The organism is Sphingomonas sp. SP5 (genome assembly GCF_058313455.1).
The window spans coordinates 335,759-752,908 of sequence record NZ_JBZFLF010000002.1 but is presented as its reverse complement, the minus strand read 5'-3'; the positions used below and the strand labels follow the sequence as shown (position 1 = coordinate 752,908).

General features: G+C 68.3%; 405 protein-coding genes, 7 tRNA genes and 3 pseudogenes (1 of these 415 running past the window's edge). 175 read left to right on the top strand and 240 right to left on the bottom strand.

Annotation, left to right across the window (positions count from 1 at the left end; translation table 11 throughout):
- Positions 1–361 precede the first annotated feature (361 nt).
- Positions 362–1,198 carry an HpcH/HpaI aldolase/citrate lyase family protein gene (locus tag AC4GY7_RS07440; RefSeq protein ID WP_491112793.1) on the bottom strand — a complete coding sequence of 279 codons (837 nt, stop codon included), beginning with the start codon at positions 1,196–1,198 and terminating at the stop codon, positions 362–364.
- A 74-nt stretch (positions 1,199–1,272) separates the two neighbouring features.
- Here AC4GY7_RS07440 and AC4GY7_RS07435 point away from each other — a divergent pair, with 74 nt between their 5' ends.
- From AC4GY7_RS07435 to AC4GY7_RS07420, 4 genes are all read left to right on the top strand, one after another.
- Positions 1,273–2,448: a BaiN/RdsA family NAD(P)/FAD-dependent oxidoreductase gene (locus AC4GY7_RS07435; protein ID WP_491112792.1), complete on the top strand. Its 1,176-nt coding sequence runs from the start codon at positions 1,273–1,275 to the stop codon at positions 2,446–2,448.
- A gap of 62 nt (positions 2,449–2,510) precedes the next feature.
- The gene (locus tag AC4GY7_RS07430) at positions 2,511–2,843 is read left to right on the top strand and encodes a GFA family protein (RefSeq protein WP_491112791.1); all 333 of its coding nucleotides are present in this window, start codon (positions 2,511–2,513) and stop codon (positions 2,841–2,843) included.
- Positions 2,844–3,157: 314 nt separating this feature from the next.
- Positions 3,158–4,882, top strand: a complete 1,725-nt coding sequence (locus AC4GY7_RS07425) for a DEAD/DEAH box helicase (protein WP_491112790.1) — start codon at positions 3,158–3,160, stop codon at positions 4,880–4,882.
- The gene (locus AC4GY7_RS07420; RefSeq protein WP_491112789.1) at positions 4,879–5,337 is read left to right on the top strand and encodes a YaiI/YqxD family protein; all 459 of its coding nucleotides are present in this window, start codon (positions 4,879–4,881) and stop codon (positions 5,335–5,337) included. The genes AC4GY7_RS07425 and AC4GY7_RS07420 overlap by 4 nt, the downstream gene beginning before the upstream one ends.
- Before the next feature lie 38 nt (positions 5,338–5,375).
- Here AC4GY7_RS07420 and AC4GY7_RS07415 read toward each other — a convergent pair whose 3' ends face one another.
- The gene (locus tag AC4GY7_RS07415) at positions 5,376–6,935 is read right to left on the bottom strand and encodes an alpha-N-arabinofuranosidase (RefSeq protein ID WP_491112823.1); all 1,560 of its coding nucleotides are present in this window, start codon (positions 6,933–6,935) and stop codon (positions 5,376–5,378) included.
- Positions 6,936–7,079: 144 nt separating this feature from the next.
- Here AC4GY7_RS07415 and AC4GY7_RS07410 point away from each other — a divergent pair, with 144 nt between their 5' ends.
- Positions 7,080–7,538, top strand: coding sequence for a hypothetical protein (locus tag AC4GY7_RS07410; protein WP_443584907.1), 459 nt, complete (start codon positions 7,080–7,082; stop codon positions 7,536–7,538).
- Positions 7,539–7,580: 42 nt separating this feature from the next.
- Here AC4GY7_RS07410 and lepA read toward each other — a convergent pair whose 3' ends face one another.
- The 3 genes from lepA to pnuC are packed head-to-tail and all read right to left on the bottom strand — an operon-like array spanning position 7,581 to position 10,533.
- Complete coding sequence (gene lepA, locus AC4GY7_RS07405) at positions 7,581–9,389, bottom strand: translation elongation factor 4 (protein ID WP_491112788.1); 1,809 nt, start codon at positions 9,387–9,389, stop codon at positions 7,581–7,583.
- A gap of 44 nt (positions 9,390–9,433) precedes the next feature.
- Positions 9,434–9,958 (bottom strand): AAA family ATPase, encoded by a 525-nt coding sequence (locus AC4GY7_RS07400; protein WP_491112787.1) that lies wholly within the window; start codon positions 9,956–9,958, stop codon positions 9,434–9,436.
- Positions 9,955–10,533, bottom strand: coding sequence for a nicotinamide riboside transporter PnuC (pnuC, locus tag AC4GY7_RS07395; protein WP_491112786.1), 579 nt, complete (start codon positions 10,531–10,533; stop codon positions 9,955–9,957). Before pnuC ends, AC4GY7_RS07400 begins: the two co-directional genes overlap by 4 nt.
- Positions 10,534–10,667: 134 nt before the next feature.
- Between pnuC and AC4GY7_RS07390 the strand changes: the two genes are divergently transcribed.
- The 3 genes from AC4GY7_RS07390 to AC4GY7_RS07380 all read left to right on the top strand — a co-directional run bounded on the left by AC4GY7_RS07390 (position 10,668) and on the right by AC4GY7_RS07380 (position 11,342).
- Positions 10,668–10,744: transfer RNA gene (locus AC4GY7_RS07390), tRNA-Pro, on the top strand.
- A 30-nt stretch (positions 10,745–10,774) separates the two neighbouring features.
- A tRNA-Arg gene (locus AC4GY7_RS07385) sits at positions 10,775–10,851 on the top strand.
- A 26-nt stretch (positions 10,852–10,877) separates the two neighbouring features.
- Positions 10,878–11,342 (top strand): hypothetical protein, encoded by a 465-nt coding sequence (locus AC4GY7_RS07380; RefSeq protein WP_491112785.1) that lies wholly within the window; start codon positions 10,878–10,880, stop codon positions 11,340–11,342.
- Between the two features lie 353 nt (positions 11,343–11,695).
- Here the strand turns inward: AC4GY7_RS07380 and AC4GY7_RS07375 are convergent, their stop codons facing one another.
- Positions 11,696–12,286, bottom strand: a complete 591-nt coding sequence (locus tag AC4GY7_RS07375; protein WP_491112784.1) for a cysteine hydrolase family protein — start codon at positions 12,284–12,286, stop codon at positions 11,696–11,698.
- Positions 12,287–12,354: 68 nt separating this feature from the next.
- Between AC4GY7_RS07375 and dinB the strand changes: the two genes are divergently transcribed.
- The 4 genes from dinB to rplA all read left to right on the top strand — a co-directional run bounded on the left by dinB (position 12,355) and on the right by rplA (position 16,046).
- The gene (gene dinB / locus AC4GY7_RS07370) at positions 12,355–13,467 is read left to right on the top strand and encodes a DNA polymerase IV (protein WP_491112783.1); all 1,113 of its coding nucleotides are present in this window, start codon (positions 12,355–12,357) and stop codon (positions 13,465–13,467) included.
- 62 nt (positions 13,468–13,529) lie between these two features.
- A complete protein-coding gene (locus AC4GY7_RS07365) occupies positions 13,530–14,657 on the top strand; it encodes an SET domain-containing protein (protein ID WP_491112782.1) in 1,128 nt (375 codons plus the stop codon).
- A 260-nt stretch (positions 14,658–14,917) separates the two neighbouring features.
- Positions 14,918–15,349 carry a 50S ribosomal protein L11 gene (rplK, locus tag AC4GY7_RS07360; protein WP_443584898.1) on the top strand — a complete coding sequence of 144 codons (432 nt, stop codon included), beginning with the start codon at positions 14,918–14,920 and terminating at the stop codon, positions 15,347–15,349.
- Positions 15,350–15,353: 4 nt separating this feature from the next.
- Positions 15,354–16,046: a 50S ribosomal protein L1 gene (gene rplA / locus AC4GY7_RS07355; protein ID WP_443584897.1), complete on the top strand. Its 693-nt coding sequence runs from the start codon at positions 15,354–15,356 to the stop codon at positions 16,044–16,046.
- Between the two features lie 81 nt (positions 16,047–16,127).
- Here rplA and AC4GY7_RS07350 read toward each other — a convergent pair whose 3' ends face one another.
- The 3 genes from AC4GY7_RS07350 to AC4GY7_RS07340 all read right to left on the bottom strand — a co-directional run bounded on the left by AC4GY7_RS07350 (position 16,128) and on the right by AC4GY7_RS07340 (position 20,205).
- A complete protein-coding gene (locus tag AC4GY7_RS07350; RefSeq protein ID WP_491112781.1) occupies positions 16,128–16,976 on the bottom strand; it encodes an oxidoreductase in 849 nt (282 codons plus the stop codon).
- A 67-nt stretch (positions 16,977–17,043) separates the two neighbouring features.
- Positions 17,044–17,565, bottom strand: coding sequence for a PilZ domain-containing protein (locus AC4GY7_RS07345; protein ID WP_443584895.1), 522 nt, complete (start codon positions 17,563–17,565; stop codon positions 17,044–17,046).
- A 165-nt stretch (positions 17,566–17,730) separates the two neighbouring features.
- Positions 17,731–20,205 (bottom strand): PhoX family protein, encoded by a 2,475-nt coding sequence (locus AC4GY7_RS07340; RefSeq protein WP_491112822.1) that lies wholly within the window; start codon positions 20,203–20,205, stop codon positions 17,731–17,733.
- Positions 20,206–20,647: 442 nt separating this feature from the next.
- Here AC4GY7_RS07340 and rplJ point away from each other — a divergent pair, with 442 nt between their 5' ends.
- Together rplJ and rplL are read left to right on the top strand one after the other, a co-directional pair.
- Positions 20,648–21,163 carry a 50S ribosomal protein L10 gene (gene rplJ, locus AC4GY7_RS07335; RefSeq protein WP_443584930.1) on the top strand — a complete coding sequence of 172 codons (516 nt, stop codon included), beginning with the start codon at positions 20,648–20,650 and terminating at the stop codon, positions 21,161–21,163.
- A gap of 73 nt (positions 21,164–21,236) precedes the next feature.
- Positions 21,237–21,614: a 50S ribosomal protein L7/L12 gene (gene rplL, locus AC4GY7_RS07330; RefSeq protein WP_443584894.1), complete on the top strand. Its 378-nt coding sequence runs from the start codon at positions 21,237–21,239 to the stop codon at positions 21,612–21,614.
- Between the two features lie 120 nt (positions 21,615–21,734).
- Here rplL and AC4GY7_RS07325 read toward each other — a convergent pair whose 3' ends face one another.
- From AC4GY7_RS07325 to AC4GY7_RS07315, 3 genes and pseudogenes are all read right to left on the bottom strand, one after another.
- Positions 21,735–22,385: a PAS domain-containing protein gene (locus tag AC4GY7_RS07325; RefSeq protein WP_491112821.1), complete on the bottom strand. Its 651-nt coding sequence runs from the start codon at positions 22,383–22,385 to the stop codon at positions 21,735–21,737.
- Between the two features lie 33 nt (positions 22,386–22,418).
- Positions 22,419–22,781: pseudogene (locus AC4GY7_RS07320) on the bottom strand (PAS domain-containing protein); the annotation flags it as partial.
- Positions 22,782–22,864: 83 nt separating this feature from the next.
- Positions 22,865–23,554 (bottom strand): hypothetical protein, encoded by a 690-nt coding sequence (locus tag AC4GY7_RS07315; protein ID WP_491112780.1) that lies wholly within the window; start codon positions 23,552–23,554, stop codon positions 22,865–22,867.
- A gap of 49 nt (positions 23,555–23,603) precedes the next feature.
- On the opposite strand from AC4GY7_RS07315, the gene AC4GY7_RS07310 reads away from it, so the two are divergent.
- The 7 genes from AC4GY7_RS07310 to AC4GY7_RS07280 all read left to right on the top strand — a co-directional run bounded on the left by AC4GY7_RS07310 (position 23,604) and on the right by AC4GY7_RS07280 (position 35,146).
- Positions 23,604–24,107 carry a hypothetical protein gene (locus AC4GY7_RS07310; RefSeq protein ID WP_491112779.1) on the top strand — a complete coding sequence of 168 codons (504 nt, stop codon included), beginning with the start codon at positions 23,604–23,606 and terminating at the stop codon, positions 24,105–24,107.
- Between the two features lie 324 nt (positions 24,108–24,431).
- The gene (gene rpoB, locus AC4GY7_RS07305) at positions 24,432–28,586 is read left to right on the top strand and encodes a DNA-directed RNA polymerase subunit beta (protein WP_443584892.1); all 4,155 of its coding nucleotides are present in this window, start codon (positions 24,432–24,434) and stop codon (positions 28,584–28,586) included.
- Positions 28,587–28,762: 176 nt separating this feature from the next.
- On the top strand, positions 28,763–33,052 hold the full coding sequence (gene rpoC, locus AC4GY7_RS07300) for a DNA-directed RNA polymerase subunit beta' (RefSeq protein ID WP_443584891.1): 4,290 nt from the start codon (positions 28,763–28,765) through the stop codon (positions 33,050–33,052).
- Between the two features lie 326 nt (positions 33,053–33,378).
- Entirely contained in the window at positions 33,379–33,903 is a 525-nt protein-coding gene (locus tag AC4GY7_RS07295) for a DUF2975 domain-containing protein (protein WP_491112778.1), read from the top strand.
- Positions 33,903–34,121, top strand: a complete 219-nt coding sequence (locus tag AC4GY7_RS07290) for a helix-turn-helix domain-containing protein (RefSeq protein WP_443584889.1) — start codon at positions 33,903–33,905, stop codon at positions 34,119–34,121. The genes AC4GY7_RS07295 and AC4GY7_RS07290 overlap by 1 nt, the downstream gene beginning before the upstream one ends.
- The gene (locus AC4GY7_RS07285) at positions 34,118–34,888 is read left to right on the top strand and encodes a hypothetical protein (RefSeq protein WP_491112777.1); all 771 of its coding nucleotides are present in this window, start codon (positions 34,118–34,120) and stop codon (positions 34,886–34,888) included. The genes AC4GY7_RS07290 and AC4GY7_RS07285 overlap by 4 nt, the downstream gene beginning before the upstream one ends.
- 57 nt (positions 34,889–34,945) lie before the next feature.
- On the top strand, positions 34,946–35,146 hold the full coding sequence (locus AC4GY7_RS07280) for a hypothetical protein (RefSeq protein WP_491112776.1): 201 nt from the start codon (positions 34,946–34,948) through the stop codon (positions 35,144–35,146).
- A 21-nt stretch (positions 35,147–35,167) separates the two neighbouring features.
- On the opposite strand, the gene AC4GY7_RS07275 is transcribed toward AC4GY7_RS07280, so the two are convergent.
- Together AC4GY7_RS07275 and AC4GY7_RS07270 are read right to left on the bottom strand one after the other, a co-directional pair.
- Positions 35,168–35,815, bottom strand: a complete 648-nt coding sequence (locus AC4GY7_RS07275) for a response regulator transcription factor (RefSeq protein WP_491112775.1) — start codon at positions 35,813–35,815, stop codon at positions 35,168–35,170.
- Positions 35,816–35,917: 102 nt separating this feature from the next.
- Positions 35,918–36,697, bottom strand: coding sequence for a metallophosphoesterase family protein (locus tag AC4GY7_RS07270; RefSeq protein ID WP_491112774.1), 780 nt, complete (start codon positions 36,695–36,697; stop codon positions 35,918–35,920).
- Positions 36,698–37,003: 306 nt separating this feature from the next.
- On the opposite strand from AC4GY7_RS07270, the gene AC4GY7_RS07265 reads away from it, so the two are divergent.
- Entirely contained in the window at positions 37,004–39,148 is a 2,145-nt protein-coding gene (locus AC4GY7_RS07265; RefSeq protein WP_491112773.1) for a histidine kinase dimerization/phosphoacceptor domain -containing protein, read from the top strand.
- 22 nt (positions 39,149–39,170) lie between these two features.
- Here AC4GY7_RS07265 and AC4GY7_RS07260 read toward each other — a convergent pair whose 3' ends face one another.
- Both AC4GY7_RS07260 and AC4GY7_RS07255 read right to left on the bottom strand, forming a co-directional pair.
- Positions 39,171–40,067, bottom strand: a complete 897-nt coding sequence (locus AC4GY7_RS07260) for a hypothetical protein (protein WP_491112772.1) — start codon at positions 40,065–40,067, stop codon at positions 39,171–39,173.
- Between the two features lie 64 nt (positions 40,068–40,131).
- Positions 40,132–40,821 carry a biliverdin-producing heme oxygenase gene (locus tag AC4GY7_RS07255; protein WP_491112771.1) on the bottom strand — a complete coding sequence of 230 codons (690 nt, stop codon included), beginning with the start codon at positions 40,819–40,821 and terminating at the stop codon, positions 40,132–40,134.
- A 132-nt stretch (positions 40,822–40,953) separates the two neighbouring features.
- Here AC4GY7_RS07255 and AC4GY7_RS07250 point away from each other — a divergent pair.
- The 3 genes and pseudogenes from AC4GY7_RS07250 to AC4GY7_RS07240 all read left to right on the top strand — a co-directional run.
- Positions 40,954–41,610: pseudogene (locus AC4GY7_RS07250) on the top strand (DUF47 domain-containing protein); the annotation flags it as partial.
- 3 nt (positions 41,611–41,613) lie between these two features.
- Positions 41,614–42,615 carry an inorganic phosphate transporter gene (locus AC4GY7_RS07245; protein ID WP_443584881.1) on the top strand — a complete coding sequence of 334 codons (1,002 nt, stop codon included), beginning with the start codon at positions 41,614–41,616 and terminating at the stop codon, positions 42,613–42,615.
- Between the two features lie 66 nt (positions 42,616–42,681).
- Positions 42,682–43,071 (top strand): MAPEG family protein, encoded by a 390-nt coding sequence (locus tag AC4GY7_RS07240; protein WP_491112770.1) that lies wholly within the window; start codon positions 42,682–42,684, stop codon positions 43,069–43,071.
- Between the two features lie 5 nt (positions 43,072–43,076).
- On the opposite strand, the gene AC4GY7_RS07235 is transcribed toward AC4GY7_RS07240, so the two are convergent.
- From AC4GY7_RS07235 to AC4GY7_RS07195, 9 genes are all read right to left on the bottom strand, one after another.
- A complete protein-coding gene (locus tag AC4GY7_RS07235; RefSeq protein ID WP_491112769.1) occupies positions 43,077–43,307 on the bottom strand; it encodes a hypothetical protein in 231 nt (76 codons plus the stop codon).
- Positions 43,308–43,401: 94 nt separating this feature from the next.
- Positions 43,402–43,475 (bottom strand) — tRNA-Gly (locus AC4GY7_RS07230).
- A 63-nt stretch (positions 43,476–43,538) separates the two neighbouring features.
- The gene (gene nagE, locus AC4GY7_RS07225; RefSeq protein WP_491112768.1) at positions 43,539–45,269 is read right to left on the bottom strand and encodes an N-acetylglucosamine-specific PTS transporter subunit IIBC; all 1,731 of its coding nucleotides are present in this window, start codon (positions 45,267–45,269) and stop codon (positions 43,539–43,541) included.
- Positions 45,266–47,767: a phosphoenolpyruvate--protein phosphotransferase gene (gene ptsP, locus AC4GY7_RS07220; protein WP_491112767.1), complete on the bottom strand. Its 2,502-nt coding sequence runs from the start codon at positions 47,765–47,767 to the stop codon at positions 45,266–45,268. The genes nagE and ptsP overlap by 4 nt, the downstream gene beginning before the upstream one ends.
- Positions 47,768–47,972: 205 nt before the next feature.
- Complete coding sequence (gene galA, locus AC4GY7_RS07215; RefSeq protein ID WP_491112766.1) at positions 47,973–50,870, bottom strand: beta-galactosidase GalA; 2,898 nt, start codon at positions 50,868–50,870, stop codon at positions 47,973–47,975.
- A complete protein-coding gene (gene nagA, locus AC4GY7_RS07210; protein WP_491112765.1) occupies positions 50,867–52,003 on the bottom strand; it encodes an N-acetylglucosamine-6-phosphate deacetylase in 1,137 nt (378 codons plus the stop codon). The genes galA and nagA overlap by 4 nt, the downstream gene beginning before the upstream one ends.
- Positions 52,000–53,004 carry an SIS domain-containing protein gene (locus tag AC4GY7_RS07205; RefSeq protein WP_491112820.1) on the bottom strand — a complete coding sequence of 335 codons (1,005 nt, stop codon included), beginning with the start codon at positions 53,002–53,004 and terminating at the stop codon, positions 52,000–52,002. The genes nagA and AC4GY7_RS07205 overlap by 4 nt, the downstream gene beginning before the upstream one ends.
- Before the next feature lie 49 nt (positions 53,005–53,053).
- Positions 53,054–53,791, bottom strand: coding sequence for a GntR family transcriptional regulator (locus AC4GY7_RS07200; protein WP_443584874.1), 738 nt, complete (start codon positions 53,789–53,791; stop codon positions 53,054–53,056).
- A gap of 86 nt (positions 53,792–53,877) precedes the next feature.
- Positions 53,878–54,645 (bottom strand): copper homeostasis protein CutC, encoded by a 768-nt coding sequence (locus tag AC4GY7_RS07195; RefSeq protein ID WP_491112764.1) that lies wholly within the window; start codon positions 54,643–54,645, stop codon positions 53,878–53,880.
- A gap of 497 nt (positions 54,646–55,142) precedes the next feature.
- Between AC4GY7_RS07195 and AC4GY7_RS07190 the strand changes: the two genes are divergently transcribed.
- From AC4GY7_RS07190 to AC4GY7_RS07165, 6 genes are all read left to right on the top strand, one after another.
- Positions 55,143–57,437: a beta-N-acetylhexosaminidase gene (locus tag AC4GY7_RS07190; RefSeq protein ID WP_491112763.1), complete on the top strand. Its 2,295-nt coding sequence runs from the start codon at positions 55,143–55,145 to the stop codon at positions 57,435–57,437.
- A complete protein-coding gene (locus AC4GY7_RS07185) occupies positions 57,434–59,971 on the top strand; it encodes a beta-mannosidase (protein ID WP_491112762.1) in 2,538 nt (845 codons plus the stop codon). The genes AC4GY7_RS07190 and AC4GY7_RS07185 overlap by 4 nt, the downstream gene beginning before the upstream one ends.
- Complete coding sequence (locus AC4GY7_RS07180; protein ID WP_491112761.1) at positions 59,968–62,529, top strand: glycoside hydrolase family 3 C-terminal domain-containing protein; 2,562 nt, start codon at positions 59,968–59,970, stop codon at positions 62,527–62,529. Before AC4GY7_RS07185 ends, AC4GY7_RS07180 begins: the two co-directional genes overlap by 4 nt.
- Before the next feature lie 65 nt (positions 62,530–62,594).
- Positions 62,595–64,022 (top strand): glycoside hydrolase family 125 protein, encoded by a 1,428-nt coding sequence (locus tag AC4GY7_RS07175; RefSeq protein WP_491112760.1) that lies wholly within the window; start codon positions 62,595–62,597, stop codon positions 64,020–64,022.
- Positions 64,019–66,328 (top strand): GH92 family glycosyl hydrolase, encoded by a 2,310-nt coding sequence (locus tag AC4GY7_RS07170; RefSeq protein WP_491112759.1) that lies wholly within the window; start codon positions 64,019–64,021, stop codon positions 66,326–66,328. The genes AC4GY7_RS07175 and AC4GY7_RS07170 overlap by 4 nt, the downstream gene beginning before the upstream one ends.
- A gap of 46 nt (positions 66,329–66,374) precedes the next feature.
- A complete protein-coding gene (locus AC4GY7_RS07165) occupies positions 66,375–68,285 on the top strand; it encodes an alpha-L-fucosidase (RefSeq protein ID WP_491112758.1) in 1,911 nt (636 codons plus the stop codon).
- A gap of 87 nt (positions 68,286–68,372) precedes the next feature.
- Here AC4GY7_RS07165 and AC4GY7_RS07160 read toward each other — a convergent pair whose 3' ends face one another.
- Positions 68,373–69,131 (bottom strand): competence/damage-inducible protein A, encoded by a 759-nt coding sequence (locus AC4GY7_RS07160; protein WP_491112819.1) that lies wholly within the window; start codon positions 69,129–69,131, stop codon positions 68,373–68,375.
- A gap of 51 nt (positions 69,132–69,182) precedes the next feature.
- Between AC4GY7_RS07160 and map the strand changes: the two genes are divergently transcribed.
- Positions 69,183–70,010, top strand: a complete 828-nt coding sequence (gene map, locus AC4GY7_RS07155; protein WP_443584864.1) for a type I methionyl aminopeptidase — start codon at positions 69,183–69,185, stop codon at positions 70,008–70,010.
- A 30-nt stretch (positions 70,011–70,040) separates the two neighbouring features.
- Here map and AC4GY7_RS07150 read toward each other — a convergent pair whose 3' ends face one another.
- Positions 70,041–70,478: a hypothetical protein gene (locus tag AC4GY7_RS07150; RefSeq protein WP_491112757.1), complete on the bottom strand. Its 438-nt coding sequence runs from the start codon at positions 70,476–70,478 to the stop codon at positions 70,041–70,043.
- 307 nt (positions 70,479–70,785) lie between these two features.
- On the opposite strand from AC4GY7_RS07150, the gene AC4GY7_RS07145 reads away from it, so the two are divergent.
- Positions 70,786–71,196, top strand: a complete 411-nt coding sequence (locus tag AC4GY7_RS07145) for a hypothetical protein (RefSeq protein ID WP_491112756.1) — start codon at positions 70,786–70,788, stop codon at positions 71,194–71,196.
- 774 nt (positions 71,197–71,970) lie between these two features.
- On the opposite strand, the gene AC4GY7_RS07140 is transcribed toward AC4GY7_RS07145, so the two are convergent.
- Together AC4GY7_RS07140 and eno are read right to left on the bottom strand one after the other, a co-directional pair.
- On the bottom strand, positions 71,971–72,291 hold the full coding sequence (locus AC4GY7_RS07140) for an FtsB family cell division protein (protein WP_443584860.1): 321 nt from the start codon (positions 72,289–72,291) through the stop codon (positions 71,971–71,973).
- Between the two features lie 31 nt (positions 72,292–72,322).
- On the bottom strand, positions 72,323–73,600 hold the full coding sequence (gene eno / locus AC4GY7_RS07135; RefSeq protein WP_491112755.1) for a phosphopyruvate hydratase: 1,278 nt from the start codon (positions 73,598–73,600) through the stop codon (positions 72,323–72,325).
- A 138-nt stretch (positions 73,601–73,738) separates the two neighbouring features.
- Here eno and AC4GY7_RS07130 point away from each other — a divergent pair, with 138 nt between their 5' ends.
- The 5 genes from AC4GY7_RS07130 (at position 73,739) to AC4GY7_RS07110 (ending at position 75,744) form a co-directional block, all read left to right on the top strand.
- Complete coding sequence (locus AC4GY7_RS07130; protein ID WP_491112754.1) at positions 73,739–74,293, top strand: hypothetical protein; 555 nt, start codon at positions 73,739–73,741, stop codon at positions 74,291–74,293.
- Positions 74,294–74,301: 8 nt separating this feature from the next.
- On the top strand, positions 74,302–74,652 hold the full coding sequence (locus tag AC4GY7_RS07125; RefSeq protein WP_491112753.1) for a phage holin family protein: 351 nt from the start codon (positions 74,302–74,304) through the stop codon (positions 74,650–74,652).
- Entirely contained in the window at positions 74,649–74,984 is a 336-nt protein-coding gene (locus tag AC4GY7_RS07120) for a DUF3618 domain-containing protein (RefSeq protein ID WP_491112752.1), read from the top strand. Before AC4GY7_RS07125 ends, AC4GY7_RS07120 begins: the two co-directional genes overlap by 4 nt.
- Positions 74,985–75,005: 21 nt before the next feature.
- Positions 75,006–75,401, top strand: a complete 396-nt coding sequence (locus tag AC4GY7_RS07115) for a hypothetical protein (RefSeq protein ID WP_491112751.1) — start codon at positions 75,006–75,008, stop codon at positions 75,399–75,401.
- A gap of 112 nt (positions 75,402–75,513) precedes the next feature.
- Positions 75,514–75,744, top strand: a complete 231-nt coding sequence (locus AC4GY7_RS07110; RefSeq protein WP_443584854.1) for a DUF4170 domain-containing protein — start codon at positions 75,514–75,516, stop codon at positions 75,742–75,744.
- Between the two features lie 161 nt (positions 75,745–75,905).
- Here AC4GY7_RS07110 and greA read toward each other — a convergent pair whose 3' ends face one another.
- From greA to carA, 4 genes are all read right to left on the bottom strand, one after another.
- Entirely contained in the window at positions 75,906–76,382 is a 477-nt protein-coding gene (gene greA, locus AC4GY7_RS07105) for a transcription elongation factor GreA (protein WP_443584853.1), read from the bottom strand.
- An 82-nt stretch (positions 76,383–76,464) separates the two neighbouring features.
- A complete protein-coding gene (gene carB, locus AC4GY7_RS07100) occupies positions 76,465–79,788 on the bottom strand; it encodes a carbamoyl-phosphate synthase large subunit (RefSeq protein WP_491112750.1) in 3,324 nt (1,107 codons plus the stop codon).
- The gene (locus AC4GY7_RS07095; RefSeq protein ID WP_491112749.1) at positions 79,788–80,057 is read right to left on the bottom strand and encodes a hypothetical protein; all 270 of its coding nucleotides are present in this window, start codon (positions 80,055–80,057) and stop codon (positions 79,788–79,790) included. The genes carB and AC4GY7_RS07095 overlap by 1 nt, the downstream gene beginning before the upstream one ends.
- Positions 80,054–81,319 carry a glutamine-hydrolyzing carbamoyl-phosphate synthase small subunit gene (gene carA, locus AC4GY7_RS07090; protein ID WP_491112748.1) on the bottom strand — a complete coding sequence of 422 codons (1,266 nt, stop codon included), beginning with the start codon at positions 81,317–81,319 and terminating at the stop codon, positions 80,054–80,056. Before carA ends, AC4GY7_RS07095 begins: the two co-directional genes overlap by 4 nt.
- A gap of 146 nt (positions 81,320–81,465) precedes the next feature.
- Here carA and AC4GY7_RS07085 point away from each other — a divergent pair, with 146 nt between their 5' ends.
- The 5 genes from AC4GY7_RS07085 (at position 81,466) to AC4GY7_RS07065 (ending at position 88,474) form a co-directional block, all read left to right on the top strand.
- On the top strand, positions 81,466–81,918 hold the full coding sequence (locus AC4GY7_RS07085; protein ID WP_491112747.1) for a GatB/YqeY domain-containing protein: 453 nt from the start codon (positions 81,466–81,468) through the stop codon (positions 81,916–81,918).
- 353 nt (positions 81,919–82,271) lie between these two features.
- Entirely contained in the window at positions 82,272–84,152 is a 1,881-nt protein-coding gene (gene dnaG / locus AC4GY7_RS07080) for a DNA primase (RefSeq protein WP_491112746.1), read from the top strand.
- Complete coding sequence (rpoD, locus tag AC4GY7_RS07075) at positions 84,152–86,188, top strand: RNA polymerase sigma factor RpoD (RefSeq protein WP_491112745.1); 2,037 nt, start codon at positions 84,152–84,154, stop codon at positions 86,186–86,188. The genes dnaG and rpoD overlap by 1 nt, the downstream gene beginning before the upstream one ends.
- A gap of 278 nt (positions 86,189–86,466) precedes the next feature.
- Positions 86,467–87,450: a ferritin-like domain-containing protein gene (locus tag AC4GY7_RS07070; protein WP_491112744.1), complete on the top strand. Its 984-nt coding sequence runs from the start codon at positions 86,467–86,469 to the stop codon at positions 87,448–87,450.
- A gap of 31 nt (positions 87,451–87,481) precedes the next feature.
- Positions 87,482–88,474 (top strand): ferritin-like domain-containing protein, encoded by a 993-nt coding sequence (locus AC4GY7_RS07065; protein WP_491112743.1) that lies wholly within the window; start codon positions 87,482–87,484, stop codon positions 88,472–88,474.
- Between the two features lie 64 nt (positions 88,475–88,538).
- On the opposite strand, the gene rplS is transcribed toward AC4GY7_RS07065, so the two are convergent.
- Genes rplS through AC4GY7_RS07045 form a run of 4 tightly spaced genes read right to left on the bottom strand, consistent with a single transcriptional unit; the run spans position 88,539 to position 90,329 of the window.
- On the bottom strand, positions 88,539–88,931 hold the full coding sequence (gene rplS / locus AC4GY7_RS07060; RefSeq protein WP_443584844.1) for a 50S ribosomal protein L19: 393 nt from the start codon (positions 88,929–88,931) through the stop codon (positions 88,539–88,541).
- A 5-nt stretch (positions 88,932–88,936) separates the two neighbouring features.
- The gene (trmD, locus tag AC4GY7_RS07055) at positions 88,937–89,668 is read right to left on the bottom strand and encodes a tRNA (guanosine(37)-N1)-methyltransferase TrmD (RefSeq protein WP_491112742.1); all 732 of its coding nucleotides are present in this window, start codon (positions 89,666–89,668) and stop codon (positions 88,937–88,939) included.
- Positions 89,665–90,060 (bottom strand): type II toxin-antitoxin system VapC family toxin, encoded by a 396-nt coding sequence (locus AC4GY7_RS07050; RefSeq protein WP_491112741.1) that lies wholly within the window; start codon positions 90,058–90,060, stop codon positions 89,665–89,667. Before AC4GY7_RS07050 ends, trmD begins: the two co-directional genes overlap by 4 nt.
- Entirely contained in the window at positions 90,060–90,329 is a 270-nt protein-coding gene (locus tag AC4GY7_RS07045) for an AbrB/MazE/SpoVT family DNA-binding domain-containing protein (RefSeq protein WP_491112740.1), read from the bottom strand. Before AC4GY7_RS07045 ends, AC4GY7_RS07050 begins: the two co-directional genes overlap by 1 nt.
- A gap of 31 nt (positions 90,330–90,360) precedes the next feature.
- On the opposite strand from AC4GY7_RS07045, the gene AC4GY7_RS07040 reads away from it, so the two are divergent.
- Entirely contained in the window at positions 90,361–91,290 is a 930-nt protein-coding gene (locus AC4GY7_RS07040) for an NAD(P)/FAD-dependent oxidoreductase (RefSeq protein ID WP_491112739.1), read from the top strand.
- A gap of 23 nt (positions 91,291–91,313) precedes the next feature.
- Here AC4GY7_RS07040 and rimM read toward each other — a convergent pair whose 3' ends face one another.
- The 4 genes from rimM to ffh all read right to left on the bottom strand — a co-directional run bounded on the left by rimM (position 91,314) and on the right by ffh (position 94,013).
- Entirely contained in the window at positions 91,314–91,832 is a 519-nt protein-coding gene (gene rimM, locus AC4GY7_RS07035) for a ribosome maturation factor RimM (RefSeq protein WP_491112738.1), read from the bottom strand.
- Positions 91,780–91,935, bottom strand: coding sequence for a hypothetical protein (locus AC4GY7_RS07030; protein ID WP_491112737.1), 156 nt, complete (start codon positions 91,933–91,935; stop codon positions 91,780–91,782). The genes rimM and AC4GY7_RS07030 overlap by 53 nt, the downstream gene beginning before the upstream one ends.
- Before the next feature lie 58 nt (positions 91,936–91,993).
- Complete coding sequence (rpsP, locus tag AC4GY7_RS07025; protein ID WP_491112736.1) at positions 91,994–92,410, bottom strand: 30S ribosomal protein S16; 417 nt, start codon at positions 92,408–92,410, stop codon at positions 91,994–91,996.
- Positions 92,411–92,516: 106 nt separating this feature from the next.
- Entirely contained in the window at positions 92,517–94,013 is a 1,497-nt protein-coding gene (gene ffh / locus AC4GY7_RS07020) for a signal recognition particle protein (RefSeq protein ID WP_491112735.1), read from the bottom strand.
- Between the two features lie 352 nt (positions 94,014–94,365).
- Here ffh and mtaB point away from each other — a divergent pair, with 352 nt between their 5' ends.
- Genes mtaB through AC4GY7_RS07005 form a run of 3 tightly spaced genes read left to right on the top strand, consistent with a single transcriptional unit; the run spans position 94,366 to position 97,257 of the window.
- On the top strand, positions 94,366–95,619 hold the full coding sequence (gene mtaB / locus AC4GY7_RS07015) for a tRNA (N(6)-L-threonylcarbamoyladenosine(37)-C(2))-methylthiotransferase MtaB (RefSeq protein WP_491112734.1): 1,254 nt from the start codon (positions 94,366–94,368) through the stop codon (positions 95,617–95,619).
- Positions 95,616–96,554, top strand: coding sequence for a signal recognition particle-docking protein FtsY (gene ftsY, locus AC4GY7_RS07010; protein ID WP_491112733.1), 939 nt, complete (start codon positions 95,616–95,618; stop codon positions 96,552–96,554). The genes mtaB and ftsY overlap by 4 nt, the downstream gene beginning before the upstream one ends.
- Positions 96,555–96,585: 31 nt before the next feature.
- Positions 96,586–97,257 carry an inner membrane-spanning protein YciB gene (locus AC4GY7_RS07005; protein ID WP_491112732.1) on the top strand — a complete coding sequence of 224 codons (672 nt, stop codon included), beginning with the start codon at positions 96,586–96,588 and terminating at the stop codon, positions 97,255–97,257.
- Positions 97,258–97,419: 162 nt separating this feature from the next.
- On the opposite strand, the gene AC4GY7_RS07000 is transcribed toward AC4GY7_RS07005, so the two are convergent.
- The 3 genes from AC4GY7_RS07000 to lon all read right to left on the bottom strand — a co-directional run bounded on the left by AC4GY7_RS07000 (position 97,420) and on the right by lon (position 100,375).
- Positions 97,420–97,494: transfer RNA gene (locus AC4GY7_RS07000), tRNA-Val, on the bottom strand.
- A 62-nt stretch (positions 97,495–97,556) separates the two neighbouring features.
- On the bottom strand, positions 97,557–97,829 hold the full coding sequence (locus tag AC4GY7_RS06995; protein ID WP_163958216.1) for an HU family DNA-binding protein: 273 nt from the start codon (positions 97,827–97,829) through the stop codon (positions 97,557–97,559).
- Between the two features lie 152 nt (positions 97,830–97,981).
- On the bottom strand, positions 97,982–100,375 hold the full coding sequence (lon, locus tag AC4GY7_RS06990) for an endopeptidase La (RefSeq protein WP_491112730.1): 2,394 nt from the start codon (positions 100,373–100,375) through the stop codon (positions 97,982–97,984).
- A gap of 151 nt (positions 100,376–100,526) precedes the next feature.
- On the opposite strand from lon, the gene AC4GY7_RS06985 reads away from it, so the two are divergent.
- From AC4GY7_RS06985 to AC4GY7_RS06975, 3 genes are read left to right on the top strand one after another with little or no spacing between them, the layout of a single operon-like run.
- Positions 100,527–102,233, top strand: a complete 1,707-nt coding sequence (locus AC4GY7_RS06985; RefSeq protein WP_491112728.1) for a M1 family metallopeptidase — start codon at positions 100,527–100,529, stop codon at positions 102,231–102,233.
- Positions 102,230–102,481 (top strand): hypothetical protein, encoded by a 252-nt coding sequence (locus AC4GY7_RS06980; protein ID WP_491112726.1) that lies wholly within the window; start codon positions 102,230–102,232, stop codon positions 102,479–102,481. Before AC4GY7_RS06985 ends, AC4GY7_RS06980 begins: the two co-directional genes overlap by 4 nt.
- Positions 102,478–103,059 (top strand): methyltransferase family protein, encoded by a 582-nt coding sequence (locus AC4GY7_RS06975; RefSeq protein ID WP_491112724.1) that lies wholly within the window; start codon positions 102,478–102,480, stop codon positions 103,057–103,059. Before AC4GY7_RS06980 ends, AC4GY7_RS06975 begins: the two co-directional genes overlap by 4 nt.
- Positions 103,060–103,079: 20 nt before the next feature.
- On the opposite strand, the gene AC4GY7_RS06970 is transcribed toward AC4GY7_RS06975, so the two are convergent.
- Together AC4GY7_RS06970 and AC4GY7_RS06965 are read right to left on the bottom strand one after the other, a co-directional pair.
- The gene (locus AC4GY7_RS06970) at positions 103,080–103,616 is read right to left on the bottom strand and encodes a GNAT family N-acetyltransferase (protein WP_491112722.1); all 537 of its coding nucleotides are present in this window, start codon (positions 103,614–103,616) and stop codon (positions 103,080–103,082) included.
- 44 nt (positions 103,617–103,660) lie between these two features.
- On the bottom strand, positions 103,661–104,782 hold the full coding sequence (locus AC4GY7_RS06965) for a calcium:cation antiporter (RefSeq protein ID WP_491112720.1): 1,122 nt from the start codon (positions 104,780–104,782) through the stop codon (positions 103,661–103,663).
- 238 nt (positions 104,783–105,020) lie between these two features.
- Between AC4GY7_RS06965 and AC4GY7_RS06960 the strand changes: the two genes are divergently transcribed.
- Positions 105,021–105,881, top strand: coding sequence for a manganese catalase family protein (locus AC4GY7_RS06960; RefSeq protein ID WP_491112718.1), 861 nt, complete (start codon positions 105,021–105,023; stop codon positions 105,879–105,881).
- 40 nt (positions 105,882–105,921) lie between these two features.
- Here the strand turns inward: AC4GY7_RS06960 and AC4GY7_RS06955 are convergent, their stop codons facing one another.
- From AC4GY7_RS06955 to AC4GY7_RS06930, 6 genes are all read right to left on the bottom strand, one after another.
- On the bottom strand, positions 105,922–106,452 hold the full coding sequence (locus AC4GY7_RS06955) for a hypothetical protein (RefSeq protein WP_491112717.1): 531 nt from the start codon (positions 106,450–106,452) through the stop codon (positions 105,922–105,924).
- Between the two features lie 436 nt (positions 106,453–106,888).
- Entirely contained in the window at positions 106,889–108,160 is a 1,272-nt protein-coding gene (gene clpX / locus AC4GY7_RS06950; protein WP_443584823.1) for an ATP-dependent Clp protease ATP-binding subunit ClpX, read from the bottom strand.
- Positions 108,161–108,273: 113 nt separating this feature from the next.
- The gene (locus AC4GY7_RS06945; protein ID WP_443584822.1) at positions 108,274–108,963 is read right to left on the bottom strand and encodes an ATP-dependent Clp protease proteolytic subunit; all 690 of its coding nucleotides are present in this window, start codon (positions 108,961–108,963) and stop codon (positions 108,274–108,276) included.
- A gap of 55 nt (positions 108,964–109,018) precedes the next feature.
- Positions 109,019–109,951, bottom strand: a complete 933-nt coding sequence (locus AC4GY7_RS06940; RefSeq protein ID WP_491112714.1) for a glycosyltransferase family 2 protein — start codon at positions 109,949–109,951, stop codon at positions 109,019–109,021.
- 187 nt (positions 109,952–110,138) lie between these two features.
- Positions 110,139–111,833 (bottom strand): trigger factor, encoded by a 1,695-nt coding sequence (gene tig / locus AC4GY7_RS06935; protein WP_491112712.1) that lies wholly within the window; start codon positions 111,831–111,833, stop codon positions 110,139–110,141.
- A gap of 71 nt (positions 111,834–111,904) precedes the next feature.
- Positions 111,905–111,989 (bottom strand) — tRNA-Leu (locus AC4GY7_RS06930).
- Positions 111,990–112,141: 152 nt separating this feature from the next.
- Between AC4GY7_RS06930 and AC4GY7_RS06925 the strand changes: the two genes are divergently transcribed.
- Positions 112,142–112,303, top strand: coding sequence for a hypothetical protein (locus AC4GY7_RS06925; protein ID WP_443584819.1), 162 nt, complete (start codon positions 112,142–112,144; stop codon positions 112,301–112,303).
- A gap of 1 nt (position 112,304) precedes the next feature.
- Positions 112,305–112,529, top strand: a complete 225-nt coding sequence (locus AC4GY7_RS06920) for a hypothetical protein (RefSeq protein ID WP_491112710.1) — start codon at positions 112,305–112,307, stop codon at positions 112,527–112,529.
- A gap of 65 nt (positions 112,530–112,594) precedes the next feature.
- Here AC4GY7_RS06920 and AC4GY7_RS06915 read toward each other — a convergent pair whose 3' ends face one another.
- From AC4GY7_RS06915 to gatC, 6 genes are all read right to left on the bottom strand, one after another.
- Positions 112,595–113,224: a peptidylprolyl isomerase gene (locus tag AC4GY7_RS06915; RefSeq protein WP_491112708.1), complete on the bottom strand. Its 630-nt coding sequence runs from the start codon at positions 113,222–113,224 to the stop codon at positions 112,595–112,597.
- Positions 113,225–113,595: 371 nt separating this feature from the next.
- Entirely contained in the window at positions 113,596–115,068 is a 1,473-nt protein-coding gene (gatB, locus tag AC4GY7_RS06910; protein WP_491112707.1) for an Asp-tRNA(Asn)/Glu-tRNA(Gln) amidotransferase subunit GatB, read from the bottom strand.
- Complete coding sequence (locus AC4GY7_RS06905) at positions 115,065–115,475, bottom strand: type II toxin-antitoxin system VapC family toxin (protein WP_491112705.1); 411 nt, start codon at positions 115,473–115,475, stop codon at positions 115,065–115,067. The genes gatB and AC4GY7_RS06905 overlap by 4 nt, the downstream gene beginning before the upstream one ends.
- Positions 115,472–115,768, bottom strand: coding sequence for an AbrB/MazE/SpoVT family DNA-binding domain-containing protein (locus AC4GY7_RS06900; RefSeq protein ID WP_491112703.1), 297 nt, complete (start codon positions 115,766–115,768; stop codon positions 115,472–115,474). Before AC4GY7_RS06900 ends, AC4GY7_RS06905 begins: the two co-directional genes overlap by 4 nt.
- 46 nt (positions 115,769–115,814) lie before the next feature.
- Complete coding sequence (gene gatA, locus AC4GY7_RS06895) at positions 115,815–117,296, bottom strand: Asp-tRNA(Asn)/Glu-tRNA(Gln) amidotransferase subunit GatA (protein WP_491112701.1); 1,482 nt, start codon at positions 117,294–117,296, stop codon at positions 115,815–115,817.
- Positions 117,296–117,598, bottom strand: a complete 303-nt coding sequence (gene gatC, locus AC4GY7_RS06890; protein ID WP_443584812.1) for an Asp-tRNA(Asn)/Glu-tRNA(Gln) amidotransferase subunit GatC — start codon at positions 117,596–117,598, stop codon at positions 117,296–117,298. The genes gatA and gatC overlap by 1 nt, the downstream gene beginning before the upstream one ends.
- 107 nt (positions 117,599–117,705) lie before the next feature.
- Here gatC and AC4GY7_RS06885 point away from each other — a divergent pair, with 107 nt between their 5' ends.
- Both AC4GY7_RS06885 and ruvX read left to right on the top strand, forming a co-directional pair.
- Positions 117,706–118,815 (top strand): DUF3089 domain-containing protein, encoded by a 1,110-nt coding sequence (locus tag AC4GY7_RS06885; protein WP_491112699.1) that lies wholly within the window; start codon positions 117,706–117,708, stop codon positions 118,813–118,815.
- Entirely contained in the window at positions 118,812–119,273 is a 462-nt protein-coding gene (gene ruvX, locus AC4GY7_RS06880) for a Holliday junction resolvase RuvX (RefSeq protein WP_491112698.1), read from the top strand. Before AC4GY7_RS06885 ends, ruvX begins: the two co-directional genes overlap by 4 nt.
- Here the strand turns inward: ruvX and AC4GY7_RS06875 are convergent.
- Both AC4GY7_RS06875 and AC4GY7_RS06870 read right to left on the bottom strand, forming a co-directional pair.
- Positions 119,270–119,530 carry a BrnA antitoxin family protein gene (locus AC4GY7_RS06875; RefSeq protein ID WP_491112697.1) on the bottom strand — a complete coding sequence of 87 codons (261 nt, stop codon included), beginning with the start codon at positions 119,528–119,530 and terminating at the stop codon, positions 119,270–119,272. The genes ruvX and AC4GY7_RS06875 overlap by 4 nt on opposite strands.
- Complete coding sequence (locus AC4GY7_RS06870; protein WP_491112696.1) at positions 119,481–119,762, bottom strand: BrnT family toxin; 282 nt, start codon at positions 119,760–119,762, stop codon at positions 119,481–119,483. Before AC4GY7_RS06870 ends, AC4GY7_RS06875 begins: the two co-directional genes overlap by 50 nt.
- 214 nt (positions 119,763–119,976) lie before the next feature.
- On the opposite strand from AC4GY7_RS06870, the gene AC4GY7_RS06865 reads away from it, so the two are divergent.
- Together AC4GY7_RS06865 and AC4GY7_RS06860 are read left to right on the top strand one after the other, a co-directional pair.
- Positions 119,977–120,960, top strand: coding sequence for an aspartate carbamoyltransferase catalytic subunit (locus AC4GY7_RS06865; RefSeq protein ID WP_491112818.1), 984 nt, complete (start codon positions 119,977–119,979; stop codon positions 120,958–120,960).
- Entirely contained in the window at positions 120,957–122,177 is a 1,221-nt protein-coding gene (locus AC4GY7_RS06860; RefSeq protein ID WP_491112695.1) for a dihydroorotase, read from the top strand. Before AC4GY7_RS06865 ends, AC4GY7_RS06860 begins: the two co-directional genes overlap by 4 nt.
- Positions 122,178–122,206: 29 nt before the next feature.
- Here AC4GY7_RS06860 and AC4GY7_RS06855 read toward each other — a convergent pair whose 3' ends face one another.
- Genes AC4GY7_RS06855 through AC4GY7_RS06845 form a run of 3 tightly spaced genes read right to left on the bottom strand, consistent with a single transcriptional unit; the run spans position 122,207 to position 124,870 of the window.
- Entirely contained in the window at positions 122,207–123,577 is a 1,371-nt protein-coding gene (locus AC4GY7_RS06855; RefSeq protein WP_491112694.1) for a tetratricopeptide repeat protein, read from the bottom strand.
- A 19-nt stretch (positions 123,578–123,596) separates the two neighbouring features.
- On the bottom strand, positions 123,597–124,142 hold the full coding sequence (locus AC4GY7_RS06850; RefSeq protein WP_491112693.1) for a hypothetical protein: 546 nt from the start codon (positions 124,140–124,142) through the stop codon (positions 123,597–123,599).
- Positions 124,143–124,147: 5 nt separating this feature from the next.
- Positions 124,148–124,870: an AAA family ATPase gene (locus tag AC4GY7_RS06845; RefSeq protein WP_443584804.1), complete on the bottom strand. Its 723-nt coding sequence runs from the start codon at positions 124,868–124,870 to the stop codon at positions 124,148–124,150.
- 153 nt (positions 124,871–125,023) lie between these two features.
- On the opposite strand from AC4GY7_RS06845, the gene AC4GY7_RS06840 reads away from it, so the two are divergent.
- On the top strand, positions 125,024–126,040 hold the full coding sequence (locus tag AC4GY7_RS06840; RefSeq protein ID WP_491112690.1) for an SPOR domain-containing protein: 1,017 nt from the start codon (positions 125,024–125,026) through the stop codon (positions 126,038–126,040).
- Positions 126,041–126,049: 9 nt separating this feature from the next.
- Here AC4GY7_RS06840 and serB read toward each other — a convergent pair whose 3' ends face one another.
- Positions 126,050–126,925 (bottom strand): phosphoserine phosphatase SerB, encoded by an 876-nt coding sequence (serB, locus tag AC4GY7_RS06835; protein WP_491112688.1) that lies wholly within the window; start codon positions 126,923–126,925, stop codon positions 126,050–126,052.
- Here serB and miaA point away from each other — a divergent pair.
- The 5 genes from miaA to AC4GY7_RS06810 all read left to right on the top strand — a co-directional run bounded on the left by miaA (position 126,906) and on the right by AC4GY7_RS06810 (position 132,192).
- Positions 126,906–127,847, top strand: a complete 942-nt coding sequence (gene miaA / locus AC4GY7_RS06830) for a tRNA (adenosine(37)-N6)-dimethylallyltransferase MiaA (protein WP_491112686.1) — start codon at positions 126,906–126,908, stop codon at positions 127,845–127,847. The two genes, serB and miaA, sit on opposite strands and share 20 nt — an antisense overlap.
- Positions 127,848–127,915: 68 nt before the next feature.
- On the top strand, positions 127,916–129,664 hold the full coding sequence (gene ilvB, locus AC4GY7_RS06825; RefSeq protein WP_491112684.1) for a biosynthetic-type acetolactate synthase large subunit: 1,749 nt from the start codon (positions 127,916–127,918) through the stop codon (positions 129,662–129,664).
- Between the two features lie 38 nt (positions 129,665–129,702).
- Entirely contained in the window at positions 129,703–130,218 is a 516-nt protein-coding gene (gene ilvN / locus AC4GY7_RS06820; protein WP_443584800.1) for an acetolactate synthase small subunit, read from the top strand.
- Between the two features lie 133 nt (positions 130,219–130,351).
- Positions 130,352–131,371 (top strand): ketol-acid reductoisomerase, encoded by a 1,020-nt coding sequence (ilvC, locus tag AC4GY7_RS06815; protein WP_443584925.1) that lies wholly within the window; start codon positions 130,352–130,354, stop codon positions 131,369–131,371.
- Positions 131,372–131,583: 212 nt separating this feature from the next.
- Positions 131,584–132,192 carry a YceI family protein gene (locus AC4GY7_RS06810; protein WP_491112681.1) on the top strand — a complete coding sequence of 203 codons (609 nt, stop codon included), beginning with the start codon at positions 131,584–131,586 and terminating at the stop codon, positions 132,190–132,192.
- A gap of 16 nt (positions 132,193–132,208) precedes the next feature.
- On the opposite strand, the gene AC4GY7_RS06805 is transcribed toward AC4GY7_RS06810, so the two are convergent.
- The gene (locus AC4GY7_RS06805; protein ID WP_491112679.1) at positions 132,209–132,604 is read right to left on the bottom strand and encodes a BLUF domain-containing protein; all 396 of its coding nucleotides are present in this window, start codon (positions 132,602–132,604) and stop codon (positions 132,209–132,211) included.
- Positions 132,605–132,897: 293 nt separating this feature from the next.
- Between AC4GY7_RS06805 and leuA the strand changes: the two genes are divergently transcribed.
- Positions 132,898–134,553 (top strand): 2-isopropylmalate synthase, encoded by a 1,656-nt coding sequence (gene leuA / locus AC4GY7_RS06800; protein ID WP_491112677.1) that lies wholly within the window; start codon positions 132,898–132,900, stop codon positions 134,551–134,553.
- 172 nt (positions 134,554–134,725) lie between these two features.
- Positions 134,726–135,016 (top strand): DUF6894 family protein, encoded by a 291-nt coding sequence (locus tag AC4GY7_RS06795; RefSeq protein WP_491112675.1) that lies wholly within the window; start codon positions 134,726–134,728, stop codon positions 135,014–135,016.
- 30 nt (positions 135,017–135,046) lie between these two features.
- Here the strand turns inward: AC4GY7_RS06795 and AC4GY7_RS06790 are convergent, their stop codons facing one another.
- Genes AC4GY7_RS06790 through folE form a run of 3 tightly spaced genes read right to left on the bottom strand, consistent with a single transcriptional unit; the run spans position 135,047 to position 136,762 of the window.
- Complete coding sequence (locus AC4GY7_RS06790) at positions 135,047–135,397, bottom strand: dihydroneopterin aldolase (protein WP_443584795.1); 351 nt, start codon at positions 135,395–135,397, stop codon at positions 135,047–135,049.
- A complete protein-coding gene (locus AC4GY7_RS06785; RefSeq protein WP_491112673.1) occupies positions 135,390–136,136 on the bottom strand; it encodes an SDR family oxidoreductase in 747 nt (248 codons plus the stop codon). The genes AC4GY7_RS06790 and AC4GY7_RS06785 overlap by 8 nt, the downstream gene beginning before the upstream one ends.
- A complete protein-coding gene (folE, locus tag AC4GY7_RS06780) occupies positions 136,136–136,762 on the bottom strand; it encodes a GTP cyclohydrolase I FolE (RefSeq protein WP_443584793.1) in 627 nt (208 codons plus the stop codon). Before folE ends, AC4GY7_RS06785 begins: the two co-directional genes overlap by 1 nt.
- A gap of 225 nt (positions 136,763–136,987) precedes the next feature.
- On the opposite strand from folE, the gene AC4GY7_RS06775 reads away from it, so the two are divergent.
- Genes AC4GY7_RS06775 through AC4GY7_RS06765 form a run of 3 tightly spaced genes read left to right on the top strand, consistent with a single transcriptional unit; the run spans position 136,988 to position 140,508 of the window.
- Positions 136,988–139,939, top strand: a complete 2,952-nt coding sequence (locus tag AC4GY7_RS06775; RefSeq protein WP_491112672.1) for a TonB-dependent receptor — start codon at positions 136,988–136,990, stop codon at positions 139,937–139,939.
- 58 nt (positions 139,940–139,997) lie between these two features.
- Positions 139,998–140,201 (top strand): hypervirulence associated TUDOR domain-containing protein, encoded by a 204-nt coding sequence (locus tag AC4GY7_RS06770; protein ID WP_491112670.1) that lies wholly within the window; start codon positions 139,998–140,000, stop codon positions 140,199–140,201.
- Between the two features lie 46 nt (positions 140,202–140,247).
- The gene (locus AC4GY7_RS06765) at positions 140,248–140,508 is read left to right on the top strand and encodes an SWIB/MDM2 domain-containing protein (protein ID WP_443584790.1); all 261 of its coding nucleotides are present in this window, start codon (positions 140,248–140,250) and stop codon (positions 140,506–140,508) included.
- Positions 140,509–141,206: 698 nt separating this feature from the next.
- On the opposite strand, the gene AC4GY7_RS06760 is transcribed toward AC4GY7_RS06765, so the two are convergent.
- From AC4GY7_RS06760 to AC4GY7_RS06740, 5 genes are all read right to left on the bottom strand, one after another.
- A tRNA-Arg gene (locus tag AC4GY7_RS06760) sits at positions 141,207–141,283 on the bottom strand.
- Positions 141,284–141,325: 42 nt separating this feature from the next.
- Positions 141,326–141,757, bottom strand: coding sequence for a DUF1178 family protein (locus AC4GY7_RS06755; protein WP_491112669.1), 432 nt, complete (start codon positions 141,755–141,757; stop codon positions 141,326–141,328).
- Entirely contained in the window at positions 141,754–142,575 is an 822-nt protein-coding gene (locus AC4GY7_RS06750; RefSeq protein WP_491112668.1) for a carbon-nitrogen hydrolase family protein, read from the bottom strand. Before AC4GY7_RS06750 ends, AC4GY7_RS06755 begins: the two co-directional genes overlap by 4 nt.
- Positions 142,572–142,829 (bottom strand): glutaredoxin 3, encoded by a 258-nt coding sequence (gene grxC, locus AC4GY7_RS06745; protein ID WP_443584787.1) that lies wholly within the window; start codon positions 142,827–142,829, stop codon positions 142,572–142,574. Before grxC ends, AC4GY7_RS06750 begins: the two co-directional genes overlap by 4 nt.
- 31 nt (positions 142,830–142,860) lie before the next feature.
- Positions 142,861–143,649 (bottom strand): ComF family protein, encoded by a 789-nt coding sequence (locus tag AC4GY7_RS06740; protein ID WP_491112665.1) that lies wholly within the window; start codon positions 143,647–143,649, stop codon positions 142,861–142,863.
- Positions 143,650–143,690: 41 nt separating this feature from the next.
- On the opposite strand from AC4GY7_RS06740, the gene AC4GY7_RS06735 reads away from it, so the two are divergent.
- A complete protein-coding gene (locus tag AC4GY7_RS06735) occupies positions 143,691–144,542 on the top strand; it encodes a class I SAM-dependent methyltransferase (protein ID WP_491112664.1) in 852 nt (283 codons plus the stop codon).
- A gap of 49 nt (positions 144,543–144,591) precedes the next feature.
- Here AC4GY7_RS06735 and AC4GY7_RS06730 read toward each other — a convergent pair whose 3' ends face one another.
- The 10 genes from AC4GY7_RS06730 to AC4GY7_RS06685 all read right to left on the bottom strand — a co-directional run bounded on the left by AC4GY7_RS06730 (position 144,592) and on the right by AC4GY7_RS06685 (position 160,109).
- Positions 144,592–144,981, bottom strand: a complete 390-nt coding sequence (locus tag AC4GY7_RS06730) for a response regulator (RefSeq protein WP_443584784.1) — start codon at positions 144,979–144,981, stop codon at positions 144,592–144,594.
- A gap of 58 nt (positions 144,982–145,039) precedes the next feature.
- The gene (locus AC4GY7_RS06725; RefSeq protein WP_491112662.1) at positions 145,040–147,451 is read right to left on the bottom strand and encodes an ATP-binding protein; all 2,412 of its coding nucleotides are present in this window, start codon (positions 147,449–147,451) and stop codon (positions 145,040–145,042) included.
- A 44-nt stretch (positions 147,452–147,495) separates the two neighbouring features.
- Complete coding sequence (locus AC4GY7_RS06720; protein WP_491112661.1) at positions 147,496–148,809, bottom strand: EAL domain-containing protein; 1,314 nt, start codon at positions 148,807–148,809, stop codon at positions 147,496–147,498.
- Positions 148,810–149,158: 349 nt separating this feature from the next.
- Positions 149,159–150,634 (bottom strand): flavin-containing monooxygenase, encoded by a 1,476-nt coding sequence (locus tag AC4GY7_RS06715; RefSeq protein ID WP_491112659.1) that lies wholly within the window; start codon positions 150,632–150,634, stop codon positions 149,159–149,161.
- A 57-nt stretch (positions 150,635–150,691) separates the two neighbouring features.
- Complete coding sequence (locus AC4GY7_RS06710) at positions 150,692–154,927, bottom strand: translocation/assembly module TamB domain-containing protein (protein ID WP_491112658.1); 4,236 nt, start codon at positions 154,925–154,927, stop codon at positions 150,692–150,694.
- Positions 154,927–157,161 (bottom strand): autotransporter assembly complex protein TamA, encoded by a 2,235-nt coding sequence (locus tag AC4GY7_RS06705; RefSeq protein ID WP_491112657.1) that lies wholly within the window; start codon positions 157,159–157,161, stop codon positions 154,927–154,929. Before AC4GY7_RS06705 ends, AC4GY7_RS06710 begins: the two co-directional genes overlap by 1 nt.
- A gap of 153 nt (positions 157,162–157,314) precedes the next feature.
- Positions 157,315–158,733, bottom strand: a complete 1,419-nt coding sequence (locus AC4GY7_RS06700; protein WP_491112656.1) for a coniferyl aldehyde dehydrogenase — start codon at positions 158,731–158,733, stop codon at positions 157,315–157,317.
- A complete protein-coding gene (locus tag AC4GY7_RS06695) occupies positions 158,730–159,143 on the bottom strand; it encodes a hypothetical protein (RefSeq protein WP_491112654.1) in 414 nt (137 codons plus the stop codon). Before AC4GY7_RS06695 ends, AC4GY7_RS06700 begins: the two co-directional genes overlap by 4 nt.
- Positions 159,140–159,895, bottom strand: a complete 756-nt coding sequence (locus tag AC4GY7_RS06690) for a prepilin peptidase (RefSeq protein ID WP_491112653.1) — start codon at positions 159,893–159,895, stop codon at positions 159,140–159,142. Before AC4GY7_RS06690 ends, AC4GY7_RS06695 begins: the two co-directional genes overlap by 4 nt.
- A gap of 1 nt (position 159,896) precedes the next feature.
- Positions 159,897–160,109, bottom strand: coding sequence for a hypothetical protein (locus AC4GY7_RS06685; RefSeq protein WP_491112652.1), 213 nt, complete (start codon positions 160,107–160,109; stop codon positions 159,897–159,899).
- Between the two features lie 157 nt (positions 160,110–160,266).
- On the opposite strand from AC4GY7_RS06685, the gene AC4GY7_RS06680 reads away from it, so the two are divergent.
- Positions 160,267–161,451 carry an acetyl-CoA C-acyltransferase gene (locus tag AC4GY7_RS06680; protein ID WP_491112651.1) on the top strand — a complete coding sequence of 395 codons (1,185 nt, stop codon included), beginning with the start codon at positions 160,267–160,269 and terminating at the stop codon, positions 161,449–161,451.
- 46 nt (positions 161,452–161,497) lie between these two features.
- Here the strand turns inward: AC4GY7_RS06680 and AC4GY7_RS06675 are convergent, their stop codons facing one another.
- Positions 161,498–161,989: an SH3 domain-containing protein gene (locus AC4GY7_RS06675; RefSeq protein WP_491112649.1), complete on the bottom strand. Its 492-nt coding sequence runs from the start codon at positions 161,987–161,989 to the stop codon at positions 161,498–161,500.
- Positions 161,990–162,089: 100 nt separating this feature from the next.
- On the opposite strand from AC4GY7_RS06675, the gene AC4GY7_RS06670 reads away from it, so the two are divergent.
- Positions 162,090–163,082: a 2-hydroxyacid dehydrogenase gene (locus AC4GY7_RS06670; protein WP_491112648.1), complete on the top strand. Its 993-nt coding sequence runs from the start codon at positions 162,090–162,092 to the stop codon at positions 163,080–163,082.
- Between the two features lie 94 nt (positions 163,083–163,176).
- Entirely contained in the window at positions 163,177–163,374 is a 198-nt protein-coding gene (locus AC4GY7_RS06665) for a YMGG-like glycine zipper-containing protein (protein WP_491112646.1), read from the top strand.
- 23 nt (positions 163,375–163,397) lie between these two features.
- Here the strand turns inward: AC4GY7_RS06665 and AC4GY7_RS06660 are convergent, their stop codons facing one another.
- From AC4GY7_RS06660 to AC4GY7_RS06650, 3 genes are read right to left on the bottom strand one after another with little or no spacing between them, the layout of a single operon-like run.
- On the bottom strand, positions 163,398–163,865 hold the full coding sequence (locus tag AC4GY7_RS06660; protein ID WP_491112644.1) for a hypothetical protein: 468 nt from the start codon (positions 163,863–163,865) through the stop codon (positions 163,398–163,400).
- Between the two features lie 38 nt (positions 163,866–163,903).
- Positions 163,904–164,203, bottom strand: a complete 300-nt coding sequence (locus AC4GY7_RS06655; protein ID WP_491112643.1) for a putative quinol monooxygenase — start codon at positions 164,201–164,203, stop codon at positions 163,904–163,906.
- The gene (locus tag AC4GY7_RS06650; protein ID WP_443584768.1) at positions 164,203–165,606 is read right to left on the bottom strand and encodes an NAD(P)H-dependent flavin oxidoreductase; all 1,404 of its coding nucleotides are present in this window, start codon (positions 165,604–165,606) and stop codon (positions 164,203–164,205) included. The genes AC4GY7_RS06655 and AC4GY7_RS06650 overlap by 1 nt, the downstream gene beginning before the upstream one ends.
- Before the next feature lie 344 nt (positions 165,607–165,950).
- Between AC4GY7_RS06650 and AC4GY7_RS06645 the strand changes: the two genes are divergently transcribed.
- Positions 165,951–166,409 (top strand): hypothetical protein, encoded by a 459-nt coding sequence (locus AC4GY7_RS06645; RefSeq protein ID WP_443584767.1) that lies wholly within the window; start codon positions 165,951–165,953, stop codon positions 166,407–166,409.
- 72 nt (positions 166,410–166,481) lie between these two features.
- Here the strand turns inward: AC4GY7_RS06645 and AC4GY7_RS06640 are convergent, their stop codons facing one another.
- The 3 genes from AC4GY7_RS06640 to AC4GY7_RS06630 are packed head-to-tail and all read right to left on the bottom strand — an operon-like array spanning position 166,482 to position 169,677.
- Positions 166,482–167,615 carry a glycosyltransferase family 4 protein gene (locus AC4GY7_RS06640; RefSeq protein ID WP_491112641.1) on the bottom strand — a complete coding sequence of 378 codons (1,134 nt, stop codon included), beginning with the start codon at positions 167,613–167,615 and terminating at the stop codon, positions 166,482–166,484.
- 20 nt (positions 167,616–167,635) lie between these two features.
- Positions 167,636–168,829 (bottom strand): DUF418 domain-containing protein, encoded by a 1,194-nt coding sequence (locus tag AC4GY7_RS06635; RefSeq protein ID WP_491112639.1) that lies wholly within the window; start codon positions 168,827–168,829, stop codon positions 167,636–167,638.
- Complete coding sequence (locus AC4GY7_RS06630; protein WP_491112637.1) at positions 168,826–169,677, bottom strand: alpha/beta fold hydrolase; 852 nt, start codon at positions 169,675–169,677, stop codon at positions 168,826–168,828. The genes AC4GY7_RS06635 and AC4GY7_RS06630 overlap by 4 nt, the downstream gene beginning before the upstream one ends.
- Positions 169,678–169,755: 78 nt before the next feature.
- On the opposite strand from AC4GY7_RS06630, the gene AC4GY7_RS06625 reads away from it, so the two are divergent.
- Complete coding sequence (locus AC4GY7_RS06625; RefSeq protein ID WP_491112635.1) at positions 169,756–171,114, top strand: protein adenylyltransferase SelO family protein; 1,359 nt, start codon at positions 169,756–169,758, stop codon at positions 171,112–171,114.
- Positions 171,115–171,169: 55 nt separating this feature from the next.
- On the opposite strand, the gene AC4GY7_RS06620 is transcribed toward AC4GY7_RS06625, so the two are convergent.
- The 7 genes from AC4GY7_RS06620 to AC4GY7_RS06590 form a co-directional block, all read right to left on the bottom strand.
- The gene (locus AC4GY7_RS06620) at positions 171,170–174,010 is read right to left on the bottom strand and encodes a TonB-dependent receptor domain-containing protein (RefSeq protein ID WP_491112634.1); all 2,841 of its coding nucleotides are present in this window, start codon (positions 174,008–174,010) and stop codon (positions 171,170–171,172) included.
- Positions 174,011–174,115: 105 nt separating this feature from the next.
- On the bottom strand, positions 174,116–175,735 hold the full coding sequence (locus AC4GY7_RS06615; protein ID WP_491112633.1) for a beta-helix domain-containing protein: 1,620 nt from the start codon (positions 175,733–175,735) through the stop codon (positions 174,116–174,118).
- Positions 175,736–176,074: 339 nt separating this feature from the next.
- Complete coding sequence (locus tag AC4GY7_RS06610; RefSeq protein WP_491112631.1) at positions 176,075–177,043, bottom strand: FAD:protein FMN transferase; 969 nt, start codon at positions 177,041–177,043, stop codon at positions 176,075–176,077.
- Positions 177,043–177,894 carry a DUF4198 domain-containing protein gene (locus AC4GY7_RS06605; RefSeq protein WP_491112629.1) on the bottom strand — a complete coding sequence of 284 codons (852 nt, stop codon included), beginning with the start codon at positions 177,892–177,894 and terminating at the stop codon, positions 177,043–177,045. Before AC4GY7_RS06605 ends, AC4GY7_RS06610 begins: the two co-directional genes overlap by 1 nt.
- 15 nt (positions 177,895–177,909) lie before the next feature.
- Complete coding sequence (locus AC4GY7_RS06600) at positions 177,910–178,389, bottom strand: DUF2271 domain-containing protein (protein ID WP_491112627.1); 480 nt, start codon at positions 178,387–178,389, stop codon at positions 177,910–177,912.
- A gap of 11 nt (positions 178,390–178,400) precedes the next feature.
- Positions 178,401–179,063, bottom strand: coding sequence for a PepSY-associated TM helix domain-containing protein (locus tag AC4GY7_RS06595; protein WP_491112625.1), 663 nt, complete (start codon positions 179,061–179,063; stop codon positions 178,401–178,403).
- Between the two features lie 64 nt (positions 179,064–179,127).
- Positions 179,128–180,291: an acetyltransferase domain-containing protein gene (locus AC4GY7_RS06590; RefSeq protein ID WP_491112624.1), complete on the bottom strand. Its 1,164-nt coding sequence runs from the start codon at positions 180,289–180,291 to the stop codon at positions 179,128–179,130.
- A gap of 162 nt (positions 180,292–180,453) precedes the next feature.
- On the opposite strand from AC4GY7_RS06590, the gene AC4GY7_RS06585 reads away from it, so the two are divergent.
- From AC4GY7_RS06585 to fghA, 4 genes are all read left to right on the top strand, one after another.
- Positions 180,454–181,560, top strand: a complete 1,107-nt coding sequence (locus AC4GY7_RS06585) for an S-(hydroxymethyl)glutathione dehydrogenase/class III alcohol dehydrogenase (RefSeq protein ID WP_491112622.1) — start codon at positions 180,454–180,456, stop codon at positions 181,558–181,560.
- 142 nt (positions 181,561–181,702) lie between these two features.
- Complete coding sequence (locus AC4GY7_RS06580) at positions 181,703–182,086, top strand: VOC family protein (RefSeq protein ID WP_443584753.1); 384 nt, start codon at positions 181,703–181,705, stop codon at positions 182,084–182,086.
- The gene (gene purU, locus AC4GY7_RS06575; protein ID WP_491112621.1) at positions 182,083–182,952 is read left to right on the top strand and encodes a formyltetrahydrofolate deformylase; all 870 of its coding nucleotides are present in this window, start codon (positions 182,083–182,085) and stop codon (positions 182,950–182,952) included. Before AC4GY7_RS06580 ends, purU begins: the two co-directional genes overlap by 4 nt.
- The gene (fghA, locus tag AC4GY7_RS06570; RefSeq protein ID WP_491112619.1) at positions 182,949–183,785 is read left to right on the top strand and encodes an S-formylglutathione hydrolase; all 837 of its coding nucleotides are present in this window, start codon (positions 182,949–182,951) and stop codon (positions 183,783–183,785) included. The genes purU and fghA overlap by 4 nt, the downstream gene beginning before the upstream one ends.
- A 52-nt stretch (positions 183,786–183,837) precedes the next feature.
- Here fghA and AC4GY7_RS06565 read toward each other — a convergent pair whose 3' ends face one another.
- Together AC4GY7_RS06565 and AC4GY7_RS06560 are read right to left on the bottom strand one after the other, a co-directional pair.
- On the bottom strand, positions 183,838–184,146 hold the full coding sequence (locus AC4GY7_RS06565; protein WP_491112617.1) for a polyhydroxyalkanoic acid system family protein: 309 nt from the start codon (positions 184,144–184,146) through the stop codon (positions 183,838–183,840).
- Between the two features lie 31 nt (positions 184,147–184,177).
- Complete coding sequence (locus AC4GY7_RS06560; protein WP_491112616.1) at positions 184,178–186,664, bottom strand: glycoside hydrolase family 31 protein; 2,487 nt, start codon at positions 186,662–186,664, stop codon at positions 184,178–184,180.
- A gap of 279 nt (positions 186,665–186,943) precedes the next feature.
- On the opposite strand from AC4GY7_RS06560, the gene purL reads away from it, so the two are divergent.
- From purL to bfr, 3 genes are all read left to right on the top strand, one after another.
- Complete coding sequence (gene purL, locus AC4GY7_RS06555) at positions 186,944–189,154, top strand: phosphoribosylformylglycinamidine synthase subunit PurL (protein ID WP_491112614.1); 2,211 nt, start codon at positions 186,944–186,946, stop codon at positions 189,152–189,154.
- A gap of 249 nt (positions 189,155–189,403) precedes the next feature.
- Complete coding sequence (locus AC4GY7_RS06550) at positions 189,404–189,574, top strand: (2Fe-2S)-binding protein (RefSeq protein ID WP_443584747.1); 171 nt, start codon at positions 189,404–189,406, stop codon at positions 189,572–189,574.
- A gap of 112 nt (positions 189,575–189,686) precedes the next feature.
- Positions 189,687–190,202, top strand: a complete 516-nt coding sequence (bfr, locus tag AC4GY7_RS06545) for a bacterioferritin (protein WP_491112817.1) — start codon at positions 189,687–189,689, stop codon at positions 190,200–190,202.
- Between the two features lie 158 nt (positions 190,203–190,360).
- Here bfr and AC4GY7_RS06540 read toward each other — a convergent pair whose 3' ends face one another.
- Positions 190,361–190,735: a glycine zipper 2TM domain-containing protein gene (locus tag AC4GY7_RS06540; RefSeq protein ID WP_443584746.1), complete on the bottom strand. Its 375-nt coding sequence runs from the start codon at positions 190,733–190,735 to the stop codon at positions 190,361–190,363.
- 43 nt (positions 190,736–190,778) lie between these two features.
- Positions 190,779–191,444 (bottom strand): peptidylprolyl isomerase, encoded by a 666-nt coding sequence (locus AC4GY7_RS06535; protein ID WP_491112816.1) that lies wholly within the window; start codon positions 191,442–191,444, stop codon positions 190,779–190,781.
- 369 nt (positions 191,445–191,813) lie between these two features.
- On the opposite strand from AC4GY7_RS06535, the gene AC4GY7_RS06530 reads away from it, so the two are divergent.
- Positions 191,814–192,512, top strand: a complete 699-nt coding sequence (locus tag AC4GY7_RS06530; protein WP_491112611.1) for a type 1 glutamine amidotransferase — start codon at positions 191,814–191,816, stop codon at positions 192,510–192,512.
- Positions 192,513–192,543: 31 nt separating this feature from the next.
- Here AC4GY7_RS06530 and AC4GY7_RS06525 read toward each other — a convergent pair whose 3' ends face one another.
- The 6 genes from AC4GY7_RS06525 to AC4GY7_RS06500 form a co-directional block, all read right to left on the bottom strand.
- Positions 192,544–192,969: an Hpt domain-containing protein gene (locus AC4GY7_RS06525; RefSeq protein ID WP_491112610.1), complete on the bottom strand. Its 426-nt coding sequence runs from the start codon at positions 192,967–192,969 to the stop codon at positions 192,544–192,546.
- Positions 192,970–193,060: 91 nt separating this feature from the next.
- Complete coding sequence (der, locus tag AC4GY7_RS06520) at positions 193,061–194,434, bottom strand: ribosome biogenesis GTPase Der (protein ID WP_491112608.1); 1,374 nt, start codon at positions 194,432–194,434, stop codon at positions 193,061–193,063.
- Between the two features lie 326 nt (positions 194,435–194,760).
- Positions 194,761–195,465, bottom strand: a complete 705-nt coding sequence (locus AC4GY7_RS06515) for an NTP transferase domain-containing protein (RefSeq protein WP_491112607.1) — start codon at positions 195,463–195,465, stop codon at positions 194,761–194,763.
- A complete protein-coding gene (locus AC4GY7_RS06510; protein ID WP_443584741.1) occupies positions 195,465–196,556 on the bottom strand; it encodes an inositol-3-phosphate synthase in 1,092 nt (363 codons plus the stop codon). Before AC4GY7_RS06510 ends, AC4GY7_RS06515 begins: the two co-directional genes overlap by 1 nt.
- The gene (locus AC4GY7_RS06505) at positions 196,553–197,425 is read right to left on the bottom strand and encodes a CDP-alcohol phosphatidyltransferase family protein (protein WP_491112605.1); all 873 of its coding nucleotides are present in this window, start codon (positions 197,423–197,425) and stop codon (positions 196,553–196,555) included. The genes AC4GY7_RS06510 and AC4GY7_RS06505 overlap by 4 nt, the downstream gene beginning before the upstream one ends.
- A 45-nt stretch (positions 197,426–197,470) precedes the next feature.
- Positions 197,471–199,528 (bottom strand): NAD(+) synthase, encoded by a 2,058-nt coding sequence (locus AC4GY7_RS06500; RefSeq protein ID WP_491112604.1) that lies wholly within the window; start codon positions 199,526–199,528, stop codon positions 197,471–197,473.
- A 183-nt stretch (positions 199,529–199,711) separates the two neighbouring features.
- On the opposite strand from AC4GY7_RS06500, the gene AC4GY7_RS06495 reads away from it, so the two are divergent.
- From AC4GY7_RS06495 to AC4GY7_RS06465, 7 genes are all read left to right on the top strand, one after another.
- Positions 199,712–200,059, top strand: a complete 348-nt coding sequence (locus AC4GY7_RS06495) for an ArsC family reductase (RefSeq protein WP_491112603.1) — start codon at positions 199,712–199,714, stop codon at positions 200,057–200,059.
- 67 nt (positions 200,060–200,126) lie between these two features.
- On the top strand, positions 200,127–201,002 hold the full coding sequence (gene panB, locus AC4GY7_RS06490; RefSeq protein WP_491112602.1) for a 3-methyl-2-oxobutanoate hydroxymethyltransferase: 876 nt from the start codon (positions 200,127–200,129) through the stop codon (positions 201,000–201,002).
- Between the two features lie 80 nt (positions 201,003–201,082).
- Positions 201,083–201,823 (top strand): tetratricopeptide repeat protein, encoded by a 741-nt coding sequence (locus AC4GY7_RS06485; RefSeq protein WP_491112601.1) that lies wholly within the window; start codon positions 201,083–201,085, stop codon positions 201,821–201,823.
- The gene (locus AC4GY7_RS06480) at positions 201,820–203,160 is read left to right on the top strand and encodes an outer membrane protein assembly factor BamB family protein (RefSeq protein ID WP_491112600.1); all 1,341 of its coding nucleotides are present in this window, start codon (positions 201,820–201,822) and stop codon (positions 203,158–203,160) included. The genes AC4GY7_RS06485 and AC4GY7_RS06480 overlap by 4 nt, the downstream gene beginning before the upstream one ends.
- 296 nt (positions 203,161–203,456) lie before the next feature.
- The gene (gene otsB / locus AC4GY7_RS06475) at positions 203,457–204,203 is read left to right on the top strand and encodes a trehalose-phosphatase (protein ID WP_491112599.1); all 747 of its coding nucleotides are present in this window, start codon (positions 203,457–203,459) and stop codon (positions 204,201–204,203) included.
- The gene (locus AC4GY7_RS06470) at positions 204,200–205,996 is read left to right on the top strand and encodes a glycoside hydrolase family 15 protein (protein ID WP_491112598.1); all 1,797 of its coding nucleotides are present in this window, start codon (positions 204,200–204,202) and stop codon (positions 205,994–205,996) included. The genes otsB and AC4GY7_RS06470 overlap by 4 nt, the downstream gene beginning before the upstream one ends.
- Positions 205,993–207,390 (top strand): alpha,alpha-trehalose-phosphate synthase (UDP-forming), encoded by a 1,398-nt coding sequence (locus tag AC4GY7_RS06465; protein WP_443584920.1) that lies wholly within the window; start codon positions 205,993–205,995, stop codon positions 207,388–207,390. Before AC4GY7_RS06470 ends, AC4GY7_RS06465 begins: the two co-directional genes overlap by 4 nt.
- Here the strand turns inward: AC4GY7_RS06465 and AC4GY7_RS06460 are convergent.
- From AC4GY7_RS06460 to AC4GY7_RS06445, 4 genes are all read right to left on the bottom strand, one after another.
- The gene (locus tag AC4GY7_RS06460; protein ID WP_491112597.1) at positions 207,338–208,432 is read right to left on the bottom strand and encodes a mechanosensitive ion channel family protein; all 1,095 of its coding nucleotides are present in this window, start codon (positions 208,430–208,432) and stop codon (positions 207,338–207,340) included. The genes AC4GY7_RS06465 and AC4GY7_RS06460 overlap by 53 nt on opposite strands.
- A 48-nt stretch (positions 208,433–208,480) precedes the next feature.
- Entirely contained in the window at positions 208,481–209,599 is a 1,119-nt protein-coding gene (locus tag AC4GY7_RS06455) for a PepSY-associated TM helix domain-containing protein (protein WP_491112595.1), read from the bottom strand.
- Positions 209,596–211,635, bottom strand: coding sequence for a TonB-dependent receptor (locus AC4GY7_RS06450; protein ID WP_491112593.1), 2,040 nt, complete (start codon positions 211,633–211,635; stop codon positions 209,596–209,598). The genes AC4GY7_RS06455 and AC4GY7_RS06450 overlap by 4 nt, the downstream gene beginning before the upstream one ends.
- Before the next feature lie 68 nt (positions 211,636–211,703).
- Entirely contained in the window at positions 211,704–212,108 is a 405-nt protein-coding gene (locus AC4GY7_RS06445) for a DUF2946 family protein (protein WP_491112592.1), read from the bottom strand.
- 94 nt (positions 212,109–212,202) lie between these two features.
- Between AC4GY7_RS06445 and AC4GY7_RS06440 the strand changes: the two genes are divergently transcribed.
- The 5 genes from AC4GY7_RS06440 to AC4GY7_RS06420 all read left to right on the top strand — a co-directional run bounded on the left by AC4GY7_RS06440 (position 212,203) and on the right by AC4GY7_RS06420 (position 217,909).
- Positions 212,203–213,105: an ATP-grasp domain-containing protein gene (locus AC4GY7_RS06440; RefSeq protein WP_491112591.1), complete on the top strand. Its 903-nt coding sequence runs from the start codon at positions 212,203–212,205 to the stop codon at positions 213,103–213,105.
- Positions 213,105–214,121, top strand: coding sequence for an LLM class flavin-dependent oxidoreductase (locus AC4GY7_RS06435; protein WP_491112589.1), 1,017 nt, complete (start codon positions 213,105–213,107; stop codon positions 214,119–214,121). The genes AC4GY7_RS06440 and AC4GY7_RS06435 overlap by 1 nt, the downstream gene beginning before the upstream one ends.
- A 157-nt stretch (positions 214,122–214,278) precedes the next feature.
- Entirely contained in the window at positions 214,279–215,925 is a 1,647-nt protein-coding gene (locus AC4GY7_RS06430) for an inorganic phosphate transporter (protein WP_491112588.1), read from the top strand.
- A 95-nt stretch (positions 215,926–216,020) separates the two neighbouring features.
- Positions 216,021–216,884, top strand: coding sequence for a UDP-2,3-diacylglucosamine diphosphatase (locus AC4GY7_RS06425; protein ID WP_491112587.1), 864 nt, complete (start codon positions 216,021–216,023; stop codon positions 216,882–216,884).
- Complete coding sequence (locus AC4GY7_RS06420; protein WP_491112585.1) at positions 216,884–217,909, top strand: glycosyltransferase family 4 protein; 1,026 nt, start codon at positions 216,884–216,886, stop codon at positions 217,907–217,909. The genes AC4GY7_RS06425 and AC4GY7_RS06420 overlap by 1 nt, the downstream gene beginning before the upstream one ends.
- A 181-nt stretch (positions 217,910–218,090) precedes the next feature.
- Here the strand turns inward: AC4GY7_RS06420 and AC4GY7_RS06415 are convergent, their stop codons facing one another.
- The 3 genes from AC4GY7_RS06415 to AC4GY7_RS06405 are packed head-to-tail and all read right to left on the bottom strand — an operon-like array spanning position 218,091 to position 224,009.
- Positions 218,091–219,611, bottom strand: coding sequence for an efflux transporter outer membrane subunit (locus tag AC4GY7_RS06415; RefSeq protein ID WP_491112583.1), 1,521 nt, complete (start codon positions 219,609–219,611; stop codon positions 218,091–218,093).
- A 3-nt stretch (positions 219,612–219,614) separates the two neighbouring features.
- Complete coding sequence (locus AC4GY7_RS06410; protein ID WP_491112581.1) at positions 219,615–222,812, bottom strand: efflux RND transporter permease subunit; 3,198 nt, start codon at positions 222,810–222,812, stop codon at positions 219,615–219,617.
- 6 nt (positions 222,813–222,818) lie between these two features.
- Positions 222,819–224,009: an efflux RND transporter periplasmic adaptor subunit gene (locus AC4GY7_RS06405; RefSeq protein WP_491112580.1), complete on the bottom strand. Its 1,191-nt coding sequence runs from the start codon at positions 224,007–224,009 to the stop codon at positions 222,819–222,821.
- Positions 224,010–224,169: 160 nt separating this feature from the next.
- Between AC4GY7_RS06405 and AC4GY7_RS06400 the strand changes: the two genes are divergently transcribed.
- Positions 224,170–224,766 (top strand): TetR/AcrR family transcriptional regulator, encoded by a 597-nt coding sequence (locus AC4GY7_RS06400; protein WP_491112578.1) that lies wholly within the window; start codon positions 224,170–224,172, stop codon positions 224,764–224,766.
- On the opposite strand, the gene AC4GY7_RS06395 is transcribed toward AC4GY7_RS06400, so the two are convergent.
- The 5 genes from AC4GY7_RS06395 to AC4GY7_RS06375 are packed head-to-tail and all read right to left on the bottom strand — an operon-like array spanning position 224,750 to position 230,631.
- Positions 224,750–226,069: a sigma-54-dependent transcriptional regulator gene (locus AC4GY7_RS06395; RefSeq protein WP_491112577.1), complete on the bottom strand. Its 1,320-nt coding sequence runs from the start codon at positions 226,067–226,069 to the stop codon at positions 224,750–224,752. The genes AC4GY7_RS06400 and AC4GY7_RS06395 overlap by 17 nt on opposite strands.
- Positions 226,066–227,766, bottom strand: a complete 1,701-nt coding sequence (locus tag AC4GY7_RS06390; RefSeq protein ID WP_491112575.1) for an ATP-binding protein — start codon at positions 227,764–227,766, stop codon at positions 226,066–226,068. Before AC4GY7_RS06390 ends, AC4GY7_RS06395 begins: the two co-directional genes overlap by 4 nt.
- Positions 227,767–227,819: 53 nt before the next feature.
- A complete protein-coding gene (locus AC4GY7_RS06385) occupies positions 227,820–228,431 on the bottom strand; it encodes a TetR/AcrR family transcriptional regulator (RefSeq protein ID WP_491112573.1) in 612 nt (203 codons plus the stop codon).
- A gap of 58 nt (positions 228,432–228,489) precedes the next feature.
- Positions 228,490–230,136, bottom strand: a complete 1,647-nt coding sequence (locus AC4GY7_RS06380; RefSeq protein WP_491112572.1) for an NAD(P)/FAD-dependent oxidoreductase — start codon at positions 230,134–230,136, stop codon at positions 228,490–228,492.
- Between the two features lie 33 nt (positions 230,137–230,169).
- Positions 230,170–230,631, bottom strand: a complete 462-nt coding sequence (locus AC4GY7_RS06375; protein ID WP_491112570.1) for an NUDIX domain-containing protein — start codon at positions 230,629–230,631, stop codon at positions 230,170–230,172.
- Positions 230,632–230,722: 91 nt separating this feature from the next.
- Here AC4GY7_RS06375 and dcd point away from each other — a divergent pair, with 91 nt between their 5' ends.
- Complete coding sequence (gene dcd / locus AC4GY7_RS06370; protein ID WP_491112568.1) at positions 230,723–231,277, top strand: dCTP deaminase; 555 nt, start codon at positions 230,723–230,725, stop codon at positions 231,275–231,277.
- Between the two features lie 24 nt (positions 231,278–231,301).
- Here dcd and AC4GY7_RS06365 read toward each other — a convergent pair whose 3' ends face one another.
- From AC4GY7_RS06365 to AC4GY7_RS06340, 6 genes are all read right to left on the bottom strand, one after another.
- Positions 231,302–231,646, bottom strand: a complete 345-nt coding sequence (locus AC4GY7_RS06365; protein ID WP_491112567.1) for a tetratricopeptide repeat protein — start codon at positions 231,644–231,646, stop codon at positions 231,302–231,304.
- A gap of 290 nt (positions 231,647–231,936) precedes the next feature.
- The gene (locus tag AC4GY7_RS06360; RefSeq protein WP_491112565.1) at positions 231,937–233,532 is read right to left on the bottom strand and encodes a GH39 family glycosyl hydrolase; all 1,596 of its coding nucleotides are present in this window, start codon (positions 233,530–233,532) and stop codon (positions 231,937–231,939) included.
- A 198-nt stretch (positions 233,533–233,730) separates the two neighbouring features.
- Entirely contained in the window at positions 233,731–234,159 is a 429-nt protein-coding gene (locus AC4GY7_RS06355) for an ExbD/TolR family protein (RefSeq protein ID WP_443584710.1), read from the bottom strand.
- Positions 234,160–234,195: 36 nt separating this feature from the next.
- Positions 234,196–234,672, bottom strand: coding sequence for an ExbD/TolR family protein (locus AC4GY7_RS06350; RefSeq protein WP_443584709.1), 477 nt, complete (start codon positions 234,670–234,672; stop codon positions 234,196–234,198).
- 97 nt (positions 234,673–234,769) lie between these two features.
- Positions 234,770–235,564, bottom strand: coding sequence for a MotA/TolQ/ExbB proton channel family protein (locus tag AC4GY7_RS06345; RefSeq protein ID WP_443584708.1), 795 nt, complete (start codon positions 235,562–235,564; stop codon positions 234,770–234,772).
- A 75-nt stretch (positions 235,565–235,639) separates the two neighbouring features.
- Positions 235,640–236,317 (bottom strand): energy transducer TonB, encoded by a 678-nt coding sequence (locus AC4GY7_RS06340; RefSeq protein ID WP_491112563.1) that lies wholly within the window; start codon positions 236,315–236,317, stop codon positions 235,640–235,642.
- Between the two features lie 217 nt (positions 236,318–236,534).
- On the opposite strand from AC4GY7_RS06340, the gene AC4GY7_RS06335 reads away from it, so the two are divergent.
- On the top strand, positions 236,535–237,404 hold the full coding sequence (locus tag AC4GY7_RS06335) for a hypothetical protein (RefSeq protein WP_491112562.1): 870 nt from the start codon (positions 236,535–236,537) through the stop codon (positions 237,402–237,404).
- Positions 237,405–237,407: 3 nt separating this feature from the next.
- Here the strand turns inward: AC4GY7_RS06335 and AC4GY7_RS06330 are convergent, their stop codons facing one another.
- A complete protein-coding gene (locus AC4GY7_RS06330; RefSeq protein WP_443584705.1) occupies positions 237,408–237,779 on the bottom strand; it encodes a dihydroneopterin aldolase in 372 nt (123 codons plus the stop codon).
- Between the two features lie 128 nt (positions 237,780–237,907).
- On the opposite strand from AC4GY7_RS06330, the gene AC4GY7_RS06325 reads away from it, so the two are divergent.
- From AC4GY7_RS06325 to AC4GY7_RS06310, 4 genes are read left to right on the top strand one after another with little or no spacing between them, the layout of a single operon-like run.
- Complete coding sequence (locus tag AC4GY7_RS06325) at positions 237,908–238,405, top strand: GNAT family N-acetyltransferase (protein ID WP_491112560.1); 498 nt, start codon at positions 237,908–237,910, stop codon at positions 238,403–238,405.
- A gap of 44 nt (positions 238,406–238,449) precedes the next feature.
- Positions 238,450–239,010 (top strand): DUF1285 domain-containing protein, encoded by a 561-nt coding sequence (locus AC4GY7_RS06320; RefSeq protein ID WP_491112558.1) that lies wholly within the window; start codon positions 238,450–238,452, stop codon positions 239,008–239,010.
- A complete protein-coding gene (locus tag AC4GY7_RS06315; protein ID WP_491112557.1) occupies positions 239,007–239,609 on the top strand; it encodes a CoA pyrophosphatase in 603 nt (200 codons plus the stop codon). Before AC4GY7_RS06320 ends, AC4GY7_RS06315 begins: the two co-directional genes overlap by 4 nt.
- Positions 239,600–240,814 (top strand): CCA tRNA nucleotidyltransferase, encoded by a 1,215-nt coding sequence (locus AC4GY7_RS06310; protein ID WP_491112555.1) that lies wholly within the window; start codon positions 239,600–239,602, stop codon positions 240,812–240,814. The genes AC4GY7_RS06315 and AC4GY7_RS06310 overlap by 10 nt, the downstream gene beginning before the upstream one ends.
- Here the strand turns inward: AC4GY7_RS06310 and AC4GY7_RS06305 are convergent.
- The 11 genes from AC4GY7_RS06305 to glmU all read right to left on the bottom strand — a co-directional run bounded on the left by AC4GY7_RS06305 (position 240,730) and on the right by glmU (position 255,886).
- Positions 240,730–242,424, bottom strand: coding sequence for a putative bifunctional diguanylate cyclase/phosphodiesterase (locus AC4GY7_RS06305; protein ID WP_491112554.1), 1,695 nt, complete (start codon positions 242,422–242,424; stop codon positions 240,730–240,732). The genes AC4GY7_RS06310 and AC4GY7_RS06305 overlap by 85 nt on opposite strands.
- Positions 242,425–242,509: 85 nt before the next feature.
- On the bottom strand, positions 242,510–244,762 hold the full coding sequence (gene parC / locus AC4GY7_RS06300; RefSeq protein WP_491112552.1) for a DNA topoisomerase IV subunit A: 2,253 nt from the start codon (positions 244,760–244,762) through the stop codon (positions 242,510–242,512).
- 12 nt (positions 244,763–244,774) lie between these two features.
- Positions 244,775–245,923 (bottom strand): glycosyltransferase, encoded by a 1,149-nt coding sequence (locus AC4GY7_RS06295; protein WP_491112550.1) that lies wholly within the window; start codon positions 245,921–245,923, stop codon positions 244,775–244,777.
- A 74-nt stretch (positions 245,924–245,997) separates the two neighbouring features.
- Entirely contained in the window at positions 245,998–247,884 is a 1,887-nt protein-coding gene (locus AC4GY7_RS06290; RefSeq protein WP_491112549.1) for a CHASE4 domain-containing protein, read from the bottom strand.
- A complete protein-coding gene (locus AC4GY7_RS06285; RefSeq protein WP_491112547.1) occupies positions 247,884–249,782 on the bottom strand; it encodes an EAL domain-containing protein in 1,899 nt (632 codons plus the stop codon). Before AC4GY7_RS06285 ends, AC4GY7_RS06290 begins: the two co-directional genes overlap by 1 nt.
- A gap of 48 nt (positions 249,783–249,830) precedes the next feature.
- On the bottom strand, positions 249,831–250,745 hold the full coding sequence (locus tag AC4GY7_RS06280; protein WP_491112545.1) for an ROK family protein: 915 nt from the start codon (positions 250,743–250,745) through the stop codon (positions 249,831–249,833).
- Positions 250,746–250,790: 45 nt separating this feature from the next.
- Complete coding sequence (locus AC4GY7_RS06275) at positions 250,791–251,966, bottom strand: FAD-dependent oxidoreductase (RefSeq protein WP_491112815.1); 1,176 nt, start codon at positions 251,964–251,966, stop codon at positions 250,791–250,793.
- Positions 251,967–251,980: 14 nt separating this feature from the next.
- Positions 251,981–253,804 (bottom strand): glutamine--fructose-6-phosphate transaminase (isomerizing), encoded by a 1,824-nt coding sequence (glmS, locus tag AC4GY7_RS06270; protein WP_491112544.1) that lies wholly within the window; start codon positions 253,802–253,804, stop codon positions 251,981–251,983.
- A 9-nt stretch (positions 253,805–253,813) separates the two neighbouring features.
- Positions 253,814–254,188: a PIN domain-containing protein gene (locus AC4GY7_RS06265; protein WP_491112543.1), complete on the bottom strand. Its 375-nt coding sequence runs from the start codon at positions 254,186–254,188 to the stop codon at positions 253,814–253,816.
- Positions 254,185–254,508 carry a CopG family transcriptional regulator gene (locus AC4GY7_RS06260; protein WP_491112541.1) on the bottom strand — a complete coding sequence of 108 codons (324 nt, stop codon included), beginning with the start codon at positions 254,506–254,508 and terminating at the stop codon, positions 254,185–254,187. Before AC4GY7_RS06260 ends, AC4GY7_RS06265 begins: the two co-directional genes overlap by 4 nt.
- 25 nt (positions 254,509–254,533) lie before the next feature.
- Positions 254,534–255,886 carry a bifunctional UDP-N-acetylglucosamine diphosphorylase/glucosamine-1-phosphate N-acetyltransferase GlmU gene (gene glmU, locus AC4GY7_RS06255; protein ID WP_491112539.1) on the bottom strand — a complete coding sequence of 451 codons (1,353 nt, stop codon included), beginning with the start codon at positions 255,884–255,886 and terminating at the stop codon, positions 254,534–254,536.
- A gap of 62 nt (positions 255,887–255,948) precedes the next feature.
- Here glmU and AC4GY7_RS06250 point away from each other — a divergent pair, with 62 nt between their 5' ends.
- Positions 255,949–256,641 carry an HAD-IA family hydrolase gene (locus AC4GY7_RS06250; protein ID WP_491112538.1) on the top strand — a complete coding sequence of 231 codons (693 nt, stop codon included), beginning with the start codon at positions 255,949–255,951 and terminating at the stop codon, positions 256,639–256,641.
- A 97-nt stretch (positions 256,642–256,738) separates the two neighbouring features.
- Here the strand turns inward: AC4GY7_RS06250 and AC4GY7_RS06245 are convergent, their stop codons facing one another.
- From AC4GY7_RS06245 to AC4GY7_RS06230, 4 genes are read right to left on the bottom strand one after another with little or no spacing between them, the layout of a single operon-like run.
- Entirely contained in the window at positions 256,739–257,728 is a 990-nt protein-coding gene (locus tag AC4GY7_RS06245) for a nucleotidyltransferase domain-containing protein (RefSeq protein ID WP_491112537.1), read from the bottom strand.
- Positions 257,713–258,567 (bottom strand): HprK-related kinase A, encoded by an 855-nt coding sequence (locus AC4GY7_RS06240; protein WP_491112536.1) that lies wholly within the window; start codon positions 258,565–258,567, stop codon positions 257,713–257,715. Before AC4GY7_RS06240 ends, AC4GY7_RS06245 begins: the two co-directional genes overlap by 16 nt.
- The gene (locus tag AC4GY7_RS06235; protein ID WP_443584687.1) at positions 258,564–258,791 is read right to left on the bottom strand and encodes an HPr-rel-A system PqqD family peptide chaperone; all 228 of its coding nucleotides are present in this window, start codon (positions 258,789–258,791) and stop codon (positions 258,564–258,566) included. Before AC4GY7_RS06235 ends, AC4GY7_RS06240 begins: the two co-directional genes overlap by 4 nt.
- 43 nt (positions 258,792–258,834) lie before the next feature.
- Entirely contained in the window at positions 258,835–259,254 is a 420-nt protein-coding gene (locus AC4GY7_RS06230) for a hypothetical protein (RefSeq protein WP_491112535.1), read from the bottom strand.
- Between the two features lie 137 nt (positions 259,255–259,391).
- Between AC4GY7_RS06230 and AC4GY7_RS06225 the strand changes: the two genes are divergently transcribed.
- From AC4GY7_RS06225 to AC4GY7_RS06180, 10 genes are all read left to right on the top strand, one after another.
- Positions 259,392–260,618 (top strand): ATP-binding protein, encoded by a 1,227-nt coding sequence (locus AC4GY7_RS06225; protein WP_491112534.1) that lies wholly within the window; start codon positions 259,392–259,394, stop codon positions 260,616–260,618.
- 55 nt (positions 260,619–260,673) lie between these two features.
- On the top strand, positions 260,674–261,714 hold the full coding sequence (locus AC4GY7_RS06220; RefSeq protein ID WP_491112533.1) for a substrate-binding domain-containing protein: 1,041 nt from the start codon (positions 260,674–260,676) through the stop codon (positions 261,712–261,714).
- Positions 261,711–263,087, top strand: coding sequence for a phosphate ABC transporter permease subunit PstC (gene pstC / locus AC4GY7_RS06215; RefSeq protein WP_491112532.1), 1,377 nt, complete (start codon positions 261,711–261,713; stop codon positions 263,085–263,087). Before AC4GY7_RS06220 ends, pstC begins: the two co-directional genes overlap by 4 nt.
- Complete coding sequence (gene pstA, locus AC4GY7_RS06210) at positions 263,080–264,336, top strand: phosphate ABC transporter permease PstA (protein ID WP_491112531.1); 1,257 nt, start codon at positions 263,080–263,082, stop codon at positions 264,334–264,336. Before pstC ends, pstA begins: the two co-directional genes overlap by 8 nt.
- 20 nt (positions 264,337–264,356) lie before the next feature.
- Positions 264,357–265,103, top strand: coding sequence for a phosphate ABC transporter ATP-binding protein PstB (gene pstB, locus AC4GY7_RS06205; protein ID WP_491112814.1), 747 nt, complete (start codon positions 264,357–264,359; stop codon positions 265,101–265,103).
- Positions 265,096–265,806 carry a phosphate signaling complex protein PhoU gene (phoU, locus tag AC4GY7_RS06200; protein ID WP_443584681.1) on the top strand — a complete coding sequence of 237 codons (711 nt, stop codon included), beginning with the start codon at positions 265,096–265,098 and terminating at the stop codon, positions 265,804–265,806. The genes pstB and phoU overlap by 8 nt, the downstream gene beginning before the upstream one ends.
- Positions 265,806–266,498, top strand: a complete 693-nt coding sequence (gene phoB / locus AC4GY7_RS06195) for a phosphate regulon transcriptional regulator PhoB (protein ID WP_443584680.1) — start codon at positions 265,806–265,808, stop codon at positions 266,496–266,498. Before phoU ends, phoB begins: the two co-directional genes overlap by 1 nt.
- Before the next feature lie 113 nt (positions 266,499–266,611).
- Entirely contained in the window at positions 266,612–267,037 is a 426-nt protein-coding gene (locus tag AC4GY7_RS06190; protein WP_491112529.1) for a hypothetical protein, read from the top strand.
- Between the two features lie 87 nt (positions 267,038–267,124).
- Positions 267,125–268,024, top strand: coding sequence for an SDR family NAD(P)-dependent oxidoreductase (locus tag AC4GY7_RS06185; protein WP_491112527.1), 900 nt, complete (start codon positions 267,125–267,127; stop codon positions 268,022–268,024).
- Between the two features lie 90 nt (positions 268,025–268,114).
- Complete coding sequence (locus tag AC4GY7_RS06180; RefSeq protein ID WP_491112526.1) at positions 268,115–269,140, top strand: hypothetical protein; 1,026 nt, start codon at positions 268,115–268,117, stop codon at positions 269,138–269,140.
- Between the two features lie 144 nt (positions 269,141–269,284).
- Here AC4GY7_RS06180 and AC4GY7_RS06175 read toward each other — a convergent pair whose 3' ends face one another.
- Together AC4GY7_RS06175 and epsC are read right to left on the bottom strand one after the other, a co-directional pair.
- On the bottom strand, positions 269,285–269,623 hold the full coding sequence (locus AC4GY7_RS06175) for a DUF2794 domain-containing protein (protein ID WP_443584676.1): 339 nt from the start codon (positions 269,621–269,623) through the stop codon (positions 269,285–269,287).
- On the bottom strand, positions 269,623–270,315 hold the full coding sequence (gene epsC / locus AC4GY7_RS06170; protein ID WP_491112524.1) for a serine O-acetyltransferase EpsC: 693 nt from the start codon (positions 270,313–270,315) through the stop codon (positions 269,623–269,625). Before epsC ends, AC4GY7_RS06175 begins: the two co-directional genes overlap by 1 nt.
- Positions 270,316–270,489: 174 nt before the next feature.
- On the opposite strand from epsC, the gene AC4GY7_RS06165 reads away from it, so the two are divergent.
- The 5 genes from AC4GY7_RS06165 (at position 270,490) to AC4GY7_RS06145 (ending at position 275,510) form a co-directional block, all read left to right on the top strand.
- The gene (locus AC4GY7_RS06165) at positions 270,490–271,263 is read left to right on the top strand and encodes a sulfite exporter TauE/SafE family protein (RefSeq protein WP_443584674.1); all 774 of its coding nucleotides are present in this window, start codon (positions 270,490–270,492) and stop codon (positions 271,261–271,263) included.
- A 151-nt stretch (positions 271,264–271,414) separates the two neighbouring features.
- A complete protein-coding gene (ahpC, locus tag AC4GY7_RS06160; protein ID WP_491112523.1) occupies positions 271,415–271,978 on the top strand; it encodes an alkyl hydroperoxide reductase subunit C in 564 nt (187 codons plus the stop codon).
- 70 nt (positions 271,979–272,048) lie between these two features.
- The gene (gene ahpF / locus AC4GY7_RS06155; RefSeq protein ID WP_491112521.1) at positions 272,049–273,638 is read left to right on the top strand and encodes an alkyl hydroperoxide reductase subunit F; all 1,590 of its coding nucleotides are present in this window, start codon (positions 272,049–272,051) and stop codon (positions 273,636–273,638) included.
- A gap of 340 nt (positions 273,639–273,978) precedes the next feature.
- Entirely contained in the window at positions 273,979–274,881 is a 903-nt protein-coding gene (locus AC4GY7_RS06150) for a hydrogen peroxide-inducible genes activator (protein ID WP_491112520.1), read from the top strand.
- A gap of 17 nt (positions 274,882–274,898) precedes the next feature.
- Positions 274,899–275,510: a fasciclin domain-containing protein gene (locus AC4GY7_RS06145; protein WP_491112518.1), complete on the top strand. Its 612-nt coding sequence runs from the start codon at positions 274,899–274,901 to the stop codon at positions 275,508–275,510.
- A gap of 199 nt (positions 275,511–275,709) precedes the next feature.
- Here AC4GY7_RS06145 and AC4GY7_RS06140 read toward each other — a convergent pair whose 3' ends face one another.
- The 3 genes from AC4GY7_RS06140 to pgsA are packed head-to-tail and all read right to left on the bottom strand — an operon-like array spanning position 275,710 to position 276,991.
- Positions 275,710–276,165 (bottom strand): molybdenum cofactor biosynthesis protein MoaE, encoded by a 456-nt coding sequence (locus AC4GY7_RS06140; protein WP_491112517.1) that lies wholly within the window; start codon positions 276,163–276,165, stop codon positions 275,710–275,712.
- A complete protein-coding gene (gene moaD, locus AC4GY7_RS06135; protein ID WP_491112516.1) occupies positions 276,162–276,419 on the bottom strand; it encodes a molybdopterin converting factor subunit 1 in 258 nt (85 codons plus the stop codon). Before moaD ends, AC4GY7_RS06140 begins: the two co-directional genes overlap by 4 nt.
- Positions 276,420–276,424: 5 nt before the next feature.
- A complete protein-coding gene (pgsA, locus tag AC4GY7_RS06130) occupies positions 276,425–276,991 on the bottom strand; it encodes a CDP-diacylglycerol--glycerol-3-phosphate 3-phosphatidyltransferase (protein ID WP_491112514.1) in 567 nt (188 codons plus the stop codon).
- A gap of 136 nt (positions 276,992–277,127) precedes the next feature.
- Between pgsA and AC4GY7_RS06125 the strand changes: the two genes are divergently transcribed.
- On the top strand, positions 277,128–278,417 hold the full coding sequence (locus AC4GY7_RS06125) for an MFS transporter (protein ID WP_491112512.1): 1,290 nt from the start codon (positions 277,128–277,130) through the stop codon (positions 278,415–278,417).
- 24 nt (positions 278,418–278,441) lie between these two features.
- Here the strand turns inward: AC4GY7_RS06125 and AC4GY7_RS06120 are convergent, their stop codons facing one another.
- Entirely contained in the window at positions 278,442–278,612 is a 171-nt protein-coding gene (locus AC4GY7_RS06120) for a hypothetical protein (RefSeq protein WP_491112511.1), read from the bottom strand.
- A gap of 107 nt (positions 278,613–278,719) precedes the next feature.
- Between AC4GY7_RS06120 and AC4GY7_RS06115 the strand changes: the two genes are divergently transcribed.
- Together AC4GY7_RS06115 and AC4GY7_RS06110 are read left to right on the top strand one after the other, a co-directional pair.
- Complete coding sequence (locus AC4GY7_RS06115; protein ID WP_491112509.1) at positions 278,720–279,190, top strand: GreA/GreB family elongation factor; 471 nt, start codon at positions 278,720–278,722, stop codon at positions 279,188–279,190.
- Between the two features lie 202 nt (positions 279,191–279,392).
- Positions 279,393–279,584, top strand: a complete 192-nt coding sequence (locus AC4GY7_RS06110; protein ID WP_491112508.1) for a hypothetical protein — start codon at positions 279,393–279,395, stop codon at positions 279,582–279,584.
- Positions 279,585–279,889: 305 nt separating this feature from the next.
- Here AC4GY7_RS06110 and AC4GY7_RS06105 read toward each other — a convergent pair whose 3' ends face one another.
- Positions 279,890–281,230, bottom strand: a complete 1,341-nt coding sequence (locus tag AC4GY7_RS06105; protein WP_491112507.1) for a sensor histidine kinase — start codon at positions 281,228–281,230, stop codon at positions 279,890–279,892.
- A gap of 2 nt (positions 281,231–281,232) precedes the next feature.
- Positions 281,233–281,979, bottom strand: coding sequence for a response regulator (locus tag AC4GY7_RS06100; RefSeq protein ID WP_443584661.1), 747 nt, complete (start codon positions 281,977–281,979; stop codon positions 281,233–281,235).
- A gap of 140 nt (positions 281,980–282,119) precedes the next feature.
- On the opposite strand from AC4GY7_RS06100, the gene AC4GY7_RS06095 reads away from it, so the two are divergent.
- A complete protein-coding gene (locus AC4GY7_RS06095; protein ID WP_491112505.1) occupies positions 282,120–282,821 on the top strand; it encodes an EF-hand domain-containing protein in 702 nt (233 codons plus the stop codon).
- A 116-nt stretch (positions 282,822–282,937) separates the two neighbouring features.
- Here the strand turns inward: AC4GY7_RS06095 and AC4GY7_RS06090 are convergent, their stop codons facing one another.
- A complete protein-coding gene (locus AC4GY7_RS06090) occupies positions 282,938–284,266 on the bottom strand; it encodes an MFS transporter (RefSeq protein WP_491112504.1) in 1,329 nt (442 codons plus the stop codon).
- A gap of 168 nt (positions 284,267–284,434) precedes the next feature.
- Between AC4GY7_RS06090 and cyoA the strand changes: the two genes are divergently transcribed.
- Genes cyoA through AC4GY7_RS06065 form a run of 5 tightly spaced genes read left to right on the top strand, consistent with a single transcriptional unit; the run spans position 284,435 to position 289,313 of the window.
- The gene (cyoA, locus tag AC4GY7_RS06085) at positions 284,435–285,586 is read left to right on the top strand and encodes a ubiquinol oxidase subunit II (RefSeq protein ID WP_491112503.1); all 1,152 of its coding nucleotides are present in this window, start codon (positions 284,435–284,437) and stop codon (positions 285,584–285,586) included.
- 10 nt (positions 285,587–285,596) lie between these two features.
- A complete protein-coding gene (gene cyoB, locus AC4GY7_RS06080; protein ID WP_443584657.1) occupies positions 285,597–287,597 on the top strand; it encodes a cytochrome o ubiquinol oxidase subunit I in 2,001 nt (666 codons plus the stop codon).
- A gap of 5 nt (positions 287,598–287,602) precedes the next feature.
- Complete coding sequence (cyoC, locus tag AC4GY7_RS06075; protein WP_443584656.1) at positions 287,603–288,232, top strand: cytochrome o ubiquinol oxidase subunit III; 630 nt, start codon at positions 287,603–287,605, stop codon at positions 288,230–288,232.
- Positions 288,229–288,639, top strand: coding sequence for a cytochrome o ubiquinol oxidase subunit IV (gene cyoD, locus AC4GY7_RS06070; RefSeq protein WP_491112501.1), 411 nt, complete (start codon positions 288,229–288,231; stop codon positions 288,637–288,639). The genes cyoC and cyoD overlap by 4 nt, the downstream gene beginning before the upstream one ends.
- Positions 288,640–288,644: 5 nt before the next feature.
- Positions 288,645–289,313 (top strand): SURF1 family protein, encoded by a 669-nt coding sequence (locus AC4GY7_RS06065; RefSeq protein WP_491112813.1) that lies wholly within the window; start codon positions 288,645–288,647, stop codon positions 289,311–289,313.
- 15 nt (positions 289,314–289,328) lie between these two features.
- Here the strand turns inward: AC4GY7_RS06065 and AC4GY7_RS06060 are convergent, their stop codons facing one another.
- Genes AC4GY7_RS06060 through AC4GY7_RS06050 form a run of 3 tightly spaced genes read right to left on the bottom strand, consistent with a single transcriptional unit; the run spans position 289,329 to position 291,211 of the window.
- Complete coding sequence (locus AC4GY7_RS06060; protein WP_491112500.1) at positions 289,329–289,505, bottom strand: DUF4169 family protein; 177 nt, start codon at positions 289,503–289,505, stop codon at positions 289,329–289,331.
- Between the two features lie 48 nt (positions 289,506–289,553).
- Positions 289,554–290,099, bottom strand: coding sequence for a 3'-5' exonuclease (locus AC4GY7_RS06055; protein ID WP_491112498.1), 546 nt, complete (start codon positions 290,097–290,099; stop codon positions 289,554–289,556).
- A gap of 26 nt (positions 290,100–290,125) precedes the next feature.
- Positions 290,126–291,211 carry a GNAT family N-acetyltransferase gene (locus AC4GY7_RS06050; protein WP_491112497.1) on the bottom strand — a complete coding sequence of 362 codons (1,086 nt, stop codon included), beginning with the start codon at positions 291,209–291,211 and terminating at the stop codon, positions 290,126–290,128.
- Between the two features lie 98 nt (positions 291,212–291,309).
- Between AC4GY7_RS06050 and AC4GY7_RS06045 the strand changes: the two genes are divergently transcribed.
- Both AC4GY7_RS06045 and AC4GY7_RS06040 read left to right on the top strand, forming a co-directional pair.
- Positions 291,310–291,759 (top strand): DUF2721 domain-containing protein, encoded by a 450-nt coding sequence (locus tag AC4GY7_RS06045; RefSeq protein ID WP_443584651.1) that lies wholly within the window; start codon positions 291,310–291,312, stop codon positions 291,757–291,759.
- A complete protein-coding gene (locus AC4GY7_RS06040) occupies positions 291,756–292,169 on the top strand; it encodes a DUF4345 domain-containing protein (protein ID WP_491112496.1) in 414 nt (137 codons plus the stop codon). Before AC4GY7_RS06045 ends, AC4GY7_RS06040 begins: the two co-directional genes overlap by 4 nt.
- Before the next feature lie 13 nt (positions 292,170–292,182).
- On the opposite strand, the gene AC4GY7_RS06035 is transcribed toward AC4GY7_RS06040, so the two are convergent.
- Positions 292,183–293,760, bottom strand: coding sequence for an amidase (locus tag AC4GY7_RS06035; protein ID WP_491112495.1), 1,578 nt, complete (start codon positions 293,758–293,760; stop codon positions 292,183–292,185).
- A 122-nt stretch (positions 293,761–293,882) separates the two neighbouring features.
- Here AC4GY7_RS06035 and AC4GY7_RS06030 point away from each other — a divergent pair, with 122 nt between their 5' ends.
- Positions 293,883–295,052: an MBL fold metallo-hydrolase gene (locus tag AC4GY7_RS06030; protein WP_491112494.1), complete on the top strand. Its 1,170-nt coding sequence runs from the start codon at positions 293,883–293,885 to the stop codon at positions 295,050–295,052.
- Positions 295,053–295,173: 121 nt separating this feature from the next.
- Here the strand turns inward: AC4GY7_RS06030 and AC4GY7_RS06025 are convergent, their stop codons facing one another.
- On the bottom strand, positions 295,174–295,995 hold the full coding sequence (locus AC4GY7_RS06025; protein WP_491112493.1) for a ferredoxin--NADP reductase: 822 nt from the start codon (positions 295,993–295,995) through the stop codon (positions 295,174–295,176).
- A gap of 146 nt (positions 295,996–296,141) precedes the next feature.
- Between AC4GY7_RS06025 and uvrB the strand changes: the two genes are divergently transcribed.
- The gene (uvrB, locus tag AC4GY7_RS06020) at positions 296,142–298,337 is read left to right on the top strand and encodes an excinuclease ABC subunit UvrB (protein WP_491112492.1); all 2,196 of its coding nucleotides are present in this window, start codon (positions 296,142–296,144) and stop codon (positions 298,335–298,337) included.
- A 19-nt stretch (positions 298,338–298,356) separates the two neighbouring features.
- Here the strand turns inward: uvrB and AC4GY7_RS06015 are convergent, their stop codons facing one another.
- A complete protein-coding gene (locus tag AC4GY7_RS06015) occupies positions 298,357–298,734 on the bottom strand; it encodes a PRC-barrel domain-containing protein (protein ID WP_491112812.1) in 378 nt (125 codons plus the stop codon).
- A gap of 101 nt (positions 298,735–298,835) precedes the next feature.
- On the opposite strand from AC4GY7_RS06015, the gene AC4GY7_RS06010 reads away from it, so the two are divergent.
- On the top strand, positions 298,836–299,372 hold the full coding sequence (locus tag AC4GY7_RS06010; protein WP_491112491.1) for a hypothetical protein: 537 nt from the start codon (positions 298,836–298,838) through the stop codon (positions 299,370–299,372).
- Positions 299,373–299,897: 525 nt separating this feature from the next.
- On the opposite strand, the gene AC4GY7_RS06005 is transcribed toward AC4GY7_RS06010, so the two are convergent.
- On the bottom strand, positions 299,898–301,421 hold the full coding sequence (locus AC4GY7_RS06005; protein WP_491112490.1) for a fumarate hydratase: 1,524 nt from the start codon (positions 301,419–301,421) through the stop codon (positions 299,898–299,900).
- A 166-nt stretch (positions 301,422–301,587) separates the two neighbouring features.
- Between AC4GY7_RS06005 and AC4GY7_RS06000 the strand changes: the two genes are divergently transcribed.
- Complete coding sequence (locus AC4GY7_RS06000; RefSeq protein WP_491112488.1) at positions 301,588–304,242, top strand: EAL domain-containing protein; 2,655 nt, start codon at positions 301,588–301,590, stop codon at positions 304,240–304,242.
- Between the two features lie 48 nt (positions 304,243–304,290).
- Here the strand turns inward: AC4GY7_RS06000 and AC4GY7_RS05995 are convergent, their stop codons facing one another.
- Positions 304,291–304,506, bottom strand: a complete 216-nt coding sequence (locus AC4GY7_RS05995; protein ID WP_491112487.1) for a hypothetical protein — start codon at positions 304,504–304,506, stop codon at positions 304,291–304,293.
- On the opposite strand from AC4GY7_RS05995, the gene AC4GY7_RS05990 reads away from it, so the two are divergent.
- Together AC4GY7_RS05990 and AC4GY7_RS05985 are read left to right on the top strand one after the other, a co-directional pair.
- Positions 304,493–304,732: a hypothetical protein gene (locus AC4GY7_RS05990; RefSeq protein WP_491112486.1), complete on the top strand. Its 240-nt coding sequence runs from the start codon at positions 304,493–304,495 to the stop codon at positions 304,730–304,732. The genes AC4GY7_RS05995 and AC4GY7_RS05990 overlap by 14 nt on opposite strands.
- A gap of 38 nt (positions 304,733–304,770) precedes the next feature.
- Positions 304,771–305,076, top strand: a complete 306-nt coding sequence (locus tag AC4GY7_RS05985; protein ID WP_491112485.1) for a 2OG-Fe(II) oxygenase — start codon at positions 304,771–304,773, stop codon at positions 305,074–305,076.
- Here the strand turns inward: AC4GY7_RS05985 and AC4GY7_RS05980 are convergent.
- On the bottom strand, positions 305,060–308,143 hold the full coding sequence (locus AC4GY7_RS05980) for a TonB-dependent receptor plug domain-containing protein (protein WP_491112483.1): 3,084 nt from the start codon (positions 308,141–308,143) through the stop codon (positions 305,060–305,062). The genes AC4GY7_RS05985 and AC4GY7_RS05980 overlap by 17 nt on opposite strands.
- A gap of 559 nt (positions 308,144–308,702) precedes the next feature.
- On the opposite strand from AC4GY7_RS05980, the gene AC4GY7_RS05975 reads away from it, so the two are divergent.
- Both AC4GY7_RS05975 and AC4GY7_RS05970 read left to right on the top strand, forming a co-directional pair.
- Positions 308,703–310,613, top strand: coding sequence for a ribonucleoside-diphosphate reductase subunit alpha (locus tag AC4GY7_RS05975; RefSeq protein ID WP_443584640.1), 1,911 nt, complete (start codon positions 308,703–308,705; stop codon positions 310,611–310,613).
- 146 nt (positions 310,614–310,759) lie between these two features.
- On the top strand, positions 310,760–311,161 hold the full coding sequence (locus tag AC4GY7_RS05970) for an endonuclease domain-containing protein (protein ID WP_491112811.1): 402 nt from the start codon (positions 310,760–310,762) through the stop codon (positions 311,159–311,161).
- Positions 311,162–311,238: 77 nt separating this feature from the next.
- Here AC4GY7_RS05970 and AC4GY7_RS05965 read toward each other — a convergent pair whose 3' ends face one another.
- Entirely contained in the window at positions 311,239–311,490 is a 252-nt protein-coding gene (locus tag AC4GY7_RS05965) for a DUF2171 domain-containing protein (protein ID WP_443584638.1), read from the bottom strand.
- A gap of 80 nt (positions 311,491–311,570) precedes the next feature.
- Between AC4GY7_RS05965 and AC4GY7_RS05960 the strand changes: the two genes are divergently transcribed.
- From AC4GY7_RS05960 to AC4GY7_RS05950, 3 genes are read left to right on the top strand one after another with little or no spacing between them, the layout of a single operon-like run.
- Positions 311,571–311,771 (top strand): hypothetical protein, encoded by a 201-nt coding sequence (locus tag AC4GY7_RS05960; protein WP_491112482.1) that lies wholly within the window; start codon positions 311,571–311,573, stop codon positions 311,769–311,771.
- 33 nt (positions 311,772–311,804) lie between these two features.
- Positions 311,805–312,866: a ribonucleotide-diphosphate reductase subunit beta gene (locus AC4GY7_RS05955; protein ID WP_443584636.1), complete on the top strand. Its 1,062-nt coding sequence runs from the start codon at positions 311,805–311,807 to the stop codon at positions 312,864–312,866.
- A 5-nt stretch (positions 312,867–312,871) separates the two neighbouring features.
- On the top strand, positions 312,872–314,341 hold the full coding sequence (locus tag AC4GY7_RS05950; RefSeq protein WP_491112480.1) for an ATP-dependent nuclease: 1,470 nt from the start codon (positions 312,872–312,874) through the stop codon (positions 314,339–314,341).
- A 19-nt stretch (positions 314,342–314,360) separates the two neighbouring features.
- On the opposite strand, the gene AC4GY7_RS05945 is transcribed toward AC4GY7_RS05950, so the two are convergent.
- Entirely contained in the window at positions 314,361–314,786 is a 426-nt protein-coding gene (locus AC4GY7_RS05945; RefSeq protein WP_491112479.1) for an ExbD/TolR family protein, read from the bottom strand.
- 118 nt (positions 314,787–314,904) lie between these two features.
- On the opposite strand from AC4GY7_RS05945, the gene AC4GY7_RS05940 reads away from it, so the two are divergent.
- A complete protein-coding gene (locus AC4GY7_RS05940) occupies positions 314,905–315,093 on the top strand; it encodes a hypothetical protein (protein ID WP_491112478.1) in 189 nt (62 codons plus the stop codon).
- Between the two features lie 211 nt (positions 315,094–315,304).
- Positions 315,305–315,949 carry a hypothetical protein gene (locus AC4GY7_RS05935; protein ID WP_491112476.1) on the top strand — a complete coding sequence of 215 codons (645 nt, stop codon included), beginning with the start codon at positions 315,305–315,307 and terminating at the stop codon, positions 315,947–315,949.
- A 66-nt stretch (positions 315,950–316,015) separates the two neighbouring features.
- Here the strand turns inward: AC4GY7_RS05935 and AC4GY7_RS05930 are convergent, their stop codons facing one another.
- The 5 genes from AC4GY7_RS05930 to AC4GY7_RS05910 form a co-directional block, all read right to left on the bottom strand.
- Complete coding sequence (locus AC4GY7_RS05930) at positions 316,016–316,351, bottom strand: HNH endonuclease family protein (protein WP_491112474.1); 336 nt, start codon at positions 316,349–316,351, stop codon at positions 316,016–316,018.
- A gap of 102 nt (positions 316,352–316,453) precedes the next feature.
- The gene (locus AC4GY7_RS05925; RefSeq protein ID WP_443584629.1) at positions 316,454–317,101 is read right to left on the bottom strand and encodes an opacity protein; all 648 of its coding nucleotides are present in this window, start codon (positions 317,099–317,101) and stop codon (positions 316,454–316,456) included.
- Between the two features lie 190 nt (positions 317,102–317,291).
- Positions 317,292–317,906, bottom strand: coding sequence for a hypothetical protein (locus AC4GY7_RS05920; protein WP_491112473.1), 615 nt, complete (start codon positions 317,904–317,906; stop codon positions 317,292–317,294).
- An 84-nt stretch (positions 317,907–317,990) separates the two neighbouring features.
- A complete protein-coding gene (locus tag AC4GY7_RS05915) occupies positions 317,991–318,344 on the bottom strand; it encodes a DNA primase (RefSeq protein ID WP_491112472.1) in 354 nt (117 codons plus the stop codon).
- 64 nt (positions 318,345–318,408) lie between these two features.
- On the bottom strand, positions 318,409–319,677 hold the full coding sequence (locus AC4GY7_RS05910; RefSeq protein WP_491112471.1) for a multidrug effflux MFS transporter: 1,269 nt from the start codon (positions 319,675–319,677) through the stop codon (positions 318,409–318,411).
- Between the two features lie 105 nt (positions 319,678–319,782).
- Between AC4GY7_RS05910 and AC4GY7_RS05905 the strand changes: the two genes are divergently transcribed.
- Positions 319,783–320,271 carry a hypothetical protein gene (locus AC4GY7_RS05905; protein WP_491112470.1) on the top strand — a complete coding sequence of 163 codons (489 nt, stop codon included), beginning with the start codon at positions 319,783–319,785 and terminating at the stop codon, positions 320,269–320,271.
- Positions 320,272–320,283: 12 nt separating this feature from the next.
- Here AC4GY7_RS05905 and AC4GY7_RS05900 read toward each other — a convergent pair whose 3' ends face one another.
- Both AC4GY7_RS05900 and AC4GY7_RS05895 read right to left on the bottom strand, forming a co-directional pair.
- The gene (locus tag AC4GY7_RS05900; RefSeq protein WP_491112469.1) at positions 320,284–320,739 is read right to left on the bottom strand and encodes a peroxiredoxin; all 456 of its coding nucleotides are present in this window, start codon (positions 320,737–320,739) and stop codon (positions 320,284–320,286) included.
- A complete protein-coding gene (locus tag AC4GY7_RS05895; RefSeq protein WP_491112467.1) occupies positions 320,732–323,407 on the bottom strand; it encodes a bifunctional [glutamine synthetase] adenylyltransferase/[glutamine synthetase]-adenylyl-L-tyrosine phosphorylase in 2,676 nt (891 codons plus the stop codon). The genes AC4GY7_RS05900 and AC4GY7_RS05895 overlap by 8 nt, the downstream gene beginning before the upstream one ends.
- A gap of 58 nt (positions 323,408–323,465) precedes the next feature.
- On the opposite strand from AC4GY7_RS05895, the gene AC4GY7_RS05890 reads away from it, so the two are divergent.
- Positions 323,466–323,636 (top strand): hypothetical protein, encoded by a 171-nt coding sequence (locus AC4GY7_RS05890; protein WP_491112466.1) that lies wholly within the window; start codon positions 323,466–323,468, stop codon positions 323,634–323,636.
- Between the two features lie 15 nt (positions 323,637–323,651).
- Here AC4GY7_RS05890 and AC4GY7_RS05885 read toward each other — a convergent pair whose 3' ends face one another.
- Together AC4GY7_RS05885 and AC4GY7_RS05880 are read right to left on the bottom strand one after the other, a co-directional pair.
- Positions 323,652–324,302, bottom strand: coding sequence for a sigma-70 family RNA polymerase sigma factor (locus AC4GY7_RS05885; protein ID WP_443584621.1), 651 nt, complete (start codon positions 324,300–324,302; stop codon positions 323,652–323,654).
- A gap of 280 nt (positions 324,303–324,582) precedes the next feature.
- Positions 324,583–325,392: a response regulator gene (locus AC4GY7_RS05880; protein WP_443584619.1), complete on the bottom strand. Its 810-nt coding sequence runs from the start codon at positions 325,390–325,392 to the stop codon at positions 324,583–324,585.
- Positions 325,393–325,516: 124 nt separating this feature from the next.
- Between AC4GY7_RS05880 and AC4GY7_RS05875 the strand changes: the two genes are divergently transcribed.
- The 3 genes from AC4GY7_RS05875 to AC4GY7_RS05865 all read left to right on the top strand — a co-directional run bounded on the left by AC4GY7_RS05875 (position 325,517) and on the right by AC4GY7_RS05865 (position 327,827).
- Complete coding sequence (locus AC4GY7_RS05875) at positions 325,517–325,804, top strand: NepR family anti-sigma factor (RefSeq protein ID WP_491112464.1); 288 nt, start codon at positions 325,517–325,519, stop codon at positions 325,802–325,804.
- A gap of 53 nt (positions 325,805–325,857) precedes the next feature.
- Positions 325,858–327,405 (top strand): sensor histidine kinase, encoded by a 1,548-nt coding sequence (locus AC4GY7_RS05870; RefSeq protein WP_491112810.1) that lies wholly within the window; start codon positions 325,858–325,860, stop codon positions 327,403–327,405.
- Positions 327,406–327,692: 287 nt separating this feature from the next.
- A complete protein-coding gene (locus AC4GY7_RS05865) occupies positions 327,693–327,827 on the top strand; it encodes an entericidin A/B family lipoprotein (protein ID WP_443584616.1) in 135 nt (44 codons plus the stop codon).
- A gap of 86 nt (positions 327,828–327,913) precedes the next feature.
- Here the strand turns inward: AC4GY7_RS05865 and tatC are convergent, their stop codons facing one another.
- The 31 genes from tatC to AC4GY7_RS05710 all read right to left on the bottom strand — a co-directional run bounded on the left by tatC (position 327,914) and on the right by AC4GY7_RS05710 (position 361,250).
- Entirely contained in the window at positions 327,914–328,693 is a 780-nt protein-coding gene (gene tatC, locus AC4GY7_RS05860; protein ID WP_491112462.1) for a twin-arginine translocase subunit TatC, read from the bottom strand.
- Positions 328,690–329,067 carry a Sec-independent protein translocase protein TatB gene (gene tatB, locus AC4GY7_RS05855; RefSeq protein WP_491112460.1) on the bottom strand — a complete coding sequence of 126 codons (378 nt, stop codon included), beginning with the start codon at positions 329,065–329,067 and terminating at the stop codon, positions 328,690–328,692. Before tatB ends, tatC begins: the two co-directional genes overlap by 4 nt.
- 25 nt (positions 329,068–329,092) lie before the next feature.
- Positions 329,093–329,341, bottom strand: coding sequence for a Sec-independent protein translocase subunit TatA (locus AC4GY7_RS05850; protein WP_443584613.1), 249 nt, complete (start codon positions 329,339–329,341; stop codon positions 329,093–329,095).
- A 27-nt stretch (positions 329,342–329,368) separates the two neighbouring features.
- Positions 329,369–329,944: an SMC-Scp complex subunit ScpB gene (scpB, locus tag AC4GY7_RS05845; protein WP_491112459.1), complete on the bottom strand. Its 576-nt coding sequence runs from the start codon at positions 329,942–329,944 to the stop codon at positions 329,369–329,371.
- Positions 329,941–330,666, bottom strand: coding sequence for a segregation and condensation protein A (locus AC4GY7_RS05840; RefSeq protein WP_491112458.1), 726 nt, complete (start codon positions 330,664–330,666; stop codon positions 329,941–329,943). The genes scpB and AC4GY7_RS05840 overlap by 4 nt, the downstream gene beginning before the upstream one ends.
- A gap of 2 nt (positions 330,667–330,668) precedes the next feature.
- Positions 330,669–331,670: a glycoside hydrolase family 3 N-terminal domain-containing protein gene (locus tag AC4GY7_RS05835; protein ID WP_491112457.1), complete on the bottom strand. Its 1,002-nt coding sequence runs from the start codon at positions 331,668–331,670 to the stop codon at positions 330,669–330,671.
- Between the two features lie 79 nt (positions 331,671–331,749).
- Positions 331,750–332,469, bottom strand: a complete 720-nt coding sequence (locus AC4GY7_RS05830; protein WP_491112456.1) for an SPOR domain-containing protein — start codon at positions 332,467–332,469, stop codon at positions 331,750–331,752.
- On the bottom strand, positions 332,469–334,193 hold the full coding sequence (gene argS / locus AC4GY7_RS05825) for an arginine--tRNA ligase (protein WP_491112454.1): 1,725 nt from the start codon (positions 334,191–334,193) through the stop codon (positions 332,469–332,471). The genes AC4GY7_RS05830 and argS overlap by 1 nt, the downstream gene beginning before the upstream one ends.
- Before the next feature lie 56 nt (positions 334,194–334,249).
- Positions 334,250–335,392 (bottom strand): DUF1501 domain-containing protein, encoded by a 1,143-nt coding sequence (locus AC4GY7_RS05820; RefSeq protein ID WP_491112453.1) that lies wholly within the window; start codon positions 335,390–335,392, stop codon positions 334,250–334,252.
- A gap of 2 nt (positions 335,393–335,394) precedes the next feature.
- Entirely contained in the window at positions 335,395–336,870 is a 1,476-nt protein-coding gene (locus tag AC4GY7_RS05815; RefSeq protein ID WP_491112452.1) for a DUF1800 domain-containing protein, read from the bottom strand.
- Positions 336,871–337,290: 420 nt separating this feature from the next.
- The gene (locus AC4GY7_RS05810; protein ID WP_491112451.1) at positions 337,291–338,469 is read right to left on the bottom strand and encodes a deoxyguanosinetriphosphate triphosphohydrolase; all 1,179 of its coding nucleotides are present in this window, start codon (positions 338,467–338,469) and stop codon (positions 337,291–337,293) included.
- Positions 338,466–340,367 carry an SPOR domain-containing protein gene (locus AC4GY7_RS05805; RefSeq protein ID WP_491112450.1) on the bottom strand — a complete coding sequence of 634 codons (1,902 nt, stop codon included), beginning with the start codon at positions 340,365–340,367 and terminating at the stop codon, positions 338,466–338,468. Before AC4GY7_RS05805 ends, AC4GY7_RS05810 begins: the two co-directional genes overlap by 4 nt.
- Positions 340,368–340,582: 215 nt before the next feature.
- Positions 340,583–342,115: a cell division protein FtsZ gene (ftsZ, locus tag AC4GY7_RS05800; protein WP_491112449.1), complete on the bottom strand. Its 1,533-nt coding sequence runs from the start codon at positions 342,113–342,115 to the stop codon at positions 340,583–340,585.
- A gap of 124 nt (positions 342,116–342,239) precedes the next feature.
- On the bottom strand, positions 342,240–343,502 hold the full coding sequence (ftsA, locus tag AC4GY7_RS05795; RefSeq protein WP_443584602.1) for a cell division protein FtsA: 1,263 nt from the start codon (positions 343,500–343,502) through the stop codon (positions 342,240–342,242).
- On the bottom strand, positions 343,502–344,431 hold the full coding sequence (locus AC4GY7_RS05790; RefSeq protein WP_443584601.1) for a cell division protein FtsQ/DivIB: 930 nt from the start codon (positions 344,429–344,431) through the stop codon (positions 343,502–343,504). The genes ftsA and AC4GY7_RS05790 overlap by 1 nt, the downstream gene beginning before the upstream one ends.
- The gene (locus AC4GY7_RS05785; protein WP_491112447.1) at positions 344,428–345,393 is read right to left on the bottom strand and encodes a D-alanine--D-alanine ligase; all 966 of its coding nucleotides are present in this window, start codon (positions 345,391–345,393) and stop codon (positions 344,428–344,430) included. The genes AC4GY7_RS05790 and AC4GY7_RS05785 overlap by 4 nt, the downstream gene beginning before the upstream one ends.
- On the bottom strand, positions 345,390–346,379 hold the full coding sequence (gene murB / locus AC4GY7_RS05780; RefSeq protein ID WP_491112809.1) for a UDP-N-acetylmuramate dehydrogenase: 990 nt from the start codon (positions 346,377–346,379) through the stop codon (positions 345,390–345,392). The genes AC4GY7_RS05785 and murB overlap by 4 nt, the downstream gene beginning before the upstream one ends.
- Positions 346,380–346,390: 11 nt before the next feature.
- Positions 346,391–346,591 (bottom strand): hypothetical protein, encoded by a 201-nt coding sequence (locus tag AC4GY7_RS05775; RefSeq protein ID WP_443584599.1) that lies wholly within the window; start codon positions 346,589–346,591, stop codon positions 346,391–346,393.
- Positions 346,588–347,991 (bottom strand): UDP-N-acetylmuramate--L-alanine ligase, encoded by a 1,404-nt coding sequence (murC, locus tag AC4GY7_RS05770; RefSeq protein ID WP_491112808.1) that lies wholly within the window; start codon positions 347,989–347,991, stop codon positions 346,588–346,590. Before murC ends, AC4GY7_RS05775 begins: the two co-directional genes overlap by 4 nt.
- Before the next feature lie 148 nt (positions 347,992–348,139).
- Positions 348,140–349,294, bottom strand: coding sequence for an undecaprenyldiphospho-muramoylpentapeptide beta-N-acetylglucosaminyltransferase (gene murG / locus AC4GY7_RS05765; protein WP_491112445.1), 1,155 nt, complete (start codon positions 349,292–349,294; stop codon positions 348,140–348,142).
- Positions 349,279–350,520, bottom strand: coding sequence for an FtsW/RodA/SpoVE family cell cycle protein (locus tag AC4GY7_RS05760; RefSeq protein ID WP_491112443.1), 1,242 nt, complete (start codon positions 350,518–350,520; stop codon positions 349,279–349,281). Before AC4GY7_RS05760 ends, murG begins: the two co-directional genes overlap by 16 nt.
- Positions 350,520–351,815, bottom strand: a complete 1,296-nt coding sequence (gene murD / locus AC4GY7_RS05755) for a UDP-N-acetylmuramoyl-L-alanine--D-glutamate ligase (protein ID WP_491112441.1) — start codon at positions 351,813–351,815, stop codon at positions 350,520–350,522. The genes AC4GY7_RS05760 and murD overlap by 1 nt, the downstream gene beginning before the upstream one ends.
- Positions 351,812–352,882 carry a phospho-N-acetylmuramoyl-pentapeptide-transferase gene (gene mraY / locus AC4GY7_RS05750; RefSeq protein WP_443584595.1) on the bottom strand — a complete coding sequence of 357 codons (1,071 nt, stop codon included), beginning with the start codon at positions 352,880–352,882 and terminating at the stop codon, positions 351,812–351,814. Before mraY ends, murD begins: the two co-directional genes overlap by 4 nt.
- Positions 352,883–354,280, bottom strand: coding sequence for a UDP-N-acetylmuramoyl-tripeptide--D-alanyl-D-alanine ligase (locus AC4GY7_RS05745; protein ID WP_491112439.1), 1,398 nt, complete (start codon positions 354,278–354,280; stop codon positions 352,883–352,885).
- A gap of 141 nt (positions 354,281–354,421) precedes the next feature.
- Complete coding sequence (locus AC4GY7_RS05740) at positions 354,422–355,837, bottom strand: UDP-N-acetylmuramoyl-L-alanyl-D-glutamate--2,6-diaminopimelate ligase (RefSeq protein WP_491112437.1); 1,416 nt, start codon at positions 355,835–355,837, stop codon at positions 354,422–354,424.
- A 10-nt stretch (positions 355,838–355,847) separates the two neighbouring features.
- Positions 355,848–357,563, bottom strand: coding sequence for a peptidoglycan D,D-transpeptidase FtsI family protein (locus AC4GY7_RS05735; RefSeq protein ID WP_491112436.1), 1,716 nt, complete (start codon positions 357,561–357,563; stop codon positions 355,848–355,850).
- Positions 357,560–358,198, bottom strand: coding sequence for a hypothetical protein (locus AC4GY7_RS05730; RefSeq protein WP_443584591.1), 639 nt, complete (start codon positions 358,196–358,198; stop codon positions 357,560–357,562). Before AC4GY7_RS05730 ends, AC4GY7_RS05735 begins: the two co-directional genes overlap by 4 nt.
- Positions 358,195–359,154 (bottom strand): 16S rRNA (cytosine(1402)-N(4))-methyltransferase RsmH, encoded by a 960-nt coding sequence (gene rsmH, locus AC4GY7_RS05725; protein WP_491112435.1) that lies wholly within the window; start codon positions 359,152–359,154, stop codon positions 358,195–358,197. Before rsmH ends, AC4GY7_RS05730 begins: the two co-directional genes overlap by 4 nt.
- Positions 359,147–359,650, bottom strand: a complete 504-nt coding sequence (locus AC4GY7_RS05720; RefSeq protein ID WP_491112433.1) for a division/cell wall cluster transcriptional repressor MraZ — start codon at positions 359,648–359,650, stop codon at positions 359,147–359,149. The genes rsmH and AC4GY7_RS05720 overlap by 8 nt, the downstream gene beginning before the upstream one ends.
- A gap of 301 nt (positions 359,651–359,951) precedes the next feature.
- Complete coding sequence (locus AC4GY7_RS05715; protein ID WP_491112432.1) at positions 359,952–360,224, bottom strand: hypothetical protein; 273 nt, start codon at positions 360,222–360,224, stop codon at positions 359,952–359,954.
- Between the two features lie 57 nt (positions 360,225–360,281).
- On the bottom strand, positions 360,282–361,250 hold the full coding sequence (locus AC4GY7_RS05710) for a cysteine synthase A (protein WP_443584587.1): 969 nt from the start codon (positions 361,248–361,250) through the stop codon (positions 360,282–360,284).
- 161 nt (positions 361,251–361,411) lie between these two features.
- Here AC4GY7_RS05710 and AC4GY7_RS05705 point away from each other — a divergent pair, with 161 nt between their 5' ends.
- Positions 361,412–361,798: a hypothetical protein gene (locus AC4GY7_RS05705; protein WP_443584586.1), complete on the top strand. Its 387-nt coding sequence runs from the start codon at positions 361,412–361,414 to the stop codon at positions 361,796–361,798.
- 164 nt (positions 361,799–361,962) lie between these two features.
- The gene (aat, locus tag AC4GY7_RS05700; protein ID WP_491112430.1) at positions 361,963–362,691 is read left to right on the top strand and encodes a leucyl/phenylalanyl-tRNA--protein transferase; all 729 of its coding nucleotides are present in this window, start codon (positions 361,963–361,965) and stop codon (positions 362,689–362,691) included.
- 35 nt (positions 362,692–362,726) lie between these two features.
- On the opposite strand, the pseudogene AC4GY7_RS05695 reads toward aat, so the two are convergent.
- The 5 genes and pseudogenes from AC4GY7_RS05695 to AC4GY7_RS05675 all read right to left on the bottom strand — a co-directional run.
- A pseudogene (locus AC4GY7_RS05695) lies at positions 362,727–362,960 on the bottom strand (DUF2155 domain-containing protein); the annotation flags it as partial.
- Positions 362,961–363,160: 200 nt separating this feature from the next.
- Positions 363,161–363,556 (bottom strand): NADH:ubiquinone oxidoreductase subunit NDUFA12, encoded by a 396-nt coding sequence (locus tag AC4GY7_RS05690; protein ID WP_491112807.1) that lies wholly within the window; start codon positions 363,554–363,556, stop codon positions 363,161–363,163.
- A gap of 89 nt (positions 363,557–363,645) precedes the next feature.
- A complete protein-coding gene (locus tag AC4GY7_RS05685; RefSeq protein ID WP_491112806.1) occupies positions 363,646–364,068 on the bottom strand; it encodes a DUF192 domain-containing protein in 423 nt (140 codons plus the stop codon).
- A gap of 82 nt (positions 364,069–364,150) precedes the next feature.
- Positions 364,151–364,753: a cold-shock protein gene (locus tag AC4GY7_RS05680; RefSeq protein WP_491112429.1), complete on the bottom strand. Its 603-nt coding sequence runs from the start codon at positions 364,751–364,753 to the stop codon at positions 364,151–364,153.
- 64 nt (positions 364,754–364,817) lie between these two features.
- Positions 364,818–365,348 carry a RecX family transcriptional regulator gene (locus AC4GY7_RS05675; RefSeq protein ID WP_491112428.1) on the bottom strand — a complete coding sequence of 177 codons (531 nt, stop codon included), beginning with the start codon at positions 365,346–365,348 and terminating at the stop codon, positions 364,818–364,820.
- A gap of 100 nt (positions 365,349–365,448) precedes the next feature.
- On the opposite strand from AC4GY7_RS05675, the gene AC4GY7_RS05670 reads away from it, so the two are divergent.
- Together AC4GY7_RS05670 and AC4GY7_RS05665 are read left to right on the top strand one after the other, a co-directional pair.
- Positions 365,449–367,218 (top strand): fatty acyl-AMP ligase, encoded by a 1,770-nt coding sequence (locus tag AC4GY7_RS05670; protein ID WP_491112426.1) that lies wholly within the window; start codon positions 365,449–365,451, stop codon positions 367,216–367,218.
- A 203-nt stretch (positions 367,219–367,421) separates the two neighbouring features.
- A complete protein-coding gene (locus tag AC4GY7_RS05665; protein ID WP_491112425.1) occupies positions 367,422–369,779 on the top strand; it encodes a putative bifunctional diguanylate cyclase/phosphodiesterase in 2,358 nt (785 codons plus the stop codon).
- Positions 369,780–369,929: 150 nt separating this feature from the next.
- Here the strand turns inward: AC4GY7_RS05665 and AC4GY7_RS05660 are convergent, their stop codons facing one another.
- The 6 genes from AC4GY7_RS05660 to AC4GY7_RS05635 are packed head-to-tail and all read right to left on the bottom strand — an operon-like array spanning position 369,930 to position 375,170.
- Complete coding sequence (locus AC4GY7_RS05660) at positions 369,930–370,280, bottom strand: DUF3140 domain-containing protein (RefSeq protein WP_443584577.1); 351 nt, start codon at positions 370,278–370,280, stop codon at positions 369,930–369,932.
- 56 nt (positions 370,281–370,336) lie between these two features.
- Positions 370,337–371,743: a hypothetical protein gene (locus AC4GY7_RS05655; protein ID WP_491112424.1), complete on the bottom strand. Its 1,407-nt coding sequence runs from the start codon at positions 371,741–371,743 to the stop codon at positions 370,337–370,339.
- Between the two features lie 55 nt (positions 371,744–371,798).
- On the bottom strand, positions 371,799–373,193 hold the full coding sequence (gene lpdA, locus AC4GY7_RS05650) for a dihydrolipoyl dehydrogenase (protein WP_491112423.1): 1,395 nt from the start codon (positions 373,191–373,193) through the stop codon (positions 371,799–371,801).
- Between the two features lie 36 nt (positions 373,194–373,229).
- Entirely contained in the window at positions 373,230–373,613 is a 384-nt protein-coding gene (locus tag AC4GY7_RS05645; RefSeq protein ID WP_443584574.1) for an acyl-CoA thioesterase, read from the bottom strand.
- Complete coding sequence (locus AC4GY7_RS05640; RefSeq protein ID WP_491112422.1) at positions 373,610–373,810, bottom strand: hypothetical protein; 201 nt, start codon at positions 373,808–373,810, stop codon at positions 373,610–373,612. Before AC4GY7_RS05640 ends, AC4GY7_RS05645 begins: the two co-directional genes overlap by 4 nt.
- A gap of 10 nt (positions 373,811–373,820) precedes the next feature.
- Positions 373,821–375,170 (bottom strand): pyruvate dehydrogenase complex dihydrolipoamide acetyltransferase, encoded by a 1,350-nt coding sequence (locus AC4GY7_RS05635; RefSeq protein WP_491112421.1) that lies wholly within the window; start codon positions 375,168–375,170, stop codon positions 373,821–373,823.
- A gap of 112 nt (positions 375,171–375,282) precedes the next feature.
- On the opposite strand from AC4GY7_RS05635, the gene AC4GY7_RS05630 reads away from it, so the two are divergent.
- From AC4GY7_RS05630 to AC4GY7_RS05620, 3 genes are all read left to right on the top strand, one after another.
- Positions 375,283–375,738, top strand: coding sequence for a universal stress protein (locus tag AC4GY7_RS05630; protein ID WP_443584571.1), 456 nt, complete (start codon positions 375,283–375,285; stop codon positions 375,736–375,738).
- Positions 375,739–375,792: 54 nt separating this feature from the next.
- Complete coding sequence (locus tag AC4GY7_RS05625; protein WP_491112420.1) at positions 375,793–375,963, top strand: hypothetical protein; 171 nt, start codon at positions 375,793–375,795, stop codon at positions 375,961–375,963.
- Between the two features lie 104 nt (positions 375,964–376,067).
- Positions 376,068–377,345, top strand: a complete 1,278-nt coding sequence (locus AC4GY7_RS05620; RefSeq protein WP_491112419.1) for a M20/M25/M40 family metallo-hydrolase — start codon at positions 376,068–376,070, stop codon at positions 377,343–377,345.
- Positions 377,346–377,367: 22 nt separating this feature from the next.
- On the opposite strand, the gene AC4GY7_RS05615 is transcribed toward AC4GY7_RS05620, so the two are convergent.
- The 5 genes from AC4GY7_RS05615 to AC4GY7_RS05595 form a co-directional block, all read right to left on the bottom strand.
- Entirely contained in the window at positions 377,368–378,237 is an 870-nt protein-coding gene (locus AC4GY7_RS05615) for a D-alanyl-D-alanine carboxypeptidase family protein (RefSeq protein WP_491112417.1), read from the bottom strand.
- Positions 378,238–378,253: 16 nt separating this feature from the next.
- A complete protein-coding gene (locus tag AC4GY7_RS05610) occupies positions 378,254–378,589 on the bottom strand; it encodes a hypothetical protein (RefSeq protein ID WP_491112416.1) in 336 nt (111 codons plus the stop codon).
- 8 nt (positions 378,590–378,597) lie between these two features.
- Positions 378,598–380,055, bottom strand: a complete 1,458-nt coding sequence (locus AC4GY7_RS05605) for a L,D-transpeptidase family protein (RefSeq protein ID WP_491112415.1) — start codon at positions 380,053–380,055, stop codon at positions 378,598–378,600.
- A 143-nt stretch (positions 380,056–380,198) separates the two neighbouring features.
- Positions 380,199–381,692: a replicative DNA helicase gene (locus AC4GY7_RS05600; protein WP_443584565.1), complete on the bottom strand. Its 1,494-nt coding sequence runs from the start codon at positions 381,690–381,692 to the stop codon at positions 380,199–380,201.
- A 126-nt stretch (positions 381,693–381,818) separates the two neighbouring features.
- Positions 381,819–382,475: a hypothetical protein gene (locus AC4GY7_RS05595; protein ID WP_491112413.1), complete on the bottom strand. Its 657-nt coding sequence runs from the start codon at positions 382,473–382,475 to the stop codon at positions 381,819–381,821.
- Between the two features lie 182 nt (positions 382,476–382,657).
- On the opposite strand from AC4GY7_RS05595, the gene AC4GY7_RS05590 reads away from it, so the two are divergent.
- The 4 genes from AC4GY7_RS05590 to AC4GY7_RS05575 all read left to right on the top strand — a co-directional run bounded on the left by AC4GY7_RS05590 (position 382,658) and on the right by AC4GY7_RS05575 (position 385,444).
- On the top strand, positions 382,658–383,770 hold the full coding sequence (locus AC4GY7_RS05590) for a helix-turn-helix transcriptional regulator (RefSeq protein WP_491112411.1): 1,113 nt from the start codon (positions 382,658–382,660) through the stop codon (positions 383,768–383,770).
- A gap of 68 nt (positions 383,771–383,838) precedes the next feature.
- Positions 383,839–384,321, top strand: a complete 483-nt coding sequence (locus AC4GY7_RS05585) for a UPF0262 family protein (RefSeq protein ID WP_491112410.1) — start codon at positions 383,839–383,841, stop codon at positions 384,319–384,321.
- Positions 384,321–384,998, top strand: a complete 678-nt coding sequence (locus AC4GY7_RS05580) for a GH25 family lysozyme (RefSeq protein WP_491112408.1) — start codon at positions 384,321–384,323, stop codon at positions 384,996–384,998. Before AC4GY7_RS05585 ends, AC4GY7_RS05580 begins: the two co-directional genes overlap by 1 nt.
- The gene (locus AC4GY7_RS05575) at positions 384,995–385,444 is read left to right on the top strand and encodes a cytidine deaminase (RefSeq protein ID WP_491112407.1); all 450 of its coding nucleotides are present in this window, start codon (positions 384,995–384,997) and stop codon (positions 385,442–385,444) included. The genes AC4GY7_RS05580 and AC4GY7_RS05575 overlap by 4 nt, the downstream gene beginning before the upstream one ends.
- 11 nt (positions 385,445–385,455) lie before the next feature.
- Here the strand turns inward: AC4GY7_RS05575 and AC4GY7_RS05570 are convergent, their stop codons facing one another.
- The 5 genes from AC4GY7_RS05570 to AC4GY7_RS05550 form a co-directional block, all read right to left on the bottom strand.
- A complete protein-coding gene (locus tag AC4GY7_RS05570; RefSeq protein ID WP_491112406.1) occupies positions 385,456–386,049 on the bottom strand; it encodes an exopolysaccharide biosynthesis protein in 594 nt (197 codons plus the stop codon).
- A 248-nt stretch (positions 386,050–386,297) separates the two neighbouring features.
- Positions 386,298–387,422, bottom strand: coding sequence for an RcnB family protein (locus tag AC4GY7_RS05565; RefSeq protein ID WP_491112405.1), 1,125 nt, complete (start codon positions 387,420–387,422; stop codon positions 386,298–386,300).
- Positions 387,423–387,548: 126 nt separating this feature from the next.
- Complete coding sequence (locus tag AC4GY7_RS05560) at positions 387,549–388,031, bottom strand: GAF domain-containing protein (protein ID WP_491112404.1); 483 nt, start codon at positions 388,029–388,031, stop codon at positions 387,549–387,551.
- 34 nt (positions 388,032–388,065) lie between these two features.
- Positions 388,066–388,491, bottom strand: coding sequence for an alternative ribosome rescue aminoacyl-tRNA hydrolase ArfB (arfB, locus tag AC4GY7_RS05555; protein ID WP_491112402.1), 426 nt, complete (start codon positions 388,489–388,491; stop codon positions 388,066–388,068).
- A gap of 13 nt (positions 388,492–388,504) precedes the next feature.
- On the bottom strand, positions 388,505–389,149 hold the full coding sequence (locus AC4GY7_RS05550; protein WP_491112401.1) for an RluA family pseudouridine synthase: 645 nt from the start codon (positions 389,147–389,149) through the stop codon (positions 388,505–388,507).
- 48 nt (positions 389,150–389,197) lie between these two features.
- Between AC4GY7_RS05550 and AC4GY7_RS05545 the strand changes: the two genes are divergently transcribed.
- From AC4GY7_RS05545 to AC4GY7_RS05530, 4 genes are all read left to right on the top strand, one after another.
- The gene (locus AC4GY7_RS05545) at positions 389,198–389,980 is read left to right on the top strand and encodes a M15 family metallopeptidase (RefSeq protein WP_491112400.1); all 783 of its coding nucleotides are present in this window, start codon (positions 389,198–389,200) and stop codon (positions 389,978–389,980) included.
- A 154-nt stretch (positions 389,981–390,134) separates the two neighbouring features.
- A complete protein-coding gene (locus tag AC4GY7_RS05540; RefSeq protein ID WP_491112399.1) occupies positions 390,135–391,628 on the top strand; it encodes a sensor histidine kinase in 1,494 nt (497 codons plus the stop codon).
- A gap of 137 nt (positions 391,629–391,765) precedes the next feature.
- The gene (locus AC4GY7_RS05535) at positions 391,766–391,966 is read left to right on the top strand and encodes a hypothetical protein (protein ID WP_443584554.1); all 201 of its coding nucleotides are present in this window, start codon (positions 391,766–391,768) and stop codon (positions 391,964–391,966) included.
- 297 nt (positions 391,967–392,263) lie between these two features.
- Entirely contained in the window at positions 392,264–392,479 is a 216-nt protein-coding gene (locus AC4GY7_RS05530) for a hypothetical protein (RefSeq protein WP_443584553.1), read from the top strand.
- Between the two features lie 48 nt (positions 392,480–392,527).
- Here AC4GY7_RS05530 and AC4GY7_RS05525 read toward each other — a convergent pair whose 3' ends face one another.
- The 3 genes from AC4GY7_RS05525 to trmB are packed head-to-tail and all read right to left on the bottom strand — an operon-like array spanning position 392,528 to position 393,767.
- Positions 392,528–392,773, bottom strand: a complete 246-nt coding sequence (locus tag AC4GY7_RS05525; RefSeq protein ID WP_491112398.1) for a hypothetical protein — start codon at positions 392,771–392,773, stop codon at positions 392,528–392,530.
- Positions 392,774–392,809: 36 nt separating this feature from the next.
- Positions 392,810–393,031 (bottom strand): hypothetical protein, encoded by a 222-nt coding sequence (locus AC4GY7_RS05520; protein WP_491112397.1) that lies wholly within the window; start codon positions 393,029–393,031, stop codon positions 392,810–392,812.
- Between the two features lie 55 nt (positions 393,032–393,086).
- A complete protein-coding gene (gene trmB, locus AC4GY7_RS05515; RefSeq protein ID WP_491112396.1) occupies positions 393,087–393,767 on the bottom strand; it encodes a tRNA (guanosine(46)-N7)-methyltransferase TrmB in 681 nt (226 codons plus the stop codon).
- Between the two features lie 67 nt (positions 393,768–393,834).
- Here trmB and AC4GY7_RS05510 point away from each other — a divergent pair, with 67 nt between their 5' ends.
- The 3 genes from AC4GY7_RS05510 to AC4GY7_RS05500 are packed head-to-tail and all read left to right on the top strand — an operon-like array spanning position 393,835 to position 395,621.
- Entirely contained in the window at positions 393,835–394,641 is an 807-nt protein-coding gene (locus AC4GY7_RS05510) for a formate/nitrite transporter family protein (RefSeq protein WP_491112395.1), read from the top strand.
- Positions 394,638–395,219, top strand: a complete 582-nt coding sequence (locus tag AC4GY7_RS05505; protein ID WP_491112393.1) for a phosphatase PAP2 family protein — start codon at positions 394,638–394,640, stop codon at positions 395,217–395,219. Before AC4GY7_RS05510 ends, AC4GY7_RS05505 begins: the two co-directional genes overlap by 4 nt.
- Positions 395,220–395,276: 57 nt before the next feature.
- The gene (locus tag AC4GY7_RS05500) at positions 395,277–395,621 is read left to right on the top strand and encodes a PilZ domain-containing protein (protein ID WP_443584548.1); all 345 of its coding nucleotides are present in this window, start codon (positions 395,277–395,279) and stop codon (positions 395,619–395,621) included.
- Between the two features lie 59 nt (positions 395,622–395,680).
- On the opposite strand, the gene metK is transcribed toward AC4GY7_RS05500, so the two are convergent.
- Both metK and lnt read right to left on the bottom strand, forming a co-directional pair.
- A complete protein-coding gene (gene metK / locus AC4GY7_RS05495) occupies positions 395,681–396,898 on the bottom strand; it encodes a methionine adenosyltransferase (RefSeq protein ID WP_491112391.1) in 1,218 nt (405 codons plus the stop codon).
- Positions 396,899–396,940: 42 nt separating this feature from the next.
- Complete coding sequence (gene lnt / locus AC4GY7_RS05490; protein ID WP_491112390.1) at positions 396,941–398,482, bottom strand: apolipoprotein N-acyltransferase; 1,542 nt, start codon at positions 398,480–398,482, stop codon at positions 396,941–396,943.
- Between the two features lie 97 nt (positions 398,483–398,579).
- Between lnt and AC4GY7_RS05485 the strand changes: the two genes are divergently transcribed.
- Both AC4GY7_RS05485 and AC4GY7_RS05480 read left to right on the top strand, forming a co-directional pair.
- Positions 398,580–399,014, top strand: coding sequence for a VOC family protein (locus tag AC4GY7_RS05485; protein WP_491112389.1), 435 nt, complete (start codon positions 398,580–398,582; stop codon positions 399,012–399,014).
- Positions 399,011–399,313, top strand: coding sequence for a polyhydroxyalkanoic acid system family protein (locus AC4GY7_RS05480; RefSeq protein ID WP_443584544.1), 303 nt, complete (start codon positions 399,011–399,013; stop codon positions 399,311–399,313). Before AC4GY7_RS05485 ends, AC4GY7_RS05480 begins: the two co-directional genes overlap by 4 nt.
- A 28-nt stretch (positions 399,314–399,341) precedes the next feature.
- On the opposite strand, the gene AC4GY7_RS05475 is transcribed toward AC4GY7_RS05480, so the two are convergent.
- From AC4GY7_RS05475 to wrbA, 3 genes are all read right to left on the bottom strand, one after another.
- Entirely contained in the window at positions 399,342–399,875 is a 534-nt protein-coding gene (locus AC4GY7_RS05475; RefSeq protein WP_491112388.1) for a response regulator transcription factor, read from the bottom strand.
- Positions 399,872–401,155 (bottom strand): ATP-binding protein, encoded by a 1,284-nt coding sequence (locus AC4GY7_RS05470; protein WP_491112805.1) that lies wholly within the window; start codon positions 401,153–401,155, stop codon positions 399,872–399,874. Before AC4GY7_RS05470 ends, AC4GY7_RS05475 begins: the two co-directional genes overlap by 4 nt.
- 162 nt (positions 401,156–401,317) lie before the next feature.
- Positions 401,318–401,920, bottom strand: a complete 603-nt coding sequence (wrbA, locus tag AC4GY7_RS05465) for an NAD(P)H:quinone oxidoreductase (RefSeq protein WP_491112387.1) — start codon at positions 401,918–401,920, stop codon at positions 401,318–401,320.
- Between the two features lie 122 nt (positions 401,921–402,042).
- Here wrbA and AC4GY7_RS05460 point away from each other — a divergent pair, with 122 nt between their 5' ends.
- Positions 402,043–402,996 carry a LysR family transcriptional regulator gene (locus AC4GY7_RS05460; protein ID WP_491112386.1) on the top strand — a complete coding sequence of 318 codons (954 nt, stop codon included), beginning with the start codon at positions 402,043–402,045 and terminating at the stop codon, positions 402,994–402,996.
- A 12-nt stretch (positions 402,997–403,008) separates the two neighbouring features.
- Here the strand turns inward: AC4GY7_RS05460 and AC4GY7_RS05455 are convergent, their stop codons facing one another.
- The 4 genes from AC4GY7_RS05455 to dapB all read right to left on the bottom strand — a co-directional run bounded on the left by AC4GY7_RS05455 (position 403,009) and on the right by dapB (position 405,415).
- The gene (locus AC4GY7_RS05455; RefSeq protein ID WP_491112385.1) at positions 403,009–403,761 is read right to left on the bottom strand and encodes an SDR family NAD(P)-dependent oxidoreductase; all 753 of its coding nucleotides are present in this window, start codon (positions 403,759–403,761) and stop codon (positions 403,009–403,011) included.
- 131 nt (positions 403,762–403,892) lie between these two features.
- Positions 403,893–403,969 (bottom strand) — tRNA-Arg (locus AC4GY7_RS05450).
- Positions 403,970–404,013: 44 nt separating this feature from the next.
- On the bottom strand, positions 404,014–404,673 hold the full coding sequence (gene nth / locus AC4GY7_RS05445) for an endonuclease III (protein ID WP_491112384.1): 660 nt from the start codon (positions 404,671–404,673) through the stop codon (positions 404,014–404,016).
- A gap of 13 nt (positions 404,674–404,686) precedes the next feature.
- Positions 404,687–405,415 carry a 4-hydroxy-tetrahydrodipicolinate reductase gene (gene dapB / locus AC4GY7_RS05440; RefSeq protein ID WP_491112383.1) on the bottom strand — a complete coding sequence of 243 codons (729 nt, stop codon included), beginning with the start codon at positions 405,413–405,415 and terminating at the stop codon, positions 404,687–404,689.
- A gap of 218 nt (positions 405,416–405,633) precedes the next feature.
- Between dapB and AC4GY7_RS05435 the strand changes: the two genes are divergently transcribed.
- The gene (locus AC4GY7_RS05435; RefSeq protein WP_491112382.1) at positions 405,634–406,338 is read left to right on the top strand and encodes an NAD-dependent deacylase; all 705 of its coding nucleotides are present in this window, start codon (positions 405,634–405,636) and stop codon (positions 406,336–406,338) included.
- Positions 406,339–406,426: 88 nt separating this feature from the next.
- On the opposite strand, the gene era is transcribed toward AC4GY7_RS05435, so the two are convergent.
- From era to lepB, 4 genes are all read right to left on the bottom strand, one after another.
- Positions 406,427–407,326 carry a GTPase Era gene (gene era / locus AC4GY7_RS05430; protein WP_491112380.1) on the bottom strand — a complete coding sequence of 300 codons (900 nt, stop codon included), beginning with the start codon at positions 407,324–407,326 and terminating at the stop codon, positions 406,427–406,429.
- Positions 407,323–407,967, bottom strand: a complete 645-nt coding sequence (locus AC4GY7_RS05425) for a GIY-YIG nuclease family protein (protein ID WP_491112379.1) — start codon at positions 407,965–407,967, stop codon at positions 407,323–407,325. The genes era and AC4GY7_RS05425 overlap by 4 nt, the downstream gene beginning before the upstream one ends.
- A gap of 217 nt (positions 407,968–408,184) precedes the next feature.
- Positions 408,185–408,853: a ribonuclease III gene (gene rnc, locus AC4GY7_RS05420; protein WP_491112804.1), complete on the bottom strand. Its 669-nt coding sequence runs from the start codon at positions 408,851–408,853 to the stop codon at positions 408,185–408,187.
- Positions 408,850–409,665, bottom strand: a complete 816-nt coding sequence (gene lepB, locus AC4GY7_RS05415; protein WP_443584533.1) for a signal peptidase I — start codon at positions 409,663–409,665, stop codon at positions 408,850–408,852. The genes rnc and lepB overlap by 4 nt, the downstream gene beginning before the upstream one ends.
- 131 nt (positions 409,666–409,796) lie before the next feature.
- Between lepB and pgi the strand changes: the two genes are divergently transcribed.
- The 6 genes from pgi to AC4GY7_RS05385 all read left to right on the top strand — a co-directional run bounded on the left by pgi (position 409,797) and on the right by AC4GY7_RS05385 (position 414,988).
- Positions 409,797–411,287, top strand: a complete 1,491-nt coding sequence (pgi, locus tag AC4GY7_RS05410) for a glucose-6-phosphate isomerase (protein ID WP_491112378.1) — start codon at positions 409,797–409,799, stop codon at positions 411,285–411,287.
- 34 nt (positions 411,288–411,321) lie between these two features.
- The gene (locus tag AC4GY7_RS05405; protein WP_491112376.1) at positions 411,322–411,705 is read left to right on the top strand and encodes a DUF4174 domain-containing protein; all 384 of its coding nucleotides are present in this window, start codon (positions 411,322–411,324) and stop codon (positions 411,703–411,705) included.
- A 44-nt stretch (positions 411,706–411,749) separates the two neighbouring features.
- On the top strand, positions 411,750–411,962 hold the full coding sequence (locus AC4GY7_RS05400; RefSeq protein ID WP_491112375.1) for a type II toxin-antitoxin system VapB family antitoxin: 213 nt from the start codon (positions 411,750–411,752) through the stop codon (positions 411,960–411,962).
- Positions 411,953–412,375, top strand: coding sequence for a type II toxin-antitoxin system VapC family toxin (gene vapC / locus AC4GY7_RS05395; protein WP_491112373.1), 423 nt, complete (start codon positions 411,953–411,955; stop codon positions 412,373–412,375). The genes AC4GY7_RS05400 and vapC overlap by 10 nt, the downstream gene beginning before the upstream one ends.
- Positions 412,375–413,721 (top strand): glutathione-disulfide reductase, encoded by a 1,347-nt coding sequence (gene gorA / locus AC4GY7_RS05390; protein ID WP_491112371.1) that lies wholly within the window; start codon positions 412,375–412,377, stop codon positions 413,719–413,721. The genes vapC and gorA overlap by 1 nt, the downstream gene beginning before the upstream one ends.
- 70 nt (positions 413,722–413,791) lie before the next feature.
- Positions 413,792–414,988: an acetyl-CoA C-acyltransferase gene (locus AC4GY7_RS05385; RefSeq protein WP_491112370.1), complete on the top strand. Its 1,197-nt coding sequence runs from the start codon at positions 413,792–413,794 to the stop codon at positions 414,986–414,988.
- Between the two features lie 165 nt (positions 414,989–415,153).
- Here the strand turns inward: AC4GY7_RS05385 and AC4GY7_RS05380 are convergent, their stop codons facing one another.
- Positions 415,154–415,597, bottom strand: coding sequence for a c-type cytochrome (locus AC4GY7_RS05380; RefSeq protein ID WP_491112369.1), 444 nt, complete (start codon positions 415,595–415,597; stop codon positions 415,154–415,156).
- Positions 415,598–415,644: 47 nt separating this feature from the next.
- Between AC4GY7_RS05380 and AC4GY7_RS05375 the strand changes: the two genes are divergently transcribed.
- A complete protein-coding gene (locus AC4GY7_RS05375) occupies positions 415,645–416,013 on the top strand; it encodes a hypothetical protein (RefSeq protein ID WP_491112368.1) in 369 nt (122 codons plus the stop codon).
- 12 nt (positions 416,014–416,025) lie between these two features.
- On the opposite strand, the gene AC4GY7_RS05370 is transcribed toward AC4GY7_RS05375, so the two are convergent.
- Positions 416,026–417,150, bottom strand: the 3' portion of a protein-coding gene (locus AC4GY7_RS05370; RefSeq protein ID WP_491112366.1) for a dihydrolipoamide acetyltransferase family protein. The gene runs 282 nt beyond the window's last position; only the last 1,125 of its 1,407 coding nucleotides appear in the window; its start codon lies beyond the right edge, outside the window; its stop codon occupies positions 416,026–416,028.

Genomic DNA, 417,150 nt, shown 5'->3' with positions numbered 1-417,150 from the left:
GATATGTAACGAGACATACGAACGGCTTACTAGCTTAACGTGCACACCAGCCCCTGAGGAACCAGCACACACGAGCCGCCGCCCACATGTCCCTTCATCTAAATCACAATGTCAAAGAACACCCGACGCAAATACCCGGCACCCGTTCAAACCCCCTTCCGAGAGCGATACAAGCGCCTGGTTGTCGATGACCACTCCAGCAAGCCGTCCGGCCCGCCGCTGCGGTGACACCCATCTAGGCCCACCTCACAACCCCGTCAACACCATTTTGCAATTTTTTGACGGTTTTCTGAAATACACGCTCAGCGAGGCTGCAAGGGGCCTTGGCGGCCATATTGGCGGGCGACTCTCCTCCCCCTTGTCATGCCTCGCTTCGTGCCCGCGCCAATATGGCATGCGCCTGCTTCAGATGCGGCGCATCGATCATCTTGCCGTCAAGCTGCAATGTCCCCGCTCCTGGGTTTGCGGCAAAGGCCGCGACGATCGCCTCCGCCGCGGCGATCGCGGCTGCGTCCGGCGAAAAGGCGGCGTTGATCGTGCGCACCTGCGCAGGATGGATCGCCATCATGCCGGTAAAGCCGTCGCGGGCACCACGTGCCGCATAGGCTGCGAGGCCTTCGTCATCCTTGATCGACGGGAAGACGGTTTCGATCGCCGCGACCCCTGCGGCATGCGCGCCCATCAAGGCGAGCGTCCGCACCACCTCATAGGGCGCAGTGTACCGCCCGTCCGCCTCGCGCGCAGTGACGGCGTCGATCGCCGCAGGCAGATCCTCGGCGCCCCAGGTCAGCCCGGCCAGCCGATCGGCAACCGCCCGGTAACCGCCGAGGCCAAAGATCGCGAGCGGCGTCTCGGTCGCCACCGGCAGGATCGGCACCGCATGCACGCCCATCAGCGCGCTCAATCTCGCCACATCGTCCGCTCCTTCGGCTTTAGGGAGCATCACCCCGTTGGCACCACGCGCGGCGGATAGGTCGTCGGCCAGACCGTCGCTGCCGAGCGGATTGATGCGGACGAAGCGGAGGATGGGTGAAGGCTCCCGCAGGAACTGCGCCACCGCCTCGCGCGCGGCGGATTTGGCGGCGGGCGCGACCGAATCCTCCAGATCGAGGATCACCGCGTCCGCACCGCTCGCCACGGCCTTGGCGAAGCGTTCCGGGCGGTCGCCAGGCACGAACAGCAGGGATCTCAGCCGCATCATCGTCTCCATGCGCCGTCGTACCATCCGATGCGCGGAAGACAATCGCACCCGCTGCCGCTAACGGGCGCGGCATGGCCCCTCCCCCTTACGATGCGATCATACTCGGCGCCGGTGCCGCCGGCCTCATGTGCGCCGCCGTGGCCGGCCAGCGCGGCCGCCGCGTGCTGCTGGTCGACCATGCCGAGGCGCCGGGCAAGAAGATCCTGATCTCCGGCGGCGGGCGCTGCAACTTCACCAACATCCATACCGCACCCGATCGCTATCTGTCGGCCAATCCGCATTTCGCCAAATCGGCGCTCGGCCGCTACACCGCCGCCGACTTCCTGGCCCTGGTCGAGCGGCATCGCATCGCCTGGCATGAGAAGACGCTCGGCCAGTTGTTCTGCGACGGATCGGCACGTCAGATCGTCGCGATGCTGATGGACGAATGCACCGCGGGCCATGTGGACATCGCTTTATCCTCCCCCGTGGGGGAGATCGGCCACGACGGCACGCATTTCACCGTTGCGCTGCCGCGTCGCACCGTCGCGGCCGCGCGGTTGGTGATCGCCACCGGCGGGCCGTCGATCCCCAAGCTCGGCGCCACCGGCTTTGCTTACGACTGCGCGCGGCAGTTCGGACTGAAGGTGGTCGAGCCGCGACCGGCGCTGGTGCCGCTGACCCTGGGCGGCGACGAGGCCCTGTTCCGGACGCTGTCGGGCGTTGTGGCCGAGGTGACGGCAAGCGCCGGCAAGGCGCGTTTCCGCGAGGCGGCGCTGTTCACCCATCGCGGTCTGTCGGGACCGGCGATCCTGCAGGTATCAAGCTATTGGCGCCCGCGCGAGCCGATCGCGATCGACTTCATGCCGGATACCGCCGCCGGCTGGCTGCTCGACGCCAAGCGCGCGCAGCCGCGCACCACGTTGCGCCGGACGCTAGCGACCACCCTGCCCGACCGGCTTGCCGAGGCGCTGGCCGACCGGATCGGGCTCGGCGAGCTGGGTGCAACCGGCGACCGCAAGCTGGAAGACGCGGCACGGCAATTGTCCGCGTGGCGCTTCATGCCCAGCGGCACCGAAGGCTTCGCCAAGGCGGAGGTCACGGTCGGCGGCATCAGCACCGCGGATCTCTCGTCGCAGACGCTGGAGGCGCGGCGGGTTCCCGGCCTGCATGCGATCGGCGAGGCGGTGGATGTGACCGGCTGGCTCGGCGGGTATAATTTCCAATGGGCTTGGGCGAGCGGCTGGGCTGCGGCGCAGGCCGTGTAGCGCTGCCCTCGCGCCGGTCATGCCGATTTGCAGGCGGTGGCGGCCGGTGCCTATAAGTCGCCATGACCGTGCAGGGGAGCTGCCACTGCGGCAACGTCCGCGTCGAACTGCCGCATGCGCCGGCGTGGGTCGCGGCCTGCAACTGCTCGCTGTGCCGCAGGCTGGCGTGGCGGGTCGCTTACTACCCGCCGGACCAGGTTCGCATCATGGGCGAGACGAAGGCCTACATCTGGGGCGATCGGATGATCGGCATCCATCATTGCCCCGTCTGCGGCTGTGGCACCCACTGGCAATCGCTCGGCGAGGATTTCGGCAGGATGGGTGTCAACGCCCGCCTGCTCGACGGCTTTGACGAGGCGGATATCGAGGTCAGGGCTTGCGACAACGCGGGATGATCACCGGTCGATGACGCGGTCAACCCGAGGGGATTCCACAAGATAGCCGGGCGCGAGTTGCGCGGGGGGGCATTTGGGCGTAGGGGCAACGGCGCGGCCTCGCTCGGCCTCGGCTTCGCGGATCAGGCGGCGCAGGGTCTTCAGGGGTCACGGAAACGGCCATGATGCCGGGGCGCCCAGGCGCCTCCATCGCGCCCGTATTGCCGCCCGCGATTGGCCCGCGATGTTTCCATCGCGATAACATTGTCCCCGATGCGTTCCCGCCATGGCGCCAAGCCTTGGCTTCGGGGGCGCCGCTCCCATTTAGGTTTTCGATGCCCTTTTCCTCCCTTCCCCCGCTTCTTGCAGAAGCGCTCGTCGCCCGTGGCTATGAAGCGCCCACCGCCGTCCAGGCGGCGGTGATCGAGCCCGATACCGCCGGCCGCGACCTGATCGTGTCCGCACAGACCGGCTCGGGCAAGACCGTCGCCTTCGGCCTCGCCATGGCCGGCGAACTGCTCGCCGACGGCACGCTGCCGCCGCCGGGTCTGCCGCTCGCGCTCATCATCGCGCCGACGCGCGAACTCGCCTTGCAGGTCAGCCGCGAACTGATGTGGCTGTACAAGGAGGCGCATGCCCGCATCGCTACCTGCGTCGGCGGCATGGATGCCAGCAAGGAGCGCCGATCGCTCAGCCATGGCGCGCATATCGTCGTCGGCACCCCCGGCCGTCTGCGCGACCATCTGGAGCGCGGCGCGCTCGACCTGTCAGCCTTGCGCGTCGCGGTGCTCGACGAAGCGGACGAGATGCTCGACATGGGCTTCCGCGAGGATCTGGAGCAGATCCTCGATGCCTCGCCCGCCGAGCGGCGCACGCTGATGTTCTCGGCGACGATGCCCAAGCCGATCGTCGCGCTCGCCAAGCGGTACCAGAACGATGCGCTGCGCATTTCGACCGTCGGCGAAGCGCGCGGCCATGGCGACATCGCCTATCAGGCCGTCACCGTCGCACCGGCCGATATCGAGCATGCCGTCATCAACCTGCTGCGCTTCCACGAAGCGGAGACGGCGATCCTGTTCTGCGCGACGCGCGACAATGTCCGCCACCTGCACGCCAGCCTGGTGGAGCGCGGCTTCGCCGCCGTGGCGCTGTCGGGCGAGCACAGCCAGAACGAGCGCAACCAGGCATTGCAGGCGCTGCGCGATCGTCGTGCGCGCGTGTGCGTCGCGACCGACGTCGCCGCGCGCGGCATCGACCTGCCCTCGCTCAGCCTCGTCGTCCATGTCGAGCTGCCCCGCGATGCGGAGACGCTGCAGCACCGGTCGGGTCGTACGGGTCGCGCCGGCAAGAAGGGCACGGCGGTGCTGATCGTCCCCTACCCGCGCCGCCGCCGCGTCGACATGATGCTGCGCCAGGCGAAGATCGCGGTGGATTGGATCCCGGCGCCGAGCGCCGACGATATCAGGAAGCAGGATCGCGAGCGTCTGATCGCCACCCTGCTCGCGCCGATCGAATTCGACGAGGAGGATCGCGAGCTCGCCACGCGGCTGATGGCGGAAAAGTCGCCGGAGGATATCGCCGCGGCGCTGGTCCATGCCCATCGCGCCGCCATGCCGCAGGCGGAAGACCTGCTCGATTCGGCCGCGCCGCAGCAGAGCGACCGCACGCAGGGGCACCGTCCAGGCTTCGAGGATACCGTCTGGTTCCGCATGGATATCGGCCGCCGCCAGAACGCCGATCCGCGCTGGCTGCTGCCGCTGATCTGCCGCCGCGGCCATATCACCAAGGCGGAGATCGGCGCGATCCGGATCAACCCCAACGATACGCTGTTCGAGGTGCCGCGCACCGTCGCCGACCGCGTGCTGGCGAGCGTGCGCCGCACTGCCAACCCGGAAAGCGACGAGGGCAGCCTGCAGATCACGCCCTTCGCCGGCAATCCGCGCGAGGGCCAAGGCGGCGGTGACCGCGCGCCGCGCGCGGGAGGCGGGCGGCCTCGCTCGGGCAGCGGCGCACCGGCACGGCACCAGGCCAAGCCCTATCGCAAGGGGCCGCGCGGGTGAGCGATGAACGCGTCCGCATCCTCGTCGATGCGGACGCCTGTCCGGTAAAAGACGAAATCTACAAGGTCGCCTGGCGCCGCGAGGTGCCGGTGACCATCGTCAGCAACAGCCACTTTCGCGTGCCCCAGCATCCGCTGGTCAGCCGCATGGTGGTGAGCGACGGCTTCGACGCCGCCGATGACTGGATCGCCGAGGCGGCGGATGGCCGCGCGATCGTGGTGACCGCCGACATTCTTCTCGCCGACCGCTGCCTGAAGGCCGGAGCGAGCGTGATCGCGCCCACGGGCAAGCCGTTCACCACCGCGTCGATCGGCGGCGCCATCGCCACCCGGGCGATCATGGCGGACCTGCGCGCCGGTGGCGATCAGCTGGGCGGCCCCAAGCCCTTCGCGGCGGCGGACCGCAGCCGCTTCCTCCAGGCACTGGACGCTGCGCTGGCGAAGCTGCAACGCTGATCCGACTGTCAGCTCCGATCGTCGGAGCCGACACCCCCTTATCGGATATCCAGCATCACCACCGACTTGGGCGGCAACGTGACGTTGAGCGTGCCCGCCGAAAGCGTCGCACCGGTGAACGCCACCGGCTTCACCGCGTCGGGCGCGTCGAAGCTGTTGTGCGCGTCCATCGCCGCGGCGGTGAGGATGCGGCCGGTGACGCCCCCGCCGGTGACGCCGTCCAGCGTGACGCTGACGGTGGCGGGCTGGTTCGGATCGACGTTGGTGAGGCCCATGTGGACGGCGCCGTCCACACCCCGCACCGCGCTGGCGCTCACCGCCTTCATCACCCATTGGTTGCGATGGTACCAGCGCGAGCTGACCTCGACCGGCAGCACGACGCCGTCCTGATAGTCCTTGTAGAGGTCGAACACCCAATAGGTCGGCGTCTTCACCATCTTCGCGCCGTCGGTCAGCATCATCGCCTGCAGCACGTTGACCATCTGCGCGATGTTCGCGCCGCGCAGCCGATCGGTGTGCTTGGCGAAGATATCGAAGTTCAGGCTGGTGACGATCGCGTCGCGCAGCGAGTTCTGCTGGTAGAGGAAGCCGGGATTGGTGCCGGGCTCGACATCGTACCAGGTGCCCCATTCGTCGACCAGCAGTGCCACCCGCTTGTCGCGATCGTATGTGTCCATGATCTGCGCATGCTTGCTGATGATCTCGTCCATCTTCAGCGTCTTGGACAAGGTCACCGCCCAGGCGTCCTCGTCGAAGCCGGTCGCGGCGCCCTTCTTCCCCCAGGTGCCGGGCACCGTGTAGTAATGCACGCCGATGCCGTCGAAGTGACGCCCCGCATCGCGCATCATCACCTCGGTCCAGTGGGTGTCGTCCGAATTGGCGCCGCTGGCGATCTTCATCAGGCGCTGGCCCTGCGGCACCTTGACGAACGTGCCGTAGCGGCGGGTGAGATCGGCGGCATATTCGGGCCGCATGTTGCCGCCACAGCCCCACAATTCGTTGCCGAGGCCGAACATGGTGAGCTTCCACGGCTCCTTGCGCCCGTTCGCCGCGCGCTCGCGCGCCAGGCTGGAGCCGGTCGGCGAGGTCATATATTCGACCCATTCCGCCATTTCGGCAGGCGTGCCGTTGCCGACGTTGCCGGAGACATAGGGCTCGGCACCGACGAGTTCGGAAAAGTTCATGAATTCGTGCGTGCCGACGGCATTGTCCTCGGTCACGCCGCCCCAGTTGGTGTTGATCTTCACCGGTCGCTTGCCGCGCGGGCCGATCCCCTCGCGCCAGTGATATTCGTCGGCGAAGCAGCCGCCCGGCCAGCGGATCACCGGCACGCGAATCGCCTTCAGCGCGTCCACCACGTCGCGGCGGTAGCCCTGCACGTTGGGGATCTTGCTGCCCGTGCCGACCCAGATGCCGCCATAGATGCCGGTGCCGAGATGCTCGGCGAACTGGCCGAACAGGCGCTTGTCGAACTTGGGGGCGGGCCGGTCGCCATGCACGACGACGGTTGCAGGCGCGTCGGCGGCAGGTGCCTGCTGCGCGACGGCGGGAGCGGCAAGCATCGTGCCTGCCATCATCAGCGCCACCGCGCCCAACATCCTCCGCATGCCCCGTCTCCCTCGACCCTATCTCAATGGTTTGTCGGACAATATCCGCCGTCACGGAATGCGCAAGCCGGCATCGCGGAACCAACCCGAACGTCGACCGATTATCGCGATCATTACCGAAACGGAGTTTCCGCCATGATCCGACCCCTTCTGCTCGGTGCCGCCCTGATCGCCGCCGCGCCGGTCCTTGCCCAGACGCAGACTGCCAGCCCCGCCGATCAGGCGAGCACGCCCCTGCCCTATGATCCCGGCCGCGACAGCAACACCCCGCGCAGCAACGCGATCGCTGCCGAGACGGCGCCCGGCGTCGCCGCTGCGAACGCCGAAACGCTGGCGCAGGCGCGTTTGCAGGATGGCGCGGCCAATGCCGTGAATGCCGCCAACGATGCGCGTTACGCCGCCGACGTCCGCCGCTATCGCGCCGCCATGCGTCACCGGCGGCAGGTCATCGCCACCGACGCCGCGGTGCAGAACGATCGCGAGCGTGCCTATGCGATGGCGATGGCCGATTGGCGCGCGCAGGTCGCCGCCTGCAAGCGCGGCCGGACCCGCGCGTGCAAGATGCCGAGCCCGGATCCGCAGAACTATATGTGACACGACGGCCGGGCCGCCTCATCGCGGCCCGGCAACCGCCCTTTACCCCTCGTCGCCCATGCGCAGTGCGGCGATAAAGGCTTCCTGCGGGATGCTGACGCTGCCGTACTCCCGCATCCGCGCCTTGCCCTTCTTCTGCTTGTCGAGCAGCTTGCGCTTGCGGGTGGCGTCGCCACCGTAGCATTTCGCGGTCACGTCCTTGCGCATCGCGCTGATCGTCTCGCGCGCAATCACCTTGCCGCCGATTGCCGCCTGGATCGGGATCTTGAACATGTGGCGCGGGATCAGTTCCTTCAGCCGCTCGACCATGCCGCGCCCGCGGACCTCGGCGGTGCCGCGGTGGACGATCATCGACAGTGCGTCGACCGGCTCCTCGTTGACGAGGATGCTCATCTTGACGAGGTCCCCCTCGCGATAGCCGATCTGGTGATAGTCGAAGCTGGCATAGCCCTTCGACAGCGACTTCAGCCGATCGTAGAAGTCGAACACCACCTCGTTCAGTGGCAATTCGTAGGTCGCCTGCGCGCGCCCTGAAACATAGGTCAGGTTCTTCTGGATACCGCGCCGGTCCTGGCACAGCTTCAGGATGGAACCGAGATATTCGTCGGGGACGTAGATCGTCGCCTCGATCCACGGTTCGCTGATGCTCTCGATCTTGTTGGGATCGGGCATGTCGGCGGGATTGTGCAGGTCGATCTGCCCGCCGCCGTGCGTCAGCTCGATCTGATAGACCACCGACGGCGCGGTCGTGATGAGGTCAAGGTCGTATTCGCGGGTCAGCCGCTCCTGGATGATCTCGAGGTGCAGCAGCCCCAGGAATCCACAACGGAAGCCGAAGCCCAGCGCCGCGCTCGTCTCCATCTCGAAGCTGAACGAAGCGTCGTTGAGGCGGAGCTTGCTGATCGATTCGCGCAGCTTCTCGAAGTCGTTGGCATCGATCGGGAACAGGCCGCAGAACACCACCGGCTGCACTTCCTTGAACCCCGGCAGCGCCTCGGCGGCAGGCTTCTTCGCATCGGTCAGCGTGTCGCCGACGCGCGCCTGCGCCACATCCTTGATCTGTGCGGTGATGAAGCCGATCTCGCCCGGCCCCAGTTCGGCCAGCTGCTCGATCTTCGGCCGGAAACAGCCGACGCGATCGACCAGGTGTGTGGTGCCCGCCTGCATGAAGGCGACCTGCTGCCCCTTCTTGAGCACGCCCTCCATCACGCGCACGAGGATGACGACGCCGAGATACGGGTCGTACCACGAATCGACCAGCATCGCCTTCAGCGGCGCGGCCGCATCGCCCTTGGGCGCCGGGATCTTGGTGACGATCGCTTCCAGGATATCGTCGATGCCGATCCCTGACTTGGCGCTCGCCAGCACCGCCTCGGAGGCGTCGAGGCCGATCACGTCCTCGATCTCCTTGCGCACCTTTTCCGGTTCGGCGGCGGGCAGGTCGATCTTGTTGATGACCGGCACGATCTCGTGGTCGTGCTCGATCGACTGGTAGACGTTGGCGAGCGTCTGCGCCTCGACGCCCTGCGCCGCGTCGACGACCAGCAGCGCGCCCTCGCACGCCGCAAGGCTCCGCGACACCTCATAGGCGAAGTCGACGTGGCCCGGCGTGTCCATCAGGTTGAGCGTGTAGGTGACGCCATCCTTGGCCGGATAGGACAAGCGCACCGTCTGCGCCTTGATGGTGATGCCGCGTTCCTTCTCGATATCCATGTTGTCGAGCACCTGGCTCGACATTTCGCGGTCGGTCAGGCCGCCGGTGCGCTGGATCAGCCGGTCGGCGAGCGTCGACTTGCCATGGTCGATATGGGCGATGATCGAGAAGTTACGGATCTGCGAAAGCGGGGTCATGGCCGCGCCCCTAGCAGGGTGTGGGCGGCTTGCGCTAGGGCGTGCTAATCGCGGGTCAGCGCCTCGATCGCGCGCAGCGTGTTGATGTAGCGCGCCCCGCCCTCCCCCGTCACGAGTGCCCAGCGGACGCCGCGCTCCTCCAGGATCGCACGACTGAGATCGAAGAACCGCCGCCGCTCGGCCACGCTGCCGAACACGCGCGATCCATCCTCCACCCACGGCAGGTCGATATCGTAAAGCAGGTAGATGTCGGCCGTGTTGGTCCAGGTCGCGAACCAGGGATCGCGGCGGCCGAACATCATATCCGCCCATACCGCGGTCATCAGCGGATCGGTGTCGAGGATGACGGGGAAATGCCGCTCGCCGAGCGCATGCCGGGTCTTGGCGTCATGCCCCTTCCCGATCTCCACCAAGTCCGCCATCGTCAGGTCGGTGCCAAAGGCCTCGCAATAGGCACGGCCGAACTCGGCGACGAGCGGCACGCCGCCGAAATGCTGGGCGAGCCGCGGTGCCAGGGTCGACTTGCCGGTGCTCTCCGGCCCATGCAGGCAGATCGAACGCGGCGTCATGCCAGCGCCACCCGCAATTGACGCCCCTCGGCACGGCGCCAGTCGATCAGGCCCCAAATCGCCAGCCCCAGCAGCACGGCATAGAGCGCCGCGGTGAACCACAGTCCCTTGGCCAGATAGAGCGGCACGCTCGCCACATCCACGGCGATCCACACCCACCAGCTCTCGATCGCGCGCCGCGCCTGCATCACCTGCGCGGCGACGGAGGCGATGGCGATTCCGGCGTCCCACCACGGATAGGAAGCATCGGTGTAGCGGTGCATCAGCATCCCCCACAACAGGCAGGCGGCGGTGCCGGCAAGGAGCCATCCCGCGCGGGTTCCCGCATCCAGCCGCTCGACGACCACCTCGCCCGTCTGCGCGTGGCTTCGTGTCCAATTCACCCAGCCATACAGGTTGGCGGCGAAGAAGAAGCTTTGCAACAATGCGTCGCTGTACAGCCGCGCCTCCGCGAACACCCAGCCGTAGATGGCGACGGCGACCAGCGCGACCGGATAGTTCCAGACGCTGCGCCCGGCGACGAGCGCGACGTTGACGACGACCAGCGCGGCGGCGAGAGCTTCGGGCGTATTCACGGGCGCCTGCCTAGGGCGTGCGACAAGGATTTCGCAAGCCCCTCGAATCCGGTGTTGCATCCCTGAAAAGCGGTGGCTATAGGCGCGCCTCCAAGCACGGTCGGCCCCGCCAAACGGGACCGGACGTACTCCGTCGGGGAGTAGCTCAGCCTGGTAGAGCACTGTCTTCGGGAGGCAGGGGCCGGAGGTTCGAATCCTCTCTTCCCGACCACATTCGCCGCGGTTCCCGCCGTGGCACCAAGCGCCCGTAGCTCAGCTGGATAGAGCATCAGACTACGAATCTGAGGGTCGGACGTTCGAATCGTTCCGGGCGCGCCATTTTCCACTCACAGCAGACGGAGCCGATGGCTTTGGTCGACAAGAGCTGGGGCGTCGCCCCTGCGGCAGGGTTCCGCGTCAGGAGCAATGCGAGCGCCGACGATCGCGCCGCCGAGCGCGCCCGTGCGCGCGACGCCCGTGCGGCGGAACGTGTCGCCGCGATGGAGCAGCGTCTTCAGCAGCGCGAGGCGAACCGCGAGGGCGAAACGCAGGCGCGCGAACAGGAACGACTCGCTAGGCGCGAGGCGGAACAGGTGGTGGCGTCGGGCGATCCGCATGCGGCCGCCGCGCAGCGCCGCCGCGGTTCGGGGCGCAAGGACGTCGTGCGCGAACAGCGTGACACCCGCGGCTATACGACGATCGTGGATATCGAGCGGATGCGCGTGCTGGCGAAGCGCGGCGCCTCCGTCGCCGGACTGGCCGGCGCCTTCGGCATCAGCGAGGCGGAGGTGGAACAGGCGCTGGCTGGCGAGGCCGACGCGGAAAGCTGAGCTGGTCGAGGGCTGCTCTCCACGAGCCTTACGCCCGAGGTACAGCGCGCCCCGACAGGCTCACGACAAAACGGCAGTTGGCAAGCAGGCCTGCGCGAGGCGCTTTACGCCGCCCGCGCAAGGCTCCGCACCGCGGCGCGGTCGTTGGCCACCGGCCGTGCGGGCGCTGCCACGACGGCGCGGAGAGCCTCCGCTTGCTGACGGCGGTAGGAGAACAGAAGAGCGATCAGGCTAAACATGGAAATGGCTCCTGGGGAAGGATTGCTGCGATGCAGCATTGCCGTCCATATGTTGCCCAAGCTTAAATGCGGCAATTGCAATGATCCCCGGCACAGATGCGCCGGACGCAATCGTCAACCCGCCGCCGCGACCCACTCGGTCAGGCTATAAGCATCGGTCGGGCGGGTTTCCGCCGCCATGCTGTTCTTCATGATCTCGACCGCCCAGCGCGTGCGCTCCTCATGGTTACCTGCAATCGCGTCCGAAGGCACCCACAGCTCATATTGGCGCATATGCGCATCCGCCGCGGTGAACAGCACGCAGATATCGGCCGCAACCCCCGTCAGTACCAGGCGGCTGACGCCGAGTTGCGGCAGCAGCACCGGCAGGTTGGTCGCATAGAAGCCGGAGAATTGCGGCTTGATGATGAAGAAGTCGTCGCGACGCGGGCGCAGCGCGCGGGTCAGGTTGCGGCCCGGCGCGTCCTTGGCGAGCGTATCCTCGATCAACCGGTCACGTTCGGAATGCCATTGGCCATTGTTGTCGTTGACGTAGATCACCGGCACGCCGGCGGCATCCGCCGCATCACGCAGGGCCAGGATGGGACCGACCGTCGCCTCGGCGGCCGCCTTCAACCGCTCGCCGCCCTCGAAATCGAGGGCATTGACCATGTCGATGATGACCAGGGCGGTCTTCCCAGGCGCGGTCTCGGATTGTGCCGTCATCCGAGCATTTTAGCGCAACCGGGGCCGGGGCGCCTTGATCTGCGTCGCGATCGGAACGAAACGGGGACATGGCCGACGACGAGCCTTCCGTCCAGCACCCTCCCGTTCAGCGAAAGGTGATCCATGTCGACATGGACGCCTTCTACGCCTCGGTCGAGCAGCGCGACGATCCGGCGCTGCGCGGGCGGCCGGTGGCGGTCGGCGGATCGCGTGCTCGCGGCGTGGTGGCGGCGGCGAGCTACGAGGCGCGGGCCTTCGGCGTACGCAGCGCGATGCCCTCGGTCACCGCGATCCGCCGCTGCCCCGACCTCGTCTTCGTCCGCCCGCGTTTCGACGTCTACAGCGGCATCTCGCGACAGATCCGCGCGATCTTCGCCGATTACACTGACGCGATCGAGCCCTTGTCGCTCGACGAAGCCTATCTGGACGTCACCGAGGACCGGCACGGGCTGGGCTCGGCCAAGGCTATCGCCGAACAGATCCGCGCCCGCATCCGCGCCGAAACCGGCCTCACCGCATCGGCAGGGGTGAGCTACAACAAGTTCATCGCCAAGCTCGCCTCCGACCAGAACAAGCCCGATGGCCTGTGCGTCATTCCGCCGCACAAGGGCGCGGCGTTCGTCGCGTCGCTGCCGGTGAAGCGCTTCCACGGCGTCGGGCCGGTGACCGCGGCGAAGATGGAGCGGCTCGGCATCCTGACCGGGGCGGACCTGCGCGACCGCCCCCTCGCCTTCCTTCAGGCGCATTTCGGCTCCTATGCCGATTATCTCTTCCGCGCCGCGCGCGGCGAGGACCATCGGCCCGTCCGCTCGCATCGCCAGTCCAAGTCGGTCGGCGCCGAGCGGACGTTCGAGACGAACCTTTCCGCCCGCGACGCGCTGCATGCCGCGCTCGCGCGGGTTGCCGAGGCGGCCTGGGTGCGGATCGACCGGTCGGGAACGCGCGGGCGGACGGTCACGCTGAAGCTGCGCCACTCGGATTTCCGCACGATCACCCGCGCCCGCTCCTTCCCCCTCGCCATCACCGATCAGGCCGCCTTCCTCGCCATCGGCATCGAACTGCTGGATGCGCAACTGCCGGTGGCCGACGGCGTGCGCCTGCTCGGGCTGACGCTGTCGGGCATCATCGGCGAGAACGGCGACGACGGCCCGGACGAGGCGCAGCCCAGCCTTCCGCTCTGATCCCGCCCTCTCGACGGATTCACCATCTTGGTTTACGCCCGGTTCATCGGACGGGTGGGGGAATGACGGTCGAGCCTTGGTTCATCGCGGCGATGACGCTGAGCCTGGCCGGCTATGGCCTCTACCTCGCCGGCCTGCGCCGTCACCTGGTGGAGCCGAGCCGGGCGTCCTGGCTGATCTGGGCGGTCGCCACGGGGGTGGAGGCGGCGACCTATCTCGCGGTCAATCCGGGCGAGGTGCAGGGGCTGGTCTTCGCCGCCTCCGCCATCGCCTGCATTCTGGTGACGCTGGCGATGTGGCGCCGCTCGCGCTGGACCCGTCCCTCGTCCACCGAGACGATGTGCATGGGTGCAAGCCTGGCCGCAATCGTGCTGTGGCTGCCGCTCAAGGAGACGTTCTGGGCGCATATGCTGGTGGTGGCCGCCGTGCCGCTCGGCTTCTGGCCGACCTGGCTGAGCGTGTGGGAGGATCGCGCACGCGAACGCTCGCCGGCCTGGGGGCTGTGGACGTTGGGCGATCTTGCCACGCTGATCGTCGCCACCCGCAGTCCGGGTTCGGGGGTCGGCGAATATGCCTATGTGCTGGTCGAACTGCTCTGCCACGCCAGTGTCTGGTTCATGGTCGGGCTCGGCACGCTCAACCCGCTGCGTTCGTTCGGGCGGCGCCAGGGGGGCCTGCGCGTCCTCGATGCCTATCTGCCGGCGAACCCGTTCGCGATCGGCGAAACGCACCTCGGCAAGGCGGTGTTCGCCGCGCAGAGGTTTGCGGCGGGGCAGCGGATCGTGCGCTTTTCCGGCCGCACCGTGCCGGCCTCACGTCTGCCGCGCGGCCTCAGCGGCGCGGCGGACCGCTTCCTGCAGATCGCGCGCGACCGCTACATGGGGCCATCGGGCCGGATCGACGATCTCATCAACCACAGCTGCACGCCCAACGCCGGCCTGCGCTTCACTGCGGACGGCGTGTTCCTCACCGCACTCCGGCCGATCCCGCCAGGCGAGGAAATCGCCTGGGACTATTCGACCACCCTCGCCGATCCGGACTGGTCGATGCAGTGCGGCTGCGGCAGCCCGCAATGCCGCGGCGTGGTCCGCGCCTTCGCGCTGCTGCCGGCGGAGACGCAGGATCGCTACCGCGCGCTGGGCATCGTCGCCCCCTATCTCGACGAGCCGGCCGCGGTACGGGCGGCCTAAAAGGTGCGGTTCACGCGGAGGCGCGGAGGTTTCCTACCCGGCGCGTAGCGCCCGCTCAGCCAATGTCCCGCGGTCTGGCGACAGCCGCTGACGCGGCGGACCTCTTCTTATCTCCGCGCCTCCGCGCCTCCGCGTGAACCATCATTGCACCTCGCCCCGTTTTCCGCTAACGGCCCGCGCTTCCCACTCCTCACGGAGCGTGGATGCTTGCGGGAGGGCGTGTCGCCCGATCGGACCGCTAAACTTGAAACGAGAGTGACATGGCAAAGAAGATCACAGGTTACATCAACCTGCAGGTTCCTGCAGGCGACGCCAAGCCCGCCCCGCCGATCGGCCCGGCGCTGGGTCAGCGCGGCGTGAACATCATGGAATTCTGCAAGGCGTTCAACGCGCAGACGACCGACATGGACAAGGGCACGCCGCTGCCCACCAAGATCACCGTCTATGCCGACCGTTCGTTCTCGTTCGAGATCAAGACGCCGCCGGCCTCGTTCCTCATCAAGAAGGCGGCGAACCTCAAGTCGGGCTCCAAGGAGCCGGGCAAGGTCTCCGCGGGCAAGATCGCGCGCTCGAAGCTCGCCGAGATCGCCCAGACCAAGATGAAGGATCTGAACGCCAACGACATCGAGGCTGCGACCAAGATCATCGAAGGCTCCGCCCGCGCGATGGGCCTCGAAGTGGTGGAGGGCTAAGATCATGGCGAAGCTCAGCAAGAAGCAGAAGGCCAACGCCATCGACCCGACGACGCTGCACGGCGTCGACCAGGCGATCGCCCTCGCCAAGCAGAACGCCACCGCCAAGTTCGACGAGACTATCGAGGTCGCGCTGAACCTGGGCGTCGATCCGCGCCACGCCGACCAGATGGTCCGCGGCGTCGTGACGCTGCCCGCCGGCACCGGCAAGACCGTCCGCGTCGGCGTTTTCGCCCGCGGCGCCAAGGCTGACGAAGCGCGCGCCGCCGGCGCCGACGTCGTCGGTGCGGAAGACCTGATGGAGACGATCCAGGGCGGCACGATCGATTTCGACCGCTGCATCGCGACCCCGGACATGATGGGCGTCGTCGGTCGCCTCGGCAAGGTGCTCGGCCCTAAGGGCCTGATGCCGAACCCGAAGCTCGGCACCGTCACCATGAACGTCGCCGAAGCGGTGAAGGCCGCCAAGGGCGGTCAGGTCGAGTATCGCGTCGAAAAGGCCGGCATCATCCACTCCGGCATCGGCAAGGCCTCGTTCAGCCAGGAAGACCTGCGCCGCAACTTCGACGCGCTGGTCGATGCGGTGGTCAAGGCGAAGCCGTCGGGCGCCAAGGGCAAGTACGTCCGCAAGGTCGCGCTGAGCTCGACCATGGGTCCGGGCATCCGCGTCGACACCGCCGAGGTCGCGGGCGCCTAATCCTTTCGCACCAGCGAAACACGAAGAGGGCCGGGAGCGATCCCGGCCCTTTTTGCGTGTGCCGTGCCCGCGCAGCCGCGCTTACCCGTCCGGGAAATCCGCACCCAGCGCCTGCTCCCGCCGCCCCTCGATCTCCGCCAGCCGTTCGCGCAGCTTGGCCGTGACCGCATCAAAGCCGAACCTGCCCAGCACCAGATGCCGCGGCGGATTGGGTTCCTCGGTCGCCGCGATGATCGCCTCGCCCGCGCGCACCGGATCGCCGGGCTGTTCGCCGCTATAGCCCTTGGTCGTGTCCATCCGCTTGCCGGCGGTCTCGGCGTAGTCGACGATCGTGACCGGTGTCTGCTGGAGCGAGCGGCCCGCCCAGTCGGTGCGGAACGGCCCCGGCTCGACGCAGGTCACCGCGATGCCGAGCGGCCCGACCTCCGTGGCGAGCGCGTCCGACCAGCCCTCGACCGCATGTTTGGACGCGGCATAATAGCCCGATCCCGGAAAGCCGATCAGCCCGGCGACCGAGGTGAAGTTGACGATGTGGCCGCTGCGCCGGGTCCGCATCCCCGGCAGCACCGCACGGGTGAGCGCGAACAGGCCGAACACGTTGGTGTCGAACTGGGCACGGATCGCCTCTTCGCGCCCCTCTTCGACGCTCGCCTGATAGCCGTAGCCGGCATTGTTCACGAGCACGTCGATCCGTCCGAAGCGATTCTCCGCCGCCGCCACCGCCTGTGCGATCTCCTGCGGTTCGGTGACGTCGAGCGCGACGGCCAGCGCCCGATCCTCGCAACCCGCGACGAGGTCGGCGACACGGTCCGCGTCGCGTGCGGTGACCACCGCGCGCCAGCCGCGATCGAGCACCAGCCGGGCCAGATCGCGGCCGAAGCCGGTGGAACAGCCGGTGATGAACCACACCGGAGCATCGGGAAGCGCCATGATGACGGGCCTTTCCTGAGGAACACTGAAGGAAAGGCGGCAATGCCGCGCGATCCCCGATGTTCCACTACGGCCGGTTCGTTGGGGGTTCCTGGCCGGCGCTGCCGTCGAGATGCGCGCCGATCGCGGCGAACGGGCGCGACAGGATGCCGCCGACCTGCTGGGCGACGATCACCGATGCCGCACCGATGGCGAGCACCAATACGACAAACTGGAAGCCGGAGGCGAAACGGCGGCTGCGCGCCTCGCGATCGGCGATCGGCAGCGCCCGACGCTGTGCGGTGCGGCGGTCGCCGGTATCGACGGTGCCGGGCTTGTGCGCCGGCGGCTTGGCGGAGACGATCCCGTCCATGTCGATCGCATCTTGCGTCCGCACGCCGAAATAGCCGCCGCTCTGCCATACGACGCGGCCGACGATGATATGGTGGACGCGGCGGATTTCGATCACCGTTCCCGGCCGGCAATCGGTATCGGCGGCGGCGAGCAGCCCGCGCGACGACATGTTGTGGATGGTCACGTCGCCCCAGGCATCGCCCGAGCGCATGCGCGCGCGGACCAGGACCTTGCGGCGAGCCTCGCGCTTCTTCACGCGTGCGCCGATCGCGACGGGCGAACACCGCTGGATGCGGCCGGGGGAAAAAGCTCGATCATTTCGGACCTTCTTGCGGCCCACTGGTTAAAAGGCGGTAATCGGACGCGGTATTTCGGGGCAAAAAGGGGCGCCGGCCGACGACCGGCGCCCCCTTTTTCCGCGTTACAGGCCGATGATGCCGCCGTCCGTGCGGGTGATGACGATCGTCGCCGAACGGGGACGCCCTGATCCGCTACCCGTCGCCTGGCTCTGTGGCCAGTTGCTGGTGATGTTGGCCGGTCCGCCGCCCTCGCCGGGATGCTGGACGTTGACGAACAGCGATCGGCCGTCCGGCGTCGAATCGATGCCGGTGATCTCGCACTGTTTGGGACCGACCAGGAAGCGCTTCAGCGTCGCCCCCGGCGCTTTGCCGATCCGCGTCGCCTGCGTGCCGGTGGCGCCGTTCAGGCTGTTGGTGATCGTGCGCGTGCCCCCGTCGCCGACGCGGCCGGGGATGGCGGCGAGCAGCATGCAGTTGGTGACATCGGTATAGGCGCCATCGTCCGTCTCGATCCACATCAGCGGCGTCCCCTGCCCCGACACGTTGCTCGGCCGCGCGAACCACAGGCCGTCGGGCGAGGAGAAGTCGTTGGTGGCATCCAGTCCCGACAGGTTGATGTTGGTGGGATCGAGGTCCGCACCGGCGCCGAAGGCGTAGATGTCCCAGGTGAAGGTCAGCGCCTCGCTGCTGTCGCCGGCTTCCCTCAGGCGGATGACATGGCCGTTGGGATTGCCGCTCGAGGCGCCGCCGGTCGTCTTGGGGTCGCTATAGGCGCGCGGATTGGCGGCGTCGGTCGTGGCGACCGTGCGCGAGGAATTGTTGGTCAGCGTCAGGTACATCTCGCCGTTGACCGGGTTGACCGCGGTCCATTCGGGCCGGTCCATCCGGGTCGCGCCGAGCGCGTCGCCGGCCAGCCGCGCATGGGTCAGCACGTCGGCCTGGTCGGCGAAGGCATAGGCCGCATTGCCGACGGTCAGCGGCCCCTGCCCGAACACCAGCGGCAGCCATTGGCCGCTGCCATCGGCATTGAGTTTCGCAACGTAAAGCGTTCCGTTATCGAGATATTTGTCGCCGATCGCCAGTCGGTCGGTCGCGGTCGCATCGGCCGCGGCCCAGGGCGTCGCGGCGACGAACTTGTAGAGATATTCGTTCTGCGCATCGTCGCCCATATAGAAGGCGGGGCGGACGCCAGGGATCGTCCGGCCGACGACGCAGCCTTCATGGTTCATCCGGCCGAGCGCGGTGCGCTTGCGCGGCGTGGACGCGGGGTTGAACGGGTCGATCTCGACGATCCAGCCATATTGATTGGGCTCGTTGCGGAAATCCTCCGTGCCGTTCGCCGCGCGGGCGGGATCGATCGTCGCGTTGAACTTGGCGACGCGCGTCGGGTCGCCGGAGGGTGGCGCATCCGAGAAGGTCCAGCGGTAGTTGCCGGTGCGTTCGCCGAGGCCGTAGCGGGTGAAGGCGGTGACGGATTTGGCACCGACGGCAGCGGCACGGCGCGTGTTGTCGCCGGCATCGCGGCGGAAATAGCCCGCCCAATTCTCCTCCGCGGTCAGATAGGTGTTCCACGGCATCGTGCCGTTGGCGCAATTGTTGATCGTGCCGCGCCCCGCCCGGCCGGTCGGCGCATAAGCGGTGAACAGCAGCGCGCTGCCTGCGACCGGACCCGAGAAGGCCGTCGGGGTGAACGGCGTGATGCGGCGGTTGAGGCTGCTGCTGCTGTTATAGCTCCAGCCTGTCGCGCCACGCGCGATCTCGATTACGCTGACGCCGTGGCATTCCATTTCCTTCAGCACCTCCGCCACCGGCCGCACGCCCGAAGACAGGTTGGTCGGACCATTGGGGTGCAGGTAGCTTTCGGTGATGTTCTCATGATTGAGGACGAGCAGCCCGCGGCCGCTGTTGCTCGCGTCGGGCGTATTGCCGGTCGCGGCGAGGCCGAAATAGCTCATGCCGTCGTGGTGATCGCCGGCGCGTGCGGCGAAGGACGTGTCGGTGCCGTCGTTGGCATAGGCGCCGACGCTGCCGTTGATCGGATCGCCCAACCGGTAGAGCACCGTCACCTGGTAGCCGGCGGGCACGGCGACGACATCGGCGAGGCTCTTGGGCACGGCGGCGAAGTCGAGCACCGCCGGCGATACGGTCACGGTCGTGTCGGCGACCGACTTGATGCCGTCCCCCGACGTGCTGGAGAATTGGAAGCCGAGCGGCGTGGCGCTCGTCACCGCCGGCGCGGTGAAGCTGGCGGTGGACGTCGCCGCATTCGCCAGCGTCACGATCGGGCCGCTGGTCTGCGTCCAGCCGGTGCTGCTCGCATTGCCGCTGGTCACGGTGCCCGACAGCGTCACGGTCTTGCCCGCCGTGGTCGCCACGGCACCGCCCGCGGCCACCGTGGCGGCGCGGCGGTCGTCGTCCTTGTCGCAGGCGGTCAGCATCGCGCTGCCGAACACCGCCGCGGTCATCGCCGACAGGCCGCCGCGCAGGGTCTGGCGACGCGAATAGCGGATCGCGATCAGGTCATCGAGGTGCGGATTGGCGCTGGTGTTGGTGTCGATGTCGCCATCGTCATAGCCGATCGTCGGCTGGCTCAGCATCGTCATGATATTCCCCCGCATTGGCGGCACTTCGCCGCGTCGCAGGCGCTTTGGCGGCGAAAAGCGGCACCGGAGTTGCGCCGGCGTGACGGCAGGATGAAGCCGGCGTGACGGATCGAAGACAGTCGAGCCCCGCCGGCCCGTGAATGGCCGGGTGCCGATTGACTCCCGCCCATTTGCCGCTAATAGCCCGCGCTTGCCGGCGGGTTCGCTCGTCCGGCATCCGTCCAAGACAGCAGGTGCCCCGGATTTGCCGCGGCTTAATGTCCTGCCGAGACGGGGACAGGAATCCCGCAGGATCCGCTCGCGATGCGTCGCGCGCCGGTCTGCTACACCTTCACGGGTGCCTTCCCCATCGATGGACAACCCCGGCCGGGGTTTTCCCCTGCCGGTTTGTAACCGGGAGGGCCGCTTGCGGCGCTCTCAAAACGTGGAGAATGGCATGGATCGTGCTCAAAAGGCCGCGGCCGTTGCCGAGTTGAATCGCACCTTTTCCGAGGTCGGCGTGGTGGTCGTCACCCGCAACAACGGAATGACGGTGGCGCAGTCCACGCGACTGCGCAACCTGATGCGGGACGCCGGCGCGACCTACAAGGTCTCGAAGAACAAGCTTGCCAAGATCGCACTCGATGGCACCGACTACGGTTCGCTGGGCGACATGCTCACCGGTCCGGTCGGCCTTGCCTCCTCGATCGATCCGGTCGCCGCAGCCAAGGTTGCGGTCGATTTCGCGAAGACGAACGACAAGTTCGAAATCGTCGGCGGATCGATGGGCGCGACCGCTCTCGACGTAGCCGGTGTGCAGGCGCTCGCCACCATGCCGTCGCTGGACGAACTGCGTGCGAAGATCGTGGGCCTCATCGTTGCTCCGGCAACGAAGCTCGCGACGATCACCCAGGCTCCCGCGGCGCAGATCGCGCGCGTGCTGTCGGCCTATGCCGAGAAGGAAGCCGCCTGATCTTCAGGCGCTTGGTTAAGCGAATTTTGAACGACACTCCGGGGCAAGCGCCCCGAACTATGAAGGAAGTATCATGGCAGACCTGAACGCGCTGGTTGACCAGCTGAGCGAACTGACCGTCCTCGAGGCCGCCGAGCTCTCGAAGCTGCTCGAAGAGAAGTGGGGCGTTTCGGCCGCCGCTGCCGTTGCCGCCGCTCCCGCCGCTGGCGGTGGCGCCGCTGCTCCGGCCGCCGAAGAGAAGACCGAGTTCGACGTGATCCTCACCGGCGACGGTGGCAAGAAGATCAACGTCATCAAGGAAGTCCGCGCGATCACCGGCCTGGGCCTGACCGAAGCGAAGGCTCTCGTCGAGGGCGCGCCGAAGCCGGTCAAGGAAGGCGTGAACAAGGACGAGGCCGAGAAGGTCAAGAAGCAGCTTGAAGAAGCCGGCGCGACCGTCGAGCTGAAGTAAGCCGCAGCGGAAGGAGCGGGCAGCACGCTGCTCGCTCCTCCGCCGAGCTTCGGCCCCGGCTTTCGTCGGGGCAGGCAAAAAAGGGGCGGCGTCCTTCGCGGACGTCGCCCCTTTTTCGCGTCAGGCCGCCTCCGCCGCCGATCGGCGGTTCATCATCACCGCCGCCCGCTGCGTCGCCAACCGCGTGTCGCCCGCCAGCTTCTTGACCTCCGCCGCCACCACCGCAAAGCCACGCCCCGCCTGGCCGGCGCGCGCCGCCTCGATCGTCGCGTTCAGCGCCAGGAGGTTGGTCTGCGCCGCGATCTCGCCGATCGCCGCGACGATACCGACGAGCTGGTCCATCGTATCCTGCAACTCGGCCGACTGGCTGGCGAGCGCCTGCTGGAAGCGTTCGCCCTCGGCCAGCCGCGCGACCAGTTCCTGCTCCAGCAGCACCTGGCGGGTCACGTCGCTGGCGATCTTGACGATCTTGCAGGGCCGCCCATCCGGGTCGAGCACCGGGTTATAGGCGGCCTGCACCCAGAATGCGACGCCGTTGCGCCCGACGCGGCGGTACACCCCGGTATCGAACTCGCCCGACCCCAGCTTGCGCCAGAAGGCGGCATAGTCGCGTGATGCCGCATGCGCCGGCTCGCAGAACATGCGGTGGTGACGCCCGACGATCTCGTCCTCGCGATAACCCGTCAAACGCAGGAAATTGGCGTTGGCGCTGAGGATGGTGCCGTCGAGCGCGAATTCGACCACCGCCTGGCTGCGCTCGACCGCCGTGATCCGCGCGGCGCGCTCGGCATCCGAGCGGCGGGTCGCGCTGACGTCGGAGGCGACCTTGACGATGCCGGACACCGAACCGTCCTCGGCCAGCACCGGATTATACGTCGCCTGCAGGCGCACCTCGCGCCCGTCCTTGGTAAGGCGCTTGAACTCGCCCGCGGCGAAACGGCCATCGCGCAGTGATTGCCAGAAGGCGGCATAGCTGGGGGCGGCGATGTCCTGCGCCGTGCAGAAGAGCCGGTGATGGCGGCCGCGCAGTTCGTCGAGCGAATAGCCGAGCAGGTCGCAGAACAGGTCGTTGGCCCAGACGACATGGCCGTCGGGATCGAATTCGACGACGGCGGCGGAGCGGCAGACCGCCTGCCACACCGCTTCGCCTTGTCCGTGCCGATCCATGTCCGTTCCCTTCGATTTAGCCAAAACGGACTTAATCGCGCGACGGTAAACGAAGGATTGACGATGGCGGCTACGCGCGGCCTTTATCGTACGATCGCAGCACCATAGGGCCGCACGCCGAGCCCGTCGTACATGCGGGCGGGCTGATCGAGCCAGAATGGCGCCAGCTTGGCGCTGTCGACACGCTCTATGCCGACCGCAAAGGCGTTGGCGCTCTGCCCCTCCATGCCACCGGCGTCGTAGAGCGCGTTGACGATGACGACGGGCACGATCAGCGCGCGTCCGCCTGCCTCCAGCGGCTGCATGTCGGCGCGCGGCAAGGCCACCACCAGGCGCACCTTGCGCTCCTCACCCGGCGCGAGCGCGAACGGCGGCGTCGCCGGCCGCCCGATCGGCTGGGCGAAGAGCGAGGCGACCTCGCCCCCCTGCCCCGGTGTCGCGCCGGTCAGCATCGCGCCGATGCGGATCGCCTGCGCAGGCACCGTGCCGTGATTGCGGACGGTCAGCTCCGCCTCCACCGTCGCGCTGAGCAGATTCAGCCCGGCACGACGTGGCGCCAGCAACAATGCGAGCGTCGCACGCTCGGCAGGCACGGGTGCCGGGTCGAGCATCGCCGGCGCCTTGCGGTTTTCTCGGACAGGCGGCGGCGCGGGTGGCGCAGGCGGAGCGCGATCGGCGGCCTCGGCCGGCGTCTGTTCCGTGATCGCCAGTGGCCGCTGGCGGAGACGGTGCCACAGCGCTGCGGCGATGCCGGCCGCGACCAGCGCCCCCACGATCACCCATAGACTCGGGAACCCTCCTTCATCAGCCGCCACCGGTGGCGTGCTGTCGGCCGATGACGAGGGCGTCGGCGTGTCCACGGGTTCCGGCACCGCTTCGGCAGTCGGTACTGCCGCAGGCGTGACGACCGCAGCCGGGCTGGGCGCAGGCGACGGTGATGGCGTTGCCAGAGGCGTCGGCACCGCCGTCGGCGTGGCCCGGGGCGCAGGTGTCGCCCGCGGTGTCGGTGTCGCCCGCGGCGTGGGTGTGGCCACCGGCGCAGGCGTCGCTTCCGCTGTAGGGACGGGCGTCGGCGTCGGGGGACGCGAGGACGGCAGGCTGAACGTCTCGAGCCCCGGCAAGGTCTGCGGTGTCGGCGAAGGCGCAGGCTCGGCGGGGGGCGTGGCCGGGGCTCCGGCGGGAGGCGTCGTCTGCGCCGCGGCCGGCCGCATCCCAACAGGCAGCACGACGCCGGCAAGCAGAAGGGCGATCGCGCCGCTCCGCGCGCGCCGCTGGATAGTCATAGCGTTCGATCTCACCGAAAACCCCCTGCGCGCCTCTGGATGAACCGTGCGCGACCGCCACCTGCGCTGCGACGAAGCGCCCGGCCGCGTCGGCGAATGGATCGGCACGCGTTGGATCGCCGATGGACACCCCCCTTTGACAGGCTCCGTCATCGCGCCTATATCCGCGTCTCACCACAGCTCTCGGGACATGAAGCGCCGTCGCGCAGCGCATCGTACGAATAGGGAGTTGCTGGTTCCAGGACGCTGAAGGCCGACGCACGGGGTTGCGATCGGCTTTTTTGCGTCCCGTCTCGCGTCCCGCCCGGGGGCTCCCGGGCACGACATTCAGGCCGGCACCGGCCGCGATTGAGGACAGATAACGCTCATGGCCACCAAGGCGATCCAGGGCAGCACCGCCAAGCGGCGCATCCGCAAGATCTTCGGGGACATCCACGAAGTCATCCAGATGCCGAACCTGATCGAGGTTCAGCGCGAAAGCTACGAGCAGTTCCTGCGGTCCGACAAGAGCACGGGCCACGTCTCGGGCCTGGAGAAGACGCTGCGCAGCGTGTTCCCGATCCAGGATTTCGCCGGCACCGCCTATCTTGATTTCGACGACTACGTCCTCGAACCGCCGAAGTTCGACGTGGAGGAATGCCGCCAGCGTGGCATCACCTATGCCGCGCCGATGCGCGTCACGCTGCGCCTGACCGCGTTCGAGGTCGATCCGGATACCGAGGCCAAGTCGGTCATCGATATCAAGGAGCAGGATGTCTACATGGGCGACATGCCGCTCATGACCGAGAACGGCACCTTCTTCATCAACGGCACCGAACGCGTCATCGTCAGCCAGATGCACCGCTCGCCGGGCGTTCTGTTCGACCATGATCGCGGCAAGACCCACGCGTCGGGCAAGTATCTGTTCGCCGCGCGCGTCATCCCGTATCGCGGTTCTTGGCTCGACTTCGAATTCGACGCCAAGGACATCGTCAACGTCCGCATCGACCGCAAGCGCAAGCTGCCGGTGACGGCGCTGCTCTACGCGCTCGGCATGACCAGCGAGGATATCCTCAACCACTTCTACAACCGCGTGACCTACGTGCGCGGCGAAGGCGGCTGGCGCATTCCGTTCGCGGCCGAGAACTGGCGCGGCGTGAAGCCGCTGTTCGACATCGTCGATGCCAATTCGGGCGAGGTGGTGTTCGCCGCCCAGCAGAAGATCAGCCCGCGCGCCGCCAACAAGGCGGCCAAGGACGGCCTCACCGAGCTGCTGATCCCGACCGAGGAGATCTACGGCCGCTATTCGGCCTATGACCTCATCAACGAGACGACCGGCGAGATCTACGTCGAGGCGGGCGATGAGATCGGCCCCGACAATCTCGAAAAGCTCGACAAGGCGGGCATCGATCGCATCGAGTTGCTCGACATCGATCACGTGTCGACCGGCGCGTGGATCCGCAACACGCTGAAGGCCGACAAGGCCGAGGAGCGCGAGCAGGCGCTCTCCGACATCTACCGCGTCATGCGCCCCGGCGAGCCGCCGACGCTTGAGACGGCGGAGGCGCTGTTCGCCGGCCTGTTCTTCGATCCGGACCGCTACGACCTGTCGGCCGTCGGCCGCGTCAAGCTCAACATGCGCCTCGACCTGGATGCCGAGGACACGGTGACGACGCTGCGCACCGAGGACATCCTCGCGGTGGTCAAGACATTGGTCGACCTCAAGGACGGCAAGGGCGAGATCGACGATATCGACAATCTCGGCAACCGCCGCGTGCGTTCGGTCGGCGAGCTGCTCGAGAACCAGTATCGCGTTGGCCTGCTCCGCATGGAGCGCGCGGTGAAGGAGCGCATGTCCTCTGTCGACGTGTCGACAGTCATGCCGAACGACCTCATCAACGCCAAGCCGGCGGTCGCCGCGGTGCGTGAATTCTTCGGCTCGTCGCAGCTGTCGCAGTTCATGGACCAGACCAACCCGCTGTCCGAAGTGACGCACAAGCGTCGCGTCTCGGCGCTCGGGCCGGGCGGCCTGACGCGTGAGCGCGCGGGCTTCGAAGTTCGCGACGTTCACCCGACGCACTATGGCCGCATCTGCCCGATCGAGACGCCGGAAGGCCCGAACATCGGCCTCATCAACAGCCTCGCCTCGTTCAGCCGGGTCAACAAGTACGGTTTCATCGAAACGCCGTACCGCAAGATCATCGACGGCAAGGTCAGCGACGACGTCGTCTACCTGTCGGCGATGGAAGAGGCCAAGCACACGATCGCGCAGGCCTCGGCCGAGCTGAAGGACGACGGCAGCTTCGCCGAAGACCTCGTTTCGGCGCGTCAGGCGGGCGAGTTCCTGATGGCGCTGCCCGAGACGATCACGCTGATGGACGTCAGCCCGAAGCAGCTGGTGTCGGTCGCCGCGTCGCTCATCCCGTTCCTGGAGAACGACGACGCCAACCGCGCGCTGATGGGATCGAACATGCAGCGCCAGGCGGTGCCGCTCGTTCGTGCCGAGGCGCCGTTCGTCGGCACTGGCATGGAAGAGACCGTCGCGCGTGACTCGGGTGCTGCGATTTCGGCACGTCGCGCCGGCATCGTCGACCAGGTCGATGCATCGCGTATCGTGGTGCGTGCGACCGGCGAGGTCGATTCCACCAAGTCGGGCGTCGACATCTACACGCTGATGAAGTTCCAGCGTTCCAATCAATCGACCTGCATCAACCAGCGTCCGCTGGTGAAGGTTGGCGATGTGGTGAACGCCGGCGACGTCATCGCAGACGGTCCGTCGACCGAGTTCGGCGAACTGGCGCTGGGCCGCAACGCGCTGGTCGCGTTCATGCCCTGGAACGGCTACAACTACGAGGACTCGATCCTCATCTCCGAGCGGATCGTGAAGGACGACGTGTTCACGTCGATCCACATCGACGAGTTCGAGGTGATGGCCCGCGACACGAAGCTGGGGCCGGAGGACATCACGCGCGATATCCCGAACGTCGGCGAGGAAGCGCTGCGCAACCTCGACGAGGCGGGCATTGTCTACGTCGGTGCCGAGGTCGAGCCGGGCGACATCCTCGTCGGCAAGATCACGCCGAAGGGCGAGAGCCCGATGACGCCGGAGGAGAAGCTGCTCCGCGCCATCTTCGGTGAAAAGGCCTCGGACGTGCGCGACACCTCGCTCCGCCTGCCGCCGGGCGTTGCCGGAACGATCGTCGACGTGCGCGTCTTCAATCGCCACGGCATCGACAAGGACGAGCGCGCGATGGCGATCGAGCGCGAGGAGATCGAGCGCCTGAAGAAGGACTCGGACGACGAGCGCACCATCCTCAACCGGGCGACCTGGAGCCGCCTGCGCGAGATGCTGCTCGACCAGGTCGCGACCGCGGTGCCGAAGGGCCTGAAGAAGGGCTCGACGATCGACATGGACCTGCTCGACAGCGTCGACCGCCACGAATGGTGGAAGTTCGCGGTGCAGGACGATGCGGTCCAGTCCAACCTGGAAGCCGTCAAGCAGCAGTATGACGAGGCGGCCAAGCGGATCACGGACAAGTTCCACGATCGTCGCGAGAAGCTGGAGCGGGGCGACGAGCTGCCGCCGGGCGTGCTCAAGATGGTCAAGGTCTTCGTCGCGGTGAAGCGCAAGCTGCAGCCGGGCGACAAGATGGCCGGCCGTCACGGCAACAAGGGCGTCATCAGCCGCATCCTGCCGCAGGAGGACATGCCCTTCCTCGCGGACGGGACGCCGGTCGACCTCGTCCTCAACCCGCTGGGCGTGCCGAGCCGGATGAACGTCGGCCAGATCTTCGAAACGCACCTCGGCTGGGCGGCCCGTAACCTGGGCATGCAGGTCGCGACCGCGCTCGAGGATTGGCGCGAGGCCAACCCGGATGCCAAGGCGGGCGAGATGCCTGACGCGGTCAAGGCGCGCCTCGTCGAGGTCTATGGCGACCATTATGCCGAGGACATCCAGAGCCGCGAGCCCGAGGATGTCGCCGAGCTGGTCAAGAACATCCGGACCGGCGTGCCGATGGGTACCCCCGTGTTCGACGGCGCGCGCGAGAGCGACGTGTCGGCGATGCTGGAGCTGGCGGGTCTCGACCCGTCGGGCCAGTCGGAGCTGTTCGACGGCCGTACCGGCGACAAGTTCGACCGCAAGGTGACCGTGGGCATCATCTACATGCTCAAGCTGCACCACCTCGTGGACGACAAGATCCACGCGCGTTCGATCGGGCCGTACAGCCTCGTCACCCAGCAGCCGCTGGGCGGCAAGGCCCAGTTCGGCGGCCAGCGCTTCGGCGAAATGGAGGTCTGGGCGCTCCAGGCCTACGGCGCGGCGTACACCTTGCAGGAGATGCTGACGGTGAAGTCCGACGACGTCGTCGGCCGCACCAAGGTCTACGAGGCGATCGTCAAGGGCGACGACACGTTCGAGGCCGGCATCCCGGAGAGCTTCAACGTGCTCGTCAAGGAAATGCGCTCGCTGGGCCTCAACGTCGACCTCAAGTCCATGCAGGACCTGGAAGACGAAGGCGGCCTCGCCGAGGCGGCGGAGTAAGGTCCAAGCCCCCTCTCCCCCTGTGGGAGAGGGGCAAGCCGCGGAACGCGGCGCGGGGTGAGGGGCAGTGCGGGACGCCAGCCGTACCGTCCCCTCACCTTCCCACTGCCTTCGGCAGCGGGCCCCTTCCTCTCCCACAAGGGGAGAGGAGCAAGAGATTCTAAGAGGACAGGTTCATGAACGAACTGACCAATTTCGCCAATCCGATCGCGAAGCCGGAAACCTTCGACCAGATCCAGATCGGCATCGCTTCGCCCGACAAGATCCGTTCGTGGTCGTTCGGCGAGATCAAGAAGCCCGAGACGATCAACTATCGCACGTTCAAGCCCGAGCGTGACGGCCTGTTCTGCGCGCGCATCTTCGGTCCGATCAAGGATTACGAATGCCTGTGCGGCAAGTACAAGCGCATGAAGTACAAGGGCATCGTCTGCGAAAAGTGCGGTGTCGAAGTCACCGTGTCGAAGGTGCGCCGCGAGCGGATGGGCCATATCGAGCTCGCCGCGCCGGTCGCGCACATCTGGTTCCTGAAGTCGCTGCCGAGCCGCATCGGCCTGCTGCTCGACATGCAGCTCAAGCAGCTCGAGCGCGTCCTCTACTTCGAGGCGTATATCGTGATCGAGCCGGGCCTGACCCCGCTCGAAAAATACCAGCTGCTGACCGAAGACGAACTGCTCGAAGCGCAGGACGAATATGGTGAAGACGCCTTCTCCGCCGGCATCGGTGCAGAAGCGGTGCGCATCATGCTCGAGAACCTCGATCTCGAGGGCGAGAAGACGCAGCTGCTCGAAGAGCTGGCGACGACCAAGTCGGAGCTGAAGCCCAAGAAGATCATCAAGCGCCTCAAGGTCGTCGAGAGCTTCCTGGAATCGGGCAACCGCCCCGAGTGGATGATCCTTGAGGTCGTGCCGGTCATTCCGCCCGAACTGCGCCCGCTGGTGCCGCTCGACGGCGGCCGCTTCGCGACGTCGGACCTCAACGACCTGTATCGCCGCGTCATCAACCGCAACAACCGCCTCAAGCGGCTGATGGAGCTGCGCGCGCCGGACATCATCGTCCGCAACGAAAAGCGCATGTTGCAGGAGGCGGTCGACGCCCTCTTCGACAACGGCCGCCGCGGCCGCACGATCACCGGCGCCAACAAGCGTCCGCTGAAGTCGCTCAGCGACATGCTGAAGGGCAAGCAGGGCCGCTTCCGCCAGAACCTGCTCGGCAAGCGCGTCGACTATTCGGGCCGTTCGGTCATCGTGACCGGTCCGGAGCTCAAGCTGCACCAGTGCGGGCTGCCGAAGAAGATGGCGCTCGAGCTGTTCAAGCCGTTCATCTACGCGCGCCTCGACGCCAAGGGTCTGTCGATGACCCTCAAGCAGGCCAAGAAGTGGGTCGAGAAGGAGCGCAAGGAAGTCTGGGACATCCTGGACGAGGTGATCCGCGAGCATCCGGTGATGCTGAACCGCGCACCGACGCTCCACCGCCTGGGAATCCAGGCGTTCGAGCCGGTGCTGATCGAGGGCAAGGCGATCCAGCTTCACCCGCTGGTCTGCTCCGCGTTCAACGCCGACTTCGACGGCGACCAGATGGCCGTGCACGTTCCGCTGTCGCTGGAAGCGCAGCTGGAAGCGCGCGTCCTGATGATGTCGACCAACAACATCCTGTCGCCGGCGAATGGCAAGCCGATCATCGTGCCGTCGCAGGACATGGTGCTGGGCCTCTATTATCTGTCGATGATGAAGGAAGGCGAGCCCGGCGAAGGCATGGTGCTGGCCGATATGGAGGAGGTGCACCAGGCGCTCTTCGCCAATGCGGTGACGCTGCACACCAAGATCGTCAGCCGCGTGCCGCAGACCGACGAACAGGGTAACCAGTACCTCAAGCGCTACGAGACCACGCCGGGCCGCATGCTGCTCGGCGAGACGCTGCCCAAGTCGCACAAGGTGCCGTTCGAGACCGTCAACCGCCTCCTCACCAAGAAGGACGTGGGCGACGTGATCGACGAGGTGTATCGCCACACCGGCCAGAAAGAGACGGTGCTGTTCGCCGATGCGATCATGGCGCTGGGCTTCCGTCACGCGTTCCGCGCCGGCATTTCGTTCGGCAAGGACGACATGATCATCGCGCCCGACAAGGACGTGCTGGTCGACGAGACGCGCGAGCAGGTGAAGGACTTCGAGCAGCAGTATCAGGACGGCCTGATTACGCAGCAGGAGAAGTACAACAAGGTGATCGACGCCTGGAGCCGTTGCGGCGACCAGGTCGCGAACTCGATGATGAACGAGATCAAGGCTGTCCGTCACTATGACGACGGTCCCAACAAGGGCCGTGAGAAGGACATCAACTCGATCTACATGATGGCGCACTCCGGTGCCCGCGGTTCGCAGGCGCAGATCAAGCAGCTCGCCGGTATGCGCGGCCTGATGGCCAAGCCGTCGGGCGAGATCATCGAGACGCCGATCATCTCGAACTTCAAGGAAGGCCTGACCGTCCTCGAATATTTCAACTCCACCCATGGTGCTCGAAAGGGTCTTGCGGACACGGCGTTGAAGACGGCGAACTCGGGGTATCTCACCCGCCGCCTCGTCGACGTGTCGCAGGACTGCGTCATCGTCGAGGAGGATTGCGGCACCGAGCGGGCGCTGGAGATGAAGGCGATCGTGCAGGGCGGTTCGACGATCGCCTCGCTCGGCGAGCGCATCCTCGGCCGTACCACGGCGGAGGACGTCGTCGATCCGAAGAGCAATGCGGTGATGATCCCGGTCGGCACGCTGCTCGACGAGGCGATGGTCGCGAAGATCGAGGCGCTGGGCATCCAGGGCATGAAGATCCGCTCGCCGCTGGTCTGCGAATCGAAGGTCGGCGTCTGCGGCAAGTGCTACGGGCGTGACCTCGCCCGCGGTACGCCGGTGAACATCGGCGAGGCGGTCGGCGTCATCGCGGCGCAGTCGATCGGCGAGCCGGGCACGCAGCTGACGATGCGTACGTTCCACATCGGTGGTGCGGCGCAGCTCAACGAGCAGTCGAACCTGGAGGCACCGGTCGACGGTACCGCCCAGTTCCGCGACCTGCGCCTGATCGTCGACCAGCGTGGCCGCCGCGTGACGCTGTCGCGCTCCGGCGAGATCGCGATCGTCGACATGGACGGCCGCGAGCTTTCGACGCACCGCATCCCGTACGGCGCCTATGTGATGTTCGACGATGGCCACATGCTGTCGAAGGGCGATCGCATGGCGGAGTGGGATCCGTTCACCATGCCCGTCATCACCGAGAATTCGGGTATCGTGAAGTATCAGGACCTCACCGAGGGCAAGACGCTGACCGAGCAGACCGACGAAGCGACGGGCATCGCCCAGCGCGTCGTCATCGAATACCGCACCTCGTCCAAGTCGAAGGAGGATCTGCGTCCGCGCCTGACCCTCACGACGTCGGAAGACGGAGAGGCCGCCCGCTACATGCTGGCGCCGGGTGCGGTGCTGTCGGTCGACGACAATGCCCAGGTCCAGGCCGGTGACGTTCTGGCCCGCGTGAGCCGCGAATCCGCCAAGACCCGCGACATCACCGGCGGTCTGCCGCGCGTCGCCGAACTGTTCGAGGCGCGCGTGCCGAAGGAGGCGGCGATCATCGCCAAGGTCTCCGGCCGCGTCGTGTTCGGCAAGGATTACAAGGCGAAGCGCAAGATCGGCATCCAGCCCGAGGATGGCGGCGACGTCGTCGAGTATCTGGTGCCGAAGTCGAAGGTGATCGACGTTCAGGAAGGCGACTACGTCAAGCGTGGCGACAACCTGATCGGCGGTTCGCCCAATCCGCACGACATCCTGGAGACGATGGGGATCGAGCCGCTGGCCGAATATCTCGTCAGCGAAATCCAGGAGGTCTATCGACTGCAGGGCGTGAAGATCAACGACAAGCACATCGAGACGATCGTTCGTCAGATGCTGCAGAAGGTCGAGATCACCGACGGCGGCGACACCACGCTGCTGAAGGGCGAGCAGGTCGATCGCGAGGAGATGGACGCAACCAACGACAAGCTGGGTGCGAACGAAACCCGCGCGCAGGGCAAGCCCGTGCTGCTCGGCATCACCAAGGCGTCGCTGCAGACCCGCAGCTTCATCTCGGCGGCGTCGTTCCAGGAGACCACCCGCGTCCTCACCGAGGCAGCGGTCCAGGGCAAGCAGGACACGCTGATGGGCCTCAAGGAGAACGTCATCGTCGGTCGCCTGATCCCGGCGGGCACCGGTGCGGGCATGAACCGCCTGCGCGTGGCGGCCTCCAGCCGCGATGCCGCGCTGCGCTCGCAGCAGCGCGCGTTGCAGGCGGCGATCGTCGCTCCCGCATCGGCCGCGGAACTGCGCGCCGCCGAGGCGCAGCGTTCGACCCGCGACGACACCGGCACGGGCTCCGACCCGCTCGCCGAGGTCGTCCCCTCGGGCGACGGCAGCGACGCGGCCGCGGGCGAGTATCTGAACCAGGAGTGATCCTGCGTTTCGGCTAAGGCCTGATGTGAAGAACCGCCGTCCGGGATGCCGGGCGGCGGTTTTTCATTGTGAGGCGATGGACGTTTGATAGGCGGCGGCCCATTGACCGGAGTTGCGCATAGGCATGCCGACGTTTGCCGACGCCAAGCCGCGTCCGGGTAGGACGTCTGGCCACACGTGGTGCTTGCCCCCCACTCACGTGTGGTTCGGGACACGCATGGACGGTAGCCGTTCGGCACCAGTCCCGCTTTTAACTTATCGAATTTCGATAATAGCATTGCTGTTTCTCGATAAGCATGCCATGCCCGTGTCCAAGGGGAACAGACATGGCCACATCCAACCACCTGCTTCGTCGAACCATGCTCCTGGTCCAGGGCCTGCGGATCGCCAATGGCGTGGCCGTGCTGTTCCTGCTGGCAGCGCTCGTCGCCACCCTGCCCGGCGCCGAACTGGTCGAGGCGGCACTGGTCCGGAAATATCACGGCACCGTCGATCCGGCGCTGGCGGTGACGTTCATGCAGATCACCATGCTGCTCAGCCTGCCGTTCGGCCTCGCGATCGAACGGCTGCTGGTCGCGCTGCGGGCGATCCTGCGGACGGTGGAGACAGGCACCCCCTTCTCCAGCGGCAATGCCGCGCGGCTGCGCACGATCGGCTGGATGCTCCTGCTGGTGCAGATCGCCGATATCGGCTTCGGCATCACGACGGTGTTCGCCCGGTCGCTGCGGATCGATTATCTCAACTGGCAGCCGAGCTTCACCGGCTGGGTCGCGGTGCTGGTCGCCTTCGTGCTGGCGCAGGTGTTCGAGCGCGGCACCGCCATGCAGGACGATCTGGACGGCACCGTCTGATGCCGGTCCGCGTCCACCTCGACGATCTGCTGCATGCCCGCCGCATGACGCTGACCCAGCTCAGCGAGCGTGTCGACATCACGCTCGCCAACCTGTCGATCCTCAAGACCGGCAAGGCGAAGGCGATCCGCTTCTCGACGCTGGAGGCGATCTGCACCGCGCTCGATTGCCAACCCGGCGACATACTCACCTTCGATCAGGAGGACGATGCACCATGACGTTCCTGCACGCCTATCGCGACGCCTATCGGGGCAGCATCGCCTTTCTCGTCGCCTGCACTCTCCTAGCGCTGATCCCGGTGGCGTTCGAACTGCTCCAGCATGTCGCGGAAGTACGCATCGGCATGTACGACAGCATCGCCGCGGCCAAGGCGACGGAGCACCATCCGGTTCGCATGGCCTTCGGCATGGCGAAGGTGCTGTCGCTCATCCTCCCCGGCTATTGGATCACCCGGTTCCTCGCCTTCGGCGATCGCCGGCGTGCCGCGGCTGCGGAAAAGCCTGCGGTGGCGCTGTTCGCCGGCGTAGTCTGCTTCCACCTCGTGCTCGCCGCCGTGCAGCTGTTCGTCCTGCCGCGTTCCACGGCCGTGACGTTGATCGGCTTCGCGATCGGCCAGGTCGTCGGCTGCCTGCTACCGGTCTGGTCCGTTGCCGCCGCGCTCGGCAACCCACGGATCGGGCCGTTGACGTCGAGCCGCATCATGGCGCGGCAGCTGCCCTGGACCTTCGCCTATCTGCTGCTGACCATCCTGCCGCTGATGGTGCCGCATTACGCCCTCGGCGCCGCGGCGTTGCTCGCTGGCAAGGCCTGGCTATGGCCGGTGCTGGTCGCCGACTCGCTTCTGGTCGGGCTGCTCAGCGCCGTGATGATCGCGGGGAGCTACGTCGCAGCGCTGCGCGCCGCGCGGCGGCTTGGCATCGATCTCGCGCCGGTCGGTGCGGCGGGCGGACAAGCGATGGCCGCGTCGTCGCCCTACGGTATTTAACGTATATTACACCACGCCCATCCGCCCTACCCCAGTGTCGGCACGAGGGGAGATGCGATGGGATCGTCGAAGCGACTGATCGGAGGCGCCGGTGGCCGCAACGCGTCGGTATCCCTGCAGACCATGGAGGCTTTGCTGGCGGAGGCGGTCGATCTCGCCGACGCCCTCGAACTGGACTTCGTCGCCATCCGGATCGAGGAGGCGCTCACCCTGATCCGCAGCCATGGCGCGGACAGCGGGAACGCCGCCAGGAACTGATCGCGCGGCCGCCGGCGGCGCTCAATCGTGCAGCGCCGGATTGATCATCCCGCACATGTGGGAAATGAAGGCGATCCGCAGCGCCTGGGAGAGGGATTGCGCGTCCATCTTCGCCATCAGATTGGCGCGATGAACCTCCACGGTGCGCGCCGAGATCGCCATATGCCGCGCGATCTGCTTGTTCGACCAGCCCCGCGTCAGCCCCTCCAGCACCTCGCGCTCGCGCCCGCTCAGCATGTCCAGCGCGGCGTTGACCCGCCGCATGGTCGCCTCGCGCCGTCGGGCGCGGGTGAGCCGCTGGCCGCCGATGGCGATCGCGGCGAACAGCCGGTCGGGGTCGGCGGGCTTGGCCATGAAATCGATCGCACCGCCGCGCATCGCCGTCACCGCGCACTCGACATCGCGACAGTCGGTGACGATCACGCTGGGCAGTGCGACGCCGGGATCGGCCAGGCGCTGCTGGATGCCCGCCGCATCGGCCCCGCCGCCGTAGGGATCGATGACCACGCACCCCGGGGCGACATCACCCACCGCCGCGATGAAATCGGCGATCGACGACCAGACCTCGACCAGATGCCCCCGCCCCTCGATCATCGTCGCCACCCGCCGGCCGGCGGCGGGATCGACATCGACGACGTGCACGCGGACGGCTTCCCCCGTCATCAGCATGTATGCTCCCCTTACGCATCGTTAAGGTCATCTTAGCCATGTCCATTACGGACTTAAAGCCGTTACCGCGCTGACGGCGTGCGATTGTGGGACGGTGCCGGATCAAGCGTGCGGGCGTGCGACCTCCTCGCTGATCGGACGGCGCGGCGCCGTATCCATCGTGCGTGCGATCGTTTCGAAGCGGCCATCGGCGATGCGGATTTCGTTGAACGCGGGCGGGGAGTTGCGCACGCGCTTCGATAGCGTCCCTGCCCCGATCATGCGCACGATGCGGCCGTCGCGATCCACCGGCACGTCGAAGGGATCGTGGACGTGGCCGGACAGGACAGCATGCGCGCCCGCCGCGGCGAGAGCGGTGAGCGCGCTGTCGCCGTGGCGCGTCTTCGCCGTGCCCTTGGTTCCGCCCTCGATCAGCGGGTGATGCGCGGCGACGAAGATCAGCCTGCCCTCGGGCGCCGCGGCGATCAGCGCCAGCGCCCGCCGCAACGATCCGGGACTGACCCGACCCTTGGACCAGTTCCAGCGCCATTGCGCGCGCGCCGTCGTCTTGAGCGGCACGATCGTCACGCCGGCGAGGTCCAGTTCGCGCTCGATCATCCGCTCCACCGCGGCATAGCGTTGATAGGGGGCAAACAGGCGGCGGAACGGATCCCAGTAATAGGGGATATCATGGTTGCCGACCTCCAGCGTCACCGGCACGCCCAGGCTGCGCAACCAGGCGCCGCCGCGTTCGAATTCGCTGCGCGTCGCCCGCATGGTCAGGTCGCCGGTCATCACCACCGCGTCGGGCCGCTCTTCGCGGACGCGTTCGCTGAACCAGGCGATCGCCTGCGGATCCTCGGCACCGAAGTGCACATCGCTGACGTGAAAGAGCTTTACCATGGTCCCCCAGATGATTGCGATTGTCCGATCGTCGCTATCCCGCCCCAGGCCGATCCGGCAAGCCGGGCGGGCACAGCGCCGCACGCTGCTCCGCCAGATCGCCGGCGCGTGACGCGATCTGTTCCACCGCGGGACGATTCGACGGATGCCATGCCGCAACCCCTTGATGACACCGGGCAGAAAGCGTCCAACCCGCGGTCAGGGCGTACCGTTCCACATAGCGGAATTAACGTGGATCAACCCGCCATGGATTGTATAGCCGCACGGGCGCGCCCATGGTGGACCGACGCAGTATCAAGAGTGACCATGGCCATACCCCATCCGATCGAGCCGGCGCTCGATATCAGCGCATGCGATCGCGAGCCGATCCATATCCCTGGCGCCATCCAGCCGCATGGCCTGCTGCTGATCGCCGAGGGCACGGGCGAGCATCGCATCCTTGCCGGCGCCGGCGATATCGAGGGGCGGCTCGCGGCCGAATGGCTCGATCGGCCGCTCGCCGAGCTGATCGGCCAGGATGTCGCCCATCTGCTCAACACCTTTCCCGGCGGTCCCAACGCGCGCACGCCTGCCCCCGTCGAAGGGACGGCGGAACGCTTCATCGCGACACTGCATCGCAGCGGCACGCATCTGCTGGTCGAGCTGGAGCCGGCCGCCACCGATCCGCTGACGGCGGCGACGATGCTCGCCTGGCTCGATGCGGTGGCGAGCAGTTTCGAACGCGCCGGGGACAAGCAGACCCTGTATGCCCGCGCCGCGGCCGCGTTCCGGACGCTCACCGGCTTCGACCGGGTGATGATCTACCAGTTCCTCGACGATGATGCCGGACGCGTCGTCGGCGAGGATCGCGCGCTCGAATTGCACAGCTTCCTCAACCATCACTTCCCGGCATCGGACATTCCGCAGCAGGCGCGGGCGCTGTACGTCCGCAACCGGACGCGTGCCATCCCGACGGTGGACTACGACCCTGCCCCCCTGCGGCCGGCAGGTTTCGCGGCGTGCGATCTCAGCGACGTGGCGGTGCGCCATGTCTCGCCCATCCACCTCCAGTATCTGCGCAACATGGGCGTGGGCGCGTCCGCATCGATCTCGATCGTCAAGGACGGGCTGCTGTGGGGGCTGATCGCCTGCCACCACAACAGCCCGCGCCTGCTGCCGCCCGATCTCCGCAACGCGGCGGCGACGCTGGCGAGCGGCCTCGCCCGGCAGATCCGCGCCAAGGAAGAGGCTGCCGCCTATCGCGAGCGGCTGGCGCTGCATGCGGCGCAGGATGCCATCGTGCCGCGGTTCGGCCATGAAGAGCCGTTGCGCCGCACGGTCGCCGCGGTGGCCGACGACCTGCGCGTCATGCTGGGCGCCGACGGCTTCGCCCTGGTGACCGGTCGCGACATCGAGGCGGTCGGTCATTGCCCGTCCGACGAGACGTTGCGCGAGATCGCACGCTGGGTGCGCAGCCGCGGCGGCGAGCCGGTGAGCACGCACGAACTGGGCGCGCTGCTGCCGACCGCGCGTGCGCAGGCGCAGCATGCCAGCGGCCTGATCGCGCTGCCACTGTACGACGAGGATGCGATGCTGCTCTGGTTGCGCGCCGAGCGGATCGAGGAGATCGAATGGGCAGGCAATCCCCATAAGGCGGCGACCGGCCCCGGCGGCATGCTGACGCCGCGCGCGTCCTTCGCCAGCTTCACCGAAACGGTGCGTGGGCGGGCCCGGCGCTGGACGCTGGAGGAGGTAGAGGCCGCCTATCGCCTGCGCCGCCGCATCCAGGAGGAACGGCAGCATCGGCAGGTCCGCATGCTGAACCAGGAATTGGGCCGCACCCTGCTTGAAAAGGACGCCCTGCTCGCGCAGAAGGACGTCCTGATGAAGGAGGTGAACCACCGCGTGCAGAACAGCCTGCAGCTGGTCGCCTCGTTCCTGCGGCTTCAGGCCAAGAACACCGACAGCGGCATCGTCGCCGACCAGTTGGCGGAGGCGCAGGCGCGGCTCGCCGCGGTCGCGCTGGTGCATCGCCGGCTCTATCGCGAGGATCAGGTCGAAAGCATCGACCTGTCCCGCTATATCGAGGAACTCGTCGCCGACATGCGTACCTCGCTGGGCGCGGACTGGGCGAAGCACATCTCGCTGGAGCTCGCCCCCGTGCTGGTGCCGACCGATCGCGCGGTCAACATCGGCCTGGTGCTGACCGAACTGGTCATCAACGCCACCAAATATGCCTATGTCGACCGGGCGGGGCCGATCGCGATCGTGCTGGAGCGGCACGGCGGCAAGTTCCGCCTGATCGTCGCTGACGAAGGCCGCGGCAAGGATCCGAACGCCGAGGCGCAGGGCTCCGGCTTCGGCAGCCGGATGATGAGCGCGATGGTGCAGCGCCTGTCCGGCACGCTCGACTATGGCGACAACGGCCCCGGCCTGCGCGCCATCGTCACCGCCCCGATCAGCGAAGTCTGATCCGGGCCGCGGCCCCTGCGCGTCACGCGAAGGTATCCGCGGCCGGCGGCCCGGCCAGATAGGCACTCCTCGGATCGGCGATGGGAAATCCGTGCGCCGCGGCGTTGGTCACCACCAGCCGGATATGCGTGTAGGTGCGCTGGCTGGTCGCGCGCGCCTCGTCGCTCTCCAGCCACCGCTCCGACACCAGAAAGCCCTGCTGCAGGCGCAGCACGGGGCCGCCCGTGCTGGTCAGGCGGGTCAGCCGCCGCCGCACGGTCGTATCCGGCAGGCTCAGCACGCGGGCGATCACGCCCGCGCGCACCGCATGGCTGGGGCTGAGCCCGCCGGCGTCCGGCATCTGCGCCCACCGCTGCATGTTGGCATGCAGGATGGTGGAAAACAGCACGAGGTCGAGCCAGTCGTGATGGATGGCGCGGTTGCTGTCGACGGTGGCGAGCATCACGTCGATCGCCGCGGCGATGCCGACATGGCTATCGTAGGCGCGCGCCGTCCTGGTGACGGCGGGTAGCTCGCCCAGGCGGACCAGCCCGTCCGCCATGCGGACGAAGCTGTCGTGCGACAGGCGCATCAATGCGGCGACATCGGGCCGTTCGAGCACGTCGGCGCGGACCAGCACGCCGCTCCGGCCGCGTACGCACAATCCCGCATCGGTCATCGCGATCACGTGGCGGCGCACGGTCTCGAACGACCGCGACAGCGAAATCGCCAGCGAATGCGTCGAGATCGCCTTGGCCAGTGCATCGCGCTGCAAGGTTTCGCGGACGATCAGGGAAAAGATCGCGAACCGATCGACATCGCCGCGAAAGCTCCGCATGCCCGCCGCGATGATGCTCGTCTGCATCTCCGCGAGCAATCGCGTCACTTCGCCGACGTTCGAACCCATGCGCGACAATGCCTCCTGCGAGGCGTAGCGCATGACAGGTCGAATGCGACTTGCGTAGGCGGTGCGCGTCCATTCCCGCCATAATGAGCAATTTGCGTCAGCGTCGGCGCGCCTCCGCACTGTGCGATACCTCGGTGGCCGCGCGAGCGTAGAGGGCGAAGGCCGCCCGCGCGCCGGACAGCGCCGCCTGATGCCATGCGGGGTCGGCCGCGGCTGCGCGCGCCTCGATCGCGGCCAGCAGCGTCCGCCATTCGCCGGGCCCATGCCGGTCGGCAAGATAGCGCGCCGGCCAGCCCGCAGGCACGCTGCGCGCGAGCAACTGGCCGCCCAGCCGCGACCCCTCGATCACGTAGAGCGCACCCCAGCGCTCTCCCCCGTCGGCGGTGAAGGGCAGCGGGACGGGCAGGTCGGCGCCCAGTGCGCCCAGGTCGCTCGCCAGCGCCTCCGTCCGCCGCCGCCAAGCCGGCAGCGCATCGTCCGTGGCGACATCCAGCGACCGCTCGATCGCGGGCAAGGCCCGGCCGTGCGCCTCCAGGAAGCGGCGATAATCGGCCCGGTCGTCGAGTGCGAAGCCGCCGAACCTGTCGTCCACCGCCTGATGATCGGCTTCGGTCGCGGTGCGGAGCTGCTGGATGAAGGACGGGGTCGCTGACGGGATCGGGGGCATCGCCGGCGCATGCCCTGCCCGCCGCCCACTGTCGAGATCGGGCGGCACCGTTCGCCGGCACAGAGCCGTGCGGCACGCGAATCGACAAACCGTCACGGGATTGTCATGCATGGCGGCCATGGAGACGGCATCCATCCCCGTCCGGTTCGGAACGCCGGCCACGCCATGGCCGACCCGTTCCGATACGGCGCCTGGGCCAGATTGGGCTTGCGCGCCGCCTCGCCCCGCTCCATGCGCGCCGCGCCATTACTCGAAAGGTTTCTTATGGTTGCCTGGTTCCAGGCGCTGATGCCGAAACAGGGTCGGTTCTTCGAGCAGTTCGAGGCGCATGCCGCCACGCTGGTCGCCGGTGCCGACGCCCTGCAACGGCTGTTCAGCGGCGATGGCGCGATCGCGCAGCATATCGCGGAGATCGTCGATCGCGAGCACGAGGCGGACGATATCACCCGCGACGTCCTGCAGGACGTGCGCCGCGTCTTCGTGACGCCGTTCGACCGGTCGGCGATCACCGACCTGATCGGCGTGATGGACGACTCGATCGACCAGATGAACCAGACCGCGACCACCATCGCGCTGTACGAGGTGACGGAATTCGCCCCCGACATGCGCGAGATGGTGAAGCTGGTGGTCGAGGCGGCGCGCGTCACCGCCGAGGCGATCCCGCTGCTCCGCAAGCTCGACGCCAATGCGACGCGCCTCCACGACCTCACCGCGCGGCTGGTGCAGCTGGAGGGGCAGGCCGACGAGCATCACGCCCGCGGCCTGAAAGCCCTCTTCAAGGCGTGCGGCAACGACCAGCCGATGAAGTTCATCGTCGAGCGCGAGATCTACAGCCACCTGGAGCGCATCGCCGACCGGTTCGAGGACATCGCGAACGAGATCCAGGGTCTCGTCATCGATCACGCCTGAGCCATGACCATTTCCTTCACGCTGCTGGTCGCGCTGATCGGCGTCGCTTTGCTGTTCGACTTCCTGAACGGCCTGCACGATGCCGCCAATTCCATCGCCACGGTGGTATCCACTCGCGTCCTGAAGCCGCATCACGCGGTGCTCTGGGCAGCGTTTTTCAACTTCATTGCCTTCGCCGTCTTCGGCCTCCACGTCGCACAGACCGTCGGCAAGGGAATCGTCGATGCGCAAATTATTGATCCACAGGTGATTTTTGGCGCGCTGATGGGCGCGATCGCATGGAACGTCATCACCTGGCGCTACGGCATCCCGTCGAGCTCCAGCCATGCGCTGATCGGCGGCCTGCTGGGCGCCGGCATCTCCAAGGCCGGCTTCTCCAGCGTCGTCTGGGCCGGCGTCGGCAAGACGGTGGCGGCGATCTTCCTGTCGCCCACCGTCGGCCTGGTGCTGGCGCTGCTGCTGGTGCTGCTCGTCGCCTGGACCTCGCTGCGGCTGACGCCGATGGGCGTCGACCGGCGCTTCCGCAAGCTCCAGCTCGTCTCGGCCGCGCTCTACAGCCTCGGCCACGGCGGCAACGACGCGCAGAAGACGATGGGGATCATCGCGGTGCTGCTCTATTCGCAGGGCATGCTGGGCGGCGAGTTCCACGTCCCCTTCTGGGTCGTCCTTTCGTGTCAGGCGGCGATGGCACTCGGCACGATGTCGGGCGGGTGGAAGATCGTCCACACGATGGGATCGAAGATCACCCGCCTCACCCCGGCGCAGGGATTCTGCGCCGAAACGGGCGGCGCGATCACGCTGTTCATGGCGACGATGGGCGGCATCCCGGTATCCTCCACGCACACCATCACCGGCGCGATCGTCGGCGTCGGTTCCGCACGCCGCTTGTCGGCGGTGCGCTGGAACGTCGCCAGCCGCATCGTCGTCGCCTGGGTCGTAACACTGCCGGCGGCGGGGCTGATCGGCGCCGCCTTCTACGAACTGGCGCTGCTGCTGTCCGCCTGACCGGCACCACGAGGGAGCCGCAGCGCCGCTCCCTCGTTACCCCGTCGAACCGATGGGGAGCATCCGATGCCTACCGAAATGACGCTGCTTGGCGCGTCCGTCGTCCTGCTGGTGGTGCATATCATGCTGCAGGGGCAGACGGCGACGCGGGATCGCGGCCTCGACTGGAACGCCGGGCCACGCGATGGCGAGGCCACACCGCTCGGGCCCCTCGCCGGCCGCGCGGCGCGGGCGCTGGCCAATTATCAGGAAACCTATCCCGCCTTCGTCGCGCTGGCGCTGGGCCTCGCCATCACCGGCCAGACCGGCGGCATGGGGGCGATCGGCGCATGGCTGTGGTTCCTCGCGCGGCTCGTCTACATCCCGCTCTATCTGCTGGGCGTCCGCTACGTGCGCAGCCTTGCCTGGGTCGCGTCGATGCTCGGCTTGCTGCTGATGCTGCTGCGTTTCTTCTGACTGGGCTAGCGGTCGGAGCGTGCCGACGCTGCCGCATCGTCCGGCCGGCGATAGGTGAGCTTGGGCTGGCTCGACCAGCGGCTCATCAGCACCCGGATCAGACCGCCCTCATGGAAATAGCGGCGGTGCCAACGTGCAGATCGCCGCGCCCGATGGCGAAGATAGACGCCCCGCAGGATGGCACCGGCGGCGAGAGCGGCCACCAGCCCGATCACGATGATCGCAACGTCCCTCATGTGCGCCATCATATCGCACGATGCGCCGGGGATCACCATCCCGCCGCCGGTGCGGCACGGCATAAATCGTTACAGCGGCGGGAGATTGCGGCGTTGGAGCGGGTGAAGGGAATCGAACCCTCGTCGTAAGCTTGGGAAGCTTCTGCTCTACCATTGAGCTACACCCGCGTGCCACGGCGCTGCCCGATCGACTAACCGCAGCCGGCCGGGGATGCAAGCGCCGTTGCGCGGTCACGCCGGCATCAGCAGGTGCAGCGTATCGGCACGCACCCAGGCGATGGCGCGCACACCGGCCGCCAGGGCCGCCGCATCGACCTTCCCGGCATCGGCGACCACGACGCGCAGTCGGGTTCCGTGACGACTCACCGCACCGACGTTGCCCGCTCCGCCGAGCGCGGGCAGCAGCGTTGCGGGCAGCGTCGCGGGCTCCACCACCGCGGCGGGTGCTGGCGGCGCGGCAGCGGGCATGCCCTGCCCCGCCTCCACCGCCGCACGCATCTCCATGGCAAGGCCATCGGCGATGCCGCCGACGATCACCTGCACCGCGGTCGGCGACGGGCGCAGCACACCGCGGGCACCGAGCTGGCGCAGCCGTGCTTCGTCGATCGCCTGGGCGTCGGCGACCGCCAGGCGCAGGCGCGTCGCGCAGGCGTCGATCGCGTGGAGGTTGGCCGCGCCACCGAGCGCGGCGACGAACGCCGCCGCCTTGGCATCGGCAGCCACGGCCGGCGCGGCGGGCGCACCTGCGTCGAGCGGCTCGCGGCCCGGCGTCGGCAGGTCGAAGCGGGTGATCGCCCATCGGAACAGGGTGTAATACAGCAGCGCATAGACTGCACCGATCGGGATCAGCAGCAAGGGCTTGGTCGCCTTGCCATAGTTCAGCACATAGTCGAACAGACCGGCCGAAAAGCCGTAGCCGAGCCGAATGCCGAACGCGTTCATGATCGCTTCCGACAGGCCCGTCAGCAGCGCGTGGATGCCGTAGAGCACCGGCGCCAGGAACATGAAGCTGAACTCGATCGGCTCGGTGACGCCGGTCAGGAACGAGGTGAGCGCAAGGCTGAACAGCATGCCGCCCACTGCCTTGCGCCGGTCGGGCGCGGCGGCATGGTACATGGCGAGGCAGGCGGCGGGCAGGCCGAACATCATGACCGGGAAGAAGCCGCTCATGAAGCCGCCGGCGGTCGGATCGCCCGCGAAGAAGCGGGTCAGGTCGCCCGTCTTGCCGTGATAATCGCCGACGACGAAATAGGCGACGTTGTTGAGGATGTGGTGCAGGCCGGTGACGAGCAGCAACCGGTTGAGCACGCCAAAGGCGAACAGGCCGAAACCGCCCGCAGCCACCACCCCACGGCTCAGTGCGTCGACGCCGGCGCTGATCGCCGCATAGCTCGGCCCCAGCAGGGCGCCGATGACCAGCCCGACGATGCCCGCCAGGATCGGCACCAGCCGCCGCCCGCCGAAGAAGGCGAGATATTCCGGCAGCTTGACGGTCGAGAAGCGATTGTAGAGCAAGCCGCCGATCAGCCCGGCAATGATGCCGATCGGCACCTGCAACTTGTCGATCGCCGCAGCCTTCCACGCGGTCGTCAGCGTCACCGCGATCGCATCCGCGCTGCCCGGCGGCACGGTGGCCGGTGGCGGCACCAGGAACACCTGGGCGGTGTTGGCGATCACAAGATAGGCGACGACGCCGCCCATCACCGCGGCGCCATTGCCGTCACGCGCGAAACCGGTGGCGACACCGATCGCGAACAGCAACCCGAGATGCGCGAAGATCGCATCGCCCGCCGCACTGAGGAAGGAAAGGTCGGCGCCGATCAGCGCGCCGATATCGGGCTGCCCCAGGCGCAGCAGCAGCCCGGCGACGGGCAGCACGGCGATCGGCAGCATCAACGCACGGCCGAGCGGCTGGAGGAAACTCATCACGGACGCACGCCCGCCGCTGGAGGATGCACTCATCGGCCGGACTCCTCGGCAAAACTGCGGGCTAGCGCGCGAACCTGCGGCGCACCCGAGGCCGCCAGCGCCTCGGTGGCAAGCCCTTGCGCGGCGGCAACCGTGAGGCCGGCGACCAGCGCCTTGGTGGCGGGCACGCGTGCCGGCGGCACCGACAGGGTCCGCACCCCCAGCCCGATCAGAATCGGCGCGGCGAGCGGATCGGCGGCAAGGCCGCCGCAGACGCTGACCGGCACACCGCGCGTCGCCGCGCCCTCGCACGTCATCCGGATCAGCCGCAGCACGGCAGGATGAAGGCCGTCGATCCCGGCCGCGAGCGCCGGATTACCGCGGTCCATCGCCAGCACATATTGGGTAAGGTCGTTGCTGCCGACCGACAGGAAATCCGCGTGCGCGGCGATGAGATCGGCGGTGGCGGCGGCGGCAGGCGTCTCGATCATCGCGCCCAGTTGCACCGGGCCGATGCCGAGTGCGTCGCGCAGCCGATCCAGCGCGCTGCGCACTGCGATCATCTCGTCCGCGCTCGCCACCATCGGCACCATGATGCGGCAGCGGTCGACATCCGGCACGGCGAGGATCGCGCGCAGCTGGTCGTCCAGCACCTCCGGCCGGGCGAGCGCGACGCGGATGCCGCGCAGGCCGAGGGCCGGGTTCTCCTCGGCCGGGATGTTGAGATAGGGGGCAGGCTTGTCGCCGCCGACATCGAGCAGGCGGATCACCACCGGCCGCTCCGGCAAGCCGTTGACGACGCCGCGATATAGCGCGGCTTGTTCAGCGACGTCGGGCGGCGTGGTGCGGTCGAGGAACAGGAATTCGGTGCGCAACAGGCCACAGCCCTCGGCACCCGCTGCCGCCGCCGCCTCGGCATCGGCCACCGAGCCGAGATTGGCATAGACGTGGATCGCCACGCCATCGGCGGTGGCCGACGGGCGGTCGCCCGCCGCGCGCGCCGCCGCCTCCGCCGCCGCACGCGCCGCGATCGTCGCCTGGGCCCTGGCGAGGCGATCGGTGGCGGGATCGGGGATCAGGATCGCCGCGTCGGCGTCGAGGATCACCGGCGTGCCATCCCCGATGACGCGGATCGCCTCACGCAGCGCCACCACCATCGGTACGCCCATACCGGCTGCGAGGATGGCGACGTGCGACGTCGGTCCGCCACCCGCGACCGCGAAGCCGCCGACGCCGCTCCCCGCCAGCCCGGCAAGCTGGGACGGCAGCAGGTCGTCCGCGAGCACGATCGCGCCGGCCGGCACGGTCAGCGCGGCGGGCGCGGTGCCGAGGATGGCGTGGACGACACGCAGCGCAACGTCGCGGATATCGTCCGCGCGCTCGGCGATGCGGGCATTGCCGGAGGCACGCAGCTGCGCCTCCTGCGCTTCGGCCGCGGTCATGATCGCGGCGGCGGCGGCCATGCCGTTGAGGATGGCGGACTCGGCGCGGGCACGCAGATCGGGATCGTCCAGGATCGCGCGATGCGCGCCGAGCACATGGCTCATCTGTCCGCCCTGCGTCGCTGCGGCATCCAGCGCCGCGGCGACGGTCGCCAAGCCGTCCGCCAGCCGTGCCTGTTCGGCGGCGACGCCCTCTCCCTCGGTCGGCAGGTCCGGCACCGCAGCGCGCAGCCACACCGCCGGTCCGATCGCCAGTCCCGGTGCCGCCGATACGCCGGCAAGCGCGCCGGGTTCGGCGACGCTGGTAGGTGCGGGTTGAACGGCTGCGGCAGGCGCGGCGGGTGCCGCCTCGACCTCGGCGGTCAGCAGCGCTTCGACGGCGTCCAGGACCGCCGCCGTGTCTCCACCGCGCGCCTGCGCGGTCACGGTGCTGCCATGGGCGAGCCCCAGCGACAGCAACGCCACCGGGCTTGCCGCCGATGCGGAGCGCTCGCCGCTCAGCAGCGTCACCTCGGCACCGCTCGCCCGCACCGCGGCGACGATCCGGGCCGCGGGTCGCGCATGCAGGCCATGCGGCAGCTGGACGGTCATCTCACGGCTCACGCCTTCGTCGGTGCTCGCTGCGGCGATGGTGCCGCCCTGCCCGGCGACGATGCGCACCAGTGGGTCGCCGACGGCGATGAGGCGTTCGTGCGCAGGATCGACCAGCGTCACCTCGGCACCTTCCACGACGATCACCGGCGTCACCGCCGCCGACGCGCTTTGCACCACGGCATCGAGATCGAACCGGATCAGCGGATCGCCCGCGCGCACCCGATCGCCCACCGCCACCAGCGGCGTGAAGCTTCGCCCGGCCATGGCCACGGTGTCGATGCCGACGTGCATCAGCAGCGTGACGTCCGCCGCCGGCGCGCCGACCTGCAACGTCACTGCGTGCCCCGCGGCGTGCAGCGTCGCGACGGTGGCATCGCACGGTGCATGCAGCGTGTCACCGATGGGATCGATGGCGAGGCCGGGCCCCATCATGCCCTCGGCGAAAACCGGGTCGGGAACGGTAGCCAGCGGCAGGACCCATCCGGCGAGTGGCGCCACCAGCTGCAAGTCGGTCATCTACGCCTCATACCCCGTAACCCGTCGTGCAGTGTATCCTACGCCGCCGCACTGACAATACCTATTGCATACCATTGCGTGACAATCGTGCGACGGTCAAACCGATCGAACGACACGCTTTTTTGTCGGCAGCGCGGCGCGAGGTGCACGCGTCTTGCTTCGCAACGCCAGCCACGCAGCATATGCGACGATCGGCCCCGGCGATTCACCGGCCGATCGTGACCGGCCCCAGAATGCCCGAGGGCTGGCCGGGCTGAGGCCGGACGATCAGGACGATAATCCGCTCGCCCGAGCCCGGCGGCAGCACCGCCTCGATCGCGCCGGGCGCAGCCTGCATCTTGGTGGCGAGCTTGCGACCGTCGACCCACAATTCCGCCGCGCCGGCGACGCTGGCGAAGGCGATCGTGCCGCCGTTTGCCGCGACGGCGCGGACCGGCGTCACCTTGGCACGGTACAGCTGCCAGCCGCCCTGCGGCTCTGCCGGCGTCGCCGTGCCGCTGCGCACGAAAGCCCAGCTGTTGTTGTCGCCATCCGCCGGCGCGAGTGACGGCTCGGGCCGCGTCGCGAGCAACGGCGATCGCCGCCAGGCATCGATGGTGCGCGCCGCCTTGGTCGGGGCGAGTTGCGGCGGCGGGGTCGCGGCGAGGCGGTCGATCGACAGCGACGCCGGCTTCATGCCCGGCGCGGTCGCCCGCATGACGATCCGCCCGCGCGGCGCCGCATCCGCCTCGACGATCACCTGCGCCAGCCCGTTGAACAGCGATCGCGCATCGCCCTTCTCGGGCTCATGGCTGTTGGGATCGCCATTGCCCAGGCCGATGATCGTGGCGCCCTGCACGGCGAAGCGGACCGGCAGATTGGCGGTCGGCACATGGCGGCCACGCGCATCGATCGCATCGACGGTGATCGGCTGCACGTCGACGCCGTCGCCGGCCATCACGCGCCGCGCGGGCGTCAGCCGCAGCGCGACCGGCGGCCCCGCCGTCTCATGCCCGGCGCGCGCCACCTCGCGGCCGCCGCGGAAGGCGACCACCTCCAGCGTGCCGGGCGCATAGGCTATGGTGAAGCTGTTGCCCATCAGCCGGTCGACCGCGGCCTCACCCACGGTGCGGCCGTTGAGCTTCAGCACGATCCGCTCGGCGTTGGACAGGACGAGCACCGGCACCGGCTGCCCTTCCCGCCCCGGCCACGTCCAGTGCGGCGCCAGGCCGACGACGGGGGCATCGTCGACCCAGCCGGCGCGGTGGATGTCATAGGCGGTCTTGCGGAACCCGCAGAGGTCGAGGATGCCGAAGAAGCTGGAAACCGTCGGCCAGGCATAGGGCGTCGGTTCGCCATGATAGTCGAAGCCCGTCCAGACGAAGCCACCGGCGACGAACGGCCGCCGTGCGATCTCCGCCCAGGCCTGCCGATGGGTCGCCCCCCAGGATGTTGCCTCCTCGTCCATCGACGAGATGACGTGCGCCCTGGGATCGCTGACGAACGCGCCGCGCGTCTCATAGGCGCTGGTGTCTTCCGAGCTGGTGATCGGCTTGGCCGGGTTCAGCTGGTGGAAGCGGTCGTAATCGCCCTGATAATAGTTGAAGCCGACCACATCGACCACGCTCGACACGTTTTCGGGATCGAAGAACGATCCGTTCATCGCCGCGGTCACCGGGCGACTGTCGTCGAGGCGGCGCACCGCCGCGGCCATCCGCCGGACCATCTCGACGCCGGCATGCGTGCCCTGCATCGGCTCCTCGTTGAAGACGGACCACAGGATGACGCTGGGATGGTTGCGATCGCGCCGCACCAGCCATTCCAGCTGCGCGATATAGTCGGGCGACGGATTGAAGTTGCGGTTCTCGTCCATGACGAGGAAGCCCATCCGGTCGGTGAGCGCCAGGAACTCGGCGGCAGGCGCATTGTGCGAACAGCGGATCGCGTTGCAGCCCAGTTCCTTCAGCCGCTCCAGCCGCCACATCAGCAGCGTGTCGGGCACCGCAACACCGACGCCGGCATGGTCGAGGTGCAGGCACACGCCCTTCAGCTTGACCGGCTGGTCGTTGACGAACAGCCCCTTGTCGGCATCGAACCGGATGGTGCGGAAGCCGACCTCGACGCGGCGCGCGTCCACCGCGCGGCCGTCACGCTCCAGCGAGACCGCGACGGTATACAGTGTCGGCGTCTCCACCGACCACAATCGCGGCGCCGGCACGGTCAGGCTGGCGTGCAGCGCCGCGCTGTCGAGCGGCGGTACCGCCACGGGGTCAGACCGCACGGTGGCAATCGTCCGCCCATCTGGATCGATCAGGCTGGCGACCGCGCGCACGCTGGCGGGCGCCGCCTCCGTCGAACGGGCGGTCACCGTCACCGGCACGTGCCAACCGCCATCGCCGCGCCGCGGATCGCAATGCACGCCGTCGGTTTCGATCGACACCGGCGCGCGCGTCGCCAGCCAGGCATGGCGGTAGAGGCCGGCGCCTTCGTACCACCAGCCCTCCATCGCATCGGCATCGACGCGGATCGCGACGACGTTGACCTGGTCGCCATAGCGCGCGAACGGCGTGATATCGGCGTAGATGCTGTTGTAGCCGGACCAGTTGCGATCGACGACGCTGCCGTTGATCCAGATCGCGGCGTTCGTGGCGATGCCGTCGAACTGCAGTTCCAGGTACTGGCCGCGCGCCGCCGGATCGAGTCGGAAGGTGCGCCGGTACCAGCCGATGCCGCGCGGGCGGTAGCCCTGCGACGGATTGGCGCTTTCCACGAAGGGCTGGAACGACGCCCAGTCGTGCGGCAGCGTCACCCCACGCCAGTCGCTGTCGTCATAGTCCATCGCCGCCGCGCCGACCGCATTGCCGGCCTTAGACCGGCGATAGGTTTCCTCATGCGTCGTCGCCGGCGGCACGAGGATATCGCCCTCGTGGAACAGCCAGCCCTGGTCGAAGCCGACGCGCGAGGGATCGCCGACCGGCACCGGCCGCGGCAGCGTGTCGCCCGGCAGCGGCATCGGCAGTGCGCCGTAGCGCGTCCGCGGCGCCGCGGCAGAGGCGATGCCCGGCATGCCCAGCGTCAGACCGGCACCGGCGGTTCCCAGAAGCTGCCGCCGGTCGATCGTCATGCCTGCACCCCTCCGATATAGGTCGCCACCGGCGCCATCGCGCCGGTCAGTTGCACCCAGTCCGCCCTGAGCCCAACGGCGAGCGCTCCCCGCTCCGCCTCCAGCCCCAGGAAGGCGGCGGGGTTGCCCGCCGCCAGGCGCGCGGCCACCGCCGGCTCCAGCCCCAGCATGCCCATCGCGTTGGCGACCGCCGCCGCCATGTCGAGGTCCGATCCCGCCAGCGTGCCGTCCTCATAGGAGCAGATGCCGTCGCGCACGCGGATCTGCCGCCCCTGCAACACGAAATCCTTGGTCTCCGCGCCCACCGACGACATGGCGTCGGTGACCAGCATCATCCGGTCATGCCCGCGCGCCTTCAGGGCGATGCGCAGCACCGCCGGCGCGACATGGACGCCATCGACGATCAGGCCGCACCACGGCCGCGGATCGTCGAGCGCCGCACCGACCAGTCCGGGGGTGCGCTGCACCATCGGCGGCATCGCGTTGAACAGGTGCGTGATGCCGCTCAGCCCCGCATCGAACGCGGCGAGTGCGGCGTCGTAGGGCACCTCCGTATGGCCCGCGCATATCCGCACGCCGGCATCGGCCAGTCGGGCGATATCGTCGCGATGCGCGAGTTCCGGCGCCAGCGTCACGATCACCTTGCCCCGCCGCGGCCGCGACAGCAGCTCCACCATTGCGGCATCAAGCAGGCGGAAGCGCGAAGGATCGTGGATGCCCTTGCGCGCGACGTTGAGGAACGGCCCCTCGATATGCACGCCGACGACGCCGGGCACCTCCGCCTCGATCGCCGCATCCACCGCGTCCAGCGCCATGGCGATGCGATCGGGCGAATCGCTGATCAGCGTCGGCAGCAGCGCGGTGGTGCCGTAGCGCGCATGCGCCTCGGCGATCGCGCGCACGCCGGCGACGCTCGTCTCGTCGTTGAACAGCACGCCGCCGCCGCCGTTCACCTGCGTGTCGATGAAGCCGGGCATCACCCAGCCGCCGTCCAGGTCGATCGCGTCCTGCGCGTCGCCGTCGAGCGGCCGGATGGCGGCGATGCGCGTGCCGGTGACGACGATCTCGGCACCACGCCAGACCTCTCCGGCCACGACGACGTGGCCGTTGGCGAACCGATGTGCCGCGCTCATAGCGTCCGCGTCACCTTCGCGAGGTGCGGCGGCTGATCGGGATCGAGCCCGCGGCGACGCGACAGCGCCTCGGCCAGGCCATAGAAGCTCGCAAGCATCAGGATCGGCTGCACCGCCGGATGCGCCTCGATCGCCGGCAGCGTCGCCTGCGCATCGCCGGCATGCGCCGCCAGCACGGTCGCGCCACGCCCGGCGAACGTCTCCGCCACCGCCATCACATCATCGCCCGCCGCATCGGAGGTGGCGAGCGCCAGCACCGGGAAACCGTCGCCGACGATCGCCATCGGCCCGTGCCGCACTTCGGCGGCACTGAACGGTTCGGCCTGCATCTGGCAGGTTTCCTTCAACTTCAGCGCGCATTCCTGCGCGACGCCGAAGCCATAGCCACGCCCGATCACGAACATCTGACGCGCATCGGCCAGCGGCTCGACCCCCGCGCTCCAATCCAGCGCCACGGCCTGGCGCAACTGGTCGGGCAACTGCCCGACCGCCGCCTGCAAGGCTGCGTCGCCGGACCAGGCGGCAACCAGCGCGGCCAGCCCCGCCATCGCCGCGATGCACGATTTGGTCGCCGCCACCGACCGCTCCGGCCCCGCGCTCAGCGCGAGCAGCGTGTCGGCCATCCCGGCAAGCGGCGAGCCTTCGTCGTTGACGAGGGCGACGACCTGCGCACCCGCCTTGGCATGCGCCTCGACCGTGGCGAGCAGGTCGGGACTGCGCCCGGATTGCGAGATCGCGACGCACAGGGCGCGGCGCGTCGCGACCGGCGCATCGAACAACGACACCACCGAGGGCGCGGCCGAGGCGACGGGCGTGCCGATCATCGTCTCGATCAGATACTTGCCGTACATCGCCGCATGGTCCGACGATCCGCGCGCGCAGGTGACGACCACATCGGGCGCCTCGCCGCGCAACCGTTCGCCGAGCGCCGCAAAGGCCGCGGCGTTGCGCTCCAGCAGCCGCGCGACGGTGTCGCCCGCCTCCAGCGTCTCGGCCCGCATCAGCGTGGCGGTGGTTGCGTCGATCGTCACTGAACCCCCTTGGCAATCATCAGGTATCGGCGAGCTCGGCCACGAAATCGTAGCTGTCGCCGCGGTAATAGGATCGGGTGAACTCCACCGCGCGCCCGTCGCGCAGGAAGCCGCGGCGTTCGATCAGCAACCCGGGCGATCCCGGATCGACGCCGAGCATGCGGGCATGGTCGCCGCCGAACGGCACCGCGCGCAGCCGCTGCAAGGCCCGCACCGGACGATGCCCGGCATCGGTCAGCGCCGCATAGAGCGAGGTGTCGACCGCATCGACGGAGGGCAGGCAGAACCCCGCGATCGTCGACAATTCGAGCGCCATCGGCACCTCGTCGGCGAAGCGCAGGCGCTGGAAGCGATACACCGGCGCGCTCGGCGACAGGGCCAGCGCCATGGATTCCTCCGGGCTGACGGTGCCCACCGCGCGCGAGATCCAGGCGCTGCTCGGCTCACGGCCGCGCGCGATCATGTCTTCGGTGAAGGAGGACAGCTTGCTGAAATTCTTCTCGACGCGCCCCGCGACGAAGGTGCCGGCACCGCGGCGGCGGGTCAGCAGCCCCTCCTCCACCAGGCCCTCGATCGCCTTGCGCACGGTGATGCGCGACACGCCGTAATCGACCGCCAGATCGCGTTCGGCGGGGATGGCGTCGCCACGCGTGATGACCTCGCCGCCGATCGCGTCGCGGATCAGCTGCTGCAATTGCAGATAGAGCGGCGAGGGATTGTCGGTGCGGAATCGCCCCACCCTGCTCACGAAACTCATCCTCGACTCCCTCTTCTGCCTACCGTGGTGCTAACCGGTGCCACGGCTGACAGAACAGCGCCAGTAGCGCCCCCTGACGCCAGACCCTACAATTGTCCTAGATTGGACTTGTCGTCAATCGCTTCCCGCAGACCGCGCACCAGTGGAACGCTGGTTGTGCGCGGGTGCGGACCGAAACCGAAACGGTCGTTTTCGATCACCGTGACTGCCTCGCTCGCCGAACCATGCACCGCGGCGACGCCGGTCGCGGCCACCAGCGCCGCGACATTGCCGGGCGCGACGCCCGCACCGGCCATGATCGTGCAGCGCCCCGCCGCCCGCTCCACCATGCGCGCGATCGTCGCCGCCCCCTCGGCCGCGCTGCGCGCGCCTCCGGAGGTCAGGATATGATCGAAGCCGAGCGCCACCGCCGCGTCCACCGCCGCGACCGGATCCGCCACCACGTCGATCGCCCGGTGCAGGGTCAGCGGCACATCCGCTCCCAACCCCGCACGCCACTCCTGCAACGCGGCCGTCGCCAACGCGCCACCGTCCGTCGCCCCGAAGACGAGGCCCTGCACGCCCGCCGCGATCAACGCCCGCGCCTCCCGTACGGCGAGTGCCAGATCCACGGCATCGTAAGCGAAATTGCCCGGCCGCGGCCGCACCATCGCCCGCACCGGCACGCCCGCCGGCACCGCCACCTCCAGCACCCCCGCGACCAGCCCCGCCGACGGCGTGAGCCCGCCGAGCGCCAGCGCGCTGCACAATTCGATCCGATCACACCCGCCCGCGATCGCCGCCACCGCGCCCACGACGGATTCGACGCAGATTTCCAGGGCGACCACGCCAGTGCGCTGCGCAATACCCACCATAGTTCACCTTTCCTTCGCCACATGGGTACCAACGCGCGCCGCCGTTTCACGGCTCACTTCGCATCCCGCTCGATTACCGCTAGCGGGCGCATTATCGCAACGCGATCACGTATTTGGATCGGGATTGGTTGGTTGGTTCCCTTTCTGTGCAAATGGAAGTATCCCAAAAAGGCACATCCGGGCGGTACGCGAGCGGTCTGCGGTGAAACTGGCCGAAGAAAACATATCTCCGGACCTTCCCTGCCGAGGACAACCTGCACGCCCGACCGCCCGACCGCTTTCTACAAGAACGGACGGACCTTCTCCGCGGCATTGTCGTTCCGCATGTAACCTTTCCCCGAGCGGGCGCGCGTCCCCTCGCGCGCCCCGGCCTCCCCGGCTGCCCTCATGAACGGCAGCCGGGGATTTTTTTGCGCTCGGGTGTGGACCTCGCCCGGAACCTCCTGCAAGATACCTTCAATACCAAAACATAACCAAGGATCGGCATGAAGCAGAGGGTGTCCATCGCGACCATCATCGGGGGAGCAGCCATCGGGCTGTTCGCCACCGCCGACGCCGCCGCACAGACACCCCTCCCCCTGCTGCCCATGCCGCAATCCGTCGTCCGCGGCAGCGGCAGCTTCACCGTGCGCGACGGCACCGGCATCGTCGCGGCGGACGAGGCGGCTCAGCCCGCCGCGCGCCTGCTCGCCGAACATGTCGCCACCGAACGCGGCATCGCCCTCGTCCTCGGCACGAACGGCGCGATCCGCTTCGTCCGCGATGCCGCCGTCACCGGCGAGGCCTATCGCCTGACGGTCGACCCGCAGGGCATCACGATCGGCGCCTCCGCCGCGCCGGGCTTCGTGCACGGCGCGATGACGCTCGCGCAGTTGCTCAGTCCCGATGCGGCCCGCGGCAAGCCCGTCGCGGTGCCCGCGCTCACCATCGCCGATGCGCCGCGCTTCGCCTGGCGCGGGCTGATGATCGATCCCGTGCGGCACTTCCTCCCCATGCCTGCGCTGCACGGGATCGTCGACCAGATGGCCTCGGTGAAGCTCAACACGCTCCATCTGCATCTGACCGACGATCAGGGCTGGCGGGTCGAGATCCGCAAATATCCGAAGCTCACCAGCGTCGGCGGCTGGCGCACCCCGCCCTCGGCCGGCGGTACGGCCCCGCCGGACAAGGTCGGCGGCTTCTACACCCAGGCCGAGCTGAAGGACCTCGTCGCCTATGCCGCCGCCCGTGGCATCACCATCGTGCCGGAAATCGACCTGCCCGGCCACGCCCAGGCTCTGGTCGCCGCCTATCCGGAACTCGGCATCCTCGGTGACCGGCCGGAGGTGAGCAACCAATGGGGCATCATGCCCTATCTGTTCAATCCGGGGCCGAAGGGCATCGCCTTCGTCAAGGACGTGCTCGACGAGCTGATGGCAATCTTCCCCGGCACCTACATCCATTTGGGCGGAGACGAGGCGGTCAAGGACCAGTGGCAGCGCAGCCCGGTGGTGCAGGCGCAGATCCGGGCGCTCGGCCTCAAGGACGAAAACGCGCTGCAAAGCTGGATGATCGACCAGTTCGGCACCTATCTGCAATCCAAGGGCCGCCGCCTGATCGGCTGGGACGAAATCCTGGAGGGCGGCCTGCCCGCATCCGCCTCGGTCATGTCGTGGCGCGGCGAGGAGGGCGCGGTCGCCGCCGCCAACATGGGCCACGACGTGGTGCTGACCCCCGGTCTGCCGCTCTACCTCAACAATCTCCAGAGCACGCGCAGCGACGAGCCGCCCGGCCGTTTCGATGCGATCGTCACGCTCGACAAGGTCTATGCCTATGATCCGATGCCGGCCGGCATTCCGGCGGACAAGGCGCACCACGTGCTCGGCGCGCAGGGCAATCTGTGGAGCGAATACATTATCACGCCCTACCAATTGCAGCACCTCGCCTTCCCGCGGGCCGGCGCGCTGGCCGAGATCGCATGGTCACCGGCGGGCAAGCGGGACTTCAAGGGCTTCCTCGACCGCCTCCAGCCGCAGATCGCCCGCTGGCGCGCCGCCGGCATGGAGGTCGCCGACAGCGCCTTCGCCGTCGGCTATGCGCTGCAAGGCAGCCGCGGCGATGCGCTGCGTGCGAACCGCGTCACCGTGGCGCTGACGACGCAGGCGAACTACGGCACGATCCGCTATACCACCGACGGCAGCACGCCGACCGCCCGGTCGAGGGCCTATGCCGCGCCGCTGAACCTGAAGCCCGGCACCCCGATCCGCGCCGCCGCCTTCGCCGCGAGTGGCGCCACCGCCGCCCCCCGCAGCTTCGCGACGGATCGCGCCAGCCTGCTCGCACGCTCGACCAGCGATCTCGCCGCCTGCCCCGGCGGCAAGCTCGGCCTGCGTGTGCCGTTGACCGCTGATGCGACCGCCAACGCACCGGTCTACAATGTCGACATCTTCGACACCTGCACCGTCTATCCCGCCGCACCGCTCGACGTCGCGACCGGCTTCACGATAGCGGTCGCGCGGCTGCCGCGACCCTATGGCCTCGCGCACGACTTCACCAAGGTCCGCCGTTACTACAACGTGACGCCTCACGGCGAACTCGTCGTCAGTGCCGGCTGCCCGACCGATACGACCAGGACCCCCGTGATCGCCACCTTCCCCCTGCCCGACCCGGCCACTGCCCCCAACCGCTTCCGCTTCGCCGGTGCGCTGCCCCGCATCGCCGGCGACACCGACCTGTGCCTGCAATTCACCGCACCGACATCGGGGCCCTATTATGCGGTCGAGGCCATGCAGCTGACGGAGAACGGCCAATGAGAATCGCCCTCGCCGCCGCGCTGCTGCTCACCACCTCTGCGGTCGCCGCGCGCGACACCGTGCCGCTCGACGGCACCTGGCAGGTCCGCATCGACCCCGCCGACGGCGCTGCGGCCAAGGCGCATCCCAAAGCGGCACGCTGGTTCCCGGCGCGCGTGCCAGGCAGCGTGCAGGAGGATCTGATCCGCAGCCGCCAGGTGCCCGATCCCTTCATCGGCACCAACGAAGGCGCCATCCAATGGGCGGGCCTGACGGACTGGCAGTTCCGCAAGGTGGTGACGGTGACACCGGCGATGCTCGCCCACCGCCATCTCGACCTCGTGTTCGACGGGCTCGACACCTTCGCCAAGGTGAGCGTCAACGGCCAGCCGCTGCTCGCCGCCGACAACGCCCACCGCCGCTGGCGCGCCGATGCGAAGGCGCTGCTGCGCGAGGGGAAGAACGACATCCTCGTCAGCATCGCCTCGCCGATCAGGACGCTCCAGCCGATGGTGCTGAAGGAAAAGCACCCGCTGCCCGGCGAATATGACAGCGCCTATGGCGACGAGCCCAAGGGCGTGCAGACCAGCCCCTATATTCGCAAGCCCAAATACCAATATGGCTGGGACTGGGGGCCGCGCATCGTCGATATCGGCATCTGGCGCTCCGTCCGGCTGGAGGCATGGGACGATGCCCGTCTCGATCATGTCCGCGTTGCGCAGGACGCCCTGAACGATGCCGAAGCGCGGCTGACTGCGCATGCGACGGTCGTCGCCGATGCGGCGAAGACGGTGACGCTGTCCGCCACCGTCACCGCACCCGACGGTACCCGCCAGCAGGTGGCGCGGACGGTGACGCTCGCCCCCGGCAGCAACCCGGTCACCATCCCGCTGACCGTGGCCAACCCGCAGCGCTGGCAGCCGGTCGGCTATGGCGCGCAGCCGCTCTATACGATCGCGACGACCTTGGGCGACGACACGCAGTCGCGCACCGTCGGCCTGCGCACCGTCACGCTCGACCGAAAGGGCGGCGCGTTCGGCTTCGTGGTCAACGGTACGCCGATCTTCGCCAAGGGCGCCAACGTCATCCCGTTCGACAGCTTCCCCGCACGCGTCGATCCCGCCGAGCCCGCCGGCCTGCTGAAAGCCGCGCGCGATGCCAACATGAACATGGTCCGCATCTGGGGCGGCGGTTACTACCCCGACGACGCCTTCTACGACGCCGCCGACCGGCTCGGCATCATGGTGTGGCAGGACTTCATGTTCGGCGGTTCGGTTACGCCCCCCGGCGCCGATTTCCGCGCCAGCGTCGCCGCCGAAGCGGACGAACAGGTCGCGCGGATCGGCGACCATGCCTCGGTGGTGATGTGGGCCGGCAACAACGAGGTGCTGTCGGGCTGGGAAAACTGGTCGGATCGCAAGGCGTTCAAGAAGGCGGTCGGCCCCGACGAGCAGGAGCGGATCGGCACCGGTATGGCGGTGCTGTTCGACCGCGTGCTGCGCGAGGCGGTGACCCGCAACGCGCCCGGCATTCCCTATATGCCCGGATCGCCCTCGACCGATTACGAAGGCCCGGTCGATACCGATGCGAACGGCGACCGGCATTTCTGGGACGTGTGGTCGGGCAGCAAGCCGGTCGAGAACTATCTCGATTCCTGCCCGCGCTTCATGAGCGAATATGGCTTCCAGTCGATGCCGACGATGGCCACGATCCGCGCCTTCGCCGGAAAGGGCAGGCTCGATCCCGACAGCCCGGTGATGAAGGCGCACCAGAAATTCCTGGCCGGCGAAGGCAATGCGCGCCTGCGCCTCTACCTCGACCAGCGGCTGCGGCCGGCGAAGGATTTCGCCGACTTCGTCTATCTGACGCAGGTCAACCAGGCCCAGGCAATCGGCCTCGCCGCGCGTCACCACCGCGCCTGCCGGCCGGTGACGATGGGCTCGCTGTTCTGGCAGCTGAACGACGTCTGGCCCTCGATCAGCTGGGCGAGCATCGACCATCTCGGCTATTGGAAGCTGCTGCAATATGAATCGCGGCGCATGTTCGCGCCCCAGGCGATCGTCGCCGAGCACAGGAACGATGCCACCCTGCTCACGCTCGTGTCGGACGCGACGACGCCGGTCCCCGCGCATTGGCGCATCAGCGTGCGTGACATGGCCGGCAAGACGCTGACGGTGCGCGAAGGCGATGCGACGCTCGCGCCGCTGTCGGCGACGCCGATCTCCGGCCTCGACGATCGCGACCTGTTCGCCGGCGCCGATCCCGCCGGAAGCTACGCCGTCGCCGAACTGCTGGTCGGCGGCAGGACGGTGAGCCGCAGCATCGTCGAACGGCTGGTGCCCAAGGACATGGCCTATCCCGATCCCGGCCTGACGCTGAAGCGCGACGGCGATCGGCTGACCGTGACGGCGCGCAATTTCGCCCGCGCGGTGATGCTCGACTTCGGCGACGCCGGCGGCGCGGCCTCCGACAACGGCTTCGACCTGCTGCCCGGCGAAAGCGTGACGGTCACCGTCACCGGCAAGACCCCCATTGCAAGGACGCTCGCGCGATGATCCCCGCCCTCCTGCTGCTCGCCCAGGCCGCGACACCGACGCCCGCCGATCCGGTATCCGCCGCGATCGCCGCGATGACGCCCGAACAGAAGGCGGCCCAGCTGCAAAGCACCGCACCCGCCGATGCCGCCGCGGGCCTGCCCGCCTACGACTGGTGGGGCGAAGGGCTGCACGGCCTTGCCCGCAACGGCGTCGCCACCGTCTTTCCGCAGGCGATCGGCCTGGCCGCGACCTGGGACGTCGACCTGATGGAGCGCGTCGGCACCGTCGTCAGCACCGAGGCGCGCGCCAAGTTCAACGCGCAAGCGCCCTCGGCCAACCGCCGCATCTACGAAGGGCTGACCATCTGGTCGCCCAATATCAACATCTTCCGCGATCCGCGCTGGGGCCGCGGGCAGGAAACCTATGGCGAGGACCCGTATCTGACGGGCAAGCTCGGCGTCGCCTTCATCCACGGCCTGCAAGGGCCGGACGCCGCGCACCCCCGCGTCATCGCCACCCCCAAGCACCTCGCCGTCCACAGCGGACCCGAGGCCGGGCGCGACGGCTTCGACGTCGATCCCTCCCCGCGCGACCTGGAGGCGACCTATCTTCCCGCCTTCCGCCGCGCGATCACCGAGGGCAAGGCGCAATCGCTGATGTGCGCCTACAACAGCCTGCACGGCGTGCCCGCCTGCGCGGCGGGCTGGCTGATGAACGACCGGCTGCGCCGCGACTGGGGCTTCACCGGCTTCACCGTGTCCGATTGCGACGCCGTGTCCAACATCCACAGCTTCCACCATTATCGCCTCGATGCCGCAGGCGCGGCGGCGGCGGCGGTGAAGGGGGGCACCGATCTCAACTGCGGCACCGCCTATGCGGCCCTGCCGCAGGCGCTGGCGCAGGGCCTCGTCAGCCAGAGCGAGGTCGACACCGCGCTCGCCCGCGCATTGCGCGCGCGCCAGGCGCTCGGCATCGCCTTCGGCGCGAAGAGCCCGTGGAGCCGGATCAAGCCGACCGAGGTCGGCACGCCCGCCCACCGCGCCGCCGCGCTGGAGGCGGCGCGCAAGTCGATCGTCCTGCTCCAGAACACCGGCGATCGCCTGCCGCTCAAGTCCGGCGCCCGCATCGCGGTGATCGGCGCCGATGCCGACGACCTCGGCGTATTGCAAGGCAATTACCACGGCACCGCGGCTGCACCGGTCACCCCGCTGCAAGGCATCCGCACCCGCTTCGGCGCGGCCAACGTCGCCTATGCGCAAGGGTCGATCCTCGCCGAGGGCGCCGCCGTCGTCGTGCCGGAAACGGCCCTGCGATCGAACGGCAGGCCCGGCCTCGCCGGCACCTACACCGCCACCGGCACATCCGTCACCCGCCAGGACGGCCGCATCGACCTCGACATCACCCGCCGCGCCCCCGCCGCGGGGCTGCCGGTCACCGGCTATGTCGCGCGCTGGACGGGCGAGTTCGTGCCGCCCGGCCCCGGCCGCTACCGGCTGATCCTCGACCAGGCGCAATGCTGGAAGGATTGCTCGACGCACGACACCGCGCGGCTGGTGCTCGGCGGTCGCACGCTGCACGACGGCGCGCTGCCCAAGGGCCGCGTCGAGCTGACGATCGACAGCGACGGCACCGCCCAGCCGATCGACCTGACGCTCGACCACCGGTCGGAGGACGAAAGCTTCCGCCTGCTCTGGATCCCGCCCGCCGAGCCCCTGCTCGCGCAGGCGGTGGCAGCGGCCAAGGCGGCGGACGTCGCGGTCGTCGTCGCCGGCCTGTCGCCCGATCTGGAGGGCGAGGCGCTGTCGGTGCAGGTCCCCGGCTTCGTCGGCGGCGACCGCACCGACATCGCCCTTCCCCTCCCGCAGCAGCGCCTGCTCGATGCGCTAAAGGCGACCGGCAAGCCGATCGTCCTCGTCCTGTCGAGCGGCAGCGCGGTGGCGGTCGATCCCGCCTCGGCCGACGCGATCCTCGCCAATTGGTATGCGGGCGAAGCGGGCGGCACCGCGCTCGCCGAGGTGCTGGCCGGCACCACCAACCCCGCCGGCCGCCTGCCGGTGACGCTGTACCGCCACACCGGCGATCTGCCGGCCTTCGTCGATTATGGCATGAAGGAGCGGACCTACCGCTATTTCACCGGCACGCCGCTATGGGGCTTCGGCCACGGACTCAGCTATACGCGCTTCGCCTACGACGCGCCGCGCGGGGCCACGAGCGTCGCGGCAGGCAGCGACCTGACCGTGGAGACGGCGGTCACCAACGCCGGCACGCGCGACGGCGACGAGGTGGTTCAGGCCTATCTCGTCCTCCCCGCCCCCGCCGGCCGGCCGGGCTTCACCGACCCCGTGCTCCAGCGCCAGCTCGTCGCCTTTCGCCGCGTGGCCGTGAAGCGCGGCCAGACGCAACGGGTCGCCTTCACGCTCGATCCGCGCGCGATGAGCATCGTCGAGCGTGACGGCCGCCGCCACGTCGCCCCCGGCGCCTACCGCCTCTACGTCGGCGGCGGACAACCCGGCGACGGTGCCGGCCAGTGGTTCGACTTCACCGTGACCGGCAGCGATACGGAGGTGCCTCGATGAAAGATCACAGGTCTATGCTCGCCGAACCATGGACCCCGGGACGAGCCCGGGGTGACGAAGGGTCCATGAACCGCCGCCAGATCATCGTCGCGGGTGCCGCCTCCGCCGCGACGCTCGCCGCCCCCGCCTTCGCCGCCACCACGCCGCAGCTGCCGTCCAAGCGCCCCGCCCCGGCGGAGCGCCGCTTCACCAGCCCGGCGGTGGAGCGCGAACTCGCCCGCGTCGCCGCGCAGATCGGCGACCCGAAGCTGCGCTGGATGTTCGGCAATTGCTATCCGAACACGCTCGACACCACCGTGCGGATGAGCACGGTGGACGGACGACCCGACGCCTTCGTCATCACCGGCGACATCCCCTGCCTGTGGCTGCGCGATTCCTCGGCGCAGGTGAAGCCCTACCTCCACCTCGCCGCCAGGGCGCCCGAACTGCGCCGCCTGTTCCACGGCCTCATCGCCCGCCAGGCGCGCTGCATCCTGATCGATCCCTATGCCAACGCCTTCATGGAAGACCCGACGGCGAAGTCGAACCTCGAATGGTCGGCGCATGACGAGACGGTGATGAAGCCGGGCGTCGCCGAACGGAAGTGGGAGGTGGATTCGCTCTGCTACCCGATGCGGCTCGCCCACGGCTATTGGCAGGCGACACAGGACAGGACGCCGTTCGGCGCGACCTGGGCGGAGGCCGCCCGCGCCAGCATCCGCACCTTCCGCGAACAGCAGCGCAAAGACGGCAACGGCCCCTACAGCTTCCGCCGCTCGGCACCGCAGCCGACCGAGACGCTGCTGTGGGGCTACGGCAATCCGATCCGGCCGGTCGGGCTGATCGCCTCGGGCTTCCGTCCGTCGGACGATGCCTGCCTCTACCCCTTCCTCATCCCCAGCAATCTGTTCGCGGTCACCGCCCTGCGCGAGCTGGCGGTGGTCGCCGCCGCGGCGCGCGGCGACACGGCGCTCGCCGCGGACGCCACCGCACTGGCGGCCGAGGTGGAGGGCGCGCTGCGGCAATACGGCACGATGCGGCTGCGCAACGGGCCTGAGGTCTGGGCCTATGAGGTCGACGGCTACGGCAATGCCGTCTTCATGGACGATGCCAACGTGCCGAGCCTCTCCGGCCTCGCCTATCTCGGCTGCGTCGATCCCGCCGACCCGCTGTGGCAGCGCACCCGCGACGCCTGCTGGAGCGATGCCAACCCGTGGTTCTTCAAGGGCACGGCCGGCGAAGGCATCGGCGGCCCGCATGTCGGCGCCGGCCAGATCTGGCCGATGTCGCTCACCATCCGCGCGCTGTCGGCCGGCGACGATGCCACCGTCCGCGCCTGCCTCCGCACGCTGCGCGACACCGATGGCGGCACCGGCTTCATCCACGAAAGCTTCGACCGCAACGATCCCGCGAAGTTCACCCGAAGCTGGTTCGCCTGGGCCAATGGCCTGTTCGGCGAGCTCATCGTCCATCTCGCCGCCACCCGGCCCGCGCTGCTGAAGGCTCCCCTATGATTACGCGCCGTACCCTGCTCGCGAGCACCGCCGCCGCCGGTCTGCCGCTCCCGGCGTTCGCCGCCGCGCCGGCGCCCGCCGCGCCGAACCTGTTCGTCGGCACCGGCGGCCATGGCCACACCTATCCCGGCGCGACGCTGCCCTTCGGCATGGTGCAGCTGAGCCCGGACACCGACGTCGAGCGCTGGGATGCCTGCTCGGGCTATCATCGCGACGATACGTCGATCATGGGGTTCAGCCACACCCATCTGTCGGGCACCGGCATCGGCGACATGCTGGACGTGCTGGTGGTGCCGACACGCGGTCCGGTGCAGCTGATGCCCGGCCCGCTTGACGCCCCCGACAAGGGCTATCGCCAGCGCTTCTCCGCCGAACATGCCGAGCCCGGCTATTACCGCGTCGCGCTGGAAAGCGGCGTCCGCGCCGAGCTGACCGTCACGCCGCGCACCGGCTATCATCGCTACACCTTCCCCGCGGGGCCGGCGCATATCCTGGTCGACCTGTCGCACCTCGTGCTCGACAAGAGCGATCACGCGCCGCTCATCACCGATGCCGCCCTCGCACTGGATGCGGACGGCACGCTCACCGGCAGCCGCACCGTCAACCGCTGGGCGAAGGGGCGGCGCATCCATTTCGCGATGCAGCTGTCCCGCCGGCCGAGCCGCGTCACCTTCTACGGCGACAAGGATGCCGAACAGCCCGCTGGCACCCGCGCCGTGCAGGGCAACCGGCTGAAGGTCGTGTTCCACTATGACGATGCCGGCACGGCGCCTGTCGTTATCCGCTGTGGCATCTCCGGCGTCGATGTCGCCGGCGCCCGCGCCAATCTCGCCGCCGAGGCGAAGACGTGGGACTTCGACGCCGTCCGCCGCGCCGCGCAGGCCCGCTGGACGCGCGAACTGGATGCGATCACCGTCGAAGGCGGCACCGCCGACCAGCGTGCGATCCTCTCCTCCGCGCTCTACCACGCCCTGCTCGCGCCGACGCTCTTTTCCGATATCGACGGCCGCTACGTCGGGCTCGACCGGCAGGTGCACACTGTCCCGCGCGGCGATGCCGCCTACAGCACCTTTTCGCTGTGGGACACGTATCGCGCGCTGCACCCGCTGCTGACCATTGTGGCACCCGATAGGGCGCAGAGCCTCGTCGCCGATCTCATCCGCCAGACGCAGCAGAGCCCCTACGGCCCGCCGGTGTGGCCGCTGCAGGGCGTCGAAACCGGCACGATGATCGGCTGGCATGCGGTATCGGTCCTGGCCGAGGCGCAGGCCAAGGGGATCAAGGCCGATTACGCCGCCGCCTGGCCGGGCATCGCCAGGCGCAGCTTCGACTTCACCGCCCCCGACCTCGACAACAGCAAGGGCCGCGACCTCTACGACCGGATGGGCTACGTTCCCGCCGACAAGTGGTTCGAGAGCGTCAGCCGCACGCAGGAATATGCCTATGACGACTGGGCATCCTCGCACCTCGCCCGCGCGGCCGGCAAGACGGCGGAGGCCGACCGGCTGCTCAAGCGCTCGCGCAACTGGCGCAACGTCATCGACGGCTCGATCGGCTTCGCCCGCCCGCGCTTCGCCGACGGCAGCTGGTGGACGCCTTATGATCCGATCCAGCTCGGCCACATGCCCAAGCCCTGGTGGCGCGACTATACCGAGGCGAACGGCTGGCAGGCGACCTTCCTCAACCAGCACGATATCTACGGCCTGATCGCCCACATGGGCGGCGAGGCGACGTTCGAGGCGAAGCTCGACGCCCTCTTCACCGCGCCCTCGACGCTGCCCGCCAATGCGCCGCCCGACATCGCCGGCCTCGTCGGACAGTACGCGCACGGCAACGAGCCCGACCAGCACGCCGCCTATCTCTACGCCTACACCGGCGCTCCGTGGAAGACGCAGGCGATGGTCCGCCGCCTGTGCACGGAGATGTACCGGAACGACCCCGACGGCGTCATCGGCAACGACGATTGCGGTCAGATGAGCGCATGGTTCGTGCTGTCCTCGCTCGGCTTCTACCCGGTCGATCCGGTCGAGGCGGTCTACGTCTTCGGCTCGCCGCTGTTCGAACGCGCGACGATCGCGCTGCACGCCGGCAAGCGCCTCGTCATCGAGGCGCCGGGCAACACCGCCGACACGCCGTATGTCCGTTCGATCACCTTCAACGGCCGCCCCTGGACGAAGAGCTGGATCAGCCATGCCGACCTGATGAAGGGCGGCCGCCTCGTCTTCGCGATGAGCGCCACCCCGGTGAAGACCTTCGGCCAAGCCAAGACCGATCGCCCGCCCTCCAACGGACGGGGCGCGGCGTGACCTATCTCCCGCCTCAAGCACCACGTCATATCGACGGAGCGACCCAGTGACCGACCTTTCCCGCCGCACCCTCATCGCCAGCGGCCTCGCCGCGAGCGCTGCCACCGCCACGCCCGCCTTTGCCGCAGCGCCCGCCGCGCCGAAGCCCTGGGGCGCCACCCCGTCGCCGCGCCAGCTCGCCTGGCACGCGCGCGAGCGCTACGCCTTCATCCACTTCTCGATCAACACCTTCACCGATCGCGAATGGGGCTATGGCGATGAAAGCCCCAAGCTGTTCAACCCGACCGACTTTTCCGCCGACCAGATCGTCGCCGCGGCCAAGGCGGGCGGCATGCGCGGCATCATCCTCACCGCCAAGCATCACGACGGCTTCTGCCTGTGGCCGACGATGCTGACCGAACATTGCATCCGCAACAGCCCCTACAAGAACGGCAAGGGCGACATCGTCCGCGAGATGGAGCAGGCGACCCGCCGCGCCGGCCTCGCCTTCGGCCTCTACCTCTCGCCCTGGGATCGCAATCACCCCGAATACGGCCGGCCCGCCTATATCGATTATTACCGCAAGCAGGTGGTCGAGCTTTGCACGCGCTACGGCGAGCTGTTCGAATTCTGGTTCGACGGCGCGAACGGCGGCGACGGCTATTATGGCGGCGCGCGCGAAACGCGGAAGATCGACGCGCCGAAATACTATAACTGGCCCTCGATCATCGCGCTGGTGCACCAGCATCAGCCGATGGCCTGCACCTTCGATCCGCTCGGCGCGGATATCCGCTGGGTCGGCAACGAGGACGGCGTCGCCGGCGATCCCTGCTGGCCGACGATGCCGAACCACCCGTATGTCCAGGCGGAGGGCAACAGCGGCGTGCGCGGCGCGCCCTTGTGGTGGCCGGCCGAAACCGACGTGTCGATCCGCCCCGGCTGGTTCTACCACGCCGACGAGGATGCCAAGGTGAAGAGCCCGGCGCGGCTGATCCGCCTGATCGACGAATCGGTCGGTCGCGGCACCAACCTCAATCTCAACCTGCCGCCCGACCGCCGCGGCCGCATCCCCGACCACGATGTCGCGGTCCTCAAGAGCTTCGGCGATGCGCTCGCCGCCAGCTTCGCCACCGACCTCGCGCAAGGCGCGGTGGCGAGTGCCAGCGCCACGCGTGCGGCCGCCTTCGCGCCGGCCAGGGTGCTCGATGGCGATCGCAACACCTATTGGTCGACGCCGGACGGCGCCACCACCCCGACCCTCACGCTCGATCTGCCGCCGGGCCGTCGCTTCGACCTCATCCGCCTGCGCGAATTTCTGCCGCTCGGCGCCCGCGTCACCCGTTTCGCCGTCGAGGCGGAGGTCGGGGGCCGGTGGCAGCGGCTCGCCACGCACGAATGTATCGGCGCGCAGCGGATCATCCGCCTGGGCGCGCCGATCGCCGCCCGCCGCCTCCGGCTGGTGATCCTGGAGGCCCCCGCCTGCCCGGCGATCAGCGAGGTAGCGTTGTTCCTCAGCGTTGCGCCGGTCCCCGTCGCCGCGCCGCGCGTGACCGATGCCGCGAACCTCTCCACGCAGGGCTGGGCGATCACCGCTGCCTCGGCCCCCGGCGCGGAGGCAGTCATCGACGGCGAGGCTGCCACCGTCTGGAGCCAGCCCGCACCCACCACGACGCCGGCCAGCGTGACGATCGACCTCGGCAAGGCGCAGACCGTCGCCGGCTTCAGCCTCACCCCCTGGCGCCATCCCGACAAGGTCAGCAGCCCGCCGCGCGGCTATCGCGCCGAGACCAGCGTCGACGGCAAGACCTGGTCGCCGGGCGCGGAGGGCGAGTTCCAGAACATCGCCTATGCGCTCTCCACCCAGCGCATCCCCTTCACCGCGCCGCGCGAGGTCCGCTACCTGCGTCTGACGTTCGCGGCGACCGCGGTGCCGGCGCAGACACTGGCGATCGCCGACATCGGCGCCTTCGCGCGGTAGAGCAGACGTTTACATGATGCCCGTCATCCCCGCGCAGGCAGGGATGACGGTCCTGCCGGATACGACGGCCGCCTTACCGCGGATGCCTCAAATCCCCTCGGCGAATACCTCGCGCCCGGTCGCTTCCAACGCGCGCGTCAGATCGGTAAGGCACGCCGCCACCAGCGCCGCGTCCGGACTGCGCACCACGAAATTCGCCCCCGTCCGCCCTTCGCGGAAGAAGGGGTACGAGCCGATCGATACCCCCTCGTGGCTCTTCTCCGCCGCACGCAGCAGGTCGGCGACCTCGCTTTCCGCCACCCAGCAGCCGATCGTGCCCGACACCACCGGGCGACCGCCCTCCAGCGTGCCGGTCAGTGCATCGAGCATGCCGGCCGTGATGTGCGGCACACCCGCCATGATGAAGATGTTGCCGATCCGGATGCCCGGCGCGCCCGACACCCGGTTGGGGATCAGCCCCGCTCCCGCCGGCACCCGCGCCATCCGCGCCCGTGCCTCGGTCAGGCCGCCGCGCGTCGCGTAATAACGGTCCAGCACCGCCAGCGCCTCGGGATGATGCTCCACCCCGACACCCAGCGCCGCAGCGATCGCGTCGACCGTGATGTCGTCATGGGTCGGGCCGATGCCGCCGGTGGTGAACAGATAATCGTTGCGCGCGCGCAGCGTATTGACCGCCTCGACGATCGCCTCGGTGCGATCGGGCACCACCCGCACCTCGACCAGCCGGATGCCCTGGACGTTGAGCCAGCTCGCCAGCTGCGCGATGTTGCGGTCCTGCGTGCGGCCCGACAGGATCTCGTCACCGATGACGACGAGCGCGGCGGTCCAGATGCGTTCCTGCTCCATCCGTTCGCCATAGCCTCGCAAAAGCGCGGCCGTCACGCTATATCGGCTGCCATGACCGATTACGTCACCGTCACCTCCGACGCACCCGAAGGCCGCACCGGCGCCATCAAGCTGCACGGCCCCGCCGCCTTCGCCGGCATGCACAAGGCCGGACGCCTGGCTGCCGAGACGCTCGACATGCTCGTGCCGCACATGGTGCCGGGCGTCACCACCGCCGAACTCGACCGGCTGATCTACGATTTCGTGCTGGCGGGCGGCGGCGTGCCCGCGACGCTCGGCTATCGCGGCTATACGCATTCGACCTGCATCTCGATCAACCATGTCGTCTGCCACGGCATCCCGTCGGAAAAGACGCTGAAGTCGGGCGATATCGTCAATGTCGACGTGACGCCGATCGTCGATGGCTGGCACGGCGATACCAGCCGCATGTACCTGATCGGCGACGTGCCGCTGAAGGCGCGCCGATTGGTTGAGGTGACGTACGAATGCCTGATGCTCGGCATCGAGCAGGCGCGGCCCGGCAACCACATGGGCGACGTGGCGCATGCCATCCAGCGCCATGCCGAAAAGCATCGCTACGGCGTCGTCCGCGATTTCTGCGGCCATGGCGTCGGCCGGCTGTTCCATGACGCGCCGGAGGTCGTCCACGTCGGCAAGCCCGGCACCGGCCCCGAATTGAAGCCCGGAATGATCTTCACCATCGAACCGATGATCAACATCGGTCGCCCCGACGTGAAGCTGCTCGACGACGGCTGGACGGCGGTGACGCGGGATCGCTCGCTGTCGGCGCAGTTCGAACATTCGATCGGCATCACCGACACGGGATGCGAGATCTTCACGGTGTCGCCGGCGGGGCGTCATCAGCCGCCGTACGCCTGACGCGCCGCGCGGAACTCGGCTAGAGGAGCGTCAGCGCCGCGCGCGGCGGCTGTCCGCCTGACGCGCGGAAGCGATCGTGTCGACCACCAGTTCGTAGAAGGCCGGCGAATAGCCCGCCGCGACGAACGCCTTCACCTCGGCCGACGCGATGGCATAGCCCCGGCGCCAGCTGAGCACCGCGATGCGCCGGAGTGCCTCCAGCTTCGGATCGGCAAGTTGCGGGCTGATCCGCACGCCGAACAGCAAGCCCAGCCAACGCGACAGCCGGCCCGGCTGGCGCAGGGTCGACAGGCCGTCGCGCCGCGCGATGCCGATCACCGAACGTTCCAGCTCCGTCAGCATCGGGCGCTCCTCGGCCTGGGCCAGCTTGGGGAATGCGGGTGCCAGCGTCGGCAGGTGCGCGACCGGAGCCGCGCTCGCACGGGCATAGCCCGCGTTGCCGGGCTCGGCGAAAGCAAGAAAGGCCATGGCGTCACTCCCTTTTCGATAGCGGCAGACAGCGCCGCATCGGTGGCGATGCAGCCTGGTAGCGCGCGTGTGTTGCGACCGGTTGTCCGCCGATCGAGCGACGTGCGTCCGGATACTGTCCGAAGCCCGCCGGCTCCCGTGCCGCCCAGCTTCTATACCGATTGGTATAAAAGCGCGTTCAGCGTGCGTCAATCGTTTTATACCGTTCGGTAGCGAAATCTCGCCGCAGTGTCGCGGTGCCCCATCGGAACCGGTGGATACACCGGCCGGCAGCTTCGTTTTCCCCCTAGCACGACAGGAGGATCGCATGTCAGACCCGTCAAAGCCGGACCCCGCGGTCGATCCCGACCGGCAGCGCCACAGTCAGCCGTTCGATGCCGACGACGGCCTCTACGGCCAGGAATATCACCGCGACCGCGAGGCCGCGCAGGGCCGCGATCTGCCCAGCGGCACCGTCGCCGCGAAACCCGGCACGCCGGCACGCACCGCGTCCGGCATCGATACCGACGCCGACATTCCGCCCGACAACGGCCGCCGAGCCTCGTTCGACCCCAGGACCGGCGCCGTCCACGGCAGCGGCAGCGGTGCCGGCGGCGGCAATCCCGGCGAGGATTTCGCCAGCGACGCCGCGGGCGGCGACGGCTATCCGATCACCGGCGCCGAAGGAACCCCGGACGGCGCACCCGACGACCTGGGGCCGCCGCACTTCAAGCAATAGGCCGAGGCACCGAATGGCCGTATCACAAGGCGGAACTACGGCCACAGCTGGAGCGGGCAAACATCAACCCAATCCGTTCGTGCTGAGCCTGTCGAAGCACAGGTGAGACTCATGCCCTTCACAAGCTCAGGGCAAACGGCAAGCGCGTGTCGAGTTCCCGTTTCAAACACTTGAGCGTCGAGCGTTACATCAACCCGTTTGCGCTGAGCCTGTCGAGGGGCACCGTGCCGCAAGCAAACCGCCCGCGGCATCCCCGCCCTTCGACAGGCTCAGGGAAACGGAAAAGGTACAAACCGCATCTATAGCTCGATGCGCTAAGCCAGGACCAATCGACCTTCAATCCTCCCCCGCCAGGGGGAGGTGGCAGGCGCAGCCTGACGGAGGGGGAGGTAAGCGACGCATGTCGTGCTTGGGGAGACGCCCCCTCCGTCGCCTTGGGCGCCCCCCGCCAGGTCAGGGCTATCGCATATGCCGATGATAGCCGCCGGCTGCGGGTGAAGGCGCATGCCATCCCAATATCCTTCGTCACCCCGGACTCGTTCCGGGGTCCACCGTGCCGCAAAGCCAATAGCGTATGGGTGTGCGGCACGGTGGATGCCGGACCAGGTCCGGCATGACGGAAGATCAAAGAACACCGCCGCGGATCAGGCACCTCATATCCGACAGCCCTGCCCTGCCGGGGAAGGATGAAGAGAACCCCTCATCTTGAATGCCGATCAGCCCTAGTACACGACCCGATACCCGGCCCGATCCCGCACCCGGCACACCCCCAACTTACTTGAGCGGCACGATCACCTCATCCGGATGCGCGACGTTCAGCTCCTTGCGCACCATCTCGTCCACCATATCCGGATTGGCATGGTCGGGATCGAGCAGCGCGACGCGGTTCTTCAGCACCGCGCGCTTCTGATCGAGCAGGGCGAACTGCTTCTCGCGGCGCGCCAGCTGCTTCTTGTAATCGCCATAGGCCAGCATGCCGTTCGGCCCCAGCACCGCATAGGCGCCGAAGAACGCCATGATGGTGAGGCCCAGCGCGGGCAAGGCGGCACGGCGCATCGTCCTGCGAAACGCCGAAGTCCTGATTGCCCGTGCCATGCCGCTATCCTTGCCTGCCCGCGTGTCCGGATCAAGCCTTCAGAACGTCGCGACCCGCATAACGTGCCGCATCGCCCAGCTCTTCCTCGATGCGGATCAGCTGGTTGTACTTGGCAAGCCGGTCCGACCGGGCGAGCGAGCCCGTCTTGATCTGGCCGCAGTTGGTGGCGACGGCGAGGTCGGCAATCGTCGCATCCTCGGTCTCGCCCGACCGGTGGCTCATCACCGCGGTGTAGCGCGCGCGCTGCGCCATGGTCACCGCTTCCAGCGTCTCGGTCAGCGTGCCGATCTGGTTGACCTTCACCAGCAGCGAATTGGCATAGCCGCCCTCGATGCCGCGCTTCAGCCGCTTGGGGTTGGTGACGAACAGGTCGTCGCCGACCAGCTGGGCCTTATCGCCGACGAGGTCGGTCAGCGCCTTCCAGCCCTCCCAGTCGTCCTCGCTCATCCCGTCCTCGATCGAGAAGATCGGGTAGCGGCGGGTGAGGTCGGCGAGATATTCCGCCATCGCGCCGCTTTCCAGCACCTTGCCCTCGCCGGCGATATGGTAGCGGCCGTCCTTGTAGAATTCGGTCGCCGCGCAATCGAGCGCCAGCATCACGTCGTCGCCCGGCGTGTAGCCCGCCTTCTCGATGCTGGCCATGATGAAGCCCAGCGCCTCTTCGGTGCTGGCGATATTGGGGGCGAAGCCGCCCTCGTCGCCGACGCCGGTCGCCAGCCCCTTGTCGTGCAGCGCCTTCTTGAGCGTGTGGAAGATTTCCGAGCCGCAGCGCACCGCCTCGACGATATTCTCCGCGCCGACCGGCACGATCATGAATTCCTGGAAATCGATCGGATTGTCGGCATGTTCGCCGCCGTTGATGATGTTCATCATCGGCACCGGCAGCACATGCGCCGATACGCCGCCGACATACTTGTAGAGCGGCATGCCGCGCGCCTCGGCGGCGGCCTTAGCCGCGGCGAGGCTGACGCCGAGGATCGCGTTCGCGCCCAGCCGCCCCTTGTTCTCGGTGCCGTCGAGCTCGATCATGGTGCGGTCGAGGTCGGCCTGGTCCTCGGCATCCAGGCCGATCAGCGCCTCGACCAGTTCGCCGTTCACCGCCTCGATCGCGTCGTCGACGCCCTTGCCGCCCCAGCGGCTCTTGTCACCGTCGCGCTTCTCGACCGCCTCGTGCGCGCCGGTCGACGCGCCCGACGGCACGGCGGCGCGGCCGAAGCTGCCGTCCTCCAGCAACACGTCGACTTCCACGGTGGGGTTGCCCCGGCTGTCGAGGATCTGGCGGCCATGGATGTCGATGATTGCGGTCACGTAATGATGCTCCTACCTCGGGCGGGTCACGCGGCGGCCTCTACCCTGCCCGGTGCGGTGCGGCAATCTCCTCCACCGCGAGGGAACCGTGCCGGATGGGCCGGGTTGAGGGTGTCGAACCATTCGAAAGGGCGCGTCATGGCCGATTCTGACTTGAAACCGCAGGGCGACAGCGACTTCAACCCACCCCCCCCCACCACCGACTTCACCCCGGCCGAGCCGCTGAAGACCAGCGGCGTGGCATTCGATGCCGATTCCTCTCCCTCAGGCGACGCCGGATCGGACGCCGGCGGCAGCAAGACCGAACAGGCCAAGCAGACCGTAAAGGACTATTCCTCCAAATACGGCGCGCAGGCGACCGACAAGATCCGCACCCTCGCCGACACCGGCAAGGAACGCGCGGTCGGCGGCCTCGACCAGCTGTCGCAGATGATCAACGACGCTGCCGGTCAGGTCGATGAGAAGCTGGGCGGCCAATACGGCGAATATGCCCGCTCGGCGGCGGGTGCGGTGTCCAACTTCTCCGAACAGATCAAGGCGAAGGATGTGGACGAGCTGCTGGAGGATGCGCGCGGCTTCGTGCGCAAGAGCCCCGGCGTGGCGATCGGCGTCGCCGCCGCCCTCGGCTTCGCGCTTGCCCGCATCATCCAGTCGGGGATCGACGGCGACGGCCCCTCCGGCGGCAAGGCCTGATCCGGCCGATGGCGACGACCGAGCCCCTGCCCGGCCTGATCGAGGACGAAGGCATCGCCACGCTCGTCGGCCAGCTGGTCGACGATGCCCGTGGCTTGGCCAGCGCGGAGGTCGCGCTGGTCAAGGCGCGCATCGGCGAGCGGACCAGCGCCTATAAGAATGCGGCGATCTACTTCGTTGCCGCAGGCGTTCTGGCCCTTGCCGCGCTCATCGCCTTGCTCGTCGGGCTGATCCTCAGCCTGGCGACGCTGATCGGCCCCGGCCTCGCCACCGCGGCCGTGGTGCTCGCGGTGTTCGCGATTGCGGGCGTCCTCGCCATCATCGGCAAGGGCCGGCTCGCACCGGGGAGGCCGCAATGAGCGCGCCCGAACCCGCCGCCCGCCTGGCGCAGGCCGAGGCCGACGCAGCCGCCGCACGCGAGCGGCTGTCGTCGACGCTCGGCAAGTTGCAGGTGAAGCTCAACCCGCGCGATCTCGCCCGTCAGGTCGGTCGCGACGTGGCGGACAAAAGCGCCGCCGCGGCACAGGCGAGCCTCAACACCGCGGTGCGCAATCCCGGCGCCGTCGCCGGTGCGACCGCGGCGGCGGGGCTTTTCCTCGCTCGCCATCGCATCATCGCCCTGTTTCGCCGCAAACCCAAGCACAAGCCCGGTCATCGGGAGCGCGAGCCCGGCCTCGGCCCGCAGGACTGATCTTTCGAAAGGATAAGACCCATGCCCAATACGCACGCGCATGACCACGACACCCACGGCCCCATCGACGATGCCAAGCATGCCGCCGCCGACGCTGCCCGCCGCACGGCCGACGCGATCGACACCAACCCGCTCGCGCTCGTCGCCGGCGGCGTCGCCATCGGCGCGCTGGCCGGCGCGCTGATCCCGCGGTCGGCCAAGGAAAAGGAACTGCTCGCCCCGCTCGGCCGCACGTTGGCCGATCGCGCGCGCGGTGCCGTGCAGGCCGCACGTGAGGCAGGCACCAACGAGTTGCACGACGCGGGCCTCTCCCGCGACGCTGCCAAGGATCAGGTCAAGTCGCTGTTCCAGGGCATTGCCAAGGCGGCGACCAGCGCCGGCAGCGCCGCCGCCAAGACCGCCGCGAACAAGGGCTGACGAATGGGGCGCCCCGCACGCCGGGGTGCCCGTTCCGTCCGCTCGGGGGGTTCAATATTGCAGCGCAGCACGCTAGGAGCCTGCGCTTGAACCTCTCACCCGGGATGTATCGATGAGTAAGCTTCACCTCGTCTTCGGCGGCCGCGTCAAGGACCCCCGCACCCTCGAATTCGCCGATCCCTCGGCTCTCGAAGTCGTCGGCATCTTCCCCGACTATGCCAGCGCCGAAAAGGCATGGCGCGCCAATGCGCAGCGTACCGTCGACGATGCCGAAATGAAGTTCGTGGTGGTCCACCTCCACCGCCTGCTGGAGCCCGACTTGCTGGCATCGCCGGAGGCGTGAAGGCGTACCCTCCATCGTCATCCCGGCGTTCGCCGGGATCCATGGAGGGATAAGCGGTAACGTGGGCGCATCATCGCTGATGGCGCCTCGCCCATGGGTCCCGGCGTTCGCCGGGATGACCACTTGGCCGATATGACGACGTGCGGGTTACTCTCCCGCCGTCAGATGAACTCGACCTTCGACACCACGTAATACCGGTCGCCCGCGGGCACCGACACCTCGACCTCGTCATCCACCTTGCGGCCGATCAGCGCCCGGCCCAGCGGCGAGTTGTACGAAATCCGCCCCGTCTTCGCATTCGCCTCGGTCTGGCCGACGATCTGGTACTTGACCGGCTTGTCGTCGTCGTCGAGCAGCGTCACGGTCGCGCCGAACACCACCTTGTCGCCGGACAGATCGCGCGGATCGATGATCTGGGCGCGGCTGAGCTTGTCCTCGATATCAGCGATCGATGCCTCGATCTGGCCCTGCCGCTCCTTGGCGGCATGATATTCGGCGTTTTCCGACAGATCGCCGTGCGCGCGCGCTTCCTCGATCGCGTCGACGATCTGGGGACGCTCCGTTTTCAGACGCTTCAGGTCCGCGGTGAGCGTGTCATAGCCCTCCTGGAGCATCGGCATCTTTTCGACGGTCGCCATAGTCTCGTCCCCAATTCACTCATTCCCCGCGGCGGCCGTCCGATCGGAAGGCCGCCCCGCACATCACGTCATTATGTCGGGATCAGTTGTGCGACTGCGAATAGTAGGATTGCAGCGGCCTGACTTCAAGGGATGCCGTCCCGATTGCGGACGCCGCCTGCACGCTGGCCGGTGCGGTGGTGAAATACGGAATCTTCTGCGCCAACGCCGCCTGGCGGATCGGCTTGGAATCCTTGAGCGACTGCCAGCCCTCGGTGGTGTTGAAGATCAGCGTCACCTCACCGTCCATGATCCGGTCGAGGATATGCGGCCGCCCTTGCGCGACCTTGTTGACCTTCTCCACGGCCAGTCCGACGGTTTCGAGGTAATCCGCCGTCCCGCCGGTCGCCAGCACCTGGAAACCGCGTGCCAGCAGCGCCTTCACCGCCGGCACGATGTGCGGCTTGTCGCCATCCTTGACGCTGACGAACGCCGTGCCGCCGGTCGGCAGCACGGTGCCGGCGCCCAGCTGCGACTTCATGAAAGCGGTGGTGAAATCGGGATCGATTCCCATGACTTCGCCGGTGCTCTTCATCTCCGGCGACAGCACCGGATCGATGCCGGGGAAGCGGTTGAACGGGAAGACGGCTTCCTTCACCGCATAATAATCGATGTGGCGGTCGATCGGCGGCAGGTCGCGCAGCATCTCGCCCGCCATGACGCGGCTGGCGATCTTGGCGATCGGCACACCGATCGCCTTGGCGACGAACGGCACGGTGCGCGATGCACGCGGGTTCACCTCGATCAGGTACACCTCGCCGTCCTTGACCGCGAACTGGATGTTCATCAGCCCCTTGACGGACAAGGCGTGCGCCAGCGCGACGGTCTGCCGCTCGATCTCCGCGATCGTCTCGGCGGACAGCGAATGCGGCGGGATCGAACAGGCGCTGTCGCCGGAATGGACGCCCGCCTCCTCGATGTGCTGGAGCAAGCCGGCGACCACCACGTCCTCGCCATCGCAGATCGCGTCCACGTCGACCTCGATCGCATCGCGCAGATACTGGTCGATCAGCACCGGGCTCTCGCCCGACACCTGCACCGCGGTCTGGATATAATCGTCGAGCTGCTGGAGCGAATCGACGATCTCCATCGCCCGCCCGCCGAGCACATAGCTGGGCCGCATCAGCACCGGATAGCCGATCCGCTCGGCCGCCGCGACTGCCTCGTCGCGGCTGCGCGCGAGGCCGTTGGCCGGCTGCTTGAGGCGCAGCTTGTTGATCAGCGCCGCAAACCGCTCCCGATCCTCGGCCAGGTCGATCGCGTCGGGCGAGGTGCCGAGGATCGGGACCCCCGCCTTCTCCAGCGCGCGCGCGAGATTGAGCGGCGTCTGCCCGCCGAACTGCACGATCACGCCGACCAGCTCGCCGCGGCTCTGCTCGACGTGCAGGATTTCCAGCACGTCCTCGGCGGTCAGCGGCTCGAAATACAGCCGGTCCGATGTGTCATAGTCGGTGCTGACCGTTTCCGGATTGCAATTGACCATGATCGTCTCGAACCCGGCATCCGACAGTGCGAAGCAGGCATGGCAGCAGCAATAATCGAATTCGATGCCCTGCCCGATCCGGTTCGGCCCGCCGCCCAGGATCACCACCTTGCGCCGCTCGGACGGCATGCTCTCGTCCTCGGGCGCGCCGAACGACGGCGCCTCATAGGTCGAATACATATAGGGCGTCTTGGCATCGAATTCGGCGGCGCAGGTGTCGATCCGCTTGAAGACGGGACGCACGCCGAGCCGGTGGCGAAGGGCACGCACCTCGTCCTCGGTCACGCCGCCGGTCATCGCGACCACCGCCTCGTGGATCAGGCCGCTGCCGCGCGCGATGCCGCGCTCCATGCCGCGCAGGTTCGCCGACTTGAGCGCCAGATAAGCAAGTCGCTTGTCGCTAAACCCCATCGCCTTCAATCGCCGCAGCCCGGCGGCCTCGATCGGCAGGCCGTTGCGGCACACCTCTTCCTCGGCCGCGACGATCTCGGCGAGCCGTTCGAGGAACCAGGGATCGAACTTGGCGATTGCGTGGATCTCGGCGACGGTGAAGCCCTCGCGCAGCGCCTGCGCCGCAACCAGCAGCCGGTCGGGCGAAGCGACCGCGAGCGCCGCCTCGATCTCCGCCCGCGGGGCGCCGACCAGCCGGTCGACGGCGTTGAAGCCGCTCAGCCCCGTCTCCAGTCCACGCAGCGCCTTCTGCATGCTCTCCTGGATATTGCGGCCGATCGCCATGACTTCGCCGACGCTCTTCATCGCCGTGCCGAGCACGGCTTCGGCGCCCTTGAACTTCTCGAAGGCGAAGCGCGGGATCTTGGTGACGACGTAATCGATCGTCGGTTCGAACGACGCCGGGGTCGCGCCGGTGATGTCGTTGTCGATCTCGTCGAGCGTATAGCCGACCGCCAGCTTGGCAGCCACCTTGGCGATCGGGAAGCCGGTGGCCTTGGAGGCGAGCGCGCTGCTGCGCGACACGCGCGGGTTCATCTCGATGACGACGAGGCGGCCGTCCTTCGGATTGACCGCGAACTGGACGTTGGAACCACCGGTTTCGACGCCGATTTCCCGCAATACCGCGATCGATGCGTTGCGCATGATCTGATATTCCTTGTCGGTCAGCGTCAGCGCCGGCGCGACGGTGATCGAATCGCCGGTGTGGACGCCCATCGGATCGACATTCTCGATCGAGCAGATGATGATGGCGTTGTCGTTGCGGTCCCGCACGACCTCCATCTCATATTCCTTCCAGCCGAGCAGCGATTCCTCGATCAGCACCTCGGTGGTCGGCGAGGCGTCGAGCCCCTTGCGGACCATGTCAACGAATTCGGACCGGTTGTAGACGATGCCGCCGCCCGACCCGCCCATGGTGAAGCTCGGCCGGATGATCGCCGGCAGCCCGGTGATCTCCAGGCCGGCGAGCGCCTCCTCGACAGTATGCGCGATGGCCGAGCGGGCGCTTTCCAGCCCGATCGTGTCCATCGCGGCCTTGAACTTCTGGCGGTCCTCCGCCTTGTCGATCGCCTCGGCATCGGCGCCGATCATCTGGACGCCGAACTTCTCCAGCGTGCCGTCGTGGAACAGCGCGAGCGCGGTGTTGAGCGCGGTCTGGCCGCCCATCGTCGGCAGGACGGCGTCGGGCCGCTCCTTCTCGATGATCTTGGCAACGACGGCGGGCGTGATCGGCTCGACATAGGTCGCATCGGCCAATTCGGGATCGGTCATGATCGTCGCCGGGTTCGAATTGACGAGGACGATGCGATAGCCCTCTTCCTTCAACGCCTTGATCGCCTGCGTGCCCGAATAATCGAACTCGCACGCCTGCCCGATGACGATCGGCCCCGCGCCGATCACGAGGATGGAGGAGATGTCGGTGCGTTTTGGCATCACTTGTCTTTCGGAGCTGGAGCGTTGCCGATGAACGCTATGTTACTCATCGGCACAGCGGCGCTGATCTTCTTGAGCACGCACGCGACCTTAACACTGTCGGCATCGGGGCTGCCCCGAAACACGACCTCGCGGCCCTCCAGCTTCAACCACTTCCGCGGCGCATGGCATGCGTCGGCCATGGCATTGAGACGAGCCTGGGCTACCTTGTTCCCAGGCCGGTTCGGTTGCGCTGCGACTTGCAGGGCGAGTGCAAGCAGCACGCTCATTTCCGAAGCAACCTGACGAACCGGTCGAACAGATACAGGCTATCCTGCGGCCCCGGGCTCGCCTCCGGGTGGTACTGCACCGAAAACGCCGGCCGGTCGGTCAGCTCCAGCCCCGCGTTCGATCCGTCGAACAGCGACACATGCGTCTCGCGCACGTTCGCCGGCAGCGACTTCCGCTCCACCGCGAAGCCGTGGTTCATGCTGGTGATCTCGACCGCGCCATCGGACAGGCGCTTGACCGGATGGTTGGCGCCGCGATGCCCCTGGAACATCTTGCTGGTCGTCGCGCCGACCGCGAGCCCCAGCAACTGGTGGCCGAGGCAGATGCCGAACAGCGGCTTACCCGTGTCGAGCAGCTGCCGGATCACCGGCACCGCATACTCACCCGTCGCAGCGGGATCGCCGGGGCCGTTGGACAGGAAGATGCCGTCGGGGGACAGCGCCATGACGTCCTCGAACGTCGCCTGCGCGGGCAGCACCGTCACCTTCGCGCCGGCCTTTACCAGGTTGCGGAAGATATTGTGCTTGCTGCCGTAATCGATCGCGACGACGTGCGGGCGGTCCTTCGCCACCTGCCCTTCGACAGGCTCAGGGCGAACGGCCGTGGATGCCGCACCCTCTTCTCCCGTTCGTGCTGAGCCTGTCGAAGCACCCTCGCCACCATAGCCGAAGCCCAGCCGCCAGATATCGCCCTCGCGCGCTTCGCCCCAGGCGTAGTGCGTCTCGGTCGACACCGTCCTGGCAAGGTCCATGCCCTCCAGCCCCGGCCAGCCGCGCGCCATCGCCAGCAGCGCATCGAGGTCGAACACGCCATCGGCCGAATGCGCCACCACCCCATTGGGCGCGCCGCCCGAACGGATGCGCCGGGTCAGCGCACGCGTGTCGATGCCGGCAAGGCCGATGCGGGCGTGCCGCTTCATCCAGCCATCCAGCCGCTCGACCGCGCGGAAGTTCGACGGCTGCGTCACGTCCTCGCGCGCGATCATGCCGAGCGCATGCGGCGCATCCGCCTCGATATCGTCGGGGTTGGCGCCGACGTTGCCGATGTGCGGAAAGGTGAAGGTGATGATCTGCCCCGCGAACGAGGGATCGGTCATGATCTCCTGATACCCGGTCATCGCGGTGTGGAAGCACACCTCGCCGACCGCCGCGCCTTCCGCGCCGAAGCCGCGGCCCCAGGCCACCTCGCCGTTCGCAAGGACCAGGACACCCGTCGCACCGTCGGGCTTTTCGGGCATGGCTATGGGCTTGGCGTCGGCCATGGCTTGGCGGGCACTCCTACAGGTTGCATCAGCGATGTCGCTAAGTGGCGCCCGCTAGCCCCCCGCCCCCTCGAGGTCAACCGGTTCACGGCGGACACGCATTCCGCTAGGGTCATCGGCTTTCCGGTCCAGCCACGAGATTTCCCATGATTCGCGACGACATCAAGGCCGCCCAGGTCACCGCCATGAAGACCGGCGACAAGGAAGGCCGCGCCGCGATCGGCCTGATCCAGGCGGCGATCAAGAACCGCGACATCGAGCTGCGCACCGCCGCCGCCCCGGCGGACGACGACGCCGTGGTGATCGAGGTGCTGCAGAAGATGGTCAAGCAGCGCCGCGAATCGATCCAGATGTACGAAACCGGCGGCCGGCAGGAACTCGCCGACGCCGAGCGCGCCGAGGTGGCGGTGATCGAACGCTTCCTGCCCGCCCAGATGAGCGAGGACGATACCCGCGCCGCGATCGAGACGATCAAGGCGGAGCTCGGCGCGACCGGCATGAAGGACATGGGCCGGGTAATGGCCGAACTGAAGGCGCGCCATGCCGCGAGCCTCGACATGAGCAAGGCGAGCGGCCTGGTGAAGGCGGCGCTGTCGTAAGCCGCCCGTCCTTCGTCATCCCGGCGCACGCCGGGATCCATGGATACGAGAAGCCCGTCGCTGCGCGCCACATCAGCGACGCGCGTCCGTGGATCCCGGCCTTCGCCGGGATGACGAATGAAAGGTCCGTGCTGTCCTACACGGCTCGAATCGGGCATGGCGTCGTCATGCTCGCTGCCATCGTCCACCCTCGCCTGCATCCGACGCCGACGGCCGCTGCCGGATGACAACGCGCCAGCACGTCGGGAGCGTTTTTGAGCGCGACGTAGTGTCAACTTCGTCAACTTCCGCGCGTCATCGGCGCCGCCTGCATTGCCTAACCGCCCCACCTCGGGCATGATAGAATCGCGCGTATGAGCCTGTCACCGCAGTTCCTTGACGAGCTCCGCGCCCGCACCTCGCTGTCGGCGCTCATCGGCAAGACGACCAAGCTGACCAAGGCGGGCCGCGAGATGCGCGGCTGCTGCCCGTTCCACAACGAGAAGACGCCGTCCTTTTACGTCAACGACGACAAGGGCTTCTACCATTGCTTCGGCTGCTCCGCGCATGGCGATGCGATCCGCTGGATGACCGACCAGCGCGGCCTCCCCTTCATCGATGCGGTGAAGGAACTGGCGCAGGCCGCCGGGCTGGAGATGCCGGCGCAGGACAAGCGCGCCGCCGCCAAGGCCGAACGTGCCAGGGGCCTGCATGATGCGATGGCGGATGCCGCCGCCTGGTTCACCGAGCAGCTGAACGGCCTGCCCGGCGCCGACGCCCGCGCCGTGCTGGCGAAGCGCGGCATCCGGCAGGAGACGGCACGCACCTTCAGCATGGGCTTCGCCCCCGACAGCCGCGGCAAGCTCAAGGCGGCGCTCAAGGACTATGGCGACCCTGCGCTCGTCGAATGCGGCCTGCTGATCCAGGTCGAGGGGAAGGATCCCTACGATCGCTTCCGCGGCCGGCTGATGATCCCGATCCGCGACGCCCGCGGCCGTACGATCGCGTTCGGCGGCCGCGTCATCGGCGAAGGCGAGCCCAAATACCTCAATTCCCCCGACACGCCGCTCTTCGACAAAGGCCGCACGCTCTACAATCTCGACCGCGCCGCCCCCGCCGCCCGCAAGGCGAACCGCGTGCTGGTGGTCGAAGGCTATATGGACGTGATCGCGCTGTCGCAGGCGGGGATCGACGAGGCGGTCGCCCCGCTCGGCACCGCGCTCACCGAGGCGCAGCTCGAACGCTTGTGGCGGATGGTCGACGTGCCGGTCCTCTGCTTCGACGGCGATGGCGCCGGGCAGAAGGCGGCGCTGCGCGCGGCGAGCAGGGCGCTGCCGATGCTGGCGCCCGGCCGCAGCCTCGCCTTCGTCACGCTGCCGCAGGGGCAGGACCCCGACGATCTGGTCAAGGCCGGCGGCGCCGGGGCGATGGAGGCGCTGCTCGAAACACCGCAGCCGCTGGTCGATCGCCTGTGGCAGAGCGAGGTCGCAGCCGGTCCGCTCGATACGCCCGAACAGCGTGCCGGCCTGAAGCAACGCCTTGCCGACCTCGCAGCGACGATCGCCGATGCCTCGGTGCGCAAGGAATATGAAAGCGACTTCAGCAATCGCTTCTACGAACATTTCGCCCCCAAACGCCGCACCTTCACCCCCTCCCTGCCGCGCGCACAGGGCAGGCGCGGTGCCGATGGCCAGTGGAAACAGCCGCCTGCCCCGCCGACCGAAGATGTGAAGGCCTTCCACGCCGCCGGCATCGACCGCGTGCTGGCGAAGGCGGTGCTCGCCGGCCTGATCCGCCACCCGGTGGAGATCGCGCGCCACATGGAGGTCCTGGGCAGCCTCACCGGCATCGATGGCGCGCTCGGCCGGTTGTTCGAAGCGGTGGTCGACGTCGCGCTGGAGGACCGGGCGCTTGATAGCACGCGTCTGCGCACCATATTGGCACGCAGCGGTTTCGATTCAGTCGCAAGCGACCTGCTGAGAGCCGATACGATGCCCTATTCGTTCACGCAAAGCGGTGGAGATCCGGACCGCGCCAGAGCCGACCTCGACGAAGCGATTGCCATCATGGTGGCGCGGCCGGAGGTCGATCAGGCGTTGGGACAGGCGACCGCCGCGATGCAGACGCACTTCACCGAAGACGCGTTCGAACGGCAGGTGGCATTGGTGAAAGAGAAACAGGCGTTGGAGCTTCGACTTGCAAATCTGGTGCAGTCGAACGAAGACGCCCGAGCGTTTGGATCCGAGGGCAATTGATGGCGAAGGTTAACGGTAGCGGTGGTGACGAGGGTGGCGACGTGACCGACGCGCCGCTGATCGACCTCAATGACGCCGATATCAAGAAGCTGATCGCCCGCGCCAAGAAGCGCGGCTACATCACCTACGACCAGCTCAACGAGGCGCTGCCGCAGGACCAGATGTCCTCCGACCAGCTCGAGGACATCATGTCCGCGCTCAATGAGATGGGCGTCAACATCGTCGAGAACGAGGAAGCCGGCGAAGACGGCGACGGCGAAGAGGCGCAGGCGGACGACGAGGCCGAGGTTGCCGAGGTCGATGGCGACGGCTCCGCCGCGCCTGCGCTGGAGACGAAGAAGAAGGAGACTGTGGATCGCACCGACGATCCGGTCCGCATGTACCTGCGCGAGATGGGCGCGGTCGAACTCCTGAGCCGCGAGGGCGAGATCGCCATCGCCAAGCGGATCGAGGCGGGTCGCGACACGATGATCCTCGGCCTGTGCGAATCGCCGATCACCTTTAACGCGATCATCGACTGGTCGACTCAGCTCAACGAAGGCACGATGCAGCTGCGCGAGATCCTCGATCTCGACGCGATGCTCTCCAAGGGGCCGTCGGCCGAGCAGGTCGAGGGTGCCGAGGACGACGACGGCGCCGAGATCAGCGAAAAGACCGCCGGTGCAAGCTTTAAGGACGAGCCCGAGCCCGAGGAAGCATCGGCCGATGAGGACGATGAGTCCGGCGAGCCGCGCGCGCCCCGCCCTTCGGACGACGAGGACGAGGACAATACGCTCAGCCTCGCGCAGATGGAGGAAACGCTCAAGCCACAGGCGCTGGAGCGGTTTGCCAACATCACCGCGCTCTACAAGAAGTTCAGCAAGATCCAGCAGCAGCGTCTCGATGCGATGCAGGCGGGCGGCGAGCTGTCAGCGGCCGACGAGCGCAAGTATCAGAAGCTGCGCGAGGATTTGACCGCGGAGGTGGAGAGCGTTCAGTTCCACAACGCGAAGATCGAATATCTCGTCGACCAACTCTACGCCTTCAACCGGCGCCTGACCGCGCTGGGCGGCCAGATGCTGCGCCTCGCCGAGCGCCACAAGGTCAGCCGCAAGGACTTCCTCGATCGCTACGTCGGTCATGAGACGGACGACACCTGGCTGCAATCGGTGGCCAAGCTCGACAAGAAGTGGGGCAATTTCGCCGCCAACGAAGCGGCGGCGGTTGACCGCATCCGCGGCGAGATCAGCGAGATCACCCAGCAGACCGGCATGGCGCTCACCGAGTTCCGCCGCATCGTCAACATGGTGCAGAAGGCGGAGCGCGAGGCGCGGATCGCCAAGAAGGAGATGGTCGAGGCCAATCTGCGGCTCGTGATCTCCATCGCCAAGAAGTACACGAACCGGGGGCTGCAGTTCCTAGACCTCATCCAGGAAGGCAACATTGGCCTGATGAAGGCGGTGGACAAGTTCGAGTATCGCCGCGGCTACAAGTTCTCGACCTATGCGACCTGGTGGATTCGCCAGGCGATCACCCGCTCGATCGCCGACCAGGCGCGCACGATCCGCATCCCGGTCCATATGATCGAGACGATCAACAAGCTGGTCCGCACCAGCCGCCAGTTCCTCCACGAGCAGGGCCGCGAGCCTACCCCCGAGGAAATGGCGGAGCGCCTCTCCATGCCCTTGGAGAAGGTGCGCAAGGTGATGAAGATCGCCAAGGAGCCGATCAGTCTCGAAACGCCGATCGGCGACGAGGAGGATTCGCACCTCGGCGACTTCATCGAGGACAAGAACGCGGTCATCCCGGTCGATGCCGCGATCCAGGCGAACCTCAAGGAAACCGTCACCCGCGTCCTCGCCAGCCTCACCCCGCGCGAGGAGCGCGTGCTGCGCATGCGCTTCGGTATCGGCATGAACACCGATCATACCTTGGAAGAGGTCGGGCAGCAGTTCAGCGTGACCCGCGAACGCATCCGCCAGATCGAAGCCAAGGCGCTGCGCAAGCTCAAGCACCCCAGCCGCAGCCGCAAGATGCGCTCGTTCCTGGATCAGTAGGATCGGCGACGGCACGGCCGAAAAACGACACTGCCCCGGCGAAAGCCGGGGCTTTGTTGTCTCAAAGGCCGCTCTCGCCAGCGACTGATCCCCAGGCTATACTGACCTGCATCAGCAACATTCCGACATCGCATCCGTAACAGACTGCTTTTAAACGCTTTTCTTGGCAAAAAGCGCATCCTTTGCCGCCGGCGAACGTAACGTTCCTTGCGATTCGAAGGCCCGGCGTATCCGGCGTCGGCTGCGGGTCTGCAGGACCTGCAGGGAGGTTACCGACGATGACGACTCCGTCCGAATCCATGATCGAGGTGTTCGACGCCCGCAGCCGGCGACGCGAGGATCGCCGTGCCTTCTTCAAGGCGGCGATCGGCGCCGCTGCCGTCGGCACCGCGCTCGGCGCTGCCGGTGGAGCCAGCGCACAGGCTGCGCCCTCCGATGCCGACATCCTCAACTTCGCGCTCAATCTCGAATATCTCGAGGCGCAATTCTACGCTTATGCCGCCAACGGCACCGGCCTCGCCGGCAACCTGCTGACCGGCAGCGGCACGCAAGGTCCCGTCAATGGCGGCCGCCAGGTACAGTTCACCGACACCGCCGTCCGCCAATATGCCCGCGAGATCGCCGCCGACGAAGCGGCCCACGTCGCCTTCCTGCGCAACACGCTGGGCAGCGCGGCGGTGGCGCAGCCGGCGATCGACATCGGCGTCGGCCCCAACACCGCCTTCTCCGCCGCGGCGCGTGCCGCCGGCCTCATCACCGCCGGCCAGACCTTCGATCCATATGCCAGCGACGAGAACTTCCTGCTCGGCGCCTTCATCTTCGAGGATGTCGGGGTCACCGCCTATAAGGGTGCCTCGCCGCTCATCACCAACAACACCTATCTCGATGCCGCCGCCGGCATCCTGGCGGTCGAGGCGTTCCACGCCGGTTTGATCCGCAGCGTGCTCTATGCCAAGGGCATCGCCACGCCGACGCTGCGTTCGGGATCGGAGGCGATCTCCAACGCACGCGATACGCTCGACGGCGCCTCAGACCTCGATCAGGGCGTCGCGCCGCAGACCGTCGCCTATGTCAACGGCAGCGCGGCGGCGGTGAACGTGCAGGTCAGCAACATCGCGCCGACCGATGCGAACGGCATCGCCTTCAGCCGCACGCCGGCGCAGGTGCTCAACATCGTCTACCTCACCGCCGGCACGACCGCCTCATCGGGCGGCTTCTTCCCCAATGGCGTCAACGGCACGCTCCGCACCACCGCCGCCTGACCGCCGACGCCACTTCAGGGAGACCCTCATCATGACCGACCAGACCACGATCCTCGACATGCTGGAAAGCGCCGGCCACGCGCGCGACGCCCGGCGCCGCTTCATCCGCCTGTGCGGCGGCGCCGCCGCGATGGCTGGGGGGCTATCGCTGCTGTCCGCCTGCGACGACGACGATGCGCAATCGACCCCCTTCCCCACTCCTACCCCCACGCCGACGCCGACCAGTACCAGCGCGGATATCGACATCCTCAACTTCGCTCTCAGCCTCGAATATCTGGAGGGCGCCTATTACAACCAGGCGGCGTTCGGGCAGGCGGTGAGCGCGGATCTCACCACCGGCGTCGGTACGCAGGGCACGGTGACGGGCGGGCGGCAGGTGACCTTCACCGATCCCGTCGTCGCGGATTATGCGCGGGAAATCGCCTATGACGAACTGGCGCACATCCGCTTCCTGCGCAATTCGCTCGGCCTGTCCGCGGTGGCGCAGCCGGCGATCAATATCGCGGGCGACGCCAGCGGCGCGTTCACCGCAGCGGCGCGCGCCGCCGGTGTGATCGGCCCGACCGAGACGTTCGACCCTTATGCCAATGACGAGAACTTCCTGCTCGGCGCCTATCTGCTGACCGACGTCGGCGTGACCGCCTATCGCGGCTCCGCCCGGCTCATCACCAACAAGGTGTTCTTGGAGGCATCGGCCGGCATCCTCGCGACCGAATGCTATCACGACGCCGCGATCCGCGGCACCCTGTGGGCAAAGGGCCTCACCCGCTCGGCGATCTATACCAACGTGACGAAGATCAGCGACACGCGCGATTCGCTCGATGGCCCTACCGATACCGATCAGGATATCGGCAACGCCGCCACGGCCAATATCGTACCTGCCGACGGCAATGGCCTGGCCCTCGGCCGCACCGCGCCGCAGGTGTTGAACGTCGTCTATCAGAACCGCGCTGCGGTCAGCTCCGGCGGGTTCTTCCCGGCAGGCGTCAACGGCAACATCCGCACCAGCGCGGCCAACGCCTGAATGCAAAAAGGGCGCGGAAGGTGATCCCTTCCGCGCCCTGTGCTGTACCGTTGCCGGTGCCGGATTACTCCGCGGCGACGGTGCCCTTGGCCGGACGCGTGTCGCGGCGCTCGGCGATACGCGCCGACTTGCCGGTGCGGCCACGCAGGTAATACAGCTTGGCGCGACGCACCGCGCCCTTGCGCACCACTTCGATCGAATCGATGTTCGGCGAGTAGAGCGGGAAGACGCGCTCGACGCCCTCGCCGAAGCTGATCTTGCGCACCGTGAACGACGATCCCATGCCCTTGTTCGAACGCGCGATGCACACGCCTTCGTAGTTCTGGACGCGGGTCCGCTCGCCTTCGACCACCTTCACGCCGACCTTCAGCGTGTCGCCGGGACGGAATTCGGGGATCGGGCGGTTGCCGGTGAGCTTGGCGATCTGCTCGGCTTCGAGCTGCTGGATCAGGTTCATTGACGTCAGTCCTTCGTTCGCCGCGCGCCAGAGGGAGGTTGGACCCGAGCGCCCTCGTGGCGCTCCCAAAGGTCCGGCCTCCGTAGCCGTGTATCGGTCTCGGCCTGCGCCATACGCCAAGCCGCGATCCGCGCATGATCCCCCGATCGCAGCACTTCGGGGATCGTGCGCCCTTCCCATTCATAGGGGCGGGTATATTGCGGATATTCGAGTAGCCCCGTTTCGAAGCTCTCGTCATCCCCGCTTGAAGCCGCGCCCATTACGCCTGGCAGCAGCCGAATGCAAGCGTCGAGCAGCACCAGCGCGCCCATCTCGCCGCCCGACAGGATATAGTCGCCGATCGAGACCTGCTCGATATGGCGGCCCTCGAACAGCCGTTCGTCGAACCCCTCGAACCGCCCGCACAGCACGATGACACCCGGCCCGTCAGCCAGTTCGCGCACCCGCGCCTGCGTCAACGGGCGGCCGCGCGGCGTCATCGCGAGGATCGGGCGCGCGTCGGCGACGCTGTCCACTGCTGCGGCAAGTACATCCGCACGCAGCACCATCCCCGCGCCACCACCCGCCGGCGTATCGTCGACCGAGCGATGGCGGTCGGTGGCGAAGTCGCGGATCTGGACGGCGTCGCACGACCAGCCGCCCTCGCGCAGCGCCCGCCCCGCCAGCGATACGCCGAGCGGCCCGGGGAACATCTCGGGGTAGAGCGTCAGGATGGTGGCGGCGAAGGTCCCGCTCATGCCGGCAGCGTCCAGTTCTCGACCACCAGACCGGGAACGTCGACGAAATCTCGTTCATTGTTGGTGACCAGCACGTAACCAAGCGACAGGGCATGGGCGGCGATCAGCCGGTCGAAGCTGCCGCGGCGGACCGGCAACGTCGCTGCCAGCATGCCGTAGCGCTCGGCAGCGGAGCGGTCGAAATCGCGGACGCCGAGAATGCTGACGAAGATGTCGACCTTGGCCTCATCACCCGGATCGGCCTCCGGACGCTGCGCACCGAAGCGTAGTTCCGCCAGCGTGATCGACGAGATCGCCATGCCGCGCCCGTTCTGCGTACGGACACGCGCCCGCAGGTCGGCACTGCGGGCGAGGGCAAAATCGATGCAGACGTTGGTGTCCAGCAGGAACATCAGGCGGCTTTACCCCGCGCCGGTCGCTGCCAATCGCGTGGGTCTTGCCCAGTATTGCCGCGCCCCCCTGCCATGAAGCCCGGAGAAAAGGCGCCGTACAGGCTGTCGAGCACCGTTGCGGCGTCACTCTCCCGCCAGAAACTGCACGACCCGTCTGTATGAGTGACGAGCGTCACGTCGTCGCCATCCGCCAAACCCACGCCTTTTGGCAACCGCAGCGCGACGGAGTTTCCCGATTTGAACACCTTGGCGCGATATTCGTTACTCATGCCGGCCTCCGTATAGACAGGATGTATATACATGGACGAAGCGGTGCAAGGCGAGCTGGACGATTGCATCATCATCGGTGCCGGGCCGGCAGGCCTTACCGCCGCCATCTATCTGGCGCGCTTTCATCTTTCCATCCGGCTGTTCGATAGCGGATCGAGCCGCGCCGCGATGATCCCGTGTACGCGCAACCATGCCGGCTATCCCGATGGCATCGCCGGCAAGGACCTGCTTCGCCTGATGCTTGCCCAGGCCGAAAAGTATGGGGCGTATCGCGAGGAGAAGAAGGTCACGGCGATCGAGCGCGACGGGCAGGATTTCCGCATCGTCACCGATCACGGCACCTATCGCGCCCGCAGCGTCCTGCTCGCGACCGGCGTGGTGAACCACCGGCCGCATATCCTGCCGGAGGTGCATGACCCTGCCTTGGAACGCGGCCTGATCCGCTATTGCCCGATCTGCGACGGCTATGAGGTGACCGACAAGCGGGTCGGCGTGATCGGCACCGGCGACCATGGCATGCGCGAGGCGCTGTTCCTGCGCGGCTACACCCGCGACGTCACGCTGATCGCCCCCGATGCGGAGCATATGCTCGACCGGGCCTGTGCGGCGAAGCTGGATGAAGCCGGCATCGTCCGGGTCGATGGGCCCTGCGGCGGCTGGGCGATCGAAGGCGACCGGCTCGCGCTCGACACCGCGCGCGGGCGGATGGCTTTCGACAGCGTCTACCCTGCGCTTGGATCACGCATCCGCTCGCACCTTGCGGTCGCGGCCGGCGCACGCGCCAGCGACGAGGGATGCCTGGAAGTCGACGATCACCAGCGCACCAGCATCCCCGGTCTGTTCGCCGCCGGCGACGTGGTGAAGGGGCTGGACCAGATCAGCCACGCGATGGGTGAGGCCGGCGTCGCCGCGACGACGATCCGCAACCTGCTCAGCGAGCGGCAGCCGATCCGACGCTGATACGCCGGTCGGCCGGTCGCCTCCTATTCGACGAAGTCGGCGTTCACGATCAGGCGTTCGCCATCCCACGCAGGGACAGCATCGACCGTCATCGGGACCATGAAGCGTTTGCCGTCCGGCCGCTCGATCTCGATCACGTCGCCGGCGCCGAAATTCTCGATCAGCACCACGGTGCCGAGCGGCTGGTGATCGCTCGACACGGCGGCGAGCCCGATCAGGTCGGCATGATAATATTCGCCGTCCGCCAGCGGCGGCAGCACCGATCGCGGCACCGTCAGTTCGGTCCCCCGTAACGCCTCGGCGGCGTTACGGTCGGCGACCTCAGCGAAGCGCGCGATCATACCATTGCTGCCGGGCTGGGCCGATTTCAGCGTCAGCGCACCGCCGTTGAAGCTTTTGTAGGTCGCGATATCCTCGGCGAACACCTTCAGGCGAACCTGGCCGTGGATGCCGTGCGCGCCGATCACCACGGCCAGCGTGACGGTGTCGTCAGCCTTGCGCGCGATCGGGTGACCCGTCGGTTCCTGTGGGGGCATCATCATCGCCTTCCGCAGGCTCGGTGGTGGAGACGCCCTGATTGGTGGCGTCGTTCGCATTCTCCTCGACGGCGTCGGGAGCGGTGCGGGGATCGGGTTCGGTGGCCATGATGCGTTCGGTCCTTCGTTGGTGAAGGCGATCAACGCATCATGGCCCGATCCGATGCTTAGGCCTCGGTGGTCTCTTCCGCAGCCGGAGCCTCTTCGGCAGGAGCGGCGGCGGCGGCCGCAGCAGCCTCTTCCTGCGCCTTCAGCTTCTCGGCACGCTCTTCGGCGCGCTCGGTCGCCTTCTCGCCCGGCTTGCCCTTGTTGGGGTTGCTGCGCGCCGCGCGCTCACGCACGCCGGCCTGGTCGAGGAAGCGGGCGACGCGATCGGTCGGCTGCGCGCCGTTCGACAGCCAGTACTTGGCGCGCTCGGCGTCGAGCACGACGCGGTTCTCGGCGTCCTTGGCGAGCAGCGGGTTGTAGTTGCCGATCTTCTCGATGAACTTGCCGTCACGCGGGCTGCGCGCATCGGCGACGACGATGCGGTAATAGGGACGCTTCTTGGAGCCGCCACGCGACAGGCGAATGCTGAGTGCCATTGTAGTTTCCTTGCCTTCTGATCGTCACCCCAGCGAAGGCTGGGGTCTGGTTGGTGTCGTATTCCCTCGCGTGAGATTCCGGCCTGCGCCGGGATGACGGTCGGGACTATTTCTTCTTCAGGATATTCTCGAAGCCGGGCGGCAGCTTGGGCATGCCGTCCTGGCCGCCGCCGAGGCCGGGAAGCCCCTTGGGCAGCCCGCCGCCGGCCTTTTCCATCATGTCGCCGAGGCCCTGGCCGCCGAGCGCGTTGCCGAGGCCGCCCATGCCGCCCTTGCCCAGCATCGCCATCATGCCCTTCAGGCCGCCCATCTTCTTGATCTTCTTCATGGCGGTGGACATTTCCTGATGCATCTTCAGGAGCTTGTTCACCTCCTGCACCGTCGTGCCCGATCCCTTGGCGATGCGGATCTTGCGCTTGGCGTTGATGAGCTCGGGCTTGGACCGCTCCTTGACGGTCATCGATCCGATCATCGCATCCATGTGGATGAGCACCTTGTCGCCGCCCGCCTGGGCGAGCGCACCCTGTGCCTTCTTCATCCCCGGCATCATGCCGGCGAGCGCGCCGAGGCCGCCCATGCGGCGCATCTGCGCCAGCTGCCCGCGCAGGTCGTTCATGTCGAACTGACCCTTGGCGAGCCGCGCGGTCATCCGCTCGGCGTCTTCCTGCTGGATCGATTCCGCAGCGCGCTCGACGAGGCTGACGACGTCGCCCATGCCCAGGATGCGGCCAGCGACGCGGCTGGGGTGGAAGGCCTCCAGCGCATCCATCTTTTCGCCCGTACCGGCGAACTTGATCGGCTTGCCGGTGACGGCGCGCATCGACAGCGCCGCACCGCCGCGCGCGTCGCCGTCCATGCGGGTCAGCACGACGCCGGTCAGCGGCACCTGGTCGGAGAAGTTCTGCGCGACGTTCACCGCGTCCTGGCCGGTCAGGCTGTCGACGACGAGCAGGATCTCCTGCGGCGTAGCGATCTCCGCCACCGCCTTCATCTCGTCCATCAACGCCTGATCGACGTGCAGGCGGCCCGCGGTGTCGAGCATCAGGACGTCATAGCCCTGCAGCTTCGCCGCCTGGAGCGCGCGGCGGGCGATGTCGACCGGCTGCTGGCCCTGCACGATCGGCAGCGTCGCCACCTCGATCTGCGTGCCCAGCGTCGCCAGCTGCTCCTGCGCCGCCGGACGATTGACGTCGAGCGACGCCATCAGCACCTTCTTGCGATCGCGGCCGGCAAGACGCTTGGCGATCTTGGCGGTCGTCGTCGTCTTGCCCGAGCCTTGCAGGCCGACCATCATCACGACGGCGGGCGGCGTCACCGCCAGCTCCAGCTCCGACGCATCGGCACCGAGCATCTCGACCAGCGCATCGTTGACGATCTTGACGACCTGCTGCCCCGGCGTGACCGAGCGCAGCACGTTCTGGCCGACCGCTTCCTCGGTCACCTTGTCGACGAACTGGCGCGCCACCGGCAGCGCCACGTCCGCCTCGAGCAGCGCGACGCGCACCTCGCGCATCGCGGTCCGCACATCGGCCTCGGTCAGCGCACCACGGCCACGCAGGCGGTCGAACACGCCGCCAAGCCGGTCGCTCAGACTGTCGAACATCGCCTCAAACCCTCACTCAAGCCACACAACGCAAAAGACGCCGGCGGGCGAAACCTCGCCGGCCAGCGTGCACCCGTGGGCGCGTCCTCGATCGCATTCCGTGGTGGAACGTGGGGGCGCCTTACGGGAAATCGAGGGAGCCTGCAAGTTTTCCCTTGAAAAGGCTTGGATCCCCTCTCCGTCATCCCGGCGAACGCCGGGATCCATGGTTTCGATGCCCTCCGAGGTCACGCGATACGGCGGCCTCACCGCGTCCGTGGATCCCGGCGTTCGCCGGGATGACGGATGGAGAGGGGTTGCACCACTCGCTCGAACATGGACTTGGGCCGCCACCGCGACTAAATCCCGCGCCATGCATGCTTCCGCGCCAGAGGTGATCTCCCTCGGCTGCCGCCTCAACATCGCCGAGAGCGAGACGATCGCCACGCTGATCGCGGGTCGCGACACGGTGGTGGTCAATTCCTGCGCGGTCACCAATGCCGCGGTGAAGGCGACCCGCCAGGCGATCCGCCGCGCCCGCCGCGCGCGGCCGGATGCGGAACTGGTCGTCACCGGCTGCGCAGCGCAAATCGATCCGGCAAGCTTCGCCGCGATGCCCGAAGTCACACGGGTCATCGGCAACGGCGAGAAGCTGCTGCCGGAGGCTTGGGCCAGCGCCGAACCGATCATCGTCGGCGACATCATGCGGCTGACCGAAACCGCGCCGCACCTCGCGCCCCTCTTTACCGGCCAAGCCTTCGCCGGCCACGCGCGCGCCTTCGTCGAGGTGCAGAACGGCTGCGACCATCGCTGCACCTTCTGCGCCATCCCCTTCGGCCGCGGCCCGAGCCGATCGGTGCCGGCAGGCGCGGTGGTGGAGCGGATCGCGGCACTCGTCAATGCGGGCCATGCCGAGGTGGTGCTGACCGGCGTCGACCTCACCAGCTATGGCCACGACCTGCCCGGCACGCCGACGCTCGGGCTGCTGGTCGAACGGATCCTGCGCCACGTGCCCGCCCTCGCCCGCCTGCGCCTCTCATCGCTCGATTCCATCGAGATCGACGACCGCCTGGCCGACATCGTCACCGGCGAACCGCGGGTGATGCCGCACCTCCATCTGTCGTTCCAGGCGGGCAGCGACATGATCCTCAAGCGGATGAAGCGCCGCCACAGCCGCGCGCAGGCGGTCGAGACGGTCGCCCGCCTCAAGGCGGTGCGGCCGGAGATCGCGATCGGCGCCGACCTGATCGCCGGCTTCCCGACCGAGGACGAGGCCATGTTCGCCGATACGCTGGCGCTGATCGACGATGCCGACATCGTCCATGCCCACATCTTTCCCTATTCGCCCCGCGCCGGCACGCCCGCCGCGCGCATGCCGCAGGTCGACGCCGCCACCATCCGCACCCGTGCCGAGCGGCTGCGCACCGCCGCCGCCCGCCGCAAGGCGGCCTGGCTCGCGAGGCTCGTCGGCACGACGCAGGCGGTGTTGCTCGAACGGCCCGGCGACCGCGGCCACGCCGATACGTTTGCCGAAGTGCGCCTCCCCTCCAGCGGGCAGGCGGGACAGATCGTCTCCGCCCACATCACCGCCGCCACCGACACCCATCTGTTAGGTACCATCGCATGAGCACCACTCCCACCTGGCACGAGCGGCTGCTCGGCGGGTTCAAGAAGACCTCTGACCGGCTGGTCGGCAATCTCGCCGGGTTAGGCGGCGCGCGCCTCGACGATGCGACGCTCGACGAGGTCGAGGAGGCGCTGATCGCCTCCGACCTCGGTCCCGATACCGCGGGCAAGATCCGCACGCGGCTCGCGGAGGGGACGTTCGAGCGCAACATGGAGGAACTCGGCATCCGGCTGGTCGTCGCCGAGGAGGTGGAGAAGGCGCTGGCGAAGGTCGCGCAGCCGATCGCGGTCGAAGCCTTTCCCCGGCCGCAGGTGATCCTGGTCATCGGCGTCAACGGATCGGGCAAGACGACCACGATCGCCAAGCTCGCGCACCTCTTGATGGAGCAGGATTACGGCGTGATGCTGGCCGCCGGCGACACCTTTCGCGCCGCGGCGATCGGCCAGCTCGCCACCTGGGCGGAACGGGTCGGCGTGCCGATCGTCACCGGGCCGGAGGGCGGCGACGCCGCCGGCGTGGTGTGGGATGCGGTGAAGAAGGCGACCGAAACCGGCATCGACGTGCTGATCGTCGACACCGCCGGGCGCCTGCAGAACAAGCGCGAGCTGATGGACGAACTCGCCAAGATCCGCCGCGTGCTCGGCCGGATCAACCCGGCGAGCCCGCACGACGTGGTGCTGGTGCTCGACGCCACCACCGGCCAGAACGCGCTGTCGCAGATCGAGGTGTTCAAGGAGGTGGCGGGCGTCACCGGCCTCGTCATGACCAAGCTCGACGGCACGGCGCGCGGCGGCGTGCTGGTCGCGGCGGCGGAGAAATACGGCCTGCCGATCCACGCCATCGGCGTCGGCGAAGGGATGACGGACCTGCGCCCCTTCGATGCGCACGAGGTCAGCCGGATCATCGCCGGCGTCGATACCGGGGGACGGAAGTGAGCGTGCCTCGCACCCTCCGTGAGGTGACGGCATGACCCACAAATCGTCCCCCGGCCTGCGCATGGGCGTCGAATACGGGCCCCTGCTCGTCTTCTTCGCGGTGAACTTCCTCTTTCCCGCGGCCCTCGCCATGCGGCTCGTCGGCGCGAGCACCGGCTTCCTCTCCGACCTCGATCGCGCGGGCGCACTGGTGATCGCCAAGGTGATCGTCGCCACCACCGCCTTCGTCATCGCGACGATCGCGGCGATGATCGTGTCCCGGGCGAAGCTCGGCCAGATCTCGCCGATGCTGTGGATCTCTGGCGGTTTCGTCGTCGTGTTCGGCGGGCTCACCGTCTATTTCCACGACCCCAAGTTCATCCAGATGAAGCCGACCTTCGTCTATGCCATGTTCGCGGTCGTGCTCGCCTTCGGCCTGCTGACCGGCCGGCCGCTGCTACAAGGGCTGCTCGGCACCGCCTATCCCGGCCTGACCGCGGAGGGCTGGCGCAAGCTGACCCGCAACTGGGCGGTGTTCTTCGCCGGCATGGCCGGGCTCAACGAGCTCGTGTGGCGGACGACGAACTGGGACTTCTGGGTCGGCTTCAAGCTGTGGGGGGCGATCCCGCTGACGCTGCTGTTCGCCTTTGCGAACATCCCGATGCTGCTGCGGCATGGGCTGTCGACGGGTGAGAACCCGGCCGTGGACGTGCCGCCGGAATAACGGGCCGTCCTGCACTCGCCCTCACCATCTCGCCGCCTTCGACGTCTTTCTCCTCTCCCATTGGGAAAGGGAGGGAGGCGCGAAGCGCCGGAAGGGTGAGGGTGAGTACGGGACGCCAGAACCAAAAAGCCCGCGCCGGTCGTGCGACCGCGCGGGCTATAATGGTGGGCGCGACAGGGATTGAACCTGTGACCCCACCCGTGTGAAGGGTGTGCTCTACCGCTGAGCTACGCGCCCGAAACCGTTTGAAACTGTTCGGAGGCGGGCCTTTACGAAGCCCCGCGCCCCCTGTCCAGCCCTCAGTTCACAGAATCCTTCAAGCCCTTGCCGGCCTTGAACTTGGGCTGCGAGGAGGCCTTGATCGTCATCGGTTCGCCGGTGCGCGGGTTGCGGCCGGTCGACGCCTTGCGCTTGGACACCGAGAAGGTGCCGAAGCCGACCAGGCGCACTTCGTCGCCCTTCTTGAGGCTCGCCGAGATCGCGTCGAACACCGCTTCCACCGCCTTGATCGCATCGCCCTTGGCGAGGCCGGAGGTGTCGGCGACTGTGGCGATCAGCTCTTGCTTGTTCATGGAATTGCTGCCCCCTTCATAAACTTATGAGAATCGTTGCCGAGCCAGAATGACCAGTAAGGCGATCAGGCGCGGCAGAGTCAATGGATACCGCCGGGCCTTGGCAGCCGCGGCGGTTCCAAAACGTTAACAAGCGGACCGAAGTCCAAGCCTCAGTGATGCAACTCGCCGCCCGCCGGCGCAACCCCCGCCGGGGGCAATGCGGCGAGTTCATCCGCGTCGGTCCAGTCGATCGCCTCCAGCGGCTCGGTCAGCGCGAGCTTGAGCACCTCGTCGACATGGGATACCGGGACGATGGCCAGCCCGTCCTTGATGTTCTGCGGAATGTCGGCGAGGTCCTTCTCATTCTCCTGCGGGATGAGCACCGTGGTGATCCCGCCGCGCAGCGCCGCGAGCAGCTTTTCCTTCAATCCGCCGATCGGCAGCACGCGGCCGCGCAGCGTCACCTCGCCGGTCATCGCAACTTCCTTCTTCACCGCGACGCCCGTCAACGTCGAGACGATCGAGGTGACGAGGCCGATGCCCGCGGACGGCCCGTCCTTGGGCACCGCCCCTTCGGGCAGATGGATGTGGATGTCCTTGCGATGGAACAGCGACGGCTTGATCCCGTAGCTGGGCGAGCGCGCCTGCACGAAGCTGAAGGCGGCCTGCACCGATTCCTTCATCACGTCGCCGAGCTTGCCGGTCGTCTTCACCGCGCCCTTGCCCGGCACGGTGACGCTCTCGATCGTCAGCAGTTCGCCGCCGACCTCGGTCCAGGCGAGCCCCGTCACCGCGCCGATCTGATGCTCGGTTTCGCTGAGCCCGTGGCGATACTTCTGCACGCCGGCGAACTCGTGGAGGTTGTCGGGAGTGATCGTCACGCTGGTCGCCTTGCCCTCCAGGATCTGGCGCAGCGCCTTGCGCGCCAGCTTGGCGATCTCGCGCTCCAGCGTGCGCACGCCCGCCTCGCGGGTGTAGCGCTGGATCAGCGCACGCAGCCCCGCATCGGTCAGCGTGAACTCGCCGTCCTTCAGCCCGTGCGCCTCGACCTGCTTGGCGACGAGGTGCCGCTCGGCGATCTCGACCTTTTCATCCTCGGTATAGCCCTCCAGCCGGATGATCTCCATGCGGTCGAGCAGCGGCTGCGGCAGGTTCAGCGTGTTCGCCGTGCAGACGAACATCACGTCGCTGAGGTCGATGTCGATCTCGAGATAGTGATCGTTGAACTTGCCGTTCTGTTCGGGGTCGAGCACCTCGAGCAGCGCCGACGCCGGATCGCCGCGGAAATCCTGGCCGAGCTTGTCGATCTCATCGAGCAGGAACAGCGGGTTGCTGGTCCCGGCCTTTTTGAGGTTGGTGACGATCTTGCCGGGCAGCGAGCCGATATACGTCCGGCGGTGGCCACGAATCTCGGCCTCGTCGCGCACGCCGCCCAGGCTCTGGCGGATGAATTCGCGCCCGGTCGCCTTGGCGATCGACTTGCCGAGGCTGGTCTTGCCGACGCCCGGGGGGCCGACGAGGCACAGGATCGGCCCCTTCAGCTTGTTGGTACGCGCCTGCACGCCGAGATATTCGACGATCCGGTCCTTCACCTTCTCCAGCGCATAATGGTCCTCGTCGAGCACCGCCTGCGCTGCGGCGATATCCTTCTTGATCTTGCTCTTCTTGCCCCACGGCAGGCCGAGCAGCACGTCGAGGTAGTTGCGCACCACCGTCGCCTCGGCGCTCATCGGCGCCATGGTCTTCAGCTTCTTGAGCTCGGCGGTCGCCTTGGTGCGCGCTTCCTTCGACAGCTTCAGGCCTGCGATCTTCTGCGTCAGCTCGGCGATCTCGTCGCCGTCGCTCTCGTCGTCGCTGTTGCCCAGCTCGCGCTGGATCGCCTTCAGCTGTTCGTTGAGGTAATATTCGCGCTGCGTCTTTTCCATCTGGCGCTTGACGCGGCTCTTGATCTTCTTCTCGACGTGCAGGACGCCGAGTTCGCCCTCCATCAGCGCATAGGCCATTTCCAGCCGCTTTACGGGGTCGAGCTCGACCAGCAGCGCCTGCTTGTCGGCGACCTTCACCTGGATGTTGGCCATGATCGCATCGCCCAGCTTGGAGGCCTTGACGATCTCGCCAAGCTGCTGCGCGGTTTCGGCCGGCAGCTTCTTGTTGAGCTTGGCATAGGTTTCGAACTGGTCGACCGCCGAGCGCATCAGCGCGTCGACCTCGATCCCCTCCGCCTCGCGCTCTTCCAGCATCTCGACGGTGGCGTGCAGATAGCCGTCGGCTTCCGACAGGTCGCCCAGGCGCGCGCGCGCCTTGCCCTCGACCAGCACGCGCACGGTGCCGTCGGGCAGCTTCAGCAATTGCAGCACGGTGGCGGTGACGCCGACCTCGTACAGGTCCTCGCGGCCGGGATCGTCCTCGGCCGGGTCGAGCTGCGCGACGAGGAAGATCTCCTTGTCGGCGCCCATCGCCGCTTCCAACGCCGCCACCGATTTGTCGCGCCCGACGAACAGCGGCACGATCATATGCGGGAAGACGACGATATCGCGCAGCGGCAGAACGGGGAATGTGGTCATGGATACTCCGGTGCCGCGTCGAACGGGGCGGCTTTGCTACACTATATGGGTGGCGCGGCGCATCCATCAATCGTCACGGCTGCGGCATGATGCCTCTTGTCATCGACCGGGCGAGCGCCGAAACCCGCGGGCGATCGATCGGGAGTATGGAATGTCGCTTCGCCTGCCGTTTGCCGCCCTGCTGCTGCTCTCGTCGAGCGCCTTCGCCGCCGACCCGGGCAAGCCGCCGCTTACCGCCCAGACCTCCGCCTCCGGCGGGCCGCTGGACGCAGCGCAGAAGAAGGTGACGTTCGACACCGCCGACCTGGCGATCGAGGTCGATCCCGACCGCGAGGTCATCAACGCGACTGCGACCCTCGTCTTCACCACGCTCGACAAGACCGACCGCCTCGTGGTCGATCTCGACAAGAACTACACCGTCACGGCGGTGACGGTCGACGGCGCCGATTCCGCCGGCTTCAGCAATCCCGAAGGCCGGATGACGATCAAGCTGGTCAAAAAGGCCGCCAAGGGCGCCAAGCTGACCGTCAAGATCACCTACGGCGGCCGTCCGCACACCGCAGTGCACGCGCCGTGGGACGGCGGCTTCGTCTGGGCGCGGACGCCCGACGGGCAGCCCTGGGTCGCCACCGCCGTGCAGAACGAGGGCTGCGACCTCTTCTGGCCGTGCATCGACTATCCGACCTACGAACCGCAGTCGGTGACGCTGCACATCACCGTACCCAAGGGGCTGAAGGCGCCATCCAACGGCACGCTGCTCGGCGTCGACACGTTCGACGACGGCCGCACCACCTGGAACTGGCAGATCGCCCGTCCCAACCCCTACGCCATCGCGCTCAACATCGGCCCGTACGAGGAGATCAGCGGCACCTACAAGAGCCGCTACGGCAACGAGATCCCGATGTTCTACTGGTACCTGCCGGGCGAGAAGCCGCAGGCGGAGAAGCTGTTCGCCGAATTCGCCCCGACGCTCGACTTCTACGAAGCCGTGGTCGGCCCCTACCCCTGGCCGAGCGAAAAGGTCGGCGTGGTCGAGACGCCGCACCTCGGCATGGAGCACCAGACGATCAACGCCTACGGCAACAAATATGCCAAGGCGCCGGAGGGTTTCGACTGGCTGTTCCAGCACGAATTCGGCCACGAATGGTTCGCCAACCAGATGACCGCGCCCAATTGGGACGACTTCTGGATGCATGAAGGCTTCACCGAATATATGCAGCCGCTCTACGGCCGCTGGCGCGAAGGCGAGGCGCGCTACGACGCGATGATGCTCGACATGCGGCCGAAGATCCTCAACCAGTCGGCGCTGGTGACCGGCAAGCCGCAGACCGCCGACGACGTCTACAGGAAAGCGCCCGGCCGCGGCGGCGACATCTACTACAAGGGCGCCTGGGTACTCCACACACTGCGCAACGCGATCGGCGACGCCGCCTTCCACCGCGTGCTGCAGCTGACCGTCTATGGCATCCCGGATCCGCAGCCGGGCAATTTCCAGCCCGTCTTCCGCACGACCCCGGAGTTCATCGCCTACGTCAATCAGGTGACCGGGCAGAACTGGCAGTGGTTCTTCGACGTCTACCTGTATCAGGCGGGGCTGCCCAAGCTGACGGTCAGCCGCAATGCGACGCAGCTCCAGCTGAAATGGGTCGCGCCCAACGGCAAGCCCTTCCCGCTGCCGGTCGAGGTGTCGATCGACAATGTGGTGCAGAAGGTGCCGATGAGCGGCGGCCTGGCGACGATCACGGTGCCCGAAGGCGCGCACGTCGTCGTCGATCCGATGGCGCGCGTGCTGAAGCAGGACGATGCCGTCGACGCCTTCCAGGCGTGGAAGTCCGCGCAAAAGGCGCCGGCCAAGTGAGCGCGGGGCCGTCCACTTCGGCACCCTGGCTCGCCCGCGCCGCGGAGATGGCGGCGATCTTCATGGTCGGCGACGGGCTGGTCGGCCTCGCCCAGCCGCGCCGCCACGTCGACCTGTGGAAACGCGATGCGCTGGGTGCCGAACGGACGGTGCGTCCCTTTGTCGACCGGCCGGGGCGGCGGCGGCTGTATGCCGTGGCGCAGATCGCCGCCGGCTTGTGGCTGGCGGGCAAGCAGCGTCCGCGATGATCGCCGCCACCGGCCTACCCGCGCTCGCCGCGCTGGCGCTCGGGTTGTTCCTGTTCGCGGTCGCGCTCGTCGCGCGCCGCTGGCCGCGTCGGCCGGAGGCAGGTGGCCGGCGCGACCCGGTTTCGATCGGGGGCATCGCGGTGCAGGGCGTCGCCTTCTGCATCGCCTGGGCGGGGCCGGTGGCGGTGACGCTCGATCCGCTGGGCGCGGCGGCGCTGGCGCAGGCCGCGGTGACCGCGCTGCTGCTCACCGCGGCGCTGGCGCTGTTCGTCTGGGCGACCGCCGTGATGGGCCGCAACTGGAGCCTCGTCGCGCGCACCCGAGCCGATCACCGGCTGGTGACCACCGGCCCGTTCGCCTGCGTCCGCCACCCGATCTACAGCGCCCTGGCGCTGGTCGTGGTGGCGATGGCGCTGGCGCTCGGCCATGCCGCGCACCTGCTGGCGGCACTGCCGGTCTATGCGCTCGGCACCTGGCTGCGCGTGCGCGCCGAGGAACGCCTGCTGCACGCGCTGTTCGGCACCGCTTATGCCGATTACGCCGGGCAGGTGAAGCGCTTCGTGCCCGGCGGGTTCTGACTTTCCCCGCCCGCAGGACCTCAATCCGGCTGGCGCAGCATTGACCAGAAGCGTGGCCCGTCGCGCCCGACCCGCCAGTCCGCCGTCACCGCAAACCCCGCCGCGGCATAGAAGCCGAGGTTCCGTTCGGTCGCCGTCTCCAGATAGCAGGGCAGCCGCCCCGCCGCCCGCGCGAGCCCCGCAGCAAGGGCCGCCCGGCCGAAGCCCTGGCCCTGCGCCGCCGGATCGCACCCGGCGATGTGCAGATACCAGAAGGCGCCCTCCGGCATGTGGGCGTCGATCGCCGCGCTGACCGCCAGCGCCCGCCGCACCCCGCCGCGCAGCGCGGCGAGCAGGGGCATGGCATGGCGCAACATCTCCCCCCAGCCGACCGCCGTCCGCCCCGGCGCCCGCCACAGGGTCGCCGCCTCGCCACCCCCCGTCAGCAACCGCATCCCGGCCCGCCCGTCGCTATCGAAGAGCAGGGCGAACAATCGCGGCAGCCGGGCCGCGCGCTGCACCGGATCGGGGATGATGTAGGCGAACGCCGGATCGTCCTGAAACGCGCGCGCCAGCATCGCCGCGGTGGCCGTGCGATGGGTCTGGCGCGCGAGCAGGATCGTCAGGGGATCACCGTCGTGAAGAGATAGGCGGCGAAGATGACGAGGTGCACCACGCCCTGCAACACCGTCGTCCGCCCGGTGCCGAGCGAGATGGTCGTCACGAACAGCGACAGGGCGAGCAGCGTCATGCTCTTGGCACCGATACCGAGCGCCAGCGGCAGGCCCAGGGTCAGGCTGACGATCGCCACCGCCGGGATGGTGAGGCCGATCGTCGCCAGCGCCGATCCGAGCGCGAGGTTGAGGCTCGTCTGCAATCGGTCGCGTCGCGCCGCATTGTAGGCGGCCAGGCTCTCCGGCGCGAGCACCAGCCCGGCGATCACCACGCCGACGATCGCATGCGGCAGGCCGGCGGAGGCGATCGCCTCCTCGACCCGCGCCGACAGCCCCTTGGCGAGCATCACCACCACGACCAGCGCGACCAGCAGCACGCCGAACGCGGTCCACGCGGTACGGTCGGTCGGCGGCGCGGCGTGCCCCTCCGGCTCGATGTCGCCCGCGGGCAGGAAATAGTCGCGATGTCGCACCGTCTGGACCAGCACGAACGTGCCGTAGAGCACCACGCTGACCACCGCCACGAACAGCAATTGCGAGGGCGCATAGGTCGGCCCCGCCGCGCTGGTCGTGTAATTGGGCAGGATCAGCGACAGCACCACCAGCGCGGCGAGCGTGGCCAGGGCCGCGCTGATCCCGCGCAACGTAAAGCGCTGCTCGCCATGCTTCAGCCCGCCCGTCAGCAGGCACAGGCCGATGATGAAGTTGAGGATAATCATGATCGCCGCGAACACCGTATCGCGGGCGAGCGCCGCCACATCGCCCGATCCCGACAGCATCAGCGAGACGATCAGCGACACCTCGATCACCGTCACCGCGACGGCGAGCACCAACGTGCCGAACGGCTCGCCGACGCGGTGCGCGACGACCTCGGCATGGTGGACCGCGGCGACCACCGATCCGATCAGGATCGCCGCCGCGATGCCGGTGCCCACCGCCCCCATCGCATACACCGACAGCAGCACCGCCGGCACACCCGCCAGCGGAAACAGGATCGCCCATGGCGGCAGGCCGAACCATCCCTTTGCGGATCCCTGCCCGGTCGTGTCGTCGTTCGTCGCTGCAGCCACCTGTGCTCCTTCGCATCGCCCGTAAAGGCCAATGCACCGCCGCCGCGAAAGGTCCGTGTCGATCCATCCGGCGGATTGCGCGGCGATGCGCGGCGATTCCGGTGTGACGTGATCTAAGTTACGACGATTGTTGGGCTTTGTTATCCCTTCGCAACAAACCCTTGCGCGTCTGAACGGTTAGCACCGGGTCGGCACACTGCCGGCGTCCATCCTCACGATCCATCAGGAGACGCCCGTCATGTACTACCACGACAAGCGACTGCAGTATCCGGTTACCGTCGAGAAGCCCGATCCCCAGTTCGCCCGCATGCTCCAGCAGGCGATCGGCGGCGTCGAAGGCGAGATCCGCGTCTGCATGCAATATTTCTTCCAGGCCTGGGGCAATCGCTCGCCCGATCCGCGCTACCGCGACATGCTGCTCAACACAGCGACGGAAGAGATCGGCCATATCGAAATGCTGGCGACCGCGGTCGCGCTCAACCTCGACAAGGCGCCCGCCAGCCTGCAGGAAGAGGGCGCAGCCGACGGCATCGTCGGTGCGGTGATGGGCGGCGAACGGCCGCGCCACATCGTCGAGGGGCTAATCCACAAGAACCTGCTGTCGAGCGGCCTGTCGGCGATGCCGATCGATTCGGACGGCGTCCCCTTCGACATGAGCCACATCTATGCCAGCGGCAACGTCGCCGCAGACATGTATGCCAACGTCGCGGCGGAGAGCACCGGGCGCGTGCTCGCCGTGCGCCTGTTCAACGCCGCGCATGACGAAGGCATGAAGAAGATGCTGCATTACATGATCGCCCGCGACACCATGCACCAGAACCAGTGGCTGGCCGTGGTGGAGGAACTGGGCGGCGCCGCCCAGCAGTTGCCGATCCCCAACAGCTTCCCGCAGAGCGAGGAGGACAATCAGAACAACTACAATTACTACGTCACCTCGATCGACGGATCGGTGCCGGAGGGCCGCTGGACGAGCGGACCGTCGATCGACGGCAAGGGCGAGTTCACCGTGTTCCGCAACGAGCCGCTGGGCGACGTGCCGAACCTCGGCCCCGCCCGCCCCGACAGCGGCGCGCAGACCGACCAGATCGGCAAGCCGTAACCCAAGCGGAGCCGGCGGCGATGGAAGCGCCGCCGGCCCCCTACTGCCCCATGACGATCAGGATCGCCGGGAAGACGTTCTGGAGGACGTGCACCGCGGCGACCAGCGCAACCGCACGCCAGAAGCCGCGACCGCGCCAGGTGACGTAGAGCGTCGAGAAGATCAGGAACGGCCACCAGATCACCGCCCCCCACCAGGGCGAGGCGAGGCTGTGCAGCACGCCCCAGATGGCGGCGCTGGCGACCACCGCCTGCCAGGCCCCGAGCAGCCGCAGCAGCACGGCCAGGATCGCGGCCATGACGAGCGTCTCGACCACCGGGCTGAACAGCGCGATCAGGAACAGCTTCACCGGCGCCGACGTGTCGCCGAGGTCCGGCCCGGCATGATCGGGCACGAGATGCGCGATGACGAAGCTGAGCGCGGTGCTGCCTGCGATCGTCAGCACCCAGCCGACGAGGATCGCCAGCCACGGCTGCCGGTCGCGGAACAGCAACGCGGGGAGCACGCGAAGCGGACCGCGGCTGCGCCGCCATGCGGGCGCTGTGGTCGTATCGAGAGAGAGATCCGTCATCGTCGCCCCATTCGTTGCGCGGCTGTCATGCGGCGGTACGCGTTAACGGCGGATGATGCGGCCGGACCGGTATCATGGTCCGCCACCTGCCGGATGTCCTCGCAAAGCAGATGCTGCTGCAAAGGCCACGCATGTCACATGCGATCCGTCACCCCGGACTGAATCCGGGGTCTACCGAGCCGCGCAACCCATTGCGTCTGGCTACGCTCCACCGTGGATGCCGGAACGAGTCCGGCATGACGGAAGGGTTGGACCGAGCGTTCCGCAAGAGCTGCGCCCCCGAAATCCTCGGCATCAAGTGCACTGTCAATCGAAAGCATTACTGCAAAGGGGACGACCACGCCTCGCAGTGTCCACAGTAAATCGATGTGACTGGGCCACCACGAAAAAGGGGCGCCGCTCGCACGACGCCCTTCGCTATGCAGTCAGGTCGGGATCAGGCCGCAGCGCCGGCGCCGTCCTTCTTCTTCTCGGCATAGACGCGGATCGGTTCCTTGCGGCCCTCGATCACGTCCTTGTCGATCATCACCTCGTCGACGCCGTCCATGCCGGGCAGGTCGAACATCGTGTCGAGCAGGATGCCCTCCAGGATCGATCTGAGGCCGCGCGCGCCGGTCTTGCGTTCAATCGCCTTCTTGGCGACCGTCACCAGCGCATCGTCGGTGAAGCCGAGTTCGACCTCCTCCATCTCGAACAGCTTCTGGTATTGCTTGACCAGGGCGTTCTTGGGCTCGCTCAGGATCTTGACCAGCGCCGGGATGTCGAGGTCCTCCAGCGTCGCGATGACGGGAAGGCGACCGACGAATTCGGGGATCAGGCCGAACTTCAGCAGATCCTCGGGCTCGGTCTGGCGCAGCAGCTCGCCGGTGCGCTTCTCTTCCGGTGCCGCGACATAGGCGCCAAAGCCGATCGACTTGCCCTGCAAACGGTCGCCGATGATCTTTTCGAGGCCGGAGAACGCGCCGCCGCAGATGAACAGGATGTTCGTCGTGTCGACCTGCAGGAACTCCTGCTGCGGGTGCTTGCGGCCGCCCTGCGGGGGCACGGAGGCGGTGGTGCCTTCCATCAGCTTGAGCAGCGCCTGCTGCACGCCCTCGCCCGACACGTCGCGGGTGATCGACGGGTTCTCGGCCTTGCGGCTGATCTTGTCGATCTCGTCGATGTAGACGATGCCGCGCTGTGCCCGCTCGACATTGTAGTCGGAGGCCTGGAGCAGCTTGAGGATGATGTTCTCGACGTCCTCGCCGACATAGCCCGCTTCGGTCAGCGTCGTCGCATCGGCCATCGTGAACGGCACGTCGAGGATGCGCGCCAGCGTCTGCGCGAGCAGCGTCTTGCCGCAGCCGGTCGGGCCGACGAGCAGGATGTTCGACTTGGCGAGCTCGACGTCGGCACCCTTGGCGCCGTGGTTCAACCGCTTGTAGTGGTTGTGCACCGCCACCGACAGCACGCGCTTGGCTTGCTTCTGGCCGATGACGTAATCGTCGAGCACGTCGCAGATCTCCTGCGGCGTGGGGACGCCGCCGTCCTTCTTGCTGACCAGCGCGGACTTCGTCTCTTCACGGATGATGTCGTTGCACAGCTCGACGCACTCGTCGCAGATGAACACGGTCGGTCCTGCGATGAGCTTGCGCACCTCGTGCTGCGACTTGCCGCAGAACGAGCAATAGAGGGTGCTCTTCGAGTCGCCACCGCTCAATTTCGTCATTCACACTTCCTTGTCGCGGGGGGTTCCCCGCTGGTGAGGCCGGTCATGGTAGACCGGCCGATACGCAAACCACAACGCCGAAAAGTCACTAAAAGTCACGCCCAAGCGCGTTATCAGGCCGCCTGGGCGACATCCTCGGCGGGGGTCGGCCGCTTGTCGAACACCTCGTCCACGAGGCCGAAGTCCTTGGCTTCATTGGCTTCCAGGAACGTGTCGCGATCCATGCGGCGCTCGATCTCCTCGATCGGCTGGCCGGTGTATTGCGCGTACAGTTCGTTCATCCGCTTGCGGATGCGCAGGATTTCCTTGGCCTGGATCTCGATGTCGGACGCCATGCCCTGCGCGCCGCCCGACGGCTGGTGGATCATGATCCGCGCATTGGTGAGCGCGACGCGCATGCCCGGTTCGCCCGACGCCAGCAGGAAGCTGCCCATCGACGCCGCCTGACCGATGCACACCGTGCCGACGCGCGGGCGAATATATTGCATCGTGTCATGGATCGCCATGCCCGCCGTGACGACGCCGCCCGGCGAGTTGATGTACATGAAGATGTCCTTCTTCGGGTTCTCGGACTCGAGGAAGAGCAGCTGCGCGGTGATGAGGCTGGCCATGCCGTCCTCGACGCCGCCGGTCACGAAGATGATCCGCTCGCGCAGCAGGCGGCTGAAGATGTCGAACGAGCGTTCGCCGCGGTTCGATTGTTCGATGACAATCGGCACGAGACCGGCCTGCGTCTGCTGCAGGCCAAGGCCCGCGCGACCCAGATGGCCCGCGTAATCACCGGTCTCGAACGGATTGTGCATGGAAATCTCTCTTATGCCCTAAGGAGCGCCAACATCGGCGCTCCGGCGGGCGAGTTCAAGCCCCGGCAGAGGGTGCAGGGTGCGCCAGATAGGCGAGCCGTCGCACCTCGCGCCGGCCGCGTACCACCGTGTCGAGGATCAGCCCGGCGAAGACGCACAGCGCGGCGACGATGCCGAGGCCGGTGATGAGGATCGCGGTCGGGAAACGCGGCACCAGATGCGTGGCCATATAGGTGATCGCCAGCGGCACGCCGAGCACCAGCCCGACGAGCGCGAACAGCGCGCCGATCACGCCGAAGAACAGCAGCGGCCGCTCGATCCGGTACAGCGTCAGAATGGTAGAGAGGATACGGAAGCCGTCGCTGTAGGTGCTGAGCTTCGACGCCGACCCTTCCGGCCGCGCGAAATAGGGCGTCTCGATCTCGGCGCAGGGCATCTTGAGTTCCAGCGCATGGACGCTGATCTCCGTCTCGATCTCGAAGCCTGCCGACAGCGAGGGGAAACTCTTGACGAAGCGACGCGAGAAGACGCGATAACCCGATAGAATGTCGGTGAAGCTGCGGCCGAACAGCCGCGCCAGCATGCCGGTGAGCAGCGCGTTGCCGAAGCGGTGGCCGCGGCGATAGCTTTCCTGCACCTGGCTGACGCGGGCGCCGACGATCATGTCGCATTGTTCGGCGAGCAGCCGCGCGACGAGCGCGGGCGCGGAGGCGGCGTCATAGGTCGCGTCGCCATCGGCCATGACATAGACGTCGGCGTCGACGTCGGCGAACATCCGGCGGACCACGGCGCCCTTGCCCTGGATACGCTCGGTCCGCACCACCGCACCCGCAGCGCGCGCGACGGCGACCGTGTCGTCGGTCGAATTGTTGTCGTAGACGTAGACGGTGGCGCCGGGCAGCGCGGCGCGAAAGCCGGCGACGGTCTGGGCGATCGCCGCGGCCTCGTTGTAGCAGGGGAGCAGGACTGCGATCACCGGCTGCGTCACGTCTTGCGTTCCCTTATCGGTCAGGTGATCCGGACCAACCGCTCCAAACAACCGTCATCCCGGCGCATGCCGGGATCCATGGATACCAGCGGCCGCTGATGGATGCCCCGCCCACCGTGCGACTCCATGGGTCCCGGCGTGCGCCGGGATGACGTTATTGGGGGAGAGACACCCCTCCCCCTCACGATCAGCCTTCGGTCTTCGCTGCGGCCTTCTTCGCGCGCGGCTTCTTGGCCGGGGCGGCGTCGGCGGCCTCGGTGCCTTCCGCCGCTTCGGCCGCGACCGGCGACGATTCGGTCACCGCGGTCTCTGCCTCGACGGGAGCGGCAGCCTTCTTGGCGCGCGGCTTCTTGGCGGCGGGCGCTTCGTCGGCAGCCGGGGCCGACTCGACCTCGGCGCCGGCATTGTCGTCCTTCGCCACCGGCTTCTTGGCCGCGGCCTTCTTGGCCGGCTTGGCCTCACCTTCAGCTGCGCCTTCGCCCGCGTTCGCCTTCTTCGACTTGCGCGGCTTGTGATTGTCGTGGTCGTGGCTGTGCGTGCCGGTCGCGAAGCCGTCCTCGCTCTCGATCGCGGCTTCCAGCTCCTCGCGGGTCGCTTCGCGGTCGGTCACCTCGGCCTTGTCGAACAGGAAGTCGACGACCTTGTCCTCGTACAGCGGCGCGCGCAGCTGGGCGGCGGCCATCGGCTCCTGCTGGATGTACTGGATGAAGCGCTGCTGATCCTCGCCACGATACTGCTGCGCGGCCTGGGCGATCAGGCGGTTCATTTCCTGCTGGCTGACCTCGACGCCGTTGGCCTGGCCGATCTCCGACAGCAGCAGGCCGAGGCGGACGCGGCGCTCGGCGATCTTGCGGTAATCGTCGCGCTCGGATTCCATCTCGGCGAGTGCGGCGGCGGGATCCGCCTCGTGCGTCGCCTCATGCTCCAGCTGCTGCCAGATCTGCGCGAATTCGGCCTCGACCATCGACGGCGGCACTTCGAAATCGTGACCCTCGGCGAGCTGGTCGAGCAGCTTGCGCTTCATGTGGGTGCGGGTGAGGCCGTTATGCTCCTGCTCGATCTGCCCCTTGATGAGGCCGCGCAGCTGCTCCAGGCTTTCGAGCCCGAGGTTCTTGGCCAGATCCTCGTCGATCTTGCTCTCGCCGGCGACCTGGATCTTCTTGACGGTGATGTCGAAGGTGGCGGGCTTGCCGGCCAGTTCCTTGGCGCCGTAATCCTCGGGGAAGGTGACGTTGAGCGTCTTTTCCTCGCCCAGCTTCACGCCGACCAGCTGGTCCTCGAAGCCCGGGATCAGGCGGCCCGAACCCAGTTCGACGCCCATGTCGGTGCCGGTGCCGCCGTCGAAGGCGACGCCGTCCGCGGTCTTGCCGACGAAGTCGACGGTGACGAGGTCGCCCATTTCGGCCGCTTTGTCATCGGCATCGTCCCACTTCTTCGACTGGTCTGCGAACTTCTGCAGCTGCTCGTCCACCGCTTCGTCGGCGACCGGCACGGTCAGCCGCTCGAGCTTCAGCGCGTCGATCGCGGGCGCCGGCACGGTCGGGAGCACTTCCAGTTCGACGGTGACCGCGGCGTCCTTGCCCGGCGCGTAATCGTCGTTCAGCGCGACCGAAGGCTGCATCGCCGGACGCAGCGCCTTGTCGGCGAGCAGCTGCTGCACGCCCTGCTGGATCGCGCTGTTCAGCGCGTCGGCGGTCAGCGCCTCGCCGTGCATCTTGCGCACCAGGTTCACGGGCACCTTGCCGGGACGGAAACCGGGCATCTTCACCTGCGGGGCGACGCGCTTCACCTCGGCATCGACCTTGGCATCGATGTCGGCGGCGGTGATGGTCAGCGTGTAGGCGCGCTTCAGGCCCTCGTTCAACGTCTCGACAGTCTGCATGTTCGGCCTTCAATCTGGAGAAATCTGACGGAAATTCATATGGCTGCCGTCCCGCTCTGGGAGCGCGGGACTGGTGCGGGCGAAGGGACTCGAACCCCCACATCTTGCGATACTGGAACCTAAATCCAGCGCGTCTACCAGTTCCGCCACGCCCGCACGAGGACCCGCCGTTGGGGTTTTCCGTCACAGTGAACCTGCGCCGGGCCATCCCTTGGGCGCGCGTCTATACCAGCGTGGCGCGTACAGGCAAGCGCGCAAGGCAACCGGCGTCGGTGCGGGGCGTTATCCAGCGCGAAGGAGAGTTCCCCATGGCCACCCAACCCCCGCCCGAAACCCCCGCCCCGACGCCGCAGCCGGTGCAGCCCGACGGCCCCCCGCCCGAGGTGACGACGCCCGGGCCGGATATCGACGTCCCCTCGCCCGGCACGCCGGCGACGGATCCCGGCACCGCGCAGCCGGCGGAGGTCTGACATGACCGACACCAATCGCATTCCCGCGGACGCGCCGGACAGCAGCCCCGACGGCGACCGCGCCGATCCGCGCCCCGACATCCAGCAGGCGGTGGAGGCGCGCTCCGATGCGGTGGCGCGCGGCGAAGGCGGCGAGGAGCCGTCGCGCTTCACCGATCCCGGCGCGTTCGACGGCAACAGCGGCACCGGCGGCGAGGTCAAGAACCAGGACCTGACGCAGCAGTGATGGCGCTCGCTCCCTCTCCGCGCTGGAGGGGGAGCGTGCCGCCCGATGCAAATCCAGCGGCGGCCTCAACCCGCCTTGATGCGGCGGGCCGACAGGATCGTCACCCGGTCCACCGGCACCTCGCCCTTGAACGACCCGCGCATCGTCGCCGTCGGCGATACCGGCGCATCGAAGACCTTCAGGATCGTATTCTGCCCTTCGACCACATGGCCGAAGGCGGCATAGCCCAGATTGTCGCCGGGCTTCGCCGGATCGGCGTCGAACGATGGTTGGTCGCCGATGCTGATCGTGAACTCGCCGCGCCCGCTGCCCGGCTCCAGCCGCGCTGTGGAGACGGTGAAGTCGGTATGCTTGATGCCGGTAAGCGTCGTGGGTTCATGCTTGATCGGCGGCAGGATGCGCTTGCCGTCGCCGTCCGGGCCGAATTGCACGAAGCCGAAATGGTCGGCGACCTTCACCGCGCGATAGAAGGTGACGCCGTCCAGACGCTTGCCGTCGACGTATCTCAGGAAATTGCCCGCGCTGATCGGCGCATGCACCGTATCCGCCTCGATGACGAAGCGGCCTGCCGTCGTCTCGAACGCGACGCGGGGCAGAGGCGCGGGTGCGGGTGCGGGTGCGGGTGCGGGTGCGGGTGCCTGCTGCGCGGAGAGCGGTGCCGCCAGTGCCAGTGCGAGGAGCCATGCGGGTTTCATCGAGCGTCCTTTCCTGATGCTGACCACATCATCATGGCGACGCACGGGCAATTCAACACTGAGGCTCTCGACCGCCTCTAAATCCCCTTCCGTCATACCGACGTGTTCCGGCATCCACCAGTCCGCACACGCATCAGTTCATGGCTTCGAGGCACGGTGGACCCCGGAACGAGTCCGGGGTGACGGATCGCGTGGAACCTATGAGGGTCGTTCGCCGACGCCTCGGCTGACCTAGGACCACTCGCCATTCAATCCTCCCCGCGCCAGGGGGAGGATGAAGAAGGTCCCTAATCTTGCATGTCGATCAGCTTTGGCGTTCGAGGCGGCTCATGCAGCGGAGCCGCACCGGCAGCGGGCGACTCGCTCGCGCATCAGCCGGCAAGCGCGGTCTTGAGCAGGTCGTTGACCACGGCGGGGTTGGCCTTGCCGCCCATCGCCTTCATCGTCTGGCCGACGAAGAAGCCGAACAGCGCTTCCTTGCCGCCGCGATACTGCGCCAGCTGGTTGGGGTTCTTCGCCAGCACCTCAGCGATCACCGCCTCAATCGCGCCGGTGTCGCTGGTCTGCTTGAGGCCGCGATCCTCGACGATCTTCGCCGGCGCGTCGCCCGTCTCCAGCATCACCTCGAACACCTGCTTGGCGAGGCTGCCCGACAGCGTGCCGTCGGCGACCAGCGCCAGCAGCTCGGCCGCCTGCGCCGGCGACACCGGCGACTCGGCGATGCCCTTGCCGGTGCGATTGAGCGCGCCGAACAGTTCGGACGTCGTCCAGTTCGCCGCCGCGACCGGCTTGGCGCCCGCCTCCAGCAGAGTATCGAACCAGCGCGCCGCCTCGACCTCGGCGGTCAGCACGCCCGCCTGATAGGCGGAGATGCCCAGCCCCTCGTAACGCTGGCGCTTGGCATCGGGCAGCTCGGGCAGGCTGGCGCGGCATTCCTCCAGAAACGCCTCCTCCAGCTCCAGCGGCAGCAGGTCGGGATCGGGGAAGTAGCGGTAATCGTGCGCATCTTCCTTGGATCGCATGGTCCGCGTCTGCCCCGTGTCGGGGTTGAACAGCCGCGTCTCCTGCACGATCGTGCCGCCGTCCTCCAGCACCTCGACCTGGCGCCTCGCCTCGTGCTCGATCGCCTGCATGACGAAGCGGACCGAATTGACGTTCTTGGTCTCCGTCCGCGTGCCGAACGGTTCGCCGGGCTTGCGCACGCTGACGTTGACGTCGGCGCGCATCGACCCCTGGTCCATGTTGCCGTCGCAGCTGCCGACGTAGCGCAGGATCGATCGCAGCTTCGTAAGGTAAGCCCCTGCTTCCGCAGGCGAACGCATGTCCGGCCGGCTGACGATCTCCATCAGCGCGACGCCCGAGCGGTTGAGGTCGACATAGGAGCGCGTCGGATGCTGGTCGTGCATCAGCTTGCCCGCGTCCTGCTCGACGTGGATGCGCTCGACGCCGATCGTCTTGGTCGCGTCCGGGTTCTTGTCGTCCGGCGCGATCTCCACCGCGCCCTCGCCCACCAGCGGGTGGTAGAGCTGGCTGATCTGATAGCCCTGCGGCAGATCGGCGTAGAAATAGTTCTTGCGATCGAACCGCGACCAGCGGTTGATCTGCGCGTCGATCGCCATGCCGGTGCGCACCGCCTGGCGGATGCACTCCATGTTCGGCACCGGCAGCATGCCCGGCATCGCCGCGTCGACCAGGCTGACCTGCGTGTTCGGCTCCGCACCGAACGCGGTCGCCGCGCCGGAGAACAATTTGGCCTCGGAGGTCACCTGCGCGTGCACCTCCAGGCCGATCACGACCTCCCACTCGCCGGTGGCGCCTTGGATGCGATAGCTGGTCTCGTTCATGGATGCGTCTCTGGGGTGATGAGGGTGAGATCGGGGAAATAACTGGCGAGGCGGCGGTCGCGGGTCATCAGCGTGGCGCCCAGCGTCGCGGCATGGCCGGCGATGAGGAAATCGGGCAGCACCCGCTGCCGCGTTCCGCCGCGCCGGCGGTATTCGCCATGGGTCTTGCCGGCGGCAAGTGCGACCTGGTCGGTCAAGACAAGTATGTCTGTCTGCAGTTGCTCCAAGTCGCCGAGCAATTCCGCAGGACGTTCCGCGCCGGCCGCAGCCTCTGCCAGCACCAGCTGGTTGCAGACGAGCGTTTCCACGTCGCACACCGAGGCATAACGTTTGCGCGACCAAGACGCACTTGGCGTGTCGTGCGTACTTAGAAGGTCAATGATGATATTCGTATCGACAAAGATCACGGCAACAGTTCGTCACCACGGATGTCCCGCATGATCTCGTCGGTCGGCCGTGTGAACTGCGGATTTTCCTGCATACGTGCGAAGAACGCTTCGATCCGCGCGGTGCGCTGCTCAGGCGTTTCGTCCGGCCAGCGCCGCCTCGGCACGACAACCGCTTCGCCGCGATCGTTGACCCCGACGTCCACGGGCAGCCCGGGCACGAGACCGATGGCATCGCGCACGTCCTTCGGGATCAGCACCTGACCTTTGCTGGTCATGTTGGTCGTCGTGCGCTTTTCGAGCGGCGCGTTCATCGTCTACCTCCGGCACTACCAAGGTAACATTGGGTTGCCCGATCGTCTACCACCACGCATCCGGCCGCGCCGTGAAGCCGGCGCGCTGCTCGATTGCGAGGCCGGCATTGAGCACGCCCTGCTCGTCCAGCGGCCGGCCGATGATCTGCAGGCCCAGCGGCAGCCCGTCCTTGTCGAGCCCGCCCGGCACGCTCATCGCCGGCAGCCCCGCCAGGCTCGAGGGCACGGTGAACACGTCGTTGAGGTACATGGCGATCGGATCCGCCGATTTCTCGCCCAGCGCGAACGCCGCCGACGGCGCGGTGGGCGTCAGCAGCACGTCGCACATCTCGAACGCGCGCTCGAAGTCGCGGGCGATCAGCGTGCGGATCTTCTGCGCCTGGGTATAGTATGCGTCGTAGAAGCCGGCCGACAGCACATAGGTGCCGATCATGATCCGCCGCTTCACCTCCGCACCGAAGCCATCGGCGCGGGTCGCGGCATACATGTCCTGCAATCCGGCCCCATCGGGCAGATCACGCAGGCCGTACCGCACGCCGTCATAGCGCGCGAGGTTGGACGAGGCTTCCGCCGGCGCGATGATGTAATAGGCGGGCAGCGCGTATTTCGTGTGCGGCAAGGAGACTTCGACGATCTCCGCGCCCGCATCCCTCAGCCAGTCGACCCCGGCCTGCCACAGCGCCTCGATCTCCTCGGGCATGCCGTCGACGCGATATTCCTTGGGAATGCCGACGCGCTTGCCGGCAAGGCTGGGCGACAGGCCATGCTCCCAGCGCGGCACGTCGAGTTGCAGCGAGGTCGCGTCCTTGGCGTCGAAGCCGGCCATCGCCTCCAGCATGATCGCGCAGTCGCGCACGTCGCGCGCCATCGGCCCGGCCTGGTCGAGGCTGGAGGCGAAGGCGATCGTTCCCCAGCGCGAGCAGCGGCCGTAGGTCGGCTTGATGCCGCTGATGCCGGTGAAGGCGGCGGGCTGGCGGATCGAGCCGCCGGTATCCGTGCCGGTCGCGCCGGGGCACAGCCGCGCCGCCACCGCCGACGAGCTGCCGCCCGACGAGCCGCCCGGCGCCAGCGGCGCATTGCTGCCCGCCTTGCGCCAAGGCGACAGGACGTTGCCGAACGCGCTCGTCTCGTTGGACGAACCCATCGCGAACTGGTCCATGTTGAGCTTGCCGAGCATGCCGGCGCCGGCATCCCACAGGTTCTGCGACACCGTCGATTCGTAGGGCGGAGTGAACCCGCCCAGGATGTCGCTCGCCGCGGTGGTGGCGACGCCCTTGGTGCAGAACAGGTCCTTCATGCCGATCGGCACGCCGGCGAGGGCTTTGAGCGTCTCGCCCGCCGCGCGCGCGGCGTCGGCGGCACGGGCTGCGGCCAGCGCATGATCGGGGGTTTCGACCAGGAAGGCGTTGAGCGGCTTGGCCTTGGCCACCTTCACCACGAAGGCGTCGGCCACCTCGACCGCGGAAAAGGTGCCGGCGCGCACGCCGTCGCGGATGGCGGCGATGCCGAGGTCGGTCAGGTCGGCCATTATTCGATCACCTTGGGAACGGTAAAGAAGCCGTGCTCGGCCTGTGGGGCGTTGGCCATCAGCGCATCGCGGATGCCGCCGCCGGTCAGCGGATCGGCGTTGACCACGTCCTCGCGTAGCCGCAGCCGGTTGGGGATCACCGCGGTCATCGGCTCGACGCCGGTGGTATCCACCTCGCCCAGTTGCTCGATCCAGCCGAGGATGTTGCTGAGTTCGGGGGCGAGGCGGCTCGCATCCTCGTCGGTGATCGCGATGCGCGCGAGCGCGGCGACCTTCTTCACGGTGGCGGTGTCTACGGACATGGCCTGCGGCTAGCAGAGGCGTCGCCGCCCTTGCAACCTCGTGTTGCGCGCGACGCGACGCTCGTCCATCAGGGCGCCTCCCCCGCCCATCCGGGAACCCGTCCGCCTTGGCCCGTAAATTCCTCTATGTCTTCGCCGTTCTCATCGCGCTGGTGATCGCCGGCGGCATCGCCTACCGGCTGTACGGCGTCGAAATCCTGCGCATGGCGCTGGTCCCGACGGAGCAGTTCCGCGGCCAGCCCCGCGTCGACCCGAAGGTGTATGCCGACGCCAGGATGTGGGTCGCCCGGCCGGACATCGCCGGCAACCCCTCGCTGTGGACGCCGGCCGGCTACCAGCCCGCGGCGAAGCCGCAGGCGGCGGTCTTCTTCATCCATCCGACCTCCTACATCGGCCGCGACCATTGGAACGCGGCGCTGGACGATCCCGAAACCAATGCGCGCACCGCGATCTTCCTGCGCGGGCAGGCGAGCGCGTTCAACGCGGCCGGCGCGGTCTGGTCGCCGCGCTATCGCCAGGCGACGTTCGGCGCCTTCCTGACCAGCGTCGCCGATGCCAACCGCGCGCTCGATCTCGCCTATGGCGACGTCGCCGCCGCCTTTGCCGCGTTCGTGAAGCAGGTCGATCCGAAACGGCCGATCATCCTTGCCGGGCACAGCCAGGGTGCGCTCCACCTCACCCGCCTGCTGCGCGAACAGGTGGCGGGCAAGCCGATCGCGCGGCGTATCGTCGCCGCCTATGTCGTCGGCTGGCCGGTGTCGAAGAGCACCGATCTCGCCGCGCTCGGCCTCCCGCAATGCACCCGGCCCGATCAGGCCCGCTGCCTGCTGTCGTGGGAAAGCTTCGCCGAACCCGCCGATCCGTCGCTCGTCACCGATCTCTACGATCGCTCGACCGGCTTCGATGGCCGCACGCGCAAGGACACGCCGCTGGTCTGCACCAACCCGCTGACCGGCACCGCCGATGCCGCCGCCCCGGCGAGCGCCAACCTCGGCACGCTCTACCCCTCCGCCGACCTCGCCACCGCGGTCATCACGCCGGCCAAGGTGCCCGCCCGCTGCGGTCCGCGCGGCTTCCTGCTGATCGGCGAGCCGCCGGAACTGGGCAATTACGTGCTGCCCGGCAACAACTATCACGTCTACGACTATAGCCTGTTCTGGGCCAACGTCCGCGCCGACGCGCTGCGCCGCCTCGCCGCGTTCGGGGCGAAGCGATGATAACCCTCGATCGCGCCGCCTTTCGCGAGGCGCTGCCCGGCGGCGGCCGGTTGCTCGGCCTCGACCTCGGCACCAAGACGATCGGCACCGCGCTGTGCGATGCCGGCTGGAGCTTCGCCAGCCCCGCGCAACTGATCCGCCGCACCAAGTTCACCGCCGACAAGGCGGCGCTCGCCGCCCTCGCCACCGCGCAGCAGGTCCGCGGCCTGGTCCTCGGCCTGCCGCTCAACCTCGACGGCAGCGAGAGCCCGCGCAGCCAGTCGACCCGCGCCTTCGCCCGCAATTGCGCCGACCTCGCCCTCCCCATCCTGCTGTGGGACGAACGCTGGAGCACGGTGGCGGTGGAGCGCACCATGATCGAACAGGACATGAGCCGCGCCAAGCGTGCCGAACGGATCGACAATCTCGCCGCCGCGCACATCCTGCAAGCGGCGATCGACGCGCTGGTGATGGTCTAAAGGCCGGCAGCCTTGCGCAGAACGTCGTTCATGCGAGTTTGCCAGCCACCGCCGCCGCGCTTGAACCAGGCAATAACATCCTGATCCAGCCTGAGCGACACGGGCTGCTTCGGCGTTTCGAGGCTGGGGCGGCCCCGGCGGACCAGCTTGCTCCCGACAAAGGCATCGGCTTCATCGAACCAGCTGTCGTCCAGCTCGGGCTTGATGTCATCCCGGTCGATCGCGGTGCCGGTGGTATGCTGTACGTTCTTTGTCATTGGCTTTCCACATCGTGACGATGCGGCGTCCCTCGTCGCGTTCGGTCCAAACCAATATGACGACGTCATCGTCCAACATGCCGACCGAGATCCATCTCTCTTCGTCGATGCTGTGACGATCATCGCGTCTCGTCAGATGGAAACCGGCGAAGACGTCTGCCGCACGGCCAATATCAAGCGCGCGCTGCGCGAGAACCAGCTCTCGCTTCGCCGCATCGTAAACAATCCGCATGGAACCACTTTCTCAAGGTCGCCCGCAGGCGAGAGTTGGTGCTCATCTGTCTGCTCCTAGGTTCTCGGTTTGCTCGGTTTGCTCGGTTTGCTCGGTTTGCTCGGTTTGCTCGGTTTGCTCGGTGTCGGTATTTTCGTATATACGTAAAGTTCTCCGACCGTCAAGTGGCGTCCCGCTTGCCCCCGTCCCCCGCCGGCGCTACCCGGCGCGCTTGATGCAAGCCTCCGATCACCGTCCCGCTACCCTGATCCAGGGTGGCGCCGTCTTCCCGCACCGGCACCTCACCGGCATCGACGGGCTCCAGCCGCATGAGATCGCCTTCCTGCTCGACGAGGCGGAAGCGTGGGTGGCGGCGAACCGCAGCCATGCCGCGCCCGACAAGCGGCTCGCCGGGCTCACGCAGATCAACGCCTTCTTCGAGAACAGCACGCGCACGCTCTTGAGCTTCGAAATCGCGGGCAAGAGGCTGGGTGCGGACGTCGTCAACATGCATGCCGCGCAATCGAGCGTGAAGAAGGGCGAGACGCTGATCGACACCGCGCAGACGCTGAACGCGATGCGCGCCGACGTGATCGTCATCCGCCACATGGCAAGCGGAGCGGTGCGGCTGATCGCCGACAAGGTCGACTGCTCGGTGCTGAACGCCGGTGACGGGCGCCACGAACATCCGACCCAGGCGCTGCTCGACGCGCTCACCATCCGCCGCCGCAAGGGATCGATCGCCGGCCAGCGGGTCGTCATCTGCGGCGACGTGCTGCACAGCCGCGTCGCGCGTTCCAACATCCTGGCCTTGACCGCGCTCGCCGCCGAGGTGCGCGTGTGCGCGCCATCCACCCTGATGCCGGCCGCGATCGAGCGGATGGGGGTGACGCCGTTCACCGACTTCGACGCAGCGCTGGTCGGTGCCGACGTGGTGATGATGCTGCGCGTCCAGAACGAGCGGATGGCGGGTGGCTATATCCCGTCCAGCCGCGAATATCACCTGCGCTACGGTCTGACGCCGGAGCGGCTCGCGAGGCTACCCGACGCCCTCGTCATGCATCCCGGGCCGATGAACCGCGGGGTGGAGATCGATTCGGCGGTCGCCGACGGGCCGCAATCGGCGATCACCGAACAGGTCGAGATGGGGGTGGCGGTGCGCATGGCCTGCCTCGACGTCCTCACCCGGCGCGCACGCGGCGTGGAGGGCTGGGCATGAGCACGATCGCCTTCGTCAACGCACGCCTGGCCTGCCCCGCCACCGGCGTCGCCCAGGGCAGCCTGCTGGTCCGCGACGGCGTCATCGCCGCGACCGGCACCGTCGCGCCTCCGGCCGATGCGATCACGGTCGATTGCGGCGGCAAGACGCTGGCGCCCGGCATCGTCGACCTCGGCGTCTTCAAGGTCGATCGCGCCGCCTGCCGCGCCGGCGGCATCGTCCGCGTCGCATTGATGCCGGATGGCAATCCGGTGCTCGACGATCCCGGCATCGTCCAGCGCGCCGCGCTGATCGGCAAGCCCGACCTGTGGATCCACCCGATCGCCGCCGCCACGCGCGGCCTCGCCGGCGAGGACATGGCGGAGATGGCGATCTGCGCCTCCGCCGGCGCGCGCGCGGTCGGGACCGGACGCGGCTGGATCGCCGACAGCGGCGTGATGCTGCGCGTGCTGCGCTATGCGCGCGACCTCGACATCGCCGTCGTCACGCATGCCGAGGACGGCGGCCTCACCGCCGGCGCGGTGGCGACCGACGGCGAGACGGCGACGCGGCTCGGCCTCGCCAGCGCCCCTGCGGTCGCCGAGGCGCTGGCGGTGGCGCGCGACCTGATGCTTGCCGAGGAGACCGGCGCCCGGCTCCACATCCGCCAGGCGACCACCGCTGCCGCCTTCGACCTGATCCGTGCCGCCAAGCGCCGCGGCGTGCGCGTCACCTGCGGCATCACGCCGGCCCACCTGCACCTGTCGGAGATCGCGATGAGCGATTTCCGCACCTATGCGCATCTGTCGCCGCCGCTGCGCAGCGAGGCCGACCGGCAGGCAGCGCGGGCGGCGGTGGCCGACGGCACGATCGACGTACTCGCCTCCGCGCACGATCCGCATGGGCCGGAGGCGAAGCGCCTGCCGCTCGCCGATTCGGCGGCCGGCATGGCGGGGGCGGAGACGCTGCTGCCGCTGGCGCTGATGCTGGTGCGCGACGGGCTGTTGCCGCTCGACCGGCTGATGGCGATGCTCGCCGCCCATCCGGCGCAGGTGCTGGGCCTCGACACCGGCACGCTGCAACCGGGCAAGCCTGCCGATCTGATGCTGTTCGATGCCGATGCGCCGTGGCAGATCGACGGCGCCGCCTTCACGGCGTCGGCCGGCAATACCCCCTTCGACGGCCTGCCCGTACAGGGCCGCGTGCTGCGCCTGTGGAAAGGCGGCCGCGAGGTGTGAACGCCTGCGGCTCAGCCCTGTCGAGAGACCTAGCCTCGCGAGGCGAGTCGCACCGGCGTGGCGAGCCATTGCGCCATGCGGTCGCCGGCCTCGCGCCGGACGAAACAGTCGCCGCCCTGCGCACGGTAGCGGCGGCACATCCGGTCGGCGTCCTCGCGGGTGAAGCCGCCCACCGACAGGCGGTAGAGCGATCCCTGCCGCGCGGCGATCGGCGTGCCGGTCGGCTGATGGCCGGAGAGCGAGGCGAAGCGCCGCGTCGCGCGGTCCCAGCCCGATTTGGCGATGGCGACATTGCTGAACGCGCCAAGCTGCACATACCAGTCGCCGCCGCCCGCGGCAGGCTTGTGGACGAACGGGATGGCCGCAGGCACATCCTGCACCACGCGGCTGCCGCCGACGCGCGCGCCGCCTTGCGCCAGGGCAAGCTTGGCAGGCGCCGCATCGGCCCGGATCAGCATGGTCGGCAGCGGCTGCACGACCGGATTGCGCGGGCCGAACACCACCTTGGCGAATTGCTGCGTCGCGGCCGGAGAGGGCGCGGCGACGGAAGCTTCAGCGCTCGCTGCCGCAGCGACCGGAGCGGGAACGGGAGCGTCAGTCATTGCAGCCGTCTCGATCGGCGTATCGGCGACCGGCGTCACCTGCACCGGCGCGGTCAGCGCCAGCGCGACCGGGCGGCCAGCATCGACGACCGGCGTCACGCCGAGCAGCGAGGCGACCTGGTCCGACGCGCCCTTGGGCTGCGCGAAGGCCGCCCATTGCGCGATACGCGCATCGACATCGGCCGGCGACATGTCCGCCGCCGCGACGACGCGCGCCATGCCCCATTGGCCGGCGAGCGCATAGCTCAGCGCCAGGTTCTGCCGCACCTTCGGCCCGGCACCGGGCGTGCGGGCCGCATCGGTGAGCATCGCCACGGCGCCTGCCGGATTGCCCGCGAGTGCCGTGGCGAGGCCGAGATCGCCGATCGGGATGATCGCCGCATTGCGTTCCAGCGTCGCGCGCGCGCTCGCCCAGTCCCCCGTCGCGATCTGCGCCAGCGCGAGGTTGAGCGCCGCCTTGCCGTTCGCGCCGTTCAGCTGGAGCACGTCGGCAAAGGTGTCGCGCGCCGAGGCGAACCGCCCCGCCTGCAGATACGCCTGCCCCAGCACCATGCGATAGCCGGCGTCCTGCGGCGCCAGCGCCACGGCGCTTTCCGCATAAGGCACAGCGGCGGTGCCATCGCGGTGGTTCAGTGCCTTCATCGCCTTCGCAGCATCGCGCGAGGCGGATTTCGTCGCGCGCGCCGTGCTGCGATCGCTGGCCTTGGCCAGCGGATCGGACGTGGCGGTGCAGCCGACCATCGTGCCGCCGAACACCAGCGCGGACAGGCCGAAGGTCAGGATCAAACGAGGCGTCATCGCATATTCCCCAAAAGGCTCAGCGGGCGGTCTTCGCCGGCGGCAGCTGCGCCACCAGCGCCTCCACCTCGGGCACGGCGCCGAGCAGCGCATCGAGCGCCTCGGTCACCAGATCCTGCGCGGACCGGTTCGTGATCGCGGACGCAAGGCGCAGCCGCAGGTGCCGGTCTGCGTCGACCCGCAGCGTGAATGCCGCCTTGCCGCCATGCTGCGTCTCGCGCCGGATGCGCGTCGCGGTGGCGACCGAGACGGATTTCACCGCCGCGGGCGATTCGATCTGCGCGGCGAGCAATTCGCGCTGCACCAGCACCGTCGGCACCGGCTCGGCGGCGGCGGGCGCCGCAGGTGCCGGAACCGGCGCAGGCGCTTCGGCCGCGGCGACCGGCACCGGCGCAGCGACGGACGAAGGCTCCGTCCCCATGTCGTTCCAGCCGAGATCGTCGGGCCCCTGGTTGTGGCTGCCGAAGCCGCCGAATCCCTGGCTGCGCATCGCCGGGCGGGCCTGCCCCTTGCGGGCGAGCAGGCCGGACGACAGCGACGCCATCGGCTTGGACGATCCGAACATCGCGCTCAGCCCCCCACCACGCGGCGGCCGAAGCCGCTCGCCGCGGTCCGCTGGCCGAAGCCGGGACCGCCCGACAGCGTCGGGACGCTGAACACGGTGCGGCGGAAATTCTTTTCCAGGCGATCGGCGATATAGGTCCAGAGCTGGGCCACTTCGCCCGCCGACTTGCCGTTGGGATCGACCTCCATCACCGTGCGCCCGTCGATCATCGACGCGGCGAAATCGGTGCGCTGGTGGATGGTGATCGGCGCGACGGTGCCGTGCTGCGACAGCGCGACGGCGGCGTCGGAGGTGATCCGCGCCTTGGGCGTCGCGGCGTTGACGACGAAGATCAGCGGCTTGCCCGCCCGGTCGCACAGGTCGACGGTGGCGCCGACCGCACGCAGATCGTGCGGGGACGGCCGCGTCGGCACGACGACCAGTTCGGCGACGTTGATGACGCTCTGGATCGCCATGGTGATGGCGGGCGGCGTGTCGATCATGGCGAGCTTGAAGCCCTGCTGGCGCAAGACCTCCAGATCGGCCTGCAACCGCGCGACGGTGGTCTGGGCGAAGGCCGGATATTCGGCGGACCGTTCGTTCCACCAGTCGGCCAGGCTGCCCTGCGGATCGATGTCGATCAGCACGACGGGCCCATGCCCCGCCAGCTGCGCCTGCACGGCGAGGTGGCCTGACAAGGTCGTCTTGCCCGAACCGCCCTTTTGCGATGCCATCGCGAGAACGCGCATAGGCCCCCTTTGAGAAAATTAGCGTTATTCCACCGACAGACCTGCCAGAACCGGCCTAAAAAGCCGTTAATGGTTGCAGGTGCGCGATCGCGCTTTGCTCGGGCGCCGCGCCGGGGCATGAAGGCGGCGGCAAGGGTTAAAGGGGTGACAAGCATGCGTACGATCCTGTGGGTCGCTGCCGGACTGACGATCGCGGGCGCGCCGGCGGCCGCGCAGACCGTCAAGGCCGGCGTCGATGCGTGGAGCCGCGGCGACTTTCCGGCGGCCGTCGCGCAATGGCGCGGCCTGGCGGTGGCCGGCGATGCCGACGCGCAATTCAACCTCGGCCAGGCCTACAAGCTCGGCCGCGGCGTGCCGCTCGACCCGGTGCTCGCCGAAAGCTGGTTCCGCAAGGCGGCATTGCAGGGCCATCCGCAAGCGGAGGACAATTACGGCCTCGCCCTGTTCCAGGCGGGCCGCAAGTCGGAGGCCGCACCCTGGCTGGAAAAGGCGGTGCGCCGCGGCGAGCCGCGCGGGCAGCTGGTGCTCGGCACCATGTTGTTCAACGGCGACGGCGTGCCGCGCGATTACCCCCGCGCCTATGCGCTGATGACGCTCGCCTCGCAGGCGGGGTTGAAGGCGGCGTCCGAGACGCTGGCGCAGATGGACCAGTACGTCACCCCCGTCGATCGCGAGCGCGGGCTCGGGTTGGCACAGAGCTATGCGGCGGCGGCACCCGGCGCATCCACCTCACGCGGCCGTGCCACCCTGGCGAGCGTACCGGCCAACGATGCCCCGCCGCCGCGCGTCGTGCTGGCGCAACAGCGCCCGGCCGCGGGACCGCTGGCGCGGGGCGGCCCCGCCATGGTGCCTTCACCCGACCGGCCCGCTCCTGCCCCCGCCCGCCCGGCGCCGGAGCGGGCGGAACACCGCCCGGCACCTTCCCGCCCGCAGCCCGAGCGTGCCGAACGGAGCGGCGGCAGCTGGCGGATCCAGCTTGGCGCCTTCAGCACCCAGGCGAACGCCAGCACGCAATGGGCGCGCGTCCGCGGCAAGATCGGCGGCGCCGAGCCCGCCTATGTGAAGGCCGGCTCGGTCATCCGTCTGCAGGCCGGCGGCTTCGCTTCCAAGGCGGCGGCGCAAAAGGCGTGCGCGGCGTCCGGCGTGCCGTGCGTGGTGGTGGCGCCGTAAGCCGGCGGCTCAGGCCACCCAGTCGGCGCGCCGATAGCCTTGTGCATAGAGCAGCGCGCTGAGATCACCTCGATCGATCCGCGCGGCCGCCGCGGCGGCGACGATCGGCTTGGCGTGATAGGCGACGCCCAGGCCGGCGCGCCGGATCATCGCGAGATCGTTCGCGCCGTCGCCGACCGCCAGGCTGAGCGCCGGATCGATCCCGCCCGCCGCGATGGCGGCGAGCAGCGTCTCCTCCTTGGTCGCCGACCCGACGATCGGCTTGGCGACGGTGCCGGTCAGCTTCCCGTCCTCGATCAGCAGCACGTTGGCGATGGCGCGTGAAAAGCCGATCGCCGCCGCCACCGGCTCGGCGAAGCGGGTGAACCCGCCCGAAACCAGCACCGCCTCCGCGCCGTTCGCACGCATCGTGCCGACCAGCGCCCGGGCGCCCGGCATGATGTGGACGCGCTCAGCGAGGCATTGCGCGATGACCCGCTCATCGAGCCCGGCGAGCAGCGCGACACGGGCGTCCAGCGCCCCTTCGAAATCGAGTTCGCCACGCATCGCCGCCTCGGTCACCGCCGCGACCTCTGCCTTGATGCCGGCATAGTCGGCGAGTTCGTCGATGCATTCGACGGTAATCATGGTCGAATCCATGTCGGCGACGATCAGCCTCTTGCGGCGGGTCGCGGTCGGCTGGACGACGATGTCGGTGCCGGCGAAGGCGTCCTCCAGCGCCTGGCGTGCGGCCGTCGGATCGGCGGCGAAGCCGATGTCGGCCGCCGCGCCCTCGTCGAGCCACGCCGCGGCGCCCGGCGCGCAGCCCGCCGCCGCCAGCCGATCGGCCGCCGCCGACAGGTCGCCTCCGGTCAGCGCATCGCCTATGAGCGTCGCCGTGAACATCGCTGCCTCCCACCCGAAACCTAGGGTCGCGCTCATCGCAGGGCCGACCGCCAGCGGCAAGTCCGCCGCGGCGATCCGCCTCGCCGAGCGGTACGACGGCGTCGTCATCAACGCCGACGCCAGCCAGGTCTATGCCGACCTCCGCATCCTCACCGCCCGCCCGAGCGCGGACGAGGAGGCGCGCGTGCCGCACCGCCTGTTCGGCCATGTCGATGCCGCGGATGCCGGCTATTCCGCCGCGCGCTGGGCGACCGAGGCGCGCGACGCCATCGCCGCCGCCCATGCCTCCGGCCGGCTGCCGATCCTGGTCGGCGGCACCGGCCTTTACCTGCGCACGCTGATCGACGGCATCGCCCCCGTGCCCGCCATCGATCCCGCGATCCGCGCGGAGGTGCGCGCGCTGCCGGTCGCCGAGGCGCACCGCCTGCTCGCCCGCGCCGATCCTGCCGCCGCCACCCGGCTCGCCCCCGCCGACACCACGCGCGTCGCCCGCGCGCTGGAGGTCGTGCGCTCGACCGGCCGGCCGCTCGCGCATTGGCAGGCCGCAACGACGGGCGGCATCGGCGACACGATCGCCCTCGCCGCCGCCATCCTGCTGCCGGATCGCGACACGCTGCTCGAACGGATCGACGCGCGCTGCGTCGCCATGCTGGCGGATGGTGCGATCGACGAGGTCGCTGCGCTGCTCGCCCGGCGCGACGTGGCGGCCGATGCGCCGATCCGGCGCGCCATCGGTGTCCCGCCGATCGCCGATTATCTCGCAGGCGCAGCATCTTACGACCGGATGCTGGGCAGCATCCAGCTCGACACGCGGCGCTACGCCAAGCGCCAATATACCTGGTTCCGAAATCAACCGCCCCCAGCCTGGATGCGCGCGACAGATTCGAATGATTTAATAGCGATCATAGCAAGTTTATTATAGAACGGGGTTGACCCCCCGTCCCTGCCCCGCTACCCGCCGCCGCACCAACCTTCAGGCGGAGACGAACCGTGGGCGAACAAAGCGGAGCAGACATCCTGGTCGAGGCGCTGTGCGATCTCGGCGTGGAGGTCGTGTTCGGCTATCCGGGCGGTGCCGTCCTGCCGATCTACGACGCGATGTTCCGGTCGGGCCGCATCAAGCACATCCTCGTTCGCCACGAACAAGCGGCGACGCATGCAGCGGAAGGCTATGCGCGCTCGACGGGCAAGCCCGGCGTCGTGCTCGTCACCTCCGGCCCCGGCGCGACCAATGCGATCACCGGCATCACCGATGCGCTGCTCGATTCGATCCCCATGGTCGTCATCACCGGCCAGGTCCCGACCGGCCTGATCGGCACCGATGCCTTTCAGGAGGCGGATACCGTCGGCATCACCCGCCATTGTTCCAAGCACAATTACCTGGTGAAGGACCCGGCGAAGCTCGGCCCGACGATCCACGAGGCGTTCCATATCGCGACCAGCGGCCGCCCCGGCCCGGTGGTGATCGACATCCCCAAGGACGTGCAGGTCGCGACCGCGCGCTACACCAAGCCCGGTCCGATCCAGCACAAGACCTACCGGCCGCAGGTGAAGGCGCCGCAGCGTGATATCGAGCAGGTCGTCGACATGCTCGCCGCCGCCGAACGCCCGATCCTCTATACCGGCGGCGGCGTCATCAACGCCGGACCCGCGGCATCGCAGCTGTTGCGCGAACTCGCCCGCATCACCGGCGCGCCGGTCACCTCGACGCTGATGGGGCTGGGCGCGTTCCCGGCATCGTCGGATCAGTTCCTCGGCATGCTCGGCATGCACGGGACCTATGAGGCGAACATGGCGATGAACCAGGCCGACCTGATCGTCGCGATCGGCAGCCGCTTCGACGACCGCGTCACCGGCCGGCTCGACGCGTTCAGCCCGAACAGCCGCAAGGTTCATATCGATATCGACCGGTCGAGCGTGAACAAGAACGTCCGCGTCGACCTCGCCATCATCGCCGATGCCGGCCACGCGATGGAGGACATGGTCCGCATCTGGAAGGCGCGCCAGCATCCCAAGCCGGATACCGCCGATTGGTGGCATCGCATCGCCGGTTGGCGCGCGGTAAAGAGCCTCGACTTTCCGGAAGCCGCCGGCGACGCGATCATGCCGCAACGCGCGATACGCGCGCTGTGGGAGGCGACCCACGCCCGCAATCCGATCATCACCACCGAGGTCGGCCAGCACCAGATGTGGGCGGCACAGCATTTCGGCTTCGAAAAGCCCAACACCTGGCTGACCAGCGGCGGGCTCGGCACGATGGGCTATGGCCTGCCCGCCGCGATCGGCGCGCAGCTCGGCAATCCCAACGCGCTGGTCATCGACATCGCCGGCGAGGCGAGCATCCAGATGAACATCCAGGAGCTGGCGACCGCGACGCAATACCGGCTGCCGGTCAAGATCTTCATCCTCAACAACGAATATATGGGGATGGTCCGCCAGTGGCAGGAGCTGACCTATGAGAGCCGCTATGCCGAAAGCTATTCGGATTCGCTGCCCGACTTCGTGATGCTCGGCGAGGCCTATGGCTGGAAGGGCATCCGCATCGACCATCGTGCCGATCTGGAGGATGGCATCCAGGCGATGCTCGACCATGACGGCCCGGTGATCGTCGACTGCCGCGTCGCGAAGCTCGCCAATTGCTTCCCGATGATCCCGTCGGGCGCGGCGCACACCGACATGATCCTGCAGGCCAACGAAGTGTCCGGCACGATGGACGACGAGGCGAAAGCGCTGGTGTGACACCTTAATGCTCCTCCCCGTGCCGGGGAGGAATAGATTTGCACATCAAGACCGAAGCCACCGAACGCCACACGCTGGCGGTCATCGTCGACAACGAACCGGGCATCCTCGCGCGGATCGCCGGCCTGTTCACCGCGCGCGGCTACAATATCGAGAGCCTGACGGTCAGCGAGATCACCGCCGACAAGCAGGTGAGCCGCATCACCATCGTCACCAGCGCGTCGCCGGCGACGATGGAGCAGATCATCGCCCAGCTGGAGCGGCTGGTGCCGGTGCACAAGGTCACCGACCTCACCGCCCAGGGTGCGCACGTCGAGCGCGAGCTGGCGCTGGTGAAGGTCGCGGGCACCGGCGACCATCGCATCGAGGCGCTGCGCCTCGCCGACGTCTATCGTGCCCGCGTCGTCGATGCGACGACGACCAGCTTCGTGTTCGAGGTGACGGGGTCGATCGAGAAGATCGACAAGTTCGTCGAACTGATGGGTGAAGTCGGCCTGATCGAGGTCGCGCGCACCGGCATCGTCGCCATCGCCCGCGGGAAAGAGGCGGCCTGAACGCCTTCAACTCCACGTTACGCAACCATCGTCACCCCGGCGCAGGCTGGGGTCTCCAGGTTAGAGCGCACCGCCCTTGCCGCATGAGATGCCAGCCTGCGCTGGCATGACGGACTTCACGAAAGGGATCATCATGAAAGTCTATTACGATCGCGACGCCGATCTGAACCTCATCACCGACAAGAAGATCGCCATCGTCGGCTATGGCAGCCAGGGCCACGCCCATGCGCAGAACCTGCGCGATTCGGGCGTCAAGGACATCGCGATCGCGCTGCGCGAGGGATCGCCGACGGCGAAGAAGGCGATCGACGCTGGCTTTGCGGTGAAGTCCAACAAGGAAGCGGCCGAGTGGGCCGATATCGTCATGATCCTCGCGCCGGACGAGCATCAGGCGGCGATCTGGGACGCGGACCTCAAGGGCAATATGAAACCCGGCGCGGCGCTCGCCTTCGCACACGGCCTCAACGTGCATTTCGGGCTGATCGAGCCGCCCGCCGATATCGACGTCATCATGATCGCGCCCAAGGGGCCGGGCCATACCGTGCGCAGCGAATATGTCCGCGGCGGCGGCGTCCCCTGCCTCATCGCCATCCATCAGGACGCCAGCGGCAACGCCCATGACGTGGCGCTCGCTTATGCCAGCGGCGTCGGCGGCGGCCGCTCCGGAATCATCGAAACCAACTTCCGCGAGGAGTGCGAAACCGACCTGTTCGGCGAGCAAGCCGTCCTCTGCGGCGGCGTCACCCATCTGATCCAGGCGGGGTTCGAGACGCTGGTCGAGGCAGGCTACGCGCCGGAAATGGCCTATTTCGAATGCCTTCACGAGACGAAGCTGATCGTCGACCTGCTGTATGAAGGCGGCATCGCCAACATGCGCTATTCGATCAGCAACACCGCCGAATACGGCGATATCGTGACCGGTCCGCGGATCATCACGGACGAGACGAAGAAGGAAATGAAGCGCGTGCTCGCCGACATCCAGTCGGGCCGCTTCGTCAAGAACTTCGTCCTCGACAACCGCGCCGGCCAGCCCGAGCTGAAGGCCGCGCGCAAGCAGGCGGCCGCGCATCCGATCGAACAGGTCGGATCGGAACTGCGCGCGATGATGCCCTGGATCGGCGCCAACAAGCTGGTCGACAAGGCGAAGAACTGACACGTCGGGCGCCCACCCTCACCCTTCCGCGGCTCCGCCGCTCCCTCCCTCTCCCATCGGGAGAGGGAGAAGACGCCGCAGGCGGCGAGAGGGTGAGGGTAAGGGCGGGACGGCCAATGGGTCACTCGCAACGCTCCGTTTCGCAACTGGCCCCTTCCCCGCCGGGCGGCGGCATGATTAAACCTCCGCAACGATCCCACGGAGCTTCCATCATGCGTCTCTTTCCCGTCCTGCTTTCGGCCGCCGTCGCGGTTGCCGTTCCCGCCCTGGCGCAGACCGGCCTGCCCGGCACGCCGAACAAGGCCGCGGTCACCGCCGGCACCTATGCGGTCGATCCCGCGCACACGCAGGTCACCTGGACGCTCAACCATATGGGCTTCAGCATGCTGTCGGGCCAGTTCGGCGCACAGGGCGGCACGCTGACCATCGATCCCGCCAAGCCCGCGGCCACCAAGCTCGACGTGACCTTCGCGATCGACCAGCTGTCGGTCACGTCGGAACAGTTCGCCCACCATCTGAAGTCGAAGGACTTCTTCGATGCCGCGACCTATCCGACCGCGCGCTTCGTCTCGACCGGCGTCGTCGCGGCCGGCAACGGCGCCAGGATCACCGGCAATCTGACGATCAAGAACGTCACCAAGCCGGTGACGATCGATGCGACCTTCGTCGGCGCCGGCACCAATCCGATGAGCAAGAAGCTGAACTTCGGCTTCCGCGGCACGACGACGATCAAGCGCAGCGACTTCGGCCTCGGCTATGCGACGCCGGTGGTCGCCGACACGGTGAAGCTCGACATCAACGCCGCCTTCACCGCCCAATAAGGCCGCCGCGCGCGGTTCAGGCCGCGCGCCGCACCTTGGCGAAGCCCTCGAACGTCGCGCGCACCGCCGGGTCGGCGTTCGCGGTCAGCTTCGCGACACGCTCCAGCATATCGGCATCGCCGTCGCCCGGCACGTTGAACGCCATCGCCCATTCGCCGAATTCGCGTGTCTCGACCTCGCGGTTGGACAGCACGACCAGGGCATGGTGTCGATCGTCCTGCTGGATGCGGGCGAAGGTCGCATCGACCTGCGCATCGTCCCCCTCCAGCGCCTGCAGGAAGCGCTTGCCGTCGAAGAACAGCAGGCCCGTCACCCGCGCCCGCGCATTGTTGCGCCGCGACTGGGCGAGGATCGCCGCGGGATCGACCGCAGCCTGGCGCCGCATGCTGCTGATATAGACGAGTTGACGCATCGTAAGTCGTTCCCAACACAGGTTAGAGGCACGCCCCCGCGTCCCTTCTTGCGATACCGCGCGGTGCTTAACGCAAGGTCAACGATGCGCATCTCGCCGATGGCTGGACAAGCCCGTCCGCCTCGGCCATGAACGCGGTCGAGATGGATTGCACGATCACCCTGCTTCGACTTATCCGCCCTTAGGGCGGCGGTTGCTCGTGCACGCTCCCCTAAGGGCCGGATAACGCTTCAGCGCCACTCCGCCGCGCGCGACCCTGATGGTCCCGCGGCGCCGACAGACGGGACCGACACATGCTCCGCGATCCTTCGACCAAGTACCGCCCCTTCTCGACCATCGACATCGCCGACCGCCAATGGCCATCGCGCACGATCACCAAGGCACCGCGCTGGCTTTCCACCGACCTGCGCGACGGCAACCAGGCGCTGATCGACCCGATGGACGCCGAAAAGAAGACGCGGCTGTTCGAGCTGCTCGTCAAGGTGGGGTTGAAGGAGATCGAGGTAGGCTTTCCAAGCGCCGGCGCGACGGAATTCGACTTCATCAGCGGTTTGGTGCGCGACGGGCGCATCCCCGACGACGTGTTCGTGCAGGTGCTGACCCAGTCGCGCCGCGACCTGATCGAGACGACCTTCGCGTCGCTGGATGGCGCACCCCGCGCGATCGTCCACCTCTACAACGCGGTTTCGCCGGCGTGGCGCAAGATCGTCTTCGGCATGAGCCGCGCGGAGGTGAAGCAGATCGCGATCGACGGTGCCAAGGTGCTGCGCGACGAGGCGGCCAGGCGCCCCGGCACCGACTGGCATTTCGAATACAGCCCCGAAACCTTTTCCACCGCCGAACTCGATTTTTCGGTCGAGGTCTGCGCCGCGGTGATGGACGTGCTGCAACCGACGCCGGACAAACCGATCATCTTCAACCTGCCCGCGACGGTCGAATGCGCGACGCCCAACGTCTATGCCGACCAGATCGAATGGTTCGGCCGCAACATCCCCAATCGCGATGCGGTGGTGATCTCGCTCCACACCCATAACGACCGCGGCACCGGCGTCGCCGCGGCGGAGCTGGGGCTGATGGCGGGGGCCGATCGCGTCGAGGGCTGCCTGCTCGGCAACGGCGAGCGCACCGGCAATTGCGACCTCGTGACCGTCGCGCTCAACATGTACACGCAAGGCATCGATCCGCGGCTCGACCTGTCGGATATCGATGCGGTGGTGAACACCGTCACCTATTGCACCAACATCCCGGTCCACCCCCGCACGCCTTACGCGGGCGACCTGGTGTTCACCGCCTTCTCGGGAAGTCACCAGGACGCGATCAAGAAGGGCTTTGCCGCGCAGGACCAGCGCAACGACGAACTGTGGGAGGTCCCCTACCTTCCCATCGATCCCGCCGATCTCGGCCGCAGCTACGAAGCGGTGATCCGCGTCAACTCGCAGTCGGGCAAGGGCGGCGTCGCCTGGGTGATCGAACAGGACAAGGGCCTGAAGCTGCCCAAGCGCCTCCAGGCCGATTTCAGCCGTCACGTGCAGGCGCTCGCCGACGAAACCAGCCGCGAACTCGGCGCCACCGATATCTGGCATCGGTTCGAGGAGACGTACCTGCCGCGCGCCGCCGATCGCTTCGTGTTGCGCGACTATGACGAAAGCGGCCATGCCGGCGACCGCCTGTTCGTCGGCCGCGTCGCCGTCGACGGCGTGGAGCGATCGATCTCCGGGCGGGGCAACGGCCTGATCTCCGGCGTCATCGCCGCGTTGGGCGAAACCGGCCCCGATCTCGACGTGGTGGATTACAGCGAGCATGCGATTGGCCACGGCGCCGATGCGCAGGCCGCCGCCTATGTCGAATGCCGCACGGCGGATGGCCGTACGGTGTTCGGCGTCGGCCTGGACACGGACGTTGCGACCGCCAGCGTGCGCGCGGTGCTGAGCGCCGCCAACCGCGCCTGATCGACGGCCCCGCCCGGGCGCGGGGCCGCCCATCCTGCTGCCGCTCACATGGGCGTGGCCCTATCCCACATCTATAACCTGCATCGATTTCGCCGTGTCTTCTGCTGCGGTATTGTTTGGCGCGGAAGCAGCCCGGGCCTTGCTCCGGACGGGCCGAACGGAAGAGCGCCGCATGCCCGTCTACAAGATCCACCTCCGCCGCCGTTCCAGCATCCAGCCGGACGACCTCGGGATCGAGTTTCCGAATCTGGAGGCGGCATATCTGGACGTATGCAGACTGATTCCGGACACTGCCCGCGACATGCTGATCGATGGCTGCGATCCGATGAGCGCCGGCTACGTCATCTGCGACTCGACAGGCGAACAGTTGCTGGACGTGCCGTTCGAGGAAGTCCTGTCACCGCGCGAATGGCGGCTGCGTCACGGCCAGGCACGCCCCTCGGCAGCCTTTGACCGGCCATAACGTCAACGCGCGAAATCGACCGAAAGGTCGTCAGCGCCTCCGCACGATCTCGCACCCGACACGGGCATCCGGATAGACGTCCGGCTTCGTCGATCGCACCTGCACCTCGCGCACCCTCGGATCGCCGAGGCACAAGGCCGCGACGGCCTCGACCAGCGTCTCCTGCAAGGCGAAGCCGGGCCCTTCGGCCAGTGCGCGGATGCCCGTGCGCACGAAGTCGTAATCGAGCACCTCCTCGATCGCATCGCCGCCGGGCGGGGCGGGATAGGTGACGGTCATGCGCACCGACAGCAGCACGCGTTGCGGCGTCGCCTCATGCGGATGGATGCCGAGGCGCATCATCACCTCCAGCCCGTCGAGGATCGTCGTATAGTCAGCCATCGCGTCCCTCGAACATCACGTCGCCGTCGCGCTGCACGAAGCGCTGGCCGCTGTCGACGTAGAGCGTCTGCCCGGTGACGCTGCGCGCATCGAGTAGATAGGCGACCGCGTCCGCGACATTCTCCGCGCCGACCGGACGGCGCAGCAGGTTGTCGGCGGCGACGCGCGCGAACTCCGCCGCGCTCTGGTCGCCGCTCGGCAGGGTGATGCCGGGTGCGACCGCATTGACCCGCACCCTGGGCGCGAGCGCCTGCGCCAGCATCGTCGTCGCGCCCGCCAAGGCATATTTGCTCAGCGTGTAGCTGAAGAAGTCGGGATTGGGGTTGGCGAGCTTCTGGTCGAGCAGGTTGACCACCGCGCCCTCCCCCACGTCCTCCTGCGCCGCCAACGCTGCGGCGAGCAGCGCCGGCGTGACGGCGTTGATCGCGTGCAGCCGCGCGGCGAGCGCCGGATCGACCGCCTCCGGCCGATCGAATTCGAAGGCCGAGGCACTGTTGACGAGCCCCGCAATCGGGGCGCCGGCCGCGGCGCGCGCGCGCGCGAACAGCGCCGGCGCGCCCGCGCTATCGGCCAGGTCACCCTGCACGCATACCGCGCCGAGTTCCGCCGCCAGCGCCTGTGCCGCCTTCGCGGAGCGGCCGTAGTGGATCACCACCCGCCAGCCCGCCGCCGTCGCCGCACGGGCGATCGCCGCGCCCAGCCGCCTGGCGCCGCCGGTGACCAGCACGTGCCGCGTCATCAGCTCCGCAGGCCCATCAGTGACAGCACCTCCTTGCGGCTGCGCTCGTCCTCGCGGAACACGCCCATCATCCGGCTGGTGACCATGCCGACGCCGGGGGTCCGCACGCCGCGTGCGGTCATGCAGGCATGGCTGGCCTCGATCACCACCGCCACGCCCTGCGGCTTCAGATTGTCCCAGATGCAGTCGGCGACCTCTGCGGTCAGCCGCTCCTGCACCTGCAACCGCCGCGCGAAGCCGTGCAGCACGCGGGCGAGCTTGCTGATGCCGACGACATGGTCGCGCGGCAGATAGGCGATGTGGGCGACGCCGATGATCGGCGCCATGTGATGTTCGCAATGCGACTGGAACGGAATGTCCTTCAGCAGCACGATCTCGTCATAGCCGCCGACCTCCTCGAACACGCGCGACAGATGGTGCGCAGGATCGTCGCCATAGCCGGCGCAATATTCCTTCCACGCCTTGGCAACGCGACGCGGCGTGTCGACCAGTCCTTCGCGCGCGGGATCGTCGCCCGCCCAGCGGATCAGGGTGCGGATCGCCGCCGCGACATCCTCCGGGATCGCCGCCTGCCCCGTTGCCTCGATCAGGTCGCCATCCGCCGGTGACCCGTGTCGATCGCTCATCGTCCTTCGCCTTTCATTCAAGCCCATATGCGGCGCCTGCGCGCCCAACCGTAAGTTCGATTTTGCAACCGGCTCTTTTCAATTCGACGAGCAGAGCACGAACTTTCCTTGCAAAAATCCATTGACCTGGGAAATTCCTGGAGGCTAGCTTCGCCATACCCGAAACAGGAAGTTTCGCCAGCACCGGCAAAAGACCGGGCGAGCGGACAGGGAGAGGATGCCACCATGAAGAAGTTCGAGCTGCTTGCCGCTTCCGCCGCCGTATCCGCCTTCGTCATGCTGGCAGCGACTCCCGCCGCCGCGCAGACCGCCGATACCACGTCGGCACAGAATACGGCACCCACCAACGGCCCCGGCCAGAACGCGCCCTCGGACGCGCCGGTCGCGGTCGACAACGGCGATATCGTCATCACCGCGCAACGGCAGTCGCAACGCTTGCAGGACGTGCCGATCGCGGTCAGCGCCTTCACCGCGCAGAACATCGAGAAGCAGCAGATCGTCAATCCGACGGCGTTGCAACAGACGCTGCCCAACGTCACCTTCACCAAGACGAACTTCACCACCTCCAGCTTCACGATCCGCGGCATCGGCGACCTGTGCGTCGGCGCCACCTGCGATCAGGCGACCGCGGTCCACGTCAACGACATGCCGCTCACCACGACGCGCCTGTTCGAAAGCGAGTTCTTCGATCTCGAGCGGATCGAGGTGCTGCGCGGCCCGCAGGGCACGCTGTTCGGGCGCAACGCGACATCAGGCGTGGTCAATTTCATCACCGCCAAGCCCGACCTCAGCGGCGTCCACGCCGCCGGCGAGTTCGAATATGGCAATTACGATTCGAAACGGGCGCGGGCGATGTTCAACCTGCCGATCGGCGATACGATCGGCATCCGCGTCGCGGGCACCTACCTCAACCGCTACGGCTATACCCGCAACACCTACGACAACAGCCGCATCGACGGCCGCGACCTGTACGCGGTGCGCGGCACCCTGTCCTGGGAGCCGTCCAGCGACACCCGCGTCGACCTGATCGGCTATTATTTCCGCGAGAAGGACAATCGCAGCCGCATCCAGAAGCAGCTCTGCCATCGCGATCCGACCGGCGTGCTGGGCTGCCTGCCCGATACCAAGGCCTATGAGACGACCAACGGCCTTTCCACGCTTGCCGCCGTGCTGACCTCCACCGAATTCTTCCGCGTCAACAATGCCGCGCTCGCGCCGTTCGCGCTACAGAGCCTGTATGGCGCCGATCCCTATGCCGGCGTGGTCAACCCCGCCGACGTGCGCACCGTCCGCATCGACTACAATCCGACCTATTTCGCCGACGAAGAGCAATATACCGCCAAGATCTTCCACGATTTCGGGCCGGTCAGCTTCAATTTCACCGGCGGCTATGCGCGCAACTCGGTGGACAGCACCACAGACTTCAACCTCGCGGTGGAGGCGCCGCTCGCCGGCAATCCCGGCCTTGCCGCGCTCAACGCCTTCGGGCGCACCGGCAGCCTGGCGCCCTTCCTCAACGGCGTGCGGCAGGCGCTGATCCCCAACGGCCCGGCGGGCGGCATCTGCCAGTCGGCGGCGGACCCGAACAATCTCGGCGTCTATGGCGGCAATGCCATCGGCTGCTTACCGCAGAGCCTGGATTTCGATCGCTCGCGCATCGAGAACCGGCAGTTTTCCGCCGAAGCCCATATCGACAGCCAGTTCGATGGGCCGTTCAACTTCCTGATCGGCGGCATCTATCTCGACAGCCTCAGCCGCAACAACGACTATTTCGTCAACGCCTTCGGGCTCGATTACGCCTCCGGCATCCTCGGCGCCGGATCGTCCGCGGCGATCCCCGGCGTGGGTGGCGCCGCCTTCCTCGGGCCGCCCTTCTACCGCAACGACACCAAGCGCTTTCGCCTGAAATCCTACGGCATTTTCGGCGAGACCTATTTCGAATTCAGCAGCCGAGCCAAGCTGACGCTCGGCCTGCGCTACAATCACGACGACAAGTCGGTGCAGGCACGCAACCTGACGCTCAGCGTGTTGACCCCGTATAGCGCCGCGGGGATCGAGAACGGGCTCAATTATGCCGCGGTCGATTTCGATCCGACCACGCCCGGCATCCAGGACTATGCACGCCGCAGCGTGTCGTTCGGCCGCCTCACCGGCCGCGCCGTGTTCGACTTCAAGATCGACGACGACAAGCTGCTCTACGCATCCTATTCGCGCGGATATAAATCGGGCGGCATCAACCCGCCGGTGGCCGCGAGCTTCTCGGTGCCGACGACCTTTGCCCCCGAACAGGTCGATGCCTTCGAGATCGGTTCCAAGAACACCTTCGGCAACGGCGCGCTGCGCCTCAACCTCACCGGCTTCTACTACAAGTACAAGGGGCTACAGCTGAGCCGCATCGTCGCGCGGACGGCGGTGAACGACAATGTCGATGCCAATATCTACGGCGTCGAGGCGGAGGCGGTGCTGATGCCGATCCCGCGTTTCGTCGTGAACATGAACGCCAGCTACCTGCATAGCGAGATCACGGGCAACAAGGCGCTCATCAACCCGCGCCTTCCCTCGGGCGGGCGCACCGACACCGTCATCATCAAGGACATCACCAACGCATCGAACTGCGTCGTCATTCCCAATGCCGGCGGTGCGGCGGTGGCGAACGGCTTCGTGACCGCGGTGAACCAGGCGGTCGGCCTGCGCGCGCCGACGGCGATTTCCGGCACCGGCACCACCGGCGCCTTTGGCATCTGCTCCGTCCTCCAGGCGCAGGCCGCCGCGACCAACACGCCGGTCACCGTCACCGATGGCGTCGCCGTCGGCCTCAACGGCAATGCGCTCCCGCAGGCGCCGACCTACAAATGGGCGGTGGGCGCGCAATATACGATCGACATGGCGGGCGGCTGGTCCGTGGTGCCGCGCGCGGACCTCAACTATACCGGCAATTTCTCGGCAAGCGTCTTCAACCTTAACATCGACCGCGTGCCGGGATACGAGGTGGTGAACGCGCAGGTGCAGGTCAACGCGCCCGACGACCGCTTCTACCTGCGCGCCTTCGTGCAGAACCTGACCAACAACGACGCGATCACCGGCCAGGCGGTGGCGGATCAATCATCCGGCCTCTACACCAACATCTTCACGATCGAACCGCGGCGCTACGGCGTCGCGGCCGGCTTCAAGTTCTGAGCCCGCAACCTTCGGGCCTCCGCTCGATTGATGCAGGACAACCAGCAGGAGACGGACGATGACGGACCTCAAGAAGGGCGACGAGGTGACGTGGAAGAGCCATGGCGGCACCGCGCACGGCAAGGTCGAAAAGAAGCAGACGAGCGATACGCACATCAAGGGCCATACCGTCCGCGCCTCCCAAGACGACCCGCAATATATCGTAAAGAGTGACAACGGCGGAAAGGCGGCGCACAAGGCGGACGCGCTCAAGAAGGCGTAACGATTCATCGCCCGGGCTGGACCGGGCGCCAACAGGAAGGAATGCGATGGCTACTGCACCCAAGACCGGCGGAATCCACGCCCCCGTGCAACCCTCTGCCGAGCTCGGCGCGGTGGTCGGCAACGAGAAGCTGCCGCGCAGCCAGGTAATCAGCAAGGTATGGGACTATATCAAGTCCAACAACCTGCAGAACCCGGAGAACAAGCGCGAGATCCTGGCCGACGACAAGCTGCAGAAGGTGTTCGGCAAGGACAAGGTCACGATGTTCGAGATGAACAAGTACATCTCGCAGCATGTAAAGGCCTGAGGACCAGACGCGGTTCCGGTCGGGAGCATCGCGCCGCATCGGCCTGCGATGCTCCCGACAGCAGGCTTCGCCTACAGATGGTTCGGCGCAGCGCCTCCAGAGCAAGGTAGCGCCGGGTCGATCGCCCCTCCCCCTTGGCCCTGATCCTGTCGAAAGGCACGGCACTCATCGTGCCAGGACAAGCTCAGCACGAACGCAGGGGGGCTGATCCTACCGTATTCCGGGCATCGTCCGGCGGAGGCCTCAGCGCGAGCGCGCGGGCACGAACGGCAGAGCGATCGCCGACAGGATGATCATCACCGCCCCCGCGGCGACATACAGCCAGAAACTGATCGGCCGCACGGTCAGGCACGCGCCCAAAGGGCGCTCCCCATCGAAGAATGTTGCATGTCTATCTCCCCACCGGAGTGATCCGGCCCCATCGGTACAATGCGTTTGTTGCGGCCGTTTTGCAATCGCCGCCGACGTTCACGGCTCGCGGGGTGGCACGGCGGGAGCAACGGGGGGAGGCCCGGACCGCCGTACCGGACCTGGAAATGGGTGCGCCATGCCGCAAAAACAAGCCGCTAGCCCAAGCGCACCAGCGCCCCCGGCAGCATCGCGCGACGCACCCGAACACCTGACGTCCGCCCTGATGGCGCGCACCCCGTAGGGAGCGAGGTCCTCGGCGCATCGGCCATCATGGCGGAGGGAAACGGTGGTGACCCCGGCGCGATTCGAACGCGCGACCTACAGATTAGGAATCTGGCGCTCTATCCGGCTGAGCTACGGGGCCAACACGTGTCGTGATACAAGCCGTGCACGAAAGGGTCCAGCGTCAGTTCGCCTTTTCGGGCGGCACCACCGGCAGGGGTAGCGGCGCGAGGGAAACCCCCTCCTCCACCAGGGCTTTCGCCTCGGCGAGGCTCGCCTGTCCGTGGATGCGCTGGGTGTCCTCTTCGCCGGCGTGCATCGCGCGGGCGCGGGTGGCGAAGTCGTTGCCGACCCATTGCGATCCTTGCAGCGCCTTGGCCTGCACCTCGGCCAGCTGGCGCAGCGCATCCTTGATGCGTGCCGGCGGTGGCGTGTCGTCGCGCTGGTTGCCCTTGGCAGGGATGCGGGGCGCCATCACCGCCTTGGCGATGGCGGTGTCGCCGCACAGCGGGCAGGCGACCTGACCGGCGGCGCATTGATCTTCATAGGCGCCGCTCGATGCGAACCAGGCTTCGAAGACGTGCCCTGCTCCGCATCGCAGATCGAAGACGATCATGCCCGGATGACCGGCGGGATCGGCCGGCGGTGCGTCAGCACCGGGATGCGGGCGCGGACCTCGTCGATGCGCGCGAGGTCTATCTCCGCAAAGCCCAGGCCGCGTCCCTCGCCCATGTCGAGCAGGATGTCGCCCCAGGGATCGACCACCAGCGAATGGCCGTAGGTCGTACGTCCGTCTTCATGGGCGCCGGCTTGCGCCGCAGCGACCACGAAGCAGCCGGTCTCGATCGCACGGGCGCGCAGCAGCGCATGCCAATGCGCTGCACCGGTCGGGCGCGTGAAGGCGGCGGGCACGGCCAGAATATATGCGCCGGCGGATGCCAGCGCCGCATAAAGGGCAGCGAAGCGCAGATCGTAGCAGATCGACAGGCCCAGCGCGCCAGCCGGCGTATCGACCACGATCGCGCCCTCTCCCGGCGCATAGGCCGCCGATTCACGCCAGCTTTCGCCGGTCGGCAGATCGACATCGAACAGGTGCAGCTTGTCGTAGCGGGCGCGGATGGCACCGGCAGGATCGATCACGAAGGCGCGGTTCGCCAGCCGGCCATCCGCGCGCCGCACGGCGAGCGAGCCGAGATGAACCCAGATGCCTGCCTTGGCCGCCGCCTCGCGCACCTCGGCGAGCACGCGATCGTCCGCTTCGTCATGCAGGAATGCCGCAGCGCGCGTGCGGTCGCGATCGAGCAGCCCGGACATTTCGGGCGTGAACAGCATCACCGCACCATTGGCCGCCGCCGCCGCGATGCCGTGGCGCAGATCGGCGCCGTTGACGGCGGGGTCGATCCCGCTGGTCATCTGCAGCAGCGCGATCCTCATGCGGCGAGCAGCGGATCCAGTCCCCCGCGGGCGTCGAGCGCGGCGAGATCGTCCGAGCCGCCGATGTGCCGGCCGTCGATGAACACCTGCGGCACGGTGGTACGGCCGCCCGCTCGCTGGATCATCTCGCCGCGCTGCGGCCCGCCCAGCGTGATGTCATATTCGACCGGCTCGACGCCCTTGGCGGCCAGCAGCCGCATCGCACGCGAACAATAAGGGCAGAATGCCTTGGTGTAGATTTCGACCTTTGCCATGCAGGGGAAGTGTGGGTTCGACCCGCCCTTGTCAATCGAGGGGCGTCGATGTCCATCCATCGGCCGCATCGTCCTCGCCGGGGATCACGCGGGCCCAGCACAGGATGGTGACCGACGCCGCACCTGCGGCGAGCAGGGCGCGCGTGCACGCCGCCGCCGTCGCGCCGCTGGTGTAGACATCGTCGATCAGCCCGATCGACCGGCCGCGGATGCGGCCAGCGTCGGTCACCGCGAAGGCGCCCGCCACCGCACGGCGCCGGCCGCGGCTGCCCAGCCCTTGCAGCACCACGGTACGCCGACGCCGGACCAGCACCAGCGGATCGTGGTCGATCCCCGTCCGCCGCCGCAACGCCGCGGCGATCGGCGCCGCCTGATTGTAGCCACGCGACCAAAGCCGCCAGCGGTGGAGCGGCACCGGCACCAGCAGGTCGAGATGGCGCGGTACCGATGGCGCGATCCGCTCCGCCATCGTCGCCGCCACGCCGATGCGACCACCATATTTGAGCTTGAGCGCCAGCCGGCGCGCCACCGGTCCATAGGCCACCGCGGCCCGGACACCGGCATGGCGCGGCGGATCGGCCAGGCACGCGCCGCAGCGCGCGCCCTCGCCGCGATCATGCGCGAACGGCAGGTTGCATCCCGCGCACCATGGCGGCGCGATCAGCCGCAGCCCGCTCCAGCAGGTCGCGCAAAAGCGATGATCGGCGGCGACCGGCATGCCGCATCCCGGGCAGCGTGGCGGCAACGCCAGGGCGGCGATATGCCCCGTCGCGCGGCCAACCCATGCCGCCAGCCGCCGCCCTGCCCCGTTCCGCCCCATGGGCGCTTGTCGCGCGCGGGCGGCGCGGGCACAAGCCGCCGGTGACCGCCATCAACGCTCCCGCCGATATCTTCGACCGCAACGCGCGCCGCGCACGCCGCGACCGTGCCGCCGCAGGCGATACGGCCGCCCATAGCTTCCTGCGCGATACGATGGTGGACGGGTTGCTGGAACGGCTGGGCGCGGTGAAGCGCGATTTCTGCGAGGTGCTCGATATCGGTGCGAGCGACCGGACGCTTGCCGTGCCGGGCGCGCGGATCGCGCATGTCGACGCCGGCTTCCGCTTCGCCCGCCGCACCGCTGGCGTGCAGGCGGACGAGGACCGGCTGCCGTTCGCCGACGCGAGCTTCGATGCGGTGCTGAGCGCCGGCGTACTCGATCAGGTCAACGATCTGCCCGGCGCGCTGACGCTGATCCGCCGTATCCTGCGGCCCGACGGGCTGTTTCTGGGTGCCTTCCTCGGCGGCGGCAGCCTGCCGGCGCTGCGTGCAGCCTTGCGTACCGCCGAAGGGGAGCGCCCGGCGGCGCGGCTCCATCCGCAGATCGACGTGCGATCGGCGGGCGACCTGCTGATGCGGGCGGGCTTTGCGTTGCCGGTCGCCGATATCGAGACGATCGACGTCCGCTACGCCAGCTTCGGCCGGCTGCTCGATGATCTGCGCGGCATGGCGGCGAGCAACATCCTCGCCGGCCGATCGGGACTCACCCGTGGCACGCTGGCGCGTGCGGCAGCCGCCTTCGCGGCAGCGGCGGATGCCGATGGGCGCACCACCGAACGCTTCGCGATCGTCTATCTGACCGGCTGGTCCCCCGATGCGTCGCAACCGCAGCCCGCACGGCGGGGCAGCGCCACCGCCTCCCTGGCTGCCGCGCTCAGGCCGCCGCAGGATTGATCGGCCGCAAGGCATAACGCGCCGCGGCAATTGCCGCAGGCCTTTCCCGTCAGACCAGCATACCGCCATCGGCGTCGCGCGCCAGGATGCGGCCCATCGCTTCGAACAAGGCGTCCATCGCCACGGGTTTGAACAATACCTCGTCCGCCCCGGCGGCCATGCAACGCTCGCGCAGGTCGAGCGCGGTATCGGCGGTGATGACGATGATCGGCACGCTGCCCTTCGCGTCCGGACGGGCGCGGATATGCTCGATCGCGGTGATCCCGTCCATGCCGGGCATGCGCAGGTCGATCAGCAGCATGGCGAAATCCTGGGCTTCCAGCGCCGCGAGCCCCGCCTCCGCATTCTCCGCTTCCGTCATGCTGGCGCCTGCCACATCCAGCATGTCCCGTACGACGCGCCGGTTCATCCGATCGTCCTCGATGAACAGCACGTTCATCGGCGAGCCATCTGTCGTGGAGGAGATTGGGGCCTGAGCATGGGCTTGCGTCTACGCTTCATGCCGCCTGCGATACAAGCGCCGCGTCGCGTGGCGGGTAGACGGTTGCGACCAATGACGCACCACTCACCGGTTTGATAACACAGGTGAGGTTATCGACCGCTGCCAATGCCTCGACCTTCGCATCGCTGCCGGCCGGCCACAGCACGATCGTGCGCGCTGCCCCGGCGGCATCGCTCAGGCGGCGGGCCGCTGCCAACGCATCGTCGGGGGGCAGCACGGCCGCATCGACCAGCACGCCGGCGATACCGCCCTTGGCGAGCGCCGCCTCCGCCTCCGCCAGCGAAGCGGCGAGCGCGATCTCCTCGGCATGCGGCAGCATCAAGGTCTTGAGCAGACTGCGCGTGATCGGATTGCGATCGACGATCAGCAGGGGCGGACGCGTGGCGGCCTCGCCGCTCGTCTGCTCCGCCTCGGGCGCGGCGATCAGCGGCAGGTCGACGGTGAAGCGCGAGCCCTCGCCGATGCGGCTCGTCACCGCCACGTCCCCGCCCATCGCGCGGGCGAGATTGCGGCAGATCGACAGGCCGAGCCCGGTGCCGCCGAACTGCCGCGTCGTGCTCGCATCGGCCTGGCGGAACGATTCGAAGATCTCTTCGCATTTCGCAGGTTCGATGCCCACGCCGGTGTCTGCGATGACGATGCGCAGACGATCGCCATCGGCCGACGCAGCGGCGCTCAGCGTCACCGTTCCCGTGGTGGTGAACTTCAGTGCATTGGACATCAGGTTGAACACGATCTGCCGCAGCCGCGCGCAATCGCCGACGATATGGTGCGGGCAGGCGCTGAGATCGCGTTCGAAGGTCAGCCCCTTCGCCTGCGCCTGATCCTCCCACAGCCGCGTCGATTCCGCGAGCATCGCGGCAAGATCGAACGGCGCCTCTTCGATGACGAGGTTGCCCGTCTCCATCTTGGCGACGTCGAGGATGTCGTCGACCAGCGCGCGCATCGTCACGCCGGCGCTGTGCACGACGGTCAGCCGTTCGCGGGTGGCATCGGCGACGCTGTGATCGGCCAGCATTACCTGCGTCATGCCGAGGATGCCGTTCAGGGGCGTGCGGATCTCGTGGCTCGTCGTCGCGAGGAATTCGGTCTTGGCCGCCAGTGCCTTGCCGAGCGCGGTGTTGGTGACGGCGAGATCGTCGTTGGCGGCGCGCACCTCGTTGCGGCTGCGGCGGATCGTGATGAGCCCAAAGCCGAGCAGCGCGACGACGATGGCGGTCGCCGCCGCCGCGACGAGGAAGATGGTGCGCTGCGTATGGGCGCGCGCCTGTTCGTACGCCACGCTGCGCCGCGCCTCGTCGCGCTGCAGATTGGCGATCTTGAGTTCCTGGTTCGCGAAGTCGAACCGCGCCGCCATCAGCGCCGCGCCCGTCGAGCGGGCCAGCGTCGTCGCTTCGTCATCCAGCCGCTTCAACGCGACGAGATGCTGGAGGGCGAGGTCATGCTCGCCGGTCGCCCGGTAGATCGTATAGGCGGTGCGATGCGCCTCGCGGTCTATCAGCGTGGATTTGGAGAAATCCTCATCGGGAAAGCGCTCTCCGATCAGACGCGATGCCTGTCTCAAATCTCCTTTCTGGTAGGCGGCCCTCGCGGCAAGCGCGATCAATATCTGCCGATACTCTCCACCCTCGCCGTTCGCGGAAAGCGCTAAACCCAGGTTGATGGCGCGCTCGGCGCCTCGCACATCCTGATCCAATAAACGCGCTTCGGCGATGTTGCCGAGAACCAGCACGCGCAAAAGCGAACTGTCCATACCTTGCGCCAACTTCAAAGCGTTGCGGAACTGAATTTCCGCTTCATGGTACCGCCCAAGATCCTTCAAGGCGTTACCTCTGTTATTCAGAAGGGTCAAAGAAAGCATAGGATCCGACCGGTAGGTCGCCATTGCCTGCTCATAGTAACGCAAGGAATTCGCATAATCATTCGCGACGCCGTAAAGTGATCCAATCGCCTGCAGAGCCTTGGCCTGACTGCGAGTCTCTCCTAGCTTCTGAAATATCGTGTAGGCATGTTGGTAATCAGCGAGTGAATTCGCAACCTTTCCCTGTTGCGCATTGATCCAACCACTTGCGAGGAGCGCGTCTCCTTGCAGTTTCGATCCCGGCGCCAGCCGGGTCGATATCCGAACAGCGCGCGCTACGAGGGGTTCTGCACCCCTCACGTCGTTAAGGCGCATCAGCGCTTCACCCCGCAGCCACAATGCGGTGCCCTTCATCAACGAACGCTCTGCGGATGGGGGCCGGCGGTCGGCGAATCGCGCCGCCTCTTGGGCTTTCTCTACGCTTTTATGTGGATCGCTCAGCATCGCCGCGCGGGCGTCGGCAACGAGTGCGTCGAATTGGCCTTGAACGCTCGTAGCGCTGGCCGTTGATGCTGCGCAGAACAAAGCGGCCAGCACCAGCGTCACGCTCCGCACGACGGCTCGAGCACTTCCCATCATTGCCACAGGCCTCAGCGGCCGCGTCGGTTGGCGGCAAACCCCGCGAATGCAGCCAGCGGATCGGGCGCCGGCGCACGGTGTCGCCCTTCATCGAGATATTGGATGAAGGACTCCAGCACCACCGGACGGCTGATGAGGAACCCCTGCACCATGTCGCAGCCCATCACCGTCAGGAGCGCGAGCGCGGCGTGGGTTTCCACCCCCTCCGCCACGACCTCCATCTCCAGCGCATGCGCCAGATCGATCGTCGACCGGACGATCAGCGGATCGCGGTTCGAACTGGTCAGCTGGGTGACGAACAATTTGTCGATCTTCAGTTCGCGCGCGGGCAGCTGCTTCAGATAGGCGAGCGACGACAGGCCGGCGCCGTAATCGTCGATCGCGATCGTGATCCCGAAATCGGCGAACGTCTGAAGGTTGGCGATGGCGCTTGCCGGATCGCGGATGACGGATGTTTCCGTGATCTCGAAGCCCAATCGCGCGTCGCTGCCCCCGACCAGATCGCACGCTTCGCGCACGAAGGCGTCGTCGGCGAGCAGCTGCCCGGCGATATTGATGAACAGCCGCAGATCATGTCCGCGCGCAGCCAGATCGCGCTGGTCCGCAATGGCGCGGCGGATCGTCCACAAGGTCATGCGGTCGATCAGATGACATTCCTCGGCCACCGGAATGAAATCATTGGGCATGACGAGCCCGCGCGTGGGGTGGCGCCACCGCACCAATGCCTCGGCACTGGTGATCTCCTGCCGGCGGACATGCACCTTGGGCTGGTAATGCAGGACGAGCTGGTCCTGTTCGATGGCCGTGTCGAGTTCCCGCGCGGTGCGGACCGTATCGAGTCGCGCGCGGGCCGGCACGGCGTGGGTGATCGCACGATACGCGATCCGCGCCTCGGCCAACGCCGATTCGGCCTGCTCCACCAGGGCAACCTCATCGACATGTGCATCGGGCGCGGTCGCGCCGCCGAACGTCAGCGCCACGGTCATTGTCTGGTCGTCGACGGTGAACGGCTGCTGGAACGCCCGCTCGATCCCCTCGATCCGCTTGTCGATCGCCTCGGCGTCCGTGTCGCGGAAACAGCAGGACAATTGCGTTCGCCCGAGGATTGCGATGCTCGCCATCGGCGCGACCCGGCCGATCCGTTCGCTGACCAGGCTGGAGAGCAAGGCGGATCGCTCGCACCCCAGCCGTCGCCGCAGAACGGCGAAGTTGGCGATCTCCACCAGCAGGTGAAAACGGAAGGCTTCGCCTCCCGAAACGGGCGGTTCGCCGCGAGGTTCGGCGAGTCGGGTTGGCACGGAGTCCGGGCGGGGCGCGGCAGTCATGACCGCCCCGGCTTACCCACGAGGATTGAAGATAAAATTAATCGTGCGGCCACCCTGCCAACCGGAGGGATCGACATTGTGACATGCTTAATTTTCCGTTAAGGTTAACACGCATCCTTGAGGTGCCACGATAAGGGAGATCAGCATGTACGCATTTTTCGCAGAGTTCCTGGCGGCCATCAGCGTCAACATTCCGCCTTGGTGAATGCGACCCGGCTCGGATCGTCGCCGATGCGAGCGTCTCTGACCTTCCGCAGCGACGTCCGAGCCGATTTTCGATGATGGAATAAGGAATGGTGCACCGCTCCGGCGGTCACTCATAGCTGACCGGGATCGACCTTTCGGTCCGTCAGGCGGCCAAGGAACCAGGCTGAGGGCCTGGATTGCTGAACACCATATCGTCATCCACCGAGCCCAGCCTGAGCGCCAGCACATCGAGCGCGTAATTCTGGTTCAGCTTCCACGGTTTGCGAGCACCCTGCCGGGGCAGCATATGCTCGGCGCGCTGGATGTAACCGGACGTGAAGTCGACGAACGGCTCCGTCGCCATATCCGCATCGCTGTTCTGCGGCGTGGCCTGCCGCATCCCCCGCTTCTTCATCGTGTTGAGCAAACGGCAGACGTACGTCGCCACCAGATCCGCCTTCAGCGTCCAGGACGCGTTGGTGTAGCCGAACGTATAGGCAAGGTTCGGCACGTCGGAAAACATCATGCCCTTGTATTGCAACGCCTTGCTGAGATCGATCGGCACGCCGTCCTTGCTGAAGCGCACATCGCTCAGCAGCTGGAGCTCGAGCCCGGTCGCGGTGACGATGATGTCGGCGGCAAGCTCCTCGCCCGAGGCCAGGCGGATGCCGGACGGGGTGAACCGCTCGATCGTGCCGGTCGCCACCGCCGCATCCCCGCGCTTGATCGCCTGGAACAGGTCGGCATCCGGCACTAGGCACAGCCGCTGGTCCCAGGGGTTGTAGCGGGGAGTGAAGTGGGTGGCGACGTCATAGTCGGGACCGAGATGGTCGCGAACCATGCCGATCAACCGCGCCTTGAATTTTTCGGGACGTTTTTTGGCAATTCGATAAAAGAGCATGCCGAGTAGCACATTCTTCCACCGCGTCACCCCATAAGCCGCCTTGGCGGGCAGCTTGGCGCGCAGCCAGTTGGCGACCTTGTCCTCCGCCGGGCGTGAGACGACGTAGGTTGGGGACCGCTGCAGCATGGTGACGTGCGCCGCCTTCCGGGCCATCTCCGGCACCAGGGTGACGGCGGTTGCGCCGCTGCCGATCACCACCACGCGCTTGCCCGCATAATCGAGATCGTCCGGCCACAGCTGCGGATGGACGATCCGCCCGGCGAACTGCTCGGCACCAGCGAATTCGGGCGTGTAGCCCCTGGCGTAGTTATAATAGCCCGAGCACATGCACAGGAAATTGCAGGTGAAGGTCAGCGGTTCGCCATTGGGGCCGGTCGCCTCCACCGTCCAGCGCGCATCCGCGGTGGACCAGGCGGCCGACACGACGTGGTGGCGAAAACGGATGTGCCGGTCGATGCCGTAGGCGCGCGCCGTCTCCTCGACATAGGCGCGGATCGACGGACCATCGGCGATCGCCTTGGCGTCGGTCCAGGGATGGAAGCCGAAGCCCAGCGTGTGCATGTCACTGTCGGACCGGATACCCGGATATCGAAACAGGTCCCAGGTGCCACCGATCGCCGCCCGCCCCTCCAGGATCACATAAGAGCGATCCGGGCAGCGGGTTTGCAGATGATATGCCTGCCCGATGCCGGATATGCCCGCACCCACAACGACCACGTCGATATGCTCGGCCATCGGCCCCTCCACCATACCCGTTATTCGGTTTCGTGGAGAGACCTACCCTAATCCGCCTCAATAGTCTTTCGAATATTTCAGGCGGGCGTCCGACCCACCCTGCGATCCGGTCGAGGTGAGCAGGCTGAGCGACTTGGTCAGCGCGATCTCCAGCTGCGTCGCGGTGAAGCCGCGGGCATCGGTCACGATCTCGACGTAGATATTGTCGGTGATGTACTTGCCCGCGGCGAGGCTGGTGCCACGCCCCGTCGCCTCATCCGCGCCGAGCACCCGCAGCCGGTCGAAGCCAGTCGCCGAACGCAGCTTGCCGAGCGGGTTCAAGCCGCCACCCGAGCCACGCAGCGAATTGAGCGCGCTCGCCAGCTGGATCGCCTCCGTCGCCGACAGATTTTCGGGATTGGTACCGAAGAGCAGGCGGCTGAGCACCTCGTCCTGTGGCAGCGCCGGCGTCGAAGTGAAGGCGATCTGCGGCCGTTGTCCGGTACCGGTGATCGCGATCACCGCGGTGATGCCGTTGACCGTGGTCTGCGCCTGGATGTTGATATCGGGATCGGTCATCGCGCCGCCACGGAAGCGGATGGTGCCCCGGGTGACGTCGAACCGCTTGCCGGCGAAGGAATAGGTGCCGCGCACCAGATCGAGCCCGCCGCTGATCGTCGGAGCCGCAGAGGTGCCGCCGATCTTGAGGTTCATCTCCCATTCCGATTCGAGGCCCATGCCCGACACGAACAGCTGGTTTTCCGCGCTCACGGTCAGGTCGAGCTTGATGACGCTCACCGGTGCCGGCTTCGGCCGGTCGGTCGGACGCGGCGTGACGATCTGGCTCTTGCGCCGGACGCCGGTCAGCTCCGGCACCTCGGCCGAACCCTGGCGGATGATCTCGTACCGCGCGTTCGGCACGGTGAGATTGCCCTGCAACAGTCCGCCGTCACGCCCATAGGTGAAGCGAATCGTGCCGGACGTGGTCGCCGCCAGCGCATCGCTCTTGGCGAGCTGCGCGTCGTTCAGCGTCGCGCGCAGATCGATCGGGAAGCCGCTTTCCGACGCGAGGCCGACGGTGCCCTGAGCCTGCACCGTGCCGTCGCCGGCGCGCGCCGACAGGTTGGTGAGTTCCAGGCGATCGTTGTTAAAGCGCGCTGCGATCTTCATCTGCGACAGGCGGGTGCCATAGGTCTCGTTGTCGTAGGTGAGGTTGTCCGCACGAATCAGGCCGTTGAGCTGCGGCGCAGCGATGCGGCCGGAGAAATCGGCAGCGATCGCGATCGGCCCCGACAGCTGCTGGTTGGGCAGCGCCGCCAGGCTGAACAGCACCGCCGACGGGCCGTTGTAGCGGATGCCGCCGGAGAGCGGCGCCTGCATCAACCGCGTCGTCCACGATCCCGCACCTGGCGGCAGCGGACGCAGCGTCGCGAGCATGCGGCCGACGGTATCCGGGCCCCGCTTCACGAGTGCCCGCGCCTCGCCGCCATCCGGCAGCAGCCGCCCGACGAACTGCACGTCGACGGGCTCCGACACGGCGGCAAGGCCGGTGCGCTGGAAGTTGGCGATCGTGAGGCGCGCATCGGCCTGAGGAATGGCGCTGCCCTGCTGGCGATAATCGAGGCTGCCGGTGACCGCGCCCGAAAGGCCGAGGCTGGGCATGAACGCCGACAGCATCGACAGGTTGAGCCGATCGAGCCGCGCCTGCGCCGCCGTGACGCCGCCGCCGAACGAGCCCGCCACGCGCGCCGAACCCGCCGTCGGCCCCTGACCGAAGTCGATCCGCGTCGGAGCGAGCCGGTAGGTGCCGGACACGTTGCTGATCCGTGCCGGGTTGGCGGTACGGAACGGAATGCCGTTCGCCTGCCCCTGCGCGGCCACCAGGTAATTGTCCGGCGACAGGCGGGCATTGACCGCCAGGCGCAGCGGCACGCCGCTCGATCCGGTGAGCACGGCCTGCGCCGTACCGCGGCCGCCGGCATAGTTCACCTTCGCGCGCATCGCCTCGATGACGAAGCTGTTGTAGCGCGTGTCGGCAATCTGCACGTCGGCGACGACCTGCGGTGCCTTGGGCAGCATGACGACGCTGGCATTGACGATGGCACGGCCGATGGTGAAGTCCGACTGGCCCGGGATCGTCGCGTTATAGGCGCGCGCCGCAACGTCGGCGCGCTGATAACCGCCCTGGTCCGCGAGGCGGACATTGCCGCTGATGCCGCGGCCGGCGAATTGCAGTGCGCCCGCAAACGGCCCGGCCGGAGTCGCTGCGATCCGCCCGCTGCCGGTGATGCCGGCGAAGACGACCCGGTTGACATCCACGGTCAGCCGCGGGATCGGCCGCACCAGCACGTCCGCGGTGAACGGCCCGTAGTTGGTGCCGCCGCTGGCGGTGACCGCATAGGCGCCGTTGCGGCCGACCACCCGCGCATTGAGATCGACCAGACCGACGCCGACACCCGGGCGCGGCGCGCGGAGCACCACCACGGGCGCAGTCGCGCTGCCGGTCACCCGCGCGGTGAGCGGGCCATATTGCGTCGAATAGGCGTCCGCGCTGACCGCCACACTGCCGTTGGCGGGATCGAAACGCCCTTCGCCGCGACTGATGCGGAATTGGGGCGCATTCATCCTGAGGTTGCGGAAGGTGACGATCCCTTCCGGGCTGTAGCCGATGTTGCTCCGCACCACGGCGTTGCCGCCGAGGAAGTTGCGGACGCCGCTGTTGAACAGCTGCTTGGTTTGCGCGACCACGCGGCCGGTGATGCCGAACCCGCCGTTGGCGCCGGGTACCAGCTTGGCATCGGTCGACAGGTTGAGGATGCCGATGCTTTCCAGCCGGTAGTTGTTCACCCGGCCCTTCAGCGCACCGGTATAGCGGCCGGTGGCGGTGTTCGCCACGACCACCGCGGTGGCATCAATGTTGTCCGACCGGATCTTGAGATTGTCCGACAGGATGTTCGGCATCGAGATGGCGAAATCGCCCTGGATGCGGACGTTGTTGGCGAGGCCGCCGACCGCGGCGTTCAGCCCGGTGACGCGCCGCGCACGGGCATTGACCGGCACCAGGATGCGGTCGCTGTTCACCCGCGCCAGCCCTTCGGCATACACGTTCTCGACCGTGGTCGTGCCGAAGCCGATGGCGGCGGCGGTGACCTTGTAATCCACGGTCGGGGTCGCGAAGGCGCCATCGAGCACCACCCGCGCCATGACATCGCGACCGGTGAGGTTGGGTGCGATCGCGCCGGGCGTCAGCAGCCGCGCGTTGACCGCGAAATTCCCGAACCGGCTGTTGGCGAGATCGAGCAGGCCGCCGGCATCCACCGCCAGCGCGTCGGACTTCAACGTCAATCGCGTGTCGGCCTTGCGGTCGTTCAGCGTGGTGTCGATGGCGAGATCGAGCCGTGGCGCGGTGAGGCGCTCGACGGGGCCCTGCAGATAGAGACCGGGCGTCGCGAAGCCGCGCACCTCGATATGGCCGTTACGCGCGGTCACGTTGAGATCGGCGAGCTGCCCTGCGCCGAGCGTCGCCGCGGCACGTCCCTGCCAGGCCTGCCAGCTGCCGCGGCCGTCGACCGTAGCGGTCAGCGGCGCCTTCAGCGAGGCCATGGTGGCGACGACGCCGCCGACCGGCGCATTCAGCTTGAGGTCGACGTCGAGCTTGTTCTGCTCGGGCACTGCATCCAGCTTCAGGTGCAGCGTATCGCCGCCGGCGACGCCCGCGCCCTTCAGCGCGGCGGCATCGGTGACGAGCTGCGCGCGCCGATCGGCGATGTGCACCTTGCCGTCGATGCGCACGATATGCGTCTGCCCGGTCACCGGCTTGGCCAGCACCAGCCGGCCGACGTGCAGCCGGTCCACGTCGATGTCGAGATCGGGCAGCAGCGGTGCGTTCGGGTCGCTCGGCGTCTGCTTCAACTCGGGCCGCCGCGCGAGCGTGACGAGATCGGTCGACAGCGAACGCACGTCGACGTGATTGTTGATGAAGGCGAAGGGCCGCCAGTCGACGGCGAGCTTCGGGCTGGTGAGGAACACGCCCTTGGGATCGGCGACGCGCACGTCGCTCAGCACCATCTGGCCGTAGAGCGAGCCGTCGATCCGCCCGACCTTGATGTTGAGGCCGGATGCGGTCGTATAGCCGCCGATGCGATTGGCGACGAAGCGGCGGCCGGGATCGGTGTTGATCCCCAGCACGACGATGCCGACCAGCAGCACGAGGCCGAGTATCAGGAACAGCACCCATTTCAGGATGCGCTGCCACAGCGGGCGCTTGACGACGACGGTGTCGGTCGTCTCGGTTGCCGGCGTATCCTGCGCCATCAGAATGCCTGCCCGATCGAGATGTAGAGGGCGATCTTGCCATCGCCCGGCCGCGGATTGAGCGGCGTCGCCACGTCGATCCGCATGGGTCCGAAATTGGTGTAGAAGCGGCCGCCGATGCCGGCACCGAAGCGCAGGTTCGATGCGGTCGGCAGGCTCGATTCATAGCTGTTGCCGGCATCGAGGAACGGCACGATGCCGAAATTGCCGAACCGGTAGCGCGCCTCGATCGAAAATTCGTTGAGGCTGCGGCCGCCGACCGGATTGCCATCGGGATCGAACGGCCCCAGCCGCTGATAGCCATAGCCGCGCACCGACCCGCCGCCGCCGCCGTAATAGCGACGCGATGGTGCCAGATCGTCGCGCGAGATGCCCTGGATCGACCCCGCCTGTGCGCGACCGGCGATCACCAGGCTCTGGGTCGCAGGGTAATAGAAGGTTCCCTGGATCATCGTACGGACGTAGGGGCGGAAGGCGCCGCTGACCGAGGCTTCCGGGCTGACGTTCAACTGCAGGCGATACCCGCGCGTCGGGTTGAGCAGGCTGTCGGACGTGTCCCATTCGACCTGGCCGGGCAACGCCGCGATGCCATAGGTGCGACGGACCGAACGTCCCTGCGTGAAATCGTAGACGCTTTCATTCGTCCCGACGAGTTCGCCGCCGTAGTAATAGGTGAAGCGCTTCTGCCAGATCGGCGTGGACGCGTAGCTCCAGCGCGCCGACAGCGTACCGGTATAGGCCTCGAACGCGTCGTAATTGTTGTGGTTGGCGGCGGCGATCACGGTGAAGGTGCGGTCGCGCTTGCCGGCGTTGGAGCGGCGGAAGGTGCCCGACACGCCCTGTTCCTGCGTACCGGCGACGATCGATCCGATTAGCGCGCCTTCGGGCGGGAACAGGTTGCGGTGCGTCCAGCTGCCCTCTGCCTTGAAGCCCTGACCGGTGGAATAGCCCGCGCTTCCCGCCAGGCTGCGTTCCGGTCCTTCCGTCTGCCGGACGAGCAGGTCGACAGCCTCCGTCCCGTCGGGATTGGTGCGGCCGGTGCGCTGCGGCTCGACGGCGATGCTGGAGAACAGCCCGGTCGCGACCAGCGCATCGCGCAGATCGTCGGTCTTGCGGCTGTCGTAGAGTTCGCCCGTGTCGAAACGCGGGAAGACGTTGAGATGGTCGAGGCCGAAGACCGGATCGCCCGTCGTCGTCAGCTTGCCGAAGCTGGAGCGCGGACCGGTATCGACCGGCAGGGTGTAGGCGCCCGTCGCCTTGGCCGACACGTCGTCGAGCAGGATGTCGCGCTCCCCGACCTTGACGAAGGGGTAGCCGCGCTGCGGCAGGACCAGGCTGACGTTCGCCTCGGCACCCTGGATGCGTGCCGCTTCGATCGGGTCGCCGACCTTGAGCGGCAGGTTACGGGTGATGAGATCGGGCGGCGTCACCGGCTGCGCGTCGACGGTGACCGACGACAGGCGGTACAGGCGGCCGGGTGTAGCGGTGACGATCGCGCGCAGCGTGCCGGGCTTGTTGGGATCGGCGGCGTTAGCGACCGGCTCGATCACCGACACCGCGGTACCGTCGTAATAGCCGAGCGACTTCATCAGGCGGACGGCCAGCGCTTCGTCTTCGCGGGCGCGGGCGGCGACCTGGGTGGCGTTCGCCGCCTTGCCCTTGCCGTCTTCCAGCGCCGAGAGCGACTTGAACTCGCCCTCCAGATGCAGTGGCTCAAGCCCCTTCAGCACGGTTTCGTAGCGGATCTGCGGCGCGTTGGCGGACTTGATGTCGGCCTCGGTCTGCAAAGGCACCGTGTTGAAGGCGCTCAGCGGCGTCAACGGCTGGGCGAGTTCCGGGTTCTCCGGCGTGGCGGGCGGCAGGCCGTCTGCGACGGTGCCGATCGGCTGCACGGTCTGCGGCGGTACGGCTTGGGGCTGCGCGGATTGGGATTGGACCGGCGTTGCGGCTGGGGTGCCCGCCTGCTCTGCCGGCATCGGCTCGAGCGGTGCGTTGATGTCGCCGCTCAGCGGCGGCAGGGCGGCTTCGAACTGAGCCTCGGGAACGGTCGGCGCGTTGCCCGCGGGGTCGGTCGGATCGGCGGCGGTGGTTTGCTGGGGCCGCGCCTCATCCTTTGGCGCATCGGGCCCTTGCGCAGGAGCTTTGCCCTGCTGCTGGTTGAACTGTGCAGACGCGGACGCCGACGCGACGAGCGCGAAGGCGAGCCAATAATGTCGACCAGTGGATACTCGCACGCGTTCTCGTTCCCCTCTGCGGAAGCGTTCGCGTTCGAATTCACCCCCAAGCCTGACGGAAACGTTGCAGATGCGGCTTGGTTGCGCTGCCGCATCGGTTTTTCCACTGGCCCTAGGGGAATTACTTATATTTCCAACGGGATGACGATAGCTTCATCCCTTCACCTGGCGCCGGATCGTGGCGGCCAACGCCTTGCCGTAAGGCGGTTTCAGCCCGGCGATCCGGGCGACGTCGAAGCGCGACTGCCGGAACACCGCCTTGGCATGACTGAAGGTCCTGAAGCCGTCGATGCCGTGATAGCTGCCCATGCCCGATGCGCCGACACCGCCGAATGGCAGGTCCTCCATCGACACGTGCAGCACGACGTCGTCCAGCGTCACACCGCCGGAGATGGTGCGACCGAGCACCCGGCGGCGCTCGGCGGCGTCGGTGCCGAAATGGTAGAGGCCGAGCGGACGCGGACCGCGGTTAATGCGGGCGATCGCCTCGTCGATGCCATCGTAGCGGACGATGGGCAGGATGGGGCCGAAGATCTCCTCCTGCATCAGCGTCATCGCGTCGGTCACATCGCGAACGATGTGCAGCGGCATCTTGCGGCTGTTGGAGGCGGTGAAATCCTCATCCGCCGGATTGACCACCTCGATGCGCGCGCCTTTCGCCCGCGCATCGTCCAGCCATTCGTGCAGGCGGCGGTGATGCCGGTCGTTGATGACCGCGGTGTAATCTGGATTGGCGAGCAGCGTCGGGTACATCGCGCCGACCGCCGCGGCGAGGCCGTCGACCACCGCCTGTTCCCGATCCGCAGGGGCGAGCACATAATCGGGCGCGAGGCAGATCTGCCCCGCATTCAGCATCTTGCCGAGCGCGATCCGTTCGGTGGCGCGGCCGATATCCGCTCCTGCCCCGACGACCGCCGGGCTCTTGCCGCCGAGCTCCAGCGTCACCGGCGTCAGATTGTCGGCCGCCGCGTGCAGGATGTGCCGGCCGATGCCGGTGGCGCCGGTGAACAGCAGATGATCAAACGGGAGCGCCGCGAAGGCCTTGCCGACCTCCGGGCCGCCGGAGACGAAGGCGAGTTCCTCGGCCGCGAAATAGCGGGCGACGACATCCTCGAACACAGCGGCGGTGGCGGGCGTGAATTCGCTGGTCTTCACCATCACGCGATTGCCGGCGGCGAAGGCACCCGCGATCGGCCCCATCACCAGATTGACCGGAAAATTCCACGGCGCGATCACGCCGACGACGCCTTTGGGCTGATACTCCACCCAGGCCCGCGCGCCGAGCAGCCCGAGCGGAAACTGCACCGCGCGCCGTTCCGGCCTCGCCCAGGCATCGAGCCTCTTCAGCGCGTGAGCGATCGGCGCGATCGATCCGGCGATATCGGTCAGCATCGACTGGTCGCGACTGCGGTGGCCGAAATCCTCGCTGAGCGCATCGCAGAAGCGGTCCGCGCAGTCGCGGATCATCGCTGCCGCACGTGTCAGCCGATCCTTGCGCACCGCCGGCGATACCGGCAACTCCGCGGCGAAGGCGGCGCGCTGTGCCGCCAGCACCTGCGCCGCCGTGGTCATGCCCGGCAGCCGACCAGCCCGGCGACGGGCACCACGATCCCGTCCTCGCCGGGACGATCGATCTGCAACGCACCGCTCGGCACACGGGCGCCGGCGGTCAGGCCCTCCTGCTGCACCACCTCCAGGGTCAGATGCGCGCTGACGGCTCCGCCTCGATAATCAGCGCTGGCCGGGAAGCCCAACCGTGCCGGCCCCTCGACGGCCACTCGGGCGAGGTCGACGGTCTTGCCGCCCAGCGAGAGGCGCAAGGTTCCCGGATCGGCGGTGGCCATCGCCACCAGCTGACGATCGGCGGCACTCCACAGATAGGCGGCACAGCCCTTGGCGGGCAATTCCTGCCGGCCGATCGGGCCGAGCACCGGGGAAACGGCAGCGGCCTGGGCCGCGACGGCGAGTAACAGCGCGATCATGGCGCCAGCATTATCATGGCCAGCCACGCCGGGTAAGCCGCCGCCGCGAGCATGGCGCCGAAGGGCAACGCCGTATCGCGCGCGAGGCCGCGGCCCCTCACCTGCGCGAATACTGCGATGCCGAGCCCGATGAGGCTGGCGATCACCAGCACCGCCGGCAGCATCCGCCAGCCGAGCCACAGGCCGATCGCCCCCAGCAGCTTGGGATCGCCCCCGCCCATGCCATCGCGCCCGCGCCACACCCTGTACCCCCGGGCGATGCCGGCGAGGACGGCATAGCCGGCGATGCCGCCGATCAACCGGTCGGCGAGCGGCGGGTCCGATCCGATGACACCGGCCACCGCACCCGTTGTCGCGAGCAGCCCGGTCAGCCGGTCGGGCAGCCAGAAGGCAACCAGGTCGAGCGCGGCCAAAGCCAGCAGCAGCCAGCCGAAGACTGCGCCTGCCAGCCCGATCCAGCTCGGCGCGACGCAGCCCGACAGCGCGCCGACCGCCGCCGCCGCCGCCTCGATCCGCCAGTGCAGCGGATCGATTCCCGCACCGCACCGTCGACACCGGCCGCGCTGCATGGCGAAGCTCAGCAATGGCACCAATTCGCTTGGCCCGAGCGCGTGGCCACACCCGTCGCAGGCGGAGCGGCCGCGGGTCACCGAGCGTTCCTGCGGCCAGCGGATCACCAGTGCCGCGATGAAGCTGCCGAGCAGAGCCCCCAACACACCAAGCGCCAGCGGCCAGCCGACCGCGGCGCTCATCTCACGCCTCGGCGGTGTTCCGGTCGCGGATCAGGTAGCGGTAGACGCCGAGCAGATCGATCAGCAGCAGCACGACGTTCTGCGATCCCAATGCCCAGTCGCGCATCAATACCGCGCCGGTGATCCAGGCGATGGCGGACAGGCAGAACAGCACCATCGCCCAACCGGTGTCGCGCCGCCCCCAGTCGAGCGACACGATGGTCGCGGCGATCATGCCGCTGATCGAGGCAAACCATCGTATCGGTTCGATAAAGTTGTCCATGGCGGCGTAGCGCGCGAACGACGCGATGTTTCCCGGCCATGGTCCTCATTGCCCTGCCCTGCCCGCTATCCTAGATCGCGCGCAACCTCGAAAAGATCACGGAGAGCCTATGTCCACCGATCCCGTCGTCATCCTCGGCTATGCACGTACGCCGATGGGTTCGTTCCAGGGGGCATTGGCGGGTGCATCCGCCACCGATCTCGGCGCAGCGGCGGTGAAGGCCGCGGTGGAGCGCAGCGGCGCCGCGGCGGACGCGGTGGAGCGCATCTACATGGGCTGTGTGCTCCCCGCCGGCCTCGGCCAGGCGCCCGCGCGGCAGGCGGCGATCAACGCCGGGCTCGGCACGCATGTCGAGGCGACGACGGTCAACAAAATGTGCGGATCGGGCATGCAGGCCGCGATCCTCGCCGCCGATGCGCTCGCCGCGGGATCGGTCGACCTGCTGGTCGCGGGCGGCATGGAGAGCATGACCAACGCGCCCTATCTGTCGCGCAAGCATCGCTCCGGCGCACGTATCGGCCACGATACGCTCTACGATCACATGTATCTCGACGGGCTGGAGGACGCCTACGAACCCGGCAAGCTGATGGGCAATTTCGCCGAGGAAACCGCGGCGGACTATCAGTTCACCCGCAAGGCGATGGACGATTATGCGATCGAATCGCTGACGCGGGCACAGGCCGCGCAGCGCTCCGGCGCCTTCGAGCGCGAGATCGTCCCCGTCGAGGTGAAGGGGCGCAAGGGCTCGGTCACCGTCGCCGAGGACGAGCAGCCGGCCAAGGGCGATGTCGCCAAGATCCCGACGTTGAAGCCCGCCTTTTCGAAGGAGGGCACGATCACCGCGGCCAACGCATCCTCGATCTCCGATGGGGCGGCGGCGCTGGTGATGACGCGGGCGAGTGTCGCCGAGCGGCTCGGCCTGAACCCGATCGCGCGCATCGTTGCCCATGCCGCCCATGCGCACGATCCGGCGAAGTTCACCACCGCCCCCGTCTTCGCGATGCGCAAGGCGATGGACCGCGCCGGCTGGACCCGCGACGATATCGACCTGTTCGAGGTGAACGAGGCCTTCGCCGCCGTCTCGATGATCGCGATCCACGACCTGGGCCTCGATCCGGCTAGGCTCAACGTCCACGGCGGCGCCTGCGCGCTCGGTCATCCGATCGGGGCGAGCGGCGCGCGCATTCTCGCGACCCTGTTGTCGGCGCTCCAGACCAACGGCCAGCGCCGCGGGCTCGCATCATTGTGCATCGGCGGCGGCGAGGCGACGGCGATGGCGGTGGAACTGCTATAAGGATGGTGAGACGGCGGATCGTCGCATCCGCCGCCTCACCCCCATATCACGGCAGCCGCTCGGTCGGCTCCACGCCCCACAGGCTGCCGACCTCGACATAGCCCGCCTGCCCTTTCACATCGAAGCGGCACCAGCCGCCGCCGCACTGGCTGAGGCGGCCGACGACGCCGGGCGCCGCACGCCACGCCAGCCGGGCGCCGCCGGCAGGACGATTGCGCATGTCGATCGGCTGCGCGCCGCGGACGATGGCGGTGCGCCGTTCGCTGAGCAACGCGGCGAGCATCCAGCCCTGCGTGCCGTCCGGATCCTCGACCTTGCGCCATTGCTTGAAGGTCGCGATCACGCGCACCGGCAGATCGGCGCGCTGGTAGAGCCAGCTCGCCGGATAGGTCTTGTCGGGGCCGGTGCGCATGCGCGCGCGGCCGGCGCTGATCGACGCGAAATACGGCAGCGTCTTCTTGGCCTCCGCCGCCAGCGCGCTGCCCTCGGCGGCCAGCATCGCCAGCGCCGCGGCCGTTGCCCATGCCAAATGGCGCATCGTTCCTGTCCTTGTCCCTGTGCGCCCTCTCTAGCGCCGCGGGATGGCTTGGCAACGGGCCGTTGACGTGCGGCGGATGTATCGCCAAGCCGGTGCCGCGATGCCAGAACTCCGCCGCAATCCCAAGGTGATCGTCACCCGCGAACTCGCCGACACGGTGATGGACCGGCTGGAGGCGCTGTTCGACACCCGCAACAACCGCGGCGATGCGGCGATGAGCCGGGAGCGGCTCGCCGCGGCGATGGCGGACTGCGACGTGCTGGTGCCGACCGTCACCGACGAGATCGATGCAGACCTGATCGCGGGCGCCGGCGAGCGGCTGAAGCTGATCGCCAATTACGGCGCCGGCGTGAACCATATCGCGCTGAAGGCGGCGCGCGCGCGCGGCATCATCGTCACCAATACGCCGGGCGTGCTCACCGAAGACACCGCCGATATGGCGATGGCGCTGATCGTGTCCGTACCGCGACGGCTTGCCGAGGGCGAGAAGCTGGTGCGATCGGGCGAATGGCACGGCTGGAGCCCCGGCGGCATGCTGGGCCGGCGGATCGGCGGCAAGACGCTGGGCATCGTCGGCATGGGTCGCATCGGCCAGGCGGTGGCGCGTCGCGCCCGCGCCTTCGGGCTGGCGATCCATTACCACAACCGCCGCCGCCTGCCCGCCGTGGTCGAGGTGGAGCTGGGCGCGACCTTCCACGCCGACCTCGACGATCTGCTCGGCGTCGCCGATATCGTCAGCATCCACACGCCGCTCAACGCCGACAGCCGCGACCTTGTCGACCGGCGGCGGATCGGGTTGATGCGCCCGCATGTCTACCTCATCAACACCTCGCGCGGCGGCATCGTCGATGAGGCCGCGTTGGTCGACGCGCTGGAGGCGGGGCGGCTCGCAGGCGCCGGGCTGGACGTGTGGGAGCATGAGCCGCGCATCGATCCGCGCCTGCTCGCGCTGCCCAATGTCGTGATGACGCCGCACATGGGGTCGGCGACGCTGGAGGGGCGGCAGGCGTCGGGCGAACGTGTGATCCAGAACATCCGGATGTGGGCCGACGGCCACCGCCCGCCCGACCAGGTGCTGGAAGGCTGGGCCTGAACGTCGCGCGATTGCGTGATAAATCATTGCCGCCCGGAACCCTTGCTGCGCAGCAACATTGACCGCGCATCCAGCAGCACGAGGGACATCAATGATGAACATCAAGCCACTCGCCGCGCCCGCAGCACTCGCGCTCGCCGCGCTCAGCCTGTCGGCCTGTTCGACGCTGAAGGGCGCCGGCATCGGTGCCGCGGGCGGCGCGGGCGTCGCCGCCGCGACTGGCGGTAGCGTCGAAAAGGGCGCTGCGGTCGGCGGCACGGCCGGCGCGGTGGTCGGCACCGTCGCCGACTAAAGGGTTCGGGAGCGTCGAGCGCCTCAACCCGGCGCTCCCGTACACATGCCGGCGAGCAATGCGCGCCGTTCCCGACCCTTGGGACGGCCGAAGCGATCGAGGATCGCCATCATCTCCGCGCGATCCGGCAGGTAAATCTGCTCGCAATCGACTGTCCGGCATATCCGCGTGTTCGGTTCGACGGGCGTCCAACCTGCACCGCCGCGAACCTCCAGTCCCGCCATGATTTCGACGGTGCGATCCTGCTTCGGCCAGCGTGCGAACAGCCGCGAGCGGAAGAGCGGGTGATCGTCCGGCTGCATGATCGACAACCGGTGCGTGGCGATGAGCCGGCGTGCATCGCGTTCGCTGGTCAGCAGGTCGATGTCGGCCACGGGCGTCGCCGCGCCATGCAGCGCCACGGCCGCGCTGCCGATGATCCACCAGTCGTCTTCGGCATGGCGCATCGCCCGAGCGATGGCGATCAGGGCTGCCGTGGTCTCGGCGTCCATCCCTGCCCCGCCCTGTCGCGGATCGTCGATTGCGGCGATCAGAATGGTTCGCCGCCTCCGGTTTCGAACAGCGTCAGCGCGCGATCGTGGATGCCCAGATCCGCCCAGCCGGCTCGCCAGGTGGCGAGGTGTGGCGCCGCGAGGTGACGATCGAGCCCGGCGCGATCCCGCCAGCGTTCCGCGACGTGGATCAGCCCCGGCTCCAGCACATCCTCGGCGTAGCTGTAGGCGAGGCAGCCGTCCTCGGCGCGGCTCGCCTCCACCATCGAGCGCATCGCGGGACGGGCCGCCGCCAGCCGGTCGGCCGGCAGCCGGATCGTCCCCGCGATCAGCAGCATCAGTCCCCCGTCAGGATGCGGTCGACCAGCTGCTTGACGCTCGGCACGAAGCCGTTGGAATAGAAGGGGTCGCGCTTGAAATTATAGGCGGCGTGACCCGCGAACATCAGGTTCTGGTCGACATCGCCGCCGTGCGCGATGTCCTGCAGCGTCTTCTGGATGCAGAAACTGCGCGGGTCGGCGAGGCGGCCGGTGGAATTCGTCTCGGTATCCGCCCAGCTCGAGAACGAGCATTGCGACAGGCAGCCCATGCAGTCCGCCTGATCCTTGCGGATGATGCCCTTTTCGGTCGGCGTGACGAACACCAGCGTATTGTCGGGCGTCTTCAGCGCGTCGGTATAGCCCTCGCCGAACCATTGCCGCGCGCGCAGCAGGTCGTTGCGCGTTACCCAGAAGTTCTTGCCCTTCACCCCGACGTCGAGCTGGAAGACGTGGTCGCCCGCCTCCTGCGTCGAAAAGGCGATCTGGCGCTCCGAGCGCGCTTCGAGGTTGCGAAGGAAGGGGTTGCGCACCGCCGACGAATAGAAGCCGGTCGGCGAGAAACGGTGCAGCAGCACCTCGCCTTCCTCGATCTGGGTCAGCTTGTCCTTCCAGTCCTGTGGAATTGGGCTTTCCTGCGTCAGCAGCGGCCGCGTGCCATATTGGAAGGCGATGGTGCCGAGTTCGGGATTGTCGATCCAGTCGTTCCAGTCGCGCAGGTACCAGACGCCGCCCGCCATCACGATCGGCGTGCTGTCGGGGATGCCGCCCTCTCGCATCACGCTGCGCAGTTCGGCGACGCGGGGATAGGGATCCTGCGGCTTCAACGGGTCTTCGGCGTTCGACAGGCCGTTGTGGCCGCCGGCGAGCCAGGGATCCTCGTACACCACTGCGGCAAGCCATTGCGCAGCCTTGGAATAGGCGCGCTTCCACAACGCGCGGAAGGCGCGGCCGGACGACACGATCGGCAGATACGACACCTCGTAGGAGGCGGCGATCTCGCTCAATTTATAGGGCATGCCCGCGCCGCAGGTGACGCCGGCCACCATGCCGCGCGTCCGCTCGAGCACGCCGTGCAGCACCCGCTGCGCGCCGCCCATTTCCCACAGCACGTTGATATTGATCGCGCCCTTGCCACCGGCGATCTCGAAGGCGCGCTTCACCTGCTGGACCGCACCCTCGATGGCGTATTCGACCAGCTCCTCGTGCCGTTCGCGCCGGGTGAGCGCGCGGTAGATCTGCGGGATGATCTTGCCGTCCGGGTCGTAGCTGTCGGCGTTGACCGCCGACACCGTGCCGATGCCGCCCGCTGCGGCCCAGGCCCCTGCCGAGGCGTGATTCGTCGCGGCGACGCCCTTGCCCCCCTCGACGAGCGGCCAGACCTCGCGGCCATTGTAAACGATCGGCTTAAGGCCCTTGAACACGGGAAACGACACCTCCTCGGGGGTAAATACGGCCGGCTATATAGAAAGGATGCGGCGATGCGAAGCCATTGGGCACCGCCTCCGCCAAACCCCGTTCACGCGACGCCGCCGCCGAGTCGCGGCCGCGGAAGTTGGCGAAGTTTACGGCACGTGCGCGTCAGAATCCGGTTCCGCAGGGGCACGCGGCGGTCGGCGGCGGCAGTGGCGGACGGATCGGTCATGGCGCGAATGTATACGCTCTTCACCGTGTAGGACAGCCGGTACGGCGCAGGCTTAGGTGCCCGTTAACCCTGATCGGGCAGAGCGGTGTCCAGCACGTTATCGTAATCCGAGGGAATCGACCGATGGGGGTCCTCAATCACCTGATCGCGCCCAGGCGGCCGGCGCGCAAGCAACTCGCCGCTGCGCTGCGCTCGCCATTGGGCACATTGCTGCTGCCGCAGTTCGAGCGGCTGGGCCTCGTCGCCGGTACGGTGCCGATCCACGGCCCGACCGGCTCGGCCTGGTCGCGCGCCTATGTGCTGGGCGCCGCCTGCGCGTCGCTGCAGCAGCAGGATGCCGCCCCGGCGAGCGACCAGGAATGTTTCGGCGTCGCGCTGACCGCCTTTGCGATGACCTATGGCGAGGATGCGGCGCGTGCCTGCCTGGCGCAGACGGTCGCCGCCGCCGAAGCGCACGAGCCGGAGGTGGAGGACGGCATGATGCAGGGCGCCACCGACCTCGCGCTGGTGACGTCGGGTGACATGGCGGCTGCCGACCTCGCCTTCGCCTTGCGCAATGGCGAGGAAATGGAAGAGCTTTGACGTTCCCGGGAATCGGTGGCTCGCGTGCCCCTCGTCAGGGCAAGAGGGCATAGGCACTGCCCCTCGACGCGTTCAGGCCAGCGCTCCTGCCCGGCCTAGCGCGTCCTCATACAGCGTGCGGTAGCGGGCGATCATCGTCGCCTCGTCATAATCCGCGCGCGCCTTCGCCCGGTTGGCTGCGCCGACCTCGGCCCGCAGATCCGGGTTCGCGATCAGCGTCCGCAGTGCGTCGCGCAGCTGCACCTCGTCGCCGGCGACGATGAAGGGGGCGTTCGCCTGCGACACCATGCGGGGGACGTCGCCGACGGCGGTGCTGACGATCGGCAGGCCGGCGGCCATGCCCTCGACCAGGCTGATCGGCAGCTGTTCGCTGCGCGACGACAGCGCCATGATGTCGAACGCACCGACGAAGCGATGCGGACGATCCAGGAAACCCGGCATCACCAGCCGGTCGGCGATGCCCATCGCGCGCGCGGCAGCGAGGATCGTCTCACGCTCCGGCCCTTCCCCGACGATCACCAGCCGAAACCGCCCCGCGAGGCCGCCGCAGGCGCGCACCAGCAGCGGCAGGTCCTTGACCACGCGCAGGCCGGCGAGGACGCCGATCGTCACCTCCTTGGCATTGGGTACGAAGCCGGGGATGGCACGCGGATCGGGCTTTTTCGCGTAGAGCGCGGTCGGGATGCCGTTGGCGATGCGGTGGACGCGCGCGGGCGGCTGCTTCCACGTCTTCAGCGCCACCTCCTCCAGCACCTCGGAGGGGACGACCAGCGCGTGGGCGGCGCCCAGCGCCATGCGGCGGTAGACGTTGCGTTCGATCTTCAGCCCGCCCGCTTCGTCCGCGTTGAAGCCATCCTCGTGATGAACGATCGGGGGCGCGCCCCTGGCAAAGACGCGGCGCGCCATCACGCCGTCGATCGCGCCCCAATTATAGGTCAGCACCAGGTCGAAGCGGCGCATGTAGCGCGCCAGCGCCTCGTACCGGGCGACCGACGGGCGGCCGGTGAGCGCCGGCGGATCCTGCGCGATCTCGTAGCGGACGCGCGGGTCGATGGCGCTGCGCGCGCCGAGTTCGCCGGGCACGCCGCTGACGATCGTGTGGCGCGCGGCATCGCCGAACGCGTTCATCAGGCGGACCGCCCGCGCCTCCTTGCCGCCCAGGCTGAAGCTGGAATGAAGATGCAGGATGCGGACGGGCTGCGGCATGCCGGACCGTGTAACGCGGTTCAGCGGAACGGCAACAGCCGCCGTTCGACGAGCGAGCGCCACGCCCATTCGACCGGCGCGATGCGGTAGCGGCGCAGATAGAGGACCGCTGCCCACAGCAGCAGCGCGTCGACCGCCAGCGCGAGCGCCAGCATCGCCGTCCAGTGCATCCGCCCGTACAGGCCGAGGCCGAAAGGGGAAAAGACCAGCCACGACACGATCAGCGTCTGCGCAATGTAGAGCGTCAGCGCGCTCCGCCCCGCCGCGGCGAAGGGGGAAAGCCAGCGACGCCCCCGCGCCGTCGACAGCGCCAGCACGACCAGCGCGACATGGCCGAGGGTGGTCGCGAGCCGGGCGACATCCTCCCACATCCAGGCGATCGGGGCGGCGCCGTCGAAGCGCGTCGCCTCCCATCCGGCATAGATGCGCAGCGGCAGGCCGATGCCGTAGCCGATCGCCAGCATGACGGCGTAGCGCCGCCGCGGCCAATCGCCCTGCAACGCTCCCACGCGGAACAATGCGGCACCGACCAGCATCGTCGCGGCCGCTTCCCATATGAAGGTGATCTCGTCGCCGCCGAGCCGATCGAGCGCGACCTGCCGCTGCCCGGCGACCCAGGCGTGGATCGCGCCACGGCCGAAGGCATCCTCGCGCAGCACCGCGGCGGCATCGGCGGCGGCGATGGCGGCGCGTGTGGCGGCCGGAATGTGTGCGGCGAGGCCGATCGCCAGCGTGAAGGCGGCATAGGACAGGCCGAGCGCCAGCAGCGCGCGGGTCGGCAGGGTACGGAAGGCGCAGGCGAGCAGCGCCGCGACCGCATAGGTGTGGAGGATGTCGCCCGGCCACAGCAACAGCAGCATGTGCGCCATGCCGAACGCCCACAGCACGGCATTGCGCCAGCCGTAGCGCAGCGGCACCGCCAGCGGATGATCGGACGCGGCGGCGATCCGCTCGGTCAGGATCAGTAGCCCTGCACCGAACAGCATCTCGAGCAACGCACGCGCCGTGCCTTCGACGATCAGCGTCCGCGCCCACCACACCAGCTGGTCGCTGCCGCTCCAGCCGAGATGGCGGATGTCGGACCAGTTGGCGGTCATCGACGCGCCCATCTCGGTGACGTTCATGAACAGGATGGCGAGGATGGCGAGGCCGCGCAGGATATCGAGCGTCGCGATCCGCGGCGCGCCGTCCGGTTCGTCGGCGGCGGCGATCACGCCTGGGCCAGCAGGCGGTCGATCGGCGCTGCGACGTCGGCTTCGGTCAGGGTTGGGGCATGGCCGACGCCGGGCACCGTCACCAGCTCGGCGCGATCGAGCGAGGCCGTCATCCGCTGCGCGACGGCGGGCGCCAGCACGTCGGACCGGGCACCGCGCACCACCAGCACCGGCACGGTCCGCAGGGCGGCGAGCGCCCCCCACATATCGGGCGCCGCTTCGTTCCCCGGCACCTTGAAGGGCTCGGCGATCTTGAGGTCGTAATCGAGCACGATCCGCCCGGCGCTGTTGAGCCGGTAGACGCGCTTGGCCATCGCCAGCCATTGCTCGATCGTCCAGTCCGGATAGACGTCGCCGTTCGCCTCCGCGAGGGTGCGCGCGGCGTGCATCCAGGTCGGGCAGCTGCTCCCCTTGCCCACATAGCCGCGGATGCGGGTGATGCCGGCGGGGTCGATCTCCGGCCCGACGTCGTTGAGCAGCGCGGCGGCGATCGGCGCGCCGGCGGCGGCGAGCAGCATGGTCACGATCCCGCCCAGCGAGGTGCCGACCGCGACGAAGCGGCCGATCCCTCGCGCGGCGAGCAGCGCCTGCACGTCGGCGACATAAGTGGCGGGCACATAGGTCATCGGATCGCGGGCATATTCGCTTTTTCCCCGGCCGCGGAAATCGACCGCGATCACCTGCCGCGGCCCGGCGAGCCTTTCCGCCAGCCCCTCGAAATCGCGGGCGTTGCGGGTGAGGCCGGGCAGGCAGACGACCGGCGGCGCCCCTTCGTCGCCGGCGTAGAGCCGGTAATGCAGCTTCAGCCCGTCATCCGACGTCCAATAGCAATGTTCGTAGGCGACCATGGCGATATCCTTGGGGCAAAATTCCGGGGACGGATCCTCGGGGTTGCGCCGGCGGGGCGGCGCCCTCCATATCCACGGATGCCCATCGACCCGCAAGCGTACCGGCCCGCAGCGGCCCTCCTCGATCTCGGCCCGTCGTTCTGGGACCCGGTCGAGGCCGCCGATTTTCCCGACACGCGGCTGCGCTTCCGCAACCAAGCCGCGGCGCGGGAGGTCGGGCTCGATAGCCTCGACGACGCCGAATGGGTGCAGGCGTTCGGCCGTTTCGCCCCCCTGCCCGGCACGCTGCCGCAGCCGCTGGCGCTGCGCTACCACGGGCATCAGTTTAGATCCTACAATCCGGAGATCGGCGACGGCCGCGGCTTCACCTTCGCGCAGATGCGAAGCCGCGACGGGCGGCTGATGGACCTCGGCACCAAGGGATCGGGGCAGACGCCCTACAGCCGGTTCGGCGACGGGCGGCTGACGCTGAAGGGCGGCGTGCGCGAAATCCTGGCGACCGAGATGCTGGAGGCGCTGAACGTGCCGACCAGCCGCACGCTGTCGCTGATCGAGACGGGCGAGGAACTGGTCCGCGGCGACGAGCCCTCCCCCACGCGATCGGCGGTGCTGGTGCGCCTCAGCCACGGGCATATCCGCATCGGCACGTTCCAGCGGCTTGCCTACCACCAGGATGCGGACGGCATGCGGGCGCTGGTGCGCTATGTGCTGGAGCGCCTGTACGGCGAGGAGTCGGACGACCCGATCCGGCTGCTCGACCACGTCGTCGCGCGGACCGCGACGCTGGCGGCACGCTACATGGCGGCGGGGTTCGTGCATGGCGTGCTCAACAGCGACAACATCAACGTCACCGGCGAAAGCTTCGATTACGGACCGTGGCGGTTCGCGCCGACCTGGGACCCGGCGTTCACCGCCGCCTATTTCGACCATGCCGGCCTCTACGCCTTCGGCCGCCAGCCCGAGGCGATCCATTGGAACGTGATGCAACTCGCCGCCTCGCTGCGGCTGGTGGCCGAGAGCGATCCGCTGATCGCGAGCCTGGAGGGGTTCGCAGCCCGCTATCAGGTGGCCATCGCCGACGCCATGCTGTGGCGGCTGGGGGTCGTGCCGCGGGAGGCGGCGGAGGATCGTGCGCTGGTGCAGGCGGTGGAGCGAGCATTGCGCAGCACCGGCGTTGCCCTCGACCGGTTCTTCTTCGACGTGTTCGGCGGCGGCCTTCCCGATCGCTATGGCGCGGACTGGGAGGCGGTGCGCGAGGCGCTTGCCCCCTATCGCCCGCGCAAGGGGCGCGATCATGGCTATTGGCAGGGTGCGCCGTGCAGCATGTTGATCGACGAGGTGGAGGCGATCTGGGCGCCGATCGCGGCGGACGACGACTGGTCGGCGCTCCATGCCAAGGTGGCGGCGGTGCGCGCGATGGGCGAGGCCCTGGCCTGAACCCCCGCATCGTCATCCCCGCCGGCGCGCGCGGGGATGACGGATGCGGCGGCCCTTAGAAGGTCGCGCTCACCCCGAGGCTGAACACGCGGCCGAGGTTGTAGCGGTTGATGAACACCTCCTTGCCGTTCGGGAAGGTCTGGCTTTCCCGATAGCGCGTGCGGGTGAGGTTGCGCGCCTCCGCCTTGATCTCGAACTGGCCGCCGAGCAGCGACACGCCTTGCCGCGCGACGAGATCGAGGCGGATGCCGGGATGCTCGACGATGTCGGGCTGGAAGCCGTTGCCGCCGAGCAGCGACGGGCCGCGGTTGGTGACGCGGTCGCTCGCATAGTTGAACAGCAGGGTGACCTGCGACAGCGCGTCCTTGTCCTCGATGCCGACCTGCACGTTGACGAGGTGGTCGGACTGGCCGGTCAGCGGCGCGCCGTTGCGGAACAGCGTCACCGCGGGCGCGAAGCCGACCTGACAGCCGGCGACGCCCTGCGTCGAGGATGAGATCGACGGCACGCAGCTGCGGTCCGCGGTGATCCGCGATTTCGTGTAGGTGTAGTTGGCGATCAGCAGCGCGCGGCGGGTCGCGAAGAAATCACCGCCGAACACGTCCGCCAGCGGGAAGTATTTCTGCAACTCGACCTCGCCGCCGTACAGCGTCGCCTTGGGCAGGTAGGTGAAGCCGGTCTGCAACCGATCGTCGGCGCCGGTGTAGAAACCGACCTGTTCGATCGGATTGTCGATCCGCTTGTAGAAGCCCGCCAGCGTGAAGCGCTGATCGCGCTTGAAGAACCATTCGTAGCGGGCTTCGAGATTGTACAGCTCGCTGTCGCGGAGCAACGGGTTGCCGAAGAAAAGGCGATCGGAATCGGGATCGCGGAACTGCTGCGGCGCGAGCTCGCGGAACTGCGGGCGCGAGATGGTCTTGGCGGCGCTCGCCCGCAGCTGCATGTCCTCGGCGAAGTTCCAGGTCAGCGTCGAGGCGGGCAGGAAATAGTCGTTCTTGAGCCGCGCCGCGCCGGTGGTGACGCCGAACGGCGTGACCCGTTCATCGCCCCGCTCGTAGCGCACGCCGATCACCGCACGCAGGCCGTCGAGCGCCTCCGCCTCGGCCTGGACGTAGCCGGCATGGACGTCGAGGCTCGCATCGTAGCGATAGGCGCCCGCCGCGGTGTTGAATTGCAGCTGGATCGTGCACGCGCCGGTGCCGTCGAGCGGACAGGCGTTATTGAGCACATCCGGGCTGAGCAGATAGTCGGGGCGCAGAAGATTGTAGGGATAGCCCGGCGCCGTGCCGCCGCCGCGCGAGGTCTGGTAGTTGAAGACGAGGCGCGACGAGGTGCGATCCGTGCCCTGGTAGAAATAGCCCGCCGACAGCGTGATCGGCCGGTCGCCGTCGATCTTGTACGAGGCGTCGGCCTGGCCGGTCCACAGATCCTCGTTCAGCTCGCTGAAGATGATCGAGGCGAAGGGGGTGAAGCGCTGCGACACCTGATAGGCGCCGTTGCACTGGAAGCCCGATGCCTGCTGGTTGCCGTCGTTGGTGATCGGCAGGCCGTTGGTCGTGGTGGTGGAGCAGAGATAGTCGAACTGCCGCTCGTAGGGCGCATTGCGCTTCGAATTGGCATAGGCGCCGCGGGCATCGACCTTCAGCGCATCGGACAGCTTGAACTCGCCGACCAGCTGGGTTTCGATCAGCTGGCGTTCGAACCAGTTGGTGTTCTGCTGGAAGCGAAGGCCGCTGGCGTTGTTGTAGAGCGTCGCCGCCGAGCCGCGGGCCTGCTTCAGCGTGTCGTGAATATAGACGTTGGTCCAGCGGATCGTGTTCTCGCCGAATTCAAGACCGAGGCCGATCAGCGCGTTGGCGACGATGCGGTTGTCGGTCAGCAGCGTGCTGAAGTCGTTGCGCAGCGTGCCATCGGCCGAGACGCTGTCCTGCTGCGTCGCGAAGCGGGTGCGGAAGGTGTTGCTGGCACTGAGCGATGCGATGACGCCGAGGCGCGAGCCGCCGATGTCGTACACCGAACCGCCGCTGATCTCGCCCGACCAGTTCGCCGGCAGCTGGTTGTTGCGCTGGAGCAGGGTCGTCGAGGCGTTGGACAGTTGCGCCACCTGCGCCGCCGGGATGATGCCGCTGCCGTTGGGCGCGTTGCGGATGAAGGACGGCACCTTGCGCGTGCCGTCGTCGAACCCGATCCAGTCGTAGTCGCCGCCGTAATAGGTGTAGCCGAGTTCGCTGGTGGTCGCATCGTCGGCGGCGATGGTCGCGCCGAACGACAGGAAGTTCTTGTCGGGAATCGCCTTGGTGGTGAGGTTGATGACGCCGCCGCCGAATTCGCCGGGATAGTTCACCGAATAGGTCTTCTGGACCAGCGCCGAGCCGACGATCGTGGTCGGGAAGATATCGAGCGGCACCGAGCGGCGCAGCGGTTCGGGACTGGGCAGCGGCGATCCGTTGAGCAGCGAGGAGGAATAGCGATCGCCCAGGCCGCGGACGTAGACGAAGCCGCCACCGACGACGGACAGGCCGGTGACGCGGGTCAGCGCGCCGGCGATGTCGCCCTCGCCCGTCCGCGCGATATCGGCCGTGGACAGGACGGAGACGATCTGCGCCGTGGCGCGCACCGCATTGGGGATGTTGCGGCCGACGACGACGATATCCTCGACATCGCCGTTCATCCCCGGCGCCGACACCTCGACGGGCGCCTCCTGCTGGTCGGTGGAGGTCGGCGCCGCGCTCTGCGGATCGGCGGCGCCGCCGGGGCTGGAGGTGGCAGGCGTCGAGGTCTGCGCCGGCGGCGGGGCCGGCGCCGCCGTGCCGCCCGCCGTTTGGGCGAGAGCCGCGGGCGCCACGAGGGTGGAGGTAACGAGGAGGAGCGTGGGCAGAGCGAACCGCTGCGGCATGACCGTCAATCCCGGATCAGGAGGCTGTGATACAGGTTCCGGGGCAGCGTTGCCGCCACCCCGGAACCCAAGGCTGTGACGGGGCGGCGCACCGCCCCTGGGTCATCAGCGGCCCTGGCAGGCGAAGTAGACCGAGTTGAACGACGGCGGGCCGAAGTCCTGGAGCGCCGAGTCCGCCGGACGCACCGTGCTGCGGCCGCCGCTGGTCTGTTCGCCGGCGACGATGTTGACGCAGGCGACGTTGTTCACCGTCTTCACGATGCCGTTGACGAATCGCATGTCCGATCCGCCGCGTTGACGGATCGCGGCCGGCGCCAGCGCGGTCTGGATGAAGGTGAAGTTCGCATAGGTGGCGAAGGTGCGCGGCAGCAGATCCTCGGCGTTGTTCGAGTCGATCTCGGTCGAGAAGCTGTCCACCGTCGCGCCGCCGACGCGCTGCGCCGCGATCATGAATTGGATGAAGCCGCGATAGCCGTTGTCGATATCGAAGCCGTCGTCGTCGGCGCCGGTGATCGCGATATATTTGAGATTGCTGGTGCCGCCGAAGATCTCGATGCCGTCGTCGGCCGAGTTATGGCTCTGGATGTGATCCAGCACCGTGCCCGAACCGGTCGCGCCCAGCGTCAGGCCCTGCAGCTCGTTGCCGTCGCTGATTGCAATGCCCGAATAGCGGATCTGCACGTAGGACATCTGGCCGCTCGAATCCGCGGCGTTGCTGCCGCCGTAGAAGCGGCCGGTGACGCCCTCGATCGCCAGCTGGCAGGGAACGCCGGTGGTGCCGCCGCTGCCCGCTGCGCAGACGGCGGTCGACGCGCGGCCGAGCAGGATGATGCCGCCCCAATGGCCCTGGCTGGTTTCCGATTCGCCGGTCGCCGAGGTGACGTTCTGCTGCGAGGTGAAGATGATCGGCGCATCGCGCGTGCCGATCGCGTTCAGCTTCGATCCGCGGTTGACCAGCAGCAGGTCGTTGGTCGATTCGTTGGCATTGGCGAAGACGGTGACGCCCGGTTCGATCGTCAGCGTGACGCCGGTGCCGCCGGTCGCGCCGAGATCGGTGCCGACCTCCGTCTGCCCGGTGAAGCGATAGGCGATGCCGGGGATGCGCGGCAGCGTCAGGCTGGTGGTGATCGCCTGCGGGATATCGCAGACCTTGAAGCCGCCGACCGTCGCCGCCGTCGCGGAACCGGCCGCGCCGCTCGCCGTCGCCGTGCCGGTCGGGCAGGCCGCGCCGCTCGCCAGCGTGCCGATCGCCGGCACCGCGGTGCAGCGCGCGCCCGATCCGCCGAACTCCGCCGCGGTCGAATTGCAGGTCCAGCCCTGGAAGCTGGTGTCGCTCGGGCCGTTGAGCGCGCCGACATAGTTGGTGCTGGTGAAGAAGCTGCTGATCGTCGACGGATCGACCGCCGTGGTCAGCGAGGTCGCCGACACCGGGTAGACGCCGTTCAGCTGCGCGCCGGTGCCGTTGACGTTGTTGTTGCTGCCGGCGTTGACGATGGCGAGCTGTTCGTCGGCGGTCACCGAGATGCCGTTGACCGCGGTGACGGCGGCGAATTGCGCGGCGGTGATCGCGGTCGGCGTGGGGGTCGGCGCGGTCGGGCTGGGCGTCGGTGCCGGCTGCACGATCGTCACGCTGCCGGCGCCCGGCGAGGCGACGTTGTCGGCACCGCCGCAGCCGGCCAGCGCGAGGCAGGCCGTGGAGGCCATGAGGAAAGTGCCGATGCGCATGTTGCTCGCCATGATCGAAAGCTCCCGGTCGATGTTCGTTGGTGCGATCGGCCAAGGCTCCCCCTCACGCCGATCCCTGCCGCGGCGCCTAGGAGCGTCGCGTGACGCCTGCGTGAGAGTTCGGCGACGCTTTCGTTACGGCCGCGCGACAGTTTCGTGACGGCGGGGGCCGGGGGAAGTTCGAGCGATTGCAATCACGTGGCCCCCCGGCGCCTCTCCCGGCGGGAACGGGATCAGGCGCGGAGCGCCGCAGGGTGAGGCTTGGGTGCAGGACGGCGCGGGGCCGTGACGATCATGTTCACGCGAAGCCGCTAAGACGCGGAGAGGTGTTCGCGCGGATCAATCCGTCAGCATCGCCAGCAAGGCCGGGGTGAGGTGTTCGTGCGGCGGCTCCGCCGTGACGATCCGGGCCGGCAGTCCCCTGGCGGTGGCGAGGGCCAGTCCCTGCTCCACCATCATGACGGTCAGCGCCGTCGCCCATGCGTCTGCCGCCAGCGCGGTGTCGGCGATCACGCTGACCGAGACGATGCCGGTGTCGGCCGAGCGTCCGGTGCGCGGGTCGAGCGTATGCCGGCCGCGCCGATAGTCCCCCGAGGTCGCTACCGCGAGCCCGTGCAGCGCGATGCGCAGCGGCGCCAGGTCGATTCCCGGCGGCGTCTCCAGGTCGACCCACCACGGCTGGCCATCTGGACGCACGCCGCGCCCGACCAGTTCGCCGCCGATCTCGACCAGCGCGTGGGTGACGCCCATGCCGCCGAGCAGGTCCGCCACCGCATCGACGGCGAAGCCCTTGGCGATCCCCGACAGGTCGAGCGACAGCCCGCCGGGTTGGCGCAGCCGGCGGTCGCCCGGCGACCAGTCGAGCCGCCGGTATCCGGACGCGGCCCGCGCCGCCGCCAGCGCCGCATCGTCCGGCGCTTCCGCCACCGGATGCGCGCCGAAGCCCGACAGGTCGACCAGCCGGCCGATCGCCGGATCGAACGCGCCCCCGCTGGCCGCGGCGATGCGCAGCCCCGCCGCGATGACATGCGCGAAATCGGGCGGCAGCGTCGCCCAGCGGCCCGCCGGTGCGGCGTTGAAGCGCGACAGCAGCGAGGTCGGCGACCAGTGGCTCATCTCGGCGACGATGCCGTCGAGCCGCGCCGTCACGGCGCGCTGCACCGCCGCCGCCTCCAGCCGGCCGGGCAGCGTCGCGCGGATGCTCCAGCGCGTCCCCATCGTCTCGCCACCGAGATCGGTGACGCGCGCGGCGGGATCGAGGCACGCCAGCGCAGCGCCGTCGATCACCGCCGGCAAGGCGATGCGCATCAGGGGGTGAGCACTTCCAGCGTCGTGACGTAGCTCATCCGGCGTTCGGTGGCGCGCGGCGTCGTCGTCTTGCCGTCGGTCGCGGTGGCGTTGAGCCAGTACATGCCCGCCGCCGGCCAAGTCACAGACAGCACGCCGTCGGCACCGGTGGTGAGGTTCATCGCGCCTTCGTCGTTGCGATAGCGCTTGCCGCCGGGGATGACGGTGACCTTGAGGCCCGGCGCCGGCTTGCCGTCGATCAGGAAGCGGAACTTCGCCGCCTCGCCCGCGACCAGTTCGTCGGGATGGGTGATCGGCGCGAATTCCAGTCCTTTGCCGGTCGGCTTGAGCACGGTCGTGGTCGGCGCGCCGGCGGTGAGGAACACCTCGTTGCGCGAGGAGACCTCGGTCAGCTTCACGTCGGTGGCGTTGGCGGGAATGTCGGCGACGGTCAGCGGCGCGGGCTGCCCCGGGCGCGGCGGGCCGCCCCGGCCGCCGACGCGCTTCTCGACGCCGTCGACCTTGAAGCTGCCCATCACGCCGGACATCTGCGTGCCGACCTTCCACGTCCCCGGCTTGTCGAGTTCGACGTCGAACACCGAGCGGTAGCGGCCGGTGGCGCCGTTCTGCAACTTGCCCTCGCTGCCGTCGGGCTGCCACACCTTGACGGCGTCGAGGCGCAGCGGCTGGTGATCGAAGAAGAACAGGTCGTTGGAGACGGCGGCGTCGATCGTCGCCCAGCTGTCGGTGCCGGAAAACACGGTGCCGGACGGCAGCATCCACATGCGGTGCGCCGACAGCATCGCCGGCACGGCGATCAGCGCGGCGGCGGCCAGAAGGCGGACGGGCAGGCGCGTGGCGAGACGGTTCATGGCTATTCCCCTTTTTTAGCGAGCGGAGACGGTGACGGCGCCGAGTTCGGACTTGCCGGTGGCGCGGGCGGCCGGATTGGGCACGGTCAGCGGCAGGGTAACGAGTTCGCGCCCGCCGGTTTCGCGCGCCGCCTCGACGTTGAGGACATAGGCGCCCGGCTTCAGATTGTCGGGCAGCTTGACGCTATATTGCCCCGGTGCGCGGGTCGCCCCGGTGATGCCGTCGGCGGGGATGGTCATCGACCGGCCGCCCTTGCGCCACCAGGCCCGCAGGTCGGCGAGGTACTTGGTGCCGGCCTCCTTGCCGGTCTTCTTCGTCTCGTACCACAAGGCCACCGTGCGCATCGCGCCGCCGCCCGCCGGCTCCAGCCAGATCGCGACATAGGGGCGGTGATATTCCGCCACATCCTGCTTGGGGATGGTGACGGTGACGGTGGATGCGCTGGCCGGCGCGGCGATGACGCCGCCGAGCAGGGCGAAGGTCGATGGACGCATGATATTCCCCCTTAATGAATGAAGAGCAGGATCAGCAGGGCCGGGATCGCGACGCCGGCCGCGACGATCGGCCAGGTCGAGCGCCGGTGGCGGGCATGCAGCTGGAGCAGCAGCAGCCCGGTGAGCGTGAACAGGATGCAGGCGGCGGCGAAGACGTCGAGGAACCAGCTCCACGCGGTGCCGGCGTTGCGGCCCTTGTGCAGGTCGTTGAGCCAGGCGATCCAGCCGCGGCTGGTGACTTCCGAGGTGATCGCCCCGCTCGTGCGATCGATGCTGACCCAGGCGTCGCCGCCCGGCCGCGGCAGCGCGACATAGACATCGGCGTCGGACCATTCGCCCGGCCGGCCGGCGGGATCGAGGCCGACCGCCTGCTCGACCGTGGCGGCGACGCGTGGCGGCAGCGGGCTGTCGGGCGCCCGCCCCTGCAAGTCGCGCAGCAGCGGCGGCGGCAGCGTCGCCGCCTTGTCCGTCACCACCGGCGTCGCACCGATCGACGCGGCATGGTTGAGCGTGATGCCGGTGATCGCGAACAGCAGCATGCCGACCAGCGACACCGCGGCGCTCATCCAATGCCAGGTGTGCAGTTGCTTCAGCCACCAGCCGCGCCATTTGCGCTTGGGATTGGCGCGCCGGGTCGATGCGGCGGCCGGGGCGATGGATTCGATACGGGTCACCGTCCCCGATTAGCGAGGCGGTGCGACCAGTTCAATATTCTTGCGAATGATTATCATCCGCACCTTACAAATAGCGCATCCAGGCCTGTCCGCTACGGCGCTTGAGCGCGGCGAACCAGCGGGTCGCCAGCCACAGCGGCGGCACCAGCGCCGCGGCGATCAGCCACAGCCAGCCGACGCCGGGCACGTCGCCGGGTCCGGTGGCGAGCCGTACCAGGTGGAGGACGTAGAGGTGCAGCACGTAGAAGAAGAGCGGCGCCCCGCCCAACACCGCCAGCCAGCGCCCGCCCCGTTCCGGCCAGACCGCCAGCAGCAGCGCGGCGATGCCCAGGGTGAGCAGTAGGAAATCGAGCGAGGGTGGATATTTGGTCAGGTTGAGGAATGCCATGACGCTGGCCAGCGGCGTCGCGCCCGCCGCCCAAGGCGTCGGGTCGCCATAGCCGTTGATCCCGCGGATCAGGCAAAAGGCGACGAGCAGCCCCGCCCCTGCCCCCACCAGCAACCGCGTGCGCTTCGCCTCCGGCACACTGGCGGCGAACCACGGCCCCACTGCATAGCCCAGCGCGATCACGCCGATCCAGGGCAACACCGGATAGGACGTCCGCACCCGCACGCCCTCCCACAGGTCGATGAAGCCGCGATCGTGCAGGATCGCCCACAGCGCATGGCCCCGTGCCTCCGGCGGAAACGCGACGGGATCGAGCAGGTTGTGGCCGGCGACGATGGCGATGCCGATGCCGGCGACCCATGCGCGCGGCAGATGGACGAGCGCGGCGAGCGCGATCATCGACCAGCCGATCGCCCAGATCACCTGCAGGAAATAGGTGTCCGGCGACAGCGAGAACGACCAGCCGAACCCGACCACCGTCAGTTCGAGCACCACCAGGAACAGGCCGCGCTTGAGCAGGAACGCCGCCGTCTCGGCGGGCGTGCGACGGGCGCCGAACAGCCAGGCGGATGTGCCGGCGAGCGCGATGAACACCGGCGCGCACAGATGCGCCGCCAGCCGGGTGAAGAACAATCCCGGCGAGGTGACGGCAAGGTCCATCGGATCGGACACCTGATGGCCGAAGAAGAAGAATTCGCGGCTATGATCGACCAGCATCAGCAGCATGACGAGGCCGCGCAATCCGTCGATCGACCCGATCCGCGTGCCTGTCGCGGCAGTGGCGGCGGTCGCGGTCGGCACCCTGGACGGGAATGGCAGGATAGCGGCGGCGGTCGGCATGATCGGGCTCCTCGGTGCAGCGCTATGATATAGCATCACCCGCAACGCAACCGCCGATGCGTCCGAATGGGGCGGATTGGCGGCGGGCGGGCCGCCATCGCCGCTTGCCCCCGATGCGGCTCAGGCGTTAACCGCCGCGCCAGCCAATGCGGGAGTTTAGCCATGAAGACACGTGCCGCCGTCGCGTTCGAAGCGAAGAAGCCGCTGGAGATCGTCGAGCTGGATCTGGAAGGCCCGAAGGCCGGCGAGGTGCTGGTCGAGATCATGGCGACGGGCATCTGCCACACCGATGCCTATACGCTGGACGGGCTGGACAGCGAGGGGCTGTTCCCGAGCGTGCTGGGCCATGAGGGCGCCGGCATCGTCCGCGAAGTGGGCGCGGGCGTCACCAGCGTCGCCGTCGGCGACCATGTCATCCCGCTCTACACGCCCGAATGCCGCCAGTGTAAGTCGTGCCTCAGCCAGAAGACCAACCTGTGCACCGCGATCCGCGCGACGCAAGGCAAGGGGCTGATGCCCGACGGCACCACGCGCTTCAGCTACAAGGGGCAGCCGATCTTCCACTATATGGGTTGTTCCACCTTCTCGAACTTCACCGTGCTGCCGGAGATCGCCGTCGCGACGATCCGCAAGGACGCGCCGTTCGACACCAGCTGCTACGTCGGCTGCGGCGTGACGACGGGGGTCGGCGCGGTGGTCAATACCGCCAAGGTGCAGCCGGGCGACACCGTGGTCGTCTTCGGCCTGGGCGGGATCGGCCTCAACGTCATCCAGGGCGCCAAGCTCGCCGGTGCGACGATGATCGTCGGGGTCGACATCAATCCCGACCGCGAGGATTGGGGCCGCCGCTTCGGCATGACGCATTTCGCCAATCCGCGCGATGTAGGCGACATCGTCGCGCATATCGTCCAGCTGACCGACGGCGGCGCCGACTACAGCTTCGATGCCACCGGCAACACCGACGTGATGCGCCAGGCGCTGGAATGCTGCCACCGCGGCTGGGGCACCAGCGTCATCATCGGCGTCGCGGAAGCGGGCAAGGAGATCAGCACCCGCCCGTTCCAGCTGGTGACCGGACGCAACTGGCGCGGCACCGCGTTCGGCGGCGCGCGCGGGCGGACGGATACGCCCAAGATCGTCGACTGGTACATGGACGGCATGATCCAGATCGACCCGATGATTACGCACCGGCTGACGCTGGAGGAGATCAACAAGGGCTTCGACCTGATGCACGCCGGGGAAAGCATCCGCTCGGTGGTGATCTACTGACCAGCGCGTACCTTATCGTCATCTCCGCCTGCGCGGGGATGACGCCGGGAGGGTCGATAGGGCTCGAGCGCCCAACATCCGGCGTGACGGCGGGGCCGCAATGCCGCTACCACGCAACCACAACACACACAGGAGAGGCACCATGTTCAGTCACGTCATGCTCGGCACCGACGATATGCCCGCGTCCAAGGCCTTCTACGATGCGACGCTGGCAACGCTGGGCGTCGGCCCCGGTCGCAGCGATGCGAAGGGTCGTACCGCCTATATGCACCCCGGCGGCACGCTGATGCTGAGCCATCCGATCAACGGCGAGCCGGCCTGCCACGCCAACGGCGGCACGGTCGGCTTCGCGGCGTCGTCGCCGGAGGCGGTGGACGCATGGCACGCGGCCGGCACGGAAGCGGGCGGCACGCCGATCGAGGATGCGCCGGGCGTCCGCCAGTCGCCGTTCGGGCCGCTCTACCTCGCCTATCTGCGCGATCCCGCCGGCAACAAGGTCTGCGCGATGCACCGCATGCCGGCATGAGCGAGCGGCACGCGATCCAGGTCCTCACCCTCACCTGCCAGGACCGCGTCGGCATCGTCGCCGCGGTGGCGGGCGCGCTGGCGGGGATCGACGGCTTCATCCTCGACAGCCAGCAATATGCCGACCTGGAGACGGCGCGCTTCTTCATGCGCGTCGCCTTTGTGCGCGGCGGCGACCGGTATCCGGCCGAGCCCGCGGCCGTGCATGCCGCCCTTGCGCCGGTGGCGGAGCGCTTCGGCTTCGACTGGAGCCTCACCGCCGCCGCCGACCGGCCGCGCGTGCTGATCGCGGTGTCGAAGGGATCGCACTGCCTCAACGACCTGCTGCATCGCTGGCAGACGGGGGCGCTGCCGGTGGAGATCGCCGGCGTCCTCTCCAACCACGATGCCCTGCGCGGCCTGGTCGAATGGCACGGCCTGCCGTGGCATCACCTGCCGGTGGATGCGGCGACGCGTGCGGATCAGGAGGCGACGATCCTGGCGCTGATGGACGGGGCGCAGGCCGATTATCTGGTGCTCGCCCGCTACATGCAGGTGCTCTCGCCCGCGCTGGTGGAGGCGCTGGCCGGGCGCTGCATCAACATCCATCACAGCTTCCTGCCCGGCTTCAAGGGCGCGCAGCCCTATCACCGCGCCCATGCCCGCGGCGTCAAGCTGATCGGCGCCACCGCGCATTTCGTCACCTCCGACCTCGATGAGGGGCCGATCATCGAACAGGCGGTGGAGCGCGTCGATCACCGCGCCAGCGTCGACGACCTGATCCGCATCGGCCGCGACATCGAATCGCAGGTGCTCGCCCGCGCCGTCGCCTGGGTCGGCGAACGGCGCGTCTTTCTCAACGGCAACAGGACGGTGGTATTCCGATGACGATCGAGACGGTTTCCAGCGCCAGGGCGTTCGGCGGCACGCAGGGCGTCTACCGCCACGAATCCAAGGCAACCGGCACGCCGATGACCTTTTCGGTATACGTGCCGCCGCATGACGAGGGCGCGCGGCTGCCGGTAATCTGGTATCTGTCCGGCCTCACCTGCACCCACGCCAACGTTACCGACAAGGGCGAATACCGCCGCGCCTGCGCCGAACTCGGCCTGATCTTCGTCGCGCCCGACACGAGCCCGCGCGGCGACGGCGTGGCGGACGATCCCGCCTATGACTTCGGCCAGGGCGCGGGCTTCTACGTCGATGCGACCGAGGCGCCGTGGGCGCCGCATTTCCGCATGTGGTCCTACGTCACCGAGGAACTGCCGGCGCTGATCGGCGCGCATTTTCCGGCCGACATGGCGCGCCAGTCGATCATGGGGCATTCGATGGGCGGCCATGGCGCGCTGACCATCGGGCTGACGCTGGCGGAGCGGTTCAAGGCGGTGTCCGCCTTCGCGCCGATCGTCGCGCCCGCGCAGGTGCCATGGGGCGAGAAGGCGCTCGGCGGCTATCTGGGGCAGGATCGTGCCGCATGGCGCCGCCACGATGCGGTCGCGCTGGTCGAGGACGGCGCGCGGGTGCCGGCGCTGCTGGTCGACCAGGGCGATGGCGACCAGTTCCTGAGCGAGCAGCTGAAGCCGCAGCTGCTCGCCGATGCCTGCGCGGCGGCGGGGATCGACCTGACGCTGCGGATGCAGCCGGGCTACGACCACAGCTACCTTTTCATCGCGACGTTCATGGCCGACCACCTCGCCTGGCACGCCGCGCGATTGGGGTAGAACGAGTCCAGCCGTCACCCCGGAACACATCCGGGGTGACGGGCAGACGCGACTATCCCTTCGCCAGCATCTTTTCCGCGCTGGTCTTCACGAAGTCGGCGATCGGGCCGCTCATCATCGCCAGCATCATCGGCACCTTGACCGTGCCGGCCACGTCGCGCTCGCCGACGGTCATGTCGACCGCCACCTTCTGCCCCACGGCGACGATCGCCAGCGTCAGCGCGTCGTCGCCGGTCCAGTGCGCATCCACCGTACCGCCGCCGGGGATGTGCTGCGCGAGCTTCGGCAGCCCCGCCTCGATCCGCCGCCGCGCCTCGTCGCGGCCGAGGCTGTGGGGAATGTCGAAGGGGATGTTGGCCATGGGTCGTCCGAAACGAGAGGGTGTCCCCCCCCTATCGCCGTGCGATCGTCACGTCACCCGCCCGGCGCTGGTCGGGTAGCGTAAAGGCGAGCGTCGCCGCCGCGGCATCGGCCTGCGCCGTCACCGGCCGGCGCGCCGCGGTCACCTGCCCCTCCCCGCTCCAGCCGTGGACCACGACCCGCATCTGCTTCCACCACGGGCGATAGCGGCCGGTACGGGCTGCGAAGCGCAGCGTGATCCCCGCGGGGGTCACCGTGCAGGTCATCGCCTGCCGCAGATAGTCGCCCCTGGTGTAGGCCATCGAATGGCCGTCGTCGGCGTAGAGGTCGCCATGGCAATCGTCGCCGGGATAGACGTCGAGCTGCAACGGTCCATCCGGCACCTGCGCACTATGCTGCACCAGCGGCTGGCGAGGCAGGATGGTGCCGGCGCGGACGAACACAGGCAGACGGTCGAGCCGCGGCGTCTCGGTCACCCGGTCGCCGAGCACCGTCGCCTGGCCCGTCGCCTGCGTCGCCGACTGGATCTGGCCGGGGCCATCCTGCCGCTGCGGCACACCGGCGCGGCTGCCGGTCCAGTAATCGTACCAGCCGCCCGCCGGCAGGCACACGTCATAGGCGCGCGGCTGTTCCGGGTTGGGCGGCGGCGCCACCAGCAGCGCACCGCCGAGCGTGAACGTCCACGACTGGTCGCACCCCATGCGCAGCGCAGCCGGATAATCGTAGAACACCGGCCGCAGGATGGGATCGCCGGTGCGCGCGTTGCGGTCGGCCAGCGTATAGAGATAGGGCATCAGCCGGTAGCGTTCCTCGACGAAGCGGCGGCGGATGGCGAGATGCTCCGGCCCGTCGACCCAGGGCTCGGCGCGCGGCGTGCCCTTGGCGCTGTGATCGCGGAACACGGGGTAGAAGGCGCCGATCTGGAACCAGCGGGTGAGCAGGTCCGGGCTCGGCCCGCCGGCGAAGCCGCCGACGTCGGCCGCGCCATAGGAAAAGCCCGACAGGCCGAGGTTGATGATCTGCTGCACCGACAGCTTCAGATGATCCCAGGTCGCCAGATTGTCGCCCGTCCAGGTCACCGCATAGCGCTGGCCGCCGGCATAGCTCGCCCGCGTCATCACGAAGGCGCGCTCGTCGGGGACGAGGCGGCGCAAACCGTAGTAGGTCGCGCGCGTGTTCTGCATGCCGTAGACGTTGTGGATCTCGGCATGGCTGGCGGTGCGGGGCGCGAAACCGTCGCTGGCGATGCGGTGGACGACATCGTCCGGCATCGTCTTGGTCGGCGTCTCGAAGATCGCCGGCTCATTCATGTCATTCCACGCGCCGGCGACGCCCATCTTCACCTGATCGTCGAACAGGGTGCCGTACCAGTCGCGCACCTTCGTTTCGGTGAAGTCGGGGAACACCGACGGGCCGGGCCATACCGGCCCGACATACACCGAACCATCGGCGCGATGGACGAAGGCGTCGCGCTTCGCGCCCTCGTCATACGGGCGATAGCCCTGGTCGGGCGCGCGGGCGACGTGCAGGTCGGTGATCGTCACCACCTTGAACCCGTCGCGCTTCAACGCGCCGAGCAGGCCCTTCATGTCCGGAAACGCCTTGGTATCGACGGTGAACGGCCGGTTGCGGTCCTGCCAGTCGATATCCAGCCACAGCACGTCGGTCGGCACCCGCTCCTGCCGCAGCCGCGCCGCGACGGTGCGCAGTTCGTCGGCGGTCATGTAGCTGTAGCGCGACTGCTGGTAGCCCAATGCCCATTGCGGCACGAGCGGCGCCTTGCCGGTGAGGTCGGTGTAGCGGCGCACCACCTCCGCCGTCGTCGGTCCGGCGATCAAGTAGTAGTCGATCGGCCCGTCCGGCCCGCCGAAGCTCAGCGTCGTCGCATCGCGATGGCCGAAATCGAACCACGTCCGCCACGTGTTGTCGAGGAAGATGCCGTAGCTGCCCCCCGCGCCGCCGACGCCGAGGAAGAAGGGGATCGATTTGTAGATGGGATCGTCGCCGCTGCCGAAGCCGAAGGCGTCGGTGTTCCAGTCGACGAAGCTCTTGCCGCGACGGTCGAGGCCGCCGGTCTTGTCGCCCAGGCCGAAATAATGCTCCGCCTGCGGCATCGACTTGGCGAGCGTGAAGGCCGTGCCGTCGAAGCGCACCGGCGCCGCATCGGCGGAAATGACCTGGCCGGCGAGATCCTCCACCGTCATCCGTCCGTCGGCGGCGAAGCGGACGCGCAACGCCCTGGTTGCGAAGCCGTCCGCGGCGGGGGCGACCGCGACATGGGCCGCCCGCGTCGCGGCATCGACCGCCCAGCTGGCGTCTTCCGGCATCGCCCCGTCGCGCGCCACCCGCACGCGCAGGATCGAATCGGTCAGCGCCACGACGCGGACGGTCGCCGCGCCCTGCCGCACCTCGGCGCCGTCGGGCCGCGCGGTCACGGCAGGCGCCGGCTGCGCGTATGCCGCCGCCGGCACGATCGCGGTCGCAAGGGCAGTCAAGGCCAGCAACATCGTGGCGCGCATGTCAGGTCTCTCCCGGTATTATTACCCGGGCTCTGCGCGGGTGGCCGCCGTGAGGTCAACCGTCCGAGGCTAGGCATACGTATGCAGCCAACCCACCGTCACCCCGGACGTGTTCCGGGGTCCACTCCGCGGCGAGGGGAATAGCTAGAGCCTCTTGCTTCACCCGAGTGGCCAAGTGGACCCCGGAACACGTCCGGGGTGACGAACGGATGTGATCATGCCTCCCCCCACCCGCCACGGGAGGTGACGAAGCGGCCCCGCCCCGCTAAGGCGCCGCGCATGACCGAGATCACCGCCCAGATCGTCGCCGACCACGGCCTGTCCCCCGAGGAATATGACCGCGTCCTCCACGCGCTCGGCCGCGAGCCGAACCTCGTCGAACTCGGCATCTTTTCGGTGATGTGGTCCGAGCATTGCTCGTACAAGTCGAGCCGCATCCATCTGAAGAAGCTGCCGACCGAAGGCCCGCAGGTGATCTGCGGCCCCGGCGAGAATGCGGGCGTCATCGATATCGGCGACGGTCAGGCGGCGATCTTCAAGATGGAATCGCACAACCACCCCAGCTACATCGAACCCTATCAGGGTGCGGCGACGGGCGTCGGCGGCATCCTGCGCGACGTGTTCACGATGGGCGCGCGGCCGGTGGCCAACATGAACGCGCTGCGCTTCGGCCGGCCCGATCACCCGAAGATGCGCCACCTCATCAGCGGCGTCGTCCACGGCATCGGCGGCTACGGCAATTGCGTCGGCGTGCCCACGGTCGGCGGCGAGGTGAACTTCCACCCTGCATACGACGGCAACATCCTGGTCAACGCGATGACCGTCGGCATCGCGGACACGGACAAGATCTTCTATTCGGCCGCGTCGGGCATCGGCAATCCGATCGTCTATGTCGGCAGCAAGACCGGCCGCGACGGCATCCATGGCGCGACCATGGCGAGCGCGGACTTCGGCGAGGATGCCGACGCCAAGCGCCCGACGGTGCAGGTCGGCGACCCCTTCACCGAAAAGCTGCTGATCGAGGCGTGCCTCGAACTGATGGCGACCGACGTCATCGTCGCGATCCAGGACATGGGCGCCGCCGGTCTCACCTCATCGTCGGTCGAGATGGCGTCCAAGGGCGGCGTCGGCATCGAGCTGGTCATGGACGACGTGCCGCAGCGCGAGACGGGCATGACCCCGTACGAGATGATGCTGTCGGAATCGCAGGAGCGCATGCTGATGGTGCTGAAGCCCGGCCGCGAGGCCGAGGCGGAGGCGATCTTCCGCAAGTGGGAACTGGATTTCGCCGTCATCGGCCGCGTCACCGATACCGGGCGGATGGTGCTCACGTGGCAGGGCGAGACGGTGTGCGACATTCCGCTTGGGCCCCTCGCCGACGAAGCGCCGCTGTACGACCGGCCGCATGTGCCGACGCCCAAGCCTGCGCCGCTGGAGAATGCGCCGGAAAGCCGCGACATCGCCGCCGACCTGCTGACGCTGATGGGCTCGCCCGATATCGCCAGCCGCCGCTGGATCTGGGAGCAATACGACCACATGGTCGGCGCCGACACGGTGCAGGCGCCGGGCGGCGACAGCGCGGTCGTACGCGTCCACGGGACGACCAAGGCGCTGGCGATCACCACCGACTGCACGCCGCGCTATTGCTTCGCCGACCCGGTCGAGGGCGGCAAGCAGGCCGTCGCCGAAGCATGGCGCAACCTGACCGCGGTGGGCGCGACGCCGCTCGCCATCACCAACTGCCTCAACTTCGCCAATCCGCAGCGGCCCGAGATCATGGGCCAGATCGTCGGCTGCCTGGAGGGCATGGGCGAGGCGTGCCGCGCATTGGACTTCCCGATCGTCAGCGGCAACGTGTCGCTCTACAACGAATCCAAGGCGACCGGCGGCGGCTCCGCGATCCTGCCGACCCCGGCGATCGGCGGCGTCGGCCTGCTGAAGGACTGGACCAAGAACGCGACGATCGCCTTCAAGGGCACGGGCGACGTGATCCTCGTCGTCGGCAGCCGCGGCGGTCACCTCGGCCAGTCGCTCTACCTGCGCGAATGCCACGGCCGCGAGGAAGGCCCGCCCCCGCCCGTCGACCTCGCCGCCGAGCGCAAGGCCGGCGACCTGATCCGCACCGCGATCGCCACCGGGCAGCTGGCGGCCGTCCACGACGTGTCGGACGGCGGCATCGCCGTGACGCTCGCCGAAATGGCACTCGCCGGCAATATCGGCGCGATGATCGACCGCAAGCAGCCCTTCGGCTGCGCCCGATCCTTCTTCGCCGAGGACCAGGGCGTCTATGTCGTGACGGTCGAGGACCATGCGCTGCTCGACTTCCTCGGCGCCGCACATGCCGCCGGCGTCGAGGCCGAGCCGCTGGGCCGCACCGGCGGCAAGCGCCTGATCTTCGAACGTCCCGATCGCGACGACGTGGTGACGCTCGACGCACTGCGCGCCGCACACGAGGGCTTCTTCCCCAAGCTGATGGGGGTCGCTCTCTAATTCCTCCCCCGCCAGGGGGAGGGGGACCGCTCGCCGCAGGCGAGTGGTGGAGGGTGAGGTAAGCGGCACGCCCGCGTAATCGAGGATGCCGCTTACCTGCCCCTCCGTCAGCTGCGCTGCCACCTCCCCCTGGCGGGGGAGGACTTGGAATGCGACGAACCGAGTATCAGCGACTGCGAATCACTCGCACAGGCACTTGCGACCGTTTCGCATTAGCCCTATTCCCCGGGGCGAAGCGAAGGAGCGTTCATGGTCGTCTGCGTCTGCAATGCCATCCGCGAATCCGAGGTCCGCGCCGCGGCGCGCAGCGGCTGCATGACCGCGTGCCAGGCGTATAGGTCGCTCGGCTGTGCGCCGAAATGCGGCCAGTGCACGGTGGTAGCGCGAGCCATTATCGATACCGAGCGCGCTGCTGCATAACGTTCGCAGCCACGAAAAACCGCAGATTTCCGCCATTTTCCGGGTTGCCGCAGGGCCGACCCGGCGCCTAATATCGGACGGTACGACGATATAAGGTGTTGGAGCCATGGCGATGAAGGGCGACCCGCGGGTCATCGAGTTTCTGAACGAGGCGCTCAAGAACGAGCTGACCGCGATCAACCAATATTGGCTCCACTACCGGATGCTCGACCATTGGGGCGTCTACAAGCTCGCCCAGTACGAGCGGATGGAATCGATCGACGAGATGAAGCACGCCGACTGGCTGTCGGAGCGCATCCTGTTCCTCGATGGCCTGCCCAATTTCCAGCTGCTCGGCCGCCTGCGCATCGGCGAGACGGTGGAAGAGGTGCTGCGGTCGGACCTCGCGATGGAGCTGGAAGCGGTCGAGCAGCTGAAGGGCGCGATCGCCTATTGCGAAGAGGTGAAGGACTATATCAGCCGCGACCTGTTCGCGCGCATCCTTGCCAGCGAGGAAGAGCATGTCGACACGCTGGAGCGCCAGTTCGAGATGATCGAGCGGATGGGCATCCACAATTACGTGCAGCTGAATTCGATCAGCGAGCATGATTCGCCCAAGTCCGGCGCCGCGCCTTATCTGAAGGGGTGAGGCACACCCCACTCCTCCCTCGCTTCAGCGGGGGAGGGGGACCGCTCGGCGCAGCCGAGTGGTGGAGGGGGCGGTCCCGCGAGCACGACGCTCACCGCTGCCCCCCCTCCGTCAGCTTCGCTGCCACCTCCCCCTGGCGGGGGAGGACCGGGCCGGCCTTACCGGCACTTCACCTTGCCGCGATCGACCGACCGGCCGAGCAACGCACCACCGCCCGCGCCGAGCAGCGTGCCGAGCGTGCCGCCGCCGACGAGATTGCCGAGCACGCCGCCACCGACCGCGCCGACCACCAGGCCGGTGGTGCCGTCGTTGCGCTTGCAATAGGCCCGACCGTCACGGCCGCGGTAGATACGGTCGTTACGTCCCAGCCGGCGCTCGCGGTAGCGGCCGTCGCGATAGTGATCCGACGGTTCCCAGTTGCGATCGTTGTCGCCCTGCCAACGATAGTCGCCACGCTGGGCCATGGCGGGAGCCATCGTCACGGGCGATGCCATGGCGACGACTGCCAGCGCGGCGAGAAGTCCGGTCTTCATCGGTGATCCTCCTTGCGATGATCGGGGATAACCGCAGGGCACTTCATTTGGTTGCAGGGGCGTTCCGCGGCGCCGCCGGCTTGGTCTTCACCAGCCAGGGTTTGACGAGGCCGGTCGGGCGCGGCGTGCCGTTGAGGCGGCGGGCGGCGATCAGCTTGACCGGCTGCATCAGCAATTGCCCGCCCATGCCGCCGCCGGTCGGCTGCGCCAGGATGCGCCGCAGCACCGGCATCCCCGACACGACATGGCCGAAGGCGGCATAGCCGGGATAGCTCCCCTTGGCGTCCATGCTGGGGATCGCCCCCAGGGTGATGAAGAAATTGCCGCCGGCCGATCCCGCCTCCGCCCGCCGCGCCATCGAGATCGTGCCGTCGAGGTGCTTGATCCCGGTCATCGTCGTGGTTTCGAGCGGGAACGGCGGCAGGATGCGGCGCGCATCGGTACGGATCCCGCCCTGCACGAAGCCGCGATCCGGCGCGCTGCGATTGCGGGCGGCGCGGTAGAAGGTCATGCCGTCGAACCGCTTGTCGTCGACATAGCCCATGAAGTTCGCGACCGTCTGCGGCGCGCGCTTCGCCTCCAGCGCCAGCACGATCGGGCCGTAGGCGGTGTCGAGTCGCACGCGGACGATCGCGGGTTCGCGCGCCTGGGCGGCGGGGGCGATCGCGAGCCATGCTGCGGCCGCGAGGGGAACGAGGAAAGGACGCATCATGCCTCCGCGCTATGCGCTCCTCGCCTTCGGCGCAACAGCCGCGAAAACGCCTGTCGAATCAGACGATTGCTTGGAACAAAACGCTGATTGCGCTTTTTGCAGTTGCGGAGAATCGTGCTGCGGTGCACAACGACTGTGCCTTTCAGGCATCCTCTCCTAAAAACTTTCCGGCCGGTCTTTGACCGGCCTTTTTTTTGGCCGCCGTCCCGCGTAGGGGGTCGTCACCCAAAGACGCGCCGTCAACGAGATATACGGAGCGGAGCCGCCGGTGAAACCGGCACCGGCGCGTCGGGTGCGGGGGATCGAGTCCATCGGCGTATCCGGATTCTCCCCCGCGGTTCCTTCCGCGCAAGGCTGATCCCGACCATGCATATCGGCATCCTCGAAACCGGCGCGCCTCCCGGCGATCTGGCCGCCCTGCATGGCAGCTATGGCGCGATGGTCGCCCGGCTGCTCGGCGCGCAGCATCGCTACACCCGCTACGACGTGCGTGCCGGCGTGCTGCCGGAGCGGCCTGACGCGTGCGATAGCTATGTCGTCACCGGCTCCGCCGCCGGGGTGAACGACGGGCTGGCGTGGACGGCGCGGCTCGCGGATTTCCTGCGGGGGGCGCGCGGCCGGGCGCGGCTGATCGGCATCTGCTTCGGCCATCAGATCATCGCGCATGCCTTTGGCAGAACGGTGGTGAAGGCACCGCAAGGCTGGGGACTCGGCCTGCACCATTATGATCTCGCGCATCCGGTCGTCGGCCTGCCCGACCGGGTGAGCGCGATGGCGTCGCACCAGGATCAGGTGGTGGTCGCCCCCGCCGGAGCCACGGTGCTGGCGGAAAGCGCGTTCACCCCCTGCGCCGCTCTGGCCTATGCCGATGGCGCGGCATTGACGCTGCAATTCCATCCGGAGTTCGATGCGGCCTACGCCTGTGCGCTGATCGCGGCACATAGCGCCCCGGATATCGGCGACGACCTGCGCGCCGGTGCGATCCGATCGCTCGATGAGGCCAGCGACAATGCAGGCATCGGCGCCTGGCTCAACCGCTATCTGGAAACCGGCACCGCGGCCTGACCGGGTATGGTCACCACGTCGCGCCGGCGCGTCAGACCCCCGTCGTCCGGCGACCGAAACCGCCATTGCCCAGCGGACGGCGCGACACCAGCGGATTGGCCTCGCGCTCCAGCAGCGCCAGCGTTTCGAAGAACAGCGGGCGCAGGCGCACGACATGCTCCAGCGCCTCTTCGCACGTGTCCTGACGCTCGACGCAGCCGCGTGCGATCTCCTCGATCGTCTCGGCGACGGCGGCGAGCGGTTCGGCACCGAACTGCCGCGCCTCGCCCTTCAGCGTGTGCGCAGGGATGACCATCGCGGCGGAGCTGTGCGACCGCATCGCCTGCTCGATCGCCGCGACCGACTTCACCCCGTCCTCGCGGAAATAGCCGAGGATGCGCACGAATCCGGCGCCGAGCTCGCCGCGCGCCTGCGCAAACGCCGCCCAATCCACCAACGTGCTGCCTTCGAACGACACTGCCTTCTCCCTCGGCCGCGGGACCCACCCCGCTCAGGTTCGGGATCCACGCTTAGGCCGAAGCGGTAAACACGACGTTGCCGTGGCTGCCCTATTCTTTGGTGTCGAAGGGGTTTTTCGGCGCGCGCAAGGTGAGGCGCACCGGCACCGCGCCGAAATCCAGTTCCTTGCGCATCGAATTGACCAGATAGCGTTCGTAGCTCGCCGGCAATTGATCGACGCGCGTGCCGAAGATCACGAAGCTCGGCGGGCGTGTCTTCACCTGGGTGACGTAACGCATCTTGATCCGCTTGCCGCCGGGTGCGGGCGGTGGATTGGCCTCGATCGCGCGTTCGAACCAGCGATTGAGCTCGCCCGTCCCGACCCGCTTCGACCACGCCTCGCGCGTGTCGAAACAGGCATCGATCAGCTGGTCGATGCCCTTGCCGGTGGCGGCGGAGACGGTCATCACCGTCACGCCCTTCACCTGGCTGAGGCCATCCTCCAGCGCCCGCTTGACGCCGTTGAACAAGGATGAGGCGTTTTCGGCGACATCCCATTTGTTGAGTGCGATGACGAGCGCCCTGCCCTCTTCCAGCACGCGGTCGGCGATGCGCAGGTCCTGCGCCTCCAGCCCCAGCGTCGCGTCGAGCAGCAGCACCACCACCTCGGCGAAGTCGACCGCGTGGAGGGCGTCGGCCACCGACAGCTTTTCCAGCTTGTCCTGCACCTTGGCGCGCTTGCGCATGCCGGCCGTGTCGATCAGGCGGACGGGACGCGGCGCGCCGAGACGATCGTACCAGGTCCAGTCGACCGCGATCGAATCGCGGGTGATGCCGGCCTCGGGGCCGGTAATCATCCGGTCTTCGCCCAGCATCTTGTTGATGAGCGTCGACTTGCCCGCATTCGGGCGGCCGACGATGGCGAGCTTCAGCGGCGCATCGGGGCGCTCGTCGTCCTCCTCCTCCGGCATCGCCGCGGCTGCCGCCTCCAGATGCGGCAGCAGCCCCTCAAATAGGTCGCCCAGACCCTCGCCATGTTCGGCGGACAGCTGCACCGGATCGCCGAACCCCAGCGCCAGCGCTTCCAGCACGCCCTGCTCGCCCGCCCGGCCTTCCGCCTTGTTGGCGGCGAGCACCACCGGCGTGCGCGACTGGCGCAGCCAGCGGGCGATTTCCTCGTCGAGCGGCACGATACCGGCCCGCGCATCGACCAGGAACAAGGCGACATCGGCCTGGCCGATCGCCGCCTCAGTCTGCAGGCGCATGCGGCCGGGCAGCGTCTGCGCGTCGTGATCCTCGTAGCCCGCGGTATCGATGACGCGGAAATCGAGGCCGATCAGCGTCGCATCGCCCTCCCGCCGGTCGCGTGTCACGCCGGGGCGATCGTCCACCAGCGCGAGCTTCTTGCCGACCAGGCGGTTGAACAGCGTCGACTTGCCGACATTGGGGCGGCCGACGATCGCGACGGTAGGAAGACGGGACATGATGCGGCCTTAGAACGTAATGGCGTGACTTAGAACCGTTTGTGCTGAGCCTGTCGAAGCACAGGTGAGACTCAGGGCCTTCAACAGGCTCAGGGCAAACGGCGAGTACGGATCGACCCGACGCCATTCCGCTCTATAAGACACAACGGGATAAGGGAACCGGCCTGTATTCCTCCCCCACCAGGGGGAGGGGGACCGCTCGGCGCCAGCCGAGTGGTGGAGGGGGAGGTAAGCGGCGTCCCCTGATATGGTCGTGCGTCGCTTACCTCCCCCTCCGTCAGCGCTGTGCGCTGCCACCTCCCCCTGGCGGGGGAGGAATGACGGGGTCACGCCGCCAGCCGGGTCATCCAGCCTTCGGCATGGGCGAACGCCGGCGCATCGTCGACGTCCAGCCAGTCGAGGTCGCTGCAATCGACCACCTTGGCATGGCCCTTGGCGGCGAGGATGCGCACGCCCTCGGTCAGCGACGGGCTGTCGAGCGCCGCCAGCGCGGCGAAGAAGGCTTGGCCCACGGCGAACACGCCGGTGTCGTAGCAATCGTGCGGATCCAGCCCCTTGCCGATCCCGACGATCGCATCGCCTTGGGTCGCGACGCAGGTGACGTCGAGCGGATCGACCCAGGCGTGCCCCAGCCGCCGGTCGATGCCGAGCCGCAGCCCCTCGCCTGCGCCCGCCTCGGCGAGCCGGCGATAGTGGCGCGGGCGGACGAGGTGATCGCACATCGCCAGCACCGCGCCCCCCTCGCCCACCAGCGCGCGCGCCGCCAGCGCGCTGACGCCGTTGGGCTGGTGCCAGTCGGTCATCACCGTCAGCACCTCGAGCGGCCACGCCCGCGCGGCGAGATGCGCGGCGATCGCCTCTGCACCATAGCCGAGCGACACGATCGCACGGGTCAGGCCCGCCGCCGCCATGCCGTCGAGGGCATGGTCGATCAGCGCCCGCCCGCCGACCGGGCAGAGCGGCTTGTACGGCGTCACCGTACGGAGCCGGCTGCCCTGTCCGGCGGCGAGCAGCAGGCCCGTGGTAAGCATCAGGCGGCCTTGATGAAGTCCTCGACCGCGATCTGGGCGAGGTCGTCGGTCATCTGGGTGCGCGGATGCTTGCAGAAATAGGCGGATGCAGGATCGATGACGCCGGCGATGCCGCGGTCCTTGGCGATGGCGGCGCAGCGGATCATGTCGATCGCGACACCGGCGCTGTTCGGCGAATCCTCGACCGACAGGCGCAGTTCCAGGTTCATCGGCACGCCGCCGAACAGCTGGCCTTCCATGCGCAGGAAGCAGACCTTGTTGTCGTTCTGCCACGGCACATAGTCCGACGGGCCGATGTGGACGTTCTCGTCCTCCAGCCGCTCGGCCGCGACCGACTGCACGGCTTCCGTCTTCGACACCTTCTTGCTGGCGAGGCGGCGGTGGTTGGACATGTTGAGGAAGTCGGTGTTGCCGCCGGTGTTGAGCTGGTAGGTGCGATCGAGCTTCACGCCGCGCTTGGCGAACAGGTCGGTCAGCACGCGGTGCACGATCGTCGCGCCTAGCTGCGCCTTGATGTCGTCGCCGATGATCGCAACGCCCGCATCCTCGAAGCGCTTCGCCCATTCGGGGTTGGAGGCGATGAAGACCGGGATGTTGTTGACGAAGGCGACGCCGGCTTCCAGCGCGCATTCGGCGTAGAATTCGGTCGCCTCCTGGCTGCCGACCGGCAGGTAGTTCATCAGCACGTCGGTGCCCGAACGCTTCAGTTCGGCGACGACCTCTTCCTTGGTCGGCTGGGTGTCGTTGGCGACCACGAAGGTGCGGTCGTCCTTGTATTCGCTCATATGGTCGGCGACGCCGTCCAGCACCGCGCCCATCTTCACCACCGTGCCGGTCGACGGGATGGTGGCGGCGAACACCGCGGTGCAATTGGGCTTGGCGAAGATCGCTTCGGCGACATCCTTGCCGACCTTGCGCGCATCCACGTCCCAGGCGGCGACGACCTTGATGTCGGAGGGCTTATAGCCGCCGACTTCCCAGTGCATCAGGCCGACCACATCGTTGGTCCCTTCGCGATAATGCTCCAGCCCCTGGACGAGCGAGCTCGCGCAGTTGCCGATGCCGACGATGGCGATGTTGATGCTCTTCATGAATGACCCTGTTCGCTTGAAAGAAGAATGGACTGCGGCGCTGCGCCGTGAACGAAACGGCGCTCGACGCGCCGGTGGAGAAGGAGGCCGAGGGCGGTGACCGCGGTGAGCGGCACGATCTCGAACCACCAGAACAGCCGCGGATTGCCCGCAAGGCAGGCGATGGCGATGGCCCAGACCCGCACGTTGGCGGTCAGCAGGCTTTCGAGCCGCATCACCGGCACCGCCGCGGCGGCATAGGCACGCGCGAAGGCCGCGCGATCACCGCCCTGCGCCTCGGCCGCACCGAAGCGCCGCTCGAACGGCATGGTGATGCGGTCGACCGATCCGGCGATGCTGTCATAGAAGCGGACCAGCGCCATGCCCGTCGGCACCGGCACGCTGGCGAGCGCGATGCCGCGGGTGCGGCGATGGAAGCGGGCGCGCTCGCCTTCGTAGAGGCTGGATTGCACCGCGTGGCAGCCACCGGCGGCGATGGCGAGCAGCCAGCCCTCCGCCGTCCCGACGCTCCAGGCGAGCGCGACGTAGATCAGCGCGAAGACGCCATGATCGCACAATCCGTCGAGCGCCCGCCCGAGCGCGCTCGCCGTGCCCGTCGCCCGCGCGATCATGCCGTCGAGGCCGTCCGCGACCAGCCAGGCCACCGACAGGACGAGGCCGAGCAGCGCCAGCGCGGGGTGGTGCCAGTTCGCATAGGCGAAGGCCCCCGCGGTCCCGCAGCCGAGCCCCATCACCGATACCGCATTGGCCGACACGCCCTGCCGCAGCGCAAAGGGCAGCAAGGCGTGCGACGCGGGATGGATCAGGTAAAGATTCGATGGGTCCTCGATCCGGCGATCGCGCGAGCCATCCCGGGGCGGCGGTGTCATCAGGCGTTCATAATGCGCCTCTAGAGGCGCAAACGCAACAATCGACTAAAGGTTCGACGGCACGTTTCGCCGCAATTCGTCGAGCCACACCGCCGCCGTCCCGTCGGACGGCGCCCGCCAGTCGCCGCGCGGGCTCAGCGCGCCGCCGCCCGACACCTTGGGACCGTTGGGAATCGCCGACCGTTTGAACTGGCTCAATTGGAAGAAGCGGACGACGAACCGCTCCAGCCAATGCCGGATCGTCGGCAGGTCGTAGGCGACCCGCGCATCGGCGGGGAAGTCCTCCGGCCATTCGCCCTGCCCCGCATCGCGCCACGCGTGCCAGGCGAGGAAGGCGATCTTCGACGGCGCCAGCCCGTAGCGGACGACGTAATGCGCGAAGAAATCGTTGAGCGCATAGGGGCCGATCATCGATTCGGTACTCTGCATCGCACCGGTATCGGCATCGGCGGGCACCAGCTCGGGCGAAATCTCCTGCGACAGGATGGTCGAGAGGACCGCGTTGGTCGCCTCGTCATATTGCCCGGTCCGGATGCACCAGCGGATCAGGAACTGGATCAACGTCTTCGGCACGCCGGCGTTGACCGCATAATGGCTCATCTGGTCGCCGACGCCATAGGTGCACCAGCCGAGCGCCAGCTCGCTGAGGTCGCCGGTGCCGAGCACGATGCCGCCGCGCTGGTTGGCGAGGCGGAACAGGTAATCGGTGCGCAGGCCCGCCTGCACGTTCTCGAACGTCACGTCATACACCGATTCGCCGCGCGCGAAGGGATGGTCCATGTCGGTGAGCATCTGCCGCGCCGCGGGCCGGATATCGATCTCGTCCGCGGTGCACCCCAGCGCCCGCATCAGCGCCCAGGCATTGCCCTTGGTCGTATCGCCGGTGGCGAAGCCGGGTATGGTGAAGCCGAGGATATCGGCGCGCGGCCGCCCCAGCCGGTCCATCGCCTTGGCCGCGACGATCAGCGCATGCGTCGAATCGAGGCCGCCCGACACGCCGATCACCAGCGTTTTGGAGCCGGTCGCGGCAAGCCGCTTGGCCAGTGCCTCCACCTGGATGTTGAACGCCTCGTAGCAATCCTCGTCGCGCCGCGCCGGATCGTCGGGCACGAAGGGGAAGCGGCGAACCTTGCGGGCAAGACCGGAGTCGGCGAGCGGCGGCTGGTGGTCGAAGCCGATGCGGCGGAAGCGCGTCTCGGGATGCCCCGCCGCCATCGCCGAATCGTTGAACGTGCCGTTGCGCAGCCGCTCGGCGACGATCCGTTCGAGGTCGACGTCCGCCACCGCCAGCTCGGGCTCCTGCACGAAGCGCCGCGATTCGATCAGCAGGTCGCCCAGTTCGTAGACCATCCCCTGCCCGTCCCAGGCAAGGTCGGTGGTGCTCTCCCCCGGTCCGGCGGCGGAATAGACATAGGCGCAGGAGGTGCGCGCCGACTGCGCCTCGGCGAGCAGCATGCGCTCGCGCCCCTTGCCGATGATGATGTTGGAGGCGCTGAGATTGCAGCAGATCGTCGCCCCGGCCAGCGCGCCGATGGTCGATGGCGGGGTCGGCGCCCAATAATCCTCGCAGATCTCGACATGGACTACGAAGCCCGGCACGTCGGTGGCGGCGAACAGCAGATCGGTGCCGAACGGCACCTCCGCATCGCCCAGCCGCATCGTCAGCCCGGCAAGGCCGAGGCCGGAGGCGAACCAGCGCTTTTCGTAATATTCGCGATAATTGGGCAGGAAGCTCTTGGGCACCACGCCCAGGATGCGGCCGCGATGCAGCGCCACCGCGCAATTGTAGAGCCGCCCCTGCCGCACCAGCGCCGCGCCGACCAGCAGCAGCGGCGCGAGCCCCGCGGTCTGCTCCGCCACCGCCAGCACCGCCGCCTCGCTCGCCCGCTGTTGCGCGGACTGAAGGTGCAGGTCGTCGATTGCATAGGAGGTGAGGTTGAGTTCGGGAAACACCACGAGGTCGACCCCACGCGCATCCGCATCGCGCGCCATCGCCACGGCCGCCCCGACGTTGGCGGCGACATCCCCCACACTCGCCCGCGGCGTCGCCGCGGCGACACGGACCATCTGGTGGCGGTGGATCGAAAGAAACGCATCGGTCATGGGCGGGGTGCTAGCCGTGTCGGAAGGGGGATACCACCCATGCAACGTGCCGACGTCCGAGGCGATCCGCGGGGGTTAGCGTGGTTTGCCCGGCTCGGATCGTTCGACAGGCTCAGCACGAGCGGTTCTAAGTAGCGTCATCATGCTCTACGACGCGGTTCGTTTATCACGAGGCGGCGAAAAGTGACGATCACGATCTACGGCATCCCGAACTGCGACACGGTGAAGAAGGCGCGCGCGTGGCTGGATGCCGCCGGGGTCGCCTACACCTTCCACAATTACAAGACTGCCGGCGTCGACGCGGCGCGGCTGGCGGGGTGGGTCGACCGCCTCGGCTGGGAGGTGCTGCTCAACCGCGCCGGCACGACGTTCCGCAAGCTGCCCGATGCCGACAAGACGGGGCTGGACGCGGAGAAAGCGATGGCGCTGATGATCGCGCAGCCGTCGATGATAAAGCGCCCGGTGGTGGAAGCGGGCGACACGCTGCTGGTCGGCTTCAAGCCCGCGAACTGGAGCGCCGCTTTCTCCTGATGCCCCCGGGGCGGCGGATGAGGCTGGCCTCTGGATCGCGCGCCGCCCACGCGGTACATCGCCCGCCATGTCCACCACCTACACGATCGACACCGCGACCAGCCGCGCCAACCCGACGCCGGCGCCGGCCAAGCGCCTGACCATCCCCGCGATCCGGCGGCGCAAGGGCGGCGATCCGGACAAGGGCGGGCCGCTGGTGATGCTGACCGCCTATACGGTGCGGACCGCGCAGCTGCTCGATCCGCATTGCGACATGCTGCTGGTCGGCGACAGCCTGGGCCAGGTGATCTACGGCCTGCCCTCCACCGTGCCGGTGACGCTGGAGATGATGGCGGCGCACGGCGCGGCGGTGGTGCGCGGCAGCTATCATGCGCTGGTCGTCATCGACATGCCGTTCGGCAGCTACGAAGCCTCTCCCCAGCAGGCGTTCGAAAGCGCCGCCTTCCTGCTCAAGCAGACCGGCGCCGCCGCGGTGAAGCTGGAGGGCGGCGAGGCGATGGCGCCGACGGTGCGCTTCCTGTCCGAACGCGGCGTGCCCGTGATGGGCCATGTCGGCCTGACGCCGCAGGCGGTGAACGTGCTCGGCGGCTATGGCGCGCGCGGGCGCAGCGAGGCGGAGGCGGCGAAGATCCTCGCCGATGCGGTGGCGATCGCCGATGCGGGCGCCTTCGCGATCGTCATCGAAGGCGTGATGGAGCCCATCGCGATCCGCATCACCGAAAGGGTCGCCTGCCCGACGATCGGCATCGGCGCCTCGGCCCGCTGCGACGGGCAGGTGCTGGTCGCCGAGGACATGCTCGGCCTGTTCGAACGCACCGCGCGCTTCGTGAAACGCTACGAGGACATGGCCGGCCGCATTTCCGCCGCAGCCGAGACCTATGCCGCCGAGGTCAGGGCGCGCAGCTTCCCGGGGGCGGAGCAGATCTACCCCTCGAAGGGGTGAACCGCGCCCATCTTTTGTTTCGCGGCGGCCACCGCTAAGAGTGCGCGCCGTTCACCCTCGTCTCTCTTTCGGAGCCCTCCTTGGCCCTTACGCCGCAAAACAACGAAGCGTTCCTGCGCGAAGTCGATGACGAGCTGCGCCGCGATCAGCTGATGACCTTCTGGGAGCGCTACGGCCGCTGGACGATCGCGGCCATCGTGCTCGCGCTCGCGGCGTTCGGCGGCGTCCTCTACTGGCAGCACCGCCAGCGCGAGGCGGCGGGGGTGCAGGGCGAGCAGCTGCAGGCGGCGTATGACTCGCTCGGCAGCGGGCAGACCGATGCCGCGGCCAAGGCGCTCGCGCCGATCGCCGCGTCGGACCGCGACGGCTACAAGGCGCTGGCGCTGATGACGGAAGCGGACATCCTGCTGAGCAAGAAGCAGGACAAGGCCGCCGCCGCCAAGTTCGCCGGCATCGCCGCCGACACGGGCATCGCCCAGCCGTTCCGCGATCTTGCGCTGATCCGCCAGACCGTTGCCGAATATGACGCGCTGAAGCCGCAGGTGGTGATCGAGCGGCTGCGTGCCCTCGCCGTCCCCGGCAACGCCTATTTCGGCAGCGCGGGCGAGCTGGTGGCGATCGCCTATCTCGACAGCGGCCGCAAGGATCTTGCCGGCCAGCTGTTCGGCCAGCTCGCGCAAAATGACGCGGTGCCCGATTCGATCCGTCAACGCGCCGTTCAGATGGCCGGCACGATGGGCGTCGCCACGGATGCGAGCGGCACCGCCGACGTGCGCATCGTCCGCCCCGCCGCACAACCCAAGGAAGCACCCGCGCAATGACGACCATCACCAGCGGCCGCCGGTTCCGCACCTCCGTCGGGCTCGCCGCGCTGATGGCCCTGTCCGCCTGCGGCATCTTCAAGGGCGGCCCCAAGAAGACGCCGACCGTCGGCGAGCGCGTGCCGATCCTGTCGTCGGAGAATGCGATCGAGGCGGACAAGACGATCGCCGACATCCAGGTGACGCTACCCGCCCCCGCCCCCAACGACAGCTGGACGCAGCCGGGCGGCAATGCGGCGAAGTCGATGGGCCAGCTGGTGCTCGCCGAGTCGCCGTCGCGCGCCTGGCAGGCATCGGTCACCGGCGGTTCCCCCCGCGAACGGCTGGGCGCCGCCCCCGTCGTCGCCGACAACAAGCTGTTCGTCGTCGATGTCGAGGCGCAGCTCCACGCCTTCGCCGCGGACACCGGCGCCAGCCTGTGGACCGCCTCGGTCAGCACCGGCGACGAAAACCGCGCGGCGCGCTTCGGCGGCGGCGCCAGCTATGAGGGCGGGCGCGTGTTCGCCACCGACGGCGTCGGCGACGTGGTCGCGTTCAACGCCGCGGACGGCAAGGAGATCTGGCGCGCCAAGCCCGGCGGCCCGCTGCGCGGCGCACCGACCGTCGCCAACGGATCGGTGTACGTCGAGAGCCAGGACAACCAGCTGTTCGCGCTCGACCAGAACGACGGTAAGGTGCAGTGGGCGCAGTCCGGCACGCTGGAAACGCAGGGCGTGTTCGGCGTCGCGGCACCCGCCGCCAGCCAGGGCACCATCGTCGCCGGCTTCTCCAGCGGCGAACTGAACGCCTATCGCTACGAAAACGGGCGCGTGCTGTGGGGCGATGCCCTGTCGCGCACCTCGATCACCACCTCGGTGTCGAGCCTGTCCGATATCGATGCCGATCCGGTGATCGACAACGGCCGCGTCTTCGCGGTCGGCCAGGGCGGCCGCATGGTCAGCCTCGACCTCGCCACCGGCCAGCGCCTGTGGGAACAGAATTTCGCCGGCATCTCGACGCCGTGGATCGCGGGCGAATGGCTGTTCGTCGTCACCGACGATGCCCGCCTCGTCTGCCTCGCGCGTTCGAACGGCAAGGCACGCTGGATCGCCCAGTTGCAGCGCTTCAAGAACGCCAAGAAGAACAAGGGGCCGCAGGTCACCTGGTTCGGTCCGGTGCTCGCCGGCGGCCGCCTGCTGCTGACCAACTCGCTCGGCCAGATCGTCTCCGTCTCGCCGGGCGATGGCAGCGTCGTCAACACGATTGAGACGAAGGACAGCTATGCGCTGCCGCCGATCGTCGTGAACAACACGCTCTATACGCTGGGTCAGTCCGGCAAGATCACCGCCTACCGGTAAGGCAGGCCGTCTTCTCCCTCTCCCAACCGGAGAGGGAGGGAGCGCCGCAGGCCCGGTAGGGTGAGGGTGAGCGCCACCCGCTATCGATCCGGCGCTGTCCTACACCCCGTCGCATCCGCTATACGGCCCGGATGCCCGCCCATGTCCAGCACCGCGCCGCCACCCCCGGCGGCCGGGTGCGAAGGGCCATTTCGACGCGCACGTGCCGTAAACTTCGCCAACTTCCGAGGCTGCCGACTCGGGATGTCGGCCCTGCCCGGCTTGACCCCTCCGGCCCGATCCCCGACAGGCGCGGCGTGACCCACCTGCCCCCGCCCCCCGCTGACCTGTTGCGCGATGCCGCCCTGTTCCTCGACTTCGACGGTACGCTCGTCGAATTGCAGGAGCGCCCGGAGGCGGTCCGCGTCGACGCCCGTCTCGCCGCGCTGGTGGCGGAACTGTCGCAGGCGCTGGACGGGCGCGTCGCGATCATCTCCGGCCGGCCGGTGGAGGGCATCCGCGCGCTGTTCGGCGATCCGCCCTTCGCCATCTCCGGCAGCCACGGGCTGGAGGTCGCCTGGCCCGACGGTCGCCGGACCTGCGCGGAACGTCCCGCCGCCCTCGACATTATTGTCGACAGAATGACCGTCTTCGCCACCGCAACGCACGGCGTCCTCGTCGAGGAAAAGCCGCTCGGGGCCGCGCTCCATTACCGCGCCGCGCCGCATGCGGAGGCCGAGGCGCACGCGCTCGCCACCCGCCTCGCCGCCGACAGCGGCCTGCATCTCCAGACCGGCAAGATGATGATCGAGGTCCGCGTCGCCGGTGCCGACAAGGGTACGGCGCTCGCCGCGCTCATGCAGGCGCCCGCCATGGCCGGGCACCGTCCCGTGTTCCTCGGCGACGACGATACCGACGAACCGGCGATGGCCGCCGCCGCCGCACTGGGCGGCGCGGGCGTGCTGATCGGCGAACCCCGTGCCACCGCCGCCGCCTGGCGCCTCGCCGGCGTCGCCGACACCCTGTCCTGGCTCCACGCCGCAACCGAAAGCCTCCGCCGATGACGTCCATGCCGCAGACCAGCGTCGACCTCTGGCCGATCGGCAATTGCCAGGTGAGCGCGCTCATCGATCGCGCCGGGCGCTTCGTCTGGGCCTGTGCGCCGCGCGTCGACGGCGATCCGGTGTTCTCCGCGCTGGTCGGCGGTGCCGAGCCGGAGAGCGGCTTCTGGGGCGTGTCGATCGAAGGATCGGTCAGCGTCGAGCAGCATTACATCCGCAACACCCCGATCCTGGTCAGCACGCATACCGACGCCGCCGGTAACGCGCTGGAGGTGATCGATTTCTGCCCGCGCTTCAATCGCCTCGGACGCACCTATCGCCCGGTCGCCTTCGCCCGCATCGTCCGTCCGATCGCGGGCAGCCCGCGCATGACGATGCAGCTGCGCACCACCTGCGGCTGGGGCGGCGCCTGCCGCGAACAGGTCGGCGGCTCCAACCATCTGCGCATCATGCTCGACGCGATGCAGATGCGCCTCACCACCACCGCGCCGATCGGCATGGTGCAGGAAGAGCGCACCTTCCGCCTCGAAAGGCCGCTGCACTTCTTCCTCGGGCCGGACGAAAGCTTCACCGGCGATCTCGCCGAATCGGTGGAGGCGATGCTCGCGCAGACGACCGCCGAATGGCAGGAATGGACGCGCAGCCTCGCCATCCCATTGGAATGGCAGGATGTGGTGATCCGCTCGGCGATCACCCTCAAACTCTGCCAGCATGAGGAAACCGGCGCGATCGTTGCCGCGCTCACCACCTCGATCCCCGAACATGCCGGGTCGGAGCGCAACTGGGACTATCGCTATTGCTGGATCCGCGACGCCTATTACACGGTGCAGGCGCTCAACCGGCTCGGCGCGCTCGACGTGCTGGAGGGTTACCTCGGTTATCTGCGCAACATCGTCGACGATGCGCGCGGCGGCCATATCCAGCCGCTCTACGGCGTGCTTGGCGAGGCGACGCTGACCGAACGCTTCGCCCCCGCCCTCGCCGGCTATCGCGGCATGGGTCCGGTACGCGTCGGCAATGCGGCGTACGAGCAGCATCAATACGACGCCTACGGCCAGATCGTGCTGTGCAGCGTCCACGCCTTCTTCGACCAGCGGCTGCTGCGCCCCAACACGGCCGAGGATTTCCACCGGCTGGAGCAGGTCGGCGAGCGCGCCTGGACGCATTACGACAAGCCCGACGCCGGGCTGTGGGAGCTGCGCACCCGGCAGAGCGTCCACACCTATTCGGTCGCGATGTGCTGGGCGGCGTGCGACCGGCTGGCCAATGCCGCGCACGTGCTCGCCATGCCGGAGCGGCGCGATTTCTGGCAGGAACGCGCCGACCACATCCGCGGCGTGATCGAGGACAAGGCGTGGCGGCCCGACACCAATCGCATGTCGGCGACCTTCTCGGGCGACGACCTCGATGCCAGCCTGATCCAGCTGCTCGACCTGCGCTTCTTCCAGCCCGACGATCCGCGCTTCCTGGGTACGCTGGAAGCGGTGGAGCACGGCCTGCGCCGCGGCAGCTTCATGCTGCGTTACGATACCGAGGACGATTTCGGCCTGCCCGAAACCGCGTTCAACGTCTGCACCTTCTGGCTGATCGAGGCGCTGCACGCCACCGGCCGGACGGACGATGCGCGCGCTCTGTTCGAGGAGATGCTGGCACGGCGCACCGCAGCTGGCTTGCTGTCCGAGGATATCGATCCAACATCCGGTGAACTTTGGGGAAATTACCCCCAGACCTATTCGTTGGTCGGCATGATAAATTGTGCCGCCATGCTGTCCAAACCGTGGAGTTCGATCCGCTGAGCCGCCTTATCATCATTTCCAATCGCGTATCCGCCCCGTCGGGCTCCAAATCCGGCGCACAGGGCGGGCTGGCCGTCGCGCTCGCCTCCGCCTTGCGGGAATATAAGGGCATGTGGTTCGGCTGGTCGGGCGAGCAGACCGACGAATATACCGGCCAGATCACCTTCCAGCGCAACGAAGGCGTCACCACCGCGACCGTCGACCTCGAAGAGCAGGATATCGAGGAATATTACAACGGCTACGCCAACCGTACGTTGTGGCCGCTGTTCCACTATCGCGTCGATCTCGCGGAATATGAACGCGAATTTGCCGGCGGCTACCAGCGCGTCAACGAACGCTTCGCCGACACCGTCCAGCCGCTGATCGAGGAGGAGGATGCGGTCTGGATCCAGGATTACCACCTGTTCCCGCTCGGCCAGGAACTACGCAAGCGCGGGGCGAAGAACCGCCTCGGCTTCTTCCTCCACATCCCCTGGCCGCCACGCCGGCTGCTCGCGATCCTGCCCGAGGCGCAGGATCTGGTGCGCGGCCTGTTCGCCTATGACGTCATCGGCTTCCACACGGACGAATGGCTGTCGTCGTTCCGCGACTATGCGGTCGCCGAACTGGGCGCGGTCAGCGAGGGCGACGAGCTGGTGCTCGGCGACCGGCGGGTGAAGGTGATGGCCTGCCCGATCGGCATTGATGCCCGGGAATTCGCCGGCCTCGCCACCAGCACGCGCGGCCGCCTCGCCTTCCGCCAGATGCGCGATGCGGCGGTCGGGCGCGACATGATCGTCGGCGTCGACCGGCTCGATTATTCCAAGGGACTGGAGGAGCGCTTCCTCGGTTACGAACGCTTCCTCGTCGAGCATCCCGAGGAGCGCAAGGAAGTGACCTTGCTCCAGATCGCGCCGCCGAGCCGCGCGACCGTCGGCAGCTACCAGAAGATCCGCAGCAACCTCGAAGGGCTCGCGGGCCGGATCAACGGCGCCTATGCCGATATCGACTGGGTGCCGATCCGCTACGTCAACCAGGGCTATCCGCGCGACGTGCTGGCGGGCATCTATCGCGCTGCCAAGATCGGCCTCGTCACCCCCTTGCGCGACGGCATGAACCTCGTCGCCAAGGAATATGTCGCGGCGCAGAACCCGGAGGATCCGGGCGTCCTCATCCTGTCGCGCTTCGCCGGCGCCGCCTGTCAGCTGACCGACGCGGTGCTCATCAATCCCTATTCCGCCGAGGAGATGTCCGACGCGATCATGCTGGCGCTGCGCATGCCGCGCGAGGAGCGGATCGCGCGCTGGGAAAAGATGATGGACGTCATCATGCGCGAGGATATCGGCTGGTGGCGCCGCACCTTCACGGATGCGCTGATGGAGGCGCCGCTGGAGATGGAGCAGGAGCCGGCATGAGCCGGGTCTTGGGCAGCGCTTCCGGCATCTCGGTGCGGAGGAAGGCATAGATCGCCTCGCGCACGTCGCACCGCAGGTCGAAGGCGGTGGAGGCGTCCTTGGCGGTCATCAATCCGCGCAGCTCCATCGTCCCGTCGGGCTTCGAATCGGTCACCTGCAGGTTGAAGAAACGTTGGTCCCACCGCGGGTTGGCGCGCACCACCTCCTCCAGCTTGGCTCGGATCCGCGGCACGTCGGCGGCAGGATCGAGGTACCAGAACACCGATCCGAGCAGAGCGCTCGTCTCCCGCGTCCAGTTCTGGAAGCTGTTTTCCAGGAACTTGGAGACCGGCACCACCAGCCGCCGTTCGTCCCACAGCCGCACCACGACATAGGTCAGCCGGATATCCTCGATCCGCCCCCATTCGCTGTCGATGATGACGACGTCGTCGATGCGGATCGGTTCGGTGAACGCCATCTGGATGCCGGCGATCAGGTTCTTGAGCGCCGGCTGCGCCGCGGCACCGATGGCGAGGCCGGCGACACCCGCCGAGGCGGCCAGGGTGACGCCGATGGTGCGGACCGAGGGGATGCTCATCAGCATCATCATCGCGGTCAGCAGGATCAGCACGAACACGCCGATGCGGTGGAGGATGCCGATCCGCGTTCGCCGCCGCCGCGCCCTCAAATTGTCGGCGGCCGTGATGTCGAACCGCACCTCGCTGATGTCGCGGTAGGCGGTCAGCACCGCGAGCAGCATCCAGCCGAAGACGGCGGGAGTCAGCAGCCCCAGCACCCGCTGCCAGATCGTCTCCCAATAGCGCGGCAGGTCGAGCCCCGGCCCCGATGCGGCAAGGGCGATGCCGATCGCCAGCCAGAAGGTGGGCCTGCCGAGGCGGGCGATCAGGATATCGTCGGTCTTGGTCGCCGTCCGGCTGGCGAAGCGCTTGAGCACCGCGAACAGGACGCGGTGGAGCAGCGCCACCACCAGTACGAAGGCGGCGACGCCCGCCAGCTTGGCGACCCATTCGGGCAGGTCGAGATCGAGCCATGGCATCCGCATCAGGCGTAATCACGCCCGACCGCCGCGAAAGCTCCCTCGGTCGCGCAATTAATGCTGCATGTGCGAACGCCGCAACGCCCATCGCCACAGCCCGGTGCCGAACAGCAGCGCCGGCAGCAGCCCCGACGCGAACACCAGCCAGCGCCCGGCGAGCCCCAGCGCCTCGCCGCCATGCAGCGGATGCAGCCAGGCGAGCACCGTGTCGCCCGCCGAGTCCGCCCGTTCGTCGCGCACCGCCAGCACCCGCCCATCGTACGGATCGAGCCACACGTTGCTGCGCGGGAACCGCCGGCTCGGCTCGCCCGCCACCATCAGGTTGACGCGCACCGTGCCGCGCGTGTCGGGGGGCGTCTCGATCCAGGCAAGCGCCGCCCCCGGCAGCCGTGCCTCCGCGCGACGTACCAGCGCATCGAGCGGCAGGAACCCTCCGGGGCGCGGCACGCTGACCGGCCTTGGCGTCGCGAACAGCGGCGAGGCCCGCTCCACCAGCGGATGCACCTGATCGGGCAGGTCGAGCATCGCGCCCGTCGCCGTCACCACCAGCAGCACCGGTGCCCCCGCCAGTCCGGCCCATTTGTGCAGGTCGTACAATCGCCGCGACCGCGATGCCTGCCGCTTCCAGGCGAGCGAGCGCCGCCACCCGCCGATCCGCGGCCACCATGCCCATAGGCCGGTGACGAGCATCGCCAGCATCACGATGCCGGCGATCCCCATTCCGATCGCCCCCGGCGCTTCCAGCAGCAGCCGGTAATGCAGATCGTAGATCCACGTCGTCGCATAGCCGCCCCAGAAGCCGCGCCGCACCACCTGCAGGCTGCCGGGATCGAGCCACAGCATCAGCGGCGCGAACGCCTGACCCCGCGTCTCGACCGGCGTATAATAGCGTACCGGAATCGGCCCGCCGTCCGGCGTCACCTCGATCCGCCACGCCCCCGTCCGCTGCGGTTCGGCGCGGTGCAGCGCATCGTAGACCGCCTGCCACGATGGCGGCCGCACGCCCGCGGCGACACCGGACAGGCCGGGATGCAGCGCGCCGTCGATCTCGGGATAGAAGACCAGCACGCTGCCGGTCAGCCCGGTCACCGCAAACAGCAGCCCGACGCTCAGCCCCAGCCACAGGTGCACGCGCCGCACCGCGACGCGCACCCGCTGCACCGGCGTCGTCACAGCGTCAGCCGCATGCTGCCGTAGAGCGCGCGCCCGTCCGCCGGCGAATGCAGCACCTGCGTCCCATCGTACCAGACGTATTCGTACTGCCGGTCGCCGATGTTCTTGAGCTGCGCCGCCACCTCCAGCCTGGGGAGCACCCGCCACGCCACCTCGCCCGTCACCACCAGATAGGCGCCGTAGCGCGGCAGGGTGTTGGCCGGCGTCAGCGCGTAGCTGGACTGGCCGTTACCCCACAGCGAGACGCGCCAGCGCGCCGCCGGCGTCACGTCCAGGCCGCCCGAGAACAGGTTCTGCGGCACATGGTCGATCCAATTGCCCGCCTGCGACGGCGTGGCGGGATCGGGCACGATGATGCGCGCATGCTGGTAGGAATAGGCGCCCCACAGATTGGCACCCGCCACCGGCGTGACGCTCAGCTGTACGTCGAGCCCGCGCCGCCGCGTCGAGCCCAGGTTGGCGCTATCGCCGGAGGGATCGTTGAGCAGCCGCTTGATCTCGCCGCTCGCGGTCTGTTCCCACACCGCCACGCGCGCCTCAAGCCAGCGCCCGCGCGCGAATTTCACGCCCGCCTCCCAGCCTTCGTTGATCGAGGGCGCGAGGTCGGTGGTGCGCGGCGGCACCTTATAGGCGCCCGCCCCGACGCCGATCTGAAAGGTCCGCCCGTAATTGCCATAGGCCGTCACACCGGCGGCCGGGGTGATCGCGACGCTGATCTTGGGCTGGCTGATCGTGCCATAAGCATTGATCGGATAGCGCTGCCCGTTCAATCGGTTGTCGAGGTGCCCGGACACGGTGTCGAAACGCCAGCCCGGCGTGATGCTGAGCCAGGCGGTCGGCTCCACCACCGCCTGCACATAGCCACCCGCGACCGTCAGCGCGAAGGCCTGGTCGCGCGTCTGGCTGGTGATCCTGCGGTTGGCGGTCAGCCAGCGCAGGCTCTCGTTGTCCTGCACCTGCACGTCGCCGCCGGCCTCCAGCATCAGCCGGTGCACGAAGGCGACGCTGGGTTGGTAATGCAGCGTCGCGATGCCGCCATATTGCTGTTCGCGGGTCAGCCGCCGCTGCTGCGCGACCGCGGCGGAGAAGCGGACGTAGCGGTCGTCCTCCAGCCCGTTGGCATAGGCCTTGGCGCTGAACCCCAGGTCGCGGGTCAGGTCGGCGTCGAGATGCAGGCTGTATTGATCGAGCTGTCGGCGGCCGCCGTCGCTCGCCGACACCGCATAGGAGCGGCGTCGGTTGGTAAAGGCGTCGGCATCGATCAGATAGCCCGGCTCCTCGGCATCCGCCTGCGACACCCGTGCGATGCCCCCCAGCCGTACGCCGCCCCAATCGTAGAACCATTTGCCGGCGAGGCTGACCCGCTCCAGCGCCGAATGATCGCGGAAACCGCCGCTGCGGCGATAGCCGACGAAGTAATTCTGGCTCAGCCGCCCCGTCTCGACGCCGGCGGCAAGCTGCCCCTCGGCGGTGCCGAACGCGCCGCCGAGCCCGCGCACGTCCAGGTAGTTGCCGCCGATCCGCGTCACGATATTGGCGCTGCCGGCGATCGCATGCAGACCGTAGCGTGGATCGGCCGTACCGCGCACCAGATCGATCTGCGCGATGTCGAGCGGCATGACGTCGTCGATGAACATCATGCCGCCGTCGTTGGCGTTGCCGGGGATGCCGTCGATCAGCAGCTTGACCGCGTTGATCTCCCCCTCCCCGTTGAACCCGCGGATCGAGAAGCGGCCGGAGGTGGTGCCCTGGTTGAAGTCGGTCAGCGAGACGCCGGGCAGCCGGGCGAACAGTTCCCAGGTGTTGTCGACGCTCTGTCGCTGCGCAATGTCGCCGCCGAGACGATCGACTGAGGTGAGGACCGGGCTGGCGCTGCGCGCCATGTCTCGTGCGGTGACGACGATGTCGCCGACCGAGAAGCTGGTATCGCGGGCGACGTCCGCGGCATCATGGGCGTGGTCGGCGGTCTGCGCGACCGCCGGTGTCGCGCAGGCAAGCGCCGCGGCCGCCGCCGCCGCGGTAGGAAATGGGGTCATCGATGCTGGTCCTGATCCGGGCGCGCGCCCTCTCCCGGACGCCGCGCCATGTCTGTGATATCGGTGGATCAGGCGAGGATCGGTGGCGCTCGCGAGGGCGGCCGCAGGCGTGGCGCAGCGGTGACCCGCGGCCCCGCGACGATCCGCAACCCCAGCGCCAGAGCAAAGGCCAGAGCTACGGCGAGCACCAGCGGATCGACCGGCGTGACCGCCGCCTGCGCCAGCGCGGCATAGGGGCACGGCATCTCCGCCGCCGGATGCTGCCGATCGTCGTGTGTCGGGGTGCGATGGTGCATATGCGCCATCGGTTCGGGCTCGACCGGCATCACGCCGCTGCACACCTGCAACATGGCGCGACCGTCGACCATGCCGACCATGAAGCCGCTCGGCACCAGCAGCTTCACCGCCAATGCCGTCAGCGCCAGCAGGAAGACCAGCCGGCGACGGTCCAGCAGCAGGCGGCGGAGCGACATCACGCCGCGGTGCATAGGCCACCACGAGCGATCTGTCATTGATCCAAGTCCGGGCTTTCCGCCCGCCCGATCCATCCGCTAAGCGCCTGTAGCCATGACCGATCTTGCCATCCTCTACGAACATCCCGCCTGGTTCGTGCCGCTCTTCGCCGCGCTCGACCGGCGCGGTGTCGCCTATCGCGCGCTGAAGCCCGACGGCGACTGGAACCCCGTCGATTCGCATCCCCCCGCACCGCTGGTCTTCAACCGGATCGCGATGTCGAGCTTCCTGCGCAGCGGCGAGCATCCGATCTTTCACGCCGCCGCCCTGCTCGATCACTGGCGGCGCGGCGGCGCGCGGATCGTCAACGGCCCGGACGTGCTGGCGATCGATTCGTCCAAGGCCCGGCAATTGTCGCTGATCGCCGGGCTCGGCCTCGCGATTCCCGAAACGCGCGTCGTGCACCGTGCCGCCGACGTCGAAGCGGCGGCGGCGAGCATCGGCTTCCCGCTGGTCGTGAAGGCCAATATCGGCGGTTCGGGCGCCGGCATCGTCCGCTTCGATGCTATGGAAGACCTGCGCGCCGCCGTGGCCGACGGCGGGCTGCCGACCAGCATCGACGGCGTGCTGCTGGTGCAGGATTACGTTCCCGCCCGCGGCGGCACGATCACCCGCATCGAAACGCTCGACCGCCGCTTCCTGTACGCGATCGACGTGGCGGGCGGCGGCGCCTTCGACCTCTGCCCCGCCGACGCCTGCGTCGTACCGGGCAGCGGCATCGCGATGACCGCGGTCACCCCGCCGCCCGCGCTGGTCGAGGGGGCCGAACGGATCGCGCGCGCGGTCGATCTCGACGTTGGCGGCGTCGAGGCGATGATCGACGATCGCGATGGCGTCGCGCGTTTCTACGATATCAATGCCTTGTCGAACTTCGTGGCCAAGCCGCATGAGGTTCTGGGCTATGATCCGCATGACCGGCTGGTCGATTATCTCCTCACCCTGTCGAAGGACCTGTGATGCGCTACGGCTATTGGATGCCCGTGTTCGGCGGCTGGCTGCGCAACGTACCCGACGAGGGGATGGAGGCGAGCTGGGACTATGCCAAGCGGCTGACGCTCAACGCGGAACGCTGGGGCTATGACCTCAGCCTGATTGCGGAGCTCAACCTCAACGATATCAAGGGCATCGAACAGCCGGCGCTCGATGCGTGGTCGACCGCCGCGGCGCTGGCCGCAGTGACCGAACGGATCGAGCTGATGGTCGCCGTCCGCCCCAATTTCCACCATCCCGCCCTGTTCGCCAAGGCCGCCGCCAACATCGATCGCATCTCCGGCGGCCGGCTCGCGCTCAACGTCGTCTCCTCCTGGTGGGCGGACGAGGCGCGGCAATATGGCCTGCAATTCGATCAGCACGACGATCGCTATGCGCGCACCGAGGAATGGCTGACCGTCGTCGACGGCCTATGGACGCAGGAGCGCTTCAGCTTCGAAGGACAATTCTACCGCACCGAGGACGCGATCTGCGCGCCCAAGCCGGTGCGCCGCCCGACCGTCTATGCCGGCGGCGAGAGCGAAAAGGCCAAGGCGATGATCGCCGCGCAAGGCGACGCCTATGTCATGCACGGCGACCCGGTCGGCGCGATCGCACCCAAGATCGCCGACATGGCGGCGCGGCGCGCGGCGGCCGGCGGCGCTCCGATGCGCTACGGCATGGCGGCCTATGCCATCGTCCGCGACAGCGAGGCGGAGGCGAAGCGCGAACTGGAGCGGATCACCACCGTCAGCGAACTGCCCGCCGGCTACGCCAATTTCGATCAATGGCTGTCGGGCACGCAGCTGGAGCGGGAACTCAAGATCCAGGAATATTCCGTCTCCAACCGCGGCCTGCGCCCCAATCTGGTCGGCACGCCCGAACAGCTGAAGGAGCGGATCGCCGAATATGAAGCCGCCGGCCTCGACCTGCTGCTGCTCCAGATGAGCCCGCAGGAGGAGGAGATGGAGCGGTTCGCGGTGCAGGTGATGGGGACGGCGTAGCGCTTTCGCTAGACATCCAACGTCCGTAATCCTCGCGCAACGGGGATGACGTTGACTGATTGGAGGATGGCGGCAGCGCCACGCCTCCCCCGTCGCAACCTCGCACCTTGATCTACGTTGTCACGGACTCGTCACATCCCGGGTCCACGCACGCATCATGGCAACCATGGTATCCGCAACTCCCGCCCCGGCGCCGTCGCGGGGTCCGCGGCTGGATGGGCATCTCCATCCGGCCGGACGCTGGATCTTCCTCGCCGTGCTGGTCGGCGCGCTCGGCTATGCCGGCGGCAGCATCATCGCCGATACCGCGGAGGTGGGCGAGACGCTGGCGACCAGTGTGTTCCTGTTCCTCGGCCTTGCGCTACTGATCGCGCTGGGCTTCGAATTCGTCAACGGCTTCCACGATACCGCCAATGCGGTGGCGACGGTGATCTACACCCACGCCATGCCCGCGCCGCTCGCGGTGGTGTGGTCGGGGTTCTTCAACTTCCTGGGCGTGTTGCTGTCGTCGGGCGCGGTCGCCTATTCGATCATCACGCTGCTGCCCGTGGAGCTGATCCTGCACATCGGCTCGGCTGGCGGTTTCGCGATGATCTTCGCGCTGCTGCTCGCCGCCGTGCTGTGGAACCTCGCGACCTGGTACGTCGGCCTGCCCAATTCGTCGAGCCATGCGCTGATCGGATCGATCCTCGGCGTCGGCCTCGCCAACCAGCTGCTGTCGCGTGGGAACGGCGGCACCTCGGGCGTCGACTGGCACCAGGCGGAGAAAGTGCTGTCGGCGCTGCTGTTCAGCCCGCTGATCGGCTTTGCCGGCGCGCTCGTCCTGCTGCTGGTGATGAAGCGCTTCCTGCGCGATCCCAAGCTCTATCGCGAACCGCGCACCGATGCGCCGCCACCGCGCGGCATCCGCGCCACGCTGATCCTCACCTGTACCGCGGTCAGCTTCGCGCATGGCAGCAACGACGGGCAGAAGGGCATGGGGCTCATCATGCTGATCCTGATCGGCTGCGCGCCGACCGCCTATGCGCTGAACCGCACCGTCCCCGAAAGCGCCACCCCCGCCTTCGTCGCGCAGGCGCGCGCGGCGGAGGCGATCTTCGCCCGCCAGCCCGGCCCCGAACCGCGCTCGATCGACGTCGCCCGCGCCACCGTGACGCAGGGGCTCGCCACCCGCCGCATCGATACGCCCGCGGTCTATGGCGCGCTGTCGTCGCTGTCGCGCGACGTCGGCGACCAGCTGGCGAGCTACGGCTCGCTCGGCAAGGTTCCCGCCGCCGCTACCCCCAATTTGCGCGGCGACATGTATCTGGTGCTCGACGCCAGCAAGATGGTGGTCGCCGACAAGGGCGCGCAAGGCCGCTTCACCGCGCAGGAGATCGACGGGATCAAGAGCTATGCCGGCGCGCTGGAACAGGGCACGCGCTACATCCCGCTGTGGGTCAAGGTGACGGTCGCCATCGCGCTCGGCCTCGGCACGATGATCGGCTGGCGGCGGATCGTCGTCACCGTCGGCGAACGGATCGGCAAGACGCACCTCACCTATGGCATGGGCATGTCGGCCGAACTGGTGACAGCGGTCACGATCCTGCTTGCCGACCGGTTCGGCGGCATGCCGGTATCGACCACGCACATCCTGTCGTCCGGTGTCGCCGGCGCCTCGGTTGCCAATGGTGCCGGGCTGCAGTGGCGCACCATCCGCAACATGGCGCTTGCCTGGGTGATGACGCTGCCCGCCGCGATGCTGCTCGCCGGCGTGCTCTACTGGATCCTGCTGACGGGGTTACGCGGGGTGATCGCGAGCTGACGGCGCAACGTTTCCGTCACGCATTCGTGACCGGCACGTAACATCGCGCTGGCATGACGCCCCCCGGGGAACAGCATGTTCCCGGGGGGCCGACGATGACCACCACCGATCACGCAAGCGCCGACATCCTCGCCTTCGTGCCCCACCGGCCAACGCAGCCGGAGCGGACGGGCGTCACCCGCCGCCGCTACCGCACGATCTGGATTTCGGACGTCCACCTCGGCACGCGTGGCTGCAATGCCGAGATGCTGATCGACTTCCTCGACCATGTCGACAGCGACCAGCTCTACCTCGTCGGCGACATGATCGACGGTTGGCGCCTCAAGAAGCGCTTCTACTGGCCGGCCAGCCACAACGACGTCGTCTGGCGGCTGATGAAGCGCGCGAAGCGCGGCACGCGCGTCACCTACATCCCCGGCAACCATGACGAGGTGTTCCGCCAGTTCGCCGGGCTGGATTTCGGCGGCGTCAAAATCCGGCGCAAGGCGATCCACACCACCGCGGACGGGCGGCGCCTGCTCGTCCTCCATGGCGACGAATTCGACGCGATCACCCTCGCCCACCGTTGGGTCGCGCTGATCGGCGACAGCGCCTATACCGCGCTGATGGTGGTGAACCGCTGGGTCAACGCCGCCCGCCGTCGCCTGGGCCTGCCCTATTGGTCGCTGTCCAAGCATGCCAAGGCAAAGGTCAAGAACGCCGTCGCCTTCATCTCGCATTTCGAGGAGGTGGTGGCGCACGCTGCGGGTTCGCGCGGCGTCGACGGCGTGGTCTGCGGCCACATCCACACCGCCGAGATCCGGACCATCGGCGATGTGGCCTATTACAACGACGGCGACTGGGTGGAGGGCTGCACCGCGCTGGTCGAGCATTTCGACGGCCGCATGGAATTGCTGCACTGGGCGGACGAGATCGCCGCGCGCGACGCCCACGACCGGCTCGCGGTGGCAGCCGCCTGATGCGGATCGCGCTCGTCACCGACGCCTGGAGCCCGCAGGTCAACGGCGTGGTCCGCACCCTCACCGCGATCAAGCGCGAACTGGAGGCGCAGGGCAACGAACTGCTCGTCGTCTCGCCCGACCGCTTCGCCAGCCTGCCCTGCCCGAGCTATCCCGAAATCCGCCTCGCGCTTGCCGGTCGGCGCACCGTCGGCCAGCTGATCCGCGCCTTCGACGCCGATGCGATCCATATCGCCACCGAAGGGCCGCTCGGCCTCGCGGCGCGGCGCTGGTGCGTGGCCGAGGGGCTGCGCTTCACCACCGCCTACCATACCCAGTTTCCCGATTACGTCGCGGCGCGCACCGGAGTGAACGCGCAGTGGATCTGGCGCTACATCCGCTGGTTCCACGGACCCGCCGATGCGATCCTGTCCTCGACGCCGTCGGTCGACGCGGTGCTGCGCGAACACGGCCTGCCTCAGGTGCGGCGCTGGGGCCGCGGCGTGGATCTCACCCTCTTCTCCGCCGATGGTGCCACCGACCCGGCGATCGATGCGCTTGCTGGCCCGATCCTGCTCTACGTCGGGCGCATCGCGGTGGAGAAGAATATCGCCGCCTTCCTCGCAGCCGACGTGCCGGGTACCAAGGTCGTGGTCGGCGATGGCCCGGCGCACGCGGCGCTGGCGGCGCGCTACCCCGACGCGGAGTTCATGGGGCCGCGCTTCGGCCCGGCGCTCGCCGCCGCCTACCGCAGCGCGGACGTGCTGGTCTTCCCCAGCCTCACCGACACGTTCGGGTTGGTGATGATCGAGGCGCTGGCCTGCGGCACTCCGGTCGCCGCCTTGCCTGCGCCGGGGCCGGTCGATGTGCTCAACGCGAACGTCGGCGCGATCGACGCCGACCTGCATGTCGCGATCGCCGCCGCCCTCCCCCGCGACCGCGCCGCCTGCGTCGCCTACGCCCGCCGCTTCACCTGGGCGAACAGCGCCCGCCAGTTCCTCGACAGCCTCGCCCCGATCGGAACGGCGCACGCGCACGCGGCGTGAGCAATAAAGGCGTGGGGAGAAGCGCAGGCCGCCTCAGCGCCTACCCGTCATGCCGGGCTCGTTCCGGCATCCACCGTTCCGCACATTCGGAGCTATGGGATATGCGGAGCGGTGGACCCCGGACCAAGTCCGGGGTGACGGATTGCTGCGGAACAGACGCACGCGCCTGAACGAGCCGCGCCTACTCCAGCCCGCCGCCCAGCGATCGGTACAGCTCGACGAGGTTGCTCCCGCGGTTCAGCCGCGTCGTCACCAGCTGCTGCTGCGCCGCATAAGCGGTGCGCTGCGAGTCGAGCGTCGTCAGGAACGACTCCACACCCGCCCGATAGCGCGCGTCGGAGATGCGCAACGCGACGGTCGCGGCCTCGACGCGGGCGGACTGCGCCGCGATCTGCTCGTCGATCGTGCCGCGCTGTGCCAGCGCATCGGCGACCTCGCGGAACGCGGTCTGCACCGTCTTTTCATAGGTCGACACCGCCGCCTGCTGCTGCGCGCGGGCGAGGTCGACGTTGCCGCGCAGCCGGCCGCCATCGAACAGCGGCAGAGAAACCGACGGTGATCCGGTGTAGGTGAAGCTGCCGCCGGCAAAGAGTCCCGAAAGCGCCGTGCTGATCGTCCCCAGCGTCGCGGTCAGCGAGATGCGCGGAAACAGCGCCGCGCGCGCCGCGCCGATATTGGCGTTCTGCGCGATCAGCTGATGCTCGGCCTGGAGCACGTCCGGCCGCCGCAGCAGCACGTCGGAGGCGATGCCGGCGGGCAGCACCTGCAACGCCGCATCACCCGTGCCGAGGCCCTGCGGCAGCAGTTCGGTGCCGACCGGCGTGCCGACCAGCAGGTCGAGCGCATTCTTGTCCTGCGCCACCCGCGTCTTCAGCACCGCGATATCGTTGCGCGCCGCCTGATAGGTCGTTTCCGCCTGCCGTGCCTCCAGTTCGGAGGCGACGCCGATGCGGAACTGTGCGCGGGTCAATTCCAGCGATTGCTCGAACGACTTCAGCGATTCGGTCGAGATGCGCAGCTGGTCCTGATCCGACGCCAGCGTCAGCCATGCCGTCGCGATCTCCGCGATCAGGCTGATCCGCGTCGAACGCTGCGCCTCCTCGGTCGCGAAATATTGTTCCAGCGCCGCGCGATTGAGGTTGCGGATGCGACCGAACAGGTCGAGTTCGAACGCCGAAAAGCCGACGTTGGCCGAGTAGAATTCCAGGTTCGACGAGGTCGAGCCGACGTTCGCGCCAGCCCCTGCACCCGCTCCGGTGCCGACGCCCGTTCCGGCACCGGCACCGGTCCCGGCGCCAGTTCCCGTGCCCGCCCCTGCCCCGGCTCCGGCACCCGCCGTCGCGCCGCCGAAGATGTTGTTGGTATAGGTCCCCGATCCCGACGCCGTGGTCGACGGCACCAGGTCGGCGCGCTGGATGCGATATTGGGCGCGCGCCTGCAGCACGTTGGCGGCCGCGACGCGAAGATCGCGGTTGTTCTCCAGCCCCAGCGCGATGGTGCTGCGCAGCCGCTCGTCGGTGAAGAAGGTGCGCCAACCGATTTTGGTCACGTCGGGCGCATCGGTCGTCGCCGCCGGATAGACGCCGCCCTGTGGCAGCGCCGCAGGCACGGCGCCGACCGGGCGGACGTAAGTGGGAGCCAGGTTGCAGCCGGCGAGCGCAGTCGCGCCGAGCAGGCCGAGGATGATCTTGCTGTACGTCACGTCTTACGCTCCCTGGGGCGCAGGCTGGTGGTGGGGTTCATCCCCGTCGCGCGGCTCGTCCTTCGCCGGGTGGCCGTCGCCGCCCTCCTCGCCGCCGTGCCCGAACAGGCGCAGGACGACGACGAAGAACATCGGCACGAAGAAGATGGCGAGGATCGTCGCCGACAGCATGCCGCCGACCACGGCGCGGCCGATGGCGTTCTGCCCGCCCGCACCGGCCCCGGTCGAGATCGCCAGCGGCAGCACGCCGAAGACGAAGGCAAGGCTGGTCATCAGGATCGGCCGCAGGCGCAGCTTGGCCGCCTCGATCGCCGCGTCGAACGGCTTCATGCCCTCGTTGATCCGCTCCTCCGCGAACTCCACGATCAGGATCGCGTTCTTCGCCGAGACGCCGATCGTCGTGATGAGGCCGACCTGCAAGTAGATGTCGTTGTTGAGGCCGGTCAGCGTCGCCGCCAGCACGGCGCCGAGCACGCCCAGCGGCACCACCAGCAGCACCGAGATCGGCACCGACCAGCTTTCGTACAGCGCGGCGAGGCAGAGGAAGACGATCAGCAGCGACAGCCCGTAGAGCGCCGGCGCCTGGCCACCCGACAGCCGCTCCTCATAGCTGAGGCCGGTCCATTCGAGCGCGGTACCCGGCGGCAGCTTGGCGTGGATCGCCTCCATCGCCTTCATCGCCGCGCCGGACGAGACTCCCGGTGCGGGCGCGCCGAGGATCTCCATCGAGGGCAACCCATTGTAGCGGGTCAGCTGCGCCGGTGCCTGCTTCCACGACAGCGTCGAGAAGGCGGTGAACGGCGCCATCGTGCCGGTCGCGCCACGGACGTAGAAGTTGCCGACATCCTCGGGCTTCAGACGATAGGGTTCGTCGGCCTGGATGTAGACGCGCTTCACGCGGCCGCGATCGATGAAGTCGTTGACATAGGCGCCGCCCCAGGCGGTCGAGATCGTGTTGTTGACCGTCGACAGATCAAGACCGAGCGCGCGCGCCTTGTCCTGATCGACGTCGATCTTGAGCTGCGGCGCGTCGTCGAGCGCGTTGGGACGCACGCCGACCATCGACTTGTCCTGGCTCGCCATGCCCAGCATCATGTTGCGGGCCTCCATCAACTTGGCGTGTCCGATGCCGGCCTGATCGACGAGCTGGAGGTCGAACCCGGTCGCGTTGCCGAGTTCCTGCACGGCAGGCGGGATGACCGCGAAGATCATCGCGTCCTTGAACTGCGACAGCGCACCCATTGCACGGCCGGCGATCGCCTGCGCCTTGTTGGCGCCGCCTTCGCGCTGGTCCCACGATTTCAGCGGGATGAAGGCGATGCCGCTGTTCTGGCCCTGGCCTGCGAAGCTGAAGCCGTTGACGGTGAACACGCCTTGGACGTTGTTGCCTTCTTGGCTGAGGAAATGGTCCTTGATCGCGTCGAGGCCCTTCTGGGTACGCGCGGTGGTGGCGCCCGGCGGGCCCTGCACCAGCGCGATCATGATGCCCTGGTCCTCTTCGGGCAGGAAGCCCGTCGGCAGACGCATGAACAGCACGCCCATGCCGAGCACGATCAGCAGGTAGACGATCATCGACCGCTTCCAGCTGCGCGCCGTCCGGCGCACCCCGCGCTCATACTTGGCCTGCCCGCGGTCGAACTTGTCGTTGAACCAGCGGAAGAAGCGGGCGAGCGGGCCGTTGCCCTCGACCCGCTTGGGATCGTGCGGCTTCAGGATCGTCGCGCACAGGGCGGGCGTCAGGATCAGCGCGACCGCGATCGACAGGACCATCGCCGAGACGATGGTGATCGAGAACTGGCGATAGATGACGCCGGTCGATCCGCCGAAGAACGCCATCGGCAGGAACACCGCCGACAGGACCAGCGCGATGCCGATCAGTGCGCCGGTGATCTCGTCCATCGATTTCCGCGCCGCTTCCTTGGGCGTCAGATGCTCGGTGGTGATGAGGCGCTCGACGTTCTCGACGACGACGATGGCATCGTCGACCAACAGGCCGATAGCGAGCACCGTGCCGAACAGGGTCAGCGTGTTGATCGAATAGCCGGCGACCGACAGGATGGCGAAGGTGCCGAGCAGCACCACCGGCACCGCGATCGTCGGGATCAGCGTCGCGCGCCAGTTCTGCAGGAACAGGAACATGACGAGGAAGACGAGCACCACCGCTTCGATCAGCGTATGGACCACCTGCTCCACCGACAGCCGCACGAAGGGCGAGGTGTCGTAGGGGTAGATGACCTTGACGTCGGGCGGGAACTGCTTGGCGATGGCGTTCACCCGCTCCTTCACCGCGGTGACGGTGGTGAGCGCGTTGGCGCCCGGCGCCAGCTTGATGCCGATGCCGCTCGCGGGCTTGCCGTTCCATTGCGAGGAGAAGCCGTAATTTTCCGCGCCGATCTCCACCCGCGCGACATCGCTCAGCCGCACCACCGATCCGTCGGTGTTGCTCTTGAGGCGGATGGCGGCGAATTCCTCGGGCTTGGTCAGCCGTGATTCCACCGACACGGTGGCGTTCAGCATCTGCTCCTTGGGCGCCGGCTGTGCGCCGATCTGACCGGCGGACACCTGCGCGTTCTGCGCGGTGATCGCGCTCGTCACGTCGGCGATGGTCAGCGCGTAATTGTTGAGCTTGATGGGATCGACCCAGATGCGCATCGCATATTGCGATCCGAACACCTGCGTGTCGCCGACGCCGTTGACGCGGGCAAGCGGGTCCTGGAGCTTGGAGACGATATAGTCCGACAGGTCGGAATCATTGTGGCTGCCGTCCGCCGAATAGAGGCCGACGAACATCAGGAAGTTCTGCGTCGCCTTGGCGACGATCAGCCCCTGCCTCTGCACCTCCTGCGGCAGCAGCGGCGTCGCCGCCTGCAGCTTGTTCTGGACCTGGACCTGCGCGATGTCGGGGTCGGTGCCCTGTTCGAAGGTCAGGATGATCTGCACCGAGCCCGCCGACGACGACGAGGACGAGAAGTAGCGAAGGTTGTCGATGCCCTTCAGCTGCTGCTCGATGATCTGGGTCGTCGTATTCTCGAGCGTCTGCGCATCCGCGCCCGGATACGTCGCGGTGATCGACACCGCAGGCGGCGCGATCGCGGGAAACTGTGCGATGGGCAGGCTGCGGATCGCGAGGATCCCGGCCAGCATCACCACGATCGCCAGCACATAGGCAAAGATCGGGCGATCGATGAAATAGCGTGACATGGCTGATTACTTCGCCTGCGCCTGCGCCTGGCCCTGCGGCGCTTGCGCGGCAGGCTTGGCATTGGGGTTCCAGGGCTTGCCCTGCACGGCCATGCCGGGGCGCAGCATCATGCCGCCCTCGACGATCACCTTGTCGCCGGCCTTCAGGCCGCCGGTGACCAGCCAGTTGTCGCCGATCGTGCGGCTCGTCTGCAACGTGCGCGGCTGCACCTTGCCGTCGTTGCCTATGACCATCGTGGTCGCGTTGCCGCGTTCGTCACGGCTGACCGCCCGTTGCGGTACCAGCAGCGCATTCGCCTGCGTGCCCTGCACCAGCTGCGCGCGCACGAACATGCCCGGCAGCAGCAGGCCGTTGGGATTGGGGAACAGCGCGCGGATCACCTGCGATCCCGTGGTCGGATCGACCGTCACGTCGGCGAAGCGCAGCGTGCCCTCGGGACCGTAGGCGGTGCCGTCCTCCAGCGTCAGCTTGACGCGGGCGTTGCCGTCCCGGGTCAACTGGCCGCTCATGATCTGCTGGCGCAGCTTGAGCAGGTCGGCGCTCGACTGCTGGATGTCGACATAGATGGGGTCCAACCGCTGGATCGTCGCCAGCGCGTTGGTCTGCGCGGCGGAGACGAGGGCGCCGGTGGTCACCAGCGAGCGGCCGATACGGCCCGAGATCGGCGCGCGGATGGTCGTGCGCGCAAGGTCGATCTGCGCGGTGCGCAGCGCCGCCTGCTGGGCGGCGACGTCCGCCTGCGCCTGGGCGGCGCTGGTCTGCGCATTCTCCAGTTCCTGGCGGGCGACCGCGTTGATCTTGACCAGCTCGCCATAGCGGCGGGCGAGCGCGGCGCTCGATGCGATGCTGGCCCGCGCGCGGGTCAGCGCGGCGCGGGCGCTGGCGACCTGCGCCTGGTAGGGCGCGGGATCGATGCGATAGAGCGGCTGGCCCTTGCGCACCATGTCGCCCTCGACGAACAGGCGGTCGAGCACCAGCCCGTTGACCTGCGGCCGCACCTCGGACGTCTCATAGGCGGTGGTCCGGCCGGGCAGTTCGGTGGTCAGCGTCACCGACTGGTCGCGCACGACGACATAGCCGACCTGCGGCGGGCCTTGCGGTGCACCCTGCTGCTGTTGCTGCTGGTTACCGCCCCCGCACGCCGCCAGAGCCAGTGCCAGGGCGAGCACCGCTACTCCGTGTCCCCGTTTCGTCATGCAAATTGTCCGCTGAAAAATTGTGAGTGATCGATCACTCACCGCCTGCTACAACCGCTTGGCAAGCGGCGTCAAGGCCAGCTAGGACGAGGATGGAATGATCGATTCGGACTTTTGTTGCACCGCACCAGGGAACAAGGCTGACATACGCCGTCGCCGGGTGATCGATCAGGCTCGTAAGCTCTTCATCGAAAACGGCTTTCATGCCACGGGCATCGCCCAGATCGCGCGCGAGTCCGGCGTTGCGGTCGGCCAGCTCTATCGCGATTTTTCCGCCAAGGAAGATATCGTGGCGGCCATCGTCGATACCGATTGCCGCTCGTTCATGGCCGCCGAAGCGCTGCGACTCGCCATCCAGCAGGGCGACGAAGTGGCGGTGCGCGACTGGATCCGCCAGTTCGTGCTGCCGGAAGACGATCTGGACGACAGCCGCCTGTTCGCCGAGATCATGGCGGAGGCAGGCCGCAATTCCCGCATCGCCGCGATCTTCGATGCGACGCACAATGACGTTCGCATCCTGATGCTCGATGCGCTGGCAATGCTCGCGCCCGGCGAAGCGCTGGCCGACAAGCGTGTCGCGCTCGCCGACACCATCCTCACCATGTCGCTGGGGCTGCTCCATCACCAGCTGGTGCGGCCGCAGATGGATGTCGCCTCGCTCGTCCATTCGCTGCTCCACATCATCGATCGCGATATCGATGCGCTGCGCGAGGAAGCGGGCATGGCGAGCGCGCGCGCGCCTAACGCCCCGGTCTGAACGTCTCCGGATCGATGCCGTAGCGCGTCAGCTTGTAATAGAGCGTCTTGCGCGGGATACCCAGCCGCTCCACCGCGCGGACGACATTGCCGTCGCACGCGCGCAATGCGTCGACGATCACCCCCGCCTCGAATTCGGCGACGCGGCCGGGCAAATCCTGCGCCTCCGCCGCCTCCCCCGGCACCGACGCCAGTACCCGCTCGAACGCATAGCTGCGCAGTTCGCGGACGTTGCCGGGCCAGCCATGCTCCAGCACATGCCGCCGATCGGCTTCGGTGATCGCATGGTCCGGCCGGTCGAGCTGCACCCGCGCTTCCTCGACGAAGCCGACGAACAGCAGCATCCGGTCCTGCTCGCGCAGCCGCAGCGGCGGCAGGTGCAGCCGCGTCGCCGCCAGGCGGTGGTACAGGTCTTGGCGGAACCGCCCTGCCGCCACCGCGCGTGCAAGGTCGCCCTGGCCGGTCGCGATCACCCGCACGTCGACGGGTTCCGCGCGCGCCGCGCCGATCGGCTGCACCTCGCGATCCTCGATCACCCGCAGCATCGCCGCCTGTAGCGACGCGGGCAAAGCATCGATCCCGTCGAGCAGCAGCGTTCCGCCCTGCGCGGCGGCAATCGCCCCTGCGCGCGACAGCCGGGTGTGCGCGACGCTGTCTGCGGCATGACCGACGAGGTCGATCGTCGCGCGCTCCTCGGTCAGCGTCGCGCAAGCCACCGCGACGAACGGCCGCGCCCGTCGCGGTCCCAGCCGGTGGAGCAAGGTCGCGGTCAGGTCCTTGCCCGTCCCCGCCTCACCCTCGATCAGCACGTCGACATCGGCCGACGCCAATTGCCCGATCGCACGGCGTAGATCGACCATCGCCGCGCTCTGCCCGACCAGCGGGCTGTCCGCCTCGGCGGCGGCGGTGCGCAGCCGCCGGTTCTCCATCATCAGCCCGCGGCGTTCCAGCGCGCGGCGGATCGTCGCCACCAGATGATCGACCGCGAACGGCTTGGTGAGGAAATCATAGGCGCCGTCGCGCAGCGCCGATACCGCCATCGGCACGTCGCCATGCCCGGTGACGAGGATCACCGGCAGCTCCGGATCGAGCGCCCGCACGCGGCCGAGCAATTGCAGCCCGTCCATCCGCCCCATGCGGATATCGGTGACGATCGCTCCGTCGAAGTCGGGCGGCAGCGCCGCCAGCGCCGCCTCCGCTCCCGCAAAGGCGAGCACGTCGAGCCCGGCCAGTTCCAGCGCCTGCACCGTCGCGATGCGCAAGGCGTCATCGTCCTCGATGAAGAGCACGCGCTGTCCGGTCATGCGAGTCGCAACGTCAGGACGAAGGCGGCACCCGCGCGCCCCGTATCGACAAGATCCAGCTCTCCGCCGAATTCGCGCGCGATGTCCCGCGCGATGGCGAGGCCCAGCCCCAGTCCCTCCGGCTTGGCGGAGGCGAAGGGGGTGAACAACGTATCGGCCAGGCTCGCGTCCACGCCCGTCCCGTTGTCGGCGATCCGCACCATCACCCGGCCCCCCTCCCGTTTGGCGTCGATCGTTACCCGCGGCGCATCCATGCCGGCCACCGCGTCCAGCGCATTCTGCAACAGGTTGACCAGGATCTGCTCCAGCCGGATGCGGTCCGCGTCGACAGGCAGGGTTCGCACGCCCGCGGACACGCGGTCCTCGACGACATGCCGCGCCCGCTCGCCGATCAGCAGCAACGTGCCCTCGATCGCTTCGGCCAGCGTCGGCGCGCCGCGCGACGGCGTGCGTTTGCGGGCAAAGGCGCGCAATTCGCCGGTGATCGCCCCGATCCGCTCGGTCAGCGCGACGATCCGGCCGAGGTTCTCCCGCGCCCCCTCCGGCGCGCCGCGATCGAGCAGGGTCCCGCCGTTCTCCGCAAAGGTGCGGATTGCGGCAAGCGGCTGGTTGATCTCATGCGCCACCCCCGCCGTGATCTGCCCGAGCGAGCCTAAGCGATTGGCCTGCGCCAGTTCCTCGCGCGCTGCGCGGAACCGCCGATCGGCCGCGGCGCGCTCCTCCGATTCGATCACCAGCCGGGCATTGGCATCGCGCAATTCGGCGGTGCGGCGGGATACCTCCTCCTCCAGCACCGCGTGCACCCGCCTCTGCACCCCCGCGCGCAGCAGCGCGGCAGCGCCGAGCAGCGCGAGCAGCAGCAGCCCCGCTCCCCAAAGCAGCGCCCGCGTGCGTGCCGCGGCCAGCGCCGGAGCGAGCGGCTGGAGATGGAGCAGCCGCCCTCCCTCCAGCGCCGCCGGCGTTCCTGCTACGCGATACCGGCGGCCACCGACGATCACTTCGCGACCCTGCGCGACGAAGGCGAGGTCGGTCGGCGGCGCAGCCCCGAACTGACGCGACGTGCGCAGCGCCGCGATGCGCGCGGGCGACAGATCGCGTGTCGGGTGGAAGCGCCAGCGGGCGACGCTGGTGATGAGGATCACGCCGCCCGCGTCGGTGACCACGGTCGCCCCAGGTGCGCGGGCCCATTCGCGCTCCAGCCGGGTGAAATCCACCTTGACGACGATGATCCCCAGCGCCCGCCCGCCGCGATCGATCCGCCGCGCCAGATACAGGCCCGGCCGGCCGCTGACCGATCCCAGCGCGAACAATTCGGATCGCTCCTGCGCCATCGCCTGGGTGAAATAGCGGCGGAAGGCATAATCCTGCCCAACGAAGCTGGTCGGCAGCCGCCAGTTGCTCGCCGCCACCGCCCGCCCCCGCGCATCGATGGCATAAAGCACCGCGGCATCCGTCCGCGCGGCCAGCAATTCCAGCGTCGCGTCAAGCCGCCGCGCCGCGCCGGGATGACCGCCGGCCAGTGCGGCCGGCACATCGGGATATTCCGCCAGCACCAGCGGCAGCAGGCGAAATCGCTGCAATTCGCTGTCGAGCAATTCGGCATGACTGCGGGCGAACGCCGCCGCCTCACGATCGGTGGCGACAGCGGCCGTGTCACGCGCCCAATGGCTGCCGATCGCGACCGCCGCGGCCAGCACGCCTGCCAGCAGCAGAAGCCAGGCGATCCGCCTGCCCTGCGTCGCAGCGCCGCCTAACGGCTGGGCCAGATCGCGAGACTGGTGTCGACCAGTCGTTCGAGGTCGATCCGGCTGGCGCCGGAGCCCGCCTGCACCGCCATGCCCTGCAACAGCGCATAGAGATAGCTGGTCAGCCCAAGCACATCGATATGCGCCGGCAGGTCGCCATCGCGCTTCGCCTGTTCGAATCGCTCGATCAGCGCCGCCTGCGACGAGGCGCGCCGCGCGATCACATCGGCCTTGATCGATTCCGCCTCCGGGCTGCATGCGACCGCGCTGATGACGCCCAGGCACCCCTTCGGCCCGTCATGGCTCGTCTGCATCGCCAGCGCCCCGCGCATGAAGCATTCCGCCACGCCGCGCGCGGTCGGCTGCTCCAGCGCCAGCCGGGTATATTCCAGCTTCTCCGCCTCGTAGAGGTCCAGCGCCTTGTGGAACAGCGCCTCCTTGTTGCCGAACGCGGCGTACAGGCTCGGCCGGGTGATGCCCATCGCCTCGGTCAGGTCGGCCATCGATGCGCCGTCATACCCCTTGCTCCAGAACACGCGCAGGGCGGCGGCGAGCGCGGCGTCGGTACAGAATTCCCGCGGACGGCCCTTGGGCGGGAGGATGGCCAGGGTTTCCATATCGCTCAGTATAGAATGGCGGCGCCGTGCAGACAAGTCCGCTGCGGACGCAAGCGGCTCAGGCGGCATGCGCGAGAGGCTTGCCGCTGCCCACGAGGGATTGCGCCACCGCCTCGGCGATCTTGATCCCGTCGACGGCCGCAGACAGGATGCCGCCGGCATAGCCCGCGCCCTCTCCCGCCGGGAAGAGCCCTGCGGTATTGATGCTCTGGAAGTCCGCGCCGCGCGTGATCCGCACGGGTGAGGAGGTCCGCGTCTCGACGCCGGTCAGCACCGCGTCGGGGTGATCGTAACCGGGGATTTCGCGCCCGAAGGCGACCAGCGCCTCGCGCATCGCGGTTACCACGAAATCGGGCAGGCATGCGGCGAGATCGGTGAGATGCACACCCGGCCGATAGGAGGGGATGACGCTGCCCAGCCGCGTCGAGGGACGTCCGGCCAGGAAGTCGCCGAGCCGCTGCGCAGGCGCGCGATAATCGCCACCACCCGCGGTGAAAGCCAGGCTTTCCCAGTGACGTTGCAGCGCGATGCCGGCGAGCGGGCCGCCGGGATAGTCTCGCGCCGGGTCGATGCCGACGACGATGCCGGAATTGGCGTTGCGCTCGTTGCGCGAATATTGGCTCATGCCGTTGGTCGCGACGCGGCCGGGTTCCGACGTCGCCGCCACCACCGTGCCACCGGGACACATGCAGAAGCTGTAGACGGTGCGGCCGTTGGCACAATGGTGCGACAGTGCATAGGCGGCGGCGCCCAGATCGGGATGCCCGGCGCAGGGGCCGAAGCGGGCTTCGTCGATCCAGCTTTGCGGATGCTCGATCCGCACGCCCATCGAAAACGGCTTGGCCTCCAGATGCACGCCGCGATCGTGCAGCATGTGGAAGGTGTCGCGCGCGCTGTGGCCGAGTGCCAGCACCACCGGTCCCGCTGCCAGCGTCTCGCCCGTCGACAGGTGCAGCGCGGTCAGCCGTCGGCTACCGTCCGCTGCGGTATCGATTGCGAGATCGTCGACGCGGTGGCTGAAGCAATATTCCCCGCCCAGCGCTTCCACGGTGGCCCGCATGCTCTCCACCATCGTCACCAGGCGGAAGGTGCCGATATGGGGGTGCGCCTCCGTCAGGATTTCGGGCGGCGCCCCCGCCTTGACGAATTCGGTCAGCACCTTGCGGCCGAGATGGCGGGGGTCCTTGATCTGGCTCCACAACTTGCCGTCGGAGAAGGTGCCGGCACCGCCTTCGCCGAATTGCACGTTCGATTCGGGATTGAGCTTGCTGCTCCGCCACAGGCCCCAGGTGTCCTGCGTCCGCTCGCGCACCACCTTGCCGCGATCGAGAATGATCGGGCGGAATCCCATCTGCGCCAGGATCAGACCGGCGAACAGGCCGCATGGCCCCGCCCCGACCACGATCGGCCGTGGCCCGGCATAATCCGCCGGCGCCCGGGCGACGAAGCGATAGCCGGTATCGGGCGTCGGCCCGACGTGGCGGTCGCGCTTGCAGCGGGCGAGCACCACCGCCTCGTTCTTCACGGTCACGTCGACCGAATAGACGAGCTGGATATCCATCTTGTCGCGCGCATCGTTGGCACGCCGCGCGATCGAATAGCGCACGAGATCGCGCGGCGTGATCCGCAGCCGGTTGCGGATCGCCGCGGCGAGCGCCTCCTCAGGATGGTTGATCGGCAGCTTCAGATCGGTGATGCGCAGCATGCCGCGTGCCTTAGCGCCGCACGGCTGCGCGTGCTACCAGCGTCCGTCCGGCACCCGCCCGCCTTGCCATTCCGCAATCCGCCGCAGCGTCGCAGGCGACACCGTATCCGGCAAGGCGTCCAGGGCGAAGAAGCAGGCAGCGGCAAGCTCCACGCCGTCCACGACCGGCCGGTGGCAGGTCTGCGCCTGGAACAGGTACACCGTGTCCCGCCGCCCCTCCGCCCGCGCTATGAATGTCCCGATCGGCGCGATGCCGGTCAGGCGGCAACCCGTTTCCTCGTGCACCTCGCGCGCCACGGCATCGGCCGGCGCCTCGCCGCGGGCGATGCCGCCGCCCGGCAGCATCCACAGGTCCGACCGCCCATAACGATGGCGCACCAGCAGCAATCGCCCTTGGGGATCGAACGCCATCGCCTTCACCCCGCGGGTCTGCCAGCGCAGCAGCGCCATCGCCAACCGGCGGAGACGATAGACCAGATCGATCAGCGGACGCATCGTCGGGCGCTACCCCGCGCCTCCGCCCGATGCCAGCACCTTGCCCTCGACCGCCGAACCGGCGAAGAGGCGCATCCGAAGGGGAGCCGCCATGTCCATCCTGTCCGACCGCTGGATTCGCGAGGCCGCGCTGGGCCAGCGGATGATCGAGCCGTTCGTCGAGAGCCAGCGCCGGGAAGGCTGCATCAGCTACGGCCTGTCCTCCTACGGCTATGACGCGCGGGTGGCCGACGAATTCAAGATCTTCACCAACGTCGACAATGCCCTGGTCGACCCCAAGGATTTCGCGTCGAACAGCTTCGTCGATCGCAAGACGGATGTCTGCATCATCCCGCCCAACAGCTTCGCGCTCGCCCGGACGGTGGAACATTTCCGCGTGCCGCGTGACGTGCTGGTCATCTGCCTCGGCAAATCGACCTATGCCCGCTGCGGGATCATCGTCAACGTCACCCCGCTCGAACCCGGCTGGGAGGGGCATGTGACGCTGGAATTCTCCAACACCACGCCGCTGCCGGCCAAGATCTACGCCAATGAGGGCGCGTGCCAGTTCCTGTTTCTGCAGGGCAACGAGCCGTGCGAGACGAGCTATGCCGATCGCGCCGGCAAATATATGGGGCAGCGCGGCGTCACCCTGCCCCGGCTCTGATCCCGCTTCGGCGGCCGCCGCAGGTCAGCGCGTCGCGATCGTCGTCGTCAGTCGCGACAGGCCGCGGTTTGCGACATCGTGCGAGGACACGACATTGCCATTGGGCAGGTCCATCGCCACCGCGGGCTTGTCCAGCACATCGCGATACAAGGTCCGCGCTTCGGCGCTCCGCCCAGTGCGCGCATAGGCCACCGCCAGGTTCAGCATCAATTCGGGCCGGTCGGGGAAGATCCGCCGCTCCGCCTCGATCCGCTTCGCCGCCGCCGTGAAGTCACCTGCGGCAATCGCCTGATAGCCCGTCCGATCGGCTGCCAGCGCCGGTGTCGCCACGCATGCCGCCGCCAGCATCGCACCTGCAATCACACGCATCGCATCGTCTCCTTCCCCCGCCTCTCCGGCAGGTTTCATTTTTGTGACAGGAGTGTGTCACTTCGAAGACAAACGCGCAAGCGGCATCGCGGCCGCACAGGGGGGGTGAAAAGCCTGTTCCGTCTCGCGGCGAACGTGGCCGCCCCGCCCGGCACGCCGCAGTTCGACGCACAGGGTAGGAGCGCGATGACGTGGGCCGGCCCGCTCTACGCGTGCAGGTCGAGGGAGACAGGATGCGGTCCCGTGGTCGACGCGCCCGTACTGCCAGACTTGCCGACGGCAGCAGGCGTTCAGCGGCGGTCGATCGCGATCATCACCACGTCATGGTCTCGCATCGGCAGCTGGATCGCTCCTTTGCCATCGGCGCCCACGGTCAGCGTCTGCATGACCGGAACGTCGCGCGTGAGTGCCTGCAACTCTGCCAGTTGCGCGTCGCTGAGGGTCGCGGGGCGTCCCATCTCCAGATAGGCGGTATAGGCATCATTGTGCCGAAATCCCGTCCGCCGCACGGCGACCTGGTAGGTCCCGGGCGCCAGGCCCGTCAGCGTCACGGCGAGCGGCGGCGCCTCCTTCGGCGGACGCACCTTGGTGAAGAACGGGCGGTTGCTCACCGGCTGGTCGGGCAACACGTCTCGCCAGGCGAGCAGTTGCACCGTCTTGCCCTTCAGCGCTGCGATGCTCTGCGCGTCACCGGTCGGCAGCGCGCGCGGCCCCAGTTCGTTCAGATACTTGTATGCGAACCACGCCGGTTTACGGATGCCTTGGGGGGTCATCAGGCCGAAGCCACCCTCGAACGGCCTGGCCTGCGGTCCCGGCTCCTCGAACAGGTCGCTGAAGGTCCAGTAGCTCATGCCCTGCGCAAGCCCCTCCACTCCGTGCAGCTTGGCGAGGATGTAGGCGGGCGACAGATAATCGTCGTGGATCGGATCGCGCGGATTGTAGCTGGTGCTCCACTCGGTGAAGAACAGCGGCAGCCCCGGCCGCGACGAGCGCTCGATCTGCCCACGCACCTTGCCCACGTCGGCGACGATCGCATCGGGATCGCGCGACAGCTTGTTGTCGCCCTCGCCCTTCTCGTCGAGGAAGCCGCCCTCGACGCCATAGGTGTGGGTCGTCACGAAATCGACCGGCAGGCGCCGTGCATCGGCAAAGGCGAGGAATTCCGGCACCCATGCCGCGCCCGCAGTCGACGGTCCCCCGACGCGCAACCCGCCGTCGACCCGCTTCAACACGCGGGCGGTGCGCGCGTAGAGGTCGAAATAGGCGGGCTGGTCGGCGCCCTCCCAGAAACCGGCGAGGTTGGGCTCGTTCCACACCTCGAAATACCAGCTGCGCACCTCCGCGGCGCCGTACCGCGCGATGAGGTGGCGGGCGAAGGCCTCCACCAACGCATCCCACGGCTTGGCCTGGGGATGCGACGTATTGCCCTTCCAGTAAAAGATCGTCTGATCGGACGTCTTCATCGCATCGGGGGTGAAGCCGAGCTCCACGAACGGCTTGAGCTTCAATGCGAGCAAGCGGTCGTACAGGCGATCGATGCGGGTCCAATCGTACGCCGGCTTGCCGTCCACCAAGCGATAGGTGCCGAGCTGGTCGGCGAAGACATGGTGGAAGCGGATGTAGCGAAAGCCCAATTCCTGCTGCACGATCCGCAATTGGGCGAGGCTGTCGTCGCGTTCCAGCGTGCCGGGGAAGTCCGCGCCGATCGAAAATTCAGGCATGCGGCTGGTCGGCCCGGTCGGTCCGCGAACATCGATCGTGATCGGCCGGTCCGCCGGTGCAGCCGTGGGTGCCTGCGGAGGCATCGCCGCCACCGGCACCGCACCGATCAGCATCGCACCTGCCAGCCACAACCGGCTCGCCCGCCCCATCGCCCCCATGACCATCCTCCCTGCTATCGGGTAGACGATGACGCTACCAGACCACAGTTGACCAGTCTCGATCGCCATCCTCTCGGGCTGGCCGCGATCGCGGCAGCGGTCCGTCGGTCGGGTCACGGCGGCGTCCGGAAACGCCCTGAGGTCGAACGCAAAAGGGCGGCTCCTTGCGGAACCGCCCTCTTATCTCGTCCTGACCCGATGGGATCAGAAGTCGTTGCGATACTGCTCGTTGCCGATGAAGCCGAGCTTGGTCACCGCGGACCGCTTGATGACGGCCAGCGTCTGATCGACCTTGTCGTACTTGGCTTCCGGATCGGGCTGGAAGTGCAGCTCCGGCTCCGGATTGATCGCCGCCGCCGTATCGAGATACTGGCGCAGCGTCACCTCGTCGACGGGCGTCCCGTTCCAGGTCACCAATCCTGCCTTGTCGATCACGATCTTGTTCTTCTGCGGATCGACCGGCGGTGTCCGGTTGCGCGGATCGTTGACCGGCAGGTCGACCTTCACCGCGTGCGTCGGGATGGGAAGCGTAATGATGAACATGATGAGGAGCACGAGCATGACGTCGATCAACGGCGTCGTGTTCATTTCCATCATCGGCTCGCCGTCGTCCGAGCCACCACTCATTGCCATGTCAGATACTCCTGGGTCGGCCGGTTCGTCTGGGGATCAACCACCCGCGGGGGGCGGCTGCGAGATGAAGCCGACCTTGGCGAACCCGGCCTGCTGCATCGTGAAGACCGTGCCGCCGATGCACTTGTAGGGGGTGCTGACGTCGCCGCGGATATGAACCTCCGGCAGCTCGATATTCGGGTTGCCGACGCCGCCCTGACGCTGGATTTCCAGCTTCAGCTTGTCGACGGCGCGGGTCAGCAGATCCTTGCTCGTGATCGGCGAGGTACCCCAATACACCTTGCAGGCGCCGTCCGGCCCGGCCGTGACCGAGAGCAGGACGTTTTCGGGCTTGGTCGTCGTCGGATCGAAGCGGACCTTGGGCAGAACGATGCCCTTGACCGTCTGGATCGCCACCGGAACGGCGATCAGGAAGATGATGAGGAGCACCAGCATCACGTCCACGAGGGGCGTGGTGTTGATGTCCGACATCGGTTTCTCGGAGGAACCTCCTCCGCCAGCGCTCATCGCCATGTGCGAGCTATCCTATCCATTCCATCATGCCGGCGGCTTGCCGCCACCGGCCGGTTGCGGGGCCGCCCGGATGGACGCCCCCGCAGCCTTGTCGTCTTTACGGGCGGGTCTGCACGCCGCCGGCCTGGCCGGCAGTGGTCGTCGCCGCAGCCGGCTTCACCGGTGCCTTGGTCGGAGCGGCGCCCGCCAGCGTCGGCTTCACCGCGCCGTTCGAGGCGAGGAAGCCCAGCACGTCGTTCGAGAAGGCCGACAGGTCTTCCGCGATCGACTTGTTGCGACGCTGCAGCCAGTTGTACGCGAGCACGGCCGGAACCGCGACGACCAGGCCGAGCGCGGTCATGATGAGCGCCTCACCGACCGGGCCTGCGACCTTGTCGATCGAGGGATCGCCCGACGCGCCGATCTTGATGAGCGCGCGGTAGATGCCGACCACGGTGCCGAACAGACCGATGAACGGTGCGGTCGCGCCCACGGTCGCCAGGAAGGCGAGACCGCCGCCCAGCTTCGAGTTGATCGCCGCTTCCGAGCGGGCGAGCGAACCGTGCAGCCAGTCGTGCGCCTCGACCGGATCGGTCAGCTTGGCGTGCTGGTCCTGCGCCTGCAGGCCGTCGTCGACGAGCTGCTTGTAGGCCGAGTTCTTCTCGAGCTTGGCCGCACCCTCACGCAGGTTGCTCGACTGCCAGAAACCCTGACGGACGCGCTTGGCCTGGTTGATGATCTTCTGCTGCTCGAACAGCTTCGAGAACAGGATGTAGAAGGAGACGATCGACATCAGCACGAGGATCGTGAAGACCGACTGCGAGATGAGGCCGCCTTCCTTCAGCGCTGCCTGGAGGCCGAACTGGTTTTCGGCGGCCGCGGTGCCGCCCGCCGCGAGAATGGTGGTGAGCATCTGAATTAAGTCCTTATCAAACGGGTATACGTTCGGGGGGAGATCCGCCCGTCGTCGCGACGGGCGGAGACCGCATCATTCCTTGGGGATCTTCCAGACCACACGACGCGACTGGGTCGTGGCGATCGGATTGCCCGAGGCATCCTGCGCCGGGGTATAGCGTCCCCGCCGCGTGATCGCCTGACATGCCGCCCGGTCCAGAGCGGTCGAACCGCTCGACGAGGTGGTACGGCAATTCTCGACCCGGCCCTGCGTGTTGATCGTCCACGCGATCGCGCTGGTGCCCTCTTCGTTGTTACGGAGCGAGCTTGGCGGATAGTCGTCGTTCGTGATCCAGTCCGCGGGATTGCCCCTCGCACCGGCCGCCTTGCTGACGACGGGCGGAACCGGAGGTGCCGGCGGCGCAGGCGGAGCCGGCGGCGCGGCGATCGGCGTCAGCGCGACCGCAGGCGGCGGCGTCGCGACCGTCTGGATCACCACGGGCGGCGGATTCGGATTCTGCACGATCGGCGGCGGCGACACCACCGGCGGCGGCGTCATCGGCGTGTCTGGCGGCGGCGGCGGCGGCGGCTCGTCAGGCGGCGGGGGAGGCGGCTCCTCCACGTCGAACGTGTTAAGTTTTTCTTGGGCCTTCTTCACGTATTGGTACGCGAGCCCGGTGACGAAGGCATAGCCCAGCGCAGCATGGATGAGCACGACGATGACGATCGCGACCACCCTGCCACCGGACATCTTCTGGTCAGCATAGGCCATTCAGCAACGACACTCCCTAATCTCGTGGACCTCGCAGCGCCCGGGGGAAGAACGCACGTAGGCCCCTGCCCCGGCTGACGCCGTGTGTGGCAGAGCGCAAACCCTATCCTCACGTTTCCCGGCGTGCAAACGCTTTGTCGGACGCAACAAACGTACAATCGCTTGAAGACAGAATTATTTCTGTATCGTTCAGGCGCACTGGGGTAGCGCGATGCGCATGAAACCGGGATTTCGAACCGCCCTCGCCGTCACCACGTTGCTGGCAATAGCTCCCATGGCGTCTCCGGTCGTGGCGCAAAGTGCACCGAATGTGCCACTTTCCGGCATGATCGAAGGCGGCCCGGGCTATGCGGACCTTGCCGATCTCGTGATCGCCTCGCCGATCATCGCCGATGCCGCCATCCGTTCGGCCGCGAAGCTGAAAGGTGCCGACTCGGCCGGAGTCGCGCCCGGCTTCACGCGCTTTTATGTCGAAGCGGACCTCGTCGCGCTGGTGAAAGGCGCCGGCGGCCTGCCCCCGCGAATCGGCTATCTGCTTGATGTCGCTCCCGATTCGTCAGGACGACTGCCCAAATTGAAGAAGCTGCGGGTGCTGCTGTTCGGCCGTCCCGTCGCCGGCATGCCGAATCAGATCCAGCTCGTCGCCCCCGATGCGCAGGTCGCCTGGACGCCGGCCAACGACCAGCGCATCCGCGCGATCGCGCAGGCGCTGATCGCCGCCAACGCCCCGCCGGTCATCACCGGCATCGGCAATGCCTTCCATGTTCCGGGCGCCCTGCCCGGCGAGGGCGAGACGCAGGTCTTCCTGACGACCAACACCGGGGCGCCGGTATCCTTGACCGTGCTGCGCCGCCCCGGCGAGCAGCCGCGCTGGGCGGTGGCGCTGTCGGAGATCGTCGACGAGGCGGCCGCCCCGCCGGCCCGCGACACATTGCTGTGGTACCGGCTGGCCTGCGCGCTGCCGGCGCAGCTGCCCGCACGCAGCACCGCACAACTGGCGGAGAGCGACGCCGGCATCGCGCGGGAGGATTACGGCTTCATCCTGCAGCAGCTCGGGCCGTGCGGCCGCACGCGGACGATCCGCTGACCGTCAGCGCCGGTTGCGGACCAGCGTGATGCCGATCGATTCGCCCGCCTCGGCGATGGCGAGCTTCACGATCTTGACGCGCACGCGCAGCACGCGCGGGTCGGCGAGGAACAGCGTCTCGCAGATGTGGTCCGCCACCGCCTCGATCAGCGTGAAGTGCACGCCCTCGGGCAAGGCGCCCGTCGCGGCATGTTTGAGGTCGAGGTAGTTCTTCGACGCCGACAGCGGCGTATCGGGCGCGAAATGGTCCGGGCAGCTGAGGTCGACGGTCAGGTCGATGCGCAGCGGCTGAGGCAGATGCGTCTCCTCCGAATAGATTCCGGTGAGCACCTGGACCTCGAGGTCGTGAACCTCCAGCTGAAGACTGTCTTGCATGGCGCGGCTCTCTAGCAAGCGCCGGGCGGTGCGCACAGTTGCGATTGCGCGTCGCATTCCGCTTGCCTTCGGGGACCATGCACCGCAAGGCGCGCCGCCCGCCGAGGCAAGCCTTGAGGAAGTTCGCCGTGATCGCATTCGTGCCGCTCAGCACCGTCGATGGAGCCGCCGTGGAGGCGCTGCTCGACCGCGCGTTCGGCACGGATCGCCATGCCCGCACCGCCTACAAGGTGCGGGGCGATGCCCTGCCGATCCCTGCGCTCAGCATCGCCGCGACACACGGCGACCGGCTGATCGGCACGATCCAGTGCTGGCCCGTGCGCCTGCTGGACGATGACGGCCGGTCGCATCCGCTCGTGATGATCGGCCCGGTCGCGGTCGATCCCGATCGGCAGCGCGACGGCATCGGGCGGGACCTGATGACGCGCATGCTCGCGGCGGCGCAGGCGGAGGGGCTGGACGATCGGCTGATGCTGATCGGCGATCCGGAATATTACGGTCGCTTCTTCGGCTTCGATGCGGCGCGCACCGGCGCGTGGCGGCTGCCGGGTCCGGTGGAACGCCATCGGCTGCTCGCCCGCGGCGACGCCATCCCTGCCGTTGCCGGCATGCTCGGCCCGGCCTGACCTTTACGGGAAGCCGCGCAGTCCCTACCTCGCGGCGCATGCCGATGGAGGAGCTTCCCGATCTCGCCAGCCTGAGCCTCGCCGAGATCGCCGCGCTCGTCGAACAGCGGCGCCTGCCGCCGGTCGACCAGTGGAACCCGTCGCATTGCGGCGACAGCGAGATGCGGATCGCCCGCGACGGCACCTGGTATCATCAGGGCTCGCCGATCGGCCGGCAGGCGATGGTACGCCTGTTCGCGACCATCCTGCGCCGCGAGGCGGATGGCCGCTACGTCCTCGTCACCCCGGTCGAGAAGCTCGACATCGCGGTGGAGGATGCACCCTTCGTCGCGGTGGAGATGAAGGCGGAAGGCAGCGGACGGGACAGCCGCCTCGCCTTTCGCCTCAACACCGGCGATCTGGTGACCGCAGGGCGCGATCATCCGCTGCGCTTCGCTGCGGGCGATGACGGGCCACGCCCCTATCTGCATGTCCGCGGCGGGCTGGAGGCGCTGGTCGCCCGCCCGGTCTATTACGACCTCGCCGAACGCGCGCTGGCCGACGATGCGGCAGCGCCCGGCATCTGGAGCGATGGCGCCTTCTTCCCGCTGGACGCTGCCGCGTGACGGCAGCACTCGTCGACCGGTTGACCAGAGCGTTGGAACAGGGCCGTGGCGGATCGCCGGTGCTGCTCACCGGCGACCTGCGCGAGCTGGATGTGCGCCCGGAGGCGGACCTGACGCCGGCCGCCGTACTGGTGGCGGTGACCGATCGTCCGCGCCCGGGCGTGATCCTGACGCAGCGGACGGAGACGCTGCGCAAGCATGCCGGGCAGATCGCCTTTCCCGGCGGCCGGCTCGATCCCGGCGAGACGGTGGTGGAGGCAGCGCTGCGCGAAGCGGAGGAGGAGGTCGCCCTGCCCCGCAGCGCGGTGACCCTCGTCGGTGAGGTCGATCGCTATCGCACCGTCACCGGTTTCGCCGTCACCCCCGTGCTGGCCGTCGTACCGCCCGACCTGCCGCTCGTCGCGAGCGAGGCGGAGGTGGCGAGCGTCTTCGAGGTGCCGCTCGATTTCCTGCTCGATCCCGCCAATCAGGTGGAGGCGAGCGCCGAATGGCAGGGGCGCACCCGCCATTTTCATGAGATCCTGTGGGATGGCCGCCGCATCTGGGGCGCGACGGCAGCGATGATCGTCAACTTGTCGCGGCGGCTGGCATGGGCATGACGCTGCCGCTCGAGCGGATCGTCGCGCGGGACGGGTTCACCGCGCTGATCGACGCGCTCGGCGGCGCGGCCACGACGCGCCTGGTTGGCGGCGTCGTCCGCGACACTTGGCTCGGCCTCGATCCCGCCGATGTCGATCTCGCCACCCGCCTGCTGCCGGAGGCGGTGCTGGCCGCCCTGCAGGCCGCCGGCATCCGCGCCGTGCCGACGGGGCTCGCGCACGGCACGATCACCGCGGTGCTGCCATCGGGTCCGATCGAGGTGACGACGCTGCGCCGCGACGTGTCGACCGACGGGCGCCACGCCATCGTCGCCTTCACCGATGCCTGGGCGGAGGATGCCGCCCGGCGCGATTTCACGATGAACGCGCTCTATGCCGATCCGGCAAGCGGTGCGCTGTTCGACTATTTCGGTGGCCTCGCCGATCTGGAGGCGGGGCGCGTCCGCTTCATCGGCGATCCCTATCGCCGCATCGCGGAGGATCACCTGCGCATCCTGCGCTTCTTCCGCTTCCATGCCCGCTTCGGCGATGCGGTGGATGCGGACGGGCTGGCGGCCTGCGCCGCGCGGGCCAACGACCTGATGGCGCTGTCCCGCGAACGGATCGCCGCCGAACTGCTGAAACTGCTGGTCGCCCGCGCAGCGGTGCCGGTGACGGCGCTGATGATCGAACACGGCATCCTGCGTGCGGTGCTGCCCGAAATCACCGACGCCACTGCCCTCGCCGCCTTGGCTGCACGCGAGGACGCCACCGGCATCGCGCCCGATGCGATCCGCCGCCTCGCCAGCCTGATCCCCGCGGATACGGCCGAGGCCGTCGGCGCGCGGCTCAAACTGTCCAACGCCGATCGCAAGCGTCTGGTCGCCGCCAGCCAAGGGGCGGGCGATGAAGGCCCACGCGCCCTCGCCTATCGTGTCGGCACGGCCGGCGCGGTGGACAGATTGCTGCTCGCCGGGGAAGCGGTGGATGACGTGGTCGGCTGGACGCCGCCGGCGCTACCGATCACCGGTGGCGCATTGGTCGAGCGCGGCCTGCGCAAGGGGCCCGAGGTCGCGCGCGTGCTGCGCCGGGTCGAGGCAGCGTGGATCGCCGAAGGCTTCCCCGGCGAACCCCGTGTCGCTCAGCTGGCCGACGAAGCGGTCGCCGCCGCCCTGACCCCGGCGATCAGCGACAGTGCGTCGGCCGCCTCCAGGGGCTTGGCGTAGAGATAGCCCTGGCCATAGGTGCAGCCGAGCGCCGCCAGCGTCTGCGCCAGTTCGTTGCTCTCGACCCCTTCCGCCGTCGTCCGCATGCCCAGCGCCTGTGCCAGACTGAGCACCGCGCGCACGATCGCGATCTTGTCGCGGTCGGCGAGCATGCCGGTGACGAAACTGCGGTCGATCTTCAGGATGTCGATCGGCAGCTTCTGGAGATAGGCCAGGTTCGAATAGCCGGTACCGAAATCGTCCATCGCCAGGCTGGTGCCGAGCGCCTTCAGCGCGTGCATGATGCCGGCGATGCGGTCGGGATCGCTGACGATCGCGCTTTCGGTGAGCTCCAGGTTGAAGCGATCACCGGCAAGATCGTGGCGGATCAGCGCCGCCTCGACGACGGGCGCGATATCGTCGCGCTGCATCTGGATCGCCGACAGGTTGACCGCGAGCCGCATGCCGCAATGGCCGCCGCTCTCTTCGTCCCACCAGCGCAAGGTCCGCGCCGCCTCCTCGATCGCCCAGCGGCCGAGCGGCACGATCAACCCCGATTCCTCGGCCACGGGGATGAAGGCGCCCGGTTCGTGTTCGACGCCGCGGTCGTCGCGCCAGCGGGCGAGCGCCTCGAACGACACGATCGAGCCGCTGGCCAGATCGCAGATCGGCTGGAAGGCGAGGCGCAGTTGCCGCTCCTCGATCGCGCGACGCAGCGCGGTTTCCATCGCGAACTGCTCGCGCGCCAGCGTAAAGGCCTGGGTCTGGTAGCTTTCGACCTGCCGCCCGGTCTTCGCGCGCTTGACGGCGAACTGGGCGTTGCGGATCAGTTCCTCGACGTCCTCGATGGCGTCGTCGCCATGCGCGATGCCGATCGAACATTCGACGCCGATCTCGTAATCGCTGAGTCGGAACGGCGCAGCCAGCGCACGCTGGATCCGTTCGGCGAGCCGTCCCGCCTCGTCCGGATCGTCGTCCACCGCCATCAGGATGCCGAATTCGTCGCCGCCGATGCGGGCCAGCGCGTCGCGCGCGCGCAGCACACCCTTGATCCGGCGCGCGACCGTGATGAGCAATTCGTCGCCGGCGAGGCCGCCGAGGCACGCGTTGAGCCGCCCGAACCGGTCGAGGTCGATGACCAGCACGGCATGGCAGCTGCGCTCTGCCTGCACCGCCTCGATCATGTCGCTGAAGCCTTCGCGATTCGGCAGGCCGGTCAGGCTGTCGGTCGTCATCTCACGGCGTAGCGAGCGTTCGGTATGGACCTGTGCGGTGAGATCGATGAAGGCGATCTGGCAGCGGTCGCGCAGCGCCGGGCTCGGCCGGGCGATCGTGACCCGATAATAGCGCGAATCGATCACCTGGCCGATCGACCAGTCGAAATCGGTGCGGATATCGGTGGATCGCAGAAACGCATCGATGCGGCTGCTGAGCAGCGCCAGCATCGGCGATCGGTCGGCGATGACGCCCAGCCCCGCCAGCCGGTACGCGCGATTGACCGCCAGGAACATGAACCCGTCGCCCGCCCGCGCGACCTGCACCGTCGGAATCGGGATGAGTTCCAGATCCCGCTCAAGCAGGTCGAGCTCGGCGGCGGGTGGTCGACCCAGATCTGGCGAGGCGCTGGCCATGCCGTCTGTCTAGGTGCCGAACGTTAAGAGGCACTGAAAATTGTAAAATTTACGTCCGGGCCCGACTAAAACCTTGCGGGGGCCTTTACTGGCCGAACCGGTTGTCCCGCGGAAAGCCGGTCGGCGGCGTGCGCCCGGCGGCCCCTCGCGCCGTCCGCCAGAGCGACAGGTCGCTTTCCGTCCGCGTCCGGCCGGTGTCGCCGCCCATCGGCCAGCTCATCCCCTCGGCGAAGACGAAGGTGGTGGCATCCGACAGGCTGCCCTCGCGGAACCGCTGGATTTGCACCCCCTGCCCCCGCGTCATCACCGGCAGTTCGGCGATCGGGAAGACCAGGAACTTGCGATTGTCGCCGATCGCCGCGACGTAATCGGCGTTCGGCGCAACGGGACGCACGACGAGCAGCTTCTGGCCGACCCGCGGCGTCATCACCGTCTTGCCCTTGCGCGTCTCGGCGATCACGTCCGCCACCGGCACGCGAAAGCCGCGGCCGTCCGTCGCCGCGATCAGCAATTGCTCCTGCGCGCGGGCGTTGAGGAAGCTCGCGACGCCGACCGACCCGTCGAGATCGATCATCGCGCGCACCGGCTCGCCGAAGCCGCGCCCGCCCGGCAATTTGTCGGCCGCCAGCGTATAGAACCGGCCGTTCTCCGCCGCGAGCAGCAGCTTGTCGGTGGTCTGCGCGTGAAAGGCGAAGGCGGGGCCGTCGCCTTCCTTGAACTTGAGGGTGTCGGCGGACGCGAGATCGCCGTGCCCCTTCATCGCGCGGATCCAGCCGCGCTGCGACAGGATGACGGTGATCGGCTCGCGCTCGATCATCGCCTCCAGCGGGATGTCGCGGGTCGGCGCCGCCTCCTCGATCCCGGTACGGCGTGCGCCCAGCGCCGTCTCCGGGCCATAGCGGTCGCGCACCTTCTTGAGGTCGCGCTTCATCCGCCGCTTCTGCTTGGCCGGGTCGGCGAGCAGCGCCTCCAGGTCGGCGCGTTCCTTGTCGAGCTTGTCGCGCTCGCCGCGGATCTCGAACTCCTCCAGCCGCCGCAGCGAACGCAGCCGCATGTTGAGGATCGCCTCCGCCTGCCGGTCGGTCAGGCTGAACTCGGCCATCATCACCTGCTTGGGCTCATCCTCGGTGCGGATGATCTCGATGACGCGATCGAGGTTGAGGTATGCGACCAGATAGCCGTCGAGCAGCTCGATCCGGTCGGCGATCTTGCCGAGCCGATGCCGGGTCCGACGGTCGAGCACGACGAACTGATGCTCGACCCAGGCCTTGAGCGCACCGCCCAAGGACATCACGCGCGGGGTACGATCCTTGTCGAGCACGTTGAGGTTCAGGCTGATTCGCGTTTCCAGGTCGGAAAAGCGGAAAAGTCCGTCCATCAGCACCTGCGCATCGACGGTGCGGCTGCGCGGTTCGAGGACGATGCGCACCTCGGCATCCGATTCGTCGCGCACGTCGGCGAGGATGGGGAATTTGCGATCGTTGATGAGGCCGGCGATCTGTTCGATCAGCTTGCCCTTCTGCACGCCATAGGGGATTTCGCTGACCACCGCCTGCCAGCCGCCACCCTTTTCGCGCTCCACCGTCCAGCGCGCGCGGACCCGGAAGCTGCCGCGCCCGGTGGCATAGCTTTCGGCGATCACCGCCGCCGGATCGACAACAAGGCCGCCGGTCGGGAAATCCGGCCCCTTCACATGATCGAGCACCGCCGCGTCGGGCGCGTCGGGCTTGTCGACCAGCATCATCGCCGCATCGAGCAGTTCGGCGGCATTGTGCGGCGGGATGCTCGTCGCCATGCCGACCGCGATGCCGCTGGCGCCGTTGGCGAGCAGGTTTGGGAACAGGCCGGGGAACAGTTCCGGCTCCTGCTCCTCGCCGTTGTAGGTCGGGCGGTAGGCGACGGCATCCTCGTCCAGCCCGTCCATCAGGTCGATCGCGACCTGCGTCAGCCGCGCCTCGGTATAGCGGTAGGCGGCGGCGTTATCGCCGTCGATGTTGCCGAAATTGCCCTGGCCGTCGACCAGCGGATAACGCAGCGCGAAATCCTGCGCGAGGCGGACCATGGCGTCGTACACGGACTGGTCGCCGTGGGGATGGTATTTGCCGATCACGTCGCCGACGACGCGCGCGCATTTCTTGTAGCCCTGCGTCGGGTCGAGGCGCAGCAGCCGCATCGCCCACAGCAGCCGGCGATGCACCGGCTTCAGCCCGTCGCGAACGTCCGGCAGCGAGCGCGCCGTGATCGTCGACAGCGCATAGACGAGGTAGCGGTCTGACAGCGCGGTATCGAAGGGGGCGTCGAGCACGCCGATCGGCGGCTCCTGGAAGTCGGTGACCATATCGGGAACACGTTAAGCCGGACGGCCGGAAACGGCAACGCCCTCCACCGCGGCGGCGAGCAGGGCGCGATGCCGCCGCCCCGTCTCGCGCCAATCGTAACGCATGGCATAGCGCCGCGTCGCCGCCCGATCGGGCAGGTTCGCCAGCAAGGCGCCGAGCGCGTCGCGGATCGCCACCACCGACCGATCGGCGCTGAGCACCCCCGCCTCGGGCACCCGCACCACCTCCGGCGATCCCCATACCGGCGTCGCCACCAGCGGCGTGCCGCAGGCGAGCGCTTCGAGCAGCACGTTGGCGATTCCCTCGCGATCCGCCGCATTCACCGCCACGTCCGCCGCGCCGTACAGCGCGGGCAGCCGCTGCTGGTCGACATGCCCCAGGAACCGCACGCGCTCCGCGATGCCGAGCGTCGTCGCCAGTGCCCGCAACGCCGCCTCGCGAGGGCCATCGCCGGCGATTATCAGGGTGACGCCGGGCAGCGCGGCGATGGCGCGGATCGCGAAATCATGCCCCTTGCGGTCGATCAGGTGACCGACCGACACGATCGTCGGGCCCCGTAACCCGAGATCGCGCCGCAGGCGCTCGCGATCGGCGGGCGGGCTGAACAGGTCGAGGTCGACGCCATGTTCGACGACGCTCACCCGCTCCGCGCCAGCCCCGATCAGCAACAGCTCGTCGCGCAGCGCGCCGCACACCGTCGTCACCGCCGCCGCCCGTCCGATCGCGTCGAGGATCATGCGCCGCGGCAGGCGGTGGCGCGGGATCAGGCTGACATCGGTCCCGAGCGCAGTCATCACGTACGGGCGATCGAGGGCGCGGGCGAGCAGCCCGGCGGCCACCCCGTCGGGGTAGAAATAATAGCTGTCGATCACGTCGAAATCGAATGTCCGGCGCAAAGCGGCCAGGTGCGGATACAGCGCCGCCGCCATCAGCCACGGCGCGGCGGTCATGCCGACCTTCGGCGGCAGCGGATAACGCGGATGGTGGATTTCGATCCCGCGCCGCACCGCCGTACCCGGCACGCGGGCGAAATCGGCATAGCGACCGAAGACACGTCGCGGGCTGGGAAACCACGGCACCGGCGCCACCACGCGGATCGCATCGCCCGCCACCGCGGCGAGATGCGCGATGCGCGATGCGATGTTCGATGAAGATGCCATGCCGCGGCTGCACGGCGTTGGGGTACAGGCTGGACAGCACCAGGATCTTCATCGGCAACGACCCGCGACGTGGTTCACGCCGCGTGCGGCAGGCGCGCCACGTCGGCGGCCCGCAGCGTCAGGATCGCTACTGCGCCGCGGCCGCGCCCTTCGCTTTCCAGGCGCAGGCTGCCCTCCATCGCGTTCATCGAATTGGCGCACCAGTGCAGGCCGAGGCCGCCCGACTTGTGCTCGCGCGTCGAGAAGCCGCGCTGGAACAGCGTCGCGCCGGTCGCCGCATCGAACCCCTCGCCATCGTCGCGGATGTGGACGCAGACCGAATCGCCGTTGCGATACATGGTGACGCCGATCGAGCCGCTGTCGCGCCCGCCCGCCGCGATCGCCTCGGCAGCATTGCCCAGCAAATTACCGATCACCTGACTGAGGATGACGCGGTTGGCCAGCGCATGATGCGGCTCGGCGGGAAAGCTGAAGGCGATCGATGCGGTATCCGAATAGCGCGCGATGGCGGCATTGCGGGCAACGATCTCGCTGAGGTCGCATGGCTCCAGCGTGGGGCGTTCATGGGCACGCTTCTGCTGTTCGCCGATGATCTCCAGCACATGCGCCATCGCCTCGCGGCCGACCTGCAATTCGCCGCGCATCGTCTCGCGTCCCGCCACTTCGGCGGCCAGTGCGGCGGTGACGAAGGCGGACAGCTTGGCCCGGCGCCCGGCGGGCAGCTCGTCCAGCGCCAGCTCGGCAAGCGCCCGGTCCACGGTCGCCCGGTCGATCGGCGGCGGCTGGGCGATGCCATGGCTCAGGATCGTGCTGATCGGGTTGAGCGCGTTGCGCACGTTGTGCATCACCGCGACCGCGCTTTCGGTGCGCCCCAGCGCGAAACTCTGCACCTCGATCTGTTCGCGCAGGTCCTTCAGCTGCGACAGCATGGCATTGAGGCTGTGGCCGAGCGAGCCGAACTCGTCGCGCCGCCCGTCATCCTCCAGCAGCGCCATCGAACCCGACGCGCGGACCCGCTGCATGTGCCGCTCGACGCGCTGCAACGGCCGCAGCACCAGTCGCGAGATCGTCCGGCGCAGCACGACCAGCACGATCAGCAGCAGCAGCGTCGACCCCGCCACCGCCAGCAACAGCATGCGCCGGCCGAGCAGCGACACGTCGCGCACGATATGGAACCGGGCGGCGGCGACCGCCCGGCCGTTGGCACCCGGAATCGGCACGGCGATGCCGATCGTGGTACGACCGGGGGCGACGCGCTCGCGATCGCCGGTGACGTTGAGGTCGATCCGCGCATCGAGCTGCAACAGGTCCGACAGCTGGCGGGAGGTGATCTGCCGCGCCATCAGCACATAGCCGCGCGACGCGCCCGTCCCGTCGGAGCGGCGCACCTGCGCCACGCCCACCGCCGCGACGACCGGCCCGAGGCGCGCATAGAAATGCCCCGAATTGCTGCGGCCGACGATCCGGCGAAGGTCGGTATGCGTCGCGACGCGCACCATCGCCGCGCGCAGGTCCGGCCGCTCCCGCCCCGTCGCGGGGTCCAGCCAGCGCGCGATCTGGATTTGTCCATCGGGGCGGACATAGGCCATGCCCTGCACGCCGAGGTTGGTCATCGCCAGCGGCGAAAAGCTGTCGCGCTCGAACGCGGCGGACGGCGCCGCCATGTAGTCGTAGCTCTGCGTCCAGTCGCCATAGTCGCGCACCGCATTTTCGACCTTGGCGGCATATTCGCTCAAGGCGGCGCGGGTGCGCTCGACGTGGCCGCCGATCGCCTTGCTCTCCAGCGCGTGGAAACTGGGGGTGATGACGCTCGCGAGCAGCAGCGTGATGCCGAGCGCACCGGCGGCGCCGACCGCGGTCAGGATCAGCACCAGCTTGGCGCCGAGCGATGCCGGGCCCTTTGCCCTGCTGCGGGCCGCGAGCCCCTTCACCGCGCCGCGCCCCTGCCAGGGGCGCCGCATCAGCCGTGCGTCCCGGTGCCCGCCGCGTCCTCGGGGTCCTCACCGAAGAAGCGCTGCTGCGCGATCTCCAGCGCGAGGTCCGATGACACGGGGCGCGAGAAGAAATAGCCTTGCAGGTGGCTGGCACCGGCCAGCCGCAGCGCCTGGACCTGCGCCTCCGTCTCGACGCCCTCGGCGATCACCTCCAGCCCCAGCGCCCGGCCGAGGTGGATGATCGAATGGACGATGGCGGCGCTCTCGCGCTCGCGGCCCATGCCGTCGATGAAGCTACGGTCGATCTTCAGGCTGTCGAGCGCGAACTTGCGGATGTTGTAGAGGCTGGAATAGCCGGTGCCGAAATCGTCCAGCGCGATGCGGAAGCCCATCTGCCGCAGCTTGTAGAGCGTCTCGGCGGCGCGTTCCGCATCGTCGAAGATCGCCGTTTCGGTGATCTCGATCTGCACGCGCCCCGGCTCCACGCCGGCGCGCTGCACGCTTTCCATGATGTGGCCGACGAAATTGTGGCGGCGGAACTGGCGGGGCGAGAAGTTCACCGACACATATTGGCCGGGGAATTGCTGCACCGTCTTCAGCGCCTCGTCGAGGATCCAGTCGCCCAGCTCGTGGATGACGTTCGATTCCTCGGCGATCGGAATGAAGGTCGCCGGGCTGATCGGCCCGTATTCCTCGGTGTTCCAGCGCACCAGCGCCTCGAAGCCGATCACCTCCAGCGCATCGCGGCTGATGATCGGCTGGTAGACGAGGCTGAGCTCGCCGCGCGCCACGGACTGCGCGAGACCCTGCTCGATGCGTCGGCGGAAGCGGATGCCTTCGTCCATGCTCTCGTCGAACAGGCGGGTGACGCCGCGCCCGGCACGCTTGGCATCGTTGAGCGCCAGGTCGGCACGGCGCAGCGCGTCGATGGGGTCGCACACGCCGGCGCCCTCCACCACGACGAGGCCGGCGGACGCGCCACTCTGCACCGAATTGCCGAAGACCTGATGCGTACCGGTGCAAGCCGCGACGATCCGGTCGCAGGCCATCACCGCCGCATCCTCGCCCGGCGCATCGAACAGGACGCCGAATTCGTCGCCGCCGAGCCGCGCCACCACCGCCCCTTCGGGAGCATGGGTGTGCAGAATGGCGCAAACCTCGCGGATCAGCGCATCACCGGCGAGATGGCCGAGCGTGTCGTTGACGATCTTGAACCGGTCGAGGTCGAACATCGCGGTGGCGAACAGCCCCGGCCGCTTCGCCCGCTCGCCCAGCGCACGCAGGAAGGCGAGGCGATTGGGGGCATCGGTCAGCGAATCGTGCGTCGCCATGTGGATCGCCCGGCTCTCGTTGGCGGCGAGTTCGGCGCCCTGCTCCTCGAGCTGGACGATCTGCGCGGCCAGCTGCGCGCGCGCGGCGGCCAGTTCGCGGTCGACCTCCCACCGGCGCGACAGTGCCGTTGCCGTCTGCACGATCTCGGCGACCTCGAACGGCTTGGCGATATAGAAGATCTTGTCGGCCGGGCCGGCGACCTTGCTGATCTCGATCGGCGAGAAATCGGAAAAGCCGGTGACGATGACCAGGTTGATCTCGGGGTCCAGCGCCCGGATGCGCCGCGCCGTCTCGCGTCCGTCGATCCCCGGCGGCATGCGCACGTCGATGAAGGCGACCGCATAGGGCGTGCCGGCCGCCAGCGCCGCCTCGACGGCGGCGACCGCGTCGAGCCCCTGGTGGCAATGCGTCAGGTCGAACGGATCGGCCTCATCCGCAGCGTCGGGCGCTTCCTCGCCGAACAGCTCGGCCGCCATCGCTCCCAGGGCATCCTCGTCCGCGCCGCGCTGGCTGGCGAAGCTGCGGGCGTAGCTGTCGTGCATCGCCGGTTCGTCGTCGACGATCAGCAGGCGCTTGGGGGCGGCAACGGTCATGGGTGCGAACTTCCCTCACATGGTTGACGAGGGCGTAAGCGAACACGGTTAAAGCGTCGTAAACGACTTCAGCTGCCCCTCCAGCGCCTGGGCTCCCAGCACGATCGCGCCAAGGGGGCCGGCATTGCCGCCGAGGGCGGGCGGCACGACGAAGCCAGGCTCGGCGATATCGGGCAGCGCGATATAGCCGGCGAGGCTCTTGACCATCGCGGCGCGGACACGCGGGAACAGATGGTCGTTGCCGACCATCACGCCGCCGCCCATCACGATCCGCCGCGGCACCCCGGTCAGCACCAGCGTGTGGCAGAGCTGGCCGAGCACGTGCGCGACCGGGTCCCACACCGGATCGTCGGCGGCGATCTCCTCGCCCTTCTTGCCCGCCCGCGCACCGATGGCGGGGCCTGCGGCCAGCCCCTCCAGGCAGCCGCCGTGAAACGGGCAGATGCCCATCCAATCGTCACCCGGCAGACGATCGGGACGGATATGGCCGAATTCGCTGTGCGTCAGCCCGTCGACCGGCTTGCCGCCGGCGATCAGGCCGACGCCGATGCCGGTGCCGACCGTCGCATAGGCGATGTCGCGCAGGCCCCTGGCCGCTCCCCAGCGCGCCTCCGCCAGCGCCGCGCCGACGACGTCGGTGTGAAAACCGGTCGGGACGCCGTAGCGCGCGCCGAGCCGGCCGGCGACGTCGGTGCCCGCCCAATGCGGCTTGGGGGTGGAGGTGATGTGGCCGTAATCGGCGGAATCCCGGTCGATCGAGATCGGGCCGAAGCTCGCGATGCCGAGCGCGTCGAACGTGCCCCAGCCGTCCAGCACCCGCTCGATCCCCACCAGCGCCTCGTCGGGGCGGGTCGTCGGCAACTGGACGCGATCCTCGATCGCGTCCGGCCCGCGGGCGAGAAGGCAGATGATCTTGGTCCCGCCCAATTCGATGCCGGCTACCAACGGGGGGACGCTTACCACGATCGCTTTCTCCTTCGGGGCATCCGATTAGACGAGTCCGGACGGTTAGGCGAGAGCAAGCGGGCGGAGCGGCGAGCCGATCAGCCCGCTCACCATGGCCGCCTGGATCCGGTTTGCAGGCCACGTTCCCGACAGCGGCCCCACCAGCCTGTCGCGCACGAACGGCAGCGTCCGGCTGTCCGACTGGTAGACCGGCGTGAACAGCGCGGTCAGCGCCTGATAGAGCCGGACGTGCCGGCGCCGCAGGGCCACCGCCGCCGCCAGCCCGGCAGCGACGCCGTCGGCCTCCCGCAGGCCCTTGGCGAGCGCATAGGCATCGAGCAGCGCCATGTTGGCGCCCTGTCCCAGCTGCGGGCTGGCGGAATGCCAGGCATCGCCGATGTGGATCATCGCCGCGCCGGCCGGTCGCGCGAGCGTGCGATGGGCATAGCGGGCGAAGGTGAGACGGTCGGGATCGACGATCTGTTCGAGCAGCGGCGCGGTCGCCGGCCAGAGCGCGTGCACTTCGTCGCGCCATGCGGCGAGGCCCGCCTGTCGCCAGGCCGCCACCCGGTCGGCCCGGATCGACCAGAAGAAGGCGACCTGATCGGCCGCCGCCCCCGGCGGGCGCCCGATCGGCAGCACACCCGCCATCATGCTCGCCCGGCGGTAGCGCTGTTCGAGCGCATCGCCGGCAAAGCCGGCTACCGCATCGAGGTTCGCCCACAGGGCACCATAATGCAGCGCACGGCCACAGGGTGGCGCCAGCGGGGTTCGCGTGCCCAGCGCATCGACGATCAGGTCGAACGGCGCCGATCGCGTGCCGTCGGCGAAGACGAGACGGCGCCCTCCCGCGGCGACCGGCTCGCTGCCCGCGATCGTCCGCCCGGTTTCCACCGGAATGCCTGCCGCCGTCACCGCATCGTGCAGGACCGAAAAGAGCGTCGCACGATGGACGCCGAACCCGCATAGGCCGGCCTGCCCGAGCGTCGCATAGGCGACGTCGAGCACCGTCCGGCCGCCCGCCTGGCCGGACAGCCGGTTGATCCGGGCGCTGCGCGCGATCAATGCGCCATCCAGTCCCAGCGACCGCAACACGGCAAGGCCGGTCGGCTGGATCATCAGTCCCGACCCGATCGGTGCCGGCGCTGCGAAACGCTCGACGATGGTGACGCGATGTCCGTCGCGCGCCAGCAGCAACGCCGCCGCGAGCCCCGCCGGTCCGCAGCCGGCGACCGCGATGGCGTGGCGCGCGGCTATTCGACCGTCACCGATTTTGCGAGATTCCGCGGCTGATCCACATCGGTGCCCTTCGCCACCGCGACATGGTATGCCAGAAGCTGCACCGGCACCGCATAGACCAAAGGCGCGATCAGCGGATGGACCTTGGGCATGGTGATCGTAGCGATGCACCCCTCGCCCGCTGCCCGGATGCCGTCATAGTCGCTGATCAGCACCACCCTGCCGCCGCGCGCCTGCACCTCCTGCATGTTGCTGACGGTCTTGTCGAACAGCGGGCCCGACGGCGCGATCACGATCACCGGCACGTTTTCGTCGATCAGCGCGATGGGACCGTGCTTCATCTCGCCCGCAGCATAACCTTCGGCGTGGATGTAGCTGATCTCCTTGAGCTTCAGCGCGCCTTCCAACGCCAGCGGATAGTCGGTGCCGCGGCCCAGATAGAGGACGTCGCGTGCCCCCGCGACCGCGCCCGCCATCTCGGCGATCGCCTCGTCATAGGCGAGCGCGCCATTGAGCGCGGCGGGTGCCTCGGCGAGGTGACGCACGATCTCGCGCTCCTCGCCGTCCTTCAGCTTGCCCTTGGCACGGGCAAGGTTGGCGGCGAGCGCGGCGAGCACCGCAAGCTGGCAGGTGAAGGCCTTGGTCGAGGCGACGCCGATCTCCGGCCCGGCATGCGTCGGCAGCAGCAGGTCTGCCTCGCGTGCCATGCTGCTGGTCGGCACGTTGACCACAGCGGCGATCGTCTGCCCTTCCGACTTGGCGTGACGCAGCGCGGCGAGCGTATCGGCGGTCTCGCCCGACTGGCTGATGACGATCATCAGCCCGCCTGGCTCCATCACCGGCGCGCGATACCGGAATTCGGATGCGACATCGAGGTCGACCGGCACCCGCGCGAACTGCTCGAACCAGTATTTGGCGACCATGCCGGCGTAGAAGCTGGTGCCGCAGGCGACGATGGTGACGCGTTTGATCCCCGCCAAGTCGAAATCGGGGATCGGCAACGTCACCCGATCCTCCATCCGCTGCAGGTACGAACGCAGCGTCTGCGCGACGACGATCGGCTGCTCGTAGATCTCCTTCAGCATGTAGTGGCGATGATTGCCCTTGCTGATGAGCTCACCGGTGACGCCGGATATCGTGACCGGCCGTTCGACCGGATGGTTGTCGCGGTCGTAGACCTCGGCGCCATCGCGGGTGCAGACAACCCAGTCGCCCTCCTCCAGATAGGCGATGCGCTGGGTGAGCGGCGCCAGCGCCAGCGCGTCCGAGCCGAGGTAGGTTTCGCCATCGCCGTGGCCGACGACCAGCGGCGATCCCAACCGCGCGCCGATCAGCAGCTCGGGATGCTTGCGGAACAGGATGGCGAGCGCGAACGCCCCGTGCAGGCGCGGCAGCACCTCGCGCACCGCTGCGGCCGGCTCGATCCCCGCCTCGACCTTTTCGCTGATGAGATGGGCGACCACCTCCGTATCCGTCTCGCTGGTGAAGACGCGGCCGCGGGCGATCAGTTCGTCGCGCAGCGGCTTGAAATTCTCGATGATGCCGTTGTGCACCACCGCAACCTCCTCCGTCGCATGCGGATGGGCGTTGTTGGTAGTCGGTCCGCCATGCGTCGCCCAGCGCGTATGCGCGATGCCGGTGGTGCCGGGCAGCGGATGCGCGGCGAGTTCCTTGGCCAGATTGACGAGCTTGCCCGAAGCGCGCCGCCGCTCGATCGCGCCATCATGATCGGTGGCGATGCCCGCCGAATCGTAGCCGCGATACTCCAGCCGCTTCAAGCCATCGAGCAGGCGATCGGCGACATCTTCCGCACCGACGATTCCAACGATTCCACACATAGACTGGCCTTAGGAATGAAGAGTGTAGGGAACACGGATGCCGGGCATGTCGCTCGGGAAATCTCGTGTATTGCGGGTGACGAGGATGCGGTTGCCGAGCAGCGCGGACGCATGGATCACGGCATCCGGCAACTTCAGCTTGGGCCGTTCGAACCGCAGGGCAGCGGCCCGCCGCGCGATCGGTATGGTTATTTCTTCGATCAGGAAATCCTCGAAGAAGAGCGCCATAGTGGCTTCCTCCTCCGAACGCACCTTCGACATAACCTCGATCCAGGTGACGCGGCTGATCCAACGCCGTTCCGTCCGGATCAACTCCAAACGCGCCCGTCGATCGCCATTCAGCGAATCGATCAGGATATTGCTGTCGAACGATGCCTCGTTCACTTACGCGTCCGCCAATATTCGCGTTCGCGATCGTCCTCCGCATCGAACAGGTCGGGGAACTCGGCCCGGACGGCGTCGTAATCGTCGTCCCAAGGGCGCGTCCATTCCGCCCGCATGCGCCGCTGCCATGCCACCGAGTCGCCGATGTCGTCCCGATCGCGCCACAGGCCGAATGCCTGCTCTATGCCGTCACTGGTGCTCGCCCTACGATACTTTGCCACCGCATCGCGCACCACCGCAGCACGAGACTTGCCCTCGATGACGGCGCGATTGTCCAGCCACCGCATGTCCTCTTCAGGAATGTCGATCAGCGTGCGCATGCGGTAACGATATCACACAGCGATATCACTTGCCAGCCTTGCGCGCTGCCATCTGCTGGCGGAAGCGCGCAGCCCAGCCGGGCTTGGCGACCTGTGCGGGCCGCACCAGTGCGAGCGCGTCGGCGGGGACGTCCTGCGTCACCACCGATCCCGCCGCGACGATCGCGCCCGCCCCGATCGCCACCGGCGCGACCAGCGCGGAGTTCGAGCCGACGAAGGCGCCCGCCCCGATCGTCGTCCTGTATTTGAAGAAGCCGTCGTAATTGCAGGTGATCGTGCCCGCGCCGATGTTCGCCTTCTCGCCCACTTCGGCATCGCCGATGTAGGACAGGTGGTTCACCTTCGCCCCCGCGCCGACGCTCGCCTTTTTGACCTCGACGAAGTTGCCGACCTTGGCGCCCTGGCCGAGCGCCGCGCCCGGCCGCAGCCGGGCATAGGGGCCGACCTCCGCCCCCGCACCGATCGTCGCACCCTCGATATGGCTGAAGGCGTGGATCACCGCGCCGTCCGCGATCGCAACGCCGGGGCCGAACACCACATTGGGTGCAATGGTCACATCCCGCCCGACGAAGGTATCGTGGCTGAACCACACCGTGTCGGGGGCGATCAGCGTCGCCCCGTCGGCCATCGCCGCCAGCCGCCGCGCCGCCTGCCAGCCGGCCTCCACCGCCGCCAGTTCGCCGCGGCTGTTGATCCCGGCAACCTCGTCCTCGCCCGTCTCGATCGCCACCGCGCGGCCGCCCTCGGCGATGGCGAGCGTCACCACGTCGGGCAGATAATATTCGCCGGCCGCATTGTCGTTGCCCACCGCCTCCAGCAGCCGCCACAGGTCGCGGGTGCGCACCGCGGTGACGCCCGAATTGCACAGGTCGACGGCACGCTCCTCGGCGCTCGCATCCTTGAACTCGACCATCTTGGCGATGGTGCCGTCGGCGGACGCGATGATTCGGCCATAGGCACGCGCGTCGGCGGGGCGGAAACCGAGCACCGCGACGGTCGGCGCATCCGGCGCCTCCAGCCGGGCTGCGAGCCGCGCGACGGTGTCGGTCGCCAGCAACGGCGTATCACCGAAGCAGACGATGGCGACGCCGTCGAAATCGGCGAGGCTCGCCTTCGCCTGCAAGGCCGCATGCGCGGTGCCGAGCTGTTCGCGCTGCCACGCGATCTCGACGCCGGTCGCGGCGACCGCCGTCTCCACCTGTTCGCCCGAGGCGCCGACCACCACCACGCGGCGCGTGGCGCCCGCGCGGTTGAGGCTGTCGATCAGGTGGAGCAGCATCGGCCGCCCCGCGATCGGGTGCAGCACCTTGTGCAGGTCGGATTTCATCCGCGTGCCTTTGCCCGCGGCAAGGATGATGACGGCGATCGGCGTGGTCATGGCGGCACCGCCTGCCACGGAAGGCTTGCCATTTCCATAGCGAGCCGTCACCGCCGCCCGACATGACAACGAATTCATCGCCTTTCGATATCGTCGGCTTCGATCTCGACGGCACCCTGCTCGACACCAGCGGCGATCTCGCCGCCGCGGTCAACCACGCGCTCGCCTCGGTCGACCGGCCGACGCTGACCGTCGAACAGGTCAAGCCGATGATCGGCGGCGGCGCGCGCCACATGCTGGCGCAGGGGATGGCGGCGACCGGCGGCTGCGACGACGCGACGCTCGACGTGCTGCACCGGAGCCTGCTGGCCCATTACGAGGCGAACATCGCCGTCCTGACGCAGCCCTACCCCGGTACTCTCGACGCGCTCGACGCCCTCGCCGCGCGCGGCGCGCGGCTGGCGGTGGTCACCAACAAGCTCGAAGGATTGGCGCGCAAGGTGCTGGACGCGCTCGGCCTGACCCAGCGCTTCGCCTGCATCATCGGCGGCGACACGATGGGACCGGGCAACGCCAAGCCGAGCCCCAAGCCGATCTACGAGATGCTCGCCCGCTGCGGCGGCGGCAGCGCGGCGTTCGTCGGCGATTCGATCTTCGACATCCGCGCCGGGCAGGCCGCCGGCCTGCCGACGATCGCCTGCTCCTTCGGCTTCCTGATGCAGCCGGTCGAGGATCTGGGCGCCGATGCGGTGATCGACGGCTATGCCGAACTGATCCCGACGTTGGAGCGGCTGAGCGGCGGGCGACAAATCTGACGCGCTGGCCCTTCGTCTTTTGAAGGGCGCGCTGCCGCAAACGAAGCGCCCGGGAAGGCGCTGCCCTTCGACGGACTCGCTCGATCCGATCAACGCCCTAGCCGCGCCGCCACTTGGTCCAAAGGTGCCGCGCCAGCATGGCAGGCGGCATGCGCAGCCAGTGCGAGCGGACGTAGAAGGCGAAGCGGGTGAACGGCCGGATCGGGCGGCCCCAGTCGTCGCGGGCGAGCAGTCGCCGCAGGTAGAGACGGTCGAACGATCGCAGTTGGTGGTGCTCGGGCGCAACGGGTGTCGCGAACAGGCGGTGGCTGAGCCGCTGCGCCCGCGCCGCCTCGCGCAAGAGGCCGTGGTGCGCCGCACGTTCGTCTAGCCCGGCGGTGCCATGTTCCTCGATCAGGCAGTGGATGTCCCACAGGTTGCGCAGGCCGCCGGCCAGATCGCCATCCGCCAGCAGGTGCGCGGCGGCGTGCACGATCATGTCCGTCGGCGACAGCACCGACAGGCCGTTGCCCAGCGGCCGCGCCGCGGCGATCAGCGCGTCGGCGTTTGGCCTCACCCGCGCGGTCAGCGGCAGGATGGTATGGTGGACGTCGATCATCCGGTCGCGGGTGCGATGGATCAGCGGCGGCAGCTCGTGCATCCAGCGGCGGTAATAGGCATCGTCATACGGATCGGGCTTCACCCACTCCCATCCCGCAGCGATCAGCGCCGCCTCCACCGCGTCGAGCGACGCACGCGGCACCAGGATGTCGAGGTCGCCGATCGACCGCCCCCGTCCGGCGAGCAGCCCTGCCGCGACGAACGCCGTGCCCTTCAGCAGCACGATCGGACACTCCAGCGGCGCCAGCGCCCGGCGTGCCATCTCGGCTTCCCACAAGGCGGCGCGGCGCCCGTTCTCCGCCGCGGCGCGGGCGTCGGCGAACAGCTGCGCGACGTCCTCGGGCAGCGGCAGCCCGTCGAGCCGGTAGGCGAGCGTGCCCAGCAGCTGTTCGGCCCGCGCGGTGGTGATGAGGCCGGTCCAGTCGGTGTCGAGCGCCAGGCTGGTCGGCTCGGCCAGCGCCTGCGCCAGGGTCAGAGCGTCTGCCACAGCGCCTCCACCTGGCGAACCGCCGACGCGCCGTCGGGATAGTCGATCGCGTGCGCGGGCGCGCGCCTCACCAGCCGCGCCAGCGCGTCGAACCCGGCCTCGCCCATCGCGACGTAATTAGTCGATGCCTGGGTCAGCCGCACGAAGGATTCGCTTGCCCGCACCGGCCGCACGTCGGCGGCGAAGCCGTGCCGCGGATAGAGCAGCAGCGCCGGCTCCGCCGGCTCGTCCATCGCCCCGACCGCGAGCGCGTCGGGCACCATGTGGCGGATATCGCCCTTGGGGGTGCCGGCGAGCAGCGGACCGAGCCGCGCCTCCGGCCGCGCCGCGACCGCGGCCGCGATGCCGGCTTTCTTCAGGCTGATCAGCCGGGGGAAGGCGTGGACCAGCCCGGTCTCCGGATCGATCAGCGCGAATTCGTCGCCCATGAACCGCCAGCCGCGCGCCGCGAGCAGCGTCGCCAGCGTGGATTTGCCCGCACCCGATTCGCCGGTCATCAGCAGCGCGCGCCCATCGCGCTCGACGCACGAGGCGTGCAGCAACAGATAGCGGCGCCCCCCCAGCGCCAGTTGCAGGTTCATCCCCATTTCGGCGGCGAGCAAGCCCTGCGCGAGCGGCAGCGGTGCCGCCTCCGGCAAGGTGTAGTCGCCGGCGATGCGGATCGACGGGCGCACCCAGCGGCGCCACGGCCGCGTCGCCTCCAGCCGGACAGTGAAATCGGGCAGGTTGGGCGCCGGATAATAGCGGTAGAGTTCGCGCAGCAGCGCGATCGGCTCAGGCCAAGCGCTGCCGACACGAAAACCGATCGGCCCGATCCGTACGCAGAAGACGTGCCTCATGCCGCCTCGACCAGGCCGGCGACGACCAGTTCGTCGAGCCGCGCGAGCAACGCCGCGCGGTTCGCATCGGCAAGGTCGAACCGTTCGCCCAGCCGCGCGAGCAGCGCGTCGGCCGCCAGCGGCTCCTCGGCCAGCACGGCCAGGATCTCGGGTGCCGGGCTCGCCAGCAGATGCGTGATCCCGGACGGGCGGTGGAACAGCGCGACGAAGGCGTCGAGCTCCACGCTCAGCAGCGCCTCCCCACCTGGCGCGCGATAGCGCACCGCGTCAGCCGCGGGGCATCTGCAAGGAGGCAAAGCAGGTGAAGCCGCCCTGCCCGCGCTGCAACCGGCGAATATAGCTCACATAGGCGCGATTGCTGTCGTAGGTCGTGCCGGGCAGCTGCGCGCCGGCCAGCGCGCGCTTCACCTCTTCGCCTTTGAACGGCCGCGACGCCGGCGGGAAGGCGCCCTTGGTTCCGGCGGCGACGACATTGCCGGCCGGATCGATGAACTGCCCCGCCCGGCCCATGTCGGGCACCGGGATCTCGCAGGTCATCACCGATCCCGCCGTCTGTGCCAGCGCCGGCCGGATCGACACCACCGCGCCCGCGCTCACCGCGCCCAGCATCAGCATGCGCCGCCGCGACGGCACGGCATCGGCCGCGTCGGTCTGGTCGTGGCCGTTGGTCGGCATCTCGTCGCTCATCGCCCCCTGCTAGCCGACGCTGAGTTTCACATTCGCTAACCACTGGCAAGCGCCTGACTCGTACCGCTGCGGGACGGGCCAAGCCGGAACCGACTGCCCCCTGCCCTTCGCGCGCAACCTCAGCTAGCGAGGCGCGCATGACCTCCCGATTCGTCCGACGATTGAGCGGCGCGCTGGCCATCGCGCTCGGCGTCGGCATCGGCGTGCTGGCGGTCGACGGGCGGCCGGACGGGGCGGCGGTGGCGCTGGTCGGCGCGATCGCCGCGGCGCTCGCCGCGATGGGCCGTGGCGACGATGGCGAAGCCGCGGCGGGCCAGAGCGGCCCGGACGCCACGCTGCTGCTCGCCGAGGTGCTGGACGTGATCGCCGAGCCGGTGCTGCTGGTGCGCGGCGGCATCGTCACCTGCGCCAACACGGCGGCGAGGGCGCTGCTCGGCCGGCACATCGTCGGCGAGGACGTGCGCGTCGCCATCCGCCATCCCGCCGCTGCGGACCGGCTGAGCTCCGCAGCGCCGCTGCCCGATCGTCCGGTGGAGCTCGTCGGCCTCGGTTCACCCGATCAGCATTGGGAGATGCGCACCGGTGAGACCGCCGACGGCGCGCGCATCGTCCACCTCGTCGATCAGTCGGGGAATTACGCCGCGGAAAAGATGCGCGTCGATTTCGTCGCCAACGCCAGCCATGAACTGCGCACGCCGCTCGCCTCGATCCTCGGCTTCATCGAGACGCTGAGCGACGAAGCGGGCGAGGATCCCGGCCTCCGTGCCCGCTTCCTCCAGGTGATGTTCGCCGAGGCGCAGCGGATGCAGCGGCTGGTCGAGGACCTGATCTCGCTCTCCCGCATCGAGGCGGAGAAATATCGCCTGCCCGGCGACAGGCTCGACCTCGGCGAACTGCTGGAGGACGTCGCCGCCGAGATCCGGGCGGCCGGCAGCCCGCGCGCCGCCGACGTCGGCATCACGATCGATCCGGACCTGCCGCAGGTGATCGGCGACGAGGCGCAATTGTCGCAGTTGCTGCACAACCTCATCGGCAATGCGATGAAATACGGCCGCGCCGATACCCCGGTGCGAGCCAGCCTGTCGCTCGACCGCTCCGGGCTGCTGCGCATCAGCGTGGCGGACGAGGGCGAAGGCATCGCGCCCCAGCATATCCCGCGCCTCACCGAGCGTTTCTACCGCGTCGACGCCGGGCGCAGCCGCAGCATCGGCGGCACCGGCCTCGGCCTCGCCATCGTCAAGCATATCGTCGAGCGCCATCGCGGCCGGCTGGATATCGCCAGCAGGGTCGGCGTCGGCACCACCGTGTCGGTCGCGCTGCCCGCCGCGGACGAGCCGCCCGGCGGCACTGTCATCAAAGGGTAACCGAACCGTCACACAGGCGGGTCCAGAGGCGATCGAGTCGCCTCACGGGGATCCGATGCGCCTTCTTCTCCTGGCTATGGGACTATGCCTCGCCGGCTGCCAGGATCAGGCGCTGGGCGGCAGCGGCTCGCGCGACCGGATCACCGCGGTCGGTTCGTCCACCGTCTATCCGTTCACGACGCTGGTCGCCGAAACCTATGTCGCCAACAATCCCGATGCCAGGGCGCCGGTGATCGAATCGACCGGCACCGGCGCGGGCATGAAGCTGTTCTGCGCGGGCATCGGCGCCGGCCACCCGGATATCGAGGACGCCTCGCGCCGCATGAAGCGCAGCGAATATGCCGCCTGCGCCGCGAACGGCGTCGGCCCGGTGATGGAGGTGCAGATCGGCATCGACGGCATCGCCTTTGCCGAGGCGAAGGACGGCCCCGGCATGTCGCTGACCCCCGCCGATCTCTACCGCGCGCTCGCCGCCACCCCCGGTGGCCGGCGCAACACCGCCCGCACCTGGCGCGACGTCAATCCGGCGCTGCCGGCGACGCCGATCCAGGTCTATGGCCCGCCGGCGACCAGCGGCACGCGTGATGCGCTCGCCGAACTGATCCTCACCCGTGGCTGCGAGGCGGTGGATCCGCGCGCGAAAGCGCTCGCGATCCGCGATCCCGACGCGCACCGGGCGCTGTGCACGCGGGTGCGCGAAGACGGCGCCTATGTCGACGCGGGCGAGAACGACAATCTGATCGTCCAGAAACTCGCCGCAAATCCGGACGCGATCGGCGTCTTCGGCTACAGCTATCTCGAGCAGAATCGCGGCACGGTGAACGGCGTCGCGATCGATGGCGTCGCGCCGACCTATGCGACGATCGCCGATGGCCGCTATCCCGGCTCGCGGCCACTGTATCTCTACGTCAAGACCGCGCACCTGCGCGCCATCCCCGGCCTTGCGAGCTTCCTCGCTCTCTACGCCGACGCCTGGGGGCCGGGCGGACCGCTCGTCCGCCGCGGCCTGATCGCGGCGCCGCCCGCCGTGCGCGCGCGCTCGGCGGCGATCGTCGCGCGCCAGACGCCTCTCGACCCTGCGGAACTGGGCGCGTGAGCGGGCTCGCCATCGTCCTCGTCGTTTTCTTTCTCGCACTGATCGGCTGGCTCGCCGCGCGGATGCGCGCGGCGACGTTCCGGCGACCGGGTGTCGCCCGGTTCACGGCACTGCCCGTCCATTACGGCTATTTCGTCGCGCTCTGCGCGCTCGTCCCGCCGCTGCTGTTCCTCGGCGCATGGAGCCTCGCCTCGCCCGCGCTCGTCACCGATGCGGTGATCGCCACCCCCGCCGCCGCCACGCTGCCGCCGCCTGGCTTCGAGCGCGCCTCGATCCTGTCGGAGGCGCGCGAGCTCGGCGCCGGCCGCAGCTATGGCGCGTTCCACGACCTGTCGCAGCGGCTCGCCCCTGCCTATGCCGCCGCGCAGGCGCGCTACGACTGGATCGCGACCGCCGTTGCGCTGCTGCTCGCGCTGACCGGCGGCATCCTCGCCTTCACCCGCGTGCGTGCCGATTTCGCCGCACGTACCCAGGTCGAGCGCGTCGTGATGCTGCTGCTGCTCGCCGCCTCGCTGATCGCCATCCTCACCACCATCGGCATCGTCGCCTCGCTGCTCTACGAATCCGGCCGCTTCTTCCGCATCGTCGGCATCGGCGACTTCCTGTTCGGCACCCACTGGAGCCCGCAGGTGATCGACGCCCGCGATCCGGGCGCCAGCCTGGGTGCGGTGCCGCTGTTCTGGGGCACCTTCTTCGTCGGCGCGGTGATCGCGATGGCGGTCGCCATCCCCTTCGGCCTGATGAGTGCGATCTACCTCACGCAATATGCGCAGCCGCGCACCCGCCGCTGGATGAAGCCGGTGCTGGAGATGCTCGCCGGCGTGCCGACCGTCGTCTACGGCTATTTCGCCGCGCTGACCGTCGCGCCCGCGGTGCGCGAACTCGGCGTCGCGCTCGGCATCGCGTCCGCGTCCTCGGAAAGCGCGCTGGCCGCGGGCGCGGTGATGGGGATCATGATCATCCCCTTCGTCTCGTCGATGGCCGACGATTCGATCGCCGCCGTGCCTGCCGCGATGCGCGACGGCAGCCTGGCGATGGGCGCGACGCAATCGGAAACGATCCGCAAGGTGATCCTGCCCGCCGCCCTTCCCGGCGTCGTCGGCGGCATCCTGCTCGCGCTCAGCCGCGCGATCGGCGAAACGATGATCGTCGTCATGGCGGCCTCGGGCGTCGCGACGCTCACCACCAATCCCTTCGCCAGCACCACCACCGTCACCAAGCAGATCGTCGACCTGCTGACCGGCGAGGCGGAGTTCGACAGTGCGAAGACGCTGGCCGCCTTCGCGCTCGGCCTCACCCTGTTCGTCATCACGCTCGCGCTCAACGTCGTCGCGCTCACCGTCGTGAAGCGATATCGGGAAGCCTATGAATAGCCCGCCGCTCCCCACCGACTGGACGGCGGAGGCGTTGCGGCGGCGCAGCCGGCGACGCCATGCCGCCGAGCGGCGCTTCCGCCTGCTCGGGCTCGCCGCGGTCTGCCTGTCGGCGAGCTTCCTCGCCTTCCTGCTGGCGACGATGCTGTGGCAGGGGATGAGCGGTTTCCGCAGCACCCGCATCGCTCTGCAGATCGATTTCGTCGCCGCCCGTCTGCAGGTCACGCCGGCACAGTTGCGCGGCCGCGGTGCCGACCTCGCGCTCGCCGGTGCGGGGCTGGAAAGCGTCGTCGATCGCGCCGCGACCCGCGCCTATGGCCCGCGCGGTCCCGACCTGCTGTCCGACGGCGCCTGGCTGGTGGTGCGCGACGCGGTGCTGCGCGATCCTGCGCTGCTCCGCACACGCGCGATGATCGCCGTTCCCGTCGCCAGCGCGCTCGACGTCGCCGCCAAGCACGACGGCACGCCCGCCGCCGAAGCGGTGGTCGCCCGCCTGCAAGCCCGCGGCGTGCTCCGCATCGACTGGTCGTGGCGCTTCCTCACTGCGGCGGATTCCACCGATCCGACCCGCGTCGGCATCTGGGGGGCGCTCAAGGGATCGTTGCTCACCATGGCGGTGGCCATCGGCCTCGCCTTCCCGATCGGCGTGTTCGCCGCCCTCTACCTCGAGGAATATGCACCGCGGAACCGCTGGACCGACGTGATCGAGGTATCGATCAACAATCTTGCCGCCGTGCCCTCGATCATCTTCGGCCTGCTCGGTCTCGCCGTGTTCCTCGGCACCTTCCACCTGCCGCGTTCGGCGCCGCTGGTCGGGGGGCTGACGCTCGCGCTGATGACCATGCCGGTGATCGTCATCGCCGGCCGCAACGCCATCCGCGCCGTTCCGCCCTCGGTGCGCGATGCCGCGCTCGCGGTCGGCGCATCGCCGGTGCAGGTGGTGTTCGACCATGTCCTGCCGCTGGCGCTGCCGGGCATTCTCACCGGCACGATCATCGGCATGGCGCGTGCCCTAGGCGAAACGGCGCCGCTGCTGATGATCGGCATGCGCGCCTTCATCGCGGCGCCGCCGTCGCGCCTCACCGATCCCGCCACGGTGCTGCCGGTGCAGATCTTCCTGTGGTCCGACGATGTGAACCGCGGCTTCGTCGAAAAGACCTCGGCGGCGATCATCGTCCTGCTGGTGCTGCTCCTCGCCATGAACGCGCTCGCCATCTACCTCCGCAACCGTTTCGAGACCCGCTGGTGACCTCCCCCTCCCTGCCCAAGATGTCGGCGCGCGACGTCAGCGTCTTCTACGGCGCCGCCCAGGCGATCGACCATGTCTCGATCGACGTGACGCAGGACAATGTGGTCGCCTTCATCGGCCCGTCGGGCTGCGGCAAGTCGACCTTCCTGCGCACGCTCAACCGGATGAACGACACCGTGCCCTCGGCCCGCGTCTCGGGCGAGATCCTGCTCGACGGCGAGGATATCTACGCCCCCGCCATGGACGTGGTGCAGCTGCGCGCGCGCGTCGGCATGGTGTTCCAGAAACCGAACCCCTTCCCCAAGTCGATCTACGAAAACGTCGCCTACGGCCCGCGCATCCACGGCCTGGCGACGGCGCGCGCCGACCTCGACCGGATGGTCGAACAGTCGCTGCGCCGCGCCGGCCTGTGGGACGAGGTGAAGGATCGCCTGACCGACAGCGGCACGGCGCTGTCGGGCGGCCAGCAGCAGCGGCTGTGCATCGCCCGCGCCATCGCCGTCGATCCGGAGGTGATCCTGATGGACGAACCGTGCAGCGCGCTGGACCCGATCGCCACCGCCAAGATCGAAGAGCTGATCCACGAGCTGAAGGGCCGCTACGCGATCGTCATCGTGACGCACAACATGCAGCAGGCGGCGCGCGTGTCGCAGCAGACCGCCTTCTTCCACCTGGGGCGGCTGGTCGAATTCGGCGCGACCAGTGACCTCTTCACCAACCCGCGGGAAGAACGCACCCGCGACTACATCACGGGGCGTTATGGTTGACCACACCGTCAAGGCGTTCGACGCCGATATCGGCCTGCTGAGGGGCCTGATCTCGCAGATGGGGGGCCTCGCCGAGGATGCGATCGGCCAGGCGATGCAGGCGTTGCAGCGTCCCGATCCCGCCCTCGCCGCCCGCGTCCGCGCCGACGACAAGGCGATCGACACGATCGAGGCGGAGGTGGAGCGGCTGGCCGTGCGCATCATCGCCCTGCGCGCGCCGATGGCGGTCGACCTGCGCGAGGTCGTCGCCGCGCTGAAGATCGCCGCCGTCGTCGAGCGGATCGGCGACTATGCCAAGAATATCGCCAAGCGCGTTCCCCTGATCGCCGATCCCGGCGAGGGCGGCGAACATCGCATCGAGCCGCTGTCGCTGCTCCCCTCCATGGCGCGGATGGCGAGCGACATGGTGCGCCGCGCACTCGACGCCTTCGCCGCGCGCGATCCGGAGGCGGCGCTGCGCGTGGTGGAAAGCGACGCCGCACTGGACGATTTCTACGACAGCATCTTCCGCACCCTCGTCACGTACATGGTCGAGAACCCGCGCACGATCAGCCAGGTGGCGCACCTGCTGTTCGTCGCCAAGAACCTGGAGAGGATCGGCGACCACGCCACCAACGTCGCCGAGATGGTCTATTTCGCCGCAACCGGAACCCAGATGGCCGACCGCGACCGCGGCGGCCTCACCCCAGAGGACGAACGCTGATGGCACGCGCATCCATGCTGCTGGTCGAGGACGATGCCGCCCTCGCCGAACTGCTGATCTACCATTTCAAGCGGGAGGATTTCGACGTCGCGCACACGCCCGACGGTGAGGAGGCGCTGCTGCTCGCCAAGGAGAAGGCGCCCGACATCGTGCTGCTCGACTGGATGGTGGAAGGACTGTCGGGCATCGAGGTGTGCCGCCGCCTGCGCCGCATGAGCGAGACGCAGAACGTGCCGATCATCATGCTGACCGCGCGCGGCGAAGAGGAAGACCGCATCCGCGGGCTGGAAACGGGCGCCGACGATTACGTCACCAAGCCCTTCTCGCCACGCGAACTCGTCGCCCGCGTCAGCGCGGTGCTGCGCCGGGTGCGCCCCGCGCTCGCCGGCGAGGCACTGACCTATGACGACATCGAAATGGACACGGTGGGGCACAAGGTGCGCCGCTCGGGCGAGGTCGTGCCGCTCGGCCCGACCGAATTCCGCCTGCTCAAGCATTTCCTCGAACATCCGGGCTGGGTGTTCAGCCGCGAACGCCTGCTCGACGCCGTCTGGGGCCACGACAGCGATATCGAGAGCCGCACCGTCGACGTCCATATCCGCCGCCTGCGCAAGGCGATCAACATCGGCAACCGGCCCGACCTGATCCGCACCGTGCGATCGGCAGGATATTCGCTCGATTCAGGGGCCTAAATCATCGGCGTGAATTGAATCGCTGTCGAAACGATGGATAAAAGTCCGCATTGGGGCGTTGGGCCGGAGCGTTGATGCTGATCGACGCATGAGATTTCGAAGGAGATTCCGCGATGAAGCTCATCCTGCTGGCCGCGACCGCCCTGGTCGCCGCCCCCGTGCTGGCGCAGACCACACCCGCCCCGGCACCCACCGACGCGCAGACCGCGCCCGCCGATCCGGCAACGGCGCCCGCCGACCAGACCGCGCCGGCGCCGGCTGATCCCGCCGCGGCTCCCGCTCCGGCCGATGCCACGGGCGCGCCGCCGCCGCAGATGTCGAGCTCCGCGCCGATGACGACCGGTGGCGCGACCCCGGCCGGCGGCTATGCCCCGACCGGTCCGGCCGTGACCGGCGGCACGCCCGGTTCGAACCTGCCGCCCGTCTTCCGCCCGGCGCCGACCCCGGACCAGGCCTTCCCGCCGCCCGCGCCGCTTGCCGAATATCCGATCTGCAAGAAGGGCCAGTACGATCAGTGCCGGCAGCGCGGCGGCAAGTAACGCCCGCCGCGACCGGCCACCGGTTGCATGATGCCATCTAAACGATAGGGAAAGGCGCTCCACGATACAGAGAGGAGCGCCTTTTCCATGTCCACCATCCGCTTCGACGGGCGTGTCGCCATCGTCACCGGTGCCGGCGGCGGCCTTGGCCGGGAATATGCGCTCGAACTCGCCCGCCGCGGTGCACGGGTGGTGGTCAACGATCTCGGCGCCGCGCGCGATGGTACCGGCCATTCGGATGCGGCGCTCGCGGTGGTCGAGGCGATCCGCAGCGCCGGCGGCGAGGCGATGGCGGACGGCGGCAACGTCGCCGACTACGACCAGATGACCGAGATGGTCGCCCGCGCCCGGGAGGCTTGGGGCGGCGTCCACATCCTCATCAACAATGCCGGCGTTCTCCGCGACAAGACGTTCGCCAAGATGGAGGCCGCCGACTTCGAATTCGTCGTTCGCGTGCATCTGCTCGGCTCCGCGTTCGCGACCAAGGCCTGTTGGGAGACGTTCCGCGAGCAGAACTACGGCCGGGTGCTGATGACCGCGTCCTCGACCGGCCTGTTCGGCAATTTCGGTCAGTCGAATTACGGGGCGGCGAAGATGGGGCTTGCCGGCCTCACCAAGACATTGAGCCTCGAAGGCGCCCGCAACGACATCCGCGTCAACACGATCGCACCCACCGCTGGCACGCGCATGACGCAGGACCTGTTCCCGCAAGCCGCATTCGAGGCATTCTCGCCCGAAAAGGTAGCACCCGGCGCTCTTTACTTGGTCAGCGAAGACGCACCGACCAACGTCATCCTGGGTGCCGGCGCCGGCGTCTTCCAGACCTCGTACGTCACGCTCACGCCCGGCGCGCTGCTCGCCGGTGATGACCTCTCGCCGGAAGGCGTCGCCGCGCATTGGTCGGCGATCACCGATCGCACCGGCGAGATCGTGCCCCAGTCGGGCGCCGAACAGGCGATGACGATCGGCCGCCTGCTACAGGGCTGACGACTTCCTGCGCCGCTCATCACGCCACCAAGGTGTATTGACTCAATAATACACACCTGATAGCCTCCCGCATTCAACAGGGAGGATGCGATGTATAGCGAAAGCGATATCGATGGCGCGGTGACCGCCGGGGCGATCAGCCCCGATGCGGCCGCCGCGTTCCGCGCCCATGTCGCGGCGGCGCATGCCGCGCCGGCGGTGGACGAGGAGCATTTCCGGCTGCTCACCGGCTTCAACGACATCTTCGTCACGATCGCGATCGTGCTGCTGCTCGTCGCCGTCGGACAGATCGGCCTGACGATCGCTCGTCCCATGGGAGGCGTGCTGGTCGCCGCTGCCGCCTGGTCCCTGGCGGAATATTTCACGGCGAAGCGGCGGATGGCGCTGCCCAGCATCCTGCTGCTGATCGCCTTCGTCGGCGGCGTCGCGGGCGCGCTGTTCGGCGGCCTGACGCTGGTCACCTCGGATCTCGGCGAGCGTGCCGGCGCGCTCGCCGCCGCCGGCATCGCGCTGTGCACCGCGGGGGCGGCATGGCTGCACTGGCGGCGCTTCATGGTGCCGATCACCGTCGCCGCCGGCGCCGCTGCGATCGTCGCCACCGCGATCGGCCTCGTCGTCGCCGCGATACCGGGGATCCAGGATGCGGTCTGGCCGCTGCTGCTGATCGGCGGCCTCGGCGTCTTCGCCGCCGCCATGCGCTGGGACATGAGCGATACCGAGCGCAAGACGCGGCGCGCGGATGTCGCCTTCTGGCTGCACCTCGCCGCCGCGCCGATGATCGCCCATTCGATCTTCCAGATGCTGGGCGTGTTCCGCGGCGACATCGGTGCCGGCATGGCGGTGGTGGTGCTGGCGCTGTACGTCTGCTTTGCCGGCATCGCGCTCGCCGTCGATCGCCGCGCGTTGCTCGTCTCCGGCCTCGCCTATGTGCTCGCCGCGCTCTACGCGCTGTTCCGCAGCGCCGGGGCGATCGAGCTGGGCGCGGCGCTGACCGCGTTCGTCATCGGATCGGCGCTGCTGTCGCTCTCCGCCTTCTGGCAGCCGATGCGCCGCGGCGTGGTGACCGCTCTGTCGCAGTCGCTGCGCCACCGCCTGCCGCCGGTCCAGATGGCATGATGGCCGGGAGCGTCTTGGCTTCGACCTGATCGACCGTTCCGTTCGGCCGGAGCCTGTCGCAGTTCACGGGTTTCCCCTGTGCTTCGACAGGCCCGGCGCGAACCGTTCAGGCAAGTCGCCGGACGCCAGCGCCGCGACGGGACGTCAATCGACCAGTTTCATCAGGCGCCGTTCGACCGGCGCCAGCACCGGGCCCAGTTCGTGACCACGCTTCAGCACGGCGCCCTGTTCGCCGATCAGCGCCCACATGCCCTGCCGACCGCGCAGCGCCGGGCGCTTCTCGATGCGGAATTCCGGCCGCTCGGCGGCGCGGCGAAAGGCGGCGAAGACCGCGGCATCCTTGCCGAGGTCCATCGCATAATCCTTCCAATGGCCGGCGGCGACCATCCGGCCGTACAGGTCGAGGATGCGGGTGAGTTCCAGCCGGTCGAAGGCGACCTGCGTCGGCTTGCCGCCGATCGGAAAGGGCGTGACGGTTCCCATCAGGCGCGATCGCGCTCCGCATCCTGCCCCTGTTCGGCGAGCAGCGCATCCAGCCGCTTGCGCATCGCCTCCAGTTCGCAGCGCATGATCTCCATCTTCTGCGTCGCCGGGTCGAACAGCGCGCTGCACGGCGTGCCATACGGCACGAAGCGCGCCGGCGCCTTCGCAGCGCCGCCTTCGACCACCGTCGGCCGGGCCGGGATGCCGACCATCACCGCGCCTTCCGGCACGTCGCGGGTGACGACCGCATTGGCGCCGACGCGCGCGCGGGTCGCGACCAGGATCGGTCCCAGCACCTGCGCGCCGGAACCGATGATGACGCCATCGGCCAGCGTCGGATGGCGCTTGCCCGCGACGCCATTGTCGGGGCTGGTGCCGCCCAGCGTCACGCATTGGTAGATGGTCACGTCGTCGCCGATCTCGGCGGTTTCGCCGATCACGACGAAACCGTGGTCGATGAAGAAGTTGCGCCCGATCTTCGCGCCCGGGTGGATATCGATCGCGGTCCAGGCGCGGGCGATATGATTGACCAGCCGCGCCAGGAAGAACAGCCGATAACGGTAGAGCCAATGCGCCACGCGGTGCAGGCCCAGCGCCCAGACGCCGGGGTAGAGCAGGATTTCGGCACGCGAATGCGGCGCCGGATCGCGCGCCCTGATCGAATCCAGATAGGCGGCCAACCGTCCCAGCATCCGTCACGTCCCCTTCGGCCGACTGGCCCTTGGCCTTGGATGTAGTCGCTCGTTCCGCCGATTTCCATGCCGCCCGCGCGGTCGCTTGGCCGCGGCAAATTCCAGCTTTGTTGTAGGAATTGCCGCGAGGATGCACGATGGTCGCCTCGCGTAGCTTCGGAGTTGTTGTTGTCCATGCCCGATTTCCTCACCGCCATCGACTGGACCGAAGTGCTGCCGTTCATCGCGATTGGCTTTGCCGCACAGGTGGTGGACGGGGCGCTGGGCATGGCGTTCGGCGTCATCAATTCGACGCTGCTGGTGACGTTCATGGGCGTGCCCCCGGCGGTCGCCTCCGCCAGCGTGCATGCCGTCGAGACGTTCACCACCGCCGCCTCCGGCATCAGCCACGTCGTCCATCGCAATGTCGATTGGAAGCTGTTCCGCCGGCTGGTGATTCCCGGCATGATCGGCGCGATCCTCGGCGCGACGATCCTCAGCACCGTCGACGCCTCGATCGCGCGGCCGTTCGTGATGATCTATCTCGCCTGCATCGGCCTCTACCTGCTGCTACGGGCGATCAGGGGGCGGATCGAACCGCGCAAGCCGCGCGTCATCGCCCCGCTCGGCCTCGTCGGCGGCTTCCTGGATGCGGCGGGCGGCGGCGGATGGGGGCCGGTGGTGACGTCCAACCTGCTCATCCAGGGCGCGACGCCGCGCCACACGATCGGCACCGTCAACACCGCCGAATTCTTCCTGACCGCGACCGCATCCGTCACCTTCTTCATCGCGCTCGGCTGGTCGGCGTTCACGTTGCACACGCTCGGCATCCTGATCGGCGGCGTCGTCGCCGCCCCGCTCGGCGGTCTGCTGGCGAAGCGAGTGCCGACCCGGCAGCTGATGGCGCTGGTCGGCGTGCTGCTGACGCTGACCAGCGCATGGTCGATCTATGCTGCGTTCGCGAGATGACGATCGGTTGGAGAAACCAGCGATAAACGCCTGTCATCGCCCATTTTGGTTTCTGATCGGCTCACCCGATCACGCAGCGCAAACAGATTAATTTTGCACTGCGGCATGAGCGCCTATATCCGGCCCACACCATTCAACCGGAGACCTCCTCATGGCCCTCATCGGCAGCAAGCTGAAGCCCTTCACCACCCAGGCCTACAAGCAGGGCAAGTTCGTCAGCGTCAGCGACGCGGACGTGCTCGGCAAGTGGGCGGTGTTCTTCTTCTACCCGGCCGACTTCACCTTCGTCTGCCCGACCGAGCTCGAAGACCTCGCCGACGTCTATCCGACGCTCCAGAAGATGGGCGTCGAGGTGTACAGCGTGTCGACCGACACCCACTTCAGCCACAAGGCTTGGCATGACAGCTCGCCGGCGATCGGCAAGATCAACTACTACATGCTCGGCGACCAGAACCACACGATCAGCAACAATTTCGAGATCCTGCGCGAAGGCCAGGGCCTGGCCGATCGCGGCACCTTCGTGATCGATCCCGAAGGCACGATCCAGCTGATCGAAGTCACCTCGGAAGGCGTCGGCCGCAATGCCGCCGAACTGCTGCGCAAGATCAAGGCGGCGCAGTATATCGCCGCGCATCCGGGCGAGGTCTGCCCGGCCAAGTGGGAAGAGGGCGAAGAGACGCTCGCCCCCAGCCTGGACCTCGTCGGCAAGATCTGACGACCCGCGCCGCCGCCCCTCGTAGCTCTGGGGCGGCGGCCCTCCCCTTTTACCTGTTCCTGGAGTACCCATGCTCGACGCCACTCTGACGCAGCAGCTGAAGGCCTATCTGGTCAACATCCGGCAGCCGATCGAACTGGTCGCCAGCCTGGGTGACGACGCCAAGTCGCGCCAGATGCGCGAGCTGATCGACGAGATCGCCGCGCTGTCCGACCAGATCACCGTCGCCGCCGGCGACGATGCGCGCAAGCCCAGCTTCCTGATCCGCCGCACCGGCACGGATATCGGCGTGCGCTTCGCCGGCCTGCCGATGGGCCATGAATTCACCAGCCTGGTGCTCGCATTGCTGCAGGTCGGCGGCCATCCGTCGAAGGCCGCGCAGGACTTGATCGCGCAGGTCGAGGCGCTGGACGGCGACTTCCACTTCGAAACCTATTTCTCGCTGTCGTGCGCCAACTGCCCCGACGTGGTGCAGGCGCTCAACCTGATGGCGGTGCTCAACCCGCGCGTCACCCATACCGCGATCGACGGCGCGCTGTTCCAAGAGGAGGTCGCCAGCCGCAAGGTGATGGCGGTGCCGACCGTCTTCCTCAACGGCGAACCCTTCGGCCAGGGCCGCATGGAACTCGAACAGATCGTCGCCAAGCTCGACACCGGCGCGGGTGCGCGCGCTGCGGAGAAGATCGCCGCCAAGGATGCATTCGACGTGCTCGTCGTCGGCGGCGGACCCGCCGGCGCCGCCGCCGCGATCTACACCGCACGCAAGGGCATCCGCACCGGCATCGCCGCAGAGCGGTTCGGCGGGCAGGTGCTCGACACCATGGCCATCGAGAATTTCGTGTCCGTCCCGCACACCGAAGGGCCGAAGCTCGCCGCCGATCTCGAACGGCACGTCCGCGAATATGACGTCGACATCATGAATTTGCAGCGCGCCGAGCGACTGGTTCCAGCCTCCGCCGAGGGCGGCCTGCACGAGGTGGCGCTGGAGAACGGCGCGTCGCTGAAGGCGCGCACGGTCATCCTGTCGACCGGCGCGCGCTGGCGGACGATGAACGTGCCGGGCGAGGACGCCTATCGCAACAAGGGCGTCGCCTATTGCCCGCATTGCGACGGTCCTTTGTTCAAGGGCAAGCGCGTCGCGGTGATCGGCGGCGGCAATTCGGGTGTCGAGGCGGCGATCGACCTCGCCGGCATCGTCGCGCATGTGACGCTGATCGAATATGACACGGAGCTGCGCGCCGACGCGGTGCTCCAGCGCAAGCTCGCCAGCCTGCCCAACGTGCGGATCATCGCCTCGGCGCTCACCACCGAGGTGCATGGCGACGGCGAGCGGGTGACCGCCCTCTCCTATCGCGACCGCAACCACGACACGCTGCATCGCGTCGAGCTGGAGGGCGTGTTCGTGCAGATCGGACTGGTGCCGAACACCGAATGGCTGGCCGGCACGGTGGCGCTGAGCCCGCGCGGCGAGATCGAGGTGGACCATCGCGGCCACACCTCGCGCGCCGGCATCTTCGCCGCCGGCGATGCGACGACGGTGCCGTTCAAGCAGATCGTCATCGCCATGGGCGAAGGCTCGAAGGCGGCGCTCGCGGCCTTCGACCACCTCATCCGCCTGCCCGCGGAAGAGACCCACGACTGGGAACAGGCCGCGGAATAGCACCCCAAATCCCCCCCTGCTGCGCAGGGGAGGGGGACCGCCCGGCGCAGCCGGGTGGTAAAGGCGCAGCCCCACCGGACGTCGCTTGTGGCTGCCCCTCCACCAGCTTCGCTGGTCCCCCTTCCCGTTCCGGGGTGGAATAGTGAATCCTCCCCGGCACGGGGAGGTGGCAGCGCGTCAGCGCTGACGGAGGGGGGCTTCCTCATGCGACACCCTGCGGGGCGAGCCCCCTCCACCACCGCTACGCGGCGGTCCCCCTCCCCGTGCCGGGGAGGATTGCCAAGGCCAGGGCGGACTTAGGGGGTGGCATCCCCTGCCCCGCCCCTCTATCTCGCCGGCCATGGCGGCGACCTACCTCCCTACGCTCAAGCAGCTGCAATATCTCGTCGCGCTAAAGGATGCCGGCCATTTCGGCCGCGCCGCAGAGGCGTGCTTCGTCACCCAGTCGACGCTGTCGGCGGGCTTGCGCGAACTCGAAACGCTGATCGGCGTCACCCTGGTCGAACGCACCCGCCGCGTCGTCCGCTTCACGCCGCTGGGCGACCGCATCGCCGACAAGGCGCGCCGCGTGCTGCGCGAGGCGGAGGAGCTGGGCGATATCGCCCGCGCCGCCGGCCGGCCGCTGTCGGGCGACATGCGGATGAGCGTCATCCCGACCATCGCCCCGTTCATGCTGCCCCACATCCTGCCCCGGCTGCGGCGCGACTACCCCGATCTCAAGCTGTTCCTGCGCGAGGAGCCGTCGGGCGCCGCCTGCGAAGGGCTGCACAACGGCCGTACCGACTGCGTGCTGCTCGCCCTGCCGTTCGCCTGCGGCGAGGTGGCGGTGCAGACCTTGTTCGACGATCGCCTGTTCGTGGCCTATCTGCCGCAGGACATGCCGAGCGACCCGCCGACGGTCCCCGCCGCCTTGATCGACGAAACGCGGCTGCTGCTGCTCGAGGACGGCCATTGCCTGAAGGACCATGCGCTGTCCGCCTGCAACCGGCCGGAACTGCGCGCCGAGGCGACGATGCTCGGCACGTCGCTGCACACCATCGTGCAGATGGTCGACAACGGCCTTGGCCTCACCATGCTGCCTGAGATGGCGCTGAAGGCCGGCATCCTCGACCATACCGACATCGTCGCCCGGCCGCTCGACGCCGACAATGCGGTGCGGCGCATCGCATTGGTGTGGCGGCGGGCGTCTCCCCGCGAAAAGGATTTCCAGCTGCTCGCCGAAGCTCTGGCCGAGGCGCGCTGATGCAAGGAGGCCGCGACATGACCCAGACGATCCGCAAAAGGCTGCGCCGTGCCGCGCCGTTGCTCAGCGCCCTGCTGGCCGGCTGCGTTCCACCGGCGGCCACCCCCGTCGTCACGCCGCCGCCGGTGGTCAGCGCCGCCCCTGTGCCGGTCGACCCGTCGCTCATCGGATCGGAAGCGACCATCGCCGCCTCGATCGCCGCGACGCCGGGCTTCCACACGCTGGCGAACGAGCTGCGCACCGCCGAACTCGACCCGCTGCTCGCCGGCCCCGGCCCCTACACGCTGTTCGCGCCGACCGACGCGGCCTTCACCCGCCTCGCACCCGGCATCGCCAACGACCTGCTCGCGCCGGAAAACCGCGCCGCGCTCGTTGCGCTGATGCGCTACCATGTCGTGCCGGGCACGGTGACGACCGAACAATTGACGCAGCGCATCCGGGCAGGCGGCGGCCGCACCGTGCTGACGACGCTGGGCGGCCAGCCGCTCACCGCGACTATGACGGGGAACGTCATCACGCTGACCAGCGCGACCGGCAACCGCAGCTATGTCGAGGCAGCGGACGTCGCGCAGGTCAACGGCGTGATCCACGTGGTGAACGGCGTGCTGGTGCCCACGCTGCCGCGTTAGGCCAACCCTGTCCCCTGACGATTCATTACGGGCTCTCTCCTTCACCGGCCCGGCGAGAGCATGATGAGGTGACACCAAACCGTTCGTGCTGAGCCTGTCGAAGCACAGGTGAGCGTGGATCAACGCCAGAATGTCTCAGCCGATACAGAGGGCAAGAAGAGTCGGCCCTAACGCGTCGCCCCACATCGGACGGCCACCGCTATCGCCCCCAGCGCGCCGCCGCATCGGCGTCGCTGTCGCGCGCCTCCACCCAGCGCGTCTCGTCGCCGCGCGTCTCGCGCTTCCAGAACGGCGCGTCGGTCTTCAGCCGGTCGATCAGATAGGCGCACGCCTCCAGCGCCGCGGCGCGATGCGCCGCCGCCGCCGCGACGAAGACGATCCGTTCGCCCGGCCGCATCGGCCCGACGCGGTGGACGATCGTCGCGCCCTCCAGCGACCAGCGTGCCACCGCCTCTTCGGCGACGCGGGTCAGCGCCGCCTCGGTCGCGCCGGGATAATGTTCGAGTTCGAGCACGGCGACGCCGCCCGCCGCGTCGGCATCGGCGCGGACCAGCCCCGTAAAGGTGGCGACCGCGCCCGAGCCGTCCGCCGCTTCGGCGCGCGCAATCTCTCCGGCGATATCGATCGGCTCCGGCCCGACGGCGATGCGGATCATCCCCCGGTCACCGGGGGGAACAGTGCGACCTCGCGGGCACCGACGATGCTGGCGTCCATCGGCACGAACGCCTGATCGACCGCGGCGCGCAACCGTCCACGATCGGCCAGCGCTTCGGCGCTCGCCGCATCCCGCGCGGCGAGCCAGTCGACCAGCGCCGCGACGCTCGTCACCTCGGCAGGCGGCGTCACCACCTCGCCGCCGCGGCCCATGCGCTCGCGCACCCAGGCGAAATAGAGCAGGTCGATTCCCATCCGCCTCAATCCATGTGCTTCAGGCCGACGCGCAGGTAATCCCAGCCCGTCACCAGCGTCAGCGCCGCCGCCCCCCACAGGCAGGCAAGGCCCGTCACCTTGATCCACACCTCCGCCGGCAGCGCGCCCGCCAGGATCAGCGCGCCGAACGCGACGAGTTGCAGCGTCGTCTTCCACTTGGCGAGCTTCGACACCGGCAGTGACACCTGCAGTCCGGCAAGGAATTCGCGCAGGCCCGACACCGCGATCTCGCGCAACAGGATGATGAGCGCGGCGATCAGGTGAACGCCGGTGATGAGCGCCATGTCGTCGTGTCGCGTGCCGACCAGCATCAGGATCACGGCGGCGACCATGATCTTGTCGGCGATCGGATCGAGGAACACGCCCAACTTCGAGACGGCACCCTGCGCGCGCGCCAGATAGCCGTCGAAATAATCGGTGATGCCCATCAGGCAGTAGAGCGCGAAGGCGATGCCGAAGCCCGCCTCCCACCGCGGCCACCACAGCAGCGCGACGAGCAGCGGCACCGCGACGATACGCGACAGCGTCAAAAGGTTGGGCAAGGTCAGCATCCCCGCTCTCCTACCGCGCCCCGCGCGCCGACGTAAGCCCCGGTCGCCGCGCGCTTCTTCGCTACCCCGTTGGCGATGCCCCTGCACTCCGCTATGCCCGCCGCAGTTTCGCCACGATCGAAGGCCGACGTCTGCCATGTTGAATGCCATGGGGTTGCTGAAGCAGCGCCGCTTCCTGCCCCTTTTCACCACGCAGTTCCTGGGCGCGTTCAACGACAATCTGTTCAAGACGTCGATGGTGCTGTTCGCGACCTATGCGATCTTCAACGACCCGCACATGGAGGCGAATTTCAACGCGCTGGCGACCGGCATCGCCATCCTGCCCTTCTTCCTCCTCTCGGCGCTCGCCGGCCAGCTCGCCGACAGCCACGACAAGGCGCGCATCATCCGCATCGTCAAGACGGCGGAGATCGGCATCATGCTGCTCGGCGCGGCCGGGCTGATGGTCGCGCGCGCCGGCCAGCCACATCTCGGCGTCGGGCTGATGCTGGGCGCGGTGCTGTTCCTCGGCGTGCACTCGACCTTCTTCGGGCCGATCAAATACGCGATCCTGCCGCAGCATCTCAAACCCTGCGACGTGCTGGGCGGCACCGGGCTGGTGGAGGCGGGCACCTATCTCGCCATCCTGCTGGGCACGATCATGGCGGGATGGATTCCGATCGAGGGGGCCGCGATCCTGGTGCTGGTCGTCGCCGCGATCGGCTGGATCTGCGCGCGGCAGGTGCCGCCGGCTCCGCGCGAGGGGCCGCGGCTGAAGCTCAACTACAATCCCTTTACCGCCTCGTGGCGGCTGATCAGCGCGACCATGCACATCCCGCGGCTGTTCCTGGCGATCTGCGCGATCAGCTTCTTCTGGACGATCGGCGCGGTGCTCATCATCGTCTTCCCGCCCCTGGTGAAGAACGTGCTGACCGCCGACGAACGCGTCGCGAGCGGCGCCATCGCCGTCTTCTCGGTCGGCGTCGCGATCGGCTCGGTGGTCATCAACACCATGCTGAAGGGTAAGATCAGCGCCCGCTATTCCCCGGTATCGGTGATCGCGATGGGCGTGTTCGTGGTGATCTTCTCGCTGCTGTGCCGCACCTGGACGCCGGCCGCGCCGGGCCATTATTACGACTGGAGCCAGTTCGTCGCGCAACCGCGCGCCATTCCGATCATGCTCAGCCTGCTCGCCATCGCGACCACCGGTGGCATGTTCGTGGTACCGCTCTACGCCTTCCTCACCACCACGGTGGAAAAGGATCAGACCGCGCGCACCGTGGCTGCCAACAATGTCGTCAACTCTGGAGCGATGACCCTCGGCTCGGTCGCCGTGCTCGGCATCAACATGCTGGGGGTGCGCCCCGTCGACATGCTGCTGGTGGTGGCGGGCATGTGCCTGATCTCCGCCTGGATCGCGCAGAAACTCCACCTCGCCTGCGACTGAATGCCGGGCGGGTCGGCACGCCCGTCAGAGCAGGAACGTGTAGAAGCAGGTGAAGAAGGCCGCGAAGCTGAGCAGGAACAGCTTCCAGTCCTCGTCGTCGCGCTTGCGCACATCGGGCAGCACCGGGGGCGGCAGCGACCGTCGAAACGGGTGGCCGGCGGATTCGTTGGTCAGGACGAGGCGTCTGGTCATCATGGCCGAGTTAACGCTTTGTTTACGATTGGGACCAGCGGCAAAGGTGGTTAAGCCGCACCTGTCCGAGGATGGGACAGGCCGCAGGACAGGGTGAGAGAGGTTTACCGATGAGTGTCGCATTCCGCCGCGAGAGCGACGAGGAGCATCTGGAACCCAAGTTCGAACTGCCGATCCCCGCCGGCCCCAACCTGGTGACGCGCGCCGGCAAGGCGCTGATCGACGCGCGCATCACGGCGATCGAGCATGTGATCGCGGCGGCGGGACCGGAAGACGCAGAGCCCCTGCGCCGCGACCTGCGCTATTGGCAGACCCGCCGCGCGACCGCGATCCCGACCCCCGCTCCCGCCGACGGCAGCGCCGGCTTCGGCACGCGCGTCACGATTCGCCTCGGCAATCGCACCCGCACGATCGCCATCGTCGGCGACGACGAAGCGGATCCGCACGCCGATCGGCTGGCCTATGGCGCGCCGCTCGCCCATGCCCTGATCGGTGCGGAGCCGGGCGATCTGCTGCCGTTCAACGGGCGCGATGATGCGATCGAGGTGCTGGGCGTCGAACCGATCGACCTGCCGGACTGAGCCGAGCTACGAGATCGCGTGCGATCCCGTAGCTCGACCGTCGGGCACCGGGGAGCGCCCGGATATCGGCGGAGCCAGTATGGGAGAGAACGCCGCCGATCCGCGATCCTATCACATATTCATGTTGCCGCCATATGTCCGGCGCGACATTCCGGCGCAATCTGCCGGTCGCATGGCGGGGCCGAAAGAGGTCCCGCCCGTCATGCCAGCGCCATCCGTCCATCCCAGTGCCGCATCACGATCGATCACGACCTGCATCGCCATCGGCCACCGCCCGACGCGCAAACAGACGGAGGACGCCGGCGTCCGCCGCGCGCGCTGCCGCTGCTGCGGCCTGCAACTGATGCGCACCGCGATCAGCCGCCAGTGGATCATCGCCGACCGGCTGGGCTGATCGGACACCGCTGCACCTGCCATTGCCTGATGACACCACGCAAACCGCATCGCCTGATGACACCCCGGAAACCGCATCGCCTGACGACACCACGGAAACCGCATCGCCTGATGACACCACAGAAACCGCATCGCCTGCTGACGCCACGGAAACCGCATCGCCTGCTGACACCACAGAAACCGCATCGCCTGCTGACGCCACGGAAACCGTTCGTGCTGAGCCTGTCGAAGCACAGGTGAGTCTCATGCCCTTCACGGGATCAGGGCAAACGGAGATTCAGTGAGCCGCGTCGACAGACCCATCCTCTAAACCGGCAGCACCACCCGAGCGATCGCGCCACCGGCCGGATGGTTGGCGATCGTCGCATCGCCGCCATGCGCCCGCGCGACCCCGCGCACGCTGCTCAGCCCCAATCCGATGCCGCCGGTGTCGCGATTGCGCGAGCGCTCGCCGCGGAAGAAGGGTTCGAACAGATGGTCGAGGTCGTCGGGGTCGATGCCCGGCCCGTGATCGCGCACCACGATCACCGCATGGCCATCCGTCCGCTCCAACGACACCTCGGCATCGCCCGCATATTTCAGCGCATTGCCGACCAGATTGGCGACCAGCGCCTTCAATCCCACCGGATCGCCCTCGATCACCAGCGGATCGCCATCGTGCAGCATCACCGCCTCGCCCCGATCCTCCAGATCGTCGGTCACGCTTTCCACCAGCGAGCGCAGGTCCAGCCGCCGCCGCTCGCCGCCTTGCGTCGCATCGCGGAAGAAGGCGAGCGCCGCCTGGATCATCGCCTGCATGTCATGGATATCGGCCTCCGCGGTGCGCCGCAGCGGCTCGGGCGCCTGTTCCAGCCGCAGCCCCAGCCGCATCAGCGGCGTGCGCAGGTCGTGCGCGATCGCCGCGATCATCGTCGTGCGGTCCTCGACATAGCGGTTGAGCCGCGCCTGCATGCGGTTGAACGCCGCGGCCGCGTCCGCGATCTCCGCCGGGCCGCCGAGCGGCACGGGCGCCGCCCGCGGATCGCGCCCCAGCCGTTCCGCCGCCGCACCGAAGGCGGCGATCGGCTTGGTCAGCCGGCGCGCCAGCAGCCAGGCGAAGGGCGCCAGCGCCACCATCGCCGCCAGCAGCCACAGGAAGGCACGCCACCGCCAGCTTTCGAACCCGGTCCGCGCCGCGCGTGCGGTCAGCCAGCTGCCGTCCGTCTGCTGCACCGACACGGCGAAATGGCCGAACAGGATCTGGTTGCGCGCATCGGGCGATCGCGGCGGCTGCGGCATGCCGGGGCGATGCGGCATCGGGCCGAAGAACATCGGCGGCGGCCCGCCGAAATGCACCCGCACCCGCTCGGCCGGCACGCCCAGCAGGCCGGCGATGATCCCGCCGATCCGCGTGCCGCGCTCGTCGAACGGCTCGGGATTTTCGGGGTCGCGTGCCAGCAGCAGCTCGCCCGTCGCATCGCGGCCTGAGCGCAGGGCGGCGGCGACCTGCGGCGCGGAATAGATGCGCGGCGTCGGCGGGGTGATGAACACCACCAGCGCGACGTTCAGCGCCTGCACGCTGGCGACGCTCAGCAACATCAGCAGGAATATACGCCAGAACAGCGACTTGCGCACCCACGCCAGCCCCGCCTTCCAGCGACGCGCCATGCTCACAGGCGGCTGACCTGCGGCACGAACAGATAGCCTTCGTTGCGGATGGTGCGGATGATCTCGTCGCCGCCGCTGCGCAGCTTGCGGCGCAGCCGGCTGATCTGCACGTCGATCGCCCGGTCGAAGGCATCGGAATTGGGGCCGCGTGCCGCCTCCAGCAGCCATTCGCGGGTCAGCACGCGGCGCGGCCGCTCGGCAAAGACGCGCAGCAGCGCGAATTCGCCATCGGTCAGGCCGACGAGCACGCCCTGCGCATCGAACAGTTCGTGCGCCAGCAGGTCCATCGTCCACCCGTCGAAGGTCAGGCGGGATCGGTCGGCGGGTTCCGCCTGCTGCCGGCTGCGCAGCGCCGCCCGCAGCGTCGCCAGCACCTCGCGCGCGCTGCACGGCTTGGGCAGGTAATGGCTCGCGCCGATCTCCAGCCCGACGATACGGTCGCGCTCCTCGCCCAGCGCGCTCAGCATGATGACCGCCGGCCCACCATCGCGGGTGATGCGACGGCAGGCGGAGATGCCGTCCTCGCCCGGCATCATCACGTCGAGCAGCACCGCATCGATCCGTTCGCGCTCCAGCACCGCATCCATCTCGCGCGTGTTGGCGGCGGCATGGACGCGGTAGCCGCGCGCGCCGAGGCTCTGGGTCAGCAGGCTGCGGATATCGCGATCATCGTCGACCACCAGGACCGCGGCGGGATCGTCACCCGGATGGCCCGCCCCCGAACCACCCCTGTCATGCTGTTGGCTCATCATGCTGCCCTCATGCCTGCGATTTGTTGCCGCAGGATATCAGCGCAGGCTCGCCCGGTCACCGCGACCATGTGCGCGGCTGACATTCGCCGGCAACATTGGGCTGGTTCGGTGCCGCCACCATCGGGGAGCCGCTTGCTATGAACCGTACCATCGCCATCCTTCTCGCCACCGCCCTCGGCTGCACCGCCGCCGGTGTATCCGCCCAGGCCCATCGCCGCGTCTTCATCAGTCCGATGGGCCAGCCGTTCCGCGCGACCGACACCGCACCCGATCCGGAGCGGGCCTGGTTCACCGCGGTGGACGCCAATGGCGACGGCATCGTCACCGCCGCCGAATTCCGCGCTGACGCCGCCCGCTTCTTCGCGATCCTCGACCGCAAGCATGACGGCGAGATCGATCCCGACGACATCGACTATTACAAAAACACGCTCGCCCCTGAGGTCCGCTCCAACGAAGGGCCGGGGATCAGCGCGAGCATGGCGGGATCGGAAGGCGAATCGAAAGCGCCCGCCTATGATTCGCGTCGCCTGGGCGCGGCGCGCTTCAGCTATTTCGACCTGCCCGAGCCGGTGACCTCGGCCGACCGCAACTTCAACCGCGGTATCGATGCCCGCGAATTCGCCGACGCCGCCGACAAGCGCTTCGATGCGCTCGACAAAAAGAAGGACGGCAAGCTCACCTGGGACGAACTGCCCCACGTCAGCGGCCGGATGGAAGGCCCGCAGCACCGCGGCAAGGGCGACCCGGGCGGCGGTGGCCATCGCGGCGGCGGCCGCGGCATGCGGGGCGGCGGTGGTGGCGGTTTCGGGGGAGCGGGCGGCGGCTTCGGCGGCGACTAAAACATTCGGCGCACCCGGCTCGCCAACTTTCCGTTCGCCCTGAGCCTGTCGAAGGGCAGGCTCAGGGCGAACGAATCAGATTTGACGCGCGACTCCCTGCGCGAGACGCTCCCGCCTCAATCGAGGCGGCGCGCCAGTTCCTTGTTCAGCCCCAGCGCGACCAGCGTCGCCACCGCGCCCGACAGCAGATACCCACCCGCCGCGAGCAGCCCGAACTGGCTCGCCAGCACCAGCGCGGCGAGCGGCGCGAAACCGGCACCGAACAGCCAGGCGAGGTCCGACGTCAGCGCCGCACCGGTATAGCGCGCCCGCTTGGGGAAATTGTTGGTCACCGCGCCCGACGACTGGCCGAACGACAGGCCGAGCAGCACGAAGCCGCCGATCATGAAGGCGAGCTCGCCCGCATCGCCGACCGCCAGCAGCTGCGGCGCGAAGCCGCTGAACACCGCGATGCCGACCGCCGTATAGCCGAGCACCGAACGCCGCCCGATCCGGTCGGCGAGCAGACCCGAGATGACGACCGAGCCCAGACCGAAGAAGGCGCCGATGATTTCGATGCCGAGGAAGCGGGCGATATCCTCCCTGGTGAACAGCGCGACCCAGGAGAGCGGGAACACCGTCACCATGTGGAACAGCGCGAAGCTCGCGAGCGGAGCGAAGGCGCCGATGACGATGTTGCGCCACTGCGCCTTCACCGTCGCGGTGACGCGGCTGGGCGTCAGCTCGCGGCTCTTGAACAGCTCGGTATATTCCGGCGTCACCACGATGCGCAGGCGGGCGAACAGCGCCACCACGTTGAGCGCGAAGGCAACGAAGAAGGGATAGCGCCAGCCCCACGACAGGAAGTCCACCGCCTCCATGTTGGCGAGCAGGAAGGCGAACAGCGCGCTGGCGACGATCAGGCCGAGCGGCGCGCCGAGCTGCGGCACCATGGCATACCAGCCACGCTTCTCCGGCGGCGCGTTGAGCGCCAGCAGCGAGGCCAGGCCATCCCAGGCGCCGCCGAGGGCAAGGCCCTGACCGATGCGGAAGGCGGCGAGCAGGAAGGCCGAAGCCATGCCGACCTCGGCATAGCCGGGCAGGAAGGCGAGCGACACGGTGGAGGTGCCGAGCAGGAACAGCGCGATCGTCAGCTTGGTGCCGCGGCCGTATTCGCGATCCACCCACATGAAGATCTGCGTGCCGATCGGCCGCGCGATGAAGGCGAGCGGAAACAGGGCGAACGACCAGAGCGTGCCCGTCAGCCGATCGACATAAGGGAAGACCAGCGCCGGAAAGACGATGACGGAGGCGATGGCATAGCAGAAGAAGTCGAAGAATTCCGACGTCCTGCCGATGATGACCCCGATCGCGATCTCGCCCGGACGGACCTCATGGTCGCCCCGGGTGTTGACGGCACGTGCATCGCGTTCGAGCGGCGCTGAATGGGCGGAAGCCACTGACATGTATCACAGTCCTGTCGTCTCGCGGCCCTGGAGCCACCGGTCACAAACGCATGTCCTGCCCGTTCGGGTGCAGCGCAAGCGGCTTCGTGTACCGCAAGCCATGTTACGGCTCGATAGGACAAAATGTCCTATTCCGCCGGCCACTTGCCAGGCGTAGCGGAGATGACGATGCGAACCCTTCCGTTCCCCCGCGCCCGCTCCGCATGCGCCGCCGCCCTTGCGCTCGCCGCCCCGCTCCTGCTCGGCGGCTGCGACTGGGTGGTCATGAACCCTACCGGCGATGTCGCGCGCCAGCAGGCGCACCTCATCCTGTGGTCGACCGGGCTGATGCTGCTCATCATCATCCCCGTCATCGCGCTCACCATCCTGTTCGCGTGGAAATACCGCCACACCAACGAGGATGCGGAATATGCTCCCGACTGGGACCATTCGACGGGGCTCGAACTCGTCATCTGGGCAGCGCCGCTGATGATCATCATCGCGCTGGGCGCGCTGACCTGGATCAGCACCCACGCGCTCGATCCGTATCGCCCGCTCGCGCGCCTTGCCAAGGGGCAGCCGCTCGCCAAGACCGACAAGCCGCTGGAGATCCAGGTGGTGTCGCTCGACTGGAAGTGGCTGTTCATCTACCCCGAACAGGGCGTGGCGACGGTCAACGAGCTGGTCCTGCCGGTCAACCGCCAGGTCCGCTTCCGCCTCACCTCGTCGTCGGTGATGAACACCTTCTACGTGCCGACCATGGCGGGCATGATCTACACCATGCCGGGCATGGAGACGCGGCTGCACGCGGTGCTCAACAAGCCCGGCCGGTTCAACGGCTTTTCCGCCAATTACAGCGGCGCCGGCTTCTCGGAGATGGACTTCGTCGTCACCGCGACCGACGATGCCGGCTTCGCAGGCTGGGTGAACAAGGCCCGTGCAGCCGGACAGCGGCTCGATCTTGCCGCCTACAACCAGCTCGAACGCCCCAGCGAGAACGTGCCGCCCGCACGTTATGCCGGCGCCGCCCCGCAGCTCTTCGACCGCATCCTCGGCATGTGCACCAAGCCCGGCGAGACCTGCATGCAAGCGACGATGATGAAGGACATGCACGCCGGCGGCGGCCATGGATCGGCGGTCAACGACACACCGCATCAGCGCGGCAGCGACGCTAAGGGCGCGATCCTCAAGGAGCCGGAGGAAAAGGGCAGTAGCCCGCATATGACCCAGCCGCGCGGCAAGCCCGAAGGCAGCACCGAACCCGGTTCGGGCGCCAACCGCAACATGACCTCGCTCGACCCGACCGCCCTCCCCGGCCGGGTCGCGACCGCCCGTTCGTAGGACCGACACGATGTCCGATTCGCTTCTCAAGACCATCTTCGGGCGGCTGACGCTCGAAAGCTTCCCGATCCACGAACCGATCCTGATCGCGACCTTCGCCGGCGTCGCCCTGGGCGGCATCGCGCTGGTCGCCGCCCTCACCTACTTCAAGGTCTGGGGCTATTTATGGAAGGAGTGGTTCACCAGCGTCGACCACAAGAAGATCGGGATCATGTACATGATCCTCGGCATCATCATGCTGCTGCGCGGCTTCTCCGACGCGATCATGATGCGCATCCAGCAGGCGATCGCCTTCGGCCCGAACGACGGCTACCTGCCCGCGCACCACTACGACCAGGTGTTCACTGCGCACGGCGTCATCATGATCTTCTTCGTGGCGATGCCCTTCGTCACCGGCCTGATGAACTATGTCGTGCCGCTGCAGATCGGCGCGCGCGACGTGTCGTTCCCCTTCCTCAACAATTTCAGCTTCTGGATGACCGCGGCGGGCGCGGCGATCGTCATGGTCAGCCTGTTCGTCGGCGAATTCGCGCGCACCGGCTGGCTGGCGATGGCGCCGCTGTCAGGCCTCGACTATTCGCCCGACGTCGGCGTGGATTACTACATCTGGGCGTTACAGGTGGCGGGCGTCGGCACCTTGTTATCCGGCGTCAACCTGCTCGCGACCATCGTCAAGATGCGCGCACCGGGCATGACCCTCATGAAGATGCCGATCTTCACCTGGTCGGCGCTGACCACCAACGTGCTGATCGTCGCCGCGTTCCCGGTGCTCACCGCGGTGCTCGCGCTGCTCAGCCTCGATCGCTATTTCGGCACGCACTTCTTCACCAACACCATGGGCGGCAACCCCATGATGTACGTCAACATGATCTGGATCTGGGGCCATCCTGAGGTCTACATCCTGATCCTGCCGGCGTTCGGCGTGTTTTCGGAAGTCACCTCGACGTTCTGCGGCAAGCGCCTGTTCGGCTATACGTCGATGGTCTACGCGCTGCTGGTCATCACCATCCTCGCCTATCTCGTCTGGCTGCACCACTTCTTCACCATGGGGTCGGGGGCGAGCGTCAATTCGTTCTTCGGCATCACCACGATGATCATCTCGATCCCGACGGGCGCGAAGATCTTCAACTGGCTGTTCACCATGTACAAGGGGCGAATCCGCTTCGAATTGCCGATGATGTGGACGATCGCGTTCATGATCACCTTCGTGATCGGCGGCATGACCGGCGTGCTGCTCGCGGTGCCGCCGGCCGACTTCGTGCTGCACAACTCGCTGTTCCTGGTCGCGCACTTCCACAACGTCATCATCGGCGGCGTGCTGTTCGGGATGTTCGCGGGGATCAACTATTGGTTCCCGAAGGCGTTCGGCTTCAAGCTCGACCGCAAATGGGGCACGATCAGCTTCTGGTTCTGGGTCATCGGCTTCTACGTCGCCTTCATGCCGCTGTACGTGCTCGGCCTGATGGGCGTGACGCGGCGCCTGCGTCACTTCGACGATCCCAGCCTGCAGATCTGGTTCATCATCGCCGCCATCGGCGTCGCGATGATCGCGGTCGGCATCGCCGCCTTCCTGATCCAGTTCTACGTCAGCTTCCGCAACCGCGAGCAGCTGCGCGACTTCACCGGCGATCCGTGGAACGGCCGCAGCCTGGAATGGGCGACCTCGTCGCCGCCGCCGGCGTATAACTTCGCCTTCACGCCGGTCGTCCGCGATCTCGACGCCTGGTACGACATGAAGTCGAACAACGCCGTGCGTCCGACCGGGGGCTTCCGCGACATCCACATGCCGCGCAACACCGGTGCCGGCCTGATCCTGGCCGGGCTGTCGGGCGTCTTCGCCTTCGCGATGATCTGGTACATGTGGTGGCTGGCGGTGCTGGCGTTCGTCGCGCTGGTCGCGGTCGCGATCGGCCACACCTTCAACTACGACCGCGATTACTATATCCCGGCGGCCGAGGTGACCGAGGCCGAGGATCTGCGCACACAGCAACTCGCCGCACGGGGGGCCTGAGGACCATGAGCGAAGCGACCATCCCCCCCGGTGCGCAGGCACCGGTGTTCTACGAGACGGACGAACATCACCACGACGCCGGCGGCAGCACCATGCTGGGCTTCTGGCTGTACCTGATGAGCGACTGCCTGATCTTCGCCATGCTGTTCGCCAGCTATGGCGTCTACGGCGGCAGCTATGCGGGCGGTCCGCAGCCGCACGAGATCTTCAAGCTGCCGCTGGTGGCGCTGAACACCTCGATGCTGCTGCTGTCGTCGATCACCTATGGCTTCGCCATGCTGGCGATGAACGACGGCAAGGTCCGCGCCGTGCAGGGCTGGCTGGCGGTCACCGGCCTGTTCGGCCTCGGCTTCCTGTGCATCGAGCTATACGAATTTTCCGAACTGATCGCCGAGGGTGCCGGGCCGCAGCGCAGCGCCTTCCTGTCGGCGTTCTTCACCCTCGTCGGCACGCACGGCCTGCACGTCACCTTCGGCATCATCTGGCTGGTGACGCTGATGGTGCAGGTCGGCCGCAAGGGGCTGATCGCCGCCAACCAGCGCCGCCTGCAATGCCTGTCGCTGTTCTGGCACTTCCTCGACGTGATCTGGATCGGCGTCTTCACCTTCGTCTACCTGCTGGGAGTGCTGCGATGAGCCTCGACAACCCGGTCGCGGGCCAGCCGCACCACGACCATGCGCACGACAATGCTCACGGTCACGGCCATTCCTCAGCCGAGGCGCATGGCACCCGCAAGGATTACATCATCGGCTTCGTGCTGTCGGTGATCCTCACCGCGATCCCCTTCGGACTGGTGATGAGCGGCGTCATCGCCGACGCGCGGGTCACCGCCGGCATCGTGATGGTCTTTGCGCTGGTGCAGATCGTCGTGCACATGATCTACTTCCTGCACATGAACTCCAAGTCGGAGAACGGCTGGACGCTGATGGCGCTGATCTTCACGATCATCATCGTCACCATCTGCCTTGCGGGATCCTTGTGGGTCATGTTCCACATGAACCTCAACATGATGCCGCAGCCCGGAGATATGGGCGGGATGTGACCGCCATGCGCGGCAAGCTGACGGTCGGTGCGCTGCTGGCCGTCATCGCGCTGCTGGTCGGCCTCGGCGTCTGGCAGCTCCAGCGGCGGACGTGGAAGCTGGCGCTGATCGCCCATACTGAGGCGATGCTGGCGAGCCCGCCAGTCGCCGCCCCCGGACCGGCGCGATGGCCGGCCATCGGCAGCGCCGATCTCTACCGCCCGGTGGTGGCGAGCGGCCGCTACCGGTCCGGCGCCGACACCTATGTGCAGGCGGTGACCGACTTCGGCGGCGGCTATTGGGTGCTGACGCCGCTCGAAACGGATCGCGGCTTCACAATACTGATTAATCGCGGCTTCGTCCCGTCGGACTTGCGCGGCAAGGCGCCGCCCCCTCCCGGCGTGCAGTCCGTGCGCGGTCTGCTGCGGCTGAGCGAGCCCGGCGGCGGCTTCCTGCGCCACAACGATCCCGCCGCGGATCGCTGGTACTCGCGCGACGTCGCCGCCATCGATGCGGCGAAGCGCCTCGGCCGCATCGCACCCTATTTCATCGATGCCAGCGAACCCCGCACCGGCTGGCCGCGTGGCGGCCTGACCGTGGTCCGCTTCCGCAACACGCACCTCGTCTATGCGCTGACCTGGTTCGGCCTTGCCCTGTTGGTAGCCGTAATGGCGTGGCGGGTGCGCCAGCGCTAGCGCAGGTTGTGATGGTCAGTCGTCCAGCTTGGCGCCATCCACGATCCGGGCAGCGCGAGCGGCCTCCTGAGCCTCCGCCTCGCGCTCGGCCTTGGTGCGGCCGAACTTGGCGCGATTCGCGGCGGCCGTCCGCCCGGCGGCCTCGCGGTCACGTGCCTTTCGGGCGCGTCTCAGGTTGATGATCTCTGCCATGGCGGGATCCTACCATGCTGCGACCGCCAGAGGCAGGGCTATAGAAGCTCAGCGCCCCGCCATCTCTTCCGCCGCCCGCTTCACCAGGCACCAGCGCCGCCACTCATCGCGCGCATCCGCCAGCGCGCGGTGCGCCGGCACGTCGCGGTCGCGCACCTCGGCCAGCGCCACAACATCGGCCACCGCCCGCCCAAGCTCGGCCGCTGGCACCGCATCGCGCAGGATGGCCGTCGCGATGCCGCGCTGCGCCTCCTCGGTATCGTGCAGCCGCAGCGCGTGGCGCGGCAGCTTCGCCGCCCGCAGCAGCGCGCTCAACCATTTGCCGTCCCAGGACGGCGCGCTCGCATACAGGTCGTGCCCGGTCAGCGCCGCGATCATTCGCTGCGCCACCACGTCGTGCGGCGTGCCCTCCGCCAGCAGCGTCGCGCGCGGGATATGGTGCACCGCCTCCGCCGTCGCGTCCCAATCGTCCCATTGCGCGGGCGGCCGGATCAGGTGGCTCTCTTCACGCCCGTCCTCGAACACCCAGGCGACCTCGATCGGATAGCTCTTCTTGGCGAGCGACGAGGCTTCGAAATCGAGGAAGACGTGCATGACCGGGATAACGCGGCAGCGGCGCCTCAGTGCCCCGATCGCCGCCACGCAGTCCGCAGCAGCCGCCCGGCCAGCGCCGGCAGGCCCGGCCGCAGCAGCAGCCAGTCGCGAATCGCCGGCCCCTTGTCGGCGCCGATCACCTGCTTGTAGCCGCTGTCGCCCGCGCCCCAGTCGACGCGGGTGATGCCACGGTCTATCGCCGTGACGAGGTTGCGGTAATGCAGCAACTTGCCCGGCGAATGCTTGGCGTAGGCGGGGTCGTAGCTGTTGGCGATCGCATGGGTCAGGTCGCCGGCGTCCAGGTCGAACGAAAAGGCGGCGGGCCGGCCATCGATGGTCAGCAGCGCTCCCCGCATCATGCCGGCCACCACCGGGTCGGCCGCCGCGGCCCGCCAGAAGGCGCCATGGCCGGTTGCGGTGAATTTGGCATCGGAGCCGTCGGTCCGTGCCGCGATCCAGCTCGCCTGTTCGACCTGCGCCAGCGCATCGAACGCAGCCGGCCAGTCCGCCCCCGTCACAAAGCGCCACGCAGGTTCGCCATGGGCGGCGAGATGCTTCTCGTGGAAGCGGTTCTTGCGCAGCGTCGATCCTCGCGGCCATGCGCCTTCCGCCTGCAAGGCCGCCATGTCGAGCAGCCAGCTGTCGGCGATGAAGCGGTCGATCACCGCCCAACCCGCCGCCCGCGCCGCCGCGATCAGCGCCGTCGCCGCCGGGTCACCGTCATAGACCGGCCCGATCCTCACGCCGTTCGCGGTGCCTGCCAGCGTCGCCAGCGCCACCTTCACCGCCGCCTCGCCCGCATCCTCGGCGATCGGAAAGCTGCGGAACGGCCAATAGCAGCCCGGCACCGCGGCGATGCGCAGCACCGGCGGCCCCAGGCCAACCAGCGGCAGCGCCAGCACCGGCTCGCCATCCTCTTCGACCAGCAGCGTCCGCGCCTCGCCGCCATAGGCCGCCAGTGCCGCGGCGAACCAGCCGTGGCGCAGGAAGGCGTGGCTGGCGGGCCCGCGTTCGGCGACCCGGTCGATCGCCACCGCCAGCCCCTCGGTCACGCTGCCGCGCGCCACCGGCGGCAGCCGCTCGAAATCGGCGAGGAGCATCGGCTTGGTCACGCATGCGGGTTAGCCGCTATCGGTTACCAAGGCGTGCAGGCTTGCGGCGGGCCGTGCACCCTATCGCACGGCATGCCGCCCGGCCTATGGTGGCGGCCATGCCGGTGTTCCTTCAGGTTTCCACGATCGCGCAGACGATCCAGCTGTCGCTCGCGCCTGTCTTCATGCTGGCGGCGATCGGCCAGATCCTCAACGTGCTCGCCGGCCGCCTCGCCCGCGTCATCGACCGCGCCCGTGCGCTCGAAGAGCGGGTGCCCGATGCCGAGGGGGCCGAGCGCCAGCGTCACGTATGGGAATTGAAGCTGCTCGACGAACGCATGTCGATCATCAACGCGGCGCTGTTCCTCGCGGTATCCAGCGCGGTGATGGCCTGCATCGTCATCGCCCTGCTGTTCATCGCCAACATCGCCAAATTCCACATCGGCACGTGGATCGCGCTCGTCTTCATCGTCGCCGTCAGCCTCCTGATCTGCTGCCTCACCGCCTTCATGTGGGAGGTGCGGGTCAGCCTGCGCGCGATCCACGTCCGCAAGGAGATCCTGTCGTGACTCTCGCCGCCGAACGCCGGCTGCTGCAGGCGGTGGTGGCGCTGGCCTGCCTCGTGCCGCTGAGCATCGGCGGCGAAAGCGTGCTGCGCGGGCCGGGCTTCCTCGGCCATCCGCCGGTGATCCCGACCGATCTCGACAGCCATTTCCGCTACATATCGGGCATCTTCTTCGCCGTCGGCATCGCCTTCGCCAGCTGTGTGCCGCGGATCGAGGCCACCGGCCCCCGCTTCCGCCTACTCGGCGCGCTGGTGGTCGCCGGCGGCCTTGCCCGGCTGATTTCGCTGGTGCAGGTCGGCGTGCCGTCCGCGGGGCATCTGTTCGGCTTCGCGATGGAACTCGGCGCAGTGCCGCTGCTGATGCTGTGGCAGCGGAGCTTCGCGCACCGCTGGGCCACCGCCCTTGCCCGCTAGAGCGAGCGCGGACTCACCGCACCCCCTCCAGCCCCTCGCCCACATCCGCCTGTTGCAGATAGCGCGGCGCCACCCGCGCCTTGGCCCGCTGTTCATAGGCATAGCCCGCACCCAGCACCGTCGCCTCGCCGTTCTTCGTCGCGATGAACGACAGGCCGACCGGCAGCCCCTTCACCAGCCCCATCGGCACGGTGAGGTTGGGATAACCCGCCACCGCCGGCAGTTCCGACGACGACGGGCCGTTATACTGGTCGCCATACACCGGATCGCTCAGCCAAGCGCCGGCATAGGTCGGCTCCACCAGCACCTGCGCGCCGGCGCTGCGCAGCATCCCGTCGATCGCTTCGCTCGCCAGCCGCAGCGACGTCGCGCGCGCCGCCTTGTAGGCCGGGTCGTTCAGCCCCTTGGTCTTCGCCGCCTCTTCGAAGATCTCCTGCTGGAAGAACGGCATCTCCTCGGCCGCATGCGCCCGGTTGAAGGCGATCAGCTGGTCGAGCGTCCGCGCGGTCACCGCTGGCGGCGTGGTCGCCAGATACGCCTCCAGGTCCGCCTTCAACTCGGTCTTGAGCACGGTGAACTCGGCATCGCCGATCCCCTCCAGCTTGGGCGGCTTGACGTCGACCAGCACCGCGCCGGCCCCTTTCAGCACCGCCAGCGCCGCCTCGTATCGCGCCGCCAGCGCTGCCGACAGCCCGTCCGGCCGCAGCACCGCGATGCGCATGCCCGACAGTGCGCTCACCGTCAGGCCGGCGGCATAATCGCGCGGCACCGCCCCCGCCGTGGTCGGGTCGGCCGGATCGGCCGCGACCATCGCCGAAAACAGGATCGCCACGTCGCGCACGCTCCGCGCCATCGGCCCCGGCGTATCCTGCGAATGGCTGATCGGCACCACGCGGGTGCGGCTGACGAGGCCGATCGACGGCTTCAGCCCGACCAGCCCGTTGATCGACGAGGGACAGACCACCGACCCGTCCGTCTCCGTGCCAACCGCTGCCGCCGCGAAGCTCGCCGCCACCGCCGCGCCCGACCCCGACGAGGAACCGCAGGCGGTGCGATCGAGCGCATAGGGGTTGCGTACCAGCCCGCCGACCGCGCTCCACCCGCTCATCGCATGGGTCGAGCGGATGTTCGCCCATTCGCTGAGGTTGGTCTTGCCGAGGATCACCGCCCCCGCCGCGCGCAGCGCCGCCACCACCGGCGCGTCGCGGCGGGTGACATTGTCCTTCAGCGCCAGGCTGCCCGCCGTGGTCGCCATCGCATCGGCGGTCTCGATATTGTCCTTGATCAGCACCGGTACGCCGTGCAGCGGGCCGCGCACCCGCCCCGCCCTGCGCTCGGCATCCAGCGCCTTGGCCTGCGCCAGTGCATCGGGATTGACCGCGATGACGCTGCGCAGCTTCGGCCCCTTGCGATCCATCGCCGCGATCCGGTCGAGATAGGCGCGGGTCAGGTCGGCGCTGCTCGCCTTGCCGGCGCTCATCAGCGCCTGCGCCTGTTCCAGCGACACCTCCTCCACCGCAACCTTGCGCGCCGCAGCCGGTGCCGCCGCCAGCGTGCCGGCCAGCACAATCGCCAGTGAAATCCGCAGCATATAACCCCCTGTTGACGATCCGATGCTAGCGGAGCCGCCCCGCAGCGCAAGCGGCGTCGCATCGCGGATGAACCCGCGGCAGGTCGCGGCGTTCACCCAGATCAACGTGGCAAAGGACAATCGTGGCACTGGCAGCGAAGATCGTCGGCGGGATCGTGGTGGTGCTGGTGGTGGCGATCGGCCTCGCGCTGACGATCGTCCCGCGCTTTCTCGACCGGCTCTATTACGAAGGGCCGGAGAGCGACCATTACGATGGTGCCCGCTTCTTCAATCCCGATGGCGATCAGGATACGATGCGCCTGCCCGCGCGCGGCGGCCGCGCCGGCTTCTTCTGGCGCCAGATGACCGGCCGCGACGGCCGCCCCGCGTGGCCGACCAGCGTGCCGGTCACTCCGGCGAAACCGCCGGCGCGCGTCGAGGGCGACCGCATGCTCGTCACTTGGATCGGCCACGCCAGCGTGCTGATCCAGACCCAGGGCCTCAACATCCTCACCGACCCGATCTACGCGGAGCGTGCCGGCCCGTTCGGCTTCGGCCCGAAACGGGTGGCGGCACCCGGCGTGGCGTTCGACGACCTGCCGAAGATCGACCTCGTGCTGGTCAGCCACAACCATTACGACCATCTCGATCAGGCGGCGCTGCAACGGCTGTGGCAGCGCGACCGGCCGCAGATCGTCACCAGCCTCGGCAACGACAGCGTGATCGGGCAGGTCGGGGCGAAGGCGACCGCGCTCGACTGGGGGCAGCGGGTCGACGTGCGGCCGGGCGTCGCGGTGGCGGTCACCCGCAACCACCATTGGGGCAGCCGCTGGTTCACCGATCGCAACCGCGCGCTGTGGTCCAGCTTCGTGGTGAGCCTGCCCGGCGGCAACATCTTCTTCGCCGGCGACACCGGCTTCGGCGACGGCCGCTGGCCGGCCGAGGCGGCGCGGCTCGGCCCGGTCCGCTTTGCGATGATCCCGATCGGCGCCTTCCGCTTCGCGCCCGGCCAGATGAGTTCGGGCAGCCATGTCGGCCCGGCCGAGGCCGCGCTGATCCACCAGCGGCTGGGCGCGGCGCGATCGATGGCGATCCACTGGGGAACGTTCCGCCTGTCCTATGAAGGCTATGACACGCCGCCGAAGATGCTGGCCGCGGCGATGCGGTGCAGTGGCGGCGAGGGCTTCACCGCCGAACGGATCGGCGTGCCCTTCGACGTCCCGCCCTATGCCGCGCCCGACACGAGCCAGCCGATGGAGCGGGAAACGATGCTACGCTGCCTCGACACGCCCGAGGTGAAAGCGCTGCGGTGAGCCAAAAGCCCCTCCCCTTCAGGGGAGGGGTTGGGGTGGGGCCTGTCCATAAAAACCGACACGCTCGGTGAGACCCTGCCCCACCCCCATCCCCTCCCCTGAAGGGGAGGGGCGAGCCCGATCAATCCACGAACGCGCGCTCGATCACATACGTACCGGCCTTGGCGTTCGACCCTTCCTCGAAACCGATGCCGTCCAGCATCGCCGCCGTCTCGCGGATCATCGCCATGCTGCCGCACAGCATGATCCGGTCCGTCTCCGGATCCAGCTTCTTCGGCCCCTGCACCGGGTCGCCGAACAGCGCGGCGCTCTCGATCAGGTCGCCGATGCGGCCGGTGGTGCGGAACGGCTCGCGCGTCACCGTCGGCACGTAATGGAACTGCGTCGCCGCTTCCTCGGACACCAGCGGATCCTCCGCCAGCCGCGCCTGCAATTCGTCGTGATAGGCAAGGTCGCTGACCTGCCGCACCGAATGCACCAGGATCACCTGGTCGAACATCGCATAGACGTCCGGGTCGCGCGCCAGGCTGAGGAACGGCGCCAGGCCCGTGCCCGTCGAGAAGAAGAACAGCCGCTTGCCGCCGACCAGCGCGTCGGTGACGAGCGTACCGGTCGGCTTCTTGCCCATATACACCTCGTCCCCCGCCTCGATCAGCTGGAGCTTGGAGGTGAGCGGCCCGTCCTCGACCTTGATCGACAGGAACTCCAGCTCCTCGGCATAATGCGGGCTGGCGATCGAATAGGCGCGCATGATCGGCTTGGCGCCGTCCCCATCCCCCGGCAGACCGATCATCACGAACTCGCCGGACCGGAAGCGGAAGCTCGCCGGGCGTTCCACCGCGAAGCTGAACAGCCGGTCGTTCCAATGGCGCACCCACAGCACCTTTACGTTGGCGAAGGCCTTGGTTTCGGGGATCGTCTTGGGGGAACGCAGGTCGGTCATTGCAGGCAGGACTTCGGATCGTTTGCGAAGGGCTCGCATTATGAAGCGCGAGCCCCGGGGTCAACCAAAGCAAAGCTTGCTCGCCCCATTCCCGCATTGCCCCCTCATTGCCGATACGGCGCCGCTCCCCCATATCCGTTCCCGATATGGCCATCCAGATCCGCACCAGCCTCGCCGAACCGGAAACCGGCGAAAGCTTCGTCCCGCACCGCCCCGCCCGCCCCGACAAGGTGGAGGGCGGCCGCCCGTTCAAGCTGGTCAGCGAATACCAGCCCTCGGGCGATCAGCCGACCGCGATCCGCGAACTGGTCGCGACCGCGCGGGCGGGTGAAAAGGACCAGGTGCTGCTCGGCGTCACCGGATCGGGCAAGACCTTCACCATGGCCAAGTGCATCGAGGAATTGCAGCGGCCTGCGCTGATCCTCGCCCCCAACAAGATCCTCGCGGCGCAGCTCTACGGCGAGTTCAAGAGCTTCTTCCCCGAAAACGCGGTCGAATATTTCGTCAGCTATTACGATTACTATCAGCCCGAGGCGTACGTGCCGCGGTCCGACACCTATATCGAAAAGGAATCCTCGACCAACGAATCGATCGACCGGATGCGCCATTCGGCCACCCGTTCGCTGCTGGAGCGCGACGACGTCATCATCGTCGCCTCGGTATCGTGCCTCTATGGCATCGGCTCGGTCGAAACCTATTCGGCGATGATCTTCGACCTCAAGAAGGGCACGACGGTCGACCAACGCGAGATCGTGCGGAAGCTCGTCGCGCTGCAATACAAGCGCAACGACGCCGCCTTCGCCCGCGGCAACTTCCGCGTGAAGGGCGACACGCTCGAAATCTTTCCCTCGCACTATGAGGACAGCGCCTGGCGGATCAGCTTCTTCGGCGACGATATCGAAGAGATCACCGAATTCGACCCGCTGACCGGCAAGAAGGTCGCGAGCCTCAACTCGGTGCGCATCTACGCCAACAGCCACTATGTCACCCCCGGCCCGACGCTCAAGCAGGCGGGCGAGGCGATCAAGCACGAGCTTGCCGAGCGGCTGAAGGAACTGGTCGGCGAAGGCAAGTTGCTCGAGGCGCAGCGGCTCGAACAGCGCACCAATTTCGACCTCGAAATGATCGCCGCAACCGGCAGCTGCGCGGGGATCGAGAATTACAGCCGCTTCCTCACCGGCCGCCTGCCCGGCGAGCCGCCGCCGACGCTGTTCGAATATCTGCCGGAAAACGCCGTATTGTTCGTCGACGAAAGCCACCAGACGGTGCCGCAGATCGGCGCGATGGCGCGCGGCGACCATCGTCGCAAGATCACGCTCGCCGAATATGGTTTCCGCCTGCCCTCGTGCATCGACAACCGTCCGCTGCGCTTCAACGAATGGGACGCGATGCGCCCCCAGACGGTCAGCGTCTCGGCGACGCCGGGCGGCTGGGAGATGGAGCAGACCGGCGGCGTCTTCGCCGAACAGGTTATCCGCCCCACCGGCCTGATCGACCCGCCGGTCGAGATCAAGCCGGTCGAGGAACAGGTGCAGGACCTCATCCAGGAGTGCAGGGCGACCACCGCCAAGGGCTATCGCACGCTGGTGACGACGCTCACCAAGCGGATGAGCGAAGACCTCACCGAATATATGCACGAGGCGGGGATCAAGGTCCGCTACATGCATTCCGACGTCGAGACGCTGGAACGTATCGAGCTGATCCGCGACCTTCGCCTCGGCGTCTACGACGTGCTGATCGGCATCAACCTGCTGCGCGAAGGCCTCGACATTCCCGAATGCGGGCTGGTCGCGATCCTCGATGCGGACAAGGAGGGTTTCCTGCGCTCCGAAACCTCGCTGATCCAGACCATCGGCCGCGCCGCGCGCAACGTCGACGGGCGCGTGATCCTCTACGCCGACCGTATCACCGGCTCGATGGAGCGGGCGATGAACGAGACGCAGCGCCGCCGCGAAAAGCAGGAGGCGTATAACGCCGAACACGGCATCACGCCGCAGACGATCCGCCGCCAGATCGGCGACATCATCGCCCATGTCAGCCAGGGCGATCAGGTCACCATCCCGATCGACGAGGATCGCCCGCACATGGTCGGGCACAATCTGCGCGCTTATATCGAGGATCTCGAAAAGCGGATGCGCAAGGCGGCGAGCGACCTCGAGTTCGAGGAAGCCGGCCGGCTGCGCGACGAGATCCGCCAGCTGGAAAACGAGGAACTGGGTCTGCCGCCCGCCGAGCAGAAGGCGCCGATCATGGGCCGCAGCAACGAAGGCAAGCCGGGCACCCGCAAGACTCGCTACGGCAAGCAGCAAAAGATGCGCATGGGCGGTGGCCGGGGGCGTTGACCCCGGCCGCTCCCGCGCCTCAACCCGCGCTCAGATCCTCGCGGCCCACGCCGTAGTAGCTCGCCACGCGGTCGGCATAGGCCTGGTCGAACACCGGCGCATTGTTCGCCCAGCTCGGCCCGCCCTCCAGCATGCGGCGATCGATCGTCACCACGTACAGGTCGCGTACCGGGTCGAACTGCAGTAGCTCGAACGGCAGGGGGTAGAAGCTCTTGCCCATGCCCAGGAAGCCGCCAAGGCTCAGCACCGCATGCGTCGTACGACCCGACCCCTTGTGCACCATCAGCGCATAGACCGACCCCACCTGGTCGCCGTCGCGACTCTCGACCTTCAGCGAATGGGCCACATTGGACTGCACGAGCAGCTGCGTGGTGGGGGTCTGCGGGTCGGTCGACATCGGATGCTCCTGATTGATGCCGGTGAACCGCCCGGCGCCCACGCCGGTTCCATTCCTGCGTGGGTTGAGGCCCCTGCCCCCATCGCCCATAAGCCCGCGCCATGCGCCGTAATTTCGCCCCCGTTCTGCTCGCTCCGCTGTTCGCCGCCGTCGCCGCCTGCGTGCCGCAGAGCGTTCCGCCTGCCCCCGTGCCCTCCCCGGTGGCCCTGCCCGCACCGCCGCCGACGCCGACCGCGGCACCGCGCAGCAGCGACTGGCGCGACTGGCCGCTGACGCCGGGAAACTGGACCTGGCGCCGCGACGGATCCGGCAGCATCGCGCTGTTCGGTGTCGCCGGCAGCGATGCCCGCCTGACGCTGCGCTGCGATCCGGCCGCACGCCGCCTTTACCTGTCGGTCGCCGGCACCGGGACTGCACCGCTCACCATCCTGACCACCAGCACCACCCGCACGCTCGCCGTACAGCCGACCGGCGGCACCCCGCCCTATGTCGCGGTGGCGCTCGCGCCGTACGACCGCCTGCTCGATGCGATTGGCTTCAGCCGCGGCCATTTCGTCGTGCAGCAGCCGGGCGCGCCGACGCTGGTCGTTCCCGCCTGGGCGGAGGTGGAGCGGGTGACGGAGGATTGTCGCGGCTGAGTCCCGCCCCGCGGCGACGGCGCGGGATGCTCGGCCAAAATGTCCGGCATTACAAGTCTTGCATGTCACGTCTGCCGTGCGCACATTGCACCCGTGGCCGGGCTACCGGTCACTTGGCTATCAACAAGCGAAAGGAGGTGATCCGATGTCTCATGGTTCAGCAGTGGGGTCGGTTCAGTTCGTTCGGGGGACCCGCTTCTAACGCCTGCTGATGGGTGCCGGGGGGTATCCTCCCCCAATCAACGGCATCACGAGGGTTGTTAGAGGCCTCATGGTTTTCCGGGCTGGAGCTCTCCGGCCGCTGACCATGTTTAGGGGCTGTCGGGTCGCCGGGAGGCGCCCGGCAGCCTCTTCTCATTTCTGGGGTGCCGCCTCGCGCGGTGATATGACGAGGGGTGTTCCGTCATTGCGAGCGCAGCGAAGCAATCCAGGGCGTCCTGATCCAACTCTGGATTGCGTCGCTGCACTCGCAATGACGGCCGCAAATGGCCGCGCGTCCCGCTCCCTCAACCGGCGACGCCCCCCCTACGCCGGCGTCAGCAGCCCCTCGCGCGCGATCTTCTCGCGCCAGACCAGCGGCGCCAGCTGGTGGACGTTCTGCCCTTCGCTATCCACCGCCACGGTCACCGGGAAATCGCTGACCTCGAATTCGTAGATCGCCTCCATGCCCAGGTCCTCGAAGCCGACGACCTTGCTGCCCTTGATCGCCCGCGCGACCAGATAGGCTGCGCCGCCGACCGCCATCAGATAGGCCGATTGATGGTCGAGGATCGCCTCGGTCGCCGCCGGGCCGCGCTCCGCCTTGCCGACCATCGCGAGCAGCCCCTGTTCCAGCATCATCCGCGTGAACTTGTCCATCCGCGTCGCCGTCGTCGGGCCGGCGGGGCCGACCACCTCCTCGCCGACCGGATCGACCGGGCCGACGTAGTAGATCACGCGGCCGGCGAACTCGACCGGCAGCGTCTCGCCGCGGGCGAGCATGTCGGCGATCCGCTTGTGCGCGGCGTCGCGGCCGGTCAGCATCTTGCCGTTGAGCAACAGCCGGTCGCCATGCTTCCACGTCGCTACCACCTCCGGCGTCAGCGTATCGAGGTCGACGCGGATCGCCGCGCTGTCCGGCTGCCAGTCGACCTTGGGCCAGTCGGCGAGGTTCGGCGTCTCCAGGTACGACGGGCCGCTGCCGTCGAGCGTGAAGTGCGCGTGGCGCGTGGCAGCGCAATTGGGGATCATCGCGACGGGCTTGGAGGCGGCATGCGTCGGCCAGTCGAGGATCTTGACGTCGAGGATCGTCGAGAGGCCACCCAGCCCCTGCGCGCCGATGCCGAGCGCATTGACCTTGTCGAACAGCTCGATGCGCAGCGCCTCCAGGTCATTGCGCGGCCCCCGCGCCTTCAGCTGCCCCATGTCGATCGCGCCCATCAGCGATTCCTTGGCGAGCAGCATCGCCTTTTCGGCGGTGCCGCCGATGCCGATGCCCAGCATGCCCGGCGGGCACCAGCCCGCGCCCATCTGCGGCAGCATCTCCAGCACCCAGTCGACGATGCTGTCGCTGGGGTTCATCATCTTGAACTTGGACTTGTTCTCGCTGCCGCCGCCCTTGGCCGCGACATCCACCGACACTTTGGTTCCCGGCACCATCTCGACGTGGAGCACGGACGGCGTGTTGTCGCGGGTGTTGCGGCGGGTGAACGCAGGGTCGGCGAGGATCGAGGCGCGCAGCTTGTTGTCGGGGTACAGATAGGCCCGGCGCACGCCCTCGTCGACCACCGCCTGCAGGCTCTGGTCGCCCTCCAGCCGGCAATCCTGCCCCCATTTCACGAACACGGTGACGATGCCGGTATCCTGGCAGATCGGCCGATGCCCCTCGGCGCACATGCGGCTGTTGGTCAGGATCTGCGCGATCGCGTCCTTGGCCGCCGGGCTCTGCTCCGCGTCATACGCCTCGCCGAGCGCGCGGATGTAATCCATCGGATGATAGTAACTGATGAACTGCAGTGCGTCGGCGACGCTCTCGATCAGGTCGGCGGGGCGGATGGTGACGGTCGACACGGGCGAACTCCTTGCGTGCCGCTGCCTTTAAGGCGCAGCCACGCCCACGCCAAGCCGGCCGTGCGCGGACGAAGCCCAGGATCTTTTCAGGGCATTTCAGAATGCGGCGGCAACACCCTTGTTTTCGCAAAACTTTATCAACGAGTGCCGGGCTAAGCCCTCCACCATGCCGCACCTCGTCTCCCGCCACCAATCGGACACCGGCCGTCCACCGGCATCGCTCGCGCACCTGCTGGGATTGCGCGACGACCATAGCGAGGCGGAGGCGCGCACGCAGTCCGTGCGGCTCGCCGCGGTGGCGGCGGTGTGGCCGTTCGTTCTGGCGGCGCAGGCGATCGCCAGCATCCTGCTGGTCGCCGCGACGATCGTCTCGCCGCACGCCTTGTCCTTCGTCGCGCTGGCGCCGATCGTCGGCGCGGCCGCGGTGCCGACGGCGCTAGCCGCCCTGCTGTTCACCGCGCAGACGTTGCGCGAACGGCCGCCGCACGTGCGCAATCGCATCCTGGCGCTGGCCGCCGCCGGCACCGCCGCCGGCCTGTCCTCGCTGCTGTGGGCCACGACGCGCGCGCCCATGGGCTCGGTCCAACTCGGCTGCTTCGTCGCCAGCGCCGGCGCGATCGGCATCGCCGCGATGGCGCTGCATCCGGTCCGCGTCGCCATCCTCGGCTTCGGCGCCGGCCTCGTCGCCATGCTGCCGATCCTGTCCGGCCAGGCGCTTCCCTCGTTCGTCGCGCTGGCCCTGCTCATCTGCCTCGGCGTCGCGACGCTGCGGCTGGCGCGGATCGATGCCGGCCACGTCCACGACCATGCCGCCGAGGCGCGCGAAGGCCGGCTCGCCGCCAAGATGATCGCCGAATTCGAAAGCCAGGGCACCGGCTGGTTCTGGGAGGCCGATCGCCACGGCCGCCTCTCCTACATTTCCGCGAAGGTCGCCGCCGAACTGCGCCAGACGGGCAGCGATCCGATCGGCCGCGCGCTGATCGACGTTTTCCGCATGGACAGCGCCGCGCCGGGCACCGAACGCACCCTCGCCTTCCACCTGTCCTCGCGCACCTCCTTTTCCGACTACATGGTCTGCGCCGCCGACCAGCCGACCGGCGACAGCGAACCCGACCATTGGTGGTCGATCTCCGGCCGGCCGGTCGTCGACGACCTCGGCCGATTCCAGGGCTTCATCGGCTCGGGCAGCGACCTCACCGAAAAGCGCCGCTCGGATGCGGAGATCACCCGCCTCGCGCTGTTCGACGGGCTCACCGGCCTCGCCAACCGGCAGCGCATGCGCCACAGCCTCGACAAGACGCTGCAACAGCAGCAGACCGGCCCCTATCGCCCCGCCTCGCTGTTCCTCATGGACCTCGACCGGTTCAAGGCGGTCAACGACACGCTCGGCCATCAGGCGGGCGATGCGCTGCTGAAGCAGGTCGCGCAGCGGCTGCAACGCACGGTCGGCGACGCCGGCCTCGTCGGGCGCCTCGGCGGCGACGAATTCCAGGTGCTGCTCCCCGGCCTCGACAACCGCGACACGCTGGCATCGCTCGCCAAGGAACTGATCGGCGCGCTGTCGCAGCCCTATTTCATCGCCGGCGTCTCCGTCTCGATCGGCTGCTCGATCGGCATCGCCATCGCGCCGCACCACGGCGAGGACGCCGAGGAGCTGATCCGCAACGCCGATCTCGCGCTCTACGCCGCCAAGGCGGACGGCCGCGGCGTCCACCGCTTCTATTCGGACGAGATGCTCGCCGGCGCCAAGAGCCGCAAGGCGCTGGAGGACGACATGCGCACCACCTTGCAGGACGGCGGCTTCACCCTCGCCTACCAGCCGGTGGTGTCGACCGCCGATGCGCATATCGTCGGCTATGAAGCGCTGCTGCGCTGGGATCACCCGACGCGCGGCACCATCTCCCCCGCCGACTTCGTGCCGGTGGCGGAGGAATGCGGCCTGATCGAAGCGATGGGCGAATGGGTGCTGCGCACCGCCTGCGACGAGGCGGCGGGCTGGCCGGGCAACGTCCGCGTCGCGGTCAACGTCTCGCCCATCCAGTTCGCCAACCCCGCCTTTCCGGCGCTGGTCGCCTCCGCCCTCGCGCACAGCGGCCTCGCGCCGCAGCGGCTGGAGCTGGAGATCACCGAAGGCGTGTTCCTCGACGGCTCCACCTCGACCGACACGATGTTCCGCGCGCTGAAGGGCCTCGGCGTCCGCCTTGCGCTCGATGATTTCGGCACCGGCTATTCCAGCCTCGGCTATCTGCGCACCGCGCCCTTCGACAAGATCAAGATCGACCAGAGCTTCGTGCGCGGTGCCGCGCAGCCGGGCAACCGCAATGCCGCGATCATCCGCGCCATCGTCACGCTCGCCGACACGCTCGGCATGGAGACGACGGCAGAGGGCGTCGAGATCCAGGACGAGATCGATCTCGTCCGCGATCTCGGCTGCAGCCACATCCAGGGCTATGTCTACGGCCGCGGCGTCGCGGGCGCCGAGGTGATCGCCCAGCTCGGCGGTGGCCGCGTCGCGCCCGTCGGCCACAAGGTCAGTCGTGCGCCACGTACCAAGATGCTGCGCTCCGCCCGCATCGCCGTCGGTCGCAACGAGGGCGACGTGCGCATCCGCGACATATCCGCAGGCGGCGCGATGATCGACGGCATCGCCATCGGCGGCGACGCGGTCGGCCTCGACGTGCTGATCGAACTTGTGGAGGACCAGATGGTCGCCGCGAAGATCGCCTGGGCGAAGGACGGCAAGGCCGGCCTGCGCTTCGACGAGGCGTTCGCCGTCGAGCGCCTCGCCCAGCCCCCCGGCCGTCTCCAGCGCCGGGCGTGAGGCGCGCGGGTCCGCGCCGACAGGCGTTAACGCTGCCTTTACCACGTGCTACCCGATGGTCAGCCGCCGGCATGCCCGGCCTTCCGACAGGGACGTTCGATGACCATCCAGGCCGCCTTCGACATCAACAGCCTGGGCCTCGACGAAGCCGCCTTGCGCGCGATGCGCTTCGCCGGCGGCGTCGAGATCGACAATCCCTATATCGGCCCCCGGCTTCCTCAACGGCGAGGAATGCGCGCTGCTGACCGGGATGATCGATGCCAACCGCCGCCCGTCCACCGTCGCCTGGGGCGGCGCCAGTGCCCGGACCAGCGAGACCTGCGCCTTCGACGCCGCCGAACCGCTGGTGCAGTTGCTCGACCTGCGCATCTCGCTGTTCCTCGGCGTCGGGCCGCAGTTCGGTGAACCGATCCAGGGGCAGCGCTATGCGGAGGGGCAGGAATTCAAGCTCCATACAGACTATTCGAGGCGCAGCACCCCGACACGCTGACCAACGCCGCCCGCTGCGGCCAGCGTACCTGAACGGCGATGATCTACCTCAACGAACTCGAAGCCGGGGGCGAGACGTTCTTCCACTATCTCGGCCACGATTTCGTGCCGCAGACCGGCACCATGCTGTGCTGGAACAACGTGGATGCCGAGTGGAAACCCAATCCCCACACGCTGCATCAGGGCAAGCCCGTGATCCGCGGCACCAAATACATCGTCACCAAATGGTTCCGCGAACGCCCCTGGACGGCTCCGCCTGTCAAACCTGATCGGCCCGATATAATCCTGCCTCCGCCCGGTGGGTTGCGGAGGCAGGATATGATTGCACTCAGAACTTGGTCGTAACCGAAAACTGGATGTATCGCCCATAGATGTCGTAGAAGTTCACCGGCGAATTCTGCCAGCCGTTGATCGAATAGCTGTTGTTGCCGCCTCGCGCCGGGATGATCGGAGGATCCTTGTCGAGAAGGTTGTTGATGGTGACACCTAACGTCATCCGCTTCGCGATATTAACGTTGGCTGCCAGATCGAAGTAGCTGTAGACCGGGATCCGCGCAAAGGTGTTCTGCGTCCCGCCCCTGAGGATCGTGCCACTGCGGGTAGCGGAGATATATCGCCAGTTGCCCGAGATCTGGAAGACCCCATCTTGCGCAGTCAGCGTCGCGCGCAAGTTGTGGCGCCATTTCGGTATCGGGTTGCCGACACCATCGCCGAAATAGCCCACGGTTCCCGCCTGATTGGTAACGGACCCCGCACTGGTGACCAGACCACCGTTGAAATCGAGCGCGAAAGTACCCGCCGCCCCGACCGGCAGGTCGTAATGACTTTGGAAATCGTACCCCGTCGTCCCGATCTTGTTAGGCACGTTAAGAACCAGTGAGCTGACGTAGCCAGAGTTGGGATTAGCGATACTGCCGAACAGGGTTCCGTTGGCGTTACGGATGAATTGCTGGCAGGAGATCCGGTTGAGTTCCGTCGGCTGAGCCGAATAGTTTATGCAATTGCCGATGATGCTGTCTTGATCGAGCCCAACGATCTGGTTCGTGTAACGGATTTCGTAATGGTCCACCGAAAAGCTGAAGCGTGGAATGAACCGTGGGGTCAGCACGAGTCCATAGGTCAGCGTATTCGCGGTCTGAGGGCCAAGCGCAGGATCCACTGCACCGTTTCGGTAGATGCAGCCGGCCGTCGGGCACAGGAGCGCGGCGGTTCCGTACGTCGAGGGTTGGAAACCGGGCTGCAACGCGCACGCTTCGCGGCTGGCCGAAGGTGCGCCGCCAGCCGGATTGGGACCGCATGGATCGACGAAGTTCAGGCTGCGGCTGAAGTTGATGCTCTGGGTTGCTTCGAACACATTGGGTGCGCGCGAGGCGAAGTTCCGCGCCACGCGAAACCGAATGTCTTCCACCGGCGCCCAGGTCCCCTCCAGCTTCCACGTGCTGAAGAAGGTTCTGGTCGAGGTGTCGTAGTTGGAAGCACGATAGCCGCCGCTGAAGCCGAGCAGATGGGTCCACGCTTGATCCTGAACCAGCGGGATCTGCATCTCGGCGGCAAGTTCCTTTGCTGTCTGCGTGCCTCGCGACGATGACGATGGATTGGGCGTTCCCTGGATGATCGTATTATAGTCTGCGCTCGTGAAATTCGTTGCGATATCGCGACGAAATTCGGCGCTGAGGCTGATCTGCACGCCGTCGTTGGCCAAGGGCGAGCGGATACCGTAGTGTCCCAGATCGCCGCTGACGTTGGCCAGCACGTCGACGAAATAGCTGACGTTCCTGGTCGGGCCGTTGGGCGCGTATTGGAAGATGTACTGATAGGCAGCCGGATCGCTCGAATCGCCGCGGAAGATATCCAGCGGCACGCACGACGGATCGGTTCCGTTGACCTTCGATACGCAGGTCGGCACGCCGTTCACATTGACGACGTTCAGCGCCTTGGCGATGTTCGCAGCGGACGGTGACCAATTGCGATTGATTGCACTCTTGATGAGCGATTTGGCCCACACGCCACCGACATCGTAATGCCAGGCACCAGCGAAATCGCCGCGCACCCCCAAGGTGGCACGATTATAGATTTGCTTGTAATCGATCGTGCGTGTCGGGAAATTGGCGAACCGATAGCCGAAGTCGATCGGAACGGTCGCTGCCGTACCCGCCTGTGCTCCGCATAGCACCTGCGCCTGCTGGGCTGAGATCAGCGGGTTGTTGCAATTCAGCTGGTACCCGCCGGCACCATTGAGTTGCTCACCGATCGTGGCGGGCAAATATGTGCCCTGACTGGTGTTTCGCGTGTACATGTAGCTGCCGTACGCTTCAGCCCAGTCGGCCAACTTGAGCGATAGGAACCCCCCGCCATTGTAGCGTTCGTTGGCGCGCAGCATCTGATAACTGCTGTCCATCCGATTCTGACGGTCGGTCGTGGCGTCCTGTGTGTTGCGATAAGGCCGGAAGATGCGGCTTACACCATCCCTCGCATTGATCTGCGGGGTCCCGCCATTCAGATTGTAGATATATCCATATCGCGAATAGATGGTGCTATCGCAACTCAGCGCTCCATCGATGCCAGCTTGCAGCAGGTGGCACGCCTGGGTCGAACGTGACGGATAGGGCAGGTTATCGGTGTGACGATAACTGAAATAGCCCGAGATCGACAGGCGGTCGTCCAGCAGACGCGTTCCGGCCGTGACATTGATGGTCGCGCGCGCACCATCGTTCGTCCAACCCAGTGGTATGGCGAAGCCCCGGGACTGAGCGACATCCGTCACGATGTTGCGGCGGTTGAAGTGGTTGAAGAAGCCGTAATTGGCATCGACCTGGACGCCTTGGAAATTTTTCTTGAGAACGAAATTGACGACACCTGTCAACGCGTCAGGCCCGTAGACCGCCGCCGCACCGCCGGTGAGGACGTCGACTCGCTCGACCAGGGCAGGAGGAATGGAATTGACGTCGGCTGCTACCTGGCCGCCAAGGCGCTGACCATCCAACAGCACGAGAGCCGCCCCGCCTGAACCACCGATGTTTCGCAGATTGACACGTGCGGTGCCGTTGCCTTCATCGTCGGCCTGGGGATTGTAAGGCACCACTTGCGGCAGACGGTTGAGCACATCTTCGATGTTCACCGCGCCGCTCAGCTTGATCTCTTGCGCGGATACGGCCTGGATCGGTGCAGCAGACGCAAGATTGGGGTTTACGATGCGCGAACCCGTTACGACGATGTCGCCGGCATTGTCCTCTGCCTGGTTCGATGATGTACCGTCTGTCAGCCGTTCGTTCTCACGTTCGGCATTCCTGCGGCTCTGGCCCTTTGCACCATCGTGTTGGGCAGCATCTGCCTGCTGCGCCTGTGCAGCAACCGGCATGACGCAGATCGTCACAAAACAGCTTGTTGCGAGCAAAAGATGCTTATTTCTCATTGTCTTCCCCTCTACTGGCGGCCCTGTCCGCCTTCGCTTGCCTGGTAATGGCTTCGCGGCTCTTCGGCCGGTCTTTAACTTGAGCCGCAACGTTTCGGCTGGTCGTCCAGCGTCGCGTGCAAACCAACCTAAGTCGGATCATTATGATACCGTATTATAGCCAATTCTGACCTATTAAAAGGCCTATTCGGTCATAGTCGCGGCGGTCAAAAAATTTTTGTTCCTGCCCCGTTCCCTTGCACTTTGCGAAACCCGCAGAAGTCCGCGCGTCGTTCGCGATGCGCGGCGCCGTCCGCCCGCTCGGCTACCGGAACCCCATCGCCTCACCGACATTAAGCTCTTGCCTGCGGTGGCGGTTTGCCACAATTTGTAGGGGTTGAGTTCGGGGGCGGACCCAATTGCTGGTAGAGGACGAAGACCCTATTCCTTGGGGACGGGGTCGCACGGCACGCTGCGGCGTCGCGATGTGCTTATTTTGTTCTCACGGCCGGGCCGCCATGGTGGTAGCATGGAAATGCGCCGCCGATTCGAACACTTAGGGAACAAAGGATCGGTTTCGATGGATTTCAGGGACACGCAGGGTGAGGCCATGACCGACACGATCGAAGCGACCGCCGCCGATGCCGCAGCCGAGGCACCCGCCACGAGCGGCAGCAAGGCGATCCACCCCCGGCCCTATCCGGTCGAGGTGGATCACAGCCGCGATGCGCTGCTCACCGATTTCGGCAAGGAAACGCTGAACGATCGCTACCTGCTGCCCGGCGAAAGCTATCAGGACCTCTTCGTCCGCGTCGCCTCGGCCTATGCCGACGATGCCGCCCATGCGCAGCGCCTGTACGACTATATCTCGCGCCTGTGGTTCATGCCGGCGACGCCGGTGCTGTCGAACGGCGGCACCGGGCGCGGCCTGCCGATCAGCTGCTATCTCAATTCGGTGCCCGACAGCCTCAACGGCATCGTCGACACCTGGAACGAGAACGTCTGGCTCGCATCGCGCGGCGGCGGCATCGGCACCTATTGGGGCAATGTGCGCGGCATCGGCGAACCCGTCGGCCTCAACGGCAAGACCAGCGGCATCATCCCCTTCGTCCGCGTGATGGACAGCCTCACCCTCGCGATCTCGCAGGGCTCGCTGCGCCGCGGCTCGGCCGCCTGCTACCTCGACATCTCGCATCCCGAGATCGAGGAATTCCTCGAAATCCGCAAACCCTCGGGCGATTTCAACCGCAAGGCGCTGAACCTGCACCATGGCGTGCTGCTCACCGATGCCTTCATGGAGGCGGTGCGCGACGGCAGGGAATGGAACCTGCTCAGCCCCAAGGACCAGACCGTCCGGGCGACCGTCGACGCGCGCTCGCTGTTCCAGAAGCTCGTTGAAACCCGCCTGCAGACCGGCGAGCCTTATATCGTCTTCGCCGACCATGTGAATCGCACGATGCCCAAGCATCACCGCGAACTCGGCCTCAAGGTGTCGACCTCCAACCTGTGCTCCGAGATCACGCTGCCGACCGGCCGCGACCATCTCGGCAACGATCGCACCGCGGTCTGCTGCCTGTCCTCGCTCAACCTCGAAACGTGGGACCAGTGGAAGGACGACAAGGTCTTCATCGAGGACGTGATGCGCTTCCTCGACAACGTGCTGCAGGATTACATCGACCGCCACGAGCCGGGCATGGAGCGCGCCGCCTATTCCGCCGCACGCGAACGCTCGGTCGGTTTGGGCGTCATGGGCTTCCACTCCTTCCTCCAGGCGCGCGGCCTGCCCTTTGAGGGAGCGATGGCCAAGTCGTGGAACCTGCGCATCTTCAAGCACATCAACGCACAGGTGAACGAAGCCTCGATGCAGCTCGCCGTGGAGCGCGGCCCCTGCCCCGATGCCGCCGACGTCGGCGTGATGGAGCGGTTCAGCTGCAAGATGGCGATCGCGCCGACCGCGTCGATCAGCATCATCTGCGGCGGCACCTCGGCGTGCATCGAGCCGATCCCGGCGAACATCTACACCCACAAGACGCTGTCGGGCAGCTTCTCGGTCAAGAACCCCTATCTCGAAAAGCTGCTGGTCGAGAAATCGAAGAACAGCGAAGCGGTGTGGAGTTCGATCCTCGAACATGGCGGTTCGGTCCAGCATCTCGACTTCCTCTCGACAGAGGAAAAGGACTGCTACAAGACCAGCTTCGAGATCGACCAGCGCTGGCTGCTCGAACTCGCCGGCGATCGCACGCCCTATATCGACCAGGCGCAGTCGCTGAACCTGTTCATCCCGGCGGACGTCGAGAAATGGGACCTGCTGATGCTCCACTTTCGCGCATGGGAGCTCGGCATCAAGTCGCTCTATTACCTGCGCTCCAAGTCGGTGCAGCGCGCCGGCTTCGCCGGCAGCGGCGGCGTGGAGGCCGACAACACCATCGCCGCGCCGAAGTTCGAGATCGGCGAGACGACGGATTACGACGAATGCCTGGCGTGCCAGTGAGGTGATGGGTCGGCGCTGGAGTCATGCCAACTCCCCCTCACCCTTCCGCGGCTGCGCCGCTCCCTCCCTCTCCCACAAGGGGAGAGGGATTGGGTGAATCTCCCTCTCCCCTTGTGGGAGAGGGAAGGGGCCCGCGGCCGTTGGCCGTGGGAAGGGTGAGGGGAAACGACGAAGGCCTGACCAAGCGCCAGCGCCTCCCCGCCACCGTCGCCACCCGCTCGCGAGAGCTACGCCAGCAAGCCGGGGAGCCCGAACGCCGTCTGTGGCGAGCCTTGCGTGAGGCCCTGCCGGAGGCGAAATTCCGCCGTCAGGTTCCGCTAGGCCCCTACCACGCCGACTTCTGCTCGCACGGCTGCCGCCTGATCGTCGAGGTCGATGGCGACGACCACGCCACCAGACTGGAACGGGACGAGGCGCGCACCCGATTCCTCCATGATGAAGGCTATGACGTGATCCGCTTCGCCAATGCCGATGTCATGCAGACCACAGACGGCGTCGTGACCGCGATCGCGTCCGCCATCGCGCACAAGCAAAAGGGCCGCCCATGATGGGCGGCCCCCTCACCTTCCCACGGCCTGCCACTGCAGGCCTCTCCCTCTCCCACGTGGGGAGAGGGGCAGAAACCTCACTCCGCCTCTTCGAACATGTCGACGGCGTTCTGCGCGGTGGCCGACAGGCGGACCGTGTCGCCTTCGATCTCGGCGACCAGGCCTGCGGGCAGGTAGTGGTGCTTGGCGCCCTGCCCGTCCTCGGTGCTCGGCGAATCGTTCTTGGTCAGCTTGATGCGCTCGCCATCGACGTGGTCGACGGTGCCGACATGGACGCCGTCGGCGCCGATGACCTTCATATGCTCCTTGATGTTGCTGTGATCGTGCATCGTGCGTCTCCTCAAATGGGTTCGGCGGTGAAACGAGCCGGTCCCCAATTGGATGCATCGATCACGGGAAGGCTGCACTGATGCCGCTCGAAAGCATCATCATGTTCGCCGTCGCCGCGGTGTTCGGCCTTGCCGGCGCGTGGCTGCTGCTCCAGTTGCGCGTGCCCCAGGGGCCGGCGCGCGTCTATGTCTATCGCATGGTCGGCATCATGAGCCTTGCCGCCGCCATCGTTCTCGCCTTTTCGGCCACCGCCATGTGGCGCTGGTCCGTCCAACCCTGATCCGCTTCCCCAAAGTTTACCCGGAGTAACCCCATGCCCCTTCTCGCCGCCTCCAAGCAGTACAAGCCCTTCGAATACCCCTGGGCGTTCGAATTCTGGAAGCGCCAGCAGCAGCTGCACTGGCTGCCCGAGGAAGTGCCCCTGGGCGAGGATTGCCGCGACTGGGCGCAGAAGCTGACCGATCACGAGCGCAACCTGCTGACCCAGATCTTCCGCTTCTTCACCCAGGCCGACGTCGAGGTGCAGGATTGCTACCACGAGAAATACGGCCGCGTGTTCAAGCCGACCGAGATCAAGATGATGCTGACCGCGTTCAGCAACATGGAGACGGTGCACATCGCCGCCTACAGCCACCTGCTCGACACGATCGGCATGCCGGAAAGCGAATATGGTGCCTTCCTCGAATATGCCGAGATGAAGGAAAAGCATGACTACATGCAGAACTTCGGCGTCGACAGCGACGAGGACATCGCCCGCACGCTCGCCATGTTCGGCGGCTTCACCGAAGGCGTGCAGCTGTTCGCCAGCTTCGCGATGCTGATGAACTTCCCGCGCTTCAACAAGATGAAGGGCATGGGCCAGATCGTCACCTGGTCGATCCGTGACGAGAGCCTGCACTGCGAGGGCATCATCAAGATGTTCCACACCTTCGTGAAGGAACGCCAGTGCCTCACCAAGGCGGTGAAGGACGATATCGCCGACGTCTGCCAGACGACGATCCGGCTGGAGGACAATTTCATCGACCTCGCCTTCGAAATGGGGCCGGTCAACGGCATGACGCCCAAGGAGATCAAGAAGTACATCCGCTACATCGCCGACTGGCGGATGGGGCAGTTGGGCCTGAAGCCGATCTACATGATCGACGAACACCCCCTGCCATGGCTCGCCCCGATGCTGAACGGCGTCGAGCACGCCAACTTCTTCGAACAGCGCGCCACCGAATATTCGAAGGCCGCCACCAAGGGCCAGTGGAACGACGTCTGGGATTCGTTCGACAAGCGCCAGAAGGCGAAGAGCGCCAAGCCGGCGAACGAGGATCTGGGGCTGCTGGATGGCGGCGACATGTTCTCGCGGGCTGGCGTGGCGGCGGAGTAAGCGAATTGGACTATACGACCGATATCCGAGAAGGAACCCTAACCGATCTGCGTGAGCGAGTGCGACAGCGCAAGTTCGACAAGTATCTGTTATCCATCCATCTCGAAAAAATTCGGTCGTTAGTCGATCAGACGATTACATTTGAATTTCCCGTGACAGCTATCATTGGGCCTAACGGTGGAGGTAAATCGACCGTTTTGGGCTCAGCAGCACTCGCGTACAAGGACATCACACCAAGGACATTCTTTGCAAAGAGTCATATTGGGGATGACTCGATGCAAGACTGGAAAATGGACTACGAATTAATCGATCGCTCAGTTGTACCCGGCGGACCCACTTCCAGAATTTCGAAGTTTCACAATAAGAAATGGGTCCGCGATAACGCAACCAATCGCGAGGTCAGGGTGTTTGGCATCGCTCGAACTGTACCGGCTACTGAAAAATCGATTTTTCAGCGAATGCTAAAGGCAACTTTTAAGGTCCGCGGCGGGCTTCAGTCTATACCGTCCGATATCGCCTCTAAAGTCGCGTTGATCCTTGGCAAGCCGGTAGATAAATATCAGCGTGGTGGCCTTACAGACAAAGAGAACTTTTACTTAGGATACAACAATCACGGCCAATATTCCGAGTTGCATTTTGGAGCTGGTGAGGCGTCAATTCTGCGCATGGTACATGAGCTTGAATTAATGCCGGATTCTTCGCTCGTCTTGATAGAAGAACTGGAAAATGGCCTTCATCCAATTGCTGTCGCAAAAATGCTTGAATATCTTGTCGACCTCAGCGCCAGGAAAAAGATCCAAGTCATCTTTACAACGCATAGCGACATTGCAATTGCCCCCCTTCCCCGGGAAGCTGTATGGGCATCGGTTGACGGCAAGCTTCAACAGGGAAAGCTATCAGTCGAAGCCACCCGTGCGATCTCCGGGAGGGTGGATCGGAAACTATCGATATTCACCGAAGATAGCTTTGCGGAACTGTGGGTTCGTATAATTCTGAATAAGTGCCTAGGCGAAGATACTCGTCAAGTTGGCGTCTTCGGCCTTTCGGGTGATAGTATTGCAGTAGCAACCCACAGGCATCACAAAGCCAATCCTGCGATTGACACAAAATCCCTTTGCATGCTGGATGGCGATTCGCAGATGGACGAGCATATATCTGACGGCATCATAAAACTTCCCGGAAGCCAGCCAGAGAATTACATTTTTTCTTTTGCCGCAGACGACATTGATGACGCGGCAGGTATTCTATCTGCCTATTGTCAATTTGATCCAACACGGCAGCACGATTTCAAGTCGGCAATATCTAAGATTAGGTCAAATACGGAGGATCCGCATCTCTACTTTAGTAAACTCGGCATAGAGCTTGTCTTTATATCCGAGGAAGTAGTGAAACGGGGATTTCTTACGTACTGGTGCGACAAGTCCGCCAGCGAACTAGACCGCATTGAGAAAATAGTCAGGCCGTATTTAACGTAATTGGCAGCCAGATTAAACCTCACTCCACCATCGCCTCATTCCCCGCAAACCCCAGCCGCGTGATCCCCGCGCGCTTCGCCTCCGCCAGCACTTGGTCGAACCGCTCGTAGCGCGCTTCGGGGTCGGTCTTCATCACCAGCAGCGCCTTGGGGTCGGCGTCCAGCGCCTTGAAGCGCGCGGGCATGGCGGCATCGCTCAGCGCCGCACCGTCCAGCGTCACCGTGCCGTCGCGGGCCAGCAGCAGCGGGTGCGCCACCGTTTCGGATGGCGGTGCCTTGCCCTGCGGCAGGTCGATGGCCACCTTGTGCAGCACGGTCGGCAGCGTCAGGATCATCATTACCAACAGAACCAGCATGACGTCGATCAGCGGCGTGATGTTGAGGTCCGACAGCGGCTCGTCGAAGGCGGGGCCGGCCGGGGTGGAGAAGGCACGCTTGCGTGGCATCCTGAGTCTCCTTGTCGATGTGATGGTAGAACATCACTCTTCATCCTCGCCGTCAAGAGGCGGCGCTTAACCCTTCCCCGCAACCATCCGGCAACCCGCCCGCTGGCATCAGGCTGCGATGCTCCCCAATCCGCGCCTCTTCCGCAGCCGCTGGGCGGCGCTGCTCTGGGCCGGCGGCATCCTGTGGTTCGCCTATGACGTCGCCGGTTCGGCGCCCGCCGGCAACGGCGCGGCGATCACCGATGCGAGCGGCGCGGAGGCCGACGCCGCCGATCTCGCCGCCGTCGCCAATCTGATCGACGACTGACCCGCACGCATGCCGCCCCGCGCTGCGGCGCACGGCGTACCGATCCGGCGACCGTTGCGGATCGCCCGGGCAGCGGGTTGGACTGCCTCCGCCCCGGCCTCGTGCCAGGTCGCTGATCCGCCACGCCTTTCCGCACCGCGCCGAGGCCCCCCTGTCCTACCCATGCCTTTGCGCCTAGCTGAGCCGGTTCCTCGCAACAGGAGCACAGCGCATGTCATCGTTCATGGACGGCACCATCCCGATTCCCATTACGCCTGCCGGGCCGGAGGACGTCGATCCGCCCGCGCACGCCACACCGCCGCGCGGCCATCGCCCCAAGGCACCAAGAGAGATCGTCGAGGATCGCCTGACGGTCGAACTGCGGCGGCGCCGCGACGGCTGGACCGCGGAACGCCAGCGCATCTTCCTCAACACGCTCGCCAACACCGGCCGCGTCACCGAGGCGGCGGAGATGGCGGATATCACGCCGCGCTCCGCCTACCGGCTGCGCAACCATCCGCAGGGCGCAGCCTTCGCCAAGGCGTGGGACGCGGCGATCATGCGGGCCAGTGGTCGCCTGCTCAGCGTCGCGATGGAACGCGCGATCAGCGGCACGCCGCAGGTCATCTGGCGCGAAGGCCGGATCGTCGCCGAAACCGCGACGCCGTCCGACCGGATGCTGATGTTCCTGCTGCGCCACCTCAACCCGGCGCTGTTCGATCCGAGCGCCACGGCCGGCGGGCGCGCGCATCGGCTCGCCCTTCGCGCACAAGGCTTCGCGCCGGCGATGGCGGCGATCACCGATACCGACGTCGAGGCGGACCTGCTCGATATCGACGATTATCGCCACCAGCCGCCGTCCGAACAGGCGCCGTGACGGCATGCGCGTGGGTGAGACTTTTGTGACTTTCCGAGCCCGACGCCACCCGCCGAGCAGGCGCGCTCAGCGCCGCCGCCGCACCGGGGCGTGGAAATCGGCGGGCTTGTCGGCGATCCAGCGCAGGAAGCGGGCAATGTCGGGATGGGTGCGCAGCACCGCCGGGTCGGCATAATCGCGCGCCAGCGCGGCATTGGGCAGGGTTGCATGGACGGTACGGTGGCAGATCGGATGGACGGCGGCGGTGACGCGGCCGCCCTCCGATTTGGGGACGAGATGGTGCCACTCCACCTTGGCGCCGAGCGGCCGCCCGCAGATCGCGCAGGGCGGCGGCGGCACCTCGCGCGCGGCCCGTGCGGCGGCCTCTGCCAGCCCCGCCTTGCGCTTCACCCGTCCGGTCATCGTCAAGGCCATATAGGAAGGCGCGCGCGACGCCCCAACGGCAAGAGGGCGGGCCTGCGCTGTGCAGACCCGCCCTCCCGCTGTTGCCCTGACGGGAACGGTTTAGAAGTGCGCGACCACGCCGCCCATCGGACGGAAGCTGTGGGCGTCGTCGAACGTCGACACTTCGAGGCGCAGACGCAGGCCCGAATTGCCGGTGATGCCGCCCAGGCCGATGTCCTTCGGACCGACTTCGGTGCCGATGCCGTAGACGGTCGCGTGATAGTCGCGGTTCAGGTTACCGACCACGCCCGGAGCGAACTTGTCGAAGTTGTTCCAGCGATAGCCGACCTTGCCGTAGAACAGGCCGCTGTCGCCGGCGCGGAAGCCGAAGCGGCCGTAGGCGCCATACTGCCAGTCGATGTCACCCGACACGCCCTTGGCGACCGAACCCTCGGCGCCGACGAACACCGGACCCAGCGGCACGTTGAAGCCGACGATGCCCTCGATCAGCGCGCCGTCCAGGTTGTAGCCCTTGGGCTGCGCGGGGATGCCGGCGACGGCCTGACGGTCGAACTGCTCCCAGCCGCCCATCACGGCGACGTACGGCTCGATGCCGAACGCGCGGGTGCCATCGGGAGCCTGCGGCGCGGTGTCGACGGGGGCCGGAGCCGCCGCATCGGTCGTGCCGGTGGTCGACATGTCCTGCGCGAAGGCGGGGACGGCGAACGACGCTGCCGCAACGGCGGCCGCGAGGGCGAGCTTACGCATATGTGATTACCTTGTGTTGCCTCAACTCGGGCGGCGGCGATGCGATCGCCGGCCTGCCCAGGCCCCTCCAAACAGGCCAATTACGGCTTTGTTGCAGCGCGATGGAACTTTCGGTCGGAACCTGCCGAGTTGTGGCTTTGCCGCAACACTTCCTGTCATGATGATGAACGAAATGCGGCTTTTGCGTGGTTCAGCGTGCCACAGTTGGTGCGACATTGGGGCGCGATGCCATCTCGCTCTTGCGAATACGCCAGGCGTGCGCGTGCGGATCGTCGCTCGGGATGCCGTCCGCCGCCTTGTGCAGCACGAGGGTGTCGGTCAGCCGGAACGGCGTGCCCGACCGCTCTGTCCCGGTGATCGTGACCGGCACGCTGATGTAGCGCTGCCCTGCCCCTGCGTCAGGGTCGAAGGGCGTGCCCACCGTCGCCTTGAAGCCGGCGTAGCGACCGAACTGCGCCGCCAGCGCCGCCCGGCTCATGCCTGCCGGTGCAGCAGCACCGTCCCACAGGCTCCAGGCCTCATCATAGCGCCCGGCGGACAGCGCCGCGACGTAGCGGCCGACGACAGCCTCGGGCGACGCATCGTCGGGCAGCGGCGCCGGCGTGGCGGTCGCCGCCGGGGTCGCGACCGTGGCGCTGGCCGTGGGGGCCGTCGCCGGCGTCGCCGCATAATTGGCGATGTCGGTCTGCGCCCGCGACGCCGCCGCCGCGACGTCGACTCCATTCTGGCGCGAGGAGGAGTCGGGGTCGGAACACCCGACCAGCGCGGCAGCGCATAGCGCGCCGGGTACCAGGAACTTACGCATGACGGTCAGCATACTCGTTGGCCGTTCAACGAACGGGGATGGGAACGGGGGCAGCGCCAGGGCCGCCCCGCCGCGCACCGTTCCTCAGGGCCGCAGCGCCACGTCGTCGGCATCGTCGACGTCGGCGTCATCCTCGGCATCGTCGCTCGTGCCGTCGTCGAAGGCATCCTGCGCGTCATCCTCGTCCATGTCTGCTTCGTCCATGGTGACGCTGGCGTCGGTCTCGCCGACTTCTTCCGAATCCATGTCGAGGTCGTCGATACTCTCGTCCTCGGCATCCTCGTCGCCCAGATCGGGGTCGAGGTCGGTCAGCACCAGCCCGTCGCTCGGGCCGTTGCGCGTCGCCTCCAGGATCTCGGCGCGCTGGCTTTCGTCATAGCCTTCCTCGTCGTAGCCGTCGTCGCCCGACCCGTGGCTCATGACCTGGTGTCCGCCCATGGTAACCTCCTTCAGTGTGGAGGTGCGAACGGCGGGACGGCGGCGCGGGTTCCCGCGAACCGCGTCAGGCCGGTCGGAACAGACGGCCGCGCTCGGTGACGATCACCACCAGCAGCGCGACGATCCCGCACACCAGGAAGCCGCCCGCGAGCGGCGCGGTCGTCCCGTCGAACGCCTGGCCGATGACGACACCGATCATCGCGCCGAAGGTCACGCTGGTGAAGCCCTGCACGCTGGAGGCGGTGCCGGCGATGCCGCCCATATTCTCCATCGCCATCGACGAGAAGTTGGAGGTGGCAAGGCCGAAGCAGCCCATGGTCAGCGCCTGCAGCGCCACGAAGCCGACCAGCGTCTCATACCCCGCCAGCGCGATGGCGAGGTGGATCGCGCTCAGCACGACGAGCAGGCTGACCGCGCTATGGCTGATGAGCCGGGTGCCGAGGCGCATGACGAGCCGCGCGTTGGTGAGGTTCGCCGCGGCCATCAGCATCGCGGTCAGCGCGAACATCACCGCCAGCAGCCGCGGCCGCTCAAACGTGTCGAACATGATCTGCTGCACCGAGTTGAGATACCCGTACAGCGCGCCCATCAGCGAGGTCGAGGCGAGCGTATAGCCCAGCGACCAACGATCCGACAGCGTCTGCCGCCAGCCCGACACGATGCGGCCGGCGGCGAGCGGCTGCTGCGCCTCGGGATGGAGCGTCTCGGGCATGCGGACGAAGAACCAAGTCCAGATGCCCAGGCTGATGCCGCCGATCACCCAGAAGATGCCGCGCCAGTTGGCGAACAACAGCACCGTCTGGCCGAAGGCGGGCGCGAGGACGGGCACGATCATGAACACCATGAACGCGATCGACATGACGCGAGCCATCGGCCGGCCGTGATAGCAATCACGCACCATCGCCACCGTCGCGACCCGCGTGGCGGCGACCATCGCACCGCCGAACACCCGCGCGGCCAGCAACAGGGTGAAGCTAGCCGACACCGCGCAGGCGACATTGGCGACCGCATAGCCGCCGATCGCCCACAGCAGCACGGTGCGCCGTCCGAAGCGATCGGCGAGCGGGCCATGCGCGAGCTGCGCGATGCCGAAGCCGAGGACGAAGGCGGTGATGATGAACTGCCGCTCGTTCTCGGTGCCGACGCCCAGGGCCCGGCCCATCGCCGGCAGCGCAGGCAGCATCGAATCGATGCCGAGCGCCGCCAGCGACATCAGCGCCGCCACCAAGGCGACGAATTCGACGAAGCCGATCGGCGCGCCGGCCGGCTCGGCAACGGCGACGGGAGGCGTGCCGGGATCGACCGGCGCCGGGGAGAGGGATGAACGGGTCACGATGCGCCTCCCCTAACCGTTGGAACGGCGGACCGAAACCCCGCTTGAACGATGATGGCCGCTCCCTTACGCGGTGTGGTGACATAACACACACGGAGGATCGCCATGACCCGCCTGCTCGTCTGCGCCGCCGCGCTCGCCCTGCCGCTCGCCGCCTGCGACCGCCCGGGCCAGGGCACCTCGGTGACGATCAACGCCGATGGCGGCAATACGCTCGGCTCGATCGATGCGCGCTCGGGCGAGGTGAAGATCGACGTCCCCGGCTTTTCGGGCCAGATCAAGCTGCCCAGGGTTCAGCTCGACGCGACCAACTTCGATCTCAACGGCGTCCGCCTCTATCCCGGCTCGACCATCGATGCGGTGGATGTCGGCGCAGGCGGGAAGGACTCGGGCGTGCGCATCCGCTTCACCAGCCCGGCAACGCCGGATCAGGTCCGCGGCTGGTTCGGCGAACGGCTCGGCAAGGCCGGCTTCACCCTGAAGCAGGACGGCGCAGGCCTCACCGGCACCACCGAAGAGAACAAGCCCTTCCGCCTCGACCTCACCGGCGATGGCGCCACGCGGGCCAGGGGCACGATCGTGCTGGGCGGCTGAACCGCCCGGCCTTCACAACGCGTGCACCGCCTCCAGCACGGCGGCGGCATGGCCCGGCACCTTCACCTTGCGCCACGCCTTCGCCAGTCGGCCGTCCGCGCCGAACAGGAAGGTGGCGCGCTCGATGCCCATATAGGTGCGCCCGTACATCTGCTTTTCGCCCCACACGCCAAAGGCGTCGCAGGCGCTGCCGTCCTCGTCGCTCGCCAGGCTGACGGTGAGGGCATGCTTGGCGATGAACTTGCCGTGCGCGGCGGGCGGATCCTTGCTGATCCCCATCAGGCTGGCGCCCGCCGCGGCGAAGGCCTCGGACAGCGCGGAGAAGTCCTGCGCCTCGCGGGTGCAACCGGTGGTATCGTCCTTGGGGTAGAAATAGATCACCGCGGGCAGCGGCAGGTCGGTCAGCCGGACAGCCACACCGTCCGGGGTCATCACCGTCACTGCCGGTATCGTCGCGCCGTCATCCATCCGCATCTCCTGTCATCGCGGTCCACGCCGCCTCGACGTCCCGCCGCGTCGCGGCAAGGGCGGCGAGCACGGCCTCCCAGTCATCCAGCCGCAGCGCCCGTGCGATAAGATCGCGTGTCGCCGCCGGCGGCTCCGCGGCATCGGGGGCGACGAGGCGCAGCGTCACCAGCAACCGCGTCAACAGATCGTGCGCCGGGCCCAGCGCCTCCGGCAACAGCCCCTCGCCCGCCAGCGCTTCGATCGCATGGGCAAGCCGCGGATCGAAGCCGGTGCGATGGCAGAGCTGCGCCAGATGCACGGTGAATTCCAGGTCGACCAGCCCACCCGGCAGCAGCTTGGCATCGAGCGGCCCGGTCGCCGGTTTGTGCCGCGCCATCTCGGCCCGCATCGCCTTGGCTTCGGTGGCGAGGTCGCGCTCCGGCCGCGCGCCGCCCAGCACCTCGGCGATCACCGTCGCCACCGCGTCGCGTGCCGCCGCCGACCCGAACACCGGCCGCGCCCGGGTGAGCGCCATATGCTCCCACGTCCACGCCTCCTCACGCTGGTAGCGCGCGAAGGACTCGACCGACACCACGAGAGGCCCCTGCGTCCCCGACGGCCGCAGCCGCGTATCGACCGGATAGAGCGGCCCGGCCGCGGTCGGTACCGATAGCGCCGCCGTGATCCGCTGCGCCAGCCGGTTGTAATAGAGCGTCGCGCCCAGCGGCTTTGGCCCGTCCGACTCGGCGTGGAAATCGCCGGTGAACAGGTAGACGAGGTCGAGGTCACTGGCATGGGTCAGCGCCCCGCCGCCCAGCCGCCCGAACGCCAGGATGACCAGCTCGCCGCCCGGCACCTGACCATGCGCGCGCGCGAACTCCGCCACCGTTTCGCCTGCCAGCACCGCGATCGCCGCCTCGGCCAGCCGCGCATAGCCCGCCGCCGCGTCCAGCGGGTCGGCGGCACCCGCCACCACCTGCGATCCCAGCGCGAACCGTTTCTCGCCGACCAGGCGGCGAACATGATCCAGCGTCGCCTGATAGTCCCGCCCCTCTCCCGTCCGCATCTCGGCGGCGATGGCCTCGACGCTGCCGAGCGGCTCGAACGCGCTCGCATCGATCAGCCAGTCGATCAGCTCGGGCCGGGTCGCCAGCGCATCGGCAAGCGGCGCGGCATGGCTGAGGATCGTCGCCAGCAACGCCGCGAGCCCCGGCCGCGCCTCCAGCAGCCGCAGGATGTTGATCGCGCTCGACAGCCGCTCCAGCAGCACGTCGAGGCGCACCAGCGCCGCGGCGGGATCGGGCGCCCCCGCCAGCGCGGGCATCAGCACCGGCAGCACCGCCTCCAGCGCCTCGCGCGCCGCCGGGCTGCGCAGCGCCGGATAGCGCCCCGCCCGCCAGCCCGCGACCCGCGCCGCCGCCGCGACGCCATCGCCGAAGCCGCTCTCCGCCAACCGCGCGGCCAGCGCCTGTTCCTCGTGCGGGAACCCCGCCGGCCGGCCCTCGTCGAGCGCGTCGTAGATGCGGCCGGCACGCTCCACCGGCCCGCGCAGCAGCGCGATCAGCGCGCCGCCCCCCGCCAACCCGTGCAGCCGCGCCACCCGGTCGAGCGCGTCGCCCGCCGGCAGGGTGTGCGTCTGGCGATCGTCGATCATCTGCACGCGATGTTCGATCGTCCGCAGCAGCGTGTACGACCGGGTCAGCGCCGCGGCCTCATCCTCCCCGATCCACCCTGCCGCCGCCAGCCGCGCCAGCGCATCCCGAGTCGCCGGCGCTCGCAGCGCGGGATCGCGCCCGCCATGGATCAGCTGGTGGATTTGCGCGAAGAACTCCGCCTCGCGAATGCCGCCACGCCCGCGCTTCAGGTCATAGCCCGCGCCCAAGGCCTGGCCGCTGGCGTAATGATCGCGGATGCGGCGCGACAGGTCGCGGATCTCGCCGATCGCACCGAAATCGAGACCCCGCCGCCACACGAACGGCCGGATCGCTTCCAGAAAATACCGACCCAGCGCGAGGTCGCCGGCGGCGGCGCGGGCGCGGATGAACGCCGCCCGCTCCCACGTCAGTGCCCGGCTTTCGTAATAGGCGATGGCGCCCTCGACCGGCAGCGCGATCGGCGTCGCCTCCGGCGAAGGCCGCAGCCGCAGGTCGACGCGCAACACATAGCCGTCACCGTCGCGCGCCTGTAGCAGCTCAACCACACGCTTGGCGATCCGTACCGCAGCCTCTTCGGGCTCCTCGCGCGCGCGACGGGGGAGCGTGTGCGGGTCGAACAGCAGGATGGGATCGATGTCCGAGGAATAATTGAGCTCGCGGCTGCCCTGCTTGCCGAGCGCGATAGCGACGAAGCCGCGCGGTTCGGCGCCCGGTGTCCGCTCCTCGATCGCGGCACGGATGGCGCAGTCGAGCGCCCGATCGGCGAAGTCGCTCAGCGCATGGGTGACGGCTGTCAGGTCCATCGCCCCCGCCAGATCGCCGATCGCCGTCGTCAGCGCGAGCGCACGGCGATCGAGACGCAGCCGTCGGGCGGTCGGCATATCGGCCGTCGCACTCGACCACGCCGGATCGAACACGCCGGCCGCAAGTCGCTCGGCAAGTTCCGGCTCACGATCGAGCAACAGGGCAAGGAACGGCGCGTTCGCCCGCGCCCGCTCCAGCGCGGCAACCGGATCAACGCTCTCAGCCGGCACGGCTTTGACTGCCGATCGAACCGGCGCAACGATTTAGCGGGATGGTCGTTGGAAGCGCATGAACACCGATCCGCATCTGGCCACCAAGACGCATACGGGTGATTATCTGGTCCGCACGCCGCGTGCGACCGATGCACTCGGCCATGTCCTGCGCGGTGTGTTCGGCGACACGCGGATGCCCGACGATTGGGTCGCTCTGCTCCATCGTCTCGACCGCGTCACCCATTGATGAAGAACCGCGGCCTCAGTGGCCGCGGCTGAGTTCGTCGACCTCACCCATGATCGTGTCGAGCGCGGTCTTGTTGACGTCCGTCTCATGTTCGCGGCGCGACGGCAGCGCGCCTTCGCTCAGGATGTTCTCGAGCGCCACGCGTCCGCGCGCCACCCGGCTCTTGATCGTGCCGACCGCCACCTGGCAGATCTCGGCCGCTTCCTCATAAGCGAAGCCGCCTGCACCGACGAGGATCAGCGCCTCGCGCTGCGGCTGCGGCAGGTGCAACAGCGCCCGCTGCATGTCGCCCAGCTCGACGTGCCGGTCCTGACTGGCCGGCGCGGCAAGGATTCGGTCGGCGACCAGATCGTCCCACTCGCCCTTGAAGCGTGCACGGCGCATCTGTGAGAGGTACAGGTTGCGCAGGATGATGAAGGTCCATGCCCGCATGTTCGTGCCGGCCTGGAAGCGCTGACGCGCCGCCCAGGCCTTCAGCAACGTTTCCTGCACCAGATCGTCGGCGAGGTCGCGGCTGCCGGACAGCGAACGCCCGAATGCGCGCAAGTGCGGGATCACCTGCGCCAGCTGCTTCTTGAACTCGGGGTCGGACAGCGCGACGTGTTCGACGGGCTCCACCGGCGTGTCGTCGTCTTCGTAATCGTCGCGCGTAGCGGGCTGGGTCATGCAAATCCGTTCGAAGCCGGGGACAACGTGCCGCCTTTGCCGCAACATAGGTGTCCGCGCCGGCAATTGCCAGTGAAGCGGGGTAACCGCTTTAACGCAGGATGAGGAAAGCGAAGATCACGATGATCAGCACGAGCGAGATGCCGAGGACGTAGCGGGTCACGCCCGGCGTCGCCCCGGCACGGGCTTCGGTGGTGGTCACATGCACTGGTTCGTTCGGATCAGCCATGATCGTGAAAACCCCCGAAGTCCGTTTTGGGTCCGTAACTTTCTTGGGCCGTCAGACGACGGCGGTCGGAATGGTCGCTTCGTCGAAGAACAGCGCCTGGCTGATCGCCGCCTTCACCGTAGAGCGCTGGAACGGCTTGGTGATGAGGAAGGTCGGTTCGGGGCGTTCGCCGGTGAGCAGCCGCTCGGGGAAGGCGGTGATGAAGATCACCGGCACTTCGAATTCGGCGAGGATGTCCTTCACCGCGTCGATGCCCGAACTGTCGTCTGCCAGCTGGATGTCGGCGAGCACCAGGCCCGGGCGATCCTCCATGGCGAGCGCGACCGCTTCGTCGCGCGTCACCGCGACGCCGGTCACCTCGTGGCCCAGGTCGCGCACGATCGTCTCGATGTCCATCGCGATGATCGGCTCGTCCTCGATGATGAGCACCCGGGCGCGAGTCTGCTTCTCGATCTCGGCCAGCGCCTCGGCGACTAGGGTTTCGACCTCGCTGGTGTCGACCTCGATCAGATAGGCCGCGTCTTCGGGCGTAAACCCTTCCATCGCGGTCAGCAGCAGCGCCTGCCGCGACAGCGGCGTCATGCGGGCGAGGCGCGCGCGCGCCACGGCCTCGGTGCCCTCGGCATCGCTCTGCGAGGTCTGCTCTTCGCCATCGGCATTGGCCGATGCCCAGATGCCCTGGAACATGCGGTACAGGCCCAGACGCGGATCGACGTCGCGCGGGAACTGGTCGGGCGCGGCGACGATCGCCTCCAGCGTCGCGCGGACGTATTTGTCGCCCTGATGCTGACTGCCGGTCAGGGCCCGGCCGTAGCGCCGCAGGAAGGGAAGGTGCGGTGCGAGTTGCTGTCCAAGCGACATGGGTGGTGATCACTCCCTGAGATACTGAGCGGGCGCCTGATCTGTGCGGGCGACCGCGGCTTTGCAACGTGTTTGTCGAAGAACCCACCCGCCCCCACGGACCTGCGGAATTTTCGCACAGCCGATGGAACCAACGAACGCGATTTTGGTTTCATCGGCCATTGAACGGGTTAACCGCTCCTCGAAGGTGGCCCCGTTTGTGTTGCGTCGAATGCCTGGACTCGCCGGGCCACCAGGGGGACTGTTGGAATTGCCCAGCGATAAGGACCGGAAAACGTCTTCCAAGAAATCTCCCGCCAAGGTTCAAAGCAAGGATCGCGACATGGGCGCGGCCCTGCGATCTGCCTATCAGCGGACGGTGGATGAACACGTTCCCGACGAAATGCTCGACCTCCTGAACAAGCTCGCATAGCAGGGGGCATGGCCTCCACCTTCGACGCCGCCTCCCATACGCGACGCGCGGCCATGGCGCCTGTGTCCGCGCTCTCCCGCCTGCCGACCGGCGCCAAGCTGTTCATCACGCTCAGCATCGCGCTGCTGCTGCTGGCGCTGATCGCGATCGGCGCGACCTTGCAGACCGGCCGCACCGCCGATGCCGAAGCGCGCGCACGGCTGCGCATCGCCGCCAATGAAAGCGCACGCAGCATCGCCATCGAGCTGATCGGCGACATGACCGCGCTGCGCGTCGCAGTGAACGCATTGCAGGTCGATGCCGCCGACGCGCCCAGCTGCGCACGCGCCCAGGGCGTATTCGCGCAGCAGGCGACCACCGGCACGCGCTTCTCGATCGTCGACCGCAATGGCCGCCTGCTCTGCGGCGAAGCCTTCGATGGCGGCGCAGCACTCGATTCCAGCACCGCGGTCGGCGCGGCGATCGTGCCGGAGCGCGGGCTGATCCTGTCGATCGCCGGCCCCCGTCGCGGCCCCAGCGCACGGGTGTTCTTCCCACAGGCCTTTCTCGCCCGCCTCGCCGCGCCGTCCAGCCGGGCGATCCCGCTCGCCAGCGCGCTGGTCCATGGCGACGACACGCTCGACCTCGCCAGCATCCCGGACCTGGGGCCGCTGGACAGGGTGGAGACGGTGGAAACCGACCTCGGCCTCGGCGGCCTCGCCTTGCGGACCAGCATCCGCAGCGCGCCGATCACCTCGTCCTTCCTCGTCGCGCTGCTGCTGCCGCTGCTGATGTGGGCGGCCGCCGCGGGACTGTCGTGGTTCATCGTCGATCGCCTGCTGATCCGGCCGCTGCGCCGGCTGCGCGCCAGCGTCGCCTCCTATACCCCGGGCGAGGTGATCGATCCGGGCAAGCTCGGCCCGCTGCCCGCCCAGGAAATCCGCGAACTCGGCGACACCTTCCGCGCCATCAGCCGCACCGTCGCGCTGCACGAGGCCGGCCTCGCCGAGGCAGTCGTCCGGCAGACCAAGCTGACGCGCGAGGTCCACCACCGGGTCAAGAACAACCTGCAGGTCATCTCCAGCCTTATCAACTTCCACGCGCGTGGGGCGCCCAGCGCGGACGCCAGCGCTGCCTATGCCTCCATCCAGCGCCGCGTCGATGCGCTCGCCGTCGTCCACCGCAACCATTTCGCCGAAATGGAGGATAACCGCGGCCTCAACCTGCGATCGGTGATCGGCGAACTCGCCTCCAACATCCGAGCCACGGCGCCGGAGGGCGCGACCAGCCTGTCGATCGCGCTCGATATCGATCCCTACCTCGTCAACCAGGACGTCGCCGTCGCCGTCGCCTTCCTCGTCACCGAGACGATCGAGCTTGCGATGACCGCCGATCCGGCTGCGCAGATCCGGGTCGCGATCAAGCCAGGCGACGACGACAAGAAGGCGAAGCTGCGCGTCGTGTCCCGCGCCTTTGTCGAGAGCGAGACGCTGGAGAAGCTTCTCTCCACCCGTTACGGGCGGGTCATCGAGGGCTTGTCGCGTCAGCTGCGCGCGCCGCTGCATCATGACCCGATGACGGGCGCGTACGAGATCGCCATCGCCGTGCTTGGCCGCGACTGACACCCTCGGAAAAGCCCGTAAAAAATTTCGCGAATTTCGTATCTGCTGCGGGAACCGAACATCCGGCGCAGGGTTATGCAGTACGGATCGCGACCTTATGCCCCCCGCTCTCGCGATCCACGACATAGGCCCGGAAGCATCCACCCCTCCCCCCCCCCCGGTGATGCTTTCGGGCCTTTAACGTCTCCAGCCATCTTCGTGTCTTTGTCGGCGCCATGCATTGCGCAGCCGGAACGAAACGGCCCAATCGAACATTTCATCCCCGGCATTCATGCTCAGGAGGTTCTATGCGTAAGGTTCTCGGATTGGTCGTCGTGGCAGGTGCGCTGATGGTCAGCGCGTGCAACACCGTCGAAGGCGTCGGCAAGGACGTGAGCTCGGCCGGCAAGACCGTCGCGAAGACCGCCGACGACGCCAAGTAAAACAGGCGCAGCCCGATCGGCTGAACGAAAAAGGCCTCGCTCTCGATCGAGAGCGAGGCCTTTTTTGATGTTCACCCTCCGTGGCTTCAGGCTTCGACGATGTCGGTGCCGGCTTCCTTGGACCGCTTGCGCTCGGTGAACCAGATGCCGATGATCGCCAGCTCGTACAGCACGATCAGCGGCACCGCGAGCAGCACCTGGCTCATCAGGTCGGGCGGGGTCAGCACTGCGGCGATCGCCGTCGCGCCGACGATCGCGTAGCGGCGTGCGCCGATCAGCTGCTTGCGCGTCACGATCCCCGCCCGCTCCAGCAGCATGAGCAGCACCGGCAGGAGGAAGGCGAGGCCGAAGGCGAACAGGAACTGCATGACGAACGACAGGTAGTTGCCGATGCCCGGCAACGCCTCCTGCTGCACCCCGCCGATATTGCCCTGGAAGCTCAGCAGGAAGTGCAGCGCCATGGGGATGGCCATATAATAGGCCAGCGCCGCGCCGGCGACGAAGAGGATCGGCGTGGCCAGCAGGAACGGCAGCAGCGCGCGCTTTTCCTTGCGGTACAGGCCCGGCGCGACGAACTGCCACAGCTGGTTGGCGATCACGGGAAAGGCGATCATCATCGCCGCGAAGAACGCGACCTTCACCTTGACGAAAAACGCCTCAAAGATCTGCGTGTAGATCAGCGTCTTCTGCCCCGCCGACAGCAGCGGCTGGACGAGGAAAGCGAAAATATTCTCGGCGAAATAATAGCTGACGCCGAACGCCACGATCAGCGCGGCGATGCAATACAGCAACCGCCGACGCAGCTCGATCAGGTGATCCAGCAGCGGCGCCCGGCTGGCATCGATCTCGTTCTGGTCCTCGGTCATGACGGCGTACTATCGGGACGCGGTGCGGGGTGATGCTCGGGGGCCGGCGCAACGACGGGCTTCTCCACCATCACCGGTGGTGCCTCGTCCTCGGCCGGCGCGGGTTCGGCTGCAGCTTGCGACTCCGCATCCGACGTGGCGGGATGTTCGGCCATGATGCGCGCATTCTCCGCGGCCCAGCGCTTCTCCATCTCCTCCAGCTCGGCCTCGCGGACCATGTTGTCGAAGCCCTGGCGGAAGGAGCGCGCGACGCCGCGCGCCTTGCCGACCCAATAGCCGACGACACGCATGGCTTTCGGCAGGTCCTTGGGCCCGATCACCACCAGCGCCACGAAGGCGACCAGCAGGAATTCGGACGGCGCGATATCGAGCACGTGAGCGCCTTCTGATCGTCAGGCGTTAGCGATCGTCGCCGATGCTGTCGCGCACGCGATTGCCATCGCGATCGAAGGCCGGATCGGCGGTCTTCTTGGCTTCGATGCGCGGCGCGGGCTTGGCGGACGCGTCGTCCTCCTCGGCCATGCCCTTCTTGAAGTTCTTCACGCCCTTGGCGACGTCGCCCATCAGGTTCGAGAAGCGACCGCCACCGAGCAGCAGGATCGCGACGACGGCGAGGACGAGCAGATGGATCGGGCTGAAACTGCCCATGGCATATCTCCTAGAATACCGTCCCATCTAGTCGGTATCGCCGTCGGATTCCACCTCCAAAGCTGTCATCGTCATGTCCACCGGATCGAGCAGCCCGGCGACCCGCAGATCGTCGATTCCCGGCAGGTCCCGGCGGCTGGCCAGGCCGAAGTGCGCGAGGAAACCCGGCGTCGTCGCATAGGTCAGCGGCCGCCCCGGCACCTCGCGGCGACCGGCCGGGCGGACCCAGCCGGCCTCCATCAGCACGTCGAGCGTGCCCTTGCCCGTCTGCACGCCACGGATCGCCTCGATCTCCGCGCGGGTGACGGGTTCGTGGTACGCGATGATCGCCAGCGTCTCGATCCCCGCCCGACTCAGCCGCCGTACCTCTTCGCGATCCCGCCGCAACAGATGCGCGAGGTCCGGTGCGGTTTCGAAATGCCAGCGGTCGCCGCGGCAGACGAGGGCGATACCCCTGCCCGCATAATCCTCCACCAGCCGCGCCAGCGCGGCGCGCACGTCGACCCCGCCGACATGTGCGCGGATCGAATCGATCGTGAGCGGCTCGGCGGCCGCAAACAACACCGCCTCCACCGCCCGCACGCCGTCGTCCGGCGGAGTCACCGCAGCGCCTTCACGTACAAGGGCGCGAACGGGGCATGCTGGCGCAGTTCCACCCGCCCCTGCTTGGCGAGTTCGAGCGCGGCGAGGAACGACGATGCCAGCGCGGACTTGCGCAACCGCCCCGATCCGTCCGGCAGGAAGCTCTCCAGCACCGACCAGTCGATCCGCGTACCGACCAGCCGCGAGACGCGCTCCAGCGCCGCCTCCAGCGTCATCACCTCCCGGTCGGCGACGACGTGCATCACCGGCCGGTTGCGGGCGTTGATCTGCCCGTAAGCGGCGATCAGGTCGTAGATCTCCGCCTGCCATTGCGATCGGCGCAGTGTCCGCAAGCCTTCCGGATTCGGGCGGGCGAACACGTCGCGCCCCAGCCGGTCACGCGCCATCAAGCGTGCACCGGCTTCCCGCATCGCCGCAAGCCGTTCCAGCCGGCGTTGCAGACGCATCGCCATGTCTTCGGGATCCGGCTCATCCTCTGCGGCGCGGGGCAGCAACAGCGCCGATTTCAGGTAGGCCAGCCATGCCGCCATCACCAGATAATCGGCCGCCACCTCCAGCGCGAGCGTCTGCCGCTGGTGGATGTAGCGGAGATATTGCTCGACCAGCGCTAGGATGGAGATGTGACGGAGATCCACCTTCTGCGCGCGAGCCAGCGTCAACAGCAGGTCGAGCGGCCCTTCCCATCCCTCCAGATCTAGCGTCAGTTGTTCGGGTTGCGACACCGTCAGGCGAGGGCGAGGAAGGCATCGCGGCGGGCGACGAGATCCGCGAAATCGCCTTGCGGCACGCCGCGGCCGGCCATCGCCCGATCGAGCCGCGCGCGGGAGGCATCGGCTATCGTCCCGAGGGCGGCGGCGATCGCCACCATCTCGTCCATGCGGGCCCAGCAGTCGAGCACGAGGTCGCAACCGGCAGCGATCGCACCAGCAGCTTTCTCTGCCGCGGTTCCCGACAGGGCCTTCATGTCGATATCATCGGTCATCAACAGTCCGTCGAAGCCGATGGCGCCACGGATCACCCGGTCGATGACGATCGGCGAGAGCGTCGCCGGACGCGCGCGATCCCATGCCTCGAACACGATATGCGAGGTCATGCCCATCGGCGCATGCGCCAGCGTGCGGAACGGTTCGAGATCGATCGCGAGGTCTTCCGCGCTCGCGGTGACGGTGGGCAGCAGGTGATGGCTGTCCACCTGCGCGCGGCCGTGGCCGGGCATGTGCTTGACCACACCGACCACGCCGCCTTCTGCCAGCCCTTCCAGCATCGCGCGGCCTAGCGCGGCGACCTGCATCGGCTCGCCGCCATAGGCGCGGCATGCGACCGCCTCCGTCGTGTCGGGCTGCGCCACGTCGAGCAGCGGCGCGCAATCGACGGTGATCCCGACCTCCGCCAGCATCAGCCCCAGCGCCTGACCGTTGGCGCGCATCGCCTGGATCGCGGACATCGGCGCCCGCTCGTAGAGCGCAGCAAACGCGGGGCCGGCAGGAAAGTTGGGCCATTCCGGCGGCCCCATCCGGGCGACACGCCCGCCCTCCTGATCGATCAGGATCGGCAAGTCGTCGCGCCCCGACAGATCGCGCAGCGAGTCGGTCAGTGCACGCACCTGTTCACGATCACGGATGTTGCGCTTGAACAGGATGTAGCCGGCCGGCTCCGCGTCGGTGAAGAAAGCGCGTTCGTCGGGGGTAAGCGCAAGGCCGGCGGTGCCGAAGATGACAGGCTTCATACCGCCGGATTAGAGCATGATGGCGTGGCTGGAAACGGCTTAGGCCGGTGGCATCACGATCGGAAAGCCTCGGCGCCGCTCAACTCGCGACGAAGCAGCTTTCGCCCGCGACGCGGAGGCGACCGCAGATGTCGGCGGCCTGATTGGCGCTGCCGGCGTTAACGCGCAGGCGGTAGAGGGTGCGACCACCGGTGGCGACCGGTTGGATCGACTGGCCGAGCGGCGCGAGATAGCTGAACCGCTTGGCGAAACCGGCCCAGGACGACTTGGCGACCGCTTCGCTCGGATAGGCACCGAGCTGGACGAGCGCGCCACCGCTGGCGGCACCCGGCGCGGCACTGCGCTGGACGGTGACCGGCTGCGCCGCGACGAGGCGACCGCCCGAGGCCGGTACCTGTGCGACGGCGTTGCTGCCGCCGGTCGACGAGGACTTGGCGGTCGGCACGACGCGGCGGCCGTCGATCGGCTTTTCCGGCACCGCGTTGAGGTCGATCGAGCCGCTGCCCGATTTGCCGGCGCTGGTCGCGATGGCGGCATCGCCCTCGCCCTTCACCTTCAGGCCGCCGGGATCGTCCGGCCGCACCTTGTAGTCGCCCTGTTGCGCGGCGATCAGCTGACCATCGGCGCTCTGCCGCGTCTGCAGCTTGTAGATGCCGAAGATGATCGCGGCCAGCGCGGCGAGGCCGAGCACGACGAAGCCCAGGACCTTGCCGACAGGCGCACCGCGTTCCTCGTCAGGCTCGACGGTTTCGAGCCATGGCAGGCGATCCTCTTCGCGCAGATCCCTGTCGTCCGCCATCACTTCATCTCCGAAACCGCAACCACGCCCATGATGCTGAGCCCGTTACGGATAATCTGCGCGATCGCGGTCGCCAAGAACAGACGCGCACGAGTCGCATCATGATCCTCGACGATCAGGAAACGCCGGTCCGGCCGATCGTTACCGACATTCCATTGCGCATGAAAGGCCGCAGCCAAGTCATAGAGATAAAATGCAATTCTATGCGGTTCACGCGCCGTTGCCGCGGTTTCGACCACCCGCGGGAACTGGGCGGCGAGCTTCACCAGCGCCAGCTCCTCCGTATCAAGCCGGGACAGGTCGGCACCCCCTTCCGCAATGCCCGCCTCGGCGGCACGCCGATGGAGAGAGGAGACGCGGGCGTGGGCGTATTGGACATAGAATACGGGATTGTCCTTCGACGCCTCGACCACTTTGGCGAAATCGAAGTCCATTTGCGCGTCGGAACGCCGGGTCAGCATGGTGAAGCGGACCACGTCCTTGCCGACCTCACGCACGACATCGGCAAGCGTCACGAAGTTGCCAGCCCGCTTCGACATCTTCACCGGCTCGCCGCCACGCAGCAGCCGCACCATCTGGACGAGCTTGACGTCGAACCGCGTCTTGCCGCCGGTCAGCGCGGCGACGGCGGCGACGATACGCTTGACGGTGCCGGCATGGTCGGCACCCCAGATATCGATCAGCTGGTCGGCGGACTGGCTCTTCTGGAAATGGTAGGCGAGGTCGGCGCCGAAATAGGTCCATTGGCCGTTCGACTTCTTGATCGGCCGATCCTGATCGTCACCGAAGGCGGTGGAGCGGAACAGCGGCAGCTCGACGGGCTCCCAGTCCTCGGGCGTCTCGCCCTTGGGCGCTTCGAGCACGCCGTCATAGACGAGGCCGCGCGCGCGCAATTCCGCCTCGGCCGCCTCGGGCTTGCCCGCCGCCTGCAATGCCGCTTCCGACGAGAACAGGTTGTGGTGGATGCCGAGGAGTGCGAGGTCGTCCTTGATCATCACCAGCATCGCCGCGACCGCACGGGTGCGGAACAGCGCCAGCCATTCGCTCTCCGGTGCAGCGACGTAGCGATCGCCGAACTCGGCAGCGAGGGCCGCGCCGACCGGCACCAGATAGTCGCCGGGATACAGCCCCTCCGGAATGGCGACGCTCTCACCCAACGCTTCGCGGTAGCGCAGATGCACCGAGCGGGCGAGCACGTCGACCTGACCACCGGCATCGTTGACGTAATATTCGCGGATCACCCGGTGGCCGGCGAATTCGAGCAGGCTGGCGAGTGCGTCGCCGACCACCGCGCCGCGGCAATGGCCCATATGCATCGGACCGGTCGGGTTGGCGGAGACATATTCGACGTTGACGGTGACGCCCTCGCCCAGCGTCGATCGGCCATAGGCATCGCCCGCCGCGATGATCTGCGCCAGCTCGCCGCGCCACGCGGCGTCGGTCAGCGTCAGGTTGATGAAGCCCGGGCCGGCGACGCCGACGCTCGCCACCTCGTCGAGCTTGCCCAGTTCCGCGGCCAGCGCCTGGGCGAGCGCGCGCGGATTGGTGCCGGCCGGCTTGGCGAGCACCATCGCCGCGTTGGTCGCGAGGTCGCCGTGGGAGGCATCGCGCGGCGGCTCGACGGTGACGTTGCGGCGGTCGAGCCCTTCCGGCAGCGTGCCGGCGGCGACCAGCGTATCGAGAGCCGTCGCGACATGCGCGGCAAAGCGGGTGTAAAGCGTCATCAGCGTCCGTTCGGCAAAGGCGCCGCGCTCTAACGCAAGACGGGGGCCGGTTCAAATCAGGCGCGCATCAGCCCCTCGATCGCCGCGGTCTTCGCGCTTGCCGGGAACAAGGCCGCCATCGCACGCGCCGGATCGACGGCGAAATGCTCCGCCACCGCGCCGCCGATCAGCGCGTCGAGCGGCGTGGTCGGCTTGAGATCGCGCGCCTCGTAGAGGTTCGCCTGGGCAAGGCCCGGCCAATCGGCCATGACGCGGCCACCCTTCACGCCGCCGCCGAGCAGCATCGTCGCCGTGCCGGTGCCATGGTCGGTACCGTTGGTGCCGTTGACCGCGACGGTGCGGCCGAATTCGGTGGCGACCAGCACCAGGGTGTCGTCCCACACCGGGCCGAGGCCCGCCTGCAACGCGGAGATCATGGCGTCGAGCGCCTTCAGCTGCGCCGCCAGCCGCCCGCGCTGGCCGGCATGCGTGTCCCAGCCGCCGGTTTCGATCGTCGCGATCCGCGCGCCATTGGCGGGGCGCAGCAGCCTTGCAGCGAGCGCACCGGTGTTGCGCGCGTCCTTGTCGACAAGGTCGCCGGTCAGCTGGCGGGTGGCGAGCGCCTCGTCCCACAGGGCGTGCAGTTGCGCATCGCCCTGGTACAATTGCGTGACGCGGGCAAGCAGGTCGTCGGAGGCCTGGGGCAATGCCGAAGGGGCGTAGCTCGCCACCTCGCGCCGGCCGCGTAGCGCCATGGGCACCGTCGCCGCCACCGCGATGGCATGCGCGTCCTCGCTCGGCACCAGCCCGAGCAGCCGGTTCATCCAGCCGTCGCGCAGCTGGTAGGCGCTGACCCCGCCCGTCTCCAGCACGTTCTGGCCATCGAAATGCGACCGGTCGCGATAGGGCGAGGCGACGGCATGGGCGAACAAGGCCTGCCCCTGCCTGAACAAGCCGGCGGTGGTGGCAAGCGCAGGGTGCAGCGCGAACATCGCGTCGAGCTTCGTTCCCGCCGCGACATCCGCGGCGAGGTCGCCCCGCGCGCCGACGAAGGCCGGATCGCCGACCGGCCCGACGATGCCGAGTCCGTCGGCCGCCCCACGCTGGATGATGAAGACGAAGCGCCGCGCCGTCGCGGCTTTGGCGAACGCGAGCCTGGGGGCGAAGCCGCCGAGCACGCCCAGGGTGCCCGCCCCGCGCAGGAAGGATCGACGGTCCATGACTATCTCCGCATCATTTCGGGCGAGACGAGCAGCAGCGCCAGCGCCTGGTTCGGGCTTTCGGCGCGTTGCAGCGCCTGCGTGGTGCCGGCCGACAGCGCCTCGGGGAACAGGCGATCGGCGAGCGCGCGGGCGTCGGTGCCTGCCGTCGCACGCGCGGCAAAGCGCTGTGCCGCCTCGACCCGGCGCATCACCGCATCGGGCCCCGCCCAGCTGGGGGCGGTATCGTCCCAGCCGATCGGCTGCCCCGGCTTCCAGACCGGCTGGCCGAGCTGGTTCATCAGGCCCTGCGCCGAAGCCGGCTGGAAGGCACCGCCTCCCAGCGCGCGCCAGGCGGATACCGACCATTCCCACGGCGTCTTGAACTTGACCGGTTGCGGCACCCACGCTTCCGGCGAGGCGATCAGCGCGGCATAGACCGTCGGCAGGTCGCCGCCCGAGCTGCGGAAGGCCGCCTCCAGCCGTGCCACCATCGCCGGCGGCGGCGTATCGCCGGCGAAATGCCGGGCCAGCTTGGTCGCGACGTGATGCGCGGTCGCCGGATGGACCGCGAAGTCGGCGAGCACCGCATCGGCCTGCTCGCGGCCGCCGGCGGGATAGGTCTTGCCGAGGATCGTGCGGGCGCCCGGCTCGTGCACCTGATCGACGAAGACGAAGCTGCCGGGCGGCGCTGCGCTCGAAAAGCGCCCCGCCGGCCCGCCGCCGATGCCGCCGACCGTCCAGCCGGTCAGCGCACGGGCGAATTCGGTCACGTCGCTCTGGCTGTAGCCGGTGCGCACGCCCAGCGTGTGGAGCTCCATGATCTCGCGCGCCAGATTTTCGTTGAGGCCGACCTTGCGCTGCCCCCGCGCGGTGATCCGCGCGCCAAGCGGGCTGGCAGGCCCGATCGACACCGACTGATCGAGGTAGAGGAGCATCGCCGGATGCCGCTCCACCGCGAACAGCATGTCGCTGAACCGCCCCGTCAGATGCGGGCGGATCGCCTCCATCTCCAGCGTACCGGCGAGGCCGTTGAGCTCTGCCTTGTCGGCAGACACGGCGAAATGATTGGCCCAGAAATGCACCAGCCGTTCGGCGAACGGCGTGTCGCTCGCCACCGCCAGCTGCGCGCGTGCGGCGATCAGCGCATTATAGTCCTCGCGGTTGAGCTTCCTGGCAGCGGGGTTGGGCGGGTCGCCGTTGGGCAGCGGCGTCTTTGCGACCTGGGGCATGGCCGGTGCCGCCGTCATGGCAGGTGCCATGGTCGCATCGCCACCCGCCGACGCCGCCTTCTGCATCCGGTTCATCCGCCGCTCGGCGCGATAGGCGAGGATGTCGAGCGCCACGGTGGCGCTGCTCGGCGCGGCGTCGAGCGCCGGGGGATGCGGCTGATAGCGTGTCAACTGCTCCGCTAGCCAGCGGCGCGGATCGGCGGGCGGTGGATCACCGGGCCGGGCACCAAGCCCGAATCGGTTCAACGCGACGGCAGCTTCGGACACAGGACGCTCCTCTCTCTCCCGGAACGCCACCGGCTATAAGCCGGGATTGCAATGACATCATGAGGATGCGGACCTGAACGGGTGATGACCCGCCGCCCGCCCGGCTCGCGTCCTCTTCGCTTAGGGCTGATCGACATTCGATCCTCCCCGCCAGGAGGGGCTATCGCATATGGCGATGATGGCTGACGGCTTCGGGGAAGGGGCATGCCATCCCGATATTCTTCGTCACCCCGGACTTGGTCCGGGGTCCACCGTGCCGCAAAACCAACAGCGTATGCGTATGCGGCGCGGTGGATGCCGGACCGAGTCCGGCATGACGGGGGATTGAAGAACATCCCCGGATCGGACAGCCCCTATGCGACAGCCCGGCCTGGCGGGGCAGGATGAAGGAGGAGCCCTCATCTTGAAGGTCGATCGGCCCTAAAACCCCTCTGGCAGGTCGATCGGACCGACGATTTCGCGATAGCGGGCGATGGCGTAGCGGTCGGTCATGCCGGCGATGAAATCGGCGATATGGCGGCTGCGGCCGGGTTCGTCGGCGGGAACGTCCTCCGCCCAGTCGGCGCTCATCAGGCGGGGATCGGCGCGGTAGGCGGCAAACAGGCCGCTGACGATGCCGTGCGCCGCGTCCGCCGCGGCGAGCTGGCGCGGGTGATGGTAGAGATTGGCGTACATGAAGCGCTTGAGGTCGCGCTCCTCCTCGCGCATCTGCGGCGAGAAGCCGCACAGCGCCTGCCCCGCCTGCCGCACGTCGTCGGCGCTGGCGACGCCGGAGGCGGCGATGCGACGGCGCGTCTCCTCGATCAGGTCGTTGACCATGGTGCCGATCTGGCTGCGCACCAGTTCGCTCGCGAGGCGCTTGGGCGCGACATCGGGGAAGCGCACGCACGCCCCTTCCCAGCCACGCGCGACGATCGGCACCGCGAGCAACTGGTCGAGCGTCAGCAGCCCGGCCCGCAGCCCGTCATCGATATCGTGATTGTCGTAGGCGATATCGTCCGCGATCGCAGCGACTTGCGCTTCGAGGCTCGCATGGCTCGCAAGATCGAGGGGGAAGTCCGCATCCGCCTCGCGCAGCGCCCAGCCGGGATGGCGCACCGGCCCGTTGTGCTTGGCCAGCCCCTCCAGCGTCTCCCAGGTCAGATTGAGCCCGTTCCAGCGCGGATAGGGGCGCTCGATATGGGTCAGCGTGCGCAGCGTATGCCCGTTGTGGTCGAAGCCGCCCGCATCGGCGAGCGCCGCCTTCAGCGCATCCTCCCCGGCATGGCCGAAGGGCGGGTGGCCGATATCATGCGCGAGGCAGAGTGCCTCGGTCAGGTCCTCGTTGAGGCCGAGCACCCGCGCGATCGTCCGGCCGATCTGCGCGACCTCCAGGCTGTGGGTCAGGCGGACGCGGAAATGGTCGCCGTCCGGCGCCATGAACACCTGCGTCTTGTGGCGCAGCCGGCGGAAGCTGATCGAATGGATGATCCGATCACGATCGCGCTGGAAATCGTCCCGCGGGCCGCGGACGACGGCGCCCGCGCCGCCCGCCCGCTCTTCGTGGAGCCGGCCCCTGCTCGATCCCGGGTCGGAGGCCCAGGGTGCGCGGGCGGTCACTTGGCGGGCAGCTTCGTCACGACCTGTCCCGCCTCACTGGTGAAGGCGAAGGCGGGAACGCCTGCCTTGGCGAGCTGGTTGACGAAGGCGCGCGCCTCCGCATCGGTCTTGAACGGGCCGGTCAGAACGCGGTTGGTGGCGCGCAACGGCGTCGTCCAGCCGGGGCGGCTGCCGAACACATCGGGCGCCTTGGCCTTCATGATCGCATAGGCCTTGGGCAACCCGCCCTCGTACGCACCGCCGGCGACCTGCACCCAGATCCGTTCCGGATTGGCGCGGGCGGCCTTCTTCTCCTCGGCCGCGGCCTTGGCCTCCGCCAGCTTCTCCGCATCGGCGAGCTTCTTGGCGGCCAGCGCCTTCTTGTCCGCGGCGGCCTTGCGGTCGGCGGCGCGCTTGTCGGCGGCGGCCTTGGCGGCGAGCGCCTTTTCGGCGGCGGCATCGCGCTCTTCCTTCGCCTTCGCTTCGGCGATGACGCGCGCGGCGGTGTCCGAGGCGGGCGTCGCGACCACGGGCGCCGGGCGCGCCGGCTCGACGACGCCGAGTTCCGAGGCCGGGATGGTCAGGCCGGCGACGATGCGTGCGAGGACCGAATCGGCCTCCGAGCGCGACGGCGGTGCGGTGAAGGAGGATGCGGGTGCAGCCGCCACGGTCGGTGCGGGCGGCACTGCCGGCTCCACCGCCGCGGTGGCGAAGCCGGGCGCCGGCACCGTCGGGGCGGTCGCCACCGACGCAACGCGGGTCGGTTCCGGTGCGGGCGTCGCAACGGCGTTTGCGGGCAGCGGCTGGACGGTCGCTGCGGCCACGGCGGCGCGCGGCGGGGCGGTCGGCACCACCGCCGCGGTGACGGGTTCCTTGGCTACGGGGAGCGGCTGGACGACCGGCGCAGCGCTGGCGAAGGTCACGCCGGGCGCGCGCACCTCGGTCGGCACCGGCTGGACGCGGGCGAGTGCGGCGGTCGCGGCCTGATACGAAGGCGCTGCGGCGGCGCGGGTGGTGTTGGCCGCCACCGCCACGGCAGGCGCGGCCTCCTCGCGACCCCGCCGCGTGCGGCCGCGGCGCCGGTCGGGTTGCACCGGCTGGACCGCGGCGAGCGCCACCGGTGCCGCTTCGGGCGCCAGCTGCGGCAGGACGGGGGCGAGCCGCGCATCGGCCAGCCGCTCGGGCGTCGCGCGCACTTCGCCGAAGTGCACGGCAAAGGCCCGGTCCACTGCGCCGAGCGTCGGCAGCCGCCGGAAAAACGGTTGCAGCCCCTGCGCCATCCCGGTCGGCAGAATGGTGGTGGCGATCTTTTCTGCCCCCGCCTGATCGCCGCCCATCGCCAGCACGAACGCGCGGATGCGCCAGGCGCTGCGGTCGTTCTTGCGGAGCAGCGGATCGAGCTGTTCCAGCGCCGCCTCGCGCTTGCCCGAGATTCCAAGGGACAAGGCGTAGCGACGGATCGTCTCGTCGTCCGGCCTGGTTTTCAGCGCGAGGCGGTAATCGCGTTGCGCCCGCTCCTGCTGCCCGACCAGGTCATAGGCCAGCCCGCGATCGGCAGCGACGGGGCGGATGTCGAAGCCCGCCGCCTCGGCTTGCGCGAAATAGCGCAGCGCCTCGCCCGGTCGTTCGGAGCGGACCAGGATCGCCCCTTCCCCCGCTTTGATCCGCGGATCGTTCGGCGCGACCTTTTCGGCGCGGGCGTAGAGGGAAGCGGCGCCGCTGAGATCACCGAGCGACAGCGACAGGTCGGCAGCGGTCAGCAGCGCGGTGACGTCGCGCGGGTTGGCCGCGACCGCACGCATCTGTTCGGCGAGCCGATCGGCATCGGTGGTGCCGGGCAGCGGTTGCACCACCTCCTGCGCGGCAAGAGCGGCGGGCGCGCAGGCGAGCGCCAGGACAGCGGGGATCAAGAGACGCATGGGAGTAACGACGATCTTAGAGCGGAGCGACCCTGAACCGGCAATGTCCGCACCGCCGCGGCGCGGTGAACGGAGGCTGGCCGGCGACGAAGGAGAGGCGGTCACACTGTGCGTCGTGATCCAGGGCCTCTCGTCATCCCGGCGAACGCCGGGATGACGAAGGGGAGGTCGAGCCGAAGGCGCCGGGCCTACGGCTCTGGCCTGACGGGCCGTGCTTACTGGTTGTTCTGGCGGTGCAGGAAACGGGGGATGTCGATCGGGTCCTTGGCATCGCCCGCGCCCTCGTCGCGCGCCGGGCCGCGTGCGGCGTTGGACATACGCTCGAACAAGGTGCCGCCCAGCTTGACGCGGGGCTGCGGCGCGGCGTCGGGCGCGGCGGCGGTGTCGCTGCCCGGCGCGATCCACGGACGGCGGCCGGCTTCCGGAGCCGGGGCCGGCGCGCGCGGTGCGGCGGCGGCGGCGGCGGCGGCGGGCTCTTCGGCATAGGCGCGCGGCTGCTGCGGAACGATCGTCTCGGCACCCAGCACCAGTTCGTCATCCGCCGCGTCGGCGCTATCGCCCTTCACCGCATCGGCCGCGTCGAGGTCGAGCGGCGCGGGGTCGGCGGCGGCCGGCGCAGTGAAGGACACCGATGGCGCCGGCGCGGGAGCAGGCGCAGCGTCCGGCGCAGCGGCGGCCGGGGTGCTCGGACGGAACGAGGTGCTGTCGTCGGTCTTGCGGCCGGTGCCGAAGCTGAAGGAACGCGCCGCCTCAGGCGCCGGTGCCGGCACGCCGGGCTTCGCGTCCGAATCGATACCCGTCGCGACCACCGACACGCGGATGCGGCCTTCCAGCTCCGGATTGAACGCCGAGCCCCAGATGATGTTGGCGTCGGGATCGACCAGGTCGCGGATGTGGTTCGCCGCCTCGTCCACCTCGAGCAGGCGCATGTCGTCGCCGCCGGTAATAGAGATGATGACGCCCTTCGCGCCCTGCATGCTGACGCCGTCGAGCAGCGGGTTGGCGATCGCCTTCTGCGCCGCCTCCAGCGCGCGATTGTCGCCGGACGCCTCGCCGGTGCCCATCATCGCCTTGCCCATCTCCTGCATCACCGAGCGGACGTCGGCGAAGTCGAGGTTGATGAGGCCGGGCATGACCATCAGGTCGGTGATGCCGCGCACGCCCTGCTGCAGCACCTCGTCCGCCATTTCGAACGCTTCCTTGAAGGTCGTGTTCGCATTGGCGATCAGGAAGAGGTTCTGGTTAGGAATGACGATCAGCGTATCGACATACTTCTGCAGCTCCTCGATGCCGCCTTCCGCGCTCTTGGCGCGACGGTTGCCCTCGAAGCTGAACGGCTTGGTGACGACGCCGACGGTCAGGATGCCCATGTCGCGCGCGGCCTTGGCGATGACGGGCGCCGCGCCGGTGCCGGTGCCGCCGCCCATGCCGGCCGCGATGAAGCACATGTGCGCGCCCTCCAGCCGCTTGGCGAGATCGTCGATCGTCTCTTCGGCCGCCGCACGGCCGATCTCGGGCCGCGATCCGGCACCGAGCCCTTGCGTGATCTTCGCGCCGAGCTGGATGCGCTGCGGCGCGATCGACGATTTCAGCGCCTGCGCGTCGGTGTTGGCGACGAGGAAGTCGACGCCCTGCACGTCGGCGCGCATCATGTTGGCGATGGCGTTGCCGCCCGCGCCGCCGACGCCGATGACCGCGATGCGCGGGGTCAGTTCGTCGACCTCCGGAGTGATGAATTCGATGCTCATGACCTGACTTTCTCCGCCCCTGCCCGGACCGACACCCGGAAAAACGCGCCGGGACCCTGATTAACCTTTTGCCTCAACGAATCACGCGGTTCCACGAAAAAAGCGCGTGAGCCGCCACCAAAGCTCAATAATTCGCCCGAGCCGCCTGAATCAGCTTGCGAACCATGCCCATGCCCTTCTGCCGATGGACCGTGGTCTGCTGCGGCGCCACCCCGCGCAGATCGATCGGATCGGCCGCAGCATAGAAAGCGAGCCCCGCCAAGGTCGCGAATGCCGGGCCGCCATGCGCTTCGGGCAGAGCGGTCAAACCGCGCGGCCGGCCGATGCGCACCGAACGACCGAGCGCCTGCTGCGCATAATCGGCGATACCCTTCAATTCCGCACCGCCGCCGGTCAGCACCACCTGGCGCCCGACCGGCCCTTCGAACTTGAGATGACTCAAGGCCTTACGGATCTCATCCATCTGATGTTCGAGCCGCTGGCGGACGATGCCGATCAGCTGCGCCTTGGTGATCTGCATGCCGCCATGCACGTCGTCCTCGGCGGCGATCGGCATCACCGGGATCATCTCGTGATTGTCGCGGGGGCTGGCATTGGCCGAACCGTGGAAGCACTTCATCCGCTCCGCCTGCGCGCGGCGGGTGCCGAAGGCGCTGGCGATGTCGTCGGTGATGTCCTGCCCGCCCATCGGGATCGAGCATAGCCCGACCAGCATGCCGCCGGCGAACAGCGACACGTTGGTGATCCCCGCCCCCATCTCGACCAGCGCGACGCCCAGCTCGCGCTCCTCTTCGCTGAGGCAGGCAAGGCCGGTCGCCACCGGCGCGGCGATGATCGACTTCACCTCGAGATGCGCGGAGCGGACGCACAGGTCGAGGTTGCGCACCGGCGACCCGTCCGCGGCGACGACGTGGATGTGGACGCCAAGCCGGTCGGCGTGCAGGCCGAGCGGCTTCTTGACCCCGGTGAGGCCATCGAGCGTGTAGAGCGCGGGCTGCGCGTGCAGCACCATCCGCCCCTGCGGGTCGATCGAGTTGCGCCCGGCCGCGAGCAGCGCGTCGATATCCTGCTGTTCGACGCGGTGTCCGCCGAGCTCGAACTCGACCTCGGCGACGTCGCTGACGAGGCCGCCGGCGGAAAAGCCGACCCAGACGTTCTCGATGTTGATGCCGGCGATGCGTTCGGCCTGCTCCACCGCTTCGCGCACCGCCGCCTCGGTGGCGCCCATGTCGGCGATATAGCCGCGCTTGACGCCGCGGCTCTCACGCTGGCCGGTGCCGAGCACGATCAATTCGCCGCCATCGCCTTTTTGTGCGATCATCGCCGACACCTTTGACGATCCGATGTCGAGCGCGGTTATCAGCCCTTCGGGCGCGACCTTTGCCATTATCCCTCTGCCCCCGTTGCCCCGCCGTCGGTCGTTGCCGGCGGCGTGGTGGTTTCGCTCGGGTCCGGCACGTTATGCGCCATGCTCGCCCCCGGCTTGCGCGCGACCAGTTTGGCGGGATCGCGCATGTCGAAGCGCATCCAGCCACGTCCGAGCAGCGGCCGCGACCCGTCCAGCTCGGCGAACTTGAGCAGCGCCGCCGGCGCGCCATCCTCGGGCAGCGCCAGCGTCTCGCCGCTGTCGAAGGTGAGATCCCAGCGGCGATTGCCGATCCACGTCGCCGCCTTGACCCGCGGTTTCAGCGCCGGCGCGGCGGCGAGCAGCGCCTGATAGCCCGCCTCCTGCCGGTCCGCCCCCGGACCGATCACCAGCGGCAGGTCGGGAATCGCCTCAGGCCGCACCGGCTCCAGCAGCACGCCGTTCTTGTCGATCAGCGTCAGCTGGCCGTTGTCCTGCCACACCGCCGCCGGCGTCCGCTCGACGATATCGACCAGCAGCGTATCGGGCAGCCGGCGCGAGACATGCGCATCGGCGATCCAGCCATAGCGCAGCAGCTTCTGGCGCACCGCCTCCAGATCGACGAGCGGCATCGCGCGACTCTGCTGATCCAGCGCGACGGCATAGACGCTCATCCGGTCCATCCGCTTGAGGCCTGTCACCTCGATCTGCTCGACGCGGAATCCCGCCGCGCCCGCTCCTTCGGCGATCGCGGTGCCGATCATGCCGGGGATGCCGATCCAGGTCAGCGCCGCCAGCGCCACGGCGATCCCGCCGCCGGTGATCGTCCAGGTCGCCGCCTTGCGGATCGTATCCTCGCTGACCGGCAGCGCCGCGATCCCGCGTTCGAACAGCCCGACCTTGCGCACCGGCTGCTTGCGCCGCGCGCCCGGCCGCTTGGGCGGCGGCCCGCGCTTGATCGTGCGGCTCATCCCGCGCGCGCCCGTGCGTCGGCGAGAGCCTCGTCGACGCCCCGGCGCGGAAGCGCCTCGTCAACAATCGCCTGAACCAGTTCGGGATAGCTCATCCCGATATGTTTCGCCTGTTCGGGGACGAGGCTCAAGGGCGTCATGCCCGGCTGGGTGTTGACCTCCAGCAGGAACAGTCCGTCGACGCCGCGCTCGTCATCCCAGCGGAAATCGGAGCGGCTGGCACCCTTGCAGCCGAGCAGGCGATGCGCCTCCAGCGCCAGCCGCTTGCAGGCGTCGGCGATCGCGTCGGGGATGTCGGCCGGGCAGACGTGTTCGGTCAGGCCGTCGGTGTATTTCGCGTCGAAATCATACCAGCCATTCCTGGGCTTCAACTCGGTCACGCCAAGCGCCCGGTCGCCCAGCACCGCCGTGGTCAGCTCGCGACCACGCACATAGGGCTCGGCGAGCAGTTCCTCGAACTCTTGCCACGGCCCCTTCACGTCGCGCCCGATCGGGTTGCCGTAATTGCCGTCGTCCGTGACGATCGCGACGCCGACCGAGGAGCCTTCGTTGATCGGTTTCAGCACATAGGGGCGCTGCAAGGGATCGCGCTCATGGATATCGGCGGACTTGACGATGCGGCCACCCGGCATCGGCACGCCGGCCGGGACCAGCACCTGCTTGGTCAACACCTTGTCGATCGCGATCACCGACGTGGCGAGGCCGGAGTGCGTATAGGGGATGCCCATTAGATCGAGCATGCCCTGCACGCTGCCGTCCTCGCCGGGCGAGCCGTGGAGGGCGTTGAAGACGAGATCGGGCTGCGCCTCGGCCAGCCGCGCGGCGACGTCGCGGCCCATGTCGATCCGGGTGACGCGATGACCGAGCGATTCGAGCGCATCGGCACAGCCGTTGCCCGACATGAGCGAAACGGGACGTTCGGCGGACCAGCCGCCCATGAGGACCGCGATGTGGAGGGTCATAGCTCCCCTCCCGCTTGCGGGAGGGGCTGGGGGAGGGCCTGATTAGAAGCAACGTCGCCTGAGGACAGGCCCTCCCCTATCCTCTCCCGCGAGCGGGAGGGGAACTCACCCACCCGCTGGATTTCCCATTCCAGCGTCACACCCGCATGCGCCTTCACTCTGTCTCGTACCTCTTCGCCCAGCGCCTCGATGTCCGCAGCGCTCGCGCCGCCGAGGTTGAGCAGGAAATTACAATGTTTCTCCGATACCTGCGCCTCGCCACGACGCAAGCCGCGACAGCCGGCGGCATCCACCAGCGCCCAGGCCTTGTGGCCGGGCGGGTTCTTGAAGGTCGAGCCGCCGGTCTTGGAGCGCAAGGGCTGCGAGGCCTCGCGCTCCGCAGCGATCCGGTCCATCTCCGCGCCGATCGCCGCGGGTTCGGCGGGATGGCCGCGGAAGGTCGCGGCGATCACCACCGCGCCTGCGGGCAGTTCGCTGTGGCGATAGGTATAGCCGAGGTCAGCGAGGCTCAGCGTGCGCCGCTCGCCCGAACGCAGCACCACGTCGCATTCGACCAGCACGTCCTTGACCTCGCGGCCGTAGGCACCGCCGTTCATCCGTACGAAGCCGCCGACCGTGCCGGGAATCGAGCGCAGGAATTCAACGCCGCCGATGCCCGCATCGCGCGCGGTCGAGGACACGAGGATGCCGCTCGCGCCGCCGCCGCAGCGCAGCGTGGTCGCATCCAGCCGCTGGACCTGCGCAAACGCCTTGCCGAGCCGCACCACCACGCCCGGCACGCCGCCGTCGCGGACGATCAGGTTCGATCCCAGGCCCAGCGCCATCACCGGCACCGCCGGATCGAGGGCGCGCAGGAACTCCGCAAGGTCTTCGGCGTCCTTGGGCTCGAACAGCCACTGCGCCTCCCCGCCCGCCTTGAACCAGACGAGCGGCCCCAGCGGCGCGCCTTCGGTCAGCCGGCCGCGAACATCGGGGAGGCGATCGATCACCCCATTCTCTACCACGGCCCGACGCCCCACAATCGCGTCCACGCCTGGAAAGCGGCGAGATTCGCCTCCGCGGCCTTGCGCGTCGCCTCCTGCGCCTGGACCATGGCCTCGCCGGCGCCGACCGCATGACCGCCCGCCTCCAGCGATTTGCGCTGCGCGTCGAGCATCTGCTTCTGGAGCTTCAGGCTCGCATCGAACCAGTCGTTCATCGCCGCTCTCCGATCGCGGCGGCGAGGCCCGCCGCCCATTTGGTGATGTCGCCCGCACCCAGGCAGACGATCATGTCGTCGGGCTGGATCGTCGCGGCGAGTTCGTCGGCGAGGGCCTCGGCGTCGGCGACGGTCGCCGCCGAACGGTGGCCGCGGCGCTTCAATCCATCGACCAGGGCTTGCGCATCGACGCCCTCGATCGGCGCCTCCCCGGCGGCATAGACCGGCGTCACCAGCACGCGATCGGCGTCGTTGAACGCGGTCTGGAACTCCTCCATCAGATTGCCGAGCCGCGAATAGCGATGCGGCTGGACGACGGCGATCACCCGGCCCTTTGCGCCCTCACGCGCGGCGGCGAGTACGGCGCGGATTTCGACCGGGTGGTGGCCGTAGTCGTCGATGACGGTCGCCTCGGCCACCTCGCCGACCTTGGTGAAGCGCCGCTTGACGCCGCCGAACGCCGAGAAGCCCTGTTGGATCGTCGCATCCGGAATGCCGAGTTCGAGCGCCACGCCGATCGCGGCGAGCGCGTTCTGGACGTTGTGCCGGCCGGGCATCGGCAATTCGATGCCCTCGATCGACCGTGTCGTGCCGTCCCGCTCGCGAACGATACATTCGAAGCGGTTGCCGCCCGGCACCGGCGTGACGTTGACGCCGCGGATGTCCGCCTGCGCCGAGAAGCCATAGGTGACAACACGGCGGTCGCGCACCCGCGGCAGGACGTTCTGCACCTCGGGATGATCGAGGCAGAGCAAGGCCGCGCCGTAGAACGGCACGTTCTCGACAAATTCGACGAAGGCGTCCTTCACCGCGTCGAAGCTGCCGTAATGGTCGAGATGTTCGGGATCGATGTTGGTGACGACCGCGATCGTTCCGTCGAGGCGCAGGAAGCTGCCGTCGCTCTCGTCGGCCTCCACCACCATCCAGTCGCTGGCACCGAGGCGGGCGTTGGAGCCGTAGCTGTTGATGATGCCGCCGTTGATGACCGTGGGATCGATCCCGCCGGCATCGAGCAGCGCCGCGACCATCGACGTGGTCGTGGTCTTGCCGTGCGTGCCGGCGACCGCCACCGTCTGCTTGAGGCGCATCAGCTCGGCAAGCATCTCGGCGCGGCGCACCACCGGGATACGCCGTTCCAGCGCCGCCTCGACCTCCGGATTGGAGCGGGTGATCGCGGTGGAGGTGACGACCACCGCCGCCTCGGCGACGTTGGCGGCGGCATGGCCGATGGTGACCGCGATGCCCTTGTCGCGCAGGCCCTGCACGACATAGCCCTCGGCGACGTCGGATCCCTGCACGGTATAGCCGAGGTTCTTCATCACCTCCGCGATGCCGGACATGCCGATGCCGCCGATGCCGACGAAATGGATCGGCCCGATGTCGGTCGCGACGCCGCGGATCATGACGCGTTCCTCCCCGGCACGGGGAGGGGGACCAGCCGCAGGCTGGTGGAGGGGCAGCCCAGCGGGACCAGCGCTTGGGGCTGCCCCTCCGTCACGGCTGCGCCGTGCCACCTCCCCGTGCCGGGGAGGAGTGATGTATAACCCCTCATGCGTAGGCCGCCTTGCGCACCGGCTTGCCCACCGGCAGCCGCGAAACCGGCGCATCCAGGCTCTCGACGAGGTCCGCAAGGTCGCGCACCGCGTTCGGGCGGCCGACGCTCCTGGCGCGGACCGCGGCATTTTCGAGCGCGGCGGGGTCCAGCCCCAGTTTCTGCATCTGCTTGGCAAGCTCCACGGCGGTGAATTCGGGCTGCGGGATGGTGCGCGCACCGCCCGCCCTGGTGATCTCGCGCGCGTTGGCGGTCTGGTGGTCGTCGGTCGCCGACGGCAGCGGCACCAGGATCGCCGGGCGCCCCGCGGCGGTCAGCTCGGCGATGGTCGATGCACCGGCGCGGGCGATGACCAGATGCGCCCAGGCGAGCTGTTCGGGCATGTCGGGCAGATAGGTGGCAAGCTCCGCCGGGATCTGGTGCTCGGCGTATTGCGCGCGCACCGCGTCGATGTCCTCGATGCGGGCCTGATGCGTCACTTGCAGGCGACGGCGAAAGGTGACCGGCAGCATGGCGAGCCCGTCCGGCACCACCTGGCTGAGCACGCTCGCCCCCTGGCTGCCGCCGGTGACGAGGACGCGGAAGATGCCGTCCTCCTCCAGCAGCGGATAGGGGCGCGTGCGCAGCGCGAGCACCGCCTCGCGCACCGGATTGCCGACGAGGTGGACCTTGCGCTCGTGCTTGGGGGCAAGCCGCTCGGTCAGCTTGTACGACGTGGCGATCGCACCCACTCGTCCGGCGACGAGGCGGTTGACCCGGCCGAGCACCGCATTCTGCTCGTGTACCGCGGTCGGGATCTTGTCGGCAAAGGCGGCGAGCAGCGCCGGGAAGGCGGGATAGCCGCCGAAGCCGATCACCGCGGCGGGCTTGAAGGTGCGATAGAGTTCGCGCGCCATCGCCCGGCCGCGCCACATCTCTCGCATCGCGCTCGCCCAGCCCTGCGGCTTCTTCACCTGGAAGCGGCCGGCGGGCAGGACGTGGGTCTGCACGTTCTCGAACAGGCCGGGGAAGCGCACGCCGCGTGCGTCGCTGACCAGCGCGACGCGATGGCCGCGCCGGGTCAGCTCCTCCGCCAGCGCCGCTGCGGGGACCATATGTCCGCCCGTGCCGCCGGCGGCGAGGACGTAATGCTTGCTCAATTCGAACCCCATCTCACCACATAGGGACTGCGCGTCAGGAACGGATTGCGCCGCGTGAAGGCGAGCAGCAACCCCATGCCGATCGACAGAGCGATCATCGACGATCCGCCATAGCTGATGAACGGCAGCGTCATGCCCTTGGACGGCGCCAGCCCGGTATTGACCGCCATCGACACCAGCGCCTGCGCACCGAACTGCACCGCCAGGCCACTGGCGGCCAACAGCTTGAATTCGTCCTGCTCGTCCAAAAGCTTGACGAACACGCGCACGACGATGGCGAGGAAGACCAGCGCGATGATCGCGCAGGCGATCAGTCCGAATTCCTCGCCGATCACGGAAAAGATATAGTCGGTATGCGCCTCCGGCAGGCCGAATTTGGCGGTGCCGCCGCCGGGGCCGGTGCCGGTCCATCCGCCGCTGGTGATCGTCGCATGCGCCGCGTTGGTCTGGAAATGGTCGCTCGCGCCCTCCCCCTCGACGCCGGGGAAGAGAAAGGCGTCGATGCGGTTACGCGCCGTGCCGTAGAACATATAGGCCGCGACGAGCCCGACCGGCACCATGCCGACGATCGCGCCGAGCACGCGCATCGGCGTTCCCGCGATCATCAGCAGCGCCATCCAAACGGTGCAGAAGATCACCGTCTGGCCGAAATCGGGCTGCAGCATCAGCAGCACCGCGATCAGCCCGGTCATCGCGCCGGTGATGAGCACCGTCGGCAGTTCCGGGTCCTTCGCCTTCAACGACAGCAGCCACGCGACGGTGACGATGAACAGCGGCTTCAGGAATTCGGACGGCTGGAACGAGGCGAAGCCATAGCCGATCCAGCGCCGCGCGCCGTTGATGCTGTTGCCGACGAAGGGCGTCAGCGCGAGACAGGCGATCAGCACGGCCGCGCCGACCAATGCCAGCCGCCGCGCCAGGGGCACCGGCAGCATTGACACGCCGAACAGCACCGGCAGCGACACGCCGACCCAGATCAGCTGCCGCCAGAAATAATAGAGGGGCGTGAATTTGTGATGTTCGCCGGAATAGCGCACCGCCGTCGCCGGGCTGGCCGCCGCGACCGCGATCAGGCCGATCGCGATCAGGAACAGCGTCAGCAGCAGCAGCATCCGGTCGATATCCCAGAACCAGGTGCCGAGCGGCGAGCGATCACCCCGCCCGCCGCGGCGCTTGACCTTGGCGATCAGCGTGTCGCGATCCTGCGCGGGCACACCGGTGTCCGTCCGTGTCGCCATCAGCCCAGTGCCCCCACCGCCGCGCGGAACGCGGCGCCGCGCTCCTCGTAATCGCGGAACTGGTCGAAGCTAGCACAGGCCGGCGACAACAGCACGACCTCTCCGGCCCTGGCGGCAGCGGCGGCAGCCCGGACGGCGGTGGCGAGGTCACCGCTCTGTTCGACGTGCGGGACCTTGCCGGTCAGCAGGTCGGCGAACAGCGCCCCTGCCTCACCGATCGTGTAGGCAGCGGCGATCCGATCGAAATAGGGCGCGCACGCGTCGAGGTCGTCGCCCTTGCGCTTGCCGCCGACGATCCAGTGGATGCGGTCGAAGGCGCCCAGGGCCGGTGCGGCGCTCTCGGGATTGGTCGCCTTGCTGTCGTCGACGAAGGTGACGCCGTTGCGCGTCGCCACCGTCTGCATGCGGTGCGGCAGGCCGGTGAAGCTGGCGAGCCCGCGATCGATGTCCGCCTCCGCGACACCCAGCGCCTTGACGACAGCGATGGCGGCGAGCGCGTTCTGGGCATTGTGCGGCCCTTGCAGCGCCGGCCAGCGCGACTGATCCATGCACACGCCCGGCGCGATCTTGGCAAGGTGCTCGCCACGGGCCGACAGGCCGCGCGCGATCTGCGCCGAGGGCGTGTCGCCGATGCCGACGATCGCGTCGTGCTCCGCCGATTGCATCGCGAACAGCCGCGCCTTGGAGGCGGCATAGGCCTCGAACCCGTCATAGCGGTCGAGATGGTCGGGCGTGACGTTGAGCAGCACCGCGACATCGCAGTCGAGGCTCTGCGTCAGGTCGATCTGGTAGCTCGACAGTTCGAGCACGTAGACGCCGCCGTCGGACAATGGCGCCTGCTCCAGAATCGGCAGGCCGATGTTGCCGCCCATCAGCGTCGGCAGGCCTGCGGTCTGGAGGATGTGGTGGACCAGCGCGGTCGTCGTCGACTTGCCGTTAGTGCCGGTGATGCCGACGACCTTGTGCGGCGGCAGCTCCGCGCGTGCCTGCGCGAACAGTTCGATATCGCCGATCACCGGCACCCCCGCCTCGCGCGCCCGGGCGACGATCGGATGCGTATTGAGCGGCACGCCGGGCGAGACGACGAGGCCGGCCGCGCCGGTGAGATCGAGTTGGGCGATGTCGTGGACGATCACGCCGTCGACCTGCCCCGCCCGCCCGCACGCGGCGGGGTCGCTGTCCCAGGCGACGACGTACGCGCCCGCCGCAGCGAGCGCCCGCACGGTGGCGAGGCCGGAGCGTGCGAGCCCCAGCACCGCATAGCGTTGCCCTTTCCAGGCGGCCGAGACGATCACCGCAGCTTCAACGTCGAGAGGCCGGCGAGCGCCAGCACCAGGCTGATGATCCAGAAGCGGATGACGACCGTCGGCTCGCTCCACCCCAGTTGCTCGAAATGGTGGTGGATCGGCGCCATGCGGAAGATGCGCTTGCCGGTGCGCTTGTAGAAGAACACCTGGATGATGACGCTGAGCGCCTCCACCACGAACAGGCCGCCGACGATGCCGAGCACGATCTCGTGGTGCGCGACCACCGCGATCGTGCCGAGCGCCCCGCCCAGGGCGAGGCTGCCGGTATCGCCCATGAACACCGCGGCGGGCGGCGCATTGAACCACAGGAAGGCAAGGCCCGCGCCGATCACCGCGCCGCAGAAGATCGCGAGTTCGCCCGCGCCCGGCACGTGCGGGATGCCGAGGTAGGTCGCGAACTTCACGTTGCCGGCGAGGTAGACGATCAGCATGAAGGCGACGCTGGCGATGATGACCGGCATGGTCGCCAGCCCGTCGAGGCCGTCGGTGAGGTTTACCGCATTCCCGAACGCGACGATGGTGAAGGCCGCGAACACCGGAAAGAAATAGCCGAGGTCGAGGTACAGGCGATCGGTGAACGGCAGGTACAGGTGCGGCCCGTTCTGCCCCATGATGATCCATGAGGCGATGCCGGCGATGGCGAATTCGAGCAGCAGGCGCGTGCGGCCGGAGACGCCGGCGGTGCTCGCCTTGCGCACCTTGTCGTAATCGTCGAGGAAACCGATCGCGCCGAAGCCCAATGTCACGAACAGGCATGCCCAGACATAGGGGTTGGCGAGATCCATCCAGATCAGGATCGACAGCGCCATGGCGGTGAGGATCATCAGCCCGCCCATCGTCGGCGTGCCGCGCTTGGCGAGATGCGTCTGCGGGCCATCGGCACGGATCGGCTGCCCCTTGCCTTGGCGGACACGCAGCCAGCCGATGAAGCGGGGGCCGATGATGAGGCCGATCAGCAGCGCGGTCGCCACCGCCGCACCCGTCCGGAAGGACTGGTAGCGGATGAGGTTCAGCAATCCGGTGAAGCCCAGATGCTCGGCGATCCAGTACAGCATTTACGTTTTGACCCCCATGCGATCACCGATCGCATCACCTGCGCCCCGGAGCCCTGCGACGATCCGCGACAGCCCGACCCCGTTCGACCCTTTGACGAGCACCGCGTCCCCGGCGCGGGCCAGGTCTTTCAGCCGGCCGAGCGCTGTCGCAGCGTCGGCCACATGCATGACTTCGATGCGTCCCTCAAGGGCTTGCGCCAGCGGCGCCATCGCTTCGCCGACGAGCAGCGCCGTTTCGACGTTTGCAGCGAGGATCGGTTCGGCAAGCCCGGCATGATAATCGGGCGAGGCATCGCCCAGTTCGCGCATCTCTCCCAGCACGGCGAGGTGGCGGCCCGGCTCCTCCGCCAGCACGGCGAGCGTCGCGCGCATCGAGGCGGGGTTGGCGTTGTAGCTTTCGTCGATCACCAGCATGTCGCCGCCGGCTGCGGGCGCCATGAACCGCAGCCCCCTCCCCGCGAGGCCGCCCATCTCGGCCAGCGCAAGGCCGGCCCGTGCGAGGTCGCCGCCCGCCGCCTCGACCGCCGCCAGCACGGCGAGCGCGTTGGATACCCAGTGCATGCCCGGCTGCGACAGGGTGAAGGACAGTTCGCGCTCCCCCAGCTTCGCCGTCACGAAGGAGGCGCCGGAGGGCAGCCGCATCGCCTCCACGGCGCGCACGTCCGCACCTTTGCGCAGGCCGAAGGTCACGGTGCGGCCGGCATACGGGGCGGCGGCGGCGATCAGCCGGTCGCGGTGCGGGCTGTCGAAGGGGACGATCGCCGTCCCGCCGGGCTCAAGGCCCTGGAAGATTTCGCCTTTGGCGTCGGCGATGGCGCTTTCGTCGGGGAAGAAGGCGGTATGTGCCGGGGCGATGGCGGTGACGATGGCGATATGCGGGCGGACGATGCGGGTCAGCGCGGCGAGTTCGCCGGGATGGTTCATCCCCATCTCGAACACGCCGACCCGCGTGTCGCGCGGCATGCGGGCGAGGCTGAGCGGTACGCCGGTGTGGTTGTTGTAGCTCTTGACCGAACGGTGGACCTCACTCGGCAGCGACCGGTCGAGCGCGGCGAACAGCGCCTCCTTGGCGCTGGTCTTGCCGACCGATCCGGTGACACCGATCACCGTGCCCGCCATCCGCGCCCGCGCCGCGCGACCGAGGTCGTTCAGCGCCGCGAATGTATCGGCGACGCGGACGTGCGGATGGGGCGTGTCGACGGAGACGATCGCCCCGGCCGCACCTTGCGCGAATGCTTGGGACAGGAAGCGGTGGCCATCGGTGCTCTCCCCGGTCAGCGCGACGAACAGGTCGCCCGGCCCGACCTCGCGGCTGTCGAAGGCGACGCCGGTGGCGGCGAAATCGGCGGAGGCGATGCCGTAGGTCGCAGCGGCGATCTCGCCTGCGGTCCAGAGCATGTCAATTCCTCCCCGGCGCGGGGAGAGGGACCAGCCACAGGCTGGTGGAGGGGCAGCCGCGGGCGACGGCCTTGCTTGGCTGCCCCTCCGTCACGCCTGCGGCGTGCCACCTCCCCGTTCCGGGGAGGAGTCCATCGCCCCTCACGCCGCGCACTCCCGCGCCACGGTCACGTCGTCGAACGGCAGTTCCAGGTCGCCGACGATCTGTCCCTGCTCATGCCCCTTGCCGGCGATCAGCACGATATCCTGCGGCCCAGCCTCGCCGATCGCCGCGGCGATCGCCGCGCGCCGGTCGCCGATCTCGCGCGCGTTGGGCGCGCCCTTCAGGATCGCGGCGCGGATCGCGGCGGGGTCTTCGGTGCGGGGGTTGTCGTCGGTGACGATGGCGATGTCCGCCTGCATCTGCGCGACCTGCCCCATCGTCTCGCGCTTGCCCGCGTCGCGGTCGCCGCCGGCACCGAAGACCACGATCAGTCGGCCACCGGCGTGCGGCTTCAACGCGGCGATCGCCGCCTCCAGCGCGTCCGGCGTATGGGCGTAATCGACGTACACCGGCGCACCGCTACGCGCGATGGCCGCGCGTTCCAGCCGTCCACGCACCGGTTGCAGGCGCGCAAGGTTGGCGATCGTCGTCGCTACATCGCCGCCGGTGGCGATCACCAGCCCGGCCGCGACCAGCGCATTGGCCGCCTGATAGCCGCCGATCAGCGGCAGGGTGACGCGGTGCGTCGCGCCGTCCGCCTCGATGACGAGCCCCTGACCGAGCAACGTCGGATCGCGCCCGACCAGCCGCAGCGTCGCGCCGCGTTCGCCGACCGTCACCAGCCGGTTGCCACGCGCCTTGGCAAGATCGATCACCCGTGCCGATTCGACGTCGTCGGCCCACACCACCGCTGTTCCGGCGGGACTCAGCACCTCGGAAAACAGGCGCAGCTTGGCGGTGAGATAGGCGCCCATGTCGCCGTGATAGTCGAGATGGTCGCGGCTGAGATTGGTGAAGGCCGCCGCCGCCACCTCCAGCCCTTCCGTCCGATATTGCACGAGGCCATGGCTCGACGCCTCGAACGCGACATGCGTCACGCCCTCACGGGCTAGGCCGGCGACGTTGGAGAGAAAGGTCACCACGTCGGGTGTGGTAAGCCCGGTCGTCACCCGATCATCCGCGGTGGTGACGCCCAACGTGCCGATCGAAGCGGCGTGCTCGCCCGCCATCCGCCACAACTGCCGCGTCATTTCGACGGTGGAGGTCTTGCCGTTGGTGCCGGTCACCGCCACCGCGACAGCTGGGAACGGCGCGAAGAAGGCGGCGGCGGCGCGTGCGAAGCGTTCGCGCGGATTGTCGTCGGCAATCGCGACGGCACCCTCCACCACGACGCCGGGGCGGGTCACCACCGCCACCGCGCCCGAGCGGACCGCGTCGGCGATATAATCCTCGCCATTCACCCGCGCGCCCTGGAACGCGCCGAACACCGTTCCCGGCGCGACCTTGCGGTGATCGATCGCGAAGCCGGTGACGATCGCCTGTTCGTCGCCGCCGGTCAGCGTGCCCAGCCTCATCGCCGCGCGCTCAATTGTCGCCTGCCGCCTTGGCGGTCTGCTCCTGCCAGATCAGCGGCATCAGGTCGTTGACGTCGATATCGCGGCGGTCGTCCGGCACCACGCCCAGCATCGCGCCGACGCGCGCAATCGTGCGACCGACGACGGGGGCGGCATTCCAGGCGGCAGTCTTCCAACCGAACGTCTCCTTGGTACCCAGCGGCGAATCGAGCATGGCCAGCACGACATAGCGCGGCGCATCCATCGGAAAAGCCGCGGCGAAGGTCGCGACGTTGCGCGAATGGTCATAGCCGCCGGCGACCGCCGCCTCAGCCGTACCCGTCTTGCCGCCGACGCGATAGCCCGGCGCATCGCCCTTGCGCCCGGTGCCGCGCAGCACGATCAGCCGCAGCATCTGCCGCATCCGCGCGCTGGTCTGCTCGCTGACGACGCGGCGGCCGACGGGCGCATGGCCGGGCTCCACCTTCAGCAGCGTCGCCGGCCGCCAGATGCCGCCGTTGACCAGCGCAGCGTAGGCGGACGCGAGGTGCAGCGGCGTCACCGCGATGCCATGGCCATAAGCGGTGGTCATGGTGGTCGTGCGCGCCCAGTAATGCGGCCACAGCGGGCGGCCCTTTTCACGCAATTCGATGTCCGGCTTGGTGTCGAAGCCCAGCTTGCGGAACATCGTCTGCATCTTTTCCGGACCCACCTCGTCGGCGATGCGGGCCGTCGCGATGTTGGAGGAATAGATCAGCGTTTCGGGCATCGACAGCCAGCGCTGCGGATCGCCGCGTTCGTCGTGGATGGTGAAGCCGCCGACCTTCAATGGGTGCGTCGCGTCGAATTTGCGGTTGAGCGACACCGTGCCGGTGTCGATCGCGGTGGCGACGGTGATCGGCTTGAAGGTCGAACCCAGTTCGAACACGCTCTGGGTGGTCAGGTTACGCAGTTCCTCGCTGCCCGCCATGCCGACGCGATTGGGGTTGAACGTCGGCAGCGACACCATCGCCACGACCTCGCCGGTGGCCACGTCGAGCACGATGCCGCCCGCCCCGCGCGCCGAGAAGGTGCCCATCGCGCGGCCGAGTTCGCTTTCCAACGCCGCCTGCACGCGGGCATCGATCGACAGGGCGACGGGCTGCCCCGCCTTGGTCGGGTCGAGCAGACGCTCGTCGAGCACCCGCTCCATGCCGCTCATGCCGTGGCCGTCGGTGGACAGGAAGCCGAGCGCATGCGCCGCCATCGTCGACTGCGGATAGAGCCGCTGCGTTTCGCGCGCGAAGACCAGCGCCGGCTCGCCGATCGCGTTGACCTGCTCGACCAGCGCGGGACTGGCGCGGCGCTGCAGGTAGACGAAGCTGACGTCGCGGCTCAGCTGGCGATAGAACCAGGCCTGGTCGCCGCGGTCGGGCATCAGCGCCGCGAGCCGGCTGGCGATCTCCATCTTGTCGCCGATGATCTTCCTGGGATGCACGGCGATCGTCCAGGCATCGATCGTGCGGGCGAGCGGCGCGCCGTTGCGATCGACGATATCGCCCCGCGCCGCCAGCGCCGCGACGCGCGCCTCAGCCTCGCCGCCCGACAGGACGCCAAGTATCGCCAGCCGCCCGATGACCAGCACCACTGCGGCGGCGAACAGCATCAGCAGCATCATCAGGCGCATGTGCGACGTCGCCACCAGCGCATGACGCTGCGTGGCGGTGCGCCGCTGCGCTTGGCTGGGGCGGGCGACGATGACGGTCAACGCTTGCGGGCCTCCGCACGCGCGCTGCTCAGGATGTCACCCAGCGTCGAATCGGACAGCAGCTTCTTGTCGAGCATCGCCACCGCCTGCGGCCGCACCTTGGCGACCGCCACCTTGGCACGCGCCGCCTCGTTCAGCTTGGCGAGCATCGGCGCGCTCTTCTCGATCGCGGCGGCGCGGATGACGGCGCGCTTGGCGTCGGGCAGCGCCGCGGCGACCTGCACCACCGCGGGGATGGCGACGGGCGCGGGCGTGGCGGGCGTCGCGGCGGCGGGCATCGTCGCCAGCGACGGCACGACCAGCGCGGCGACCTTGGTGCCCGGTTCGACGACGTTGACGCGATTGACGTCGAGGCTGGCGAGCGCCCCCTCGTCGGTCACGAACTGGCCGGCGGTCGGCGCGGCCAGCGCCAGCGTCTCGCCATTCCACTTTTCGAGCTGGGCGAGGTTGGCGCGCGTCTCGAATTCGGTCTCCAGCGCGCGGATGTCGCGCTGCGCCGCGTCGATCTTGCGGTCCATGCCCTCCAGCTTCTTGCGCTCGGCGGCGACCTGCAGCGACACCAGGTAGAAACCGAGGACGATGGCGACGCAGCCACCGAACCACCCGATCCCCTTCAACCGATACGCCGCCGTCATGACCTCACCTCCGCCAAATCGCTGTTGCCCCACGCGGGCGCTGCCGTGCGCCGTGCGGTCCGTAATGTCGCCGAGCGGGCGCGCGGGTTGCGCGCCACCTCGGCCTCGCCGGCGCGCAGACCGCGGCCGACATCCTCGAAACTGGGTGCCGCACCGGCTTGCGCCTGCGGCAGATGGCGCGAGCCGCCCGGCATGTTGCCCGAGCGTTCGCGCAGGAACCGCTTTACCATGCGATCCTCCAGGCTGTGGAAGGTCACGATGGCGAGGCGCCCGCCGGGCTTCAACGCGCGCTCCGCGGCGGCGAGGCCGTCGGCGAGTTCGCCGAGTTCCCGGTTCACATGGATGCGGATCGCCTGGAACGTGCGCGTCGCCGGATCCTTCTTGTCATGCGGCCGGTGGCCGAGCGCCTTGCGCACGACGGCGGCGAGTTCGCCGGTGCGGGTCAGCGGCCGCGCGGCGACGATCGCGCGGGCGACGCGGCGCGACTTTGGCTCGTCGCCATAATGATAGAGGACATCGGCGATCGCCTCTTCGTCGGCGGTGTTGACGAAGTCGGCGGCGCTCATCCCCTCCTGCGCCATCCGCATGTCGAGCGGGCCATCCGCCTGGAAGGAAAAGCCGCGCTCCGCCTGGTCGAGCTGCATCGAGGACACGCCGATGTCGAACACCACGCCATCAACCGCCGGCGCGCTCATGCGCACCAGTTCGTCGGCGAGCCGGGAGAACGGATGCGGATGCAGCGACAGCTGGCCATTCCAATGCGCCTCGTCGGCCGCGCCGTCCCGGATCGCGTCGGGATCGCGGTCGAACGCATAGACGCGCGCGCCGCGCTCCAGGATCGCCCGTGTGTAGCCGCCGGCGCCGAAGGTCGCGTCGACGATCGTCTCGCCGGGCGCGGGGGCGAGCGCGGCGATCACTTCGTCGAGCAGGACCGGGATGTGGAGCGCGTCAGTCAAGCGCGATCCCCTTGTCCTGGCAGTAATAGCGGCAGGCGGCCACCATCTGCGACGCGATGCCCGGGGTGGAGAGCAACGTCCTGGGATCCCAGATCTCGATGTAATCCAGCGTGCCCCAGAAGAAGGCATGGCCGCCGATATTGGCGTAGAAGCGCGGAAAGCCGGGCATGATGAAGCGGCCCGAGCCATCGAAGGGCACCGCTTCGCCGTTCGCGCCGCCGCGCTTGATATTATGGTCGATCTTGCCGTCGGCGCCACGCGACAAGGCGACGCGTTCGTTCAATTCGCGCTTCAGTTCGGCGAGATAAGCGGGATCATAGGCGATAAGGCAGGGCTGATCCTCGTGCGCGGCGATGATGACGGTGCCGCCGTCCTTGCCGTCGGCGCGGGGCGCGTTCTCGGCGAGCGTGCTGCGGAGCGCATTGGGGATGGCGACACGTCCCTTGTCGTCGACAAGAGCGAGGCCGCTTCCCTGATAATCGCCCCTTTCCGACACGTCCGTCTCGCACCCTGACGTGCACGGCCCACCGTTTCGAAAAGCAGCCTGTCGCTACCCTTCGACCCCTTGCGCGAACGCAAAACGGTGATGCCTGCCCCGTTGTTAGCTGATTGGTATCAACAGCATGTCGGGGAGGCAACGGGATTTTTGGGGATGGCCGGGGAATCGCACCCGATCCGCGGTCAACCGGGCGGGGGTTGGCCCCAATTCGGCAGCCGGACGATGCTGCTCAAGCCCGCGAAATCTCGAAGATCCGCGGCCCCGGACCAGCCCGTCCCCGGATTTCCCCGGCAAATGCTCATCGAGCGGCCTGGCTGTTGCTGGTCGAGGGGGCGACGCCCAGTTCGGCCAGCGGTTCGCCCGACGAATCGGCGGCGGCTGCTGCAGCGCCGGTGTTGGTCATGGCGATGTTGGCGACGACGTCGGGCTGTGCCGAACCGGCGGTGGCGATCGGCCGCTCGCGCGTCGCCGAGCCGAGAATGGCGCTGGCGACGACGATCAGCAGCACCACGGCGACAAGACCGATGAGGCCGACCTTGATCCGCTGCATCGTCTGGTGAGGGTCTCGCACGGCTCTCATCTTGCCGCGCCTCTGTAACGCTTCGTCACGCGTTTGTCGAACAAAGGCTCAACCGAGCCCCTTGGCCGCGCGCCAATCGGGATCGTACAGCGTCGACAGATAGCGGAAACCCGTATCGCACAGGATCGTCGCGATGCGTTTGCCCGGCCCCAGATGTTCGGCGAGCCGGACCGCGCCGGCGACGTTGATGCCCGACGACAGGCCCAGGCACAGCCCCTCCTCATCGAGAAGCCGGCGGACCCAGCGATAGCCCTCCTGATCCGAAATGCGGAACTGCGTGTCGATCGGCGCACCTTCCAGGTTGGCGGTGATCCGCCCCTGGCCGATGCCCTCCGCCACCGACGTGCCTTCGCTGCGCAATTCGCCATTCTGGTAGTATTCGTACAGGGCGGCGCCGTGCGGATCGCTCAACGCGATGCAGATGCCCTCGTCCTTGGCCTTCAGCCCCAGGCCGACGCCGGCGATCGTACCGCCGGTGCCGGCGGCGCAGGTGAAGCCGTCGATCCGCCCGTCCATCTGCTGCCAGATCTCCTCGGCGGTGCCGACGATATGCGCACGACGGTTGGCGACGTTGTCGAACTGGTTCGCCCAGAGCGTATTGTCGCGCTCCTCGGCGATGCGGCGGCTGGTGTGTACGAAATGGCAAGGGCTGGCGTAGGGCGCGGCGGGCACCAGGACCAGCTCGGCACCGAGCGCGCGCAGCGTGTCCATCTTCTCGCGGCTCTGCGTCTCGGGCATGACGATGATCGTCCGATAGCCCTTGGCGTTGGCGACGAGGGCGAGGCCGATGCCGGTATTGCCCGCCGTGCCTTCCACGATGGTGCCGCCGGGGTGCAGCAGCCCGCGCGCCTCGGCATCCTCGACGATGCCGAGCGCAGCGCGGTCCTTCACGCTCGCGCCGGGATTGGCGAATTCGCATTTGCCGAAGATATCGCAGCCGGTCGCCTCGCTCGGCCCCTTGAGGCGGACGAGCGGCGTGTTGCCGATCAGGGCGAGTGTGTCGGGCGTCGTGTGCATGCCCGCTAGATGGCCCCTCCCCGCGCGGGCGGCAAGCCAATGCGGCTTGGCCGCGATGAAGCCTGACGAGCAGCGGTTCATCCCATTTTATGGCACGGTTTCACATAGATCGGCCATTTACCTTGATTTGCGAGGTCGCATGCGCAAAGCGTCGAGCCGCTATGAAGAGCCCCCTCCTCCTCTCCGCCACCGCCGCGCTGCTCGCGCTGGCCGCCTGCAACTCCAAGCCCGCCTCGCCCGAGGTGGTCGACAGCAATCCCGATCCGATGGCGACGGAACTCGCCAATCGCGCGCCCGTCGAGCTGCCGCCCGCGATCAAGGCCGACAAGACCTTCCGCTGCAAGGACAACAGCCTGCTGTACGTGACGCTGTTCGAGGGCGACAAGCTGGCCTTCGTCAAGACCAGCCCGACCGGCACGATCAACCGCCTGACCGCCGAAAAGGCCGGCGATCCGCTGACCGCCGAGGGCGGCTGGAAGCTGACCGGCAACGCGGCCAACATCACGGTCACGCAGCCGGGCAAGCCGTCGCAGACCTGCAAGTCGTAAGCGCGCAGACCCTTGCGCTACAGGGGGCCGGCAGAGCGATCCGCCGGCCCCTTTTTCGTGAGTGAAGGGCCGGCCGATGCGCATCTGATTTCTGCGAGCATCCATAAGCAGGCGCCCCCACCACCACCTTGCCATCTGCCGTCCCGCCCGCCACCTGTGCCGTGATGGACATGCTCGACCCGAAGACCGTGCTCGGCGCCTATGCGGTGGGGGTGTTTCCGATGGCGGATCATCGCGATGCGGGCAGCGTCTATTGGGTCGAGCCGCGCCGGCGGGCGATCCTGCCGCTCGACGGATTCCACCTGTCGCGCTCGCTGGCCAGGACGATCGCGCGCGACCGGTTCCGCGTCACCGCCGATACCGCGTTCGAGCGGATGATCGCGCTGTGCGCGGAAAGCGCCGACGACCGGCCCGAGACGTGGATCAACGGCGGCATCGAGCAGGCCTTCGTGGCGCTGTACCGGCTCGGCTTTGCCCATTCGATCGAATGCTGGGAGGGCGAGGAACTGGTCGGCGGCCTGTACGGCCTGGCGCTGGGGCGGGCTTTCTTCGGCGAATCGATGGTCAGCCGCCGGACGGATGCGTCCAAGGTCGCGCTCGCCTGGCTGGTCGCGCGGCTCAAGGTCGGCGGATTCGCTCTGCTCGACTGCCAGTTCCAGACGCCGCACCTCGCCTCGCTGGGCGCGGTGGAGGTGTCACGGGCGAATTATTGCGCGTTGCTGGCCGGCGCGCTCGACGGCACCACCGCATCGTCCGCCTCGGCGGCAGGCTCGGCGTCGTCGGCCGCGGGGGACTTCCTTGCGCTCGATCGGCTTGCGCCGCCGCCGGCCGACACCGTGTCCGGGCCGGTCGCCGGCCAAGACATCGTGCAGCTCTTGGTCCACACGTCGTAGACCGGATGCTGGACGACGTTGAGCGCGGGGCGCTCCTTGAACAGCCAGCCGGAAAAGGCGCGGCGCCAGTGGCGGTCGCTGCCGCGCACGTCGAGCTGAACGAAGGTGCCGGTCAGCTGGTCCTGCTCCCATGGTGCGGTATGTTCGCACGCGCGCAGGCGGATGATAGCATCGCCGATCCGCACCGCCTGCCCCGGCTTCAGCGTGACGTCGCGGCTGACCCCGTTGCGCTTGTTGAGCAGGCCGACCACCGCGACGCGCTGCGCCATCGGCGTGCCGCCGGTCGGCAGCGCCACGTCGCTGGCGGCGATCGTCTCGATGCCCTCGGCGGCAGGGCGGCTGTCCGGCGCCAGTTCCTGCGCCGCGATCACCGGCCCGCGCTCGTCCGGGCGATGCAGCGCGCGAAACCCGAACACGGCGGCCAGCGCCAGCGCCACCAGCAGGACGCCGGCCGCCAGCCAGCGGCGGCTCACCCTTCGGGCGTCCAGGCTTCGTAATCGCCGGTGGCGGCGGCGCGCTTGCCGCCCTTTTCCAGCGAGCCCGACGGGCGATAGGCGAGCGGGGTGCCGGTCATGTTGGGCATCGCCGGCTTCTGCCACTCACGCACCGGCGGCAGCGCGCGATCGGGCACCTCGTCGATATGATGGTGCAGCCAGCTGAACCATTCGGGCGGCACGCGGCTGGCGTCGTTCGCACCTTCATAGATCACCCAGCGCCGCGCCCGGCCGCTGCCGTCGCGACGCCCCTCGTAATAGGCGTTGCCGAGCGAATCGGTGCCGACCTGCGTCATGCCGCGCAGACCGTAGAACATCGTGCCCCACGATGCGCCGTTCCACCAGGTGAAGGGATTGAGGTTGATGCCCATGATGCCCCAGCGCTTACCCGCGTCGGCGGCGGCCTTCAACCCGTGGATCGCATGGCGAGGCGGGGATCACCGATTGCCCAAGCGACCGGCTATTTCGCCCAGCTTACCTTGTCGCCCTCGGCAATACCGAGCTCGGCGGTACGGCCGCCGACCAGTTCCAGCACCGCGGCCACCGGCTCGCGCGAGGGCACCGGGGTCTGCGAGAAGGGAACGGTGTTCTCGGCGATGGTCGCGATCGTGCCGTCGGCGCGGATGAAGAGGATGTCGAGCGGCGTCGGCGTGTTCTTCATCCAGAAGCTCGCCTCGCGCGGGCCGCCGCCGGTGGCGGGATAGGGGTAGAAGAGCATGCCGCCATCGGGCGTAAGGTCGGTGCGGTACATCAGGCCCCGCTCCTGCTCGGCCGGCGTCACTGCGCGCTCGACACGGAAGGTATGGGTGCCGTTCGCGCTGGCGATCGTCACCGGCAGCATCGCCTTCGCCGTGTCTTCGACGGGCGCGTCATGCGAGAACATGCCGGTGCCTACGGCAACTCCCGTAGCCCCCAACCCCAGCGCCGCGACGATCGCCACGACCGCCTTGGTTCCGATCATGCCCTCAATCCTCTTCGACGCTCACGGCCAGCGGCCCCTTGCGGCCTGCGACGATGCGGGCGCGCAGCCGCTGGTCGGGCTCGATGGCGGCGAGGCCCGCCCGGCGCAAGGTCTCCATGTGGACGAACACGTCGCCGCCATCGCTGTCGCGAACCAGGAAACCATAGCCTTTCAGCCGGTTGAACCATTTGACCAGCACCGGTTCGAAATCGCCCGCGGCGTCGATCAGCGCGACGGGATCGACCCGGTCGACGTTGCGGGGCGGGCGCGGCGGCTCCTCCACCGCCTGGCTGAGGTCGATCGCCACCACTTCGCGCGCCTGGTAGCCGCGGCCGCGCTGGATCGCGAGCGTCTCCACCCGCGCGCCTTCGGGCAGGCTGCGCCGGCCATGCGGCTGAAGCACGGAGAAATGGATCAGCACGTCGCCGATCCCATCGTCGTCCGCCACCGCGAAGCCGAAGCCCCGCGTCACGTCGAACCATTTGATGACGCCGGCGACCGCGATCGGCCCTGTATCCCGGACGCTGTCGATGGCCATGTCGCCGCGATCGCCGGGCATCACCCCGTCGTCGCGATCGTCGCCCTCTCGTTGCGGCTCGCTACGCATCACTGCACCCCTGTTGCCGCCACGCTAGCACGGTTCGTCGCTGCTGCAATTGCGAATGGCCGGTTTACCCTGATTCTCCGAGTTCTTCGGTGTCCCGCGCTGCGACAATCCTGCGGGCGAGGGCGAAATCATGCCCCGCGCGCAGCATCGCGGCGAGTTGACGGTCGCGAACGGCGCGATCGTCGACCGCCGCACCGAAGGGTCCGATCCGCCGCCGCCGCGCGAAGGTGAGTGCCGCTTCCCATGCCTGGGCCGCGATGGCGGGCGCGAGCGCGTCGGCATCCGCCTCGTCGACGCGGGCCTGGCGCAGCGCCGCGCCCACCCGGCGCGCGCCGAGCCCGCGCCGGGTCAGCGCCGCCGCCTTGCTCTCGGCATAGAGCCGGTCGTCGACATAGCCCAGTTCCGCCATGCGGCCGGCGAGCGCCTGCGGGTCGGCCGGCTCTCCTTCCCATCCCCGCTCGCGGATCTTGCGGGTCAGGTAATCGGCCAGTTTGCCGCGCGTCGTCGCGAACCGTTCGACATAGCGCAGGGCCAGCCGTTCGAGCGCGGACGCGTCGAGCGGCGGCGGGGGGCGACGTTCCTGCCTCATGGCCATGTTGTTGCCACAGTGGCAGCGGATTGAGAACGTTGATCCCGCGTTTATACCGCAGAATGACGACGGCCGCATGACGGCGGCAACGAACAGGAATTTCCGAATGACCGATCAGTCCGCGCCTTCGCCGACGCCCCGATTGGCCTCCACGCCGACCCTCGACGCCCTGCCGCGCCGTTTCGCCGATTTCGCGACGCTGGGCGAGGCGCTGGATTATGCCGCCAGCGGCACGCGCGGCCTGAACTTCCACGACGCGCGTGGTACCCTGGTACGGCCCTATCCGTTCGCCGAACTGCGGACCGATGCGATCGCCATGGCGCACCGCCTGATCGCGGCGGGTGTGCAGCCCGAGGACCGCATCGCGCTGGTCGCCGAAACCGGGTCGGAGTTCGCGGCCCTGTTCTTCGGCACGGTCTATGCCGGCGCCTGGCCGGTGCCGCTGCCGCTGCCGACCAGCTTCGGCGGGCGCGATTCGTACATCGAGCAGCTGCGCGTCCAGCTTGCCAGCTGCGATCCCCGGATGCTGATCTTCCCGCCGGAGCTTGCCGCGATGGCGGCGGAGGCGGCGCGGCTTGCCGGGACGGAAGGGATCGACTGGTCCGAGTTCGCCGGCCGTGAGGCGCCGGAGGCGCCTTTGCCGCAGGCGGACGGGCAGGCGATCGCCTATCTCCAATATTCCAGCGGCTCGACGCGCTTTCCGCACGGCGTCGCGATCACCCACCATGCGCTGCTGAACAACCTCGCCGCGCACAGCCACGGCATGCAGATTGACGGCACCGACCGCTGCATCAGCTGGCTGCCCTGGTACCACGACATGGGGCTCGTCGGCTGCTTCCTGTCGCCGATCGCCAACCAGGTGTCGACCGATTACCTGAAGACCGAGGATTTCGCGCGGCGGCCGCTCGCCTGGCTCGACATGATCTCGCGTCATGACGGCACCGCGCTCTCCTATTCGCCGACCTTCGGCTACGACATCTGCGCGCGCCGCATGTCGTCGCAGACCAAGGCTGCCGAGCGGTTCGACCTGTCACGCTGGCGGGTCGCCGGCAACGGCGCCGACATGATCCGTCCCGACGTGATGCAGGCGTTCGTCGATGCCTTCGCCGACGCCGGGTTCAAGGCCAGCGCCTTCCTCCCCTCCTATGGCCTTGCCGAAGCGACGCTCGCCGTCTCGCTGATGCCGCCGGGTGAAGGCATTCGCGTCGAGCTGGTTGAGGAAACGCAGCTGTCGGGCGGCGGCGATTCTCTCGCCGCCAACGACGGCCCCCGCCCGCAGCGGTTCCGCGCCATCGTCAACTGCGGCAAGCCGGTCCGTGACATGACCGTCGAGATCCGCGAGGAGGACGGCACGCCGCTGCCCGACGGCGCGATCGGCAAATTGTGGTGCAAGGGTCCGAGCGTCATGGTCGGCTATTTCCGCGACGATGCCGCGACCGACGCCTGCATGGTCGACGGTTGGCTCGACACCGGTGACATGGCCTATATGTCGGATGGCTACATCTACATCGTCGGTCGCGCCAAGGACATGATCATCGTCAACGGCAAGAACCACTGGCCGCAGGATATCGAATGGGCGGTGGAGCAGCTGCCCGGCTTCAAATCGGGCGATATCGCCGCCTTCGCGATCACCACGCCGGGCGGCGAGGAGACGCCCGCCGTCCTCGTCCAGTGCCGCAGCAGCGACGATGCCGAGCGCCTGCGCCTGCGCGAGGAGATCCGCGAGCGCGTCCGCTCGGTGACCGGCATGAACTGCGTGATCGAACTGATCCCGCCGCGCACCCTGCCGCGCACCAGCTCGGGCAAGCTGTCGCGCGCCAAGGCACGCAACCTGTATCTCAGCGGCGACATCAAACCCTACGCGATCGCCGCCTGAACTGACGGCGCTCCCTCGGCCGTCATCCCGGCAGAAGCCGGGATGACGGCGGGGCCGGGCATCCGGCCCGTTCGTGCCCAACCTGTCCACTCGACACGCTTAAACCGCACGATAGGCACGCATCATCATGCCCCGGCCGCCAGTCGGCCAAATCCGGTGCGGCCCTAACCATCCGTCAACCTCGCGCCCCTACAACCCGCCGGGTGAGCCAAGAACCGCCCCCCGCCACCGATCCGCACGCGATCAGCTTCCTGCAACTGCTCGGCCTGCGCGACGGCGCGGATGCGGCGCAATGGGCGCGGATTCGCTCGACGCAGCTCGATGCGGGCCGCCAGCTCGCGCTGCTGCTGCTCGCCGCCAACCTGATCGGCGCCGGCATGACCGTGTCGCTGTTCGCGCCCGACATCGCCCCGCTGCTGCTCGGCGGCTGGGCGGCGCTGACGACGATCGTGTCGGTCGGGATCGCCGTCCGCCGGCTCGGCACCCGCCACCGGCAGGACGGATATGCAACGCAGGCCGATGTCCGCGCCACGGTGGTGGAGGGCGTCGCCCTCTCTGTCGCCTGGGCGATACCCTGTCTGGTCTTCAACCCGCCTTCTGGGTCGCTCGCCGCCTATGTCCTGTGGATGATCCTGTCGGTGGTGATGACCGCGGGCGCGGTCGCGATGGCGCCGCTGGCGCTGGCGACGCTGGCCTTCGTCGGCGGGCTCGGCCTGGCCGTCACGGTCAAGCTGCTGATCCTGTACAGCTTCGCCGCTGCCGGTGCGACGGCGGCCTTTACCGCCATGCTGATCGGCATCGCCGTCAACCGCGCCCGGACGCTCGTGGTGATCCGCGCCGCGCAGATGGCGCTTGGCGAACGCGACGAGACGGTCAGCCTGCTGCTGCGCGAGTTCGAGGACAGCAGTGCCGACTGGCTGTGGGAAACCGATTCGGCACGGCGCGTCATCAAGGCCTCGCCGCGCTTCGCCTATGCCTGCGGCCTCGATCCCGTCGCGATCGAGGGCATGCCCTTCCTCCAGGTACTCGCCGGGCCGGCGTGGGAGACGGGCAATTTCTCCGCCGGGCTGCGCACGCTCGCCGACAAGCTCAAGACGCGCGAAAGCTTCCGCGACCTGCGCCTGCCGCTAATCGTCGCCGGCGAAGAGCGCTGGTGGGAACTCGCCGCCAGCCCGCGTTTCGACGAATCGGGTGCATTCTGCGGATTCCGCGGTGTCGGTTCCGACGTCACCGAACAACGCGCCAGCGCCGACAAAATCAACCGCATGGCGCGCTTCGACACGCTGACCGGCCTGCCCAACCGTCTGATGGTCAACGAAACACTGGTCCGCGCGATGGCCGATGCCGACAAATGGGGCGGACGCTGCGCCTTCATGATGATCGACCTCGACCGCTTCAAGGCGGTGAACGACACACTCGGTCACCCGATCGGTGACCGCCTGCTCGGCCGCGTCTCCGAACGCCTGAGCCAGTTGATGAGCGACAACACGATGTGCGGCCGCCTGGGCGGTGACGAATTCGCCGTCGTCGTCCGCGACGGGAGCAACACCGCCACCCTGGAGGCGCTCGCCCGGCGCATCATCGAAACGCTGTCGCGCCCGTATGAGGTGGATGCGCACACGCTCTATATCGGCGCTTCCGTCGGCCTCGCCGTCGGTCCGCGCGATGGCCGCACGGCCGAGATGCTGATCCGCTCCGCCGATTTGGCGCTCTATCGTGCCAAGGATGCCGGCCGCGGCGTCTATCATGCCTACGAACCCGAACTGCACGTCCAGGCCGAGGAGCGCCGCGTCCTCGAAATGGCGCTGCGCCAGGCGCTCGAAAAGGGCGAGATGCACCTTCATTACCAGCCGGTGGTCGACGCCGGCACCGGCAATCTCACCGGGTTCGAGGCGCTGCTGCGTTGGCAGAGCCCGCAGTTCGGCAACGTCTCGCCGGTCAAATTCATCCCGCTGGCGGAGGAAGCGCGGCTCATCCAGCCGATCGGCGAATGGGTGGTGCGCACCGCGTGCGCAGAGGCGGCAAGCTGGCCCTCCAATGTCCGCGTCGCGGTGAACGTGTCGCCCGACCAGTTGCAGAACCCGAACTTCGTTGCGGTCGTCACCTCCGCGCTCGCCAATTCGGGGCTGTCGGCGGAGCGGCTGGAGCTGGAGGTAACGGAAAGCGTCTTCATGCACGAGGGCCTGGGCGCGACCAAGGTGCTGGAGCGCATCCTTGACCTCGGCGTCCGCCTCAGCCTCGACGATTTCGGCACCGGCTATTCGTCGCTCGGCTATCTGTCGCGGACCCGCTTCTCGTCGATCAAGATTGATCGCAGCTTCGTCCAGGGCGCGTCGAAGGGCGTCAAGGAAGCCATCGCGATCATCCGCGCCGTCGTCGCCCTCGCCCAGAGCCTGGGCATGGCCACCACCGCGGAAGGGGTGGAGACGGAGGCCGAGCATCGCCTGGTACAGGACCTGGGCTGCACCAAGGTGCAGGGCTATTACTTCGGCCGCCCGCTGCCCGTGGAAGAAGCCCGCACCCTCGCGCATCGCCGCTGGGACGACAGCGCCGCGGCGTGACGGGAACGCCCACGCGGACGATTTGCCGTCACCGGATAGAGATGCATCCCTCCCGTTCGTGCCGAGCCCGTCGAAGCACGGGTGAGGCTCATGTCTTCCGTCACGGGTAGGACGGGTCAGCGCTCTTGCGTCCAGGGGCGACGGACGCCGCTATTTCTCCGGGTCGTGCCCCCAGTTCATCAGCGAATAGCGCCAGTCGCTCTGCGCCTTGTCCTTGGCCGGGCCGCCCTGCGCCAGATGGCGGTGCACGTAGCCGACCACCTTCTTCATGTGCGCATAGTCATCGTCGGTCAGATCCGCCTTCTTGGTTCGCAGGATCGTGACGATCCGCTCACCCGATTTATGGCCGACGCTCTCGCCCGATCCCTTGCCGTCCTCACCCTTCCAGCCGACGCGCTTGCTGTCGTCACTGTCCAGGAAGCGCTCCAGTTCGGCCGGCGCCATGTTCACCGCCTCGCCGAAATCCTTGTAGATCGTCGCGTGATCGTCCGCCGCAGCCATCGCATCCTCCAGTCTGCCCGCGCCAACGCGCGAGGCGGAAGGCAGGTTGCGGGCGTTCAGCCGAGCATGCCGCGATAGGTCTGCGGCGGGGCGGGCAGCAGCAGCCGCGCCGTTCCGCCGGCGAGCACCACCAGCGCCACCGCCGCAAGCCCGGCGCGCGGCACCCGCCACCGCCCGAGCATGACCCAGCCGATCGCCGTCGCCGCCATCGGCCACAGGTGATAACGCAGGTCGGAGGCGATGCTGAGCACGCCGAAGCTCATCTCCAGCGCCAGCGCCGACACCAATAGCGCTGCCGCGAGCCGCGACGCCGCATCCCTGCCCCGCAACGCACGCGGCAATGCGACCAGCGCCAGCACCACCCACAGCACCGGCCAGCCGAGCGGCGTCTCCACCAGCAGCCCGGCGAGTCGCTGCCACGCCGTCGCCGCCCTGCCCGGCGTCGCCAGCCCCAGGCTATTTGCCTCATTCGCCGCCGGCGGTGCCGCGCCCGGCCAGCGATAGGGCACCAGCCAGCGCCACGTGGAGTTGAGGTGCGCCAGCCGATGGCCTGCATAGCCCCACGGATGCCGCACTGCCGCCAGCGCCAGCCGTCCGTACAGCACGCCCGGCGGCAATTCGCGGAGCGGCGCGACCTCCGCCTCGCAGCGCGTCGGCTCGCCCAGCGGATCCCAGAAATAGGGCCGCACGCACGTCCGTATCGCCAGCCGCGCAATCGCCGGTGCCGGGATGCCGATCGCGGGATCGCCGCTGCGCACGGCGATGCCGGCAAGGTCGTAGATCGGCTGCGTCCGCTCGACGCCGCTGCGTGCCGCCGCGAACAGCCCATGATTGATCGGAGAGGCCAATGCGATCACGGCCAGGATGGCGACCAGCGTCGCACCTGCGCCGACACCCGCCTGTCGCAGCGACGGCATGCCTCCCCTGCGGCGCAGCAGCATCACGCATAACGGTACGACGGCGAAGACGGCATTCGCCCGCACCAGCAGCGCATAGCCGAACAGCAGCGCCACCAGCGGCCAAACCGCGCGCGGCATCCGGCGTCCTCGCAGCCGCCACCAGCCGATCAGGCCCAAGCCGGCGAGCAGCGCGCCGAGCATCTGGGTGTCCTTCAGCACCACCGGCTGCCAGCCCAGCAGCGGCGGCCACACTGCGACACCGATCAGCAGCGCCGCCGCCCGGCCGCGGCCGGATGCCGCCAGCGCCGCCGCCAGCGCACCGAAGCCCAGCCAGTAGCCGCCGAGTTGCAGCACCGCCATCGGCCCCTGCCCCGACAGCCCGAACAGCGACCACAGATGCGCCATGATCGGCGGATGCCAATCGTCGTAGGCTCCGCCGAGCGCCTGCCGGTATTGGGCTAGGCTGTCATATTGCACGTAGCCCGGCCAGAAGACCGCCAGCGATGCCACCAACAGCAATACCGCCGCGCCGCCGACACGGGCGGCGGCGCGGTTATCCGTCATGCGGAAAGCGAATGGTTTGGCGTCGCTCCGCTCCCTGCCATCCGCCTCGCTCCGCCTAGAAGTGCAGCGCGCGGCCGTAGGCGCTGAGCACACTTTCGTGCATCATCTCGGACAGCGTCGGGTGCGCGAACACAGTTTCCATCAGCTCGTGCTCGGTCGTTTCCAGCTGGCGGGCGACGACATAGCCCTGGATCAGCTCGGTCACTTCCGCACCCACCATGTGCGCCCCCAGCAATTCGCCGGTCTTGGCGTCGAACACCGTCTTGATGAAGCCTTCCGCCTCGCCGAGCGCGATCGCCTTGCCGTTGCCGATGAAGGGGAATTTGCCCGCCTTCACCTCATGGCCGGCTTCCTTCGCCTTGGCTTCGGTCAGGCCGACGCTCGCCACCTGCGGGCGGCTGTAGGTGCAGCCCGGGATGTTCCACGTCTCGAACGGATGCGGGTCCTTGCCGGCGATCTTCTCGACACAGACAATGCCCTCGTGGCTCGCCTTGTGCGCCAGCCAGGGCGCGCCAGTGACGTCGCCGATCGCGTAGATGCCTTCGACGTTGGTGCGGCCGAAGCCATCGACCTTGATGTGGCCGCGCTCCGTCTCGACGCCCAGCGCCTCCAGCCCGATATTCTCGGTGTTGGGGACGATGCCGATCGCGACGATCGCATGGCTGAACTCGGTCGAGGTGACCTTCCCGTCCGCGCCCTTGATCGCCGCGGTGACGCCATTCGCGCCCGGCTCCAGCTTTTCGAGGCCCGACTTGGTGAGGATCTTGATGCCCTGCTTGGTCAGCGCCTTGGTCATGAACTCGCTGACCTCAGCATCCTCGACGGGCAGGATGCGGTCGAGCATCTCGACGATCGTCACGTCGGCGCCCATGTCGTTGTAGAAGCTGGCGAACTCGACGCCGATCGCGCCCGATCCGATGACCAGCAGCTTGGTCGGCATCACCTCGGGCACCATCGCGTGGCGATAGGTCCAGATGCGCTTGCCGTCCGCCTTGGCGAAGGGCAGATCGCGCGCGCGCGCGCCGGTCGCGACCATGATGTGCTTCGCTTCGAGATCGAGCGTCTTGTCGCCCTGCTTGACGGACAGCTTGCCCTTGCCGGTCAGCGCGCCGACGCCTTCGAACACCTGGACCTTGTTCTTCTTCATCAGGCCCTTGACGCCGGCATTGAGCTGCCCCGCGACCTTGCGGCTGCGATCGACGATCTTCGCAAGGTCGAACCCGACATTGTCCGCCTTCAGCCCGTAAGCGTCGGCGTGGGTCATGTAATGATAGACCTCCGACGTGCGCAGCAGCGCCTTGGTCGGGATGCAGCCCCAGTTGAGGCAGATTCCGCCCAGCCGCTCGCGCTCGACGATGCCGACCTTGAGGCCGAGCTGGCTCGCCCGGATCGCCGCGACATAGCCGCCCGGACCCGAACCGAGGATGAGGAGGTCGAAGGTGTCAGCCACTGTGAAATCCTTACCGGGGAGGATGAAAGAAGGGAGTCAGGCGATCGGCGCGACGCGGCGGGGCGCGCGATTCTCGTCCGTGGCGACGAAGACGAAGCGCGCCTGCGTCACCTTGCAGGCATCGTCGGCGTGGCGGGCGCGGCGCCAGGCCTCGACCTCGATCGTCATCGACGTGTTGCCGACCGCGGCGAGCCGGGCATAGACCGACACTTCGTCGCCGACGAGTACGGGCGCGTGGAACTTCATCGCGTCGCAGGCGATCGTCACCGCCCGGCCGCCGGCATGGCGCGAGGCGACCGACCCGGCGGCAAGGTCCATCTGGCCCATCAGCCACCCGCCGAAGATGTCGCCATAGGGGTTGGCATCCGCCGGCATCGCGGTGACGCGGATCGTCGGCGCATCCGCCGGCAGGCCGCTCATGCCCGCTTCCGATCGATCGTGCGGGCGCGGCGCAGCGGGCCGATGCCCATCAGCATCGTCGCCAGCATCGCGCCCGCACCGCACCACCAGATCACGTCGCGGCCGAGCGGATAGGCCCAGGCCGCCGCCCAGGTCATCGCCACCGCCGCGACGAGCCCTGCCGCGATGTAGAGCAGCTCGACGGTCGTTCGTGCCACCGCGACCGCCTCAGGCGAGCATGCCGAGCGGCCGCTCGACCAGCTCCTTGAAGACCTTCATCAGCTGGGCGCCGTCCGCACCGTCGATCGCGCGATGGTCGAAGCTGCCGGTCGCGGTCATCACGGTCGCGACGCCGAGTTCGCCGTTCACGATGTACGGCCGCTTCTCGCCCGCGCCGATCGCCAGGATCATGCCCTGCGGCGGGTTGATGACCGCTTCGAACTGCTTGATGCCGAACATGCCCATGTTGCTGATCGACGCCGTGCCGCCCTGGAATTCCTCGGGCTTCAGCTTGTTGTCCTTGGCGCGCGCGGCGAGGTCCTTCACCTCGGTCGAGATCGCCGACAGGCTCTTGGTGTCGGCGCCGACGACGATCGGGGTGATGAGGCCCGAGGGGGTCGATACCGCTACCGAGATGTCCGCCCGCTTGAAGCTGATGAGCTGGTCGGGCGTGAACATCACGTTGCACTTGGGCACTGCGATCAGCGCACTCGCCAGCGCCTTCACCAGCATGTCGTTGACCGACAGCTTGACGCCGCGGCTTTCGAGGCTGGCGTTGAGCTCGCCGCGCAGCTTCAGCAGCGCATCGAGCTGCACGTCCACCGTCAGATAGATGTGCGGCACCTGCTGCTTCGATTCGGTCAGGCGGCGCGCGATCGTCTTGCGCATGTTGCTGAGCTTGCTCGCCTCGTGCGGGATGTCCGGCACCTGGGCAGGCTTGGGCGCGGGCGCCGGGACGGCGGCGGCGACCGGCGGCGCCTCGCCCTTCGCCTGGGCAGGCGCCGCGGCTCCGGGCTTCGCACTGTCGACGTCGGCGCGGACGATACGGCCGTTCGGCCCCGAACCGGTGACGCCGGCGAGGTCGATGCCCTTTTCGCCGGCGATGCGGCGGGCGAGCGGGCTCGCCTTGACGCGGCCGCCTGCGGACGGTGCCGGCGTACCGGCATCGGCCGGCTTGCCGTGATCCTCGGCGTGGGTCAGCGTACGCTCGGCCGGTTTGGCCTCGCTGCCGGTCTTGTTGGGGTCGGTCGGCTCTGGCCGGCCCTTGAACTGGTCGTCCTTCGGCTCGGGCGTCTCGCTCTTCGCAGGCGGTGCGGAGACGGCGGAGGCGTCCTCGCCCTCTTCGGCGAGGATCGCGATCGCAGCGCCGACCTTCACGTTGTCCGTGCCTTCGGCGATCAGGATCTTGGCGATCACGCCTTCATCCACCGCCTCGAATTCCATCGTCGCCTTGTCGGTTTCGATTTCGGCCATGATGTCGCCGCTCTTCACCGTGTCGCCTTCCTTGACGAGCCACTTGGCGAGCGTGCCCTCTTCCATCGTCGGCGACAGCGCGGGCATCTTGATCTCGATCGACATGCAGGTCCTCTTGCCTGGGGAGCAGGCCCTCCCCTTCGCGCCCCAAGCGCGGGGGGTCAACCCTTGCGCGCGCCGTCCCCACGCGTCACGTAACGTAAAAAGGGGCAAAACCATGCGTATCTACCTCGTGGTCGTCGACGACAGTCCGGAAGCGGAGATCGCGCTGCGCTTCGCGGCGCGGCGCGCGGTGAAGACCGGCGGCGGCGTCGAGATCCTGACGCTGATCCCGCCGCAGGAGTTCATTGCCTTCGGCGGCGTACAGGCGACGATCGAGGACGAGGCGCGGCAACAGGCCGAAGGGCTGGTCGCCGCAGCGGCGGGAACGCTGGTCGCCGAATCGGGGCTGCGGCCCGCCATCACCGTGCGCGAGGGCGATGGCCCAAAGATCATCCGCGAGATCATCGCCGCCAACCCCGACATCGCCGCACTGGTGCTGGGCGCCGCCCCCACCGGCGCGCCCGGCAAGCTCGTCAGCCATTTTGCCGGATCCGATGCGGGCGCGTTGCCGGTGCCGGTCATGATCGTGCCCGGCTCGCTCACCCGCGAGGCGATCGACCGGCTGAGCTGAAGACGCCTTTTAAAATCGATTGCAAGACAAGGCGTTGCGTCCTTAAAGGACGCGATGACGCGCAACCCGTCGGCCTCGCTTCCCTATGCAGCCACGCTGGACCTGCTGACCCGCGCGCTCGCGGCCCTGGAAGACCTCGACGAGGGCATCGCCGCCGCACGGCTCTGCGGCGTGATCGATCTCGTCGCGGCACGCCTGGGCGAACACAGCCTGTCGCGGCACTGATCCCTGCCATCCGTCCGCCGCGCTTCGCGGGCAGGCATGACGATCCAAACCCTCTTTTCATCAAGCACTTGAGCGAAGGCCCGTAACACGGCACCATCGCGGCCATGCTGCTACCCGTACTTGCCGCCGCGGCCGCCGTCGCCAGCCCCTCGCCCGATGCCGCCCGCCTCAAGGCGAGCGTGTCCGCGCTGGTCGGCTTCGGCACGCGCCATACCCTGTCCTCCGCCACCGATCCCAAGCGCGGGATCGGCGCGGCGCGCACCTGGATGGCGCGGCAGTTCGAGGCGCTGTCACGCGATTGCGGCGGCTGCATCACGGTGGAGCGCATCAATCGCCGCTTCACCGGCCCGCGTGCGCCGAACGGCGTGGTGGTGGAGGACGTGCTCGGCATCCAGCGCGGCCGCGATCCCAACCGTGTCGTCATCGTCGGCGGCCATATCGACAGCCGCGTGACCGACGTGATGGACGCGACCTCGGATGCACCCGGCGCCAACGACGACGCTTCCGGCGTCGCGCTGGTGCTGGAAACGGCGCGCCTGCTATCCAAGCGCCAGTTCGACGCGACCATCGTCTACGTCGCCTTTTCCGCCGAGGAACAGGGGCTGTGGGGTGCCGAACTGCTCGCCGATACCGCGGCGACGCGCGGATGGCAGGTCACCGCGATGCTCAACAACGATATCGTCGGCAACACGATCGGCCAGGGCGGCGTGCGCGATGCCAACCGCGTCCGCGTCTTTTCCGAAGGTATCCGCGCATCGGAGGACCTGCCCCAGCAGATGCGCCGTCGCGGCGAAGGCGGCGAGGACGACGGGCCGAGCCGCGCCCTCGCCAAGGCGATCGACGGAATCGCCGATGCAATTCCCGGCGGCGTCGACGTGGCCATCGAGCGGCGCCCCGACCGGTTCGGACGCGGCGGCGATCACGAACCGTTCCTGAAACGCGGCTATCCCGCCGTCCGATTCTCGGTCGGTGCGGAGAATTGGGACGCGCAGCATCAGGACCTGCGCACGGAGAATGGGGTCGTCTACGGCGACACGATCGACCGGATGGACTTCGCCTATCTCGCCAAGGTCACGGCGATCAACGCCGCCACGATCGCCCGCCTCGCCGCCGCGCCGGCGGCCCCGGCCAGCGTCGGCCTGTCCGGCGACCTGTCGCGCGACACGCAGGTCAGTTGGCCGGCGGTGCCCGGCGCTGCCGGCTACCGCATCCGCTGGCGGCCGAACGACACCGCACGCTGGACGCAGTCGCAGGACGTGACCGGAACCGCCGCGACGCTGCGCCAGGTGCCGGTGGACGATACGTTCTTCGCGGTGTCCTCGCTGGCCGCCGACGGCAGCGAAAGCCTCCCGACCTTCGGCGGACGCGCACCTCGCCGCTGACGGGTTGCGCGCCGGGCGCGAACTACCCCTTGTTCCCCAGCCATTCCTCCAGGCTGTCGGGAATCTCCTTCGGCCGCCCGGCCTTGGCGAAGCCTTCGGCCAGCATCTTCGCCACCCGCCGATCGCGCGCGACGACCGAGGATTCGCCGATCACCACCGCGATCAGCCGGCGGCCGCCGCGCTTCGCGGAGGCGGCGAGTGCGAAGCCGGCCTCGGCGGTATAGCCCGTCTTGATGCCGTCGGCGCCGGCAAAGCTGCCGAGCAGGTGATTGTGGTTCTGCACGCGCCGACCCGCCCAGCTGAACGACCGGGTGCCGAACAGCGGATAGCGATCGGGATGATCGCGGAGCAGCGCCAGCGACAGGCGGGCAATATCCTGCGCGGTGGTCAGATTGGCGCCGGGCAGCCCGGTCGCGTTGGTGAACGACGTATCCTCCAGGCCCAGTGCCCGTGCCTTGGCCGTCATCATCCGGGCGAACCGGTCCTCCGTGCCGCCCACCGTTTCGGCCAGCGCGACGGCGATGTCGTTGGCGGAGATCACCGCCACCGCCCGCATCGCCTCCTCCACCGTCATCCGCGTCGCCGGCGTCACTCCGACCCGCGACGGCCGCTGGTTGGCGGCATAGCGCGAGATGCGCACCCGATCGCCCGGCCGCAGCCGCCCCGCATCGAGCGCGTCGAAGACGAGGAACAGCGTCATCATCTTGGTCAGCGACGCCGGCCGGCGGACGATGCCGGCATTCTCGGCGTAGAGGATACTGCCGTCGCGCGCGTCCATCAGAATCGCCGACACCGGCCGCGCCAACGCCTCCGCCGGCGGCACACCGGCCAGCGCGGACAGCAACAGCGCGCCGCCCCACGCATGCAGCGTGCGCCGCGTCGGATGGGTCATGACCGCTCCCGAACGGTTATTGCGGCGCCTGCCCGTTATCGACTGGCGGCGGCGGCGCATCGCGCGTCACCCGCGCGGTCATGCCCGTCGCATCGGCATCGTCGAGCATCTGGGCATCGGGCGCGATCTTTTCGGGCGGCGGCGCTTCGTCGACGGCATTGAGGTCGATCGCCGCGGGTTCCGGCGTCGACTCGGCGCTCGGCAGCGTTTCGGGCGTCGCCGTCTCCGGCGGCGCGACCTCGGCCATGTTGGCCTCCTCCGGCTGCTCCGGCTCGGATCGCGAACATCCCGCCAGCATCAGCGCGGCTGCCGCCAGCATCGCACCCGTCGTCATCACTCGATTGCGCATCATCGTTCCCCTTACCGTGCCGCGACCATCTGGCGTGCCGAACGCGCCTCGATCTTCGCCGCCAGCGTCGCGTCCCATCCGTACGGATCGTCACGGAAGTTCATCTGGCCGTTGCCGCTCGCAAAGGCCGTCCAATAGAGCAGGAACACCGACACCGGCTGCGGCAGCCGCGCGCGCACCGTATCGCCCTTGTCGACCGCGGCGGCGATCGCCTCCGGCGTCCAGGCGGGATCGCCCTTCAGCAGCAGGTCGGCGAGATCGGCGGGCTTTTCCAGCCGCACGCAGCCATGGCTCGCCAACCGGCTGAAGCTCGCGAACTTGGCCCTCGCCGGCGTATCGTGCAGGTAGACGGAAAAGGCGTTGTCGAAATCGAATTTATAGCGGCCGAGCGCGCTCTGGTCGCCCGCCCGCTGCTGCAGACGCGTGCCGTCGATCACGCGAAATCCGTTGCGCTTCAGATAGCCCGGGCTCTTCTTTTCCTTCGGCCACAGTTCCTTGGTGGCGATGGAGGTCGGTACGTTCCACGGCGGATTGATGACGATGCTGTGGATCGTCGAGGATAGCATCGGCGTCTCGTCGCCCGGCCGCCCGGTCACCGCGCGCATCGACATCACCGGCTGGTCGCCGTCGAACACGGTCAGCACCGCCGCGGCGACATTCACCTGGATGCGATCCTTGGGCAGTTCCTGCGGCAGCCAGCGCCAGCGCTCCATGTTCGCCATGATCTGGCGCACGCGCGCGGTCGCCGGCACGTTGAGCGCGGCCAGCGTCTGCCCCGCCACCGTGCCGGTGGGGTTGAGGCCATAGCGCCGCTGCGCCCGCCGCACGGCATCGACCAGCTTGGCATCGAAGGTGGCGCCGGTGGTGGCGACGTCCTTGTCCTCCACCGCCAGCCGCTGGCGGAGCGCGATCACCCGCGCACCGCTGGCACCGAAGGCGAGGTCGGGGCCTGCCGCCAGCGTCGGCCAGCCGCCGTCCGCGGCGATGGCGCGATACCGCTCCAGCCCCGCCTTCAACCCGTCGTAACCGGCATAGGGCGGCGGCAGGGAAGCGAACCAGGCCGCGATCCGATCCTGCCGCACCGCATCGGCAAAGCCGGGCAGCGGATCGAACATCGGCGGGCGCAGGCCCCAGTCGCGCTGGAAATCATCCTCCGCCAGCCGTCCGGCATGCACCGCGCGGGCGTAATCCAGCGCATCGCGCACCAGCCGCTCACGCCCGGCGGCATCGAGCGGCGGCGGCGCGACCAGGGTGAGACCCTGCGCCATGGCGCGCGCGGGCAGCAGCGTGGCAAGCTGCGCCGCCTGCGCCTCGGTCAGTTGCGGCAGCGCCACCGTCTGGATCATCGGCGGCACGGTGACGGCCGGCGCAACCTGCGGCACGACCTGCGCGGGTGCCGCGACCTGCGCGCCCACCGCCGTCGGCGCGAGCATCGCCGCCATCGTGACCATCGCAATCTTACGGTTCATCATAATCCCCTGAGGCATCGTCCGCCGTTCGCATCGTCCACCTCGCTCTAGGCTGAACGAGCCGCGGATGACACTGGCGAGATGCGGAATTTTGCTTTTCCTACACCGTCATCCGGCGTTCGGCGGATGACCGCAGCGGGGCATCAATAGCCGGCGTAGTCGCTGAACTTGGTGATCGTCGGGTCGAACTTCAGCACCACCTTGCCGGTCGCGCCATGGCGCTGCTTGGCGACGATCATCTCGGCGAGGCCATAAACGCGCTCCATGTCGCTCGCCCATTTGGCGTGGTCCTCGAACACCTTGGCTTCGTCGCCTTCCATCGGCCGCTTGGGTTCGCGCTGCGCGGTGTAATAATCCTCGCGGAACACGAACCACACCATGTCGGCGTCCTGCTCGATCGATCCCGATTCGCGCAGGTCGGACAGCATCGGGCGCTTGTCCTCGCGGCTTTCCACCGCGCGGGAGAGCTGCGACAGCGCCAGCACCGGCACGTTCATGTCCTTGGCCAGCGTCTTGAGCCCGCGCGAGATTTCCGAAATCTCCTGCACGCGGTTCTCCTTTCCGCCCTTGCCGCCGCTGGTAAGCAGCTGGAGGTAGTCGACGACGACCAGGCCGATCTGGTTGTTGTGCCGCCGCTGCAACCGCCGCACGCGGGTGTGCAGCGCGCTGATGCTGAGGCCGCCGGTATCGTCGATGAACAGCGGCAGCGTCTCCAGCTCCGCCGCCGCCGCGGCGAGCTGCGCGAACTCGGCCTTGCTGATCTTGCCCATGCGCAGGGATTCCGAGCTGATCTGCGATTGTTCGGCAAGGATACGCGTCGCCAGCTGGTCGGCGCTCATTTCGAGGCTGAAGAAGACGACCTTCGCCCCCACCGATTCGCTCGGCGGGATGCCGTCCGCCATGTCGCGCATCCAGCGCCGCGCGGCGTTGAAGGCGATGTTGGTGGCGAGCGAGGTCTTGCCCATGCCCGGACGCCCGGCGAGGATCATGAGATCGCTGTGGTGCATGCCGCCGATCTTGGCGTTGACGCTGTCGAGCCCCGTGGTGACGCCCGACAGGTTGCCGCCCGAATTGAGCGCACGCTCGGCCATCTTGACCGCCATGGTGGTGGCCTGTGCGAAGGTCTTGGTGGAATTCTCGACCACGCCGTCGCCGGCGACCTTGTAGAGTTCCTCTTCCGCCGCCTCGATCTGCGCGCGCGGATTGACCTCTTCCGACGTGTCCATCGCCCGCTCGACCAGCGTGCGCCCGACGCTGACGAGGGCGCGCAGCATGGCGAGGTCGTAGATCTGCGTCGCGAACTGCCGCGCGCCGATCAGTCCCGCGCCCGACCCGGTCAGGCTGGCGAGATAGGCCGGCCCGCCCAGCTCACGCATCCCCTCGTCCGCCTCGAACATCGGCCGCAGCGTGACGGGCGTCGCCAGCATGTCGTTGACCCGCAGCGTCTTGATCGCGGCAAAGATGCGGCCGTGGACGGGTTCGTAGAAATGCGCCGGCTCCAGCCGGTCGACCAGATCGTCGGCGAGTCGATTGTCGATCATCATCGCGCCCAGCATCGCGGCTTCGGCCTCGACGTTGCGGGGCAGCTGGAGGGGTTCGGCGGGGGCCGCCGGAATCGGAAATGCGAGAGTGGCCATGACATGCCCCATAGCGCAACTGGGCGGCTTGTGGGATGCCGATGCGGTTCGGGTCGTCGCAACTGCCCCGCCGTCCGCCGGGGCGACCGGCCGGCACGCGATCCTGACGCGCGCCGGCCGATCAGGTCAGAAGCGCCAGCCCAGCGACAGCTGCACCACCGGCCAGATCTTCACCTTGTCCACATCGTCCTGCAGCGTCAGCCGCTCGCGCTCCAGCGACGCCTGGAACCCGGCGTTGCCACCGATTGGGCCGCTGGCGCGAAAGTCCTTCAACCGATAGGCGCCCTGGAACAGCACGCCGCTATCCAGCCCGAAGAAGAAGCCGCGTCGGTTCTTGCCGGCCCAGCCCAACGTCAGCATCGGCGACAGCCGGTTCGGCGTCGCCCGCCCGGTCAGCGTCCCCACCTGCGCTGCGGCGTAAGCGGTATTACCGATCTCGACGGTGGACGATGCCGCGGGCGTCGCCGCAATGAGGATGCGGTTGTTGTTGACCCGCGCTCCCCCCGACAGGCGAAAGTGACCGCCGAACGGATACACGTCCACCGTGCCCCCGAACGAATTCAGCCGCAGCTTGCCGTCATAGCTGAGATCGTCGGATTCATAGCTGCCCCCCACACCGAGGAACGTCGCGCTGCCGCGTAAGCCGACATGGTCGGACAGGCGGATACCCACCTCCGGCCCGATGCCCAGCGTGCCCGCGGTCACCGCCGCCTGGACCCGGCTGCCCCCCTCGCCGTCCTGCGCGGCGACCGGTGCGGTGACGAGCGCCAGCAGCACCGCCATGCCGGCTTTGATTCCCCTAGACATTGGCTTCAATCCCCCTTTGGTCATGACGCAGCCCCTCCCCTGCCTGTGCCGGAAGGCCCACGTCCGCTCCTCTTGTTTCATGGCCGGATCGGACGCATCACCCGTTTGAGGTACGGGCCACATGCGCAACGCAACTCGCCACACGGGGGACATCGAACATGGACGATGAGCAACGGCTCGCCCGATCCTTCTGGCGGGCGGCGTGCGGGGAGGCCGACTGGCAGGCCTCGTTGAGCGATCTGACGCGGTCGGTGAACGCCCGCTGCGGCCACATGGCGCCGCTCGACCCGCTGTCGGGCCTCTCCGCCTCGGTCTTCTCCGGCCTGTCGGCGGCTGATATCGCCGATTTCGTCACCCGCCGCGCCTACCACCCCGCCGTCAATCCCAGGGTCGCCGCGGGTCTCTCTGCCCCCCTGGGCCGCTGCATTGCCGATGAGGATGTCATGACCCCGCGCGCAAAGCGCGATCATCCGCTGTTTCGCGAATTGTTTCGTCCGACCGGCACCTCACAGGCGCTCATGATCCGGCCGCTGGTGGACGGCGCGGGGATGCCCGCCTTGGCGCTCGCCTTTATGCGTCCCGAAGAGGCAGGGCCCGTCACGGCCGCCGAACGCGGGCGGCTCGAACGGCTCGCACCGGCGATCGGCAGCGCCGCCGCCATCGCCATGCGCTTCGGCGGCCGCGCGCGGGACGCGGTGCTGGCCGCGCTCGACAGCCGTGGCGATGCGGTCTTCGCGCTCGACATGAACCGGCGGCCGATCGCGATGACCGAGCCGGCGGAGGCCATGCTGCGACAGGGCGAGCACCTGAACCTCCGCTGGGGATCGCTGCGCGCCTGCGATGCGCACAGCGAGCGCGCGCTCGCCGACGCATTCGGACAGGCGGTCGGCTTCGTCGGCGGCGGGCGTACCGCTGCCTGCGTCGTCCTGCGGCATCCCGATGAGGCGAAGCCGGCGCTGGTCGCCCGCATCGGCCCGGTGCCCGATCGCGTCGGTCCCTTTTCCTCGACCTGTGCGCTTCTCATCGTCGCATCCGCAACGGGCGAGGATGACGCGGCGGGCCGGACGTTGCTGGCCGACCTGTTCGGCTTCACGCCGGCCGAGGCAGCGGTGGCGATCGCGATCGCAGCCGGCCTGTCCCCCAAGCAGATCGCCGCGGATCGCCGCCTTTCGCCGGCGACGATCCGCACGCAGCTGCGGTCCGCGATGGCCAAGGCTGGGGTGAAGCGCCAATCCGCGCTGGTCGCGATCGTCGCCGCCGCCCGGCGCTGAGCGCGCCGTGGCCGCCTGCCGCCCCGGCTCGGATTGTGGCAGGGCTCCAACCCGACTATCGCAACATCATGGCCGACCCGCGGATCATCGACGTGCACCTGGACGAGCACAGCATCGGCTGGCGTTCGGCCGATGTCGAGCAGGAACGGCGGATCGCGATCTTCGACCTGCTGGAGGGCAATCACTTCGCCCCGCAGCGCGTCCATCCCGACGGTTATGCCGGTCCCTACCGCATCAAGCTCGAATCGGCGGAGGGCAGGCTCGGCATCCACATCCACCGCGACGATGACACCCATCTCGAGACGCTGGTGCTGGCGCTCGGCCGCTTTCGCCGGCCGATCAAGGATTATTTCGCGATTTGCGATAGTTACTATCAGGCGATACGGGCCTCCACCCCGCAACAGATCGAGACCGTCGACATGGCCCGCCGTGCCATCCACAATGATGCCGCCCAGCTTCTGAAAGATCGCCTGGAAGGCAAGATCGACGTCGATTTCGACACCGCGCGCCGCCTCTTCACGCTGATCTGCGTGCTGCACCTGCGCGGCTGATGGCCTACGGACTCCTCAAGGCGGCAGGCGTGCTCGTCGCCGCCGGCGCGCTCGGCATCGGCGGCTGGGCATTCGCCACCCACTGGGCGCCCAAGGCCAGCCAATATCCGCTGCAGGGCCTCGACCTCGGTGAGAATCCCGGCGAGGTCGAATGGGGCACCGTGCGCGCACGCGGCGCCGATTTCGCCTATATCGTCGCGACCTCGGGCGCCGATCGCCGCGCGCCGACGTTCGAGGCGAACTGGGCCGCCATACCGGAAGCCGGCCTGCGCCGCGGCGCCGTGCATCTCTTCTCGCTGTGCCAGCTGGCCGCCGATCAGGCCAATGCCTTCAACGCCTTCGTACCGCGCGCCGTCGATGCGCTGCCCGCCGCGGTCGACGTCAGCTATCGCGAGGATTGCACCGCACGCCCCGACCGCGCCGTGCTGGTCGGCGAGCTGGCCACCTTCGTCCGCATGGTGGAGGCGCACACCCGCAAACCGGTGCTGCTGCGCCTGACCAAGGCGGTGGAACGTGATTACCAGCTGACCGCCGCGATCGATCGCCCGGTATGGGCGGTCGCCAACCTCTTCCCCCCAGCCTATGCCGCGCGGCCTTGGCGGATGTGGCGCGCGAGCGACATCCGCCGGGTCGATGGCATCGAAGGCCCCGTCAATTGGGACGTCGTCGCACCATGAGCCAGGAAGCCACCCGCCTGATCGCCGCCGCGCGCGAGGCCGCGACCCGCGCGCATGCCCCTTATTCACGCTTCGCGGTCGGCGCCGCATTGCTGATGACCGACGGCAGCCTCGTCACCGGCGCCAACGTGGAAAATGCGAGCTACGGCCTGTCGCTCTGCGCCGAGACGGTCGCCATCGCGACCGCCAGCGCGGCGGGCCGCCTGCGCGAAGTCGTCGCCGTCGGCGTGATCGGCGGTGCGATGGACGCGGACGGCCGCGCGACCGGTACCGCCCCGGTCAGTCCCTGCGGCCGCTGCCGCCAGATCCTGAACGAAGCCGCCCAGCTCGGCGGCCGCGACCTCATCGTCCATTGCGGCGCGGCAGAAGGCGACGCGATCGCCAGCTATCGCCTGTCGGAGCTGCTGCCGCAGGCGTTCGGGCCGGCGGATCTGGGGATCGGCTGATCGCTACTGCGTCAGCCTGCGCTGACGGCCAGTCCGACGCCCACTGCTATCGCGACCCCTGCGAACGCGATCGCCGCGATCATCACCGCGCCATCGCGCACCATCAGCGCCAGGCCGAACGTCGCGATGGCCGCCATCGGCGCGGTGGTGGCGAGCGGCAGCAGTTCCAGCGGCGGTACGGTCAAGGCGAGTAATATGCACGCGACCGCAGCGACGCGCACAGCCGGTCCTCGGGTGAGCGCGGGCAAGCGACCATGGAACCAGCGATCGGCCCAAGCTGCAGGCTTGCGCGCCTTGCCGGTCGCCTTGCGCACCGTGGCGCTTGCCACCGAACGTCGCTTCAGGACAGCCGGCAACCACAGGTGATCGCGACCCAGTGCCAGTTGCACCGCCACGAGCACGATCATCGCGGCCAGCAGCGAAGGCAGACCGGGGATCGCGCCGATCGGCGATATGTCGATCAGCGCAGGCAACAGCAGGAACGGCCCGAACGACCGGCTGCCGAACGCCTCGACCGCATCGCCCAGGGCAACGCGTTCCTGCTGTTCCGACAGGTCGTCCAAGGCCTTCAGGATATCGCCGATGCTGCCGGGACCATCTGCCATGGCAGGCAAACGGAGAGGCATGATCCCGGTTCCGGACAGCGGAGGCGCTCACCCTGCCTGCGCGACCATGCCACGACTGCATCGTACGATCCGTGGCTGACGCAGTGCAACCATCGTGCCGATCGTCACCACCCGCTTTCTACCTGCCCCAGGCACGACAATGCCGCCCTGCGGGAGTTCGTGCAGGGCGGCATCGCCTCGGCCCCAAGGGGCCGCCCCCCGAGCAAGGGGTTAGAGGTTCGCGCGCGTCAGCGGCAGGCGCACTTGGGTGCGGGGCGCCAGACACGGCGGGTCTTGGTGCGGACCGCCGCCGGCTTGCGCACGTAGGTGACCGCATCCTCGTAGATGTCCGTGGTGGTCGTGGTCACCACCGGCGCGGTCTGCACGACGACGGTCGTGGTGGAGGCGCCGGGATAGTAATAGCCGCCGCGATAATAGCCGCCGGCGCCGCTGGTCGTCGTCACCGTGGTGGTGCCGTCTGCCGAGCGCCACACCGGGTTGCCCGGCGCATAGCCGACGGGCGGCGGCGGCGGAGGAGGAGGTAGCGGCGCGACGTCCGGCGCGACGGGCACGTCGTAGCCGCGGTCGTATTCGCGATAGGCGGGCGGCGGGGGCGGCGCCCGGCGATCCTCGGCGCGATCGATCGCATAGCCTGCGGCGGCACCGACCCCGGCGCCGATCAGCGTGCCGCCCAGCCGGTTGCCTCGTCCGGCGATCAGGTTGCCGGCTACGCCACCGACCACCGCGCCCGCCACGGCACCGCCGGCGCCATCGTCGCGACGCGCGACGCGCGCGTCATACCGGCGATCATCGTAGCCCCGATCGTCATAACCCCGATCGTCGTAATAACCCTCTGCATCGCCGGCATAGCCGTCGTCGTAGCGGTCCCAATCGATACCGGCGCGGGTGTCGTACACCGAGCCGCGTCCGTCGACGAGCACGGCATCATCGTAATAGCGCACCCAGTTATAGCCATAGGCGGGCTGCGTCAGGCCATAGGCCTGCCAGTCGGTGACGTAGAAGCGCGGTGCCACCCAGTAGCTTGGCAGAGCCCAGCCGCGATACGGCCGGCGGTAGGCCGACCAACCGCCCGGCGCATTGGCGCCGCCCCACCAGCGGCCGCCGACCTTGCTGCCCCAGCGCGGCTGCCCCTGATGGACGACCGGCGGTCGGACGCCACCCCCGCCACGCGGCGCCTGCCAGCCGGTGCCCTGCCAACCGCCGCCGCGCCGAACCACGGGAGCAGGGGCCATGCCCTGCCCCGGCACGCCGTAGCTCGCCCCCGGGCCATGGGCGACGACGCGTTGCTGCGCGTCGGCCCCACCGGACGCTACCAGCGCCAGCCCGGCCGTCGCGATCAACAGATAACGCATCGTCTTCTCCCTGCAGCCGGCGCCCCTGCCCCGCACCAACAGTTAACAAACTATTGATGAAAGCTGTATCACCGCCGGCCGGGAGTCGCCAGAGCGCCGCCACGGCACGCCCTGTCCCGTTTCGGATCAGCCGATCCGATCGGCGAGCAGCGCCGCCAACACCTCGCAGCCTGCCGCGTCCTCTGCGTCGAACCGGGCGGGCTCGGGGCTGTCGAGATCGAGGACGGCGATCACCGCGCCATCCCGCACGATCGGCACCACCAGTTCCGACCGGCTCGCCGCATCGCAGGCGATATGGCCCGGAAAGGCATGCACGTCCTCGACCACTTGCGTGCTGCCCGTCGCCGCCGCCGTGCCGCAGACGCCCTTGCCCATCGCGATCCGGATGCAGGCCGCCTTCCCCTGGAACGGCCCGAGCACCAGCTCATCGCCGATCACGCGATAGAAGCCGGCCCAGTTGAGGTCGGGCAGATACTGCCACACCAGCGCGGCGACATTGGCCATGTTGGCGATGCCGTCGGGCTCGTCCGCGGTGAGCGCATCGAGCGCAGCGTGGAGGTCGCGGTACAAATCGGCTTTGGAGCCGGCGGAAATGTCGAACTGGTACATGCCCGCGATGTAGGCGCCCGCAGCGCCCGCGTCATCAATCCTCGCGTACCCGGCCGCGCCCCGCCTTCACCGCGCTACGCCCCTTCTTTGCGTCGACCCGCTTCGCCTTGGCGGCGCGGCTCGGCTTGGTCGGGCGGCGTGCCTTGGGAACGATGGTCGACTCGCGGATCAGCGCGACCAGCCGTTCGCGCACGTCGCGCCGGTTCATCTCCTGCGACCGCGCGCCCTCACCCCGCAGCGTCAGCACGCCTTCCTTGCTCAGCCGCGATCCTGCCAGCACGCTCATCCGCCGCTTGACCGCGTCGGGCAGGTTGCGCGATCCCCAGACGTCGAAGCGCAGCATCACCGCGCTGTCGGTGGTGTTGACATGCTGCCCGCCCGGACCGGAGGCGCGGGTGAAGCTTTCCTCCAGTTCGCGCTCGTCGATCGCGATCGTGCGGGTGACGGGGATCAGCGGCACCGCCTGCCCTGCCCTATCGCGGCCAGGCGCCGAACCGGTCGGGCAGCGGCGCCTCGGCCCGGATCGGGTCCTTGCCATCGCGCGGCACGGTCAGCGCGGCCGCGTGCAGCAGCATGCCGCCCGCTTCGCCCGCGCCATAGACGGGGTCGCCGACTACCGGCAGGCCCAGCCCAGTCGCAGCGTGCACGCGGATCTGGTGCGTCCGCCCCGTCGTCGGCCGGAACTCGACGAGCGCGCGGCCATCCTGACGGGCAATCACCTGCCACGCGGTACGCGCCGCCTTGCCCGCCGGATCGGCGACGATCCGCCACCCCGCCTCACGCGTGCTCACCTTGCCGAGCGACAGGTCGATCACGCCCTCCTCGCGATCGGGGACGCCGGCGAGGACGGCGAGGTAGCGCTTTTCCACCGCGCCGCGCTCGAACGCCTGCTGGAAGCGGGCATGCGCCTTGGGGTTGCGCGACAGCAGCAGGCAGCCGCTGGTATCGCGATCCAGCCGGTGCACCGGTACCGGCCAGCGCCGGAAGCCGAACTTCAGGGAATCAAGATGGTTTTCCAGGCTCAAGGAGCCGTCGCGGGGCGGATCGACCGGCAGCCCGGCGGGCTTGTCGATCACCAGGGCCTCGCCGTCGAGGAACAATACGCGGTCACCGTGCATGCGAAACGCCTTGCCACTCCCCGCCGCTTGGCGCCAGAGGCAGCGGCGATGCGCCGGCTCCTCCCGTTCCCCGTCTTCCCGTTTATCGTCCTGCTGCCCCTCGCCACGCCCGCCGCTGCGCAGGTCTGCGCCGGGGCCGCGGCCAGCATGGCGCGCGACGGCCGCCTCTACGGTCACCTGCCCTATGGCGACGCGCCGCCGGGCGATCTGGTGCCGGCCCCCGCCGGCTTTGCGCTGCACGGCTGCCTGCTCCGCCGGGACGTGATCCCCGATCTCGAACGGCTGCTCGCCGCGGCCAAGGGCGATCCGGCGGTCGAGGGGCAGCTGCGCGCCCTCTCCTGCCATCGTTCGATCATCCAGCAGGCGAGCGTCTTCTGCCGCGAGCATCCCGATGCCGCGACCGATGCCGACGCCACCCGCGCGATCTCCGTCGCGCCGCCCGGTCATAGCGAGCATTCGAGCGGTTACGCTCTAGATTTCGCGGTCCGCCCAGCGAGGGGCTGCCCCGACGCGGAGGCGTGCATGGCAGCAAGCCCCGCCGCGCGCTGGCTGGTTCGCAACGCACCCCGGTTCGGCTTCGAGATGTCCTTTCCCGGCGGCAACCGCCAGAACGTCAAGTGGGAGCCATGGCATTGGCGCTGGGTCGGCACCAGCGCGAGCGCCCCCGGCGCGGCGCGCGCCCGCTTCCTCTTCGCCAAGGCGCGGACCCGCTTTCCTGCCGATCCCGCCGTCGACCCGACGGTGACGATCCTGCGGGTGACGCCGCCTGCCTTCATCACCGTTCCGGCCTGGGTCGCCCCCAAGCCACCGCGCGGCAAGCGCCGTCGCTGATCCGCAGCGCAACGAAAAAGCCATTGCGGCGCCTTGCCTTGGATTATCATCGCACCGTGGGACCGTGCTATACGGATGCGTCCCGTGTGCCGTCCGCCCGGCGAAAAGGCTCAGCGATGATCGTCCGCCTGCAACCTTCCCATCTCGCCGCGTCATGAACGCCGACCGGTCCGATACCGCGCCAACGCCGCCACCAGACGACCATGCCACGGCCGAACGCATCGCCGCGCTGCAGGCCAGTCGCGACCTGCTGCGCGCGACGATGGATGCCTCCACCGACATGATCCAGGTGTTCGAGGCGGTGCGCGACCAGGCCGGCACGATCATCGATTTCCGCTGGGTGCTGAACAACCATGCCGCCGAGGCGCATTACGGCGAGGTACGCGGCCAACGCCTGCTGGAGCGCAATCCCGGTGTCGTCGCGGAAGGTATCTTCGCAGCCTTCTGCCGGGTCACCGAAACCGGCATCGCCGAGCAGGCGGAGCGGCACTACGTCCACGAACAGTTCGACGGCTGGTTCTTCCAGTCTGTCGTCAAGCTGGGCGACGGCGTCACCACTACGACCAAGGATATCAATGGCTGGAAAGCCTCGCAGGCCGAGGTCCTGCGCCTCCAGCACGAAATGTCGAGCAACCGCCTCGCCGAAAGCGAGAGCCGCCTTGCCGCCATCTTCGCCAACGCGCCGGCCGGCCTGTCGGAGATCACGCCCGATGGCCAGTTCGTGCGCGTGAACGCGGAACTGTGCCGCATCCTCGGCCGGTCGCGCGAGGCGCTGCTGCGCTCGACCATCATCGACGTCACGCATCCCGACGACGTCGAACCCAGCCTGGCGGTGCTGCGCGAGGCGGCGGCGACATGGCGATCGGGCACGCTCGACAAACGGTACCGGCGGCCCGACGGATCGGAGGTGTGGGCCAGCAGCACCGTATCGCTGCTGCCGCAGTGGGACGGTGAGTCGCGACGCTTCCTGATCGTCACCGCCGATCTCACCGCGCGGCGGCAGGCGGACGAGGCGATCCGCCGCAGCGAAGCACGTCAGCGCGTGCTGGTGGCGGAGCTGCAGCACCGCACCCGCAACCTGATGGGCGTGGTGCGCGCCATCGCCGACAAGACCGCGCGGGCGAGCACGGACCTCAAGGATTTCCTGGCACGCTATCGCGACCGGCTGGACGCGCTCACCCGGGTGCAGCGCCTGCTGTCGCGCACCGACGAGATCACGCGCGTAACCTTCGACGAACTCGTCCGCACCGAACTCGACGCGGTCGGCGGCGGTCTCGATCGCGTCACGCTCGACGGGCCGGCGGGTGTCGCCCTGCGATCGTCCACGGTGCAGGTGCTGGCCATGGCGCTCCACGAGCTGGCGACCAACGCCGTGAAATACGGCGCGCTCGGCCAGCCGCAGGCACGGCTCGTTATCCGCTGGCGCCTGGGTGGAGCCGCGGCGGACGGGCGCCCGTTGCTGCACGTGGACTGGCGGGAACAGGGCGTGACGATGCCTGCCGCCACGGGGCGGCGAACGAGTGGTCAGGGCCGTGAGCTGCTGGAAAAGGCCCTGCCCTACCAACTGGATGCCCAGACCAGCTATGCGATCGGCGAGGATGGCGTCCACTGCACGATCGCGCTGCCCGTGTCCCATCGCAGGCGCTGAGCGGCTATCGACCGCCCGGGCGCAGCGGGCAGCGGCCCGACATGGGACAACACCCGGATTCTACTGTCCGAACGCCGGTTTCACATGAACCATTGCCGCCCAGCTGATTTGATACCGATCAGCAACGAGGCCTTATGATGACGATCAAGCCATGCGAGCAATGCTTTACCGTCGCCGCGGAAGAAGGCCATGTCCTCGTCGAGGGGCAACACGGCCTTGCCGCCACGCTCACGCCCGAGGCCGCGATCGACAGCGCGGACCGGATGCTGGAGGAAGCCTCCACCGCGCTCGGCCAGCGGACCATGGCGCGTGTGAAGCGCGAGGTCGAACGCCGTTAGCGCTGAGTGTCGACACGGAACATAGCTTTGCGCCAGCGCCTCAGAAGCCGTTGCGGATCACCCGCCATCACCGCCTCAAACGCTGCCACCAGCTTTCGCGCGTCGCCCTCCGCCAGCGATCGGAGCCGGAGGAACGGCGGGCGCGGCGATCGGGCGGGCGGCGGGCCATGGCGCGTCATCGGCCGTGCCGGGTGCATGGGCGGTGAACAACCTCGCGTGATCGTCAGCTATCCTGTCGGGCCGGTATCGCGCCGCCTGCTCGCTTGCCCGTCCGACCGAAGGCCCTACATAGGCGGGATGGAACGCGACGACGTGGAATATTTGCGCAAACGCGAGGCCGACGAACGCGCCGCGGCCGATGCCGCAGCGTGCATGGCGCGGACGGCGCACGAGGATCTGGCGGACGAATATGCCGACCGTGCGGAGTTGCTGGCGCAGCAGGCAACCGAGAGCGAAGCGCAATTGGCCGCACTCCTCCACCGCATCGACGGCGACGCGGCACCACGAAGCTGACGGGACGCTGCGGCAGATCGGCGGCAATCCGCTATCTGACGGCCGTGACTATCGTCTGGTGATTGGTACCGAGGCTCGCGCAGGGGTCCGCAGCGGTTCCGACGGGGGCTGGTCCCCCGCCGGTTCGTCGAGCCGCGTGGCGTAGAGGCGCCGCAGGATCAGCGCCAGATCGCGCTCGGTGAGCCGCGACGCCGGATCGATCATCATCCCCTCCGGCAGGGGCTCTACCCATGCGGCGAGCCGGTTGCAGGCCGCCCCCAGCTCGGGATCGAAGCTATCGTCGAAGTCGGCCATCGCCTCACCCCCTGCCATGAAGATCGGACGCGGCGATCATCGGACGCCGAACCCTGCCCTGCTGCCTTCGCCATTGTCGGTCCGGTCACGCCCGGCCAGCACATTCTCCAGCTCGGCGAGGCTATGCGGCACGTCGAGGTGCTGCGCGCCCAGGAACAGGCGTGTGCCCTCGGCCTGCGGGACGGCATGGGTGAGCTTGTCGATATCCACCAGCGCCTTGCCGTCGGGCAGCATCTCGATCTGAACGAACCGCATCATCGTCTCCCCTGCCGAAGCGGCAGTCGCCGTTACATAGGTGGCGACTCCGGCCGTGCTACTGCCGGATATACCGGAAATACCACACCTCGTGCCCCTGCCGGCGTGCCTTGCGCTCGTAGCGCGTCTCCGGCCAGTCGTCGGGGCGGGTCAGGAAGTCGGCGGACTCGCGTGCGGTCCAGGCGAAGTCGCGACGCTGGTTCAACACCATCATCGACCAGCGGCAATAGGTCGGATCGTCGGTGCCCAGCCGGAATTCCGCGCCCGGCTTCAGCTTGGCGGCGATGGCATCGAGCGGTCCGTGGTTGACCATGCGGCGCTTGGCGTGACGCGCCTTGGGCCAGGGATCGGGATGGAGCAGGTAGACGCGGCTGAGGCTGGCGTCGGGCAGGCGTTCGATCACGTCCAGCGCATCGCCCATGTGCAACCGCACGTTGGCAAGGCCGCCGTCCCGGATATGGCCCAATGCGCCGACGACGCCGTTGAGGAACGGCTCGCAGCCGATGAAACCGGTGTCGGGACGCATCGCCGCCTGGCCGGCGAGATGCTCGCCCGCCCCAAAGCCGATCTCCAGTTCCAGCGGCCGATCCGCGCCGAACAGCCGCGCCGCGTCGAGCGGTCCCGCTTCGGGCACGCTGACCGCGGCCAGCGAGTCCTCAACGAGCGCCGCCTGCCCGGCACGCAGTTTGTGACCTTGGCGGCGGCCGTAGAGGCGGCGGATGGTGACGGGATCGTTCATGCGCGCGGGCCTTAAACTGCAAAGCGCGCGGGAGCAAAGCGGGCGGGTGAACCGTTGCACCGCCGAAATGGCCGATACTGATTCCGACGACGACCTCAAGGCAGCCGATGCCAAGGACCTGCACCGCACAGTGCGCGAGGAGGGCGAGGAGGAATTACGCCGCCCCGCCATGTCGCTGTTCTGGTCGGGGCTGGCGGCGGGCGTCGCGATCAGCGTGTCGCTGCTGGCGGAGGCGGCGCTGCATGCCGGCCTGCCCGACGCCCCGTGGCGGGAGCTGGTCGTCGGGCTGGGTTATCCGGTCGGCTTCCTCGTCGTGATCCTCGGGCGGATGCAGCTGTTCACCGAGAGTACGATCACCGCCATGCTGCCGCTGGTGACGCGGCCGTCCACTTGGGCGCTGATGAAGACGCTGCGGCTGTGGGGCATCGTGCTCGGCGCCAACCTGATCGGCACCGCCATCGCCGCGCTGGCACTCGCTACGGGGGTGCTCGGCGACGCGACGTTGCGCAACGCGGCGCTGGCGGTTTCGGCGCATGTTACCGAGCTGTCCGCGGGGCGGACGCTGGTGAATGCGGTGCCTGCCGGGTTCATGATCGCGATCCTCGCCTGGGCGCTGCCCAATGCGCGCAGCCAGAGCGTGCTGGTCATCAGCATCTTCACCTATGTGCTGACGGTCGCCGGCTTCAGCCATTCGATCGTCGGGTCCGACCAGGCGTTTCTGTTGATGTTCACCGGGCGGACCGGTGTGTGGCAGACGCTGATGGAGATCATCGCGCCGGCGGTGCTCGGCAATCTGATCGGCGGTGCGGGCATCTTCGCCCTGCTCGCCCATGCCCAGGTCCGCGGCGAGATGCCCGAAGGAGACGAGCGTTGAAGAAGAAGGCGAAGAAGGCGGCCAAGGCGCTGGCGCGGGCCGACCGGGACACGACCCATGACGCCGCTCGGCACCGCGACCGGCTGCCGGTGCGCGTCGCCGGTTTCCTGGCCGAGGTCGCCGACCAGCCGCAGCTCATCACCGCCTCCGTCGGCACCATCGCGGCGGGGCTCGTCGGCCGCCGGCCCGATCTGGTGCGCGGCGGCGCGCGGATGCTTGCCGCCCACCTGCTCGCCACCGCCGCCAAGACCGCGATCAAGCGATCGATCGACCGCACCCGCCCGGAAAAGGCGCTGGAGGACGGCCGCCACCGGTTCACCTCAGGCGAAAGCCACGATCACGCGCTCAATTCCTTTCCGTCGGGCCATACCGCCGGCGCCGTGGCGGTGGCGCGCGCCGCCTCGCGCGAGATCGACGGTGTCGCCGCTCCGGCCGCACTCGGCGTCGGCGCGGTAGCCGCGGTCCAGCCGGTGGCGGGCAACCACTACCTGTCGGACGTGATCGTCGGCGGGGCGATCGGCTGGGCGGCCGAGGCGCTGGTGGATGCCGCGTTCGAGCGTTTCGCGCCGCGTCGTTGATCGGCGCGTTTTTACCCAACGTTTACCGCTCCGCGTCAGAAACGGACCGAGCCAGCCATGATCGAAACACCGGAATCCTCGCGCGAAAAGCGCAACAGCGTCATCGTCCGCGCCGCGGTCTATCTGCCTGACGGCAGCCATTCGGAGCGGCGGGTGCGCAACCTGTCGCGCTCGGGCGCCTGCATCGAGCATGACGGCGACGTGCGCAGCGGCACCACCGTCCTCCTCCAGATGGGGCGATTGGACGACCTGACGGCCGACGTGGTCTGGGTCCGCGATCGGCTTGCCGGCCTGCGCTTCCACGAGGCGGTCGACCTCGACGAGGCGCGCAAGTCGCGCGGCATCGCCGTGCCACCGCGCGCGGGTTGGATGACCGAGATGCGCAACGCCTACGGCCGATAAGCGAAACCCTCCCGCGCCCCGGGGCACGAGAGGGTTATGCATTCCAGCGGTGAAGCGCCTCAGGCGACGGCGGACTTCAACGCGTCGACCAGGTCCGTCTTTTCCCAGGTGAACAGGTCGCCTTCCGGCTCGCGGCCGAAGTGGCCGTAGGCGGCCGACTTGACGTAGATCGGCGCGTTCAGCTTCAGGTGCTGGCGGATACCCTTGGGCGTCAGGCGGACGAGTTGCGGCAGCACCGCTTCCAGCTTCGCTTCGTCCACGGTGCCGGTGCCGTGCGTGTCGACATAGACCGACAGCGGCTCGGCGATGCCGATCGCGTAGGAGAGCTGGATGGTGCAGCGCTTGGCGAGGCCCGCCGCGACGACGTTCTTGGCGAGGTAGCGCGCGACATAGGCGGCCGAGCGGTCGACCTTGGTCGGGTCCTTGCCGCTGAACGCGCCGCCGCCGTGCGGGGCGGCGCCGCCATAGGTGTCGACGATGATCTTGCGGCCGGTCAGGCCGGCGTCGCCGTCAGGCCCGCCGATCTCGAACGCGCCGGTCGGGTTGATATAGACCTTGGTCGCGTCGGTGACGAAGCTGTCCGGCAGGACGCTCGTCAGCACGCCCGTCACATAGGCCTTCAGCTCGTCATACTTGGCGGGGTCGGCATTCTGGCCCTGCAGGCAATAGCCCGCCTTGTGCTGGGTCGAGACGACCAGCGCGGTCGCGCGCACCGGCACGCCGTTCTCGTACTGCAGCGTCACCTGGCTCTTGGCGTCGGGCTCCAGGAACGGCGCCTTGCCCGAGTGGCGGTCTGCGGCCATCGTCTCGAGGATCTTGTGGCTGTAATAGAGCGTCGCCGGCATCAGGCCCGGCGTCTCGTCGGTCGCGTAGCCGAACATGATGCCCTGGTCGCCCGCGCCCTCGTCCTTGTTCGAGCCCTCGTCGACGCCCATCGCGATTTCCGCCGACTGGCCGTGCAGGTTGTTTTCGAAGGTGAAGGTTTCCCAGTGGAAGCCCGACTGTTCGTAGCCGATCCGCTTCACCGTCGCGCGGACCGCCGCCTCGATCTCGGCGAGCGCGCCCTCGGCCCATTCGCCGTTCTCGTACACGCCCTTGCAGCGGATCTCGCCCGCCAGCACGACCAGGTTGGTGGTCGTCAGCGTTTCGCACGCGATGCGCGCTTCGGCGTCCTTGGAGAGAAACAGGTCGACGATCGTGTCGCTGATCTGATCGGCGACCTTGTCCGGATGTCCCTCGGATACCGATTCCGAAGTGAAGATGTAATTGCCGCGCATCACTGCCTCATAACGATATAAAGATGCCTTTATATGTCGCTCCTATCGTGGCCTGCGGCGGATGGCAATCGCGGCGGCGAGGAAGGCAAGGCCGACGATCACCGCGGCCCAATTGCCCAGCCGGCTGAACAGCGTCGGGGGCAGCGCCGGCGGCAGCGGCATGGTGATCGCGCCTGCCGTCTCATGTGGCACGGTGGCGAGCAGGGTCCCGTCGGCGGCGATCACCGCGCTGATGCCGGTCGGCGTCGAGCGGACGATCGGCAGCCCCTCCTCGATCGCGCGCATTCGCGCCTGCGCCAGATGCTGCGGCGGTCCCCATTTGCCGAACCAGGCATCGGTGGAGGGATTGAAGATCATCCGCGGCCGGTGCGCTTCATCCACCACGTGGCCGGAAAAGATGATCTCGTAGCAGGTCTGAAAGCCGATCGGCCCGAAACCGGGGATGACCAGCGTGCGCGGTCCCGGCCCGGCGTCGAAGTCGAAATCCCCCGGCACCAGCCGCGCGAGGCCCAGCGGCCGCAGCAGCCAGGGCATCGGCAGATATTCGCCGTAAGGGACCAGATGCGCCTTGTCGTAGCGGCCGACGATCCGCGCTCTGGCATCGATCGCGAACACCGAATTGGACGCGCCCACCACATCGCCCGCCGCGTCGAAGCGCAACGGGGTATGGCCGGTCAGCAGCACGTCGCGGGGGCCGAGCAGTTGCGCCAGCCGCCAGCGGTTGAACAGCGGGCTCTGCCCGTCGTAGATCCAGCGCGGATAGCCGCTCTCCAGATAATCGCGCATGACGCCCTCCGGCCACAACACCAGCCGCGGGAGGGCGCCGGGACGGCCGGACCAGCGGGTCAGCGCCGCCAGCATCAGCTCCTGATCGTTCTCGCCGCGCGCGTCCTGGCCGATGTTGGGCTGGACGACCTGGAGCAGCGGTGCGTCCGGTGCGGCGGCCGGCGCGCGCGTCCACAGTGCCGATACGGCAGCCAGCGCCAGCACCGCTGCAATGCCCGCCGGCAATCGCCAGCGCCGCTGCCCGACGAGCAGCAGCGATACCGCCGCCAGCATCGTCACGCCCGACAAGGCATAGGTGCCGATCCACGCCGAGAGCCGTGCAACGCCGATCACCGGCAGCCAGATCACGCTGATCGGGTCCCAGGCATAGCCGGTGAAGAGCACGCTGCGCAGCCATTCGGTGGCGATCCACGCTGCCGCGAACAGCAGCGCATAGCCCGCGTCCGGCCGCTCCCGCCGCCCGAAGCGCCAAGCGACCGCGCTCGCGAACATTGGGAAGATACCGAGGTACAGCGCCAGTCCGACCGCGGCGAAATAGCCGAGTACCGGCGGCATCTTGTCCTGAAAATCGAAGGCGTGCTGGAACCAGTTGTTGTTGATGGTGAAGTGGCCGACACCCCAGCACCAGCCAATCCACGCCGCATTGCGTAGGGTCGGTGCGCGCTGCACCAGCCAGGCGAGGCCCGCGAGCCCGACCAGAGTCAGCGGCCATAGCTGCCATGGCGCGAACCCCGTGGCGGCGACGGCGCCGAACAGCAGGGCGACTAAGGCGGGACGGCGGGTGAACAACGCGAGCATGCCGCGCGATGTAATGGGGACGCGACGAAAAGTCCTCCCCGGCACGAAGAGGATCTGGACGCTGGCATCGGCGTCGGCCCTCCCCTATCTCAGCCCCATGCCGCTACGCCCGTTCCACCTCGCCTTTCCGGTCCACGATCTTGCCGCCGCGCGCGCCTTCTATGGCGGGACGCTGGGCTGCGCGGAGGGCCGGTCCAGCGACCGCTGGATCGACTTCGACCTGTTCGGCCACCAGATCGTCGCTCATCTCGACCCGGCAGCAGGACCGGCGGGCGTCACCAATCCGGTGGACGGCCACGACGTGCCGGTGCCGCATTTCGGCGTGGTACTGACCATGGCTGACTGGCAGGACTTGAGCGAACGCGTCGCCGCCGCCGGCATCCGCTTCGGCATTGCGCCCCACATCCGCTTCAAGGGCGAGGCGGGCGAGCAGGCGACGATGTTCTTCCACGATCCGTCCGGCAATGCACTGGAGTTCAAGGCGTTCGCCGACGACGCCATGCTGTTCGCGACAGAAAAGGACCCCGCATGACCGCGCCGATCGAGATCAACATCCCCCACCAGCTCGGCAAGCAGGCGGTCCGCGACCGGCTGGACGGCGGCATCGGCAAGATTGGCCGGCTGATCCCCGGCGGCGCGCAGGTCGATCACCGCTGGGAGGGCGACACGATGCACTTTACCGTCGGTGCGATGGGCCAGCAGATCGGCTGCCGCGCTACCGTGTCGGACAGCAACGTCCATGCCATCGTCGACCTGCCCGGCTTCCTGGCACTGTTCGCGGGCAAGATCCGCGACGTGATCCAGCAGGAAGCGCCGAAGCTGCTCAAATAGGGTCGTCCCCCGTACCGGAGAGGATCGATCATCCCATGTGGCGCTTGTCCAGTTTGCGCGCCAGCGTCCGCCGGTGCATGCCGAGGCGCCGCGCCGCTTCGGAGATGTTGAAGTCGGCATCCGCCAGCGTCTGGTGGATATGTTCCCATTCCAGCGTCTTGATCGAGGTCGGCGGAACGGGCGCGATCGTCGCGCCGGCATCGCCGTCGACCCGCGCGAACGCGGCCTCGATATCATCGGTGTTAGCGGGCTTGGTCAGGTAGTTGGTCGCGCCCAGCTTGATCGCCTCCACCGCCGTCGCGATGCTGGCAAAGCCGGTCAGCACGACGATCCGCATCGCCGGATCGAGCGCGTGCAGCGTCGCGACACAGGCGAGACCGGACGCGCCGCCCAGCCGCAGGTCGACCACCGCATGGTCGGGGCGGAAGCGCGAAAACTCCGCCTCCAGCCCGTCGGGTCCCGGCAGCATCGCAACCGTATCGCCACGCCGTTCGAACGAGCGGCCGAGCGTCCGGGCGAAATTGGCATCGTCTTCGACGATCAGCAGCCGCCGGCCGCTCATCGCGATCCCTCCAGCGCCAGGCTGACGAGCGGCAGGCGCAGGATCGTCTCGGCTCCGCCCTCCGGCCGGTTGCGCGCCTGCACGGTGCCGCCGAGCGTCCGCAGCACGTTGGTCGCGAGGAACAGGCCGAGCCCCGCCCCCCGCCGATCCTTGCTGGTGTTATAGGGGCGCCCGAGCGCGGCGAGCACCGCCGCGGGAAAGCCGCTGCCATCGTCCGCCACCGTCAGCACCAGCATCGTCTCCTCCAGCTTCGCGGTCAGCAGGATCGCCGATGCGCCCGCCTCCGCCGCATTGTCGAGCAGGTTGGTCAGCGCCTGCGCCAGGGCGCGATCGGCGACGATGCCGCGATCCTCGCCGAGCCGATCCTCGAAGGTCACCTGACCGGGCCAGCCTGCGACGATGCCACCCAGGAAGCGGCGCAGAGTCGTGCGTTCGGGCGCTTCGCCGGTCACCTCGCCCGCCGCGAACAGGATGCCCGACACGATCGTCTTGCAGCGCATCACCTCTGCCTGCATCTCGTCCACCTCCGCCGCCAGCCGAGGATCGGCACGGATCGCCGCCTCCCCCTTCCAGTCGCCGAGCAGCACCGAGATCGACGACAGCGGCGTACCGAGCTCATGCGCCGCGCCGCTCGCGAGCAGGCCCATGCGGACGATATGGTCTTCCTCGGCGGCGCGCTGGCGCATCGCGGCAAGGTGTGCATCGCGGCTGCGCAGGTTGGCGGCGATGCGGGTGACGAACAGCACCAGCAGCACCGCCGCGAGCACGAAATTGCACCACAGGCCGATGACGTAGACGGGCGACAGCGTCGTCGCGAACCACGGTGGCAGCGCCAGCGGCGGGCTGAGCCACGCCACCAGGCCGAGCGCCAGCGACGTCAGCCCGACCAGCGCCCAGCTCGACCAGGCGTGCAGCAGCACCGCGCCCATCACCACCTGCAACAGGTACAGCGACACGAACGGGTTGCTCGCCCCGCCGCTGAGGTAGAGTTGCACGCTCAGCGCCACCACGTCGCAGGCGAGTGTGCCGAACAGCTGGAAATTGGTCACCGGCCAGTGCGGATGACCCAGCCACGTCATGACGTTGAGCATGACCAGCGCCGCCAGGACCACGATCATCGGCGCGATCGGCAGGCGGATGTCGAGACCGTAATGCACGATCAGGATCGTCGCCAGCTGGCCGCCGACCGCCAGCCAGCGCAACAGCACCAGCAGCCGCATGTTGCGCGCCGCCGCGTCTTCGGGCGCGGGCGGCGGCAGGCGGGGCGGCTGGGTCGACATGCCGCCGGTGTAGGTCGGATCGGCGGGAAGAGCGAGCCGCACCTTCCTTATGTCATCCCGACGCACGTCGAGATCCATGGATACGGTCGGCCGTTGGATCGGCTTGCAACAGACCGATCGGGTCCATGGATCCCGGCGTTCGCCGGGATGACGGGATGCAGCTTACCCTGCCAGCTTCGCTGCGGTTTCGGCGATGCGCTTGCCCTGATAACGGGCGCCGGCGAGTTCCTCTTCGTGCGGCTGGCGCGAACCGTCGCCGCCGGCGATCGTCGTCGCACCATAAGGCGAACCGCCGCGCACCTCGTCGACGCCCATCTGGCCCTGGAAGCCATAGTCCAAGCCGACGATGGTCAGGCCGTGATGCAGCAGATTGGTGATGATCGAAAACAGGGTCGTCTCCTGCCCGCCGTGCTGGCTGGCGGTGGAGGTGAAGGCGCCGCCGACCTTGCCGATCAGCGCACCCTTGGCCCACAGGCCGCCGGTGGTGTCCCAGAAGCTCGCCATCTGGCTCGGCATGCGGCCATAGCGGGTCGGCGCGCCGACGATGATCGCATCGTAGCCGGCAAGTGCGTCGGGGCTCTCAATCAGCGGGTGGGCGGTGTCCGTCTTGAAGTGCGCGGCCTTTACGATCGCCTCGGGCGCCGTCTCGGCGACGCGGCGGATGTCGACCTCGGCGCCGCCCGCACGCGCGCCTTCGGCGACGGCGTCGGCCATCTGCTCGATATGGCCGTAGGACGAGTAATAGAGCACCAGAACCTTGGTCATGCGAACGTCTCCGTGGCTTGAGCGGACCCAGATGGCGGCACGCGGACCGCGGGTAAACGGAAAGCGTGGAAACCGACCGTTTCCGCGCTAAGTTCCCCGAGCCACCCGGAGACACCGTTCGCATGCGCCTGCCTGACCTGGAAGCCTGGGCGATCTTCGCCGCCGTCGTCGAGCATCGCTCGTTTAGCGGCGCGGCCGATGCGATCGGCCTCAGCAAGGCGACGGTGTCCAAGGCAATCACCCGGCTGGAGGCGCAGATCGGCCAGTCGCTGTTCCACCGCACCTCGCGCCACCTCGCCCTGACCGAGGCGGGCAAGCCGCTTGCCGACCATGCCGCGCGCATCCTCGCCGAGGCCAAGGCCGCCGAAGAGGCCGCGCGCGACGCCGCCAGCGCGCCGACCGGCCGGGTCCGGCTCGCCACCCCGATGAGCTTCGGGATCAGCAACGTCGCGCCACTTATCGCCACCTTCCTGGCCGAGCATCCGGCGGTGGAGATCGACCTCCACTGCTCCGATGCGCGGGTCGATATCGTCGCCGAGGGGTTCGACGTCGCGCTGCGCATCGGCGACCTGCCCGACAGCAGCCTGCGCGCGCGGCGGCTGTGCGATATCGCCGCGCACCTCGTCGCCGCGCCCGCCTATCTCGACGCGCATGGCACGCCGCAGCATCCCACCGACCTCGCCGGCCATCGCCTGCTCGGCTATTCCAACGTCGCCGGCCCCTTGCGGTTCAGCCATGCCGACGGGCGCGAGGTGGCGGTGCGGGCGAGCGGGCCGCTTACCGCCAACAGCGGCGAGGCGCTGCTGCCCGCGCTCGTCGCCGGGCTCGGCATCGTCCGGCTGCCGGGCTTCATCGTCGGACCGTATATCGCAAGCGGCGCGGTGCGCGTTCTCCTGCCCGAATGGGCGCCGGCGCCGATCGGCCTCCACATCCTGACGCCGCCCAGCCCGCTGCGCCCGGCGCGCGTCGAGGCGCTGATCGCCTTCCTGTCCGCCCGCCTGCGCGATCCCTGCGCCACGGCGGCGCAGCCGGGCGCGCCCCTCCCCCATCCAGACGCAGGCCTGGTCGACGCGTAGAGGCGCGCGCCACTATCCTGCCCGTGCGACCTGGAAGCCGGCGAACGACTGGCTGACCGGCATCAGTTCCAGCCGGTTGATGTTGAGATGCGCCGGCAGCGTCGCCACCCACAGCATGGTCGCCGCAATGTCCGCCGCCGTCATCGGCTCGGCACCGCGATACAGCGCAGCGGAAGCGGCCTGATCGCCGCCGGTGCGCACGGTGGTGAATTCCGTCTCGACCATTCCCGGCTCGATCGAGGTGACGCGCACGCCCGTGCCATGCAAGTCGGACCGCAGGCCGAGCGAGAATTGCTCCACAAACGCCTTGGTACCGCCGTAGACGTTGCCGCCGACATAGGGATAGGTCGCCGCCACCGACGACAGGTTGATGATCGCCCCCCTCCGCGCGATCAGCCCCGGCAGCAGCCGGTGGGTCAGGGCGACGAGGCCGGTGACGTTGGTCGCGATCATCGTGCGCCAATCGTCCAGCCGCGCGTCCTGGGCGGGCTTGGTGCCGAGCGCGAGCCCTGCGTTGTTGACCAGCAGGTCGATCGCCTGCCACTCCGCCGGCAACCCGTCCAGCGCCGCCGCCATCGCCGCATCGTCGGCCACGTCAAACGCGAGGGTCTGCACCGCCTCCTCGCCCAGCCTGGTGCGCAACGCCTCCAGCCGCTCCGCACGCCGGCCGGTCGCGATCACCCGCCACCCTGCGCCCACGAACGCCTCCGCCGCCGCCGCGCCGATACCGGATGTCGCACCGGTAATGAATGCCGTCTGGGTCATGATGCCTCTCGCTTATGGGACGGCTCAGATAGCGTGCGCGATGCGTGCGGTGAAGCGGCCTGTCGGGGGTCGACGGCAAACCCGGCGTCACGGAGAGCACCCCGTTGAACATGCCAATCGGATTGAAAAGCTGGCGCACCCGACAGGATTCGAACCTGTGGCCTCTGCCTTCGGAGGGCAGCGCTCTATCCAGCTGAGCTACGGGTGCCTGGGGGGTCCGCCTAGCAAAGGCGGGCGGCGGGCGCCAGCGGTTTATGTGGGGGGTGGCCGCAACGCGGGTGGCGGGGTCTTGGGCTTGTAGGCGCACAGGTCGGCGACGATGCAGCGCCAGCATTCGGGCCGCCTCGCCTTGCAGACGTAGCGGCCGTGCAGGATCAGCCAGTGGTGGGCGTGGAGGCGGAAGGGCTGCGGCGTCGCATGATCCAGCTTCAGCTCGACGGCGAGCGGCGTCTTGCCGCGGGCGAGGCCGGTGCGGTTGCCGACGCGGAAGATGTGGGTGTCGACCGCGAAGGTCTCCGCGCCGAAGGCGACGTTCATCACGACGTTGGCGGTCTTGCGGCCGACGCCGGGCAGGCGTTCGAGCGCGTCGCGATCGGCGGGGACCTGGCTGGCGTGATCGGCGATCAGCGCCTGCGACAGGGCGATGACGTTCTTCGCCTTGGTGTTGAAGAGGCCGATGGTGCGGATGTGGTGCTTCAGCGCATCGAGGCCGAGCGCCACCATCTGTTCGGGGGTATGGACCTCGGCGAAGAGGGCGCGCGTCGCCTTGTTGACGCCGGCGTCGGTCGCCTGGGCCGAGAGGACGACGGCGACGAGCAGCTGGAAGGGATTGCCCGATTCCAGCTCGGTCTCGGGATGCGGATTGGCCTCTGCCAGCCGGCGGTAGAATTCGAAGACGTCGGCTTTCTTCACGCGCGTGCCTTTCTCACAGGCCGAGCACGTCGCCCATGCGATAGCGGCCGGCGGGCTGGCCGGCGAGCCACAGCGCCGCGCGCACCGCGCCACGCGCGAAAATGCCGCGGTCCTGCGCGAGGTGCGACAGCTCGATGCGCTCGCCCTCGCTGGCGAAGACGACATGGTGGTCGCCGACGATCGATCCGCCGCGCAAGCTGGCCATGCCGATTGTCCCTTCGGTCCGCGCACCGGTGAGGCCGGCGCGACCGTCGACGCGCAGTTCGGACAGGGTCGTCCCCCGCCCCGCCGCCGCCGCCTCGCCGAGCAGGATGGCGGTGCCCGACGGCGCATCGACCTTGTGACGGTGGTGGCTCTCGACGATCTCGATATCCCAGTCGGTGCCGAGCCGGGCCGCCGCCTCGCGCACCAGCTGCGCGAGCAGGGTGACGCCGAGCGAGGTGTTGCCGGTCTGCAGCACCGCGATCTCGGTGGCGGCGGCGTCGATCGCGGCATGCTGCGCCTGGGTGAGGCCGGTGGTGCCGATGACGATCGGCGTGCGGGCGGCGCGGGCGATGGCGAGATGGTGTTCGAGCGCGCCGGGCGCGGAGAAATCGACCAGTACGTCGGCGCTTTGCGCCAAGGCGACGGGATCACCGTCCGTGTCGACGCCGCCGGCGAGGCGGGCGCCCTCCGCCTCGATCTGCGCCGCGATGGCGCGGCCCATGCGGCCGCCGCTGCCGTAGATGCCGATCGCGGTCATGCGCGGCTCCAAAGGTCACAAAAGTCTCGCCCACGCACTATGTGTCGGCGGTCCGGGCGCGGTGCGGTGGAGGTCATGCATCGGCGTGTGGCACAAGATCGGGGCATAGGACAGGCTTTCGGCCAAGCGATTGGATCGGCACGACGTTATGGCGCGGCGATCCTATCGCGCGGCCGTCAGCGGTTCCTGCGGCGGGCGGGGGATGATAGGCGATGGGCATGAGCCGCATCCGCAACATCGTCATCCTGACCGGCGCCGGCATCTCCGCCGAATCGGGCATCGCCACCTTTCGTGGCCCCGGCGGGCTGTGGGAGGGGCATCGCGTCGAGGACGTCTGCACGCCCGAGGCGCTGGCGCGCGATCCTGCGCTGGTGCATCGCTTCTACGATCTCCGGCGCGCGGCGCTGGAAACGGTGGAGCCCAATGCGGCGCATCGGGCGCTGGCGCGGCTCGATCGGGAATGGCCGGGCGAGCTGCTGATCGTGACGCAGAACGTCGACGACCTGCACGAGCGGGCGGGCGCGGGGCGGCTGCTGCACATGCATGGCGAATTGCGTTCGGCGCTGTGCGGCGCCTGCGGCATCCGCCATGGCTGGACCGGCGCGCTGCCGCCCGACTGCGAATGCCCGGATTGCGGCTCGCCGGCGCTGCGGCCCGACATCGTCTTCTTCGGCGAGATGCCTTATCAGATGGAGCGGATCGAGGCGGCGCTGGCGGCCTGCGACCTGTTCGTGTCGATCGGCACGTCGGGCGCGGTCTATCCGGCGGCGGGGTTCGTGCAGCTGGCGGAGGCCTATGGCGCGGAGACGCTGGAGCTGAACCTGGAGCGGTCGGCGGGCAGCGGCTGGTTCGGCGAGACGCGGCTGGGCGCGGCGGGGGTGCTGGTGCCGGCGTGGGTGGAGGCGGTGCTGGCGGAGGGGTGAGGGGCCGGCGTCTTGCCTGCGGCCGCCCCTCACCACGGCCTGCGGCCGCGGTCCCCCTCCCCTGCGATGCAGGGGAGGACCTGGGGGGTCACTCCACCCAGTCGAGGCCGATGTCGCGGTAGACGTCGCGGTCCTCGTCCCAGCCGGGCTTGACCTTGACGTGGAGGTAGAGGTGGACGGGCGCGCCGAGGATGCTGGCCAGTTCGGTGCGGGCGCGGGCGCCGATCTCCCGAATGCGGGCGCCGCCCTTGCCGAGCACGATCGCGCGCTGCGTCGGGCGTTCGACGAGGATCTGCTGGTGGATCTCCACCGATCCGTCCTCGCGCTCGCTGTATTTCTCCGTCTCGATGGTGCTGGCGTAGGGCAGTTCGGCGTGGAGCTGGAGGTAGAGCTGCTCGCGCGTCACCTCGCTCGCCAGCGCGCGTTCGGTGGCGTCGGACACCTGGTCCTCCGGATAATGCCATGGCCCGGCCGGCATCGCGGCGGCGAGTGCCGATTTCAGTTCGGCGAGGCCGTCGCCGGTCTGCGCCGAGACGAACCAGGTGTCGGCGAAGTGCAGCAGCGCGTTGAGCTTTTCGGCATGCAGCAACAGCCTGGGCTTGTCGGCGACGTCGACCTTGTTGAGGATCAGGATCTTGGGCTCGGGCCGGTCCTTCAGCGCCTCGGCGATACGTTCCACCTTGGGGCCGATGCCGCCCTTGCCGTCGACGACGAGGGCGATGAGGTCGGCGCCCTCGGTGCCGCTCCACGCCGCCGACACCATCGCGCGGTCGAGCCGGCGCTGCGGTTCGAAGATGCCGGGGGTGTCGACGAGCAGGATCTGCGCATCATCCTGGATGGCGACGCCCAGAAGCTTGGTGCGCGTCGTCTGCGCCTTGGGACTGACGATCGCGACCTTCTGGCCGACGAGGGCGTTGACCAGCGTGGACTTGCCGGCATTGGGCGCGCCGACCACGGCGACGAGGCCGCAATGTTGGGATTGGGTCATGGGGTATCCGATGTGCGGGTGCTCGTGGAGAGATGGGCTTCGACAGGCTTAGCCTCAACGGGGTTGGTGAGGGTCGGATCGTCATCCTTTGGCGTCGCGCGCGCGGAGAGGCGAGCTTCGACAGGCTCAGCCCAAACGGGATTGGTGAGGGTCGTGCCGTCATCCTTTGGCGTCGCGCGTGCGGAGAGGCGGGCTTCGACAGGCTCAGCCCAAACGGGGTTGGTGAGGGTCGTGTCGCCATTCTTTGGCGGTGCGTGTGCGGAAACGCGGGTTTCGATAGGCGCAACCTGAACGGATTTGGGGGGTGAGGTGGCCGCCCCCTCCCCCGTTTGCCCTGAGCCTGTCGGAGGGCTGCTCTCCGCCTGGCGATTGCGGGCGAGGCGGATCAGCGCCTGCCAGTCGGAGGCGATCAGTGCTTCCTTCTTGGCGCGGCTCCAGCCCTTGATCCGGCGTTCGGCGTCGAGCGCTTCGAGACGGGTGGCGAAATCCTGCGACCACGCGAGCGTTACCGGGCGGCGTGTGGCCGTGTAGCCCTCGTATGTGCCGTTCTGGTGAGCGCCGAAACGGGCGTCGAGGTTGTCCGTGTGGCCGGTATAGTAGCTGCCGTCGGCGCAGCGGAGGATGTAGGTCCAGAACGCCATCAGCGGTTCGCTTGGGGAGCGCTGCCCTTCGACAGGCTCAGGGCAAACGGGGGGTAGAGTCGCGCCACAAATCCTGGGCGAAGGCGCGGGACAAACCCCAGGCGAAGGCGCGGGACAAACCCCGAGTGGAGGCGCGAGACAAACCCCGGACGGAGGCGCGGAACAAAACCCGGTTGGAGGCTCAGGGCAAACGCGGGACGGATCGCAAGCGCGCGCATCACCCCTGCACCTTCGCCAGCAGGGCCTTGGCGGCGGCGGTTTCCGCTTCCTGTTTGTTGGTGCCGGTGGCGGTGGCGTCGGCGAAGGTGCCGATCCTGACCTGCACGGTGAAGCGGGGGGCGTGGTGGGGGCCGGAGCGGTCGATGATGCTGTATTCCGGCGTGCGGCGGCCGGCGGCGGCGGCCCATTCCTGTAGCGCGGACTTGGGGTGTTGCGGCGCCTTGTCCGTGCTGTGCACGCGGCTGGCCCAGGCGCGGCGGACGAAGGTGCGGGCGGCGTCGAGGCCGGCTTCGCGATACCAGGCGCCGATCAGCGCCTCCATCACGTCGCCGAGGATGTTGTCGCTTTCGTAGGCGCCGTCGTCGCGCGCCTGCTTGCCGAGGCGCAGGTGGGCGCGCACGCCGAGGGTACGGGCGACGTCGGCGCAGACCGCGCCGGTGACCAGCGCGTTGAGGCGCTTGGACAGCTGCCCCTCCGCCTCCTTGGGGAACAATTCCCACAGCCATTCGGCCATGACGAGGCCGAGCACGCGGTCGCCGAGGAATTCGAGCCGTTCGTAATTGGCCGCCGCCTGGCTGCCGTGGGTGAGTGCGCGCTCGTACGGGGCGAGATCGGCGGGGACGCGGCCGAACAGGCCGGCGAGCCAGTCGCGAAAGGCGGTGCTCAGAAGCCCTCTCCTATCCGATTCCAGCGTGCGGCGGTGAACCAGCTGACCGGATTGTACCAATGCGCATCGCCGTTGGTGGAGAAGAAGGTGACGACGGCCTTGCCCTCGATCCGCTCCATCGGGATGTAGCCCATGCCGAGCGGCGCGGGGAAGCGGCTGTCGGCGCTGTCGTCGCGGTTGTCGCCCATCAGGAACACGTCGCCCGCCGGCACGGTGTAGAGGCCGGTATCGTCCGCCTGCGGGATCTCCGCCTGATCGAGCACCATGTAGCTCTTGCCGTTCGGCAGCGTCTCGCGGAAGCGCGGGTAGCGGCAGATCGGCGTGCCCTTCGCATCGACGTCGACGAAGGTCGCGCCGCATTTCTGCGCGTCGAAATTGTCGGACAGCGGCAGCACGAAATCGGCAACGCGCTGCTTGGGGATGGCGCGGCCATTGAGGATCACCTGGCCGCGGCGGACCTGGATGGTGTCGCCGGGCAGGCCGATCACGCGCTTGATGACGTCATGGTCGTCGGGTTCGGGCGAACGGAAGACGACGACGTCGCCGCGGGTGGGATCGCGGCCGAGGATGCGGCCCGGGATCGGCGGGAAGCCATAGGGCAGCGACCAGCGCGAATAGCCGTAATTCCATTTGGTGACGAACAGATAGTCGCCGATCAGCAGCCGCGGCAGCATCGATTCGGAAGGAATCGAATAGGGCGCGAAGATGAAGCTCCTGAGGATCAGCACGGCGATCGCCAGCTTCACCAGGAAGCGGATCGTCTCGGCGGTTTCGGAGCGCTGCGGCTTGGGTGGTACCTGTGTGTCGGCCATAGGCCGGGAGCCTTAGCGCTCCCTGTGCGTCCTCACCAGTCGTCCCGCATCGCACCGAAGGGCTTGCCCGCACCGGCTGGTTCGATACGGGACTGTCACGACTCCCCCTCCCCAAAGGATGGAATGCGAACATGAGCGACTGGTCCGCGATCGAAGCCCTGCCCTCCCCCAAGCTTACCGACCTGTTCGAGGCGGATGGCGATCGGCTGGCGACATTCAGCCTGGACGTGGCGGGCATCCATTTCGACTGGTCGAAGACGCACCTGACGCAGGACGCGGTGCAGGCGTTCGCGGCGCTCGCCCAGGCGAAGGACCTGGCGGGCAAGCGAGATGCCATGTTCGGCGGCAGCCACGTCAACGTCACCGAGGACCGCCCGGTCGAGCACACCGCCGAACGCGGCGAGGGCAACCCCGAGAGCGTCTCGCGCGCCCGGAAATTGCACGAGCGGATGCGGTCGCTGATCGACGCGATCGAGGCGGGTGCGCTGGGCGACGTGCGCCACGTGCTGCATATCGGCATCGGCGGATCGGCGCTGGGGCCGCACCTGCTGGTCGATGCGCTGGGGCGCGAGGACAAGCGCTACGACGTGGCGATCGTCTCCAACGTCGACGGCGTCGCGCTGGAGGATGCGATCAAGGATTTCGATCCCGCCGCGACCTTGGTGGTGGTGGCGAGCAAGACGTTCACCACGACCGAGACGATGCTGAATGCCGCATCCGCGCTGCAATGGATGACCGAGCACGGCGTCGAGGATCCCTATGGCAAGGTGATCGCGCTCACCGCCTCGCCCGACAAGGCGATGGAATGGGGCGTCGACGAAACGCGCATCCTGCCGTTCAGCGAAGGCGTCGGCGGGCGCTATTCCTTGTGGTCGTCGATCGGCTTTCCGGCGGCGGTGGCGCTGGGCTGGGGCGCGTTCGAGGAGCTGCTGGAGGGCGCCGCCGAGATGGACCGCCATTTCCGGCTGACCGCGCTGCACGAGAACGCGCCGGCGCTGGCCGCGTTCGCGGACCTCTATTACACGCAGGTCCGCCATGCCGAGACACGGGCACCCTTCGCCTATGACGAGCGGCTGCGGCTGCTGCCGAGCTACCTCCAGCAGCTGGAGATGGAATCGAACGGCAAGGGCGTCACCGTCGATGGGCAGCCGGTCGGGCGGCCGACCGCGGCGATCACCTGGGGCGGGGTCGGCACCGATGCGCAGCATGCGGTGTTCCAGCTGCTCCACCAGGGCACGCATCTGGTGCCGGTGGAATTCATCGCGGTCATCGAGCCGGGCGATACGCTGGCCGAGGATCACCACCGCCAGTTGCTGCTCAATGCCTTTGCGCAAGGCGCGGCGCTGATGAAGGGCAAGCAGGCGGAGGACCCGGCACGCAGCTATTCGGGCGACCGGCCGTCGTCGACCTTGCTGCTCGACACGCTCGATCCGCGCACGCTGGGGGCGCTGATCGCCTTCTACGAGCATCGCGTGTTCGTGAACGGGGTGCTGCTCGGCATCAATTCCTTCGACCAGTTCGGCGTCGAGCTGGGCAAGGAAATGGCCAAGGCGGCCGACCAGGGCGGGCAGTCGTTCGACCCCTCCACCACCGACCTGATCCGCCGCGCGCGGCTGGATTGAGGCAGCGAACGGGATCGTCGCGCGTTGAGGCGCGATGATCCCGATCCTGATCGCCGCCGCGCTGGCCGCACCGACTACGGTTGCCGAGATGCGCTGGCACAAGCGGGTGCTGCTGGTTGCGGCACCGGCCGCGGACGATGCCGGGATCGTCGGGCAGCGCCGGGCGCTCGCCGGCTGGGACAAGGGCGCACGCGAGCGGGACCTCGCGATCGTCACCGTCATCGGCGACCGCGTGACCGGGGCGACCGACAGCGCCGCCGCCCTGCGCACGCGCCACCGGTTGCCGCGGGATCGCTTCGTCGCGATCCTGATCGGCAAGGACGGCGGCGAGAAGCTGCGCGCCGGATCGCCGATCCCCGCCGAGACGCTGGCGGAGACGATCGATGCGATGCCGATGCGGCGGGCGCGACTGGATTGACCGTTCGCGGATCGCTATGTGTAGGGTCGAGCGGAGCGGTACACATGCGGACGAACATCGAGATCGACGACGCGCTCATGGCGGAAGCGATGACGCGCAGTGGCTTGAAAACGAAGCGTGACGTCGTGACGCTGGCACTTCGTCGCTACGTCAAGAATCAGCGTCAGCTCGAAGCGCTCGAGGCATTGCGAGGGGTGGGCTGGGAAGGCGACCTCGACGAGATGCGCACAGACAAGCAGCGTCCCGAATGGGGCTGACGCTGCTCGACTCGAGCGTCTGGATCGACCTGATGCTCGACCGACAGACGCCGCAGGTGGCGGTCGCCCGCCAGCTGCTCGACGGCGGAGCGGAATTGGCGATAGGCGACCTGATGCTATTGGAAGTGCTGCAAGGAACGCGAACCGAGCGGCAATTCACCGTGTCGCGCGCGTTCCTCGGACGGTTTGATCCCATCAGGATGGTGGATCATCATGTCGCCGAAGCCGCCGCCCGCAACTACCGCCACCTGCGCGGCCTCGGCATCACCATTCGCAAGACGATCGATACGCTGATCGCGACGCGCTGCATCCTCGACCGGCTTCCCTTGTTATACAGCGATCGGGATTTCGATCCCTTCGTGCAGCATCTCGGCCTGCGGTCGGCGATGGCAGAGACTACCGGAGTGAATTGATGTCCGACTATGATTACGACCTCTTCGTCATCGGCGCGGGGTCGGGGGGCACGCGGGCAAGCCGGGTCGCGGCGGCGCATGGCGCGCGCGTGGCGGTGGCGGAGGAATATCGCGTCGGCGGCACCTGCGTGATCCGCGGCTGCGTGCCCAAGAAATTGCTCGTCTACGGCGCGCATTTCGCCGAGGACCTGAAGGATGCCAAGCGCTTCGGCTGGCAGGTGCCCGACCAGTGCGCGTTCGACTGGGCGACGCTGCGCGACAATGTGCTGGCCGAGGTCGACCGGATCAACGGGGCCTATACGCAGACGCTGGAGACGCATAGCGTCGAGATCATCCACCAGCGCGCCACCGTCACCGGTCCGCACAGCGTCCGGCTCGCCGACGGGACGGAAAAGACCGCCGAGCGCATCCTGATCGCGGTCGGCGCGCGGCCGGCGGTGCCAAAGTGCCCCGGTGTCGAATACGGCATCACCAGCAACGAGGCATTCCACCTCGATGCGATCCCCAAGCGCGTGCTGATCGCCGGTGCCGGCTATATCGCCAACGAGTTCGCCGGCATCTTCCACCAGTTCGGCGCGCACGTCATCATCATGAACCGGACGCAGGACATCCTGCGCGGCTACGACCTGTCGATCCGCGACCGGCTGTTGCAGATCAGCATGATGAAGGGGCTGGAATTCCGCTTCGACGCCAATTTCGAAGGCATCGACAAGAGCGACGACGGCTGCCTGACCGTCCGCATGTCGGGCCACGAGCCGGTGACGGTCGACATGGTGATGTTCGCCACCGGCCGCGTGCCGAATACCGAAGACCTGGGGCTCGAAGAGGCGGGCGTCGCGCTGGAGAAGGGCGCGGTGGTGGTCGACGACCACAACCGGTCGAGCGTCGAGAGCATCTTCGCGATCGGCGACGTGACCAACCGCATCCAGCTGACTCCGGTGGCGATCCGCGAGGGGCAGGCGTTCGCCGACACCTATTACGGCGGCAAGCCGACCACGGTCGACTATGCCACGATCCCCTCCGCGGTGTTCAGCCACCCGCCGCTCGCCGGCGTCGGCATGACCGAGAGCGAGGCGAAGCAGAAGCTGGGGTCGATCAGCGTCTATTCGTCCGATTTCCGGCCGATGAAGAACGTGCTGGCCGGGCGCAACGAGCGGGCGCTCTACAAGATGGTGTGCGACGGCGAAACGGGGCGGATCGTCGGGCTGCATATGATCGGGCCGGACGTACCTGAAATCCTGCAAGCCGCCGCGATTGCGGTGAAGGCGGGGCTGACCAAGGCGCAGTTCGACGAAACCGTCGCGCTGCATCCCACGATGGCGGAAGAGCTGGTGCTAATGAAGTAGCGCGGCTTCCCCCGCAGCGGGATCGCGGGTAAGGCATGGGCCGTACCCGATCCTTGAAAAGGCCTGCCCGATGCGTGACGCTGCGATCGTTTCCACCGCCCGGACGGGCATCGGCAAGGCCTATCGCGGCGCGTTCAACGCGACCGAGGCGCCGGTGCTCGCCGGGCATGTGATGAACGCGGCGATCGAGCGCGCCGGCATCGATCCGGCGCGGATCGACGACATCTTCTGGGGTGTCGGCAACCAATGGGGGACGACCGGCGGCAATGCCGGGCGGATGGCGGTGTTCGCGGGCGGCCTGCCGGAAAGCGTGCCGGCGTTCACGCTCGACCGCAAATGCGGATCGGGCCTCAACGCGGTGGCGCTGGCGGCGCGGACGATCATGTGCGGCGAGGCGGACGTGGCGCTGGCCGGCGGGATGGAATCGATCAGCCATACCGTGACCAAGGATGCCCCCCGCTACGTCAACCAGAGCGTCGTCGCGCGGGAGCCCGCCGCCTATATCCCGATGATCGAGACGGCGGAGATCGTCGCGGCGCGTTACGGCATCAGCCGCGCGGCGCAGGACGCCTATGCCGCCGCAAGCCAGCAGCGCGCCGCCGCGGGGCTCGCCAACGGTGCCTTCGCCGAGGAGATCGTGCCGATCACCGTCGAAAAGGCGCTGTTCGACAAGGAGGGCAACCGGACGGGCAGCGAGACGGTGACGGTGACGCAGGACGAAGGCATCCGGCCCGGCACGACGGCCGAAGCGCTCGCCGGGCTGAAGACGGTGTGGGCGGGCGGCGCCTTCAGCGGGCCGGGCGAATATGTCACCGCGGGCAATGCCAGCCAATTGTCCGATGGCGCCTCCGCGCAAGTGCTGATGGACCGGGCGACCGCGGAGGCGGAGGGCAAGGACATCCTGGGCATCTATCGCGGGTTTCAGGCGGCGGGCTGCGGGCCGGACGAAATGGGGATCGGCCCTGTGTTTGCGGTGCCGAAGCTGCTCGCGCGCGCCGGATTGTCGGTGGCGGATATCGGATTGTGGGAGCTGAACGAGGCGTTCGCGTCGCAATGCCTGTATTGCCGCGACACGCTGGGCATCGATCCGGAGCGCTACAACGTCAACGGCGGTGCGATCGCGGTCGGGCATCCGTTCGGCATGTCGGGCAGCCGGCTGGTCGGCCATGCGCTGATCGAGGGGCGCAAGCGCGGCGTGCGCTGGGTGGTGGTGACGATGTGCACCGCGGGCGGCATGGGCGCGGCGGGGTTGTTCGAGATCGTGTGAGGCGATTTGGTCGAGGCGGGCAGTTGGGTTCGCGCGAAGACGCGAAGAGGTTGCGCCTGGCCGCTCGTGCGGCCCTTCATCATCGGCTGGTGACGTGCAAGGGCGCTGGCGCGCGATACATCTTCGCGTCTTTGCGGCTTCGCGCGAACACCACGGCCCCGCTGTTCACCGCTGCGCCTGGAGGTAGGCGATGACGTCGGCGCGATCGAGCGGGTCGGCAAGGCCGGGGAAGCCCATCGAGGTGCCGGGGGCGAAGCGTTGCGGGGCGGCGAGCCAGGCGTCCATCCGAGCGGGCGTCCAGCGGCCTCCGGCCTGGCGCAGCGCCGCGGTATAGCCGAAGCGCGGGCTGGTGCCGGCGATATCGCTGTCCATGACGCCGAACAGGTTGGGGCCGTTGCGATCGGGGGCGCCGCGTCGGATCGCGTGGCAGGCGGCGCAGCGGCCGAACAGGCGCTGGCCCGCCGCCGGGCTGGCGACCCGCAGCAGCGCCGCCGGATCGGGGGACGGACCCGCAGCGCGCCGGCGCGCCTCACGATCGTCGTCGGTGCAGGCGGTCAGCAGCACGGCCGCGGCGAGCGTGATCGTCCATCGCGCCGCGTCACCGCTCATCAGGCCGTTTCGGTCCTGTTTACCTGTTCGCCTTATGCTCTGGCGCCATGCCACGTCTGTTCGCCCTCGCCCTGCTCGCCGCCATGGTGCCGCAACCGGCGCACCCGCTGCCGCAGCCAACGCGCACGGTTACGCTTTCGGCGCAAGGCGCGCGGCAGCATGCCTATTTCGCACAGCGGCTGGCCGGGACAGCGCTGCGCATCGAGCGGCGGCAGCGGGCGCGCATCCTGTCGCGCGGACTGGCGGCGTTCATGCAGCAGGACCTGATCCGGGTCGGCGACGGCATCGGCCGGATCCTGCGTCGCAGCGTCGCGCTCAGCCCGGAGGAGGAGCGCAGTTACCGGGCAATGCTGGACCGCGTCGATACGCGCCTGCTGCGGGCCGAGGCGAAGCGCGCGGTGCACCTCGCCTCGTAACGCGTCAGGCCATCAATCCGCGAAGAGCAGTACCGGCGTTTCGAGCTGCGCCTTCAATGCCTGGACGTAGCTTGCCGCGTCCCAGCCGTCGACGACGCGGTGGTCGCAGCTGATCGACAGGTTCATCAGCTTGGCGCGGCGGATCTCGTCTCCCCTGCCGGTGAAGACCGGACGTTCGACGATCTTGTTGGGGCCGATGATCGCGACCTCCGGCCGGTTGATGACCGGCGTGGTGGCGATGCCACCGAGCGGCCCCAACGAGGTGACGGTGATCGTGCCGTTGCCGAGCTCGTCCGGCTTCAGCTTGTTGGCGCGCGCCGCCTCGGCGAGGCGCGCGATCTCGGCGGCGAGCTGCCACACGTTACGGTCCTGCGCGTCGCGGATCACCGGCACGGTGAGGCCCGCGTCGGTCTGTGCCGCCATGCCGAGGTGGACGCGGCCCGAGCGGGTGACCACGCCGGCCTCGTCATCGTAGCGCGCGTTGAGCATCGGGAATTGCGGCAGGGTGCGGCAGATCGCGACGATCAGCAGCGGCAGCATGGTCAGCTTGGGCCGGTTACCGCGGTGCGTGTTGAGATCGGCGCGCATGGCTTCGAGCGCCGTCACGTCGATCTCGTCGACATAGGTGAAGTGCGGGATGTGGCGCTTGGCCGCAGCCATGTTCTCGGCGATGCGACGGCGCATGCCGATGACGCGCACCTGCTCGTCGGCGCGCGCGCGCGAGGCGCCGGGGGACTGGTAACCCTGCCCCGCATTGTAGCGGAGGAAGGCGTCGAGGTCGGCGTGGCGGACGCGGTCGGCGTCGGTCTTCACCTGCGCAAGGTCGATGCCGAGGTCGCGGGCGCGGGCGCGGACTGCGGGGGATGCGAGGACATGCGCGGATGGCGCCTTATCCCCCGTCGGCCCTGAGCCTCTCGAAGGGCCGCTCGCCGCCGGCGTGACGCTTGTGGCCTGTGCTTCGACAGGCTCAGCACGAGCGGGGGTTGGAGTGTCGTTCGGCCGTGCGGGGGTGCTGCTGTTTTCAGGCCCTCCCCCGACCCCTCCCGCAAGCGGGTGGGGAGAGGAGGCCGCTTCCTCCACGCCGGGGTTTTCGGCTTCGTATTGCTCGGCGACTTCGTCCTGCTCGGGCGACGGCGG

Excerpts from the sequence above, each read along its gene's own strand:
- AC4GY7_RS07440 (WP_491112793.1), bottom strand. The coding sequence starts at position 1,198 with ATGCGGCTGAGATCCCTGCTGTTCGTGCCTGGCGACCGCCCGGAACGC.
- AC4GY7_RS07435 (WP_491112792.1), top strand. The coding sequence starts at position 1,273 with ATGGCCCCTCCCCCTTACGATGCGATCATACTCGGCGCCGGTGCCGCC.
- AC4GY7_RS07430 (WP_491112791.1), top strand. The coding sequence starts at position 2,511 with ATGACCGTGCAGGGGAGCTGCCACTGCGGCAACGTCCGCGTCGAACTG.
- AC4GY7_RS07425 (WP_491112790.1), top strand. The coding sequence starts at position 3,158 with ATGCCCTTTTCCTCCCTTCCCCCGCTTCTTGCAGAAGCGCTCGTCGCC.
- AC4GY7_RS07415 (WP_491112823.1), bottom strand. The coding sequence starts at position 6,935 with ATGTTGGGCGCGGTGGCGCTGATGATGGCAGGCACGATGCTTGCCGCT.
- AC4GY7_RS07410 (WP_443584907.1), top strand. The coding sequence starts at position 7,080 with ATGATCCGACCCCTTCTGCTCGGTGCCGCCCTGATCGCCGCCGCGCCG.
- lepA (WP_491112788.1), bottom strand. The coding sequence starts at position 9,389 with ATGACCCCGCTTTCGCAGATCCGTAACTTCTCGATCATCGCCCATATC.
- AC4GY7_RS07400 (WP_491112787.1), bottom strand. The coding sequence starts at position 9,958 with ATGACGCCGCGTTCGATCTGCCTGCATGGGCCGGAGAGCACCGGCAAG.
- AC4GY7_RS07380 (WP_491112785.1), top strand. The coding sequence starts at position 10,878 with ATGGCTTTGGTCGACAAGAGCTGGGGCGTCGCCCCTGCGGCAGGGTTC.
- AC4GY7_RS07375 (WP_491112784.1), bottom strand. The coding sequence starts at position 12,286 with ATGACGGCACAATCCGAGACCGCGCCTGGGAAGACCGCCCTGGTCATC.
- dinB (WP_491112783.1), top strand. The coding sequence starts at position 12,355 with ATGGCCGACGACGAGCCTTCCGTCCAGCACCCTCCCGTTCAGCGAAAG.
- AC4GY7_RS07365 (WP_491112782.1), top strand. The coding sequence starts at position 13,530 with ATGACGGTCGAGCCTTGGTTCATCGCGGCGATGACGCTGAGCCTGGCC.
- rplK (WP_443584898.1), top strand. The coding sequence starts at position 14,918 with ATGGCAAAGAAGATCACAGGTTACATCAACCTGCAGGTTCCTGCAGGC.
- rplA (WP_443584897.1), top strand. The coding sequence starts at position 15,354 with ATGGCGAAGCTCAGCAAGAAGCAGAAGGCCAACGCCATCGACCCGACG.
- AC4GY7_RS07350 (WP_491112781.1), bottom strand. The coding sequence starts at position 16,976 with ATGGCGCTTCCCGATGCTCCGGTGTGGTTCATCACCGGCTGTTCCACC.
- AC4GY7_RS07340 (WP_491112822.1), bottom strand. The coding sequence starts at position 20,205 with ATGCTGAGCCAGCCGACGATCGGCTATGACGATGGCGACATCGACACC.
- rplJ (WP_443584930.1), top strand. The coding sequence starts at position 20,648 with ATGGATCGTGCTCAAAAGGCCGCGGCCGTTGCCGAGTTGAATCGCACC.
- rplL (WP_443584894.1), top strand. The coding sequence starts at position 21,237 with ATGGCAGACCTGAACGCGCTGGTTGACCAGCTGAGCGAACTGACCGTC.
- rpoB (WP_443584892.1), top strand. The coding sequence starts at position 24,432 with ATGGCCACCAAGGCGATCCAGGGCAGCACCGCCAAGCGGCGCATCCGC.
- rpoC (WP_443584891.1), top strand. The coding sequence starts at position 28,763 with ATGAACGAACTGACCAATTTCGCCAATCCGATCGCGAAGCCGGAAACC.
- AC4GY7_RS07295 (WP_491112778.1), top strand. The coding sequence starts at position 33,379 with ATGGCCACATCCAACCACCTGCTTCGTCGAACCATGCTCCTGGTCCAG.
- AC4GY7_RS07290 (WP_443584889.1), top strand. The coding sequence starts at position 33,903 with ATGCCGGTCCGCGTCCACCTCGACGATCTGCTGCATGCCCGCCGCATG.
- AC4GY7_RS07285 (WP_491112777.1), top strand. The coding sequence starts at position 34,118 with ATGACGTTCCTGCACGCCTATCGCGACGCCTATCGGGGCAGCATCGCC.
- AC4GY7_RS07280 (WP_491112776.1), top strand. The coding sequence starts at position 34,946 with ATGGGATCGTCGAAGCGACTGATCGGAGGCGCCGGTGGCCGCAACGCG.
- AC4GY7_RS07275 (WP_491112775.1), bottom strand. The coding sequence starts at position 35,815 with ATGCTGATGACGGGGGAAGCCGTCCGCGTGCACGTCGTCGATGTCGAT.
- AC4GY7_RS07270 (WP_491112774.1), bottom strand. The coding sequence starts at position 36,697 with ATGGTAAAGCTCTTTCACGTCAGCGATGTGCACTTCGGTGCCGAGGAT.
- AC4GY7_RS07265 (WP_491112773.1), top strand. The coding sequence starts at position 37,004 with ATGGCCATACCCCATCCGATCGAGCCGGCGCTCGATATCAGCGCATGC.
- AC4GY7_RS07260 (WP_491112772.1), bottom strand. The coding sequence starts at position 40,067 with ATGCGCTACGCCTCGCAGGAGGCATTGTCGCGCATGGGTTCGAACGTC.
- AC4GY7_RS07255 (WP_491112771.1), bottom strand. The coding sequence starts at position 40,821 with ATGGCCGCCATGCATGACAATCCCGTGACGGTTTGTCGATTCGCGTGC.
- AC4GY7_RS07245 (WP_443584881.1), top strand. The coding sequence starts at position 41,614 with ATGACCATTTCCTTCACGCTGCTGGTCGCGCTGATCGGCGTCGCTTTG.
- AC4GY7_RS07240 (WP_491112770.1), top strand. The coding sequence starts at position 42,682 with ATGCCTACCGAAATGACGCTGCTTGGCGCGTCCGTCGTCCTGCTGGTG.
- AC4GY7_RS07235 (WP_491112769.1), bottom strand. The coding sequence starts at position 43,307 with ATGAGGGACGTTGCGATCATCGTGATCGGGCTGGTGGCCGCTCTCGCC.
- nagE (WP_491112768.1), bottom strand. The coding sequence starts at position 45,269 with ATGAGTGCATCCTCCAGCGGCGGGCGTGCGTCCGTGATGAGTTTCCTC.
- ptsP (WP_491112767.1), bottom strand. The coding sequence starts at position 47,767 with ATGACCGACTTGCAGCTGGTGGCGCCACTCGCCGGATGGGTCCTGCCG.
- galA (WP_491112766.1), bottom strand. The coding sequence starts at position 50,870 with ATGACGATCGACCGGCGGCAGCTTCTGGGAACCGCCGGTGCCGGTCTG.
- nagA (WP_491112765.1), bottom strand. The coding sequence starts at position 52,003 with ATGAGCGCGGCACATCGGTTCGCCAACGGCCACGTCGTCGTGGCCGGA.
- AC4GY7_RS07205 (WP_491112820.1), bottom strand. The coding sequence starts at position 53,004 with ATGCGGGCCGAGACGCTGGAGGCGGGCGACACCGTCGCGCGGCTGCTG.
- AC4GY7_RS07200 (WP_443584874.1), bottom strand. The coding sequence starts at position 53,791 with ATGAGTTTCGTGAGCAGGGTGGGGCGATTCCGCACCGACAATCCCTCG.
- AC4GY7_RS07195 (WP_491112764.1), bottom strand. The coding sequence starts at position 54,645 with ATGGTGGGTATTGCGCAGCGCACTGGCGTGGTCGCCCTGGAAATCTGC.
- AC4GY7_RS07185 (WP_491112762.1), top strand. The coding sequence starts at position 57,434 with ATGAGAATCGCCCTCGCCGCCGCGCTGCTGCTCACCACCTCTGCGGTC.
- AC4GY7_RS07180 (WP_491112761.1), top strand. The coding sequence starts at position 59,968 with ATGATCCCCGCCCTCCTGCTGCTCGCCCAGGCCGCGACACCGACGCCC.
- AC4GY7_RS07175 (WP_491112760.1), top strand. The coding sequence starts at position 62,595 with ATGAACCGCCGCCAGATCATCGTCGCGGGTGCCGCCTCCGCCGCGACG.
- AC4GY7_RS07170 (WP_491112759.1), top strand. The coding sequence starts at position 64,019 with ATGATTACGCGCCGTACCCTGCTCGCGAGCACCGCCGCCGCCGGTCTG.
- AC4GY7_RS07160 (WP_491112819.1), bottom strand. The coding sequence starts at position 69,131 with ATGGAGCAGGAACGCATCTGGACCGCCGCGCTCGTCGTCATCGGTGAC.
- map (WP_443584864.1), top strand. The coding sequence starts at position 69,183 with ATGACCGATTACGTCACCGTCACCTCCGACGCACCCGAAGGCCGCACC.
- AC4GY7_RS07150 (WP_491112757.1), bottom strand. The coding sequence starts at position 70,478 with ATGGCCTTTCTTGCTTTCGCCGAGCCCGGCAACGCGGGCTATGCCCGT.
- AC4GY7_RS07145 (WP_491112756.1), top strand. The coding sequence starts at position 70,786 with ATGTCAGACCCGTCAAAGCCGGACCCCGCGGTCGATCCCGACCGGCAG.
- AC4GY7_RS07140 (WP_443584860.1), bottom strand. The coding sequence starts at position 72,291 with ATGGCACGGGCAATCAGGACTTCGGCGTTTCGCAGGACGATGCGCCGT.
- AC4GY7_RS07130 (WP_491112754.1), top strand. The coding sequence starts at position 73,739 with ATGGCCGATTCTGACTTGAAACCGCAGGGCGACAGCGACTTCAACCCA.
- AC4GY7_RS07125 (WP_491112753.1), top strand. The coding sequence starts at position 74,302 with ATGGCGACGACCGAGCCCCTGCCCGGCCTGATCGAGGACGAAGGCATC.
- AC4GY7_RS07120 (WP_491112752.1), top strand. The coding sequence starts at position 74,649 with ATGAGCGCGCCCGAACCCGCCGCCCGCCTGGCGCAGGCCGAGGCCGAC.
- AC4GY7_RS07115 (WP_491112751.1), top strand. The coding sequence starts at position 75,006 with ATGCCCAATACGCACGCGCATGACCACGACACCCACGGCCCCATCGAC.
- AC4GY7_RS07110 (WP_443584854.1), top strand. The coding sequence starts at position 75,514 with ATGAGTAAGCTTCACCTCGTCTTCGGCGGCCGCGTCAAGGACCCCCGC.
- greA (WP_443584853.1), bottom strand. The coding sequence starts at position 76,382 with ATGGCGACCGTCGAAAAGATGCCGATGCTCCAGGAGGGCTATGACACG.
- carB (WP_491112750.1), bottom strand. The coding sequence starts at position 79,788 with ATGCCAAAACGCACCGACATCTCCTCCATCCTCGTGATCGGCGCGGGG.
- AC4GY7_RS07095 (WP_491112749.1), bottom strand. The coding sequence starts at position 80,057 with ATGAGCGTGCTGCTTGCACTCGCCCTGCAAGTCGCAGCGCAACCGAAC.
- carA (WP_491112748.1), bottom strand. The coding sequence starts at position 81,319 with ATGGCCGACGCCAAGCCCATAGCCATGCCCGAAAAGCCCGACGGTGCG.
- AC4GY7_RS07085 (WP_491112747.1), top strand. The coding sequence starts at position 81,466 with ATGATTCGCGACGACATCAAGGCCGCCCAGGTCACCGCCATGAAGACC.
- dnaG (WP_491112746.1), top strand. The coding sequence starts at position 82,272 with ATGAGCCTGTCACCGCAGTTCCTTGACGAGCTCCGCGCCCGCACCTCG.
- rpoD (WP_491112745.1), top strand. The coding sequence starts at position 84,152 with ATGGCGAAGGTTAACGGTAGCGGTGGTGACGAGGGTGGCGACGTGACC.
- AC4GY7_RS07070 (WP_491112744.1), top strand. The coding sequence starts at position 86,467 with ATGACGACTCCGTCCGAATCCATGATCGAGGTGTTCGACGCCCGCAGC.
- AC4GY7_RS07065 (WP_491112743.1), top strand. The coding sequence starts at position 87,482 with ATGACCGACCAGACCACGATCCTCGACATGCTGGAAAGCGCCGGCCAC.
- rplS (WP_443584844.1), bottom strand. The coding sequence starts at position 88,931 with ATGAACCTGATCCAGCAGCTCGAAGCCGAGCAGATCGCCAAGCTCACC.
- trmD (WP_491112742.1), bottom strand. The coding sequence starts at position 89,668 with ATGAGCGGGACCTTCGCCGCCACCATCCTGACGCTCTACCCCGAGATG.
- AC4GY7_RS07050 (WP_491112741.1), bottom strand. The coding sequence starts at position 90,060 with ATGTTCCTGCTGGACACCAACGTCTGCATCGATTTTGCCCTCGCCCGC.
- AC4GY7_RS07045 (WP_491112740.1), bottom strand. The coding sequence starts at position 90,329 with ATGAGTAACGAATATCGCGCCAAGGTGTTCAAATCGGGAAACTCCGTC.
- AC4GY7_RS07040 (WP_491112739.1), top strand. The coding sequence starts at position 90,361 with ATGGACGAAGCGGTGCAAGGCGAGCTGGACGATTGCATCATCATCGGT.
- rimM (WP_491112738.1), bottom strand. The coding sequence starts at position 91,832 with ATGATGATGCCCCCACAGGAACCGACGGGTCACCCGATCGCGCGCAAG.
- AC4GY7_RS07030 (WP_491112737.1), bottom strand. The coding sequence starts at position 91,935 with ATGGCCACCGAACCCGATCCCCGCACCGCTCCCGACGCCGTCGAGGAG.
- rpsP (WP_491112736.1), bottom strand. The coding sequence starts at position 92,410 with ATGGCACTCAGCATTCGCCTGTCGCGTGGCGGCTCCAAGAAGCGTCCC.
- ffh (WP_491112735.1), bottom strand. The coding sequence starts at position 94,013 with ATGTTCGACAGTCTGAGCGACCGGCTTGGCGGCGTGTTCGACCGCCTG.
- mtaB (WP_491112734.1), top strand. The coding sequence starts at position 94,366 with ATGCATGCTTCCGCGCCAGAGGTGATCTCCCTCGGCTGCCGCCTCAAC.
- ftsY (WP_491112733.1), top strand. The coding sequence starts at position 95,616 with ATGAGCACCACTCCCACCTGGCACGAGCGGCTGCTCGGCGGGTTCAAG.
- AC4GY7_RS07005 (WP_491112732.1), top strand. The coding sequence starts at position 96,586 with ATGACCCACAAATCGTCCCCCGGCCTGCGCATGGGCGTCGAATACGGG.
- AC4GY7_RS06995 (WP_163958216.1), bottom strand. The coding sequence starts at position 97,829 with ATGAACAAGCAAGAGCTGATCGCCACAGTCGCCGACACCTCCGGCCTC.
- lon (WP_491112730.1), bottom strand. The coding sequence starts at position 100,375 with ATGACCACATTCCCCGTTCTGCCGCTGCGCGATATCGTCGTCTTCCCG.
- AC4GY7_RS06985 (WP_491112728.1), top strand. The coding sequence starts at position 100,527 with ATGTCGCTTCGCCTGCCGTTTGCCGCCCTGCTGCTGCTCTCGTCGAGC.
- AC4GY7_RS06975 (WP_491112724.1), top strand. The coding sequence starts at position 102,478 with ATGATCGCCGCCACCGGCCTACCCGCGCTCGCCGCGCTGGCGCTCGGG.
- AC4GY7_RS06970 (WP_491112722.1), bottom strand. The coding sequence starts at position 103,616 with ATGCTGGCGCGCGCGTTTCAGGACGATCCGGCGTTCGCCTACATCATC.
- AC4GY7_RS06960 (WP_491112718.1), top strand. The coding sequence starts at position 105,021 with ATGTACTACCACGACAAGCGACTGCAGTATCCGGTTACCGTCGAGAAG.
- AC4GY7_RS06955 (WP_491112717.1), bottom strand. The coding sequence starts at position 106,452 with ATGACGGATCTCTCTCTCGATACGACCACAGCGCCCGCATGGCGGCGC.
- clpX (WP_443584823.1), bottom strand. The coding sequence starts at position 108,160 with ATGACGAAATTGAGCGGTGGCGACTCGAAGAGCACCCTCTATTGCTCG.
- AC4GY7_RS06945 (WP_443584822.1), bottom strand. The coding sequence starts at position 108,963 with ATGCACAATCCGTTCGAGACCGGTGATTACGCGGGCCATCTGGGTCGC.
- tig (WP_491112712.1), bottom strand. The coding sequence starts at position 111,833 with ATGCAGACTGTCGAGACGTTGAACGAGGGCCTGAAGCGCGCCTACACG.
- AC4GY7_RS06925 (WP_443584819.1), top strand. The coding sequence starts at position 112,142 with ATGGCCACCCAACCCCCGCCCGAAACCCCCGCCCCGACGCCGCAGCCG.
- AC4GY7_RS06920 (WP_491112710.1), top strand. The coding sequence starts at position 112,305 with ATGACCGACACCAATCGCATTCCCGCGGACGCGCCGGACAGCAGCCCC.
- AC4GY7_RS06915 (WP_491112708.1), bottom strand. The coding sequence starts at position 113,224 with ATGAAACCCGCATGGCTCCTCGCACTGGCACTGGCGGCACCGCTCTCC.
- gatB (WP_491112707.1), bottom strand. The coding sequence starts at position 115,068 with ATGAACGAGACCAGCTATCGCATCCAAGGCGCCACCGGCGAGTGGGAG.
- AC4GY7_RS06900 (WP_491112703.1), bottom strand. The coding sequence starts at position 115,768 with ATGAACGCGCCGCTCGAAAAGCGCACGACGACCAACATGACCAGCAAA.
- gatA (WP_491112701.1), bottom strand. The coding sequence starts at position 117,296 with ATGGCCGACCTGACCGACCTCGGCATCGCCGCCATCCGCGACGGCGTG.
- gatC (WP_443584812.1), bottom strand. The coding sequence starts at position 117,598 with ATGTCCGTAGACACCGCCACCGTGAAGAAGGTCGCCGCGCTCGCGCGC.
- ruvX (WP_491112698.1), top strand. The coding sequence starts at position 118,812 with ATGATAACCCTCGATCGCGCCGCCTTTCGCGAGGCGCTGCCCGGCGGC.
- AC4GY7_RS06875 (WP_491112697.1), bottom strand. The coding sequence starts at position 119,530 with ATGACAAAGAACGTACAGCATACCACCGGCACCGCGATCGACCGGGAT.
- AC4GY7_RS06870 (WP_491112696.1), bottom strand. The coding sequence starts at position 119,762 with ATGCGGATTGTTTACGATGCGGCGAAGCGAGAGCTGGTTCTCGCGCAG.
- AC4GY7_RS06865 (WP_491112818.1), top strand. The coding sequence starts at position 119,977 with ATGCAAGCCTCCGATCACCGTCCCGCTACCCTGATCCAGGGTGGCGCC.
- AC4GY7_RS06860 (WP_491112695.1), top strand. The coding sequence starts at position 120,957 with ATGAGCACGATCGCCTTCGTCAACGCACGCCTGGCCTGCCCCGCCACC.
- AC4GY7_RS06855 (WP_491112694.1), bottom strand. The coding sequence starts at position 123,577 with ATGACGCCTCGTTTGATCCTGACCTTCGGCCTGTCCGCGCTGGTGTTC.
- AC4GY7_RS06850 (WP_491112693.1), bottom strand. The coding sequence starts at position 124,142 with ATGTTCGGATCGTCCAAGCCGATGGCGTCGCTGTCGTCCGGCCTGCTC.
- AC4GY7_RS06845 (WP_443584804.1), bottom strand. The coding sequence starts at position 124,870 with ATGCGCGTTCTCGCGATGGCATCGCAAAAGGGCGGTTCGGGCAAGACG.
- AC4GY7_RS06840 (WP_491112690.1), top strand. The coding sequence starts at position 125,024 with ATGCGTACGATCCTGTGGGTCGCTGCCGGACTGACGATCGCGGGCGCG.
- miaA (WP_491112686.1), top strand. The coding sequence starts at position 126,906 with ATGAGCGTCGCCGTGAACATCGCTGCCTCCCACCCGAAACCTAGGGTC.
- serB (WP_491112688.1), bottom strand. The coding sequence starts at position 126,925 with ATGTTCACGGCGACGCTCATAGGCGATGCGCTGACCGGAGGCGACCTG.
- ilvC (WP_443584925.1), top strand. The coding sequence starts at position 130,352 with ATGAAAGTCTATTACGATCGCGACGCCGATCTGAACCTCATCACCGAC.
- AC4GY7_RS06810 (WP_491112681.1), top strand. The coding sequence starts at position 131,584 with ATGCGTCTCTTTCCCGTCCTGCTTTCGGCCGCCGTCGCGGTTGCCGTT.
- AC4GY7_RS06805 (WP_491112679.1), bottom strand. The coding sequence starts at position 132,604 with ATGCGTCAACTCGTCTATATCAGCAGCATGCGGCGCCAGGCTGCGGTC.
- leuA (WP_491112677.1), top strand. The coding sequence starts at position 132,898 with ATGCTCCGCGATCCTTCGACCAAGTACCGCCCCTTCTCGACCATCGAC.
- AC4GY7_RS06795 (WP_491112675.1), top strand. The coding sequence starts at position 134,726 with ATGCCCGTCTACAAGATCCACCTCCGCCGCCGTTCCAGCATCCAGCCG.
- AC4GY7_RS06790 (WP_443584795.1), bottom strand. The coding sequence starts at position 135,397 with ATGGCTGACTATACGACGATCCTCGACGGGCTGGAGGTGATGATGCGC.
- AC4GY7_RS06785 (WP_491112673.1), bottom strand. The coding sequence starts at position 136,136 with ATGACGCGGCACGTGCTGGTCACCGGCGGCGCCAGGCGGCTGGGCGCG.
- folE (WP_443584793.1), bottom strand. The coding sequence starts at position 136,762 with ATGAGCGATCGACACGGGTCACCGGCGGATGGCGACCTGATCGAGGCA.
- AC4GY7_RS06775 (WP_491112672.1), top strand. The coding sequence starts at position 136,988 with ATGAAGAAGTTCGAGCTGCTTGCCGCTTCCGCCGCCGTATCCGCCTTC.
- AC4GY7_RS06770 (WP_491112670.1), top strand. The coding sequence starts at position 139,998 with ATGACGGACCTCAAGAAGGGCGACGAGGTGACGTGGAAGAGCCATGGC.
- AC4GY7_RS06765 (WP_443584790.1), top strand. The coding sequence starts at position 140,248 with ATGGCTACTGCACCCAAGACCGGCGGAATCCACGCCCCCGTGCAACCC.
- AC4GY7_RS06755 (WP_491112669.1), bottom strand. The coding sequence starts at position 141,757 with ATGATCGTCTTCGATCTGCGATGCGGAGCAGGGCACGTCTTCGAAGCC.
- AC4GY7_RS06750 (WP_491112668.1), bottom strand. The coding sequence starts at position 142,575 with ATGAGGATCGCGCTGCTGCAGATGACCAGCGGGATCGACCCCGCCGTC.
- grxC (WP_443584787.1), bottom strand. The coding sequence starts at position 142,829 with ATGGCAAAGGTCGAAATCTACACCAAGGCATTCTGCCCTTATTGTTCG.
- AC4GY7_RS06740 (WP_491112665.1), bottom strand. The coding sequence starts at position 143,649 with ATGGGGCGGAACGGGGCAGGGCGGCGGCTGGCGGCATGGGTTGGCCGC.
- AC4GY7_RS06730 (WP_443584784.1), bottom strand. The coding sequence starts at position 144,981 with ATGAACGTGCTGTTCATCGAGGACGATCGGATGAACCGGCGCGTCGTA.
- AC4GY7_RS06720 (WP_491112661.1), bottom strand. The coding sequence starts at position 148,809 with ATGACTGCCGCGCCCCGCCCGGACTCCGTGCCAACCCGACTCGCCGAA.
- AC4GY7_RS06715 (WP_491112659.1), bottom strand. The coding sequence starts at position 150,634 with ATGGCCGAGCATATCGACGTGGTCGTTGTGGGTGCGGGCATATCCGGC.
- AC4GY7_RS06710 (WP_491112658.1), bottom strand. The coding sequence starts at position 154,927 with ATGGCGCAGGATACGCCGGCAACCGAGACGACCGACACCGTCGTCGTC.
- AC4GY7_RS06700 (WP_491112656.1), bottom strand. The coding sequence starts at position 158,733 with ATGACCACGGCGGCGCAGGTGCTGGCGGCACAGCGCGCCGCCTTCGCC.
- AC4GY7_RS06695 (WP_491112654.1), bottom strand. The coding sequence starts at position 159,143 with ATGATCGCGCTGTTACTCGCCGTCGCGGCCCAGGCCGCTGCCGTTTCC.
- AC4GY7_RS06690 (WP_491112653.1), bottom strand. The coding sequence starts at position 159,895 with ATGAGCGCCGCGGTCGGCTGGCCGCTGGCGCTTGGTGTGTTGGGGGCT.
- AC4GY7_RS06685 (WP_491112652.1), bottom strand. The coding sequence starts at position 160,109 with ATGATCGCCGCGACCATCGTGTCGCTCGACTGGGGGCGGCGCGACACC.
- AC4GY7_RS06680 (WP_491112651.1), top strand. The coding sequence starts at position 160,267 with ATGTCCACCGATCCCGTCGTCATCCTCGGCTATGCACGTACGCCGATG.
- AC4GY7_RS06675 (WP_491112649.1), bottom strand. The coding sequence starts at position 161,989 with ATGCGCCATTTGGCATGGGCAACGGCCGCGGCGCTGGCGATGCTGGCC.
- AC4GY7_RS06670 (WP_491112648.1), top strand. The coding sequence starts at position 162,090 with ATGCCAGAACTCCGCCGCAATCCCAAGGTGATCGTCACCCGCGAACTC.
- AC4GY7_RS06665 (WP_491112646.1), top strand. The coding sequence starts at position 163,177 with ATGAACATCAAGCCACTCGCCGCGCCCGCAGCACTCGCGCTCGCCGCG.
- AC4GY7_RS06660 (WP_491112644.1), bottom strand. The coding sequence starts at position 163,865 with ATGGACGCCGAGACCACGGCAGCCCTGATCGCCATCGCTCGGGCGATG.
- AC4GY7_RS06655 (WP_491112643.1), bottom strand. The coding sequence starts at position 164,203 with ATGCTGCTGATCGCGGGGACGATCCGGCTGCCGGCCGACCGGCTGGCG.
- AC4GY7_RS06645 (WP_443584767.1), top strand. The coding sequence starts at position 165,951 with ATGGGGGTCCTCAATCACCTGATCGCGCCCAGGCGGCCGGCGCGCAAG.
- AC4GY7_RS06640 (WP_491112641.1), bottom strand. The coding sequence starts at position 167,615 with ATGCCGCAGCCCGTCCGCATCCTGCATCTTCATTCCAGCTTCAGCCTG.
- AC4GY7_RS06630 (WP_491112637.1), bottom strand. The coding sequence starts at position 169,677 with ATGGTCGCCTACGAACATTGCTATTGGACGTCGGATGACGGGCTGAAG.
- AC4GY7_RS06625 (WP_491112635.1), top strand. The coding sequence starts at position 169,756 with ATGCCCATCGACCCGCAAGCGTACCGGCCCGCAGCGGCCCTCCTCGAT.
- AC4GY7_RS06620 (WP_491112634.1), bottom strand. The coding sequence starts at position 174,010 with ATGCCGCAGCGGTTCGCTCTGCCCACGCTCCTCCTCGTTACCTCCACC.
- AC4GY7_RS06615 (WP_491112633.1), bottom strand. The coding sequence starts at position 175,735 with ATGCGCATCGGCACTTTCCTCATGGCCTCCACGGCCTGCCTCGCGCTG.
- AC4GY7_RS06610 (WP_491112631.1), bottom strand. The coding sequence starts at position 177,043 with ATGCGCATCGCCTTGCCGGCGGTGATCGACGGCGCTGCGCTGGCGTGC.
- AC4GY7_RS06605 (WP_491112629.1), bottom strand. The coding sequence starts at position 177,894 with ATGAACCGTCTCGCCACGCGCCTGCCCGTCCGCCTTCTGGCCGCCGCC.
- AC4GY7_RS06600 (WP_491112627.1), bottom strand. The coding sequence starts at position 178,389 with ATGCGTCCATCGACCTTCGCCCTGCTCGGCGGCGTCATCGCCGCGCCG.
- AC4GY7_RS06590 (WP_491112624.1), bottom strand. The coding sequence starts at position 180,291 with ATGCCGACCGCCGCCGCTATCCTGCCATTCCCGTCCAGGGTGCCGACC.
- AC4GY7_RS06585 (WP_491112622.1), top strand. The coding sequence starts at position 180,454 with ATGAAGACACGTGCCGCCGTCGCGTTCGAAGCGAAGAAGCCGCTGGAG.
- AC4GY7_RS06580 (WP_443584753.1), top strand. The coding sequence starts at position 181,703 with ATGTTCAGTCACGTCATGCTCGGCACCGACGATATGCCCGCGTCCAAG.
- purU (WP_491112621.1), top strand. The coding sequence starts at position 182,083 with ATGAGCGAGCGGCACGCGATCCAGGTCCTCACCCTCACCTGCCAGGAC.
- fghA (WP_491112619.1), top strand. The coding sequence starts at position 182,949 with ATGACGATCGAGACGGTTTCCAGCGCCAGGGCGTTCGGCGGCACGCAG.
- AC4GY7_RS06565 (WP_491112617.1), bottom strand. The coding sequence starts at position 184,146 with ATGGCCAACATCCCCTTCGACATTCCCCACAGCCTCGGCCGCGACGAG.
- AC4GY7_RS06560 (WP_491112616.1), bottom strand. The coding sequence starts at position 186,664 with ATGCGCGCCACGATGTTGCTGGCCTTGACTGCCCTTGCGACCGCGATC.
- purL (WP_491112614.1), top strand. The coding sequence starts at position 186,944 with ATGACCGAGATCACCGCCCAGATCGTCGCCGACCACGGCCTGTCCCCC.
- AC4GY7_RS06550 (WP_443584747.1), top strand. The coding sequence starts at position 189,404 with ATGGTCGTCTGCGTCTGCAATGCCATCCGCGAATCCGAGGTCCGCGCC.
- bfr (WP_491112817.1), top strand. The coding sequence starts at position 189,687 with ATGAAGGGCGACCCGCGGGTCATCGAGTTTCTGAACGAGGCGCTCAAG.
- AC4GY7_RS06540 (WP_443584746.1), bottom strand. The coding sequence starts at position 190,735 with ATGAAGACCGGACTTCTCGCCGCGCTGGCAGTCGTCGCCATGGCATCG.
- AC4GY7_RS06535 (WP_491112816.1), bottom strand. The coding sequence starts at position 191,444 with ATGCGTCCTTTCCTCGTTCCCCTCGCGGCCGCAGCATGGCTCGCGATC.
- AC4GY7_RS06530 (WP_491112611.1), top strand. The coding sequence starts at position 191,814 with ATGCATATCGGCATCCTCGAAACCGGCGCGCCTCCCGGCGATCTGGCC.
- der (WP_491112608.1), bottom strand. The coding sequence starts at position 194,434 with ATGTCCCGTCTTCCTACCGTCGCGATCGTCGGCCGCCCCAATGTCGGC.
- AC4GY7_RS06515 (WP_491112607.1), bottom strand. The coding sequence starts at position 195,465 with ATGCTTACCACGGGCCTGCTGCTCGCCGCCGGACAGGGCAGCCGGCTC.
- AC4GY7_RS06510 (WP_443584741.1), bottom strand. The coding sequence starts at position 196,556 with ATGAAGAGCATCAACATCGCCATCGTCGGCATCGGCAACTGCGCGAGC.
- AC4GY7_RS06505 (WP_491112605.1), bottom strand. The coding sequence starts at position 197,425 with ATGACACCGCCGCCCCGGGATGGCTCGCGCGATCGCCGGATCGAGGAC.
- AC4GY7_RS06500 (WP_491112604.1), bottom strand. The coding sequence starts at position 199,528 with ATGACCGATGCGTTTCTTTCGATCCACCGCCACCAGATGGTCCGTGTC.
- panB (WP_491112602.1), top strand. The coding sequence starts at position 200,127 with ATGTCCACCACCTACACGATCGACACCGCGACCAGCCGCGCCAACCCG.
- AC4GY7_RS06480 (WP_491112600.1), top strand. The coding sequence starts at position 201,820 with ATGACGACCATCACCAGCGGCCGCCGGTTCCGCACCTCCGTCGGGCTC.
- AC4GY7_RS06470 (WP_491112598.1), top strand. The coding sequence starts at position 204,200 with ATGACGTCCATGCCGCAGACCAGCGTCGACCTCTGGCCGATCGGCAAT.
- AC4GY7_RS06460 (WP_491112597.1), bottom strand. The coding sequence starts at position 208,432 with ATGCGGATGCCATGGCTCGATCTCGACCTGCCCGAATGGGTCGCCAAG.
- AC4GY7_RS06450 (WP_491112593.1), bottom strand. The coding sequence starts at position 211,635 with ATGACCCCATTTCCTACCGCGGCGGCGGCGGCCGCGGCGCTTGCCTGC.
- AC4GY7_RS06445 (WP_491112592.1), bottom strand. The coding sequence starts at position 212,108 with ATGTCGCTCCGCCGCCTGCTGCTGGACCGTCGCCGGCTGGTCTTCCTG.
- AC4GY7_RS06440 (WP_491112591.1), top strand. The coding sequence starts at position 212,203 with ATGACCGATCTTGCCATCCTCTACGAACATCCCGCCTGGTTCGTGCCG.
- AC4GY7_RS06435 (WP_491112589.1), top strand. The coding sequence starts at position 213,105 with ATGCGCTACGGCTATTGGATGCCCGTGTTCGGCGGCTGGCTGCGCAAC.
- AC4GY7_RS06430 (WP_491112588.1), top strand. The coding sequence starts at position 214,279 with ATGGCAACCATGGTATCCGCAACTCCCGCCCCGGCGCCGTCGCGGGGT.
- AC4GY7_RS06425 (WP_491112587.1), top strand. The coding sequence starts at position 216,021 with ATGACCACCACCGATCACGCAAGCGCCGACATCCTCGCCTTCGTGCCC.
- AC4GY7_RS06420 (WP_491112585.1), top strand. The coding sequence starts at position 216,884 with ATGCGGATCGCGCTCGTCACCGACGCCTGGAGCCCGCAGGTCAACGGC.
- AC4GY7_RS06410 (WP_491112581.1), bottom strand. The coding sequence starts at position 222,812 with ATGTCACGCTATTTCATCGATCGCCCGATCTTTGCCTATGTGCTGGCG.
- AC4GY7_RS06405 (WP_491112580.1), bottom strand. The coding sequence starts at position 224,009 with ATGACGAAACGGGGACACGGAGTAGCGGTGCTCGCCCTGGCACTGGCT.
- AC4GY7_RS06395 (WP_491112577.1), bottom strand. The coding sequence starts at position 226,069 with ATGACCGGACAGCGCGTGCTCTTCATCGAGGACGATGACGCCTTGCGC.
- AC4GY7_RS06385 (WP_491112573.1), bottom strand. The coding sequence starts at position 228,431 with ATGGAAACCCTGGCCATCCTCCCGCCCAAGGGCCGTCCGCGGGAATTC.
- AC4GY7_RS06380 (WP_491112572.1), bottom strand. The coding sequence starts at position 230,136 with ATGCTGCGCATCACCGATCTGAAGCTGCCGATCAACCATCCTGAGGAG.
- AC4GY7_RS06375 (WP_491112570.1), bottom strand. The coding sequence starts at position 230,631 with ATGCGTCCGCTGATCGATCTGGTCTATCGTCTCCGCCGGTTGGCGATG.
- dcd (WP_491112568.1), top strand. The coding sequence starts at position 230,723 with ATGTCCATCCTGTCCGACCGCTGGATTCGCGAGGCCGCGCTGGGCCAG.
- AC4GY7_RS06365 (WP_491112567.1), bottom strand. The coding sequence starts at position 231,646 with ATGCGTGTGATTGCAGGTGCGATGCTGGCGGCGGCATGCGTGGCGACA.
- AC4GY7_RS06360 (WP_491112565.1), bottom strand. The coding sequence starts at position 233,532 with ATGGTCATGGGGGCGATGGGGCGGGCGAGCCGGTTGTGGCTGGCAGGT.
- AC4GY7_RS06355 (WP_443584710.1), bottom strand. The coding sequence starts at position 234,159 with ATGGCAATGAGTGGTGGCTCGGACGACGGCGAGCCGATGATGGAAATG.
- AC4GY7_RS06350 (WP_443584709.1), bottom strand. The coding sequence starts at position 234,672 with ATGGCGATGAGCGCTGGCGGAGGAGGTTCCTCCGAGAAACCGATGTCG.
- AC4GY7_RS06345 (WP_443584708.1), bottom strand. The coding sequence starts at position 235,564 with ATGCTCACCACCATTCTCGCGGCGGGCGGCACCGCGGCCGCCGAAAAC.
- AC4GY7_RS06340 (WP_491112563.1), bottom strand. The coding sequence starts at position 236,317 with ATGGCCTATGCTGACCAGAAGATGTCCGGTGGCAGGGTGGTCGCGATC.
- AC4GY7_RS06335 (WP_491112562.1), top strand. The coding sequence starts at position 236,535 with ATGAAACCGGGATTTCGAACCGCCCTCGCCGTCACCACGTTGCTGGCA.
- AC4GY7_RS06330 (WP_443584705.1), bottom strand. The coding sequence starts at position 237,779 with ATGCAAGACAGTCTTCAGCTGGAGGTTCACGACCTCGAGGTCCAGGTG.
- AC4GY7_RS06320 (WP_491112558.1), top strand. The coding sequence starts at position 238,450 with ATGGAGGAGCTTCCCGATCTCGCCAGCCTGAGCCTCGCCGAGATCGCC.
- AC4GY7_RS06310 (WP_491112555.1), top strand. The coding sequence starts at position 239,600 with ATGGGCATGACGCTGCCGCTCGAGCGGATCGTCGCGCGGGACGGGTTC.
- AC4GY7_RS06305 (WP_491112554.1), bottom strand. The coding sequence starts at position 242,424 with ATGGCCAGCGCCTCGCCAGATCTGGGTCGACCACCCGCCGCCGAGCTC.
- parC (WP_491112552.1), bottom strand. The coding sequence starts at position 244,762 with ATGGTCACCGACTTCCAGGAGCCGCCGATCGGCGTGCTCGACGCCCCC.
- AC4GY7_RS06295 (WP_491112550.1), bottom strand. The coding sequence starts at position 245,923 with ATGGCATCTTCATCGAACATCGCATCGCGCATCGCGCATCTCGCCGCG.
- AC4GY7_RS06290 (WP_491112549.1), bottom strand. The coding sequence starts at position 247,884 with ATGCGGCGCCCCTGGCAGGGGCGCGGCGCGGTGAAGGGGCTCGCGGCC.
- AC4GY7_RS06285 (WP_491112547.1), bottom strand. The coding sequence starts at position 249,782 with ATGACCGTTGCCGCCCCCAAGCGCCTGCTGATCGTCGACGACGAACCG.
- glmS (WP_491112544.1), bottom strand. The coding sequence starts at position 253,804 with ATGTGTGGAATCGTTGGAATCGTCGGTGCGGAAGATGTCGCCGATCGC.
- AC4GY7_RS06260 (WP_491112541.1), bottom strand. The coding sequence starts at position 254,508 with ATGCGCACGCTGATCGACATTCCTGAAGAGGACATGCGGTGGCTGGAC.
- glmU (WP_491112539.1), bottom strand. The coding sequence starts at position 255,886 with ATGACCACGCCGATCGCCGTCATCATCCTTGCCGCGGGCAAAGGCACG.
- AC4GY7_RS06250 (WP_491112538.1), top strand. The coding sequence starts at position 255,949 with ATGACAACGAATTCATCGCCTTTCGATATCGTCGGCTTCGATCTCGAC.
- AC4GY7_RS06240 (WP_491112536.1), bottom strand. The coding sequence starts at position 258,567 with ATGAGGCACGTCTTCTGCGTACGGATCGGGCCGATCGGTTTTCGTGTC.
- AC4GY7_RS06230 (WP_491112535.1), bottom strand. The coding sequence starts at position 259,254 with ATGAGCGACGAGATGCCGACCAACGGCCACGACCAGACCGACGCGGCC.
- AC4GY7_RS06225 (WP_491112534.1), top strand. The coding sequence starts at position 259,392 with ATGACCTCCCGATTCGTCCGACGATTGAGCGGCGCGCTGGCCATCGCG.
- AC4GY7_RS06220 (WP_491112533.1), top strand. The coding sequence starts at position 260,674 with ATGCGCCTTCTTCTCCTGGCTATGGGACTATGCCTCGCCGGCTGCCAG.
- pstA (WP_491112531.1), top strand. The coding sequence starts at position 263,080 with ATGAATAGCCCGCCGCTCCCCACCGACTGGACGGCGGAGGCGTTGCGG.
- pstB (WP_491112814.1), top strand. The coding sequence starts at position 264,357 with ATGTCGGCGCGCGACGTCAGCGTCTTCTACGGCGCCGCCCAGGCGATC.
- phoU (WP_443584681.1), top strand. The coding sequence starts at position 265,096 with ATGGTTGACCACACCGTCAAGGCGTTCGACGCCGATATCGGCCTGCTG.
- phoB (WP_443584680.1), top strand. The coding sequence starts at position 265,806 with ATGGCACGCGCATCCATGCTGCTGGTCGAGGACGATGCCGCCCTCGCC.
- AC4GY7_RS06190 (WP_491112529.1), top strand. The coding sequence starts at position 266,612 with ATGAAGCTCATCCTGCTGGCCGCGACCGCCCTGGTCGCCGCCCCCGTG.
- AC4GY7_RS06185 (WP_491112527.1), top strand. The coding sequence starts at position 267,125 with ATGTCCACCATCCGCTTCGACGGGCGTGTCGCCATCGTCACCGGTGCC.
- AC4GY7_RS06180 (WP_491112526.1), top strand. The coding sequence starts at position 268,115 with ATGTATAGCGAAAGCGATATCGATGGCGCGGTGACCGCCGGGGCGATC.
- AC4GY7_RS06175 (WP_443584676.1), bottom strand. The coding sequence starts at position 269,623 with ATGGGAACCGTCACGCCCTTTCCGATCGGCGGCAAGCCGACGCAGGTC.
- epsC (WP_491112524.1), bottom strand. The coding sequence starts at position 270,315 with ATGCTGGGACGGTTGGCCGCCTATCTGGATTCGATCAGGGCGCGCGAT.
- AC4GY7_RS06165 (WP_443584674.1), top strand. The coding sequence starts at position 270,490 with ATGCCCGATTTCCTCACCGCCATCGACTGGACCGAAGTGCTGCCGTTC.
- ahpC (WP_491112523.1), top strand. The coding sequence starts at position 271,415 with ATGGCCCTCATCGGCAGCAAGCTGAAGCCCTTCACCACCCAGGCCTAC.
- ahpF (WP_491112521.1), top strand. The coding sequence starts at position 272,049 with ATGCTCGACGCCACTCTGACGCAGCAGCTGAAGGCCTATCTGGTCAAC.
- AC4GY7_RS06150 (WP_491112520.1), top strand. The coding sequence starts at position 273,979 with ATGGCGGCGACCTACCTCCCTACGCTCAAGCAGCTGCAATATCTCGTC.
- AC4GY7_RS06145 (WP_491112518.1), top strand. The coding sequence starts at position 274,899 with ATGACCCAGACGATCCGCAAAAGGCTGCGCCGTGCCGCGCCGTTGCTC.
- AC4GY7_RS06140 (WP_491112517.1), bottom strand. The coding sequence starts at position 276,165 with ATGATCCGCATCGCCGTCGGGCCGGAGCCGATCGATATCGCCGGAGAG.
- moaD (WP_491112516.1), bottom strand. The coding sequence starts at position 276,419 with ATGGGAATCGACCTGCTCTATTTCGCCTGGGTGCGCGAGCGCATGGGC.
- pgsA (WP_491112514.1), bottom strand. The coding sequence starts at position 276,991 with ATGCTGACCTTGCCCAACCTTTTGACGCTGTCGCGTATCGTCGCGGTG.
- AC4GY7_RS06125 (WP_491112512.1), top strand. The coding sequence starts at position 277,128 with ATGTTGAATGCCATGGGGTTGCTGAAGCAGCGCCGCTTCCTGCCCCTT.
- AC4GY7_RS06120 (WP_491112511.1), bottom strand. The coding sequence starts at position 278,612 with ATGATGACCAGACGCCTCGTCCTGACCAACGAATCCGCCGGCCACCCG.
- AC4GY7_RS06115 (WP_491112509.1), top strand. The coding sequence starts at position 278,720 with ATGAGTGTCGCATTCCGCCGCGAGAGCGACGAGGAGCATCTGGAACCC.
- AC4GY7_RS06110 (WP_491112508.1), top strand. The coding sequence starts at position 279,393 with ATGCCAGCGCCATCCGTCCATCCCAGTGCCGCATCACGATCGATCACG.
- AC4GY7_RS06105 (WP_491112507.1), bottom strand. The coding sequence starts at position 281,230 with ATGGCGCGTCGCTGGAAGGCGGGGCTGGCGTGGGTGCGCAAGTCGCTG.
- AC4GY7_RS06100 (WP_443584661.1), bottom strand. The coding sequence starts at position 281,979 with ATGAGCCAACAGCATGACAGGGGTGGTTCGGGGGCGGGCCATCCGGGT.
- AC4GY7_RS06095 (WP_491112505.1), top strand. The coding sequence starts at position 282,120 with ATGAACCGTACCATCGCCATCCTTCTCGCCACCGCCCTCGGCTGCACC.
- AC4GY7_RS06090 (WP_491112504.1), bottom strand. The coding sequence starts at position 284,266 with ATGTCAGTGGCTTCCGCCCATTCAGCGCCGCTCGAACGCGATGCACGT.
- cyoA (WP_491112503.1), top strand. The coding sequence starts at position 284,435 with ATGCGAACCCTTCCGTTCCCCCGCGCCCGCTCCGCATGCGCCGCCGCC.
- cyoB (WP_443584657.1), top strand. The coding sequence starts at position 285,597 with ATGTCCGATTCGCTTCTCAAGACCATCTTCGGGCGGCTGACGCTCGAA.
- cyoC (WP_443584656.1), top strand. The coding sequence starts at position 287,603 with ATGAGCGAAGCGACCATCCCCCCCGGTGCGCAGGCACCGGTGTTCTAC.
- cyoD (WP_491112501.1), top strand. The coding sequence starts at position 288,229 with ATGAGCCTCGACAACCCGGTCGCGGGCCAGCCGCACCACGACCATGCG.
- AC4GY7_RS06065 (WP_491112813.1), top strand. The coding sequence starts at position 288,645 with ATGCGCGGCAAGCTGACGGTCGGTGCGCTGCTGGCCGTCATCGCGCTG.
- AC4GY7_RS06060 (WP_491112500.1), bottom strand. The coding sequence starts at position 289,505 with ATGGCAGAGATCATCAACCTGAGACGCGCCCGAAAGGCACGTGACCGC.
- AC4GY7_RS06055 (WP_491112498.1), bottom strand. The coding sequence starts at position 290,099 with ATGCACGTCTTCCTCGATTTCGAAGCCTCGTCGCTCGCCAAGAAGAGC.
- AC4GY7_RS06045 (WP_443584651.1), top strand. The coding sequence starts at position 291,310 with ATGCCGGTGTTCCTTCAGGTTTCCACGATCGCGCAGACGATCCAGCTG.
- AC4GY7_RS06035 (WP_491112495.1), bottom strand. The coding sequence starts at position 293,760 with ATGCTGCGGATTTCACTGGCGATTGTGCTGGCCGGCACGCTGGCGGCG.
- AC4GY7_RS06025 (WP_491112493.1), bottom strand. The coding sequence starts at position 295,995 with ATGACCGACCTGCGTTCCCCCAAGACGATCCCCGAAACCAAGGCCTTC.
- uvrB (WP_491112492.1), top strand. The coding sequence starts at position 296,142 with ATGGCCATCCAGATCCGCACCAGCCTCGCCGAACCGGAAACCGGCGAA.
- AC4GY7_RS06015 (WP_491112812.1), bottom strand. The coding sequence starts at position 298,734 with ATGTCGACCGACCCGCAGACCCCCACCACGCAGCTGCTCGTGCAGTCC.
- AC4GY7_RS06010 (WP_491112491.1), top strand. The coding sequence starts at position 298,836 with ATGCGCCGTAATTTCGCCCCCGTTCTGCTCGCTCCGCTGTTCGCCGCC.
- AC4GY7_RS06000 (WP_491112488.1), top strand. The coding sequence starts at position 301,588 with ATGCCGCACCTCGTCTCCCGCCACCAATCGGACACCGGCCGTCCACCG.
- AC4GY7_RS05990 (WP_491112486.1), top strand. The coding sequence starts at position 304,493 with ATGATCGATGCCAACCGCCGCCCGTCCACCGTCGCCTGGGGCGGCGCC.
- AC4GY7_RS05985 (WP_491112485.1), top strand. The coding sequence starts at position 304,771 with ATGATCTACCTCAACGAACTCGAAGCCGGGGGCGAGACGTTCTTCCAC.
- AC4GY7_RS05980 (WP_491112483.1), bottom strand. The coding sequence starts at position 308,143 with ATGAGAAATAAGCATCTTTTGCTCGCAACAAGCTGTTTTGTGACGATC.
- AC4GY7_RS05975 (WP_443584640.1), top strand. The coding sequence starts at position 308,703 with ATGGATTTCAGGGACACGCAGGGTGAGGCCATGACCGACACGATCGAA.
- AC4GY7_RS05965 (WP_443584638.1), bottom strand. The coding sequence starts at position 311,490 with ATGCACGATCACAGCAACATCAAGGAGCATATGAAGGTCATCGGCGCC.
- AC4GY7_RS05960 (WP_491112482.1), top strand. The coding sequence starts at position 311,571 with ATGCCGCTCGAAAGCATCATCATGTTCGCCGTCGCCGCGGTGTTCGGC.
- AC4GY7_RS05955 (WP_443584636.1), top strand. The coding sequence starts at position 311,805 with ATGCCCCTTCTCGCCGCCTCCAAGCAGTACAAGCCCTTCGAATACCCC.
- AC4GY7_RS05945 (WP_491112479.1), bottom strand. The coding sequence starts at position 314,786 with ATGCCACGCAAGCGTGCCTTCTCCACCCCGGCCGGCCCCGCCTTCGAC.
- AC4GY7_RS05940 (WP_491112478.1), top strand. The coding sequence starts at position 314,905 with ATGCTCCCCAATCCGCGCCTCTTCCGCAGCCGCTGGGCGGCGCTGCTC.
- AC4GY7_RS05935 (WP_491112476.1), top strand. The coding sequence starts at position 315,305 with ATGTCATCGTTCATGGACGGCACCATCCCGATTCCCATTACGCCTGCC.
- AC4GY7_RS05930 (WP_491112474.1), bottom strand. The coding sequence starts at position 316,351 with ATGACCGGACGGGTGAAGCGCAAGGCGGGGCTGGCAGAGGCCGCCGCA.
- AC4GY7_RS05925 (WP_443584629.1), bottom strand. The coding sequence starts at position 317,101 with ATGCGTAAGCTCGCCCTCGCGGCCGCCGTTGCGGCAGCGTCGTTCGCC.
- AC4GY7_RS05920 (WP_491112473.1), bottom strand. The coding sequence starts at position 317,906 with ATGCGTAAGTTCCTGGTACCCGGCGCGCTATGCGCTGCCGCGCTGGTC.
- AC4GY7_RS05915 (WP_491112472.1), bottom strand. The coding sequence starts at position 318,344 with ATGGGCGGACACCAGGTCATGAGCCACGGGTCGGGCGACGACGGCTAC.
- AC4GY7_RS05905 (WP_491112470.1), top strand. The coding sequence starts at position 319,783 with ATGACCCGCCTGCTCGTCTGCGCCGCCGCGCTCGCCCTGCCGCTCGCC.
- AC4GY7_RS05900 (WP_491112469.1), bottom strand. The coding sequence starts at position 320,739 with ATGGATGACGGCGCGACGATACCGGCAGTGACGGTGATGACCCCGGAC.
- AC4GY7_RS05890 (WP_491112466.1), top strand. The coding sequence starts at position 323,466 with ATGAACACCGATCCGCATCTGGCCACCAAGACGCATACGGGTGATTAT.
- AC4GY7_RS05885 (WP_443584621.1), bottom strand. The coding sequence starts at position 324,302 with ATGACCCAGCCCGCTACGCGCGACGATTACGAAGACGACGACACGCCG.
- AC4GY7_RS05880 (WP_443584619.1), bottom strand. The coding sequence starts at position 325,392 with ATGTCGCTTGGACAGCAACTCGCACCGCACCTTCCCTTCCTGCGGCGC.
- AC4GY7_RS05875 (WP_491112464.1), top strand. The coding sequence starts at position 325,517 with ATGGAACCAACGAACGCGATTTTGGTTTCATCGGCCATTGAACGGGTT.
- AC4GY7_RS05870 (WP_491112810.1), top strand. The coding sequence starts at position 325,858 with ATGGCGCCTGTGTCCGCGCTCTCCCGCCTGCCGACCGGCGCCAAGCTG.
- AC4GY7_RS05865 (WP_443584616.1), top strand. The coding sequence starts at position 327,693 with ATGCGTAAGGTTCTCGGATTGGTCGTCGTGGCAGGTGCGCTGATGGTC.
- tatC (WP_491112462.1), bottom strand. The coding sequence starts at position 328,693 with ATGACCGAGGACCAGAACGAGATCGATGCCAGCCGGGCGCCGCTGCTG.
- AC4GY7_RS05850 (WP_443584613.1), bottom strand. The coding sequence starts at position 329,341 with ATGGGCAGTTTCAGCCCGATCCATCTGCTCGTCCTCGCCGTCGTCGCG.
- AC4GY7_RS05835 (WP_491112457.1), bottom strand. The coding sequence starts at position 331,670 with ATGAAGCCTGTCATCTTCGGCACCGCCGGCCTTGCGCTTACCCCCGAC.
- AC4GY7_RS05830 (WP_491112456.1), bottom strand. The coding sequence starts at position 332,469 with ATGGCGGACGACAGGGATCTGCGCGAAGAGGATCGCCTGCCATGGCTC.
- argS (WP_491112454.1), bottom strand. The coding sequence starts at position 334,193 with ATGACGCTTTACACCCGCTTTGCCGCGCATGTCGCGACGGCTCTCGAT.
- AC4GY7_RS05820 (WP_491112453.1), bottom strand. The coding sequence starts at position 335,392 with ATGGACCGTCGATCCTTCCTGCGCGGGGCGGGCACCCTGGGCGTGCTC.
- AC4GY7_RS05805 (WP_491112450.1), bottom strand. The coding sequence starts at position 340,367 with ATGCGTCTCTTGATCCCCGCTGTCCTGGCGCTCGCCTGCGCGCCCGCC.
- ftsZ (WP_491112449.1), bottom strand. The coding sequence starts at position 342,115 with ATGAGCATCGAATTCATCACTCCGGAGGTCGACGAACTGACCCCGCGC.
- ftsA (WP_443584602.1), bottom strand. The coding sequence starts at position 343,502 with ATGGCAAAGGTCGCGCCCGAAGGGCTGATAACCGCGCTCGACATCGGA.
- AC4GY7_RS05790 (WP_443584601.1), bottom strand. The coding sequence starts at position 344,431 with ATGAGCCGCACGATCAAGCGCGGGCCGCCGCCCAAGCGGCCGGGCGCG.
- AC4GY7_RS05785 (WP_491112447.1), bottom strand. The coding sequence starts at position 345,393 with ATGACCCTCCACATCGCGGTCCTCATGGGCGGCTGGTCCGCCGAACGT.
- AC4GY7_RS05775 (WP_443584599.1), bottom strand. The coding sequence starts at position 346,591 with ATGAACGACTGGTTCGATGCGAGCCTGAAGCTCCAGAAGCAGATGCTC.
- murG (WP_491112445.1), bottom strand. The coding sequence starts at position 349,294 with ATGGGGTTCGAATTGAGCAAGCATTACGTCCTCGCCGCCGGCGGCACG.
- AC4GY7_RS05760 (WP_491112443.1), bottom strand. The coding sequence starts at position 350,520 with ATGGCGACACGGACGGACACCGGTGTGCCCGCGCAGGATCGCGACACG.
- mraY (WP_443584595.1), bottom strand. The coding sequence starts at position 352,882 with ATGCTGTACTGGATCGCCGAGCATCTGGGCTTCACCGGATTGCTGAAC.
- AC4GY7_RS05745 (WP_491112439.1), bottom strand. The coding sequence starts at position 354,280 with ATGCTCTGGACCGCAGGCGAGATCGCCGCTGCGACCTACGGCATCGCC.
- AC4GY7_RS05740 (WP_491112437.1), bottom strand. The coding sequence starts at position 355,837 with ATGAGGCTGGGCACGCTGACCGGCGGCGACGAACAGGCGATCGTCACC.
- AC4GY7_RS05730 (WP_443584591.1), bottom strand. The coding sequence starts at position 358,198 with ATGACGGCGGCGTATCGGTTGAAGGGGATCGGGTGGTTCGGTGGCTGC.
- AC4GY7_RS05710 (WP_443584587.1), bottom strand. The coding sequence starts at position 361,250 with ATGCACACGACGCCCGACACACTCGCCCTGATCGGCAACACGCCGCTC.
- AC4GY7_RS05705 (WP_443584586.1), top strand. The coding sequence starts at position 361,412 with ATGAAGAGCCCCCTCCTCCTCTCCGCCACCGCCGCGCTGCTCGCGCTG.
- aat (WP_491112430.1), top strand. The coding sequence starts at position 361,963 with ATGGACATGCTCGACCCGAAGACCGTGCTCGGCGCCTATGCGGTGGGG.
- AC4GY7_RS05690 (WP_491112807.1), bottom strand. The coding sequence starts at position 363,556 with ATGGGCATCAACCTCAATCCCTTCACCTGGTGGAACGGCGCATCGTGG.
- AC4GY7_RS05685 (WP_491112806.1), bottom strand. The coding sequence starts at position 364,068 with ATGTTCTCGCATGACGCGCCCGTCGAAGACACGGCGAAGGCGATGCTG.
- AC4GY7_RS05680 (WP_491112429.1), bottom strand. The coding sequence starts at position 364,753 with ATGCGTAGCGAGCCGCAACGAGAGGGCGACGATCGCGACGACGGGGTG.
- AC4GY7_RS05675 (WP_491112428.1), bottom strand. The coding sequence starts at position 365,348 with ATGGCCATGAGGCAGGAACGTCGCCCCCCGCCGCCGCTCGACGCGTCC.
- AC4GY7_RS05670 (WP_491112426.1), top strand. The coding sequence starts at position 365,449 with ATGACCGATCAGTCCGCGCCTTCGCCGACGCCCCGATTGGCCTCCACG.
- AC4GY7_RS05660 (WP_443584577.1), bottom strand. The coding sequence starts at position 370,280 with ATGGCTGCGGCGGACGATCACGCGACGATCTACAAGGATTTCGGCGAG.
- AC4GY7_RS05655 (WP_491112424.1), bottom strand. The coding sequence starts at position 371,743 with ATGACGGATAACCGCGCCGCCGCCCGTGTCGGCGGCGCGGCGGTATTG.
- AC4GY7_RS05645 (WP_443584574.1), bottom strand. The coding sequence starts at position 373,613 with ATGAGCGGCCTGCCGGCGGATGCGCCGACGATCCGCGTCACCGCGATG.
- AC4GY7_RS05635 (WP_491112421.1), bottom strand. The coding sequence starts at position 375,170 with ATGTCGATCGAGATCAAGATGCCCGCGCTGTCGCCGACGATGGAAGAG.
- AC4GY7_RS05630 (WP_443584571.1), top strand. The coding sequence starts at position 375,283 with ATGCGTATCTACCTCGTGGTCGTCGACGACAGTCCGGAAGCGGAGATC.
- AC4GY7_RS05625 (WP_491112420.1), top strand. The coding sequence starts at position 375,793 with ATGACGCGCAACCCGTCGGCCTCGCTTCCCTATGCAGCCACGCTGGAC.
- AC4GY7_RS05620 (WP_491112419.1), top strand. The coding sequence starts at position 376,068 with ATGCTGCTACCCGTACTTGCCGCCGCGGCCGCCGTCGCCAGCCCCTCG.
- AC4GY7_RS05615 (WP_491112417.1), bottom strand. The coding sequence starts at position 378,237 with ATGACCCATCCGACGCGGCGCACGCTGCATGCGTGGGGCGGCGCGCTG.
- AC4GY7_RS05610 (WP_491112416.1), bottom strand. The coding sequence starts at position 378,589 with ATGATGCGCAATCGAGTGATGACGACGGGTGCGATGCTGGCGGCAGCC.
- AC4GY7_RS05605 (WP_491112415.1), bottom strand. The coding sequence starts at position 380,055 with ATGAACCGTAAGATTGCGATGGTCACGATGGCGGCGATGCTCGCGCCG.
- AC4GY7_RS05600 (WP_443584565.1), bottom strand. The coding sequence starts at position 381,692 with ATGGCCACTCTCGCATTTCCGATTCCGGCGGCCCCCGCCGAACCCCTC.
- AC4GY7_RS05595 (WP_491112413.1), bottom strand. The coding sequence starts at position 382,475 with ATGGCGGTGCTGCTGGCGCTCGTCACCGCACCGGTCGCCGCGCAGGAC.
- AC4GY7_RS05590 (WP_491112411.1), top strand. The coding sequence starts at position 382,658 with ATGGACGATGAGCAACGGCTCGCCCGATCCTTCTGGCGGGCGGCGTGC.
- AC4GY7_RS05585 (WP_491112410.1), top strand. The coding sequence starts at position 383,839 with ATGGCCGACCCGCGGATCATCGACGTGCACCTGGACGAGCACAGCATC.
- AC4GY7_RS05580 (WP_491112408.1), top strand. The coding sequence starts at position 384,321 with ATGGCCTACGGACTCCTCAAGGCGGCAGGCGTGCTCGTCGCCGCCGGC.
- AC4GY7_RS05575 (WP_491112407.1), top strand. The coding sequence starts at position 384,995 with ATGAGCCAGGAAGCCACCCGCCTGATCGCCGCCGCGCGCGAGGCCGCG.
- AC4GY7_RS05570 (WP_491112406.1), bottom strand. The coding sequence starts at position 386,049 with ATGGCAGATGGTCCCGGCAGCATCGGCGATATCCTGAAGGCCTTGGAC.
- AC4GY7_RS05565 (WP_491112405.1), bottom strand. The coding sequence starts at position 387,422 with ATGCGTTATCTGTTGATCGCGACGGCCGGGCTGGCGCTGGTAGCGTCC.
- AC4GY7_RS05560 (WP_491112404.1), bottom strand. The coding sequence starts at position 388,031 with ATGTACCAGTTCGACATTTCCGCCGGCTCCAAAGCCGATTTGTACCGC.
- AC4GY7_RS05550 (WP_491112401.1), bottom strand. The coding sequence starts at position 389,149 with ATGCACGGTGACCGCGTATTGTTCCTCGACGGCGAGGCCCTGGTGATC.
- AC4GY7_RS05545 (WP_491112400.1), top strand. The coding sequence starts at position 389,198 with ATGCGCCGGCTCCTCCCGTTCCCCGTCTTCCCGTTTATCGTCCTGCTG.
- AC4GY7_RS05540 (WP_491112399.1), top strand. The coding sequence starts at position 390,135 with ATGAACGCCGACCGGTCCGATACCGCGCCAACGCCGCCACCAGACGAC.
- AC4GY7_RS05535 (WP_443584554.1), top strand. The coding sequence starts at position 391,766 with ATGACGATCAAGCCATGCGAGCAATGCTTTACCGTCGCCGCGGAAGAA.
- AC4GY7_RS05530 (WP_443584553.1), top strand. The coding sequence starts at position 392,264 with ATGGAACGCGACGACGTGGAATATTTGCGCAAACGCGAGGCCGACGAA.
- AC4GY7_RS05525 (WP_491112398.1), bottom strand. The coding sequence starts at position 392,773 with ATGGCCGACTTCGACGATAGCTTCGATCCCGAGCTGGGGGCGGCCTGC.
- AC4GY7_RS05520 (WP_491112397.1), bottom strand. The coding sequence starts at position 393,031 with ATGATGCGGTTCGTTCAGATCGAGATGCTGCCCGACGGCAAGGCGCTG.
- trmB (WP_491112396.1), bottom strand. The coding sequence starts at position 393,767 with ATGAACGATCCCGTCACCATCCGCCGCCTCTACGGCCGCCGCCAAGGT.
- AC4GY7_RS05510 (WP_491112395.1), top strand. The coding sequence starts at position 393,835 with ATGGCCGATACTGATTCCGACGACGACCTCAAGGCAGCCGATGCCAAG.
- AC4GY7_RS05500 (WP_443584548.1), top strand. The coding sequence starts at position 395,277 with ATGATCGAAACACCGGAATCCTCGCGCGAAAAGCGCAACAGCGTCATC.
- metK (WP_491112391.1), bottom strand. The coding sequence starts at position 396,898 with ATGCGCGGCAATTACATCTTCACTTCGGAATCGGTATCCGAGGGACAT.
- lnt (WP_491112390.1), bottom strand. The coding sequence starts at position 398,482 with ATGCTCGCGTTGTTCACCCGCCGTCCCGCCTTAGTCGCCCTGCTGTTC.
- AC4GY7_RS05485 (WP_491112389.1), top strand. The coding sequence starts at position 398,580 with ATGCCGCTACGCCCGTTCCACCTCGCCTTTCCGGTCCACGATCTTGCC.
- AC4GY7_RS05480 (WP_443584544.1), top strand. The coding sequence starts at position 399,011 with ATGACCGCGCCGATCGAGATCAACATCCCCCACCAGCTCGGCAAGCAG.
- AC4GY7_RS05475 (WP_491112388.1), bottom strand. The coding sequence starts at position 399,875 with ATGAGCGGCCGGCGGCTGCTGATCGTCGAAGACGATGCCAATTTCGCC.
- AC4GY7_RS05470 (WP_491112805.1), bottom strand. The coding sequence starts at position 401,155 with ATGTCGACCCAGCCGCCCCGCCTGCCGCCGCCCGCGCCCGAAGACGCG.
- wrbA (WP_491112387.1), bottom strand. The coding sequence starts at position 401,920 with ATGACCAAGGTTCTGGTGCTCTATTACTCGTCCTACGGCCATATCGAG.
- AC4GY7_RS05460 (WP_491112386.1), top strand. The coding sequence starts at position 402,043 with ATGCGCCTGCCTGACCTGGAAGCCTGGGCGATCTTCGCCGCCGTCGTC.
- AC4GY7_RS05455 (WP_491112385.1), bottom strand. The coding sequence starts at position 403,761 with ATGACCCAGACGGCATTCATTACCGGTGCGACATCCGGTATCGGCGCG.
- dapB (WP_491112383.1), bottom strand. The coding sequence starts at position 405,415 with ATGACCGCGATCGGCATCTACGGCAGCGGCGGCCGCATGGGCCGCGCC.
- AC4GY7_RS05435 (WP_491112382.1), top strand. The coding sequence starts at position 405,634 with ATGAGCCGCATCCGCAACATCGTCATCCTGACCGGCGCCGGCATCTCC.
- era (WP_491112380.1), bottom strand. The coding sequence starts at position 407,326 with ATGACCCAATCCCAACATTGCGGCCTCGTCGCCGTGGTCGGCGCGCCC.
- AC4GY7_RS05425 (WP_491112379.1), bottom strand. The coding sequence starts at position 407,967 with ATGGCGTTCTGGACCTACATCCTCCGCTGCGCCGACGGCAGCTACTAT.
- lepB (WP_443584533.1), bottom strand. The coding sequence starts at position 409,665 with ATGGCCGACACACAGGTACCACCCAAGCCGCAGCGCTCCGAAACCGCC.
- pgi (WP_491112378.1), top strand. The coding sequence starts at position 409,797 with ATGAGCGACTGGTCCGCGATCGAAGCCCTGCCCTCCCCCAAGCTTACC.
- AC4GY7_RS05405 (WP_491112376.1), top strand. The coding sequence starts at position 411,322 with ATGATCCCGATCCTGATCGCCGCCGCGCTGGCCGCACCGACTACGGTT.
- AC4GY7_RS05400 (WP_491112375.1), top strand. The coding sequence starts at position 411,750 with ATGCGGACGAACATCGAGATCGACGACGCGCTCATGGCGGAAGCGATG.
- vapC (WP_491112373.1), top strand. The coding sequence starts at position 411,953 with ATGGGGCTGACGCTGCTCGACTCGAGCGTCTGGATCGACCTGATGCTC.
- gorA (WP_491112371.1), top strand. The coding sequence starts at position 412,375 with ATGTCCGACTATGATTACGACCTCTTCGTCATCGGCGCGGGGTCGGGG.
- AC4GY7_RS05385 (WP_491112370.1), top strand. The coding sequence starts at position 413,792 with ATGCGTGACGCTGCGATCGTTTCCACCGCCCGGACGGGCATCGGCAAG.
- AC4GY7_RS05380 (WP_491112369.1), bottom strand. The coding sequence starts at position 415,597 with ATGAGCGGTGACGCGGCGCGATGGACGATCACGCTCGCCGCGGCCGTG.
- AC4GY7_RS05375 (WP_491112368.1), top strand. The coding sequence starts at position 415,645 with ATGCCACGTCTGTTCGCCCTCGCCCTGCTCGCCGCCATGGTGCCGCAA.